This window comes from Pleurocapsa sp. PCC 7319 (assembly GCF_000332195.1).
Classification (GTDB): domain Bacteria; phylum Cyanobacteriota; class Cyanobacteriia; order Cyanobacteriales; family Xenococcaceae; genus Waterburya.
In genome coordinates this window covers 4,314,046-4,775,418 of record NZ_KB235922.1, presented here as the reverse complement: position 1 = coordinate 4,775,418, position 461,373 = coordinate 4,314,046, and the positions used below count along the sequence as shown (strand labels likewise).

Annotated in this window: 410 protein-coding genes, 3 tRNA genes, 3 rRNA genes, 10 pseudogenes and 1 other annotated feature (2 of these 427 cut by a window edge); of the genes and pseudogenes, 175 read left to right on the top strand and 251 right to left on the bottom strand. The window is 38.8% G+C overall.

What is annotated here, in order from left to right; genetic code table 11:
- Positions 1-118 carry the end of a YHS domain-containing (seleno)protein gene (locus PLEUR7319_RS43680; RefSeq protein WP_019508119.1) on the top strand. The gene continues 554 nt to the left of window position 1, outside the view, so the window shows 118 of its 672 coding nt (coding positions 555-672); the start codon falls outside the window, past its left edge; its stop codon occupies positions 116-118.
- A 143-nt stretch (positions 119-261) separates the two neighbouring features.
- On the opposite strand, the gene PLEUR7319_RS0125780 is transcribed toward PLEUR7319_RS43680, so the two are convergent.
- Positions 262-531 (bottom strand): DUF1830 domain-containing protein, encoded by a 270-nt coding sequence (locus PLEUR7319_RS0125780; protein WP_019508118.1) that lies wholly within the window; start codon positions 529-531, stop codon positions 262-264.
- Positions 532-1,145: 614 nt separating this feature from the next.
- Positions 1,146-1,940: a YdcF family protein gene (locus tag PLEUR7319_RS0125775; RefSeq protein ID WP_019508117.1), complete on the bottom strand. Its 795-nt coding sequence runs from the start codon at positions 1,938-1,940 to the stop codon at positions 1,146-1,148.
- Between the two features lie 329 nt (positions 1,941-2,269).
- Here PLEUR7319_RS0125775 and rpsB point away from each other — a divergent pair, with 329 nt between their 5' ends.
- From rpsB to PLEUR7319_RS0125760, 3 genes are all read left to right on the top strand, one after another.
- Positions 2,270-3,121, top strand: coding sequence for a 30S ribosomal protein S2 (rpsB, locus tag PLEUR7319_RS0125770; RefSeq protein WP_019508116.1), 852 nt, complete (start codon positions 2,270-2,272; stop codon positions 3,119-3,121).
- Positions 3,122-3,238: 117 nt separating this feature from the next.
- A complete protein-coding gene (gene tsf, locus PLEUR7319_RS0125765; protein WP_019508115.1) occupies positions 3,239-3,898 on the top strand; it encodes a translation elongation factor Ts in 660 nt (219 codons plus the stop codon).
- A 356-nt stretch (positions 3,899-4,254) separates the two neighbouring features.
- Positions 4,255-5,304, top strand: a complete 1,050-nt coding sequence (locus PLEUR7319_RS0125760) for a hypothetical protein (RefSeq protein ID WP_019508114.1) — start codon at positions 4,255-4,257, stop codon at positions 5,302-5,304.
- A gap of 310 nt (positions 5,305-5,614) precedes the next feature.
- On the opposite strand, the gene PLEUR7319_RS36715 is transcribed toward PLEUR7319_RS0125760, so the two are convergent.
- Positions 5,615-8,404 carry a hybrid sensor histidine kinase/response regulator gene (locus PLEUR7319_RS36715; RefSeq protein ID WP_019508113.1) on the bottom strand — a complete coding sequence of 930 codons (2,790 nt, stop codon included), beginning with the start codon at positions 8,402-8,404 and terminating at the stop codon, positions 5,615-5,617.
- A gap of 181 nt (positions 8,405-8,585) precedes the next feature.
- Here PLEUR7319_RS36715 and PLEUR7319_RS0125750 point away from each other — a divergent pair, with 181 nt between their 5' ends.
- Positions 8,586-9,761: an RNA-guided endonuclease TnpB family protein gene (locus PLEUR7319_RS0125750; RefSeq protein ID WP_019508112.1), complete on the top strand. Its 1,176-nt coding sequence runs from the start codon at positions 8,586-8,588 to the stop codon at positions 9,759-9,761.
- 119 nt (positions 9,762-9,880) lie between these two features.
- Here PLEUR7319_RS0125750 and PLEUR7319_RS0125745 read toward each other — a convergent pair whose 3' ends face one another.
- The 6 genes and pseudogenes from PLEUR7319_RS0125745 to PLEUR7319_RS0125720 all read right to left on the bottom strand — a co-directional run bounded on the left by PLEUR7319_RS0125745 (position 9,881) and on the right by PLEUR7319_RS0125720 (position 14,986).
- Positions 9,881-11,020 (bottom strand): mechanosensitive ion channel family protein, encoded by a 1,140-nt coding sequence (locus tag PLEUR7319_RS0125745; RefSeq protein WP_019508111.1) that lies wholly within the window; start codon positions 11,018-11,020, stop codon positions 9,881-9,883.
- 137 nt (positions 11,021-11,157) lie between these two features.
- Complete coding sequence (locus PLEUR7319_RS0125740) at positions 11,158-12,288, bottom strand: mechanosensitive ion channel family protein (RefSeq protein WP_019508110.1); 1,131 nt, start codon at positions 12,286-12,288, stop codon at positions 11,158-11,160.
- Between the two features lie 271 nt (positions 12,289-12,559).
- A pseudogene (locus tag PLEUR7319_RS0125735) lies at positions 12,560-12,916 on the bottom strand (flavin-nucleotide-binding protein); the annotation flags it as partial.
- Between the two features lie 47 nt (positions 12,917-12,963).
- Positions 12,964-13,356: a VOC family protein gene (locus PLEUR7319_RS0125730; protein ID WP_019508108.1), complete on the bottom strand. Its 393-nt coding sequence runs from the start codon at positions 13,354-13,356 to the stop codon at positions 12,964-12,966.
- Between the two features lie 99 nt (positions 13,357-13,455).
- Complete coding sequence (locus PLEUR7319_RS0125725) at positions 13,456-14,433, bottom strand: NAD(P)/FAD-dependent oxidoreductase (protein WP_019508107.1); 978 nt, start codon at positions 14,431-14,433, stop codon at positions 13,456-13,458.
- A gap of 256 nt (positions 14,434-14,689) precedes the next feature.
- Positions 14,690-14,986 (bottom strand): GIY-YIG nuclease family protein, encoded by a 297-nt coding sequence (locus tag PLEUR7319_RS0125720; RefSeq protein WP_019508106.1) that lies wholly within the window; start codon positions 14,984-14,986, stop codon positions 14,690-14,692.
- 60 nt (positions 14,987-15,046) lie between these two features.
- On the opposite strand from PLEUR7319_RS0125720, the gene PLEUR7319_RS0125715 reads away from it, so the two are divergent.
- Positions 15,047-15,592 (top strand): TetR/AcrR family transcriptional regulator, encoded by a 546-nt coding sequence (locus PLEUR7319_RS0125715; protein WP_019508105.1) that lies wholly within the window; start codon positions 15,047-15,049, stop codon positions 15,590-15,592.
- Between the two features lie 400 nt (positions 15,593-15,992).
- Positions 15,993-16,451, top strand: a complete 459-nt coding sequence (locus tag PLEUR7319_RS0125710; RefSeq protein WP_144054381.1) for a hypothetical protein — start codon at positions 15,993-15,995, stop codon at positions 16,449-16,451.
- Positions 16,452-16,474: 23 nt separating this feature from the next.
- Here PLEUR7319_RS0125710 and PLEUR7319_RS0125705 read toward each other — a convergent pair whose 3' ends face one another.
- The gene (locus tag PLEUR7319_RS0125705; protein WP_019508103.1) at positions 16,475-18,175 is read right to left on the bottom strand and encodes a SulP family inorganic anion transporter; all 1,701 of its coding nucleotides are present in this window, start codon (positions 18,173-18,175) and stop codon (positions 16,475-16,477) included.
- A 163-nt stretch (positions 18,176-18,338) separates the two neighbouring features.
- On the opposite strand from PLEUR7319_RS0125705, the gene PLEUR7319_RS0125700 reads away from it, so the two are divergent.
- The 3 genes from PLEUR7319_RS0125700 (at position 18,339) to PLEUR7319_RS0125690 (ending at position 20,039) form a co-directional block, all read left to right on the top strand.
- Positions 18,339-19,190, top strand: a complete 852-nt coding sequence (locus tag PLEUR7319_RS0125700) for a M48 family metalloprotease (RefSeq protein WP_019508102.1) — start codon at positions 18,339-18,341, stop codon at positions 19,188-19,190.
- 69 nt (positions 19,191-19,259) lie between these two features.
- Positions 19,260-19,799 (top strand): DUF456 domain-containing protein, encoded by a 540-nt coding sequence (locus tag PLEUR7319_RS0125695; protein ID WP_019508101.1) that lies wholly within the window; start codon positions 19,260-19,262, stop codon positions 19,797-19,799.
- Positions 19,800-19,856: 57 nt separating this feature from the next.
- On the top strand, positions 19,857-20,039 hold the full coding sequence (locus PLEUR7319_RS0125690) for a hypothetical protein (RefSeq protein ID WP_019508100.1): 183 nt from the start codon (positions 19,857-19,859) through the stop codon (positions 20,037-20,039).
- Between the two features lie 41 nt (positions 20,040-20,080).
- On the opposite strand, the gene PLEUR7319_RS36710 is transcribed toward PLEUR7319_RS0125690, so the two are convergent.
- From PLEUR7319_RS36710 to PLEUR7319_RS0125650, 8 genes are all read right to left on the bottom strand, one after another.
- Entirely contained in the window at positions 20,081-20,377 is a 297-nt protein-coding gene (locus PLEUR7319_RS36710) for a tetratricopeptide repeat protein (protein ID WP_019508099.1), read from the bottom strand.
- A 215-nt stretch (positions 20,378-20,592) separates the two neighbouring features.
- Positions 20,593-21,258 carry a hypothetical protein gene (locus PLEUR7319_RS0125680; RefSeq protein ID WP_019508098.1) on the bottom strand — a complete coding sequence of 222 codons (666 nt, stop codon included), beginning with the start codon at positions 21,256-21,258 and terminating at the stop codon, positions 20,593-20,595.
- A gap of 138 nt (positions 21,259-21,396) precedes the next feature.
- Positions 21,397-22,335 carry a GDP-L-fucose synthase gene (locus PLEUR7319_RS0125675; protein WP_019508097.1) on the bottom strand — a complete coding sequence of 313 codons (939 nt, stop codon included), beginning with the start codon at positions 22,333-22,335 and terminating at the stop codon, positions 21,397-21,399.
- 93 nt (positions 22,336-22,428) lie between these two features.
- Complete coding sequence (gmd, locus tag PLEUR7319_RS0125670) at positions 22,429-23,499, bottom strand: GDP-mannose 4,6-dehydratase (protein ID WP_019508096.1); 1,071 nt, start codon at positions 23,497-23,499, stop codon at positions 22,429-22,431.
- Positions 23,500-23,559: 60 nt separating this feature from the next.
- Positions 23,560-24,291: a sugar transferase gene (locus PLEUR7319_RS0125665; RefSeq protein ID WP_019508095.1), complete on the bottom strand. Its 732-nt coding sequence runs from the start codon at positions 24,289-24,291 to the stop codon at positions 23,560-23,562.
- Between the two features lie 105 nt (positions 24,292-24,396).
- Entirely contained in the window at positions 24,397-25,530 is a 1,134-nt protein-coding gene (locus PLEUR7319_RS0125660; RefSeq protein ID WP_019508094.1) for a glycosyltransferase, read from the bottom strand.
- Positions 25,531-25,542: 12 nt separating this feature from the next.
- On the bottom strand, positions 25,543-27,144 hold the full coding sequence (locus PLEUR7319_RS0125655; protein WP_019508093.1) for a glycosyltransferase family 39 protein: 1,602 nt from the start codon (positions 27,142-27,144) through the stop codon (positions 25,543-25,545).
- Positions 27,145-27,162: 18 nt separating this feature from the next.
- Positions 27,163-27,519, bottom strand: a complete 357-nt coding sequence (locus tag PLEUR7319_RS0125650) for a single-stranded DNA-binding protein (RefSeq protein WP_019508092.1) — start codon at positions 27,517-27,519, stop codon at positions 27,163-27,165.
- A 238-nt stretch (positions 27,520-27,757) separates the two neighbouring features.
- Between PLEUR7319_RS0125650 and PLEUR7319_RS36705 the strand changes: the two genes are divergently transcribed.
- Entirely contained in the window at positions 27,758-28,513 is a 756-nt protein-coding gene (locus PLEUR7319_RS36705; RefSeq protein ID WP_144054380.1) for an ATP synthase subunit I, read from the top strand.
- 61 nt (positions 28,514-28,574) lie between these two features.
- Here the strand turns inward: PLEUR7319_RS36705 and PLEUR7319_RS0125640 are convergent, their stop codons facing one another.
- From PLEUR7319_RS0125640 to upp, 3 genes are all read right to left on the bottom strand, one after another.
- The gene (locus PLEUR7319_RS0125640; RefSeq protein WP_019508090.1) at positions 28,575-28,811 is read right to left on the bottom strand and encodes a DUF6737 family protein; all 237 of its coding nucleotides are present in this window, start codon (positions 28,809-28,811) and stop codon (positions 28,575-28,577) included.
- Positions 28,812-28,875: 64 nt separating this feature from the next.
- Positions 28,876-29,166, bottom strand: coding sequence for a hypothetical protein (locus PLEUR7319_RS0125635; protein ID WP_019508089.1), 291 nt, complete (start codon positions 29,164-29,166; stop codon positions 28,876-28,878).
- A gap of 42 nt (positions 29,167-29,208) precedes the next feature.
- The gene (gene upp / locus PLEUR7319_RS0125630) at positions 29,209-29,859 is read right to left on the bottom strand and encodes a uracil phosphoribosyltransferase (RefSeq protein ID WP_019508088.1); all 651 of its coding nucleotides are present in this window, start codon (positions 29,857-29,859) and stop codon (positions 29,209-29,211) included.
- Positions 29,860-30,102: 243 nt separating this feature from the next.
- On the opposite strand from upp, the gene pheT reads away from it, so the two are divergent.
- Positions 30,103-32,538 carry a phenylalanine--tRNA ligase subunit beta gene (gene pheT, locus PLEUR7319_RS0125625; protein ID WP_019508087.1) on the top strand — a complete coding sequence of 812 codons (2,436 nt, stop codon included), beginning with the start codon at positions 30,103-30,105 and terminating at the stop codon, positions 32,536-32,538.
- Between the two features lie 72 nt (positions 32,539-32,610).
- Here the strand turns inward: pheT and PLEUR7319_RS0125620 are convergent, their stop codons facing one another.
- The 3 genes and pseudogenes from PLEUR7319_RS0125620 to PLEUR7319_RS43675 form a co-directional block, all read right to left on the bottom strand.
- Positions 32,611-32,868, bottom strand: coding sequence for a type II toxin-antitoxin system RelE/ParE family toxin (locus tag PLEUR7319_RS0125620; RefSeq protein WP_019508086.1), 258 nt, complete (start codon positions 32,866-32,868; stop codon positions 32,611-32,613).
- Positions 32,865-33,068 carry a DUF2281 domain-containing protein gene (locus PLEUR7319_RS36700; protein ID WP_019508085.1) on the bottom strand — a complete coding sequence of 68 codons (204 nt, stop codon included), beginning with the start codon at positions 33,066-33,068 and terminating at the stop codon, positions 32,865-32,867. The genes PLEUR7319_RS0125620 and PLEUR7319_RS36700 overlap by 4 nt, the downstream gene beginning before the upstream one ends.
- Before the next feature lie 77 nt (positions 33,069-33,145).
- Positions 33,146-33,276 (bottom strand): annotated as a pseudogene (locus PLEUR7319_RS43675) (type II toxin-antitoxin system HicB family antitoxin); the annotation flags it as partial.
- 307 nt (positions 33,277-33,583) lie between these two features.
- Here PLEUR7319_RS43675 and purH point away from each other — a divergent pair.
- Positions 33,584-35,128, top strand: a complete 1,545-nt coding sequence (gene purH, locus PLEUR7319_RS0125610; protein WP_019508084.1) for a bifunctional phosphoribosylaminoimidazolecarboxamide formyltransferase/IMP cyclohydrolase — start codon at positions 33,584-33,586, stop codon at positions 35,126-35,128.
- 549 nt (positions 35,129-35,677) lie between these two features.
- Positions 35,678-35,854: a 30S ribosomal protein S21 gene (rpsU, locus tag PLEUR7319_RS0125605; RefSeq protein ID WP_006507325.1), complete on the top strand. Its 177-nt coding sequence runs from the start codon at positions 35,678-35,680 to the stop codon at positions 35,852-35,854.
- Positions 35,855-35,899: 45 nt separating this feature from the next.
- On the opposite strand, the gene PLEUR7319_RS43205 is transcribed toward rpsU, so the two are convergent.
- Positions 35,900-36,025 (bottom strand): hypothetical protein, encoded by a 126-nt coding sequence (locus tag PLEUR7319_RS43205; protein WP_256380649.1) that lies wholly within the window; start codon positions 36,023-36,025, stop codon positions 35,900-35,902.
- 255 nt (positions 36,026-36,280) lie between these two features.
- Here PLEUR7319_RS43205 and PLEUR7319_RS0125600 point away from each other — a divergent pair, with 255 nt between their 5' ends.
- From PLEUR7319_RS0125600 to PLEUR7319_RS41465, 3 genes are all read left to right on the top strand, one after another.
- Positions 36,281-37,756, top strand: coding sequence for a PAS domain-containing sensor histidine kinase (locus PLEUR7319_RS0125600; RefSeq protein WP_019508083.1), 1,476 nt, complete (start codon positions 36,281-36,283; stop codon positions 37,754-37,756).
- A gap of 275 nt (positions 37,757-38,031) precedes the next feature.
- Positions 38,032-38,694, top strand: a complete 663-nt coding sequence (locus tag PLEUR7319_RS0125595; protein ID WP_019508082.1) for a hypothetical protein — start codon at positions 38,032-38,034, stop codon at positions 38,692-38,694.
- 276 nt (positions 38,695-38,970) lie between these two features.
- Positions 38,971-39,924 carry a hypothetical protein gene (locus PLEUR7319_RS41465; protein ID WP_019508081.1) on the top strand — a complete coding sequence of 318 codons (954 nt, stop codon included), beginning with the start codon at positions 38,971-38,973 and terminating at the stop codon, positions 39,922-39,924.
- Positions 39,925-39,973: 49 nt separating this feature from the next.
- Here PLEUR7319_RS41465 and PLEUR7319_RS0125585 read toward each other — a convergent pair whose 3' ends face one another.
- The 5 genes from PLEUR7319_RS0125585 to PLEUR7319_RS38540 all read right to left on the bottom strand — a co-directional run bounded on the left by PLEUR7319_RS0125585 (position 39,974) and on the right by PLEUR7319_RS38540 (position 47,450).
- The gene (locus PLEUR7319_RS0125585; protein WP_019508080.1) at positions 39,974-40,771 is read right to left on the bottom strand and encodes an SDR family oxidoreductase; all 798 of its coding nucleotides are present in this window, start codon (positions 40,769-40,771) and stop codon (positions 39,974-39,976) included.
- A 42-nt stretch (positions 40,772-40,813) separates the two neighbouring features.
- Positions 40,814-41,779: an SDR family NAD(P)-dependent oxidoreductase gene (locus PLEUR7319_RS0125580; RefSeq protein ID WP_019508079.1), complete on the bottom strand. Its 966-nt coding sequence runs from the start codon at positions 41,777-41,779 to the stop codon at positions 40,814-40,816.
- 52 nt (positions 41,780-41,831) lie between these two features.
- The gene (locus tag PLEUR7319_RS0125575; RefSeq protein ID WP_019508078.1) at positions 41,832-43,280 is read right to left on the bottom strand and encodes a sodium/glutamate symporter; all 1,449 of its coding nucleotides are present in this window, start codon (positions 43,278-43,280) and stop codon (positions 41,832-41,834) included.
- 314 nt (positions 43,281-43,594) lie between these two features.
- On the bottom strand, positions 43,595-45,634 hold the full coding sequence (locus PLEUR7319_RS0125570; RefSeq protein WP_019508077.1) for a hydantoinase/oxoprolinase family protein: 2,040 nt from the start codon (positions 45,632-45,634) through the stop codon (positions 43,595-43,597).
- Between the two features lie 115 nt (positions 45,635-45,749).
- The gene (locus PLEUR7319_RS38540; protein ID WP_019508076.1) at positions 45,750-47,450 is read right to left on the bottom strand and encodes a diguanylate cyclase domain-containing protein; all 1,701 of its coding nucleotides are present in this window, start codon (positions 47,448-47,450) and stop codon (positions 45,750-45,752) included.
- Between the two features lie 611 nt (positions 47,451-48,061).
- Here PLEUR7319_RS38540 and PLEUR7319_RS0125560 point away from each other — a divergent pair.
- The 5 genes and pseudogenes from PLEUR7319_RS0125560 to PLEUR7319_RS0125540 all read left to right on the top strand — a co-directional run bounded on the left by PLEUR7319_RS0125560 (position 48,062) and on the right by PLEUR7319_RS0125540 (position 55,212).
- Positions 48,062-51,772 carry a hypothetical protein gene (locus tag PLEUR7319_RS0125560; protein WP_019508075.1) on the top strand — a complete coding sequence of 1,237 codons (3,711 nt, stop codon included), beginning with the start codon at positions 48,062-48,064 and terminating at the stop codon, positions 51,770-51,772.
- A 227-nt stretch (positions 51,773-51,999) separates the two neighbouring features.
- Complete coding sequence (locus tag PLEUR7319_RS0125555) at positions 52,000-53,625, top strand: dynamin family protein (protein ID WP_019508074.1); 1,626 nt, start codon at positions 52,000-52,002, stop codon at positions 53,623-53,625.
- A gap of 209 nt (positions 53,626-53,834) precedes the next feature.
- Positions 53,835-54,032: pseudogene (locus tag PLEUR7319_RS43670) on the top strand (MBL fold metallo-hydrolase); the annotation flags it as partial.
- A gap of 268 nt (positions 54,033-54,300) precedes the next feature.
- A complete protein-coding gene (locus PLEUR7319_RS0125550; protein WP_019508073.1) occupies positions 54,301-54,759 on the top strand; it encodes a hypothetical protein in 459 nt (152 codons plus the stop codon).
- Positions 54,760-54,843: 84 nt separating this feature from the next.
- Positions 54,844-55,212, top strand: a complete 369-nt coding sequence (locus PLEUR7319_RS0125540; protein ID WP_019508071.1) for a hypothetical protein — start codon at positions 54,844-54,846, stop codon at positions 55,210-55,212.
- A gap of 12 nt (positions 55,213-55,224) precedes the next feature.
- On the opposite strand, the gene PLEUR7319_RS36685 is transcribed toward PLEUR7319_RS0125540, so the two are convergent.
- From PLEUR7319_RS36685 to PLEUR7319_RS0125445, 19 genes are all read right to left on the bottom strand, one after another.
- Positions 55,225-56,802: a mechanosensitive ion channel family protein gene (locus PLEUR7319_RS36685; protein WP_237743618.1), complete on the bottom strand. Its 1,578-nt coding sequence runs from the start codon at positions 56,800-56,802 to the stop codon at positions 55,225-55,227.
- A gap of 142 nt (positions 56,803-56,944) precedes the next feature.
- Positions 56,945-58,012, bottom strand: a complete 1,068-nt coding sequence (locus tag PLEUR7319_RS0125530; RefSeq protein ID WP_019508069.1) for a hypothetical protein — start codon at positions 58,010-58,012, stop codon at positions 56,945-56,947.
- A gap of 121 nt (positions 58,013-58,133) precedes the next feature.
- Positions 58,134-58,508, bottom strand: a complete 375-nt coding sequence (locus PLEUR7319_RS40250; RefSeq protein WP_026102777.1) for a response regulator — start codon at positions 58,506-58,508, stop codon at positions 58,134-58,136.
- The gene (locus PLEUR7319_RS36680; protein ID WP_019508067.1) at positions 58,480-62,130 is read right to left on the bottom strand and encodes a chemotaxis protein CheB; all 3,651 of its coding nucleotides are present in this window, start codon (positions 62,128-62,130) and stop codon (positions 58,480-58,482) included. Before PLEUR7319_RS36680 ends, PLEUR7319_RS40250 begins: the two co-directional genes overlap by 29 nt.
- A gap of 399 nt (positions 62,131-62,529) precedes the next feature.
- Positions 62,530-62,916: a 50S ribosomal protein L7/L12 gene (gene rplL, locus PLEUR7319_RS0125515; RefSeq protein ID WP_026102776.1), complete on the bottom strand. Its 387-nt coding sequence runs from the start codon at positions 62,914-62,916 to the stop codon at positions 62,530-62,532.
- A 65-nt stretch (positions 62,917-62,981) separates the two neighbouring features.
- A complete protein-coding gene (gene rplJ / locus PLEUR7319_RS0125510; protein WP_019508065.1) occupies positions 62,982-63,506 on the bottom strand; it encodes a 50S ribosomal protein L10 in 525 nt (174 codons plus the stop codon).
- 36 nt (positions 63,507-63,542) lie between these two features.
- Positions 63,543-63,703, bottom strand: a sequence feature (ribosomal protein L10 leader region).
- A 36-nt stretch (positions 63,704-63,739) separates the two neighbouring features.
- Positions 63,740-64,459 carry a 50S ribosomal protein L1 gene (gene rplA, locus PLEUR7319_RS0125505; RefSeq protein WP_019508064.1) on the bottom strand — a complete coding sequence of 240 codons (720 nt, stop codon included), beginning with the start codon at positions 64,457-64,459 and terminating at the stop codon, positions 63,740-63,742.
- Positions 64,460-64,564: 105 nt separating this feature from the next.
- A complete protein-coding gene (gene rplK / locus PLEUR7319_RS0125500) occupies positions 64,565-64,990 on the bottom strand; it encodes a 50S ribosomal protein L11 (protein ID WP_019508063.1) in 426 nt (141 codons plus the stop codon).
- A 2-nt stretch (positions 64,991-64,992) separates the two neighbouring features.
- Positions 64,993-65,625 (bottom strand): transcription termination/antitermination protein NusG, encoded by a 633-nt coding sequence (nusG, locus tag PLEUR7319_RS0125495; RefSeq protein ID WP_019508062.1) that lies wholly within the window; start codon positions 65,623-65,625, stop codon positions 64,993-64,995.
- Between the two features lie 2 nt (positions 65,626-65,627).
- The gene (secE, locus tag PLEUR7319_RS0125490; RefSeq protein WP_019508061.1) at positions 65,628-65,864 is read right to left on the bottom strand and encodes a preprotein translocase subunit SecE; all 237 of its coding nucleotides are present in this window, start codon (positions 65,862-65,864) and stop codon (positions 65,628-65,630) included.
- 280 nt (positions 65,865-66,144) lie between these two features.
- Positions 66,145-66,217 (bottom strand) — tRNA-Trp (locus PLEUR7319_RS0125485).
- A gap of 98 nt (positions 66,218-66,315) precedes the next feature.
- Complete coding sequence (rplS, locus tag PLEUR7319_RS0125480) at positions 66,316-66,678, bottom strand: 50S ribosomal protein L19 (protein ID WP_019508060.1); 363 nt, start codon at positions 66,676-66,678, stop codon at positions 66,316-66,318.
- 82 nt (positions 66,679-66,760) lie between these two features.
- On the bottom strand, positions 66,761-67,330 hold the full coding sequence (locus PLEUR7319_RS0125475) for a TIGR02281 family clan AA aspartic protease (protein WP_019508059.1): 570 nt from the start codon (positions 67,328-67,330) through the stop codon (positions 66,761-66,763).
- A gap of 172 nt (positions 67,331-67,502) precedes the next feature.
- On the bottom strand, positions 67,503-68,465 hold the full coding sequence (locus tag PLEUR7319_RS0125470) for a glycosyltransferase family 2 protein (RefSeq protein ID WP_019508058.1): 963 nt from the start codon (positions 68,463-68,465) through the stop codon (positions 67,503-67,505).
- A gap of 188 nt (positions 68,466-68,653) precedes the next feature.
- Entirely contained in the window at positions 68,654-69,820 is a 1,167-nt protein-coding gene (locus PLEUR7319_RS0125465) for a glycosyltransferase family 4 protein (protein WP_019508057.1), read from the bottom strand.
- 152 nt (positions 69,821-69,972) lie between these two features.
- Positions 69,973-71,382, bottom strand: coding sequence for an MFS transporter (locus PLEUR7319_RS0125460; RefSeq protein WP_019508056.1), 1,410 nt, complete (start codon positions 71,380-71,382; stop codon positions 69,973-69,975).
- A gap of 29 nt (positions 71,383-71,411) precedes the next feature.
- Positions 71,412-72,287 carry a DNA repair protein RecO gene (recO, locus tag PLEUR7319_RS0125455; protein ID WP_019508055.1) on the bottom strand — a complete coding sequence of 292 codons (876 nt, stop codon included), beginning with the start codon at positions 72,285-72,287 and terminating at the stop codon, positions 71,412-71,414.
- Between the two features lie 100 nt (positions 72,288-72,387).
- Complete coding sequence (gene deoC / locus PLEUR7319_RS0125450; protein ID WP_019508054.1) at positions 72,388-73,062, bottom strand: deoxyribose-phosphate aldolase; 675 nt, start codon at positions 73,060-73,062, stop codon at positions 72,388-72,390.
- Positions 73,063-73,121: 59 nt separating this feature from the next.
- Complete coding sequence (locus PLEUR7319_RS0125445) at positions 73,122-74,027, bottom strand: DMT family transporter (protein ID WP_019508053.1); 906 nt, start codon at positions 74,025-74,027, stop codon at positions 73,122-73,124.
- Between the two features lie 25 nt (positions 74,028-74,052).
- Between PLEUR7319_RS0125445 and PLEUR7319_RS0125440 the strand changes: the two genes are divergently transcribed.
- The 3 genes from PLEUR7319_RS0125440 (at position 74,053) to PLEUR7319_RS0125430 (ending at position 75,301) form a co-directional block, all read left to right on the top strand.
- Complete coding sequence (locus PLEUR7319_RS0125440) at positions 74,053-74,415, top strand: DUF1823 family protein (protein WP_019508052.1); 363 nt, start codon at positions 74,053-74,055, stop codon at positions 74,413-74,415.
- Positions 74,416-74,545: 130 nt separating this feature from the next.
- On the top strand, positions 74,546-75,088 hold the full coding sequence (locus tag PLEUR7319_RS0125435) for a hypothetical protein (RefSeq protein ID WP_019508051.1): 543 nt from the start codon (positions 74,546-74,548) through the stop codon (positions 75,086-75,088).
- 33 nt (positions 75,089-75,121) lie between these two features.
- Positions 75,122-75,301 (top strand): hypothetical protein, encoded by a 180-nt coding sequence (locus PLEUR7319_RS0125430; RefSeq protein ID WP_019508050.1) that lies wholly within the window; start codon positions 75,122-75,124, stop codon positions 75,299-75,301.
- Here PLEUR7319_RS0125430 and PLEUR7319_RS0125425 read toward each other — a convergent pair.
- Positions 75,298-76,110: a MerR family transcriptional regulator gene (locus PLEUR7319_RS0125425; RefSeq protein WP_019508049.1), complete on the bottom strand. Its 813-nt coding sequence runs from the start codon at positions 76,108-76,110 to the stop codon at positions 75,298-75,300. The two genes, PLEUR7319_RS0125430 and PLEUR7319_RS0125425, sit on opposite strands and share 4 nt — an antisense overlap.
- 201 nt (positions 76,111-76,311) lie before the next feature.
- Here PLEUR7319_RS0125425 and PLEUR7319_RS0125420 point away from each other — a divergent pair, with 201 nt between their 5' ends.
- A complete protein-coding gene (locus PLEUR7319_RS0125420) occupies positions 76,312-77,787 on the top strand; it encodes an alpha-amylase (protein WP_019508048.1) in 1,476 nt (491 codons plus the stop codon).
- Between the two features lie 129 nt (positions 77,788-77,916).
- The gene (locus PLEUR7319_RS0125415; protein ID WP_019508047.1) at positions 77,917-79,038 is read left to right on the top strand and encodes a class I SAM-dependent RNA methyltransferase; all 1,122 of its coding nucleotides are present in this window, start codon (positions 77,917-77,919) and stop codon (positions 79,036-79,038) included.
- A 231-nt stretch (positions 79,039-79,269) separates the two neighbouring features.
- Here PLEUR7319_RS0125415 and PLEUR7319_RS0125410 read toward each other — a convergent pair whose 3' ends face one another.
- The 3 genes from PLEUR7319_RS0125410 to PLEUR7319_RS0125400 all read right to left on the bottom strand — a co-directional run bounded on the left by PLEUR7319_RS0125410 (position 79,270) and on the right by PLEUR7319_RS0125400 (position 83,015).
- Positions 79,270-80,184, bottom strand: coding sequence for a DUF2971 domain-containing protein (locus PLEUR7319_RS0125410; RefSeq protein WP_019508046.1), 915 nt, complete (start codon positions 80,182-80,184; stop codon positions 79,270-79,272).
- A gap of 286 nt (positions 80,185-80,470) precedes the next feature.
- The gene (locus tag PLEUR7319_RS0125405; RefSeq protein WP_019508045.1) at positions 80,471-82,372 is read right to left on the bottom strand and encodes a GTPase family protein; all 1,902 of its coding nucleotides are present in this window, start codon (positions 82,370-82,372) and stop codon (positions 80,471-80,473) included.
- Positions 82,373-82,439: 67 nt separating this feature from the next.
- On the bottom strand, positions 82,440-83,015 hold the full coding sequence (locus PLEUR7319_RS0125400; RefSeq protein ID WP_019508044.1) for a DUF4126 domain-containing protein: 576 nt from the start codon (positions 83,013-83,015) through the stop codon (positions 82,440-82,442).
- 105 nt (positions 83,016-83,120) lie between these two features.
- On the opposite strand from PLEUR7319_RS0125400, the gene PLEUR7319_RS0125395 reads away from it, so the two are divergent.
- Together PLEUR7319_RS0125395 and PLEUR7319_RS0125390 are read left to right on the top strand one after the other, a co-directional pair.
- Positions 83,121-84,596: a serine/threonine-protein kinase gene (locus PLEUR7319_RS0125395; protein ID WP_019508043.1), complete on the top strand. Its 1,476-nt coding sequence runs from the start codon at positions 83,121-83,123 to the stop codon at positions 84,594-84,596.
- Between the two features lie 102 nt (positions 84,597-84,698).
- On the top strand, positions 84,699-85,103 hold the full coding sequence (locus tag PLEUR7319_RS0125390) for a four helix bundle protein (RefSeq protein ID WP_019508042.1): 405 nt from the start codon (positions 84,699-84,701) through the stop codon (positions 85,101-85,103).
- Between the two features lie 82 nt (positions 85,104-85,185).
- Here the strand turns inward: PLEUR7319_RS0125390 and ruvC are convergent, their stop codons facing one another.
- On the bottom strand, positions 85,186-85,716 hold the full coding sequence (gene ruvC, locus PLEUR7319_RS0125385; RefSeq protein ID WP_019508041.1) for a crossover junction endodeoxyribonuclease RuvC: 531 nt from the start codon (positions 85,714-85,716) through the stop codon (positions 85,186-85,188).
- Positions 85,717-85,866: 150 nt separating this feature from the next.
- Here ruvC and yvcK point away from each other — a divergent pair, with 150 nt between their 5' ends.
- Complete coding sequence (yvcK, locus tag PLEUR7319_RS0125380) at positions 85,867-87,210, top strand: gluconeogenesis factor YvcK family protein (RefSeq protein ID WP_019508040.1); 1,344 nt, start codon at positions 85,867-85,869, stop codon at positions 87,208-87,210.
- A gap of 538 nt (positions 87,211-87,748) precedes the next feature.
- Positions 87,749-88,228, top strand: coding sequence for a tRNA (adenosine(37)-N6)-threonylcarbamoyltransferase complex ATPase subunit type 1 TsaE (tsaE, locus tag PLEUR7319_RS0125375; protein WP_019508039.1), 480 nt, complete (start codon positions 87,749-87,751; stop codon positions 88,226-88,228).
- A 108-nt stretch (positions 88,229-88,336) separates the two neighbouring features.
- Here the strand turns inward: tsaE and petG are convergent, their stop codons facing one another.
- Complete coding sequence (petG, locus tag PLEUR7319_RS0125370) at positions 88,337-88,453, bottom strand: cytochrome b6-f complex subunit V (RefSeq protein ID WP_019508038.1); 117 nt, start codon at positions 88,451-88,453, stop codon at positions 88,337-88,339.
- A gap of 251 nt (positions 88,454-88,704) precedes the next feature.
- Between petG and PLEUR7319_RS0125365 the strand changes: the two genes are divergently transcribed.
- Entirely contained in the window at positions 88,705-89,079 is a 375-nt protein-coding gene (locus PLEUR7319_RS0125365) for a cytochrome c (protein ID WP_019508037.1), read from the top strand.
- A gap of 76 nt (positions 89,080-89,155) precedes the next feature.
- On the opposite strand, the gene PLEUR7319_RS0125360 is transcribed toward PLEUR7319_RS0125365, so the two are convergent.
- The 3 genes from PLEUR7319_RS0125360 to PLEUR7319_RS0125350 form a co-directional block, all read right to left on the bottom strand.
- Entirely contained in the window at positions 89,156-89,407 is a 252-nt protein-coding gene (locus tag PLEUR7319_RS0125360) for a hypothetical protein (protein ID WP_026102775.1), read from the bottom strand.
- Positions 89,408-89,603: 196 nt separating this feature from the next.
- Positions 89,604-89,909, bottom strand: coding sequence for a DUF2973 domain-containing protein (locus PLEUR7319_RS0125355; RefSeq protein WP_019508035.1), 306 nt, complete (start codon positions 89,907-89,909; stop codon positions 89,604-89,606).
- A 98-nt stretch (positions 89,910-90,007) separates the two neighbouring features.
- Positions 90,008-90,322, bottom strand: a complete 315-nt coding sequence (locus PLEUR7319_RS0125350) for a DUF2605 domain-containing protein (protein ID WP_019508034.1) — start codon at positions 90,320-90,322, stop codon at positions 90,008-90,010.
- Between the two features lie 186 nt (positions 90,323-90,508).
- Here PLEUR7319_RS0125350 and thrS point away from each other — a divergent pair, with 186 nt between their 5' ends.
- The 3 genes from thrS (at position 90,509) to PLEUR7319_RS0125335 (ending at position 94,848) form a co-directional block, all read left to right on the top strand.
- The gene (gene thrS, locus PLEUR7319_RS0125345) at positions 90,509-92,320 is read left to right on the top strand and encodes a threonine--tRNA ligase (RefSeq protein ID WP_019508033.1); all 1,812 of its coding nucleotides are present in this window, start codon (positions 90,509-90,511) and stop codon (positions 92,318-92,320) included.
- Positions 92,321-92,459: 139 nt separating this feature from the next.
- Positions 92,460-93,152 (top strand): hypothetical protein, encoded by a 693-nt coding sequence (locus PLEUR7319_RS0125340; RefSeq protein WP_019508032.1) that lies wholly within the window; start codon positions 92,460-92,462, stop codon positions 93,150-93,152.
- Between the two features lie 4 nt (positions 93,153-93,156).
- Entirely contained in the window at positions 93,157-94,848 is a 1,692-nt protein-coding gene (locus PLEUR7319_RS0125335; RefSeq protein WP_019508031.1) for an EAL domain-containing protein, read from the top strand.
- A gap of 230 nt (positions 94,849-95,078) precedes the next feature.
- Here the strand turns inward: PLEUR7319_RS0125335 and PLEUR7319_RS0125325 are convergent, their stop codons facing one another.
- Positions 95,079-96,743 (bottom strand): DUF2079 domain-containing protein, encoded by a 1,665-nt coding sequence (locus PLEUR7319_RS0125325; protein ID WP_036800784.1) that lies wholly within the window; start codon positions 96,741-96,743, stop codon positions 95,079-95,081.
- A gap of 400 nt (positions 96,744-97,143) precedes the next feature.
- On the opposite strand from PLEUR7319_RS0125325, the gene trxA reads away from it, so the two are divergent.
- The 3 genes from trxA (at position 97,144) to PLEUR7319_RS0125310 (ending at position 99,140) form a co-directional block, all read left to right on the top strand.
- Positions 97,144-97,470, top strand: coding sequence for a thioredoxin (gene trxA / locus PLEUR7319_RS0125320; RefSeq protein ID WP_019508028.1), 327 nt, complete (start codon positions 97,144-97,146; stop codon positions 97,468-97,470).
- Between the two features lie 156 nt (positions 97,471-97,626).
- Complete coding sequence (locus PLEUR7319_RS0125315) at positions 97,627-98,703, top strand: LOG family protein (protein ID WP_019508027.1); 1,077 nt, start codon at positions 97,627-97,629, stop codon at positions 98,701-98,703.
- A gap of 215 nt (positions 98,704-98,918) precedes the next feature.
- The gene (locus tag PLEUR7319_RS0125310; protein ID WP_019508026.1) at positions 98,919-99,140 is read left to right on the top strand and encodes a hypothetical protein; all 222 of its coding nucleotides are present in this window, start codon (positions 98,919-98,921) and stop codon (positions 99,138-99,140) included.
- A 46-nt stretch (positions 99,141-99,186) separates the two neighbouring features.
- Here PLEUR7319_RS0125310 and PLEUR7319_RS42875 read toward each other — a convergent pair whose 3' ends face one another.
- Positions 99,187-99,402, bottom strand: coding sequence for a hypothetical protein (locus PLEUR7319_RS42875; protein ID WP_144054378.1), 216 nt, complete (start codon positions 99,400-99,402; stop codon positions 99,187-99,189).
- A 123-nt stretch (positions 99,403-99,525) separates the two neighbouring features.
- Here PLEUR7319_RS42875 and PLEUR7319_RS0125300 point away from each other — a divergent pair, with 123 nt between their 5' ends.
- On the top strand, positions 99,526-100,734 hold the full coding sequence (locus PLEUR7319_RS0125300) for a lipid-A-disaccharide synthase-related protein (RefSeq protein WP_019508024.1): 1,209 nt from the start codon (positions 99,526-99,528) through the stop codon (positions 100,732-100,734).
- A 142-nt stretch (positions 100,735-100,876) separates the two neighbouring features.
- Here the strand turns inward: PLEUR7319_RS0125300 and PLEUR7319_RS42870 are convergent.
- The 7 genes and pseudogenes from PLEUR7319_RS42870 to PLEUR7319_RS0125270 all read right to left on the bottom strand — a co-directional run.
- Positions 100,877-101,107 (bottom strand): annotated as a pseudogene (locus PLEUR7319_RS42870) (ATP-binding cassette domain-containing protein); the annotation flags it as partial.
- Positions 101,092-101,253 (bottom strand): hypothetical protein, encoded by a 162-nt coding sequence (locus PLEUR7319_RS41460; protein WP_158441876.1) that lies wholly within the window; start codon positions 101,251-101,253, stop codon positions 101,092-101,094. The gene PLEUR7319_RS41460 and the pseudogene PLEUR7319_RS42870, both read right to left, overlap by 16 nt.
- Positions 101,254-101,334: 81 nt before the next feature.
- Positions 101,335-102,603: a glycosyltransferase gene (locus PLEUR7319_RS0125290; RefSeq protein WP_019508023.1), complete on the bottom strand. Its 1,269-nt coding sequence runs from the start codon at positions 102,601-102,603 to the stop codon at positions 101,335-101,337.
- An 812-nt stretch (positions 102,604-103,415) separates the two neighbouring features.
- Positions 103,416-104,516: a cell wall metabolism sensor histidine kinase WalK gene (locus PLEUR7319_RS0125285; RefSeq protein WP_019508022.1), complete on the bottom strand. Its 1,101-nt coding sequence runs from the start codon at positions 104,514-104,516 to the stop codon at positions 103,416-103,418.
- Positions 104,517-104,523: 7 nt separating this feature from the next.
- Positions 104,524-105,249, bottom strand: a complete 726-nt coding sequence (locus PLEUR7319_RS0125280) for a response regulator (RefSeq protein ID WP_019508021.1) — start codon at positions 105,247-105,249, stop codon at positions 104,524-104,526.
- Positions 105,250-105,384: 135 nt separating this feature from the next.
- Positions 105,385-105,858: a L,D-transpeptidase gene (locus PLEUR7319_RS0125275; protein WP_019508020.1), complete on the bottom strand. Its 474-nt coding sequence runs from the start codon at positions 105,856-105,858 to the stop codon at positions 105,385-105,387.
- A gap of 282 nt (positions 105,859-106,140) precedes the next feature.
- Positions 106,141-106,365, bottom strand: a complete 225-nt coding sequence (locus PLEUR7319_RS0125270; RefSeq protein ID WP_019508019.1) for a hypothetical protein — start codon at positions 106,363-106,365, stop codon at positions 106,141-106,143.
- A gap of 854 nt (positions 106,366-107,219) precedes the next feature.
- On the opposite strand from PLEUR7319_RS0125270, the gene PLEUR7319_RS0125265 reads away from it, so the two are divergent.
- The 3 genes from PLEUR7319_RS0125265 to PLEUR7319_RS36675 all read left to right on the top strand — a co-directional run bounded on the left by PLEUR7319_RS0125265 (position 107,220) and on the right by PLEUR7319_RS36675 (position 109,303).
- Positions 107,220-107,489 (top strand): hypothetical protein, encoded by a 270-nt coding sequence (locus tag PLEUR7319_RS0125265; RefSeq protein WP_019508018.1) that lies wholly within the window; start codon positions 107,220-107,222, stop codon positions 107,487-107,489.
- 13 nt (positions 107,490-107,502) lie between these two features.
- Entirely contained in the window at positions 107,503-108,468 is a 966-nt protein-coding gene (locus PLEUR7319_RS0125260) for a CHAD domain-containing protein (RefSeq protein ID WP_019508017.1), read from the top strand.
- 223 nt (positions 108,469-108,691) lie between these two features.
- Complete coding sequence (locus tag PLEUR7319_RS36675) at positions 108,692-109,303, top strand: DUF3122 domain-containing protein (RefSeq protein ID WP_019508016.1); 612 nt, start codon at positions 108,692-108,694, stop codon at positions 109,301-109,303.
- 415 nt (positions 109,304-109,718) lie between these two features.
- Here the strand turns inward: PLEUR7319_RS36675 and PLEUR7319_RS0125245 are convergent, their stop codons facing one another.
- Positions 109,719-110,411: an NUDIX domain-containing protein gene (locus tag PLEUR7319_RS0125245; RefSeq protein WP_026102773.1), complete on the bottom strand. Its 693-nt coding sequence runs from the start codon at positions 110,409-110,411 to the stop codon at positions 109,719-109,721.
- 207 nt (positions 110,412-110,618) lie between these two features.
- Between PLEUR7319_RS0125245 and PLEUR7319_RS0125240 the strand changes: the two genes are divergently transcribed.
- Positions 110,619-111,647, top strand: a complete 1,029-nt coding sequence (locus PLEUR7319_RS0125240) for a hypothetical protein (protein ID WP_019508013.1) — start codon at positions 110,619-110,621, stop codon at positions 111,645-111,647.
- On the opposite strand, the gene PLEUR7319_RS0125235 is transcribed toward PLEUR7319_RS0125240, so the two are convergent.
- The 3 genes from PLEUR7319_RS0125235 to PLEUR7319_RS0125225 form a co-directional block, all read right to left on the bottom strand.
- Positions 111,627-112,136 (bottom strand): TIGR00725 family protein, encoded by a 510-nt coding sequence (locus tag PLEUR7319_RS0125235; protein ID WP_019508012.1) that lies wholly within the window; start codon positions 112,134-112,136, stop codon positions 111,627-111,629. The genes PLEUR7319_RS0125240 and PLEUR7319_RS0125235 overlap by 21 nt on opposite strands.
- 121 nt (positions 112,137-112,257) lie before the next feature.
- The gene (locus tag PLEUR7319_RS0125230; protein WP_019508011.1) at positions 112,258-113,538 is read right to left on the bottom strand and encodes a cysteine desulfurase-like protein; all 1,281 of its coding nucleotides are present in this window, start codon (positions 113,536-113,538) and stop codon (positions 112,258-112,260) included.
- Positions 113,539-113,581: 43 nt separating this feature from the next.
- Positions 113,582-114,286 carry a 2OG-Fe dioxygenase family protein gene (locus tag PLEUR7319_RS0125225; protein ID WP_019508010.1) on the bottom strand — a complete coding sequence of 235 codons (705 nt, stop codon included), beginning with the start codon at positions 114,284-114,286 and terminating at the stop codon, positions 113,582-113,584.
- A 508-nt stretch (positions 114,287-114,794) separates the two neighbouring features.
- Between PLEUR7319_RS0125225 and PLEUR7319_RS0125220 the strand changes: the two genes are divergently transcribed.
- Positions 114,795-115,520: a bifunctional 2-polyprenyl-6-hydroxyphenol methylase/3-demethylubiquinol 3-O-methyltransferase UbiG gene (locus PLEUR7319_RS0125220; protein WP_019508009.1), complete on the top strand. Its 726-nt coding sequence runs from the start codon at positions 114,795-114,797 to the stop codon at positions 115,518-115,520.
- A 75-nt stretch (positions 115,521-115,595) separates the two neighbouring features.
- Here PLEUR7319_RS0125220 and PLEUR7319_RS0125215 read toward each other — a convergent pair whose 3' ends face one another.
- Together PLEUR7319_RS0125215 and PLEUR7319_RS0125210 are read right to left on the bottom strand one after the other, a co-directional pair.
- A complete protein-coding gene (locus PLEUR7319_RS0125215) occupies positions 115,596-116,300 on the bottom strand; it encodes a hypothetical protein (protein WP_019508008.1) in 705 nt (234 codons plus the stop codon).
- A gap of 54 nt (positions 116,301-116,354) precedes the next feature.
- Positions 116,355-116,591: a WGR domain-containing protein gene (locus PLEUR7319_RS0125210; RefSeq protein ID WP_019508007.1), complete on the bottom strand. Its 237-nt coding sequence runs from the start codon at positions 116,589-116,591 to the stop codon at positions 116,355-116,357.
- A gap of 224 nt (positions 116,592-116,815) precedes the next feature.
- Here PLEUR7319_RS0125210 and PLEUR7319_RS36670 point away from each other — a divergent pair.
- Positions 116,816-117,115, top strand: a pseudogene (locus PLEUR7319_RS36670) (Hsp20/alpha crystallin family protein); the annotation flags it as partial.
- Positions 117,116-117,315: 200 nt separating this feature from the next.
- On the opposite strand, the gene PLEUR7319_RS0125200 reads toward PLEUR7319_RS36670, so the two are convergent.
- From PLEUR7319_RS0125200 to PLEUR7319_RS39680, 6 genes are all read right to left on the bottom strand, one after another.
- Positions 117,316-118,089 (bottom strand): SDR family oxidoreductase, encoded by a 774-nt coding sequence (locus PLEUR7319_RS0125200; RefSeq protein WP_019508005.1) that lies wholly within the window; start codon positions 118,087-118,089, stop codon positions 117,316-117,318.
- Between the two features lie 13 nt (positions 118,090-118,102).
- The gene (locus PLEUR7319_RS0125195) at positions 118,103-119,176 is read right to left on the bottom strand and encodes a low specificity L-threonine aldolase (RefSeq protein WP_019508004.1); all 1,074 of its coding nucleotides are present in this window, start codon (positions 119,174-119,176) and stop codon (positions 118,103-118,105) included.
- Positions 119,177-119,284: 108 nt separating this feature from the next.
- On the bottom strand, positions 119,285-119,887 hold the full coding sequence (cysE, locus tag PLEUR7319_RS36665) for a serine O-acetyltransferase (protein WP_019508003.1): 603 nt from the start codon (positions 119,885-119,887) through the stop codon (positions 119,285-119,287).
- A gap of 197 nt (positions 119,888-120,084) precedes the next feature.
- A complete protein-coding gene (locus tag PLEUR7319_RS38535; RefSeq protein ID WP_019508002.1) occupies positions 120,085-120,885 on the bottom strand; it encodes a cupin domain-containing protein in 801 nt (266 codons plus the stop codon).
- Between the two features lie 190 nt (positions 120,886-121,075).
- Positions 121,076-124,219, bottom strand: coding sequence for a hypothetical protein (locus tag PLEUR7319_RS0125180; protein ID WP_019508001.1), 3,144 nt, complete (start codon positions 124,217-124,219; stop codon positions 121,076-121,078).
- A 114-nt stretch (positions 124,220-124,333) separates the two neighbouring features.
- Positions 124,334-124,456, bottom strand: a complete 123-nt coding sequence (locus tag PLEUR7319_RS39680; RefSeq protein ID WP_237743689.1) for a transposase — start codon at positions 124,454-124,456, stop codon at positions 124,334-124,336.
- An 84-nt stretch (positions 124,457-124,540) separates the two neighbouring features.
- On the opposite strand from PLEUR7319_RS39680, the pseudogene PLEUR7319_RS43665 reads away from it, so the two are divergent.
- From PLEUR7319_RS43665 to PLEUR7319_RS40920, 3 genes and pseudogenes are all read left to right on the top strand, one after another.
- A pseudogene (locus PLEUR7319_RS43665) lies at positions 124,541-125,571 on the top strand (ISAzo13 family transposase).
- Positions 125,572-125,580: 9 nt separating this feature from the next.
- Positions 125,581-125,736, top strand: a complete 156-nt coding sequence (locus tag PLEUR7319_RS41455; RefSeq protein ID WP_158441875.1) for a hypothetical protein — start codon at positions 125,581-125,583, stop codon at positions 125,734-125,736.
- Positions 125,737-125,859: 123 nt separating this feature from the next.
- Positions 125,860-126,087 (top strand): hypothetical protein, encoded by a 228-nt coding sequence (locus tag PLEUR7319_RS40920; protein ID WP_144054376.1) that lies wholly within the window; start codon positions 125,860-125,862, stop codon positions 126,085-126,087.
- Positions 126,088-126,121: 34 nt separating this feature from the next.
- Here PLEUR7319_RS40920 and PLEUR7319_RS0125160 read toward each other — a convergent pair whose 3' ends face one another.
- Together PLEUR7319_RS0125160 and PLEUR7319_RS0125155 are read right to left on the bottom strand one after the other, a co-directional pair.
- Positions 126,122-127,258 (bottom strand): glycosyltransferase family 1 protein, encoded by a 1,137-nt coding sequence (locus tag PLEUR7319_RS0125160; RefSeq protein WP_019507997.1) that lies wholly within the window; start codon positions 127,256-127,258, stop codon positions 126,122-126,124.
- 182 nt (positions 127,259-127,440) lie between these two features.
- Positions 127,441-127,821, bottom strand: a complete 381-nt coding sequence (locus tag PLEUR7319_RS0125155; protein WP_019507996.1) for a DUF423 domain-containing protein — start codon at positions 127,819-127,821, stop codon at positions 127,441-127,443.
- A 132-nt stretch (positions 127,822-127,953) separates the two neighbouring features.
- Here PLEUR7319_RS0125155 and PLEUR7319_RS0125150 point away from each other — a divergent pair, with 132 nt between their 5' ends.
- From PLEUR7319_RS0125150 to PLEUR7319_RS0125135, 4 genes are all read left to right on the top strand, one after another.
- Positions 127,954-128,859 carry an amino acid ABC transporter substrate-binding protein gene (locus PLEUR7319_RS0125150; protein WP_019507995.1) on the top strand — a complete coding sequence of 302 codons (906 nt, stop codon included), beginning with the start codon at positions 127,954-127,956 and terminating at the stop codon, positions 128,857-128,859.
- A gap of 328 nt (positions 128,860-129,187) precedes the next feature.
- Positions 129,188-129,553, top strand: a complete 366-nt coding sequence (locus PLEUR7319_RS36650) for a hypothetical protein (protein ID WP_019507994.1) — start codon at positions 129,188-129,190, stop codon at positions 129,551-129,553.
- Between the two features lie 87 nt (positions 129,554-129,640).
- Positions 129,641-131,452, top strand: coding sequence for a globin domain-containing protein (locus PLEUR7319_RS42865; protein ID WP_019507993.1), 1,812 nt, complete (start codon positions 129,641-129,643; stop codon positions 131,450-131,452).
- Between the two features lie 40 nt (positions 131,453-131,492).
- The gene (locus PLEUR7319_RS0125135; protein ID WP_019507992.1) at positions 131,493-131,819 is read left to right on the top strand and encodes a hypothetical protein; all 327 of its coding nucleotides are present in this window, start codon (positions 131,493-131,495) and stop codon (positions 131,817-131,819) included.
- A 23-nt stretch (positions 131,820-131,842) separates the two neighbouring features.
- On the opposite strand, the gene PLEUR7319_RS38530 is transcribed toward PLEUR7319_RS0125135, so the two are convergent.
- Complete coding sequence (locus PLEUR7319_RS38530) at positions 131,843-133,927, bottom strand: ABC transporter substrate-binding protein (RefSeq protein WP_019507991.1); 2,085 nt, start codon at positions 133,925-133,927, stop codon at positions 131,843-131,845.
- A 368-nt stretch (positions 133,928-134,295) separates the two neighbouring features.
- On the opposite strand from PLEUR7319_RS38530, the gene PLEUR7319_RS0125125 reads away from it, so the two are divergent.
- From PLEUR7319_RS0125125 to PLEUR7319_RS0125115, 3 genes are read left to right on the top strand one after another with little or no spacing between them, the layout of a single operon-like run.
- Positions 134,296-134,688 carry an SHOCT domain-containing protein gene (locus tag PLEUR7319_RS0125125; protein ID WP_019507990.1) on the top strand — a complete coding sequence of 131 codons (393 nt, stop codon included), beginning with the start codon at positions 134,296-134,298 and terminating at the stop codon, positions 134,686-134,688.
- Positions 134,689-134,710: 22 nt separating this feature from the next.
- On the top strand, positions 134,711-135,226 hold the full coding sequence (locus PLEUR7319_RS0125120; protein ID WP_019507989.1) for a ComEA family DNA-binding protein: 516 nt from the start codon (positions 134,711-134,713) through the stop codon (positions 135,224-135,226).
- Positions 135,227-135,268: 42 nt separating this feature from the next.
- Positions 135,269-136,009, top strand: a complete 741-nt coding sequence (locus PLEUR7319_RS0125115) for a succinate dehydrogenase/fumarate reductase iron-sulfur subunit (RefSeq protein ID WP_019507988.1) — start codon at positions 135,269-135,271, stop codon at positions 136,007-136,009.
- Positions 136,010-136,057: 48 nt separating this feature from the next.
- Here the strand turns inward: PLEUR7319_RS0125115 and PLEUR7319_RS41700 are convergent, their stop codons facing one another.
- The 3 genes from PLEUR7319_RS41700 to PLEUR7319_RS0125100 all read right to left on the bottom strand — a co-directional run bounded on the left by PLEUR7319_RS41700 (position 136,058) and on the right by PLEUR7319_RS0125100 (position 137,490).
- Positions 136,058-136,231, bottom strand: a complete 174-nt coding sequence (locus tag PLEUR7319_RS41700) for a hypothetical protein (RefSeq protein ID WP_019507987.1) — start codon at positions 136,229-136,231, stop codon at positions 136,058-136,060.
- Between the two features lie 122 nt (positions 136,232-136,353).
- Positions 136,354-136,755: a preQ(1) synthase gene (queF, locus tag PLEUR7319_RS0125105; RefSeq protein ID WP_019507986.1), complete on the bottom strand. Its 402-nt coding sequence runs from the start codon at positions 136,753-136,755 to the stop codon at positions 136,354-136,356.
- 192 nt (positions 136,756-136,947) lie between these two features.
- Positions 136,948-137,490 (bottom strand): hypothetical protein, encoded by a 543-nt coding sequence (locus tag PLEUR7319_RS0125100; RefSeq protein ID WP_019507985.1) that lies wholly within the window; start codon positions 137,488-137,490, stop codon positions 136,948-136,950.
- A gap of 148 nt (positions 137,491-137,638) precedes the next feature.
- Between PLEUR7319_RS0125100 and PLEUR7319_RS38525 the strand changes: the two genes are divergently transcribed.
- The 10 genes from PLEUR7319_RS38525 (at position 137,639) to PLEUR7319_RS0125045 (ending at position 151,053) form a co-directional block, all read left to right on the top strand.
- Positions 137,639-138,613 carry a M23 family metallopeptidase gene (locus PLEUR7319_RS38525; RefSeq protein ID WP_019507984.1) on the top strand — a complete coding sequence of 325 codons (975 nt, stop codon included), beginning with the start codon at positions 137,639-137,641 and terminating at the stop codon, positions 138,611-138,613.
- A 282-nt stretch (positions 138,614-138,895) separates the two neighbouring features.
- Positions 138,896-139,930, top strand: a complete 1,035-nt coding sequence (locus PLEUR7319_RS0125090) for a ribonucleotide-diphosphate reductase subunit beta (RefSeq protein WP_036800765.1) — start codon at positions 138,896-138,898, stop codon at positions 139,928-139,930.
- Positions 139,931-140,313: 383 nt separating this feature from the next.
- Positions 140,314-142,455 (top strand): tetratricopeptide repeat protein, encoded by a 2,142-nt coding sequence (locus tag PLEUR7319_RS0125085; RefSeq protein ID WP_019507982.1) that lies wholly within the window; start codon positions 140,314-140,316, stop codon positions 142,453-142,455.
- A 121-nt stretch (positions 142,456-142,576) separates the two neighbouring features.
- Complete coding sequence (locus PLEUR7319_RS0125080; protein WP_019507981.1) at positions 142,577-143,983, top strand: cation:proton antiporter; 1,407 nt, start codon at positions 142,577-142,579, stop codon at positions 143,981-143,983.
- 300 nt (positions 143,984-144,283) lie between these two features.
- The gene (locus tag PLEUR7319_RS0125075; protein ID WP_019507980.1) at positions 144,284-146,197 is read left to right on the top strand and encodes an N-acetylmuramoyl-L-alanine amidase; all 1,914 of its coding nucleotides are present in this window, start codon (positions 144,284-144,286) and stop codon (positions 146,195-146,197) included.
- 101 nt (positions 146,198-146,298) lie between these two features.
- Positions 146,299-147,132 (top strand): glutamate racemase, encoded by an 834-nt coding sequence (gene murI, locus PLEUR7319_RS0125070; protein ID WP_019507979.1) that lies wholly within the window; start codon positions 146,299-146,301, stop codon positions 147,130-147,132.
- A 920-nt stretch (positions 147,133-148,052) separates the two neighbouring features.
- Positions 148,053-149,024, top strand: a complete 972-nt coding sequence (gene sds, locus PLEUR7319_RS0125060; protein ID WP_026102771.1) for a solanesyl diphosphate synthase — start codon at positions 148,053-148,055, stop codon at positions 149,022-149,024.
- A gap of 59 nt (positions 149,025-149,083) precedes the next feature.
- A complete protein-coding gene (gene galE / locus PLEUR7319_RS0125055) occupies positions 149,084-150,082 on the top strand; it encodes a UDP-glucose 4-epimerase GalE (protein WP_019507976.1) in 999 nt (332 codons plus the stop codon).
- 26 nt (positions 150,083-150,108) lie between these two features.
- Entirely contained in the window at positions 150,109-150,582 is a 474-nt protein-coding gene (locus PLEUR7319_RS0125050; RefSeq protein ID WP_019507975.1) for a hypothetical protein, read from the top strand.
- Between the two features lie 96 nt (positions 150,583-150,678).
- Positions 150,679-151,053 carry a DUF4440 domain-containing protein gene (locus tag PLEUR7319_RS0125045; RefSeq protein ID WP_019507974.1) on the top strand — a complete coding sequence of 125 codons (375 nt, stop codon included), beginning with the start codon at positions 150,679-150,681 and terminating at the stop codon, positions 151,051-151,053.
- A gap of 181 nt (positions 151,054-151,234) precedes the next feature.
- Here PLEUR7319_RS0125045 and glp read toward each other — a convergent pair whose 3' ends face one another.
- Positions 151,235-152,464, bottom strand: coding sequence for a gephyrin-like molybdotransferase Glp (gene glp, locus PLEUR7319_RS0125040; protein ID WP_019507973.1), 1,230 nt, complete (start codon positions 152,462-152,464; stop codon positions 151,235-151,237).
- A gap of 66 nt (positions 152,465-152,530) precedes the next feature.
- On the opposite strand from glp, the gene PLEUR7319_RS0125035 reads away from it, so the two are divergent.
- From PLEUR7319_RS0125035 to PLEUR7319_RS0125020, 4 genes are all read left to right on the top strand, one after another.
- Entirely contained in the window at positions 152,531-153,076 is a 546-nt protein-coding gene (locus PLEUR7319_RS0125035; RefSeq protein ID WP_019507972.1) for an RDD family protein, read from the top strand.
- Positions 153,077-153,137: 61 nt separating this feature from the next.
- Entirely contained in the window at positions 153,138-153,332 is a 195-nt protein-coding gene (gene rpmG / locus PLEUR7319_RS39675) for a 50S ribosomal protein L33 (protein WP_019507971.1), read from the top strand.
- 40 nt (positions 153,333-153,372) lie between these two features.
- Positions 153,373-153,588: a 30S ribosomal protein S18 gene (gene rpsR / locus PLEUR7319_RS0125025; protein WP_019507970.1), complete on the top strand. Its 216-nt coding sequence runs from the start codon at positions 153,373-153,375 to the stop codon at positions 153,586-153,588.
- Between the two features lie 90 nt (positions 153,589-153,678).
- Positions 153,679-155,694, top strand: coding sequence for a ribonuclease catalytic domain-containing protein (locus PLEUR7319_RS0125020; RefSeq protein WP_019507969.1), 2,016 nt, complete (start codon positions 153,679-153,681; stop codon positions 155,692-155,694).
- Positions 155,695-155,710: 16 nt separating this feature from the next.
- On the opposite strand, the gene PLEUR7319_RS0125015 is transcribed toward PLEUR7319_RS0125020, so the two are convergent.
- Positions 155,711-157,405, bottom strand: coding sequence for an efflux RND transporter periplasmic adaptor subunit (locus PLEUR7319_RS0125015; protein ID WP_019507968.1), 1,695 nt, complete (start codon positions 157,403-157,405; stop codon positions 155,711-155,713).
- A gap of 479 nt (positions 157,406-157,884) precedes the next feature.
- Here PLEUR7319_RS0125015 and PLEUR7319_RS0125010 point away from each other — a divergent pair, with 479 nt between their 5' ends.
- Complete coding sequence (locus PLEUR7319_RS0125010; protein WP_026102770.1) at positions 157,885-158,172, top strand: hypothetical protein; 288 nt, start codon at positions 157,885-157,887, stop codon at positions 158,170-158,172.
- A gap of 30 nt (positions 158,173-158,202) precedes the next feature.
- On the opposite strand, the gene PLEUR7319_RS0125005 is transcribed toward PLEUR7319_RS0125010, so the two are convergent.
- The 4 genes from PLEUR7319_RS0125005 to PLEUR7319_RS0124990 form a co-directional block, all read right to left on the bottom strand.
- Positions 158,203-159,144 (bottom strand): phosphoribulokinase, encoded by a 942-nt coding sequence (locus PLEUR7319_RS0125005; RefSeq protein WP_019507966.1) that lies wholly within the window; start codon positions 159,142-159,144, stop codon positions 158,203-158,205.
- Positions 159,145-159,323: 179 nt separating this feature from the next.
- Entirely contained in the window at positions 159,324-160,445 is a 1,122-nt protein-coding gene (gene mraY / locus PLEUR7319_RS0125000) for a phospho-N-acetylmuramoyl-pentapeptide-transferase (protein WP_019507965.1), read from the bottom strand.
- 121 nt (positions 160,446-160,566) lie between these two features.
- Positions 160,567-160,788, bottom strand: a complete 222-nt coding sequence (locus PLEUR7319_RS0124995; RefSeq protein WP_019507964.1) for a DUF3134 domain-containing protein — start codon at positions 160,786-160,788, stop codon at positions 160,567-160,569.
- A 107-nt stretch (positions 160,789-160,895) separates the two neighbouring features.
- On the bottom strand, positions 160,896-161,714 hold the full coding sequence (locus PLEUR7319_RS0124990; RefSeq protein WP_019507963.1) for a DUF4388 domain-containing protein: 819 nt from the start codon (positions 161,712-161,714) through the stop codon (positions 160,896-160,898).
- Between the two features lie 932 nt (positions 161,715-162,646).
- Between PLEUR7319_RS0124990 and lepB the strand changes: the two genes are divergently transcribed.
- Positions 162,647-163,207 carry a signal peptidase I gene (gene lepB / locus PLEUR7319_RS0124985; protein ID WP_019507962.1) on the top strand — a complete coding sequence of 187 codons (561 nt, stop codon included), beginning with the start codon at positions 162,647-162,649 and terminating at the stop codon, positions 163,205-163,207.
- Between the two features lie 82 nt (positions 163,208-163,289).
- Here the strand turns inward: lepB and PLEUR7319_RS0124980 are convergent, their stop codons facing one another.
- On the bottom strand, positions 163,290-164,285 hold the full coding sequence (locus tag PLEUR7319_RS0124980) for a ribose-phosphate pyrophosphokinase (RefSeq protein WP_036799137.1): 996 nt from the start codon (positions 164,283-164,285) through the stop codon (positions 163,290-163,292).
- 359 nt (positions 164,286-164,644) lie between these two features.
- On the opposite strand from PLEUR7319_RS0124980, the gene bioD reads away from it, so the two are divergent.
- On the top strand, positions 164,645-165,340 hold the full coding sequence (gene bioD / locus PLEUR7319_RS0124975) for a dethiobiotin synthase (RefSeq protein WP_019507960.1): 696 nt from the start codon (positions 164,645-164,647) through the stop codon (positions 165,338-165,340).
- Positions 165,341-165,377: 37 nt separating this feature from the next.
- Here bioD and PLEUR7319_RS0124970 read toward each other — a convergent pair whose 3' ends face one another.
- A complete protein-coding gene (locus PLEUR7319_RS0124970) occupies positions 165,378-165,674 on the bottom strand; it encodes a hypothetical protein (RefSeq protein WP_019507959.1) in 297 nt (98 codons plus the stop codon).
- A gap of 218 nt (positions 165,675-165,892) precedes the next feature.
- Between PLEUR7319_RS0124970 and PLEUR7319_RS0124965 the strand changes: the two genes are divergently transcribed.
- The gene (locus tag PLEUR7319_RS0124965; RefSeq protein WP_019507958.1) at positions 165,893-166,939 is read left to right on the top strand and encodes a hypothetical protein; all 1,047 of its coding nucleotides are present in this window, start codon (positions 165,893-165,895) and stop codon (positions 166,937-166,939) included.
- Positions 166,940-166,962: 23 nt separating this feature from the next.
- On the opposite strand, the gene PLEUR7319_RS0124960 is transcribed toward PLEUR7319_RS0124965, so the two are convergent.
- The 4 genes from PLEUR7319_RS0124960 to PLEUR7319_RS40910 form a co-directional block, all read right to left on the bottom strand.
- Positions 166,963-169,026 (bottom strand): tetratricopeptide repeat protein, encoded by a 2,064-nt coding sequence (locus PLEUR7319_RS0124960; protein WP_019507957.1) that lies wholly within the window; start codon positions 169,024-169,026, stop codon positions 166,963-166,965.
- A 53-nt stretch (positions 169,027-169,079) separates the two neighbouring features.
- On the bottom strand, positions 169,080-170,555 hold the full coding sequence (locus tag PLEUR7319_RS0124955; protein ID WP_019507956.1) for a tetratricopeptide repeat protein: 1,476 nt from the start codon (positions 170,553-170,555) through the stop codon (positions 169,080-169,082).
- A gap of 165 nt (positions 170,556-170,720) precedes the next feature.
- Entirely contained in the window at positions 170,721-173,426 is a 2,706-nt protein-coding gene (locus tag PLEUR7319_RS0124950) for a tetratricopeptide repeat protein (RefSeq protein ID WP_019507955.1), read from the bottom strand.
- Between the two features lie 239 nt (positions 173,427-173,665).
- Positions 173,666-174,277 (bottom strand): calcium-binding protein, encoded by a 612-nt coding sequence (locus tag PLEUR7319_RS40910; protein WP_019507954.1) that lies wholly within the window; start codon positions 174,275-174,277, stop codon positions 173,666-173,668.
- 1,159 nt (positions 174,278-175,436) lie between these two features.
- On the opposite strand from PLEUR7319_RS40910, the gene PLEUR7319_RS0124940 reads away from it, so the two are divergent.
- On the top strand, positions 175,437-177,413 hold the full coding sequence (locus PLEUR7319_RS0124940) for an AarF/ABC1/UbiB kinase family protein (protein WP_019507953.1): 1,977 nt from the start codon (positions 175,437-175,439) through the stop codon (positions 177,411-177,413).
- Between the two features lie 327 nt (positions 177,414-177,740).
- On the opposite strand, the gene PLEUR7319_RS0124935 is transcribed toward PLEUR7319_RS0124940, so the two are convergent.
- Positions 177,741-178,334, bottom strand: coding sequence for a rhomboid family intramembrane serine protease (locus tag PLEUR7319_RS0124935; protein ID WP_019507952.1), 594 nt, complete (start codon positions 178,332-178,334; stop codon positions 177,741-177,743).
- 429 nt (positions 178,335-178,763) lie between these two features.
- Between PLEUR7319_RS0124935 and psbU the strand changes: the two genes are divergently transcribed.
- Together psbU and nadB are read left to right on the top strand one after the other, a co-directional pair.
- Positions 178,764-179,174 carry a photosystem II complex extrinsic protein PsbU gene (psbU, locus tag PLEUR7319_RS0124930; protein ID WP_019507951.1) on the top strand — a complete coding sequence of 137 codons (411 nt, stop codon included), beginning with the start codon at positions 178,764-178,766 and terminating at the stop codon, positions 179,172-179,174.
- A gap of 113 nt (positions 179,175-179,287) precedes the next feature.
- Positions 179,288-180,919, top strand: coding sequence for an L-aspartate oxidase (nadB, locus tag PLEUR7319_RS0124925; RefSeq protein ID WP_026102767.1), 1,632 nt, complete (start codon positions 179,288-179,290; stop codon positions 180,917-180,919).
- A 35-nt stretch (positions 180,920-180,954) separates the two neighbouring features.
- On the opposite strand, the gene PLEUR7319_RS36630 is transcribed toward nadB, so the two are convergent.
- Both PLEUR7319_RS36630 and PLEUR7319_RS0124915 read right to left on the bottom strand, forming a co-directional pair.
- Complete coding sequence (locus tag PLEUR7319_RS36630; protein WP_019507949.1) at positions 180,955-181,572, bottom strand: DUF2062 domain-containing protein; 618 nt, start codon at positions 181,570-181,572, stop codon at positions 180,955-180,957.
- A 675-nt stretch (positions 181,573-182,247) separates the two neighbouring features.
- Complete coding sequence (locus PLEUR7319_RS0124915) at positions 182,248-183,042, bottom strand: nuclear transport factor 2 family protein (protein ID WP_019507948.1); 795 nt, start codon at positions 183,040-183,042, stop codon at positions 182,248-182,250.
- Positions 183,043-183,403: 361 nt separating this feature from the next.
- Here PLEUR7319_RS0124915 and PLEUR7319_RS0124910 point away from each other — a divergent pair, with 361 nt between their 5' ends.
- Positions 183,404-184,786 carry a hypothetical protein gene (locus tag PLEUR7319_RS0124910; RefSeq protein ID WP_019507947.1) on the top strand — a complete coding sequence of 461 codons (1,383 nt, stop codon included), beginning with the start codon at positions 183,404-183,406 and terminating at the stop codon, positions 184,784-184,786.
- A gap of 44 nt (positions 184,787-184,830) precedes the next feature.
- Here the strand turns inward: PLEUR7319_RS0124910 and trpD are convergent, their stop codons facing one another.
- A complete protein-coding gene (gene trpD / locus PLEUR7319_RS0124905) occupies positions 184,831-185,877 on the bottom strand; it encodes an anthranilate phosphoribosyltransferase (RefSeq protein WP_019507946.1) in 1,047 nt (348 codons plus the stop codon).
- 117 nt (positions 185,878-185,994) lie between these two features.
- Between trpD and PLEUR7319_RS0124900 the strand changes: the two genes are divergently transcribed.
- Positions 185,995-186,495 carry a pentapeptide repeat-containing protein gene (locus tag PLEUR7319_RS0124900; RefSeq protein WP_019507945.1) on the top strand — a complete coding sequence of 167 codons (501 nt, stop codon included), beginning with the start codon at positions 185,995-185,997 and terminating at the stop codon, positions 186,493-186,495.
- 136 nt (positions 186,496-186,631) lie between these two features.
- Here PLEUR7319_RS0124900 and PLEUR7319_RS0124895 read toward each other — a convergent pair whose 3' ends face one another.
- The 3 genes from PLEUR7319_RS0124895 to PLEUR7319_RS0124885 form a co-directional block, all read right to left on the bottom strand.
- Complete coding sequence (locus PLEUR7319_RS0124895; protein ID WP_019507944.1) at positions 186,632-187,378, bottom strand: slipin family protein; 747 nt, start codon at positions 187,376-187,378, stop codon at positions 186,632-186,634.
- A gap of 347 nt (positions 187,379-187,725) precedes the next feature.
- Positions 187,726-189,372, bottom strand: coding sequence for a SpoIID/LytB domain-containing protein (locus tag PLEUR7319_RS0124890; RefSeq protein ID WP_019507943.1), 1,647 nt, complete (start codon positions 189,370-189,372; stop codon positions 187,726-187,728).
- A gap of 117 nt (positions 189,373-189,489) precedes the next feature.
- Complete coding sequence (locus tag PLEUR7319_RS0124885) at positions 189,490-192,915, bottom strand: hybrid sensor histidine kinase/response regulator (RefSeq protein WP_019507942.1); 3,426 nt, start codon at positions 192,913-192,915, stop codon at positions 189,490-189,492.
- Between the two features lie 361 nt (positions 192,916-193,276).
- On the opposite strand from PLEUR7319_RS0124885, the gene purU reads away from it, so the two are divergent.
- The 4 genes from purU (at position 193,277) to rlmN (ending at position 196,787) form a co-directional block, all read left to right on the top strand.
- The gene (gene purU, locus PLEUR7319_RS0124880; RefSeq protein WP_019507941.1) at positions 193,277-194,131 is read left to right on the top strand and encodes a formyltetrahydrofolate deformylase; all 855 of its coding nucleotides are present in this window, start codon (positions 193,277-193,279) and stop codon (positions 194,129-194,131) included.
- 54 nt (positions 194,132-194,185) lie between these two features.
- Positions 194,186-195,037 (top strand): 16S rRNA (adenine(1518)-N(6)/adenine(1519)-N(6))-dimethyltransferase RsmA, encoded by an 852-nt coding sequence (gene rsmA, locus PLEUR7319_RS0124875; protein ID WP_019507940.1) that lies wholly within the window; start codon positions 194,186-194,188, stop codon positions 195,035-195,037.
- Between the two features lie 123 nt (positions 195,038-195,160).
- Entirely contained in the window at positions 195,161-195,475 is a 315-nt protein-coding gene (locus PLEUR7319_RS0124870; protein ID WP_019507939.1) for an MGMT family protein, read from the top strand.
- A 265-nt stretch (positions 195,476-195,740) separates the two neighbouring features.
- A complete protein-coding gene (gene rlmN / locus PLEUR7319_RS0124865) occupies positions 195,741-196,787 on the top strand; it encodes a 23S rRNA (adenine(2503)-C(2))-methyltransferase RlmN (RefSeq protein ID WP_019507938.1) in 1,047 nt (348 codons plus the stop codon).
- Here the strand turns inward: rlmN and PLEUR7319_RS0124860 are convergent.
- Positions 196,784-196,981: a hypothetical protein gene (locus PLEUR7319_RS0124860; protein ID WP_019507937.1), complete on the bottom strand. Its 198-nt coding sequence runs from the start codon at positions 196,979-196,981 to the stop codon at positions 196,784-196,786. The genes rlmN and PLEUR7319_RS0124860 overlap by 4 nt on opposite strands.
- Before the next feature lie 381 nt (positions 196,982-197,362).
- On the opposite strand from PLEUR7319_RS0124860, the gene menB reads away from it, so the two are divergent.
- Positions 197,363-198,196 (top strand): 1,4-dihydroxy-2-naphthoyl-CoA synthase, encoded by an 834-nt coding sequence (gene menB / locus PLEUR7319_RS0124855; RefSeq protein WP_019507936.1) that lies wholly within the window; start codon positions 197,363-197,365, stop codon positions 198,194-198,196.
- Positions 198,197-198,634: 438 nt separating this feature from the next.
- Here the strand turns inward: menB and PLEUR7319_RS0124850 are convergent, their stop codons facing one another.
- The 5 genes from PLEUR7319_RS0124850 to PLEUR7319_RS0124830 form a co-directional block, all read right to left on the bottom strand.
- Positions 198,635-198,922, bottom strand: a complete 288-nt coding sequence (locus PLEUR7319_RS0124850) for a hypothetical protein (protein WP_019507935.1) — start codon at positions 198,920-198,922, stop codon at positions 198,635-198,637.
- Positions 198,923-199,214: 292 nt separating this feature from the next.
- On the bottom strand, positions 199,215-199,841 hold the full coding sequence (locus PLEUR7319_RS0124845; protein ID WP_019507934.1) for a DUF721 domain-containing protein: 627 nt from the start codon (positions 199,839-199,841) through the stop codon (positions 199,215-199,217).
- Between the two features lie 67 nt (positions 199,842-199,908).
- Positions 199,909-200,712 (bottom strand): peptidoglycan editing factor PgeF, encoded by an 804-nt coding sequence (gene pgeF, locus PLEUR7319_RS0124840; protein WP_019507933.1) that lies wholly within the window; start codon positions 200,710-200,712, stop codon positions 199,909-199,911.
- A gap of 83 nt (positions 200,713-200,795) precedes the next feature.
- Positions 200,796-201,608 (bottom strand): hypothetical protein, encoded by an 813-nt coding sequence (locus PLEUR7319_RS0124835; RefSeq protein ID WP_019507932.1) that lies wholly within the window; start codon positions 201,606-201,608, stop codon positions 200,796-200,798.
- Positions 201,609-201,824: 216 nt separating this feature from the next.
- The gene (locus PLEUR7319_RS0124830) at positions 201,825-202,619 is read right to left on the bottom strand and encodes a type 1 glutamine amidotransferase (RefSeq protein ID WP_019507931.1); all 795 of its coding nucleotides are present in this window, start codon (positions 202,617-202,619) and stop codon (positions 201,825-201,827) included.
- A 309-nt stretch (positions 202,620-202,928) separates the two neighbouring features.
- Between PLEUR7319_RS0124830 and clpS the strand changes: the two genes are divergently transcribed.
- Both clpS and PLEUR7319_RS0124820 read left to right on the top strand, forming a co-directional pair.
- Positions 202,929-203,222, top strand: coding sequence for an ATP-dependent Clp protease adapter ClpS (clpS, locus tag PLEUR7319_RS0124825; protein ID WP_026102765.1), 294 nt, complete (start codon positions 202,929-202,931; stop codon positions 203,220-203,222).
- Between the two features lie 93 nt (positions 203,223-203,315).
- Positions 203,316-203,597, top strand: a complete 282-nt coding sequence (locus PLEUR7319_RS0124820; RefSeq protein WP_019507929.1) for a DUF2103 domain-containing protein — start codon at positions 203,316-203,318, stop codon at positions 203,595-203,597.
- Positions 203,598-203,620: 23 nt separating this feature from the next.
- On the opposite strand, the gene PLEUR7319_RS0124815 is transcribed toward PLEUR7319_RS0124820, so the two are convergent.
- The 3 genes from PLEUR7319_RS0124815 to PLEUR7319_RS0124805 are packed head-to-tail and all read right to left on the bottom strand — an operon-like array spanning position 203,621 to position 205,911.
- Positions 203,621-204,808 (bottom strand): TRC40/GET3/ArsA family transport-energizing ATPase, encoded by a 1,188-nt coding sequence (locus PLEUR7319_RS0124815; protein ID WP_019507928.1) that lies wholly within the window; start codon positions 204,806-204,808, stop codon positions 203,621-203,623.
- Between the two features lie 47 nt (positions 204,809-204,855).
- On the bottom strand, positions 204,856-205,290 hold the full coding sequence (locus PLEUR7319_RS0124810) for a DUF2358 domain-containing protein (RefSeq protein WP_019507927.1): 435 nt from the start codon (positions 205,288-205,290) through the stop codon (positions 204,856-204,858).
- Positions 205,291-205,341: 51 nt separating this feature from the next.
- Positions 205,342-205,911 carry a CesT family type III secretion system chaperone gene (locus PLEUR7319_RS0124805; protein ID WP_019507926.1) on the bottom strand — a complete coding sequence of 190 codons (570 nt, stop codon included), beginning with the start codon at positions 205,909-205,911 and terminating at the stop codon, positions 205,342-205,344.
- Between the two features lie 247 nt (positions 205,912-206,158).
- Between PLEUR7319_RS0124805 and PLEUR7319_RS0124800 the strand changes: the two genes are divergently transcribed.
- From PLEUR7319_RS0124800 to PLEUR7319_RS0124790, 3 genes are all read left to right on the top strand, one after another.
- A complete protein-coding gene (locus PLEUR7319_RS0124800; protein WP_019507925.1) occupies positions 206,159-206,596 on the top strand; it encodes a nucleoside deaminase in 438 nt (145 codons plus the stop codon).
- Between the two features lie 409 nt (positions 206,597-207,005).
- Complete coding sequence (gene egtC, locus PLEUR7319_RS0124795; RefSeq protein ID WP_019507924.1) at positions 207,006-207,785, top strand: ergothioneine biosynthesis protein EgtC; 780 nt, start codon at positions 207,006-207,008, stop codon at positions 207,783-207,785.
- Entirely contained in the window at positions 207,757-208,980 is a 1,224-nt protein-coding gene (locus PLEUR7319_RS0124790; RefSeq protein WP_019507923.1) for an SUMF1/EgtB/PvdO family nonheme iron enzyme, read from the top strand. Before egtC ends, PLEUR7319_RS0124790 begins: the two co-directional genes overlap by 29 nt.
- A gap of 124 nt (positions 208,981-209,104) precedes the next feature.
- Here the strand turns inward: PLEUR7319_RS0124790 and PLEUR7319_RS0124785 are convergent, their stop codons facing one another.
- Complete coding sequence (locus tag PLEUR7319_RS0124785; protein ID WP_026102763.1) at positions 209,105-210,781, bottom strand: alpha-amylase family glycosyl hydrolase; 1,677 nt, start codon at positions 210,779-210,781, stop codon at positions 209,105-209,107.
- Positions 210,782-210,978: 197 nt separating this feature from the next.
- Between PLEUR7319_RS0124785 and PLEUR7319_RS36625 the strand changes: the two genes are divergently transcribed.
- The gene (locus tag PLEUR7319_RS36625) at positions 210,979-212,481 is read left to right on the top strand and encodes a sorbosone dehydrogenase family protein (protein ID WP_036800743.1); all 1,503 of its coding nucleotides are present in this window, start codon (positions 210,979-210,981) and stop codon (positions 212,479-212,481) included.
- A gap of 9 nt (positions 212,482-212,490) precedes the next feature.
- On the opposite strand, the gene PLEUR7319_RS36620 is transcribed toward PLEUR7319_RS36625, so the two are convergent.
- A complete protein-coding gene (locus PLEUR7319_RS36620; RefSeq protein WP_019507920.1) occupies positions 212,491-213,699 on the bottom strand; it encodes an SMP-30/gluconolactonase/LRE family protein in 1,209 nt (402 codons plus the stop codon).
- A gap of 138 nt (positions 213,700-213,837) precedes the next feature.
- Between PLEUR7319_RS36620 and PLEUR7319_RS0124770 the strand changes: the two genes are divergently transcribed.
- A complete protein-coding gene (locus tag PLEUR7319_RS0124770) occupies positions 213,838-215,262 on the top strand; it encodes a sodium/proline symporter (RefSeq protein WP_019507919.1) in 1,425 nt (474 codons plus the stop codon).
- 44 nt (positions 215,263-215,306) lie between these two features.
- Here the strand turns inward: PLEUR7319_RS0124770 and PLEUR7319_RS36615 are convergent, their stop codons facing one another.
- Positions 215,307-215,822, bottom strand: coding sequence for an ATP-binding protein (locus PLEUR7319_RS36615; RefSeq protein ID WP_019507918.1), 516 nt, complete (start codon positions 215,820-215,822; stop codon positions 215,307-215,309).
- 371 nt (positions 215,823-216,193) lie between these two features.
- Between PLEUR7319_RS36615 and PLEUR7319_RS0124760 the strand changes: the two genes are divergently transcribed.
- Entirely contained in the window at positions 216,194-216,559 is a 366-nt protein-coding gene (locus PLEUR7319_RS0124760; protein WP_019507917.1) for a hypothetical protein, read from the top strand.
- A gap of 41 nt (positions 216,560-216,600) precedes the next feature.
- On the opposite strand, the gene PLEUR7319_RS0124755 is transcribed toward PLEUR7319_RS0124760, so the two are convergent.
- Both PLEUR7319_RS0124755 and nfi read right to left on the bottom strand, forming a co-directional pair.
- Positions 216,601-216,999, bottom strand: coding sequence for a thiol-disulfide oxidoreductase DCC family protein (locus tag PLEUR7319_RS0124755; RefSeq protein WP_019507916.1), 399 nt, complete (start codon positions 216,997-216,999; stop codon positions 216,601-216,603).
- Positions 217,000-217,067: 68 nt separating this feature from the next.
- Positions 217,068-217,730: a deoxyribonuclease V gene (nfi, locus tag PLEUR7319_RS0124750; protein ID WP_036800735.1), complete on the bottom strand. Its 663-nt coding sequence runs from the start codon at positions 217,728-217,730 to the stop codon at positions 217,068-217,070.
- 273 nt (positions 217,731-218,003) lie between these two features.
- On the opposite strand from nfi, the gene PLEUR7319_RS0124745 reads away from it, so the two are divergent.
- Entirely contained in the window at positions 218,004-221,231 is a 3,228-nt protein-coding gene (locus PLEUR7319_RS0124745) for a filamentous hemagglutinin N-terminal domain-containing protein (protein ID WP_019507914.1), read from the top strand.
- A gap of 560 nt (positions 221,232-221,791) precedes the next feature.
- The gene (locus PLEUR7319_RS0124740) at positions 221,792-224,809 is read left to right on the top strand and encodes a filamentous hemagglutinin N-terminal domain-containing protein (RefSeq protein WP_026102761.1); all 3,018 of its coding nucleotides are present in this window, start codon (positions 221,792-221,794) and stop codon (positions 224,807-224,809) included.
- A gap of 271 nt (positions 224,810-225,080) precedes the next feature.
- Here the strand turns inward: PLEUR7319_RS0124740 and PLEUR7319_RS41450 are convergent, their stop codons facing one another.
- Positions 225,081-225,239, bottom strand: coding sequence for a hypothetical protein (locus PLEUR7319_RS41450; protein ID WP_237743564.1), 159 nt, complete (start codon positions 225,237-225,239; stop codon positions 225,081-225,083).
- Positions 225,240-225,316: 77 nt separating this feature from the next.
- Here PLEUR7319_RS41450 and PLEUR7319_RS41695 point away from each other — a divergent pair, with 77 nt between their 5' ends.
- Entirely contained in the window at positions 225,317-226,258 is a 942-nt protein-coding gene (locus PLEUR7319_RS41695; RefSeq protein WP_019505547.1) for an IS110 family transposase, read from the top strand.
- Between the two features lie 454 nt (positions 226,259-226,712).
- Positions 226,713-229,382, top strand: a complete 2,670-nt coding sequence (locus PLEUR7319_RS0124730; RefSeq protein ID WP_019507912.1) for a CHAT domain-containing protein — start codon at positions 226,713-226,715, stop codon at positions 229,380-229,382.
- 10 nt (positions 229,383-229,392) lie between these two features.
- Here the strand turns inward: PLEUR7319_RS0124730 and PLEUR7319_RS0124725 are convergent, their stop codons facing one another.
- Positions 229,393-230,511: a branched-chain amino acid ABC transporter permease gene (locus PLEUR7319_RS0124725; protein WP_019507911.1), complete on the bottom strand. Its 1,119-nt coding sequence runs from the start codon at positions 230,509-230,511 to the stop codon at positions 229,393-229,395.
- Positions 230,512-231,307: 796 nt separating this feature from the next.
- Between PLEUR7319_RS0124725 and PLEUR7319_RS0124720 the strand changes: the two genes are divergently transcribed.
- From PLEUR7319_RS0124720 to PLEUR7319_RS0124710, 3 genes are all read left to right on the top strand, one after another.
- Complete coding sequence (locus PLEUR7319_RS0124720) at positions 231,308-231,604, top strand: LapA family protein (RefSeq protein WP_019507910.1); 297 nt, start codon at positions 231,308-231,310, stop codon at positions 231,602-231,604.
- A 30-nt stretch (positions 231,605-231,634) separates the two neighbouring features.
- Positions 231,635-232,030: a nuclear transport factor 2 family protein gene (locus PLEUR7319_RS0124715; protein ID WP_019507909.1), complete on the top strand. Its 396-nt coding sequence runs from the start codon at positions 231,635-231,637 to the stop codon at positions 232,028-232,030.
- 529 nt (positions 232,031-232,559) lie between these two features.
- Positions 232,560-233,678 carry a Stf0 family sulfotransferase gene (locus PLEUR7319_RS0124710; RefSeq protein WP_019507908.1) on the top strand — a complete coding sequence of 373 codons (1,119 nt, stop codon included), beginning with the start codon at positions 232,560-232,562 and terminating at the stop codon, positions 233,676-233,678.
- Positions 233,679-233,795: 117 nt separating this feature from the next.
- Here the strand turns inward: PLEUR7319_RS0124710 and PLEUR7319_RS0124705 are convergent, their stop codons facing one another.
- Positions 233,796-234,302, bottom strand: coding sequence for a hypothetical protein (locus PLEUR7319_RS0124705; RefSeq protein ID WP_019507907.1), 507 nt, complete (start codon positions 234,300-234,302; stop codon positions 233,796-233,798).
- 343 nt (positions 234,303-234,645) lie between these two features.
- Between PLEUR7319_RS0124705 and PLEUR7319_RS36610 the strand changes: the two genes are divergently transcribed.
- The 5 genes from PLEUR7319_RS36610 (at position 234,646) to PLEUR7319_RS0124680 (ending at position 240,889) form a co-directional block, all read left to right on the top strand.
- A complete protein-coding gene (locus PLEUR7319_RS36610) occupies positions 234,646-235,047 on the top strand; it encodes a hypothetical protein (RefSeq protein WP_019507906.1) in 402 nt (133 codons plus the stop codon).
- 215 nt (positions 235,048-235,262) lie between these two features.
- On the top strand, positions 235,263-236,291 hold the full coding sequence (fni, locus tag PLEUR7319_RS0124695) for a type 2 isopentenyl-diphosphate Delta-isomerase (protein ID WP_019507905.1): 1,029 nt from the start codon (positions 235,263-235,265) through the stop codon (positions 236,289-236,291).
- 278 nt (positions 236,292-236,569) lie between these two features.
- Complete coding sequence (locus PLEUR7319_RS0124690) at positions 236,570-238,216, top strand: NAD(P)H-quinone oxidoreductase subunit 4 (RefSeq protein WP_019503506.1); 1,647 nt, start codon at positions 236,570-236,572, stop codon at positions 238,214-238,216.
- Between the two features lie 276 nt (positions 238,217-238,492).
- The gene (locus PLEUR7319_RS0124685) at positions 238,493-239,101 is read left to right on the top strand and encodes a hypothetical protein (protein ID WP_237743616.1); all 609 of its coding nucleotides are present in this window, start codon (positions 238,493-238,495) and stop codon (positions 239,099-239,101) included.
- 414 nt (positions 239,102-239,515) lie between these two features.
- Complete coding sequence (locus PLEUR7319_RS0124680) at positions 239,516-240,889, top strand: IS110 family transposase (protein WP_019503253.1); 1,374 nt, start codon at positions 239,516-239,518, stop codon at positions 240,887-240,889.
- A gap of 97 nt (positions 240,890-240,986) precedes the next feature.
- On the opposite strand, the gene PLEUR7319_RS43660 is transcribed toward PLEUR7319_RS0124680, so the two are convergent.
- Positions 240,987-241,169, bottom strand: a complete 183-nt coding sequence (locus tag PLEUR7319_RS43660; protein ID WP_019507903.1) for a hypothetical protein — start codon at positions 241,167-241,169, stop codon at positions 240,987-240,989.
- Positions 241,170-241,271: 102 nt separating this feature from the next.
- Here PLEUR7319_RS43660 and PLEUR7319_RS43655 point away from each other — a divergent pair, with 102 nt between their 5' ends.
- Complete coding sequence (locus tag PLEUR7319_RS43655) at positions 241,272-241,382, top strand: four helix bundle protein (protein WP_071592963.1); 111 nt, start codon at positions 241,272-241,274, stop codon at positions 241,380-241,382.
- 439 nt (positions 241,383-241,821) lie between these two features.
- Here PLEUR7319_RS43655 and PLEUR7319_RS41445 read toward each other — a convergent pair whose 3' ends face one another.
- From PLEUR7319_RS41445 to PLEUR7319_RS0124650, 5 genes are all read right to left on the bottom strand, one after another.
- A complete protein-coding gene (locus PLEUR7319_RS41445; protein WP_019507902.1) occupies positions 241,822-241,980 on the bottom strand; it encodes a hypothetical protein in 159 nt (52 codons plus the stop codon).
- Between the two features lie 608 nt (positions 241,981-242,588).
- Positions 242,589-242,747 (bottom strand): hypothetical protein, encoded by a 159-nt coding sequence (locus tag PLEUR7319_RS41440; protein ID WP_019507902.1) that lies wholly within the window; start codon positions 242,745-242,747, stop codon positions 242,589-242,591.
- Positions 242,748-243,320: 573 nt separating this feature from the next.
- Positions 243,321-244,025, bottom strand: coding sequence for an urease accessory protein UreF (locus PLEUR7319_RS0124660; RefSeq protein ID WP_019507901.1), 705 nt, complete (start codon positions 244,023-244,025; stop codon positions 243,321-243,323).
- Positions 244,018-244,515: a GNAT family N-acetyltransferase gene (locus PLEUR7319_RS0124655; protein WP_019507900.1), complete on the bottom strand. Its 498-nt coding sequence runs from the start codon at positions 244,513-244,515 to the stop codon at positions 244,018-244,020. The genes PLEUR7319_RS0124660 and PLEUR7319_RS0124655 overlap by 8 nt, the downstream gene beginning before the upstream one ends.
- Positions 244,516-244,658: 143 nt before the next feature.
- Complete coding sequence (locus PLEUR7319_RS0124650; RefSeq protein WP_026102759.1) at positions 244,659-245,192, bottom strand: DoxX family membrane protein; 534 nt, start codon at positions 245,190-245,192, stop codon at positions 244,659-244,661.
- Positions 245,193-245,396: 204 nt separating this feature from the next.
- Between PLEUR7319_RS0124650 and PLEUR7319_RS0124645 the strand changes: the two genes are divergently transcribed.
- Together PLEUR7319_RS0124645 and PLEUR7319_RS0124640 are read left to right on the top strand one after the other, a co-directional pair.
- On the top strand, positions 245,397-246,074 hold the full coding sequence (locus PLEUR7319_RS0124645; RefSeq protein WP_019507898.1) for a bifunctional 2-polyprenyl-6-hydroxyphenol methylase/3-demethylubiquinol 3-O-methyltransferase UbiG: 678 nt from the start codon (positions 245,397-245,399) through the stop codon (positions 246,072-246,074).
- Between the two features lie 24 nt (positions 246,075-246,098).
- Positions 246,099-246,425, top strand: coding sequence for a hypothetical protein (locus PLEUR7319_RS0124640; protein ID WP_019507897.1), 327 nt, complete (start codon positions 246,099-246,101; stop codon positions 246,423-246,425).
- 11 nt (positions 246,426-246,436) lie between these two features.
- Here the strand turns inward: PLEUR7319_RS0124640 and PLEUR7319_RS0124635 are convergent, their stop codons facing one another.
- A complete protein-coding gene (locus PLEUR7319_RS0124635; protein ID WP_019507896.1) occupies positions 246,437-248,755 on the bottom strand; it encodes an ATP-binding protein in 2,319 nt (772 codons plus the stop codon).
- 110 nt (positions 248,756-248,865) lie between these two features.
- Between PLEUR7319_RS0124635 and cobN the strand changes: the two genes are divergently transcribed.
- Positions 248,866-252,744 carry a cobaltochelatase subunit CobN gene (gene cobN, locus PLEUR7319_RS0124630; protein ID WP_019507895.1) on the top strand — a complete coding sequence of 1,293 codons (3,879 nt, stop codon included), beginning with the start codon at positions 248,866-248,868 and terminating at the stop codon, positions 252,742-252,744.
- A 208-nt stretch (positions 252,745-252,952) separates the two neighbouring features.
- Here the strand turns inward: cobN and PLEUR7319_RS38515 are convergent, their stop codons facing one another.
- Positions 252,953-253,780, bottom strand: a complete 828-nt coding sequence (locus tag PLEUR7319_RS38515; protein ID WP_144054374.1) for a response regulator transcription factor — start codon at positions 253,778-253,780, stop codon at positions 252,953-252,955.
- 513 nt (positions 253,781-254,293) lie between these two features.
- Here PLEUR7319_RS38515 and PLEUR7319_RS0124620 point away from each other — a divergent pair.
- On the top strand, positions 254,294-255,499 hold the full coding sequence (locus PLEUR7319_RS0124620; protein ID WP_019507893.1) for a glutathione S-transferase family protein: 1,206 nt from the start codon (positions 254,294-254,296) through the stop codon (positions 255,497-255,499).
- Positions 255,500-255,622: 123 nt separating this feature from the next.
- Here the strand turns inward: PLEUR7319_RS0124620 and PLEUR7319_RS0124615 are convergent, their stop codons facing one another.
- The 4 genes from PLEUR7319_RS0124615 to PLEUR7319_RS0124600 all read right to left on the bottom strand — a co-directional run bounded on the left by PLEUR7319_RS0124615 (position 255,623) and on the right by PLEUR7319_RS0124600 (position 259,344).
- Positions 255,623-256,945 (bottom strand): hypothetical protein, encoded by a 1,323-nt coding sequence (locus tag PLEUR7319_RS0124615; protein WP_019507892.1) that lies wholly within the window; start codon positions 256,943-256,945, stop codon positions 255,623-255,625.
- Between the two features lie 225 nt (positions 256,946-257,170).
- Positions 257,171-258,028 carry a methyltransferase domain-containing protein gene (locus tag PLEUR7319_RS0124610; protein ID WP_019507891.1) on the bottom strand — a complete coding sequence of 286 codons (858 nt, stop codon included), beginning with the start codon at positions 258,026-258,028 and terminating at the stop codon, positions 257,171-257,173.
- A gap of 165 nt (positions 258,029-258,193) precedes the next feature.
- Positions 258,194-258,649 (bottom strand): hypothetical protein, encoded by a 456-nt coding sequence (locus tag PLEUR7319_RS0124605; RefSeq protein ID WP_019507890.1) that lies wholly within the window; start codon positions 258,647-258,649, stop codon positions 258,194-258,196.
- A gap of 92 nt (positions 258,650-258,741) precedes the next feature.
- Entirely contained in the window at positions 258,742-259,344 is a 603-nt protein-coding gene (locus PLEUR7319_RS0124600) for a GNAT family N-acetyltransferase (RefSeq protein WP_019507889.1), read from the bottom strand.
- 225 nt (positions 259,345-259,569) lie between these two features.
- On the opposite strand from PLEUR7319_RS0124600, the gene PLEUR7319_RS40235 reads away from it, so the two are divergent.
- Both PLEUR7319_RS40235 and PLEUR7319_RS0124590 read left to right on the top strand, forming a co-directional pair.
- Positions 259,570-262,509: a GAF domain-containing protein gene (locus tag PLEUR7319_RS40235; protein WP_019507888.1), complete on the top strand. Its 2,940-nt coding sequence runs from the start codon at positions 259,570-259,572 to the stop codon at positions 262,507-262,509.
- A gap of 80 nt (positions 262,510-262,589) precedes the next feature.
- Positions 262,590-263,513, top strand: coding sequence for an FTR1 family protein (locus PLEUR7319_RS0124590; RefSeq protein WP_019507887.1), 924 nt, complete (start codon positions 262,590-262,592; stop codon positions 263,511-263,513).
- Positions 263,514-263,614: 101 nt separating this feature from the next.
- Here the strand turns inward: PLEUR7319_RS0124590 and PLEUR7319_RS0124585 are convergent, their stop codons facing one another.
- The 9 genes from PLEUR7319_RS0124585 to PLEUR7319_RS0124545 all read right to left on the bottom strand — a co-directional run bounded on the left by PLEUR7319_RS0124585 (position 263,615) and on the right by PLEUR7319_RS0124545 (position 282,035).
- Positions 263,615-271,879 carry a LamG-like jellyroll fold domain-containing protein gene (locus tag PLEUR7319_RS0124585; RefSeq protein ID WP_019507886.1) on the bottom strand — a complete coding sequence of 2,755 codons (8,265 nt, stop codon included), beginning with the start codon at positions 271,877-271,879 and terminating at the stop codon, positions 263,615-263,617.
- Positions 271,880-272,367: 488 nt separating this feature from the next.
- Complete coding sequence (locus tag PLEUR7319_RS0124580; protein WP_019507885.1) at positions 272,368-272,844, bottom strand: Tic20 family protein; 477 nt, start codon at positions 272,842-272,844, stop codon at positions 272,368-272,370.
- A 114-nt stretch (positions 272,845-272,958) separates the two neighbouring features.
- Complete coding sequence (locus tag PLEUR7319_RS0124575; protein WP_019507884.1) at positions 272,959-273,621, bottom strand: class I SAM-dependent methyltransferase; 663 nt, start codon at positions 273,619-273,621, stop codon at positions 272,959-272,961.
- 252 nt (positions 273,622-273,873) lie between these two features.
- Entirely contained in the window at positions 273,874-276,867 is a 2,994-nt protein-coding gene (locus tag PLEUR7319_RS0124570) for a UPF0182 family protein (protein WP_019507883.1), read from the bottom strand.
- A gap of 423 nt (positions 276,868-277,290) precedes the next feature.
- Entirely contained in the window at positions 277,291-278,811 is a 1,521-nt protein-coding gene (locus PLEUR7319_RS36590) for an ATP-binding protein (RefSeq protein ID WP_019507882.1), read from the bottom strand.
- Positions 278,808-280,319, bottom strand: coding sequence for an SLC13 family permease (locus PLEUR7319_RS0124560; protein WP_019507881.1), 1,512 nt, complete (start codon positions 280,317-280,319; stop codon positions 278,808-278,810). Before PLEUR7319_RS0124560 ends, PLEUR7319_RS36590 begins: the two co-directional genes overlap by 4 nt.
- Positions 280,320-280,333: 14 nt before the next feature.
- Positions 280,334-280,570 (bottom strand): hypothetical protein, encoded by a 237-nt coding sequence (locus tag PLEUR7319_RS0124555; RefSeq protein ID WP_019507880.1) that lies wholly within the window; start codon positions 280,568-280,570, stop codon positions 280,334-280,336.
- A gap of 13 nt (positions 280,571-280,583) precedes the next feature.
- On the bottom strand, positions 280,584-280,787 hold the full coding sequence (locus tag PLEUR7319_RS0124550; protein ID WP_026102755.1) for a hypothetical protein: 204 nt from the start codon (positions 280,785-280,787) through the stop codon (positions 280,584-280,586).
- A 72-nt stretch (positions 280,788-280,859) separates the two neighbouring features.
- On the bottom strand, positions 280,860-282,035 hold the full coding sequence (locus tag PLEUR7319_RS0124545; protein ID WP_019507878.1) for a glycerate kinase: 1,176 nt from the start codon (positions 282,033-282,035) through the stop codon (positions 280,860-280,862).
- Positions 282,036-282,871: 836 nt separating this feature from the next.
- On the opposite strand from PLEUR7319_RS0124545, the gene PLEUR7319_RS0124540 reads away from it, so the two are divergent.
- The 5 genes from PLEUR7319_RS0124540 (at position 282,872) to PLEUR7319_RS0124520 (ending at position 292,435) form a co-directional block, all read left to right on the top strand.
- Positions 282,872-283,795, top strand: coding sequence for a peptidoglycan-binding protein (locus PLEUR7319_RS0124540; protein WP_019507877.1), 924 nt, complete (start codon positions 282,872-282,874; stop codon positions 283,793-283,795).
- 135 nt (positions 283,796-283,930) lie between these two features.
- A complete protein-coding gene (locus tag PLEUR7319_RS0124535) occupies positions 283,931-285,430 on the top strand; it encodes a lecithin--cholesterol acyltransferase (protein ID WP_202804263.1) in 1,500 nt (499 codons plus the stop codon).
- Positions 285,431-285,612: 182 nt separating this feature from the next.
- Positions 285,613-287,760 carry a caspase family protein gene (locus PLEUR7319_RS0124530; RefSeq protein ID WP_019507875.1) on the top strand — a complete coding sequence of 716 codons (2,148 nt, stop codon included), beginning with the start codon at positions 285,613-285,615 and terminating at the stop codon, positions 287,758-287,760.
- A 300-nt stretch (positions 287,761-288,060) separates the two neighbouring features.
- Positions 288,061-290,916: an NACHT domain-containing protein gene (locus tag PLEUR7319_RS0124525; RefSeq protein WP_019507873.1), complete on the top strand. Its 2,856-nt coding sequence runs from the start codon at positions 288,061-288,063 to the stop codon at positions 290,914-290,916.
- A 304-nt stretch (positions 290,917-291,220) separates the two neighbouring features.
- A complete protein-coding gene (locus PLEUR7319_RS0124520) occupies positions 291,221-292,435 on the top strand; it encodes a sodium:proton antiporter (RefSeq protein WP_019507872.1) in 1,215 nt (404 codons plus the stop codon).
- Between the two features lie 869 nt (positions 292,436-293,304).
- Here PLEUR7319_RS0124520 and PLEUR7319_RS42860 read toward each other — a convergent pair.
- The 3 genes from PLEUR7319_RS42860 to PLEUR7319_RS0124505 all read right to left on the bottom strand — a co-directional run bounded on the left by PLEUR7319_RS42860 (position 293,305) and on the right by PLEUR7319_RS0124505 (position 295,411).
- Positions 293,305-293,481 (bottom strand): hypothetical protein, encoded by a 177-nt coding sequence (locus tag PLEUR7319_RS42860; RefSeq protein ID WP_237743615.1) that lies wholly within the window; start codon positions 293,479-293,481, stop codon positions 293,305-293,307.
- 41 nt (positions 293,482-293,522) lie between these two features.
- Positions 293,523-293,915 (bottom strand): hypothetical protein, encoded by a 393-nt coding sequence (locus tag PLEUR7319_RS0124510; protein ID WP_019503396.1) that lies wholly within the window; start codon positions 293,913-293,915, stop codon positions 293,523-293,525.
- 95 nt (positions 293,916-294,010) lie between these two features.
- Positions 294,011-295,411: an IS4 family transposase gene (locus PLEUR7319_RS0124505; protein ID WP_019503395.1), complete on the bottom strand. Its 1,401-nt coding sequence runs from the start codon at positions 295,409-295,411 to the stop codon at positions 294,011-294,013.
- A gap of 211 nt (positions 295,412-295,622) precedes the next feature.
- Here PLEUR7319_RS0124505 and PLEUR7319_RS43650 point away from each other — a divergent pair.
- Positions 295,623-296,520 (top strand): annotated as a pseudogene (locus PLEUR7319_RS43650) (IS630 family transposase).
- On the opposite strand, the gene PLEUR7319_RS36575 reads toward PLEUR7319_RS43650, so the two are convergent.
- From PLEUR7319_RS36575 to PLEUR7319_RS43200, 4 genes are all read right to left on the bottom strand, one after another.
- A complete protein-coding gene (locus PLEUR7319_RS36575) occupies positions 296,492-296,830 on the bottom strand; it encodes a hypothetical protein (RefSeq protein WP_019507869.1) in 339 nt (112 codons plus the stop codon). The pseudogene PLEUR7319_RS43650 and the gene PLEUR7319_RS36575 sit on opposite strands and share 29 nt — an antisense overlap.
- Positions 296,831-296,984: 154 nt before the next feature.
- On the bottom strand, positions 296,985-297,203 hold the full coding sequence (locus tag PLEUR7319_RS39650; protein WP_192816073.1) for a hypothetical protein: 219 nt from the start codon (positions 297,201-297,203) through the stop codon (positions 296,985-296,987).
- Positions 297,204-297,341: 138 nt separating this feature from the next.
- Positions 297,342-299,387: an FAD-dependent oxidoreductase gene (locus PLEUR7319_RS0124485; RefSeq protein ID WP_051044465.1), complete on the bottom strand. Its 2,046-nt coding sequence runs from the start codon at positions 299,385-299,387 to the stop codon at positions 297,342-297,344.
- A 219-nt stretch (positions 299,388-299,606) separates the two neighbouring features.
- Complete coding sequence (locus PLEUR7319_RS43200) at positions 299,607-299,735, bottom strand: hypothetical protein (RefSeq protein ID WP_256380648.1); 129 nt, start codon at positions 299,733-299,735, stop codon at positions 299,607-299,609.
- A gap of 157 nt (positions 299,736-299,892) precedes the next feature.
- Between PLEUR7319_RS43200 and PLEUR7319_RS0124480 the strand changes: the two genes are divergently transcribed.
- The gene (locus tag PLEUR7319_RS0124480; RefSeq protein WP_019507866.1) at positions 299,893-300,942 is read left to right on the top strand and encodes an acyltransferase family protein; all 1,050 of its coding nucleotides are present in this window, start codon (positions 299,893-299,895) and stop codon (positions 300,940-300,942) included.
- 116 nt (positions 300,943-301,058) lie between these two features.
- Here the strand turns inward: PLEUR7319_RS0124480 and PLEUR7319_RS0124475 are convergent, their stop codons facing one another.
- The gene (locus PLEUR7319_RS0124475) at positions 301,059-302,750 is read right to left on the bottom strand and encodes a sodium:solute symporter family protein (protein ID WP_019507865.1); all 1,692 of its coding nucleotides are present in this window, start codon (positions 302,748-302,750) and stop codon (positions 301,059-301,061) included.
- 106 nt (positions 302,751-302,856) lie between these two features.
- Positions 302,857-303,159, bottom strand: coding sequence for a DUF4212 domain-containing protein (locus tag PLEUR7319_RS0124470; RefSeq protein ID WP_019507864.1), 303 nt, complete (start codon positions 303,157-303,159; stop codon positions 302,857-302,859).
- A 406-nt stretch (positions 303,160-303,565) separates the two neighbouring features.
- Between PLEUR7319_RS0124470 and PLEUR7319_RS0124465 the strand changes: the two genes are divergently transcribed.
- Positions 303,566-305,089 carry an endonuclease/exonuclease/phosphatase family protein gene (locus PLEUR7319_RS0124465; RefSeq protein ID WP_019507863.1) on the top strand — a complete coding sequence of 508 codons (1,524 nt, stop codon included), beginning with the start codon at positions 303,566-303,568 and terminating at the stop codon, positions 305,087-305,089.
- 68 nt (positions 305,090-305,157) lie between these two features.
- Here PLEUR7319_RS0124465 and PLEUR7319_RS0124460 read toward each other — a convergent pair whose 3' ends face one another.
- The 6 genes from PLEUR7319_RS0124460 to tnpA all read right to left on the bottom strand — a co-directional run bounded on the left by PLEUR7319_RS0124460 (position 305,158) and on the right by tnpA (position 311,773).
- Entirely contained in the window at positions 305,158-306,540 is a 1,383-nt protein-coding gene (locus PLEUR7319_RS0124460; protein WP_019507862.1) for a sodium-dependent transporter, read from the bottom strand.
- A gap of 232 nt (positions 306,541-306,772) precedes the next feature.
- Complete coding sequence (locus PLEUR7319_RS0124455) at positions 306,773-307,855, bottom strand: glycosyltransferase family 1 protein (protein WP_019507861.1); 1,083 nt, start codon at positions 307,853-307,855, stop codon at positions 306,773-306,775.
- A 262-nt stretch (positions 307,856-308,117) separates the two neighbouring features.
- Positions 308,118-309,146, bottom strand: a complete 1,029-nt coding sequence (locus PLEUR7319_RS0124450) for an NAD-dependent epimerase/dehydratase family protein (protein WP_019507860.1) — start codon at positions 309,144-309,146, stop codon at positions 308,118-308,120.
- A 45-nt stretch (positions 309,147-309,191) separates the two neighbouring features.
- Positions 309,192-309,377, bottom strand: a complete 186-nt coding sequence (locus PLEUR7319_RS0124445; protein ID WP_019507859.1) for a hypothetical protein — start codon at positions 309,375-309,377, stop codon at positions 309,192-309,194.
- Between the two features lie 239 nt (positions 309,378-309,616).
- The gene (locus PLEUR7319_RS0124440; RefSeq protein WP_019507858.1) at positions 309,617-310,924 is read right to left on the bottom strand and encodes an NAD(P)/FAD-dependent oxidoreductase; all 1,308 of its coding nucleotides are present in this window, start codon (positions 310,922-310,924) and stop codon (positions 309,617-309,619) included.
- Positions 310,925-311,362: 438 nt separating this feature from the next.
- Positions 311,363-311,773, bottom strand: a complete 411-nt coding sequence (gene tnpA / locus PLEUR7319_RS0124435; protein WP_019507857.1) for an IS200/IS605 family transposase — start codon at positions 311,771-311,773, stop codon at positions 311,363-311,365.
- A gap of 60 nt (positions 311,774-311,833) precedes the next feature.
- On the opposite strand from tnpA, the gene PLEUR7319_RS0124430 reads away from it, so the two are divergent.
- Positions 311,834-313,090 (top strand): RNA-guided endonuclease TnpB family protein, encoded by a 1,257-nt coding sequence (locus PLEUR7319_RS0124430; RefSeq protein WP_019507856.1) that lies wholly within the window; start codon positions 311,834-311,836, stop codon positions 313,088-313,090.
- Here PLEUR7319_RS0124430 and PLEUR7319_RS36570 read toward each other — a convergent pair.
- The 6 genes from PLEUR7319_RS36570 to msrA form a co-directional block, all read right to left on the bottom strand.
- Complete coding sequence (locus PLEUR7319_RS36570) at positions 313,070-313,276, bottom strand: nuclear transport factor 2 family protein (RefSeq protein WP_237743614.1); 207 nt, start codon at positions 313,274-313,276, stop codon at positions 313,070-313,072. The two genes, PLEUR7319_RS0124430 and PLEUR7319_RS36570, sit on opposite strands and share 21 nt — an antisense overlap.
- 125 nt (positions 313,277-313,401) lie before the next feature.
- Positions 313,402-313,749 carry a cupin domain-containing protein gene (locus tag PLEUR7319_RS0124420; RefSeq protein ID WP_019507854.1) on the bottom strand — a complete coding sequence of 116 codons (348 nt, stop codon included), beginning with the start codon at positions 313,747-313,749 and terminating at the stop codon, positions 313,402-313,404.
- Positions 313,750-313,751: 2 nt separating this feature from the next.
- The gene (locus PLEUR7319_RS0124415) at positions 313,752-314,627 is read right to left on the bottom strand and encodes a hypothetical protein (protein WP_019507853.1); all 876 of its coding nucleotides are present in this window, start codon (positions 314,625-314,627) and stop codon (positions 313,752-313,754) included.
- Between the two features lie 27 nt (positions 314,628-314,654).
- Positions 314,655-315,218, bottom strand: coding sequence for an SRPBCC domain-containing protein (locus PLEUR7319_RS0124410; protein WP_019507852.1), 564 nt, complete (start codon positions 315,216-315,218; stop codon positions 314,655-314,657).
- Positions 315,215-315,538, bottom strand: a complete 324-nt coding sequence (locus PLEUR7319_RS0124405; protein ID WP_019507851.1) for a helix-turn-helix transcriptional regulator — start codon at positions 315,536-315,538, stop codon at positions 315,215-315,217. Before PLEUR7319_RS0124405 ends, PLEUR7319_RS0124410 begins: the two co-directional genes overlap by 4 nt.
- Positions 315,539-315,638: 100 nt before the next feature.
- Entirely contained in the window at positions 315,639-316,127 is a 489-nt protein-coding gene (gene msrA, locus PLEUR7319_RS0124400) for a peptide-methionine (S)-S-oxide reductase MsrA (protein WP_019507850.1), read from the bottom strand.
- 475 nt (positions 316,128-316,602) lie between these two features.
- Here msrA and PLEUR7319_RS0124395 point away from each other — a divergent pair, with 475 nt between their 5' ends.
- Positions 316,603-317,088, top strand: a complete 486-nt coding sequence (locus tag PLEUR7319_RS0124395; protein ID WP_026102751.1) for a hypothetical protein — start codon at positions 316,603-316,605, stop codon at positions 317,086-317,088.
- A gap of 148 nt (positions 317,089-317,236) precedes the next feature.
- Here the strand turns inward: PLEUR7319_RS0124395 and PLEUR7319_RS0124390 are convergent, their stop codons facing one another.
- Positions 317,237-318,550 carry a Glu/Leu/Phe/Val dehydrogenase gene (locus PLEUR7319_RS0124390; protein ID WP_019507848.1) on the bottom strand — a complete coding sequence of 438 codons (1,314 nt, stop codon included), beginning with the start codon at positions 318,548-318,550 and terminating at the stop codon, positions 317,237-317,239.
- A 277-nt stretch (positions 318,551-318,827) separates the two neighbouring features.
- Positions 318,828-319,010, bottom strand: a complete 183-nt coding sequence (locus tag PLEUR7319_RS40905) for a hypothetical protein (protein WP_144054371.1) — start codon at positions 319,008-319,010, stop codon at positions 318,828-318,830.
- Positions 319,011-319,080: 70 nt separating this feature from the next.
- Here PLEUR7319_RS40905 and PLEUR7319_RS0124385 point away from each other — a divergent pair, with 70 nt between their 5' ends.
- From PLEUR7319_RS0124385 to PLEUR7319_RS0124365, 5 genes are all read left to right on the top strand, one after another.
- Positions 319,081-319,809: a helix-turn-helix transcriptional regulator gene (locus PLEUR7319_RS0124385; RefSeq protein WP_202804262.1), complete on the top strand. Its 729-nt coding sequence runs from the start codon at positions 319,081-319,083 to the stop codon at positions 319,807-319,809.
- Between the two features lie 160 nt (positions 319,810-319,969).
- Positions 319,970-321,160: a hypothetical protein gene (locus PLEUR7319_RS0124380; protein ID WP_019507846.1), complete on the top strand. Its 1,191-nt coding sequence runs from the start codon at positions 319,970-319,972 to the stop codon at positions 321,158-321,160.
- Between the two features lie 247 nt (positions 321,161-321,407).
- Complete coding sequence (locus PLEUR7319_RS0124375; protein ID WP_144054370.1) at positions 321,408-321,776, top strand: hypothetical protein; 369 nt, start codon at positions 321,408-321,410, stop codon at positions 321,774-321,776.
- Positions 321,763-321,954: a C1 family peptidase gene (locus PLEUR7319_RS0124370; RefSeq protein WP_019507844.1), complete on the top strand. Its 192-nt coding sequence runs from the start codon at positions 321,763-321,765 to the stop codon at positions 321,952-321,954. The genes PLEUR7319_RS0124375 and PLEUR7319_RS0124370 overlap by 14 nt, the downstream gene beginning before the upstream one ends.
- Positions 321,955-322,153: 199 nt before the next feature.
- The gene (locus tag PLEUR7319_RS0124365) at positions 322,154-322,777 is read left to right on the top strand and encodes a hypothetical protein (RefSeq protein WP_019507843.1); all 624 of its coding nucleotides are present in this window, start codon (positions 322,154-322,156) and stop codon (positions 322,775-322,777) included.
- A 170-nt stretch (positions 322,778-322,947) separates the two neighbouring features.
- Here the strand turns inward: PLEUR7319_RS0124365 and PLEUR7319_RS0124360 are convergent, their stop codons facing one another.
- The gene (locus PLEUR7319_RS0124360; RefSeq protein WP_019507842.1) at positions 322,948-325,233 is read right to left on the bottom strand and encodes a response regulator; all 2,286 of its coding nucleotides are present in this window, start codon (positions 325,231-325,233) and stop codon (positions 322,948-322,950) included.
- Between the two features lie 277 nt (positions 325,234-325,510).
- Here PLEUR7319_RS0124360 and PLEUR7319_RS42855 point away from each other — a divergent pair, with 277 nt between their 5' ends.
- Positions 325,511-325,669: a hypothetical protein gene (locus PLEUR7319_RS42855; protein ID WP_019507841.1), complete on the top strand. Its 159-nt coding sequence runs from the start codon at positions 325,511-325,513 to the stop codon at positions 325,667-325,669.
- 117 nt (positions 325,670-325,786) lie between these two features.
- Positions 325,787-328,474, top strand: a complete 2,688-nt coding sequence (locus tag PLEUR7319_RS38495) for a hybrid sensor histidine kinase/response regulator (protein ID WP_019507840.1) — start codon at positions 325,787-325,789, stop codon at positions 328,472-328,474.
- On the opposite strand, the gene cbiE is transcribed toward PLEUR7319_RS38495, so the two are convergent.
- Together cbiE and PLEUR7319_RS38490 are read right to left on the bottom strand one after the other, a co-directional pair.
- Complete coding sequence (gene cbiE / locus PLEUR7319_RS0124345; RefSeq protein ID WP_019507839.1) at positions 328,468-329,730, bottom strand: precorrin-6y C5,15-methyltransferase (decarboxylating) subunit CbiE; 1,263 nt, start codon at positions 329,728-329,730, stop codon at positions 328,468-328,470. The two genes, PLEUR7319_RS38495 and cbiE, sit on opposite strands and share 7 nt — an antisense overlap.
- A 22-nt stretch (positions 329,731-329,752) precedes the next feature.
- Positions 329,753-330,100 carry a hypothetical protein gene (locus PLEUR7319_RS38490; protein ID WP_019507838.1) on the bottom strand — a complete coding sequence of 116 codons (348 nt, stop codon included), beginning with the start codon at positions 330,098-330,100 and terminating at the stop codon, positions 329,753-329,755.
- Positions 330,101-330,289: 189 nt separating this feature from the next.
- Between PLEUR7319_RS38490 and PLEUR7319_RS0124330 the strand changes: the two genes are divergently transcribed.
- Both PLEUR7319_RS0124330 and PLEUR7319_RS0124325 read left to right on the top strand, forming a co-directional pair.
- A complete protein-coding gene (locus PLEUR7319_RS0124330; RefSeq protein WP_019507836.1) occupies positions 330,290-330,955 on the top strand; it encodes an HAD family phosphatase in 666 nt (221 codons plus the stop codon).
- Between the two features lie 25 nt (positions 330,956-330,980).
- Positions 330,981-331,619 carry a Uma2 family endonuclease gene (locus PLEUR7319_RS0124325; RefSeq protein WP_019507835.1) on the top strand — a complete coding sequence of 213 codons (639 nt, stop codon included), beginning with the start codon at positions 330,981-330,983 and terminating at the stop codon, positions 331,617-331,619.
- A 45-nt stretch (positions 331,620-331,664) separates the two neighbouring features.
- On the opposite strand, the gene ttcA is transcribed toward PLEUR7319_RS0124325, so the two are convergent.
- The 4 genes from ttcA to PLEUR7319_RS0124300 form a co-directional block, all read right to left on the bottom strand.
- Positions 331,665-332,471: a tRNA 2-thiocytidine(32) synthetase TtcA gene (gene ttcA, locus PLEUR7319_RS0124320; protein ID WP_019507834.1), complete on the bottom strand. Its 807-nt coding sequence runs from the start codon at positions 332,469-332,471 to the stop codon at positions 331,665-331,667.
- An 84-nt stretch (positions 332,472-332,555) separates the two neighbouring features.
- Complete coding sequence (locus tag PLEUR7319_RS0124315) at positions 332,556-333,125, bottom strand: YdeI family protein (protein WP_019507833.1); 570 nt, start codon at positions 333,123-333,125, stop codon at positions 332,556-332,558.
- A 160-nt stretch (positions 333,126-333,285) separates the two neighbouring features.
- Positions 333,286-333,426: a photosystem II reaction center protein Ycf12/Psb30 gene (psb30, locus tag PLEUR7319_RS0124310; protein ID WP_019507832.1), complete on the bottom strand. Its 141-nt coding sequence runs from the start codon at positions 333,424-333,426 to the stop codon at positions 333,286-333,288.
- Positions 333,427-333,656: 230 nt separating this feature from the next.
- On the bottom strand, positions 333,657-334,385 hold the full coding sequence (locus tag PLEUR7319_RS0124300; protein ID WP_019507830.1) for an ABC transporter ATP-binding protein: 729 nt from the start codon (positions 334,383-334,385) through the stop codon (positions 333,657-333,659).
- Positions 334,386-334,750: 365 nt separating this feature from the next.
- On the opposite strand from PLEUR7319_RS0124300, the gene PLEUR7319_RS36555 reads away from it, so the two are divergent.
- Positions 334,751-335,305: a COP23 domain-containing protein gene (locus tag PLEUR7319_RS36555; protein ID WP_019507829.1), complete on the top strand. Its 555-nt coding sequence runs from the start codon at positions 334,751-334,753 to the stop codon at positions 335,303-335,305.
- A gap of 59 nt (positions 335,306-335,364) precedes the next feature.
- Here the strand turns inward: PLEUR7319_RS36555 and PLEUR7319_RS0124290 are convergent, their stop codons facing one another.
- Together PLEUR7319_RS0124290 and PLEUR7319_RS0124285 are read right to left on the bottom strand one after the other, a co-directional pair.
- A complete protein-coding gene (locus tag PLEUR7319_RS0124290) occupies positions 335,365-336,921 on the bottom strand; it encodes a tetratricopeptide repeat protein (RefSeq protein WP_019507828.1) in 1,557 nt (518 codons plus the stop codon).
- Between the two features lie 248 nt (positions 336,922-337,169).
- Complete coding sequence (locus PLEUR7319_RS0124285; RefSeq protein WP_019507827.1) at positions 337,170-338,594, bottom strand: NADP-dependent isocitrate dehydrogenase; 1,425 nt, start codon at positions 338,592-338,594, stop codon at positions 337,170-337,172.
- Positions 338,595-338,946: 352 nt separating this feature from the next.
- On the opposite strand from PLEUR7319_RS0124285, the gene PLEUR7319_RS0124280 reads away from it, so the two are divergent.
- The 4 genes from PLEUR7319_RS0124280 (at position 338,947) to PLEUR7319_RS0124260 (ending at position 344,200) form a co-directional block, all read left to right on the top strand.
- The gene (locus PLEUR7319_RS0124280) at positions 338,947-339,672 is read left to right on the top strand and encodes a response regulator transcription factor (RefSeq protein ID WP_019507826.1); all 726 of its coding nucleotides are present in this window, start codon (positions 338,947-338,949) and stop codon (positions 339,670-339,672) included.
- 230 nt (positions 339,673-339,902) lie between these two features.
- The gene (locus PLEUR7319_RS0124270) at positions 339,903-340,595 is read left to right on the top strand and encodes a GUN4 domain-containing protein (protein ID WP_019507825.1); all 693 of its coding nucleotides are present in this window, start codon (positions 339,903-339,905) and stop codon (positions 340,593-340,595) included.
- Positions 340,596-341,174: 579 nt separating this feature from the next.
- Entirely contained in the window at positions 341,175-342,767 is a 1,593-nt protein-coding gene (locus tag PLEUR7319_RS0124265; RefSeq protein ID WP_019507824.1) for a GAF domain-containing sensor histidine kinase, read from the top strand.
- 44 nt (positions 342,768-342,811) lie between these two features.
- Positions 342,812-344,200, top strand: coding sequence for an IctB family putative bicarbonate transporter (locus PLEUR7319_RS0124260; RefSeq protein ID WP_019507823.1), 1,389 nt, complete (start codon positions 342,812-342,814; stop codon positions 344,198-344,200).
- 232 nt (positions 344,201-344,432) lie between these two features.
- Here PLEUR7319_RS0124260 and smpB read toward each other — a convergent pair whose 3' ends face one another.
- The 5 genes from smpB to crtH all read right to left on the bottom strand — a co-directional run bounded on the left by smpB (position 344,433) and on the right by crtH (position 353,528).
- The gene (gene smpB / locus PLEUR7319_RS0124255) at positions 344,433-344,900 is read right to left on the bottom strand and encodes an SsrA-binding protein SmpB (protein ID WP_019507822.1); all 468 of its coding nucleotides are present in this window, start codon (positions 344,898-344,900) and stop codon (positions 344,433-344,435) included.
- 181 nt (positions 344,901-345,081) lie between these two features.
- A complete protein-coding gene (locus PLEUR7319_RS0124250) occupies positions 345,082-346,731 on the bottom strand; it encodes an FHA domain-containing protein (protein WP_019507821.1) in 1,650 nt (549 codons plus the stop codon).
- Positions 346,728-349,268, bottom strand: a complete 2,541-nt coding sequence (locus PLEUR7319_RS38485) for a 4Fe-4S binding protein (protein WP_144054369.1) — start codon at positions 349,266-349,268, stop codon at positions 346,728-346,730. The genes PLEUR7319_RS0124250 and PLEUR7319_RS38485 overlap by 4 nt, the downstream gene beginning before the upstream one ends.
- A 338-nt stretch (positions 349,269-349,606) precedes the next feature.
- Positions 349,607-351,547 carry a vanadium-dependent haloperoxidase gene (locus tag PLEUR7319_RS0124240; RefSeq protein ID WP_019507819.1) on the bottom strand — a complete coding sequence of 647 codons (1,941 nt, stop codon included), beginning with the start codon at positions 351,545-351,547 and terminating at the stop codon, positions 349,607-349,609.
- Positions 351,548-352,007: 460 nt separating this feature from the next.
- Entirely contained in the window at positions 352,008-353,528 is a 1,521-nt protein-coding gene (crtH, locus tag PLEUR7319_RS0124230; protein WP_019507817.1) for a carotenoid isomerase, read from the bottom strand.
- Positions 353,529-353,618: 90 nt separating this feature from the next.
- Between crtH and PLEUR7319_RS0124225 the strand changes: the two genes are divergently transcribed.
- Positions 353,619-354,125, top strand: a complete 507-nt coding sequence (locus PLEUR7319_RS0124225; RefSeq protein ID WP_019507816.1) for a gluconokinase — start codon at positions 353,619-353,621, stop codon at positions 354,123-354,125.
- A gap of 14 nt (positions 354,126-354,139) precedes the next feature.
- Here PLEUR7319_RS0124225 and PLEUR7319_RS0124220 read toward each other — a convergent pair whose 3' ends face one another.
- From PLEUR7319_RS0124220 to PLEUR7319_RS0124205, 4 genes are all read right to left on the bottom strand, one after another.
- Positions 354,140-354,760 (bottom strand): DUF1361 domain-containing protein, encoded by a 621-nt coding sequence (locus tag PLEUR7319_RS0124220; RefSeq protein WP_019507815.1) that lies wholly within the window; start codon positions 354,758-354,760, stop codon positions 354,140-354,142.
- Positions 354,761-354,762: 2 nt separating this feature from the next.
- Positions 354,763-355,077, bottom strand: coding sequence for a hypothetical protein (locus PLEUR7319_RS36545; protein ID WP_019507814.1), 315 nt, complete (start codon positions 355,075-355,077; stop codon positions 354,763-354,765).
- A gap of 284 nt (positions 355,078-355,361) precedes the next feature.
- On the bottom strand, positions 355,362-355,697 hold the full coding sequence (psb28, locus tag PLEUR7319_RS0124210; protein WP_019507813.1) for a photosystem II reaction center protein Psb28: 336 nt from the start codon (positions 355,695-355,697) through the stop codon (positions 355,362-355,364).
- Between the two features lie 189 nt (positions 355,698-355,886).
- Positions 355,887-356,525: a peroxiredoxin gene (locus tag PLEUR7319_RS0124205; protein ID WP_019507812.1), complete on the bottom strand. Its 639-nt coding sequence runs from the start codon at positions 356,523-356,525 to the stop codon at positions 355,887-355,889.
- A 207-nt stretch (positions 356,526-356,732) separates the two neighbouring features.
- On the opposite strand from PLEUR7319_RS0124205, the gene PLEUR7319_RS0124200 reads away from it, so the two are divergent.
- A complete protein-coding gene (locus PLEUR7319_RS0124200; RefSeq protein WP_019507811.1) occupies positions 356,733-357,872 on the top strand; it encodes an alanine--glyoxylate aminotransferase family protein in 1,140 nt (379 codons plus the stop codon).
- Between the two features lie 355 nt (positions 357,873-358,227).
- On the opposite strand, the pseudogene PLEUR7319_RS0124195 reads toward PLEUR7319_RS0124200, so the two are convergent.
- From PLEUR7319_RS0124195 to PLEUR7319_RS0124190, 3 genes and pseudogenes are all read right to left on the bottom strand, one after another.
- Positions 358,228-358,500 (bottom strand): annotated as a pseudogene (locus tag PLEUR7319_RS0124195) (circularly permuted type 2 ATP-grasp protein); the annotation flags it as partial.
- Between the two features lie 20 nt (positions 358,501-358,520).
- Positions 358,521-358,694 carry a zinc ribbon domain-containing protein gene (locus PLEUR7319_RS43645; RefSeq protein ID WP_144054368.1) on the bottom strand — a complete coding sequence of 58 codons (174 nt, stop codon included), beginning with the start codon at positions 358,692-358,694 and terminating at the stop codon, positions 358,521-358,523.
- The gene (locus PLEUR7319_RS0124190) at positions 358,663-358,881 is read right to left on the bottom strand and encodes a hypothetical protein (protein WP_019507809.1); all 219 of its coding nucleotides are present in this window, start codon (positions 358,879-358,881) and stop codon (positions 358,663-358,665) included. Before PLEUR7319_RS0124190 ends, PLEUR7319_RS43645 begins: the two co-directional genes overlap by 32 nt.
- Before the next feature lie 132 nt (positions 358,882-359,013).
- Here PLEUR7319_RS0124190 and PLEUR7319_RS0124185 point away from each other — a divergent pair, with 132 nt between their 5' ends.
- Both PLEUR7319_RS0124185 and PLEUR7319_RS0124180 read left to right on the top strand, forming a co-directional pair.
- Complete coding sequence (locus PLEUR7319_RS0124185; protein WP_019507808.1) at positions 359,014-359,754, top strand: hypothetical protein; 741 nt, start codon at positions 359,014-359,016, stop codon at positions 359,752-359,754.
- A gap of 65 nt (positions 359,755-359,819) precedes the next feature.
- Positions 359,820-360,641 (top strand): pentapeptide repeat-containing protein, encoded by an 822-nt coding sequence (locus PLEUR7319_RS0124180; RefSeq protein WP_019507807.1) that lies wholly within the window; start codon positions 359,820-359,822, stop codon positions 360,639-360,641.
- A 78-nt stretch (positions 360,642-360,719) separates the two neighbouring features.
- On the opposite strand, the gene PLEUR7319_RS0124175 is transcribed toward PLEUR7319_RS0124180, so the two are convergent.
- Positions 360,720-360,977, bottom strand: a complete 258-nt coding sequence (locus PLEUR7319_RS0124175; protein WP_019507806.1) for a DUF2811 domain-containing protein — start codon at positions 360,975-360,977, stop codon at positions 360,720-360,722.
- Positions 360,978-361,630: 653 nt separating this feature from the next.
- Here PLEUR7319_RS0124175 and PLEUR7319_RS0124170 point away from each other — a divergent pair.
- On the top strand, positions 361,631-361,897 hold the full coding sequence (locus PLEUR7319_RS0124170; protein WP_019507805.1) for a glutaredoxin family protein: 267 nt from the start codon (positions 361,631-361,633) through the stop codon (positions 361,895-361,897).
- Positions 361,898-361,949: 52 nt separating this feature from the next.
- Positions 361,950-363,428, top strand: a complete 1,479-nt coding sequence (locus PLEUR7319_RS0124165) for a UDP-N-acetylmuramoyl-L-alanyl-D-glutamate--2,6-diaminopimelate ligase (protein ID WP_019507804.1) — start codon at positions 361,950-361,952, stop codon at positions 363,426-363,428.
- A 252-nt stretch (positions 363,429-363,680) separates the two neighbouring features.
- Here PLEUR7319_RS0124165 and glyQ read toward each other — a convergent pair whose 3' ends face one another.
- Positions 363,681-364,559, bottom strand: a complete 879-nt coding sequence (glyQ, locus tag PLEUR7319_RS0124160; RefSeq protein ID WP_019507803.1) for a glycine--tRNA ligase subunit alpha — start codon at positions 364,557-364,559, stop codon at positions 363,681-363,683.
- A 345-nt stretch (positions 364,560-364,904) separates the two neighbouring features.
- Here glyQ and PLEUR7319_RS0124155 point away from each other — a divergent pair.
- The 5 genes from PLEUR7319_RS0124155 (at position 364,905) to rrf (ending at position 370,110) form a co-directional block, all read left to right on the top strand.
- Positions 364,905-366,397 (top strand): 16S ribosomal RNA (locus tag PLEUR7319_RS0124155).
- A gap of 141 nt (positions 366,398-366,538) precedes the next feature.
- A tRNA-Ile gene (locus tag PLEUR7319_RS0124150) sits at positions 366,539-366,615 on the top strand.
- Positions 366,616-366,666: 51 nt separating this feature from the next.
- Positions 366,667-366,742, top strand: a tRNA-Ala gene (locus PLEUR7319_RS0124145).
- 312 nt (positions 366,743-367,054) lie between these two features.
- Positions 367,055-369,883: ribosomal RNA gene (locus PLEUR7319_RS0124140) — 23S ribosomal RNA — on the top strand.
- 109 nt (positions 369,884-369,992) lie between these two features.
- A 5S ribosomal RNA gene (rrf, locus tag PLEUR7319_RS0124135) occupies positions 369,993-370,110 on the top strand.
- Together the 16S, 23S and 5S rRNA genes with 2 tRNA genes alongside form the textbook arrangement of a ribosomal RNA operon.
- A 69-nt stretch (positions 370,111-370,179) precedes the next feature.
- Here rrf and PLEUR7319_RS0124130 read toward each other — a convergent pair.
- Positions 370,180-370,623 (bottom strand): DUF3531 family protein, encoded by a 444-nt coding sequence (locus PLEUR7319_RS0124130; protein ID WP_019507802.1) that lies wholly within the window; start codon positions 370,621-370,623, stop codon positions 370,180-370,182.
- A gap of 79 nt (positions 370,624-370,702) precedes the next feature.
- Here PLEUR7319_RS0124130 and PLEUR7319_RS0124125 point away from each other — a divergent pair, with 79 nt between their 5' ends.
- Entirely contained in the window at positions 370,703-371,224 is a 522-nt protein-coding gene (locus PLEUR7319_RS0124125; RefSeq protein ID WP_019507801.1) for a hypothetical protein, read from the top strand.
- 206 nt (positions 371,225-371,430) lie between these two features.
- On the opposite strand, the gene psbM is transcribed toward PLEUR7319_RS0124125, so the two are convergent.
- The 5 genes from psbM to PLEUR7319_RS0124100 all read right to left on the bottom strand — a co-directional run bounded on the left by psbM (position 371,431) and on the right by PLEUR7319_RS0124100 (position 374,528).
- The gene (psbM, locus tag PLEUR7319_RS0124120; protein WP_019507800.1) at positions 371,431-371,541 is read right to left on the bottom strand and encodes a photosystem II reaction center protein PsbM; all 111 of its coding nucleotides are present in this window, start codon (positions 371,539-371,541) and stop codon (positions 371,431-371,433) included.
- Between the two features lie 88 nt (positions 371,542-371,629).
- Positions 371,630-371,938 (bottom strand): 2Fe-2S iron-sulfur cluster-binding protein, encoded by a 309-nt coding sequence (locus PLEUR7319_RS0124115; protein ID WP_019507799.1) that lies wholly within the window; start codon positions 371,936-371,938, stop codon positions 371,630-371,632.
- 112 nt (positions 371,939-372,050) lie between these two features.
- Positions 372,051-372,836 carry a 4'-phosphopantetheinyl transferase superfamily protein gene (locus PLEUR7319_RS36540; protein WP_019507798.1) on the bottom strand — a complete coding sequence of 262 codons (786 nt, stop codon included), beginning with the start codon at positions 372,834-372,836 and terminating at the stop codon, positions 372,051-372,053.
- On the bottom strand, positions 372,829-373,233 hold the full coding sequence (locus PLEUR7319_RS0124105) for a RidA family protein (RefSeq protein WP_019507797.1): 405 nt from the start codon (positions 373,231-373,233) through the stop codon (positions 372,829-372,831). The genes PLEUR7319_RS36540 and PLEUR7319_RS0124105 overlap by 8 nt, the downstream gene beginning before the upstream one ends.
- Before the next feature lie 26 nt (positions 373,234-373,259).
- Positions 373,260-374,528, bottom strand: coding sequence for a HEAT repeat domain-containing protein (locus PLEUR7319_RS0124100; RefSeq protein WP_019507796.1), 1,269 nt, complete (start codon positions 374,526-374,528; stop codon positions 373,260-373,262).
- Between the two features lie 577 nt (positions 374,529-375,105).
- Between PLEUR7319_RS0124100 and PLEUR7319_RS0124090 the strand changes: the two are divergent.
- From PLEUR7319_RS0124090 to PLEUR7319_RS0124075, 4 genes and pseudogenes are all read left to right on the top strand, one after another.
- A pseudogene (locus PLEUR7319_RS0124090) lies at positions 375,106-375,801 on the top strand (DEAD/DEAH box helicase); the annotation flags it as partial.
- 169 nt (positions 375,802-375,970) lie between these two features.
- Entirely contained in the window at positions 375,971-376,189 is a 219-nt protein-coding gene (locus PLEUR7319_RS0124085; RefSeq protein ID WP_019507793.1) for a hypothetical protein, read from the top strand.
- Positions 376,190-377,101: a HEAT repeat domain-containing protein gene (locus PLEUR7319_RS0124080; protein WP_019507792.1), complete on the top strand. Its 912-nt coding sequence runs from the start codon at positions 376,190-376,192 to the stop codon at positions 377,099-377,101.
- 555 nt (positions 377,102-377,656) lie between these two features.
- Positions 377,657-378,052, top strand: a complete 396-nt coding sequence (locus PLEUR7319_RS0124075) for a response regulator (RefSeq protein WP_019507791.1) — start codon at positions 377,657-377,659, stop codon at positions 378,050-378,052.
- 127 nt (positions 378,053-378,179) lie between these two features.
- Here PLEUR7319_RS0124075 and PLEUR7319_RS0124070 read toward each other — a convergent pair whose 3' ends face one another.
- Entirely contained in the window at positions 378,180-378,530 is a 351-nt protein-coding gene (locus tag PLEUR7319_RS0124070; protein WP_019507790.1) for a hypothetical protein, read from the bottom strand.
- A 219-nt stretch (positions 378,531-378,749) separates the two neighbouring features.
- Between PLEUR7319_RS0124070 and PLEUR7319_RS0124065 the strand changes: the two genes are divergently transcribed.
- Positions 378,750-379,421, top strand: coding sequence for a Crp/Fnr family transcriptional regulator (locus PLEUR7319_RS0124065; protein ID WP_019507789.1), 672 nt, complete (start codon positions 378,750-378,752; stop codon positions 379,419-379,421).
- A gap of 214 nt (positions 379,422-379,635) precedes the next feature.
- Positions 379,636-380,343 carry a Crp/Fnr family transcriptional regulator gene (locus tag PLEUR7319_RS0124060; protein WP_019507788.1) on the top strand — a complete coding sequence of 236 codons (708 nt, stop codon included), beginning with the start codon at positions 379,636-379,638 and terminating at the stop codon, positions 380,341-380,343.
- A gap of 147 nt (positions 380,344-380,490) precedes the next feature.
- Here the strand turns inward: PLEUR7319_RS0124060 and PLEUR7319_RS0124055 are convergent, their stop codons facing one another.
- The 4 genes from PLEUR7319_RS0124055 to PLEUR7319_RS36530 form a co-directional block, all read right to left on the bottom strand.
- Positions 380,491-381,672: a HAMP domain-containing sensor histidine kinase gene (locus PLEUR7319_RS0124055; protein ID WP_026102748.1), complete on the bottom strand. Its 1,182-nt coding sequence runs from the start codon at positions 381,670-381,672 to the stop codon at positions 380,491-380,493.
- Positions 381,673-382,339: 667 nt separating this feature from the next.
- On the bottom strand, positions 382,340-383,077 hold the full coding sequence (locus PLEUR7319_RS0124050; protein ID WP_019507786.1) for a DUF2993 domain-containing protein: 738 nt from the start codon (positions 383,075-383,077) through the stop codon (positions 382,340-382,342).
- Positions 383,078-383,239: 162 nt separating this feature from the next.
- Positions 383,240-384,754 carry an FAD-dependent oxidoreductase gene (locus PLEUR7319_RS0124045; RefSeq protein WP_019507785.1) on the bottom strand — a complete coding sequence of 505 codons (1,515 nt, stop codon included), beginning with the start codon at positions 384,752-384,754 and terminating at the stop codon, positions 383,240-383,242.
- 295 nt (positions 384,755-385,049) lie between these two features.
- A complete protein-coding gene (locus PLEUR7319_RS36530; protein WP_019507784.1) occupies positions 385,050-385,328 on the bottom strand; it encodes a WGxxGxxG family protein in 279 nt (92 codons plus the stop codon).
- A gap of 381 nt (positions 385,329-385,709) precedes the next feature.
- On the opposite strand from PLEUR7319_RS36530, the gene PLEUR7319_RS0124035 reads away from it, so the two are divergent.
- The 5 genes from PLEUR7319_RS0124035 to PLEUR7319_RS0124015 all read left to right on the top strand — a co-directional run bounded on the left by PLEUR7319_RS0124035 (position 385,710) and on the right by PLEUR7319_RS0124015 (position 390,023).
- Positions 385,710-387,158: an ATPase domain-containing protein gene (locus PLEUR7319_RS0124035; protein ID WP_019507783.1), complete on the top strand. Its 1,449-nt coding sequence runs from the start codon at positions 385,710-385,712 to the stop codon at positions 387,156-387,158.
- Positions 387,159-387,184: 26 nt separating this feature from the next.
- Positions 387,185-387,529, top strand: coding sequence for a response regulator (locus tag PLEUR7319_RS0124030; protein ID WP_237743613.1), 345 nt, complete (start codon positions 387,185-387,187; stop codon positions 387,527-387,529).
- Entirely contained in the window at positions 387,526-388,656 is a 1,131-nt protein-coding gene (locus PLEUR7319_RS0124025; protein ID WP_019507781.1) for a HAMP domain-containing sensor histidine kinase, read from the top strand. Before PLEUR7319_RS0124030 ends, PLEUR7319_RS0124025 begins: the two co-directional genes overlap by 4 nt.
- A 99-nt stretch (positions 388,657-388,755) precedes the next feature.
- On the top strand, positions 388,756-389,022 hold the full coding sequence (locus tag PLEUR7319_RS0124020; protein WP_192816072.1) for a hypothetical protein: 267 nt from the start codon (positions 388,756-388,758) through the stop codon (positions 389,020-389,022).
- A 38-nt stretch (positions 389,023-389,060) separates the two neighbouring features.
- Entirely contained in the window at positions 389,061-390,023 is a 963-nt protein-coding gene (locus PLEUR7319_RS0124015; RefSeq protein ID WP_071592940.1) for a YegS/Rv2252/BmrU family lipid kinase, read from the top strand.
- Between the two features lie 387 nt (positions 390,024-390,410).
- Here the strand turns inward: PLEUR7319_RS0124015 and PLEUR7319_RS41690 are convergent, their stop codons facing one another.
- The 8 genes from PLEUR7319_RS41690 to rd form a co-directional block, all read right to left on the bottom strand.
- Positions 390,411-390,560, bottom strand: a complete 150-nt coding sequence (locus PLEUR7319_RS41690) for a hypothetical protein (protein WP_019507778.1) — start codon at positions 390,558-390,560, stop codon at positions 390,411-390,413.
- A gap of 449 nt (positions 390,561-391,009) precedes the next feature.
- On the bottom strand, positions 391,010-391,810 hold the full coding sequence (locus tag PLEUR7319_RS0124005) for a hypothetical protein (RefSeq protein ID WP_019507777.1): 801 nt from the start codon (positions 391,808-391,810) through the stop codon (positions 391,010-391,012).
- 165 nt (positions 391,811-391,975) lie between these two features.
- Entirely contained in the window at positions 391,976-392,884 is a 909-nt protein-coding gene (locus PLEUR7319_RS0124000) for a metallophosphoesterase (RefSeq protein ID WP_019507776.1), read from the bottom strand.
- Between the two features lie 348 nt (positions 392,885-393,232).
- Positions 393,233-393,868, bottom strand: a complete 636-nt coding sequence (locus PLEUR7319_RS0123995; RefSeq protein ID WP_019507775.1) for a DUF998 domain-containing protein — start codon at positions 393,866-393,868, stop codon at positions 393,233-393,235.
- A 260-nt stretch (positions 393,869-394,128) separates the two neighbouring features.
- Positions 394,129-394,836 carry a sterol desaturase family protein gene (locus PLEUR7319_RS0123990; RefSeq protein ID WP_019507774.1) on the bottom strand — a complete coding sequence of 236 codons (708 nt, stop codon included), beginning with the start codon at positions 394,834-394,836 and terminating at the stop codon, positions 394,129-394,131.
- Between the two features lie 27 nt (positions 394,837-394,863).
- Entirely contained in the window at positions 394,864-395,397 is a 534-nt protein-coding gene (locus tag PLEUR7319_RS0123985) for a DUF421 domain-containing protein (RefSeq protein WP_019507773.1), read from the bottom strand.
- Positions 395,398-396,186: 789 nt separating this feature from the next.
- Positions 396,187-396,603 carry a VOC family protein gene (locus PLEUR7319_RS0123980; protein WP_019507772.1) on the bottom strand — a complete coding sequence of 139 codons (417 nt, stop codon included), beginning with the start codon at positions 396,601-396,603 and terminating at the stop codon, positions 396,187-396,189.
- A 92-nt stretch (positions 396,604-396,695) separates the two neighbouring features.
- On the bottom strand, positions 396,696-396,857 hold the full coding sequence (gene rd / locus PLEUR7319_RS0123975) for a rubredoxin (RefSeq protein ID WP_026102744.1): 162 nt from the start codon (positions 396,855-396,857) through the stop codon (positions 396,696-396,698).
- A gap of 179 nt (positions 396,858-397,036) precedes the next feature.
- Here rd and PLEUR7319_RS0123970 point away from each other — a divergent pair, with 179 nt between their 5' ends.
- Positions 397,037-397,705 (top strand): HEAT repeat domain-containing protein, encoded by a 669-nt coding sequence (locus tag PLEUR7319_RS0123970; RefSeq protein WP_019507770.1) that lies wholly within the window; start codon positions 397,037-397,039, stop codon positions 397,703-397,705.
- Between the two features lie 684 nt (positions 397,706-398,389).
- Here PLEUR7319_RS0123970 and PLEUR7319_RS0123960 read toward each other — a convergent pair.
- From PLEUR7319_RS0123960 to PLEUR7319_RS0123945, 4 genes are all read right to left on the bottom strand, one after another.
- Positions 398,390-399,631 (bottom strand): VWA domain-containing protein, encoded by a 1,242-nt coding sequence (locus PLEUR7319_RS0123960; protein ID WP_019507768.1) that lies wholly within the window; start codon positions 399,629-399,631, stop codon positions 398,390-398,392.
- A gap of 185 nt (positions 399,632-399,816) precedes the next feature.
- A complete protein-coding gene (locus PLEUR7319_RS0123955) occupies positions 399,817-400,611 on the bottom strand; it encodes a glutathione S-transferase family protein (protein WP_019507767.1) in 795 nt (264 codons plus the stop codon).
- Positions 400,612-400,751: 140 nt separating this feature from the next.
- On the bottom strand, positions 400,752-401,195 hold the full coding sequence (locus tag PLEUR7319_RS0123950) for a VOC family protein (RefSeq protein WP_019507766.1): 444 nt from the start codon (positions 401,193-401,195) through the stop codon (positions 400,752-400,754).
- Positions 401,196-401,242: 47 nt separating this feature from the next.
- Complete coding sequence (locus PLEUR7319_RS0123945; protein ID WP_019507765.1) at positions 401,243-401,749, bottom strand: TIGR02652 family protein; 507 nt, start codon at positions 401,747-401,749, stop codon at positions 401,243-401,245.
- Positions 401,750-401,839: 90 nt separating this feature from the next.
- On the opposite strand from PLEUR7319_RS0123945, the gene PLEUR7319_RS0123940 reads away from it, so the two are divergent.
- On the top strand, positions 401,840-402,370 hold the full coding sequence (locus tag PLEUR7319_RS0123940; RefSeq protein WP_019507764.1) for a gamma carbonic anhydrase family protein: 531 nt from the start codon (positions 401,840-401,842) through the stop codon (positions 402,368-402,370).
- A gap of 315 nt (positions 402,371-402,685) precedes the next feature.
- On the opposite strand, the gene PLEUR7319_RS0123935 is transcribed toward PLEUR7319_RS0123940, so the two are convergent.
- Positions 402,686-404,494 carry a bifunctional diguanylate cyclase/phosphodiesterase gene (locus PLEUR7319_RS0123935; protein ID WP_019507763.1) on the bottom strand — a complete coding sequence of 603 codons (1,809 nt, stop codon included), beginning with the start codon at positions 404,492-404,494 and terminating at the stop codon, positions 402,686-402,688.
- Entirely contained in the window at positions 404,487-404,963 is a 477-nt protein-coding gene (locus tag PLEUR7319_RS0123930) for a response regulator (RefSeq protein ID WP_019507762.1), read from the bottom strand. Before PLEUR7319_RS0123930 ends, PLEUR7319_RS0123935 begins: the two co-directional genes overlap by 8 nt.
- 712 nt (positions 404,964-405,675) lie before the next feature.
- Here PLEUR7319_RS0123930 and PLEUR7319_RS38480 point away from each other — a divergent pair.
- The 4 genes from PLEUR7319_RS38480 to PLEUR7319_RS0123910 all read left to right on the top strand — a co-directional run bounded on the left by PLEUR7319_RS38480 (position 405,676) and on the right by PLEUR7319_RS0123910 (position 410,620).
- On the top strand, positions 405,676-406,968 hold the full coding sequence (locus PLEUR7319_RS38480) for a serine/threonine-protein kinase (protein ID WP_019507761.1): 1,293 nt from the start codon (positions 405,676-405,678) through the stop codon (positions 406,966-406,968).
- A 113-nt stretch (positions 406,969-407,081) separates the two neighbouring features.
- Positions 407,082-407,924: a YaaW family protein gene (locus PLEUR7319_RS0123920; protein WP_019507760.1), complete on the top strand. Its 843-nt coding sequence runs from the start codon at positions 407,082-407,084 to the stop codon at positions 407,922-407,924.
- Between the two features lie 187 nt (positions 407,925-408,111).
- Entirely contained in the window at positions 408,112-409,707 is a 1,596-nt protein-coding gene (locus PLEUR7319_RS0123915; protein WP_019507759.1) for an NAD(P)H-quinone oxidoreductase subunit 4, read from the top strand.
- 97 nt (positions 409,708-409,804) lie between these two features.
- The gene (locus PLEUR7319_RS0123910) at positions 409,805-410,620 is read left to right on the top strand and encodes an SDR family oxidoreductase (RefSeq protein WP_019507758.1); all 816 of its coding nucleotides are present in this window, start codon (positions 409,805-409,807) and stop codon (positions 410,618-410,620) included.
- 30 nt (positions 410,621-410,650) lie between these two features.
- On the opposite strand, the gene PLEUR7319_RS0123905 is transcribed toward PLEUR7319_RS0123910, so the two are convergent.
- The 4 genes from PLEUR7319_RS0123905 to efp all read right to left on the bottom strand — a co-directional run bounded on the left by PLEUR7319_RS0123905 (position 410,651) and on the right by efp (position 413,481).
- Positions 410,651-411,274 (bottom strand): GerMN domain-containing protein, encoded by a 624-nt coding sequence (locus PLEUR7319_RS0123905; protein ID WP_019507757.1) that lies wholly within the window; start codon positions 411,272-411,274, stop codon positions 410,651-410,653.
- Between the two features lie 85 nt (positions 411,275-411,359).
- Positions 411,360-412,232 (bottom strand): DUF2993 domain-containing protein, encoded by an 873-nt coding sequence (locus tag PLEUR7319_RS0123900; protein ID WP_019507756.1) that lies wholly within the window; start codon positions 412,230-412,232, stop codon positions 411,360-411,362.
- Positions 412,233-412,305: 73 nt separating this feature from the next.
- Entirely contained in the window at positions 412,306-412,812 is a 507-nt protein-coding gene (gene accB / locus PLEUR7319_RS0123895) for an acetyl-CoA carboxylase biotin carboxyl carrier protein (RefSeq protein ID WP_019507755.1), read from the bottom strand.
- A 108-nt stretch (positions 412,813-412,920) separates the two neighbouring features.
- Complete coding sequence (gene efp / locus PLEUR7319_RS0123890) at positions 412,921-413,481, bottom strand: elongation factor P (RefSeq protein WP_019507754.1); 561 nt, start codon at positions 413,479-413,481, stop codon at positions 412,921-412,923.
- Between the two features lie 403 nt (positions 413,482-413,884).
- Between efp and PLEUR7319_RS0123885 the strand changes: the two genes are divergently transcribed.
- Positions 413,885-415,003, top strand: a complete 1,119-nt coding sequence (locus PLEUR7319_RS0123885) for a peptidylprolyl isomerase (protein ID WP_019507753.1) — start codon at positions 413,885-413,887, stop codon at positions 415,001-415,003.
- Positions 415,004-415,189: 186 nt separating this feature from the next.
- On the opposite strand, the gene lpxA is transcribed toward PLEUR7319_RS0123885, so the two are convergent.
- The 5 genes from lpxA to purC form a co-directional block, all read right to left on the bottom strand.
- A complete protein-coding gene (gene lpxA / locus PLEUR7319_RS0123880; protein ID WP_026102743.1) occupies positions 415,190-415,984 on the bottom strand; it encodes an acyl-ACP--UDP-N-acetylglucosamine O-acyltransferase in 795 nt (264 codons plus the stop codon).
- Positions 415,985-416,050: 66 nt separating this feature from the next.
- Positions 416,051-416,536: a 3-hydroxyacyl-ACP dehydratase FabZ gene (gene fabZ / locus PLEUR7319_RS0123875; RefSeq protein WP_019507751.1), complete on the bottom strand. Its 486-nt coding sequence runs from the start codon at positions 416,534-416,536 to the stop codon at positions 416,051-416,053.
- Positions 416,537-416,628: 92 nt separating this feature from the next.
- Positions 416,629-417,462, bottom strand: coding sequence for a UDP-3-O-acyl-N-acetylglucosamine deacetylase (lpxC, locus tag PLEUR7319_RS0123870; RefSeq protein WP_019507750.1), 834 nt, complete (start codon positions 417,460-417,462; stop codon positions 416,629-416,631).
- A gap of 122 nt (positions 417,463-417,584) precedes the next feature.
- Positions 417,585-419,624 (bottom strand): BamA/TamA family outer membrane protein, encoded by a 2,040-nt coding sequence (locus PLEUR7319_RS0123865; RefSeq protein WP_083892592.1) that lies wholly within the window; start codon positions 419,622-419,624, stop codon positions 417,585-417,587.
- 394 nt (positions 419,625-420,018) lie between these two features.
- The gene (purC, locus tag PLEUR7319_RS0123860) at positions 420,019-420,750 is read right to left on the bottom strand and encodes a phosphoribosylaminoimidazolesuccinocarboxamide synthase (RefSeq protein ID WP_026102742.1); all 732 of its coding nucleotides are present in this window, start codon (positions 420,748-420,750) and stop codon (positions 420,019-420,021) included.
- 357 nt (positions 420,751-421,107) lie between these two features.
- Here purC and PLEUR7319_RS0123855 point away from each other — a divergent pair, with 357 nt between their 5' ends.
- The 3 genes from PLEUR7319_RS0123855 (at position 421,108) to PLEUR7319_RS0123845 (ending at position 422,872) form a co-directional block, all read left to right on the top strand.
- Positions 421,108-421,362: a hypothetical protein gene (locus PLEUR7319_RS0123855; protein WP_026102741.1), complete on the top strand. Its 255-nt coding sequence runs from the start codon at positions 421,108-421,110 to the stop codon at positions 421,360-421,362.
- Between the two features lie 67 nt (positions 421,363-421,429).
- Positions 421,430-422,455: an ABC transporter permease gene (locus PLEUR7319_RS0123850; protein ID WP_019507746.1), complete on the top strand. Its 1,026-nt coding sequence runs from the start codon at positions 421,430-421,432 to the stop codon at positions 422,453-422,455.
- Between the two features lie 156 nt (positions 422,456-422,611).
- Positions 422,612-422,872 (top strand): hypothetical protein, encoded by a 261-nt coding sequence (locus tag PLEUR7319_RS0123845; protein ID WP_026102740.1) that lies wholly within the window; start codon positions 422,612-422,614, stop codon positions 422,870-422,872.
- Positions 422,873-423,082: 210 nt separating this feature from the next.
- Here PLEUR7319_RS0123845 and PLEUR7319_RS0123840 read toward each other — a convergent pair whose 3' ends face one another.
- Positions 423,083-423,850, bottom strand: coding sequence for a transporter substrate-binding domain-containing protein (locus tag PLEUR7319_RS0123840; protein WP_019507744.1), 768 nt, complete (start codon positions 423,848-423,850; stop codon positions 423,083-423,085).
- An 89-nt stretch (positions 423,851-423,939) separates the two neighbouring features.
- Here PLEUR7319_RS0123840 and thpR point away from each other — a divergent pair, with 89 nt between their 5' ends.
- The gene (thpR, locus tag PLEUR7319_RS38475) at positions 423,940-424,488 is read left to right on the top strand and encodes an RNA 2',3'-cyclic phosphodiesterase (protein ID WP_019507743.1); all 549 of its coding nucleotides are present in this window, start codon (positions 423,940-423,942) and stop codon (positions 424,486-424,488) included.
- A gap of 277 nt (positions 424,489-424,765) precedes the next feature.
- Here the strand turns inward: thpR and PLEUR7319_RS0123830 are convergent, their stop codons facing one another.
- From PLEUR7319_RS0123830 to PLEUR7319_RS0123785, 10 genes are all read right to left on the bottom strand, one after another.
- Positions 424,766-426,523, bottom strand: a complete 1,758-nt coding sequence (locus PLEUR7319_RS0123830) for a calcium-binding protein (RefSeq protein WP_019507742.1) — start codon at positions 426,521-426,523, stop codon at positions 424,766-424,768.
- A gap of 186 nt (positions 426,524-426,709) precedes the next feature.
- Positions 426,710-427,222, bottom strand: a complete 513-nt coding sequence (locus tag PLEUR7319_RS0123825) for a DNA topology modulation protein (RefSeq protein ID WP_019507741.1) — start codon at positions 427,220-427,222, stop codon at positions 426,710-426,712.
- A gap of 401 nt (positions 427,223-427,623) precedes the next feature.
- On the bottom strand, positions 427,624-427,977 hold the full coding sequence (rplT, locus tag PLEUR7319_RS0123820; RefSeq protein WP_019507740.1) for a 50S ribosomal protein L20: 354 nt from the start codon (positions 427,975-427,977) through the stop codon (positions 427,624-427,626).
- 98 nt (positions 427,978-428,075) lie between these two features.
- The gene (gene rpmI, locus PLEUR7319_RS0123815; RefSeq protein ID WP_019507739.1) at positions 428,076-428,279 is read right to left on the bottom strand and encodes a 50S ribosomal protein L35; all 204 of its coding nucleotides are present in this window, start codon (positions 428,277-428,279) and stop codon (positions 428,076-428,078) included.
- 61 nt (positions 428,280-428,340) lie between these two features.
- Positions 428,341-429,168: an SWIM zinc finger family protein gene (locus tag PLEUR7319_RS0123810; RefSeq protein ID WP_019507738.1), complete on the bottom strand. Its 828-nt coding sequence runs from the start codon at positions 429,166-429,168 to the stop codon at positions 428,341-428,343.
- 207 nt (positions 429,169-429,375) lie between these two features.
- On the bottom strand, positions 429,376-430,242 hold the full coding sequence (locus PLEUR7319_RS0123805) for a D-alanyl-D-alanine carboxypeptidase family protein (protein ID WP_019507737.1): 867 nt from the start codon (positions 430,240-430,242) through the stop codon (positions 429,376-429,378).
- Between the two features lie 18 nt (positions 430,243-430,260).
- Positions 430,261-431,670 (bottom strand): NAD-dependent malic enzyme, encoded by a 1,410-nt coding sequence (locus PLEUR7319_RS0123800; RefSeq protein ID WP_019507736.1) that lies wholly within the window; start codon positions 431,668-431,670, stop codon positions 430,261-430,263.
- A gap of 47 nt (positions 431,671-431,717) precedes the next feature.
- Positions 431,718-432,713, bottom strand: a complete 996-nt coding sequence (gene dusA / locus PLEUR7319_RS0123795) for a tRNA dihydrouridine(20/20a) synthase DusA (protein ID WP_019507735.1) — start codon at positions 432,711-432,713, stop codon at positions 431,718-431,720.
- Between the two features lie 172 nt (positions 432,714-432,885).
- Complete coding sequence (nusB, locus tag PLEUR7319_RS0123790; protein WP_019507734.1) at positions 432,886-433,548, bottom strand: transcription antitermination factor NusB; 663 nt, start codon at positions 433,546-433,548, stop codon at positions 432,886-432,888.
- A gap of 177 nt (positions 433,549-433,725) precedes the next feature.
- The gene (locus tag PLEUR7319_RS0123785) at positions 433,726-434,463 is read right to left on the bottom strand and encodes a DUF502 domain-containing protein (protein WP_019507733.1); all 738 of its coding nucleotides are present in this window, start codon (positions 434,461-434,463) and stop codon (positions 433,726-433,728) included.
- 362 nt (positions 434,464-434,825) lie between these two features.
- Here PLEUR7319_RS0123785 and pgl point away from each other — a divergent pair, with 362 nt between their 5' ends.
- Both pgl and PLEUR7319_RS0123775 read left to right on the top strand, forming a co-directional pair.
- Positions 434,826-435,542 carry a 6-phosphogluconolactonase gene (pgl, locus tag PLEUR7319_RS0123780; protein WP_019507732.1) on the top strand — a complete coding sequence of 239 codons (717 nt, stop codon included), beginning with the start codon at positions 434,826-434,828 and terminating at the stop codon, positions 435,540-435,542.
- Positions 435,543-435,674: 132 nt separating this feature from the next.
- On the top strand, positions 435,675-436,709 hold the full coding sequence (locus tag PLEUR7319_RS0123775; RefSeq protein ID WP_019507731.1) for an FHA domain-containing protein: 1,035 nt from the start codon (positions 435,675-435,677) through the stop codon (positions 436,707-436,709).
- Positions 436,710-436,995: 286 nt separating this feature from the next.
- On the opposite strand, the gene PLEUR7319_RS0123770 is transcribed toward PLEUR7319_RS0123775, so the two are convergent.
- Positions 436,996-437,664 (bottom strand): hypothetical protein, encoded by a 669-nt coding sequence (locus tag PLEUR7319_RS0123770; protein ID WP_019507730.1) that lies wholly within the window; start codon positions 437,662-437,664, stop codon positions 436,996-436,998.
- A 170-nt stretch (positions 437,665-437,834) separates the two neighbouring features.
- On the opposite strand from PLEUR7319_RS0123770, the gene PLEUR7319_RS0123765 reads away from it, so the two are divergent.
- Positions 437,835-440,057, top strand: coding sequence for a lytic transglycosylase domain-containing protein (locus PLEUR7319_RS0123765; RefSeq protein WP_019507729.1), 2,223 nt, complete (start codon positions 437,835-437,837; stop codon positions 440,055-440,057).
- A gap of 200 nt (positions 440,058-440,257) precedes the next feature.
- Here the strand turns inward: PLEUR7319_RS0123765 and PLEUR7319_RS0123760 are convergent, their stop codons facing one another.
- The 6 genes and pseudogenes from PLEUR7319_RS0123760 to PLEUR7319_RS0123725 all read right to left on the bottom strand — a co-directional run bounded on the left by PLEUR7319_RS0123760 (position 440,258) and on the right by PLEUR7319_RS0123725 (position 447,642).
- The gene (locus PLEUR7319_RS0123760; RefSeq protein ID WP_019507728.1) at positions 440,258-440,485 is read right to left on the bottom strand and encodes an AbrB/MazE/SpoVT family DNA-binding domain-containing protein; all 228 of its coding nucleotides are present in this window, start codon (positions 440,483-440,485) and stop codon (positions 440,258-440,260) included.
- A 413-nt stretch (positions 440,486-440,898) separates the two neighbouring features.
- On the bottom strand, positions 440,899-441,675 hold the full coding sequence (locus PLEUR7319_RS0123755) for a DUF928 domain-containing protein (protein ID WP_019507727.1): 777 nt from the start codon (positions 441,673-441,675) through the stop codon (positions 440,899-440,901).
- 89 nt (positions 441,676-441,764) lie between these two features.
- Positions 441,765-443,789 (bottom strand): HlyD family efflux transporter periplasmic adaptor subunit, encoded by a 2,025-nt coding sequence (locus PLEUR7319_RS0123750; protein ID WP_019507726.1) that lies wholly within the window; start codon positions 443,787-443,789, stop codon positions 441,765-441,767.
- A 133-nt stretch (positions 443,790-443,922) separates the two neighbouring features.
- Positions 443,923-444,970 (bottom strand): annotated as a pseudogene (locus PLEUR7319_RS43640) (ISAs1 family transposase).
- A gap of 71 nt (positions 444,971-445,041) precedes the next feature.
- Positions 445,042-447,096, bottom strand: coding sequence for a peptidase domain-containing ABC transporter (locus PLEUR7319_RS0123730; RefSeq protein WP_019507724.1), 2,055 nt, complete (start codon positions 447,094-447,096; stop codon positions 445,042-445,044).
- A 342-nt stretch (positions 447,097-447,438) separates the two neighbouring features.
- Positions 447,439-447,642: a bacteriocin gene (locus PLEUR7319_RS0123725; RefSeq protein WP_019507723.1), complete on the bottom strand. Its 204-nt coding sequence runs from the start codon at positions 447,640-447,642 to the stop codon at positions 447,439-447,441.
- Positions 447,643-447,981: 339 nt separating this feature from the next.
- Here PLEUR7319_RS0123725 and PLEUR7319_RS41435 point away from each other — a divergent pair, with 339 nt between their 5' ends.
- Positions 447,982-448,134, top strand: coding sequence for a hypothetical protein (locus tag PLEUR7319_RS41435; RefSeq protein WP_019507722.1), 153 nt, complete (start codon positions 447,982-447,984; stop codon positions 448,132-448,134).
- 403 nt (positions 448,135-448,537) lie between these two features.
- On the opposite strand, the gene PLEUR7319_RS0123720 is transcribed toward PLEUR7319_RS41435, so the two are convergent.
- From PLEUR7319_RS0123720 to PLEUR7319_RS0123675, 8 genes are all read right to left on the bottom strand, one after another.
- Entirely contained in the window at positions 448,538-448,753 is a 216-nt protein-coding gene (locus PLEUR7319_RS0123720; protein WP_019507721.1) for a hypothetical protein, read from the bottom strand.
- 30 nt (positions 448,754-448,783) lie between these two features.
- Positions 448,784-449,407 carry a hypothetical protein gene (locus PLEUR7319_RS36515; protein WP_019507720.1) on the bottom strand — a complete coding sequence of 208 codons (624 nt, stop codon included), beginning with the start codon at positions 449,405-449,407 and terminating at the stop codon, positions 448,784-448,786.
- A gap of 254 nt (positions 449,408-449,661) precedes the next feature.
- Positions 449,662-450,150, bottom strand: a complete 489-nt coding sequence (locus tag PLEUR7319_RS36510) for a hypothetical protein (protein WP_019507719.1) — start codon at positions 450,148-450,150, stop codon at positions 449,662-449,664.
- 149 nt (positions 450,151-450,299) lie between these two features.
- Positions 450,300-450,896 carry a hypothetical protein gene (locus PLEUR7319_RS38470; protein WP_019507718.1) on the bottom strand — a complete coding sequence of 199 codons (597 nt, stop codon included), beginning with the start codon at positions 450,894-450,896 and terminating at the stop codon, positions 450,300-450,302.
- Positions 450,897-451,623: 727 nt separating this feature from the next.
- Complete coding sequence (locus PLEUR7319_RS0123690; RefSeq protein ID WP_019507716.1) at positions 451,624-452,106, bottom strand: hypothetical protein; 483 nt, start codon at positions 452,104-452,106, stop codon at positions 451,624-451,626.
- On the bottom strand, positions 452,091-452,486 hold the full coding sequence (locus PLEUR7319_RS0123685; RefSeq protein ID WP_019507715.1) for a hypothetical protein: 396 nt from the start codon (positions 452,484-452,486) through the stop codon (positions 452,091-452,093). Before PLEUR7319_RS0123685 ends, PLEUR7319_RS0123690 begins: the two co-directional genes overlap by 16 nt.
- Before the next feature lie 44 nt (positions 452,487-452,530).
- Positions 452,531-454,072, bottom strand: coding sequence for a calcium-binding protein (locus PLEUR7319_RS36500; RefSeq protein WP_019507714.1), 1,542 nt, complete (start codon positions 454,070-454,072; stop codon positions 452,531-452,533).
- Positions 454,073-454,360: 288 nt separating this feature from the next.
- Positions 454,361-455,272, bottom strand: coding sequence for a beta-1,6-N-acetylglucosaminyltransferase (locus PLEUR7319_RS0123675; RefSeq protein ID WP_019507713.1), 912 nt, complete (start codon positions 455,270-455,272; stop codon positions 454,361-454,363).
- A 531-nt stretch (positions 455,273-455,803) separates the two neighbouring features.
- On the opposite strand from PLEUR7319_RS0123675, the gene PLEUR7319_RS36495 reads away from it, so the two are divergent.
- Positions 455,804-457,168 (top strand): AAA-like domain-containing protein, encoded by a 1,365-nt coding sequence (locus tag PLEUR7319_RS36495; RefSeq protein WP_019507712.1) that lies wholly within the window; start codon positions 455,804-455,806, stop codon positions 457,166-457,168.
- Positions 457,169-457,212: 44 nt separating this feature from the next.
- A complete protein-coding gene (locus PLEUR7319_RS0123665) occupies positions 457,213-459,534 on the top strand; it encodes a CHASE2 domain-containing protein (protein ID WP_019507711.1) in 2,322 nt (773 codons plus the stop codon).
- A gap of 34 nt (positions 459,535-459,568) precedes the next feature.
- Here PLEUR7319_RS0123665 and PLEUR7319_RS0123660 read toward each other — a convergent pair whose 3' ends face one another.
- Positions 459,569-460,333, bottom strand: coding sequence for a hypothetical protein (locus PLEUR7319_RS0123660; RefSeq protein WP_019507710.1), 765 nt, complete (start codon positions 460,331-460,333; stop codon positions 459,569-459,571).
- A gap of 94 nt (positions 460,334-460,427) precedes the next feature.
- Complete coding sequence (locus PLEUR7319_RS0123655) at positions 460,428-460,709, bottom strand: hypothetical protein (RefSeq protein ID WP_144054366.1); 282 nt, start codon at positions 460,707-460,709, stop codon at positions 460,428-460,430.
- 140 nt (positions 460,710-460,849) lie between these two features.
- Between PLEUR7319_RS0123655 and PLEUR7319_RS0123650 the strand changes: the two genes are divergently transcribed.
- Positions 460,850-461,056, top strand: coding sequence for a hypothetical protein (locus PLEUR7319_RS0123650; RefSeq protein ID WP_019507708.1), 207 nt, complete (start codon positions 460,850-460,852; stop codon positions 461,054-461,056).
- 282 nt (positions 461,057-461,338) lie between these two features.
- Here PLEUR7319_RS0123650 and PLEUR7319_RS0123645 read toward each other — a convergent pair whose 3' ends face one another.
- Positions 461,339-461,373 carry the final stretch of a filamentous hemagglutinin N-terminal domain-containing protein gene (locus PLEUR7319_RS0123645; RefSeq protein WP_026102736.1) on the bottom strand. 2,245 nt of this gene lie beyond the right edge of the window, so 35 of the gene's 2,280 nt are visible here — the last part of the coding sequence; its start codon lies off the right edge, out of view — the gene reads right to left on this strand; it ends in the stop codon at positions 461,339-461,341.

The window sequence follows — 461,373 nt, the reverse complement described above, 5'->3', positions numbered from 1 at the left end:
CTATCTCAACTATAGTCCTGAAGTACAAAAACAATGGTTACAAGACATAGAAGGAAATATTGAAAAAGCTGATAGTAATTGGCCAGATGTATTGGTTGGAGCAACTGTATTTGAATAATCTACACTACAATTAGTAACTAGTTTTAATTAAATAAGAAAAAGAGATCGCCATAATCCAGTACAAGGCGATCTCTTTGTGCAAAGTAAACTTAAATTTTTGTTTTTATCCAATTTTCAGAATGTTTCAAATAGCTTGGCTAGCTACGCTGAGTGAGCAGGAAAAGATGTAGTTAACTGTAACTCACGACAATCAATAATTTCTGACAGAATCGAGCAGATAACTGTACCTGTATGAATTTCTAATTTTGCTGTTACTGGAGCCTCAAAAATTAGACGTTGTCCAGGAAAAACAACTCGCTCAAAGTACCAATTGGGAATATTGGTAATGCGAGTAACTTCAATATGAGCAGTAGCATTCACATAGCTGCACAAGACTAGTTTAGGAGTAGTTTGTGAAAGAGGAGATAACATGATTTTAATTTCTCAATCTATCTAATATGTAACTCTCTAAGCGGATAATATTCAAATTTCTTATAATCTTGTAATTCTTACATCTACCTATAGTCTGAACTAAGAAATAGTCGAGCAATAACCGCTTTAGATATTCATTTTGCCTATACATTACATGAGGTAAATCCTTGATCCCTCATGTATACTAATCTATTTTTCTTGAAAAGTAGTTGAATTTTTGATTTCTTAATAATTTAACCGTTTAACTGTATGCTCAATCTAAAAATCGAGCTTGAGCTTAATGTATTATTCGACTATTTAACAAGGTAGATTAGCTAAAACCTTAATTATGTAATTCAACTAAATGTCTAGCATCAGAAAAAATACTGAATTCTTATTTAATGCTTGCACAATTTAAGTAAAAATACAGATATAGTCTTGAGTGAAATACAAGTACTTTTGGTAAGGATTTAATAGATAATAGACTTAAAATATTTGAGATTTTGGACAATTACAGTTAGTTGAAAAAAATTTATATCTTTTACATTCTGGTTATATGATTAATACAAACGGCGTAGATATAGCTTTTAAATTAATGAAATACTAAGCTAATCTTTGGATTAACGGATTTTTCCCTACAGCCAACCTCTTAAACGGTAAATTGAAGTGCCAATATATTCTTTTAAAGCTTGAGTAGTATGATCTAAACTTCCAGCACGAGGGAGAAAACTCAAAATTCTTGATTCTGTGCTGAATTGACTTTCGATTAAATTGCGTTCACTAATCATGAAATCTGCTGGTGCTGGGATAGCATTAATTCCCTGCTTTTTAAAAATTGCTAGCGATCGCGGCATATGTGCAGCGGAAGTAACAAGTAAGATTTGTTTAATGTTCCTTTTTTCTAAAATCTCTTTGGTGAACAAAGCATTTTCATATGTATTAAGAGATCTCGATTCCAAAACCATGACATCGCGAGGAACGCCCATCAACTCCATAACTGTAGCCATACTTTGGGCTTCAGAAGATTCTCCACCGTACCATTGAATACGCCCCCCTGTGAGAATAATTAGCGGTGCCACACCATCCTTATATAATTTGGTGGCATAAAGCAGGCGATCGCCGCGATCGCTCATGTCAGGTATAACTCTCGGTGGTTCATTGTTTCTCGTTGCTCCTCCCAAAACTACAATTGCTTCGGCTTGAGGCATATTCTCACTAGGTAAATATTGCCATTCCAAAGACTTAATTAGGTTGTTGCTAAATCCTGTATTGCCAGCAGTTACCAAAATTAAGAACGCTACTAAAATAGGTGCAAAAGTCCAGCGGGAACGTTGCCAACAAAGCCACAAAGCGACTAAAAGCAAAAGACATGACAATCCCAAAGGGTAGATAAATAAAGGTAGTAACTTGGATAAAAATAAGAAGCTCATAACTAAACTAAATAACTAGAAAATTGGTTGGTATCTACATAGCTAAGTAATCCAACTATTTTGCGCCATCCCCGAAGGTAAAGCTAAAGGCTAACGGCTAATAGCTAATAGCTAATAGCTAGAATCACCGATCATTCACAGCTGTAAGCAGTCAATTGATTACTCTATTCAAACTGCAAAATTAAAAACTTGATACTCGGAAAACCTGACGACTAATAATGTTAAACTAGAACGGCTTTTAAAAATTCACACATTCAGGATTTCGGGTGTTTTCGCATCAAGAAAATGTCCCTGGATGGAGGATTAACCCGAAAAAGGAGTAAAAAAATATGCCAGTAGTTTCTCTCGCAGAACTTTTAGAATCTGGGGTTCACTTTGGGCACCAAACTCGTCGTTGGAATCCCAGAATGTCCCAATACATTTACACTGCACGTAACGGTGTTCATATTATTGACTTGGTGCAAACAGCACAGTTAATGGAAGAAGCATATGGGTATATGCGCTCTTCTTCTGAACGAGGAAAAAGAGTCTTATTTGTCGGCACAAAACGTCAAGCAGCAGGTATTATTGCCCAAGAGGCATCTCGTTGCGGAGCTTTCTACGTTAACCAAAGATGGTTGGGTGGAATGTTGACTAACTGGGAAACAATCAAGACCAGAGTAGAAAGACTCAAAGAGTTAGAACATCTTGAAGAAAGTGGTGCTTTAGATAAAAGACCCAAAAAAGAAGCTTCTGTTCTACGTCGTGAAATGAGCAAATTGCAAAAGTATCTAGGTGGCATTAAGTCAATGCGCAAAGTACCAGATATTGTCGTCATTGTTGACCAAAAGCGTGAACACAATGCTATTTCTGAATGTCAGAAGCTAGGAATTCCCGTAGTTTCTATTTTAGATACTAATTGTGACCCCTTAATTGTCGATGTACCAATTCCCGCTAACGATGATGCTATTCGTTCAATTAAGCTAATCGTGGGTAAGTTAGCTGATGCTATCTATGAAGGTCGTCATGGTCAACTAGATAATCAGGATGATTACGAGGAATTTGATGAAGCGATCGGTGCAGAGGAAGACTATCCCACAGCCGAAGAAGAACCTGAAGTCCCAGTCTCAGTTTCTGAAGAAGAGGTAGAAGCAGAAATTTCTACTCCTGAATCTGAGTCGGGAGCTGATAGCGAAGAATAAAATATTGCTTCTCTGAATAGATAAGTCATAAGACAGGGGCAAAGTTTCAAGCCCCTGCAAACATAATTTAAAATTATTTTGTCATCACTAATTAAATCAAATTAAAACAGAAAGAATATGGCAAGCATATCGGCAAAAGTAGTTAAAGAACTCCGCGAAAAAACTGGTGCGGGGATGATGGATTGTAAAAAAGCACTTACAGAAAATGATGGCGACATGACCAAAGCCATAGAGTGGTTACGCCAGAAAGGAACTATTTCTGCTGATAAGAAACAGGGTCGGGTAGCTGCCGAGGGATTAGTCGAAAGCTATATCCATACTGGTGGTAGAATCGGAGTTTTGGTTGAGGTTAACTGTGAAACCGACTTCGTTGCTCGTCGCGAAGAGTTTCAGGAGCTGGTTAAAAATATTGCTATGCAGATTGCAGCTTGCCCTAACGTAGAATTCGTTAAGGTTGAAGATATTCCTAAAGAAACCGTCGCTAAAGAAAAAGAAATTGAAATGGGTCGAGACGACCTTGAAGGTAAGCCAGATAATATTAAAGAAAAAATTGTCTCTGGTAGAATTGACAAGCGTTTGAACGAAATTTCTTTACTTCCTCAACCTTACATCCGCGATCAAAGTATAACTGTTGAAGAGTTAGTTAAACAAAGTATTGCTTTACTAGGAGAAAATATTCAAATTCGTCGCTTTGTTCGCTTTGTTTTAGGTGAAGGCATCGAAAAAGAAGAGTCAAACTTGGCTGATGATATCGATGATATAACAGGAAACAAGTAAATTACAGAAGAGCAATAATTAGTCGTAAGTTATCTTAATTCGGTAGATTTCATCCAGTCTCAACCAAATTAAGGTACTTACGACTTTTTCTTGGTTGTTAAGTAGCTTCACTTAAAAAAACGTCTAATAGAACATTGAAGAAATTAAAGATGATTCTCCCTAATCCCTAACCCCTAACACCTACCCCCGATCCTAACCATTCCATATTTAATAAAGTGGATCTACTTATATACTTTGGACTTCTGTATTTGCTTTTTTAGCAGTATAGAATAAATAAACTAAAATTAATTAGCTCCTTACCACGAGGTCTTTCTCAAAGTCCTCAACAAATGTCCCTACGGATCACTGAATATAGGATGACAAAATCGATTCAGCAAATTAGACAAGACTTAGATTATTTAGAATCAGCCGTAGCCAGTACATCGGTTGAACTTCGAGATTTATACCGTAAATATTTAGAATTATTAAGTCAGTCAGTAAAACAGCAGCTTATTTTAGCTAGCTATCAACTTTGTACTCAATTTTATCCCCAATCTTTTCTTAATTTATCTTTGAAAAATAAACAAAAACTACAGCAAGAATTAAGGAAAATTGGGTCGAAACTTCAACCTGTTTTACTTGATATTTTGGAACAGAAAAAACTTGAGCCAGAAAAGATTGAACTGAATCTAATGGCAGAATTGATTAAAAATTTACCTAAACTTCAAAGAACAAAAGAGAGTCAAGAACCACAAGAAAGTCAAGAAATACAAGAGATAAGAGAGTCACGAGAAGTAAATGAATTAAACACAGGAATTGATTTGAGAGCAGTTGCAGCCGAACTAGAAAATGTTGAATTTATTGAAATAGATACAACATCAGAAAATGATTCTGAAGAAAGTAACTTAGATGAAAATTTGCCGTCATCAGAACAACCAAAACCTTTAAAAGAAATCGATTTTAATAACTCTGAACATTTAATTTTATGGCAAAAACAAATTGAACGAACGATTAAAAAAACCTTAGACTATACTTCTAAAAAAACTAATAAATATCTACAAGAAGCAGGGATTATTCCGAATCGCATACCTAGCAAAATAATCGATGTAGCGATGCATACTGATCCTAGTGGAAGTAGCAGTAATAATCGCAGTCAACAAAATGTTGCCAATATTCTTAATTTAGTGCTGAAAACTGACCAGGAACAAAAGACTGACTCTATTAAAAACACAACTCAAATTAGTTTATTGCGTCTACGTTTAGCTGAGCTTGAATTTTCCGATCCCATGTTAAATGCTCAACGAAGTCAAATTCGGAACTTAATGGGTAAAATAAGGCAACTCAACAGTAAATATAAAGCAACTCAACAAGAAGCTGCCATAGCAGAGGCACAGGCTGCTTGGCGATCAAGTTGGTATGAGGAGTGACATCCTCCTACGCTGACTGCTTCGTAGTACAGACGTAGGCTTCCAACTCTCGCAAGTTGAGCGTGGGGGACGCTGCTTCGCAAGCAGTTTGTCCAAACACACTGTTGGCATTTCTGGATCGGCACTTATCTTATACCAAATTGAATAGCTTTGACTACACATTGATCGTAAGGGCGCATGGCCATGCGCCCCTACACAAACGATCTGTTGTCTTTTAAATTTAGAACGGTATTACTAACAGTCCACCAGATAATTGAACCGAAAATCAATATCTCGAAAATAATTCCTGATATTTCTATTGACTCTAATCTCACAATAATTCTGAAATAGCTTTAATCAACTGAGGAATATTGATCGGTTTAGCCAGATGCTTTTGAAATCCTGCATCAAGACTTTGCTGAATATCAATTTCTCCCGCATAAGCCGTCAGAGCGATCGCTGGGATGTTTAGTCCTTGAGGTAATTTACGAACCTCTTTCATCAGGGTGTAGCCGTCGGTATTAGGCATACCAATATCGCTAACTATTAGATCGGGAGTTATCTGGCTGAATACTGACAAAGCTGCTGGGGCTGATGCTACCGATATGACTTCTGCACCTTCTTCCTCCAAAACGAAGGTTAATATATCTAATGAATCTGCTTCATCATCCACTACTAACATCGTTAAACCCTTGAAACGGCTTGGCTGTGCTGATAGGTCGAGAGGGTTGATATTGATTGACTCTGATATAGATGTATTTATAAGTGGTAACTTGACGCTAAATTTTGCTCCTCTATTTAAACCTGGACTTGATACCGCTACTGTTCCCCCATGTAGTTCAGTTAAATGCTTAACGATCGCCAATCCCAAACCTAATCCGCCAAATTCTCTAGTATTAGCACTATTTTCTTGGCGAAAACGATCAAATACATAGGGGATAAATTCTGGCTCAATTCCTTTGCCTGTATCTCTAATTTCAATTACTGCCTGTGTACCAGCTTTTTTTAATTTAACGAATACTCTTCCATTTGCGGGGGTGAATTTTACCGCATTGACAACCAAATTCCACACAATTTGCTGTAAACGACCTGCATCTCCTGACACTTGCCCGATATTGGATTCAAATATAGTCTCGATCTGGATTGATTTAGCCTCAGCTGCTAACTGTACCGTTGTTAGTGCCGCTCTGATAACCAACTCCAGATTTAGAGGAGTTACTTTTAGTTCTAGTTTGCCCCTGAGAATGCGAGAAACATCAAGAAGATCGTCAATTAATTGCGCTTGTAACTTGGCATTACGTTCAATTATGCCTATCCCTTGGGCTATTTTATCAGCGTCAAGTTTCCCACCAGAAAGCAGTTGTGACCAGCCTAATATTGGATTGAGGGGAGTGCGCAGTTCGTGAGAGACAATTGCTAAAAAATCATCTTTTAGTTGGTTGGCTTGAATCAAATCTTTGGTTTGTTGCCGTAGCTTTTCTTCTAATTCTTTGATTCGGTTAATGTTGGTATTAGTACCGTACCACTTGATAATTTCTCCTTGTTCGTTCCGCAAAGGTCTGGCTTTAGAAAGAAACCAGCGATAAGTTCCGTCTACATTACGCAAGCGAGCCTCTACATCAAAGTTTTCTCCCGTTTGGATCGATTGAATCCAACTGTCTCTAATAATGGGGAGATCTTCAAAATGAACAATAGTAGCCCAACCCAGCCTCCGCATTTGTGCCAAATTTAGTCCCGTATAATTTTGCCAACGTTGATTAATATAGTCTATTTGACCATCTTTCCCTGCCGTCCAGATCTGTTGGGGAATTACCTCGGTAATTAGTTCAAGCTCGTATTCTCGCTGTTCTAAAGCTTGCTTACTACGTAGGAAAGCTGCTTCGGTTTCTTTGAGGCTGGTAATATCTAGATTAAGTCCACTGAGGCGAATTGGTTCGCCCTTTTGGTTGCAGGTGACATCACCAATACCCCATATCCAGCGAATTCCCTTTTGAGGATGAATAATGCGAAATTCTACTCCAAACTCTTTTGATTCTCCAGATAAGACTTTTTGTATTTCCTGATTGCTAGCATCTAAATCGTCAGGATGGAGTGTATGCTCCCAGTCTCGATAATGGAGGGGCTTTATCTTGGAATCTATGCCGTATAGTTCGTAATTCTCTGGCGACCAAGTAACTTCTTGACTCACCAGATCCCAATCCCACAGTCCTGCCTTGGCATTTTTTAATGCTAACCGCAACAACTGTTCGTTCTCTTCTAGCTTTTGTTCGGTTTCTTTGCGATCGCTAATATCCTGTACGATACCGATCATGCTGACAGGTTCACCGTTTTCGTTATAAATGCCTCTACCTTTGGCTGCTATCCAATGAACGCTACCGTCTAACCGGACAATACGATATTCAATACTATATTGTGTTTGATTAGCTAAAGCTTTGTTTAATCTTACTTGAACTAGATTTCGATCTTCAAGATGAATCATCTTAAAGCACTTCTCGAAGTTTGGTTCTTCATCAAGAGGTAATCCAAAGATAGCTTTACCTAATTCTGTCCACTCCACTACGTCCTCTACCAAGTCCCAAAACCACATGCCAATGCCAGCAGCATCTGTAGCTAGTTTTAACCTCTGTTCGCTTTCAGTAATGGTTATTTTCTTTTGTTTTCCATGAGTGATATTGCTAGAACTATTAGATATTTGTTTTGAATAGCTTGGGTTTTGTATGGTTTTAGGCGTAATTCTAACTTTAGTATCTTGAGTAAGATTGATAAAACTTACTTCTACTCCATAAAGCTCATTACTATTGGCTTTACATAAAGGAAGAGTATTAATTGATAGCCTGATTAAGTCTCCACTAGACCTGTAAAAGCCCATCAATAGGTTATTAAAAGGTTGAACCGTTTTAATCGAAGCGATCGCCGGATGAGTTTCTAAGAAAAATATAGAATCGTTTTCCTGAATTGTTTGCCAAGGTAATTCAAACGAGGAACTTCCTACCAATTCCTCAAAACTATAGCCTAAAATTTTACAGGCATTAGCATTGCAACTTTGAATAGTTCCGTCGGCAAGGTGAAATATTCTTCCCACTGCTGCGCTATGGTTTAAAGTGCGATCAATATCTCTCACCTTTTGATTCTTAGCAAGTTAATTAATTAGTTATAGATATGACTACAAGTAATATAGCAATTTACTTAACCGTGTGAGCGGAAAATCTCCATCCTCAACGAAGTAGGTTGGAGATGAGAGCGAACTATACAACGTAGAGGGTTGTCTGTTACAATCTTATCAGATTCGTTTTCTTCTGATAATGCTTCAAGCAGTAAAAGTAAGACTATATCCCAATAGCGAACAGCGACGGCACTTAGCGCAAAGCTTTGGCTGCGCTAGATGGTATTGGAACTATTCTCTTGCACTTACTCAAAAAAACTATCAGGAGACAGCAAAAGGATTGAGTCGAGGTGCAATCCAAGGTTTGTTACCTCAACTAAAGAAAGAGTATGAATGGCTAACTGAACCTTATTCTCAATGTCTTCAGGTAGTGGCACTCAATCTGTCTAATGCATTTATCAATTTCTTTGAGGGGAGAGGAAAATTTCCTCGGTTCAAAGCTAAAGGAAATAAGCAGTCTATCAGCTATCCTCAAAATGTAAAAGTGCTGGATGGGTATATCAAGTTTCCCAAGCTGAAATTAGTTGAAGCTAAAATATCCAAACCGATTGAGGGAACAGTCAAAACTGTAACCATCTCTCAAGTGCCATCAGGTAAATACTATGCATCAATACTGGTTGACGATGGAGTCGATACTCCAGAAGCTAGCAGTGAAGGCAAGTGCATCGGTTTGGATGTTGGAATCTCTGAGATCTGTGTTACTAGTGAGGGTTCTAAATATAACAATCCTCGGTGGTTCAAGAAACACCAGAAGAATCTCAAGCGCAAGCAACAAAAGTTAGCTCGTAAACAACTCGGTTCTAAAAATAGATACAAAGCAAGGAAACTAGCAGCTAAAGTATATGAGAAAGTAAGTAATTGTCGGTTAGATTTTCTCCACAAATTATCACGTAGGATAGTTGACGAGAACCAAGTCATAGCGGTGGAAAATCTCAACGTCAAAGGCATGGTCAAAAACCCCAAACTAGCATTAGCTATAAGCAACGTGGGCTGGGGAATGTTGAACACCATGCTTAAGTACAAGGCTGAATGGTCAGGGAAGGTCTATATGCAAATAGACCGGTTTTTCCCTAGCAGCAAACTACATAATAAATGTCTATACCAGATAGATAAACTTCCTCTCGATGTTAGATTCTGGGACTGTCCTAAATGCGGCGAAAAGCACATAGACAGGGACATCAACACAGCCAAAAACATTAGAGATGAAGCACTACGTTTATTAGCCTTGGGGCGCAAGGCTACTGCTCATGGAGGAACTGTCAGACTAAGGAGTGGACGTGAAAAATCCACGACTGAGCAAGTTCTAAGGAAGTGAGAATCCACCTGTTCTGGCGACCGATAGGGAGCTAACTGGTGGAGTCGTCAATTTTTTATACTTGACAGTAAGGACTTCATGTTAACCATAGTGAAGTTTGGTCGAGGGGAAAGTATGATCTAAATTGTCATTGGTGAATCGATATATACTATTGGTTCTGGCATCGAGAACTCGATCTGATAAATAAGGAGTTTATTGGCGATCGCCTGATTAGCTAAATCAACTAGTCGTTTGCGTAAAGCTAGAGAGTCTTCTCCCGAACTGGTCAGAAAAAAGTTGATTCTAGCGCGAGTTCCTAATTTTCCCTCTAGTTGAGAAAAACGAATCCTCGTGTTGCCTTTATCTATGCCCCAAAATGTTTCTGTACTCTCAATAATAGTCCTTCTAACTAGTGCTTGTTCACTTTCTTCTAGATGTCGAAAAAAATCTAAGTTGAGCATCGCCACCACTTTCTTACCCCTACTAATATTTTCAATATTCTTACCTGCCATAATTGAGTTGGGAACAACAATAATTGTGTTTCTCCCCGCTGTGCGGATTTTGGTGGAACGCAAGCCAATTGATTCAACACGACCATATACGTCCTCGCCATACGGATTAAAATTTACCTGAATGTATTCCCCCGGCTGGTAAGGACGATCTAAAAACAGTTCAATAGTTCCAATTATTCTCTCTAGAGCGTGTCTTGCAGCAAAAGCAACCACAACCCCACCAACACCTATACTGGCAGAAATAGCAACTAAGTTAAGTCGCAGACCTCGAGCAAAGAGCAAAGCAGCGAACAAAATAATAATCACATTGGTTAAAGTTTCAAAGACCAAAGCGGTTTCATTGACTTCCCCACCTAACCTCTGAACTAGCTTAATGGCATAGATCCTAATTAGTCGTTGAGCTATCCGCGAAGCAAACCAAGCAATGCTAATTGCTAAAGCTAAATAGATAAAAAAGCCCAAAAATTGATAAATTCTCAGATATTGCTCTAACAAATTCAAACATAGAGTGATAAAGACTAATGCTCCTACCGTAACGAGGGAGTTTTTAGTTGGTTTAATCAATTGATCGTAAATAACCTTAGTATTGAAGGAAACAAATCGCTGAATTAACTTAAGTATCCACCAACAGAAAAAAGGCAAAATTCGCCCAAATAAGGGGGCAATTATAGTACCAAAAATGAAAAGACTCGATCTACCGATTAATTCAACTAGAAATCTTTGATTTTCCTCACTGAATTGTAGCGATTCTGGAATAAACTCTAGCATTGTTACTGTAGCTATCTAAATATTTAACTCAGTGGATATAAAAAGAACCAACAACATGAAGTCTCTTTCCTTTTTTCCTTTCAAAGGTGTGTTTGTAACTATTTCAAATTATTCCAAATTCAACTATTCTTGCCCATTTAAATATTCATTGGTTGAGAAACATCAAGAGTATTTTCTTCGAAACTGAAGTTTATTCCATAATTTTGCAATCGCTCGATAATATTTTCCCTGGCAATTTCTAACAAATTGCTCCGTAGCTCCATTGAACTTTCGGCAGCCCCCAAAATATAAAAGATTACTTGAGTTTGTACATAATCTTGTCCTGCGGCATCGGTATGATTTTCAAAAGCAATTTGTGTCAAACGATGATCGATGCCCAAAATCTCTCTAGTACTGTCTATAATCAGTTGATGAATCAATGCTTTTTCTTCTTCAGACATACCCCTAAAAAAAGTTAATTCCGCGATCGAAATTACCCTTCTGGCTCTAGTCATATTTTCAATGCGACTCTGAGCAAGTTGACTATTGGGGATAATCACTAGGGTGTTTTTTCCTGAAAGCCGAATTTTAGTTGAACGCCAACCGATTGATTCAACTCTGCCCAGAGTCTTATCGGGCAAATGAATATAGTCATCAACAGTGAAAGGGCGGTCAATATACAGAACGATACTCCACAATATCTGTTCTAAAATTTTCTGGGAAGCAAAGGCAATTGCCACCCCCCCAATACCAAGACTAGCAATTAAGCCAAATATATTGATTTTGTGTGTTTGAGCAAAAACAGAAACAACGATCAAGAGGATTAATGAGTTACAAATAAACTTGGCAATTACAAGTAACTCACTATTAATTTTACGTTTATTGTCTAGAGCAATTCCCAACAAGTAATTGTCGAACAATTCCTTGAGTAAACTAAATCCCAGAAAGCTTATATTTACAGCTAAAAGTAAACTGAGAGGAAATTCAAATAACCCTAACCAATTAGGAGTTGGAGCAGTGAGAGTAATTATATCGACAACACTAACAATCACTATCCAATTTAACCAGCCCTGATAGGGTTCAACCACTTTTTGATAAATCTCTTGATTTTCAGTCGACGAGAAACGGTCAAATAGTGAATGGGCAACTTTGGGAAGTTGCATATAAGATAGACCAGCTACCAGAAGTAAACTGAAGAAAGTAATTGTACCCAATAATAAAGCTGTAGTGACCTGAAGAGTCTCTGGTATATTTGTATTAGCTCCGATGACCTTCAAGCAATAATTCATAGCTAGCCCAATATGAAATGGGATTTAGATAAAATTTTCTTAAAATCTTATAGTTTAAGAGCAACTGTTTGCCCAACCTCGATAACGCGACTTGAAAAGTTTCTCTAAAGTCTTCGTTGTACAAAGATTTTCCAGGACGAACTAAATCTTATTTTAACGGAATTACGTTGTTTTGGTAGTGGAGTGGATAAATATGCTAACTTTCCAAATCTTGTAACAATTAAGGATCTGAAATAATGAATGCAATTTGGAAAGGTTAATGTTGAAAATGGCGAGTATGTAATTCAATTCCTAAGAAACCAATATCAATTCCTGGTTCTAAGATAGTTGCCAACGGATCGCCATCTAAAGGTACAGCAGCTACTTTCAGAGTGCGATCGCTTGGCGTAGAGATAAAACCAGGTTTTCCCACTAAAATAGAAGCCCAAGGATTACCAGATTTATCTACTGCCCCGACGATGATATAAGCTAGTTGGGTAAAAAACTCTTGATGCTGCTCAGTTAAATATTCTCGAATTACCCGCCTTCCCTGGCGATCCATGCGCTCTTGTATACCCAATCGAGCTTGAATTGCTAGTTCCCCTGCATGAAAAGGAGATTCCTTACGCGTCCAACCTGGGTTTGCCATAATATATTTCCTCCTAAATGAAAAAGCTATCAATCTGTTTAGGATGCTTAAGCAATGAATTCCATCCGAATACCGCCAGGAATGTAACACATCATATGCTGTGTCGAGCTATTACCCAAGGGTTCTGGAGCAAATTCAATTTCCACGTCAGGGGTATTGAGTAAAGTTTGATGTAAAGTTTGCAGTGTCTCTAAATTTTCTACTTTGAGTGCAAAGTGATGTAAACCAATTATATTCTTGCGATCGAATGGAGTTGCTTGTTTAGGATCGTTGGCTTGCCACAAAGTTAACATTATTGTGCCATCAGAAACAAAAATTGCTGGATAATCTGGTACTTCCCCTACTTGTTCAAAACCTAAAGTATCAACAAAAAAGTTACGAGTCGCTATTAAATTTGGAACGGTGAGTCCAATATGATGCGCTCCTTTTGTAATTACCATGTTCTTCTAATCTCCAAGTTTTGATAGATAGCTCGATCTTGTAACCCTGGGGGGAGTAGTTCGAGAGTTAAATTATTCATCATTCTTCTATGCAGCAACCTACTTAGTAGGAGTTTTTGGAGGAGTACTACGGCGAATATCTCGCCAAATCTGAGTAGCAGCCAATGCTCCATCAGCAGCAGCAATTACTACTTGATTGAGTCCTACTTTTAAATCTCCAATCGCAAAAATACGCGGGTGAGAAGTACGAGCCATTTTATCCGTAACTAAATTACCGCCCTGTTTCTCCAAATCAAATTTATTTAGATAGGTAGCATGATATTGAGAACCCATCGAAATCAAACCTGTTTCCAATTCCACTACTCGACCATCGGTTAACTCTACTCCCGTCATCTGATGATCTTCTCCGATAAATTGCTCTACAGGAGTCTCTTCAATTTTGTAACCCAATACTTCTAATCTGTTGCGTAAATCGTCATTGACTTCAAACAACCCTTGAGTAAACAAGGTAATCTCTCCTGTAAACCAACCCACAGGAAAAACTACTTCGGCATTTCCAGCACTACTGGCAAATACCCCCACCTTTTTATCTGTCATTTCGTAACCATCACAAATCAGACAGACATGGAGATTATGACCAGCGTAATCATAGACATTACGCATATTTTCTAGGACAGGAAGATAGTCAATAATGCCACTAGCAGCAATTAAATACTTAGTACGGAAAGTATGATATTGACTGTTATTACGACCTACTTTAACTTTGACAGCAAAGGTTTCTCCTTCATCAATTACTTCTTCGACGTACGCATCAAGCAAGTCGCCTCCAAGAGAAAGAAAATGTTCTTTACCCTGTCTGAGTACGGAACGACCAGGGGTATCAGGAGGTAAGCCCAGATAGTTATGCAGTTCTATCATCCAAAAAGAACGAGCTTTTCCTTTATCGATAATTAAAGTGTTGAGTAGATAGCGTTGTAGATATACTCCCGCAGAAAGTCCTCCCGCACCACCACCAACAACAATGGTGTCATAGATTTTTTCTGTGGCTGGTTGTAAATTTTGCTTGGTAAGTTTCATGATTTTGTCTCCTAATTGTTGAAATGATGAAGTTAAAGAAAATGGGAAAGTCGGAACAATAGAAAGACGAACAGTTAGCTAGCTAGTGGTAGTTTGATCGGTAAATTGTCGAGCTTGCTTTCTGTAAATTTAATAGTTTTTAGGGTTATTAATCTTGTTACGTCTTCACCTACCGAACGATTGTTTGACTAATTATGTTTATTACTATACCGAACGCTCGGTAAAAAATCAACTACTAGAAAAACTTTGCTAGATATCACTTTTGAAAATTGTCTGAGAAGATAATCTTAAGTTCGCTTAGAGAAGTCATTCCCGTAACCAGTAATTCCTTGGTTTTTTTAGGTAATTTTTTAATCTTGTATTCGGCGCGACTAGCAGCAGACTTAGTACCAATTTCCGCCGTAAAAACTAATTCAAGGGGATGTCTAGTTCTAGTGTATTTAGCGGACTGAGCATTACCCGATTGATGAATTGCAAAGCGTTGGGGGACATTGTTAGAAATTCCCGTGTAGAGACTGCGATCGCCACAACGAATTATATAAACAGACCACATAAATATTTCACAATCTAACGAACATTCGGTACAATTGTAATTAAAAATTATACTAGTTAAATGCCCAAAGAAGAAGTAATAGCCAAACTAATCCCCATATTTCGTCACTATGGCTATGAAGGAGCTACCGTATCCCGACTATCACAGGCTACAGGATTAAAGAAAGCCAGCCTCTATCACCACTTCCAAGGCGGTAAAGAACAAATGGCAGAGGCAGTTTTAGAATCTATTGGTGCTTGGATTGAAGAAAATATTTTTGTACCGTTGCGATCGCCCAAACCAGTAAAGGAGCGCCTTGCAGCCATGATTCAAGGCATAGATCGATTTTATGAAAGTGGTCAAACTCCCTGTGTATTAGCGGTAATGTCTTTGGGAGAAGCTGATACTCTATTTCATCAACAGCTAGGACAGTCTCTTGAAAAATGGCTAGATGAACTAGCAAAAGTTGTGGAAGAAACAGGAGTTGCGCCAGAAGAAGCTCGTTTGCGTGCTGAAGATACCATAATACTCATTCAAGGTGCGTTAGTCTTAGTCAGAGTTACGAATGATACCCAACCTTTTAAAAGAGCGATCGCCAGAATCCCACAGATTTTGTTACCAGATTAAATTATTAATCATTTTGGTTTTTTTGTATTGCTTCCAAATTTCAATCGCAATGTTAAACCGCTTTGTTAGAAACAATCTAATTTAAATCCTCAAAAATTGGACACAATTATGCAAACTCTGTTACACACTGATTTGAAAACTTGGTTAATATTAGTTATGAATTTTAACTTGGCATTGTGTCAGTATTAATCTTGTTCGGATTAAAGGATGCATTATTAAAGGTACAAAAGAAAGCTACGAAATGGGCTAACTGATTAAGTGGAACTAACTGATGAAGAAAACTAGAATTATAGAAGAGCAATTGCCAAACGGACAAATTATCACACATTTTGATCAGAAGAGTTCAGAGTCCTCGCTACGCGGGAAGCTACGCAACGGTGTTCGCCAAAGCCTAAGCGACATGCATTCAGAGTTAGATCACAAGCCTCTCCAAAGCGTGAGAAAAGAGATTGGTAAAGATTCAAGCCTACTTCAAGACAAGCCCAACTCCGAACTACTAACTACTAACTCAAGGGGCTGTGGTCGGAGGAAGCCTCCGACCTTTATACGCCCCGCCGAACTAGTGCGAAGCGACCTTGACTGTAAGCCTTGGAAAGTAGATGCTGAAAATTATCTCAGGTATTTGTGTCAGCAGCGTAATTTGAGTATCAGACAGTATCTTGAAATTCATAACATAATGAACAATCATCTTTTTACATTGAGTGACTGGCTAAGTTTGCCTGGCACACCTAAGCAAAAGTTCATTAGTGATATTACAAAGCTACGTAAATTAATGAAAAGACGTGATGGTGTAACTATGAGGAGAATTGCGAGTAGCTTTCATCTACGAAGTCATCCTAATTTCCCTTATAACTGGTAGACCGTTTTGACTTCTGGGTTACATTACTGTTGATGGCGTGTTTCAAAAGCAGCGATCGCCGTAGGTAATGTCGGATAAATATGTTCAGCTTGAATCTGTTGAAGAAACTCTGCCCGCTCGAGTTCGAGATATAAGTCCTGTTTAACTCGTGCCATTGCAAAGGTAATATTTTTAGCTGCCAGCTCATCTCTTAGTTCCACCAGCATATCGATAGCAGTTATATCGATTTCTACATTGGCTTCCATGTTTAGTACCAACCATTCCACAGGAGTTACCTCAGCTTCAATAGCATCGAGCGATCGCTGTCTGAAATTTTCCGCATTGGCAAAACACAGAGGTGCATCATAGCGATAAATCACTAATCCGGGAATAGTCTTGGCTCCTTCCCAGTCTTCGATATCATGTAATCCTGCCAAACCTGGCACTTTACCCAATACTGCATCATGGGGACGAGCAACCCTGGAAAATAGTTCGACTACTGACAAGCTAACGGCAATTCCTACTCCTACTAAAATATCCGTTACTAATACGGCGATGGTAGTCGATATCGCCAGGATAAACTCACTACGACGAAATCGATAGAGCCTGATAAACTCTGGTACTTCAATTAATTTAGTTGCCGCATAGATGACAATTGCCCCTAAAGCAGCTTTGGGAAATAATGCCAACACAGGGCGCAGAAACAGCAAGACAATAATCACTGCTACCATTGCCACCAGAGAAAATAGCTGGCTTTTACTACCCAAAGAATCTCCAATCACAGTGCGACTACCACTACTGCTAATCGGAAACCCCTGCATTAATCCATTACCAAAGTTAGCTACGCCCAACGCGAGTAGTTCTTGATTGGCATCAATTTTATAGTTATTACGATTAGCAAATGCCCTAGCTGTTAATACATTATCGGAATAACCCACGATCGAAATGCCCACTGCCGAAGCAACCAAAGTACTAAAATCTTGGATAGATACTTGGGGAATAGCAAATTGAGGTAAACCAGCAGGAATTGCACCAACGACTGCTACACCACGACCGTCGAGATTCAAGATAGCTACTGCTGCTGTGGAGAGTAAAACGGCAATCAAGGGAATGGGTAAATTGGGAAAGCGACGCTGAAGGGCAAACAAAAAGATTAAAACAAAGATACTCAAAATCAAAGTGGGAGAATGAGCTTGCTGTAGCTTGCTAATAAATTCACTAACTTGACCAAAAAAAGTATTGGCATCAATTTCAATTTTGCCAATCTTCCCCAGTTGTCCTCCAATCATAATTAGAGCAATCCCAGCCATATAACCAATGAGAACTGGCTTAGAAAGCAAATCGGCTAAAAAACCCAGTCGAGCAATATAAGCAATAATACACACCAATCCCATGATGATTGCTAGTAAAGCAGCCAGGCTAATATAAGTCTCAGTTCTCGCTGCTGCCAAAGGCGCGATCGCAACTGCTGTCATCACGGCAGTACTAGATTCGGGACCAATCGAAAGTTGGGGTGATGAACCAAACAAAGCGTAAATAATCATTGGCGGTAAGATAGCCCACAAACCAGCTACAGGCTCAACTCCTGCTAGCTCCCCATAAGCCATACATTGAGGAATCAAATAGGCTGCCACCGTTAACCCAGCTAAGACATCTCCCCTTAACCATTGCCGACGATAAGATATTAATTTTGGCAAACCTGGCATGGAAATAGAGAACAAGTTACGAATCTTAGCTTTGGTCATAGAGCGATCGCTTTTAGTGCAACAATTATAATCAAAAAAAGCTCTTAGCCTTAGCCGTGAACTTCTTATCTAGTAATTTTAATGGAGACTTAAATCCAATACTGGCTAAAAGCCAATAGCTAATAGCTAATAGCTATTTATTGAATTGGAGCAAGAGTCAAGAGTGAGTAGGTTATTAATACGCTTAGGTATTGGCGTAATCTTCGCTATCTTTGGGATGTTTAACTATTTCACCAACGTTAGTGAAAATCCCATCACAGGAGAAAGGCAAAGAGTACAGCTTTCTCCCCAACAAGAAATAGTCATTGGTCGTCAGTCTGCACCTAAAATGGCTGCGCAACATGGCAATTTATATCCCGATCAACTGCTACAAAACTATGTGGACGAGGTCGGAAATCGCGTGGTACAGAGTTCAATCGCTAAAAATTCTCCCTATCCTTTCGAGTTTCATCTGTTGCGAGATCCTCAGACAGTTAATGCCTTTGCTCTCCCTGGAGGACAGATATTTATCACCGCAGCTTTATTAAGTCGGCTTAATTCAGAAGCCCAGTTAGCAGGGGTTTTAGGTCACGAAGTCGGTCATGTCATTGGCAGACATGGAGCAGAACATTTAGCCAAACAACAGTTAGGTAGTGCCTTAGTTAATGCTGTCGGAATTGCTGCTAGCGATCGCCCTGAAAGTGCTAGACAGGCAGCAATTTTAGCTCAAGCTGTCAATCAGATGATCAATCTTAAGTATGGTAGAGATGATGAATTAGAAAGCGATCTACTAGGTTTTCAATTTATGACCGAAGCTGACTACAACCCTATCGGTATCGTCGAATTAATGAAAATTCTTAATTCTGCTAGAGGTGGAGCAGGAGGACAACCAGAATTTATGAGTACACATCCTAATCCTGCCAATCGGATTCAGCAGTTAATTGCCATCATCAATCAAGAATATCCCAATGGTATTCCTCCCAGGTTAGAAGAAGGCAAAAATCGCTTTGCTCAAGTAGTAGGCCGTCGGCTTTAATTCAAATTTGTCTACTGATTACTGATTACTGATTATCTTGATCCCGCTTGAAGGGACTGATTATTGATTATGGATATAACTACTATTTATTGGATAGTCTTAGCGTTAATGGCTGTGGGAGTTATTGGAGCAATTATTCCTGGACTACCTGGAAGTAGCATTATTTTGGTTGCTATTTTAATTTGGAGCGTCGCGACTGGTTTTGCGGGTATTGGTTTACCCATGATTTTAATTTTTGCCGTTTTAATTCTCAGTGCGGGGGTAGAGTATATAGCTCTTTATTTTGGGGTTAAACAGTCTGGGGCAAGTAAATGGAGCCAATTCGGTGCGATCGCTGGTATGGTGGTTGGTTTTTTGGGTTTATTGCCAGCTTTACCTATAGGTGGTCCTTTAATAGGAGTGCTGGTCGGTGCAGTATTAGGAGCCTTTATTGGTGAATATCTTTATCGCAGCAATTTGGATTCCAGTGAGCGCATGAAACAAGCATTAAAAGCCAGTACAGGAATTGTCATTGCTTCTATTATTGGCAATGTAATCGAAGCTTTATTGGCAGCTTTGGCAGTAGCAATCTTTATTTATTCCACCTGGTCTATTGTTTTTATTAGCTAGAGTCAAACAGCTATATGCCATTGCAGTTAAAATTATAAATTTTAGGTGACTGTTTTGATGACAGAAAATAGTATAGCGATCGCTTTGTCTGTTTTGTTTTGGTTAACCCCTGTTGCCTTGACAATTCACCTAGCGATCCAAAGAAAAAAATCTAATAACTATAAAAAAAAGCTAGGTTATATTTACGGTGGGCTTTGGGCGATCGCTTTTCTAGGTTATTGCTGGCTATTTATCAATTAACAAAGTTTCGGTTATGAGTCCTAAAATTCAAAATTATAATTCTACGATTGAATCATTTGAATGAAAGCAATAGTTTGTTGATATCTATCCACATTTCCCTCATCTAAAAATAGTTCGGCTGCATGTTGTAAGTCTTTTAAGCCTTCTTGCTTCTCTCCCAACTGAAAGCGTAGAAACCCTCTATTTCCAAAAGCTTCTGCTAGATTAGGGTTGAGTTTAATTGCCTCGTCGTACTCAGCGATCGCTTGTTGATAATTTTCCTCTGGAGAACCGTCCTTTTGAGAATTGTCCTCTTGAGAGTTGTTCTTTTGATAAATATCCCAGCCAAAGTTTGCCATATTTTGTTTTTAATGTAAATGAAGATGTAAAGCGATTGCGCTCCGCCCTAAAGGACTAGCTCCGCGTCGCGCAGTGGCAAAGCCAATCGCTTTAAAAAAGAAAGTTAACTTTAAAATGTCCCAAACGCTAATAGCTTAGATCTTAGATCTTAGAGCTAAAAACCGATTGACAACAACATACAGCCTTAACTTGTCACGAATGATGCTCGATTAGATTAATCTTCTTGTTCTCCAAATAATGGAGTAATGTCTTTTTTAATTCCGGCGATCGCACCTGAAATCTGTTGAACGGAGTCCACTGTCTCTCTGACTTGGGATAGTTCTTCTGAAATTGGCGGTAGATTAGTTGAAGAGGGGGGATTTACGGGTTCTGCTGTGGGATTGGTAGCAGTAGGTGTGTGAGTAGCTACAGGTTTGGGAGACACATTCTCTGGGGTAGATGTAGGAGCGATATTTGAAGGTTTTGGGGTTGAATTGGTGGCAACAGGTGGATTAATAGGTTGAATATTATGAACCGAGATCGGTTGACTTGGGGGAGTGACGTAAATAACTTGAGGCTGAAGAGGATTCTGCTGAAAAGAAGAGTTAGCAGATTGTTGGGGTTGAGGAGTAGAAGTAAGATTTGAAGTTGGAGTAATATTCGAGTTTTGAGAAAGTGAAACCTGATTACTAGGTATATTTTGACCAACACTAAAAGAAGCTCCAGCAATAACACTTCCTAGTCCGAACAAGGTCAAGCCACGTTTAATGTAGGTTTCACTATTGTTATAGGCTTTGACAGCATGATCTAATAGGCTAAAAGTTGCTTTAATTTTGTTTTGCTGTTTATCTTCGTTTTCTTTTGGTGTTATGTTTTCCATGGCTTGAGGTTGCTCGACCATAATTATCAATAACTATCAATTACTTGCATCTAAATTGAATTGAAACAATTTCGGATGGAGTTTTGATGAAGTTTTCATGAGAAAAATCTCATTGATATTTCCTCGATAATTTGGTCGTACCCTCAAATTTTCAAATTCTCAAGTGGCGTGTTGGCGATACCAATTAATTGTGTTTTGTAAACCCTGACGCAATTCTGTTTCTGCCACAAAGCCGAATTTTTCTTTTGCTCTTTGCGTATCTAAGCAACGTCGAGGTTGACCGTTGGGCTTATCTGTTTGCCAGCTGATTGTCCCAGTAAAATCCATCAATTCACAAATAGTTTCTACCAAGTCTCTAATCGATATTTCGTGATTAGTACCCAAATTGACTGGTGCAGGTTGATCGTATTTTTGAGTTGCCATCACGATACCTCGCGCTGCATCAGTAGAATATAAAAATTCTCGGGTAGGGCTGCCATCTCCCCAAACTGGTAACTCTTGAACTCCACTTTGCTGTGCAAGGTGAATCTTGTGAATTAAAGCAGGAATTACATGGGAACTGCGAGGCTCAAAATTATCCTCTGGTCCGTATAAGTTAACAGGTAATAAATAAATGCCGTCAAAGCCATATTGTTGACGATAGGCTTGTAGCTGTACGAGCAATGCTTTTTTAGCAATCCCGTAGGGTGCATTGGTTTCCTCTGGATAACCATTCCAAAGATCGTCCTCCTTAAAAGGTACAGGAGTAAACTTGGGATAAGCGCAAATAGTTCCCACACAGACAAACTTCTCTACACCTTCTTGATAAGCAGCATGAATTAGCTGAGTACCCATCATCAGGTTATCGTAAAATAATTCTGCTGGTTTTTCTCGGTTTAAACCAATACCTCCAACATGAGCAGCCAGATGAATCACAATATTTTGTTCTTTGACTGCCTGTTGACAATTTTCCCACTTACAGAGGTTTAACTGACGCGATCGCGGTATGCTAATTAGGTCAATGGTAGCACCAGCCTGGCATAATTGCTCAACTACCTGCTTGCCCAGAAACCCCGCCCCACCGGTAACTAAAATTCTCTTATCTTGTAAATCTAACATTACTAATTTACGCTTTGTGTGAATTATTTTCGTTGAGATTTATTAGCTAAAAGCTCTAACTTAGAGCTAAAGTTTCCAGATTTAAGTTCGAGCTTAATCGACGATAGTAGTAAGGTTACGTCGCAGATGAGCATTATCATCGCTACTGGTACCATCGGGAGTTGGTAAATTAAGACTAGCTAGATCGGCATTGACCATGAGTTTAACCAGTTCTTCAAAAGTAACCGAAGGCTGCCAACCTAATTTTTGCTTGGTTTTACTGGGATCGCCAATCAATAAGTCTACTTCTGCAGGGCGTAGATAACGGGGATCAAAAGCTACATAATCTTGCCAATCTAAATTCACGTAACTAAATGCAATATCTAAAAATTCTTTGATTTGGTAAGTTTCTCCTGTAGCTACCACATAGTCATCTGGTCGCTCTTGCTGTAGCATGAGCCACATGGCTTTAACGTAATCTTTAGCATAGCCCCAGTCCCTTTTGGAGTCTAAATTACCCATGTAAAGCTTTTTTTGTTGACCGGCAACTATACGAGCGAGCGCTCTGGTGATTTTACGTGTCACAAAGGTTTCACCACGGCGAGGAGATTCGTGATTAAATAAAATTCCGTTACAGGCAAATAAATCATAAGATTCACGGTAGTTTACCGTTTGCCAATGAGCATAGACTTTGGCACAGGCATAGGGACTACGGGGATAAAACGGAGTAGTTTCTTTTTGAGGTACTTCCTGTACCTTACCAAACATTTCGGAAGAACCAGCTTGATAAAATCGGACTTCAATTCCAGTTCGTTGCTGATAGTCCCTGATGGCTTCTAATAGACGCAAAGTGCCCATACCGACAGAGTCAACAGTGTATTCGGGTGAGTCAAAACTAACCCGAACGTGAGACTGCGAACCTAAATTATAGATCTCGACGGGTTTGACTTCTTCTAAGATCCGTCTGAGGGTAGTCCCGTCAGTTAAATCGCCATAATGAAGAAATAATCTGGCTTCTGGACTATGAGGGTCAATATATAGATGATCGATGCGATCGGTATTGAAAGTAGAAGTTCGACGAATGATGCCATGAACTTCATAGCCCTTATCTAGTAAAAATTCACTTAAATAAGAACCATCCTGACCAGTAATACCCGTGAGCAATGCTATTTTGCGTTCAGTCATTTAAATAAATAAATTAAGTTTGCTGTCTACTATATATTTTAAAATGAGAAAATTAGGTGTTCAATATGCACCATTATTGCGGGGAAAAACGATCACATTGATAGTCTTAAATATGATCCACAAATCTAAGAGCCAATTATGGCTGGTTGCATAGTACACGTCAATCTGCACCCTCTTAGGATAAGGAATGTCATTTCTTCCCGATACTTGCCAAAGACCAGTAATCCCCGGCTTTATTTGTAAAACAGTATTAATCTTACGACCGTACTTGGGTAATTCTTCCGGCACTAAAGGTCTTGGTCCGACTACACTCATGTCCCCTTTTAATACGTTCCAAAATTGAGGAAATTCATCTAAGCTGGTTAAGCGCAAAAACTTCCCAATTTTAGTTATTCTGGGATCGCGTTTCAATTTATAGCTATCTTGAAACTCCTGACGCATTTGAGCCGAATTACTCATCATTGTCTCTAATATTTCGTCAGCATTATTAACCATAGTCCTAAATTTAATGCATTTAAATGGTTTATGATCCCTACCAACTCTCTGTTGGACATAAAAAATTGGTCCCTGAGAATTGAATGCAATTAAAGCCATCAAAATAAAATAAACGGGAGAAAATACCGTCAGTACAAACAGAGCAAAAATAATATCAAATGAACGTTTTACAAGATTTCCGTTCAAAGCAGCTAAAGGTAGTCTATTCAATCGATTCTGATTGAATATAGGTTGTAACCCCTTTCTAACCAAGCTTTGTACAACTTTGACGGAAATAAGTTGGCTGTTAGCAGTCATCTTACTCCTTCACACATCACACCACACTGTCCAATCATAAATCTATAAAGTCTTGGGCGACTGGTAATTTCCGAACAAAAAAATAACTTTATGTCTTTGCTTTGGCTATTTCCAGTCTCGGTAGCAATTCTCTATAAATTCTAAGTAGGACTTTTTAAAGATTGTCGGGCTAAACTTGGAAGCTTGCAAGCGACAATTTTCTGGATCAATTTTAGTTTTAAGTTTTTCAAAAGTTTCTACAGCTTCGATTAGAGCTTCTGGTTGTTGAACCCCAAAAAACAAACCTGTACCATCCTGAGGATATTGACGAATATCTTTTACTGTTTCTAATGCACCTCCTTTTCCATAAGCAATTACTGGTGTTCCACAAGCTTGAGCTTCGACCAAGGCAATGCCAAAATCCTCGCAAGCTGCATAGATAAACGCTTTAGCTGTCGTTATATATTTTTTGACTACCTGATGCGGTTGCCAACCGAGAACTTGTACGTGGGATTTAGCCAATTGACGTATTTGGTCTAGTTGTGAACCTTCTCCGATAATCACTAAAGGTTTATTTAGATGATTAAACGCCTCGACGATTAAGCATATTTGTTTATAACTTACTAATCGAGAAATTGTCAGAAAGAAATCTTCCTTTTTCGTCTGAAAATCAAATTTTTCTACATCAACTGGAGGATAGATTACCTTAGCTGGACGACGATAGCAACGCCAAATACGTTTAGCTGTATGTTGAGAATTGGCAATGAAATAATCTACTCGGTTGGCAGAAATTACATCCCATTGACGTAGGCGATGCAAAATATATCTGGCGATCAGACCCCGAATGCCTTGACCCTGGCGATCGCCATTTAAATAATCAAAGGTTAGATCCCATGCATATCGCATTGGAGTATGACAATAACAAATATGTAATTGATGCGGATTGGTTAATACGCCTTTGGCCACGGCATGGGAAGAAGACAAGATCACATCGTAGTGGTTGAGATCTAGCTGTTCGATCGCCAGGGGTAACAGAGGTAAGTATTTTTGGACACCATCGCGAGCCTTAGGAAATTTCTGTAGAAATGTAGTCTTAATTTCTCGCTGATATAAATAGCTTTCAGGATTAACAGATTCAAAATCAATCAATGCATAGAGATCGGCATCGATGTATTGCAAAATCTCTTGAACTACTAATTCTGATCCCCCTTTGGCTTTGGGAGTTAACCATTCATGTACTAAAGCATATTTTAAGTCCACAGTTGCTCGATGTTAATTAGCCTGAGTAATCAATAGCCATCCTACATCATCAGCAACATTTCCTAGGGTTCGATAGGATTGTAAATTAAGTTTTGAGATTGCATCAGGCTCGAGCAACAGATAAACAGGTTGATTTTGTTGCCAATATTGCTTGATTTGCTCATCTGTAGTGGGAATCAGCCGGCGATCGCTGTAAAATTCTAAAGATGGGCGAAAATAAGGATATGTAGTATGTATCGTCTGGTTTGGGGGAGCATACTGTTTAATTATTGCTGCAACCGGTTTCACAGGAAAAGCCTCATTTAATTCCCATAACCAATGACTAGAGTTAAATAGCAATAATAGAGCTAGATAAAAGCCACCAACAATAACAGGAATAAAGTAGGATGAAGCTCGCCATAGTAATACTGTCGCCCAGGTAAAACTAACTGCCACCACTACTAAAATTAAGGCTAAATCTATTTCTGATGTTGATGTCTGACTCACCACACCAAAGTAAACACTAGCTACCCAGCAAATCACCGTAATCAAACTAAGATATATCTTCCATGTGTAAGGGTATTTTCCCTTTTTCCACGCCGCAGCTAGGCTAGCTCCAATCAGCAATGATAAGCCAGGATAAATTGGGATTACGTACCAAGGCAATTTAGTTACCATTAGCGAGATAGCTAATAGATAAACCCCGCTCCAGACTAACGTCAGTTTCCCCCAGCTATAGCGACTATTTTTGAAAGCTAGTCTGACTCCCCTGGGCAAAAATATGAGCCAGGGAAGGCTATATTTAGCAATTTCCAATAAATAATACCAAGGAGGTCCTGAGACGTGGCTAACAGGCTCCCAGATGCGGCTAAAGGTTTGTTTGCCTAAGCTAATACCAAGAAATTCTTCTCCGTAGCGTGAATACTGTAACCAATACCAGGCGATCGCTGGAGTCCCTCCGAGAATAAAACCCGCCCAAAGATAGGGATTAACTAGCAGTTGAGGACAATCCAAGATCCCAAAGATCAGAATGATGCCTCCGAGCAACACCCCCATCATGATGCCTTTAGTCAAACAAATTAAACCTAAACCTATGCCAGTTCCTAATAGCCAATGTCTGTGATTGCGTCCCCGTAAAAAACACAAAATAGCTAAACAAAACCAACAGGCGATCGCACCATCTAACATAGCCACCCTGCCGTGACGAGCCATGGGTAATAAGGTTAAGTACACTAAGGCAGACAAAATTGCTGCCAGTCGGGTAGTAAAAATTTCTCTGCCAATTTGATATAGCAGTGGTATAGAAAATGCCGAAAGCAGAGCCGGTGCTAGCCTAGTACTCCATTCGGATACACCAAATAAATTGTAAGAAATCGCAATCAGCCAATGCACTAAAGGCGGTTTATTCCAGTACGGCTGACCATTGTTGATGGTGGGATATAGCCAAGTACTAGCTTCAGGTGAACTACGCCAAATATTACGAGCAACCCCAGCAACTATCCCTTCATCCCAATCCCTGAGGGGCAGTTCACCTAAATTAAAGGTATAAAGAACGATCGCCGCAACCAATAATCCTACAAAATAAAAACTATCTTGGTGAAATAGCTGAGAATGATTACGCTCCTCATCCTTCATCCCTCATCCCTCATCCTTTTATTCTGGATAACCACTAACGGCTCCAGGATCGTTATCTCTTTTTGACCCCAATAACTCCAGGCGATCGACTTTAATCGTGGGACGAGAACGTTGTCCTCCCGTATTTTTATCTGTCCAAGTTTCAATCTTGAGAGAGCCTTGAATGCCGATTAATTTACCTTTCTGAACATAATTTCCGGCAACTTCGGCAGTTTTGCCCCACATCTCTAAATTAAACCAGTCTGGCTGATCGCTATTGCGACTAAGACGATTTACTGCCAAGGGTAATTTACACAATACCGAACCCGATTGAAAATGAATTATTTCTGGTGCAGCACCAGCACGACCTACTAAATTAACAACATTAAGACTCATGAGTTTTTTGATACTAGATAGTACTAAAGAACTGAATTGTGATTTCTAAGTCTAGCAAATAAAAGCGAGATAAGATCTAGAATAAATTAAGACTCACAAAGTTTTTAAGACTGGGAAAAAATTGCTGAAAGAATTTAAAATCAGATTATTTGTCTGTTATCCTTCACAATTATCCCTAAAAAACCAATTGTCGAAGATTGATAGTATATTGTATCGAATATAGGATTGGTAAATCTCGGTGTCTAAAGCACGACCTAGCTGGCAGCAAATATTTAGTACGCTTAACCTTTTGATTAAAGACAAGAAGCTACGCAAATATAGAAGATGGGCAGTTTACTGCTTTGTTTTTGCTCTAATGTGGTGGTTTAACTGGAAATTACTCCTAGCCACATCTGTTGGTATTGGATTAATGTCTTTAAATTACTTACTACAGAATTCTCATTGGCAACGTTACTATCAGCAGTGGCAAAGTTTTCTCTCTGGCTCCAATAGCCAAATGATTCTAGCTGTTAGTACTGGAGCAACAGGAGCTTTTTGTACTTATTTAGCCGCTTCTGTCTGGACAGATACAGATAACCAATGGTTAGCTACAGGAGCAATTTTACAGGTTTTCACCAGCATGACTACTCTTGCCCTTCTGTGGTGGTCTTTATCCCAGAGAAACGATAACTCACTTGAGTCGAAGTTAGACCAACTGTTAGCAGATCTTAGTCACAGCGATGCTCTTAAACGTCTGATTGCCATTAGACAGCTGACTCGTCTACTAGTAACCCATCGTCTATCTTCAGAGTATTACCAGCAATCAATTGAATACTATCACTTGATGTTATCCCAGCCTCAAGCACCAATGGTAAAAAATGCTTTGTTTGAAAGCCTAGACATTCTAGAGGGAGAAAAGTTATTTAGAGCCAAACGTCCACCAGTTAAAATACCAATTAAGTTAGAACTTTCTCAGAGACCACTTTTGGATAATCTGTTTCGCGATCAAATTTAAGTTGTCTAGATTTTTATATTGACCAAAATTTAAAATTTATTTGTTAGCCATTTTTACCAGGTCACTTATTTGGCTTGGATGCCACGTATTTGGCGAACAATTGGGGATAAATAACAAGAAAATATATCCACCAAACGGTTATAAGCACCGAAATTCCCAGTGTAATCCACACAATATGTAAAATTAGCCAACTACTAGCAATGATGGTAGTTCCGGCAAGGACAATTGACCACGGTTGGCACCACCAGGGTTTATAATCCCATATATTTGTAGATTCAGCATTAGGTTCAAGAGTCATATTTATCTTGTTGTACTCATGAGTTAATTCTATGTTGATGACATTAGAAAAATATTTTGAATTCTTACTGTTCTTGCTCTACAGACTTGGCATTCACTGAGCCTAGCTGTTGTCGAACGTCATCAATTGCTAAATTTAACTGAGCAATTTTGTCTTCCAAACCATGGCGAGCTAGTTCAATACTTTCCTCGCTGCTAAAGGGGATTTCCGTACCGCTTTGTAATACAGATTTGTCTTTATCTGAAATTTTCTTGTCATTTCGAGTTGCTAATACAGTACCCAATAAACCGCCGACAACTCCTCCAATAATCGAACCCAATATAAATCCACTACCAAAACCATTTTGTTGACTCATACTGCTCACATTCCCTTTTACTGCTGAACTGATTTACATGACTTAAGTCCCAAAAGCGCGATCGCCTGCATCACCTAAGCCTGGAACAATATATCCTTTACTGTTAAGTCCTTCATCAATGATAGCTGTATAAATTTCCAGTTCGGCATAATTTTCGCTCAATTGTCTTAAAGCGGGAGGGGCCGCTACCACAGATACAATTCGGATGAGATTTGGCTGGACTCCCCGACTAATTATTTCTTTCATTGCCATCATAATTGAACCACCAGTAGCCAGCATCGGTTCCAGAATTACAATTCTAGTTTGAGGATTAAAGCGATCGGGTAATTTATTTAGATAACAGCTTGCTTCGAGAGTTGTCTCATTACGAGACAAACCCAAATGATAAATTGATGCTACGGGCAAAATGTTCTGTACCCCATCCAATAGAACCAACCCTGCTCGCAAGATAGGTACAACACCAACAGGCATTTCAGGGTTGACAAAAGTCGCAGAACATTCGGATAAAGGAGTTTGTACTACTGTATCCATAGTTGGTAGCCAGTTCCTGGTAGCCTCGTAAGTTAGCCACCGTCCCAACTCAGTCATCGCACTTTTAAATAGCACAGAAGGTGTATTAGTATCACGAGCAACTGCAAGCCAATGTTTGATTAGGGGATGCTCTGGAACATAAACACGCAATTGTAAAGTCATATTTGCAAGATCGCCTGTGCTGATAAAAATGTTAAACGTGTCAAAGAATAACATTATCTAGCCATTTTACAGCAAAGAAAAGTACACGAGGTAGGGTTGGTTTTAGCATCTTATAAGAAATCAAGGTTACTGAAAACTGATGAGCAATGTAGGGTTGAGTTTTAAGATGATCGGTAATGGTTGATGATTTAACGATAAAATATTTGGGCGGAAAATTATTAATAAATAATAAATTAAGACTCGATGCGCGTCTCTCTAAACTGGTTAAAAGAATTAGTCGATATCAAGTTATCTCCTGAAGATTTGGGAAGAATTCTGACTATAGCAGGGTTTGAATTAGAAGAAATGATCGACCTCCGCAACAATGCTGATGGAGTAGTGGTGGGTAAAGTCATTCAGCGTGACAAACATCCCAATGCTGATAAGCTAAGTGTCTGTAAAGTGGATGTGGGTGCAGATGAACCATTAAGTATTGTCTGTGGTGCACCTAATGTGAGAGCAGATATTTTTGTTCCTGTAGCTACAGTTGGAACTTTTTTACCAGCAATTAATTTAAAACTTAAACCAACTAAGCTACGGGGTGAACCTTCAGCAGGAATGATTTGCTCTTTAACTGAGTTGGGTTTAGAGAAAGAGTCTGACGGTATTTATATATTTGAGATAGATAATCTCCAACCAGGGGAGGACGTGCGACCTTTGTTGGGTTTAAATGATGTGATTTTAGATTTGGCTACTACCGCTAACCGCGCTGATGCTCTTAGTATGGTGGGAGTTGCGAGAGAAGTTGCCGCCTTGACTGGGGCAGAGATTAAACTACCTGAAGTTAAAGAACAAGATATTGCTACAGATAGTTCTTTGACCATTGATATTCAAGATCCAGCAGCTTGTTTGGCTTATATTGGTACGGTAATTAAGGGCGTAAAAGTCGCACCTTCTCCAGACTGGTTGAAATGGCGGTTAGAAGCAGCAGGAACACGCCCAATTAATAATGTGGTAGATATCACCAACTATATTTTGCTGGAATGGGGTCAACCGCTTCATGCTTTTGATCGCGAGAAACTACAGCAAGTTGCGGGCAGTAATGATTTAACTATCGGAGTGCGCTTTGCCCAAGAAAAGGAAAAGTTAAAGACTCTCGATGAACAGGAACGAAATTTAACTACGCAGAATTTATTAATTACTGCCAATGATCAACCTGTGGCATTAGGGGGAGTCATGGGTGGAGAAGAGACGGAAGTTTCTGATGAGACGACAAATATTGTTTTAGAAGCAGCACTATTCGACCCGGTAGCAATTCGTCGTTCCTCTCGCGCTCAAAGTATGCGTAGTGAAGCATCTACCCGTTACGAGCGAGGTGTCAATCAAGTAGAATTAGAATCCGCTTGTACAAGGGCGATCGCTTTATTGCAAGATTTGGCTGGTGGTACTCCAGTTGCTCAGGCTGTATCAGATCATCGGGTTGATACTGCTAGTCTTGATGCTATTGAATTGCGCCTAAGTAGAATTCATCAGATCTTGGGTGCAGTCAATAAAAAAGACGGTATTGGTTACATTGAAGCTGAAGAAGTAGAGTCAATTTTAGGAGCCTTAGGCTGTAATTTAGAGTCAGTAGCCGCTAAAGAGAATACTTGGTTAGTTAAAGTACCTCCCTACCGCTATCGTGATTTAGAACGGGAAATCGATTTGATTGAAGAAGTTGCCCGTCTTTATGGTTACGATCGCTTTTGCGATACCCTCCCCGACAAAACCGAACCTGGTTATCTTTCTGCGGAATATACGATTAAAAACAAACTCCGCACAGCTTTACGGGGCGTGGGCTTAACTGAAGTAGTGCAGTATTCCTTAGTTAAACCCACAGGGAAAGAGGTAAGTCTAGATAATCCCCTGTTTGCCGAATATTCTGCTTTACGTACCGATTTATTCTCTGGTTTACTCGATGCTTTTGCCCATAACCAATCTCAGGGTAACGGCGCACTGAATGCGTTTGAAATTGAACGGGTATTTTGGCAAGAGGAAGATGCATTTAAAGAACGAGACTCCGTCGCGGGAATTATGGGCGGCAATATTACATCTGAAGGGATGTGGGTTAATGGTGGTAAAGGTACACCGATGACTTGGTATCATGCTAAAGGGGTATTAGAAAATGCCTTTAATAATCTGGGTATCAGCGTTGAATATCGCCAGGATAGTGAAGAAACAAGACTCCATCCAGGACGGACTGCCTCTCTGTGGCTACATGGCAGACCCTTAGGTGTTTTCGGACAAATTCACCCTCAACTGGCACAAAAGCTAGATTTGGCTAACGAAGTTTATCTCTTTGAATTAGATTTTAGTCTTCTTCTGACAGCTTTAGATCGGGATACCATTACCACGCCCAAATTTAAAACCTATTCTACCTATCCTGGTTCAGCTAGGGATTTAGCTTTCTTTGCACCACTGGATTTATCTGTCAATGCAATTGAAAAGGTAATGAGCAAAGCTGGGGGCAAATTACTGCAAAGGGTAGAACTATTTGACGAATATAAAGGAAAAAATGTCCCCGAAGGACAACGTAGTTTAGCCTTCAACCTACTCTATCAAGCAAGCGATCGCACTTTAACGGATAAAGATGTCGATCCTGTTCATCAAAAAGTTCGCGATACTTTAGTTAAAAAGTTTGATGTAACTTTACGTAGCTAAATTTACTTTTTGAAAGAGGGGATGAAACCTTTCTTTTAAGGAAATAAGAGTATAATCCTACTTATATGTTGGTTAGCGATAAATATCCCTTCGATGACCTATTTTCAATATTAAGACAAGTAAGCGATTATCCTGAATATTATAAATAACGCGATAATCGCCTACTCTGATACGATATAAATCTTCTGGTCCAGAAAGCTTAACCACTCCATTAGGACGAGGATCTTGAGTTAAAGCGTCAATTTTGAGTTTAAGTCTTTGTCGATCTGAACTAGATAATTTCTTAAACTGTTTAGCAGCTTGTTTGACAAATTCAATACGATAGTTCACAGTTCAACTTCTGCTTTGAGTTCGTCCCAAGTTATCGTTCCTTCTAGATCTACTGTGGATAAAGCAGCACGAGCATCGCGGATATCTTGTTCGTCTTGTTTCTGTTTTGCTTGTAGAAAATGCAAAAAATCTAGTACTTCGACTATTAGGGGTTCGGATATATTATCTAATTCTTGTATCAATCGATCTTTGGGAGTCATAATTTATTCATTGAATTTAAAATTGTATGAGCTTCGTCAACAGACAAACATCCCTCAAATGTTTGGTATATATTCTATAGCAACTCTTCAAAGGTATCTTCTTGGGTAGCACAATCAGAAATTGCAGGTACTAGATGCGGCGAACTATGCGCCTTTTTGCCCAAAATCCCCCTTCCTCTGCCCTATGGATAATAATTTTAAGTTTCATATTCAATTAATACGCTTGATGTGGATTAATAATGCTTAATTCTGAACTATTTTGTTGGGAATATATCCTTAAAAACCATATCTATTCTCAGGGGGAACTTTCCCCCTGACCCCCTGTTGGGGAAGTGACGGCTTCCCCAAGCCCCTTCGTAACTAAAGTTTAGTCAAGATATCTGTTTTACTTGTAGAAAATGGAAAAAATCTTGTACATCAATGTCAATTTAATAGTCTCTGTAAAAAGAATTTTTTAAAATATCGAAAATATCATATGGTAAATATTGCCTAATTTTTAAAGTAAAAGCAATTATATGAGCCGTCTAGCACTTTTAAGCGTTTCCGATAAAACTGGCATTGTGGAATTAGCCCAATCGTTAGTAGAAAAGTTTCAGTTTGAGATTATCAGTAGCGGTGGTACAGCCAAGACTTTACAAGATGCTGGCATCACCGTAACTAAAGTGAGTGACTATACAGGTTCACCAGAAATTTTAGGCGGTAGGGTAAAAACTTTGCATCCCCGCATTCATGGAGGAATTTTAGCTCGTCAAGATTTGCCAGAAGATCAAGCAGATTTAGAGGCTAATAATATTCGCCCTCTGAATTTAGTGGTGGTTAATCTTTATCCCTTTGAGCAAACTATTGTCCAACCTAATGTCACCTTAGCCGAAGCGATTGAAAAAATTGATATTGGAGGACCGACTTTAATTCGTGCAGCAGCGAAAAATTATAAGTACCTGACTGTTTTATGTAGTCCTGATCAGTATGACAAATATCTAGCAGAATATGAACAGTCTAATGGGGAAATGTCTCTAGCTTTTCGTCAACAGATGGCTGGAAATGCTTTTGCCCATACTAATAGTTATGATCGCGCGATCTCTGCTTATTTTGCTAATCTTAATCAATCAGAGGATTTAGGAGATACCTACAGTATTGCAGGGAATAAAGTTCAGTCTTTGCGTTACGGTGAAAACCCCCATCAACCCGCAGCATGGTATCAGACTGGTTCAGTAGCATCAGGCTGGGCAGCAGCGACGAAATTACAGGGAAAAGAACTCAGCTATAACAATTTAGTTGATTTGGAAGCAGCACGACGCATCATCACGGAATTTGATCCCTCTGAACCAGCAGCAGCAGTATTGAAGCACACTAACCCCTGTGGTGCAGCAATTGGAAGTACTTTGGTAGAAGCCTACGAAAAAGCCTTTAATGCTGATAATGTCTCGGCTTTTGGTGGCATTGTAGCGCTGAATCAACCTATTGATGCTGCCACGGCACAGGCTTTAACTAAAACATTTTTAGAATGCGTCGTTGCTCCTGGTTGTGATGAAAAAGCACAGGAGATATTGAAAGCCAAATCTAAATTAAGAATATTGTTATTACCTGACTTAGCTACAGGTCAAAAAGAAACTATCAAAGCGATCGCAGGAGGATTTTTAGTTCAGGCTAGCGATGACAAGGTTGAAAACCCTGAGAATTGGCAAATCGTTACAGAAAAGCAACCCAGCCCAGAACAAATTGCGGAAATGCTGTTTGCTCAAAAGCTAGTTAAACACGTTAAATCTAATGCTATTTTAGTTAGTCGCGATCGCACTACTTTAGGGATTGGCGCCGGACAGATGAATCGGGTCGGTTCAGTCAAAATCGCTCTTGAGCAAGCAGGGGAGAAAGCACAAGGCGGAGTTTTGGCTAGTGATGGTTTCTTTCCTTTTGATGATTCTGTGCGTACGGCAGCAACAGCAGGTATCAGCGCCATCATACAACCAGGAGGCTCAATTCGCGATCAAGACTCTATTAATGCAGCGAACGAATTAGGTATTGTGATGGTGCTTAGTGGTACGCGTCATTTCTTACACTAAAAAATCCGAATCTCATTTAATTTAGATCGGGAGAAAACTTCTACCCCATATGAGATCGTTTGTGGATTTAATTCTTAATAGTCAACATTGAAAATCTATAGTTAAAAGTCTATAGGTTTTATTACAATTTGCAAGATGATATAATTCTCATGACTTTGTAATATTCTAATCAAAAGCTAATTTTAGCTATCAGATAATAGGTTTATGGGGATATAACTGTTAATAATTTGCTGAAACTATTTGAGTGTAATACGTACGATTTTTGTAACGGCTTTTACTGCTAAAAGTAATGGAGAATTTCTATTTGGGCTATCTAGGTTCCTATTTCTAGACAATTCTAATTAATCGTCAAAATCGCTTTTAACTTATTTGAATATTAATCTATACTGTTTAAAGCAATGAGTGAGATTACTCAGCAATAATATTGACAACAGAAAGACTATAGTGCCTACTACAAGGCTATAATAAAAAGCCTATCGGTAATAAGCCGATTAAAAATTAACAAAAAAACTAACAATTATCGTAATTTAATTTGGAGGATGATTTTTAATGACCCAAGTGGTTGTTGGACAAAACGAAAATATAGAATCTGCATTACGTCGATTTAAACGTCAAGTGTCTAAAGCAGGTATCTTCGCCGATATAAAACGTCGTCGTCACTACGAAACACCGATTGAAAAGCGTAAACGCAAAGCAATTGCCCGTCGTAAGAAACGTTACCGTTAAACTCTCTATTTCGCTCGGTTAGTTACATTAATTGATAATTGTAATTCATCTCACAACAGGCAGATGGAAGAAAAATATGTAATTTGTAACACAAGCACCAAAGCGGTGAATCCGCATTTTAGAATAAGCGATCGCTGTCTGAAAATATAACAGTTTGCGATCGTTTTTCATTATTTAAGTAATTATCTTAAATTAAAACTGAGTGCCAAAATTCAATTAAAATCGCCGATAAGTTGCAGGAAACTTCTCGACGAAGTTAAAAAGTTAATGAGCACCTTATTTTTTGAGGTTTTCGAAACGGTACTTTAGTTTACATTCAATCTACCGCAAAATTTTTAGCGATTGATTGTATTTATGTCCTGGTTTAATTTGTTCGGAGTATCTAAAACAATGTATCAATCAAGTAAGTAACAATTAAACTAAATCGTGGATTTAATACCGATTATAGACAACAAAGATTATTTGATCACCGATGAAAATCTTAGCATTGTGCAATTTTCATCTAACAGTCAGAAATATGTTAACTGTGATCAAAATATTGCCCTAGGTAAAGATATTAGAACTATATTACCTGAAATAGTTGGTTTAGAATCTATCTGCGAAGAAATATTATTGGGACAACAAGAAAGCTTTGTTTTAGAAAGTATTACTCGTAGCCAAGAAGAAGACAAGGATATATACTTTGATTTATATATAAAGTCAATTGAAAATTATCTAGTTGTATTATTTGAAGATGTTACAAATCTGACCTTAAATAAACAAAAATCTGTACAAAGGCTTAATGAGGTTGAAATAGCCCTTAATAAGCTACAAAGATTTGAGTATTGTACTAATAAAATTATAGCTTCTATGAGGGATGTGTTGTTGATTACAACTCCTCAGGGAACAATAGAACGTGTCAATAAATCAACCACAGATTTATTTGGTCAAAAGAAATCTGAACTACTTAATCAATCAATAGATAATATTATTCAAGACAAAACTTTTAATCATCAACAAATATATAATTACTTATTATCTTCGCAAGAGTCTGTTAGCAAGATTGAAGTTAACTTTATTAGCAAACAGAAGAAAGAGATCCAAATCGAGTTTGATTGCTTCATTGCTCCAACAGAAATTAAGAATTTTTTTAATTGTGTTTACATCGGCAGAGATATTACAGCCAGAAAAAAAGCAGAAGCTGAGATCCGTAATTCTTTGGCTAGAGAACAAGAACTAAGACAATTGAAATCGGGGTTTATTTCCATGGCTTCCCATGAATTTCGGAATCCCTTAAGTAGTATTTTACTTTGTGTACAAAATCTTAGTAGTGAAGAAAATCTAAATGATTCAGATCGTAAATTTTATTTGCAATCGATTCAAGATGCGGCATTAAATATGAATTCTTTGCTAGAAGATGTTCTAATTTTGAGCAAAGCTGAATCTGGTAAGCAAAAGCTGCAATTAGCTCCACTGGATTTAGAAGTTTTTTGTTCCCAAATAATTCAAGAGTTAGAGTCTATTTATGCAGATAAAAAAGTTAACTTTAGTTACTTAGTTGAGATAAATCCCGCTTTTCTAGACAAAACAACGTTAAGGCATATTCTCAGTAATTTATTATCTAATGCTCTTAAATATTCTCGTCCCGGAGACACTGTAGATTTGAAGATGTCGAACTCCCAGGAACCAGCAGAAATCGTAATTGAAGTTCGCGATCGCGGTATTGGTATTCCCGAAGAATCTCAAAAGCATATATTTGAATCTTTTTATCGTGCGAGCAATGTTGATAATACTGCTGGTACTGGTTTAGGATTATCTATTGTCAAAAAGGCAGTGGAACTTTATCAAGGCTCAATAACTATTGAAAGTCAAGTAAATCAGGGTACTCATATTTTAGTTAAGCTACCAGTAAACAATAATTAGCAAATTTTCAAAAATCAATTTTAAGGGTAAAATACTATTAGTTTTTAATGTATAAGTTTTAGCTATTTTTTATCAACCATTATTACCTCAAAAAATAGCCTTAAGCTAATATACTGGAGTGCAACTCATTTTAAGCTAAGATGCATTTAAATTGGTTTTTTGGAGCCTAGACCTTATACAGAAAAGGTATCAATCTAAAAAATAAATGCACAATAGATTATACGTTTACTTGAGTATTTAAGTTGGAAAATTTATCTGGTTTGAGAAGATTAAAAATGAATAAAATCACTAAAGCCGAAATGCGTAAGCGTTTGGGTAATATCACTCAATTGCAAGACCTTTTATTTGGTGAACATATAGAAAAGTACGATAGCAAGTTAGAACAATACGATCAACGATTAAATCAACTTGAGTCAGAGACGAAAAAGTTTCGCTTAGTCGTTGAAGAACGCTTAGAACAGCTAGAAAGTTCTTTAGTACGCAAAATCAACTCTGTTGCCAGTTCTTTAGAAAAAAGAATCAAGTTTTTGGATATTAATACCCATGAAGAACAGACTAAGATGCAGCAGGAAATTGATACAGTAGCTCAAAATAGCTACGATAATATTGATTACTTACAAAAAAGCCTTAATGCTCATACTAATAGCTTAAAATCAGAAATCACCCAATCCAAAGCTTCACTAGATCGAGACTTGCAGTTGCTTAAGCAACAAATATTTGAGAGGTTAGAAAGCAATGTTGCCGATTTATCTGCCAATAAAGTTTCGCGCAGTGCTTTGGCAGAAGTACTGTTTGAATTATGTCTCAAAATGAGAGAAACAGACTTTGATTTTAAATCAGAACAAACTGATACTGAGGAATCAAATGTTGATTTTATACTGCCTGAAAAAAGCGAACTTCAGCCTGCTGAAAAAAGTGAACTGCAGTCAATTGATTAGAGGTATAGTCTATAATTAGATATTAGGTAAATTAAAAAATTTAAAAAGCTTCTAACCAAGGAAGAGTCGAATTCCCTCTCTCTTTAGTGAGACTATCATCAAAGAGGAGTCCAAGCTCTTTTTTGATGCCAAGCTAAAAGCCAGTAGCTAACAGCTAATAACTAGTTGAATATTTTTTTGCAAAATCCCTAAAAGTAAGTAGTTATCGTCAAGTTGCCTCACTGTTTAATTAGCAAAATGCATTTTGCCTAATCATACATCTAGTACTAATGACCTATGAAGGGATATAGCAAAGTAGTTTATCTAGTTGGATTATTATACTTGTTAATTGGCAAAAGTGCGATTGGACAAAGCCCACCGCCAAAGGCGATTATGCTCCCTTCGGGTGAAGCACTACATGTGGACAAGTCCTTTGTTACGAAAGTTGCTCATGGGGCGGGGCTTATAAATGCCGCGGGGAACCCACGGCAACAGCCCCTTGGAAACCCCCGCCCTTATGCGAAGCGGTATCCTTTAGGGCGACAGTTCCTTCAAGCGGGGGAACCCCGCCAACGGACTGTCTCGCAAGACCGCACTTTCGCGCTTTCCTCAAGTCGGCGGCAGTCGCTACAACGGGGGGAACCCCCGCAACACGCTGCCTTGGGAACCCGCCCAACGGAAGTGCTTCACCGCGTACCAGCGAAGCTGATCGCTTATAAGACTACTTACCAAGGCACGCTCAACAAGCTTCATTCAAATAATGCAACTGCGCCAGAAATGGCTTTAAAGGTTGCCAATGCCTGTGAAAAACCACAGGCTAAAGTTTCATCGTCAATAACTAAAGCCAAAAACATCGAAAAAGCTCACAACGATATATCTGAAAATAGTGGTTCTTTCCTCAGTGGAACCCAAGAGAGATTCTGGTGGGCAGCTGAGCAATTCGATCCCTTTGGTGGAAAATTAATTCAAAACTGGCTTACTTATCCCAAAAAACAACAGGTTAATTTAGTTGTTAATTGGCAATTATGGACTTTGCTAGACTATTTAGGACGCTATCGATTTGTAAATCAGTTTGGCACTGTTGCGAGAAGGTATGGCTATAGCCTTAATGTTTTCAATCAAAAAGAACAATGTTTAGCTACATATCAGTACAATACTTTGAGCAATCCACCAAAATGGGAACTGAATTTAGAAACACTGGGACAAGACAGCTTACAAGTTAAACCACCAACGGAACTAACAAACGATTAAGTATCGCGTTTCTTGTAATTGATTCTTATAGATCAGGCTAGCCTACAAATTAGGAAAAGCGATCGCCTATCCAGTCAAACAGTGGCGGAACATATTGTTTGAGCAAATGGATCGTGTTTGCCATCCGATCGGGATATACATGAAGTCGATCGCGAACAATTGCTTGAATCGTTTTGCTCATAACTTCAGCAGGTTCAGTAATAAGATAATCAGGTAGAGACTGAGAATTTTCAGCGAAAGTACCGTATCTTGCAGATTGCAAAATTGGAGTACGGCTAAAAAAAGGATAAACTGCCGTAACTTTTATATTATAAGGTTTTACCTCATTGAATAGACCCTCACTAAATCCCCGCAAGCCAAACTTACTAGCAGAGTAGTGAGCCATACCCGCAGGAGCAATCCAACCTGCCAAGGAAGAAATATTTACAATATGTCCTTGTTGACGGGCAATCATATCAGCGACAAACAAAGAACTTAGACGCATCGGGGTCATTAAGTTCACTTCCATCAACTGTTCCCATTGTTCCGCAGGTACTTCATCCATCCGACCAAATATGCCAATTCCCGCATTGTTAATCAAGATATTTAGGGGAATATTTAATGCTGTAACCTGTTGATAAAGATAGTGACAACCTGTCCGAGTTGCTAAATCAGTCTCGAAGCATTGGATTACCTCTCCCGTAGTTACCTTAGTTTGTATAGCTTCAACCTCAGCTTTAAGAATCCCCAGATCCAGATCTGTCAGAATTAAGCGGCTGCCCTTGGCTAACAACTGCTTAGTAAGTTCTCTACCAAAGCCCCCTGCTGCTCCGGTGAGCAAGATAACAGCATTATTTAATTCAGTCATGATTTTTTCATATTTTTTTACTGGTTAACTTTTCAGAGCTTATTAGATCTTAGGAGATTGGAGAGTAGCCATAAGTAATATCCACCAAGGCATTTTAAGATTGGGTATCAGCCTCGCATATTTCCTAAATCTAGGAACAGCAAAGGGTAATACAAAGCGTAAAGAACGCAAAGAAACAGGACGATTTCCATCACGGTCAACTAGATTATATTTTTCTGCCATTTCAGCGACGATTTTAACTTTTCCTGTGTGTTGCATAATATCTGACTCGGCAGCTAAAGCAGCGATCGCTCTTCCTGTTAGTAAAGGAGTTTCCCAGTTATAACCATCGCCAAAAGTTGCTCTAGACTGTTCATCATCCATTTCTTCAGCAAAGGCCGAGATATTTTCTGTGCCGACAATTCCTGGCCAAATAGCTACCGAAGCAATATTCGCTGATTTTAGTTCTACTGCCATATCCGCTGCCAGGCGATCGCACGCCGATTTTCCTGCGCCATAGGCAGCACCAAAAATATAAGACAATCCACCCCAAGAGGATATAGTACAGATCAGTCCTTGAGAACTCTTACTCATAATTTTTGCAGCATAGATACTGCTAACGTAATGACTACGCAGACCAACATTATTTACCGCATCCCAAAGACTAGGCTCATGATGCCAAAAGGGTTTGCCATAAGCATCTCTCAAAGCCCGTACTCCCGCAAAAACATTATTGACTAATAGATCTAATTTTCCCTGTTCAGCTTGAATACGTTCAAATAAGAGACGGATTTGTCGATCTTCACTATGGTCTACTTGAACTGGAATGCAAATTCCTCCTGCTGCCTCCACGGCTAATTGAGTTTCTTGAAGAGTTCCCGCAATATTTGACTCGGCAGTAGATTTTTCCCAACTACGACCAGTAATATAAACAGTCGCTCCTGCTTCTCCTAAACCAATGGCAATACCTTTTCCTAGTCCTCTGGATGCTCCTGTGACCAGGGCAACTTTACCTTCAAGATATTTCATTGATGATGTTTAACCGATATACATTTAACTAATTATCTCAAATCGCAGTATTTTATTTGTTCCTTAAACTAATCAAATTATTTTCTTGAGCAGTTGATTCCTTGATTTTTTGATAGTTAATGATGCCAAAAACCAACCAAAAAATTAGTAATCCCGAAGTCAATAATAATACTGGTGTAGAACCAAACTGAACAATTAACACAGGTGCAGCAGCGGTAAACAAACCGCCACCGACAATTGGTTCAAAGAAAAGTTGTTTGTAGGCGAAACTTTCAAAGGCAGCGGTCTTGTTTTCTGGGTCAACCATACGAATTAATAAAATTCCTGTGGCGGTAACTCCCATAGACTGTCCCATATCTCCCAGTCCTCTTTCAAACCAATGAATAGGAATAATGCGGGGTGCAATGACAATAAAGGCAAAGATATTCCAGATAATACCGATTAGGGAAAGACTAATAAAGACCCCTAGGTTATCCCCAAGAATAGTCAAATCAAGTCCAGCGATCGCCGTAACGATCACGACATCGATCGCAATGCCGCCGATTCTTTCCTGCATCTGACGATCAATTAGATAACTTATGCCTAATCTATTCATCATGACCTGAAGGATAATCCCGCCAATCAACGCCATGGGAAACAGGGGAACAGCTTCAATTAGTTCTAAACCATTTTTACCCCAGGATACCGATTCTAACCAGAACAAGCCTCTAAGAATTAACCACCCCATAGCGATCGCGATCGCTGTAAAACCACAATTAAGGGAAAGAACATCAATTCCGACATGTTCCATTACAGAGGCTTTTTGCGTTGCTACTTCCTCTATCTCTTGATTGGTAACTAACTCCTGCCGACCTATATTGAAATTTTTCTGTTGAACATAGCCTTTTTTTTGTCCCCACTGGATCAACCACGTACCGCAGACAATTCCTGTAATTATACCGACCGTGGCTAAACCCAAGGCTAGGTTGCCCCCTTCAGGAAAACCTAATTTATCCAAGGTATTTGCCATTCCTGCTGCTGTCCCATGTCCTCCCTCAAAGCCGATTTCAATCAGAGTTGCAGCCAGGGGATCGATATTAAATAAAGGAATCAAAATAAATGTAACCGTGAGAATACCAAATACATATTGTCCCCAAGCTAAACTCTGACCAAAAGCTACTTGAGGGGCAGTTTTGCGCCAGATATCTTGAGGATTGGGAATCTTTTCTCCTAGGAATAAGGCGGCAAAAACAATATTGATAAATACCGAGGGACATTGCAACCAAATCTGTTGCATAGTTTCGGGGAATAAACCAGAAACTAAATCAGATTGAGGATTAATATGTAATGCAAACTTGCCTAATACCTCTGTGCCAAATACAAGGGCGATTGCTCCAGCAATGATTGATTCTGGTAAGTATAACTGCTGAAGTAAGAGAACTTTCTGCTTGATATATACCGCGACCAATAATAAAATCGCCAAAATGATAAAGGCGAAAAAGACGTTTAATAAATCGAACATTCATTACGCTGACTAAGTTAACCTTATTCACCCTACCAGTTAAACGTGAGTTCGGAATTCGGAGTTCGGAGTTCGGAGTTATGTTTTTCTTAACCAAATAATCAGGACTCTAGAGATCTAGAAATTAGAAACTTGCAAAATATTTAAGCTTTTTTCGCTTTGTCGAACTCCTAGGAAACAAATTCAACTTCTGAATAAGGTGGGTATATCATGACTCAAGCTGTACCAAAACTATTAGAATTCACCGAATTTTTACACTGGAAACCCAATGATAGATGCTACGAACTTCATTTTGTACGGCTATAAATAATCTATTAGTTCTTCTTTTCCAATATCAAATCTAACCGATCGCTGATTTGTCCTTGCCAACCAGGTTCCACAATATTTGTACCTGTAGCTTCGATAATAATTGCTGGGGAATCAACTATATCTCCTGGTTGTAGAGTTTCTCGTTGGTATACAGGAGTTTCATACCAGGCATCAGCAGTATAGATTTTTACAGTAGTAATTGCTTGAGGTAAATGATTATTTTGACGCTCAGTTATTCTTGATTCAGGAGTGTAGGTAGGACAAATTGACTCTACAGCAACAGTTTCAACTATTAAATCTTTATCGGTAAACTTAAAGCCATAGCGTTGTTGATATTCCTGCTCAAATTGCGATCGCATTTGCTCTAAATTGGCAAAATCAACGATTAAACTGGAGTCTGTACCACTGTATTTTAGATGGACTTTTTGCAGGATTGTCGTATTTTTGATTGTTACTTGTTGCCCAGATAGTTCTTCTTGAGCGACACTAATTAACTTTTGAAAAACCTGTTGTAAATTGCCGAGTAATTCTGGTTTTAATTCGGCTTCTAGAGATTTTTCTTTCAGAATCCTAATATCAGCTAAGCCAATACCATAAGCTGATAGTACTCCCGCATAAGGATGAATAAAAATACGCTTAATACCCAGAACATCGGCAATTAGACAAGCGTGTTGTCCTCCCGCCCCACCAAAACAACAGAGGGTATATTCTGTTACGTCATAACCTTTTTGCAGCGAAATCTTTTTAATTGCATTGGCCATCATTTCAACAGCGATCGCCAGATAACCTGAGGCGATTTGTTCTGAAGTTTTGCCGTCTTTAATTCCCTGCGCCAAGACTTGAAATTTTTGTTTTACAATTGCTCGATCTAATGGTTTATCAGCATTTTTCCCAAATACCTGAGGGAAAAATTCGGGCTGAAGTTTACCGACCATTACGTTGCAGTCAGTAACGGTTAAATCTCCCCCTTTGCCATAAGCAGCAGGACCTGGGTTAGCCCCAGCGGATTCTGGTCCCACCCGATATCTACTACCATCGAAATATAAGATTGATCCTCCTCCCGCAGCAATGGTATGAATCGACATCATCGGCGAGCGCAATCTAACTCCTGCTACCTCGCTTTCAAAGCTCCGTTCATATTCCCCGGCATAGTGACTGACATCAGTAGATGTTCCTCCCATATCAAAGCCGATAATCTGATTGTAACCTGCTAAAGAACAGGTTTTTACCGCTCCGACAACACCTCCTGCTGGTCCCGATAGAATGCTATCTTTTCCTTGAAATAAGTCTGCGTCTATAAGTCCTCCATTGGACTGCATAAACATTAGTTTGATCGATTTGTGAGTTGCATCTAACTGTTGGGCAATTTGCTCTACATAGCGACGTAATATAGGAGAAAGGTAGGCATCAACAACGGTGGTATCTCCCCGACCGATTAATTTGATCAATGGACTAACTTGATGGGAAATAGAGATCTGAGTAAAACCAATTTGGCGAGCAATTGACCCGACCTCTAGTTCATGTTGAGGATAGCGATAACTATGCATCAATACGATAGCGCAACTACGTATTCCTGAGTCATAGGCAGCTTGTAAATCTTGTTCTGCGCGAATTTTATCTAAAGGAATTAATTCATTTCCTTGGGCATCGTAACGTTCCACAATCTCTACTACTTGCTCATAGAGCATTTCCGGCAGAATAATCTCTAAGGCAAAAATATCTGGACGATTTTGATAACCAATACGTAGAGCATCTTTAAATCCTTGGGTGATAGCTAAGACAGTGCGATCGCCTTTTCTCTCTAACAGGGCATTTGTAGCTACTGTTGTCCCCATTTTGATTAATTCAATTTCAGCAGCAGGAATAGGCTGATCTTGGCTAATCTCCATCAGCTCTCTAATACCCTGAATTGCCGCATCCTCGTATCGTTCAGGGTTTTCTGACAGTAACTTATGCACGACAATTCTGCCTGTAGGAGTTTGGGCAATTATGTCGGTAAAAGTACCACCGCGATCAATCCAAAATTGCCAGCGAGAGGAATTCATTAATATCTAACTTAATTACAAAGCAAATAAGTTAGATATTAGCAAACCCTTGAATTGAATTCAGGAGACTGGGCGATCTCTTCTAATTAAGCTTATGGCTACGAGCGAAGCTCTCTTACCAAAAAGTCTTAACATCGACTTTTTGTTTAGCCATATTACAAGTTGCCTTAGCAACATCTAGTAAATTAGCAGCGTCTTGACTATCAGCATTAATTTCGAGCAAACAGATGCTGGCTTTGATTGGATAGCTACTTTCTTGCCATTGGAATGAGAAATTATCTAGGGTGTTTCGCAATTCATCGACTAATGCTGATGCTTGTTCTAGGGAACAATTCAGTACTAGAGAAACTAGCTCGTTTTTCTCTAGACGCGCTATATAATTTGATGACAGATAAGACTTCATTTTGACTGCAACCTGATGTATCAAAAAGTCGCTAGCGTTGGCAGAATCAAAATGTTCCTTAGAATTAGCTTTTATGTTTTGATCAATATCTACATTATCGACAACTAAACAGCAAAGTATATGATTTTGCTCTTGTTTTAGGGGATCTTGGAGAGTTGATTCTAAAATCTCAACTAGTTCTGGCTCAGTTAATAAACGAATTGAGTCGTTATCCTGGGGTTTTGGAGGTTGCTCTGGCTCAACTGGAAGATCCTCAAAATTAGCTATCTCTCGAACCATAATCAGCACTTCTGTGGCTCCAATAGCACTGATTCGAGCCTCATGATACTTTTGTCCTCCATTATCAAGGGGTATAGGAAAGCGATAAAAATGGGTTGATCCCGATTTTAAAGATAATTGGGCAGATTTGATAAACTGTAACGCTATCTCGGGAGCCAAAAATTCAGTTACGTGTTTGTTAACGATCTCCCCTCGAATGACAAAAGAAGTAGCCCCTTTAGCTGGGATATAACTCAGACAGATGCCGTCTTGTGTCATACGCAACATCGAATCAGGAATGGCTCTGAGAATAGTCGCGCTTTCCGCTTCTTTATCCATAAAGTTATCCTGGAACTTTTTCTGTTGCTGCCAATCTTGAATTAACTTCTCGGCTAGGATTGAGGCTGGTAAAGTAAAAACAGCCCCAATGATTAATATCGGTTGCCATATTTTGTTAGTTGCAAAGGCAAGTATGGCAGTAAATACTACTGAGAAAACAATAATTGCAAATCGAATTTTTTTCCTCAGCGGCAGAAGATTATCAAGCGCAAGAGGAGTAGATTGTGTTTTCCGAGCTGAAACTCCCTGAGACCGATTCCGAGAAATTTTAGTTTTGCCTGTACTAAATGGTCCTACGGGAAGACCCATAATCGATAACATGATCAATCCAATACCTGTGAGGAGGGTATAGAAAGTTCCCAAGATGGTCCCCAATGTAGCTCCATTGTGAATCGACAGGAAAATTTCTGTTTGCTGGCTAGGCATATTCAACCAATCTGTACCTAGTCGGTAAGCTACCCCTGTCTCAACACATACAGCAAGAGGAAAGACAATAAGTGGGGTGAGAACTTTGTATGCACTTAAAACCTCAGATTTAGTTTGTCCTGATATGAGACGATCTCCACTACTGCTGATCAAAGTAGTTAATCCCATAGCGAATACCCCTAAACCCATCAGCAAAACATAAATTGGAACTAACTTACTACCTAGAAAGCCCCCTTGATGAATTCCTATGAGAAAGTTATTCAGACCAGTTGGCAACCCGCCAAAGCGACTACCCAATCCAACAATGATTCCTGTGACCGCAGTAGCTATTAAAAGAACGAGAAATATAGGAGCAAGCTGGAGATGCAGTTTGCGAAATGCTTTGTTCATAATTATTGGGATGGATTAATTATTTAATCAGCATGGATTAATTATTTAATCAGCATCATGAAACCAAAATATATTTTTATACAGTCAATTTACGTAAAATCACTTGAAACTTTCGCTTTAGGGAACTGTTTTTGATTTTTTGGTAAAATAAATCACAATATAATTCTGTGACTGGTGTAAACTACAATACATAATAACTACGAGGGTAGTCAACGTCAAGATTCATCAGTAAAATCCCTGATTTTTTTTTCTGTAACCTGCTATAGTGAAAATATGTTTAGTAAATGTTCATTTTCTTAGTATATCAACCATTTGGACATTTAAAGAATATGCAATTCCTGCATTATTCTAATGAAGAAAAAAAATATTTTTCATATTTTAAAGTCAGAGATTGCCTACAATTTTGGTAGAAAAGTATACTTTTTAGTTATATTTGGTAAAATAATATACTTAATGTAATAATTAACAAAATTTGTTAATTATTTATGGCTAATTAATCTTAAGCATTGCCAAAAAATAAACTTATTCAACTTGCTAATGCAATTGCCAATTGTCAAATTGAATTAAAGATATTTATTTATTCATTTATGCAATAGTTACTTGGTTTACCAATGAAAAATTTTATTCCTGAAATTATTAGCCTTGGTGTCTCTATATTCCTGGGTTATACCGAGCAAAACTTATGGATGGGTTGTTTGATCTGTCTGGCGATTACTGTACTAGTGAGGTTGATTTGGAATAGTGCCATTTTGATTCATGGATTAGGTCATGCAGTTGCGATCGCATTTGTGGATCGGCATGATGTAATAAAAATTGCTGATATTCTGGAACATCGAAGTGTTAATAGCGTTTTGCAATCTTTAGTTCCCGGCGCACCAATTTTTATTCCAGGATTAGAACAGCACAGTTATCCTTGGGTGGCAGCAGGAAATCAGCTCCCCTGGATGATCAGGGTTAAAGCTTTAGCAGGTATTGGCTGTAATTTGTTGGCAGTAACCATAGCATTTCAGGCCTATAATAGCGGTTACTTGGTCAACGATATCACCACGATATGTTTTCAAGCTTTTACCATTGCCAATATTCTAATTGCTATTAGTTCTTGGACAGACATAAATGCTCTAATTACAGGAATAGCAGATGTATTTTACTGCGGTAATTTTGGCTTTATTTGTCAACGTCTCGATGATGATGGAGATTTGCTTTTGCCAGAGAGAATGGTCAATATGTATTCTCAGATGGGTCGAGAGACTGAAATACGGGGCGAACAAGCAGGTGGCGGATTAGTAATAGCCCAGGATGATCATGAGCAAATTGTGTTTGTCGGCGATAAGGTTGTCAATCGTAAAAGAGCTAATTTGACCAATTCTTTAGAAGCAGAGTTTGCTAGCGTGAGACGCAAATCGCAACGGAAAGGTATTTCCCCTCTAAAGCTATCAACTACAGGAGTATGGCATTATCGATTTGGCACCAGTGGTCCACCTGCAGTACTAGAAACCCACTGGCATGAATGGATGAGTGCCAGACATGAAAAAGTTTGGCAGTTCACTGAAGGACAATGGGTTTGTCAAGATATGAATGTCAATCACCGTATTACCCACAACGGAGATTTTGATGCCTGGACACTCTATGGCAAATCAGTAGAAAATGCTGAATTAGGATTATGGCTAGAGCGAGTATTGCATACTCCCAATCATGCCAAGGGAGATTCCCCCAAAATTGCTGGGATGATGGATTTTTTAATCACTCAAGGGATTTGGTACGTTTCAGTAAGATTAGCTTATTATTTAGCGATCGCCGATTCAATTGAATCCGCATTTGGAGGACAACAACCTGATCGGGACGCTCCTTTGACGGTACCAAGTGAACAAGAGCTGAGTGACTGGGCTAAGATCTTTGAGCATACATTCATGCTCTATCGTCGACTATTAGCAGCTCCCAATTCCCCCTCTTGCAACCAGTATCTCTGCCGTTTGGAACATGACATATTAGAAGAGATCGCCAAAGAAGATTCAATCAGCCAATGGGCATGGCAAAAAAGAGTGAATTTTGTCAGAACTGCGATTCATGCCTTCTTCCACAATGATGCTCATTTAGCAACCAAAACTTTTATGTCTGGTGCTCAGGGTAGTTTTGGATTAGTCACTGTTTCTACTTTGGATAAAGAGCAATTGGTACTGAGCGCGCAGGGGCAACCGATATCAATTGGTTTCAACTGGCAAGAAGGATATATGATTTATGCTTCAGAGCCAGCCGCTGTTGATGCAGTATTATTGAATCTTCCCGAATCTTACCGGATTGATTTAGACCAAAAAGGAGGTGAAATTGCTCTAGTCAGTGCCAACGATATCTCGATTTATTCCATGCTTAAAGGGGAAGATTTAAGTCCAACGGAACTGAGAGACCGATGGATTTCTATGGTAAATCATCCCTATCTACCTCATGTTAAATATCCGGCTAACAATACTGATGATCCCATAGCCAGCGACAATCAGGAAATACCTGCCATTCTTGAAGAGATCAAATTAGCTTGGCAAAATCCAGACTCTCTCAATTGTCAAAGCGCTAGTTATCTAGTTTATTTATTGTGTGAAAAGGCGCGGAATTTCGAGAAGCAAAGACAAAAAATGCTGCGAGCAGGGTTATCGGAGTTAAGTAAACAACCAACGATTGATTTGCTTATTGTTGGTGTAGAGAATAGTCTTTGGCTAGGAGAGCGGTTTGCTCAAGATTTAAACACTATTTTTCCTTTGCTGAATGTGCAAAGTATCTCTTCTAATCAAATTTTACAAAATCTGAAACTCAACTTGAGCAGTTTGCAATTGGGTAAAGATTCGATCGTGCTGGCGATCACCCAATCCGGACAAACTTTCCCCACTGTACAGGCAATTAACGCCTTCGATCAGCTCTATCGTCAGCGAGAAATCCGGGAATTATTTATCATGACGGGAGAATTGGGGAGCTTTTTGGGGTCCCCTGCGATCAAATCAAGAGAATCTGAGTTTAATGATCGTCACAAAATTTTTGTCAATGGCAGTGGACGTAGAACCGCTGAACCAGCAACTCTTTCAGTTGCTGCTGCCCAACAAACATTTACAGAACTGTTATTGTATGTAGCCAAAAATATTAGACATACCTTCGCTAATTCAATGCCTTTTGGTATGACCCTCACCCAGGAAAGTCTGACAGTGCTGGAAAAAATGAAAAATGACTTTCTCGATATCAGTGTAGTGCAAATTATGGGGACTACGCCCACAGGAAAGACCATTGAATCTACTACTCAACAAGAATTGATCAAAAATGGTCGTAAATGGGCTTGGCATATTAATGAAAGTCCTGTCGCTTGGGCAATTCATGCTCTATATGTTTTAATCACTGTCGGCTGGGCAATTCCCTTTGGTTATACAATTCCCTTGGCCAAGACCATATTAGGAATATTTGTTTGGCTCTTTCAGATACCTCCAGAATTATTCATCTTTAAGGTGATTAATCCTGTAATCACCTTAGTTGATATTGGTATATACATCTTTGGCTCTTGGCTGTGGACCCTAGGGTTACGATACTTTCAGGGGAGACAACTACTAGCCAGAATTGGCAAAAGAACTTTGGTAATTGGTGATGTGCCATGGGTACACCAGTTACTAAAAAATTATGTCAGCAAATTGTTTTCCCTCAGTTATGGAATTGCCTCTATTGAAGTACACGGAGCCGATCCTGAAGACGATCTCCTGCATGATTATGGACATCGAGTAGTTCGAGGAACTTTACTATTTCTGGGCGTACCGGATGGCAGAAGGAGTGAGAAGCTAAGACAACAAGAACATGCCGTAATCATGGCTGGTAAGCAAGCGGATGGTGTTAGAAATATTGATGTGGGACCAGAAGTTGTGGTTATGGGTTCTAATCCAGCGATCGCCCATAAAGGTTTGACTAGTGCGATCGTTTTAGAAAGTAACGAGGATTGTTTTTATTTTCGTGACGATTCTTTTTACTTCCAAAACAAAAACGCCGAAGATCAAAAAGCCTTAATTGAAGAATTAAGAGAATCGCGCTTTAGTTCTTTTGAACGTCTGTTAGCCAGTTACGTATTTTTCTGGGCATTAGCCAAGAAAGTAGCTTCATTGCCTATCCTCAGCTATCAGCATTGGAAGTCTCAAAGTCGCACCAAGATTATGACTACTGCTGCACCAGTATCAGGTATAAGCCAACCTGCTGTGGAGTTAGAAAATTCAGATTTGCCAGAATCACAACCTCAATCAGTAGTATCTAATGGTAGGGTTCCTCAGCAAAATGATGAACATTATTTGGGACAGGAGGATTACTAAAATAATTAGCTACCTGATTTAACTGGCGATCTTGCATACTGATTAGGTGAACAAAGTGAACCTCAAAGTTGAAGATTAGCTAAATTGCGAGAAGCCCCACGTCTGTATTGCGATAGCAATCAGCGTGGTAAGAATTGGTATTAATCTTAAAGTCTGGGCGCGATCGGTTGAAAAACTGCTATTAATTGAAGGATATATCTACAATTACAGATCAAGGAAGAGAAAATATGCCTCTAACTCTTTCAAGAGAACAACAACAGCTTTTCGATCGCAGCTTGGAAACCATTCAGAAAGTTGAAGGTCTTTTTGTCGAGGCAAAAGTACTTTTTCCCGAATTTAATCCCGATACAGAAGTCCTTAAACAACAGCTAGCTAATCCCTTCTCAATTTTTATCTGTGGTGAGTTTAATGCTGGTAAATCTAGTTTACTAAATCAACTAAATAACCAAGAAATTGCTACTGTCGGGTTTCTTCCCACAACAAAAGAGATTGAATCATATAATCCAGAAGGATTTGGGGGATTAGTTTTTATTGACAGCCCTGGAACTAATTCAATTATTGAACAACACCAAGAATTAACCGAAAACTATCTGCAACAGGCAGATATCATTTTATTTGTTACTTCTGTTGAACGCCCTTTGAGTAAATCAGAACAAGATTTTTTAACTCTAGTCGATCAGACTTGGGCGCGTAAAATTATTGTTACCATCAATAAAATTGACTTAGTTCAAGAAAATGAGGCTAGAGAAATTCGTGAATACATCAGTCAAGGACTAGAAAAAATACTGGCAGAAATGCCCCCTGTATTTTCTATTTCCGCTCAAACTGGTGCTGGAATTGACGAATTAAAAAGTTTTTTATTAGCATTTTTAGCCGAAGGAGAAAAAGTCAAGCTAAAGCTTAAGGGTCCTCAAAATTCTTTATTAGTCTATTTAGAACAGCTAGAGAAGCAAAACCAGACAGTAAAGTCTAAACTAGAGACTGAAAAGGTTATTTTTGACCGCACTTCCCGTAGAATCGAAGAGAGACTGGAAGAATATAATTTACTGTTTGGAATTTTCCGCGATAATATCGACGATCTATTTAAAAATTTGATCCAAGGCACAAATAATCTAATCGATGGCAATACTTCTTTTCTAACTGTTCTCAAAAGAAGAATTACTAAAGAAGATGATTTGCTCGAAGCAAGACTCGCCAAAACCATCAAAGAAATTCAGCTCGATAAAAATCTGCAAGAAATATTTAAGGAGGCAATTGCCACCTTTCTCAAATACCGAGAGCGTATTGTCAGAGAAGCCAAAGAAGATCTATCAACAGCAGTGACTATCTCTGAAGGAACATTAGCTATTCCGAAAATTGACACAGATAAATTAGAAATTGATGAGTTTGCGGCAAAAATCAAGAATGCTGCTGAACAAGGGTTAGATAGCTTTTGGCGACTAGGTATTACTGCTGCCGCCACTGGATTTGGTGGGCATATTCTATTTAATACTGGTTCGGCTGATGCTACTGCATTTTTGATTGCGGGACTTTTTGGACTAATGGGTTTTAACGCTTTACCCAGACAACGCAAAAAAGTCAAAGAGGAATTAGAGCAAACCTACCTTAATTTACAGGAAAGCTATACTAATGCCTTAAAAGATGCCTTGGCAGCCGAATTAAATAAGTGTTTACAACAGTTTGCCGATGTTATCCGACCCAAACAAGAGGAATTATCTAATAAGATAGCTGCCAGCGAATTAATTAGCAAAGAAGCAGAAAATATCAAAACAGAAATTATAAAAATCACCACAGAAGTTGACCAGCTATCTGAGGAACTATCAATGAGTAATGACAATTCAAAACCTGGATAGAACATAAAACTCGCTTCGTTCAGTAGCGAGTAATTAATGGTTTTAATGATCAATAATTTCTCGTCGTCTCTGGAAGTTAACATCAAAATAGAGGATTGAAAGATTAAACAAATATATTGGAAGATTAAACAAATATAATTAACAAATGTCCCCACAAGTTCTTCAACTTTTCTGTTTAATCTAAATCATGATGTCAGAATAAAAATTTTTATCCTGCCCATGACTATCGAGGACATACTGTTTCCACTATCGGGGAAGAAAAACAGTGGAATCCTCGCTTTGCTGGTAGAGATCGCGATCGCTTTATCGAGTTGATGAACAATCTCGACTTACCCAAGCCGAAAAGAATAATGGAAGCTGTCCCAGCTAATGAACATTGTGGACGAAGGTTAGCATCCGCTAAGTAAACTGGGAAATCCTATCAGATCATTAAACAAATCTAGTCAAAAAATCGTTGATACCTTGGACAATTATGTGATTATACCGTCAAAGTTAAATAACCAAGATACAATAGTAACTAGAGAGTATTCAATGTATTTGGTAGCAGCCAAATTCATCAACCGATTCATCTTTTAGAAACGTTAACGCACTTCGTATATCTATCGGTTTGAGATTTGCTTCCAACTGAAATTATTTTCTCGGTTCTAAATCGTATCTTCTATGAGGAGGTACATTATGAAACTCGATTCACGTTATTTACTTAGTTTGAGTTTAATCGGTGCGATTGTCTTAGCTACCCCTGTGATCGCATCTGCTCAAGATAGATCTAACGATATTGGTTTAGGTGCTACCGATGAAAGCTTTGCAGCCAATGCCAAGCTCGAATTAGCCGAACAGCTTTCTATACGACCTGCAGTTCTCACAGATGTAGAATTTGACGACGATACAGAATTGACAGTTATTGCACCAATTACCTATGACTTCGAATCACCCTTCAAAAACCGAAGATTATTACCTTTTGCTGGTGCCGGTATTGGTGGAACTACTCATGATGGTGGTAGCGTCGGCTTAACAGTTACAAGTGGTGCAGATTATCGTGCCAGTAATAAACTAACTGCCAATGGTTCTGTTGTCTGGCTAACATTTGATGACGATAGAGTAGATTTCATTGTTGGTTTAGGTTACAACTTCTAAATTTTGTCAGTGGTTAGTTGCCAAGAGCGATCCTGACTAACCACTGACGAATTTTTTTTAATCTCAGTTGGAGAAACAGCGATCATGAAAACAAAATTTAATCCTTTAAACTCTTTACTGATAGTTTTTATTGTTACTTCTTTAGTAATATTCAGTGCCTGTGAAGATAAAACTGCACTCCTAGTTAAAGATTCAAGCCCTTCTATTGCTGAAGAACGAATTGGTTTGGATGGAGAATATGATGCTAGTGGTTTAGCCAAAAGAGTTGCCAAAGCATTGGATGAAGACTCTATTTTGGGCGGAATATCTACTGTTTATGTGGCACAAAACGATAGCAAAATTATTTTAAAAGGTACAATACCAGATAAAAGTTTTTTAGATAGATTGGTAACTGTTGCTCAAAATGTCCGAGGTGTTAGTGAAGTCAATATTGAGCAAGTCCAAATTCGTTAGTTGTCTTTTGAATTAGTTGGATGGACGATTGGAAGAATTATTGAGCCAGCGTAGGAAAGCAGCTTCTAAATCTGGAGAAATGAGCTGTAACTTACTCCGCAGGTGTAAATCCCTTTGGGGAAAGGGAATTTCTATCGCGCGATCGCGTAAAATTCTATAGATTCGAAAATACAACTCACTTTTTATAATTGGTTGACGACTGGGTTCAGCAACCCATACCAGCAATTCAAAGTCTAAAGAGCTATCCCCAAAGCCAGTAAAAAAAACTTGAGGCTGAGGACGAGCTAATACCTCCGGGTGTTCTTTTGCTACCTGAAGTAAAATCTCTTTAACAACCTCAGGATCGCAGTCATATATTACTCCCACAGGTAATACAAAGCGGGAAATCGGACTATCATGACTCCAGTTAATTACCTCGTCGGCTAGTAGGCGAGAGTTGGGAACGACAATGGAAATGTGGTCTAAGGTTTTGAGAACAATACTACGAGCCTGTATACGCTCAACTAGACCTTTATGTCCGTTGACTTGAATAAAATCACCGATTTGCACCGAACGCTCGAATAATAACACCACTCCACTAGCAAAGTTTTTGGCAATATCTTGGAACCCAAAACCAATACCCACCCCCAAAGCACTACCTAAGATAGCTATGGAACTGAGGTTTAATCCCCATACTTGCAGCAGAATAATTGTCCCCAGAGAAATTAAACCATATTTAACAACAACAAAAATAACCTCCTGCGACCCCCGACTCATTCGTGTCTGGCGAAGCACCCTGGTTCGCAAAAGGGTAGTCATAGTTTGGGTTGCTACGAGCAATCCCCAAAATAATCCCGCCAGAATCAGTAGATCGATTAAAGAGTAAGAGCGATCGCCAAGGTTAAATAATGAAGTTTCAAAAGAAATTTCAAAGATATCTCTTAAAATCTCGATGATCATACTCCGCCAGTGTCGAGACTGGGGAAATAAACCACTCAAATAATAAATAGTGACAGACCATAAAATCACCCTGACTAAGATTAATTTGGTTTTAAATAATGTTCCTATATTGGGAGACTCCAAATGAGTCGGATTAATCCCTGGTAAAAGTTTGGCGATCGCTTTGGGTAAAGAATATTGTTTGAGTAGACTAATTACTTTATCAGTGGCAAAAACTACCACCAAGATAATTACGGCTAAGAGCGACTTTTCCCGAATATATTTAGGGGTTCTGCTGAATTGTGCCTGTTTGATCTTGGTTTCTAATTCAGTTTTCCAGGTAATAGCTTGGGTTTCAACCGTATTATCTTTAGTTATATCTTGAGACGTAACAGTCAGTAAATGGTGATTATTTAGATAAATAACTGGTAATTTATTTCGTTGTTTAATCTCAATCTGGGGAGGTTGGGAAGAATTAATTACTTCCAAGAGTATATCGTTAATATTATCGGCGCGGTCTTCAGCCGTTAAGTTTGTTGAACCACTCACCTGAAAAATTTCTTGTTCATCAATAACAATTGCAGCTTTAGTTTCAGTAGTGGAATTATCAATTGGAAAAGTTAGTAGTTGATCGATAGAAAAAGAATTATTTTGGGCAGAAACAGGAGTCACTACAAGTAAAAACCATAATAGTAACGCTAAAATTATTTTTACCCAAGAAAAATTTAATTTTTGTCGATTACAGGAATTCCAATTAGATCGATTAAGAGACAACATAGCTAGAAAATCAGAGATTTCTGATAAATTAACTAAGTTAATACAACCCTGAAGGCTTAACTTTATAGGGAATTTCTTCCACAGGCAGATGTTCACTATCTAAATTGTTATAGATTAACTGAAGTCGCCGTTCTCCTGCATACTTAATTAGTTTGCCACTGTAGAGTTCCGCTTTTGTCCCCAGACTTTGTATTCGTATTTTGCCGTTGAATACTGTCGCCCTAGCTAAATAAATCACCAGATCATCTCGTGAAGGTCGATTTACTGTAGTACTAGCAGTTAGATGAGCTATCCCTCGTTCATCTATTTCTTGCGTCATTGCCATTGCCGTATTGCGAATACCTCTTATGGCCACAATTGCCGATGCTACTGCCATGGTGATATCTACACCATCATCGGTAAAAATTTTCTGATTCGAGAGATATTGAAAATTTTTTTCGCCTAAATCATCTCTGATACGGCGATGAATCATATTGTGAGGATGATATTCGGATAAGGCTCCGACAATTGCTCCACAGGCATTACGGGGTTCTCTCCAGGGAGATTCACAAGTTTTTCCATAAATACGCTTTTCCCCTTCTTCCAATCGACCTACATGAGTTTTGAGGTCTATTGCCACTAACACCATCGACTGAGGATTACCTTCATATAGTTTTCTGCGTAATGCTTCATCCATCTGATGCGCTACCGTTACATGAGCTAGTGTTGCTCCATTGTCTGTACCGCCACCGGCAGGGAAAAATGCTTCTAGTTTTAGTTCGCCAATTTCGGAAAGGGTGGCAAAACGAGATGCTACTACATCTCGATAGCGCTTAGTGGCTTCGCCTTGATGAATGCGATCGCCACAATTTGTATAGGCTAAAGTTGTAATTACACTGGGCAAGCTTAAATCTGCCCCACAGATGTGCATATCAGTAGGACTAGCAGCAGCAAATTGTAGTTCGTCTCTCAATAATTGCAAGCCATTGATCAGAGCATAGCGATCGCTTACAATCTCATTGAGATAATTATGATAGGCATTTCTCTCCATACCAAAGCTAGCAGGAAGACACCAAAATTGATCGATTCTTTTCTGAGCAGAGACAGCATCAAAGGGAACGGACATGAGAAGTTGGCAAAATTAAATTCTTAAAAGAGAAGTATTGTATTAAGGTTTAAGTTCCAGGCTATTTTAGCCTGGATAAATCAATTGCACTACTTTGTCCTAAAAATACATGAACAAAAATTTACCATTTTAGTAAAAGACAAATTTGTTTTGCTAAATCCATAGCATCAAATGGTTTTGATATTATTCCTTGAACTTCTAAATCTTTGAGCTGTTTCTGGTCTTTTAATAGAGTTTTTGCCGTCAGAAAAATAACGGGGATTGCTTGAGTTACGGCATCAATTCGCAATTGGCGTAAAACTTCAATCCCATCTAGACCGGGCATCATCACATCGAGAAGAATTAGATCGGGAGGCTTGGTTTGAGCTAAGGATAGACATTCTTGTCCCGAACCAACAGTCAAAATTTCCCAATCAGTTGTTACCTGAAGAGAAAGTTTTACGGTTGCTCGTACATTATCGTCATCATCAACGATCAAGATTTGCTTCTGACTCAATTGCCGTATCCTCCAAACTTTCAAGTGGTAAAGCAAAGTAAAAACTGCTACCTTCACCGAAACTGCTTTCCGCCCAGATTTTTCCCTGATGTTGTTGGATAATTTGGCGACAAATGGCTAAACCTAAACCCGTTCCGCCTTTTTTACGAGAATCTGAGGCATCCACTTGCTGAAAACGCTCGAAAATATCGTCAAGTTTGTCTTCGGGAATACCCCTCCCCCGATCTTGAACTGTAAAAATAACTGTATCATTTTGCCTTTTTACAGTAAGAAAAACTATCGAACCGGGTTCAGAAAATTTAATGGCATTGCTGAGAAGATTATTTAAAACTTGAATTATGCGATCGCCATTGACATAAATTTCAATTTCCTCAGAGGAGACATCAATGGTAATTTTTTCTCGCTTGGCCATGGTTTTCATCACATCTTTAGCTTGACCAACTAAATCGGCAGCATTGACCCAATCCTTAAATAGCTTGATTTTGCCCGATTCTAAACGCTCTAGCTCCAAAATATCCTTGACTAAATTCATCAAATGTAAGGCACTGTCATAGGCAATTTTTAGAGCTTCTGCACCTTTTTCCGATTCAGGTTTAATACTTTTTTCTGATAGTAATTGCAACATGCCTAAAATTCCTGTCAAGGGGGTACGCAATTCATGACTGACAACAGAAATAAATTCGTCTTTTATCCGTTCCACTGCCTTGCGATCATTGATATCGCTAATTAAGGCGAAAAATCCTTTTACTTGACCTGAATCCAGAATATGGGGAATATAGCTGATATTCACCCAACGAGAACCGCGATTAAGAGAGGGAAATTCCATATCGAAACTGACGTTTTCCCCTGCAAGAGCCATATCTACATGGGGAAGAACTTGCTGGTAAATTTCATCTCCTAAGATTGTCTTTAAATCCAATCCTTCAATCCCTTCGGAATATCCTTCAAACCAGTTTTGATAAGCTCGATTGCTAAAACGACAGCAGCGTTGTTCGTCAACATAGGAAATCCAAGCAGGCATGGCATCAGTAATCAAGCGTAACTGCTCGGAACTTCGTCGCAGGTTTTCTTCTACTTGTTTGATTTCATCAATATCGATAAAGCTTAATACCAGACCTTGGCATTCTCTTTTTTCGCTCCAATAGGGGTTAACCCGCGTTAAAATATGTCTGTCTGTTGGACGCAACACCATTTCCTGTTCTACGGATTGTCGGCTACTTAGAACTTGGTTGAGTAATTCAACTAGGTCATAACATACGTCTTGCCGTGGAGAACAAGATAAATTGTGGGAAAAATCGGTTAAAGGACGATTGACATCTCCTTCTCTAACATTGACGGCTTTAGCGGCAGCAGGAGTAAATTTACGAATATTGAGGTTCAAATCCAGGAAAATCACTCCAATTTCCGTACTCTGGAGCAGATTGTCTAAATCGTTATTGAGTTCGAGTAATTCTTGAATCTTGGATTGATGTTCGGCATTGACGGTATAAAGTTCCTCGTTTACCGAATGTAGTTCTTCGTTGGTGCTTTGCAGTTCCTCATTGGAGGCAATCAGTTCTTCATTAGTCGCCTGTTGTTCTTCGTTAGTGGCTTCTAATTCTTCAATGGTGGTTTGTAGGTTCTCGCGAGTTTGTTGGAGTTCGTATTCTAATTCGTTAAGTTGGTTGACTGTTTCCGCATTCACTTCAAACGTTTGGTTAGAAACCGTATTAATATTTAGTTTTTGCTCTTCTAGCAATACAATCAACAACTGTTCTTTGTGAGATTCCCCAGACTCTATGCCCACCTTAAGATTGATTATTCGCGACTGTTCTCTTTGAGTTAACTTAATTCCCGCGTAGAGTACGGTTTCTCGTTCTCGTTTGGCGCGGTGTAAAGCGGTAGATAAAGGTAACTGTAAAGCAGGAGGAACTATAGATATCACATCTAAATTAGCTTCCCCTAGAGGCAATCTCAACAGATCTACCGTATCGTAAAAAATACGCAGCAACTTGTTATCTTCACTGACCAGCAAGCAGGTTGCTTGGCGATCGCCAAAACAGAAATTAAAAACTTGACCTAGTACACGATCTAATCGAGGCTGAATGCGTTTAAGACGTGTTGGAGAAAGGGTTGGGGCTGTTAGGGGTTCTCTGGTAACGGGTAATAAAGAAAGTTGATTATCTCGTTGTTTTTGGTAAATTTTCCACTTCGAGTTAACCATTAAAAACTCTCCTTCCAGCATCCCGAGAACTTCTGCACTGCCTAAAAACAAAATACCTTGAGATGCCAGAGAAAAATGCAGCATCCGTAATACTTGCTGTTGTAGTTCTGGCTGCATATAAATCAGCACGTTACGGCAGCTAATCAGATTCATTTTAGAAAAGCCCGCATTTTTGGTTAAGTTGTGGGGTGCAAAAATAAGCATTTCCCGCAACTGTCGCCGAACTTGGTAACAGTCTGATTTGTCGAGGAAATAGCGTTCCAATCGTTCGGCAGATATATCTTTAGTGATATTTAGGGGATAAATACCTTTAGAAGCAGTTTCCAAAGCCGAACTATCTAAGTCGGTAGCAAAAATTTTGACACTCAAGGATTTATTGCTTTTTGCCACTGCTTCATCAGCCAATATTGCCATAGTGTAAGCTTCTTCTCCTGTAGCACAACCTGCCACCCAAATTCTTAGCTGTTGTTGCGCCTCCAAACTTTCGAGTAAAGGGGGTAAAACTTTGGTTTCCAAAAAATGCCAAGCTTCAGGATCGCGGAAAAAACGAGTCGAACCGATCAAAAAATCCTGAACGAGTAGTTGACGTTCTGACTCGGAGCTTTCGAGATAGGTAATGTAAGCTTTTAGCGAGCGATAGCCGTTCAGGGAACAGCGATGATAAATTCTTCTTGAGAGTGTGCCTACTTTATATTGAGAAAAGTCTACGGCTTCTTGGTCATTAAGTAACTCCAGCACTTGATTAAGCTGTATCGGATCAATGACATTTTCAGTTAATTGCTCGGTTAAAGGGATGTTGCGGGTAATTCTGACAATTTCATAAATCGTTTCTGCCAAGTCGTGGGGAGAAAGGACTTCATCTACTAACCCCGTAGGCAAAGCATTGGCGGGCATCCCGCTAAATTGTGCCGTTTCAGGAGACTGAATCAGTGCCAGCCCTCCTGCTTCTCCAATTGCCTGCAACCCTTCAGTTCCATCGCTTCCCGTACCTGAAAGTAGCACTCCCATAGCCCGATCTCGATACTCTTGGGCTAAAGAACCAAAAAACATATTGATCGGAAAATTGAGCCGCTCTGGTTTTTGCTCGCGAAAATGTAATCTTCCGTGCTCTACTACAATATTGGTTCGAGGGGGAATAACATAAACCGAATTAGGTACTATCTTCATGCCATCCTCAATCTGATAGACATGAAGAGAAGTTTTTCTTTGTAATAACTCTTGCATCAAACTTTTGAAGCGGGGTGAAAGATGTTGAATTACTACAAACGCTGCACCGATATCCTGGGGAATGTTTTCAAAAAACTCTTCTAAAGCTTGTAGTCCTCCTGCCGAAGCTCCAATTCCCACCACAAAGAAGCGGTTATCATCAAAATCATTCGCTTGAGCTTTTCTGGGACTGTTATAGTGCTTGTCGGACATAAGCTTTTACATCCCATTGAAATAAATTTCTATAATTAATCTAAACTTAAAATTAATTTTCAAACAGTGTATCCCACTTTTGCAATAAGTAGAAAAGCTTATAAAAACTCAATAAGAAAAATTTTCATAGAGGTAAGCAAATAAATATCGAATAATTTGCCAGATATTTTGAGCGATTGCGCTCCGCGCAGTGGCAAAGCCAATCGCTTTAAATAAGAAGGCTCACGGGTTGACAACAATGCTAAACTGTGTTCCAAAAGCTTAGAGCTAAAAACCGATTGACAAACGACACACCACCTTAACTTGTGACGAATGCGGCTACAATACAGCCAAAAAAAAAGGGACATTTAATTGAATGTCCCTTGTATTTAAACTTCAATTGAAACTTAGATTAACTGATTACTTGACAGCAACTTTGGCACCAGCTTCTTCCAGTTTTTTCTTGGTTTCTTCAGCATCGTCTTTAGAAACACCTTCTTTAAGAGCCTTTGGAGTAGATTCAACCATTTCCTTGGCTTCTTTAAGACCTAAACCAGTAATGGTACGTACCACCTTAAGAATGGCAATTTTCTTCTCTTTGGGTACTTCTTCAAGAACTACATCGAATTCTGTTTTCTCTTCTTCAGGTTCTCCAGCAGCAGCAGCGCCGGGAGCAGCCATAACTACTCCAGCAGAAGCAGCAGCACTGACACCAAAAGTTTCTTCAATTTGAGAAACTAGTTCAGAAGCCTCTAAAAGGCTTAGAGCTTTCAACTTTTCGAGAATTTCATCAGTTGCAGCAGACATAAATTTTACTCCTTGATTGATAGATGATTGATTAGTTAGTTGTGTAAATAGTTTCAAATAGTAGCTTATGCTTCTTGTTCTGAAACAGCTTTGATCCCTCTTACCAGTCCGCTGGGAACTTCTTTAACGCCCACAGCAACTTTGGTGGCTAAGGCATTAATTGCACCAGCAATTTGAGCGTATAATTCATCTTTGGTGGGCAAGTCACCTAATGCTTCAACCTGTTGTTTGGTCAAAGCCTGACCTTCCATTACGCCGCCGCGCAACTCAGTCTTCTTGGTTTCCTTCTGGAATCCTTTGTAAGCCTTAACGGCTGCTCCTATTTCTTCTCCGGTCAAAAGAAAGGCAGTTGGAGCACTTAGGAACTCTGCCATTGGTTGCCAATTTTCATCACCTTGGATGGCGATGTTCATCAGGGTGTTCTTCGTAATCTTACAAGTTGCACCACTAGGACGCAGACGATTACGTAAGTCGGTAATTTCTGCTACCGATAACCCCTCATAATTGATTACAAAAGCTAGTTGCGCTTTGCTCAAAGTTTCCTTGAGTTCGGCTACTATTTCTTTTTTGTTGGCGAGGGTTCTCCCCATTTTGTATCACCTCCTTTTTGGTTGGGATCTTTTGGGTCTTAAACGGCAAAACCTCCAGCTATCTGCCAGAGGTTGCCTAGTCTGGTTTTCTAATTTCCGTAAAGAAACTTAGAAAACCAAACTGATAGACATTAACCTCGGCAGGATATTAAGCGTCAAGACGCTCCTGCTGTCTTTGGTACTAGTCGTTTAATCTTTAATATTTACTTGTAGTGTTTCGTCAAAAATTTCGTTTAGGCTGCGACCGTCAAACTTAAATCTTGTAACGCACTGACATCAACTTGGATTGATGGACCCATAGAAGCGGAAACATATACAGTACGCCAGTAACGACCTTTCGCTCCCGAAGGACGATTACGGTCAACGGTTTCCTGAAGAGCTTTTAAATTCTCTAATAAATCTTCCGCTGAAAAAGATGCCTTACCAAACATAACATGAACGATGCCAGTTTTGTCAGCCCTAAATTCTAATTTACCAGCTTTGAATGCTTCGACCGCTGGTTTTAGGTCGGCTGTAACAGTTCCTCCCTTAGGAGATGGCATCAAACCCTTAGGTCCTAAAACACGACCTAATTTGGCTACTTTAGGCATCATATCAGGGGTAGCAATCAAGATATCAAAATCCATCATGCCTTTTTGGATATCTTCGATCAATTCTTCTGAACCGTAGATCTCTGCTCCGGCTTCTTCTGCTTCTTTGACCTTCTCTCCGCGAGCAATTACTGCTACTCTTACGGTTTGTCCTGTACCTTTAGGGAGACTAACAGTGGTTCTTAGTTGCTGATCGGTATACTTCGGATCGATACCTAGTTTAATGTGAGCTTCAGCCGTTTCATCAAATTTCGCTGTCGCTGTTTCCTTGAGTAATGTTAATGCTTCAAGAGGTTCGTAGACTTTGTTTTCATCTACTTTTTTAACTAACTCGCGCATTCGGCGAGACATTTTTTTTGCCATTTAAATTTTCTCCTTGGGTAGTTAGCGAAGCGGTATGCCTCTCCCCATTAAGTTATGAGTAAATAAGTTTATGGTTGATTGGGACAAAAATAATAGTTATTCCCGTTATTCGGCGATCGCTACTCCCATATTTTTCGCTGTACCCGCTACGATTTTCATCGCTGCATCAATGTCATTGGCATTGAGATCGGGTAATTTGGTTTGGGCGATCTCTTTAAGCTGATCGCGAGTAATCGAAGCGACCTTTTGCTTGTTAGGTTCACTGGCTCCTTTGTCAATTCCCGCTGCTTTCTTAATTAAGACTGATGCCGGAGGTGTTTTGAGGATAAAAGTAAAACTTCGATCTTCAAAAACAGAGATTTCTACAGGAATTACGAGTCCTGCTTTATCGGCTGTTTTGGCATTGTATTCTTTGCAAAACGCCATGATATTTACACCATGTTGACCCAAAGCAGGACCAACAGGAGGTGCTGGATTAGCTTTACCCGCAGGCAAAGCTAATTTTATTAACGCGACAACTTTTCTAGGCATACTTAATTTTGTTTTTCGACTTGATTAAACTCCAATTCTACTGGAGTATCTCGCCCAAAAATAGATAACAAAGCTTTTAGTTTACTTCTTTCTGGGCTAACTTCAATTACTTCCCCTTCAAATTCTTTAAAAGGACCTGAGAGAACAGCAATTTTATCACCAATTTCCATATCAATCTTAATGATTGGCTCTTGCTCTTCAGATTGTTTGAAGATGCGCTCTACTTCGGCTCGAGAGAGAGGAAGTGGCTTGACATGACCCCGTCCCCTACCATAACGACGTTTTTGCTCTGCCCCCACAAAGTTAATTACATTGGGAGTATTTTTAACTACTTGCCAAGCATCATCGTCCATTAGCATTTTCACTAAAACGTAGCCTGGAAAAACCTTCTCGTCGCTGGTATAGCGTGAGCCATCCTTACGGATTTTGACACTCGGTGTTTGCGGAATCTGAACTTGCATAATGCGATCGGCAATCTCCATGGTGTGAATCCGCATTTCAATATCGGTTTTGACACGCTTTTCACATCCTGAAGCTACCTGCACAGCGTACCATCTAGGAGTTCCTTTGGGTTTTGCCTTGGTCTCCTCTGGTTGCTGATTGTTGTCCTCTGGTATGTCTTCGGTATTAATCATAATCAAAATACCTTTCCTGCTCCCCAAGCAAAGAAATTATCAATTAAGTAGATAATTGTCGACACTAAAATAACCATCAGAATTACGGCTGCTGACTCACTGATCAACTGTTGGCGTGAAGGCCAAACCACTTTGCCTAATTCTTCTTTAGTTTGAATTGCAAAATCAGCTGCACTACTGCCACCTGTCGATTCTGCGGTTGCGGGTTTTTCCTTTTTTACTATATCTTTTTTAGCCAAAACTGTTGCCTCGCGGAAATGTTCGCTGAAAATAATCTATATGCTATTGTCTTATAAAACAAAACATTAGCTACAGCATAAAGCAATCAGGCTATGATTATCTTTATTACTTAAAAGTATAATTAACCTTTATTCGAGAAAAATACGTTAACAACCTAACTATTATTAAGCTTAACTAATTACTAAGTAAATAGCTGGCTGACACCAGTTCCAAGACCAAATCCTACGACCAGATATCTAGCTGATAAATGCGCTGATTGAGATACTTTTTAGAGTATTACGCGCCTTGGAGGACTTGAACCCCCGACATCCGGTTTTGGAGACCGACGTTCTACCAACTGAACTAAAGACGCATTCTCGCACTGACCTACTTTTTGCCAGAGCCTCCCAATTATACCGCATTAACGCATTTTTTTACCAAATAAGCTTTTTTATTAGCGGTCAGATATTATTAGATAGGGCGATCAAAACGCTGTTTAATCCTAGTGGCTTTACCAACACGATCGCGTAAATAATAGAGTTTTGCCCGGCGTACTTTACCACGACGCTCTACCTTGATCTTGGAGATCATCGGAGAATGTAAGAGAAATACTCTTTCTACCCCTACTCCCTGAAATATTTTACGTACAGTAATAGTTTCGTTAATCCCACCGTTTTGTTTGGCAATTACTGTCCCCTTGTAAGGCTGTACTCGTTCTTTGTTTCCTTCAGTAATTCGGACTCCAACTTCAACAGTGTCACCTACATAAATTTCAGGTACATCTGACTTGAGATGTTCAGCTTCTATTGAACGTATAATTGCTTCGGCATTCATGGCTAGTATAAAAACTCACGATTTACCATGATAACTTTTTTTTTGGCGATCGAAAAGGGTATTTGGCACAGACTTGTTGTTCTTATCTTTCTCTAAATTCAATCACATCGCTTTTGATTGTGAGGTCATATCCTCCAAAAAAACTTTGTCCTAATAATCCCATATCCATAGTGGGAGCAGTAATAACTCTGGTATTTTTGTGGGTTATTTTTCCAACTTGAAGAGAGTAGACGTAGCCAGAAGACAATTTGACATTATTACTACTAGGAGTAGAAACTCTTACAGTTTCGTGATGATTAACCTTGAGGGTTTTTGCCATCTCTCTTGTGATAACTACACTGCTTGCTCCTGTATCTAACATCATCTCAAATACATATCGGTCATTAAACTTGACATCAATTACGGGAATGCCTGAACGTCTACTTTTGATAGGTATAATGTGAACTCCAGATTGACTGGGAGTTTGAGTTTCTTGAGGATTGGTTATATTGAGATTAGACTTGGAACCAGAGTTTTGACACAGATAACCTAAATCTAAAGGATTCCCTTGAGCATCCAGCATAAAACAGCCCGAATCAGCTTGTGCCGGAACAATAGTAACAATAGAATTAAACACTATTGACCATAAGATTAAATTAACTAATTTTTTCATTTTAAATATACAAATAAAACTAGTTGTTATACTTTTAAAGCGACAACAAAAACGCTATTTTTGTTTAGCAAGATATCTTATTTAATAGCCTATCTTGTTTTTTAAATACAACTATAGATTTAGATCACTTAATCTTTTACGAAGCTAATTCAAGTTGAACTAAATTAAATATTTATACAAGACATTTTTTAATTAATTTTTGCCACTCCAGAGAAGAAATAAGACTAGAAACATTGAAATCTATACCATATTCTGTAGAATAAGTTTTAAAAGATTTAATCCAATTGAGAATTATTTCTGTCGGATATTTCTGACTATAAAACCAGGACTTATACAAATAATCACTCATTTTCGTCAAATATCCTGTTTGCTGAAGCCGCCAAGCGCTCCAAATTAGACTTTGATAACGAGATTCGGATTCAAGAGTTTTAATTTCTGGAGATAAATTAGACTGACTAAAAAATCGTTCCAAAATCTGGTCTAATTCTTGAGCCTGTAATAAAGTGTTTTTAGAAGCATTGGCTTCATGTTGGCGATATTTCACTGTGACCTGTTTGACCCAAGCAGCAGTAGCCCCCATTGCCGCTAAACGTAATACTAAATCGACATCTGGTGTTTGCTCCAAAGTAGTATCAAATCCCTCAGTATGCTCCAGCCACGATCGCCGAAACAACATCGCTCCCAGAAAAACAGGTTTCCAGACAATCAAATTAGTCAGGTTTAGCTCGGGAATTTCTTTCCAAGGCTTTACCGCTGCGTTGACATCTCCTTGTTGATTAACAATTTGCCAACCACTATTAGCTATTCCTAGAGATGAATTTTGGTCGAGTAAAGCAACTTGAGAGGCTAATTTATGGGTGAGAAAAACATCATCTTGATCTAAAAATGCAATATATTCCCCTTGCGCTTTGCTCAAACCCAAATTACGGCTAGCCGCTACTCCTTGATTTGTCTGGCTCAGATATTGAATTTTGCTACCGTATTGTTCGATTACTTGACGAGTACTATCTGTAGAACCATCATCTACCACGATAATTTCATAGTCACTGTAAGTTTGACTCAAAATGCTATCAACAGCTTCTCCAATGTAGCGATCGCCATTGTAGGCAGGGATGATTACACTAACTTTGACCATAACATTTAGGAAATAAGGATGAGGGCAGAAAAGTAAATTTTTATCTATGACTATCGATTAGCCATTAACCATTAGCCACTAGCCACTAGCCATTAGCCATTAGCCATTAACCATTAGCCACTAGCCATTAGCCATTAGCCATTGATAAACACTCTAGGTTTAGCTTATTCATCCAAAAACTGCTACCTTTAAGCCGAAATAGATTCTTTATTCGCTATTTCTAAATACAATCTCTCCAGCTTAGTAATATTGTGATGCAAAGTATATTTTTCTAAGACTCTTTGGCGAGCTTTATTACCCAGTAAGTTAGTCATTTCGGGGTGATTGCGAAACAACGGCAACAAAATTTTGAGTTGCGCAGTTACTCCTTGAGTGTCCAACACAACTCCCGCTCCATCTGCTAAAACTTCCCCATCTGCACCAGCATCGGTTGCCAAACAAGCCACACCACAAGACATGGCTTCCAAGAGGGATATGGATAAACCTTCCACTAAAGAGGGCAAAATAAAGACATCGGCCGCCCTGAGGATGTCAATGCGCTGTTGTTCATCAGCCACAAACCCGAGCCAGATAATATTGTGTTCTTTACCATAGGAAGGCTGGAGAGAGCTTCTGATTGGACCATCCCCAACCATTAATAATTGACAATTATCTCCCATATCCGCTAGCTTCCAAGCTTTGAGCAGGGCTTCAATATTTTTTTCGGTAGCAATACGACCCTGATAGACAAATAGTTTATTCGTTCTTAACTGGAACTTAAGATTGGAATAACCAGGAGAATATTTACGTTCATCAACGCCATTGGGAATAATTGCGACTCGATCGCCTGGAACCCCTAACTTGATTAATAGGTCTCGTTGAATCTCACTAAAAACAATTACCCGATCGTAGCGAGCCAGAAATGGTGCATATAGTTGATAAGTCAGATACTGGGTACTCGACTTAAGATTGCGAATTTTGCTATCAAAAGGAGGGTGAAATGTCGCTACTAGAGGAATATTTAATTCTTCGCAAATCTCTGGGAGTAAAAAATCTAGAGGAGAAAGGGTTAAAGAAGCATGGACTAAATCAGGTTTGAGCTTACAAAGCGATCGCAATAAGACTTTGCTAGATTTAAGGGTAGGAATAGTATAAATCTGAGACTTGTAAATAAAAGGGAGCGAAATCTCGTCACAATTTGACCAATTGTGTCGCTCCCCTTGATACTCCAGATGATGCTCATAACTACCCTGTGGTTGAGAAAAATGTAAAAAACTAACCCGATATTTACGGTCTAAAAGTGCGTTAGTTATTTCGCGACCATAGGTCACATTACCGCAAAAAGGTGATTTTTTCCCCAACCAAGCGATATGCATGCAAATGCTCTTTCCTCTAGGCAACTACAACAGAACAAACAAGCAAGAATTAACTAGTAATCACAATTGATCTTTACTTTGATCGACTTTAGTTAATTTACCAGATTAGGGGTTCTGTCTTGCTTTTTCCTGCAAAAATCAATGATTACAGTTCACACTTCTATTTCCGGTGAGGGTGTAGATTTATTGAGCTGTTGGTCATGAGCCTGTAAGATATACCAGGTTAAAACTCCTCCTCCAGCTGCGATCATTGCTAATCCCAACATTACAGAAGATAGTCCAAAACGAGTTTCGGCTTCGGCAGCTAAGACCAACGGCAAGGAAAGAGCAATATTTACAGCATTGTTCTGTAAGCCAAAAACTTTCCCTCTAATCTCTACAGGGGTTTGGGATTGAATTGTGGTTTGCATCGGTACACCAACTAAGGCAGCAAATGCACCCAATAAAGTGGTCATGCCTAGAGCTAACCAGAGGTTTTGTGTGGCAAAAGATAATCCTACCAAAGATGCTGCCACACCGATTGAACCAATTAAGCTTAAACGAGCGCGACTAATTTTTTCTCCTTTACTACCTAAAATAGCGGCACTTGCTCCCATGCCAACTCCTGCTGCTGCCAGCAGGATTCCAAATTCTTCGGCTTTAATCTGCGGAATTTGATCTGCCATACTTACTGCCAGGACAGCTAAAGCAGCAAAAATTGAAAACAAAATAACTAATTGAATTAAGGCATTGCGTACCCGATGATTTCGTCCTAGATATTTAATTCCATCTCGGATATCTTGCCAAACATGAGGGTGTTCTTGCTCAGATTTGTTCAATTTTTCACCGCTTCTTAGTCCTAGTAAAATGATCCCGGCGATCGCATATGCTCCGCCAACCAAAATTTCTTTACCGATACTCCCCGGTAAACCTATCTGAGAAGCTAAACTATCAGCAAGATCTAATAGGGGATCACCAATAGCAAAACCGATAATCAGCAATGCCATCATGGTAGTAGTGTAGAGAGAGTTGGCAGCTAATAAATTTTTGTCCTTAACAATTAAGGGAATAACCGCTTGCTCTGCGGGGGCAAAAAACTGGGTAAAAGTAGAAACCAAAAAAGTAATAACTAACATCAACCCAAATCCTAAAGGAAGAGACTGAAATAGTGTTTTCCCCTGAGCAGCCACCAATAAAGGCGGTAAGCAAAGCACCAAAATTCCCCGCAACAGATTAGAAATCACTAGAATGGACTTTTTTTGCCAGCGATCTACATATACACCTGCCAACGAACCAAACAATACAGCTGGAATCGTAAAAGCGATCATAATGGGAGATACCCACTTGCTAATTGGCTGGTTGGGTAACTGAAATTGATTGGCAATGATAGCGATCATCAATACCAAGTAGACTTTATCCGCCAACTGAGAAAATATCTGCCCACTCCATAAAATTACAAAACGGCTGTTTGTTAATACTGGGGTAAAGCCTTGAGAATCGGTTTCGTTTTGATCAGACACTGGTGCTGTAGTTTGGTTATTAATTAAAGAATTTTCTGAGGTTTCTGATTCCGACAGTCGCATTGTGCCCTGTTAAATTAATCTGAATAACTTTAAAATTCTATATATAAGCTATCTACTAGATTAGCCGAACGAATGGTTTTTCCTAAATGATATTGAATATATTCTCGCAAAATTTTTTCGATTCTGATCCAAGCCAGATCCAGATCAAAATTAGCTGTTTTTTTCTTGGTGAACCATTCTGTTCCTGGTAAAGAATGATAATTTAACTGTTGTAAAATAGCTAATTCCATCCCATTAATTCGATGATTAATCGTAGGTATGGGATGATATTGATGATCCTCTGTTAAAAGGCTATTATCAGATTGATTTCCAGTATTTTTTAGCTGTACTGGTTGTGCTGTTTCCAGATCAACAATCCCGCCACCCTCAAAACTAAAACCTACTCGCCACTGAGATGAAGTTAAGTTGGGCGGAAGCAGTTTTTGGGTCAGGCAACAATTAAATACCTGAGGAGTTAAACCAGCGATCGCTACTAAATGAAATACTGCTTGAGCCAGATAGGGATATATCGACTCCTGAGAATCAAATTCTTCAATCCGACGCAGGTGTTCATTGAGTAATTGATACAATTCTGGTTGCGGTTGTTCGTCTATCGCCAAACACAAACATAACTCAGCTAAATATTGAGCCGCTGCCAGCTTACCAATATCACGACTTAAACCAGGATAAGTATAGATAGTATCCGCTTGAATAATCTTATCTAGCGATCGCCCTTTAATTATCAATAATTCATTAATTACAAATAATTCAGTTCTGCCTCTGAGGCGCGATTTGTGTTTTTTGGCTCCTGGAGCAACTGCTCGAATCAAACCATATTCAGGGGTTAACACTGTCACCAAGCGATCGCTTTCCTTAATCGACGAGCCTTTAAGAATAATTCCCGTGGCTTTATATTTTTGACTCATTTATCGCTTAGTATTTTTAGATATCTTAGTAAAAAACCATAACTCCGAATTCTAGTAAGGGCGAACCGCTGTTCGCCCCTACGAATTCCGAACTCCGAACTCATTTTATAGACTCATTTTGTTGACGAATTAAATCGATTCCGCGAGATGTACCGAGACGGGTTGCTCCTGCTTCGATTAAGGCGATCGCCTGTTCGTAGGTACGAATTCCGCCAGAGGCTTTAATGCCAATTTGTCCTTTGGCAATTTCTTTGAGTAGTTTGACATCTTCTACTGTTGCTCCTCCAAACCACCCAGTACTGGTTTTTAGATATGTTACCCCTGCATCCAGACAGATTTCTCCTGCTAGTTTTTTCTCTTTATTGGTGAGAACGGTAGTTTCTAAAATTGCTTTCACAGCTTGACCAGTTTCAGCACATATTTCGGCTATTTCTCGATATATTTTGTTCGATTCTCCTGATTTTACCCAACCAAGATTGATTACTACATCCAGCTCCGTTGCCCCATTTTCAACTGCTATCTGAGCTTCATAGAGTTTAACTGCCGAGGTAACAGCACCTGTAGGAAAACCGATAACTGTACAAACTTGGGGCTGTTTATCGTGTAATAATTCCCGCGCTTGTTTTACTGCTACAGGATAAATACATACAGACGGAAAATTATATTGCCAAGCTTCCTGACAGACTTGCTTTACCTCTTCGGGAATAGCACTGGGTTTGAGCAGTGTGTGATCGATGTAGGTAGCAATATCGATTTCTAGTTCGGTTGCGGACATAAAATTTGAATCGTAAACAGGCTAGGTTTACTAACCATTTTCGCAAATTATACTCATATTTAAATTGTTTCTTGCCTTAAGAAAATTGCGATTCCGATTAAGATAATTGACCCCCCCAAGAACAAACTTAAGGAGGGAATTTCGCCCAAAGCGATCGCACCGATACAGCTAGCGACAACTGGTTCAAGTAAAAGACTTAGGCTAACCAAAGTTGGAGAAATCCAGCGTACTGACCAGTTTAAGCTAGTATGACCAATCACTTGAGACATCACTGCCATCAAAAAAATATACAGATAAACTGAAGGTGCATAACCGAAATAGCTAGTTTGGGATAAAAGTGGCAGAGGAAACAAAAATAGTGCCGCCGTAGAATAGGCGATCGCAATATAATTACTGGTATTTAAACCTCGTCTTTGTGCTTGAGAACCAAAGATGATGTATAAACTGGACATTATTGCCCCCACTAGAGCTAGGATATCTCCCAAAATCGCGTTGCTATAGCTACTACTGCCCCCATCAGTATCGGCGATCGCTATCAAAATTCCCCCTATTAGAGCGATCACAATACCCATAATTCCTTGCCGACTTAGTTTTTCCCCATACCACCACCAAGAAAACAGTCCGATCCAGATGGGATTGGTTGTTACCAAAACTGTAGAAGCAACTATGGAAGTATAGCTCAGGGATGTAATCCAGGTAGCAAAATGCATTGCCAGACAAATACCCGCAGCGATCGCATAATAATTGGCAACAGGATTAATCTTAGAGAATTTTAGATTTTTCCAAGTCGGCAGTAAAATTACAGTAGCCATGATTAAACGGGATGCTGCCAAGAATAGACTAAAACCAACCTTATTATCTGGAGTGACAACAGAGACTGCCAAGCGAATCCAAATCGCTGCCAGAGAAACTCCAATTATCCCAACTACTAAAACTATTCCAATTTGCCATCCAGACGGCTTCATTATTTCATCAATGATTTACTAATTTATGTCTAACTTACCGCCTCTAAACACAGATACTATTTGGGCAATCCTCAACGAAGAACTAGATGACGCGATCGTCAATCAATTAGTTTGGCATTATCTAGGCTATCGCTACGATGAAGCAAGTCAAACCTGGAATTTGAGCGAAGTTGTAGACGATTGGGCAGAAAAATATCCCGAACCTCCTGATTTTATTGCTAATCGTCCACCGACCGTAAAGCTTACCCGTTCAATACCTAAGGAAAACAAACAATTACTCAAAGAAAACTTGGGTTTTAAAGGTTATAAACTAGGCGAATTTGGACCTAGACAAACTCGTCGGGCAACTGCTGCTAACTGGTTATTAAACTATCTAGAAAGTCATTGAAATCGTTTTACGATTAACCTATAACCTATAACTCCTCCTGTCTTGACCTAAAAAAGCGATCAAGCATAATTTCACACTAATGATGAGAGAGGGGGATATAAGATTTAAATAATCATTATTTTTACAACAAATGAAGGGATTTTTAGCAAAGGTAATACAATTTGATGCCGTCAAGGACATTGATCTACAAAGCTTAAAAGACGATGAACTCTATGTAGAAGATTATTTTACCTGGATACAGTCAGACGAATATGCAGAGCATCATACTGATACAGACGATTACGAAGGAAAGGAACTAGACAAGAAAGTCAGGGCTTCTGTCATTGGACGGTTAGCCTCTCAATACCGCAGTAGAAAAAATCGATTTCGGAACAATCACCTTTGGTATTTATACTTTGATCGATATGCTTTTGAATCCCCTGAATCAGTAAAAGATAGAGTTAGAGTATCTGAGCCTTTAGAGGTTTGCTTAGGGATATTGGAGCTTGATAACGTGCTTTTATATGAAGCAGCAACAATAGGAACATTTATCCCTGAATTTGAAGAGGTAGATACGCTAGATATTTTAAAGAGATACCAAACACAGATCGTCAAGCAGTGTTATAAGACTGGAAAATTTGAAACCCCCTTATGGAAAGTCGAATGTAATATCAATTCAGATCGCTCTCTGTAGAGCTATTCTTTAGCGAAACCACGAAGATCAAAGTTGCAACCCTATTGTTCCGCTACTGTTCTAGCAATATTAATTGCTCTGTTTATCAAAGGATTATTGATGGGCATGGCGATGGGGATAACGGCGATCGCGATTATCTCTGAAGTGACTTCCTCCTACGCTGACTGCTATCGTGGTACAGACGTGGGGCTTCCCGCCGATAAAGCTAACTAAACCTTCTGCACGGGAAATTGAATTTCGGTGATGTAAGACTCGTTATCTTGCTCTTGACCTCCTTGGATGTATAACTCTCTGTTAGGGGCAATAATTTGATAGCCATTAGTTTCAATCCAGGCTAATAGGTTTTCGTAAGATTGGTTGAGGGTGAGATAACTACCTTGATGAATGATGCAAGCAATTTCGTCATATCTGGGCAATTCATAGACTTTGATCCGGTCTGTTTCTGCCAGAGCAGTATCTATGACCAAGACGGCTTCGCCATCCACATCACTTTCTTTATATTCTTGATCGTGCCAGATAGCAGCACAATAATCAAACTTAGTAATCTTATATTGCTGTAAATAGCCAATTAGCTCATTAAATAACTCTCCCACAGCAGAATAGTTAGGCAAAATTTCTCGGATGGATGCAACCTTAATAGGCTCTACTTTTTTGACTACAACATCATAGTTTCTCATAGTATTCTCTTCTTCAATTTGTTTGATGCGAGCTTTTACTCTGTTCAGCTTTAATTGCTCTGACTCAATCTGCTTCTGCAATTCTGCTTGTTTGAGCCTTAGCATTCCGCGAATTTGCTCTAGAGGAATATCATCCTCTAGTAGTTTACGGATTTGTTCTAAAGAAAATCCCAAATCTTTGAACGCCAGAATGCGATTTAGCCGAGGTAATTGCTTAGCAGAGTAGTAGCGATAATTGGTATATGGATCGATATGAAATGGTTTCAATAAACCCATTCGATCATAGAGACGCAGAGCTTTGATCGATATCTGACTAAGCTTGGAAAAGTCGCCAATCTTGAACATTATTTTGTTTCGTTGTCTCCTACTTTTTTAGTAAACACTCTCCTCCAAGGGAAGAGTCAAGAGTTTTTATCTTGAGATTTATATGTCAACAAATAAAAACATTAGCTAGATAAAAATCTCTAGATCTTCACAATTGGTTTTTAGATTGAACACCAACTAAATTAATCCTTATTAATCCTTTTGTTGAGAAAAGTAACTAAAATGTCTCAAGTTAACGGTGTCATAATGCAGTATTTCCATTGGTACATTGACCCCGATTTAATCCTGTGGAAAGACGTTAATCAGAAAGCTCAAGAATTAGCAGAGGCTGGAATTACCGCTTTATGGCTGCCTCCAGCCTATAAAGGAATGGCAGGAACTTACGATGTTGGTTATTCCGTATACGATATGTATGATCTGGGTGAATTTGAGCAAGGTGGAACTGTTCGCACTAAGTATGGCGATCGCCAGCAATATCTAGATGCCATTCAAACTCTTCACGGCAATGGTATTCAAGTCTATGGTGATACAGTTCTCAACCATCGTATGGGCGGAGAATCCACTGAAGTTGTTAAAGCGACTCCTTTTTCTCAGGAAGATCGTATCCATCCCAAAGGAGGAATGAGAGAGATCGAAACCTACAGTCATTTTTCCTTTCCTGGACGACAAGGCAAGTATTCTGATTTTAAATGGCATTGGTGGCACTTTGATGCAGTTGACTGGGATACGAGAAGCCAAGAACATAACACTATTTATCTCTTTGAAGGTAAACAGTTTGATGATTATGTCGCCCTAGAAAATGGTAACTTTGCTTATTTGATGGGTTGTGACCTTGACTACCAAAATCCAGAAGTACGAGAAGAAGTGACCCGTTGGGGTAAATGGTATTTGGATACTACTAACGCTGATGGTTTCCGTCTAGATGCGATAAAGCATATTTCTGCTTGGTTTTTCCCTCAATGGATTGACGAGATGGAGCGTCATGCAGGTAAAGATTTATTTGTGGTCGGAGAATATTGGTTTAATGATACTAATACTCTCCACTGGTATGTTGACTCGGTGCAAGGCAAAATGTCAGTATTTGATGTTCCCCTACACTACAACTTCCACTATGCCAGTAAATCTGGTGGTAACTACGATATGCGAAATATCCTCAGGGGTACTTTTATGGAACAACGCCCTACCCATGCAGTTACCTTTGTGGAAAACCACGATTCTCAGCCATTACAAGCACTAGAAGCTCCAGTAGAACCTTGGTTTAAACCTTTAGCCTATGCCCTAATTTTGTTGCGTAGAGAAGGTTATCCTTGTATCTTTTACGCGGACTACTATGGCGCAGAATACGAAGATTATGGCAGAGATGGCAACCGTTATCCGATCTTTCTCCCCTCCCATCGTTGGCTGATTGATAAATTCTTAACTGCTCGTCATAAATATGCTTACGGCGATCAATATGATTACTTTGACCACTTTAATACGATTGGTTGGACTCGCTTAGGAGATGAAGAGCATCCTCAAGCGATGGCAGTAATTATGAGTGATGGTAGTGCTGGAAGCAAGTGGATGGAAGTAGGAAAGCCCAATACTAAATTCTACGATCTAACCGAACACATTTCAGAGCCAACTTATTCTAATGCATCCGGTTGGGCTGAATTCCGTTGTAATGGAGGCTCGGTATCGGTTTGGGTAGAAGCTTAGTCAAATTTGAGTTCGGAGTTCGGAGTTCGGAGTTCGGAGTTTGGAATTGTAATTTTTCCAAATAGAGCTACTTGGTTGCTGGTTGCTGATATCCTAGATTAACGTAACCAACTTACAAACCGCCGTTATATGAATAAATATTTTGCCACTGTATCTCGCGGTTTAGAAGAGGTTGCTGCCCAGGAATTAATCAGCATCGGGGCAACTGATGTGCGCCCGGACTTCACAGGAGTCCATTTTTCAGGGGACAAGGCATTACTTTATCGGGCTAACCTTTGGATGAGAACGAGTTTTCGTATTCTGATGCCTATTGCCAGAGTAAAAAGTTTTAATGGAGATGAACTTTATCGTAGTGTGCAAAAGCTGGATTGGAATGAATATCTAGATCCTGATATGACTATTGCCGTTACTTGTACTGGCAAAAATAAACATCTCAACCATACCCACTTCACGGCACTTCAGATTAAAAATGCGATCACCGATTGGCAAAAGCGCAAGCTAGGAATACGCTCCAGTGTCGATACAGAAAAACCCGATCTGATTATCAATGCTCATATTGTTGAAAAACACTGCATATTGAGCTTAGATAGCTCAGGCTCAAGTCTGCATCGTCGAGGATATCGTCCGGCGATCGGTGCAGCTCCCATGAAAGAAACTTTAGCCGCGGCTTTATTAGATCTGGCAGAGTGGACTCCTGATTTGCCCTTTCTCGATCCGATGTGTGGTAGTGGTACATTGCCCATCGAAGCAGCATTAAAGGCTTTAAATATTGCTCCTGGATTATATCGGGACTTTGGTTTTCAAACTTGGTTGGATTACGATCCGGGTTTATGGCAGAGTCTCCTCAAAGAAGCTAGCGATCGCCAGAAAACTGATATTGCCGTTCCTATAATTGGCAGCGATCGCGATTTAAAGGTGATTAGACAAGCTTTTGTTAATGCCGAAAGCTCTGGGTTAGAAGACTATGTCAAATTTGCTCGTCAAGATATATCTACTATCGAAGCTCCCGCAGATCGGGGAGTGTTGATTTGTAATCCTCCCTATGGTGTGAGATTAGGCAAGGAAGCTGAATTGGGCGAACTCTATCAACTTTTGGGAGATATTTTTAAACAGAGATTCAAAGGCTGGACAGCATATATCCTCACAGGCAGCATGAAATTATCGAAACAAGTAGGATTGAGGACTTCTAAACGGATTAAGCTGTACAATGGCGCAATTCCTTGTACCCTGTTGAAGTATGAAATGTACTAGGGGTAAAACAACGATTACGACCTTAATGGATCATATCGTCAAAAAAAGGCTTGATAGCGATGGTTTCGTAATACCTGTTTGTGAGATTATCGGTAGTAATCCCTCTTTCATGACTTTGAGGTCAAACCTTGATTTTTCGTAGGCTAAATCAGCGTATTTTCGTTGAAAATCCCTATAGTTATGAAAGAGGGTTAATAGACCATCTATAATCCGTTACGATTCAACGATATGTTATGCACTAGTTATTTGAAGCTTGTATTGTTCGGTTGCTCGTTTCGCTATTTTGAATTCTGGCCTATAACCAAGCGAGGTAATAAAGTCAATATGCTGCTTTCTTTCATTCTTAGTCATACGAAGCCCAAATATAACTTCTTTAAGAGAGTTTTTCTGGAAGGTTTTGGCACCATGACCAACATTCTTGACTCGTTGATATGCAAACGTATAGTCGCGTTTCAGTTGCTCTTTTAAGAAGGAACTATCTTTTATTTCTTTTAACTTCTTAAAGTAATTTTCATCTGGTCTGAACTCTTCATATTCTTCGTACAATGGTTTCCAAATTGATCGATGCTCCCGTTCGTAGCTCCAATCAGAAGACTTTTGAAGTAATGCAATCTGTGCCAATTCATCTTCGGTATGAAACCAGAAATCTATTTTTCTGTAGTTGGTTTGGTAAATCACCTCTTCTGCTTTTGGAAGCTTAGTTTCAGCCCATTCAAATCCAAGACATAGTCCGCGATGTTCCGTCGCGTAGTGCGCCCAAAGCAGAAGGTTATCTGGATTTTCGCATAGTGCAAGAACGCCATAATCATCCATTACCTCTTTATAATATTTATTATGGTCTATATACTCCCCTGCAATAACTTTCTCAAAAATTTTGTCTATGGTAGACTTAGCATTATTCCAAGTAAATGGAAACGGATTAGAGAGAACGTCCCTAGCACGTTCTCTAGAACGTAATACTCTAAAATGACGATCAATCGCTTCTTCTTTTGATTGATGCACTTCCAGTTCAATTAGTCCTTCAAATGGATCGTTGAAGGTAGATAGCTTTGCAAAGTAAAGTTGTGAATCTATGAATATTCTGGCTGTGTACCCGCTATCAGGATTTGAGAAGTTAACAGGGGCGCGATACTTATAGAGCATCATTATTATGTGCCAAATGACTAACTACTAACTGTTTATTAGAAGAAAACTTTCCATACATTCACCCTGTAGAGGATGATATTAAGAATTTTTCTGAATACCCTATACTGCTTCTTTTTAACATGATCTGAATTAAATCCTACACAGTAGATTTACTAATGTGTGGTGCGGAAATATTTTCAGTCAGTAGATAGTTTTAGTTAGCCAGAAGTAGTAGTACATCAACCGCTCCTTCCTAATGTACTGCAAATGTTGGGACTAGCAGGAGGCGATTCTTGTCAAGTATTGCCTATTTCTGTTTTAAATAAAAATCATATTGATCGCGTAATTGTTTTGCATTAAGATTTTTGGTCCAATATTCCACTAAAGCATGACCAAATGCCCAAGAATTATGATTACCTGCTTCGTTGTAATCTAATAATAAAGACCACAGAGAACGTAAATCGAAGTTACTGATATTGGGTTGTTCACTGAGCAACATGAATAGGTCATAAGCCATCTGAAGCTTGCCAATTACTACGGGTGCTTGTTCTACAGGAATTTGTTCTGCCAAAACATAAGCTAAGGTAGGATTGCCTGTGGTCATAGTAGAAATAAATTGCAGCACAGGACTTTTTAAGAAAGCAGTTAAACCTTGAGTAGTAGATAACTGACGAGTATAGCGATCTATGATTTGAGCGGCGGCTGTGCTGCGGGCTTCTAAATCTCGCAAAAAACGGGCAAGACGAAGCTGTTTAGCTGGTGCGATCGCCTGAATTAATTCCTGAGATAGAGCTTCTACTCCCCAAGCGGAGCGATTGTTAGCTCGATCTTCCGTCACAATAGGTAAAATCAGCTCGCAGATGTCTCCTAATAGTTCTGTACGATAGTTAGTTGCCTCGCGAATGGATTTTTCTTTGGGCTCATTTCCCTCGCGCCAATCATAAGGAGGATTCCACTCACGAATGGGACGGAGGCGATCAACTTGGGTTACAATTCCCACTGCACTCAAATCAGTAACATCTTGTTTTAAGACTTGCAGAAAATCTAAATCCATTTGCAGAGCCGGATCGAGAGCAGGGGTAACTAATAGTAATAGATCTGCTTTGGTGGCAAAATCTAACACTTGTTCTCGTAATTCAGGACGATTTACCTGTTCATAACCAGGAGTGTCTAAAAGATTTAGGACTTCTTGAGAGGGAGTTTGCCAATGATAGTTTTTGATTCGATCTGTACTAGGCAATACATCTACTTCTGCTTTCTCAGCTTGAAAGAGAGTATTAATTAGACTACTTTTCCCCGCACCTGTACGCCCCACAAGAAGAATATTGACGGGCTTTTGAGCAATTTCTTGAGGTGATTCGGCTGATTCTAAGATTTTTTTGAGGGTTTGGGTTTCTGCTTTGGGTAAAGCGGGATTGGAGTCAATTTCGGGGATAACAATGGTCTCATCACCGTATAAGGCGATCGCCTGTTGAGCGAGATTTCTTAAAGCTGTTTCCCGAATTAATTGACCCAAGTTAAGTAATAATTCCTGATTTGCTTGAGTATTAAATTTTCTGGTGGCTTGTTTGGCGGCAGCAGCAGCAGGATTAATTAACCATTGTGACCAATTAAATGCTTGAGCTAATTTACGTGCTGAGGGTTCCAATTGACGATACATTTCATAAGCTTCATAAGCCTGACCGATAGAAACTCGATTTAATACTGGGGCAAGCTTCTGCATCAAGCGATCTGTATCATCTACGGTACCGCGAATTAATCCGTAAGCCTGGGGAATATATATATTGAGTAGAGGGCGTTTAACTTCGGGATTATAAATATGAGCGATCGCGTTGACTAATTCCTGACAGCGTTGCCAAAAAGTCGTCCAGTCTTCCCAAAATGGTTCATCCGACTTGGTTTGGGTGATAATTTCGTTGATGGCAGCGTTAATTTGCGTTTTTTTATCTCCTTTAGCTTCAATTTCTGGGGTTTCATCTTCTAACTCTTGATTAATCTCTTCCATAACTTCCTGAATTTCTGCCAAGGCTGGTTTGGTCCACTTCACCAATAACCATCGCCATCCAGTAAAAACTAAGATCACTACACCCCAAATCCAATTAATTCCCCAGTCATGAATCTGCGAACCTGCTGCAACCAATAAAAAGATTACGATAGTTGCGATGGGAAGAATTAAAATAGCTGCTTGCCAAGGTTTGATGCGTAACATTGTCTGCTCTCTGTTTTTTCTAATTTTTTGGCTAATTAATTACACGCTCTAGTTTTATTAAAAAAGCTTAACTACTTTTTCTGGTCAACCAGGCTGGAGGACGAGAAATTATTCTCATAACAGCTAATATCAGTAAGCTGAGGATAATCGCCGCAGTCCAAAGGGGAAAAGTAATACCCAAGATAGATAACGAGATTGAACCTACTAGTTCGATTGTTGCCACAATAAAATTGCCGAAGCCTCCAGTAATTCCTGTCGAAGCTAATCTAGTTAGACTTGCTAAAGTACCCATGATTCCTGCTGTTCCTCCTCCCGCGATCGCAGCTAAGGTCCATTGCAATACAGGATCGGTATGTCCTAGAGTGGCAGCAGTTATAACCGTACCAATGCCGACTGCAATAGGTACTTGAATCGTATCTAATAAGTTATCAACTATAGGGATAAAGTAAGCTGAAATTTCTAAAAGAGTTGCAATGGCTAAGGCGATCGCTGCTTCAGTTGAGCCTAACCATTCAAACCCGGATGACAGAGGAATATGTCCGTAAATAGCTCCGATGCTAATCGCTAACGGCGGCAAAAAAACACGAAAGCCACAGGCAGCACTTAGGGTTATTCCTAAACAAAGGGCAGTAATAATTTCCATAATTGATTTTTATAACTAAATTTAGCTTAACTAAATCAACCGAATGCCACAAAAATTAGACCGATGGGGAATACTGCAATTAAGTTCTCCAGTCTTTAATCTGCTATGAATACCTATCCCGACTTCTCCCACCACAATTATCAAATTGTTCGCGAACTAGGACGTAATCGAGAAGGAGGCAGAATTAGTTATTTAGCAGAATGTATTGATAATCAACAACAGGTAGTAATAAAGCAGTTTCGCTTCGTACAAGAAAATGCTAGTTGGCAGGGATTTAAAATCTATGAAAGAGAAATTCAAATTCTACAAACCATAAATCATCCCCGTATCCCACGTTATCTTGATTCTTTTGAGACAGATGACGGTTTTTGTATGGTACAGGAATATCGAGATGCTCCTTCTTTAGCAACTAAAAAAAGTTTTACACCTCATGAGATAAAACTAATTACGGTTTCGATTTTAGAAATATTAGCGGATTTACAAGATCGAATTCCGCCAATTATTCATCGTGATATTAAGCCAGAGAATATATTGGTAGATCGAGATCGGCAAGCCTATTTAATTGACTTTGGTTTAGCTCGGGTGAACAGTCAAGATATGGCTATGAGTAGTGTTGTCGCAGGAACACCTGGTTTTATGCCCCCTGAAGAATTGTTTAATCGCCCATTATCCACAGCTTCAGATTTATATAGTGTTGGGGCAACAGCGATCGCTTTACTGACTAATACTTCTTCCTCTAATTTAAGCAACCTAATTGATGACAACTATCAGTTTCAATTTAGTCATTTGTTGACCGGAATTAATCCTGATTTTGTTGATTGGTTAACTAAAATGGTTGCACCTAATCTCAAGGATCGTTTTGCCAACGCTCAAGAAGCCTTGGTTGAACTACAACCAATTGATATTACTGGCATGACAACTTTAAAACTGTCAGAGCCAAAGAATCAACATAATAAAAACAGTTTAGTGACCGCAGGCTTAGCATTTATGGGCACAGTTTTAATTATGCTTAGTATTTTCTCTAACCTCAAACCTGCAACTGAGACTTCTGTAGTCAAGCAACCAGACACCAACCAGACCCAGAAATCTCTAACCGAGGAACAACAGTGGTTTAAAAGTATTAAATCTCGTTGTAATTCTGTGGAAGTGATAACAGCAATGCGTAATACAACCTATCCGCAAACCCCAAAGGGAGTAGGATATGCTGCCAGTTGTTATGCCCTTGCCGGTAGACTTGACTTAGCCGATCGCGTAATTCAGAAGTTACCAGAAAACCAGCGGGTATACGCCGCAGCAGTAGTGTTTGACATTGGTCATCCTGTAGCTGATTCTGGAGACGATCGCTCCGCAGGACCAATTATGGAATTAGTTTTGCGTTATTGGGCAGATAACTATATGGCTTTATATCATGCGGGAATGTCAGCTTATGTTTTGGATGATTACGCCCAAGCTACAACTCACCTCCAGGAATTTTTAAGGATCTATCAACGTCAAGACGGTTGGACTAATAAAGCTAAAAATGCCTTAAGTCGAATGGAACAGGGAATTCCCGCTGATGAAAGCTTTTCTATTCATCATTAGCTCTGTTTAGAGAATCGACAACTAGAACACTGATTTAGTAATACGAGGTTGCTGGTAAAGTGAGATCGGGAAGACAAGGGGACAAGGCAGACAAGGGAGAAAATGGGCAAAGAATCTATCAAAAGTCATGAAGATTTAGTAGTTTATCAAATGGCCTTCTCAGCAGCGATGAAAATCTTTAACTTATCAAAGACATTTCCAGTAGAAGAGCGTTACTCTCTAACCGACCAGATACGCCGTTCTTCGCGCTCTGTGTGTGCCAATTTAGCACAAAGGCTTAAGCCGCATGTAGCTTGGCGTAAAAGGAGATATGAAGCTGCTTTTATTGCTAAACTTAGTGATTGCGAAGCAGAGGCAGCAGAAACACAAGTATGGCTTAAATTTGCGGTCAAATGTCAATATTTATCTGTAGAGCAAGGACGAGAACTCTACGGAATCTACAATCAAGTTCTCAGCGGACTAGTAAACATGATTAACAATCCTCATCGCTGGGTTATAGGGAAGTAGATAAATTCTCCCTTGTCTCCTTGTCTACCTTGTCCCCCTTGTCTCTATAGTCCATGATTGTTCGGATTACTGAATCGATATTCTAGCTCGACACTACAGCAGAATTTTGATAAAACCAAGCAGTTAGAGCGATCGCCAAGGCATCGGCAGCATCGTCAGGACGGGGAATAAAGTCTAAGGACAATTCCCGCGCTACGGCTTCTTGAACTTCTAATTTGGGAGCATTCCCGTATCCTGTTAAAGCCTGCTTGATTTGTGGTGGTGCAAACTCTACGTAAGGCAAATTAGATTGACCCAAAACCAACATCAAGACTCCCCTTGCCTGGGCAACACTAATTGTATGGCTCATGCGATAAAAAAATAATTTTTCGACTGCTACCAAATCAGGAGCAGTTTCGTCAATTAGCGTGTGTAGATCATTGTAAATAGTACACAGGCGATCGCTAAAGGGAGTTTTTGACTGAGTTTCAATTACACCAAACTCGGCTAACTTTACTGAAGTTAAATTGCATTTGGATGTAAAATCATCCTTGCTTGGTGACTGACAAATAATTGTGCCAAACCCTAAGATAGCTAATCCTGGATCTAACCCTAAAATTTTGATTTCTCCCATTAGCAAGATATGATTAATTTCCTGACAAAATTCTGTTTAATCGTTTAGTATCTGTAGTTATTGCAATCTTTTGAGTCGTTTCCATTGAGATAGTTTATGTTTATGATAACGACTTTGGCACTGGTGTATAGAGAACGTGACTAAACTGAGATGAAAAATTTATCTTTTTCCAAGAAAAAGTATCTTCGTCGCAAAAATCGCTGGTTTAAGTGGCTATCCCCAGGTTTATTTATTAAGCGTTGGCTACTGATCAGTGCCAGCGGTTTTTTTCTGGCAGCTATTGGTGCCGCTGTTTGGAGCAAACTTACACCAATATATCGCCTATTGTCGTTTATTTCCCAATTTTTGGAATTTCTGACCCGAGTGATTCCCAATTATATTTCTGGTCCAATTGTCTTGATGATCGGTATTTTTCTCATCTTTTGGGGGCAATCTCGCACGGTAGGCTCAATTACCGATGTTTTAGGCGTCGATAAAGATAAACAGTTGGTGGATATGTTATTAGACCGCCGTCGACTCAATCGAGGACCAAAAATTGTGGTTGTCGGGGGCGGAACAGGTCTGTCAACCTTATTGCGAGGCTTAAAAGACTATAGCAGTAATATCACCGCCATTGTTACTGTAGCTGATGATGGTGGCTCTTCAGGAAGATTAAGAAGAGAAATCGGGGTCTTGCCTCCAGGAGACATTCGTAACTGTATTGCAGCTTTGGCAGATGAAGAAGAATTACTCACCGAACTATTTCAGTATCGTTTTAAAGCGGGAGACGGTTTAGTCGGTCATAGTTTTGGCAATTTATTTCTAACTGCTATGAGTGAGATTACTGGCGATTTAGAACAAGCTGTAGCCACCAGTTCTAAAGTTTTAGCCATTAGCGGTAAAGTTTTGCCCTCTACCCTTAGTGATGTAAGTTTATGGGCAGAAATGGAAGACGGAAGACTGATCGAAGGAGAATCTAATATACCTCAAGCAGGAGGCAAAATTAAAAGTATTGGTTGTATGCCAGCTAACCCCCCTGCACTTCCCTCAGCAGTAGCAGCAATTGAGGACGCAGATTACATTATTATTGGTCCAGGTAGTCTCTACACCAGTATTATTCCTAATCTTTTAGTTCCAGATATTAGAGATGCGATCGCCAATGCCGATGTTCCTCGCATTTATATTTGCAACATTATGACCCAACCAGGGGAAACAGAAGGTTATAGCGTTGCCGATCACATCCGTGAAATTGATCGGGTTAGTAAACAGAAATTATTTGATGCTGTTTTAGTACATCGTAAACCTCCGAGCCCTGTGTCGCTCAAACGCTATGCTTTGGAAAATTCTCATCCTGTCTATTTAGATCGGCAAGAGATAGCTAAACTAAATCGTCGTATAGTTATGGCAAATGTGATGGAAGAAGACCAGGTAAAAGGTCATGTTCGCCACAATTCTAATCAGCTTGCCAGAGTTTTGCTGCGTTGGTATAGCGGTAAATGGCAGCCTAAGCTTTGAATATTGAAGAGGTTAACTGTTGCAGAGAAGGAGCACCTCATCAAAGCGATATTTGTAGTAAGGTAAAGAGATAAGGGATGGAGCAAAACGAGCTAGTTAAATTAAATTAAATTAAATCAACTTACTCCACTTTGCTATCCCGACTTAAAGTTACTTGGCTTATTAAACAATCTATCAACTCAATATAAAGAAAGTGTGTCTTGCTACGGTAAATAATGTAAAACTTTGATGAACTTTTGCTGTAGCTAGACTTTGGCTCGCTGGCTGCCACAATTTTTATCTGCTACTAGACTTTTGACCACGCCCTTCAGGCTAAAGTAATGAGTAATGAGTAACGAGTAAAAAAGCCCAAAGTTGGTCTCAACACATGCGGCGAACTATGAGCCTTTGTCGCCTAAAACAGCCGCAAAGAAAAAAACACAATTTCTAACTTGAATCCTCTAGCCTCAGCTAAAGGAATAACTCATTACTTATTACTCATTACTCGTGAACGAGGCTTCTAACTCTTTCCATCCCAACTTCTGTCTTCTTTTGATTCGTGCTTACAATACTTCTTAGAAATGCTCAGTCAACTCAAAACCTGGGTTATTTGCTCGGCAAATATTTACCTCCAGGTAGTGTAATCTTGCTCTTAGGCAATTTGGGTTCGGGCAAAACCACTTTAGTTCAAGGAATTGGTAAGGGGTTAAATATTTCGGAGTCTATAGTTAGCCCCACATTTACTTTAATCAATGAGTATCTAGATGGTCGGTTGCCTTTATACCATTTAGATCTGTATCGCTTAGAGCCAAATCAGGTTGATGCTATTTATCCTGAAATATACTGGGAAGGCATAGAAGTTCCTCCAGGCATTACGGCGATTGAGTGGTCACAACGTTTACTAACTAAGCCACCAGGTTATTTAGAAATTAAGCTAGTTGCCCACTCTCAAGCTAGAAAAGCTTGCATACAACGATACGGCACAAGTCATCACGATCTAAAATTTATCGAAAATTTTGCCGAACTGGCACCAGAGTAGCGCATCATACCTCTTAATTTAAGATCGAAAAAGGACGGGGAAACTTGAATTTATTTCCCCATCCTGAGCATAATTTTTGTATTAATTACATTTAATAGTCTTATTTAATTAGTCAATCCCAAGTTGATTGCCACGTTTGTACTGCATATAAGCAGCAAAAAACAATCCTAATAAAGTAATAAAAATTAAACCGAGTACAATCCCTAAAAGCAAAGGTTCTATCATAATGTCTCTCCTAAAAACAAATTGTTTAGCTAAGGTATATCCTACGTCAATTTAGACATCAGCGTCATAGAGACATAGTTGGGTCACAGATATGAGTGATGATAAATTTCAGTCAATCTTAGTATTATCTTCAATAATCAGACTAACCCAAAAAGAATTAATAAAGCTTGCATAGCTTGACCATAAATTTTAAGCTATTTTATAAATCATAATAAATATAAGTAAACATTCATAAATCACTAAGATAAACAGTGGATAACCAGTTAGTCCAATCTCCAATATGGCTAAACCGCCTAATTTTAACTGTAATGGCAGTAATGCTTATTGTTGGTCTCAGCATTCTGGGTGTCTACTGGCAACAAACTGCCGATCCTTACACTCAAGAAGTATTATCTCTAGAAGGAGATCCTCAGAAGGGATTAGCTATTTTTCAGATAAATTGCGCTGGCTGTCATAGTTTAAGAGCAGATAGAAATGTTGGTCCCAGCTTAGAACATATTTCTAAGCGTAGATCTCAGCGCGACATAATCAAACAAGTAACTAGTGGTCGAACTCCTCCAATGCCTAAATTTCAGCCAAGTCAAAAAGAAATGGCAGATTTACTCGGATATTTAAGTCAACTTTAGCCAGAGAAACAGTTGATTCATGAACCTAAAATTAACTGTTTCCTATTCAAACTGCAAATATTAAGATTATTCAAATTCAAAATCTTTCAACACTACCAAGGAAGACTGGCTCTACTCTGATAGCTAAAACGCTTGTTGGTCGTACTACCATATACTCTCCCTGAATGTTTTTAATCGGTATATTAATAAAATCTTCAGAATCAGATTTGGCAATTAATTCGCCACTATACCACTTTTGAAAGTCTTGTACGGTGTTGAACCGAACTTCTTCTCTGTGACCTCCAGAAATAAGTAGGTGAACTGCGTATTCATCAGGCTTTCTAGGCATAGGAAATGTTTGAGAACTGCAATACATATAGTTCCCATAAAGCCGGATTTAAATGTCATTGATCCGATATTAAATCTCGTTAGTTGATCTTTATATTAAGGGCACCAGAAAGCAGCGAACAAGAATCGTTGAGCGCTCAAAGTCAATCCTATAAGCTCACTAAATCAATATCACCTAAGACTTAAAGATAAGGCAATTAATCCTCAGGTTCATTAGTTTTGCTAGGGGAAGACTTGTAGAGAGCATCTAACCTTGAACGAGCATCATCTACTGACACCGAACGCATGACTAGTAATGGCTCTTCTATCACTTTTCCTTGTTCATCTAGTAGTTCTGGATGTACTTTTCTTTCTCGACGAGATCTATTTCTCGTTGAGCCATTGTGATTGTGAGCATGAAGCTTTTGTGTCTCTCCACTCAAAATAACTAAACTACGAATTAGGTTAGTGACTGCTAGAAGGGCAATAACGGTAAATAGCAGAATGTAGACTAAATGCAACATAAATTTTATTTCTTCCTCATAAACTCATTACTATAATTTGCCGACTAAGAAATGAAATTTTTTCTACAGTTTTAAGATTTTAGCGATGTTTCATTCTCCTAATTTTTAGACTCTCGATACTTTTGAGCTACATTCCAACATTCAGCAACCAACTGATGCCAGGGAAGTAGCATTTTGGAGTCAATTCCTGCTGTTCCTCCAGTAGCTTTAAATAGCATTTGAGCTGTTTGAACTTCTTGCTGGCTCTGATTAATTCTCTCTAATAATTGAGCTTGCTGTTGAGCAGACAAAAAAGACATTTGCTCTGATTCCAATAAAGAACGCGATCGCTCAAACCAGTATTGAAAATCTTCTAGCAGCGGCTCTAAAACCGTTTTGAGTAATTCTTTCTCAGTGGGTTGCTTTGTGGACATCAATTTTAAATTAGCTTATTATCTCAATATTTATCTTAGCGGGTTTCATAAAAATTAATATATTTTTGATTTTTTTTAATATAATCTAAGAGTCTTAATGATGACTGCTTTCAAAGTACTTGTTACTGTATCTACCAATCCCGATCTAGAATATAACGAGATTACTTGCGTCTTTTACAATAGCCGATGCCCGAAGCAGAACAAGCACAACAACCGCTCAAATTACTTCGCACTAGCGAATCCGAATCATTAAAGAAAATTCGTCATACTACGTCTCATATAATGGCGATGGCAGTGCAAAAACTGTTTCCCCAGGCGCAGGTGACGATTGGTCCTTGGACAGAGAATGGTTTTTATTACGATTTTGATAGTCCTGATTCTTTTACCGAGAAGGATTTAAAAAAAATCCGTAAAGAAATGATCAAGATTATTAACCGTAAGTTGCCCGTAGTGCGTGAAGAAGTTAGTCGAGAAGAAGCAAAACGGCGAATCGAAGACCTCGGGGAACCTTATAAACTAGAAATCTTAGACAGTATCAATGAACCGATCACTATCTATCATTTAGGCGAACAGTGGTGGGATCTTTGTGCTGGACCTCATGTAGAAAGCACTGCCGATATTAACCCCAAAGCGATCGCCTTAGAAAGTGTAGCGGGGGCATATTGGCGAGGAGATGAAACCAAAGCCCAGCTTCAGCGAATTTACGGGACTGCATGGGAAACTCCCGAACAGCTAGAGGAACATCAACGTCGAAAAGCAGAGGCTTTAAAACGAGATCACCGTAAATTAGGTAAAGAATTAGGATTATTTATCTTCGCCGATCCTGTGGGACCTGGCTTACCTTTGTGGACTCCTAAAGGAACTATACTGCGATCGCAACTAGAAGATTTTCTCAAACAGGAACAAATCAAACGTGGTTATCTGCCAGTGGTCACTCCCCATCTTGCCAAAATCGATTTGTTTAAAATTTCAGGACACTGGCAAAACTATAAGGAAGATATGTTTCCGATGATGGCGGAAGATGCCACCGCAGCAGAAGCCGAACAAGGTTTTGTCCTCAAGCCGATGAATTGTCCCTTTCATATCCAAATCTACAAAAGTGAGTTGCGGTCATACAAGGAATTACCGATGCGATTAGCAGAATTCGGGACAGTATATCGCTACGAACAGTCAGGGGAATTGGGTGGTTTGACTAGGGTGAGAGGCTTTACTGTTGATGACTCACACTTGTTTGTTACTCCAGAACAGTTAGACGATGAATTTTTAAAAGTCGTTGATTTAATCCTGTCGGTCTTTAAAAGTTTGCAATTAACTAAGTTTAAAGCTCGTTTAAGTTTTCGTGACCCAGAATCAGATAAATATATTGGTTCTGACCTAGCCTGGGATAAGGCAGAAAACGCTATTCGTCGCGCGGTGGAAAAAATGGGGATGAATTATTTTGAGGCTCTGGGAGAAGCGGCTTTTTATGGTCCCAAGCTCGACTTTATTTTTGAAGATGCTCTGGGAAGAGAATGGCAGCTAGGAACGGTACAGGTAGACTATAATTTGCCCGAACGTTTTGAGTTAGAGTATGTTGCGGAAGACGGTTCCCGTCAGCGTCCAATTATGATTCACCGCGCTCCTTTTGGTTCTCTAGAAAGGCTAATTGGTATTTTAATCGAGGAATATGCGGGAGATTTTCCTCTTTGGTTGGCTCCTGTACAAGTGCGCTTATTACCTGTCCGAGATGCCCATTTTGATTACGTCCGTGAAGTGGCAGCAAAAATGCGAGAGGTAGGAATTCGTGCTGAAGCCGATACTAGCGGCGAACGTTTGGGCAAGATGATTCGTAATGCCGAGAAGCAGAAAATTCCTGTAATGTCGGTAGTAGGAGATCAAGAAGTATCAGATAATACTTTGAGTATCCGTACTCGTGCTTCGGGAGAGTTAGGAGCGATCGCTGTATCTGAAGTTATGACTAAATTGACAGAGGCAATTTCGGCTCATACTAATTTTTAACTCAACAGCTAATGCAGTCTGATAATAAGCGAGATCAATTATCTCGCTGATTTATGTTCAAAGTTTAGGATTTATTTAGTTGAAAGATTTTAGTATTGTTAGGTATTTTTAAACCATCAAACTGATTTTATATTGATCAATGTCATATAATCGGGGATTACTGGTAGCCATAATAACTACGATTAGCTATCTGTATGCAAAGCCAGGAAGCATTTTAGTCTTTATTTTGGTTTGGTTTGGTTTCGGGATTGTGGAAGTTAATGCAGAAGAGAATATTTTAGTCATTCATTCTTACCATCCAGAACTATCTTGGACAAAACAGCAGCATGACAGTATTGATCAAGGATTTGCCGAAACAGGGAGAAAAGTCAACGTATATCATGAGTTTCTAGACAGTAAACGCCATCCAAGACTACAACATGGTAAGGGATTTATTAATTATGTCAATAACAAATATCATCACATCCCGATTGATTTATTGATGGTCGTTGATGATCCTGGCTTAGAGTTAATTTTACAAGAACGAAAATACACAGTAAGAGCCAAGCCGGAGCACTTTCTGACCAATATACCTGTAGTCTTCTTGGGAATTAATTCTCTCCGACAAGAATTATTGGAAACGCCTTGGCTTACTGGAGTATTTGAGGATTACGCTGTCATCCAAACTGCCTTAGAAGCTAGTAGGCAGATGTGGACAGACACAATTATCATCGTCAATGATTTTACTGAAACGGGTCTAGCTAATCAAGAGCAGATAGAAAAACTCAAGAGTAGTTTTAATTGTCGCTCTCAGTTTTCTCTCCAGCTTTCTCACTATTATTTTATTAATTGAAAGAATGAGAAAGCGAGCGATCGCCAATAAGATATTGCAAGAAAATGAACAACGCTACAGGGATTTAGCAGAAGCTGGAGCGAATGTTTTTTGGGAATTGAATGCAGAGTTACAATATTGCTATATATCTGGTGATATTGGCGATTTATGTGGCTTAAAGCCCTCTGAATTACTGGGAAAGTATCCCCCCGAGCTGCACCGTAATCATCCTGGATTAGATGTTGATTGGGAATTATTTGAACAGATTATACAAGCGAGACATCCGATTAGAAACTTTACTTTTAGTCTGCAAGAAAAAGAACATGATGTCGTCAGAATTTTTAAAGTTAATGGTAATCCCTTGTATGATGATGAACTAAATTTTCTTGGATATCGTGGAGTCAAACAAGAAATAACTGCCGAACAAAATCTTTATAAAAAGATCGCTTATCAAGCTACCTATGATGATTTAACTGGTCTATTAAATCGCCGTGAATTTGGCGAAAAACTGAAATATTCAGTGCAAAAAGCACGTAAATATCATACAGAATCAGTTCTCTGCTATCTAGATCTAGACCGTTTCAAAATTGTCAACGATACAGCAGGACATCTGGTTGGCGATCGCTTATTATCTGAATTGGCTCAACTGTTACAGAGTATGATTCGCAAGGAAGACACTTTGGGCAGGTTGGGAGGAGACGAGTTTGGTCTATTACTTGAGGGCTGTTCCATACCTGAAGCAGAGCAAATATGTGAAAAAATAGTCAACACGATCAAGAACTATCGTCTCAAGTGGCAGACTTTAGAATTTGATGTGGGAGTTAGTATTGGTCTAGTAGGAATTTCTGATACCTCCACAGATGCGACAGAACTGCTGAGTCGAGCAGATTTAGCTTGTTACCAGGCGAAAAACTTAGGTCGAGGTCGAGTTTATATCGCTGAAAATAATCATCAAGAGCTCGATCTACAGCAAACTCAAATGGGGCATATTGCTAACGTATCTCAAGCAATTAAAGAAAATCGTTTTTATTTATTCAAACAGTCAATTAAACCCGTAGTTGATGATGGTCAACAACGCCTACATTATGAAATTTTACTCCGTCTTAAAGACCGATCTGGGAAATGGATCACTCCTGAACAATTTATTCCCATAGCCGAACGTTATGGTGTCATTACCATAGTCGACCGGTGGGTTTTGGAAGCTACTCTTAATGCCTATGGTCAGTATTTTGCGCCGAAACAGGCTTTAGTTTCGATTAATTTATCTGGTGCTAGTATTAATGACGAAAGATTTACTGAATTTGCGATTGATTTAATTAAAAAATCAGAGGTTGCGGGAGATTGCCTCTGTTTTGAAATTACAGAGACGGCAGCTATTGCTCAAATTAGTCATGCTCAAAAATTTATGGCAGCGATGAAAGACCTAGGAGTCAAATTTGCTCTGGATGATTTTGGTAGCGGAGTTTCTTCTTTTTCTTATCTAAAAAATCTTTCGGTAGACTATTTGAAAATTGATGGCAGTCTGGTTAAAAATATTCTAAGTGAAGAATACGACCGAGCAATTGTTACCTCCATAAACGAAGTAGCTCATTTAATGGGTATTAAAACCATTGCCGAATTCGTAGAAGACGATCAAATATTAGAACATTTAAGTAGCATCAGCATTGATTACGCTCAGGGTTATATCATGGGTAAACCGATTGCCCTTGCAGCTTAGAAAAGCTAATGGCTAATGGCTAATGGCTAATGGCTAATGGTGAAGCACTTGCGTTGGGCGGGTACGATGCGGTGAAGCAGTTCGTTGGCGGGGTTCCCCAGCTTAAAGAAACTGCTGAACCCGAAGGGCCATACGCCTGGCCTTTGTCCGACTTGAGCAAAGTGCTGAACCCGAAGGGCTAATGGTTGATTGAAGTTAACCTCATAAATCTTAGAATTGCTATGAGAACGTTAAGACTCATGAGACTCAATTATTGGTTGAATTTTTTGGAAATAATCCTGCCAATCTTTTAATGCTTCAGGATTGGAATCTACAGCTTTCCGTAACAAAACTACGCCATCATTAAAGCCAATAATCCCATACTCCTGGCGGCTAATTGCTTGGCTAATTACTTGAGTCAAGACATTCAAATCATCGCGATAGTTGCTAAAAACTACTTGATAACGCTCCAGTTGCCACAGATCGGCAATCACATAATCTACTTGATTAATTTCTTGCTCCTCATTTTTGATTTCTAATCCTGGTAGACGAATCACTTCTCTTCTACTGGAAATGTGAGGAACAATAAAAGTAGAACCCGAAACACTAGCATCGGCAGGTATTTGAGCTAAAAAAGTGCGAATTTTTTGGCTATGTTGCCATTGTTCTGGAGCAGAAATATAAACTAGCGGCTTAATGGAAGTAGGGACGATGAAATACAAAGTCTCACTTGGATTTGAGGTGATGGTAAAAAATACTGATAAACAGATACAAAAAATCCAGAAACGGCGAAATTGAGGACGGAGTTTTCGTGGCTGACAGTTACCGATTAATTGCTTAAAGTTACCAAAACCTTGACCTGCCCACCACAAGATTGAACCGTAAAATAGACCAGGAGTAACGCTGATGGCATAACGAATCGAAATACTTAAGACTAGATCTCCTTGGCTCAAAAACAATTTTAATAAGGGAAAAACAGCGATCGCCCAAGCATAAGGAGCAACTACGGGAATAAATGCTAAAGGTAGCCACTGTCCTAGCAAATATTTAAAGGTATCAGAGAATGGTGTCAATATTTCGACAATTAAACGCCCTGGATTGGTAATCATGTTGAAGATAATTTCTAACGTTGAGGCTTGATCTCCCTCTGCATATTGTCCAAAGTTTTCTAACATAAATCTTTTAGAAATATCATCAGAAAATAGAGGCATCACTAAATTAGTCAGAACCAGCACATATAAAAAACTGCCCAAGCAAACCGCAAATCCAATTCTCGGATATCGCCGACTCAGAATTAAATACATCCCAACGCCAAATAAAGTAATGCCACTATCTTCTCGCACTGCCAATATACAGACTGCCAAAATAGCAAACAGCCACCAGCAGCGTTTTTCCATTGCTAGGAGGAGGCTAAAGACAAATAAAGGCATCTGAGATATGTCATGGAAATTTCCCAGAGTTGGACCCACTACAGCGTTAGCACAGTAAAAACTAATAGTAATCAGAGTAGCGATCGCCGGTTCTAGGTAAATTCGTGCTAAAGCATAAAGCACTAAACCCGCAGCAGTTACAAAAATTGCCTGTAATACCGTGAGAGTAGCTGGATCTGGAAACAGGTAATAAATTGGCAACCACAATAGCAAAGCAGGGGTAAAATGCTGCCCCAAGCGACGGTATTCTACATCAGGAACTTCCCCACCATGAATCACATTTGTTGATAATTGTGAAGAGAGAGTACTTTGAAAAAAATTACCATGAGTACTATTCCAAAAAACCTGATTAAAAATACCCTGGTCGTAGGAAGAATAAAAAGAGAAGTGACGATTTAAAGTCAATGACAGAGTACAAATAAAAAAAGCGATCGCCGCGTAAATAACAATCTTGTTTCCCTGAACAGTACTCGATTTAGATAACATTTTTACCATTGAGAATTGCTCAACACATTTTATCGACTCTCAAATATTTTGTGTCTAATCTAAAATCAATCTAAAAAAAACTCTCAACTTTCGGTAATCTCTAAAAATAAAGTTGAGGAAAGTTCTGGCAATTTTAGAGTTGTATTTTAGAATGGAGAGGGCGGAGACAAAAGTTTCCGTTCACTCCTCACACCACACTCCGCTCGAAAATTAATCGGGCGGTTTTCTATTTTTCGCCTCAAGTTCCGTATAATCTCAGCGATTAACCTCAAATTTAGCCTTGATTTTCAATCCTTGATATGTAAAGTCTCATTGGTTTTACCTCTGATTATTCAAGGGCTATGATAAGATCCTGTATTATTGAAAAGGATTTGTGGTTAATTTAAGGACTTAGATAAGCATGTCATCATCAGCTGCACCAGTAACAGACGCAAGTTTTCCAGAACAAGTTTTAGAAAGCTCAGTTCCTGTACTAGTAGACTTCTGGGCCCCTTGGTGTGGGCCTTGCAGAATGGTTGCACCAGTAGTCGATGAAATCGCCGAGCAATACGAAGGACAAATAAAAGTCGTCAAGTTAAATACAGACGAAAATCCTCAAGTTGCCAGCCAATATGGTATTCGTAGTATTCCTACCTTAATGATCTTTAAGGACGGTCAGCGAGTAGATATGGTTGTTGGTGCTGTACCAAAAACTACTTTGGCAAATACTTTGGAAAAATACCTTTAATTTTTCTGACTGTTAATTACGGCTTCAGCACGTCTTTTCGTGAGATCAAGCTGGGGCTTGCCTACTGTTGTGATCATGCTAGTGTAGTTATACTGAATAGGTTATCTCCATCGCTGCAACTAATCGAGATAAATCTTCATTATTTTGCACTAAACTATGACTTTATCTTCTCCATCTTCTCCTGATAATTCAGCATTATTAAATCAGCAGCTTGAAAAACTACTTACCAACCTTTCAAATCATCCTCATCGTAAGTTAATCCAGAGATCTTTAGGAGCATTGCTGAGAATTGCTGAGGAAGATACTGAGCGTCTTGATTGGAAGATATTAACCGCTTCTCTAGAAGATTTAGAACAGGGAATCAAAAGATTTTATCCCTATCGTCATACCAGAAAAATTGCTATTTTTGGTTCGGCCAGGACTTCTCCTAAACAAGAAGAATATAAAATGGCGGCTGATTTTGCCCGTTGTATTACCCAATCGGGTTTTATGGTAATCACCGGTGCAGGAGGAGGAATTATGCAAGCTGGAAATGAAGGAGCAGGACGTGCTAATTCCTTCGGTCTAAATATCAAACTGCCGTTTGAGCAAGGTGCTAACAAGCTAATCGATGGCGATGATAAGCTAATCGATTTTAAATACTTTTTTACCCGCAAACTATTTTTTCTCAAAGAAAGTGACGCGATCGCTCTTTTTCCTGGGGGATTTGGGACTCAAGATGAAGCTTTTGAAACTTTAACTCTCTGCCAAACGGGTAAATACGGTCCCGTGCCTCTAGTATTAGTTGATAAACCAGGAGGCGACTACTGGCATTCGTGGAATAACTATGTATGTAAACAACTCAAAGAAAAAGGTTTAATTAATCCAGACGATCCTAGTCTATATACAATTACCGATCAAATAGACGTAGCTTGTCAAACTATAAAGGACTTTTATCGAGTCTACCATTCCAGTCGTTACGTTGGTCAGCTTTTGGTGATGCGCCTAAAATTAGAATTATCCGATGCAGTGGTCGCACAGCTTAACCAAGAATTTGCCGATCTTCTTAGTCAGGGTAAAATCAGCAAAAATGTTGCCTTACCAGAAGAAAAAAATGATCTAGAAACGATTCATTTATCCCGTTTAACCTTCTATTTCAATCAGAAAAATTTCGGTCGTCTATACCAACTAATTGCTAGGATCAATGAACTGGGTCTGCCTTGTAATGTCACAGAACATCCTGAATTAAAATAGTGAATTTAATTGATCAGCCCTTGAGACTATTAATTCCTAATTTCGTGAAAGAAAATTTAGTAAACAAGCAACTCATTATATTAAGCTTTATGTGAATAATATCTCGAAATTTAAACACTTTCTTTAGATTTACTAAAGATAGACTACAATCTATATTGTCGTTAGAGTTCCAGATTGTTCTCCAGCGATGTAATCTTTTAAGAAGGTGAAGCAGCTTGAATACTAAATTGTTACGCCAAACCTGGAATTTAATCGAAACCATTAATGCTTCAGAGCTATTAGAAATTAGTGAGGCAGAATTGATACAGCGGTTATTAAATAAACTTGATGCTCAAATACCTTTAGCAGATCAAGAGCGTATCTGTTTAAATTCTTATCTTCATTCTAAGATGGGTCTGATTAAAGATACTGCAGAATCTCGTTTAGTTTCCGTTTGAATCCAATATTAAATTTAATCACCTAAAAATTAATTATTAACGAATTTTATGTTTGGGGTCTACGCCAAATCTGATAACTCCAATTGAGTAACCAGATGAGCTGTTTTATTTTTGTAACTTGTAACTGCAATAGTTGATAGCGTTGGCGGACGTGATAAAGGTTGTTTTGTCCTTGATAAATTATTTGCGGGGCAGCGTTCAATACAACATTGAAGTAATTTTCGTAATTAATCAAAATAGCAGTGATTCTAGCTAATATCATCCTTATTTGCCAAATTCTAATCGCAATATAAATATTAAGCAGGGTAATCGATAAATTTATCGCAACAATCACATATATCATTAATTTATTTTAAATAAAGCGAGATCAATCGCTCAAAATCGTATGAAGCTTTTGGTTCTCAGTAATGGTCATGGAGAAGACGAAATTGCTGTTCGTATTATAGAACAATTACAAATTGTTACCCACAAACTCGAAATAGTGGCTTTGCCAATTGTTGGTCAGGGCTATGCCTACAGCAAGCTCAATATTCCGATCGCGGGTAGAGTGCAGCAGATGCCTTCCGGTGGCTTTATTTATATGGGAGGAAATCCACTCTGGTCAGACATTCGGGGTGGGTTGATTCAACTTACAATTGAACAGCTTAAGCTGGTACGTCACTGGGGTCAAGAGAATACAGTAATTTTAGCAGTTGGAGATATAGTACCACTGCTATATGCTTGGTTAAGTAAGGCAAATTACGCTTTTGTCGGTACTGCCAAATCAGAATATTACCTTAGAAACGAAACTGAGTGGTTAGCTCAGACTTCTTGGTTAGAAAAAAAATTGGGTTCAGTTTATCTGCCTTGGGAGCGTTGGTTAATGAGCCGTAGTGCTTGCAAAGCAGCATTTCCCAGAGATAGCTTAACCACAGAGATTTTACAAAAATGGTCAATTCCGGCTTACGATTTGGGTAATCCGATGATGGATGGCATTACAGCCAACAGTCAATTTAGCCAACCAGAGCAGCTAAATGTGCTATTGTTACCAGGCTCTCGAATGCCAGAAGCGTTAAAAAATTGGCAGCAGATATTAACTTCGCTACCAGAAATAATCAAATCTTTTCCCCAAGAGAAATTAAATTTTGGGGGAGCGATCGCACCAGCTTTAAATCTTCAGGCATTTATCGAAGAAGCGGATATTCAAGGATGGCAGATAACAGCAGAGCAACCTCAAACTAGAACTCTAACCAAAGATCAAAGTAGTTTGATTTTGAGCCAAAATAGCTATCAACGGTTTTTACAACAGGCAGATATCGCGATCGCTATGGCAGGAACGGCAACCGAACAATTTGTTGGTTTAGGCAAACCAGCGATAATTATGCCAGGAGAAGGACCTCAGTTCACCTATGCCTTTGCCGAAGCCCAATCTCGTTTACTGGGTTGTTCAATCATGATGGTGGAAAGTCCAGAGCAAGTCGCCAAAGCGATCGCCCAAGTTATTAATAATCCTCAACTCCTAGCACAAATTGCCCTCAATGGAAAACGACGTATGGGAGAAGCTGGGGCAGCTCAAAGAATTGCTCAATGTTTACAACAGACGCTTCTAAAATAGTTAATTGGAATGACCATAAGCTGGTCAACATTGAATTGATCGCTTGAGGCTGATGGGGAGATGGGGAGATAGGGAAATAGGGAGAAGGTTGTAAGGTTTGTTTTCTAACTAATAAATATGCAAGGTAACTCTGGATTAGCTTATCAGCCTTGACAATCGTCGAGAGACGGTGAGCGATCGCAATTACTGTTTTGCCCTCTGTTAACCGATCTAGTGACTGCTGGATTAATCTTTCAGTAACAGAATCTAAGGCACTAGTAGCCTCATCAAGAATCAGAATTTCTGGATCGCGTAAAATAGCTCTGGCAATAGCAATACGCTGCCTTTGACCACCTGATAGATGTGTTCCGCGATCGCCTAAAATAGTGTCGATTTGCGAATGCGATCGCTTAAATGACATTGTGCCAATCCCGTACAAAGTTGACCCCAATAATTCAATAGCGATCGCAACCAAATAACCAAGAGAATTACTACTGCTAAACGATATACTCTCATTGATGCTGATGCTTTAGTTGCCAATATTAACCTTTTCTCCGCATTTAAAAGTTTTAATCTGCCACTTGTAGTCAGTATTTTCTAGCATTCTCAGGACATAAAAAACTAATATCCTACTGCCTGAACCGTATACTCTAATGATTTATGCAGAAACTCTAGATTTTGCTGCCCAATTTGTTCGAGATAAAATTCATTTAGTTGATGAGCGACACCATCCCAAGTAAATAGTTTTTCTACTCTTTCTCTGCCACATTCACCCAATTTCCGTCGCCATTCTGGCTGGGTTATTAAACGAGAAATGCCCCTAGTTAAAATAAATGAATTGAAGGCTGGAAACAATATGCCTGTTTGTTCGTGTTGAATCACATACTTAAGACCTCCTACATTAGAAGCAATCACTGGGGTTCCGCTTGCCATAGACTCCATAGCTACCATTCCTGAAGGATTATAGTGGCTGGGAATGACGCAAACATCAGCTGCAGCGTAATACTTTGCCAATTCCTTTCGATTAGCTTGTTCGGCAAATGTGGTGATATTGTCTATACCAAAATCCCAGACCAACTTTTCAATGCGTTTTCTTTTGAGTGGATTACTTGAAGGAGAGTTATTAACCAAAGTTAAGTGAATATCACAAACGCTATGCAAAGAAGGTTTGCTAAGAGCTTTAATTAAAGTTTCGACTCCTAGGTGACGATTGAATCGACCGACATAAAGTACATTAAATGTATTTTGAGCAATACCTAGTTGTTTCCTGGCTGTAAAACTGGCAATTGAACCAAATAAATTTATATCAGCACCACAAGGAATAATTTCAATTTGACCTTTATGGGATACTAGTTTCCGCAGATAATCTCTCTGTTGAGGACAGGTAGCGATAGTTAAATCAGCTGTTTCTAAACAAGCTTTTTCAATTGCCAAGCGAGTTTTATCTAAGTTAGATAGATAATCAACGTTGGCATACTTAACCGCACCTAAAGAATGATATGTATGGACATGCTTTAGGGGTTGAACTTTTTTAAGTTCCATACCCACCCAAGCCGATAGCCAATAGTTAGTATGGATTAAGCGATACCTAATATCACGATCTAACTGAAATTGACGTAGTTGCTTCAGGAATTCTGGTAAATAGCCAATCAGTTTTTGTCGAGAGATAAATTCTTCTGGACCAGCAGAGAGACGAATAGTACGGCACAGAGGATTATGTTGTACTATGGTTGCCTGACTAGCATCAGTCTTACGGGTAAACATATCTACCTGCCATCCCAACCGAGATAAAGCTTCCCCAACCTGACGCACATATACATTTTGACTACCAGTTTCCGTAGCAGGATCGCTATGAACTGAAATTAGAGCAATAGTTGATAATGTCTGCATAGTTGTAAATCTAAGAATTAAAGTGAACTAAAAATTAAAGTGCAGCAATTAAACTGGAACGATGAGATTTTACAGGTTCTGACCTAGGTACAATATGCCTAATATGTCTATTTTGTATTCTTATAAAACTATCTGATGTTTCTAAATGGCAATGTGAACAATACCAATAGAGATTATGAGAACGGAGATGGCGGAGTAAATTGTGAGAGCAGTGCGGACAACTATTCATAGCTTTATCTCCAAATCTGGAAAGCGGCTTGAGATGTTTAACTAGATTAATTCATTGTTAAGCTAACAAATAGTTCTTTCATGGCCGTGACAGTTAGATGTCAATTTTGACAAACGTTAATACGATTTACATTGGAATTAAACTCCAATAGTAAATTGACAAAAATTTGGAACTTCGTTCAGAGCGATCTCTACTCTGAGGATGTCAGTTAATATCTGTGTATCAAACAGATTTTCAACTATTAAGTGTGGACAAGGTTTAGCTTGTTTATAGAATTCTTGTAAAATAGCGAAATCGTCGAGTAGACGTGCACGGGAAGGATTAAATATATTCAATTACTGTTGGTAGTTTATAGAATAATGAATACCTATCAACCCTAAGCCATATCACACTTTTATTGCAGATTTATGTCAGTTTTATGTCAGTTTTGACAAACTTCCCTTAGTTATAGCATTACGTATTTAGGTTAGGACACTTTTTGAAACTGATACTTGCTATTTGATACTTGCTACTTACGAACCAGTAACTTTACTTGTCCTAACACAATTTTGTACGGCTATATCAGTGACCAGTTGCTTTTTGGTTATTTGATACTACTTATAGGTAAATAGAATTTAAAAGTACTGCCCACTTCTAACTGACTGGCGACAAATATTTCTCCTCCGTGAAGTTCTACCAAACGACGACAAATCGCTAGACCAATACCAGTACCACCATACTTTTGAGAACGAGATTTCTGCGATCGCCAAAAACGTCGAAAAACATGAGGCAATTCTTCTGGTGCAATTCCCGAACCAGTATCAGTCAGAGACAGCCAGACTTTATCTACATCAGACCAAGCTTTTAAGGTAATAGAACCAGATGGAGTATGACGAATTGCATTACTGAGTAAATTAACTAAAATTTGTTCCAAGCGATCGCTATCTGCCATGACATAGGGCAAATTAGTCGGACAGTCTAAATTTAAAACGCGATCGCTACCAAGTAACTGATCGGCGAACCTTTCTACTAATGGCTCAAGAATCTGGCGTAAATTAGTCGGTTGTAGATTTAACGATAGATTGCCTGTTTCCACCTGAGATAATTCCTGCAAATCATTAAGCAAACGCTGTAAACGCTTAGTTTCACGGATTAGTCGCGAATATATTTGAGAGTTACCGACAATAATGCCATCGGCTATTTCCTCCAACCGACCGCGAATAATAGTTAAAGGGGTTCGTAACTCGTGGGTAAGATCGTCGATTATTTCTCGTCGTCTTGATTCTACTTCTTCTAAACTGGTTGCCATGCGATTAAAACCCATTGCCAGACGGTCTAGCTCGGGAATCTCTAAATGAGACATTCGTTGGTCTAGTTTACCGTTAGCAAATTGTTCAATAATCGTTTCCATCTGATTCAAAGGTTGAACAATTCGCTTGGCTAGCCAGTAACTAAGAATTGCTGCTGCCAATGTCCCAATTAAAAAAGACCAAAAATTGCCTCTTGCCCAGGCTGTCTCAAATACCTCTAATAGCTGAGAGTGAGCAGTGCTAATAGTTAAGCCTCTTCCTTCTAGTTCTCTGACATGGAATTGAAAAAATCGGGGAGAAAAAAAATTACCCACCACCGAAGATGCCGTTACCCCAACAATAGTAACTAGGATATGGGAAAAAAAAAGTCTAACTTGCAAATTGAGCTTGTTCATTAATTACCTATGAATCTTCAAATTTGTAACCCACGCCCACAACGGTTTGGATAAATCTGGGTTTACCAAGATGAGGTTCAACTTTTTTCCGTAATCTAGCTATGTGGGTATCAATTACTCGCTCTTCACCAAAAAAATCATCACCCCAGAGCTTTTCTATTAGTTGTCCTCTTTCCCATACTCTGCCTGGATGCTTCACAAATAGAGTCATTAACTTAAACTCAGAAGAAGATAAATCTAACTGTTTTGCTGACTCCTCCTCAAAATGGCGACTGATACAGTGTTGTTCTAAATCGATAGTAAAAGATTTTGTTCTTATCAACCCAGAGCGATTACGCTGCGCGTAGCCTGGCGGATCGCTTTCTCGTAAACGACGACGTAACAAAGCCCGCACCCTAGCAACTAATTCTCTGGGACTGAAGGGTTTAACGTAATAATCATCTGCTCCAGTAGATAAACCAATAATGCGATCAATTTCTTCTCCCCGAGAAGTTAACATTAAGATATAAGGATCGTGAGCTACTGGTTTTTGGCGGATTTGCGTGCATACTTCCAATCCATCCATTCCTGGCAATCTAATATCGAGAATAATCAAGTCCGGTTGATATTCGCCATAGAGTCTGAGGGCCGATTGACCATCATAACAGACGCGACAGGCAAATCCTTCAGATTCTAAACATTCTTGGATAATTTCTGCTATTTCCCGTTCGTCTTCAACTATTAAAATCTCCATTATTAAGCAATAAATAACTTTAAAATTAAGTTTATTTAAGTTTATTGCAGGACTATTTCCATAACAAATTCGCTAGCTGATAGCAGAAAATTAATGAACCTGAATGTTGCTAATTCACAGAGTTGACACTAGACATTATTGATGAATAATTACTGGTGTACCGATTTTTGCCCAATCAAATAACCATTTAGCATTACTGACAGGAAGATTAACGCAACCATGACTGACAGGGGTGCCAAAATTATTGTGCCAAAATGCACCATGAAGAGCATAACCGCGATCAAAGTATAGTACATTAGGAACATTGGGAATATCGTAATCCGAACCGCGCATTCTATCTTGAGGATATTTTCTTTGAACTGTATAAATCCCTATATTAGTTGGAGTTTTGGCTTTACCTGTCGAAATGATTGCCGTAAAAGTCTGATTCTTGCCTTCCCAAGCAAATAAATGTTGGTCAGAAAGATCAATTTCTACCCAAGACCGATCTGACTGTTTGAGATTGTCAATTTCTTGAGCAATCAAATTTGGGAGAGTTGGTTGGGCTAATGCGTTAGTAGTTAGCAACCAATATTCTCCAATTGTTAAAGCAGCGAGCGCACTAATCAAATAAGTAAATGTATTGCTGAAAAAAACCTTTTTTCATGTCTTTACACCTCCTATTTAGTAGTTCTCTTAATCTCTCCTCCCTAAAATGTCTTTTACTATTACAGCAGTTTTCGATTGGGTAGACCACATTGGTCTATTCAGGGAATAGGGAACAGGGAACAGGGAAAGGGAATAGAATTTTACTTGTTTGTGTGGTCTATTTAACTCAAAAGCGCAGTAAATTAGCAAAATAGCTTGAGAAAGTTGTGAGCGAGCAATACTTTCTCAAGTTAAACAATACTTTTAACGAGAACGAAGATATATTCGACGTTCATTTTCACTAACAGCTTCGGTGTCCATAACTTCTGTAGTAATTTGTGTCCCATCTTCTAAGTTCACAATCCATTCTTGTCCACGAGTTAAGATTGGACATTCCCCCTTTACTTCCTCCCATTTTAGATATGAGCCATCTAAATAATAATCAAAAATGCAAAAATGTCTCTTATTTTGTGCATTATTAGTAGTCATAATTTGTTACTCCCAAATGTATTGATTTTTAAGCGAAACAAGTAATTATCAAACCTTTGAATAACTTAACCTCAAACAATATCTTTTTTCTGATGGGTCGATTAAAGTTGGCTAACGTTGCTTGAGGAAAATTATTGGCACTTCTCCTTTTTTATTTTACTCTTGACTCAATTGGATTGATCATACTCGACTCAGGTTCTCTATAGTTAGCGATTACCATAAGATACTTTTTGTAGCAATAGTATCTACAATTAGCGCCTTTATTAGCCGATAGTAGTAAATCGTAATTTACCCACAGAAATTAGAAGTGAATACTAGACTTATACTACTAATAAACTTAGAATTTTCTTCAAGTTGTTTTCCTAAAACTAGAAATGTATATCGCTTGAGGATATCAGTTATGAAGTAAGTCCAACAGAAATCACCTACTTTTAATATAGTCTTTTTTATCTAACTAGGAACTTTTACGATACAAAAAGTCAACTAATACAGTTAATTACAAATAACAGTAAAAGTAATTTCAAGCCAATCCTGAGTATGTAATTTAGATTTAATTTTCTCTAACTCATATTACTCACAACTTCTTCAATTTTTTGCTGCAAAATTATAACAGTATGGTAATCCAATTTAAATTAAGAATTAATTCATGAAGCTAAGCAATAGACAATAGGCAATGGAAATTCTCTCAACTCATTTAGAATTACTATGATTTAGATTGATTAAGCTTAGCCGCTAATAGTAATCAAAGCATGATTAATTTAAACTCAACTTAACCTTGTCACATCACTCTAAAAACTAAGATTGATTACAGCAGACAATCATTTAAGCATAAAGTTTAAATCGAGGACATAGCAATGACAGAGAATTCCCAGAACATCGATAACCTCAAAGAAGAGTTTTTATATCCTATTGGTAACTATCGCGGTGAGTTTAATCCTGAAAATTTAGCGTTTAATGCTAATTTACAACAGTTTGCTCAACAAGTATCTTATCTTTGCGGTTTAGAAGCCAATGGCAAAATAAGTCCCGAGGATACTTATGATGAGATTAAAAAGTTTTGGCAACAGCTTAAGCGTTCTAAGAAAGAACTTTTAGACAACACCAATTTTACTGCCGAGGAGTAATGAGGTGATTGATATGAGCGATAAAGATAATCCTGTAACTTTAAAAGAGTGGGCCTATATTGCGATCGCCAAACATACTCGCAAGATGCTCAAATATAGATCTAAGGTAATTAAAGACAAAGATCCAGAAGATTTACATCAAATGAGGGTAGGGATGCGACGTTTACGGAGTGCGATCGCTGGTTTTACTTTGGCAATAGATTTACCACCAACTGTATCCGAGAAAAATATCGCTAAAATAGGTCGTTCTTTAGGGAAACTTAGAGATTTAGATGTCTTAATAGCTGCTTTAGCCAATGATTATCGTTCGCTATTGCCTCCAGTTGAACAAAAGGGCTTGGATAAAGTTTTAAAATCCCTAAGTAAACAACGAAAACAGGAATTGAAACAGGTTCAGAAAACTATCAATAGTAAACTTTATCTCAATCTCCAGCAAGGACTACAAAACTGGTTAAAACAGCCAAAATATAAAGCAATTGGTGAGTGTTCTATTGTTCCCGTCTTACCTGATTTACTTTTACCCCAGATTAGCCAACTTTTGCTCCATCCGGGTTGGCTAGTAGGAATAGAACTAAATGAAGGTAGAATTCATTTTCCTGGAATGTTGAATCAAGAGGCAGTCGAGGAACTATTAGAACAAGAAGACCCTATTCTCCACGATCTGCGAAAATTAGCCAAAAAAACCCGCTACAATCTAGAGCTATTTTCTCAATTCTATGATGATACTTATCATTACTACGTCAAACAAATAGAGCAAATTCAGGAAGTACTCGGTCAAATTCAAGATTGTTACGTCTTAAAAGAGAACTTAGAAAAAATCTTGAAATCGGCGGTCGCTACACGTATGCCTACATTAGCCAATTTACTGGCGACAACTCGCTATCAAAAATGGCAAGAATGGGGAATTTTGCAAAGACAATTTCTTGAAGACCAAATTCGCAGGGAACTAAGACAAACAATACAGCAACCAATAAGTTAACCACTTCACTAATCAATATTTCTCACAAGTTTCTCAAACTTCGAGTGTATAACAGTTTTAGAGATAATAAATAGACAAAGCTAGTAGTAATCAAAACCTTAACTACATCACAACCAACTGGCACGGGTACGGAAATCAGAGATTATTCTACATGCTTCTTGAGATAGAGGTATTCATATTCCTACCCTCTATATCTTTAATTTAATTTGGGGAGGCGAACGAAATGTTACGCGATATCTTGCATGATCTGGAGTGGGGAATCGCCTTTGTAATCATGACCCTAATCTTATTTGTAATTATTGCCCTTCTGACTAGTGAACCCGCGATCGCCTCTGGCGGTGGGCTTCGTCCAATCGCGAAGCCTGAACGGAGTCCAATCGCCACTATTACTGAAACTGATATTGCACCAGGGCAAGTACTTTGTCGTTCGGAACATGTTTTATCCGATGAAGCAGGGCAAAAATGGGATGTAATGTTCTTTACTCAAGCTAATACGCCTCAAGTTACATCTTTGAATCTTCGATTATCTGGACTTTCTAGTGCCCTCAAGATCCAGTCTCAAAGGTCTTTAGTGATTGATATTCAAGGCGATCGCTATAAAGCATCAGATATCTTCCTCCAAGAAGCACCTTTACCTAGTATTGGACAATACAATCTAAAAAATATTTTGCCTCAACTACCAACAACTGATTTATTTCTAGAAATTCCCTTGGAAAAGGGTAAGTTATCCCGTTTGCATATACCAATAGCAGTAGTTAAAGAATGGCAAGCAGTAGCCTCCAAAAATTCCAATCCAGCTCCCAAACTTCCTTCCAGTATTGAACTATTTTGTTAATTAAACAAATCCGCGATCGCTCTAAAATTCTGATTTCTTTTGGTGACTGTTCAGGGCAAGTGTAACCAGTAAAGCGGCAGAGCCGCAGCTATAAGCTGTTAGCTGTAAGCTTATAGCCAATTAGAAGAGGCTTTAACCTCTCCTAATTGTAGACCACCAAACTTCGTTTGCTGGGGGCATTAAACCCGATAGCTATAAGCTGTTAGCCGTTTACCAAGCGTAAACTTTAGAGCTTAAAGCTTAAGGCTTAGAGCTTAAAGCTTTTTAAGGTAAATGACATAGTGGAGGTAGATGTTTATCTTCCTGGTTGTCCTCCCAATGTTAATTATGTTCGCTCAGCTTTAGAACTTTTATTGATGGGTGAAATTCCTCATTTATTGGATTGGAATTAGAGAAAATCTGCTCAAAAAGTTATTTAAAGTTCAAAGCTAAATCCATCTTGCTTCAATTCCAGATATCTTGCTTCATCAAACTGATATAGCTTAGCCGGGCGATGAGATACCCCAACTTGCATTTCTCCCGTATCAATTAGTAATTTCATCTTCAATATCTTGTTACGGAAGTTGCGCTTATCTAATTTTTGTTCTAACACTGTTTCGTAAAGCCTTTGTAATTGAGTCAGGGTAAACTCAGTTGGTAATAATTCAAAACCAATTGGTTGATAACGTAACTTTCCTTTGAGTCTTCGTTTAGCTACATTCAATATATGGTCATGATCGAAAGCTAGTGATGGTAATTGCTCAACCGGAAACCACTCGGCATTTTTAGCATCGCTCCTCGCTTGAACAGTGTATTCTCCTATATTCACCAAAGCATAGTAAGCAATACTAATAACGCGATCGCGTGGATCTCGATTTACCTCGCCAAAAGTATAAAGTTGTTCGAGAAATACATTCTCTATTCCCGTCTCTTCCTCTAACTCTCTAGCAGCAGCTACATCGATAGATTCATCCAACTCTACAAACCCACCAGGTAATGCCCATTTATCCCGAAATGGCTCATTTCTTCTCTGAATGAGCATTACTTTGAGTTTTTGTGCATCATCTAAACCAAAGACAACACAATCTACGGTGACTGATGGCTTGGGATATTTGTATGTATAAGACATATTTTTAGAGTGGTCAGTAATCAAAATCATCAAGATTTGTCAAGCTCATTGATAATTATATCTTGACATCGTGTAGTAAAAACACTAACCTGTGTTTAAGTGCAAAATCTACAAAAGTTATCTATGAGTTAAATCTATTGTTGCCAGAAGCTAATAGCTAATAGTCAATAGCTAGTGTAAAAATCATAGGTACACCAAATAAAACTTATGAATGCTACAAAACAACAGCATTATCTTGATCTACCCAATTTTTTTAAGCCAAATCTAGTAAAAAAAGTTTATCGCATTCCTTATCAACAAAGAGCAGTAGATGCAGAAGCTTGGGCAACAGAAAACCATATCAAGCCAGCATCAACGGATCGAAAACGAGTAGGTTTGTTACTAATCGATGTGCAGAATACCTTTTGTATTCCTGACTTTGAATTATTTGTTGGCGGTATATCGGGGATGGGTGCGGTTGAAGATAACATTAGGCTGTGTGAGTTTATTTATCGAAATTTAGGCTTAATTACAGAGATTATCCCAACAATGGACAGTCATACAGCAATGCAAATATTTCATCCTCTATTTTGGGTGAATGATCGGGGGAATCATCCCGAGCCGGCAACAATGATTAGTTTGACAGATGTACAACAGGGAAAATGGCAAGTTAATCCTGAAGTGGCTTATAGTTTGGTTCATGGTGATGTGAATCAATTAGCACAATACGCTCTACATTATGTTCAAAAACTGAATGATGATGGTAAATATCCTCTAACCATTTGGCCTTATCATTCCATGTTAGGAGGTATTGGTCATGCTTTAGTTTCGGCAGTAGAAGAAGCAGTATTTTTTCATAGTATTGCTAGAAAAAGTCAAGCTAGTTTTGAACTCAAAGGTAGTAATCCACTTACAGAAAACTATTCGGTATTAAGTCCTGAAGTTTTAGATGGTGCGGATGGTAAGATAATCGCTCAGAAAAATACAGCTTTGATTAAAAAGCTAATTGATTTTGATCGGTTGGTAATTGCCGGGCAAGCTAAAAGTCATTGTGTTGCTTGGACAATTGATAATTTATTAACCGAAATTCAGAATATAGATATTAATTTAGCGAAAAAAATTTATTTATTAGAAGATTGCACATCCCCTGTAGTGATACCAGGAGTTGTTGACTTTACTAGTCAAGCAGATGAAGCTTTTCAAAAATTTGCTGCTGCGGGAATGAACCTAATTAAATCAACAGATATCATCTTTTAGACGTGTCAGAACTTTTTTGATTATAGCGATCGCCTGAGTCGTAGTTTCGACGTTAAATAGATTATTGGCAGTTAAACTGGCAAAAAATTCCTTGGTCAATTCAGCTTGATTTAATAAGATTACTGGCTTACCGTTTTTTAAAGCTAAAGCCACTTCTGATGCTGTTCCCAAACCCATCCCACAGGCAATGACAACATGGGAAGACAGCACGTTAATATTATTTCGCCCATTACCCATATCGGTAATAATGGAAATATCCACCGCGTCAGACATCCCTACAGTATTGTTACTCGGTAAAACTCCTACTACCAATCCTCCACTAGCTTTGGCACCTCTACTTGCTGCATCCATCACCCCAGCTTGTCTGCCACCTGTGAGTAATACCCAACCTTGTTCTCCAATTAATTTACCTAGCTCATAAGCCAGTTCAATATCTTTGGGGGTTGCCAAATTTCCCGCTCCCATAACCCCAACTACAACTTTACTCATAAATCCCCTTATAGCCGTATAAAGTTACGTTAGGACAAGTTTATTTGATTGCTCGTAAGTAACGAGTAATGAGTGTCCTAATAAAAGTTCGTATTGCTATATATACTTAACTAATATGAGATTAAGCCTTTAGTGGTTCAGAAGTTAACGAAATACGGGATGAAGTAACCTTCTCTAATACTTCTAATAAGCGATCGCTCTCGGAAATTGTGTTGTAATGCACCAACCCAATCCGTAAAAACCCACCGCTAGACTCAATACCTAATCTTTCAGTTAAACCTAGAGCATAGACGTTACCGTGCCAAGTATAAATATGGCGATCGCCTAAAGCTTTAGCCAACTCACTTGGGGTATATCCTGCTAGTCTGACACCAACGGTGGGAGTTCTCCAGGCAAAACGATCTGATTCGATAATGCCATAAATTTTGAGTCCAGAGATTTGCTTAAGACCACTTATTAGATGGTTGCATAACTGCCTTTCATAAGCTTGAATTGCATTCATAGCTGCTATTAAAGCATCACGACGGCTTAGGCTATTTGGCGCAACATAACGACCAAGATTAGTCAGGTAATCAATGGTAGCTACTAAACCCGCTAGCCCTTCAAAGTTTAAAGTTCCTGTTTCCCAACGTGATGGAACTTCATCGCTGGCTGGTCTAACTTTATAAGGACTTAATCTAGTTAAATGCTCTTTTTTACCGTAGATAATCCCCACATGAGGACCGAAAAATTTATATGCCGAGCAAACTAAAAAATCGCAGTCCAGAGTACGCACATTAATTGAACTGTGAGGTAGGTAATGAACGGCATCAACAAACACTAAAGCTCCAACATTATGGGCTAACTGCACCACTTGAGAGATGTCGTTAACCGTTCCTATAGCATTGCAAGCATAGCCGATAGCTACAATTTTGGTTCGGGAGCTAATTTTCTGTTCTAAATCAGTAGTGTTTAAGGTACAGTCTTCAGTATTAATATCGACAGTACGAACGATGATACCCTTTTCTGTCAGTGCCTGCCAGGGAGATACATTGGCATCATGATCGAGCCGAGTAACTACAATTTCATCACCAGCTTGTAATTCACGACCAATTGCTCGACTAAAAGCATAAGTTAAAGTGGTCATATTGGCTCCGAACACGATTTCATCGCGATCGCAACCGAGTAAATCTGCCATAGACGCACGAGCGGAAGCAATCAGGGCATCGGTACGACTACTAGTAGCAAAAGCACCATGGGCATTGGCGTTAGATTCCAGCAAATAATTTCCCATTGCTTCGACAACCGTTCTTGGTACTTGAGTTCCTCCTGGTCCATCAAAGAAAATAATCGGCTGACCGTTTTTTTCTGATGCTAAGGCAGGAAATTGACTGCGTATCCACTCTAGGTTCAAAGAAACCATAGCGAACTCCTTAATTAGTTTTTTACTCTCAAACGTCTACTGTTCAAGCTTGTACCCAATCTTTAGGAGGGCGCAACCCAGGATAAGTAAGCACAAAGACATCTCTAGTCCCTACTTCAGCAGTTGTCGCTTTGATGACTGAAGTAAAATGGAATAATTGGCGATCGCTAAAAATAACAAATTCTCCGGGATTGAGAATTTTATTAAAAACAGGATCTTGATCTTTAGATTTGTACAGAGAAGTTGCGGCTCCTTCAATTTTATGGCGACTAACGGAAAATATACCCACTAATGTTACTCCATCGCGATGAATTCCTTCTGGTGCGGGATAACCTACTTCTTGGGGATTAGCGACGGTTCTGATCTGATGAACACTAATTTCATTAGCTTTAATTTGATTGACATCAGAACATAGCTGGCAAAACTCAAAAAATTCTCGAACTATAGTTTGAAAGTCTGGAAGTTCTACTAAATTCTGTTCTAGTTCAGCATAGTCTCTGACCACATCTCCTACTAAAGGATTATATTTTTTACTTTGAAATAAGGGACTGTGGGGCAGCTTAACTAGCTGATTGTTGACAATATTAAAGCTAGATAGCCGCCTAAAGCGATAATTTTCTGCTATGTAGGGATCGGCAGGTAAATTATTAAAAGAATCATCTAGTCGCTCTAAATTTAAAGTATTAAGTGTTTCTAATACATAGTCATTAAGACAATTGAAATTAAGTTTTTTTTGTGATTTCAACATTGTTATTATCTCCTGAAACTAAACAGACTAAAATTTTCTGATTAGCGCAAACCATGAGTAGCTAATCAAAAAAAATTAATAAAACTAACAATAAGCAGATTATGCAATCATCAAGTATTGAATCTTTATTTTTAAGGTACTTAGCCTTTTGAAAATTAAGCTATATTACACAATTGTCTATAGTAGTGTTTAATTTTCAGCTAGATAGTTTAAAGTTTTAGCTCGAAAAGCTAAGTAGTTTACTTTGCTTGATAATATATTTATCTTTGATTCCTTTTTGGACTTAGTCTGATATACTTCTCTTTTTATAATTATAAACTAATCAAAAAAATAATTTCAGTATCGAGTTTCTCAAGTAAATCAATAAGAATAATTCGATCACTGTTAAAGGCTTATTTAATACCTATCGAGGAAGCTGCTTATATCTTCTTTTTACTAGCAGTTGATTCTGTTTTTTTATGCAGTAGTGTCTAAAATGATCAGAAATAATTAATCATAGTCATAGAGTATGGCAACAGTAAAAGAGCATTACAATCAAGTTCTGGCAGATGTCTATTCTTGGATGTTGGGAGGGTTTGATCAGGGTACTCGCAAGAATCTTCAGTTTTTCCACAAGCATAATATCAGCCCAACTGGGTCGGCGATCGCAATCGATCTCGGTGCTGGATGTGGATTTCAATCAATTCCATTGGCTCAACTCGGCTTCACTGTGACTGCTATTGATTTAGATGCAAAATTGCTCCATGAATTACAAGAAAATTCTGACAAATTGAATATCACCACAATTCAAGATGATTTGATTAATTTCGAGCAGCACATCGATAGTAAAGCTGAGTCAATCATCTGTATGACCGATACTCTTCTTCATTTAGAATCAAAAAATAAGGTGAGTTTTCTGTTTAAAAAAGTATTCTCATCACTAGAAAACAAGGGCAAGTTTATTATTACCTTTCGCCAACTTGACCATGAATTATCAGAACTCGATCGCTTTATACCTGTGAAAAGTGATGAAAATATAATATTTACTTGTTTTTTGGAATATGAACCAGAAACAGTTAAAGTCCACGATCTTGTATATCAGAAAGATAATGGTAACTGGAAACTAAATAAAAGTTTCTATAGAAAGCTTCGCTTGTCAAAACAGTGGGTAGATAATCAACTTGAGAATATAGGTTTTAGCCAGGTTGAGTCTGATGTTAACAATGGCTTAATTACGATTATTGCTACTAAGTAATTTATTGATCTTTTCTGGCACCTGAATAGCAGCCAGAAACAAAAGTTCAATGCGATCGCCATTGAGGTGATAGGGTTAATCAATAATTCCTACCTCGCTAAACTCCGGTAGTCCACCCCAGTACAATCCCCAGCCCAAGAAGAACAGGCAGGCGATCAAATAAGACACAAAGAAGAAAGCCAGAATCGGCTGTTGGCGTAAATGTTGTCGTCCCCAAATCAAAGTAAAAATGACAACTCCTACAGCAAATGGGACACCTAGAATAGTCGTCGCCGATTCTACAACATCGATAAAGTAGTTGAACCCGTGAATAATTCCTGCCGTAATCTCAAATTTCAATCCCGAACGTTGCTTGATAAAAGGGTTTTGCCACTGTCGATAAATTAAAAGTGCAGACAAGCCCGCAAGTCCAAAATGCCAAATATAGTGACTGAGTATTTCATCATAAAAATGAGTCAGTTGTTGAACTTCACTGCCAGAATCGGCTGATGTTAGATGTCCGATGGAGTTAGCGACTAAGTGCATACCTTGACCTTCAACCCACAGGGCGGCAAATAGAAGAAACACGAGCATCTCCTTTTGGTTTGGTGAACGTCGAGGATGAATTTGAAACAGCAACCAGTAAAGAGGAATTAAAACTAAGGAAGTTAAAAGGTCTAGAACATCTCCATTTTTTAGTAACGGATAAAGGGCAAACTGACCACTGAGAAAAGCTGGAGTGATGATAAAGACAGCAAATACAATAGCGAAGATTAATGTCAGATGAGCCAGACGTTGCATTTCACTTACCTCCACTGATGCTCAAAGAGGCTGTCTTGCAAAAGTTAGAAATTTTCACCTCCTGACATATCCCCGTTTCTGACGACGAGAAGCTTGTTTTTCGTACCAGAGTAAACCCGTTTGATAGTCGGGACAAATTGTGGAGTTAGAGCGACCAAAATCCTGTTTGATGGCACTGCCCCAGGTGCGTTTAATAATCCAATTGCCAAATAGGTCTTGGGATAATTCCAGTAAGTAAAAGCGAGTATCTTTTTGCCAGCTTGAATGTTGCCACTTTTCTAGTTGATACATAACTAATGTTCAATATTTCAACCATTAAAATCAGCATATCAATCATCGTCGTGCTTGAAAATTTCTAATTCGTAATTTCTCTAAAACTCCTGCTGCGGAATTAACTGAAACTGATGATGCTTTGAATCTATAGCATTACGCTTTAAGCTTAGGACATAATATATTGGTTCAAAGGGAATAGGGAATAGGGAATAGAAAATGTCCTAATGTTTTCTCGTAGTGCTATAAAACTAGAAGTTCCTGGTATGTCAGCCAAAGATTTAGACATTCAAGTAATGATAGATCGAGTAGCGATCGCAGGGGAAAGAAAATCTGAAACTAAATCAGAAGAAGATGGTAAAACTCGCACTGAATTCCGTTACGGTAAATTCCAAAGAGTAATTCCTCTCCCCTCACGTATCCAAAACACTAATGTTACCGCAGACTACAAAGACGGCATCCTCAATTTAACTCTACCTAAGTCTGAAGAAGAAAAAAACAAAGTAGTCAAAGTAAATCTTTTACAAGAAGAAGCTGCTGAATAATCTTCTAAGGGTAATCGATCAACAGTCATATTAATCAATATTGAATCCCGGTTGCTCATGTAGTGACTGGGTTTTTTATTGTAATTTAGTTATTTTTTCTAGCAACATGAACAGCAGCCAGAAAAGAAAGTTCAATGCGATCGCCAAAGTTTTGCAGCTTTTCCCTTAATTTTGCAAATAGTAACTTTTTAAGCTGTTCACTATTTTTGTCGATTAACCATCGTCGCGCTTGATTGATCCGTAGCTAATACTAACACTTCGCTCATATTAACGTTGGAAGGGCGAGTAGCACAAAAGACAACAATTTCGGCAATATCGTCGGGAGTTAGAGGATTCATTCCCTGATAAACTCTTTTGGCTTTCTCCGTATCTCCGCGAAATCTAACGTTACTAAAATTAGTTTCTACTGTACCAGGATCTACGGAACTTACCCGAATTGGAGTACCAAACAGATCCATTTTCAACCCTTCAGATAAGGCTCTAACCGCTGCTTTAGTGGCGCAGTAAACATTACCCCCTGGATAGTTTTGATGCCCAGCAATTGAACCAATGTTGATAATATGTCCCTGATTGCGTTCCACCATCCCAGGCAAAAGCGATCGCGTTACATACAATAAACCCTTAACGTTAGTATCGATCATTTCTTCCCAGTTTTGGATATCCCCTTCTTGCAGCTTATCCAAACCGCGACTTAATCCTGCATTATTGACCAAAATGTCGATATTACGCCAAGATTCGGGCAAAGAAGCAAAAGACTTTTCTACCTCACCTCGCTCCCTTACATCCACCTCTAATAAGTAGACTTTGCTCTGATAAGCTTGCTTTATTTCGGTAGCAACGACCTCTAGTTTATCTCGGCGACGGGCAGCCAAAATCAGCGACACCCCTTCTTTAGCAAACATCTTTGCACAAGATGCACCAATACCACTACTAGCACCAGTAATTACCACAGTCTGCTTTTCAATAGAAACCATATCAATATATTAGTTATATTTGTAATAAGCGTAATTGACAATTGACAATTGACAATTTTGCCACTTTGCTTACAGCATCAACCGCAAAATCAATATCAGCTCGAGAAACATCTAAATGAGTGACTGCTCGAATTGAGTGACCAACGGCTCCCATTTTTACACCACGCTCTTGTAACAGAGCAAGAAATGTGGCGTTGTCGAGTCCTAGTCTCGAAATATCAAAGAAAACAATGTTTGTCTCGGGTTTTGTGTCTCGAACCGTAATTTCTTCAATTTCACTGAGTCTTTGAGCTAGATAAGTTGCGTTGTCGTGGTCTTCTTGTAAACGTTCAACATGATGGTCAAGTGCATAGAGACAACCTGCTGCAACAATGCCAGCTTGACGCATTGCGCCACCAAAAATGTGTTTATATCGACGTGCTTCAGAGATGAACTCTCGTGTACCCGCAAGAACGGCACCAATTGGTGCACCCAGTCCTTTAGTAAAGTCAATCCAGACAGAATCAACACAGGCAGCAAAATCCTTGGCTGTAGTTTGAGATGCAATAACTGCATTTAAAAGTCTTGCCCCGTCCATATGGGTGGCTAAATCTTGTTGACGGGCGAAATCGCAAACCTCACGTAGTTCATTAAGCTGCCAAACCGAACCCCCTGCAAAATTGTGGGTTTGCTCGACACATAATAAGCGTGGAATAGCACGGTAAAGATAAGGAGCAGTTGAAACTCTTTCAAGTGCTCCTTCCAGTGCATCTACAGTAAAGATTCCTCGCTTACTAGTAATGGGTTCCATTAGTACGCCAGAACTTAAGGCTGCCCCCCCCGATTCGGCTCGAATAATGTGTGACATCTGTTCTGCTAGGACCACATCTGCAGGGCGAGTATGAGTTTTGATTGACACAAAGTTGCAAATGGTTCCACAAGCAAAGAAAAGAGCATCTTCTTTACCTAGTAAATCTGCAACCCGTTCTAGTAATTGGTTGACGGTCGGATCTTCTCCTTTTTGCTCATCTCCAACTTCAGCATTGGCGATCGCCTGTCGCATGGCTTGTGTCGGCTTTGTTTCAGTATCGCTTGAAAGTAAAATCATTTCTCAATTCTGCTAATAATTTGATAGTTCTGTAGAAATAGTGATTAGAAGTTAATTACAGTCTTCTCTATGTCGTGAGTCTTGAGAATCTCATTCTAAATCTTTGATTTAGGATGAGAGTGTGTCAACTTGCTGAGAAATAACTCGACCAGGTATGCCGACTACTGTAGAGTTGGGGGGTATGTCTTTGAGAACTATGGAAACAGCACCAACACGAGTATGACTGCCGATCTTAATATTACCGAGAATTTTTGCTCCTGCGCCGACAGTAACATTACAGCCCAAAGTGGGATGACGTTTACCAGTTTCTTTACCCGTTCCGCCGAGGGTTACACCTTGGTAAAGTAAACAATAATCTCCTACCACTGCGGTTTCGCCGATAACTACTCCCATGCCGTGGTCAATAAATACACCTTTGCCAATAATCGCGCCTGGATGAATTTCAATTCCTGTCAAGAGGCGACCGAGATGGGAAATAAACCGGGGCAAAAAGAAAACGCCTAAGTTGTGAAGTAAATGGGCTATGCGATACAAAATTATTGCTTGAGGACCAGGATAACAGAACAATACTTCTAACCAATGGCTCGCAGCGGGATCGCGCTTCATAGCGATCGCATAATCTTCGACTAGAGTATTCCCAACCGACTTAAGAACAGCCCAGTTTTTTTGATAAAAATAAACACTGTTTATTAATCTGTTGTAAGCAGTCATAGTTAACTAGCTCTTCAATAGGGTTTTCTAAAGTTAATAGTGTTTTTCAGTTGTATAAATTAAAAATGCTTATTCAGTAGATTCGATTGAAGGTGAGAAAGTTATATTCTACTGATGTAAAAAATGTAAAAACCGCGATCGAGCGCACAAAATTGCCTTTCCAATATACGAATAAAAAGGCAATTCTGATTAACCTGTTATTTTGTTCTAATCGCATCTAGAACTTTAGCTGACTTTTCGCCCACAAAAGTATTGTTAAGCATGGTATGGGAATCATCAGTTGGACCTACATCAGAATCTGGATGATAGATAATGATTCTTAAAGAGTCATCAATTGCAGAGAAGCTATGTAACTTATCTTCTGGAAGACAAAAGACTGTTCCAGTCTCCATCTTGAATATTCCTTCATTTACAGTACAAGTTCCACTCCCCGAAGCGACAAGTCCGATTCTTAACGAAGGATGGGTATGGGGAGTTTGGGATATACCTGGAGGAACGTAGAGGAAATTCAAGCAGGGTTCTCCACGTCTTAAAGGGTTAATCAGAACCGTTGAAGAGCAGCCGTCAATATAATTCAGTCTTCCTAATGGTTCAATAGGCCCTCCAATTGTGAAAAGTCCAGTGTAGTTGAGGAGGGTGGCGACTAAAACTTGTCCCGAACCATCTAAAGAGAAGTTACCTGGAACTGTAGCAAAGCTATTTTCCTGCAATAAGAACTCTCCGTTATTGCTTTTGAGGGTTACTTTGCCTTCAGAAACAAATAGAAAGTGCGTATCCTGCTCGCTATCATTAACTTCGATAGAATTGATAACCCAACGGGCGACTGATGGATGACCTGCCATAGTATAGTCTAGCTGAGTCGTCTCTAGAAACTTCTGACAGTAAAACTCTTGTATTGCTCTATTTGATTTTTCAGACAATTGTTTTGTGAGAATGCTTTCTTGTTCGGCATTATTGTAGGATTTAAAACTATTTTCAGTCAAAAAGTTGGATTTCATTGCTTTATTCTCCTTTGGGTATTGTTTATTGGATTATTAAGCTTGCTTAGTGCTATTATGTTGAGCTCTTTTCGGATATGCAGGTGGTTGTTCCATCTGAATAAAAATCTTCTCTTTAACTATTTTTTTTAAACTAAAGAGCGAAGGAGAAGAACTAGGGATGATTATTCTTATTCCTCTTCAATGAATACTACTTAGTTGCCAAAAATCCAGCCCAAGCCGAGGTGACAGCAGAAGAAAAGGCGATCGCCAACATCCAGTAAGTAGCAGAAGCGATCGCTTTCCTTGTGGCTTCTACTTGCTGTAGGGTTTGTTGTTTAACGGCTTTTGCCCGTTCGGAAGCCGTCAGTTTGATTGTTTCAATTTGCTCGGCGATATAATCTTGTATGCCTTGAATTTGAGATAAGCTCGAACTGGGAAGTATTTCCTTCGTCTCCATAATCGACGCGAAAGATTCGTAACTTAATTTTCCTAGGCGATCGCCTAATTCTTCTAAAGGTATTTCTGTGATTTTTTCTGACCACGAATCAATCAAAGATTGAAAATCAAAACTAGTCAGGCTATTTTTAATCTGATCGTAATCAAGATGAAATAAATTCAGGGAACTAAAATAATCACCCAAACGATCGAGTAGATTTTGAACTAGTTCGTTAGTTTCTTCCTGCTTGGTCTTCATCTCTGCGGATAATTGCTCGGTAATAGCTATAAAGCGATCGCTAATTTGTGCTATTTCGACGGAAGTAATATCCTGTCTGGCAGCAAGAGACTTCTTAATGTTGTCGTTAATATTGTCATCAGAAGTTATATTTGCCAACTGCTCGAGATTCTTGTCAACAGAATCACTATTGGAATCAGAAGATGCTTTTGAGCGATGAAAAATGCTTTTAAGATTATGCTCGAGGCGTTCTGCGGTGAGTTCTATTTTATTACTGTAGCTAAAGAAGTCTTCAAGTTCATCAACTACATTTTCAACTTGTTGAGAAGTACGAGTTTTCCAGCGTCGGGGGAATTTTGCCACTCGCCGGATACTTTCTCGTAACTGTTTAATTGTCTGCTGAATTTGAAGTTCGCTATCTTGCTGAACCTGATTGAGCTTGGCTTCAATCTCATGCCAATCTAATCGATCTAGTTGTTGGTTGATTCGTGTAGTTGTCTCGCTCTTGGTATCATCTAATAGTTCGGGTAAGCCTGCTTCAATTTCTGCTAGCTTTAATTTGTTCTGGAGGGCTTGATATAAATAATCGACGAAATTTTCCACTAATTCCGCAGATTTTGTTTGGATTGGCGAAATTTCTGTAATTGCCGAGCTATTTAATTTTTGCCAATTAGTTTCGATTTGAATAGCGATCGCCTTGATTCTGTCCTCATTTAATCCTTGGCGTTTTTCTAAGATTTTTACCAGCGCCAAGCAGTCAATTTCTGGTATTTGCTGTATTTCTGGTAAATTAGCTCCTGCTTCTTGCCAAAGCTGTTCTAACTTGGCATCGATCTTTTCGGAGGTTACAAGATCTATTTTGGTGTAGCGCAGATAAGATTCCAGTTTCTGTTGTAATTCCTTAGCAGTTGAGGATATTTGAGCTTGCCAATCTGTGACTTTTTTCAGCAAGCGATCGCCTATTTGGGCAAACTGTGTTGTTATCTGTTTTAGCTCGTCAGGCTCTAAATCTTGTCGTTGCTGTAACCAGGTTGAACAATCTAGTTGCTGCCAACTGGACAAAAATTGAGTTAAGGTCTCTATCCTGAACCCCGATTCAATTATTAACTGCTCCAGCTTTAACGGTAGGTTACTCGCTTTTAATTCGTTTAGTTCAACTTTTTGTAAGTAGTTTTTCAGGCACTCGCTTAATTCCTGCTTTTGTTCTAAGAATTCTGCTTCCTCGCTCAAAGACAAAACCTCTTGTCGCACTGTTTCTAAATGTTGGGCAATTTCATTGATTTTTTCAGAACCCAAGTCATCTCGTTGCTGAAGAAATGCGACGAAATCTTCTGGCTGAAATTGTTCTAGCTCAGAGCGAACTTGTACTGGATCTGCTTCGGGATCGTAAATTACCTCTTTAAATTCTTGCCAGCCTTTTTCACAGTTTAAATGCCAGGGAGGGGCGTGAGATAAATAATCTTCGACATCGTTGCTAATCGTGTTAAATGGTAACTTCAACCCTTCTTCTGCAAAATTAATTTGATGATACAGGGGTTGGAGGTTATGCCAAACATCTTCTAGCTCTATATCTGAAAGATCGACTCTGGTAAGCAGTGCGTTTTTGATTGCTTTCCAGTCTAGATTACTCCACCTTTTGATGACGGAATCAGAATTGTTATTTTCCGCTACTTGATGCGATCGCTCATCTAAATCAAAAGAATTATTCTCAGTTTCTTTGCCTACTAACTGTTCTAATCTTTGAACTAGCTGCTCAAATTGTAATTCTTCAGGATTAGCGGACTGTAAAAATTTCAGCAACTCCGTATTCAAATCTAGATCTCCAGAGCCAGCTACGGTTTGTTGCCAAACGTTTTCTAGTCGTTCAACAACTTGCTCTACTTGGGAGGTTGAAAGATTGGTACGTTCTTCGATTAAAGGAATAAAAGTTTGCCGATCTATTTTTTGTAATAAGTTAGTTTCAGCCAAAGTCTCTAAGTTCAATTGGGCAAGTAAATCAGCAAATCCCTGGCTAATTAGAGTCAAATCCAACTCAGGTGACGGTCTTGATTGCAAATAATCATCAATGCGCTGTTGCAGGTCAAATTCTGCCAAAGAAGTTTGAATTTCTTGATGGATGAGGTTGGTTGCTGCTTCTTCGGTTAAAAGTTCTAAAGCTGGATTCTCTGTTCCTTGAATTGAAGTGGCGATCGCGTCTATTAGTTGACGTAATTTTGTCGCCACCGAACCAAATACCCAGCTGGTCACAGAACTTACCGCACTGTAGCTGACCCAAATTAAAATCAGAAAGTAGGTTGACCAAATAACAATTCCTAAAGTTGCTCCCGAAACAGGATCGTTAGCAGTACTAAACCTGACAGCCAAATAACAAGCGATAAATAAGACTGAATTTAAAGTGAGTAAAATTCCCAATCCAGCGAAAAAACTAAGATTAACACTGATGCCACTGTTTTCGGATTGAGAAGATTCAGTAGCTGGTTTTGATGAAGTTTGGGGTCGATATTTAAGCAAAGAGATTCCTATTGCCAATCCGAAATTAGTCAGCAAAAACTGAACGGCAAAAGCAATCATTAATGCTACAACTATTGCCACTACAATCTGAGTCCCTACTGAAGCAGGAGGAGTGTCTGAGGAAGTAGTAGCGATCAATGTTGCAAAAAAAGCCAAGGTAGTAGGCATGGTTCAAATTAGGATTACAACATCTTCGCGAGTGTCCCTACCCTCAATCGTAGCGGAGTGGAGATAGGGTAGGGAGGGATAGCGAACTGATTTGAAGGCTCGATGCCTGAAAAATCAGTCCAGAGGACTATCTTGATTGTCTATATACTTACGTAAACGATCTATCGCTACGCCACTACTACTAGCTATGTAGTAAGACCCAGACCAAAATACGGGTTTAGAATACGTTTTATCTATCTCGGCTTTAAATTCTTTGGGACTTGCAGATTAATAGATTACCCAATAAGCTGAGGAAAAGACTGATTTCTTCCTTAACCAAGCATGCTGACTGAAAAAGTCAAATTTACCTTCAAAGATGCAGCGAAAAAGCTAACTGGACACAAGAAAAGAGCATTTATGGCTCAAGTAACCCAAGACCATTTCAATCATTCACCTCGAAAAGCCGAAAGGGAATTGGGGTGGTCAAGACAAGCGAGCGCTACGGGATTAAAGGAACTAGAAATGGGGTTAATCTGTGTCGATAATTATGGAGCTAGAGGAAGAAAGAAAACCGAGGAGATTTTACCTTTATTAAGGCAAGATCTAGAAAGTCTCTTGTCTGAAAAGACTAGCACAGAACCAAAATTTCGCTCGACTTTTAAGTATAGTCGGATTAGTGCAAGGGCAGTCAGAGAAGCCTTAATCTCTGAAAAAGGATACAGAGAAGAAGAATTACCTTCTCGTCAAACTATTGGGGAGATTTTAAATCGAATAGGTTATCGTTTAAAAAAACACAAAAAGTAAAACCGCTCAAAAAAATTCCAGAAACCAATGCGATTTTTGAGAATGTAGCTAAAGTTAATCAAGAAGCTGATGATGAGCCAACCAGCTTGAGAATTTCTATCGACTCTAAAGCGAAAGTCCAAGTCGGAAATTTATCAAGAGTCGGAAAAGATAGAAGGGCAGAATCCTTAAAAGCAGATGATCATGATCATCAATGGTCAGAGGTTTTAGTCCCATTAGGAATTCTGGATGTCCAAGGAGGGGACTTTTCTATCTATTTTGGCACATCTGCTGAAACCTCGGATTTTATTGTCGATTGTTTAAGTCGATGGTGGCGAGAAAATCAAAGTCATTACTCATCCGTAGAAGAGCTAGTAATCAACCTAGATAATGGCGCATCACAACGCAGTAATCGAACTCAATTTATTAAGCGGATCGTGCAGTTTTCAAGGGAGACACAGTTAAGAATTCGTTTAATTTATTACCCTCCCTATCATAGTAAATATAATCCCGTTGAACGATGTTGGGCCATCTTAGAAAACTACTGGAATGGGGCAATTTTGGACTCAAGAGAAGCGGTTTTATCTTGAGCCTCAAACATGAAGTGGAAAGGCAATAATCCCCAAATTCATTTGATAGAAAATAACTATAACAAAGGAATAACAGTTAACTCATCAGACTTAGAATTTTTCTATCTATTTTGGCAATCTTCGGAAAATTTACCGCGATGGGATGTGACGATTATTCCTCCTTAATCGGAAGAACTTAAAATCAAAAATTATTAGCAAAATTAATACGCGAACTTCACCTTCTTGTTTGATTGCTTAGTAGTAGACGTGGGGGAGAAGTTAGGCTGAATCTTAGTTGGGCTCAACGCAGTGAGTGAATGGATTTCTTCCGTTGGCAGGAATCTAGTTAGCGAAAAGTGTCTGCTAACTAGATTGACCCACACTTTTCTTCTTTCACTGCCCGTGATGGGTAAACTATTTTCCAGCAAGTCCCCTAGCTCTACTGGTAAACCCAAGGTTAAATACTGCGGAGGATATCAGCAACTAGCTCAGACGAAGCATCAGAAACTAGCTGCTCAACGTAGCGTAGCAGAGTAGCTGCTAGTAGTTCATTATCTTCTCTGCTTTTGCATTAGGCAGCTGACGATAAAGCATATTCGGCATCTAACACACCACGATAATAACTCTGTAGCTGTCGAGTAGCAGCAGCCCATCCCCATTGTTCTGCTTCCAGGCGGGCATTATGTCGTAATTCCTCTCGAGTTTTTGTGGCTTCAAGTAAAGATTGGGTAGCAGTAATTGCACCATCTGGATCATCTGGTTCAAATAAATAACCATTCACACCATCAGTAACAATATCAGGAATACCACCTGAGCGAGCAGCTACAACAGGACAACCAGCTGCCATGGCCTCTAATAATACTAAGCCCAAGGTTTCAGTACGGGAAGGGAAAACAAAGGCATCTGCCGAGGCAAATGCAGAAGCTAACTCTAATCCTTGAAGATAACCAACGAAATGAGTTTTGGTTCCTGCAAAATGGGTTTCTAAAGCTTCTCTAGAGGGTCCATCACCAACGATCGCCAGATGGGCCTCCGGAATTGCTTCTAGTACTGGTTTGATTTGATCTATTTGTTTTTCGGCGGAGACTCTACCAACATAGAGTAATAAAGGAGCATCAGGATTTCCTTGAGATAAACGCGATCGCATTTGTGGAGAAGCTAAATGGGGTTGAAACATCTCGGTATCAACTCCTCGTTGCCATAAATCAACCCTTTCAATGCCGTGATCGATTAGTTCTTGAACCATCGCACTAGAAGTGCAGAGATTTAGTTTAGCCTGATTATGGGCAGCTTTTAATAGTTCCCAGAGTAATCCCTCTAATGCCCCTAAGCCGTAGTGATGTAGATATTGGGGCAGGTGGGTATGATAAGAAGCCACTAAGGGAATATTCATGGTTTTGGCATAATAAATACCTCCAACTCCTAAAAAGGCTGGATTTACCACATGAATTAAGTCTGGTTGAAACTCTTCGATCGCATTTTTGGTGCCAATAGGAGGTAGGGCTAACTTAAGCTCTGGATACAATGGCAAAGGGACTCCAGGCACACCATAGACTTTTGCTCCTTTATATTCAGTCAAACCTCCTTCGGGAGCAACTACCAAAACGTGATCGCCATTGCGTTCTAGATGATCGATTGTATGACGTAAACGAGTAACAATACCATCAACCTTGGGCAAAAACGTTTCTGTAAATAGAGCAATACGCATAATAAATTAGTTAAGAAATAGTCAGTTTAGAGACCTAATGAATGTAAAAAGTATTTAGCTTTACTGCGAAATAAAAATACTAAAGTCTAATTAAGATTCAAGTAAGATTCTACAGCTAGATTCCAGAGAAATCGCTAATTAATGCCAATTAATAAATTCTTAGATTAGCTTTAAACCATTCTTTACTCAAACCTCCAGCCCGCAATAGCTAAGCAAGCCCAACCAATGATAAAAGCTACTCCACCTAAAGGAGCAATAGCACCCAACAATTTAATGCCACTTAAACTCAGGGCATATAAACTACCAGAGAATAGTATTATTCCAGCAATAAAGGCATAGCCAGCAACCACAAGTAAAGTGGAGTCAGTGGTGGTTAATCGACTAAGAAGTAAAGCTACTAAAATCAGTGCCAGAGCATGATACATCTGATATTTAGTACCAGTTTCCCAAATCTCTAATGCCCGATCGCTTAACTTTCCTTTTAAGGCATGACTGGCAAATGCACCTAAAATTACTGATATGCCTCCTAATGTTCCTGCGATCGTTAAAAATATTCGAGTCACGATTTAGTCTTAAATTAGTTATTCACAAATAATAATATTTTTTAGCAAATTCTTAAATAAAAGTGATAAAACTGGTCGATTTAACTTTTCTGGTCTAATACAGTAACTAACTTTAAAAGACAAGCATCACTTATGTTTCAATCCCTGTGGGCAAAAAAAGCTGCTATTTCTCTTTTCAGTTTAGGTTTGATGTTCTTAGCTACTCCTTCAGCTTCGGCTGAAAAGGTAGTAGAAAAAATTGCTCGTACCGGAACATTAACTGCGGGTACAAGTAAAGATGCTTTGCCCTTTGCCTATCGCAACGAACGTGGAGAGCTAGTAGGCTATTCGATAGATATTTTAGAATTAATCACTAGTCAGCTAGAAGAAGAATTAGGGCAAGAAATTGAGCTAGAACTTGTTGCTTTGCAACCCAAGGAGCGCATTCCACAATTGATTGATGGTCAAGTTGACATTGTTTGTGATGCCAGTAGCTTTACCTGGAAACGCGATCGCCAAGTTGATTTTTCTTTTAGTTATGCCTCCACAGGAACAAGATTGTTAACTAAAAGTGGTAATGATTTTTGGGATGCTGAATCTCTAGTCGCAAAAAGGATTGGAGCCTTAGCTAAAACTACTAATGAGCGTTCAATTAGACGGGCACAACCTCTGGCAGAAATAGTAATTTTTAAAGATCGCGCTGCTGGATACCAAGCACTACAGCAAGGGGAAATTGACGCTTTTGCTTCGGATGGCATTTTACTCGAAAGCTGGCTACGAAATACCTCTAATCCCGAGAATTTTCAAATAGTGGGTGACTATTCTCACGAAGGTATTGGCTGTATGGTGGCAGAAAATAATTCTCAGTTTCTTAACACGATTAACTATACTCTGGTCAAATTCATGCAGGGATTTTTAGACAATAAACCCGAGAATGTTGCGATCTTTGATCGTTGGTTTGGAGCGCAGGGTGTGTTACCTCTGAATAACGATCTGAGAAATATCATGATTGATAATATGCTGTTGTTAATTGATTTTAAAGATGAAATTATTAACTGATGCTTGATGTGGATTAATAACGCTTAATTCTGAACTATCTTATTGTTAATTTATCCTTCAAAACTATATTTATCTCTGGGGGAACTTTCCCCAGACCATGCTCTCGCGCATACTATATGCTGGAATGCAGAAATGAATTTTAGTTATTTCTAATATGAGCAAGCAAAAGAAAAGGCACTTATCTCCACTAAGTTGGCGAGAAAGATTTTTTAGTCTGCTAAAAACAAAGTATCCGAATCTACACACTCTTTACGTGACGATTAATATAATAGCTATTTGGAGTGGCATAGTCCTCGTTTCGGATTCGTGGGCACATGGCATTAATTTAATGGCAGAGTCTCCCCCTGAAATTTCTTTATCAGTACCTATTCGTCATCTAAGTTTGTTGATGTTTGGTCTTTTTTTACTTCTTGTGGACGATTTATCTCTTACAGAGTTGGTCTTGATGAAAAAGACTCATATAGAAAAAAATATAGCAGAGATGAATACTAGAGAAAAGATTTTTCATTACTTTAAGACTAAACATCCTAATCTATCAACGATTTATACTTTGCTGGCAATTATCGTATCTTGGTGTGGTATTTGGGGATTGCTTTGGGATATTCCTATCCAACCTTTTTGGCGTTCTATTTTAACGATTGTATTAGGATTGTTCTTGCTCTATATTGACGACTTTAAATTAGACGAAATTTAGAAATTAATATCTGTATTTGCCCAAAAGCAATCGTTGATTTTTTATTAATTGAGGAATAATTAATAAATTAGTAAGTACCCATAAATAATGTCATTAAAAATTGAATTAATTGAACAAAGCTTGGAGCTAATAAAACCTAAATCCAGAGATTTCGTCCATAGTTTTTATCAAAATCTATTTATAGCATATCCCGAAACAAAAAGATTATTTGCCAAGACGGATATGAAAAACCAAGAGAAAAAGCTGCTCAATTCCTTAGTGTTATTGGTAGAAAGTTTACGACAACCAATAATATTAAAACAGATTTTGGCCGATCTAGGGGCAAGACATAAACAATATGGTACACTACCTCAATATTATCCTTTAGTTGGCGAAATTCTCTTAAAAACCTTTGCCGATTATCTGCAACAAGATTGGACTGATGAAGTTAAACAAGCTTGGATAGAAACTTATAATACAGTTACTAACATGATGCTTGAAGGTGCAGGAGTAGATACATCACTTCAGCCACAAACTCCTCAGACTGCAACAACTGTTATTCAACAAGAGAGAGAGTCAGCACCACAATTTCCAAAGCCAATTCAATTAAATAAAAAGACAACTTCTACTTCACCTGAAAATATACAAATCGAACTTGTAGAACAAAGCTTTGCCAAAATTGAACCTCAAGGTTCAGCTTTTGCTGCGAGTTTCTATCAAAATCTGTTTGCTGCCTATCCTGAAACTCAACAATTATTCGCCAAAACTGATATCGGCAAGCAGGAGAAAAAATTTATTAATTCTTTGGTGCTATTGGTAGAGAGTCTGCGACAACCAGAAATATTAAAGCAAATTTTGGCTGACTTAGGGTCGAGACATAAACAATACGGTACACTCCCCCAGTATTATCCTTTAGTGGGGGATATCCTTTTACAAACCTTTGCCGAATATCTTCAACAAGATTGGACTGATGAAGTCAAACAAGCTTGGGTAACAACCTACAATACTGTTACCAACATGATGCTCGAAGGTGCTTCTGGACATACAGTTAATAAAATTCCCCTAGAAACTGAAGTTTCTCCTAAAAAACCGTTTGTTTCCTTTGATCGCCTTAATGCAAAGTTTAAGAGTAATCAAGAAAAACAAACAGTAAAAATTACTTCTCTTGCCTCACTACTTCGATCAATCTTAGATAAACTACTAGAAGAATTTTGGGCGTTACCCACTTGGGCAGTTGCAGTTGGTTCAGCATTTTTCTTATCATTTCTCTATTTAGTTGCTGACGATGAGACATTTTTAGCAGAACTTTTAGAAGGTGCAGATGCCATTAGCCTTTTAGTAGCATTGGTTTTGTATATCAAAGAAACACCCGATCGCAAAAAGGAATTCCACTATCAAGCTTGGAGTACCATCGATAATGCTAATGGGGTCAAAGTTAGCTATGCTAGGATTTTAGCTCTACAAGATTTAAATGAAGACCGAGTTCCTTTAAAGGGATTGATTGCTCCTAACGCTAATTTAGCCAAAATTAATTTGCCCAAAGCCGATCTGAGCGATGTTAATTTAACTAAAGCTAATCTCAGCAATGCCAATCTCAGTCATGCCAACTTAGGGAATGCTCTCTTGGCTCGCGTTAACTTTACAGATGCTAATTTAAGTTATGCTAATTTGGGATTTGCCAAATTGAGTTATGTCAATCTCAGTAGTGCTAATTTAAGTCATGCCAATTTAGTTTGTACCGATTTAAGAGATGCTAATCTGAGTGGTACTAATCTCAGTCGTGCTAATTTGAGTGGTGCAGACTTACACAATGCCTATTTTACTGGTGCTAATCTAAAAGATGCCAAGGTAAACGAATCAGACTTACGCCAAGCTTATCTTAAGGGAGCAACCATGCCCGATGGCTCTACTCACCCATAATTATCTGGGTATAACTAATTAAAACTAGAAAATATTGGCAATGACCTTATCAAAATCTGTATTAGCACAATATATGGCTGCTTTACTGGCAATTCCTCCAGAAAGCAATCTGGCTAAATTATTAAAGTTTTGTTTGGCAGCAAAATTAGATGATCAAAGATTAGGCAAAGATGCTTTAGAAGTCTGTCAAATGTTGATGGAAAACCCTGCCGATTTACCCTATTGGATTCAAGATATTATGGGTAGCGATCGCGAATATAGCCCAGAAGAATTAGCGGCATTTGGCGAGATGAAGCTCAATAATACAGAAGAATTTATGCAAACTTTATGGCAAGAATTAGAAAAGATTAACCTGAAGGAGATTTAATCTTTTACTCGATGTTCAAGTTTTTAAGGCTGAGGTTTACTGATAGTGTCATCTAAATTTAATCGTGAAAACTCATATTTACGAGGATTTAAAGCTGATTGCGTAATCTGAGCTAGCTGCACTTCTCCCAAGCGATCGCCCTGCTCAAAGTAAAATACACCTGTTGCCCCATCGACCAAAAAATTAGAATGGGTCAAGGCAGACTGTAATTCTGAGCGAGTATCAGACTGCTCTAGCCCCTGAATAATCGCTACAGTAGCATCATAAGCCATAGCTGTTCGCCAATTGACTTGACCACCCCAATATTCCATCGCTGTTTGGGTAAAATCGTAATTTTTGGTTTTATCTGCTAGCCAAGGAGCAGTCAAAACCATTCCCGCAACTGTATCTTTTCCCTGCTGAATTGTTTCAAAAGTATAGAGAGAGTGAGTACCAAATAAAGGTAATCTTTGCTGATTTACTTTGGCAACGGCAATTGCCGGTTTTATTCCTTTTACTGAGGCAGCCAATAATAGAGCATCAGCATTTTCTGCGATCGCTCGTTCAACTACCTTTTGAGGGTTGAAATTACTTTGAGCAAAATCACATTTAACTGGTGCAATCTCTCCGTAGTCTTGGTGTACTGCTTTCATGAATTCTTGAGCAAAAGAAGTGCTCGCAGAACTTTCAGAATCTAAACAGACAGCAATCTTGTTTGAGGATTTTGATAAGGCATAATCTGCTAAGGTATTGGCCATAATCGCTACGCTGGGAGTTGTTCGCAAAATATAGCTTCCAGCACCCGATAACTTTGTGGAGCTGCTGGTAGGAGAAACCATGACTAAACCATATTTCTGATAAATCTCTGAAGCAGCAAGCGAAGAATCGCTATCATTATGACCGACTACAGCTAAGACATTTTTATCTGCTGCCAGTTTTTTGGCTACCTGACGAACAATCTCAGGATCATTGTCATCATTAACAATTTCAACTAACAAGAGTCTTTCTTGTAAACCTCCTTGCCGATTGATCTCTGCTTGTGCTTGAGCCACACCACGCAAAATTTCCCAGGCAACTTTCGGTTTACTACCCAAAGGAACACTTACGGCAATCATAAAATTCTCTTGAGTAATTGCCTGAGCATTATTCGCATAGATTAGAGCCTCAGGATTATTGATATCTGAACCAAGAGATTGCTGAAACTTATTTCTAGCAGTTGAAAATTCACATCTCGAAAAGGCAGCTATTCCCTCATTTAAAGTGATTTTGCTTTGGGGTTGGAGATGATTATATTCTTGAGATAATAGTTTATTTCCTAGACTCATTCGTGGTGACTGGCTACTGGTTAAATCAACACAAATATCTTGTTGCTGTAAACTATGATTGTTAGCAATATTAAGTTGAGAGTTTTTATTCCAGCCAAAACCTTTAATAAATAATGATAGAAAAGGAATGCCCAATAGCAGCCAAGACCATTTTTTGGGCTGTAACTTTACCACATCTGATTGCTTATTTTCAATAAAAACTTTTTGATTAGTGAAGCGTACTTGCTGATAATTGCTAGTTGGATCAGAAGTAGTCTCTATTGATTTTTTATTAGTAGTTTGAGCCTTGTAGAAATCGGATTTTACTTGTTTGCATTTAACTTTTTGATTATCAAATAGATCATTGTTTTGCCGAAAAGCTTGAGAACTTTTAATTGTTAAAATTTGTTTTTTAACTGCTTGACATTGTTGTGTTGATAATCCTAGTTTATTTTGTAATTTTATTAAATAATACCTATCTTTATTAGTAATAATAGATTTATCACATTTAATTACAGTATTTAATTCTTCTTGATATAAGCGCTTTCTAATCTCAAGTGTTAATTTATCTTGTTCAAACTCTTTTATTAATTTATTTAAAATGATTTTTTTTACGGCTATCCTTTCTTGACCTCGGCAAATTTTATGCTCTGATTGTAGGAGGTATTGTAGAAGTTTTTTAGTTAGTAAAGGCTGTGCTTGTGTCCAATTAGTAACTATTTTGACAATTAATTTGGGGTTGTCTGCTTTATTGAGTCGGTGCATCTGTTGAACAAATTCGTCCAGAGATTGTAATAGCTTTTCTGGGAATAAATTTTGTTGCATGGGATTCCGAATAATATTTGCTTAATATTTATTTTATATCGGAAAACACCTCTTATTAAGTAGTTTTTTTGCCTGTGAATTTTAGAGAATATGGCAATTTCAGCGATCGCATCTAATACCAAGTTCTGTTTAGATACGATACTTAAAAGTAAGATTAAGGCAGGAGGCAGAAGCTTTTAAGCTAAATTAATACTCTCAGGGGAGTATTGACCAAGAGGTCTTGAAGTCGTCTTCTGGAAGTCAAGTTTTTTTAGGGTAATTAGCTTAATTATTGAAATGACTATAATCTCGATACAATTCAAAAATATAAGCTAAAGTAAATTCAATTATCGGGATCACTCAAATTTACAAATTTTTATGTCATTTATATGTCAGTGCTAGACCAATTTTTTAAACATCACAAGAAACGTCGTGTTGCGGTGGCATTAGCTTTATTAGGAACTGTTACACCGATCGCCGGACTCCATAAATTATATTTAGGACAACCACTATGGGGCATGATGTATATACTGCTATGGTCGACCCCAATTCCGCGGATTGCTGCCGCCATAGATGCAATTTGGTATGTGGTACAAGATTTGGAACAGTTTGAGCGCCAATTTAATGGTAGTAGCCAATATAATTTAAATTTCAACAATTCTCTCCAAGTAAAAGCGATCGCCGATGCTATGCGAGAGTTAGACCGGTTGCGGGAAGATGGCTTACTTACAGAATATGAATTTGAGCAAAAACGTCGTCAATTACTAGAGCATATTTCCTAAACAGTTAACATCTAAAAATTCTATGTTTAAACTGTCCCAAATTGGAATTAGAAATAAAATAGCCAACGACCCCTACTATCGTTTTCAGTCTTTACGCGAAGTTGCGATCGCTGTGGATTTAGGAATCAGCATTGATGTTAATCAGGCGACAGTAGATGATTGGTTGCGACTACCAGGGTTTTCTATTCATCAGGCGCGATCGCTGGTAGAGTTAGTTCAGATGGGAGTACAGTTAGTTTGCCTCGAAGATGTAGCAGCGGCAATTAATGTTCCTTTGCATCGCATTATACCCTTTGAGCCGATTTTAACTTTCGCTTATTATGATCGTCTAAGTTCTTTAAGTCCAGAGAAAATAAATCCTAATACAGCTTCAGCCGATGAAATTGCAACTATTGTTGGAGTAGATAGTGATTTTGCTCAAAAAATAATCGAAGAACGCCAAAAAAATGGCAAATATTGCAATATCATTGAGCTAAAACACCGCTTAAATCTTGATAGTGAGTTAACATCTCAATTAATATACTATCTGCGATTTTGAAAGTTAATAATTTGATAAATAGCCTAATATGCCATACTACCAATGAAAATCAATTTAAAAATTTGGCGACAACCTAACTCTGAAAGTCCAGGAACGCTAGTTAAATATAGTGTTCCTAATGCTCATCCTGATATGTCTTTTATTGAACTACTAGATGTTTTAAACGAACAACTAATAAAAAATAATCAAGAACCGGTAGCATTTGATAGTGACTGCGGAGAAGGAATTTGTGGCTCTTGTGGCTTAATGATTAATGGCGTAGCACACGGAGAACAGAAACAAACCGCGGTATGTCAGTTGCATCTCAGAACTTTTCAAGATGGAGATACTATAACTGTTGAACCTTGGCGGGCTAAAGCTTTCCCAATAGTCAAAGACTTAGTAGTCGATCGCTCAGCATTCGATCGCATAGTTGCTACTGGAGGTTTTATCTCAGTCAATACAGGGGCCGCACCCGATGCCAATTCCTTACCTGTAGTTAAAGAAAATAGCGATCGCGCTTTTGACTATGCTGCTTGTATTGGTTGTGGTGCTTGCGTTGCAGCTTGTCCTAATGCATCAGCATCTTTGTTTACGGCAGCTAAGATTTCTCATCTAGCATTACTTCCTCAAGGAAATCCGGAAAGGAAACAGAGAGTGCTTAATATGACAGCCCAAATGAAAACAGAAGGCTTTGGTGATTGCTCTAATCATGGGGAATGTGAGGCTGTATGTCCTAAGGGAATTTCTCTAGATGCGATCGCTTCAATGCGTCGAGAATATCTTAAAGCTGTATTTAGTTAATGGCTAATAGCAATTAGCTAATAGCCAACATCTAGGAGAGTAGAGACTTTATTGCAAACCAAGCCAAGCTAGTAAGCCTTTACCAGTCATATATTCGATGATCAAAATCGCCGCAAAACCAATCATGGCGGCACGACCATTTAGTCGTTCCGAATAAGAGTTAAGTCCAAACTTAGGGTCTTCTAAATTTGGAGTAACGCTGGGTTTAATTTCACTTTTCATTTACTATATTCCCTTGCCTAAAGTTGTTAACAAATCTTCATATCTCTTATTCTAACAGAAGTATTTGTCTTCAACAGAAGTAGAGGCGAACCGTAGTTCGCCCCTACAAACTCCGAACTCTCCTATTTTTGGTGATGCACTTCAATTACTGTATGAACATTACCTCTAGGGGTAAAATCACCTTTAATAGTAACTTCCAGAGGATCACAAGCAGACACAAAATCATCGAGAATTTGGTTTACTACTTCTTCGTGGGGAATATATTGATCGCGATAACTATTTATATATAGTTTCAAGCTCTTCAGTTCTACCACTGTCTGATCTGGAGAATAGGAAAGATAAATTGTGGCAAAATCAGGATAACCAGAAAAAGGGCATTTGCAGGTGAACTCTGGCAAAGTAATGTTGACCGTATATTGGCGACCAATTCGGGGATTAGGAAAAGTGATTAATTTTCCTTCGGCGATCGCTCTTTCTCCATATTTCAATTCTTCTTGTTTGGTTAATTCAGGAGAATTAGTCATAAAAATAGATCAGGATTATCAAGTGAACTATAACTTTAATTTTGATATCTAAAATATTATTTAGCTTAATTAGTATCAATACGAATTATATCAATATATAAGTAGCCTGATTGTAGTCAAAGCTAATAGCTAAAAGCTGATAGCTAAGAGCTTTTTCCAGATTAAATTTTCAAATTTTAGCTTCAGTCAACCCTAGTTAGCTATTGGTGTTGCTTTTTCGACAGAACCGTTATTTAGACCCATAGTAAAGCTTAACGGTGTATCAGGATAAGCTTTGACCACTTGTCGATAAACAGAATAGTTAGTGGGTAAATTGACTCTTTCACCATCTTGATCGTATTCAACTCGATATTCAACCTTACGTAACAATTGGGGTTTACCAATTTTTTCATAGGGCTTTTTTTTAGCTGCTTCCAGCTCATCTACAGTAGGTTTGGGAGGATTTTTGGGCCACCAAATACCTTTGTCGTCTTGAAACACTGCTTCTTCTGGCTTTTCTCCATTACGGTTAACCAAAGAGACTGATTCAAATGTCTCATATCTTCCTCGTTTATCCTCTAAGGGATCGTGAGTGTAATTAACTCTCCAAGTAAGGGTAGTTTCAGCGGTTGCTTCATATAGTTGAGCTTGTTGTGAGCCACAACCAATCAACATAGTTGCTAAACCTAGACCTACTGAGACCAAGTAAGTTTTACGCAGTTTTTGTGGCGATAAAACTCCTAAATATTTTTTCATGAGTATTGTTTCCAAAATGTGTATCAGTATTATCTCGTGTTGATTATAAGAGTTAAAAGTTTGACAAAAGTTAAAAGTATGTGAATATATGTAAAGAACAAAACTAACATGAACTTTAGGTAAATAATAGATCTAAATAATTTTTTAAATGAAAGTGAGGAGCATATTACTAGGACTACTAATAGCAGGAATAACTCCAATTGACCTGGCTGAAGCAATCATTCCCCGCAATCAAAAAATATCGAGTCCCGAAACTTCCTCAATAGTCACCAGTAGTAATATTACTGATTCTTGTAAAGCATCTGAAGAAAGCTGTCTCGATCTAGTAGTCGGTAAAACGCCAGAAATTGATTCAGATTTATGGTTACACAAAATAGCTAACGTCTTGCTGCCAAGCGATGTGGGTTCAGATTGTAGGCAGCGTTTAATATTTAGCAAGCCAACCTCTTCAAGCTGCGTGTTTTCTTGGAAAAGATGGCTTCACTTGAAGTCTGAAAATACACCCTCGATAGAATCACTTACTCCTGTAGCTAGTAGTCATCCTGACAATTATATTCAACCAACTACCCCTCTATCTCCACAACCTAAATTTCCCAAAGTTTCGCGTAGCAACTTGATTGTCTCGTTTCCCCAAGAAAATAGTTCTTTTTTACCTGAAAATACAAAGCTGACCAATCCTGCACCAGAAACCAGAAGGATTGCCAGCCCTTTTGGTTGGCGTCGAAGACCATACAGTAATCAGTTACAGTTTCATCAAGGAATTGATTACGGTGCGCCATTAGGTTCCCCTGTAGTGGCAGTCGGTAATGGAATTGTGACTAAAGTTGTTTCTGGATGTCTGGACTTTGGTAGTCTCGCTTGTGGAGGACAGTTAGGAAACTGGATTGAAATAGATCATGGTAATGGTGAGATAGCTACCTACGGTCATTTAAAATATAGTTCGATTACCGTTAAGGAAGGGATGAAAGTCTGGAAAAATCAAGCGATCGCCCAAGTCGGTAGCTCAGGTTGGTCAACTGGAGCTCATCTTGATTTTCGGCTGAAAGTTAATGGTAAACACGAAGATCCTGCCAAATATATTGCGGCAATCAATCATCAGAATACTAATCAAATCAAGAATTAATTAGGTTTATAGCAGTTTTCAATTAATTGAATGGACTAGGCTTAGAATTGGCTAATTCTTAGCTGATAGCTAGGGCGAAGCCCTTTACCAAGGCTATTACCTCGGAGGGAACAGGTAATGGGGAACAGGGAATAAATAAGAATGTATAACAATTGAGTTAAGCTAAGTATTATACCTACTACTAGTGCTTTATAAGAATTTTTGTTAGGCTATAGCACCGTATATAGTGTTTTCTAAATTTAAATTTCTATGACTTCATTTTTATCTCAACCTCAGAGCACCATGTCTGCCAATCCTATTTTTAATCCTGGTGGAGATGATCGGGTGGAAAATCGCTCTATTTGGTTTGGCAATACAACCAATTTAATGCAGTTGAATGACGTGCGATACTCTTGGGCAATTGGCTTATATCAACAAATGCGAGAAAACTTTTGGATTCCCCAAAAGCTAGATTTAACCCAAGACGTAACTGATTACTGGAATCTAACCACAGAAGAGCGTCGTGCTTATGATGGAATTCTGAGCTATTTAACTTTTTTAGATTCAGTCCAGACCTGTAATATTCCTCATATTAAAAGCTGTGTGACTGCTCCAGAGGTAAGCGTATGTATGGCAGAGCAAATCTCTCAGGAGGGAATGCACAATCAAAGCTATCAATATATTATCGAAACTGTAATACCAAGCGATCGCCGCCGCACTGTGTACGATTTTTGGCGTACAGATAAAGTTTTGGCAGATCGTTGTGAATTTATTGCTTCTATCTATCAAAAATATGTCGATTGTCCTACTCCAGAAAATTATTTTGTTTCTTTGTTGGCTGATTACCTCTTAGAAGGAATATATTTTTACAATGGTTTTATCTATTTTTATAATTTAGCCTCACGGATGTTGATGCCTGGTAGTGCCGATATTTTTAAGATGATTAACCGTGATGAATTAAGTCATGTCCGACTTTATCAAAAACTACTACCAGAAGCGATGCAGTTATTCCCTCATTCCTTAGAACAAATCTATGAAATGTTTGACACTGCTGTTGAACATGAATGCCGTTGGACAAATCATATTGTAGGGGATAGCGTTTTGGGTATTACCGAAACTAGTACAGAACAATACACTAAGTACATGGCTAATATGCGTTTACGTTCAATTGGGTTAGAGATACTCTATCCAGATGAACAATATAAGAAAAGCCCTTATAAACACTTAGAAAGATTTTCGGATACTAAAAAAGCTGGTCATACCAAAGCCAACTTTTTTGAAGCAGGAGTAACCAGCTATGTCATGTCTTCTGGAGTCAGTGGTTGGGATGAGATTTAGTTAGCAAATTCAGCCTTAATTCGGTTTTTATAAGCGTAATGTACCATTAACTATTTAATAGTGTACATTGCGCTTTTTTAAATTTTATATTCTCAAGCGCTGGGTGAGATGGTTAATTAATTTTTAATATTATCATTTTTACATTGAAAGTAATTATGAAGTGATTTTCTTAAAAATAAAGATTAAGTAAAATCTAGGAAATTGCCTTTAAGATTTAGTAAATAAATGGTGTAATCACTGCTTTTTTTGTATTGTAGAATGGTGAGCTAATAGCAAGTTGTCTCGATCAAAGAAAATGCATCCTACTATTTGCCTACGTAAAATTCGGGTGTCAGTAGATTAATTTAAACAAAAATATATTTTTATATTATTTCAGTTGGCTAATGTTCAATTTACTCAAGAATTTTCTTGCTGCCGAATCTGAAACTAAATCTGATTCAACCACATCCCTCCCCAATTCTAGTTCCCCCGACTCCTGGGAGGCACAAGTTACTCGAGCCGATACTTTGTGGGAGCAAGGCAAACTTAGTGAGGCTTTGGCGATTTACAGTCTGGCAATCGAAAAAAACCCAAAATCATTAGCTATCCAGCAACGTTTGGCGGAACGTTTAAAACATCAAGGAGATTTAGCTACTGCTTATGAAAAAGTAGCAACAAGTTTAAAAAATCAAGGCAATATAGAACAAGCTGCCAATTATTATCGCCAAGCAATTAATATCAAAGCCTTAACTGGAAACACCAAAGAACAACTACTTAGATCGAGCGTATTCCAAAGTAAAAAACCGCCAATCCCATTAGCAAGTCTCAAAGAGACCGCATTCTCTTTTCAACCTTTAACTAATGCTAATAATAGTTTAGCGTTGACAACATCATCTTCCAATACTGCAGATTTTTGTAGTGTTGAAGTAGAAGCTGATGATAGAGGCATTCCCTCATTTTCTAAAAATCTCAAAACAATCAATTCTGAGCAAGCCATGGGAATTGATTGGGAGACCGCACATGTTTACTTGCAAAAAGCTTTAGATCATTTAGAAAAGAAAGAATGGGAACAGACAGCGATCGCTTGTAAACAGGCGACGCAAATTATGCCCAGTATGGCAGAAGCTTACAAAATTTGGGGCAATGCACTACAGCGCATGGGCAAAACAGCAGAAGCAATGTTTTGCTATACCAAAGCAGTAGAAATCAAACCCAACTTGGCTGAAGTATACGCGGGAATTGCTGAGATTTATGCTCAGCAACAGAAGTGGCATCAGGCAATTAAACACTATCAAAAAGCTATCATCATTAGACCAAGCGTTGAAGTGTATCTTAGTATTGCTGATATTTGGCAGCAGCTGGGAGATTCGGGAAAAGCGGAGTTAAATAAGTATCAGGCGCAGAAGTTAGAATCTTCTTCAGCAGCAACATTCAATTCCAAACCTTTTCACAGTAACGTTACTTCAAAAACTGCCACTCCATCCAATTCTTCCGGTCATTCTATTGCGGCATATCGTCGCATAGCTCAAAAGTTGGAACAGCAACAAAAATGGCAGCAGGCAGCACAGTACTATCGCAAGGCGTTAGATGCTAGTCTAGCTCAACAAGTGCTGACCCCTGTTGTAGTCGAGGACCAAGACTCAATCAAATTAGATTCTCTAGAAAAAATACCAGAAAACCCCCATAATGAGACTCAGCAAACAAGATTGATAAATCAGGAAAGTCAGAGATTACTCCGCCCTCAAGACGACGTAAAATCTCATCAATTTAAGTCGCCAATTTTCGACACCAACACCGAAAAAGATAACAGACGACATAAATTGGATAATACTCGTCAAGACAAGACTAACCCGTCTGTAACCGAAGATCAATTAGACAAAGCAATTAAGCGTTATCATAAGCAGTCAAAACTGCAACCCAACTCAGCTATGATTCATACCAATCTGGGAGGGCTATATCAGAGAAAAGGTAAATTGCAGCATGCGATCTCCTGTTATCGTAAAGCAATTAAAATTAATCCACGCTATGCCCAAGCTCATTTAAATTTAGCCAGAATTCTGTTAAGAGTTGGTAAACAGCAAGAATTTATTAAAGAAATGCAGTTGGCTTTGGCTTTGCAACCTAAGATTGGTTCAGCGATTGATCGTTTCTACTTGGGCAATGGTCTTATCGATCAAGGTCAACAGCAACAAGCTATTAGCTGTTACTATCAGGCAATTCTTCTAGAGCCTAGATTTATTCAACCATACCATCGATTAAGCGAAGTTTTAAGCCAGCAGGGAAAACATCAGGAAGCGATTAGGTATCTGGAAGAAATAATCAATCATCATCCGGAAGATACAGAATCATATTATTTCTTAGGTCAACAATTAGAAATTCAGCAAAAATGGGACGGTGCGGTCAAGGCATACAGCCAAGTTCTTCAATTAGAGCCACAATTTCCCGAAGCATCTCAAAAGCTCAATCATGCCTTGGCAGAAAAACTTAAACTTAACCAGAAATTAAAGAAATTAAACAGTAAATCATCTAACCAAAAGTCAAGCTAAAGACCGGGGTAAAGTCATTTCACTTCCGGTAACAGATTCTTAGTTTTTCTCACAGTGAGCATCATATCGAGAAGGATGACGATAAGCTAATAAATTAGAGAAAATTTTTTTAGCCGAGAATATGACCGATAATATTTGTATGTTGCCTTGGAATTGGCTGACCGATTCACCTTTGCTCGCGACTGCGGCAGAAGCCGCTACAGAATCCGAAGCTGAAGAAGGTACTCTAGTTCTAGCAGGAGTTTTACTGAGTTTAGTTGTAATTTACTTTGCCAGTAAGTTAGGAGGCGAAATTTGTTCCCGGATAAATTTACCACCAGTGCTGGGAGAATTAGTTGGCGGGGTATTGATTGGTATCTCCGCATTTCGTCTGTTAGTCTTTCCTGAAAGTGGTAGTTTGGCCGAAGACTCTCTTATTATCAGCTTGCTCCAAAATACCGCAGGATTGCCTCCAGAGTCTGCCTCATCAGTATTTGCCGCTCAAAGTGAAGTAATTAGTTTGCTTTCAGAACTAGGAGTAATTATTCTCCTGTTTGAAATTGGTCTTGAGTCTGACCTTAAGGAATTGATTCGCGTCGGACCGATCGCCGCTGTCGTAGCAGTCGTTGGGGTAGTTGCTCCATTTGTGGCCGGTACAGTAGGCCTAGTATATATTTTTAACACCCCTGTAGTGCCAGCAATTTTTGCTGGTGCAGCTTTGACTGCTACGAGTATTGGCATCACTGCCAAGGTTTTAGCCGAATTAGGACAACTTAGTTCAGAAGAAGGTCAAATTATTATTGGTGCGGCGGTACTGGATGATATCTTAGGGATTGTAGTTTTGGCAGTAGTGGCAAGCTTAGTTAAAACTGGAGAAATTCAGGTTAGTAATATTATTTATCTGGTAATTAGTGCGGCGGTGTTTCTGATCGGTTCAATTTTGCTGGGTCGTTTGCTTAGCCCGCTCTTAGTTGGCTTAGTTAATGAAATGAAAACACGAGGTCAAGTATTATTAACTGGCTTAGTATTCGCCTTCTCCTTATCTTATATTGCGACCGCCATTCATCTAGAAGGGATTCTCGGAGCATTTGCTGCGGGACTAATTTTAGCTGAAACCGACAAAAGGAAAGAATTAGAAGAACAAGTAATTCCTCTGGCAGATTTTTTCGTGCCCATCTTTTTTGTCTGTGTTGGTGCCCAAACAGACTTAAGTGTGCTTAATCCAGCCGTACCAACTAACCGTGAGGGATTAATTATTGCTACTTTTTTAATTGTGGTTGCTATTCTGGGTAAAGTAATTACGGGATTTACTGTTTTTGGGAACCCCGATTTAAATAAACTGGCGATCGGTGTGGGCATGATTCCCCGGGGAGAAGTTGGGTTAGTCTTTGCTGGTGTTGGTTCGGCAAGCGGAGCTTTATCGGAAGCTACGGAAGCCGCCATTATTGTGATGGTGATTTCGACTACTTTTATTGCACCTCCCTTGTTACGCTTAGTGTTTAAAGAGACCGAACCTATTAGTCAATCGGTGGACAAAGTTCCAGAATGACAACATAATTAGGCGAAGCTCATCGTATAAACATCCATAAAGTTGCCTTGTGATTCGCCTTGAGTAGTTTATGAAACCAAATTGCTTCTATTTACGTCTCGATAGATCAAAATTCAAGAATAGGTATTATAAAGTTCTAATGGAGTTGACTAAGAATATTCTCGGGTTAGCATTACTCCTACTAAACAAAGTTAATTGGGTATCAAATCTTGATTGGTTATTCTGTTTCCATTTGGTTTGGGAGTCTTCGCTAGCCGGAGGTCAACGGTCAGTTTCTACTCTTTGTGAGGAGCAATCATTGTGAGATTTCACTGGCTATTACCAAGTTTTATCGGTATTTTTCTGCTATGTGCCCCCGCTCAAGCTGGAAAAATCATATCTTGGGAATTTGAAGAGCAAGATAACAATCTGGTTTTTATTACTGATGAGGGGGTACAACCTAAGGCGCAGTTACTCAGTAATCCAACTCGTTTGGTGATTGATTTACCAGGCACAACTTTAGGAAGAGAGACTGTTAAAGAGCAATATCAGGGGGCAATTAGAGGGTTCAGAATTGGACAACCAGAACCAAATATGTCCCGTATTGTAGTAGAGTTCGCCCCTGGCTATACTATTGACTCTGATGAAATTCAATTTCGTGGTATTTCTCCCACTCAGTGGACTGTAGAAATACCACAGCCTTATATTTCTCGAATCAATACCGCCAGAAATGATGATCGAGAAGTCCTAGAGCTTCCTCAGGTTGAGCTGCCATCATCTTTACCTGGACTAGAGTCAGCAGAAGTTCCCCGTAATACTACTACCAATATTAGGACTACTGGTAGTACTGGTAGTAGTTCTAGGACTACTAATACTGTAAATTCTCCTCACATTCGAGCCACTAAAAATGGCTTTTTTATTAATATTGATGGCAATAGAAAAATAAAAATCGATTCTCAAAGAGATGGCGATCGCATTGACTTTGTTCTTGAGGGAATTACTCTTCCTACTGATTTAGCCTCTCAGTCGGTAGCCGTGAATCAATATGGAGTTTCTACAATTGAATTTGAACAGGTTTCTGCTGCTGAAGCGAAAATGAGCTTAAAAGTAGCTGAAGGTAGTCCTGACTGGCTAGCTACATTTAGCCGCATTCAAGGGTTATTGTTAGTTCCTCGGGGCAAATTGCCTACCTCTACCAATGTAGCCACTGCTTCCGAAACTTCTGAGTCCGAAGCAGCAACATTAGAACCTCTCTTTCCTCAGGAAGAAACAACAGCAGAGCTAAGTCAGATTGATGAGATCGAACTAACCGATAGTGACAGCCAATTGCTTGTTCAGGCAGATACTGAGCTTTCGGCAGTTACTTCTAGACTAAGTAATGGTATTTACCAAGTAACCATTAATAACGCTGAATTAGCCGAAGATTTTCAAGGTCCTGAATTAAAGGCGGGTAGCCCGATTTCTCAATTAAAGGTTCGACAAGAAGACTCTCAGGTGGTTTTAGAAGTGACAACCAGATTAAGATATCGTCTGGGTCAGCTTAGTTCCGAGGAAGAGACGATCGCTTTACCCATTGAGATTGGCACTTCTCTACCACCACAGAATGAAGCTCCTTTGTTACCTCCTGAATTTGCCAAAGCCCCGAAAGACAGACCTTTCCAGCAACCGCCTTCTTTGATTCCTGCTAGCGATCGCCCGAGAATTATTATCGATCCTGGACATGGAGGTAAGGATCCAGGCACGATTGGTATTGGCGGCTTCCGTGAAAAAGACGTAGTCTTGCCAATTTCCCTAGATGTAGCCGAAATTCTCAGAAAACAAGGGATTGAGGTCATTATGACTCGAGACAGTGATTACTTTATCAGTCTTCAAGGTAGAACTGATTTAGCTAATGATCGCAATGCTGATTTATTTGTCAGTATTCATGCCAATGCGATTAATCTCAGTCGTCCCGATGTCAATGGTCTGGAAACTTATTACTACAAAAGTGGTCGTCGTCTGGCAGAAGTAATTCACTGGAGTATTCTGAATGGAGTCAATATTGATAACCGAGGTATTCGCCGAGCAAGATTTTATGTTTTGAGACATTCAATTGCCCCCGCTGTCTTAGTAGAAGTAGGTTTTTTGACTGGTGCGGATGATTCTTCTCGACTTAAAGATCCTAATCACCGTCGTCAAATGGCAGAAGCGATCGCACGAGGAATTATAGAGTATATTAAACAGAGTGGTATTTAGGTATATTTACTCAACACTTTATGAGTCGCGTTCGAGCTTCTTAATCTCTATGGGTATCAAAAATATAAAGAATATAATTATTTATCTAAATTAAATCAAAGATGAAAAATTCTAATCTGCGAATTGGTTTGTTTGATAGTGGTGTGGGTGGATTAACGGTTTTGAGGGAGATTTATCGCCAAATGCCCTCGGAGTCTCTCTTATACTTTGCTGATTCTGCTCGTTTACCCTACGGAATGCGATCGCCTGAAGAAATCTTGCAGTTTGTTCGTGAAATATTAGACTGGATGTGCAAGCAAGATGTAAAAATGGTCATTATGGCTTGTAATACTAGTTCAGCTTTAGCTTTGGAAACTGTTAGACAAGAATACGATGTTCCCATCCTGGGTGTTATTCTCTCAGGCGCTAGAGCTGCGGTAAAACTAGGAAAGCGGGTTGGAGTTATTGCTACTACAGCCACCGCTAAAAGCCATGCCTATCGTCAAGCAATCCAAGAAATTAATCCTCAGACTCAAGTATGGGAAATTCCTTGCCCTGAATTTGTGCGTCTGATTGAACAAAACCAGCTTCACACAAACTATACTCGACAAATAGCGCAACAATATTTAAAACCTTTATTACAAAAAAATATTGACACCTTAATCTATGGTTGTACACATTACAAGCACTTGGAGAAAACAATTTGTTCATTATTGCCAGCTTCAGTACAAATTGTTGACCCAGCAGAACATATTGTGGTGGCAGCGGAAAAAGAATTATCTTTATTAGGACTAAGAAATAACTGCTTTCCTTTACCAACACGTTTTTGCGTTAGTGGTCCCCCTCAACAATTCGCCGACCTATCTCGCCAGTGGCTGGGTTACTATCCTCAAGTGGAAAAAATTCAGGTCAAAGAGTTATCAGCAGGGATGGTCGCTCTTAATCCCCTTGATTAGAGGATGTCTAAAAAGTATTGTTTGAAGTTCCAAATTCTGTTTATACTATTTGCAGTATTAAACAATCAATTCAACTTGTTGTCCTAAGCTAAAAATAGCTAGGAGACTCCAACAGGAGCTTCTTGGACATCCTCCCTTGAGATATCTAAATTTTAACTATTGATATGTATAGTTATTATCTAGGATATTTTTTTAGTGTAATTAGAAGTTTCTTCAGAGTTATGAGAAACAACATTCTTACCATAATTTTGCATTTCGGCCATCTTAAGTAAACCGTAAATAGTCACAAGATAAACAACCGCAAAAAGTAAGATGAAAACGGGTAAAGTGGTGAAACTCATTGGATGGTGATGGGTTAATAGTACAGGTGATATAAGTTGAATTTTTGGTCAAGTAAACGCCCCATGACAGACAATTATGATTCAGTTATTTCATGAATCCTAATTATTTACTGGCACAAAAAATGCCAGATAATGAGCTGATTAGTCCAACAGTTTTTCTCGAAACTGCTGAAACTGCAATCTCACACCAGAAAAGAATCTGAAATTAGTTCAATCAGATTATCTTTAGATGATATACATTGAGGCTAATGTAACAAGCAGATAATCGCTGGGATGCACCCTAAACTTTATCTAGCTATATTTTTATCAAATTATGCAGTGGAGCAGACTTAGTAAGCACTGTATGGTTATGCTTATTAGCCAGAATTACGCTGCAAGGCAATTTCATTACCTTGACAACTGCTAATTTTTTAAAAATCTTATATTTTTAGAATAACATAATAATCAGCCTTGGATGCTAGATTTTATTGTTACTTAAATGGTTAATCATTGGTTATTAGGCTGGCTTCCCTTAAAATAAGTACAATAATATGTAAAGTTTCTTAAATAATAATAACTGCCAGAATTGGCTTAACAATGATATCTTCTACAACTTCCCTATTAGCCCCCGTTGAAAATGATCTACAGATTCTTACAGATAATCTCAAAAAACTGATTGGAGCCCGACACCCTATTTTAGGTGCAGCAGCAGAACATCTATTCGCAGCTGGAGGCAAACGCATCAGACCGGCAATTGTCTTGTTAGTTTCTAGAGCTACGATGCCAGATCACCAGCTTACCCATCATCATCGTCGTTTGGCAGAAATCACAGAAATGATTCATACAGCTAGCCTAGTACATGATGATGTTGTAGACGAGGCAGATTTACGTCGCAATGTAAAATCAGTTAATAATCTGTTTGACAACAAAATTGCCGTATTAGCTGGCGATTTTCTATTTGCTCAATCATCCTGGTATTTAGCCAACTTGGATAGCTTACAAGTAGTGAAATTACTTTCAGAAGTAATTAGAGATTATGCAGAAGGAGAAATCTTACAAAGTATAAATTGTTTCGATACTAGTGCTTCAATTGATGCCTATCTTGATAAGAGCTACTATAAGACGGCTTCTCTAATGGCAAATAGCTCCAAAGCCTCGGCAGTATTAAGTGATGCGACTCCAGAAGTCATCGAAAACCTTTACCATTATGGTCGAAACTTGGGTCTAGCTTTTCAGATTGTTGATGATATCTTAGACTTCACTACTTCAACTGAAGTATTAGGTAAACCGGCTGGCTCAGATTTAGCTAGTGGCAATTTAACGGCTCCGGTACTTTACGCACTCGAACAAAGACCTTATTTAAAAATTTTGATTGAAAGAGAATTTTCTGAACCAGACGATTTAAGCACTGCTTTAGAATTGATCAAAAACAGCGATGGAATTGAGCAAGCCCGTCAGCTAGCTAAAGATCATGCTCGCATGGCAGCTCAAAATTTAAGTTGCTTAGCTGCTTCAGATTCGACTAAGGCACTAAATCAGTTGACAGATTATGCTGTTAGTCGATTATATTAAATCCAGCTATTAAAATAAGTTCACTTAATAATTTAAATTTATCTAAGGAGTAAGCTTAGATGACATCTAAGAAGCAGACTATTTTAGTCACTGGTGGTGCTGGCTATATCGGCTCTCATGCAGCATTGGCATTAAAAAAAGCAGGTTATGAAGTAATCATCTTAGATAATCTATCCTATGGACATCAAGAAATAATTGATGATGTAGTTCAAGTTAAGCTAGTTGTCGGCGACACCAGCGATCGCCCTTTATTAGATCGGTTATTTACTGCCCATAAAATTGATGCAGTAATGCACTTTGCTGCTTACATAGCTGTAGGGGAATCGGTTAAAGAGCCAGGAAAGTACTATCGTAACAACGTTGCCAGTACCTTAAATCTATTAGAAGCAATGTTAGCGCACGGAATTAATAAAATTGTCTTTTCTTCCACCTGTGCTGTTTATGGGATGCCCAAAGAAGTACCCATGACCGAAAATCATCCCCATAATCCCCTAAGTCCTTATGCAGCAAGTAAGGATATGGTGGAGCGAATTTTAAGTGATTTTGATACTGCTTTTAATTTAAAATCCGTGGCATTTCGCTATTTTAATGCCTGTGGTGCAGATCCTGAGGGCTTATTAGGAGAAGATCATCAGCCAGAAACTCACCTGATTCCCCTCGCTTTACTAACTGCCCTCAAAAAACGTCAATCTTTGTATATCTTTGGCACGGATTACGATACTCCTGATGGTACTTGTGTGCGAGATTATATTCACGTGAATGATTTAGCCGACGCACACGTTTTGGGATTAGAGTATTTATTGTCTGGGGGTGAATCGGATGTATTTAACCTGGGTAATGGTAATGGATTTTCAGTGCGCGAGGTAATTGAAACTGCTCGTCAGGTAACAGGTTTAGAGATTCCTGCTTTAGAAAGCGATCGCCGACCAGGAGATGCGCCCATTCTAGTTGGCAGTAGTCAGAAAGTTCGTCAAAAGCTGGGTTGGAATCCTCAATACGCCGATCTTCAGGTTATCATTAATCATGCTTGGCAATGGCATCAAAAGCGACATGGATAAGTAAGAAGTAAAAAATAATAGCAAAAATGTTCGTTGGGAGACAAAGCGATCGCACTGTGTACCTGAGGGTTAATGGCAAATTAACTTTTCTTGGTATCCTATTGAGTTTATTGGTCGCTGGCTGTGGAGAAAATCAATTTACTCAGTGTGAACAAATTTTTCAGATTGCCCACAATGTTACTGAGAATAGCAAAAATGTCAGTTATACCAATGACGAACAACCAACAGAAATGAGAAGTTGGTTAAAGGCGGCTGAGATGATGAATAAAGCTGCCAACAAAATTAGAGCTTTGCATATAAATGACAGCGAATTAATTAGATATCAAAATAGATTAGTTCGTATTTATCGTATTTACTCTCAAGCTACTTATGATGCCGTAAATGCCAGAGAAAGCAAAAATTTCGATGCTCTCGAAGCAGCGCGAATAGATGCTAATAAGGCTGGAGAAATGCAGCAGAGTTTAATTAAAGAAATTAATACTTATTGTTTGAATAAGTGAATTACTATTAAAAATGCGAATAATGGGAAATGTTAGTTGTTCGTGGCTAGTGGTTAGTTGACAGATTTTAAAAAGTATTCTGCATATTCATCATTCATGAAAATTAGTCACGAAGATTACAAAGTACTGAAACTACTAGAAGAAGGATTGTGGCAATCAAATTTTCGTTTTGATATACCTAAAATGGAACAAGTTCTTGCTCCAGATTTTTTTGAGTTTGGACGTTCTGGAAAAGTTTATCTAAGAGCAGATACTTTAAATGTAACTAGCCAAGAAATTCCCTGCGTATTTCCTCTCATTGACCTTAAAATTCGTCTCATAAATGAAAATATAGCCCAAATCACTTACATAAGTATTGTTAATTATCCAGAAGGTGAAGAAAGGAGTTTAAGAAGTTCCATTTGGTCGCGCTCGGATGATGGATGGCAACTGAGATTTCATCAAGGTACACCCTTGAGAATAGAGAAGTAATAATCAAATTGAAATAATTTGTTTTGACCAACGGTCACAGCAGCGCAAAAGTGCGGTCTTGCGAGACAGTCCGTTGGCGGGGTTCCCCGGCATAAGCAAACTGTCTCACCATGAGCAACTTTTGTAAGAAGGCTCCGTCGTTTTATTTATCCTCGAATGGGGACGGCGGAGTAATCTGTGACTAATCAATTAACATAACTCTGGCTTCTTCCCCTTCAGCAATTAATTTCTGCCCAACAGGTATGATCGCTAGACCGTTAGTTTGTGCCAAATTAATTAAATTACCCGAACTATGACTACCACCAGCAAGAGTAAATTCGTATTCACCGTCAACTAAATGTAATTGTCCCCAGAGGTAGGTTTCTCTTTTACCTCCAGCTTTCAAATCATGACGAGTAATAGCTTTCACAAAGTGTGGTTGATAGTTGTTGTTTCCTGATAGTTTTTTCAAGGCAGGTTGAACAAAACGCCAGCAGCTAACTAAAGCAGATACGGGATTTCCGGGAATACCAAAGTATAAACAATTATGGTTGGCAAAAGTAGCTACGGTGAGGGGTTTACCAGGTTTGACTGCTACACTACGAATATGTAATGTCCCGCCTAATTCTGCCAAAATGCGATCGACATAATCATAGTCGCCCACGGATACCCCCCCGGTGGATAAAACAACATCTACTGACTCAATCGCCTCAGCGATCGCATTTTTGAGTATTTCTGGTTGATCGGGCACGATACCCAACTTAACGGGAATGCCACCGTTATTGGCAACAAAGCTCGCCAAGGCATACTGATTAGAATCGACAATTTGTCCTGGTAGGAGAGTTTGTTCAGGGGTAACTAGTTCATCTCCAGTAGATAAAATTGCCACCCGTGGACGACGATAAACCGATAGCTGGGTACATTGAGCGGTGGCTAAGACGGCAATTTCTGGTGCAACCAGATTGACCCCCGCTTCTAGTAATGGTGTTCCCGCCTGATAAAAAGCTCCCTGGTGTCGTACAAATTCTTGTGGATGGGGAGCGGCAAGAATAGTAACTTGATCGCCTTCTCGTATAGTATTTTCCTGAATCACGATCGCATCAGCACCTTCAGGTAGCATAGCTCCGGTAAAGATACGGGCAGCTTGTCCTGGTTTGATTTTTGTCTTAGGGCGATCGCCTGCTGCAATTTCTGTGACAACTTTTAGTGTAATAGGACTAGCTTCACTACAGTCTTTGACATCTGCATAACTCACTGCATAACCATCCATCGCCGAATTATCCCAATGGGGAAAATCTAATTTACCCTTAACGGTTTTGGCCAGTATTCTTCCCTGTGCATTCTCTAAATTTACTATTTCACTATTTTTTTCAGCATCTAAAACTTGAACTAAATCAAGAATAATTCTTTCCGCTTCGTTAACAGGCAACATGGGTAAACAAATTAATAATTAATAATTGATAATTAAGAATGAACGATCAATGAAAGAAATTGAATCATGTACGACGACTATAGACCCTATAAGCCCGATTATAGAAGATATCCTAAAGTCCCGATAGAGAGGAGAGCAGGAGCGTTTGTGATCGACTTTTTAAGTGTCTGGTTTATTAGTGCTTTTTTTGCTTCTAACCTGTTTATTCAGTTGTTAGTCTTTATTCCCGCTTGGTTAATTCTGCGGATATTGATTGTGGAAAAAAATCGAGGTCAAAGTCTTGGAACTTGGTTGTTTGATATCAAAGTAATCGATCCTCGTTTTAACCGTATTCCTGACTTGTTGAGCTTATGCAAAAGAGAATTAATAGCTGGGGGAGGAGCTGCCTTAGCAATCATCGGATTACAAAATTTTAGTAATGGTTTGGCGATGTTATTCTTACTCAGCCCTTTAGCGATCGATTGTTCTCTGGCATTATTAGATGAAGAAACAAACTTAGCTGGTCATGACCGTATAGCTCAGACTTTTATGGTACAAACTGAAAGGGGCTTTTCCCTAGACTTAAGACTTAAAAAAATATTTGGTCAAATCCAACGTAATATGCGAAAATAGTAAGCTGCGTGTCAATATAAGTAAACGTATAAATAATTCCTAGGCAGTCAAGCAAAATATCATGGCAAGCAAGAAAGGCGTACGCATCATTATTACTTTAGAATGCACTGAGTGTCGCAGCAACACTAATAAGCGTTCTCCTGGTGTATCTCGATACACTACTACTAAAAATCGTCGCAATACTACAGGCAGAATGGAATTGAAAAAATTCTGTACTCATTGCAACACCCACACTGTTCACAAAGAAATCAAGTAGTTTCTGAATTTAGATTAACTGAACAATTTACCGAATTATCATGGCATATTATCGTAAACGTCTTTCCCCCATTAAACCCAGCGATCCTATCGACTACAAAGATGTAGAATTGCTCCGTAAATTTATTACCGAAAGAGGCAAGATTTTGCCCCGTCGGATCACAGGTCTAACTGCTCAACAGCAGAGAGATTTAACAGTAGCAGTCAAAAGAGCAAGAGCGATCGCTTTACTACCTTTTGTGAATAAAGAAGGCTAGAGCAAAATTATGTTTACGGTTCGATGGAAACAACCAGCGAAAAGTAAACTAAAAGCATAGTGTTGTCAGGAAATCTCAAATACAAAGCTGGTGGAACAAGGAAAGCTGATTGAATTCAGGGTGCAAGGAGAACGTCGTCTTGCAGTTGCCGAACGACCAGAAGGAAAAAAAGATTGGCTCGTAATTGATGCTGGAGGACAATCACATAAAATACGTCCTCAACGAGTCGATTATATGGTCGACGGTGTTCTCTATGAGCCTTCGGAGATCGCCAGCTTTTTAGAAGAAGTAGAAGCATATCTTGACCCTAGCAGCTTAGAAGTGGCTTGGGAAATATTAATTGAAGACGGTAGTACAGTAACTCCACAACAGATGGCGGAACTGTTATTTTCAGATCAAAGTCCGGCACCCTGTTATGCTGCCCATCGTTTACTCAGCCAAGACAAAATCTATTTTAAGAAAAAAGCTAATTACTACGAGCCCCGTCCAGAGGGACAGGTGGCGGAGATTAAGCATCAGTTAGAAGTTCAAGAGCAAAAAAATCGCGAAAAATTAGAATTTATCTCTCACCTTAAGCAAGCCCTAGCAGGGGAAAAAATAGAATGGAGCGATAGCGATCGCATCCGCTTAGAATCCATTGAAAAAATAGCACTTCAAACTGATACCTCATCTAAGGTAGCTCAAGAAATTCTTAAAGAGGCAGGAAAAAACTTTGATTCCCAGGGAGCATTTCAACTGCTGGTGGATATAGGATGGTGGAGTAAACACGAAAATTTGTTTTTACGCCGCAGTTCCTATCCTGTAAACTTCTCGAAAAAGGTGCTTGATGTGGTGCAACCTCGTCTTCAATCAAATCCTGCCGAAGCCGACGACAACCGTTTGAATTTAACTCATCTCAAAGTTTGTACAATTGATGATGAAAGTACCACTGAAATTGATGATGGTTTAAGTATTGAATATTTAGATAATGGTATTGCTAAAATTTGGATTCACATTGCCGATCCGACCCGGTTAGTTGCTCCGGGAGATGAACTAGATCTAGAAGCTCGTCGCCGCAGTACGAGCCTCTACTTGCCTACGGGAATGGTTTCCATGTTCCCCCCCGAATTGGCAACTGGTCCGATGAGTTTAGTACAGGGTCAAGTTTGCCCCGCTCTCAGTTTTGGGGTAGTTCTGGATGAAACTGGTGGAATTCAAGAGTATGAAATTCATGCCACTCTGATTAAGCCTACCTATCGTCTAACTTATGATGATGTGGATGAGATGTTGCAGTTAGGGGTGCAAAATGAACCCGAAATTGCTGATTTAGCTCAACAGGCACAGTTACGAAGACATTGGCGCAAAGCACAAGGCTCGATTCAGATTAAAATGCCTGAGTCAATTATTAAGGTTAAAAATAATGAGGAAGTCACCATTGAATTAATCGACAGCTCTCCTTCCCGTCAGTTAGTAGCAGAAATGATGATTCTAGCGGGTCAAATTGGCGGTAAATATGGTGCGGAGCACAATCTACCTTTGCCCTTTAGAGGTCAGCCTCAACCAGAGTTACCATCTGAAGAAGAATTGCTGCAACTACCTGCGGGTCCTACTCGTTTTTGTGCTTTGCGTAGTTGTATGCCTCGCAGCGAGACTAGTATGTCTCCTATCCGTCATGCTAGCTTGGGTCTAGAAAGTTATGTTCAGGTAACATCTCCTATCCGTCGCTATACCGATCTACTTGCTCATTTTCAAATTAAAGCCCACTTGAAGGAGGAAGAATTACCTTTCTCTCGTGAAGAGCTACAAGAAATTGTCTACAGCGTTGGTAGTTCTTCCTATGAGGCAACTCTAGTAGAGCGTCAAACCAACCGCTACTGGGGACTAGAATATCTTAGGCGCAATGCTGAATGTGTTTGGGGGGTCTTAGTTTTACGATGGCTAAGAGAAGATGAGAATTTAGGTCTAATTTTGATTGAAGACTTGGGTATGGAATTGCCCCATCGCTTTGATCGTCCTGTTACCCTGGGAGAGCGTTTAGATATGCAGGTAACACGCGCCGATCCTCAACGAGATGAAGTACGCTTAAAAGAAGTTACAGAAGCAGAAATTCAAGCAACACCGAGTTAAGAAGGGTGAGGAATAATTAAACCTCGCCATTACTAACAGTAACGAGATCGCCGTCTTTTAGGTATGCCGCTCCTTTAAGCACAATTAGATCGCCTAGTTGTAAGCCACTAAGTATTTCTACTTTTTGACCAGCCAGAATTTCTCCCATCTCTACAGTCTGAGCTTTAACAGTATTGTCATTTTGTAAAACAAAGGCAATTGCCTGATTTTCAGATTGGGGCAGTAATGCCTCAATCGGTACAGCTTGTCCTTGACTAGTATTAGTATTGATGGCTGCTTTGAGAAACATCCCTGGTTTAAGATTAGTCCCGCCTGGTAAATCCACTTTGACTAATGCTTGACGAGAACTATCATCAATTAAAGGATCGATTTCCCTCACCTTACCAGTTAAATTTAAATTCTGAAGTGCATTAGAAGTAATCTGTACTTTCTGTCCAGGCATAATTTTGCCAATCAGAGTTTCAGGTACTCGCAGTCTTAACTCCAAACGTCCATTTTGGATAATAGAGAATAACATTTCCGAAGAAGACGTAATTTGTCCTACTTGTGCATCTCTTGAAGCAATAATGCCACTGCTAGGGGCAACAACAACAGTATCTGCTAGTTGCGCCTCAATCCGTTGAAGCCTTCCCTTTGCTTGAGCTAATTCTGCTTGAGCTTGAGCAATGATTTGGGGGCGAGAACCAGCTTTTAACTGAGCCAATGCTTCTTGTGCTTCCTTTAATCTAGCTTTGGCTCCTGCTAGGTCTGACTGAGTTACCTGTTCTTGATTGAGAACTTCATCTAGGCGATCGCGAGTAATTGCTCCTTCTACTTGTAGAGTTCGATTACGCTCTACTCTTTTTTTTACTAATTCCAAATTCGACTCAGTTTGAGCAATTTCTGATTTAGCATTAGCCACCCTCGCTTCTGCCTGAGCAATTTCTTCAACACGACTTCCTGCTTGCAACTCATCTAACCTAGCTTGAGCTTGAGCAACTGCCCCCTCCGCCTCTACTTTTTCGGCTACTAAGACGCTGTTATTTAGTCTGGCTAAAACTTGACCTCGGTTGACAAAATCTCCTCTCTCCGACAATATTTCCGTAATCTGTAATCCGTTAGCCTGAGACATTACCGGAGTTCTTTCATAAGCCGCTACCGTACCAAAAGCATCTAACGTACTGTCAATATCTGTGGTGATTATCTTGGTAATTGTCACTGCCTGGGCTGGAGCAACAGTTTCCGTGACATTAGCTAAATCCGAATCCACCCCTTTACTAGCAGTAGGGGCAAGAAAAAAACGAAAAGCTCCCAATGTCAATATAATTCCTAAACCCATTCCTAATAACAAACTTTTTTTACCTAACAAAAAAGACGAATCGCTGGAGATATTCTTATTTGCTAGTAACTTTGCTGATATTTCTGTCGTTGATTCGGCTAACTGTTGAGTTTTAGATAGATTGTTACTATCTAAAGACATTGGTTCAGGCTTTTGTCCTTCAAATCTATAATCAAGAAGACAAAAGTTGCCATTAATTTCTGTAATATATAATGCTTTTTCAGGAACAATATTTAATTTGACCTGAGGACAAATCAGCTCTGGTAAATTTTTTTTAAACTCAGCCTTTTCCTCAGCAAAACTATTGAGATTACTCAATAACTCATTTATCAATTGGGTATTTTGGCTGACACTAATTTCTTCTTTATGATTACTGTTAAAATTATGCTTCACGATTGTTAAAAAAATTATGTTTAAGTAAATGAATGTAAGATTTTAGGGAAATATTGACTAAGAAAAATATATAAAACAATTATTTTGCGTCTAATATCTTAAAAACTGGAAATTTTTATTAAATAACAGGTCAAAGATAACACTTGAAAAATAGTAAATGCTACCCTATTAGGGTAACTAGGGCGAAAGCCTTTAAAGGGTAAATGATGAATTAGAAATTTTGAGGAAGGTCTTGCTAGGTTCTTCATTACTTTCGGGCTTCAATCTCGTTTTTTAGATAGTTTCCTTGCGTTTCCCAGGGTACTTTGCCCAGGTCGGATGCCGAATCTAACGAAAGAACGAAAAGAATCCGCTCAAAAGCAAGCTTATTTCGATTGAGAATCTTCTTCTGGGATTAGAATTCATCTCCTATCCTTATTTAGACTCCATTGGGAGTTTTACTTTGCCGCTCAAATTTGCCGCTCAAAGGAGTCGGAACTTTGGAATCACCGCTAAATTACACTAGTACCAATTTCGAACAAGTTGCTCTAACAAAATTTCGTTCACTAGCTGCTTGTTTACCTCAAGATAGCAAAATTTTCCGCGAACCTTGGGGACGCTCCACCGTCTTGTGTATTGATTTTAAAAACTGCCCTCATTTGTTTAATGTCGACCAAGATCAGATTCGCTTACTCTCTGAAGCGATCAACCGGCTTGGTTTAGCCAACTCCATAATTTTTAGAGTCGGCAGTAAAATAGTCGGTTGGAAAAAAATTAAATCGTCATAAACACGTAGAATTAGTCAGCGAATGAATAGTCTATAATAAATGTGCGGCTTTGAGCATATGGTATGTAATGAGTAGTTGGGTTAAAGCTAAGGGGTAGCTTTGCAAGGTTTCTCCCGTAGTCCCAGTTAATTTTCCCAGCTCTTGGTTTCCTTCTAGACTGCAAAATTGACCTAGATAGGGAACTTCGCTACACATCATTTTCTCCAACTCTCTAACTTGATCCAAATTCGCGTGTCCGTCTATTTCTAAAATATCGACAGGTTTGCCCATATCGCGACTCAAACCCAAACGGATTGCGCCCCCCAGATGATTACCTTCAGCGTTTAAGATCTTGCTTAACTCTGGATGTGGAATAGTCGGACGTAAAATCAAATTGGCATTAAGCATTAAATTATCGCTTTTGATATCTGTCTGATCTGGAGGGTAAAAGGTAACAATCAGATCTGCCCATTTGCGTTGAGGACGGATAAAAGCCTCTGAATCTGACTCTCTTTGGCGCAGTTGAGCCAAAACTTGTTCTTCGGTATAGCCTCTTTTACGAGTGTCTCGTTTAATTTTCCAAGTTGCTCGTAAAGGTTCTGGCGGAGCTAGATAAGTTTTGACATCGTAACTATCTAGCATTTTGCGGGTTGAGTATCCCAATAAACCTTCGACAATGACATATTGACGGGGTTCGATATATTCTGGTGGATCAAAAGCACCTGTACTGTGATTATAAATAGGCTTGAGTATGGCTTGTCCAGATCGCAACAAAGCTAAATGCTGTTCAATAATATCTAAATAATTACAGTCTGGATGCAGGGCAGAGATTCCGATTTCGGCTCTTTGAACTCGATCGTAACGATGGTAGTCATCTGTACAAATGACAGTGACATTTTCTGGTCCCAACACCTGAGCAATTCCCTTGGTTAAAGTCGTTTTACCTGCTGCACTATCACCAACTATACCGAGAATAATAGGTCTATCGTTCATACATTTCTCCTTCAAGGGAATAATCGCTCAAACTTAGAATAGATCGGATAAGTAGCACTTGTAAAACTCTGAAAATCACTTTGAGAATTTGGAAAACAAAAAATTAGACGCAGTTCAGTTTAATTTTAATTCTGCGTCCCGATCATTGATAATTTTGCCAAAATCAAAAAATTAGAATTCTAGCGAAGCCAATAAGCGATCGCGACCAGTAGGATATTAACTAAATAAAATACCCCGACAACCTGAGTTTCTGACCAACCACTAAGCTCAAAATGGTGATGAATTGGAGCCATTTTAAATAAGCGTTTTCCTTGACCATCAGCTCCTTTGGTTAGCTTATAGTAAGCAACTTGGGCAATCACTGAGAGGGATTCCACAAAGAAGATCCCACTAATCACAAACAAGACCCAAAGATTACCACTACTTAGTCCAACTGCTGCCAATGCTCCACCCAAGGCTAAAGAACCAGTATCTCCCATAAACACCCTGGCTGGATTATGATTATGAGTTAAAAAACCCAAACAGCCACCACTAAGGCAAGCACAAAAAACGGCTAAATCGGGATGATCGAGTCCGAGGATTGCCCCCAAACCTAACAGGGCGATCGCACCAGTACCCGCAGCTAATCCATCTACTCCATCAGTTAGATTAGTCGCATTGCTTTCGGCAGCAAATACAAATATTCCTAAGGGTAAAAATAACCATCCCAAAGCTAAATTCAGCCCCCCGGGAAGGTTAACATTAGTGATCGAGGAGGATTCCTGAAAAAATAGCCACAAAATAAATGCTGTTCCAAATACAATTTGCAGAGTTAGCTTCATTCTGGGTGATATTCCCTTGTTGGATTTTTGACGCAATACCTGCCAGTCGTCAATCCAACCAATTAAGCCATAGCCTATAGTCACCAAACATACCGCAATTAACTCTGGTGAAATTGCTGTTTTGTTTCCATTAATGAAGTTTGACCAAACTAGAGAGACAATTACGGCAACGGGAACAAAAAAAATACCTCCCATTGTGGGAGTTCCTGCTTTTTTTAAATGAGTTTGTGGCCCATCTTCCTGTACAATTTGCCCTGTTTTCAATTTATTGAGCAAGGGAATTACTCCTAAACCCAGTAGAGAAGTAATTATGGTACAGCTCAATAGTGGCAAGAACAGTAAATTCAATTGCTGTCCTGAAATATTGTAGACATATTCAAAAGCGATCGCTCCCAGAGTTAAAATACAGCTGAGAAAAATCAATAAGGCTTTACCAGAAGGAGTAGTTAGTTTCTCCGTAGAGAGTGATTTAGCTTCCACAATTTAACAAGGTACTCAAATTATCTAGAAGATTATTTACTGATATTTGTGATTAATAACCTCTTGATACTTATGCTAGGACGAAGCATCTAGCCACTTATCCTGAGAAGTTACGCTGATATTAATCATCGTCAGTATCATCAACAAAATCATCGTCTTCAGCATCCATTAGAACGTCTAAATCATCATCAGCTTTGATTTTTTCTGATTCTATAGCTTCACGAGGAATTAGACGATTATTAGCTTTCAGCCAATCCAAAAGAGAGGCTTCTTGCTTGAGAGGAATGACGATCGCCGGTTCGTAACGAGGTTCTTGAACTAAAGCTGGGTTTTTGCGTTCCATGATAAAAATTTGCTCGGGTTATTTACTATATCGATATGTATTGTATCTGCTCAAATTCAATTAACAAACAATAGATAGTAATCTATTTTCTACTTCCACACTTATACTTATATTTCTTCATAATTATTGCTTACTGGAAAACTTTGGGGAAACTTATAGTAATTCAATGTCTTCCAATCATAGCTAGATTGAAAAATTTCATCTACTAATCCAACTGCAATCAAGCGAAAAGCTATAATTTGAATGGTCAAAATGGGTTGCTGAATTGTATTAGCTATAGTATTCAGGGAAGTTTGACTATCAGCAAAATTCCATACCTGTCTTTCCATAGCAGTTAGTTTGTGATGTGGCCCGATCAACAAACGTCTGAGAGCTAAATTAGGTTCAGGTAGTTGATCTACAAAATTTTCCCAATTTTCAATCAATCTCAGAGCATACATACTAACTTCGGTAGTTTTTATTCGATGCCCAGTCATTTCTAGCCAGGGAATAGTTAGTATTCGATCTTGTAATTCAGAAAACTCATCAAACCTAAACCGACCGCCAGTTAGTTGAAATAAACGATAAACCTGATGTAACTGTAATTGAAAAATCAAACTAAGTTTTTCTTGATTCAATAACTTAATTTTGTGGAGATAAATTCCTAGAGGTACGGCTGTTGGACATAGAGTTCTGAGCCTAGATAAAATCGGTGGGCTTAACCAACCCCGAGCCTCAATTAGATTAATTAGACCTTTTTGGTTAAGGCAATTACTGACAGCAATTAAATAACCCTGTTTAAACCAGAGATAGTAAATTCCTTCTCGTTTAGCAGTTTTTTCGGAGATCGGTGTTTCTACAATACAGCGACCTGATTTAGAGTCACTTTCAATAAATTTAAATAACTCTGTCAGTGAAAACGATTCGAGAGAGCGAATAATACTCATTGATAATTAGCTTCCTCAACAGAATTCATGAAAACGAAAATGAAGTATGCGATTTACAATTATACGCTTGATATCAATCAAACTATACAAGCTTGGCTTTTAATTTAAGATCATCAAAATAAATTTTAACTCAGTCTAGTTTTTTCATAATTGCTGAAAGCTAAGTGATGGCAAACAAATTTTAAATCAGAGTAATTCTCAAATAAGCTTGGGCTATTAAACAATTATTGTTACCATTTACACAATCAAAGACCAGACCTATTATTTTGTCAGGTTAGAATAGTCGAAAGTATGATACGTGAGAAGATCTACAATATTTTATTACTTCATGTTACATCCTACTTTGAATAAACCTAATAGTAATTTAGAATCATAAACTAATTATCAAATAGATAGATGTCAATAAAAGAAAATCTAAAAAGTAGTTTTAGATACTTTATTAATTATCTTGAGCTCAAATATTTTCCCTATTTAAAACTAGAATTTGAAACTAAAAAGTATAGTTTCTGAAACTGTTGAATAGAATATTAGGCTTGAGACAACAAGATAGTAAATAGGCTCTGGACAACAATCTTAAGAAATTATTGATAAGATGAAAGAGTTAGCAAGCAATAAAGTTCCTACTTTACTTGAACGGCTATATAATAACTGCCAAGACTTCGTTGCTCTACTTAAGCTTGATTACTATTTTGATTTTTAACTAAATGATTGAAAATGCTGGTACGAGTTCAGCGTCACCCCATCAATTGAAACATAATAGTCAAATGTGGTGTCATACCAAGTACATTAGCCTTCTCTAATCAGTGATGCTTAATTACATGCATCTTATTTATTTTTCAGATCGTCATCTTAAAATTGCTATGCTGCAACAGTGCTTTTAATGATCTGGAATTTAATTGCTGACCAAAAATTTTTAATGGAGAGTATTGCTTATGAGCAAAAAAGAAGAAAACTCAATAGTTGAACTGTTGAAAACCTTGGTTTCTGCCGGCATTTTGGCTTTTGGAATTCGTGCTTGCGTTGCTGAGGCGCGTTTTATCCCCTCGGAGTCTATGCTTCCTACTCTAGCTATAGATGATCGTTTAATTGTTGAGAAAATTAGCTATCGCTTTCGTAAACCAGAAAGAGGTGATGTGGTTGTTTTTTCACCGACGAATACTCTCAAAGAACAAAATTATAAAGACGCGTTTATCAAAAGAGTTATAGGTATTCCAGGAGATGTTGTAAAAATCAACAACGGTAAAGTATTTGTAAATGATCAAGAACTTACTGAAAAATATATTTTAAATGCCCCCAACTATAAATATGGTCCCACCAAAGTTCCCGACGGGCAGTATCTAGTTTTGGGCGATAATCGCAATAATAGTTATGATTCTCACTATTGGGGTTTTGTACCTCGGGAGAATCTCATCGGTCGAGCTACAGTTCGCTTTTGGCCTCCGAATCGGCTTGGCCCTCTCGATCAAAAACCGCTTTATCCTGAAACTGAATAATTTTTTAACTGAGGAGATGCTCCTATTGATCAAAAATAGACAATGGGAGTATCTCTAATTGTTTAATATTGAATGAAATTAATTAACGAAACATACTACTGACAGAACTAGCTTCATGAATTCGCCAGATTGCTTCCCCCAACAAACCAGCTACAGAGAGTACTGTCAGCTGTTCAAAGTTTTTAGAGTCTGGGATAGGAATAGTGTTAGTAACAATAACTTCTTTAAAGATTCCGCTGGATAGCCGAGATACTGCTGGTTCAGAAAAGACAGCATGGGTGGCGCACGCGTAAATTTCTTTGGCACCCTCTTCGCGTAACAATTTGCCTCCCTCTGATAGAGTGCCTGCCGTATCAATCATATCGTCTACGAGTACTGCGACCTTACCTTTGACATCGCCAATGACGTTCATCACCTCAGCTACATTGTGAGCTTGACGACGCTTATCGATAATTGCTAAAGGGGCATCATTAAGTTTTTTGGCAAATGCCCTGGCTCTAGCTACACCACCTACATCGGGGGAAACAACAACTAAATCGGCAAGTTCTTTGGCAGCTAGATAGCTTAAGATTGCTGGAGAACCATAAACATGATCGGTGGGGATATCAAAATACCCTTGAATCTGGGCAGAATGCAAATCCATCGCCAAAATTCTGTTGGCACCTGCTTCTGTCAGTAAATTAGCAACTAACTTAGCTGTGATAGACTCACGACCCGCAGTCTTGCGATCGGCTCTAGCATAGCCATAATAGGGAATCACTGGAGTAATCTGACGTGCTGAGGCTCGACGACAAGCATCAATCATGATCATTAACTCCATCAAGTTGTCATTTACTGGGTTACAGCAAGGTTGAAGTAGGTAAACATCAGCTCCACGGATCGATTCTTGAATCTGGATATAAAGCTCTCCATCAGCAAATTGTTTGCGAATCATTGGACCTAAGTCCATTCCAAGATAACGAGCTACCTGCCTAGCAAGAGGGACATTTGCAGAACCAGAAAATAATCTAAGACGATTAGAGTCTGATAGAAAGGGGGTTTGCTCCATCGACTGAGGCATTAAGGTAGTACTATGCATCACGGCAAAATATATTCAACTCAATTCAGGGCAATCTTATCACTCTAGGGTTATTGTTATTCACAATAGTTCCGTTTCGGACTGAAAAATACCGCAATTTCTAACTTACTACAAAATCCAAATTTAAAAAACAACAAAATATAATAACTGCTTTTTAATCTGGGCTTAGAAACGCTTTGATAACTCGCTTTTAAATTAAGATTATTATATTTTTTTTAGGGGATTTTTGCATCAGTACTTCTTACTAAGGTCTAAGATCAATACTTACTTTCTGTTTTGTCTATCAGGAATACTCATTGGTAGCAAGATAGTTATCACAGGAAGATACGTATACAAGTAAATTAACAACTTCTAAACTTATGACAGCATTATTGATTGCAGGAACAGATACTGATGTAGGTAAAACTTTTGTCACCATATCTTTAGCTGCTTACTGGCAACAGTATAAAATTACTCAGCAAAAGAACTCTCAAACTCTTTTAAGTATATTTAAGCTAATTCAAACAGGTTCAGGAGATTGGGAATTATATAATCGTCTGTTTGCTGACACCGAATTTATTGAGGTACTCGCTCCTTGTTGTTTATCTACTCCTGTTGCTCCTCCGATCGCCGCAGCCAAGGAAAATAAAATAATTGACTTGGGTAAAATCTGGCAAGAATTTAAGATTGCGCAGCAAAAATCTGATTTAGTCTTGTTAGAAAGCTTGGGTGGTTTGGGTTCTCCTGTAACTAAGGAATTAATTGTGGGCAATATTGCTGCCGATTGGCGTTTACCAACAGTGCTAGTAGTTCCTGTTCGGCTAGGAGCGATCGCTAATACAGTGGCTAATGTTGCTCTGGCTCGGAGTCTTAAGATTAATCTCAAAGGGATCATTCTCAACTGTCCGCAAACAGACGCGGAATCTAAAATAGAAGACTTAACTCCTATTAATTTAATTCAATCTTTAACTCAAGTACCTATTATAGGAATTTTGCCTTACCTAACTGATTTGACAAATACGAGAGAACTAGCTCAAATTGTAGCTGATTGGGACTTGGAATTAATGATGGCGTGATAAATAAAGGAAGTTGGGACTAATCAATCTTTCGCTTCTAAAGTTGTTCAATAAAACGTAAAGCCAAAAACATTAGCCCCACTAATACTGCTATACCAATTAAAGTTCCAGCAATTAGATTATTCCCCACAGCAAAACAGACAACAATTGCAACTAGGTAAGGAATACCCAAGGCAACTATTACCATACCTAACTTTGTAGGTGTCCAGTTAATATCTTTCCAGTTAGTTTCTATTTTGCCTTTCTCTACTCCTTTTGGGGCTTTAGCTTCTTGAGATCTGGCAATTCTACCTAAATTCAGTTTTTTGGGTAATTGAGGTTTTTTATCAGGCATGGTTATTGAATATTGATCAATAAAAGTTATAACTACAAATAGTCAAACTGGCAATTGAACTTTGCAATTAGCTTAAAGATGGCGATATTTCAGGTAAATTAGGCACGCGCAATATTGATGAGCTAAATGATTTGAGCTCCATGAAGCGTACCTTTATTTATCTACATACTGCTATGTTCAACCAGATATAAACAAGTTGATTTTTCTGTACAATAATCATGATGAATACAGATTCAATAGCTTTAGTAGAAAATATACAAAGCAAATTTGAATATTTCAAACAGCAAAAGCAGTTTTATAATATCGCCAAATTACTTACCTATTCTCTAAAAGTAAATTCTAGGCAGTACAATCAACAAATTTTTGGTTACATTCCTAAAATATTTAGAGAAATCGAACTCAATAAAGCATCAAGAAATATAGAAAGAAAAGATATTTACATTGGAGAGCCTGTAGTCTATAAAATATATTTTCCTGAAGGGAAACAATTGTACAACTTTCCTTTTTTTTACATTTTTTGTTATCTCAAAAATCCGTCAGATCAATTAAATGTATATTTTCAAAGTGCTAATCAAAAATACAAAAACTTACGTCCCGAGAACTATAATTTAAACCAAGAGAAAATAGGTTTTGAAGGCTGTCTTTCTGCTTTTGCTAATGATGATATATCAGTTATTAGCATCAGCGATCCTGGTCATTTTATACCAGATATTACTTCCAGTTATTATGTTGGTTCTTCAGAAATAAATTTTGTTAAATTAATAGGTGAGATAGTAGAGAATATTGGCAAATTATCAGGTATTAGTGCTAACAATACTTTGCTATTTGGGTCTTCAGCTGGCACATTTGGTGCATTACTTAGTAGCACTTACTTCAAGCAAAAAGTCAATGTTTTAGCAGTAAATAGTCAGATATCTATTCAATATAGAGCAAACTTGATGAACTTTTGCTTTGGATTTAATAAGCCTAAAAAACTATTAGAACAATTTGGAGAGCAAATTTCTTGTACGTATCGATTTCAACAAGAGATTAACAGTGTGCCAAATATTTACATCTTAGCTAATATTAATGATCGTTTATATCAAAGAAATTTTGATTTTTACCAGATGTATGTATCAAGATTTACTAAAAAAGGAAGTGATAATCAGTCGGTTTTTGATAGCTATTATGGGATAGATGGTCATGGCCGCCCTGAAATATCTTCTTTGAAAGCTAAAATTAGAATTGCCCGAGAAGTATTAACAATGAGATCCATTATTGATTAGTTATAATTTTTGGTAAAGAGCAACTAATTCCAATCAAATTTAATATCCAAATATTCTTCTAATTGTTGATTATAAGGAGCAAAGTAATTAACTAAAGTTTCTCTTAAATCTGAATCCACTTGGTTATAAGAGCCAGCGTTGACTTGGGGATAGTTTTCCAAAGGACAGTTAGGTAAGCCTAAAAACTTAAAGACTTTTGCCATAATTCTGTGAGGATTGCTATAAAATTCTTCACTTTTTAAAATTAGGAACTGTTCTCTCCCCAATAATTCAATCCACGGTTTAAGTTTATAAATATACAGACTACTTAAAATGTTATCTGGATTGTAATAACCAGTATTAATAATTTCTGTTTCGCTGACTGAAGCCAATCTCTCTATTTCTTCTGCGATCGCAGATGCCAAATCTTGATTAGTCAAGCCAGTATTTAATTTGTGGTAGTGCCAAGAAATTGCTCTATCTGCAGGATTTCTCAGCAGAATAATAATTTTAACCTGAGGAAAAGTATCTTTAATCCTTTGAGCTACCTCAGGAAAACGCAGGTAGTTGGGTGTAGCTTCTCCGGTCAAAAAGTCCTCCCTGTCAGTAAGGGTGGGAAAATGAGCCAAATACCATTCAATTCCTCGCTGAAAATTCTTGCGATAAAAATCGATTTCTTTTTTATGAGAGAGTAAAATTTGGGGGTGGCGACTCAGATAATAGTGAATAGAAGATGTTCCACTCTTAGATGCTCCAGCAATAATAAAGTCTGGTCCACATTCTTTTTGTTCTTTCCAATCTAATTTAGCCAAATAAGGATAAGCATGAATTGCTTCTTGGTAACAACCAGTTCGATAACAGTCGATCGCTTCTGTAACGCGATCTTGCTGGGTAAGAGCGTCTCCCAAATTCCCCCAGGCGATAGTAATATTAGGATGCTCAATTACTATCTGACGATAGAATTCTGATAACTTAGTTAGTTGTTCTGAGGCAATCGGGGTATATTGCAGATCAATATAGGCGTGTTTAAAGTTGGAGTCGAGCTTAATTGAGTTTTTATATGCAGCGATCGCCTCTGGGAAACGCCCCTTGGCCCTCAGCAGTTTACCTAGTTGGTAATATAAATCTGCTGATTTCTGGGGATTTTCCGCTAAAGTTTGTTGATAGCCAGTAAAAGCTGTAGTTTCTTCGGATAAATCGGTAATAATACTAATTGCCTCCCGGTAAGCAGCAATTGCTGAATCATATTGCTCTAAATAGCGATAGATTAAACCCATATTGAGCAAAGTAATCGCAAACTTGGGTTTAATTGCTCTGAATACCTTATAGACAGCGATCGCTTGTTCCCATTGTTCTTGGTCTTGCCACATCAGACCTAGTTGATAGTATGCTTCCCAGTAATCTGTTTGTAAAGCGATCGCCTGTTGATAGCATTCTTGAGCCTGAGCATACTTTTTTATTTGAATTAAGGCTTGTCCTAAATAACAATATGCTTCGGGTAAATTAGGATCTAGCTTTAAAGCTGTTTGATAACTATCAATAGCTTGAAGCCATTTCTCAGCAGTGGTCAATGCTTGTCCTAAAGCGAGATGAAATTGCGGATTTTGTGGATTTTGAGCAACCCCTTGACGGCATATTGCTAAGGCACGTTGATTTTTTCCTTGTTGAATTAATAATGCTTTTAAACTTTGATAAGCAGCCAAAAAGTCGGGTTTTATGTTGATCGCTCGATGATAGGAAGCGATCGCTTTACCAGGCTTATTTTGTGATTGTAGAGTTTTACCTAGTTCATAATGTTGTTCTGCAGGTGCGGCATGAGGTCTTAGTTTAAGTGCTAAAAACAGATTATGAGCAACTTTTTTCTGATTACCTAACTTCTCCCAAATCTGTGCCAAATTAAGATATGCAGCTGCTAACTCAGGATTGATTTTGACCGCTTGCTCGTAACAAGCTTTTGCCTCTTGCCATTGTTGTTGAAAAACGTATAACTTACCAAGATGAGCATGAACTTCTGCTGGTTGAGGACTGGTAGCTATTTGCTGAACACATTCGGCGATCTCTTGTTTTATTTGGTCTGAATTTAATGGAGAGTCAGGAAGTTTATTCATTGCTAATTCAGCAATATTAGATTAGAAAATAATTGATGGTGTCAGCTTAAAGCTTATATTTTACGGATGATTAATTGATAGGTTTGAGGAGCTCGACAGACTTGCTGCCATTGACCTTGAATAGACTTAAGAAATCGATCAATTCCCTCTTGGGGATTTTGTTGGGCATCTGTGGGACTACGCCAACCGTAATAGTTAAAAATAATCAATCCCTTGGGCTGCAAAAGCTGCCAAGCTAATAAGGCATTCTTTTCCGAATGATGACTTGATTTAGAGCGATCCTGAAGATTAATGAGAGCCAAACTATTAGGAGTTAAAGTTGCCAGAAGTTCATGAGTATCTCCGGCTAAAAAAGTTACTTTAGACTCCGAGCCAGTTTTAACAATATTTTCCTGAAATCGGCGATCATAGTTTTTGTCGATACAGGTAAGTCGATCAGTTTCATGGGTCAAGATTTTATCTAGCATCCAGCAGCAAGACATTCCTTGGTAATAACCTACTTCTAAAGCATGAATTCCCTCTGCTGCATTAAATGCTTTCAAATGCGATTGTACATTTTCTTCCCAGATCGAAATACGGTAACTAAAATTATCATGAGTAAAAAAATAATCGTTGGCTACACATTGATGCCAACCACGATCTTCACAGGCTTTCTGAAAATTGGTAGCGGCTTCAGTCAATCGACCTTTTTCTCTCAGGGCATTGCCCAAATGAACGTAAACCCAAGAATATTCTTCGACTAAATTCAGGATGGCATAACAAGTAGAAATCGCTTCGTCCCATTTTTCCAGCATTAAAAAGGTTTTGACTAAATCACGATAAGCCCAAGGAAAGTCAGGGGCATTTTTTATCGTTTGACGAAAACACTCAATCGCCTGTTCAAAGCAGCTCTTTTGGAGATAAACTGCGCCTAATTTATACTGCGCTCTAGCTTCTGCTGGTTTAACAGCCAAAATCTGTTCATAAATATCTTGAGCTTTGTCAAGCTGGCGTTGCTGTTGGTAAATTGCTCCCAGATCGTATGCTGCCGGAATTAACAAGTTATCTCCTGCCATAGCTTTTTGATAGCAAGCGATCGCCTCAGAAATTTTACCTGCTTTTTCTAAAGCTTGAGCCAATTTATAATACCCACTGCGGTTGACTAGATTAGGATTGATTTCAGTTGCCCGATACCAACAATCCATCTCAGCTTCTTTATGTTGCAGTTGACCATTAATTTGTGCCAAGCTTGAATACACTCTGGCGGAATTTGGCAAAAACTTTAAGGCAGTTTCAAAAGACGTTAGGGCTGCTGACAAATTTTCTTCTAGTAAATATAGTTCTCCCAGTTGAGAATATACTTCTCCCAAATTTGCTTGATTTTCTAAAGCCAGAGAATGCCAAATAATTGCTCGATCAAACTGACCCATTCCCTGAAGCAGATTGCCTAAATTTCTAAAGGCAGTTTGCCAGTCTTGTTGATCATTTGGTTCTACTTTTACCGCCTGCTCACACTCTATAATTGCTTGAACTAAATAGCTAGAATCCACAGATAAAATATAATTAATTTTGGTTGATTGTTACTTAATTTGCTCCCTAATCAGCAAATAATTGACCATTTTAGAGATTAATCAGTTGAGTGACACCTGTGATTTTGCATAAATTGATCAACGGTCAGAGGAGGCTCTGTCTTTTCAAGGCGGAGTAATCTCTGACTACTGAATATATTCTAAAATTAGCCTTAATGAATTGATATTGACCAATATATCTTCTGTTAGAGCATTTTGATACATTAGACTGCGCAAGGGCGAACAGTCGAAACTTTGTCCAATTACATAATAATGTAACAGTTGTAACTTTTGGCTGATCATCCAGTAATCGGTTCTAACATAATTAGGAGAAAAAAGTTCTATGACTTTGGCATCAGGAGAACAAAAAACTAAATTAGTCAATCCTGAGCCGTGGGGTGCCACGATAATTTCAGCATTAGCAAATGTTGCCACCTGTTCTAAAACTGACATCTCCTCTAAAAAAACAGTTTGAAATCCTTGACTATGAAGTAAATTACTTACTTCTAACTCATTGACAAGATGTCTATTTTTAGATCTTGCTCGGCTAACGTAAATTTTTTTGCCAGCATTTTTCTGAGTTAAATTGATATGAGGTAGAAATGTCTGTCTGAGAAACCTAATTGTCCCTTCAGGAACCCAATCCAAATATCCTGGAAAAGAAGGAACGATCAATTCTGTAGCTTGAATATGATTATGGCGATCGCTCTCGATAATTTTTATCGCGGGAATCCCTAGCAGCTTTAATGTTTCTTGTTGATAAGGCTTACTGAGACTATTGATCACAAACCAATCAATTTCACTAGGATTGATTCCACTACGTTTAATCAACTCAATCCGAGGCAGAATATCAAACATCCAGTGATAGTAAACATGACCCGCCAAACTAGATAAAAGAGCCACCTTGCCGGTAATTTTTTCTACTGAAGATATCTTTTCTAAACTAAAAACTGTATGGTCTGTTCGCTCCTGGTAAGGACATTCTGGTAAAAACCAGGGATAATCTCGGGATAAATCTCCCAATAAATAGTTATCAGGGGTGATAACCGCTATAGCATTACAAATTATCCAAGAGTTTTTTTGCGGGGCAATCCAAGTTCTTCCTTGAGGAATAGTAACCACAAAAGGACGAGGAGTTTTTACAGGCGGAACTTCTTGAAAAGAACATTGATAAACATTTTTGCCAATCTGTAATGGTTGAAAATACTTGACCAACTTGCTCATACAAGTGTTGCAGTTAACTCCACCACAGTCGGGGCGAAGGTTTTGATCCAAAATATTGGTATTAATATTGGTCGGTTGCCTGGTTCCCGTTATCTGCAAGAAGCCTGAATTTGAATTATTGTCTTCCCATAAAACCTGAACATAGTTAAAATCTTCTAGCTGACAATCTCTAATCCAATCCTGCGTGTAATGATAAATTTGTTGTGGAAGTAAAGCTAAATTTGCCTCACTTGGGAATAAACTTGGTAAATTATCCCAGTGATCTATTTGATCTAGTTGTTGGTTTAAAACAGCCTCATAATAGTCAATCGCTTGTTCTGCATCTTTCGTCCGCTCTAGAACTTTACCCAACTGAAAACAAATTTGTGGGTGTTCTGGTTCAAGATTCAGACCAATTTGGTAAATGGCTATTGCTGCATCTAATCGTTTTTGCTTGGCTAAACAGTTGCCCAACTTGAGATATGTCTCTACTTCCTGAGGCTTAATTTGTAATGCTTGTTGATAATAAATAGCAGCCTGCTCAATCCCTCCGTACTCAAATAAAACATCTCCCATTAAATAATAGGTACGCCACAGATGATGATAAGCTTCAGCATAATTATTTTGTTTGAGAGCCTGTAGAAAACAAGCGCAAGCTACTTTAGCTATTTCTAGCAAATCTTCTGCTTCTAAAGTTAAAATTCGCTGACAATAGGCATTAACAAATTCCGGCTGTAATTCAATTATTTGGCGCCAGTAGTCGAACGCAACTTCTAAATTACCGATTTTTTGCAGTACATCTGAACAGTAACTATATGCCAAAACATTATTTGGTTCTAGTTCAATAACCTTACGAAAACATCTAATTGCTTGGGGAGAATTACCTTGTTGTTGCCATAACCTTCCTAGGTTATGATGAGCTAACGCCATTTTAGGATCTAGAGTAATAGCGGTCTCAAAACTATCGATAGCTAGTCCAGGCTGGTCACTAAACCAGTAAACTTGACCCAAATTATTGTGCAGGGTTGCCCAAGTTGGATCGAGATTTAGACCCTGTTTGAAAGTTGCGATCGCCAGGTCGTATTCTTGTTGTCGAGCTAAAGTACTGCCCCAATTACTGTAAGCTCGAATGAAATCAGGCTGAATGGCAATAACCTTTTCGTAGCTAGCGATTGCCGCCTCTAACTCTCCTTTTTGATCGTAGATAACCCCCAGGTTAAAATAAACCGCGGCATAGTCTGGTTTAATTTCAGCAGCTTTGTTATAAGCTGCGATCGCCCCCTGCCAATTACCCAACTGATGAAGTACTACTGCTAAGTTGTAGCGTAGCTCTGCCCAGTCTGGTTTTAGGGCTAAGGCTTGTTCATAATGCCAAACTGCTCGCTCCAATTTCTTTTGTCTACTATGTAGCAAACCTAACTCAGCATATATTTCTGCCTGATTTACTGAAGTTCCCAGCAATTTTTGATAAGTACTAATCGCTGCTGCGAATTCTTCTTGTTGAGTATAGGTTTTTGCTAAATATAAATAAAAGTCAATAGCATTGGGATCATTGGCGATCGCATTTTGGCAAATGTTAATCACCTGCTCCCATTCTCCCTGAGCAAAGAGAGATTTAATATTTTTGATTGAGGATTCGCCTCTGATCATTGACGGTAATAGGGATGACCCAAACTGAAAATTACAAGATGGATGTGATTTAGCTGATGATTCAATCTTAGTTAAACCAGGATTGAATTTACCTAGACTAGCCTATATATCCCCCAATTTCACTTAAATAAAATTTTAAGTTAAATAATATAGACACACTAATACTATTAGACCCACAACAAAAGTTGTGGGTCTATCAAAAATGAGCTAATTTTACTGATTTAATAGCAAACTTCTACCTAGAAAAGCTCCCAAGTACCTTGGTCATTCTCGTCAATCGTAATATCTTGACCTGAACCAATATCTATGGCCTCAGTTCCATTGATAGAAACAATACCGGTTTGATCGTTGTATTCGACACTACCAATTTCGCCAGTACCATCAAAGATTTTGATCATATCAGCATCGCCTTCGGCTTTAAAGTCTTTGATTTCGTCAAGCGAACCATCTTCAAATTCACTAGCAGCAAACTCAAAGATATCATCGCCAGCATCACCTTTAAGAGTATCACTACCGAAACCACCTCTGATTACATCATCGCCTTCGCCACCGCTAATGAAGTCATCACCAACGAAGCCTTTGATATTATCATTTCCTTCGCCACCTCTGAGGATATCATCTCCACTACCACCATTGATAATGTCGTCTCCATCTCCCGTGAAAACCGCGGCATCACCGGCACCAGTGGTAACTACATCGCCTTCTTTACCGCCTACAATACCAACTGGTGCATCACCTCTGATTTCGATTAGATTTGCCTCATTTTGTTGACCAACAACATCGAATCCTCCATCAGGATTAATTACTTCCTGCAACGATGTCGTATTATCTGGTGAAACAATGCTTGACATAATTAATTAATACTCCCTATTTGTAATGTTAATTTGACCTAAAAATACTCATGAAACTTAATCTAAAACCCTCTGTAATATGATAAATCATATTCAATTTAATTTGAGCAATATAGAACAAACTGATGTTTATTAACAACACTAAGTTCCACGCTACTAACAGTCTATTTTGCTTATAGTTTAAGAAATGTCAATAGTATTTTTCTACAAAATATTTTGTATTTTATTAGTAAAAAATACGTAATAATTATTTAATTGCCTAAGCAGCAAAAAAATATTCTTAAAGCTTGTAATGGCTGGCAATTTTTAGAAAAAATCTACTTTTTTTCAAGTAAAGAACTTAAAAAAACATAAGTATATTTTCGCAAAAAACTCATGATTAGCTAGTTAATACTCTGATTTTATTCCGTAATACTATTGAACGATATGCAAGAATTTTGTTGTAGTGAAAAAATAATCAAAAAAGTAAAGCGTTGTTTTCAATTCATCATACTAAGTTATTGATATTCAGCAAAGATACTTTTAAATCACTAATGTGCATTAAACAAAACCAACTTTTATTCATAACTCAAGCTGATCTCAGTTAATTCGAATATTTCTCTATTAATCAACAAACTATTTTTTAACTAAAATAATTAAAAAGTACCTGGTGATTTTTACTGAAATCATAGATTTTAATTGTGCTACAGCAAATAGTCTAAACTAAAAGGCATTAACCTTTGCCTGGGGAGCAACATGGGTCTAGCCATAGGGGTGACTGAATTAATATCGATGCTAACTGCCGAGTAAATAAGCTTCTGTTACTCCAGTCCTGGTAGCTCCAGGGAGACCAGAGGTAATTATTTTAGAACCTGAATTCACCACACCTCAAGATGGTCACGACAAAAAAGATAGCTCTATCGGAATTGCCGTGGTAAGCACTAGATATAGTGTAGTGGTCAAGAAGATGAATAGTTTGGGAAGATCTGGTGTTCGCTTCTACTTGCTTGTCCACTTCTCTGAGAGCTTCTACCCAAAGGTACTCAAAGTGCTTTTAAAGATTCGGTAATACCCCATTCCCAAGAGAGCAATTTAAACCTTAATCTAAAGATAGAGTAGTTTTTCTCAATCTCTTGTTACAATTATTTACAAAGTGTTGTTAGCGTCAGTCTTAAAATCTATGCCCCACCAGAAATCAACCCTAGAATTGGAAACAATCAATGTCCCATCCCAGACGATTGACACCTATGAAGACACCGATTTAGCATACGATGAGCCAGATGCCGACTGGCGTTACAACCCAGAAACAAATAATGCCAGATATCGTCATCGTCCGTTTACAGTATTAGCTAGATTGATTAATATTGTCTTCCCTTTTTGCACCTTTGCGATCGGTATTTGGTGGGATAGTTTAACGGGAAACTCTATTCAAAAACAGAAAAATCGAGCGCGTCAATTAATTAGGATTTTAACCAAACTGGGACCAGCATACATTAAGATTGGTCAGGCTCTATCTACTAGACCGGATGTTGTTCCTCCCGTCTATTTAGAAGAATTAACCACTTTACAAGATAAGATTCCTTCATTTCCTAATGATGTAGCCTTTCGCTTCATTGAAGAAGAATTAGGTAATCCTCCAGAAAAGATTTACGCTGAGCTTTCCCCCCAGCCGATTGCCGCGGCATCTTTAGGGCAAGTATATAAGGGTAAATTAAAAACAGGAGAAGAGGTTGCTGTAAAGGTACAACGCCCCGATCTAACACGTCGTATTACCCTTGACATTTATATCATGCGGGGAATAGCTGGTTGGATACAGGATAATATAAAACAAGTACGTTCTAATTTGCGAGCCATTATTGATGAATTAGCAGAACGTATTTTTGAAGAAACTAACTACAACCAAGAAGGACGTAACGCAGATAAGTTTAAAGAGCTTTATGGCTATATAGAAGAAATCTATGTACCCAAAATTTATTGGGAATATACAGGTAAACGTGTCCTGACCATGGAGTGGATTAATGGAACTAAACTGACTGATATTGAAGCTGTTCAAGCCCAAGGAATTGATGCAACTCATCTAGTTGAGGTTGGAGTAGAGTGTTCCCTCAGACAGCTTTTGGAACATGGTTTCTTCCACGCCGATCCTCATCCTGGAAATTTATTGGCAATGGCTGATGGTAGGTTAGCCTACCTTGACTTTGGCATGATGAGCCGTATTAAACCCTATCAAAGATACGGTTTAATTGAAGCAGTGGTTCACTTGGTGAATCGTGATTTTGAAGCTCTATCACATGACTATGTAAAATTAGACTTTCTAACCCCAGACACTAACTTATCACCCATTGTGCCTGCTTTAGCGAATGTTTTTGGTAATGCTTTGGGGGCAAGTGTGGCAGAATTAAACTTCAAAAGCATTACCGATCAGATGTCGGCAATGATGTACGAGTTTCCTTTTACTGTACCCGCTTACTACGCCTTAATTATTCGCTCTATGGTTACTTTGGAAGGAATTGCCATTGGTATTGAACCAGAATTTAAGGTTCTTAGTAAAGCCTATCCCTATATAGCTAAACGCTTGTTAACCGATCCCGCGCCGGAATTACGAGCATCTTTAAAAGATTTACTGTTTAAAGAAGAAGGTTTCCGTTGGCATCGTCTGGAAAATCTACTCAGAAATGCCACCGATTCACGAGACTATGATTTTGATGGTGTAGTAGATCAGGCTCTTGATTACTTATATAGCGATCGCGCTGCATTTATTCGGGATAATATCGCTACTGAACTGGTAAACGTAATTGATAGTTTTGGACGCAGAACATTATTTAATATTTCTTCTGCTTTTCGTCAACAGGTGGGTTTAGCCGTTCAAGAAACTCCAGTAGAATTTAGAGAAGATTCCTATACTGTTACTCATCTCAAAAATATTGTGGGTATTTTGCAACAAACACCAGGGTTCGATCCCACCCGTTTAATTTCTATTGTTGCCAAAATAATTACCAAACCGGAAACTCAGGCAATGGGACAAAAAGTAGCAGAAAGATTAACGCAGAAAATGGCAGCTAGGTTAATCAGAAACTTATTAATAGAAGATACCGTATCTCCAGCCATTGCTCAAAAACCTAATAGTCAGAGAGCTTTAACGGCAGTGAATCGCTAAATTAGTAATTCTAAATTAGGAGGTTTATCTAGAATAGATTGCCATAAAACCTATCAACCTACTCTCCAATAAATCAATATAAAAAGGTAAAAAAAGAAGCACATTCATAGAGTGTGCTTCTTCAACTATATTACCGAGTTGATAGCAATAACAAATTACTTAATTTATTATTGCTAATATGATTATTCCATAAGTATCTTATAAGACAGTAAACTTTATCCAATCTTTGCTGTTGTTACACCTTATTTACATAATCTACGTTTTCTTCATGAAAATAAAGTTAATAACTAACAGCTTGAAACCATTCATTGGAAGTTATTTGAAGGCTTATCCACGAAATTTCTTTTCTTGAGCAATCATTTTAGCGGCGATCGCGCCACCGATAAAGCCAAATAAATGTCCCTGCCAAGAAACTCCTATCTGAGAGGGAAATATACCCCAAACTAAGCCTCCATAAGCTAGAGCCACAAATATTGATAAGGCTATCGAAGGAATATTTTTCTGAAAATAGCCCCGCAGCAATAAAAAGCCTAGATAGCCATAAATCACAATGCTGGCACCAATGTGAACCGAAGTAGGTGCGCCAAAAACCCAAACACCGATACCACCGACTATGGCACTTAATAAAGAAACAATATAAAAGTCGCTGGTTTCCTGGATCATAGTTAACCATCCCAAAGTAACAAAAGGGATTGTATTAGCAATTAGATGTCCAAATCCACCATGAAGAAAGGGAGCGAAAAGTATCCCTCTCAAACCGATTAAACTATGGGGCTGAATTCCATAGCGATCTAAGCTGCCTTTAAAGACAACAAAATCTAGTATTTCGATCACCCAGAACATGATGACCGACACAATCAAAACCTTAAACTCTTTCAAAACGGATTTCTTTTGCGCTGACTTTCGATAATAGCTACTCATGGTTCATTATAAATTATCTACCTGTAAATCTGCGGGCAAAGTTTGGGTAGTTGACATTTACTTGACATTCAATGCAGCCAATTCATCAATGACTTAGAAAATAATCATTGATTATTCAAACTGTTTGAACATTATAAATTGAGAAAATAGAAACTCTACTTAAATAAATTCAATAAACAAACTGCTTAATTATGTCTTTGGGCAACTTATTTTGTCGACCAAGAAAGATTAAACTAAAACTTAGTATTTAAAAAATGTAGTCAAAGAATTATGATATATATCAACGTTATCTGTTAAAAGGTTGAGTTTGTCTGTCAAGCATCAAAACCACCGTAGAGAAAAGATAGAAAACAAAAATTAATATTTATAGAGAAAATAAAACAATTCTCTGTGAGTAAAATATCTTCAGATTAGGAGGAATTTAAATTGATGAAGAGATTTCTAGGCATTATTGCTGCTTTATTTTTAGTTATAGGTTCTTGGGGATTTGCTGGAGCAGCCCAAGCCAATGAAATGGGTTTGTTTACCGTACAATCTCCCATGGTACTAGCTCGCGTTAATACAGCTGATGCCAAACGCAAAGAGTTGATTAGAGGCAAACTAGATTTAAACAATAGCGACGTTAGAGAATTTCGTCAGCTTAGGGGATTTTATCCTAATCTTGCCAGTAAAATTATCCAAAATGCACCTTACGAAAACGTAGAAGATGTATTAAATATTCCTGGCTTGAGCGACAGCCAAATCGAGCGTTTACAAGCCAATATGGATAAATTTATTGTTACAGACGTAGCAGCTTCTATGAACGCTGGAGGCGATCGCTATAATCCGGGTCTGTATTAAAACAGCTTCGTTATCATGTTGATTTTTGTAACCACGTTTGCTGATTAAACGTGGTTTTTTGATCGGTATGTGCCATGATAATTTCCAATTAAGATCTGTCAAAATAATTTAAATTGAGTTATTCTAAGTTCGATGTAATAGTAGTGGGTTCGGGAGCGGCAGGACTTTACGGAGCTTTATGTTTACCAAATAATTTCCAGGTTGCTCTAGTTACTAAAGACCAGCTCAACACAGGTGCGAGTGACTGGGCGCAAGGAGGAATTGCCGCAGCAATTAGTTCTGATGATTCTCCACAATTGCATTTAGATGATACTTTGAAAGCTGGCGCAGGATTATGCGATCGCGATTCGGTTCAGTTCTTGGTGGAAAATGCTGCCGATTCTATTCAATCCCTAGTAGAAATGGGAGTAGCTTTTGATCGACACCAGAGCCAATTATCCATGACTCTAGAGGCAGCACATTCTCGTCCTCGAGTACTCCACGCCGCAGATACTACAGGTAGAGCAATTGTCGTCACTTTAGCTCAACAGGTATTACAGCGCTCTAATATTACAGTTTTGTCTCAAGCTTTTGCACTTCAGCTATGGCTCAATCCAGATACAGGAAACTGTCAGGGAATTAGTATCCTAAAAGATAGCAAAATAAGCTGGATGCAATCCGCAGCAGTAATTTTGGCCACTGGCGGGGGAGGACAAGTATTCTCTCAAACCACTAATCCTGATGTTAGTACAGGAGACGGTGTGGCGCTGGCTTGGCGTAGTGGTGCCATTATTAGAGATCCAGAATTCGTTCAATTTCATCCTACTGCTCTAACCGTACATGGAGCACCACGTTTTTTAATTAGCGAAGCAGTTAGAGGAGAAGGAGCACACCTAGTAGACAAAAACGGACGACGTTTTGCTTTTGACTATCATCCAGACGGAGAGTTGGCCCCCAGAGATGTGGTTAGTCGAGCTATTTTCATTCATCTTCAAAAAACCTCAGAAAGCAATGTTTATTTGGATCTCAGACCAATTCCCGATGACAGAATTCGCTACCGTTTTCCCAATATTATTCGTGTCTGCCAACATTGGAATGTAGATTTGTTTACTAAGCCTATTCCCGTAGCTCCAGCAGCTCACTACTGGATGGGAGGAATTGGGGTAGACACCATAAATCAAAGTTCCATTCCTGGGTTGTACGCCGTAGGCGAAACTGCTAATACTGGAGTTCATGGAGCAAATCGTCTTGCAAGTAATTCTTTACTCGAATGTGTAGTTTATGCATCTCAACTTGCTAAACTAAAACCTACTTCAACAGAGATAGTTAACTCGCCTAATACATTATCAATTACGGTCAACTGGGAACAGGAAATGGAGTTGATTAAATCGATCAGAAGTCAACTACCTGATTTAATGTGGCGTAGTGCGGGAATCTGTCGCACAGCTGACGTTATGAACCAAGCGATCGCTACTGTTACTAATTGGCGATCGCAATTAGCAAATCTGGCTCTGAGTCAATATGTACTTCATTTATCGCCGAATCAACAAATTAAATTAAATTCTGCTGCTATCGAATCACAATTAAAGCTTTATACTGAGACCCTTAATTTGCTTGATATTGGTTATTTAATTCTCAAGAGTGCTATTTTTCGTACCGAAAGTCGAGGTGGACACTATCGTTTAGATCATTCTGATACTTCCGTTAACTGGGAGGTACATACTGCTATTCAGGGGCAACATTGGTATACATCGTCTTTGAATTGATGTTTTTTAAAGATGTTTTTTAAAATATTGTTTTATTATTTTCTCTTTCTATTCAAGTTATGACGACTGCCTTTGGCACGTCGTGCCGAGCGACCGCGTAAACGCTCTAAAATTGCCAAACTATAAAAATAAGTAATAAAACCCAAGATCATCCCCACCATACAAGAACCAGTAAGTAGAGTAATAGCAAAAGTTGAACCCAATTCCTTAAAAGTAGTAAGAGATTCTATATCTAAATCTAAAGGGATCAATTGACTATCTTGAATTCCCAACAAAAGCTTGCCAATTTTATAATTAAAGACGAATATTGGCACATAGGTCAAAGGATTACTAATCCAAGTAGCAGCGACAGCAGCTACTTTACTTCCTCGAAAAATTGTAGCTAACACAATACCAATTAAGCTTTGTAAGCCTAGAAAAGGAAAACATCCTGCAAATACGCCTATAGCTAATCCTTTAGCAATTACCTGGGGTTTTCCGCGCAATCTCAAAATTTTGAGATAAGTTAGACGACAACGCCTCATCAGCCAAGAATATTTTCGTTTTTTACTGCGTTTGAATTGATAATTTGCAGGCATCAAAACATCTAATGATTCTCTTTGGCACGGAGCTTCACTTAATTGCGAATCTCCATGATGATATTTCTGGTTCATATGAAAAAGTCTAACCCGAGGAAAATATTTGTGTTGCTATTACAGACATCAAGTTATTTTCCCCTGCAATTTTCTCCTGGCAATCTGGTGATTGTCAAAGCTCCCCGCACAGAATACAGTTAGCAATCAAATTTAGCGATCAAACAAAAGGTTTGATTATTTGGAATTATCTTACCAAAGTCACAATACAATTTATAAATCCCAATAAGCGGTTCATAAATTAATAAGGTATAGCAATACGGACTTACATTAGGACACTCATTACTTATTACTTATTACTTGTTACTTACGAGCAATCAAATAAACTTGTCCTAATACAACTTTGTACGGCTATACATTAGGCAGGTTTTTAAAATCAGTGTAAACCCTTTTACCTTTCCTCAGCTACATGGATTACTATACTTCACCGAATCGAGAACCGCTATAAATCAGTTATAGCATTACGCTTTAAGCTTAGGACATAACATATTGGTTCAAAGGGAATAGGGAATAGGGAATAGGGAATAGAAAATGTCCTAATGTTTTCTCGTAGTGCTATATCAGTTGAATTAATAATTGATTTTTAGCTTCTACTATTTATTCAAAACTGTTTAATTTCTATTTTCTAACAATAGAAGTTAAATCCAAGAGATTGCTTTCTCTGGACTGGTCACATTCTACTGTTCACTCGCTCTCTCATAAAGCTTTTTTCTGTTGGTTAATTTCTCTTTCTTCGATATTAACTCTGTGAGTCACCATGGTAATACCATCTCCACGAACTAAAATAGCTGAAAGCCAGTTACTATCGGGGAGCAATGGAGCTGTTGCTACTTTATAAATTCCTCCTGCTGGTAATGGTTCTAATGCTAGAGCTGTAGGATTAAGATACAAGTTCCCCGCGGTTTTCTCCTCCTGAATTGCTCCTAGCAAAACTTTATCTCCTAAAGGTTCATTGACAATCAGATCAAAATTATACTTCTCTCCAGTTTTAACGGTTTTTGGGGCAACTACTTCTACTTTTGGCGGATTTTCCCCAGAAGTAAGCCGAGATTGTTCTGCTAAAATTTCTTGACGGACAATTTTTTGCTCACGAAAATATTGGCGAGAGCTGATTACCGAGTTTAAACGCACAACTCGACCCTGATTATTTTGTACACCACGAATTAGAGTCGTAGTTTCTGCAACTAACTGATCTCCATCTCTGGTCCAGGATTCAAGTTTAGTTATGTATTTAATTTGGGGATAGTTGTTCCAGACCTGCTTTAAAGCTTTGGCAAGGGAATCGGTAGTTAAGCCATCTGTGTTAGTAAAATCAGCACTATAGTACTCAATTATTCGCTCTAGGTCTTGATCATTAGCAGCTTCTTCTATGGCTGAAATCGTCTCACTTAATTCTTCAGGTGCAGTAGCCGCATTTTCAGCTTGGACGATAGCAGCTGAACCATTGATAATTCCCAAACTTAACAATAAAGCAGTAGCTAATGTTTTCATCTGTTTATTTTTATAAAGATAATATACGTACTCAGAGTAACTTGAACCATGTTTGAGGTCTTCAGAGTCCCTCAAGCACCTGTTCACCATGTCTTTAACATATTTCGTAGCAATCTTCATGTGATCTTTATTATTGGCAATCAAAAAAGACTCACAATAGAATAGAGAAGAAAGTAAAAAACTCGATAAGGGTTAAATCACTTTAATATTTCTTGCTAGTTACAAAATTTCCAAACTTGATTTAAAACTGAATCAATTTTTCCAAGTATTTATCTATAGCCAGAAATACTTAGCTTGATTTTTGAATTAAATCTCTGTTTTTGGCAGTTTACACTTTTTCCATTTACACCCCCACACATGAATGAAAGCCATTGTAGCAAACGTCCTCTTTGGCAGCATTTTTGGCTGTCTTATTTTAAATTATCCAGCTCATGCTAATCCACTGGTTGGAGAGCATTCAGGGCTAGAGATACCGACATCGCCAATTCTCTCAGTTACGGCTTTCTCTAATGACAAGTTAAATCTTGTGCCTCAAGTTCTTAACTTTGTTGATCGTATTGTAACTGTCAATAAGTCTGATAATTTGAATTTTGCTGTTGCTCAAGATAAACAAGTTATTTTTCGCGATAGTTTTAGTGCTAATGGGAATTTTTCTGATAACCCGAGTATATCTCTGGAGAAAGGATCTTATTCTCATCAGGATCAACAGGGCAAATTGATGTTAGGATTTCAGCAAACTTTTTGGCCCAGTAAAAATAACCAGAAATATTGGGGATTAACCACAATCGAACAGTGGGGAGAACATAGTAATCAGAAGCAAAAGTTAAATTTAAGGAAGCTCAACTATACAAATTTAGCCCCAACATTACCTTCTGGTAGTTCGGCGTTAACGGTTTCTGGGGGAGGAAATAAGAATTTAGCTAAAAAAGCCGATTCCTCTAGAGAATTTGAAAAATTCCGTGGGGGTGTTACTTTCCATAGTGGAGTAGCCAACAATGTCACTATGGGAGTGGGTTTTGTTTATGAAGATTTGTTAGTGGGGTTTACCCAGCTAACCTATGATAGCGATCGCATTCCGGTGCGAACTACTGTTTCTTTGTTAGCCAAGGAATCAGGATTAGATGTTTATTCCCATGTCCGTTTCAAACCTGCCGAGAATTTTGTTTTTAATTACTACCACGACGAAGAAAAACAAAAGTTTGATTTTAATTGGGGGATGATTTCTGGTTTTACCTTGACCGCGAAGGGAAATAGTCAAAACGAGTCTTTGAGTACAGGGGTCAAAATAGCTATTCACAACGATTTTTTTGCTCTCACTGCTCAAGCCGCTATGGACAATCAGCAAAACCTTCATTGGAAATTAGATTCACGAATTGGTTCTTTGCAGTTTATTCATAAGACTCAGGAGCAAAAACACAATTCCGAGCTAAACATCAATTTACTGGATTCTAAACCCCTAGGCATTAAATGTTCAGCCTATGTTAAATATGAAACTCGCCAAGTAAAACAAAATCAAGAAGAATTTACTGTCTGGGGAGGTAGGCTCAATTCTCAGGAAAAAGTTGGTAAAAATAAACATCGTTGGTCACTAGATCTTGGCTATGGTTATGGAGCCCAAGGACAAGGTGCGATCGCTTCGAGTTCAGTTGCTCTTGAACCCAATATGATTCTCAAACTTACATATCAAGAAATATCTCGGGTTTCTGATGATACTAAGATTAAGCTACAACTAAGTTCTAAATAAGGTTGAAGTTAATTTTTCCTTAGTTATCATCGAGATCAAACCTTTCAACTTCCCAAGAATTTGACCAACTCTTCTAATTTAGACCAGGCTAAGCCACTACTAATAATCTCTCTAGCGGTAGTAACACCCTGAAGATGTTCTCCCAAGGGAACAACTTCCCCTACCTGCAAAGCTAAAGAGGTATTTAAAGCCACTGCATTTAGTTGTGCGGGAGTTCCTTTGCCCTGAAGTACATTACGTAAAATAGTAGCGTTTGTCTCAACGTCTCCCCCTTGGAGTTCACTCAGGGGAGCAGGTTTTAAGCCCAAAGTTAGAGGATTTACTATACCTGGAGTGACTTTACCCTGGTTTACCATTGTTAAATCTGTGGCATCTCCCAAACCTGCCTCGTCTAGTTTTTCTCTACCATGTAAAACGATCGCCTTAGGTGTTTTTAAAATGTTTAGTGCTTCTGCCATACTGTGCAGAAATTGACTATCGTACACTCCGATTACCTGACCAGTTGGGCATAGAGGGTTTACTAAGGGACCAAGCAGATTAAATACGGTTCTAATTTTGAGAGTGCGTCGTAATGAGGCAACGCTTTTCATCGCCGGATGCCAACCAGGAGCAAAAAGAAAGGTAATCCCCACTTCCTGAACTGCGGTCTGAACCTTTTCGGAGGGAGCAGTTAAACTAACACCCAGGTATTCTAGGACATCTGCAGATCCCACTTTGCTGGAGGCAGAACGATTTCCATGTTTAGCAACTTTAACTCCAGCTGTAGCTGCAATAAAAGCTACCGCCGTCGAAATATTAAAGGTTGAAGCTCCATCTCCCCCTGTTCCACAAGTATCTATAACAGGATGATCGTATTGTATTTCCTGCTGTTGAAGAGATTGAGATTTTAGTACCTGTGCCATCCCTGCCAGCTCTTCTGCGGATACTCCTTTAGCCTGAATAGCTGCGAGAATTGCTCCAGATAAAACCTCTGGGATATCTTCCTGCAACCATCCTTGCATCAGTTGAGATGCCTGCACCTGGGAAAGTGATTGTCGATCTAAGAGTTGTTGCAGTAGACTCGAAAAATTAATTGGATTATTGTTTGCCATTGTTATTGATTATTTTTTGGAGAGGAGTAATTGCTCGCACTGAGGACAGAAGAAGATTTACAATTAGAAATTGTATTCTTCGTAAGCTAGGTTTGCTTAAATATAGATAATTTGTCCATGAAATATTTTCTCCGACTGAGTGCATTTTTGCTGCTACTAATTCTGTTTATTCTTCCTTTACCAGCTTTGGCGGGAAGTTCTTCTTCGGTTACTCCTTCTACTTATAGTGAATCTGATTTTAAAAATAAAGATTTTTCCGGCAAAATGCTACAAAGTGTTGATTTTGCGAAAGTTGATCTAGAAGGGGCGGATTTTAGTAATGCAGATATTAGAGGTGCTGTCTTTAATGCTTCTAATTTAGCCAATGCCAATTTAAGTGGTTCGGATTTTAGCTATGGCTTTGGTTATCTGACTAATTTTGATGGTGCTGATTTAACCAATGCTAATTTTCAAGAATCTATCTTATCTTTCTCTACTTTTAAAGGGGCTAAGATCGACGGAACAGATTTTTCCTTAGCGGTTTTGGAAAAATGGCAGGTTAAACAATTGTGTGAGAATGCTTCTGGTGTCAATCCTGATACTGGAGTGGATACCCGTGACTCTTTAGGTTGTAGGTAAACTTATTATTGCTTAGTTTAAATGCGATCGCCGCCCTTAACAATCAAAATGTAATAACATATGGTGCGATCGCAATTTGATATTAGTTTTTTAATCAAGAGCAAAAAGAGCTACTACTGAAAACAATCCGATGGCTCTAATCCTTACTTAGATTTTGGTTTTGAATATCACCTACTATAAAAGTATGTTTTCCTTGAGTAGCAATTTTAGAAATAGTTTCTAGAAATTGAATAAATTTGATGTTTTCATTATTTTTCATCAATTCAGCCGCATTCTTTAATGCTCTAGCTGTGGCGACTGTAGTTCTAGCATTTTCTAAATCTAATTTAGACCTGATTTTAGCTTCTAGTTGTTGAGCAAATAGCTGTTGAATTATTTTGGGGAAATAAATATCTTTGATAATTAGCTGATGAACAGATATACCATAACTATTTAATTTAATTTGTAGAGATTCTGGAATATGATTGAGAATTTCTTTTTTGCGCTTATTTAGTTCTTGGCTTTCTATACTTGCTATTTCTTCCCGTAGATAAACCTGAGATAAGTTATGAACAACGCTTTCCGCTTCAGTAATTAAATTTGTATAACAATAATTTTGATGAGATTCAAATAAGTTGAATCTACTAATAAAAATATTACCATCAGTAATTTGATATTCTAAGATATAAGACAGCCGCAGTGAAATATTATCTTTGGTTAGTACTTCTTGATTTGTTACCGTAATCAATTTACTAATAGTAGGGATAATTACTGCATCGAATTCCCGTAAAAAGTCAAAAAATTTGTAAATCCCTGGAGTGAGTCTTTTGAGAAACTTATTATTTCTATATAAATAACCTACTTGGTTTGGTCTTACTGAAACTACTTTCCGAAATAATCCCATTTTCTCGAGTTGTTTGATCTTTGAAAAAGAAGAAGACTAAATAATGAGGAAAATCAATTAAGTCGAAACTATAAAAGTAAAGTCGGTATCCTTGATTTTGCAAGCCATTATTTAGTATGTGCTAAGCACATTTCTTCTTTAATCTATGAATTAGAGTCTGTTTTCCAAACAGTAAAGAGGATGTGAGCCTCAAGAGACTTATTTCCGCAATACTCTGTAATTTAATAAGTCTCTAAGCTATTTTTTACAGATGGCGGTTCACACTAATATAGCAGTTTTAATTTTTTGTTAGTAAATAAAAATCAAGAAAAGTTTTTCTATTTTTCCAATTCAAATTAGGTTTAATATTATTTGCTGCTCACTGATGACTCAGTTGATTGTTCACGCCAAAAAACAATAGTGTTGTCTAAAGGTTTAATTTTAGTCTGAGGGTAATAAAAAGCGAGAATTTGCTCTGCTGACCACCCCAATTTTGCCAGATTATAAGAACCATATTGGCTCAAACCCACTCCATGACCAAAACCTCCGCCAATAAAGGTATAGCCTTTGAGTTTTTGAGCATCGCCATAGATTGGCTGGAGATAGAAGAAAGTACTACGGGGAGGTTCCAAAGCACTCCGAATTTCGTTTTTGTGTAGCTGTAGTTTTCCTCGATCAGTTTGGATAGTGAGAGTTAAAATTCTGCCAGAATGCGATCGCTTGTGAACTTGCATCGATTCAATAGTTTTAAAATCAGCCAGGGGATGACGAATTTTCCGGAGATACTTGCGTAGATCTTGGTTGAGGTTAGAAATACTTCTTTTTTTACGCCAACGAAATACTCCTTCCCGTCCTGTCTCGTTAAATCCTTGAGAGAGATCGATAAAGTGACGGAATGTTTGTTCATTATTCAGGGGATATTTTGCTAAATCCCAAAATGGACTTGGAGCATCGAGCACGGGCTGGAGATAAGGACGCTCTGTACCATTCCAAGTATCTTCAAAAGCGGCTGTTACACCACCAGTGGTAGAAGAATATAAGGCATCAATTAATTCATTCTCGTAAGTCAGAACCAAACCTGCAGTTTCAGCGATCGCGCGATCGCTGATCGGATTAGTCCCATTTAAACCTTTATAAACTTGACAGTGAACTGTGGCACAGAGTTGATAATTATCAGCCGTAAAACGTCTGAGATTGCGTAAAGCGTAGGTACGGGCAATAATTGTTTGCGCTGCAACAGCTTGAGGCGGCGCATTGGCACCAATTTCGTAAGGGACAACTCCCCGTAAATAAGTTTCCAGGGGGACATGATTCACCAAAGTAAATTCACCGTGAGCATTGGGCTGAAGCTTTAAACTTCCTCCATAGAGTCGAGTTGATTGAGGATTTTTGGTTGTATTTACCTTGACCAAATTCTTGCTGGTAGTTATCGCTACTTCATCTTCATAATATTCTTGACCGTCAATAACCAGAGTTACTCGTGGTTCTTGGTGCAGGACTTTAGTAGAGAGATAGGGGCTAGTATAACCGTTAGCTTCTAAACTATGGAGTAGCCAACGACGGACCAAGGGGGTGCCATAAACATCTCTTTTCGCCCAGACTTGCCAACGTCCAGGTTGAGCTACCTCCACCTCAATACCCAGTTTTTTCCAAGATTTAGCACTATCTTCGGCAGTTTCAAAGGTCGAGCGATCGCTCAGAACTAATTTTTCTACTAGTTTAGGTTGAGGAATCGCTACCGAATCTAACTTTAATACCACCTTTTGAGTTTGAATTTCTGGGCTAGATTTATCTCCTTCAGGGAAACTAACCTTTAAAGAATCACCAGGAGTGCTATTGATGGTAACTTGCTCGATCACAGGGTCTTGGTCATCTGTTGCTAAAGACCCCAATCGCTGAAGAATACCCACCTCTAATTTAATATCTTGAGTTTTGCTTTGTGTGGCGACAGCAGACTGAATGCCGCAAAAGTTACCTAACCAAAAAACACCAAGAAAAATCGTTATTTTAATCATTGCAAATTATTCAATGGACAGTTGACAGAGGATAATTGACATCTACTGTCTTCATAAGTTCCTTACTGAATTAGATATAGATAAATCCTCATCCTTTATCCCTTACTTTTCATCCTTCTAAAGTTCCTCATCAACATTTTCGATTAATATTTCTCCATTTAGCATTCTTGTGGCGGCTTTTAATAGCTCATCCTCGACATAAGGTTTAACAAAATAACCCTTAGCTCCACGAGAAGCAGCTATATTACGCATTTTTTGTGCTCCACGAGAAGTTATCATGGCGATCGGTAATTTTGCTAGCTTCTCATCCGTTTGAAGTTGAGATAGTAGTTCCAAGCCGTTCATCCTAGGCATTTCAATATCACAGAAAGCAAGATCGCACTCTAAACCCTCACTCAGTTTTTCCCAGGCTTCTTGACCGTCTCGGGCTTGTTCTACACGATAGCCGGCTTTTTTGAAGCTCATGGATAACAATTCTCTAACTGTTACTGAATCATCAATAATTAATACTACTGGGGCATCCTGAAGGCTTGATTCAGACTTGCGATTTTTAACCTTATCAATTTTTACAGTAACAGATTCAGCTTCTTTGTTAGCTCGATTGATTTCAATTAGATGTTGTGCCACATCCATGAGATCTTTTTCCGTGTAGGGCTTAGTTAAATAAGCTTTGGCACCTAGATCATTGGCTATTTGCCGATGTTTATCTGCACCACGAGAAGTTAGCATAGCGACTGGTATGGAGTTTAGTTTGTCATCTTTGTATAGATTGGACAATAGTTCCAAACCATTCATGCGAGGCATTTCAATATCACTGAAAATCATGTCGCAAACCAGACCCCCACGCAGCTTATCCCAAGCCTCTTGACCATCTCGAGCTTGTTCTACGCGATAACCTAATTTATTGAAACTCATCGACAGCAATTCTCGAACAGTAATAGAGTCATCAACTACTAATACCATCGGCTCCTGTTGGATATTTTCAGTTTCAGGTGGTTTAATAGCTGCATCAGTACCAAGAATATTAAAGCCAACTTCAATAGTTCTCTTGCCTTGAGCAATTTCAATTAGCTCTAGTACATCTCCAATGGGCATGATTGTGCCATCCCCCAAAACTGTAGCTCCCGCAATACCTGGCGGCTTAGGTATGGGACCATCAATTTGTTTGATTACTATTTCCTGCTCAGCCCTAACTTCATCAACCTGTATTGCAAGCAAGTTATCCAGGCTACGAAGAATGATAACGGAAATAGTGTCATCATTATTAGAATTGACATTATAAATACCAGCTCTGCGGATTTGACGATTATAATTGAGTAGCGTATTTAGAGGTCTTAAAGGGAGCAGGGTATCCTGCCAAGAAATACACTGCACTCCATTGGCGTTAGTTTGAATATCACTAGGTAGGTATTCCTTAGTATCTTCTACCCCATCAATAGGGAAAGCAATTTTAGTATTGTTGTCTACACAAGTTAAAGCTTTACAGATACTCAAAACTAGCGGGAGACGAATCGTAAAGATTGTTCCCTTGCCAATTTCAGACTCAGTGCTGATAGAGCCACGAATTTTCTTGAGATCAGTATTAACTACGTCCATGCCAACGCCTCGACCTGCAAAATCGTCAGCTTGATCTTTGGTACTAAACCCTGGATGGAAAAGAAGTTCGTAAATCTGTTGTTCCGATAAATTTTGTGCTGTTGCCCAAGTAATCAGGTTTTTTTCGATCGCCTTTTGCTTGACTATTTCTGGATCGATTCCTGCGCCATCATCACGAACGGAAATGACAGTTTGATTACCTTGAATAAATGCCCTGATATAAACATTACCCGCTTCGGGTTTTCCTTTTTTTAGTCTAACCTCTGGTTTCTCAATCCCGTGAGAAATAGCATTATTAACCAAGTGAGTCATGGGATTATAAAGATGCTCAACGATCATTTTATCGATCAATACATCTTTACCTTCAACGTGGAGATTTGTTTGTTTTTTCTGTTTGCGTGAAATGTCTCGAATCGCTCTAGGAAGACGATCTGAGGTCTGCCCAAAAGCAACCATACGGGAAGAATTCATCCCATCCTGTAGTTGACTAGTAACCTGGCGAAAAGTCTGAGCTACTTTATCTGTTTCGTCGACTACAAACTGAATATCGGAAGCTGCTTCTCTGACTCGTACAATTAGCTCAATAATTTCTTGAGAAAGCAAATGAAAGCCGGTAAAGCGATCCATTTCCAAAGCATCTAAACTCTCGTCTTGTGAGTTTTCTTCTCGACTCAACAAATTAGAGTTGCCACTCGCCACCGCAGAATTAACCCGAGACTGACGACTGGCCATTAATGCCCCTTCCAAAAGCGATCGCTCATACATATCGTGCATTTTGGCTCCTGCTTCCCCTAAAGACTGAACGTGTCCGAGCAGGTTGTCTAAGAAACGGCGCAATCTTTCTTGGTCATCCTCTAAACGATTGCGCTTGACTACTAATTCTCCAATAAGGTTATTCAAATTATCCAGTTTGCGCACCGAAACTCTCATTGTCTGGTCGAAAGTTTGGGCTTTATTAACGGTCGCAGGTTCTGGCGATTTTGGACTAGATTTGGCGGTAACTGGTTGGGGAGGAGAAGTAGTCTTAGACTGAACACTAGATGAGGACGAAGGCTCTGGCTGAGAACCCAATAATGAATCTAACTCTGATAGCCCTAAATCTCCTAAATCTAAATCTTCACTTTCCAGCGATGGTTCCGTGAATGATTCTAAATCCCCTAAATCTTCTAACTCTCCTAACTCCGCTAAATCCCCTAAATCTAAATCTTCGCTTTCCAGCGATTGTTCCGGTAATGATTCTAAATCCCCTAAATCTTCTAACTCTTCTAACTCCGCTAAATTCCCTAAACCTTCTAAATCTTCACTTTCCAGCGATGGTTCCGTGAATGATTCTAATTTCCCTAAATCTTCTAACTCCAGGTTATCAAGTTCTAGATCAGAATCATCTATAGTTAAAGCAGCTTCGGAAAGATGGTCTAAACTGACACTATCCAAACTGACATCATCTAAATTATTAATTTCATCTTGTGGAGTATCAGTTAAAGCTGCTACATCATCCAAATTATTAATTTCATCTTGTGGAGTGTCGGTTAAAGCTGCTGCATCATCCAAATTATTAATTTCATCTAGTGAAGTATCGGTTAAGGCTGCTAGTTCTTCGGATGGATCAAGGTCAAGAGAAGTGACTTCTAATTCTGATGCCAATGATCCACCTTGATTCTCTGGAATGAGCTTGGACTTTGAGCGCTTAAAATCTTCCGCTTTTGGTGGATTACGGAAATCTAGATCGTCAAGATCTAAATCCAAACTTTTCTCTGTAGATTCACTAGATGTTTCAACAGCATCTTCCTCTAACAGAGGTTCATCAAAATCAAAAGCTTCAGGTTCTTTTCCTTGCGACCATAAATCTGCTTGCTTATCATTAACAGAATCAATTTCACTAGAATTTTCCAATAATATTTCGTCTAGATTATCGCTTCCTTCTAACGGCTTGTCTTGACTGTTCATAATAGTATAGTTTTGCTTAAATATTGCTCAACCTTTATAAAGACGGAGTAGAAACCATACTCCCTATTAAAATTACCAGGGCTTTACTAGCATAAGTTCTTGAATATTAGATTATCTAACATTAATAAATATAGAAATGACTTTAAATACTGTTATGGAAACATAATTAATTAGATTAAATTTATGTAATTTAATGATCGTAATTAACTTCTTAGTTTTAGGTTGCCCAAAAACAAGATGTCAAATTAAGTTTGACTGAAAAAAATTACAGTTGTTTTGAGCATCTGTTACGCTTTGATAACCTCCCAGAGGAAAAGGATCATTTTGGTAGTTGTAAAAAAATACTCCTCGTAAACTATATATGACTAAGCCGACTGCAACTCTATTAATTTCTTGCCCCGATAGACCCGGATTAGTTGCCAAAATTGCCAACTTTATTTATGCCAATGGAGGTAATATTATTCATGCAGATCAACATACTGATTGCGCTACAAGTTTATTCTTGATTCGTATCGAATGGCAACTTGAAGGCTTTAATTTACCCCGAGAAGCTATAGCTACTGCTTTTACAGCGATCGCCAAGCCTCTCAATGCCACCTGGAAACTACACTTTTCCGACACTTTACCAAAAATTGCGATCTGGGTGACAAAACAAGATCATTGTCTTTTAGATTTGCTGTGGCGTAACCAGGCTAGAGAATTATCCTGCACCATCCCCTTGATTATCAGTAATCATCCTCAGCTTGAAGCGATCGCCCAGCAATTCGGAATTGATTTTCATTATTTACCAATTACTAAAGAAACTAAAGCTAAACAAGAAGATAAACAATTAGAGCTTTTACGGCAATATCAGATAGATCTCGTGATTTTGGCTAAATATATGCAAATTCTTAGCCCCAAACTAGTTGAGGAGTTCCCTCAGATCATTAATATTCATCATTCTTTTTTACCTGCTTTCCCTGGAGCTAAACCCTATCATCGCGCTCATACCCGAGGAGTTAAAATTATCGGTGCTACAGCTCATTATGTAACAGAAGATTTAGATGAAGGACCTATTATTGAACAAGAAGTTGCTCGCGTTAATCATCAAGATACAGTAGCAGATTTAATTCGTAAGGGGAAGGATCTTGAACGTTTAGTCTTATCCCGTGCTGTCAGATTACATCTACAAAATCGAGTTTTAGTTTACGATAATAAAACTGTAGTTTTTAGTTAATACAAGCAATTATTAACTATTTATTATTAATTATTAATTTTAAATACTTGATTCATGACATCTAGTAATAAAGCTAAGAATCGTAGCCGTTTTCGACCTCGTAAACAATTTGGTCAACATTGGTTGCGTGACGAGGATGTCCTAGATCAGATAGTCACTGCTGCAGAATTAACCCAGGGCGATCGCGTCTTGGAAATTGGACCAGGAACAGGAGTGTTAACTTCTAGATTGTTATCACAAGTTGCTGCTTTAGTTTCTGTGGAAATTGACCGTGATTTATGTAAAAAGTTAGTTCACAAGTTTGGCGATCGCGATAATTTTCTGTTGGCTCAAGATGATTTTCTAGAGTTGGATTTAGAATCTCTATTACAAGATTTTCCTAAGTTTCAAAATCCAAATAAAGTAGTTGCCAATATTCCCTACAATATTACGGGACCGATTATTGAGAAGTTATTAGGCAAAATTTCAACTCCTGCACCTCAACATTATGAATCAATAGTATTACTGGTGCAAAAAGAAGTAGGAGAACGTTTAGTTGCGGGTCCAGGGACTAAAGTCTTTGGTGCTTTATCAATTCGGGTTCAATACTTGGCTAGTTGTGAAATAATTTGTAACGTTCCTGCTAAAGCATTTTATCCACGACCAAAAGTAGATTCAGTAGTGGTGAGATTGCATCCCAAAATAATTGCTAATCCTGCTGATAATCCCCGTCAATTAGAGACATTAATTAAACTCGGTTTTGCTAGTCGACGTAAAATGTTACGTAATAATCTAAAGAGTGTAGTTGATCCTCAAAATTCAACTCAAATATTAAAACAGCTAAACTTCAATCCTCAATGTCGTGCAGAGGATTTAAGCTTAGAAAACTGGATTTCATTAAGTAATAGCCTAAATCTGATCAAGTAGATCATTGCCTAATACACTGTCAAAATCCACAAATCATAATTTCTAACTCCGAACTCCGAACTCCGAACTCTGAACTCTGAACCCCAAACTCCGAACTCACTTATTTCGAGCAAATTATTATCAATGTCCCAATACGATCGCATCTATGCCACAGTCAGAAAAATTCCTAGAGGAAAAGTGGCAACTTATGGACAAATTGCAGATTTAACAGGACTTTATGGTAAAGCACGTTTGGTAGGATATGCTCTTTTTAGAGTAGATATTAAAGATGACATTCCTTGGCATCGAGTAATTAATGCTAAAGGGGAAATTTCTTACTCGTTTCAGCGTCAGGGTGGTGATTATTTACAAAAAGTTTTATTGGAAGAAGAAGGAATTGAATTTAAAAGTAACGGCAAAATTGACCTTAACCAATATCTTTGGCAACCGTTTATTTGAGTTCGGAGTTCGGAGTTCGGAGTTCGAGTTTGACAGATGGGGACGCAAAGCTAGTCATTTAAAGCTTATGCTGATTTAACCCTTTACCGCAACTGTCTCAAAGTTAGAAGGTAAGAGTTACATTAAGAAAATCATACTTTAGTAGAGTTTCTGAATTAATTGTAAAATGTCACTACTTAATGGTTGTCACAAATAGCTAAAAACCAACTATTTTTACAAAATTTTAAAAGATTTCATTTCAATCAAAGTACTTAATCAAAATCTAATGACGCCACAAATAGTAAAGCAATCGATCAAGAATTCAGAGGTTCTTTTGGGGAAATCTTTAGCTGAGTTAACTGCTTGGGTACAAGAGCAAGATCAACCAGCTTATAGAGGCAAACAACTGTATCAATGGTTATACCAAAAAGGGGTGCGATCGCTATCTGATATTTCGGTATTTCCCAAAAAGTGGCGGCATGAAATGGCAGGATATCCCCTGGGACGTTCTACGATTCATTATCGTAGCGTTGCTCCTGATGCCACCCGTAAATATCTATTACGTCTGGCGGATGGATTAATCATTGAAGCAGTTGGTATTCCCACTGCTAAAAGGTTGACTGTGTGTGTTTCTTCTCAAGTAGGCTGTCCGATGGACTGTGATTTTTGCGCCACAGGCAAAGGCGGCTTTACCCGCAATCTCAAAGCTCATGAAATTATCGATCAGGTGCTAACAGTGCAGGAAGATTTTGAGCAAAGAGTCAGCAATGTAGTATTTATGGGCATGGGAGAGCCGATGGCAAATATCGATCATGTTATAGCTGCGGTCAAGTCTTTGAATCAGGATGTTGGTATCGGAGCGCGATCGCTAACTGTATCTACAGTGGGTATTCCTGGGAAAATTCATCAGCTAGCCCAACATAAATTACAAATTGTGCTAGCGGTAAGTCTTCATGCTTCTAATCAAGCTTTACGAGAACAATTAATTCCTAGTGCCAAAAAATATCCTCTAAATAATCTACTGGATGAATGCCGAGATTATGTAGAGGTTACAGGTAGAAGGGTGACTTTTGAATATGTTTTGCTGTCACGGGTTAACGACTTACCTGAAAATGCACGGGAACTGTCTCAATGCTTAAAAGGCTTTCAAACCCATGTAAACTTAATTCCCTATAATCCTATTTCAGAAGTTGATTATCAACGACCACAGAAAAACCGAATTAGAGAATTTACTAACATCTTAGAAGCAGCAAATATAACTGTCAGCGTACGTTATTCTCGTGGTTTAGAGGCTGATGCAGCTTGTGGACAACTGAGAGCCTCAAAAGTCTAAGCCGAAGCCGAAGCAACTAAAGAACTACTATCAATGCCTGGAGCGTATGCTTCAATCACTTTACCAGTTTTGGCGCATTGGACTAGTAAATAGTCACAGCTACGACAAGAGGTACGTATAATCGAATTGTCCGTAAAATGTCTGGTAGCGCGATCGCCACAATTGGGGCAATGAATTGATTGTGTTTTAATCATTTTTATTGAATAGAATCTTGGGACTTATGGCTCAAGTCGTCAACTCTATTTGCATTTTGATTCTTACGTTATTAAATTAATCTTTTCTAATTATAATTTTTGTTTTGATATTACTTATCTTTCTTTATATAGATTTTATATAGTCTGATATTGATCCCTAGTTATATAAAGCTCTGATTAGCTATCATCTTGCTGTTTAATATATTATTAATATTTCTTTGTGTCTAGTTAATATATTAGATAGAAAGTTTTTGGGTCAAATAATTCTTCCCAGGTAAAAGTGCTGAAAATACCTAAATCAGTTTTACAATTTCTAATGATACTGAAATTCGATGATTTAATTCTAGAGAACAATTATTTTGCTTTTTGTAGCGATAACCTATGCAAGTTGAATGGCAAACGGCTAAAACTTACCAAGATATTCTTTACCAAAAATGGAGTGGCATCGCCAAAATTACCATTAACCGTCCTCATAAACGCAATGCTTTTCGTCCCAAAACTGTATGGGAAATGTACGATGCTTTTGTAGACGCTCGTGAAGATAATAGAATTGGTGTAGTGCTTTTGACAGGGGCAGGTCCCCATACTGACGGTAAATATGCTTTTTGTGCCGGTGGCGATCAAAGTATTAGAGGTAAAGCTGGATACATAGATGAACAGGGTACCCCCAGATTAAATGTTTTAGATTTACAGCGTTTAATTCGTTCATTACCAAAAGTAACAATTGCCCTGGTAGCTGGCTATGCTATTGGTGGGGGTCATGTGCTCCATGTATTGTGTGATTTAACTATTGCCGCCGATAATGCTATTTTTGGGCAGACCGGTCCCAAGGTAGGTAGCTTTGACGGTGGATTTGGCTCTAGTTATTTAGCTCGCATTGTCGGACAAAAAAAAGCCAGAGAAATTTGGTTCCTTTGTCGGCAATACAGTGCTATAGAAGCCTTAGAAATGGGATTAGTAAATTGCGTTGTACCGATAAGTCAATTAGAAGCTGAAGGGATTAAATGGTCGCAAGAAATCTTGGCTAAAAGTCCAATTGCTATTCGTTGTCTTAAAGCTGCTTTTAATGCGGACTGTGATGGACAGGCTGGCTTACAAGAATTAGCTGGTAATGCGACTATGCTTTACTACATGACGGAAGAAGGAGCAGAGGGAAAACAAGCCTTTTTAGAAAAACGTTCTCCAAACTTTCAGCAGTATCCTTGGTTGCCTTAAACAATAAATGATTCGTTATCTTGGGAAATTTGACAATTGATGGATAATTCAGTCTAAGACCTCTGGTTAATCAGTCCCCAACACCCTCCCATGAATCTTATTACAGGGCGAGGACTTCTCGCCTTGTCAATCTCACTAAGTTGAGTAATCTAGAGATCAGAAACTATATAGCGTTTCTCGTATTAATGAGATACACTTTGGTGGAGTCAGGGAATAGGGAATAGGGGTTTTAAGGTTTTTGACTAAGTTTATATTTGTACCTCACTTATTTGAGAAACGCTATAAAACTACCAATTAATATCTTGTGAAGCTTTAACTGGATCGGGAAAAGTGTACTCTGTGAATCAAAATTAAGTATAAAGCCTGAATAATCTTTTCTTCACTTAGTTGGGATAAATTAGTTGGGATAAATTTTACTTTTATGGTGACTGAGAGAATTTAATCGAGCTGATGAGTAGCTGCTGCTTGAAAAGTGACACTGGCATTAATTTTAGGCGGATCGGAAGCTACCTTACTAGCAGTTTGTAATGGAATTGAAACATCCAGATTAAATATATCTTCTAATTTTATTAAAGTGGTTTCAAAGGGAGGAGAGGCAAATGAACAAGCTTTCCAACTGCTTTGGACTGGCACACTCAACATTTCGCATAAACCACCCCTTCGTCCCTCTGGCCGATAAAAGCGACAGAAGCGACAAGCAGAAGTTGAAAAATTTCTTTCTTTCATCAGTCAGATTGTAATTCTAGGAACGGCTGGAATCCGTAATCTTTTTCCTATTTTGCGCTCTCTTTATAAACTTACAAATCTAATTGAAGTGTTTATCCTATCTGGGTTTCGATGATCCCCAGACAGGGTCAATCTTTCATATTCTCTTTATAATTGATTAATGAATAGTTATAATAATTCCCAAAAATTGTATCAAAAATAACTTTCTAGTGATGCTTCTCTCGTAGTCAAGGTGGAAAACAATATAGGGATCATTAACAAAGTAGGTCAATAATTTTTAACCAAATGTTTACTAATGCTCTGGAAAAGTTGGAGGACGGTATTCTTGAGACCATTTTTGAGCCACACAGAGATAACATAAATTCCACCGTTCTATTTCACCTTTTGGAGTAGGAGAATCGCAGTTAGGACAACATTGAAAAGATGGTGGGTTTTGTTTGATAGTTTTGAGCCAACGCTCTGCTGCCGCCCCGGCTTTCGTTGAGGAAGAAGATATTTGAGTTGACTTGTCTTTTTCATTCTTGATTTGGTGATCTAAAACCCTAGAATCACGATGATTAATTTTAGATTTTTGCTTGTTGCTGACGTTGAATAAAGTTGGCTTAGTATTTTCTGGTTGAGTTTTTTGATGCCATTGAGAAGATGAGAAGCGAATATCTTTTAAAATATAAGGCAATTGATGATTGAGCTTTTTTAGCAAAGTATACCTTTGAAAAGAAAGCTCCTGAGCTCTAGCTGCACTAGAAGTAGCAACCCAAAGTACCTGCCGAGAAATGTACAGGGGACGGGTATTCTCGGCGATGTTTGGGCTAACGGTTTGGTACCAGCATGTGAGTAGTTGATGATACTCACGATATTTTTCCCACTCAGGCTGTTGTTCTAGCTTCGTCAGAATTTGATCTAGGGATTGAAAAAACAAGGTAGATAAATAACTCTATATAGATTTCTTATCTTATTATTAAAGACTATAAATGTAGCTAAAAAAACTATTTGCTAATAATTCCTGACCATTGAACTTTTTTTTCTCCAGTACGACGATATGAAAAAAGGCGCTCGCTTTGTTGATAAGTACAAAAAGGAGCGATCGCGATGTATTCTGGATTGATATTTAGTAGTTCTAATTGAATTTGATTCACTCTAGGCACATCTAGACGTACCTTGCCAGGCAGCTCATCATCAAAAATGGGCGTTTTAGGCAACTGTTTTAGTTCTGCGAGAATTTCTGAGTCAGTTTTGTCAGTAGCACCGGGAATAATTGTTTGACCAACTTCTATGGCTACACTTTGATCTACCTGGTAGACTGAACCGGCGATCGCAGGACCGATCGCAACCCGTAGATTTTTTTTCTTACTGCCAAAATCAAGGAATCGGGCGATCGCTTTGGAAACAATGTTTTGAGCTGTACCTCTCCAGCCAGCATGGATTGCACAGACTTGTCCTGTCACTATGTCTCCAATCAACAAAGGAGTACAGTCAGCACTGGCAACCCAAACGGACTGTTGTTGAAAGTTGCTGATCACAGCATCACCATCAGGAAAAGACTTAGATGAATTCCCTTCTTGAATAGTATTAGCTATTTCTTGAGATGTTAGAACCAAATTTCCGTGTACTTGTTTGACACGATATGCAACAGTATTCGGTTGCAAAATTAAGCTTAAATCTTCTGGGGTACGAGGATAAAATTGCTTAGTAAAAAATCCATGTTTCCAGTTTGAGAGCAGATTACAGGTTAGATAAGAATTACCCTCCCAGGTTTGCCATTGCCATTTATGATTAATTTGGTTAGACACAACACAATAAATAATTATCGTAGGGGCGAACGCGATTCGCCCTTACACAATCGTATAGTTTTTATGCTGAGAGCAAAGCTCTTTTAGTTGGGAATGACTGCAATATATAACTTGGATTCAGATTCATATCTCCAAGCAATTCCTTCGGGGTCTTTGCTTTGACTCCACTCTTCAAAATCTGGATCAGTTTTGCGTCTGCCAACAGTACTAGAATTCAGATCGAGACGTTTTGCTAATTCAGCTTGAATTAATGACTGACCCGCATCAATAGAAGCAGCTTCTTTCGTAGCGGTACTGTTTGCCTCAGATGCATCTTCAGTAGTTGCAGTAGACTGGGGTGATTCTGGTTTGGTTAATTGAGCGACAGAAGAGAATTCTTGAGAGTTGGTGACTGTTTTATTTTCCTGAGTCTGTTCTTGTTTTGCTAGTTGGGCTATACCTCTGACAGATAATTTGCTAGATTCTTTAGCTGCTAATTGATAAGAGTTTACTGAAGCTTCCGGTTCACTATCATCAAAAATACTACCCAAAGCACTGGCAGTAGGGAAATAATAAACTACACCCTTATCCTTAATAGTTTTTGGCTGAGTGCCATATTCGTCGCTTTTACGACTGAGGAACACTTTGGCAGCTCTGGCAGTTAGGTTAGCTTTAACGGATAGATCTACTGGAGTTAAATAGCCCCGATTTTCTTTAATCAGTTGATTAAAGTAAGGGTTGATTTCTCCACACCATTTTTGCCATTGGTAATTTTGCCAAAATTTGAAAGCTACAATCAATACTGCTAGTAATAGTAAGAAAGGCCATAACTTATACAAAATCACAAAACCAAAGGCAACAGGCAAAATGAGAACCAAAATTCCAGTAGAACTATTATCTAGTACTTTTCCAGTCATATGTTTTGCTTGCAATTGCGTAAGATTTATGAATCGGGACTTATAAAGTGCTCCTACAGCGAAGCACTTAGCCCATGGCGAACGAAAACTCTGAAGTAAAACGACAGGGTAATGCTCACACCTTGCAAGATCTTCTTGCATAATTTGTATCATTGCAATATTAATGCAATTTGCTTTGCAACGCACGCAACAAATGCAAAGATTAACAACAGTCTTCTAAACTGTTGACAAAAGGTTGGATAAGTCAAGACGTTGCAACATTGCTTTACGAGCTGCAATAGCTAAAGAATCTTCTAAAGCGGTCAAGGTAATTTCCTGTTGATACTTTTTTTGCAACGATTTTTTAATTAGCCAATCGGCAATAAACTGGTTTTTAGGTAATAAAGGTCCATGAGAATAAGTGGCGATCGCATTTTGATAAAAAGCCCCTGCTGTCTGATCTTCGCCATTGTTGCCATATCCTTTGATTACTTTACCTAGAGGCTGTACATCTTGGAGATAAGTTCTACCGCCATGATTTTCAAATCCAATCACAATCGGTTTTTCTCCTAACATGACCTGTAACTCTGACGCTATCGGGGTAGCGGTAATTTCAAATACTAAATTGCCAATACAGCGTTGCGCTTCGATACCTGGATGTTGGCTCACCATGTCTAATATACCCAAGCCTTCAATTCTTTTGCCTAGTGCTGGTTCGTAATAATGTCCCAAAAGTTGAGGCGAACCACAGGTAAATACACCTGGTGTTCCCTGGTCAATTTTTGTTTGCAGAATTTGGGCTTTTTCTCCTTGCAAGTCACGCATCACAATCTCTTGCTGCCGGTCTTGCGCTCCTCCACCGACAATTAAATCTACCTGATTAAATTGTGCCACCCCAGTTTCTCGTTTTAGAGGAATTACTTCAACTTCTATGCCTCGCCACTGACATCGCCTTTGAAGACAAATAACATTGCCGCGATCGCCATAAGTACTCATTAATGTTGGATAAAGCCAACCGATTGCAATTTTCATGAGCAAATAGTCAAATTTAAAGAATAGTAAATGAGAGCTTAACTGCCATAACTCGCTCAATTCAAAATTTGAAGAAATTATTAATAATGGTTAGACTTTATATTTAAGACATACATATATGTGTGTAAATAAACATGAATTGTCAATGACTGTAGATTGATCTGATATCTACAAAGTCACAGATTACCCCGCCGTAAGACGACGAGGTCTTCTTGCTCAATAGCCTCAATGGGGGGAACCCCCACAACGGCTTTTCGCGCTGCTGTGACCGTTGGTCAATATTTAGTTGAGTTATTAGGATTTATTGGAATGACTGTCTCCCCCGCCGTAACCAAAGAAAAAGCTGGTCAGACCATCAAGCAACATTATCCCAACTACAAAATAATCGTTTTAAATGATGACTTTAACACGTTTAAGCACGTCATCGAATGTCTGATGAAGTATATTCCAGGCATGAATGGCGATCTGGCACGGGAATTAACCGAACAAGTTCATTATGAAGGACAGGCTTTAGTTTGGGTCGGACCACAGGAACAAGCAGAACTATATCATCAACAGTTAAGACGTGCTGGACTGACTATGGCACCTTTAGAGAAAGCTTAGTATAAACTAGCGTAAATAAGAAGTAGCACGTAATTCCCTGGAGGAAATTGCGTCAGGCAGAAGTAAAAAATAAAAACTAAAAAAATAAAGATTATGTCTTCTGATGGTCGATTAGTCTGGAATCATTCAACCCATCTTCCTGGTTTAATTCCCATATTAGAAAAATTAATTCAGTGCGAGGGAATTTCTACCGTTACTCCAGGAAGAATCAAAACCACCAGAAGTCATATCCCTAAAATGAAGTTGCGAGTTTCTGTTCCTATTCGAGGTGGTTATAAGCTAATTGCCCGTCAGGGAAAAACAGTGCAAGAAGTTTTTATCCTAACTATCTTAGACCAGTCTCAGTTAGAAAAGGCGATCGCCAATTTACTCTAAGATTACTTTCGCGGCATTTAATTCTAAACTTTGGTCATGTCTTGAAAATTAATTTTCAAATAATCATCCTCCATTTTGGCTCCCGATGGTTGGAGTGCCGCCAAAGCTTGAGGTAATACTAAATTGCGACGATGATTACCAATTCTGATATTTAACTCGTCACCAGTTTTGTTTAATTGAATCTTTTCTTTGGGAATTCCTGGTAAGTATAAGTGCAGACTGTAATTACCCTGCTCTTGAATTACTTTTATGGTATTTTCTTTGTAGTAAACTTGAGTTGGATCTTCATCTGGATACAAAATTTCTTTCAATTTTTCTAAAGCTTCCATACCACACATTTCTGTGGGAAATAAGGGTGCTTCCTTAACGGGTAAAGGATGAAAATTATCATAAATTTCTTGCTTATAGACGTTTTGATTTTCCTTCCAACGCTGGAAAAAGGGATCGTTTACTTCGTTGGGAATGACTCTATTAGCCACTACCAAATCTGTAGCAACATTATATAGACTTAGGTAAGCGTGAGCACGTAGAGATTCTTTGATGACCATTTTTTCAGGATTCATCACCAAACGTACCGAAGTTTTAGTGTTATCTGTCAAAACTTTTTCTAAAGCTTCTATTTGCTCATAAAATTCATAAGGAGCATCCATCACTTCATTATCAGGTAAAGAGAAACCAGCAATTGGTTTAAACAATGGCTCAACTAAGGGCCGTAACGCTGCCGACATTCCCTGAAGTGGCTTATAAAAACGTCTCATGTACCAGCCACCAACCTCAGGTAGACTCAAGAGTCTCAAAGCAGTTCCTGTTGGAGCCGAGTCAATAATCAAAATCTCGAAGTCCCCTTCATCATAATGGCGTTTCATTCTTACCAAGCCAAAGATTTCGTCCATACCTGGTAAGATTGCCAATTCTTCGGCTTGCACACCATCTAAACCTCTAGCCTGTAAAACCTGGGTAATGTAACGCTTTACAGCTCCCCAGTTTCCTTCTAATTCTCTGAGGGCATCAAGCTCTGCCCCCCAAAGATTAGACTTGACCAGTTTCGGATCGTGTCCCAGCTCAAGATCAAAACTGTCTGCCAAAGAGTGAGCGGGATCGGTACTGAGTACCAATGTCTTATAACCCAATTCCGCACAACGCAGACCAGTAGCTGCCGCAACGGAAGTTTTACCGACTCCACCCTTGCCAGTCATCAAAATTACACGCATAGAAAGATTTAGATCCTAAATTAAATATATTTACATTACTTAACTTCTTATTGTGACGCTTTTTGAGTCGAAAAGAAATTTTGGCGTAAAACATTCCAGGGAGAAATATGCCAGTAATCAATATGAGAAATAATTAAATTATCCTCATTCACTGTTAATTCACTCCAACCAGGAATTGATAAGCGAGGTTTCCAGGGCAAAGGCGGAGTCATATTTAATGTCCACTCAGTTTTAATAGTGTTTTCGTTTCCGGTTATTTCGTGGAGTTTCATCTCAATATTGCCAAAAAAACCATTTAGAAAGCCAATCATCTTCTGGTAACGTTTGACTCCATTGAATTCATTTAACGGGTCTTTAAAATAAACATTCTGGGCATAGATATCAAAAGTTTGGTTTTCAGGAAATCTTTGATAATCTGCTTTTAAGATTTCTAAAATATCTTTTTGCTGTCGATGGTTAATCGTTGATGGCTGATTGCTCATAGTTACACATCCATTGTGAATAATTCTTCGTTCGCGATCGCTAATCCTTAACTAAACCTCTACTTCAGACCATAATCGTTCTAGCTGAGCTTTCCAGGCTGCCAAAAACTGTTCTCTTTGAGCTGGGTCTTGATCGATGCCTCCCATAATGCCCTCTTGATAAAATCGATCTATGGTTTGGTAAGTAGATTCTAAGCTCTGACCTTGAGCTTTTGCAGCTTTAACAATCTGAATAATTTGCTTTTCTATTAACTGATTAAAAGACGAAGAAAGACCTTTTTCCACTAAGGCAACTAATGATGCGATCGCACTTTTAAAATCCTCTGGAGTTAAACTTTCTAAGCGATGATGAAATACTCCCCACAAAACATTTTGATTGATCGCATAGCGAACTTCTTGAGTAAGATCAAAATTATCTTCTAATAGCTGTGGTAGTAAAGATTGAGCTTCGTTAGCTGCGGCAATGGGAGTTAGTAATCTCAGCCAAGACTTATCTTCTGATAAGATAACCAACAAATGTATCTGAGAGTTTCTAATTTGCCATGCCTCATCTACATCGTGTTTAATGTCTTCAGGGTTAAACAGTTGTTCTAAAATAAGTGAAATTTCTGTTACTTTCATCTTTGAGCTGGTAAATAAAGGTTTTATCTTACTAGGTTTAACAACAGTGTAATAGTTTTTAACATTAGAGTTTTTCCTAACTGATATTTATAGAAGATGAAAACTCATGAGAGAAGTGTGCTTTCGCCTTTGGAGTGTCAAGCTTGTGGGTTGACATGATGTGAGAAAAATTACCAAAAAAAAGGTCATGGCAGGGCGATCGCGATTGGAGTTAAATTACGACTCATATTTAATTCATTGTGACTGGATGAAATATGCTCTCAAATTAGCTTGTACAGCAGGAGCTTTGGGAGAGATTCCTGTTGGTGCAGTAATTGTTGATGCCCAAGGTCACTTGCTGGCGAAAGCTACTAATCGTAAAGAAAGAGAGCAAGATGCTACTGCCCATGCTGAAATTTTGGCAATTCGCGCCGCAAGTCAGGCTCTACAAAGTTGGAATCTTAAAAATTGTACTCTTTACGTCACTCTTGAACCTTGTCCCATGTGTGCGGGAGCAATTATTCAGTCTCGTTTGCAATTATTAGTTTATGGTACTGACGATCCGAAAACTGGCGCAATTCGTACAGTTACTAATCTTCCCGATAGTTCTTGTTCTAATCATCGATTACAAGTGTTAGCTGGCATTAAAGAAACAGAGTGTCGTCAGCAATTAAAGACTTGGTTTCGTCAACGTAGGAAAAGATAGGCAATAAAATTTTACTATGTATTCAAATTATGTGTTACGATTTCTGATTATGTGAACAATTACTAGATTTTGTTTGCAACCCTCTAAGTTTATCCCAGGGAGTCGTCAGATTAGTAAAGCTAACCTCAGTTCAAGTCTGTTGATGTAATCTTTTTCCCTACTCCCTTAACAAATTTGGCCTTTCAATGAGGGCAGCTCTTTGAGTTTAACCCTCGTTATTTTTTGAGTATATTAGCGATTCTTACTCAAACAAACTGGTTATTATCAGAAATTTTAATTTTTATCTTGCGGTGATGATTTCGGGCTTTAAGGCTCCTGAGATTTTAAATTTATATCTTTGTTTCTATCGACTGGAGATGATTGAATATAAAAGGCAGAAAACTAGTTACTCATATTGTCCCATATTGTAATGTGTCGATTATTAGGCTATCTTGGTTCTCCGATTCAACTAAACCGTATACTAATCAAGCCAGAGCATTCTCTAATCGCTCAAAGTTATCAACCCCGTGAAATGACTGCGGGGTTATTAAATGCCGATGGTTTTGGTATTGGATGGTATCATACAGAGCAAGAGAATCCGCCCTACACTTACAAAAATGTTTTACCAATTTGGAATGATGCTAACCTACCTCAGCTAGGACGGTATGTAGAATCAAAATGCTACTTAGGATACGTTCGTAGTGCTACTTCCAACCTCTCTGTCGACATAATTAATTGCCAGCCATTTTCACACCAAAATCTTTTGTTTGTTCACAATGGCTTTATCGATGATTTTCGTAAGACTTTATATCGACCAATTCGCAATAGTTTAAATGACTTTGCTTATCAGCGTATAGAAGGAACGACTGACTCAGAACATATCTTTGCCTTGATAGTGAACGAGTTAGAAAGTAGCGATCGCATGACTTTGTCACAAGCTTTGAGTAATACTATTACTCGCTTAAACAAACTAGCAGAGGTAGATCAAATCAATTTTTCAGCTAATATTGTTTTGAGCAATGGCAAAGAGTTGGTAGCCTGCCGTTACTCTAATCGAGAAACTAGTCCTACACTATACTATATAAAAAATTCTGATGCAGTAATTCTTGTATCAGAACCTATGTTTGAAGGTGATTGGGTAAGTTGTCCCGAAAAAAGCATTCTGGGTGTAGGAGAAAATCTTGAAGTTAGCATCAATTCAATCTCGTAGAAATTCTATTGCCAAAGCATTAAGCTATATCCGGCAAAAAAACTTAGATTTACTAGCCGAAGTTAATCAATCCAGCTTTTTTAAGCAAGCTCACCCAGAATTCAGCCCTATTGGCTGGCATTTTGGTCATATTGCTTTTACTGAAGCTTACTGGGTTTTAAATCATCTTGCTGATTTACCCTTAGGTTCCCCTGAGTATAGTCGGTTGTTCGCCGCTGATGGCTTACCGAAGCAAGAACGTGAAAATTTGCCCAATGTCGAAACCATTAAAGAATATTTACATAGCATTAGAACTAAAACTCTAAGTTATCTAGCGAATGCACCGATAGAAAAACAAGAGCGTCTTTGGCGATGGTTGATTCAACACGAAAGCCAGCATGGAGAAACCATTAGTTTGATTTTGCAACTTCATCAGCAGCGTAATTCTATTGATTCTCTAATTGCTGTTAGCCAAGCACAATCAAGATCGAGTTTTAAAGACCAAGCTAATACTTTAAAAGCTCAATATAGTGAAATGGTAAAAATTCCAGCGGGAGAGTTTCTTCTCGGGAGTAATGTTGTTGAAGCTCAGGACAATGAACGTTCTGCTTATAAAATACATTTGGATACTTATTGGATTGATCGCTATCCTGTAACCTGTGGTCAGTATTATCAGTTTATGGCTGCGGGAGGTTATCAAAAGTGCCAGTATTGGTCTAAGGAAGGTTGGCAATGGTTACAGCAAAATCCTGTTTCTCAGCCCTTATATTGGTCAAATTCTTTAGATTGGATCGAGCATCCTGTATGCGGGGTAAGTTATTACGAAGCCGAAGCATACGCCAATTTTGCCCACAAAAGATTACCCACAGAAGCTGAGTGGGAAAAAGCAGCCATTGGTGCATCTCCTAACTGTAATCATGGTCGTTTGATTGGGCATACTAGTCCTGTGACGGCTTATCCCGAACCAAGTAAGTATGGTTGTCAAGATATGTTGGGGAATGTTTGGGAATGGACTGCTTCTTGGTTTGATGCTTATCCAGGATTTAGTAGCTATCCCTATCCTGGCTATTCAGAAGTTTATTTTGATCGTCAGCATCGAGTATTGCGGGGTGGTAGTTGGGCAACCAGTAAAGCAACTTTGAGAACTAGTTTTCGCAACTGGTACCAGCCAAATGTCAGACAGATTTTTGCTGGCTTTCGCTGTGCTAAAGAATAGATTCAGTCATTGGGCGATTAGGCTCCGCCTACCCTTAGGATCGCTATCTACCAAAAATCAACTAATCAGGGTTTTAGTAATGGTAATGGTAAATATTAGTGGAGCAATAATCATTTCCATCAAGTTAATTTTTCCGAAAAATTGATGTTTCAAAAGGCTGTAAAGTTTGGGGTAAATCCATAATTTTCTTAGCTTCATAGTGAGTAGATAAAAGCACTAGCCAATGCTCAGATTCGATATATTCATCGACTGTTAGCTTTTTCTCATAAGAGAAATTGATGACAATTAAAACTTTTTCCGTTTCCGTTTCTCGAACATAAGCCAGGTGTTCGTAAGGATAATTGATTAAAGTTTTCCAGCTTCCTTGACGCAAAGCTTCGCTTTTTTTCCTAACTCTAATTAGATCTTTATAAAAATTGAGAATAGAATCTCGATCTTGAAATTCTTGCGCAATATTAACTTCAGTATAGTTTTTATTAATCGGTAGCCAAGGATCAACGTCCTTACCTAAGCTAAACCCTGCATTGATAGATTTATCCCACTGCATCGGTGTACGCGCACCATCTCGAGAGGCTGATTCTCCCTCATTTTCGATAGCTACGCGATCGCGCATTTTTTCGAGAGGAATATTTTCATGGTCAACCATCCCAATTTCTTGACCATAATATAAAACAGGAGTTCCTCTGACAGTAAGTAAAATAGTAGCTGCCGCTTTAGCAATCCCTACGGGATTATCACATAAGCTACACTCGATCCAACGGGATAAATGTCGGGGAATATCGTGATTATCTAAAAAGTAAATTGCCCAGGCATCCCTAGGAGTCATCAACTCTTTTTTAACTATTTCTTGTTGAAGATGACCTGGATACCAGGGACTAAAAGGAAACTCAAAAGTAAATGGTAAATGCAGCTCGTCTTGGTTTGCCCCATAAAAAATAACTGATTGATATAGTCCACTATCGATAAAAGTCTCCCCAATTAAAACTCGCTCGTCATATTCATTAATAATGGCCCTAATTTCGGAAATTATTTGATGATTTTCCGGTAGATCTTTGTCGTATAAATGATGCTGACTTTCAAAATCGCTGGTATCTTCTGCACCAAACTTGAGGGGATTGTCGCGATAATCTCGATCTTTGCTATAAACACTAGAAGCATCTAGTCTAAAACCGTCTATTCCCTTATCCAACCAAAAGCGAATAATATCATGAATTGCCTGTTTCACTTCAGCATTACGCCAGTTTAGATCGGGTTGTTGTTTGGCAAAAGTATGATAATAAAATTGCTGGGTAGTTTTACATAAAGTCCAAGCTGTACCACCGAAATAAGATAACCAATTATTAGGTTCACCTCCATCAGAATTAGGATCTCGCCAATGATACCAATCACGCTTGGGATTAGTTTTACTTGAGCTAGATTCAATAAACCAAGGATGTTTCTCCGAAGTATGGTTAATGACTAGATCCAAAATTACTTTAATACCTCTTTGATGAGCTTTGGCGATTAAGATCTCAAAATCCTCTAAAGTACCAAATATAGGATCGACATCATAATAGTCGCTAACATCGTAGCCATTGTCATACATGGGAGATTTATTGATCGGAGAAAGCCAAATAGCATCAACATGTAACGAATTTTCGCTATTGATATCTCCATCGTTGAGATAATCTAATTTTTGAATGATTCCCTGAATATCGCCACTGCCATCACCGTTAGCATCAGCAAAAGTTCGAGGAAAAATTTGATATATAATGCCGGTTTCCCACCATTTTTCAGGTTTTTTGTGCTGTTTACTGCTCATATTATAAATAATTAATGATGCCACCACCAAGCGTGGTCTAAACTCAGATCATCCAACATTTTGCTCTCTCACAATCGGTCTGCTTTAAGTAGATTGGGAAAAATTAACAAAACTGTACCGTTAGTAAGTAAATCTTAGATTGCGGTTAAACATTCAAAATGTGCAATGTACAATTGTCACTGATTTGGATTGGAAATATGACAATTCTCTTATCTATCTACAATTTTCGTCTTGTACTTAATAACAAATTTCGCCTTCTCTGCTTTGTTTGCTTAGTTCTCTTGGTAATTTTAGTTATTACTGAAACTTCTCCAGCTCAAATAACCTCTCCCATTCCCAAACCAATTGAAAAGTCTGAACTATCTGTTGGACTAGTAGAGGTTGTTCAAATTCCTAACAGTGGAACTGATACAGAAAAAGCTGCTCGGTTGAATCTGCTTACCCATGCAGGAGATGGTAGCAAACGATTATTTGTTAACGATATGCGTGGCAAATTGTATGTCGTTGTTGACGATACTGCTAATGTTTACATGAATCTGAAACAATTAATTTGTGCCGACTTTACTTATGAAAGTAGTCAACAGGGTTTTGCCTATTTTGCGTTTCATCCAGAATTTGCTCATAACGGGATTTTTTATACTGTAACTAGCGAAATCAAAGATAGCGGTACTCCTGACTTCCCCGTTACCAAAACGATTCTTGACAGTGATCAAAACATTATCGAAAGCTCTCACCACGATGTAATTCGCGAGTGGAAGGCAACGGAACCTTCTCGCAATACTTTTGTCGGAACATCCCGTGAAATTTTACGAATTGAAGAACCTTACCCAGATCATAATATTGGACAATTGGGCTTCAATCCCAATGCCAAACCAGGCGATGATGATTATGGTCTGCTATATATTGCCGTAGCTGATGGCGGTAGTGATGGTTGGCCTGTTAGCGATACCGATCCTTTAGACAACGGACAGGATTTGAAGACCCCATTAGGTAAAATGCTGAGAATAAATCCTTTGGGAAATAATAGTGCCAATGGTCAATATGGCATTCCTCGTGATAATCCTTTTGTTGGAGATAAAGATCCTCAGACTTTGGATGAAATCTGGGCTTATGGACTACGTAACCCCCATCGCTTTAGCTGGGATACTGGTGGCGAAGGCAAAATGTTGATCGCGGATACGGGTCAAGATTTTATTGAAGAAGTCAATCTTGGTATCAAAGGAGCTAATTATGGTTGGGGCAATAGGGAAGGAACTTGGGTAATCGAGGAAAATAACGAAAATGTTTTGTTTTCATTACCTCAAGATGATGATCGATATAATTACACTTACCCCGTTGCCCAATACGACCATGATATTCCTCCTGAAATAGAAAAGGACTACCCAATTGCGATCGCTGGTGGTTACGTTTATCGAGGCAAGGCAATACCTGAATTAATTGGTCAATATATTTTTGCCGACTTCGGCAGCGATGCCAGGTTTTTTCATGTTCCAGTAGATGAACTCGTTGATGGTAAACAAGCAACAATCAAAGAACTCAGACTCTTTGATGGAGAGTATGAAACTTCCTTCCTTGAAATCATCGCTAAAGATAGATCTGACGTGAGATTCGGGGTAGACGAAGTGGGAGAAATCTATGTGACATCCAAACAAGATGGCAAAGTGAGAAAACTCGTCCCTTCACCAGAATCAACCAAGTAACAAAACAGTTTAGCGCATCCCTGGAATCTGAAGACGGACACGGTAAAGACTGTTTCTGGCTGTAATGTAGAGGGTTTGGTAGTCGCGATCGCCCCAGGCTAAATTTGCGGGAGATTCTGGCGTTTCAATAATGCCCAATAGCTCACCGTTGGGTGAGAAAACCCATACTCCTCCTGGTCCAGTGCTGTAAACATTTCCTTTGATATCTACCTTCATGCCATCTGCTGCCCCTTCCTTACTAGAAGGTTTTAGTTCAGCAAAAAGTTTTCCTGTATCTAACGTGCCGTCTGGCTGGACATCAAATACGCGAATATGACCCTTTTCTGAATCATTCACATATAGTTTGCTCTCATCGGGAGAAAAGACAATTCCATTAGGACGTACAAAATCATCTACTAGCAAAGTTAGCGTCCCATCTGGGGCAAGGCGATAAACACCGTAAAACCCTAATTCTTCCTGTTCAGATTCGATTCCATAGGGAGGATCGGTAAAATAGATACTACCATCGGATTTGACTGCCAGATCGTTGGGACTATTGAGACGCTTGCCCTCATAACTACTAGCTAAAGTTACAACTGTGCCATTTTTTTCAGTACGGGATACCCGACGATTACCATGTTCCCCAGTAATTAAACGCCCCGATTTATCAAAAGTATTACCATTAGCATTGCCAGAGGGTTGACGGAAAATTTCAGTTTTTTTCCCTGGCTGCCATTTATAAATGGTATTAGCTGGAATATCACTAAACAGCAGAAAGCCATCGGGATGCCAAAGAGGTCCTTCGGTAAACTCAAAACCCCCTGCCACTTTTTTAACTTCGGTATTTGAATCCAGAATGTCTCCCAGATCATCTTGTTTAGTATCAAACTTTTGTACCATTGAGTGTCGTTGAGTTTCACCTGGGCGCAAGATAGTCGAATCCAGCTTCAACTCATTATCGTTAGTCAGTGGGTAAATGATCGCGCCATAGTTCGTTATCTTTACTACTAAGCCATTGGGATTGGTTAAGGTATAAACAGAGGCATTTTGACTGTCTGGAGTCTGACCGAATTCAATTTGCGTTACACTATTTTTTTCTTGCTCCTTGATTTCTTGTCTCTGATTGTTTTTTTCTTTGGGAAGAGAGAGATTTGGGTTAAATACTGCGTAGGAATCTGCGTTCACTTTAAGTAAACTCATTCCCATCATGGTAAAAACTGTCAGAATTATTCTTAACATTGAGTAAGGGAAAATTTATTTTTTTGTTAATTTCAGTATGGTTTCACTTTAAAAGTTACCAAGAAAATTTATGGCAAACGTTATTTATATTTATTAATCAACTAACAAATAAATAAAATCTGGGGATCAACAACAATTATGCTTAACCAAATTGCGATCGCCATCAGCTTCATTTTATTTCTTTTACTATTTACAGGGGTAGGAATTTACTCGGCATCTCGTAAAAAAAAGACTACTGCCGATTATCTACTGGCAAGTCGTAGCGTCAATCCTTGGCTGACAGGTTTATCTGCTTTTGCTACTGCTCACAGTGGTGGGATGTTCATCAGTACCATTGGTTGGACATATCAGGTCGGCATCTCCTCAATCTGGCTGTTAGTAGGGTGGTTTCTTGGTGATTACCTAGCTTGGTTTTTCATTCACAAACCCTTGCGAATTGTCTCTGAGGAAACCTCATCTGAAACTATTGGTGCATTTCTGGCTCAAAATCCTCAACAAAATCGCTCTATTGCAGCTGTATCGGCACTGATCACTATTGCTTTTTTAGGAGCTTACGCCGCTGCTCAACTTCTGGCTGGAAGTAAAGCACTCCATGTTATTTTTGGCTGGAACTATAATTGGGGCATTATTTTAGGAGCGATTGTCATTGTTACGTACTGCTTCTCTGGGGGTATTCGTGCCTCTATTTGGACTGATGCACTACAGTCAATCTTGATGATGGTTGCAATGCTCTTGCTCTTGGTGATTGCCGTCGCAGCTTGTGGTGGTCTGGGAGGACTTTGGCAACAATTAGGAGCAATTGATCCGACTCTAATCAATCCTATCCCTGAAGGTCTTCAATACGGTTTTGGACTGTTTATGCTGAGTTGGTTAGTAGCGGGAGTTGGAGTAGTCGGTCAACCTCATATCATGGTCAGAGCGATGGTGATCGATGATGCGTCTAAAATTGGCATTAGTCGTAATATATACGCTATTTCTTATGTAATTTTCTCCACTGCCGCGGTTATTGTGGGATTGAGTGCCAGGGTGCTACTTCCAGAATTGATTAATGGCGGCGATCCAGAATTGGCATTACCCCAGATGGCGATCGCTCTCTTACCAGCGCTTCTAATCGGAGTTATTCTGGCTGGTATATTTTCGGCTGTAGTTTCTACTGCCGATTCCCAAATCCTCTCTTGTTCGGCTGCCCTAACCCAAGACTTGTTTCCCAAAATGGGTCGTTCTTATGGGTTAGTTAAAATAGGCACTTTGATTGTAACTGCAATTATCTTGGCGATCGCCTTGGCTAGTGATAAAAATATGTTTGCTTTGGGAGTGTTTGCCTGGTCAGCTCTAGCATCTGGGTTAGGTCCCTTATTAATACTAAGAGTGTGGCGATTTCCTGTTAATAGTGCAGTGGGAGTTGCGATGATGCTAGTGGGTATCGCTACTGCTGCAATTTGGAATGGAGTCCTTCAGCTTTCAGGTTCAATTTATGAGGTATTACCAGGAATGGTGGCAGGGTTTTTGGTTTACGGCATTGCTAGATTATTGAATTCTTTCCTAGTTAAAAATAAAAAATAAAAGTAGTTAGATAGTATAGTGAGAAATTTAGGCAATGAGATTCGCTAATCCTTGTTTTTTACGAAGTATTGAACTATCCATTCATCAAGAGGTTGGTAATGACTGTATTTAATGACAATCTCATCTGATTGAGGTGATTCAAATGTTTTCACCATCTCATTGACAATATCTCGTTTAACTCTGTGTCTAGTTTTAGTTTTTTCATTTTCCTCCATCCTGTTGAAAATTTCAGATAGAGGAATATCGAGGTAAATTATAACGGTTCGATAGCCATGTTGCGCTCCGAGAACTCGAAATCGATCTCGCAACCAACGAAAACAATTCGTGTCGTCCAATACCACGTCTTGCTGAGATGGCATTAAATTCTCCAATTGCTCCATTGCTAGCGAATGTGTTTTTTCCCACTCTTCAATGGAAATACCATCTCCACCCCAAAGTCCTCTTGCTTCATTAATTTCATCAAGACTGATGTATGAAGAATTGAGATATTCTGAAACAAGCTTTCCTAGAGTTGTCTTCCCAGAAAATGGCATTCCGCACAGTAGGTATAGTGTTTTCATGACAATCAATTAGAAATCTAATCGGATTGAGATTCGACAATAGTTATCTCTTTTCTGAACTATAGTGGTTCTCAAATAAGTGAGGTACAAATATAAACTTATACCAATTTCATTTAGCTAGGCTACACTTGCTTCTGTGAATTGCAGAATATAATTCTATTCTTGACGCATTATCTGTAGCTTGAATTTAGGAAATTGGTATTAGTCAAAAACCTGAAAACCCCTATTCCCTATTCCCTATTCCCTGACTCCACCAAGGGGTATCTCATTAATACGAGAACCGCTATACATGACCATAGCCTAATCAAATCAAGCGATCGCTTTTGTTATTTCAACCTAGTAGAATAAAAAAATACCTACGTATTTTAAGAATGACACCAGAAGAAATTCAAAACACCATCGAACAAATGTTATCGGTTCAAAGACAAATACAAGAGAGCCAGATTAGGAACACTGATAACATAGCTAGATTAGAGGTTCAAACTCAAGAAAATAGCCGTTTGATTCGAGAAAATAGTCAATTGATTCAAGAATCAACTAGAGAAACTCGACAAGATATCGCAGTTTTAGTTGAGGAAATTGCTAAATTAACCGTAGATCAAAGAGAGAAATTTAATCAATTTTATGGCTATCATATAGCTGCTGATTCTGAGAGACTAAATATTATAGAGAGATTGAGGAAAGTAGAGCAAGAAGTAAAGCAGTTAAAGGAAAAAATTGACAACGAAACTCCATGAAACAAAATAAAATTAAATGTCTTTAGCACAAAGCTGATAGCTTATTTATCACATCGAAAAGGAAAATTAGAGTCATAAGTTTTATCCCTTTTGCCGAACCATTGATAACGATTGTCGCGAATTTGTTCATAACTGCGATCGCCAACCCATTTCATTCCTGGAATAGCTCGATAGGCGTTAACAAATAGATCTCCTAGCGGAAGTAAGTGGGCAATCTCCTCAGCTGCATCACTACCCTGCCATCTTTTTGCTGGTTGATTACCGTCAACTAAAATCATTCCTGCTTCGCAGTCTTTAGCAGTAATGCCAAACTCTGTCAGAGTAGCCTCATCCTGCATGGGAATATAATCAAAAATTTCTCCACGGTCAAATTGTTCTAATAATTGAGCAAATGTAGCACAGAGATTGCATTTGCCATCATAAATTACGTGGTATTTCATAATTAATTTTTAATTTTGTCTGATTGTCTGGACTTTGAGATTGTATTGCTTTGATTGAAACAATTTCATTATTTCTGGCGATGTGAAGCTAATTTATCAGCCCATCGGGTTGTTTCTGGTAAACGATATTTGGTTAGACAACCCATCACATAGTTAATCGCTGTCGGCAGAGAGATTTTGTGTCCAATAGATATATAAATCGGCTTGACCTTGGTACGCGATCGCAATACCACCCCAATGATTTCATCTTGATCGTAAAGTGGTTTCCAGCTCCCTTTCTCCAGAGGAATTTCCTCATGTTTACCAATAAACTTAGACTTAGCTACGCCAATAGTCGGTATATCTAGTAACACTCCTAAGTGACAGGCTAATCCGAGGCGGCGGGGATGGGCTAAACCCTGTCCATCACAAAGTATTAAATCGGGCTTAATGGTTAATTTTGGGAAAGCAGCTAATATTGCGGGAATTTCACGGAAAGAAAGATATCCTGGCACGTAGGGAAATACAGTCGGTATACGAGCGATCGCTCGTTCTATTAACTCTAATTCGGGGTAACTCAACACAACTACTGCTGCTTTAGAAATAGCAAAGTTATCTTCAAAACCGATATCTACCCCCGCTACATATTTAACCTCTCCGAGGCAATCTTTGGTAATGACTTGATGTCTAAGTTGTTCTTGAATTTCCTTGGCTTCAGCTACTGTTTGCACCCAAGGATGAGTAGGATTTATGTTAAACAATTCTTCTCTTTTAATATAGCAACATCTACTTATAACGTTACAATTTGGCAATTTTTTTAATTTATGGGATGTTGTGGAGCAAAATCTTATCCCTCTCCTAAGAAAACTCAACTTTTTAAGTTCCAAGAATAAACATATTCACTCTCTTTTTCACAGATGTTTCAGATGCAGTGTGGAAATGTAAATTAATACAGAAATAAATATTGAGCAATATAGTTGTTCTGTACAATAAACTCAATTAACTGTTTATTGGCGAATATTGAGATGAACAAAAGCTTGTCATTGCTGTTTTCTTTGGGTTGTTATGCTGTTGCTAATTCTTTAATCTGCAATTCAGTAATCGCTCAGGTTACACCAGACGGTACTACGAACACCACGGTCAATCCTGACGGGAGTAATAATTTTACCATTGAAAATGGCGATCGCGCTGGCGGCAATCTCTTTCACAGCTTTGACCAGTTTTCCGTCCCCAATGGTGGCTCGGCGATATTTAATAACCCCGTAGACATAACCAATATCCTTTCTAGAGTCACAGGGGACAATATTTCCAATATCGATGGTTTGATTCAAGCTAATGGCAGTGCCAATTTATTTTTAGTAAACCCCGCAGGAATTCTTTTTGGCAACAATGCCAGGTTGGATATTGGGGGTTCTTTTTTCGGTACTACCGCCGATAGTATTTTGTTTGAAGATGGTGAATTTAGCGCAGTAAATAACTTGTCAGAACCAATACTGACGATTAATGCACCTATCGGTTTGAATTTTCGAGATAATCCAGCCGAGATTATTAATCGTGCTGGTTCAGGATTAGAAAGCGGAGGTCTACAAGTAGATACCAGAGGCTCTTTGACTCTTGTGGGAGGAAATATTCGTTTAGAAGGAGGAAAATTAACCGCACCAGGTGGCAGTGTTGAATTAGGTGGATTATTAGCAGCCGGAACAGTCGGTATTGGTGAAGATGGAAGTTTGAGTTTTCCCGAAGAGATAGCTAAAGCTAATGTATCTCTTACTGAAAGTGCTTTGGTCAACGTGGTTGATGCGGGAGGAGGGTCGATTAATGTTAATGCTCAGAACCTGGAATTAAGAAATGGAAGTCGTCTGATGGCAGGGATAGATGAAGCTACAAATTCTCTCACAGCCCAAGCAGGAGATATCAATCTCAAGGTTGACGAAGCAACTACTATAGATGGTCCTGACAGCGGAATTTTTAATGATGTTGGAATAGAAATCGAAAGTGATGATGATGTTACATCCAGTGCTGTAGGTAATGCTGGCAAAATTAACATTGATACTGGTTCATTATCCATTACTCCAGGAGGAAGAATCGGGTCGACTATTTTTGGACAGGGTAATGCTGGGGATGTAACGATTAATGCGCGTGAGAACATCGAGATTCAAGGGTTTGAAGATCCAGGCGTTGATAAGAAAAACCCAACTGGTATCTTCAGCAATTTGGAAGTCGGAGCGAGAGGTAACAGTGGAACAGTTAGAATCTTATCTGACTCACTTACACTAACTAAAAGGGGTCAAGTACGGACTTCAATCGCTAGAGAAGCAGAAGGAACAGGAGGAGACATAATAGTCGATACAGGTTCTCTTACTCTGGACGATAGTGGAACTAGATTAACAACTGTATCAGGTAAAAAATCAAAAGGAACAACGGGAAACATTGAAATTAATGCTGATACGGTGTCTTTAAATTCGGGAAGTACTTTAGCATCAAATTTGGGTCAAGAAGCAGAAGGTAACGCTGGTAATATCAAAATTACAGCTAACTCGCTGACCCTAACAACAACTACTCTAAAGGAAGATAGTCGCCCAGGTAACAAAGTTGTAATCGAAACCAATGTAGATAATGGGGCAAAAGGTGACGCTGGTAATATTGAGATTCAAACCGATTCTTTATCTTTAAGAGGTGTATCTTCCTTAAATTCAACATTAAGACGAGAAGCGGAAGGTAACGCTGGTAACATTCTCATCGAAACCGATTCACTTTCTCTTGACAAGGATAGCCTTATCAGATCGACAACACAAGCAAAGACTAATGGTAATGCTGGCAAAATAAAAATTGATGCCAATACGGTTGAGATCGATGATGGAGCGACAATATCATCTACTACCCAAGGAGAGGGAAATGCTGGCAGTATTGAGGTAAATGCCTCAGATTCAGTGAATATCTCTGGTGCTAGCGATCTTCTTTTGATTCGAAGAATTATTTTAAATGAAGATGGTGAAAAAGAATCTAGATCTCCTGTAAGAGCAGGTGGTTCTAGTGGTTTATTGTCATCTGTTGAGAAAGGAGCCTCTGGTAAGGGTGGCAATATTACAATTTCAACTCCTAATTTAAGAATCTTAGATGGAGCGATTGTTAGTGCAGAAGTTGAAGCTGAAGGTCAGGGACAAGGGGGTAACATATTCATTGATGCAGATACACTGGAAATTGGTGATGGTGGACAAATAATTGCTTCCAGTTTGGGAGATGGAGATGCTGGTCAGATTAACCTCAATATTGCTGATAGCGTCAAGATTTTTGGTAGTGACCCTAATTTTTCCGAACGCCTCCAAGCCAAGGTGATAACAAGAGATCTAAATGACATAATACCTGAAGAGCCTTTAACTGAGCAAGAAGGGAGAGATAAATTTAGCCGTGTTGGCATTGGAGATGAAAGCCAAATATCTGGCATTTTTGCTAATAGCGAAAGCCAAGGCAGTGGCGGAATTGTGAATATTCAGGCAGGTTCTTTAACCCTAGAGGATGAAGGTCAGATCAATGCCACTACTAACGCAGGACAGGGGGGAAATATCACACTAGAAATTGACGATACTTTAAGTATGCGTAATAACGCTCTAATCTCTGCTAAAGCTTCTAATGAAGGTAGCGGAGGTAACGTCAATATCGATGCTGACTTTATTATTGCTTTTCCTAATCAGATAGATGGTAATGGTAGCGATATTATTGCTAGCGCAATACAGGGTGAAGGAGGCAGAATTAGTATTAATTCTCAGTCTCTAATTGGTATCCAAGAAGGTCAAGCCATTGAAGGAAATCAAACTAACGACATTGATGCTAGTTCTGAATTTAGTTTAGATGGTACTGTTAGCATTAATACTCCTGACATCAATCCTATTCAAGGGGTAACAGAATTACCGACCAATGTTGTTGAACCAGAACAAACCGTAGCTCAAGCTTGTGCTGCTGGTCGAGATACATCGGTAGCAAATAGTTTGGTAGTCAAAGGAAAAGGTGGCATCCCTGCTATACCAACTGCACCGATCGCTTCTGGGATGATTATCACTGATGGTGAATTGGCAAATAATCCAACTGATTCTGCCATTAAATCAAGCCATGCAATACCCACTAGCCAAGGTGATATTATTCCAGCCAGAGGAATTATGAAAACTGAAGATGGTCAAATTATTTTAACTGCTGTGCCAGTTGCTAGTAGTACTTCGCGAATTCCCAATGGTTCAACTAATTGCGGAGATGTTTAATTACCTTTAAAAGCTGTCAGCTTTCAGCTATTAGCTTTTAGCTCTAAAGTTTACCTATTTTATGAAAGAGAAAATAAAGTTGCAATTAGCGATCGCGATAAGGGATTTTTGAACAGAAATTAAAACATTGGATTTAGTTGCGATTCAATACCGTTTTGTTGAGCCCCCCAGCCCCTTCTCACGCGTGCTTAAGGCGAGGAAACCTCGCCAAGGTCGCTCGCCAACTTTGGGGGAGCCATATTTGTAAAAGTCCCCCAGAATTGGGGGATTTAGGGGGCGGAAAAAATAACTTGAAAGACTAACCAAACAGTATTGACTTGCGATTTAGATTTTTTGTCGATAGATACCTTGAACTAGCTCAAGAATAAAATCAATGAAATATCTTGCATACTAATTAGATTACAGAAAAAGCGGATAGCTCTGAAAAAACATATTCACTATCTTTCTCATAGATATTTTAGATGCAGTGTAGAAATGTAAATTCTGAAATCAAAGGATATATTGTATTGTAGTTACTTTGTATAATGACCTCAATTAACTGTTTATTAGCAAATATTGAGATGAACAAAAGCTTGTCATTGCTGTTTTCTTTGGGTTGTTATGCTGTAGGTAATTCTCTAATCTGTAATTCTGTAATAGCCCAAGTTACTCCCGACGGGACTACGAACACTATAGTAAATCCTGACGGGAGTAATAATTTTACTATTGAAAATGGCGATCGCGCTGGGGGCAATCTCTTTCACAGTTTTGACCAGTTTTCCGTTCCCAATAATGGTTCAGCGGTATTTAACAATGCCCCAGAAATAGACAATATCTTTTCCCGTGTCACAGGGGGCAATATCTCTAATATCGATGGTTTAATTCAAGCTAACGATGCCAATTTATTTCTCGTTAACCCCGCAGGAATTATGTTTGGCAACAATGCTAGGTTGGATATTGGGGGGTCTTTTTTAGGTACTACCGCTGACAGTATTTTGTTTGAGGATGGGGAATTTAGCGCAACAGACTTTGATAACCCTCCTTTATTAACGGTAAATGCGCCGATTGGATTGAGTTTTCGAGATAATCCTGGGGATATAGTTAATACTTCAGTGGGTCAAAATCCTGATGGAGAAACCAATGTAACTGGTGGTGCGGTTGGTTTACAAGTTCCAAATGGTGAAACCTTAGCCTTAGTTGGGGGTAATGTTTTACTGGATGGTGGAAATTTAACTGCAAAAGGTGGACATATTGAACTAGGAAGTGTCCAAGATATTGGAGAAGTTGAAATAAAAGAGACTGAAACAGATTTGGCTTTGGATTATGACTCAATAAATTCTTTTGGAGAGATTCGACTGGAAAATACGGCAGCTATTGATGTTAACGCTGAAGGTGGCGGAAGTATTGCTGTAAATGCTAAGGATATAAATATCTTGGATGGAAGTTCTCTTAATGCTGGAATCGGCTCAGGATTGGGTTCAACTGAAGCACAAGCAGGAGATATTACACTTAATGCCACAGAAAAACTAACAGTTACTAATAGTCGTATTCACAATCTTGTCAATTCTGGGGCGGTGGGTAATTCGGGAGATATTTTCATTCGTTCCTCTAACGTAGAAATTTTGGAAACACTAAATTCTGATGTTGATGTTGCTAGTGGAAATTTTTTGAACAATGGCATATTTGCTGTAGTTGATCTCGAAGGTAGAGGAAATGCAGGAAATCTGAGTATAGAATCTGAACAATTAAATATCAGTGGCAATGGTGCAAGGATTTCATCAGCTACTCTTGGTGAAGGAAACGCAGGGAATTTAACTATTGAAACTAATAATTTAGTTGTACAAGATGGTGGGCAAATGGGAACTTCCACATTTGGTAGAGGAAATGCGGGAGATTTTATAATTCGAGCTTCTGAAACTATAAATCTAACAGGGGAAGGTGAATTCCCTACTGGTTTATTTGCTCAAGTGAATCCAGACGCAGAAGGTAGCGGTGCTAATTTAACAATTGAAACTCAAACTATCAAGATAAGTGACGGCGCAAGAATTTCTGTTGGTAGTTTTGGCTTAGGCAATGCTGGAAATTTAACAATTCGTGCCTCTGATATTGAGGTGTTTGAAACGCCAAACAAAAATTTTTATCTTACAGGTATTTTTGCCAATATTACTGCTAGTAATTCTCCTATTGCTCCTGAATTTAAAAGTCCAGGACAAGGAGCAGCAGGAAATCTAACCATCGAAACAGAGAGATTAAGTGTCAAAGATGGTGGTCGAGTATCAGTTTCTAATAATGGTATAGGCGATCCTGGAAGCCTTTCTATCACAGCTAGTGAATTTGTAAAAATTGAAGGGGTAGAAAATCCAGATATATTTGAAGATAGCTTTAGAAACATCAGTACAGTGAGAGCAACTGTTGGGGAAGAGAGTAGCGGAACTGGTGGTAACTTAACAATCGATACGAAGCAGTTAATTGTCAGTGATGGAGGAATATTATCTGTAGGAACTTTTGGTGCGGGAAATGCTGGAACATTATTAGTAAATTCTAATGAATCTATAGAAGTTAGTGGCACTAGTGAGGATGGACAGTTTCGCAGTAGTGTTAATGCAACAGTTGAAGAAAATGCTTCTGGTTTAGGTGGAAATTTAACCTTAAACACCTCCAGCTTAGTTGTCGAAGATGGTGCTGAGATATCAGTTAGCGTTATTGGTCAAGGAAATGCTGGGGTGTTAAATATAAATGCCAGCGAATCTATTGAAGTCGTTGGCAAGTCTTTCGATGATACTTTTCCCAGTGAACTAAGTGCTTCAATTACTTCGGAGTCAACTGGGCAAGGTGGCAGTATCAGTATTGAAACATATAAATTGACCCTGCAAGATGGGGCGCAAGTAATTGCTGAAACTACTTTTGGTCAAGGTGGAAATATTACTTTACAAGTTGATGATAATATAACCTTACAAAACAATGCTACTATCTCTGCACAAGCATTTAACGATGCCACAGGGGGTAATATAGATATCGATACTAATTTCATCATTGCCTTTCCCAATGAAATAGATGGTAATGGTAGCGATATTATTGCTAGCGCAGTACAGGGGGAAGGAGGAGAAATTAATATAAATGCTCAGTCCCTCTTTGGTATTGAAGAACGTGAAGCTATTGATGATAATCAAACCAACGACATTGATGCTAGTTCTGAATTTAGTTTAGATGGTACTGTTAGCATTAATACTCCCGATCTTAATCCCATTCAAGGGGTAACAGAATTACCGAGTAATATTGTTGAACCCGAACAAACCGTAGCTCAAGCTTGTACTGCCAGTAAAGATACAGGGGTAGTTAATAGTTTTGTTGTGAGAGGAAAAGGAGGAGTGCCTAGTTTACCAACGGCTTCTCTTAATTCTGAATTGATTACTATCAATGGTAAATCGGAAGCTAACTCCAATAATTCTGGTTATGCAATACCCACTAGTCAAGGCGATATTACTCCAGCTAGAGGGGTAATTAAAACTGAAGATGGTCAAGTGATTTTAACTGCTGTGCCTGTTATGGGTAATACTTCTCGAATTCCCAATGGTTCAACTAATTGCGGAGATGTTTGATTTCTCCTAATCTATAGACTTTTCCGGTAAGGTTCTCTAATTGTCTTGATTTGTTACTATTACTTTACGCTTGATGTGGATTAATAATGCTTAATTCTGAACTATTTTGCTGGTAAATTATTCTTCAAAACCATATTTTTCTCTGGGGGAACTTTCCCCCATATGCGTAGCGGTGAAGCAGTTCGTTGGCGGGGTTCCCCCGCTTAAAGAAACTGCTGAACCCTTTAGGGTATCCTTGTATCTTGAAATTAGGATTTTAAATCCTGATAGTTTAGAGAAGGTAGTAGACCGTGGTATCCTTGGTTGCTCGAAACCGTCCTAAAGCTGGGTCGCTACCAACTCTTCCTCCTCTAGTGAACTCAACAGCTTCAATAGCCTCAACGGGGGTTCCCCCCGCAACGGCTTTTCGCTCAAACAATCGCCTGGGCAAACTAAGCCCGTATTTTAGCAAGGAAGAGTCAAAGGAGCGAGAGAAACAATCAACATAATCACCACAGAGAAAAACTCATGAGTGAACAACAGTGGGTAGGAATAGATGTCTGTCAACAATATCTTGATGTCTACGTACGTCCATTAGGAAACCTATTTCAAGTAACAAATAATGAGGTAGGAATTAGTAAGCTAGTTCAAACTTTAAAAAACATCGAACCAAAATTAATTGTTTTGGAAGCAACGGGAGGTATGGAAATTGATGCCGTAATCAAGTTAACTGAGGCAAAACTTTCTGTAGCAGTAATCAATCCTCGTCAAGCCAGAGATTTTGCCAAAGCGACGGGAACACTAGCCAAAACCGATGCTATTGATGCTCAATTGTTGGCGCATTTTGCCGATGCGATACGTCCTCAAGTGAGACCAATAAGTGATGAATCTTCGCGCCAACTAGAAGATCTAGTAACTCGTCGCCGTCAAATTAGTGACATGATTACCGCCGAAAAAAATCGTCGTCGAGGTAAAACTAATTCAATTCAAGCCGATATTGACGAACACATTGAATGGCTCGAAAAGCGACTCAAAGAAATTGAATCCCAAATCAAATCAGCAATTGCGATTAATGAAGACTGGCAGCAAAAGATGAAATTGTTGACTAGTGTGCCTGGAGTCGGTGAAGTAGTAGCTGTGACTTTGATCTCATCTTTACCAGAATTAGGTACAATCTCGCATAAATCAATTTCCTACTTAGTTGGTGTAGCACCCCTAAACAGAGACAGTGGAAAGTTTCGAGGCAAGAGAAAAATTTGGGGTGGACGAGCTACAATTCGTTGTGTCTTGTATATGGCGACTCTAGTGGCTGTTCGTTTTAATCCTGCTATCAAAGCTTTCTATGAGCGTTTGCTCAAAAAAGGGAAACTCAAAAAAGTTGCTTTGACTGCTTGTATGCACAAGCTTTTAATTTTGCTCAATGCCATGATGAGAAATAATCAAACCTGGCGACAAGAAGTTAGTCCGTAATTGGCAACCTCAAATCGTTTAGTTCAATGACCGCGATCGCTTTGATTTTGTCTTGTTTGCAGCAAGTTGTGACTGTGACGAGGGAATTTTCTTGCTTTATTTAGTCGTAGCGCGATCGCCTGAAAAAAACAAATTTAACTTGACATTCAAGACAATCGCTTTAGGAGACCCCCAGTCGGGGAAGTGACGGCTTCCCCAAGCCCCTTCGTAACTAAAGTATTAGTCAAAATATCTGCTTTGCTAGCTAACTCGTACTTAAAATGACGAGTTTATTCACATCAAACGTATAGTTAAAGATGAACTGTGAACCGTCCTAATAGTTAATTCAAATTAAACCAGCAAAGTGAGCGAAGAACAATTATGTTTAGACAGCATCAAATCTACTTGAAGATTCATAGAACCTAAAATTTTGATTTAGTTATGTAATTGAAATTACTCTCTTAACCGCTGTTTTATGGGTAAGATTTTCAAATTTATTGCAATCTCCTTACTAGGATTGAGCTTGACTCTAGCTATCTCAGTTTATATTCCTGTGGTATCAGTTGCTCAATCTTCCCAGACGATAAATTTAGTACAAAAGGGTATTAATCTATTTGAAGGTGAGCAGTTTGATCAAGCAGTCAATATCTGGAACACTGCTCTCGATCAGGAACAAGAGCAATTAAGTCGAGCTTTTATTTTGAGTAATCTTTCCCTTGCATATCAAAACTTGGGGCGATGGTCAGAGGCTGATAATTCCATTGCTAAGAGTCTAGAGATACTGGAAAACTTAGCTCTAAAAACTCAAACTTACACCGAGATTTTAGCCAAATCCCTCAACAGTAAAGCCCATCTCCTCTGGTTAAAAGGTGATTTTGAACAGGCGATCGCCACTTGGAATATGGCTGCTGATAATTATTTAGAAGCAGGTAATCAATCCCAGGCAATCAATTGTGAATTAAACCAGACCAAAGCTCTACAAACATTAGGATTGAGCAGTAAAGCCCAAGAAATAGCAACCACTATCTATCAGGATTTAGCTAGTATCCCTAGTCCTGAGATTAAAATAAGGGGTTTACAACATCTGGGCAATGTTCTGCGGGATGTGGGCAATTTGCCTCAATCAGAGCAAGTCTTACGGGAAAGTTTAGATATTGCGGTAAATTCTGATACTTTGTTGGAGTTAGGCAACACAGAAAGAGCGTTAAGTGATAGTTATTTAGAAACTAATCAACCACAGTTAGCAGAGCAATATGCTCAAGCTGCGATCGCCCATTATCAAGAGGCTTTTAATGAAGGAAAAGGAAATAATTTTCAAGCTGGACTAAATCAACTCAGTTTAGCGATCGCGATGGGAAAATGGTCACAGATTTCACCCCTCCTGGCTCAGCTTCGCCAGTCTCTTGATGGCTTGGCTACCAGTAGAGCAGGAATTTATGCTCGACTCAATTTTGCCCGTAGTTTGAGCTGTTTAAAAGAAATTACAGAACAGCAAAATCTTACCTGTGTTAGTAAAGCTCGTCGTCAAGAACTCAATCAAATTATTCCCTCTCAGAAACAACCTGACATCGCCATGCCAGACTGGGAACAGATTGCTCAGGAAATACAACGGACAATTCAACAAGCTTTAGACTCTAAACTTAAATCTTACGCGATCGGAGAGCTAGGTAAACTATATGAGTCGCAACAAAAATGGCAACTAGCGCAAAAATATACCCAACAAGCTTTACTAACTCTAGAAGGAATTCAAGCACCAGAAATTCGCTATCGGTGGGAATGGCAGCTAGGACGAATCTTAAAACAACAGGGTCATATAGAAGGAGCGATCGATGCTTACTCAATTGCCATTAATACTCTTAAATCAGTCCGTAGCGATCTATTAACTGTCAATTCGGAAGTACGATTTTCTTTTCGTGATTATACTGAACCAATTTACCGAGAGTTTGTGACTCTGCTCCTACAGGACAATCAATCAGAAAGAGTAAATCAAGAAAATCTTGAGCAAGCGATTCAAAGTATTGATGCTTTGCAACTAGCGGAAGTAGAGAATTTTCTCAATTGCGATCTTGATGCTAGTTTACAGCTCAATCTTCAACCTAAAAGTATCGATGAGATTAATCCTAATACTGCTTTTATCTATCCTGTTATTTTAGAAGACCGTTTAGCTGTAATTTTTAAACAGCCTGGTCAATCCTTGGAATATAAAATTAATCCTGTTGACCAAGAAACCGTTGCCCAAACTCTACAAAAACTAAAAATAGCAGTTATTAGAGGTTATGGGAGTCAAGTACTTTCTCATTCCCAAGTGCTCTACAGTTGGTTAATTGAACCTTGGGAGCAGTACTTAGAAGACAGCCAACAAATATCTACTGTAGTATTTATCCTAGATGGGGAACTTCGCAATATTCCCATGGGTGTTCTTTATGATGCTAAAAAACAAGAGTATTTAATTGAAAAACACTATGCTTTGGGTTTACTGCCCAGTTTTCAGGTTCTTGATCTTCAAAAAACTCCCTCCAGTGAATTAGAGGTTTTAGGTGCTGGAATTAGTGAGGAACTTCAGGTTGAGGGTAAGTCCTTCAATCGCTTAGAGATCACCAAAGAATTAGCTAAGATCCAGAACACTATATCTAGTTCGATCCTACTTAATGCCGAATTTACTCAAACTAATATTCAGAAAAATCTGGATACTGAAGATTATTCTATTGTGCATTTAGCCACCCATGGTAACTTTAGCTCTAATCCAGAAGAGACTTATATTCTGATTTACGATTCTGATATGCCTCGGGGTTCACTACTTAAAGCCAGAGATTTGGATGTTTTACTGCGCCACAAAGGTCAAAAAACACCAATTGAATTACTGGTTCTAAGTGCTTGTGAAACAGCCGAGGGAGACAAGCGAGCTGCTTTAGGATTAGCAGGACTTGCTGTTAGAGCTGGAGCCCGCAGTACTTTGGCAACTTTATGGCAAGTTAGCGACCAGTCTACAGTAAAGTTTATGACTAAGTTTTATCAGGAATTGAGCGTACCAGGAACGAGCAAAGCGATCTCTCTGCATCGTGCTCAACAAGCCCTGCTAAAAGAACCTAACTTTCAAGCTCCATATTATTGGTCGCCCTATGTACTGGTAGGAAATTGGCTTTAAGCCAAACTTGTTATCTTTCTAGGGTTAATTCTTCTTTTTTACCTAGAATTCCTTGAGGTCGCCAAATCATCAGGAGCATTAAAATCAATCCAATTACCATCACGCGAAATGCTCCCTGTCCAGAACTATCGAACCAACCCAATTTAGGTAAATAAAATCGGGTTAGGGCATCATAGCCCCAAAAGATGATCGCGCCTAAAATTGCCCCAGGGTTTTTTCCAGCACCACCCAAAACCACCATTGTCCAAACATTAAAGGTGACTAAAGTCTGAAAATTACTGGGGTAAACAGTAGTTAATTGCCAAGCGTAAAATGCTCCAGCAACTCCGGCGATCGCGCCTCCTAACATAAATGCTTGTAGCTTATACCAAAATACATTTTTACCTAAAGCTCTGGCTATTTCTTCATCTTCCCGAATTGCTTTTAATACTCTTCCCCAAGGGGATTTGACCAATAGCTCTAGTCCCCAATAAACTATTGCCACCGTTAGCAAAACTAATAGCATTAAGCCAGCTTTGTAGTTGTAGTCCCAGAGAGCAATAGTACCATTAATATAAATGGCTAAAATTATCCCCAGACCCAAAATACCCCAGATAATGAGGCTAAATAGTTTGGCTGGTTGAGAGCTCTTATTCTGGATGGCTCTGCCCTCACGCCACTGAGATTGTAAACCTCGCCACAATTGCCAAGCGGCAAAAATTGCCAATAAAGTGAAAATACCGATTAATAAATACTTCTGAAATAAATTAGGATCAAAGCGATCTAGAGGTAAAGGATAGCGTTGAATACCAAAAGATCCTTTAGTTAACCATTCTTCATTAAGAGCGATTAGACGTAATAATTCAGAGACTCCAATAGTAACAATAGCCAGATAGTCTTCCCGCAGTCTTAGGGTAGACATCCCAATTAATAATCCTAGCAAAGCGGCGATCGCAATTCCGACGATAACAGCTATTATCAAAGGAAAGCCTTGGGAACTCAGCAGCACGGTGGTGTAAGCTCCAACTGTCATAAACGCTACATGACCAAAATTAATTAAGCCAGCATAACCCCACTGTAAATTCAATCCTAAGGCAAACAAGGCATATAACCCAATGTAAATAGTTAAAAAAACTAAATAACCAACCATAAAATTATTTTAAGCAGCTAACTGTTTATCGCAGCCGATTGTAACCTAGCCAGGTATGTAAACAGTAAGAGATGTGACCAAAATATCTGCTTTATAGGGATTCTCGTATTAATGAGATACACCTTGGTGGAGTCAGGGAATAGGGAATAGGGGGGTTCAGGTTTTCGGAGTTTCAGGTTTTTAGGTTTTTGACTAAGTTTATATTCATACCTCACTTATTTGAGAACCGCTATAGTTATTTTTCCTGATATTAATATAATCAAGCAGCAATCAGAATTGAGCAAGATTTCAGCCCTTTGTTTGCCAGAAATATGAAAATATTCAGCCTTAGGCTACTGAAATAGCCGTAATTTTACTGTTTAGACTCTAGGATGCATTGTGCTACATAAGTGCTATAAGTTATGGTACTAACATACATGATGCCTCCGAGAATGTCTCAAGATGATGTTATTAAAGCCTTAGAGAAATTGGCGTTGGAACATGATACGAACAGAAAACAACGCTGCATTTACCAAGATTATTATACGTATAGTCTTAGTCCGGTTGTGCGCATAATTTACTCAAAAATAGTAATTATCAGCCCAAAAATTCAGCGTGCCCTTAAATTTCTCTTTTTGAATCTTTTTTCTCTCAATCGAAAATCAGAGTAGTTGCAATTCTCAATCAATTGCTAGACAAGAGTTTTTACTAGGGCGTGTCATCGTTTAGGGGGAAAGATGCTTTTGAAGGTATTTTGGCGAGATACAAGCTTTCGTTGACCAATTGAAATTACCGTATAATTTAAATAGATAAAGCCTTGACACTAAAGCTTCCTTTAACTTCTCTGGGACACTGGAAAGAAACCATGTTTTTAATAGCACTTAGACTGATTATCCTTGTTGCGATCGCCTATTTATTCGGTCTTCTAGTTGCTTGGTTGTTCTCAATATTTAATGCAGATAACGGTGGTAATGATTTTAGAGGCGACGATCCTGACACTCCCAAACCACCTCAACCAGGAAAAACCTTAGAGCAAAATAAGGGGAAAAAACGCTTAGTGGAAGTTGATGAGTCTTATTATCTTGAAGAATTTGATCTCAACAACAAACAGTAATTTGAATTAGATCAGTTGTAAAATCGTTAAATGACCAATCCATTAGATAAACAAGCGGTTTTAGCAGCAAATCAAGCTTTTTACGACGCTTTTTCCCATAAAGACATTGAAAGTATGAACCTTTTGTGGTGGCAAGGCACGACTAGTTTGTGCGTTCATCCAGGGGGACAAGTTCTTAGGGGATGGAAGACAATTCAAAGCTCTTGGTCATCGATCTTTAAGAATACTGATTCCTTGGAAATAGACATAGAAGTCGTCAAGATCGAAGTTGACCATGCCCTTGCCTATGTTCTTGTCCGAGAGGTCGTATTGCAGTCAAGCCGAGGACGAAAAATTAAGGCACCATCAATGGCGACTAATATTTTTCAGAAGATGGCACAAAAATGGTTTTTGGTTCACCATCATGGCAGTCCCATTATGCGCTAGCTTCGATTTACCTGTCTTACTTTCAAGTTTGAGATTGACAGGAAGGAGAGAGTAACTTATTTCCAATGGTACTCGTATCAGATTCCCAAAAAAGAGAACGCCAACTCCTCGAACTAATCAAAACAGCTCCTCTCCTGTAGCTTTACTTGTCGATGATACTCATCGATTTGATAATCAGATTCATGTTTGATCTATCTCCTTTCTACAATCTAAATATCATCTTTTTTGAGCTTCTTTATTTTCTTGCTACCAACAGTCTTTAAAAAAGTAGGTGATTTTTCAGATAATCATATTTAAGAAAAGAGGAAGTAGAAAAGAAAAAAATTAAGTAAAACTATAGCTTTAGCTTCTTATTGGAAACTGTCAAATTCTGAGAATTTAGATCTATAACTTAATTGTGCTAGCAATCTGCTAAAAAATAAGTTAACTTTTTTAAGTATTAACCAGCTAGCTCGGTAAAATTAAAAAACTTGATAAAGTTGGTCAAATTTTAGATCTGAAAATCAGTAAATTGTATAATTGCACTAATATGGAATTAGCTCAAATCTTCCAAGATATTGAAGAAACACAGTTCTTAAATAAATTATCATCTCAAGACCGACTTTTTTTTATTGGTGATACAGAGCCATTAGAATATATCAAAAACTTTTTTGAAAATCTTAAGCAAATAGATAACAATCATTATTGCCATCTATCAGCTTGTAATCTAGATAACATATTGGCTATTCCCCAAGGTTCTCAACAGTATAGGGCAATAGTCATAGTATCTTTCAAGAATGAAGCAGTACTATTTCAAGAAGTAAAACAAAAAGCTGATAAACTTAAAATAAACATTCCTACATTAAGACTTTTTGCCGATGTTTTTATTAATCATTTATGTAAACAAAAATTATGGCAATCTACCGTCGATCGCCTAGAAAAACCCAAAGTATCTTATGCTATCTTAACCACTCCTCGATCTGGCTCAACTTATTTCTGTGAGTTATTAGATTCTACTGGAATTGCTGGTCATCCATATGAACATCTAAGACTGGCTGCTCAAGAATTGACCCGCCATTGTAATTTTGATTATTTGAGATTGCTTTACAATTTAATGCGATACAGAACCACTAGCAATGGGGTTTTTGGAACAAAATTCATATCACATTTTTTATTTGAGTTTCAAAGAGCCAAACCGAATTTTAAGCAGATTTTCAGTTCTATTGATAAATATATTCTGCTTGTCAGAAAAGATAAAGTTGCCCAAGCAGTATCTTTAGTACTGGCTCAAAAAACTGAAATTTGGCATCTTCATAGTAATCTGAGTCAAAATAATCCTAATTATCAAGCGTACCAATCAAAACTAGGTGATATTGAAATTAATGATGTGTTGTTATCAGAGGTGGAACAAAAATTTCAGTTCATTCAAAATCAAGAAGCTCGTTTAAAAAAAATACTGACTGCCAATCAAATAGAGCCTTTAGTATTAGTATATGAAGATATTGTAGAAGCTCCAGAATTGCAAATAAATCGTATTTTAAATTTTCTCGAAATAGAGAAACCAGAACAATACCAGATGCGTATAAGTTCTGGTATCAAAAAAATGCCTTCAAATATTTCTCAAGAAATTATTCGCCAATTCAAACAAAGAAAAAGCACTGTGTGTTAAGTAAATTGATTTCTATAAAGTTATCACACAGTACCTGAGTAAAACTGAGAATATTTTTGGTTTAATTGAAATAATGATCTGCTGAATTCTTTTTCACAAGCAAAATTTTAAGTTTAATTAAGCTAAGACAAAATCAACTTCGTTTGCTCCACTAGTTTCACCTTGTCCGCTAACTAGTTTTTCGCCGTTGACTTCAACTGCAAAATCAGTACCATCGAGATTGAGATTGTAATCTGTTGCATCACCTGTATAACCAACGCTAGCTACCATTTTGCGACCGGCATCAGTATATTTAAAAGCCATCATTTGGTTTTTATCCTTTTCGTTATCCTTTGCCCAAATCACCATGTATTGTTCGCCTTGATATTCAAACACTTTTGGTGGACGGGTGGGAACATAACGACCAGGATTACCAAAGCTTTTATCTAAAAAGTCTTGAACTGAACCTGGTTCTACTGTAGCGTAGGCTACTTCGTCTGAAGCTACGTTTTCTGCATCACCTTGACTCTCATCAACTACTTCTTCTTTATCGCGATTACGGAAATAATCTACTGCTTTTTTGGTACCGATCGCACCAACTGCTGCTACGCCGGCTCCTAGTAAAATGTTACGTAGTTTACTCATTGATTGCTCCAAGATTTATAACTATATCTTTTAGTTAAACAATATATTTGCTGTTCTCTGGTACTATTTGACTATTTTTTAAGAGTTAGTCTATTTTTGGGTAATTACAGCCAGATCTTTATGTTTGCCGATCCTGGATCTAATCCGCATTTTTATTGACTATTAACGTTGCTTATGTGTAAGATAATACTTATATATAATTAACTTTTAGTTACTTTTTATAAACGCAAGATACCGAAAGTAACTAAAAGGGATTGTCAATCATTTTGAGCAAATACGGTGGATGTTAGCCACCGTTCCTGTACCAAATATTTATTTAGCAAATTAGGAGAGACAAAGGACAATGGGAGATAAAGATTTTTTCTTAGACCCTGATGATTCCATGACCATGGGAGACATCAACTACATGAGAAAAGCCAAGAGAACTAGAAGAACTTTTCCTAAAACCCTCAAGAATCCAAGTGGTTTTGATCTTGAAAACGAAGTTTCTTCAGTTGAAGATAGATCCAACTTATACAAGGGTAGCAACACTAATCAAAATACTACTGTAAATACTGTTTTCAATCCCACTCCTAGTTCTCAATCCCAAGCTGGAATTACCGGAGGTTCTGCGGTTAATCAGACTAACCAACCTGAGACTAGTAGTGCTAGTATTCAGCCACCAACATCACAGACTCCAAAGCGTCGTCAAACAGACAGCAGTATGGATATGTTCCGTAACATGGCTAAGAAAATTCGTAAGTAAAACACAGCAACCAATTAAATTAAAAATTAATTTACAACTAAATAATATTTAGTGTTGCTGTTTTAATACAAAACTTTGCTTAGGGGTGAATTGTTATGGTTCACCTCTTTTTTGGTGTTTTTTATGAGGGATATTACAAAATTAAATTTACGATGTTCAGGGAAGGTAAGATATAAGCTGACTAAACTTAGTTACCAATAAGGAGTGCAAAATCAATGACTAATACGCAAACTAGGAAAGCCGATCATCTGCGTATTTGTCTAGAAGACGACGTACAGTTTCGTAATTTGACTAATGGATTAGATAAGTACCGTTTCGAGCATTCCTGTTTACCAGAATTGGACTTGAGCGACGTTGATTTAAGTACTAAGTTTTTGGACAAAAGACTTTGTTCTCCTGTATTAATTTCTTCGATGACAGGGGGAACAGAGCAAGCCAAAATGATTAATTGCCGTCTGGCTGTAGCAGCGCAAAAATACGGTTTGGCGATGGGAGTTGGTTCACAACGTATTGCGGTCGAAAATCCTGATGTAGCTCATACTTTTGCTGTGCGATCGCTTGCTCCCGATGCTGTTCTATGTGCCAATTTAGGAGCGATCCAGCTTAATTATACCTATGGTATTGAACAGTGTTTGCGGGTAGTAGATATTTTAGAAGCAGATGCACTGATTCTGCACTTAAATCCTTTGCAAGAATGTATCCAACCCCACGGAGATACTAATTTCAAAGGCTTATTGACTAAAATTGAGCAACTTTGTCATCAGATTGATGTACCCGTCATTGCCAAAGAAGTTGGTAATGGTATTTCGGCAACTATGGCAACTAAACTGATTGATGCAGGAGTAGCCGTAATTGACGTGGCAGGGGCAGGAGGTACATCCTGGGCGAAAGTAGAGAGCGAAAGAGCTGAAAATAATTTACAGCGCAGATTAGGAAAAACTTTTGCCGATTGGGGTATTTCTACTGCCGACTGTATTGTACAAATTCGAGAGCAATACTCAAATTTACCTTTAATTGCCTCTGGAGGTTTGCGGAATGGCATGGAAATAGCCAAGGCGATCGCTCTAGGAGCAGATTTGGCAGGATTAGCTTTTCCATTTCTTCAGGCAGCAGCAGAATCTGAAGAGGCTTTAGATGAGTTGATTGAATTATTGATTGCCGAGATCAAAACAGTATTATTTTGTACTGGTAATGCTAATTTAGCTGAGTTAAAGCGATCTCAATCTTTGCTAAAAATCAAATAAGAAATATTGTTTGACTTCAATTTTTTTCCATACATTTTACTCTTCATTACAACAGTTCTTTTCTTGTGTATTAATCCTTTAGTTTCTAAGAACTGATCTTTTTCTCTGTCTATCTGGGTTAATAAATTCTGCTCAATTTTACTTTTTCCTGTTACAAGTTTGTCACCTTTGTCAGCCTAGTATGTGGGTAATTCATAGATGGTAAGTAAATTCTTAAAACTTTTTCTCAGCCATCCTAATCCTACTTTTTTGTTTGTTTTATTTTTTTATCAAGTTCAATGATTAATACTCATATTCCCTGGCTGACGATAGTCACCGTATTCCCGTTATTAGCTGCCTTGTTCATTCCCTTCATTCCCGATAAAGACGGCAAAACTGTCCGTTGGTATGCCTTCGGTGTTGGTCTGATTGATCTGGCTTTAATCGCTTTCGTTTCCTGGCAACATTACGATTTTCATAATCCCGCATTTCAGTTAGTCGAGACTTATTCCTGGCTCCCCCAACTCGGTCTGAGTTGGTCTCTGGGTGCTGATGACCTCTCTTGGCCCTTAGTCATGCTCACTGGAGTCGTCACTACTCTGTCGATCTTTGCCGCTTGGAAAGTTCAAACTAAGCCCCGCTTGTTTTACTTCCTCTTGTTGGCCATGTATAGCGCCCAGATTGGGGTCTTCCTCGCCAAAGATTTACTCTTATTCTTCCTCATGTGGGAATTAGAGTTGGTTCCTGTCTATCTACTGATTTCCATTTGGGGTGGTCCCAAACGTCGTTATGCTGCTACTAAGTTCATTCTCTACACCGCTCTCGGTTCGGTCTTTATCTTAGCTGCTGGTCTAGCTCTAGCTTTCTACGGTGGTACTACTACTTTTGATATCGAAGCTTTAAGTCTCAAACAATATCCTCTGGCATTAGAAATTCTCGCTTACACTGGTTTCTTAATCTCCTTTGGTGTCAAACTGCCCATCTTTCCTTTCCATACCTGGTTGCCCGATGCCCACGGTGAAGCTTCTGCTCCCATCTCCATGGTTTTAGCCGGTGTCTTGCTCAAAATGGGTGGTTATGCTCTGATTCGCATGAACATTGAAATGTTAGCTGATGCTCATGTTTATTTTGCTCCGGTCTTAATCGTCTTAGGAATTGTCAATATCGTCTACGGTGCCTTCGCTGCTTTTGCACAGACCAATATCAAACGCCGTATGGCCTACTCTTCAATTTCCCACATGGGTTTTGTCTTAATTGGTATTGCTTGCTTCAACGATTTGGGTTTGAGCGGTGCCATGTTACAAATGCTCTCTCACGGTTTGATTGCTGCTAGCCTCTTCTTCCTCTGTGGAGTTGCTTACGAACGCACCCATACTTTGTGGCTGGATGAAATGAGTGGCTTGGCTCAGAAAATGCCCAAAACCTTCGCTCTGTTCACTGCCGGTTGTTTTGCCTCTTTAGCTCTTCCTGGTATGAGTGGTTTTGTCGGCGAGATTACTATCTTCCTCGGTTTAACTACCAGCGATGCTTACACTCCTACTTTCAAAGCTGTGGTAATCATCTTGGCGGCAGTTGGATTGATTATGACTCCCATCTACTTGCTCTCGATGCTCAGAGTCCTCTTCTATGGTGCGGAAAATCCGGTCTTAAGTGTCAAAGACCTAGTTTGGTCCGATGCTAAACCTCGTGAAATCTTCATCACTGCTTGTCTTTTAATTCCCATCATTGGAATTGGTTTCTATCCTAAGTTAGTCACTCAAACTTACGATGCTAAAACTACCGAAGTAGCAGCACATGAACACCACATTTTAGCTCACACTTCACAGATGCCTGAACTCTATGCCTCAACCAAGAATCATCTTGTGCCTGAGCTGCCACACACTGAAACTCTCGGTTTACTTAGTGTCAACGAGTTCGAGCGATTCACTCTCTCCAACATCAGCTAGTTGCTTCTTACCTGAATGTACTAAATAGAACTCAATTGAATAACCAAGAAAAGAAGGTAGGCAAACAAGAATTAAACTATTTTCTTAATCTCTAAAACCTACCTTCACTATCTTCTTTATTTCTATTCAATTGGACTCAGCTATTATCGATATTTCCCTTTAACTCCAGACAATTTTGATTTTAGTTTACTCAAAGTCAATAACTAAAAATTCTTAAAGTTAAAAGCTAAAAAAATTATCGGCTAACTCACATCGATTAATATTCTTAGAATCAAAATGATGCTCTCACAAATTGTCCGTCCTTTAGTAGATACTCAAATTCGGCGATTAGCTAGTTCTCAGACTACTTATTCGACTTTAGTTGAAACCATTGCTAAATGGCTGAGTTATCTAGGAGTAAAAGCCCGAGTTACTCATCTAGCTAATCAATCAGGACAGATTCAAGTTTCTCTTACTGTTGATAAGCCTAATACCTGCGCTTCAGATGACTGGCAGCAAATTCTACATAATTTAGAAGGACAAAAATCAGTTTCCTCTCTAAGTGCATATAATCAAATTGTCCCTTCACAACGAAGTAAATTACAAAGGTTATTTGCTTATTTAATTCAAACTAGTCAACCAGATCACAAAACTAACTTAAATGTTATTACCAATAAACTAAATAAATTAAATCTAGACGAATTCATGCTGCTCGGGATCAGATCAGCTCTAAGAGTTCCTCAGTCCATAGATCGATTAATCAAAGAAATAGACCCTGATGTAGTTGCCTTAGCTTTACCACAAGCTGTGGAAATTGCTCTTTCAGATCGTCAACTCAATCGAGAAGCTGAAACTGCCATCTTTGCTATGTTAAAAGCTGCCAAATCTGGCGCCAAATCTTATTAATATTCATTCTTCTTGAAGTAAGTAGAGAGAAGGATGTACAAATAAATAAAAATATGAAACCCACGGCTACTACTATCCATTAAGCTGTGGGATAATTGTATTTTAGTGTTTCTAGTTATGAGTAAGGAGCTTTTTTAAAGTAACAAGTAATAAGCTCCTGAAGGACGCTTTGCGCCCCAAAATAAAGATGAGAAACCAAATTGGTAGACCAAGTATCATGATACGTGGAAATGTTTTCATCACAAAAAAGCCGAAGTTACAATGGTGCAACGAACGCCCGAGAATAAGCTTGGTTAGAGGAAAGTGGACAAATAAATTGGTGAAAGGAGAAAAAACCTTATCCCGTTGGAGAGAATGACAAGAGAAAACCATTCCTCATCGAAAACATTTCCCTATCAAGAGTGAGGGCAAAAAATGAAGCCAATTGGTCGAAGCCAAAAATCCCAGAAAAAAAGTAGCAAAAGACAGGAGCCAGAAATAAAAGTCATCAATCCGCACTCGGCGGGAATTGATATTGGCTCAAGAGAGCATTGGGTTTGTGTACCTATAGCAGCAACAGAATCTAATGTTCGTTGTTTTGGGTGTAGTACACCAGATTTACTAGCTCTGGCAAATTGGTTAAGTGAATGCGGTGTGACGAGTATTGCCCTCGAATCGACGGGAGTAGAATGGATACCTTTATTTAACATCTTAAGTCAGCATAACTTCCAAGTCTGTTTAGTCAATGCTCACAATGTAAAAACAGTACCAGGAAGAAAAAGCGATGTCCAAGATTGTCAATGGTTACAACAACTGCATAGTTATGGCTTACTTGCACCTTCCTTTATCCCCGAAGGAGAAATAACTGTACTGAGAAGCTATTTAAGACAACGAGAAAATTTGATTCAAGCTAGTTCGACTCATGTGCAAAGAATGCAAAAAGCTTTAACACAGATGAATTTGCAGTTGCATAAAGTCATTAGCGATCTTACAGGGGTGACAGGATTAAATATTCTGAGGGCCATTATTGCTGGGGAAAGAAATCCACAAACCTTAGCCAAATTAGCACACCGAAGAATTAAAAGTAGTCCACAACAAATTAGAGATGCCCTAACGGGTAATTATCGTCCAGAAATGGTTTTTATTTTGCATCAAGAATTATCTTGTTATCAATTTTATCAACAACAAATCGGATTATTAGAGGAACAAATCGAACAATGTCTCAGTAAATTGCCCTCCCAAACAAAAGAGACTCCGCCCCTAAATAGCCAGAAAAAGTGTCGTCGCTCAATCAAATCAGGGTTCGACTTACATTCTCATCTCTATCGTATTGCGGGAGTAGATTTTACCAGCATTGATGGTTTAAGTGTAGTCACAGTGCAAACCATCCTCAGTGAAGTAGGATTAGACCCGACTAAATTTAAGAGTGCTAAACATTTCAGCTCTTGGCTCGGATTATGTCCTGGTTGTCGGATTACAGGGGGCAAAGTTAAAAGTTCTCAGACTCGTCGAGTTAACAATCGAGCTGCAACAGCTTTTCGATTGGCAGCTCAAGCTGTTAGTCGTTCTCATTCAGCTTTGGGCGCATTTTATCGACGCATTCGCTCCCGTGCTGGCGCACCCAAGGCCATTACTGCTACAGCACACAAAATTGCTCGTCTATTCTATACTCTCTGGACAAAAAAAGAATCTTATCTCGATCGTGGAGCTGATTACTATGAACAAAAATATCAAGAAAGACTCATCAAAAATCTCAAGCAAAGAGCAAAATCCCTTGGTTTAGAAGTAGTTGAGGCATCTTCTACTTGATTTTAGTTTCTGGAGAGTAATAAGTAAAGCGGCAGAGCCGCAGCTATAAGCTGTAAGCTGTAAGCTGTAAGCCAATTAGAAGAGGCTTTAACCTCTCCTAATTGTAGACCACCAAACTTCGTTTGCTGGGGGCATTAAACCCGATAGCTATAAGCCCTTCGGGTTCGACAGTTTCTTTAAGCGGGACAAAGGCCAGGCGTATGGCCGCATCGTACCCCCTAAAGGGTTCAGCAGTGGCTTCAAGCGGGGGAACCCCGCCAACGCCCTGCTTCACCGCCAACGAACTGTCTCACTGTTAGCCGTTTACAAAGCGTAAACTTTAGAGCTTAAAGCTTAAGGCTTAGAGCTTAAAGCTTTTTAAGGTAATAAGTAATAAGTTTCTATAGCCTTAAAAGAAGCCAGTGAAACACGCTATTGGATTGATATAACGATTCAATCTGAAACTATATCAGAAAAGAAATTTAGCTCGATGATTGATGAAATAAATAAATAATCCGGATACTAATCAGTACTATCAAAAAGCTTAAAAATAAATAATCGTTACTCGTTACTCGTTACTCGTTACTCGTTACTCGTTACTCGTTACTTAAAGAACGTGAAAATAAATTTTTGCCACCGTAAATTTCGCTCACTCTACATCATGTTTCTTGTAAAATGAGATGCTCACAACCCCTATGACCGCCTTGCCTCGCTTTTCATGCTGTGTAGAACTCATTACTCATTACTCATTACTTAATTTTTTAAAGTTACCTATATCAATAGAATTTAGTATTAGATAAACTTTGGTTTAAAACCTAATACCTCAAACAAATAAAGGAGTCTAAACTTGAAATAAACAAAGAAATAAATTCATTCTTTATTTAATAAGCTTAAACTCCAGTTAAGGGAATTAGCAGGAAAGTGTTGTTGAAGAAGGTTGGATTTAGAGATGATCAAGCTGCTTGATCTTGTTTCTCATCAAAAACTTTTAAACGGTCAGCTTTTTTAGAAAATTTTACAGTAGAGTTATCAGTTTTGACTTCAAAAAGCTGGCGTATTTTGTAACGCTTATCAACAATAGTCAATCTGTGGAAACGCTTATTGATATTCATAGGATGTCTTTTCCTTAACTTATCTTGGTAACAGTATAAACAAAAAAAAGTGACATTCTAGTGACAAAATTATAGTTATAAATTGTATTTACAAAACTTTAAAGATAACCAAATATTATTTTTAAAAAATAGAATATTCGGGTATAAATACTCATTTGCATCTCATTGATTACCAAGATTTTATTGTTAAGAAGTAAGATTTAGCATTTAAAAACTCAGCTTTCGTATTTAAATTGTTGTCGTCAATAATTTTTAGGTATTTATAGTCTCAATCGATTGTCATCAAAGAGTTTTAGATTGTTTTCTCTTCATTCAGGTCGTTCAGTTTATTAGAAATTATCTTGATTTGCGATCGCCATTAATCTGCTGAAATGTACAAAATTCCTGAAATGGTAATCAAAGTTTGAATAATTAGTAATAGTCAGATTTATAGCGTTTCTCGCGTTAATTAATATACTTTAGTTTAGAACCAAATATTTCAAACAAACAATGGAGTCCAAACTTGAAATAAACAAAGAAATAAATTTATTCTTTATTTAATAAGTTTAAACTCCAGTTAAGGGAATTAGCAGGAAAGTGTTGTTGAAGAAGGTTTGATTTAGAGACGATTAAGCTGCTTGATCTTGTTTCTCGTCAAAAACTTTTAAACGGTCAGCTTTTTTAGAAAATTTTACAGTAGAGTTATCAGTTTTAACTTCAAAAAGCTGGCGTATTTTATAACGCTTATCAACAATGGTCAATCTGTGAAAACGCTTATTGATATTCATAGGATGTCTTTTTCTTAACTTATCTTGGTAACAGTATAAACAAGAAAAAGTGACATTCTAGTAACAAAATTATGGTCATAAATTGTATTTACAAAACTTTAAAAAAACCTAGATCTTACTGTCAAAAAATAGAAGACTAGGGTATAAATACTCATGTTTATCTCATAAAATATAAAGATTTTAGTGTTAAAAAATAAGATTAAACATCTAACAACTCAGCTTTCATAGTTAAATTACTATGGTTAGTATTCTTCAGGCATTTATAGTCTCAATCGATTATCATCAAAGAGTTATAGATTATTCTTTACTGTATCGAGATTATTTAGTTTAGAAGATCTTATTATGATTTGCGATCGCCATTAATCTGCTTAAATGTACAAAATTCTTGGAACTATTTTTTTAGTTAAATTAACAGTATGACAATAGTTAAATAGAATACATTTTTGGAAAAAATAACTAACTAGATTTTTACATTTGGTTGTTTTAAATTAAATTCCGGAAAATCCACAGGTATATTTCGCGCTTTCCACCTACTTAAGTAATTGTTAAAGACACTTATTCAAGAAGTATGGGTCAACTAGCAAACAAACGACTCATTAATCTCGGATGGCGCATCTGTGCTAAATCGATCGCCGGTGTACAAGACCACATCTCATCTAATCTCATGTTAAATGCAGTATAATAAGCTGCTTCAATATCTGGTGCTAGTTGGAGTAATATTTGCTGTGCTTGCAGGTGTCCTAAAATCCCTAGGCGAATTGCGGCACCCATCAAACCGCTAACAAAACCATGTAAAAAAGCCAACGATGTATCTATTTCGTTTAAACCAGCGATGTTTCCCACCACTCCAAAGACAACGGGATGTAAACAATAAAATTGATTTACGAGACGGTCATACTCCAAAAGTTCCAATTGTTGATGATGCCAAGTAGACTGCGCTACCATCAATAATGCTCGTCCACTTTGACGTTGGGTTTTGCGAGTAGTGGCAATCAAAGTTTGAGTAAATAATTGAGCATCAACTTGCTTGACCATTTCCAGGTCATTTGCTGCACTTGCACGATAGGCATGAATCAAGGCTACCAAATCGCAAGTAGCAATTTTATTGTGCAGGAGTATTTGTAAAAACGCTATTAAATCTTCAGTCTGTTGTATTTTATGCTGTTGGACAAACGATTCTAACCCATGTGAGAGAGTATAAGAGCCAGAAGGAAAGAACGAGTCAGATAATTGCATTAAAGCCAGTTTTTGCTTAATTGCAGATTGTTGATTATTCATGATTGATTACCTGTGGAGTCCATTGGAAAAAACAGCGATCGCCTTTTTGGTCAATAATTTCTGCACCTAAACGACGATAAAATTTTAGTCCGCGTGTATTTCGGGCATCCGCAGTCCAGGCAAGATGAGTGCAATTATTCTCTAGAGCAATGTGCTGTAATTGATTCATCAACAAAGCTCCTGCACCTTTACTTCTCATAGTTTCATCTACGTATAAATCGTCAAGCCAAATACTCGGTTGCCCAGCAAAAGAAGAATATCTAAATCCATACAAAGCCAAACCAATAGCACCTTGAGAACTTTCTGCAAAGAGAACATAAGCAAAAGGATTGGAACAAAAAAGAGTTTGCTGTATTTTCGCTTCAGTAACTTGAATTGTTCCTGAATAAGCTCCGACACTACGATCAAACTCCGACTTTTTTTTAATAAATGAATAAATTAAAGATACATCATCTGGATTAGCAGAGCGAACTTGAGTTTCTTGCTTCATTACAAAAAAAATGACCGTCTTAATCAAATATGACGATCACTAGTATTAAGCTGAACTCTAAATTAACTATCAACAACTTTAGGTAAATATATAATTTGATAGTTCATTAGATATAAATTGAATAATCAAAATAAATTTGGCTATTATTTTTTTACAGTTTTGGGTGCTTCCGCAGAATTGAAACTTTTTTCCAACAGCATAATTTTCTTTGCTTGGGCAGACAGAGCAGATTTATCCAGCCAATTTGTAATCAAAGCATCACTAGAAAATAAACCAGCACCATTAATTAAAAAGAACAAAAAACACGCGGCATATATGGCAGATAATTCCAGATAAGGAATACTAAACCCAGCAACCAATACATGATGGTACATAGCTACGCACATCGTAGCAAATAATCCTAAAGCAGCAGGTCTTGTGATCAGACCAATAATTAATAGTGGTGCTCCAATAAGCTCAGTAAAAGCAGCAACATAACTCAAAAAGATGGGAAATGGTAGCCCCATATAAGCAACGTAAGCTTGTGCAAAACTTTCAATATTAGATAGTTTGTCAAGACCATTATGAATCATCATAATTCCGACAACAGCTCTAAGTATTGCCCAGGAAGTTTGATTCCAAAAATTAGGCGTCACATTAGGACGAAAAACTTTGGTTAAAATTGAATTCATTGACATAGTGGTAAAGAGGTTAAAAAATTACGAAATATAAAGAATATGAGAACATGATGGCAACCAATTTAAAGCTTTCATATCCTATAGACTAAAAAAATTAAAGGATAGTAAAGCCGCTCAAATTTAACAGTAAACTGAGAAAATTTTGAAGCCATATATTAGAATTTAACGTATTTTTTATAAGAAAAGTAACGTTTTATTAAAAAATTGAATAAAAATCTCACTCAAAAAATTCAGGATGATTTTGATCGTCTTGCTTTGTACGATCAAAATGAATGGGATCACAATAATCACTACCATCAGTTTTTAATTAAACAGTTACCTGGTGAATGTCATACAGTGCTTGACCTCGGTTGTGGTGTTGGTAAATTTTCAAGGCTTCTTGCCCGATATACCGATGAAGTTGTGGCTATCGATTTATCTCCCAAAAGTATTGAGGTCGCCGAACAAAGATCGACAGGTTTCACTAACATTGACTTCCAAGTTGCGGATATTTCTCAGTGGCAATTTCCTCCAGCTCATTTCGATGCGATCGCCTCAATAGCTACAGTACACCATCTGACTTTAGAAGATTTACTTCCTAAATTAAAGGCTTCTCTTAAACCTGGAGGTGTACTAATTATTTTAGACTTATTAAAACATCACAATATTCAAGATACATTAATCGATCTGATTGCTATTCCCCAAAACTGGTGGTTTTTAGCAACTAAAAATCAACATATCCAACCTTCTCCAGAAGCAGTAGAGGCGATGAGAGAACATCTTCGCACTGACGAATATCTTAACTTTTCACAAGTAAAAAAGATTTATACAAATTCCTTGAAGACTCCAAAAATAAGGAGACACTTGTTTTGGCGTTACTCAGTAGTCTGGGATAAGCCGTAATTCGTAGAAACTCCGCAAAATATAGTGCAACCGGAACAAACAACTGCTCAAGCCTGTCGGAGCGATCGCGTTGCCGGACAGTCTGGTGGTTTAACGATTAAAGGCCAGGGTGGTGTTCCTGCCGAACCAATAGAGCCGTTTATTGCCGACTCTATATTGGTAAATGGGCAAACTGGTACTCAAAACGAACAAACTCAGTATCTAGATATCAAGCCTATTTCTACTGGCATTGGAGATATTACTCCCGCCAGAGGGGTTATGGTAACAGAATCAGGTGAGGTAATTTTAACTGCCTATCCTACAGATAATATTGATACTCGTACACCTCACATTTCTGCTAACTGTAGTTAATCAAAACCAAATTAACCCTGATTATCTTGATATTCTATGTAACTACTTTCAGTTTTAATGAGATTGTTCATTTTATTAATTATTTGAGTCGGGTTCATCGACTTTAATAGATAGTCATTAACTCCATATCTAGAGAACCTCTGCCATTCATGATTGTTAAGAGAGTCACTCAATAAAACTAAACTAGTATTATTCAGGAGATGTTTATGGTTAATTGCTTTAGCAACAGTTTTGACTTCAATTTCTGAACAGTCCCGATCAATGATGATCGCACTAGGCTGTAAGAGTTCAATTTGATTAACTGCCATAGCAGCATCCATTAGCCAAATCACTTGGTATTCAATCGTAGTTAATAACTGGCAGATAAAGGTAGCGTGTTCTTCATCTTCTGTAATTAGCATAATTGTTTTAGAACCCAAGGGAACTTGAGGATAAGCAGGCAATTTTCTGGTTGCACTAGCCTTAAAGGGAGTTTTTTCCGGGAAATAAACCGTAAATATTGTTCCTTGTCCTAAAGCTGATTCTACTTCAATCATGCCACCATGTAATTCGACCAACTTTTTAGTTAAAGCTAGCCCTAGACCAGTACCACCATGGGTACGCTGACGAAAATTTTCTAGTTGTTTAAATTTCTCAAATAATAGTGGTATTTCGGCTGGGGCAATTCCAATACCTGTGTCTTCAACTTGGAAAACCACCTGACGTTTTTCACGCCATACTCGGAGAATGACTGTTCCTTGCTCGGGAGTAAACTTAATGCCATTACTTAACAAATTAAATAAAATTTCTTTTAAACGTATCTGATCTGCATAAAAGAAGTCTTGTTCGTTTTCTAGTCTAATTTCAGAACTGAGTATAATTTGCTTAGCTATTGCTGTTTCTTGTAGTATTTGTAATGATTGTTTAGTTACCTCAGTCAAAGATATTTGCTTGATATTTAATAAATGTTTGCCAGATTCTACTTCCGAAAACTCAAGAATATTGTTGATTAATGCTAATAGATGCTTTCCACTTTGTTGAATTAAGTGGAGATATTGCTGTTGCTTTTCTGGAGATAAAGTTACTCTCTCCTTAGTAGACGACCATTGGAGTAAAGTACTAGATAAACCAATTACACAAGTCAAGGGGGTGCGTAGTTCATGGCTCATACTTCCCAAAAACTCATGTTTAGACTTACTAGCAGCTTCCGCCGCTATTAGTGCATCTTTGATTTGTTGCGCTTGAGTTTTAACTTGTTTTTCCAGGAGTAATTTTTGCTGTTGTAGTTGCTGATAAGATTGATTGTGATGAATTGCGATCGCTAAATATTCAGCTATCTGGCGTAAAAACTGAATATCTTGATGATGCCATTGTCTCGGTTTATGACACTGATGAGCAATTATCAATCCCCATAATTTATCCTCTACATTAATTGGGATAACTGCTTTAGCTTTGACTTCCAATTTTCGCATTAAGGATTGTAAACAAGGGTTAAGATTAGAAGCTACTTCTACATCATTAATAACTAAACTGAATTTTTGTTGATATTTATTTTTACACTTAGAAAATTGGTGCTGACAAATTTCATCTTGAAAATCCAGAGTAGAGACAATATTCTCATTCTTTTTAGCCTCGAAAGTTACTGTATCTATCAGTTGAGATTTCTCTGAATCATAAATATGAGACTGAAGAGGAACATCTAATTGATAAATTAGCAATCGGTCTAATTCTAAGAATCTACAGCCATGATTAATAGCTGTTTGAATAATTTCCGATAAATTTAAATTTTGGCTAATTTGAATTTTGATTCGATCAAAGATGCGTTCTTGTTCCACTTGATAGTGTAGTATTTTATCCATCGGTGGACTAGGGTAATAGTTGTAATGGTGTTCTGTTTGATCTGCTTCATTTATTAGCAATTCAACTACTTTGACGATAAATTCCGAGGAATCATCGAGATCTGAGGATAATTTAGCCAGGAACTCGGTCTGCAAGTATTTAAGAACATTAACTTCCCATTTATTTTGATAACTTAGCTGAATTAGCTCTTCGACTATACTTAGGCGATCAAAAGCGATCGTGATCTGATATTTTTGGGATTCTACTGTTTTTTCCCTGCGTAACAATGCATTAAGTTTTGATGTTATTAATAAAAAAAACTTGTCTGTTTCTAATTGTTTATTTAGATGAATATTGTTGTCATTATTTGTCAGCTTTAATAGTGTATCCTCAGTAGCTAACAGAGTTTTATCTTCTGTTTTAGCCATTGCCAACCAAAGTTCAACTAGGTTTAGCCAAACTTGATGATTAACAATTCTTCTTAAAACTAAAGAAGTCGAAGAGTTTCGCACAATTTAAAAACAGCAAAAAAATACAGCTTTTTCCTCTTTAACCAGCTTGACTTATTTTTCTGAACTTAATCTAAACCGTAATTATTTCTCAAGATTAGATAGATCTAACTATGCATAAATTAGCTGCATTGCCTGGAGGTTGGAATCCAAATACAGAAGGAGTAATTTTTATTGAACAGTCTCCTGCTCCGATTGTTTTTTTAACCTATGCTGATACAGATATTCAAACTATTGCCGCTGCACAACTACTTTTGGGCAATAATTTTCCTGAGATTAGAGTAGTCAACTTATTGAATCTACAACAACAATTAAGTATAGATACATACCTAGAAACAGTGTTGTCTAAAGCACAAATAATTGTGTTACGTTTGCTGGGAGGAAGTGCCTATTGGTCTTATGGCTTAGAAAGAATTAAAGAAACTATTGAGTCGAATGGTGCGGCTTTATTTGTATTACCAGGAGACACTGCTCCCGATCTAGATCTAATTAGTCACTCAACAGTTTCTTTGGCAGCAGTCAACCAATTATGGCGTTATTTGATTGAAGGAGGAAGCGAAAACTTTGCTAATGCTTTTCGCTTTATTAGTGATACTTGTTTACAAACAAAATACCAACCAGCCGCCCCAAAATCTATTCTAGAAATAGATGTTTATCAATGGCAAGATTCAGAAGCAAATAGTATTCGTACTAATTTGGATAGTAGGGAGAAAAATATTAATCACAATTATACATTTACGTCTCCAATTGAAAACTGTTGTGGAATACTTTTTTATCGTTCTCATTATTTAGCGGGTAATACTCGACCAATTGATCTTTTATGCCAAACCATAGTAGCCAAGAATCTCCAACCACTACCGATATTTATCTCTTCATTAAGAAATATAGAAATACAGCAACAACTGTTAGCTTTACTTCAAAAAAACTCGATTAGAGTACTGCTCAATACCACCAGTTTTTCTCTAGCAAAAATTGGCGAATCATCTCAGCTTAAGTTTTGGCAACAATTAAATATTCCCGTCTTACAGGTGATTTTGAGTAGTAGTACTCAAGAACAATGGGAATCTAGTCTACAAGGATTAATGCCCAGAGATGTAGCAATGAATGTAGCTTTGCCCGAAGTAGATGGCAGAATTATTACTCGTGCTATTTCCTTTAAATCGGTACAAACTTGGAATGAAAAGCTAGAAACCAATGTAGTTGTTTATCAGCCCCAAAGCGATCGCCTAGATTTTGTCGCCGACTCCGCAGCTAATTGGATTAACTTAGCAAATACACCTCCAGAAGATCGTAAAGTAGCCTTAATTTTAGCTAACTACCCCAATAAAGACGGCAGAATTGCCAATGGAGTTGGTTTAGATACTCCCGCAAGCTGTATCAAAATTCTTCAAGCTTTACAGCAGTCAGGATATACAGTTACTGATATTCCCACTACAGGAGATGAATTAATTCAACGGCTGACTACAGGAATTACCAATGATCCTGAAAGTTGCAATACTCGTCCCAGTTATCAAAGTTTACCTTTAGATGAATATCAAAAGTATTGGCAGACATTACCTGAAACAATTCAACAAGAAATAACTGAAAGATGGGGGGTAGGGGCGAATCGCGATTCGCCCTTACAGGGATTAGCGGTATTCAACCAAATATCCATACAGATTCCAGGTATTCAGTTAGGTAATGTCTTTGTTGGGATTCAGCCATCACGAGGATATGATCGCGATCCGAGTTTAAATTATCATGCACCCGATCTAGAACCGACCCATGAATATTTAGCCTATTACCATTGGCTGAGAAGTTGTTTCCAGGTACAGGCGATCGTCCATGTCGGAAAGCACGGCAATTTAGAATGGCTCCCAGGCAAGAGTTTGGCTTTATCAGCTAATTGTTATCCTGAAGTTGCGCTACAAACTATTCCCAATATCTATCCTTTTATTGTTAACGATCCTGGGGAAGGTTCTCAGGCAAAAAGGCGATCGCAAGCCGTAATTATCGATCATCTCACTCCACCTCTAACCCGTGCAGAATTGTATGGCGGTTTAGAAAAATTAGAAGCCTTGATTGATGAATATTACGAAGCCCAAAGTTTAGATCCGACTCGACTGGATATTATTAGCGATCGCATTACCAAATTAGTTCAGCAAGAAAAGTTAGATCGGGATCTGGGTATCAATCCCACGGATACTCAAACATTGGCTCAATTCCTTTCCGTTGCCGATGGTTATCTTTGCGAACTCAAAGAAGCCCAAATACGCGATGGTTTACATATCTTTGGTCAATGTCCCCAAGGAGAACAACTGCGAGATTTAATAATTGCGATCGCGCGATCGCCCAGTTATGGTCGTATTGGTCTGACCCAGGCTTTGGCTAAAGATTTTGATTTAGATTTTGATCCATTATTAGGTGCAGACGGCGAATTTGAGGTAGGGGCTGTATCTCCTTCGGAGACGCTACGCGAACGCGAACAGCCCTTTCTGGATCTGAAAAGTTGGAAAAATAATTATGTACAGCAATTTAAGCAAGCCAGAAATAAAGGAGATGCAATTGCCATCCTCGAAGAAATTGCGATGAAATTGGTAGATAATCTCCTCAGCAATCAACCATCTACCATCAATCATTTACCATTAACCCAAATACAACTCCAGTGGATCGAAGAAACCCTACTACCAAATTTAATCAAAAGCGATCGCGAAATTACTAATTTACTCCAGGCTTTAGACGGTAAATATATACCCAGTGGGGCATCAGGCGCACCAACTAGAGGTAGACCAGAAGTATTGCCCACAGGACGTAACTTTTATTCAGTAGATATTAGAGGTATTCCCACAGAAACCGCTTGGGAAGTGGGTAGTAAGGCAGCAGAAACTTTAATTGAACGTTATACTCAAGAAAACGGTGAGTATCCTCAATCTTTAGCTATTTCTATTTGGGGAACATCAACCATGCGTACTGGTGGTGATGATATTGCTCAAGTGATGGCGTTAATGGGAGCAAGACCAGTGTGGGATGGAATGTCCCGTAGGGTAGTTGACTTTGAAGTGTTACCGATCTCTTTATTGAATCGCCCCCGTGTAGATGTAACAGTGAGGATATCAGGCTTTTTCCGAGACTCTTTTCTCAACATCATTAATTTGTTAAATAAAATAACTCAAACAGTTGCCAGCTTGCCAGAAACTTCCGAAGTTAATCCTTTAGCTGCGGAAGTGCAAAGAGAACAGCAGTTATGGGAAAAGCGAGGATTAGATCGAGAAACAGCGCAACAAAGAGCCAGTTATCGAGTGTTTGGATCTAAACCTGGTGCATATGGTGCAGGAATGCAAGGTTTGATTGAAGCTCAAAATTGGCAGAGTGATGAGGATTTAGCAAGAGCATATCTTAATTGGAGTTCCTATGCTTATGATGGTACAGGTCAAGGTTATGCTGTCCCTGAATCTTTTCAACGTCGCTTAAGACAGTTGCAGATAGTACTGCACAATCAAGATAACCGCGAACATGACTTACTCGACTCTGACGATTACTACCAATTCCAAGGTGGTATGACTGCTGCAGTACGTAGCCTAACAGGAAAAAACCCTGAAGTTTATTTTGGAGATAATTCTCAACCAAGTAATCCTAAAGTACGAAAGCTAACGGAAGAAATAGCGAGAGTATATCGATCGCGAGTCATTAATCCCAAGTGGATTAAAGGTGTTATGCGTCATGGTTATAAAGGTGCATTTGAAATGGCTGCAACAGTAGATTACTTATTCGCCTACGATGCTACGGCAAATTGCGTCGCCGATCATATGTATGAAGGAGTTGCCCAAGCCTATATCTTTGACGAACAAGTACAGCAATTTGTCCAAACGAAAAATCCTTGGGCATTGCGGGATATGTCGGAAAGACTACTAGAGGCTCATCAACGGGGATTATGGCAAAACGTCAGTCAACAAATGATTGCCGAATTAAAAGCGATCGCTAATCAAGCAGAAGGAGTAATCGAGGAAATTTAACCTATAACCCATAAGATGCGAGTTTGTTACTCGTTACTTTTTACTTAACTCCTGACTCCTAACTTCTGGTGTTCGCGATTATTTTGGTTTCGTCGAACTTGTGTTTAGCAATAATCGGCGATTGGGCTCTGCCCTAAAGGACTAGCTCCGCGTCGCGCACGGCAATCATGCGATTGGCTTTGCCACTGCCCTTCGGACAATCGCCAAATCAGTTGAGGAACAGAAAGTAGCCGAAAATAAGAATAGTAATGAATAAAACGAGATTAAAAACAAATTGTAATTTGACCACAAAATTAGTACTCTTCTCCAGGGAATTTAACTGATGTTTCATGCGATCTAACCTGAATTGAAAATTGGCCTCTCTCTCTTTTTGGATAATCATTTCTTGTTTGACAATATTTTTGATAGTTTCATTTAATTTCAGGGGTGATAATTCTTTAACAACAGTAATTTTTTGTTCGACTTCTTGTTTAACAATATCTTCAATAGTTTCGTTTAATTTCTGGGGATTCAATTCTTTAATAGGACCAATTTTGTGTTCTATTTTGGCTAAAACTGTGTCGACAATGTTGAGTTTATTAATAGTTAATTCCAAATCTTCTTGTAATAAAATATTTGGCATGGAAGCTTTACTAAAGTGTTTTTCTACCAATTCTAAAGTCAACTGGAAATAACCTTTGTGAACATAGCGAATGGCATCAGCTAATTCTTTGGCCGTTGTATTTTTCAGCCAATAGCCCTTAGCTCCTAGCTTGATGGCACTAGCGATATCCTGCTCTCGGTCATGGATAGTTAGCATTAAAACTTTAGTTTCAGTGAATTTTTCGACAATGGTTTTAGTAGCAGCCAGACCATCCATCACAGGCATTTCAATGTCCATTAAAACTACATCGGGTCGGAGACTTTCAACTTGATCGATTGCTGCTTTTCCATTTTCAGCAAAACCAATTATATTAAGGTCTGATTCTGATTCTAAGTATGATTCTAAAGTTTTACGAACAAAATTTTGATCGTCAGCTATGAGAACATTAATCATGACAATACTAGTCTTGAATTTTGTATAGTTTTTAGAAACGCTAAGTTCAGCCAAAAATCAAAACCAAAAATCAAAATTTTGATTTTTTCAGATGAATCTTAGTAAACCACCAAGTAAACTAAAGACTCGAACGTCAAAGACAATTTGTTAAAAATTCGAGATAGCGAGAGATTGAATTCCCTGTATGGCTCATATTTGAACCATAAAAACATTCCTATGCTATTAGCAAAATTAGGATCTATAATAATCTTTTTTGTGGGTATTTACAGTTATTTTTTCAACATCTCAAAAAGCCAAACAGTAAATATGAATTATCTGTCAGCTCAAAATAGCTTATATTAATCGGTAAAAATACTTCAAGAGATTTTTTAGCTCATTAATAAAAGGAAAACTGCACTATTAGCGATCGCTAGCTAATATGAATCTAATAATTTCTTTAAGACATCTATTTGCTGTTCAATAGATAATTATCTAGAGATAATAATTTAATTTGAGATTTAACAAAATACCTTCATGACTACTGACCCTCTAACTTGGCAACAATTAGAAGATCTAACTGATTTCGAGATAGATATCATCAATGGTTCTACCAACTCTCAGGCTACCCTGCGTCTATTTGGGAAGACAGAAGCAGACATAAGAGTAACTTTATTTCGGGATAACCATGCTTGGTGTCCTTATTGTCAAAAGATTTGGCTCTGGCTAGAAGAGAAGCAGATTCCTTACCGTGTTCGAAAGGTGACGATGTTCTGCTATGGCAAAAAAGAAAGTTGGTATAAGCGTAAAGTTCCCTCGGGAATGTTGCCTGCTATTGAGTTGGACGGGCAAATTATTACCGAAAGTGATGATATTTTGATTGCTCTGGAAGGAGTTTATAGTTCATTGTATCTGGGGATGCAAGATCCCAAGGTATTACCTTTACGACAACTTGAAAGATTGCTATTCAGAGCTTGGTGTAGTTGGCTGTGCTATCGAGCGATATTTCCTGGGCAAGAAAAAGGTAATCGCCAACAGTTTATAGAAACAGTAGCAATGGTAGAACAAGCACTAGATAGCACTCCGGGAGCATACTTCTTGGAAGAATTTAGTACTGCTGATGTTATCTTTACCCCTTATGTAGAAAGGATGAATGCTAGCCTTTTCTATTACAAAGGCTATTCTTTACGAGAAGAAAATCCTCATTTGTCTGCCTGGTTTGATGCCATGGAAAGTAGAGCTACTTATCGGGGTACTCAAAGCGACTTTCATACCCATGTTCATGACTTACCGCCGCAAATGGGAGGGTGCTATTCTAACGGAGAATCTCAGACTTTACTCAACCAGGAAAAAGTTGACCGTGGTTCGTGGTTTAGTCTACCCGATGTTACCTATCCCGAACCAGAAAATTCTCGTACTGAAGCTCTACAACGAGTTATTAAACACCGCGAAAATATTATTAAAGTCAATCCGGCAGATAACCAATTATTTGACGAAGCTCTGCGGTGCGCTCTGACTAATATGATGACTGAGGAAACATGTACTCCACCACCAGGTTCAGATGTCGCTCTGCGGTACTTAAGAGATAGAATCAGTGTCCCCAGGGATATGTCTATTTATGCTGCTAAACGATTACGAGAATCATTAGAAAAAACAGCAACCTTAGCTGGCGATCGCCAACCTGAACCTATCCCGATTAGACACCGATACGACCAAAACCCTGTTAACTTTGTTAATGGCTAATTGTCGGAACATTTGATTGAAAATACTTAAATTCTGCCTAAATATGCTCAAGGTATTAGTAAATTAGAATTTATACTGACATATGTAGTTTCAAATCTTTTCCTCACTTGAAGGTCAACAAGATTATGATTGCAAGCTGCTATCTAGAGAATTTTCGCTCATTTCGGCAATTGGTTCGGATGTAGCCAGTTCTTCAGATGAAATAGTTTGAGGCTCAGTTTCTACGACTGCAACAGTATTAAATACTTTTTCGGTTTCTTCAACGGATTCTGCTTCAGTTGCTACATCAATTACTTGCGGTTCAGTTTCGGCGATCTCTACCGTATCTGTAGCTTCTTCGGTAACTGCGACAGATTCTGTTTCAGTTACTTCTTCAATTTCTTGAGGTTCAGTTTCGGCGATTGGACTCCTTCCAGGCTTCGCAATCGCTAATGTTTCAGCTACTTCTTCGGTGACTTCGATAGCTTCAGCTTTAATTACTTCTTCAATCTCAGTTTCCACAACTGCAACTGCATCTGCCACCTCTTCTGTAAATTCGATAGATTCTGCTTCGACTACTTCTTCAACCTCTTCCAGCTCTTTCAGTTCCTCGGATAGGCTAGCTGTTGTTTCCGCAGCCTTCTGCATTTCATTCAGTTCCTCGGATAGGTTAGCTGTCATTTTTTCCGCTTTTTGAATTCCAGCTAGTTCTTGAGGAGTCGCCTCTACCTCTACATCCTGTTGAATTTGAGTTAGTTCTGTCGATAAGATAGCCGCCATTTGTTCAGCTTTCTGAATTTCAGCCAATTCCTGAGGAGTTGCTTCGAGATCTACATCTTGTTGAATTAAAGCCAGTTCTTCTGATAGAGCGGCTGCCATCTGCTCGGCTTTTTGAATTTCAGTCATCTCTTGGGGAGTGGTGCTTATCTCAACTTCACCCTCAAGCTCGTTCAATTCTTCCGATAAAGAAAACAAATTATCACCGACGTTGGCGACTAAACCTTGACCCCAATCTTGAAGATTCTTGATATTATCGCTGAGGTTAGAAGATAATCCTGTCGCCCATTCTTGGAAATCTAAAGTATTCGTAGTCAGATTTTTACCCCATTCTTGAGCATTATCGAGACTAGTGCTGATGTTAGAAGTTATATCTTCTTGCAAGTTATTTAGATTAACTGTAGATGATAAATCCGCAAGCTTAGATTGAAAATCACTTTTAAGATTATTAATAGGATTAGTAGCAACAACTGGTTCTAAGAGTTCAGAAGTAGCGACTTGTAGTTGATGGATCTGTTCTTGCCACTCAAAAATATTAGACTGTTGTTCCCGATCATCACCACTATTTTGAGCTATTGAGATATTGCTTGAATTTTGTTGTGAATCTGCTGTTATATTCTGTGCCAAGGCAACAGGTTGTCCTAGTAGTAAGATTCCCAGCATAGTAGAGATGAGCAGGCGGTAACGCATTATTGAACCTCCAAGAATTCATTGAAATTGAGTACATAAGCTGATAATAAAACAGCAAATGTAACAAAATCGGGACGTACCTCTAACCCCTATTGGACAATAAATTTAAATTAAGTTATTAGTTAATCACTAATTGTTCCGTAGTTTTAATTTTTTTTGCTTGGTGTAGAAATGAACATGATCGATCTTGATAAGTTATTTACTGGCGTATCCAGTTAAGCCTATTTATTTGGTAGCACAAATCAAGCCGAAGCGAATCAACCCTCTGGCATAACCTCGGCTCATCAGGTTTAGGGATAATGCTCCTTGAATAGTTTGCCAACCTGCTCGAAATAAACCCACAATTGCTTGAGGTGCGATCGCTGAATCAATCACGACATCCCAGAAAGGTGCGACTGCCATTGACCAATCATCAGCTCTTATGTCTTTAAATCCACATTCTTGGGCGATCGCCCTATACTCAGATAAAGCTATAACGTAAGGCAAACAGTAAACGCGATAAATTTCCTTAAGATGAGCAATTTCATCGGGAGTTAACTCACCAGCCAAAGAATTTGTCTCACGGTGACACCAAGTAGCTAAAATCATCTTGCCACCCGGCTTTAACACTCGATAACATTCTGCCAAAAATTTAGTCTTATCGGGCATATGTTCGCCACTTTCTAATGACCAAACTAGATCAAAAGTATGATCGGCAAAAGGCATTTCTAAGGCATTAGCTACTTCAAATCTCACCCGCTCATCTAAACCTGCTTCCCTCGCTCTTTCTTGAGCTCGCGATACTTGTACAGGAGACAAGGTTATACCTGTAGCTTGGCTACCAAATTTCTGAGCCAAATATAAAGTACTGCCGCCAATACCACAGCCAACATCAATTATATTTTGCGGGACATTATGGCGATCGTAACCAGCCCAAACTAACAACTCTTCAATTAATTCTATTTGTGCCTGACGGCGATCTAGCTTATAGGTACCTCCCTTGCCATAGTAACCGTGGTGCATATGCTCACCCCAAATTTGCTCCCAAAGTCCACTAGAAGCATCATAAAATTCTCGAATATCTTGATATAAGTTATTGCTCATCAAAGTCCGCGATGATTGCGATCAAACTTTTATTACTGTACCTGAATAACTTATTTTTCGCCGATAATCATACACAAGAGTAAAAATTCTTGAATAAATCTAATGATTTTCGAGGTGATATTGCAGAAGCAATTAAAACTTGACAAAATACTCTAATGATATTATTTAAAGTAGTTCGATATTTCTAACCTTACGTATTGTTTGAGGTAATACGCCTACTAGTAGGGCAAAAGCTTCGTCAGGTAAATTAGATACTGTATCGCGATCAAACCAGTGTTCAAATTGATTTAAAATGACTTGCGCTCTTTGGGTTGGTTCAGGATTATCAATAATTTGTTTAGTTAATCTAACCCACTGTCGTCGCATTTTATAGGCTTGCTTTCTATCTTGAGAGGTTTTGGGAGACACCAAAGACATATTGCCGACAGCGATAATATTAATTACATCAAGATCGAATTGACCTCCAACAATCGCACCCGGTCCAGCAAATTCAGCATGATACTTTTTATACACTACCAAACCATTTTTGCGACGAGGATTAACTATCAATAATTTTCCTGCTTTTAACTTTGATAGAAGTTGACTGATTTGTAAATTATGGTCTATGTTTTGCTGGTTCACTCTCAGAGTTCTCTGTCCAAGCTATTTCTTTGAGCGGATCATTTTAACATTAGCATCATAATCTTAAAATAAACACCAATATTTTTAGGCGGTTAAATTTGTTTTTTTAATAGTAAGCGAGGTGAATAATCTAACCAAAATTTTCCCCAACTAGCTTCTATTTGTAATATTTGGTACCCATTATAACGATAGAGCTGTTTGGCAGATTGATTGCTGTCTAAAACGTGAAGTCTAGTTTCCTGATATCCCCAGTCGGCAGCTATTTGTTCGCATTTAGCTAAAAGCTGACTACCAATACCTAAACGACGATAGTTGATGTTAACTGCTAAATTAGAAATATAAGGATAGTGACGTTCATTAGACCAAAAAGAAGCAGAGCGAAGAGCTATCTCTACAGTTCCAGCAATTTGAAGATTAGAATCAGAATTATATTCATTTGCTATCCCTTCTTGATTATGATTAGCTAATTTAGCTACCAGGCAACAGTAAAGTGGCGAACGAGAACGTAAACGATAGCGTAAATCTTCGTTAATAGTAACTTGTATAAATGGATAAACCCAATGAGCGAATTCGGGTAAATTATAAAAACTTTGCGCCAAGATTGAGCTGATTGCCCTGGTATCTGCTAAGTCAGCAGGATCAATAGTCAATTGCAAATTGTTGTTGGCATTACTATCAACTGATTTGAAAACCATCAATTAAGAAATAGAGTTGATTTTTTTAGCTATTGTAATTGCTTATCTTGCGGAATGAATTATTTCTCAACTTGTTTGGGAATAATCATATTATGCCTTTGACTATTAGACAGTCAAATTAATTTACCTCTTAGAAAATCATTTTCTTTTTTCATAAGTTTTCAGCTTCTTTATTAGTGCTGATTTAAATTAATTACTTTTCACTCCGAACCAAAGCCTAAATTAATGCTTCAATATGAATATAATCAGCTACTAACTAATTTGTCTTGGGAAAAAGTAGGTCAAACTATTGTTACCACTGTAGGACAATTGGCTCACGTAGACATTGCTATCTTATATCTTAGTAAACTACAGTTAAATAATGAGCAATACTTTTTTTATCAACAACCTAATACAGAGTTTCCTAAAGTTAATCAAAGTTTGTTGAAGTTGACAGTCAAACCCCCCTCAGAATTATTGATTGATGAAAATTTGATTGTTCATAAATACGAAGAATTAGAAACTAAGACTCAATCTATCAGCAATTGGGCTTGTCTCAAGGCCAATATTAGTTCTACCATTTCATTTTTGTTATTTTCTCAACCTCATTTAGTTGCTTCTTTAACTATACATCGCTGCCGAAAGTTGGGTGGTTGGCAAGAGCAAGAGATAGAAACAGCCAACATGATGGCAACTCAGGCAACTTTAACCATTTCTCAAATGCTATTAGGGGAAAAATTGAAGGAGCTGGCACAAAGAAAAACGACTATTAATCGCATAATTGCCACGATCCACTCTAGTTTGGAACCGCCTGTTATGTTTGCCACGATCGCCAGAGAGTTAGCAGAAGTCCTCCAGGTTGATGGCTGTAGTTTATCCCTCTGGACTAAAAATGATCGTTTTGTCAAATGTACGAGTTTCTATCACTCTAATCAACCGCCGCAAATTACTCAAGATATTGATGACTGCCTACAAATCTTGAGTTCTGGGAAATCTCAAGCAAGTCCAGTAGGTGCAACTGAAAAATGTTCTATTGTACCTATTGCCGAAAATCCTATTTTACAAGAACTTTTAGCTACGAAAAAGCCAGTGTATGTTGCTGATTTGGAAAAGCAAAAAGATCTGGCTGACTATGAGCTTCCCTGCAATGCTAAGGCTAGAGCTTTTTTAATTGTTCCTTTAATTATGGATCGGGAAATTATTGGCAACATTACCCTCCGGCAATCTGATACTCCAAGGTATTGGAGCCAGGCAGACATTGATTTAGCTGAAGCAGTCGCCTCCCAAGCTGCGATCGCTATTTCTCAGGTTTTAACCCACCAAAAAATCAAGGAATTAGCTCACAAGGAAACTACGATTAATCGCATTACAGCTACCATTCGTTCTAGTTTGGAGCCGCCAGTAATGTTTGCGGCAATCACCAAAGAACTGGGAGAGGCTCTCAAAGTTGATGGTTGTACTCTATCCCTGTGGACCAAGAGCGATCGCTTTGTTCAATGCGTCGGTTTATACAATCCTTTAGAACCACAAAAAATTATTCAAGATTCCCTTGATTGGCAACAAATTATCAATTCACCGACATCAAGGACGAGCGAGATAAATTCGAGCGATATATTCTCTGCTATCCCCATTGCCGAAAATCCACTTTTACAAGCACTTTTATATACTAAAAAGCCAGTCTGTATTGCCGACTTGGAAAGTCAAAAAAAACTGGCTCGTTATGAGCTTCCCTGGCATGCAAAAGCTAGAGCCTTACTAATTGTTCCTCTAATGGTCGAAGCTGAAGTTATTGGCAGCATTACCCTCAGGCAATCTGAATCTATACGTAGTTGGAGTGAATCAGACATTGATTTAGCCGAAGCGGTAGCTTCTCAAGCTGCGGTCACTATTTCTCAGGTTTTAACCCACCAACAGATTAAGGAATTAGCCCAAAAAGAAACTACTGTTAATCGTATTACTGCCACTATTCGTTCCAGTTTAGAACCACCAGTAATGTTTGCGGCAATCACCAAAGAACTGGGAGAAGCTCTTAAAGTAGATGGCTGCAGTCTTTCTCTGTGGACGAAAAACGATCAATTTGTTAAGTGTGTCGGTTTGTATAATCCCCATGAACCGCAAAAAATTATTCAAGATTCTCCTGATTGGCAGCAGGCTACAACTTCGACTGTCCCGATTGCCAAAAACCCTATTTTACAGGCTCTCATATTTACCAAAAAACCTGTTTGCTCTACAGAATTAGAACAGCAACAAAAAATGGCTCGCTATGAACTTCCTTGGCACTTTAAGGCTAGAGCCTTACTAATAGTGCCTTTGATTGTCGAAGATGAAATTATTGGTAGCATTACCCTCAGACAATCAAGTAGCTCCCGCAGTTGGAGTCAGTCAGAAATTGATTTGGCCGAAACAGTTGCTTCTCAAGCAGCGATCGCCGTACAACAGGCAAAATTATATGAAACTACCAAACAACAGACCGAATTACTAGAGCTCAAAGAAGAAAAAGTTAGGCAACTAAATACTTATCTGACAGAATCGGTTTTAAAACGATTTTTACCAGCAGCAATTGTCAATAAAGCAGCAACAGGCAAATTATCTCTAGATTTAACTCCTGAACCTCGTCGAGTGACCCTCTTATTTTGCGATTTGGTTGGTTTTACTAATTTATCCAGTCAGTTAGATGTGGTTTTGTTGGCTGAAATACTCAATGAATATCTCGAAGCAATGAGTAAAGCAGTCTTTGATCGTGGCGGTACAGTAGATAAGTTTATTGGCGATGGAGTAATGGCTATGTTTGGCGCACCAGAAGATTTATCTTGTCCAGAACAAGCCCAGAGAGCGATCGCTACTGCGACAACCATGCACTATTATCTAGAAAAATTAAACGAACGATGGCAAGCCAAAGCCCTCAAAATGAACAGTAATATTCCTACTTTAAAAATGCGTTGCGGAATCCATCAAGGAAAAGCTGTGGTGGGAATGTTTGGTGGAGGGCAAAGGAAGGATTATACTGCCGTAGGCAAAGTGGTTAATATTGCTGCTCGTTTGCAAAGTGTTGCCGAACCCAATAGTATTTTAATTTCGTCGGCAGTAGCTAATTGTCTGGGTAATCTGAATTTGGGTCAGGCTCAAAGTTTCAGGCTTAAAGGACTCGATCAGGATTTTCAGGCATTTATGTTCAGCATGAATTAGCAAAATAATTTAATCACATAGCTTCTACTAAAATAAATATTTATACTTAACTTCACTCTAGCTCAATAGCAAACCTAATTATGGATTTATCGGCGATACTACCCACGTTTGTTGTTACTTTACGAGAAGGATTTGAAGCTACCCTAGTAGTTGGTATTGTTATGGCCTGTCTTCAAAAAGCTAAGCAGCCTCAACTATATCGCTGGGTATACCTTGGTGTCTTGGGGGGCATTATTGCTAGTGTCGCCGTCGGGTTTCTCTTAGCGGGGACTCTCACAGGAGTAGAGAGTAGAGGAGGAATCTACACTCCAGTAGTCAAACAACTCTTAGAAGGGATTTTTGGTGTAGTGGCGATCGCCATGTTGAGTTGGATGTTGCTCTGGATGACTAAACAGGCAAAATCCCTCAAAGGAGAAGTGGAAGGAGCGATTAATTCGGCGTTAAATCAGAATAATGCCGAAAAAGCAGTATTTCTCTTAATTTTTATTGCTGTCTTACGAGAAGGCTTTGAAACTGTTTTATTCATCTTGGCAAAATTTCAGCAAGAATGGACTCTGCCTGCGGTAGGTGCAGTTACGGGCTTAGCTCTGGCAGCCTTGATGGGGGTAGCATTATTCTCTTTGGGAGTGAAAATTAATATCCGCTTGTTTTTTCAAGTGATGGGAATTTTACTTTTATTGATTGTTGGCGGTTTAGTTATGGGTGCACTCAAACATTTTGATGCTGCTCTAGCTTTATTCTCGCAATTATCACTTAATAATTGGTGTATTTCGGATGGCTCATCCTGCATCTTGGGGACACAAGTATGGGACGGCTCAAATCTATTACCCGAAAAACAATTTCCAGGGATAATTTTAAAAGCTCTTTTTGGTTATCGTCAGACTCTCTATTTAGGACAAATTTTGGCCTATATTTCATTTTTAGCAATTATCGGCACAGCTTATTTTCAAAGCCTAAATCCCAAATCATCCCCAAGCAATAAACAATTAAAAACTGAAAATTAAACCACAATCATACTTGCCATAATCAAGCAAATTAATAATAAAGCGATCGCTTTTCTCTTATAGCGATCGCTCAGCCTCAACTAAGTGTTTGCTGTTAAAGGTTAATCAATTAATTCTAGAACTCCGAAGTAATTTGCGGCTAGAGTGACAATTTCACGTTTAAATTCTGACAATTCAGGCATATAGGTATCTATTGTTAAATACACTGCATCCCGAAAATCTGGCCAATGATCGGTTTTGTTTTGAACAAAGGGCCTGAGCCTTTGTAGTAATAGCCAGTTACTCTGAATTTCCGCCTGGGATAAAGCTTGCGCCAAATTCTGTGGCGGGGCTGTCGGATCGGCCAACTCTGGCAAAATTCGACTTACGAAAGTAACTCGATGGAATACGCGCCAACAAGGAGGTGTATTATTGGCTCCTTGTGCTTGTCGCATGGCAATTGCATTGGCATGATCGCTTTGGGCTAGCCAAATTGGGTCAATGACTTTATTAAACAGGTCTTGACCATTATCTTCATCTGCGGAGAGATAGAAAGTCATAAAGCGGTAAGCATCAACTTTACCTGGCACAATAACGGCATTTCCATCAACATCGTATTGGCGAGTCAAGCCTACTTCATTGTATGCCTGTAAATCACCAGGAGGATCGACCATCATCTCAATACTAAAGGAGTTGGAAGATTCTTGACTTTTGCTCTTAGTCAGGCTCATGCCTCCTCCCATCATGCCATTGAGTTCGATGTCGCTAACTGTAATTCCCCCAGCTTCAGCCCAAGCACGAAAAGAGGTGTCAACTGAGAATGTCCAATTAAAGGAGCCACTCTTAGTTTCTTGACGCACAGAAGTTACTTGTGTGGATTCTTCAAAGAAACCACCATCGGCTGTCCAAAAGTAGGTGTTGACCAAATTGCGCTTTGAAAATTGATTTGATAGATCTCGACTTTCAACACTTCCTTGAATAAGATTGCCGATTGTTGTTCCTACACTAGCTCCAAAGGCCACTAAAGGAAATGAAGCTGCACCACCAGCTAGATTGTACGTTGCGATATTTGCAAGAAGACTAGCTGTACCTAAACTTGATCCTCCAATAATTGCACCTAAACCACTATCTAAGAAACTAGTATCAAAATTTTTGTAGTAATTTCGGAGCGCTTCTTCCTCCCGCTGGATTTGTTGCTTGAGCTTATAGGCTTCGGTTGGCTTGAAATAGCTATATTCACCATAACTCTGCGTATTCTGATAATCAGAATCGCTGACTTTACCTTTGCCATCATAGCCAACTACACCATCCAGCGTCCCTTGCTTGGTGTAGCGTGGGTTAATTGGGAATGGAATTAAATTTCGATCTTTTGGAATATCTGGGTTAGGGTGCATTTGGAACGAAACCAATGCATTGTTGTGCTCTAACCGCAAAGCAAATACATCGGCAGTGTCAGACTCGACGACAGCAAACCCCACATTGGCAGGTTGAAAGCGCCGGGTCATAGAATTGTTAAGTTTTTGGGTTGGATCTTCCCAATTTCCACCTAATGTCACGGTTAAGCTTTTTGTGACCTGAGTCCCATAGCTAACCGATTCTTCCGATCCCCATGTTCCTTGAGTGTTTAGGCTGGTCTTCGTTCCACCTCCCAGATAAAACTTTGCTCCAGTCATATTGCTGGCAATTCCAATCCCAAGAGGCGCTGTTACGATCTGAAGCTCTGTCTCAACTGCATTCTGGAAAGCCAGTTCAAAGCCACTATCAAAACTGCTTTCGCTGGATGTGGAGAAACTATATTCAACACTCTCTGCCTCTGCCACTTCTAACTCGCTAGCCCCAACATAATCATAAATCGCTGGATCGATCGGTCCTGCTGTCAGGTTCTCGCTAGGTATAGGGGGTGCTCCTTCTACGTAGCCAATGATTTGCGGATCGTATTGGATTTGTCCTACCCATTCCAGCTTCAAGTTACCAATTTTGTAGCCTGTTACCAGATTCCACTGTCCATCTTTAGTGAAAGAATAGCATCGCTTCATCACACCCGAGAGTTGACTTGTTTCGTCAGTTTGAGTGTCGCCATATTCCTGCACCGCTGGAGTACTAGAAATCGTGCCGTGGAAAGAGGTTTTAATGCCGGCAAGAGCAGAGCGGACTAGAGCAATATCTTCACTAATTGGTGCATCCGACAAAATAGTACTGGGTTTCTGTTCTCCTGTCCCTAAAGGCAAATTCAAGCTCTGCAATCCATCATCAACCAGCTCAGAAGCTTCATCATCTAAATGATCGAAGCGGTAGTAGGCGATCAGCTTACCTTTTTCGCCCCTGAGACGCGTAAAGAGGTTGTCTAAAATCTGCTCCTCTGTGCGCTTGACTTTCCAAATTCGGACTTCTTCCAAAACGCCTTGGAAAGCTTCCTGCACAACCGAATCATCCTGACGACCTCCCAGCGTGAATTGGTCTATTCCCCATACCGGAGATGATGTCATACTTTCAGTTGATACTTTGTTGCCATTGACATAGAGTGTCAAGCTAGCCACATTAGGATCGGGATTATTGACCCAGTTGATTGAAGATCCATAGAAGTGAGCATGGGTGTCAGCATCTTCAGATGTTGCTCGAGCCTCATAGGCGATATCTCCTTCATTCTTATTCAGTTGCCAATGGGCAACCAAACCCGACTGAATATCTGGAATATCTTTAAACCGCTTGATTTGATTAAGATCGAGAGCTTGATTCCAGAGACGGACTTCACTAATAACGCCTTGGAAAGGAATGATCTGATCGCCTTTAGAAACTCGCCCAATCTCTAGCACCTCGTCGCTGCTCCCAGTCTCAATGAGATTGCTAAACTCTAGTTCATCTGCAAAGTCATTGAAGGTTTTAGGGTTGCTACTCTCAAGATATTCATCAGTATCTTCTTTGAGATAACAAGAGATAGTGTATTGCTTGATTTGCAGCGATCGCTGAGCTGTACCCTTGATTGTAACAACGTCACCATTATCAAGCCGTTCATACTGATCCGTATAGTTTCCATCCTCATTACGTTGTCGGGTTAAGGAAATGGTTTGGCTCTGTCGTACCAGAGCCAAGCGGAAGAAAGACGATTCTTGAATAGTCAGATCGTCAAACTTATGTTCATGCAGTTCACCATCTCGATCTTCAAAGGCAAAGACAATCTGACCTTCTTTATTGATATACAAAGCATAAGGAACATACCGATCATCACTGTCTTCTAAGACACCTTTTGACAGTAATCCTCGCTCTGTCGAAAGATTCTCCACTTCAAAGAAAATCTCAATAGTCAGCTCACCGTTAAGGTCAAGGCTACTACTCTCCCCAGTTTGGAGATAAGTATCTGTTTCACCAGGGAATTGCAGGCCATAGGATTGGGAATAAAGAACGCTCAGGTGTGCCCACTGATTCGTCAAGAAGGCATCAGTCGATCGCGCAAACTGATTGCCGACCCCAGTAAATACGGCATAGTCGATCTGAGGCGATGTAACCTGAGACGGGCTACCGTTAATGGCTCCATTATGTCCGTGACCACTGCGATCGAGCGCTTCTCCATTCAGGAATTGCCAGTAAGCTGTTAAACCTTCTTCATCACCTTTTAACCGATGATTGCGATCGGCATTGATTTGTTCTTGGGTACGAGGATAATTCCAAATGCGTACCTCATCGATCGCTCCTTTGAATGTACCAGCCCAGTACTTCCCAATGTAGACGGTTCCAGTGCCAATAAATGGCTCAGAGGTAGAATTAGAAGTAACTGCAACTCTTTCACCATCCACGACTAAATATAAAGTAGATTCCTCTTCTTGGCCATCAATGAATATGGTTTGGGTCATGGAATCAATGTCATAACGCCAGGCTAGATGATACCAACGATTCTTCTTATTTAGTGTTCTCTTAGTCTCCGTATCATTATCAAAGAAGCCCATGCGGACTTTTCCATTTGTCAGCACTATCAATTGCAAGACCTTGTTCTTTTCTTCACCAGAGGGGATATCCATCCCTAAAATTGGTTGCCAGGTCTGTTGAAAGTCGTCGCCTTTAACCCACGCTTCAACAGTGAAGCTCTGATTGGTTAAGCCCAATTCTTGTGCTGAACCAAGGGAGATGTAATCATTAGTACCATCAAAATACAAGGCACTTTGATGATTTGCTTTTTGCAAACCTAACGTATATTTGGATGTATATTTGTTGGCAGAGCTTGTTTTATGCAGAACTCGGGTCATGCTGTAAACGTTTTTGGGTAATATCCAAGCCTCCAACGTGAGATCTCCTTCTGTTGTAAATGCTTCTACCTGACTGAGGCTAGCGCCGATGAAGTTCTGATGACCATCAAAGGAGAGTGCTTGACCTGGTGCGTCAGCAACCCACTGGCAAGGGAGGGCAGTACGAGTACGACTTGCTTCGCCATCTTGAACCCATGATGTTGCATTGCCAGCAGCAGCATGGAAGTGGAGTGAGCCATACCGTAGTGTGTACGAGGCATCAGATTCCCCATTCTTTTCCACTATGGCTAGGCGGTTGTAGGCATAAGGTACATAATAAACTGCCGTATCTTTTTCTTTTTCTGATAAGGTTTCAGTATCGACCGTTTCAATTGCGATCGCTGTTGTCTGGCTAGAAGCTGTTACATCACTGCTGACCGTGACAATATTGTTACCAATCTGTAACTTATCTCCGGCAGTTAAAACTCTAGCCGGCTTTCCTTGAATGGGTAATGAATCAACCCTTCCAGATAGAGTTTCGCTCAGGGAACCGATATATACCAGATCACCAGCTTGACCGTTGAGTACTGCGGCAAAGCGGTTTCCAGCTCGAGGGACATCTTGCCAAAGTTCTGTAATAGCTGTACTGGGGTTTGTAATAGTGACATGGCAGGTTTTATCGTAGTTGCCAGAGCTAACCTCAATGGTCGTATCACCATTGACATCGCTTTCTGCTGCACGGCTCTCCAGCAGTAGTCTCTCACTGGAATTAGCTAATCCTAGCTCGAATTGCGATTTAATATTCAGGAGATTAAAATAGGCTGCAAAAAATTGATCTTCATTACCTCGAAAATAAAGCCCTAATTTTCCATTTGCACTTTCAAATAAATAAGGCGCATGTTCACTGTATGCAAATCCTAAAAGCCCCCCAGATACAGTCAAACCCATTGAATCTACATACAACAGCTTGAGAGAAATTGTTCCTAGCTCAATAACCCCCTCAATTTCTTGAATGTTGCTATTGATATTTTCTAGCTGAGTATTCAGATCAGAAATTCTGAAATCAGATAGGTAGCATTTATTTTCTGTGGGAGATCCAATAATTGCTCCGTTATCTGACAACGCAAGCGAAGCACCAAAATAATTTCTTCTTACAACTCCTGAAGTTCCTGAGGCTAGATTTTTGGGAGAGAAAAACTCACTGTTTTTCCTCCAAACACTACCATCAAATTGGAACAAGTGAATAGCTTTACAATTTCTCTGGAGACCTCCAATCAGAACCCTGTTATTGTGAATCGTAATAGATTCTAAATTAAAATCATCTGGATGCAATCTATCCTTTTCTAACCATTCACCATCTGAGTAGAGGTAAGAATAGCATTCGTTATTAGTACCAATAATTAACCAATCAGAGCTAAGGGCGACAAAACTTCCAAAATAACTGCTTAGTTGTTCGTCTATTGGAGTCGGACGAAACTTTCTAAATAGATTCCATTCATTATCTGCATAATGATATAAATACGCTGCTCCTACATTATCAACATAGCCGAACTCATCTGATGTCAGTTCCTCCCTCTTCGCACCAATAACCATCCAATCCCCATTAATGGAAACTGAACAACCGAACTGATCATCTCCTTCATGAGATTGTTTAGTTGTTTGACCGTAAATTTCTGAACGAAATTGACTCCAGCGAGTACCTGTTTTTTGATATAGATAAGCTTTCCCTCTAGAATCTCCTCTAGATTCAGGAGCACCAACAATTATCCAATCTCCACTGATGTCAACAGCATTTCCAAATTTCCCTCCATCACCTCTAATTTCATTAACTTGAGTCGTGTTTTGGCTAAGGTATTGATATATGTATACTCCTCCATAGTCTCCAAAGTCACTGCTGAGATCAGGAGCACCAACAACAGCCCATTCTTCATCAATGGCAACACAATGACCAAATTCACTATTTGACTGGCGTGCATTTATATCACTTTCTGCCTGGAGTCTCTTATCTGTATATGTCCATTGCTCATTCTCTAAATAAAACAGATATGCTGCCCCATCACTTCCATCAAAAGGAGCACCAACGATACACCAATTTCCACTTAATGATATAGAACTTCCAAAACCGGAACGATCATCAGAAGATGAGCTTAGCAGATAATTCTCTGTATTTTCCAATGTTGGAAAATTTATCTCTTCTTGAATTTCAGCTCTTTGCTCATATAATTCGCTTAGCCTATCAAGGTTTATATTGTTATCATTATTAGACAATATTTTTCCTATCGGTAAAATCTCTGGAAGTTGAGCCAACTTACCTTCACGAGAAACCGAAATATCTAGGGTCGCAATGTAAGGTTTATCATCCTCAGCACCAGGCTCCTCTATCGAAGCAACTGCCAGCATCACCCTGGCATTTTGCTTAATAGGCTTGTTTGTCTGGTCATAGCCAGAAGCAATATTCCCTTGTTGGTAATACAGTTTCGCTGTTATATCCGAGAAAACCTGCCGACCGCTAAACCTAAAGCTGTTGCGACTGATACCTGGCCGATCGCCAATAGGAGCGTCAGATACGATCCAAGTTGCTCCATGAATAGAACCATGATTGGCATTATTTGTTTGGTCATGAACAATAGCCCCTGTTCCTTCATCAAATCGCCAATACCCAGATAGACCAGGTTCATAACCATTGAGACGATAGAATCGATTATCCGCAATACTGTTTTTATCTCGGGCAATATTCCAAATACGAACTTCATCAATCCAGCCGAAAAAGGCGCGTTCTGGGTAACTATCACTCTGGTGTCTCCCTATATATAGATCGTTGCTCCATAAAGATGAATCGATGGGTTCAGTATATTGGGATTCAGCTACTAATTCTCCATTTAAATATAACCCGCACTTTTGAGTGTCTTCATTCCAAGTTGCTGCTACATGGTTCCATGTATTGACCTGGATGTGGATGGCATTGGCATCATCACCACTCTGAATATCCCAAACTGTTTGTTGTTGTCCATCAACCCTTGTGCCGTAGAAAAATTGAATTTGTTTACCTCTTGAGTTGATGTGAAATTCATGTTCGCTTCCGAAACCATTACCTGATGCTTGCCCAGCATAAAATACATGATGACGACCAGATACTGTAGAGGGCTTAAACCATAGCTCGATAGTGCCTTGAATCGGATCGATCAATGATTTATCTGGTAAATTGACATAAACCCGCTCGTCGGCTACTCCATCAAAAGCTAAGCCTGACTCTGCATATAGAGATTGAGTCTTAATCGGAATTAAATCCTCACCTGTAAATGGGTCGGTTCCTGGCGATCGCTCAAATACTGTATTTTGATACTCTGGATCGGGACTAGTATAAAATTGCGTTCCTTGTGTGTTAAATAAACCGTCCGACGAGCGCTCAAGGTTAAATGAATCAATGAAACCAGTCAAACTATTATGAGCAAAAATCTGCCAACGCTGCACATCGGCACTGACCGTAGGTAGCAATAAAACTGTAAATTTTCCCTGCTCTAAGTTGTTGACAAATGCTAATTCTTGAGTGGGTTCGTAGAAAGGGTTCCCTTCCATGTCATTGGCAGCCAAGGTGTCTTTGGTACTTTGAGGACGAGTTTTATTGCGGCTGCGCTGGTAACGTACTTCCTGTTTACGAACTAAGGTGTCCTCAATCAGGATAAAGCGATCGCAGAGAAGGCTATTATTTACAATTGGGACTTCATTGACTTGTACGATATAGTCGTCATCGGCAGCAATGGACTGGCGAAATAAATAAATATATCGATTATCAGATAAAACTTGAAAAGGTTGATTTGCCGTCAATCGAGCCGTTGTAGAACAGAATCGATCTGTGTCATCTTTATCAGTAACTTCAGTACCGTTTTCATCTTCAGACATCTTCTTAGGAGCGGCAACCGCAACTCCAACTTCCTCAATTTCTTCCGGAAACTCCAATTCACTAGGGCTGTTAGGCCAGTAATTAACATCGAGTTCGCTTGAATTTTCTGATTGTTCGGAATTATCTCGATCAAAATTTAGGACAGCATAATCAATTTTACGCTCACTATTGATAGCAAAGGCAACAACTTTGCCCTTGTGGCTCACCATACTTGTATGAGTATAAGTTTTTTCGCTGTAGCGTTTAGTGAAAATCTCAATGATGCTCATGCTCTAATACTCCTGAATACAACTCTAAATAACATTCAATCGAGATGAAAAGAATGCAGCAGAAGTATTGGTCAATAGACGAGAATTCTCAACTATTCACTAGAGAGAAACTTTTTTGAGTTTCATCTTATAGATCGTAATAGCGAAAATTTTCCTGTCAATTAACCTGTTGCAGAATAATGTTAAGAAATATTCCTGATACCCTTCATTATTGAATGGATATCAAGAATATTGCTTGATACTTCTCGATACTTCCTCTTCCAAAGATAATCTGATTTTGATTCTAAACGTTTAATTTAGTCATATTTCTTTAGATTGTTGGATTTTTTAAAATACTCAATCTCCAGAAGCATGAGCAGCAAAAAGTTGCTGTATTTTTCAAAAATGGGAACCATTTTTTGTTCTAAATAAAAAACTAAAGCGATCGCAATTATAAAAAAGCGATCGCTAATGAAAGAATAATATTGAAGTCTGTGACCGTTGATCAATTAACGAATTTGGGAGGAAGCTGCATCAGAAAGAACGGGAAGTTCGGCATATTCTCCTTGAATAGAGCGAAAAATACCATAGAAACAAGCAACAACACTACCCATAAAAATTGTGTTTGAAAGAGTTTCAGTGAGAAGACCTTGAGCGCCAAAAGCAGGTATCAAAATGCTCATAATCAGGCTAAATAAAATCTGGATTATATTCATTAAAATCGCTTGCATAGCACTAAAACGAACAAAATAGCTGACATTATCATTTCTGATTACTGCAAACCATAAACCAAAGAAAATGATCAAACTTGCAAAAGGCAGGCTATTTGTAATCCCATAAATTGCAATTAGAGGTGAGAAAAATTGGTACAACCAAGGAAATTGTGATAATAGTAGTATACCAAAAGGCAAGGAGTATACAAGGGGGAATAAATAGATTAAAGCTGCAAAACTACGGTCTTTAGCGTCTGTTACAGGTGTGTTCATATAATGTATGGATGATTACAGTTAATAGTTCTATCTTAAATCCTTCTTGTGGATGTAGGGTAAAGAATGGATTTTCAGCTGTCATTACATATAGCCTTTTAACCGGAGGAAGAGTCAACGCTTCAATGCCAAGGTTAAACCATCGGCGATCGGGAGCATACTAATAAAAACTCTTTCATCTTGGTGCATTTTTTGATTAAATTCCCGAATAGCGAGTGTTCTTTTATCAGTATCTTCTGGGTCAACAACTCTCCCAAACCAAAGCACATTATCTACAGCTATTAAACCACCAGTTCTTAGTAGAGTTAATGCCCGTTCATAATAGTTGAGATAATTTCGTTTATCTGCATCAATAAAAACAAAATCAAAACTTCCAGATTGCCCTTCAGCTATTAACCGATCCAAAGTATCCAGGGCTGGTGCAAGCTGAAAATCAATTTTGTGTTCTACTCCCGCCTCTTGCCAAAAACGACGGGCGATCGCCGTAGACTCCGGATCGCAGTCGCAAGCGATAACCTTACCATCTTCGGGTAAGGCTAAAGCTACCGCCAAAGAACTATAGCCTGTAAATACCCCAATATCAATGGCTTTCTTTGCTCCTATTAATTTAATCAGCATTGCCATAAACTGCCCTTGATCAGGAGATATCTGCATGATACTGCCTCGATGTTGGTCAGTTTCTGCTCGTAGCTTAGTTAAGATCTCTTCCTCTCGCAAGGATACAGATAGTAAGTAATTATAAACTTGACTATCTAACCCCAAACTTTTCTTGCTCATAATTTAATAACATGTCTTCCCATCAGTCAAAAACAACAAATTAAATATACGTGAATATACGGTTATTTTATTGTTATCTATTTTTCATATAATAATACGTGTTTTCCTTGTTGGACTTTGTTCGCGAATGCCCATCGCGAATTATTTTCCTGTTTATCCAAAGTCCAATGACTCTAGTTTTTTGCTTTTTATTCTGCCTCAGGTATTTCTTTAGATGACATTGTGAAATCATACGGAAATTATTTAGAATGACTATATGTCTTCTACTGGACGAATTATGATTTGAGGATTATCTTGCGATTTAAAAATTGCATCAATGCCCTGATCCAATGTATCTGCCATGACAATCTGATTTTGAAAAATAACAATTACTTTGGTTAAAGCAGGTAAGCTGTTTTCTTCCGCTTCAATATACAAAGGTTCAACATACAGCAACGATTGCTCAATCGGAATAATTAATAGATTACCTTGTATTGCCCGTGACCCCTCACGATTCCAAAGAGAAATCTGTTGAGAAATCACAGGATCTTGATTGATTAAAGCTTCTATTTGATTCGGTCCATAAATCAGTTTTTGTTTAGGGAATTTATATAACAGCAATTTGCCATATTCTGCACCATCGGAACGGGCTGCTAACCAAGCGATTAAGTTAGACCGACTCCTAGGAGTATAAGGATGCAACAAAATAAATTCTTCTTGGGTAGCAGTGGGGAGCTTCATGATAAGGTAGTAAGGCGCTACCTGCTGCGACTCTGTGCCATAAATTTCTTTGGGGATTTGCCACTGATCTTCACGATTGTAAAATACCTGAGGATCTGTCATGTGGTAAGTAAGTAATCTTTCTGACTGGATCCGAAATAAGTCCTCAGGGTAGCGAATATGGCGACGTAATTCTGATGGCATAGCTGAGAGTGGTTTAAATAGATGGGGAAAAACTTTGTCCCAGGTTTGAATTATTGGATCTTCTGGGTCTGAAATGTAAAAATCCACTTTGCCATTATAGGCATCCACCGCTACTTTGACTGAGTTACGAAGATAGTTAAATTTATTTTCTCCTGGATCGGAATAAGGATAGCGATCGCTAGTAGTATAGGCATCAATAATCCAATAAAGATTTTCGTGATTCTCATCCTGACGAATTTTCGCGGCTATTAAATAAGGATCTCGATCATAACTAAGAAAGGGGGCTATTTCTTCAACACGCTGTTTGATATTACGTCGAAACAGTAACTTAGTATCATCAGTAAAATTTTGTGCAAATAGCATTTGCCAATCTTTAAGATATTCGGCAAACAATATTCGTCGCCAGTAATTACCAATTTTAATTCCACCATTGCCATCGTAGGTGTTATAAACGTTTTCTTCTCCACTAGGAAAATCCAACTCCCTTAACTTAGTAGCAGTCATAATATAGGTGTTGGTTAACTCTCCGTAATAAATACGGGGTTTATCAAGGAGAATACTCTGACGAATTAAATCATCAGATGCTCTAAGCGTTCCAGAATCTTGGCTTCCTGTACCAATATCCTTAACGTAGTAGAAAGGTAATCCCCCTTGGGCGACTTGATTTACTGGAGAGAGAGTAAAACCATAACCATGAGTATAAATAAGATGTCTATTTACCCAGGTTTGGGCAATTTCTGGGACTTGTCCATAATCTAATTCCCGAGCTGCAATGATCACCTGTTGTTTATCGCCTTTAGCTGTATTAGCATCCTTACCAAGGACGTAGCGATCAATATCGGCATCGGCAAACTGATAATAGGGACGGATTTGCTGTAGTTGACGGTTAGTTTCTAGAATTGGGCGAGTATCCCACAACCGAATATTTTTGATCGTTAAATTGTTATTCTTTAGATCTTCAGCCGTTAATGCCCCCTGGGGATTAAAAGTTTCTGCCTCAATATTATCCAGGTTAAAGGCTCTGCGAGTCATCGCAATATTACGCTCGATATATGGTTTTTCTTTTACTAGTTCGTTGGGTTGTACCAATAGATGTTGAATTGTGGCACTAGAAAAATTACTCAGGGAAAAGACGAACAAATAGATCATAAAGGGCAAAATCAACCAAATAATGCGCTTTATTTTACGTTTCTTGAGCTGTAGATTTTGATATCCAGTAAATCCTTTGTATATCAACCAAATTGCACTAAGTACCGCTACTATAGTTAAAAATATTTCTATAGTTAACTGAACTTTAATACTGGTATAACCTGCACCATAAACTACTCCACTAGAGTTATAAAGTAGCTCAAAACGATTCAACCAATGTTGGTTAGCTAAACTCAACATTACTCCTGAGCCCAAAATAGAAAGGTGGCGAAGTTGAGGGCGAGAAAAACCTGGAAAACGACCCTCTGAAAGACTATTCCCTGATAATAAGTAAAATAAGGTGCAAGATATTAATGCATAGCAATACACTTCAACTAACCAAAATTCAAATAGCTGCCAAAGAGGCAAACGGAAGATATAAAAACCAATGTCTTTTTGAAATTGCGGATCTACTAAATTAAAGCTAGAAGGATTTAAAAAGCGGAGTACAATTGCCCAATTTCCTGCCCAGATAAACCCAAAAATAATACCCACTAAAATGACGCTTACTTTTAAACTAATCTTAGGTTTCCATAAAAGTAACGGCACAATAACCACCACAATTCCCAACTGACGGAGATAGCTCAAAATGAAGTTAGTCAGATTATCTAGGTCAAAGATATCTAGCGGGGGTTTTAAACGAGAAGCAATTTTGGGTAAGCGATAGCTTGTTTCCCAAACAGATAGTGCGATTTGGGTACTATGAAGAAGTATATAGGTAAGAGCGGCAGCAGCTGCGATCGCAGCCAAAAGTAATAAAGGTAATTTTAAGCGGGGAGAAGAAGTTTTTTGCTCAGAATCGGGTCTAATGGATAATTGTTTTCCCAAAGTAATTTTATGAGAATTTTGAGTAACAAATTGTTTTGGCAAGGAAGTATAGAAAACTCCGGCATCATACCATTCCTCTTTAGATCGCCAATGCCATTGCCAGCGACTTGCTAACCACAAATTCCACCCCAGAAATAAGCTCGTAATAATACAGATTAATAACCATAAAGTACACTCACTTCCCCGTCGAATTAAGAATGCTGAGAGATAGTCAACTTCTTTAAACCAGAGTATTTCCGCAAACCAACGTGAAAAAATCTCAAAAATACCCCATAAGCCTATAATAACTACAATTGAGACCGATAATGGTTGATAAAGACGTTTCATAACTTTAAACCAAATAACACGTGAGTTAGACGGTAAGTAAGTAGAGAAAAAAGCTGAGCAGTAAACTTCAAAAGTATATTATTATGAATCTAATCCCAGCTATGATGACCATTGTATCTCGCCTCAACCGAACTCCAATAGAAACAAGCTGATATCATAAGACATCAGCTTATCTCCTCTCGATCATTGGTAAATTTTATTTACCGGCAGTTTTATAAGTTGTTTTACCGGCGGTATTTATAACTTCATTGATTAAGTTATAAATACGTTCAGCTTGATATTTTATGCAGGAATTGTAAAACATATTTCTTAGTCTCTAAGAGTAATCCAAGAAAAGTGAATATCAATGAATCTCTGAAAAGCAGAGTGAACTTCATCTTTAGGAATAAAATCCTTAACCTTGGTCTACCCAGAACTGAGACATCAAACTTGTTGGGAAAGCTTCAAAGATGGCGATCGCAACTTTTTAGTCAGTATCGGTAACTTAATTTGTACCTGTGTGCCTTGATTCAACTCACTATTAAGTGTCAACTCTCCGCCATGCTGTTCGACGATCTCCTTGGTAAGTTTGAGTCCCATCGGCGATCGACTTTGCTGAGTTCCTGACAGTATTTCTGCACTATTAAAGAATCCATCGATCAAGGACTTTTTGATTCCCGTGCCATTATCAGTTACATCAATCAGTAACTCATTATCACTTACCACGTTAGTAAAAATACCAATTCGACCACCAGTTTCTGGAAGTGCTTCCAAGGCATTTTCTATCAACTGCTTAATTGCTTCTCGCAATTTTAGCCGATCTACAACTGCTCGTTTTACTTCTGGTGCGATCTCTAATTCAATACTAATGCTACGAGTTACCAATTCTTCCTGAAAACTAATTACGATCTCATACAGCAACGCTCGAATATCAATTTCTGTAAGATTAAGATCCAGAGGAAAGCCAAACTCGGTTAGATGAGTGACTGTACTTAATAGTTGAGTAACTTGATTAATAATTACCTGCTTCCTAGCCGTTTTAACGTTCCCGTTCCCGTTCTTGTAATCCAATTGAGCTAGTTGTACTTCCATTTGATTTAAGAGCTGGTGTACAAGTAGCCGGGAAGGTGCGTTCTTGATCGAAGAGCTATTCCCTGCTGCTGTCCCATTAACTGTTTCCAAAGCTGCCAGCTCTAGAAGTTTTTCTCGTTTTTGCAATGACTCGACCAGCCGATTGAAGGCGCGATTGACCGAACCAATTTCATCGCCTCTTTCCGCATCCAAATAAATTTGGCGACCGCCTTGACTAAGATTATCAAGAGCTTGCTTCACTTCCTTGAGGGGGGTAAACAGATCGGAGTTGAGATAAGCTATCAGCAGCAAGCTCAAGGAGATTGTCCCAAAAGCGGCCAAGATCAGAACCAATTCTGCTGTTTCTTGACTCTGTTTGACTCGTCTCAGAATTGCCTGACGGTCTTGTTGATCGGAATCAACTGCTCGTTCACCAAGTTTTTTAAACATTGGAATACTGGTGTTTTGAAGCTTATTTCTTCTTATCTCTAAAGCTTCGAATTTACGATCCTCTGCCAATAATTGTAAAATTTCTTCGCAATCTCTAAGCAATAATAAATAGGCGTTTTTGAGTTCTTGTATTTGCTTTTTCTCTGCACCATTGTGTGCCAATTGTGACCAATTCCGAAAATACTGCTGAACAGGAGCAATATCTGTTTCAAATTGACTTCTTGCATTAGGTTCACCTGTAGCGATCACATCTCGAATTGTTTGAGTCGCATTAATAACTCGCGTTTTTAATTCTTTGATTAGTAAACTACGTTGATAATGATTGTTGAGTTCTCGATTGCTGGTTTGCCAATTATAGATTGCCCACCCCGTTACCCCTGCATTGAGTAAGGCCAATACAACTAAACCACCAAAAGTAGATAAGAGTTTTTGCTGTAGTTTCATAATGCCAGGCCAATCCAGCGCCAGTAACCAAAATAAAATAAGATAATTAATCCCAAATGAACTAAAAGCAGAACAGAACTGAGACGGAGTAAATCAGTTGGCTGATAAGTTTGATCGTCTAGTTCGCAGAAGATTAATAGTGCCTTAGAACTAACAGGAAAGGTTAGACAATAGTCCATACCCAAGGTACTTAAGAATAAAACGGCTACTGGATTAAGTTGCAAACTATTCGCTAAGTACAACATTGGAGGTACTAAGGCTGCTGCCCTTGCTGTATGGGAAGTCATATAGAGGTGAGATGTGAGGGAAATTAACGCCAGTAGTAGCAATATAAATAAATGTGAGTTGCTTTGAGAAATAGTACTAATCTGGAAAATTTTACTGATGATCCACTGCGCTGCATCAGAATCAATTAGCGATCGCCCTAAGACTAAAGCTGCACCAACAAAAATAATCAAATTCCAAGAAACTGCTTTGATGCCTTCTTGCCAGCTCAAAATACCTAAATTAGGCAATGTCAATATTAAAGCCCCTGCCACAGAGATAGTGGCAATTTCATAGCCATGCCAATTTTCAGTCAACCACAGTAACACCATCATTAGGACAATAATAAGAGTTTTAATTTCCTTGGTCGAAAGAGGTTGTTGTTTTAGTTTCTGCGGTGGTAATGGGCGATCAAGTCGAGACTTATTTAAAAATAGTCTCATAATTACCCAACAAGAAGCGTAGCTAGCAGCAATGGCAAACGGTAATCCATAAATCGCCCATTGAGTAAAGGAAATTCTTTGCTGAGTAATTTGATATAGTAAGTCATTGGCGATCAAGTGAGAACCAGCACCAACTATTGCACCTATAGTTGAAACTAAGATAACAGTTGGCATTAATAAGGCGATCGCGCGAGTTATCCGCTTGTCATTAGTAGCAGCAGTAATACTACGAAAGACGGGGATCGTAACCGCCGCTCGACCAGAAGTAGAAGGAATTATGAAAGATAGAGGAATCAAAACGCTAGTTAACAGCCAAAAAAGACTGCGGACTGTATTAGCTCGCGCCACTACAATTTGAGTTAACCTTGCTGCTAGTCCAGTTTTTTGAACTGCACCTCCTAAGATAAAAGCTCCAATCATCAACCAGATGACATCAGAAGACAAGGCGGCAAAAAGTTGTTCTTGAGATGTACCACCAGTCAAAACCAATAGCATGACGGTTCCCAAAGCAACGTAAGCAGCGTTGATTGAGGTTGTTGACCATAATATAGCAGCTACGATAAAAGCAAACAGTGATAAACGTCCTTCTGTAGGGAGGGAAGTCGGCAATAAAACACTAATGCCAGCGGTGAGAGTTAACGCTAGTGGGAAAGCTGCATCAACTACCCAGCGTAAAGGTCTGGGATGGGATACTGGCAAGTTTTCTTGATATTTATAAGTCTTAGGTACTTTCTTAGAAGCAATCAATTGCTGTATGTCTCCTCCGTCTTTTGCCCTACTTCCCTTTTTTCCGCTCCGCAAGAATTCTAGCTAGGCTATTCAACCACATTTTCAACTTCGATTAGCTCTACTAAAGTTTCAATGGCGTTCTTCAAGTCAGCTTTTAAACTATCTGCTAGAGATTGACAGTCATTAGCTAGTGGTTGAGCTTTAATTTCGTTACTGTCAAAAACATCCAGTAAGCTGCTTAGTGTTTGCATCTTTTTAGCGAGTGCTTGTATTCCTTGCCATTTTTTGACAGAAAAGTCACAAAAATCTTCATTGGGGTTCATGTCAATTTTTCAGTTATCTGTGATTATTAATCATCGGCGAATGTTTAATCCCCCCTTCGCTATAACCAAGGTCATACATACTGGCAGCTTGAGCATCTTCTGGAGGGCGTTTTGGTTTATCTGACCAGGCATCAGCTTTTCCCAAATTAAACCAATCTTCATTATTCATCCAAGACATATATGTCTCGTTGGTTTTTGACCATAATGTATTTTTCATTATTCTTCTCCTGAAAATATACTTCTGAAAACTTCAAATTCTGAAAATCGAAACCGAAGAATTAACTTTCATTTACCATCCGCTCAAGGTGCAATGTCTAACTTGTCGACCCACTAGCAGCAATCTTCCTATGCCTTCGGACGCGTTAGTTAATAAAGTTGAAGCTTCGGCGATCGCTTCTTGTAGTTGACAAGGATAGGTCAAAATACTGGCAAAATAGTCAATTCCGTGTTGCCAGTTGACCTCAGCATCCTGACCGATCGTGCCAGCTAAAGCTATGACTGGTAAATTGTAACGTTTGGCTCGTCGGGCAACCTCAGAAGGAATTTTACCCCTAGGAGTTTGGGAATCGAGACATCCTTCGGCAGTAATTACTAAATCTACTTGTGGCAGTAAGCGATCTATTTCTAGGTACTGCATAACGATTTCATAGCGAGGATATAATTTCGCATCTAATAGAGCTAGTAAACCTGTTCCTAAACCACCAGAAGCACCACTACCAGGCAGTTGCCCCACTTGAATACCTAGATCTGCTTTAATAACTGTGGCATAGTGTTCTAGAGCCAGAGCCATTTCTTCAACAGTTTCAGAAGATGCTCCTTTTTGCGGACCAAATACTCTGGCTACCCCTTGAGAGCCACACAGCACATTATGCCAGTTACAAGCCACATCAATTTGTACCCAATCGAGACGCAGATCTCGTTCTGATAAATCAATTTGCTTTAGTTTGATCAGTTCCCCTCCGCCAAAACCCAACTGTTTTCCTTCTGAGTCCAGTAACTTGACACCTAAAGCCTGTGCCATACCAGCACCGCCGTCATTAGTACCAGAATCTCCGCAGCCAACTAAGATGCGCTCAACTCCAGCGTCTAAAGCGGCTCTAATTAATTCTCCAACACCGTAAGTAGTGGTTATTAGAGGATCGCGCAATTCAGTTGGAACATGACGCAAACCCGCTGCTGCTGCCATTTCCACAACCGCGGTTTTATAATAAGTGTTTCCTAGTAAACCATAGTATGTATTGATTTTTTGTCCTACTGGTCCAGTTACTTGAACAGGGTGTAAAGTACCTCCTGTAGCTTCAACCAATGCTTTAGTAAAACCTTCTCCTCCATCTACTAATGGGGCTTTAATTGTTCGAGCATCGGGTAAGACTCTCTTGATGCCTGCTGCAATACAATCAGCAACTTGTTCGGCATCGAGACTTTCTTTAAAACCAGATGGAGCGATTAAAATATTTAAAGTCATTTCACCTCCTGCGGCTTAACCGCTTGGCGAGTTTCAAAATAGGTAGTTTTAATGTATCTGGCTACAAATATCTAAGACCTATTAATCTCCTCTTAATTTTTAGTTAAACTTGTCTGGATGAATGTATTTTGAAAGTAACGTGAGAACATTCTCACAATCTAGTAATTCTTGTCTTTTAAAGCGTTTAGTGGACAGTTTCCCCGACTTTGGTCAGAAATGCTCCAGCCGAGAAGCTATAGCCGTACACAATTATGTTAGGACATTAAAAATGATTAATTAAGCGAACCGTGAGTTAATTAGCCAAGCAAGGAAAGCGATCACCCTAGCCGTGGCGATCGCGTTAAGAGATTAATATGCAAATAAGCAATGATAGATACTTCGTGTCAATTATATTAACCGCGCAAGAAGGTATTTTTCATGCGTAAATTCAACTAATATCCCATTTTTCAAAGTGGAAAGTCTTAAACGAGAAGTATTGGGGCGGGGCGTACGAGCCTTTGAGGTTTCCTCAAATTATGTAAATTGATATTACAAATATTCGCTGTTTTGCGTAAAAATTAAGCTCATTAATGACCAATAATATAGAAGTACTCGAAAAAAAAAATTCAAAGTGTGCGATCGCCCAATAAAGTTAGACATAAAAATAAGCGTAAACTAAATAAAAAAGAGTTATTTTCTGCTTTAAAATCTATGAACCAAAGAAATATTGTCTAAGCAAAATAAGGGCTTTTAGCCGTTAGCTACTTGGTAAGAGTTGATACCAAGATCAAACTTGGCTTAGTTTGATCTTTACACCTCATTTTTTATTACCAGGTTATTTTGTTCGGAGAAGTAGTATGAAAGATATCGAATTAAAACTACCAGACTGGTATGACTATGAATCAGAACTTTGTGGTGAAGTTCATAATCGTGAGGATGAGGCATTTGATGACCAAGCTAAATCATATTCGGGTCTAATTAAAAATACTCCTGGCTGTTCAACTTCTGCTTGTAATGCTTTGTCCCAGCAGTTGATTCATCAGATGAATGTAATGTTTCCTAATATATTGGTTAGTTTTGAAGAGCTGAATGTAAATCTTAATAAGGCTGCCTTTCCCTATCTTCAAGCCCCGGCCAAAACAGCTCTGGCTAAAGCGATTCAGGAGCGGGGTAGAACAATGACAGTTAACTCTGGATATAGAACAATTGCCCAGCAATTACTATTATTTAACTGGGGCAGAAGTTGTGGCTATCCGATTGTTGCCAGACCTGGAAGAAGCAACCATCAAAGCGGGTTAGCTCTTGATATTAACGATCATACTGGTTGGCAACCTTACCTCAAAAAACATAGCTGGAGATGGTTTGGTCCCCGGGACAAGCCTCATTTTGATTATGTTAGCACTGGTGCCCAAGATATTCGCCAAGCAACCATGAAAGCTTTCCAACAATTATGGAATAACAATAATCCCGGTCAAACACTTACCGTAGATGGAGTATGGGGACCCAATACGGAACGTAGTTTGAATGAATCACCTGCTTATGGATTTAAAATTGCTCCCTGGGACGAAAAACCGAGACTGCTTAAGCTCACTACTCCAATGACGGAAGGTTCTGATGTCTTCAAAGTTCAAAAAGCATTACAAGATCATGGATATAGCATTGTACCTGACGGTTATTATGGCAAGGGAACAGCCACGGTTGTTAAACAGTTTCAAGAAAATTCTGGTATTAATGTAGATGGTGTAGTTGGAGCGAATACTCTCGCTAAACTTTTTGCTTAAAATACTTGGTTTATAAAATGCTTGGCTGGAAGAAGACTTGAAATATCAGGGTTAATTAGCTATCAAGTCTTCTATTTATATATTCATTTATTTAGTTTCAGAATCGAATTCTATTTTTGTAACAGGAGATGATTAGTGCCAACTGAAATGAAAGATATGGTGGTAATTCTTCCCGGAATTATGGGTAGCATCTTACAAAAGGATGGTAAAGACCTGTGGAATGTTTCCGGTCAAGCAATCTGGCAAGTAGTAAGAAGTTTGGGCGATCGCTTGGGTGATTTAAAATTAGAAGGAGATGATCCAGAAGGTGGGAACCTTGATGATGGTGTCATACCAACTGGCTTGATTCAAGATACTCATCTAATTCCTGGATTATGGAAAATAGATGGCTATGACAAAACTTCGAAGCTGATTACTGATAACTTCAAGGTAATCAAAGGGGATATCTACCAAGATCCTGAGGACCAAGTAGCTAACTTTTATTATTTCCCCTACGATTGGCGCCGGGATAATCGTGCTAATGCTAATATCCTGAAACGTTTATTAGATAAAAGATTAAAAACATGGCGGGAATCTAGCGGCAATAGTGATGCCAAGGTAATTCTTTTGGCTCATAGCATGGGAGGATTAATCTCTCGCTATTACTTAGAAGTGTTAGGGGGTTGGAAAGATGCCAGAGCATTGTTTACTTTTGGTACTCCTTACCGTGGCTCGGTAAATGCGATCGATGTACTTGCCAATGGATTTAGGAAGCAAGGAATCGATCTCCTGAAGCTTTTGGGCATGAGAGAGATTATTAATTCATTGACTTCCATCTATCAGTTGTTGCCTATCTATCCTGTTTTGCAAGTTGACGGAGCCAGTAAAAGAGTTGCCGAAGTTGCCAACCTACCGAATATTGACCAAGAAAAAGCTAATCAGGCTTTAGCTTTTCATAGGGAAATTGAAGCCGCAGTTAAGACTCATTCAGATTCCTATGCCACAGTTCCCTTTGTCGGTATACAACAACCGACTTTACAATCTGCTGAATTTACTAATGGAAAAATCACAGTTGGCAGAGAGTTACCGTTAATCATGAAAAATAGAAATTTGGCAAGTCTAGCTGATGGCGATGGTACAGTGCCTCAGATTTCTGCTTTTCCAATCGAATTTAGCGATCGCGATGTGTTGGAAATTCCCAGTTTCATAGCGGAAGCTCACGGCTCTCTACAAAATCAGCCAAATATTTTGTTAAATTTACTCAACAAAATGCAAGTGTCCCAAGATACTGGTGAGACATTGGAGGATATCAGAGGTAGACGTGGCAAACAAGGCAGAAGTATTCGAGCTGGAAAAAAAGGTATTAGTCTCTTGCTAGACGATCTTTATCTCCAAAATGAACCAATTTTGATTAAAGCTAAGATTAATGGGGATGAAGATTTTGGGGCGTTGAAAGGTCATCTAGTTTGTGTTTCTGAGCGCCGTCCTGATATCAATCTAGATTTTGTCAATCAAAGTAATGAATGGTCAATTAATTCAGAGATTCTGAATCTTGAACCTGGTCTATATCGCCTGAAGGTAACTACAGAAAAGACAGGAGAAAATTCGCCCAACCCAGTTCACGATCTGTTTGAAGTTGCCGATATTAATAGCTAGATCAAAAGCTTGACTCTTAGCTATAGGCTCTTAACCTTTCAAGTTCAAATAGATCAAAAAGCCATTAGCCATTAGCCATTAGCCATTAGCCATTAGCCATTAGCCATTAGCCATTAGCCATTAGCCATCTAAGAAGTTATTTGCTAATAGTTTATTTTGATAAACAATAATAGATTCACATCATGACAAACATAAATGAATCCAAACTTTATGCTTTGCTAATTGGAATTAACTACTACGAGTCGATCCAGACTTACCCTCAACTATATAAAAATTTGGGGGGATGTGTACGGGATATAGATCTTGTAGATAGCTATCTTCGGGATACCCTGGGAGTTCCTTCCGAACAGATCTGGAAACTTACGGCTCCGGTTGAAGAAAGCAATGAGTTATCGGCATTTAGAGCTGCTCAAGGAAATATACTCCCTACCTATGCCAATATTGTTAATGCTTTTGCAGAAATAACTGCGGTTGCTAATCCTGGAGAGCAAGTATACATTCACTACTCTGGACATGGTGGACGTGCAGTAACTATTTATCCCGAACTAGAGGGGAAACATCGACAAGACGAAGGGATTGTGCCGATGGATATTGGCAATGCCGATGGTCGCTACCTGCGAGATGTAGAGATGGCTACTTTGCTCAAACGTCTCAATGATAAAGGATGTATTGTGACGGTGATTTTTGACAGTTGTCATTCTGGGGGAGCTACCAGAGGTGATTGTGCCATTCGAGGTAATGAAAATAATTTGGTAGACAGTACAGCTAGAAACCAAGATAGTTTGGTTGCCGAACGACAAGAGTTATTGGATAACTGGCGCATTCTAACTCAAGTCGATCCCGATCTCTCTGGTGGCTGGCTACCAAATAAGGATTATATATTCATAGCTGCCTGTCGTCCTACAGAATATGCCTATGAGTATGCAGTGAATGGCGGACAACGCAATGGTGCATTGACTTATTGGATGATGGATACCCTAACTAGCAGTACTTCTGTCTTAACCTATAAATCGCTCTACAGTAGGATTAAGGGCATGATTCAGAGTAAGTTTCCTCAACAATTACCCATGTTGATTGGGGATGGTGATCGCCTGGTATTTGGAGATCGACGAGAATATAAACCCTATACCGTAACAGTAATTAAGGTGGCTCAAGATAGTCAAGAAATTACCCTGGATGCAGGCTTGGTAGCAGGTTTAAGTAGTGGTACTCGCTTTGCGATTTATCCCGTTGATGTGAGCGACTTTTCTGATAAAACCCAACAAATTGCGATCGCCGAACTGACGGACGATATTGAAGCGGATAAGTCATCCGCCAAAATTTTAGATGCCGCAGCAGGAGGAATTGAGGTTAAAGGTAAAATCGAACCTGGTGCTTCAGCAGTAATGGTTGCTGCACCTGTAGATTTGATTCGGAAAGTGCGTTTATTTGCTAACAAACAGGCAGGAGATAAAGAACAAGATTTACCCACAAATTTAGTAGATAAACAAACAGTAGCCTTAGAAAAAGTACGTCAAGCCTTAAAAGGTAATGGTTGGGTAGTGGAAGTCAAGGATGGAGAAGAAGGACACTTTCAGGTGGCTGTTGCCAGAGATAGCACGTATGAAATTTGTATAGGAATGCCCCTCGAAAACTTACGTCCAGCTTTAAGCATAGAAGATCCAGACGCTCCGCAAAAAGTGTGCGATCGCTTAGTTCATTTGGCTAAATACCAATCCGTGCAAGCTTTGGAGAATTCTGCCTCGAAAATAACTGAGTATTTAGAATTTGAGCTTTTAGATCGCAACAAGCAAGCTTTTGCCGATCCGAATAACATTGAACTGAAACAAGGAGAAACAGTATTTTTACGACTGAGAAATACTTTTCCTCAAGCTCTTAATGTTGCTATCTTAGATTTAGAGCCAACTTGGGAAATTTCCCAACTTCCAATTCAAAATATTGAAGCTTCTTTTTTCCAACTGGATCGCGATCAACAAATCCCTGATATTGAACTTGAATTTGAATTACCAGAAAGAGTAGGTTACGAAGAAGCCAAGGAAACTCTGAAGGTTTTTGCCACTAAAGGAGTTGCCAATTTTCAATGGTTGCTTCTTCCTTCTTTGGATAAAGATATGCAGTCAAAAGGCAATCTTAATAGAGAACTCGAACAACAAGCAGAGCAAATGAGAACAAGAGGTGAAACAATAACTATTAATCCTCTCAACGATCTTTTATCTACTATCGGAGCTGATATTGACGAGCCTCCAGTAATAACTAGAAAAGCCAAAACAAAACCAAATCCTAATGCTGATTGGGCAACCCAAGAGATACGACTAACTGTTAAACGTTAGTTTTTAGATTAGTCCTTCTTTAAATTTTAAATATTTTGGGAGGGCTATTTCTTCAGAGATATTATTGAGTCAAAATATCATCATTTTCCAAGTTTATTTTTTGCAAATAATTTTCTGAAATAATAAGGTCGTTTTGACAATAAGTATAATTACCTAATAGAAAAAGTGGGATGCTCCCGTATAAAACCTTTGAAGATAATTTTCCTTATGATGACTCGTGCTATGTTTTATGAATCCGATCCTGAAGCAAAGTGGGCTACTCAAGAAATACAAATTTTAGTCGAGAAGTCAAGTATCTAAATGAAGCAAATTTTGATTTTAACCACAAATCCCAGGCATGATCTTAAGTTAAACCGAGAAACCAAAGACTTGATTAATGTCATCAAACGCTCTATAAACCGGTCGCAATTCGAGACCCAGTTTGGGTTGGCTGTACCTCCAGAAGAGTTACACGATGTATTTCTAGAGCATGAACCCAGAATTGTTCACTTTTGCGGATTGGGAACCGAGGAGCATGATTTGATACTCCAGAATAGTTCTGGCGAGGAACAAGTCGTTAATCCAGATACTTTATCTAATTTATTTGATTCTCTTGAGAAGAAGGTTGAGTGCGTTTTACTAGATGGTTGTTATAACGAAGTTATAGCTAATGCGATCGCTCAACATATCAAATATGTGATCGGTATTAGTCAGGAGATTAGAGATAATGCAGCTCTCGATTTTGCGATCGGATTTTATCGAGCTTTAGGCTGGGGAAAATCAATTGAGGAGTCTTACATGTTCGGTCGCAATGCGATTCAAATTCAGATTGCCAAGGCCAATACTTCACGTACACGTCGTTCTGGAGTCAGCCGTAATTTTGAGGCTTTAGATGCCATTGAGCAAGTTTTCATTCCCAACCATTTAAAACCAGTTCTGAAGCAGAATCAAAATCTTAATCTCTTCCCAGAGGAATTGACCTCGACTGTTGGCAATGACGCTCCAGACTCATCCACACAGTCCAATTTTCCCTCGAAGCTGATCGAAGCACTTAAAAAAGAAAATCGTTATAAGCGATATCGAGCCAAAGTCAGGGGAACTTGGGATAATTTTGGACAAGCTAATGTTATTCGCGAAGCTATAACCGAGGAAGAACGTAGTCAGCGTAAAATTCTATTAAATAAAGTCCGACAATTCTGGATCGAAAATTTTTTTCCGTCTGCTTCATTAGCTAATTCTGCTGTAGACTTCGATTGGAAAACTAGTTCCTATGCAGTACTTTCTAACTTTGATGGGATTGGAGAAATACCGGCAGAACTGGACAAGTCTTTTGAAGAACTACAATCAACAGATATCTTGAATCAAACAGCTCAAGGCAAAATTCTCTTAATTTTGGGAGAATTAGGTTCGGGCAAAACTTTTACTCTATTAGAATTAGCCAAACGTTTGGTCTACCAGACGGAACAAGATTTAACCAAGCCAATTCCTGTAATCTTCAACATATCTTCTTGGGGGCAAAAGGAACAATCGATGGAACAATGGTTAATCGAAAAACTAAAAGAAATATATCAAGTTCCCAAGACCTTGAGTAAATCTTGGATGGAACAGGAGCAATTGATTTTACTGCTGGATGGGTTAGATGAAATAGGGACAGGATTAGATGATGAAAAACAAACCAAAGAACTGCGCAATGCTTGTGTTCGGGATTTGAATAAATTTATCGCAACTTATAATAATACCGAAATCGTCATTTCTAGTCGGTTTAAAGACTATGAAGCCCTGACTGAACGCTTACGACTTAGTAGTGCTATTAGTATTCAGACCCTTTCAAAGCAACAAGTTTCTGATGTTGTTACCACAGCAGGTACTTCACTGACAGGCTTAAAGAAACTCTTGCCAGAGGATCAAGAACTGGAAAAATTTGCCCAACTTCCTCTAAACCTCAATTTAATGACTAGGGCTTATCAAGATTGGTCAGCAAAAGATTTAATTAAGCAGTTGCGTTCAACCAAAAATCGCCAACAACATTTATTTGATACTTATATCAAGCGAATGCTACTCATTAGATCGGGAAGATTATGGCATTCTGATTCGGCAAAATATCCTCAGAACAAAGTAATACAGTGGCTTAGTTGGTTAGCCCAAACAATGGTCCATCAATCACAAACAGTATTTTTAATCGAGAAAATGCAACCTAGCTTGCTTCAAAGTCAAGATGAAAAATTAAGCTATCAAATTAGTAATTTTCTATTGGGATGGCTATGTTTTACTCTGTGTCTTAGCTTAAGTTTCGGCTGGATACCGGGGTTAATTCTCGGAATTTTTGGCGGCGTAATTACCGGATTATCGACAAAAATCACCTTTTTTGAGCAAATGAGTTGGTCATGGCAAAGAGCTCAGTCTAGGATTATGGATGAAGTATCCTTTGGCTTAATTTTTGGGCTATTTTTTGGCTTAATTTTTGGACTTAGCGACGGGCTGAGTTTTGGACTTTTTTTTGGTATTAAAGAGGGATTAATATTTGGATTAATTTGCGGATTAATTTGCGGACTAATATTTGGACTCAGAAGTGGATTGGGTAGTGAAGAAGTCGAACAAAAAACTATTCCTAATCAGGGAATTTGGAATTCTGCCAAGAATGCCATTATTTTTGGGCTGATTGTCGGGCTGATTATCGGACTGATTTTTGGGATGAGTTTTGGCTTGAGGGAAGGTCTCAGTTTTGGGTTGAAAGAAGGTTTCAGTCTTGGAGGTCTTGTTGGGTTGCTCGTCGGTGGAGTTAGTTGCATCCAACACTTTAACCTGCGCTTAATTCTTTACCATCAAGATCGTATGCCTTGGAATTACGCTCGTTTCCTCGATTATGCTGCTGAGCGTCAAATATTGAAAAAGGTTGGTAGTGGCTACATTTTTTATCACCACATGTTGAAGGAACATCTTGCCCACAAAAACCAAGTATCTAGTGAAACCGCTTCCTTAACTTTCAGACAAACTCCACAATCATTCGCTCAGATTAACACAAGAATCCAGGATGATTCTGAAAATATTGAGCAGAATGTAGCTCAACTTTCAAATACAGTCGAAAATCAGAATATTTGTAGCATTTGTAATCATGATAATCCTATAAATGGCAAATTTTGTATTAAGTGTGGCAATAAATTATTTGAGTCAACTTAAATTATGTGTTTAATATAACAATCTAAATCATTCGTGAAATTAACTTCTGTCCTCCGGAGGGACTGTAGCCGTGGGTTCCCCGCGGCATTTATAATTGACATCAAACGTATTATTTTTAAAATCAAATTACAGTTGCAAATTAGGGAATCTAAATGAATAAAATTATGATTTTAGTTTCTAATAAATTCCTCATAATTTAAACTTTAATGCTGAGGTTATTTGATCTCGTCAGAAGTATAACTTTTGAATGATTTGATTTCTTTTAAGATAGCGATAAATTAAGACAGTTTTATTTAATAACTTAATGGATACGTATATTATAAATCTGTTATTAATTGGCCTATTGTTATTGGGAGTAACTTTAGGTTCGGGATGGATTAATCGTCTACCTCTTTCTTATGCCCTAATTTATTTAGTAGTTGGAATTTTAGTTGGTTCTAATGGTTTGGGCTTGATTAGCATTAGACCAGACACCCAATTCTTAGAAAAATTGACTGAATTTGTGGTTATCGTTTCTGTATTTGGTTGCGGACTACAAATTAACCGTCCTCTCAGAGTTGGGGAATGGCAATCTACAATTAGACTGATTGGCTTATTGATGCCCATATCTATTTTTGCTTTAGCAGCGATCTCCCATTATCTTTTAGGTATGGGTTGGGGGGCAGCAGTGCTATTGGGTGCGATTCTTGCCCCTACAGACCCCGTTTTAGCTTCAGCAGTACAGCTTACTCACGTAGAAGATGAAGACGAGTTACGTTTTGCTTTGACTTCTGAAGGTGGTCTTAATGATTCTCTAGCTTTTCCTTTTGTCTATTTTGGTATTTATGCTTTTAAAGATCCGAACTGGGATAACTGGTTTAAGCAGTGGGTCGGCATCGATTTAATTTGGGCGATCGCGTCGGCTATTGTTATGGGTATTGTCGTGGCCAAAACTATAGCCTGGATTGATCGCACTTTACAGAAACGTCGTTCGGCAGACGATTTGATGGAAGATTTTGTAGCATTGAGTATTATTTTGTTAACTTACGCTCTAACAGAACTGGTCAATGGTTATGGTTTTTTAGCAGTATTTATCGCGGGCTTAGTAGTACAGCGTAGTTATCGCCAACAGGATAAAAGATTAGCACAATTAGAATTTGTCGAACAGATTGAGAAGCTCTTAGAAATAACGGCGATAATTATTCTAGGTACAATTTTATTAATTGAGCCGATGCTCAAATATGCGGGACAGTCCTTGTTAGTTGCAGTACTATTATTCCTGGTAATTCGTCCTGTAGGAGTTTGGTTAGCGACATTAGGAATGAATTTAATTAAAAAACGTCGCAGTTTAATGGGATGGTTTGGTATTAAAGGCTTAGGTTCGATCTACTATCTAACTTATGCTTTAGGTAAAGGAATAACAGGAGAAACAGCTGAACAGCTCTCTTGGATTACTTTTACAGTAGTGGTGTTATCAATCGTCGTTCATGGTGTGACTGCCGCTCCTTTAATGATTTGGTACGAAAGAGCCAAAACTTGATTCAATTTACAATAGTGTTTTATTAGCTAAATTGTACTAAATAATTATTTCAGAGATCGGAAATGATATTAATATTATTCTTAACATAAGTAAGTTTTATTTAAGAAAAATAGTTGACTTTCTCTCTCAAGATAGATTAGTTTAAAATTCGAAAATATTTCAATCAAAGTGAATAATTATCATAAGTATTTGTACTAAAAAAACAATATTTTTATTGCAAAAAAATCAGAAAATAAATCTTATAATAGATAGGTTTTGATTTGACAAATTGTTTAAATTAACAATATCAATACTGAAAGATTTTACTCTTCAAATATCATGACTAAATTACCGGGGAAAGCAGTTTCTTTTTGGCTAGAACACCGATTCAGTAATCAAAAACTAAGGCTGGTTTACTGTTGAGCAACTTAAATAACTTGTAAAAAGACTGAAGACAATTCGCGATTGTTGCTTGCGAATTATTGTTCGACACCACAAATTTTGGGAGCGGTTAAAATGAGCAGTAAAATAAGCTTTCCATCAACAGAACCAGAATCTGCCCATGCGACCAGAACCGTGGAATCCGCCTATTGAGTTATAAAACAAAGAGTCAAAAATCGTCAACAGGGGCGGGAGTTGGCGGAAATTGCTGTTGAGATGGAAGCTGACTTGGTAGCAGGATCGAGCCTGACTGACTGACACATCTTCAGAAGGAGTTCAGAAAGAGCAGTAGAAGTCTTGAACAGAAGAAAAAGGAAACTGCCGATAGAAAGTATCACGAGCTTTAGCCGAAGCAAAGCAAGGAGTTGGATCGTGATAGAGCAAAGAATCGAGTCTCAAAAAAGGACGAGCTTTATGAATAGAGCCTTTAAGCCAGCGCAAGCCCATTTTTAAAAAATCAAGCCCCGTTTCCAATGAGCGTCAACTTGACGGCGAAAACCCGCCTTTTGTACCGCCATGCCAGTGAGAGTAGCAAAAAGGATAGCAATAGCCACTGCCAAATATAAATGCTCAAGACCTTGAACATCACGCACCCGTGACCCTTCTAAATCGAACTGACTTTTCACGGCATCTTTGGAAAAGAGTATAAGTTAGGTAACAATGTTCGCTAACCTTTGCTGAATCTTGATGCTTCCTCTACCAAATCCTCCAACCCCATTGAAAGTGTACTCATCCCTCGCTCCAATGCTTCAATTCGGCCACGACGAGATAGAGCTTCAACCGCGTTCAAATAATCTTTACTTCCAGCTTTGCCTAAATATCGATGACGAGATGGAGTCCCATTTTTGGTGACAAAAATCGGTTCATGGGACATCCATTTGTAATACCAATAACGACCCCCCTTTTGTCCTTTGGCTTGGTAACGGACAATCCAACAACCAGACGGAGCAATTTCTCCTTCAGAGCGGATGTCTTCAATATCTTGTTGGAGTTGTTTGAGAAGATGTTTAAGTTCATCTAGACGACTGGCTACATCCTTCTGTTGACGGGCATTGGGCATAGTTAAGACCAGAAAAAGTCCTAATTCATTATGTAATAAAGTTCGCTAACCAAATCCTTATCCTACTCCCGCACCTCGTAGCAATCAACTCCCTCCTAAACTTTAAAATGGGAGCGTAATTGCCATCCTTCACACAAAGATTGCAATTCTAAAAATCCGCGCCATAAAACGGTAATACCAATATTACTTTTCTTTCGATGACTCAAGTAACCGCCCAAACGAGCTACAGCTTGCATCGCCCAGGCTACCGTCAAATCTACTACGGGGACTGATTTTCTTCCTTTGGCAGCTAAAACCTCAAGTTGTACCTCATTTAAAACCGAAGATGCCGGTGCTTCTGGTTCGGTTCGATTTAAATAAGTCATTTTTAACAATTGTGCCGCAATATTTGTTAAAAATCCTAATAATACCTGCATACTATTTCCAGATAGACGATAGCTTTCCGCCTTACATCCTGACTTGAGAATTTTATGATATTCTTCAATTCGCCAACGGTAAGTGTACCACCGTAAAATGGTTTGTGCCTGTTCCTCATTTGTAACGGGTTCTGTAGTCAAGATCATCCATTCTACGCGTTCACAGCCCTCTGGGGGGTCAATTTCTACGGCATAAACCCCATAAACTTCAAAAGATTCTGGTTCTTTAATTCTGGCGGGACTACGAAGTTTAATAGGTGCATATCTAATTGCCAAAACTGCGATTCGCTCTGTCCTCTGTTTGGTTTTGGCTAGTTCTATCGCTACTTCCATCTTGATCGGTTGGGATGGTAGCCATGACCATAGATAACTGTTTTCTCCCTCAAGTGCTCGATTATGTGCTGCTCTTACTACTAACCCTGTATTTGAGGTTTTACTGACTTGAGCAAAGACTTCCGCAATGTCCCCTTCTCGGTCAAATACATGGATAATTTTGGGCCTTGTAGGCTCTGGAACGGAGATTTTTAAGAGTTTTTCGACTTCTTTGAGAGCTTCTATCCATTTATAAGATTCTTTCTCTTCAATTGGGCGTTTTCTGGCTTCTGCTTGTTTTTTCTTCCTCTGTTTCTTCGTTAGATTTTCCCCTTTTTCTTCATGCTCTCGATGCCACAGTTTTTCTGTTAGTAATCCTATTGGTTGTCCATTGTCGGCATCAAGGGCTAAGGTGCTATGTAGAATTAGTCCATTTCCCCCATTGCCAATCGGTCCATATTCGGCTCTTTTGTCGAGGATTTTTTTGTAATCGAGATAGGTTGTATCTCCCACTGCTAATACGATGGGGAGTGCTTTAATCTGAGCTGCTGTTTGAAGATGATAGGGTTGGCACACACTGCTTAAGCTAGTTTTCGGATTGGCAAAGAATTCATAAGCTCTTTTCAGGTCACTTGCTCTCTCAAAAATCTCTGAGAGTGGCTTGCCATATTTTAACGATAATCTTGATTCGATGAACATCGCCCTTTTGGTTAAACGTTGATCTCCAAAGTCGCATTTTTCCGTTATTGAATTTTTGGTCTGATTCATTCATAACTTACAATCGGCTCAATTATTTTGCTCTATCGAGAGCGCAGATTTCTCTAAATGAGTAATTGTTAGCGAATATTGTTACACAACTTATATTTCCTCCAAAAGATGCCGTGAAAAGTCAGCTAAATCGAAAACCCCCGATTTATAGTCATTCTAAATAGGAAACATATGAAATAATATAAGCTAGATGAGAAATCAATCAGGTTAGATGACTTATAGTGTAGATTTGCGAAAGCGGGTAGTGGACTTTGTAGCGGCTGGAGGCTCCAAAGCCGAAGCATCAAGAAGATATGAGGTAAGTCTATGGTGTGTGAATGATTGGTGTCGAAGAAAGAATTTGACTCCAGCACCACAACTTGGAAGAAAGCGAAAACTAGACTCTCTAGCAATTGCCCAACATATTCAAGAAAATCCAGATGCTTTGTTAAGAGAAAGGGCGCAATATTTTGGAGTGCATACGAGTGCTATTGGGTATGCCCAGAAGCAAATGAAGTTAACTCGTAAAAAAAACGCTGAAATACACTGAACGTAAGCATAGTGAGCGAATCAGCTTTCTGAGAAATTTACGTAAAATTGTCATTCTTGACGGATCAAGCAATTTAGTTTACTTGGATGAATCAGGCTTTGAAGAATATGTCTATCGTCCTTATGGCTGGTCAAAACGAGGACAAAAAACTTACGGCGATTGCCCGAAGGGCAGTGGCTTCGCCAATCGCAATGGTAAAAGAGGAACAAGAACAAGTCTGATAGCTGGCAAAAGAGGCAAAGAGTTGTTAGCACCAGTTCTTTTTAAAGGAAGTAAATGGTGCTTTATGGTTTAATCAATGGCTCGAAGAGCATCTAATTCCCGAATTGAAACCAAACTCCACTCTAATTCTTGATAATGCGGCATTTCATCGCAAGGATGATGTGTTTCGCATTGCCGAACAAGCGGGTCACAAAGTTTTGTTTTTACCACCCTATTCACCTGATTTTAATCGTATCGAACAAGACTTTGCGACGCGAAGCTAATCCTTTAGGGCATCCTCAAAAAAAGACGTATTTATTCCGCTCCTGGTACTTCCTTGGATGACATCGTTAAATCATACGGAAATTATTTAGAATGACTATACTATCGAGGAATAGTTGCTCAATGCGAAAACGTAAACCATACTGCCAAAAGGTTTCTAGAGTGGGAGGTTCGTCGGTAATAATCCCCCACTGTTCTTGAAGACCATGCACGGATGCTAATGCTAGATGGCACTCAAGTTTGCCATCTGACCAAAGTCTGACATGGTGGTAAAACCTGGCTTCTCCTTTGGCAGGATAAAGCTCACGGATTCCGTAACCAAAACCCCGACGACGCACTCCATAAATTGTTGTATCTGACGGAAGGCGAACGCCCCAGTGCCAAGGACTCTGCTTTAGCCACCTCACCAGATCGTGATTGGCAAATCCTCTGTCTGCTAACGGGACTTAGACATTTTTTCGGGCTAAAAAGGGAGGAAAGCCTTGCCAGACAACGAGTTTACCTCGAACGAGGTAAACTCGCCTCAAACCTAGTTATATTCAGGGTTTAGGTATTTTTGACCTAAAAATATTGATATATAAGGCTTTCCCCCCTTTTTGCCATCATTTTTTGTCTAAGTCCCACTAACAACATCACATCAGGAAACTCTTTGAGTTTCTCTTTGGCTCTTTCGAGTAGTGGTTGATATTTCTCAAAAGCAACTGAAGCACTTTTGTGTTCCAATCCCATCCACATCAAAGGGATTGCTCTCCCCGCACACACCACTGATAGATATACCAAGCAGTATTTATTCCACAACATTGTTGACATCGCGGTCTTGTTGGTTCCCGTGCCGCGAGCGAATGCGCCAAGAAGCTAAAAGCTAAAAACTTTTTGATAAATGGCGATCGCTAATAAAGTTAATCGGCTAACAAAATTTTATTGCCAATCCTCCCAATCCTGATTAAAAATTGAAGTATTAGGAAATGCTGTGGGATTGCCACTTTGATCCAGCTTTTTTTTCAATAATTGCAACTTTGTCTCTTTCAAAAATGATTCGTCTATTAACTGGTAGGGCATAATTTCTTCATCTAAACTGAAGCTTGCCGCAACACCAGCAGCAGCACCCGAAGACCACTCAAAAGAATGTACTCGATAAGCAGCAGCAGCAATATGACTAGTAGCAATACTTTTACCCGTCACTATTAAATTATCAAGGTCTTGAGGAATCATTGCCCTTAGAGGAATTTGAAAAGGATAAGCTTGTCCTCCGCCCTGTCTTTCTCCTTCTCGTTCAGTATTACCTGCTTTCTCTGGAGGGCTTTCATTCATACAGGGATGAAAATCGATCGCGTAATGACCAATTCCTACAGAATCAGGATAAATAGTAGAACGAGTTCGTCTTTTAATCTCTTCAAGATTCATATTTTTATTACTTATAGCATCTATCCCATCTACCACTTTCCATAATTGACGATAGGTAGTCGGGCTAAGACTTTCGCTATAATGCTCATCTCGATAGTCAGCACGAGAAATATCAATTTCAGTTACTGTGAATCCCTGAGAATAGCCAGGGTAAACCCTGCCAATAATTCTCCTGCCCTCTCTAATATAAGGATATTTAGATAAACCATGGGCTGTACCCATCGGAGAATCTAATCCTGTTAATAAACGGTGATTGGGATGGGGTTTTTTAACGTCATCTCCTAACTGAGAATCCGTTGTGCCCTTGACTAGCCAATAAAAATAACCTAGAGCATGATCTTCGCCTTTACTTAAAGTTTCGGTGCGTAATCCCCCTAGCCAACCCCCAGGGTTAAGTTGACCTAATTCTTCTAGTTGTTCGCGAGTATAAATTAAATTGTCTTGGGCTGTTCCTGGACGATAATCATTGCCCCAAGTCCAATTCTGCATCGAGATATCCCCAGGAGTAGGTGCTGTAAACTCGATTCCGCCAAATTTTTCTAATTCTCCTCTTTTAGGACTCCAAATACGACGGTAGGTGAAGACTAAGCCGAAATCGGCTAATCTTTCGAGTTCATAACTGTAATAGTTTTGGTGTTGACTATAAAAATCAGGCAACTGATGCTCTTGGGCTTCTTCAGTTGCCTCCATAGCAAAGGTATAGGTAAACCCTTGGGTACAATAAGGATCTCCTGTCAGGCTAGAAGAAGAAGGTTCAAAGGCGGAACGAGGATCGACTCCCAGACGATAAGGAACATCTGCTAGACCAACTATTTCTCCTGTTTCAGTAGCTTCGATCACATACCAGTCCGCAGTCTTATCTGACTTTGCTTGAGGAACAAACTGAATTGTTTCTTTACTAAATACTTTGGAGTCTTCGTAAGTATAAGCATCTTCAATTGTGCTAGATAACGGTAAGGTATTTAGAGGTAAGTTTTCATTCTGAGGACTATGTTGAATCGCTACGACACTAGTAATTTGTTTACCTGTTCCTTCACCGGGAATAGTTTGGACTTCTAAATCTTTAACTACAGTGGTGGGAAACCATTTCAAAGTCCCCTGTCCTTTAGCTTCAGCATCTTTAAGCTGTTGCCACATCAGCTCGTTTGCATCTTTGGGTAAAAAACAGGACTCACTTACCCAACAATCACCAGGATTAAGTTGATCGTAATATTTGGCGATCCGTTCTCTAAATTCTAGATAACCTCGAGGAAAGAAAAGACGAGAGCGTTGTGTAGTTCTTTCATCTAATGCTGAAGTACCTTGAGCAGAAATCTGTCCTCCTACCCAGTCAGTAATTTCGGTCATACAGACTGTTTTTCCAGCTAGCAATGCCTCGTAACTAGCAGCCACTCCTGATAAACCGCCACCAATTACTAATAATTCACATTCTTCGGTTCGGTCTATGGTAGGGGGAGAAACTGCTTTAGCCGATAACCCTGAAAACTCCCAGACCAATATACCCAAATATACTGATATAAATGATTTTATCCAGCTCCCTGACACTTTATACCTCCTCATTTGTGGGTCACTTAATCAATATAGTTCCCATTTATCAGGTTTTTTCACAATTTTATGTAAAATCAAATATCTATGAGCCAGCTTGGTCACGAGTTTTTCTCATCAACATCCAGAGGTTAAAAACACGTAAACTTTTTACTTATCCATAAGGGGGCTTTGCCCCAGCTATTAGCCATTAGCCATTAGCCATTAGCTATTAGCTATTAGCTTTTTGATAAATTAATCCAACTGTTCTTCTCCCGGATCGGAAAGTGGAGGTCCATCTAGTTCTGGCGATCGCAAGTGTTCCACCATTTCTTGAACGGCTAGAGGCGATGGTGGAGTAAGGCGAGAGATATTATATGTCACGATGATCAGGTAAATATGACTTACTCTCCATAGAGAACATAATATCTTTGATGTCACTGAGTAGCATCCTGAAAGCCAATAGAATACATTACATGAGTATTAGAACAGACACAATAGAGGAATATAACACAACACAATATAGCTAGAATATTTTCACATGAATAATAGAAGAAAAGAAGAGTTTGACGTGCTTAGAGCTTTAATTATTATTAGTGCTATTATTCTTCATTTCAGTAATCGATTTGATTTAGGTATCTTAGAGTTTCCTTCTCGTTTTGTTCAAAAACAGATATTTAATGTTGGTTCTTTTTTCTTTTTTACTGCTGGTTACATGGCTTATAAAATCTATTTAGTTAGATTTCAAAATAATGCTGTTAAAACAACAATAAAATTATTACGAAAGGGCTTAGAAATATTACTTGTATACATAGGATATGTAACATTTCTACGATTGTCTACAGGTGCTTCAATACCTACTGACTTATATGATTTTATTTATGGACACGAGTTTTACACTAAGGTACTTGTTACATTTTCCGCTATTTATATAGTTTCGCCTGTTATTATTGCTTTGTATTGGAAGTCAAAACAGTTATGTTTTCTGTTGATTTCTTTGATATTTAGTATTTACTGTGTTTTGCTTTACGTACCAAGTCCAGAAACAATAATTCATAGCGAGATTGTCGGAACTTTTTGGGGTCTGGGTAATAAGCAGATTTCCTATCCGATTCTGCCAGCTATAATTATCTACTTTATTGGTTTTTATATATCATCTATTGAGCAGCAGTTGATTTCAAATACTTCTCAATCACGTATCTTATCTTGGGCATCGCTTCCAATTTTAGTTTTACATGCATTATTTGTTGCATCATCTGACACATATAAGGCTACGATGAACTTAGAACCAATAGATCTATTGACTACATCCATATTTATATTTTTATCTTTGATTTTTATGAGGCGTTTATTGTCTCTGAAAATAGCCAATTCCATTTTAACTAAGAAGGCGATTATTCTTATTGGTTCAAAAACCTTAACTTTTTATCTCACTTCAAACTTAATTCTGAACTTCCTAACGTTTCCCAAGGAAAGCATCATGGCAGGAAAAATAGTTGTGTTTCTTCTACTTTTTGCATTGACATATCTAGTTACAGCATGGAACTTCTACTCAGATTACTACCGCAAGTTATCCAGCAGAAATACATAGTGGAGTCTACCAAAGTTCAGCTTTTTCCGTAACTTTCAGTTTAGATAAACTCACCTATTTATCTCCCAAAATTCTGGGAAAGCCGAATATATTTAGGCTTTTTCAGCTAACTCTAATTAATCCAACTGTTCTTCTCCCAGATCGGAAAGTGGAGGTCCATCTAGTTCTGGCGATCGCAAGTGTTCCACCATTTCTTGAACGGCTAGAGGCGGTGGTGGAGTAAGGCGAGAGACAGTATAGGTCACGATAAAGTTAATTACCATTCCCAATGTGCCAATACCTTCAGGAGATATGCCTAAAAACCAAGTAGACATACCATAAAATTTGACACCGATAATGTAAAAGGTGGTAAAAGCCAAACCAACTACCATTCCTGAAATTGCCCCTTCCCGATTGGTACGTTTATCAAAAATACCCAAAATAATAACGGGAAAGAAACTAGCAGCAGCTAATCCAAAAGCAAAAGCAACCACCTCTGCCACGAAACCAGGAGGATTAATACCAAAATAACCAGCGATCGCGATCGCAAATCCGACCATAATTCTACCGACCATCACCCTTTGAGATTCGGAAGCTTGGGGATTAATAATCCGATAGTAAACATCATGGGCGATAGAACTGGAGATTACTAGCAATAAACCTGAGGCAGTAGATAAAGCCGCAGCTAACCCCCCCGCAGCCACTAAGGCAATTACCCAAGGTGCCAGGTTCGCTACTTCTGGGGTAGAAAGAACAATGATATCGCGGTCGATCGTAATTTCGCTGGTTGACTCTTCTGGAGTTAGGGCGATTCTACCGTCACCATTTTTATCTTCAAATCCTAATAAACCTGTATTTTCCCATTTGCTTGCCCAATCTAGTTGTTGAACTTCGGCAATCGTTTTATTATGCAAACTATCGATTAAGTTGTAACGGGCAAAAGCAGATACCGCAGGGGCTGTAGTATAAAGAATCGCAATAAATAGTAATGCCCAACCAGCCGAATAACGCGCAGCACGGGTTGTCGGCACAGTATAAAAGCGGACAATTACATGAGGAAGTCCCGCAGTTCCCACCATCAAGGCAATGGTAATAAACAGGACATCCAACATGGATTTATTCACAAAGGGCTGAGTATATTCAGCAAAACCCAAATCTAATTGAACCTGATTGAGTTTATCAATAATATCGCTAAAACCAAATGCCAACTGAGGAAGAGGATTTCCTGTCAAAATCAAAGCGATCGCAATAGCGGGAATTAGATAGGCAAAAATCAAAACAGTGTATTGGGCTACTTGTGTCCAAGTAATCCCTTTCATTCCTCCCAGCACAGCAAAAAATGCCACAATTACCATGCCGATGATCACACCGGTACTAATATCGACTTGTAAAAAACGGCTAAAGACAATGCCTACTCCACGCATTTGACCCGCTACATAGGTAAGAGAGACAAAAATAGCCGCTACTACTGCCACTAATCTTGCCCAAACAGAATAATAGCGATCGCCCACAAAATCGGGAACAGTATATTTCCCAAACTTACGTAGATAAGGGGCTAGTAACAAAGCCAGGAGAACAAAACCGCCAGTCCAACCCATCAAATACATCGAGCCATCATAGCCCAAAAAAGAGATAATCCCCGCCATCGAAATAAAAGAAGCTGCCGACATCCAATCAGCAGCCGTTGCAGCTCCATTAGCGATCGCGGGAACACCCCGATCGGCAACAAAAAATCCCTTACTATCCTTTACTCGCGATCGCCAACCTATATATAAATAGAGAATAAAAGAAATAATGACAAAAGTTGTAGTCCAGGCTTCAACAGACATGATGTTTGTTAATAATGATTAGTGGTTGATAGCTGATGGCTAATGGCTAATGGCTAATGGCTAATAGTTGTTTGTAACTACTAACTACTAACTCCGAACTCCGAACTCATTTTCGATACTTGCGATCGAGTTTATCCATCTTGATCGCATAGATAAAAATAAGAATTACAAAAGTAAAAATTGACCCCTGTTGTGCCATCCAGAAACCAAGAGGCACAGCACCCAGATTAATATGGTTGAGTAGTGGCACAAATAAAATACTGCAACCAAGTGAAACAAAAGCCCAAACAATTAATAAGTTTCGGATTAGAGCAGTATTTGCCCGCCAGTAAGCCCGAAGTCTTTGTTCCCTAATTTCTCTGTCCTCTTCTCGATCGCTTGAAGAATATCTTTCTACGCTACCTGACATAAAACTAAGATATTTAATTTAAAGCTCAACTTAACGATTAAGTCTACAAGAAAAGTCTTATCGGAAACTAAGTTTGTAACTTATCGCTAAATTCGCAAAACTTTACTTCAGCTGAGTAGATAGACCAGAAAAAACTAAGCTGTGTAACAAACTAATTAACCTGAGTTCAGGTTAATTAGTTTTCCTAAGTAATCGTAGTATTTTATATACTTGCTTGGTGCACTACTGTCTACTAGTTATTATCGATTTGATTCCAAGACTTTGGTATAAAGCAAATATACTTAGTTATCAGCGAAAGTTGAAGGGTATTTATCTCTTTAGTTGAGGTACGATTCAAGACGTTTTTCAGATGTTTTTCAAATGTTGAATCTCTACGATTAAATTAAAGCAAAGGAGATCTTAAACTATGATACAGCTTGAAGAACGTACTAGAATTGCTCGAGAAGTTTTAGATACCCACGCCAAAAATCTTGAAACCGAATTCACAACATTCGAAGAATTTCAAGATCTTTTCGTTGATGTGTTTGGGAATAATCTTGGCTCGTCGGATAAATTAGTCAATCTACAAAACAAGTTTGCCGATGGGACATTGCGTCCCGAAGTAAAATTTGTCTCATCTGAGGTATTGATCGATGCCCAAGGAATTACTCATGGTGCTGCTTTTGATCAAAAGAGTCAGACAATTTTACTTTCAGAAGATTTAGATGCAGCAGGTATTGAAAGTAGTATCGAACAGGAGATTGGGCATTGGTGGGATGTACAGTTAAACGGAACTGAGGACACCACCACCCTCGATGGCCAACCTTTTGATGAGGGTACAGCTTATGCTGAGAGATTTAGCCAAGGAGCTAAAGGAAATAATATTTTCTCCGATTTAGTTTATCAAAACGATTCTCATACAATTCTTGTCAATGGGCAAGAAACAGAGGTGGAGTTCCGACCTATTGCAACTTGGAATATAAATGGCAATACGAATAGTGGTAGCAACACTTTGGCAGAAGTGTTTAATATCATGGAGAATCCAGATCAAGGTCTACAACCAATTGAAGTTATGGCACTTCAAGAAGTTAGTCGATTCACCTTACAAGGTGCTTTAGGTGAAATAGCGGAACCAGGAACTCTGGAAGTGGAAAGTTTTCAACAGCCAGCTATCAATAATGATAACTTTATCTTAGAAGGCAGACAGTTTGACTTTCAGCGAAACGGTATTAATTATCGACTATTTTATAATGACACTAGTGGCTCTGAGGATCTAGGCACTGCGATAGTTTTGAGAGATCCACCATCGTCAGAAAACACAACTCCTTTGCTTTTTGCCAATACTAATAACGCGATTAATACGAATCAGCGTGGTTTTATTGGTGTTTCTACACCTGAAGGTACTTACATTTCTGTTCATGCTTCGTCAGGCAGTAGTACTAATACAGGAAATAATGCAGTAGATTCGCTTAATGACATTTTAGATTTTTCCCAAAACTTAGACAACGTATTTGTTTTAGGCGACTTCAACAGAGATATCGCCAACGGTAATGAGGCAACTGGCAATATTGTGGGAGCATTTCCCAGTAGACCTGGACAAGACTTAAATCAATGGGATCAAGATCTCATACCCCCCGATGACTTCACTTTTAATGCCAGAGAAAATCCCGTAGCCACTTTAGACTATCTGTTTACTGAAGCGGACTTAATTACTCAAGGAGGAACCGTACTAAATCAATTACCTAATGCTAATACACAAGCTTTTCCCTCCGATCACTTTCCCGTAGTATATGACGATGCAGTTCAAGATGGAACTGAATTTATAGATTCAGTTATTAGTTCCGATCCCGGTAGTCCTTCTGATGTTTTGGATATTGCGGCTCCAGATCTAAGCGGGGGACCAATGTTGACAGACATAGAGTCTATGATTGCCCCTAGATCAGAACTGTAAAATCTCTCTTTTCTCTGCATATCGCTGTATCTTGATGAACTTGTGGCTAAAAAATAATAGGAGTGTTTTCAAAAAAACCCTAAATTGTAAAGCATTACCAAAACAATTACTATCGGAGATAGCCAACGCACAACTAAAAGCCACCCTGAATAAAGTCCCGACTTAGAACCCAATCTGGAACCATCTTGAAACTCCAAAGTCCTGAGCTGAGGATTCAGTCTCCACCCTATAAAAAGACTAATACCAATCCCTCCTAAGGGTAGTAACCAGTTGCTCGAAAGATAATCTGCCGCATCAAACCAGCTCATACCAATCAACTGCTTTAAACCTGCACCAAAAAATCCCGACCCACCACTAAGAGCAGAGGGAATACCTAGCAAGTATATAAAGCCGCCCATTGTCGAAGCTGCTAAGGTTCTGGACCAACCTAATGAATCGATTAAAAAAGATACTGCCATTTCCAAAAGTGATACCGCAGAGGTAAGAGCAGCGAGCAATAGCAACACAAAAAATACCAATAATCCGATTCGTCCCCAAGGGAGCTGAAGCAGAGCAAGGGGAATATTAATAAAAATCAACCCTGGTCCCGCAGAAGGTTCAAGTCCGACGCTAAAAGCAATGGGGAATAGAACTAGACAAGCTCCAATAGCTACGATAGTATCAGCGATCGCAATGGCAATTGAAGTACCAACAACATCATCGTGACGCTGCAAATAGCTACCATAGGTTAACATTACTCCAATACCAAGGGACAATGAGAAGAAAGCGTGTCCTAAAGCTTCTAAGGCTGATTTCCAAGTAAAATTGTCGCTAAAAGCAAAGAGAAATTTTACAGCAGGCAAAAATCCAGGCAGGGTAGCACCGTAAACAGCTAGTCCTCCAAGTAATATCAATAGGGCTAACATTCCCCAATTAGCAAACTTCTCAATACCACCTCTAATTCCGCGCAAAACTACCACAATGGTTATGCCCATAAAGAGACTATGCCACCAGATATTTAACCTCACTGATTGCACCAAAGAGTCAAATAAATCGGTATAGGCTTGAGGATTATTACCTTGAGGAAATCCTCCCACAATAGAGAGAAATAAATAGTGTAGTCCCCAACCTGCAACAATACTGTAGAAAGATAAAATTAAAATTCCAGCGAACACCCCTAGCATACCAACGACCTGCCATCCAGAGTTGGGTGCGCTTAATCGCTGAAAAGCTCGCACTGGTGAACTCTGAGTTGTGCGACCGATCATGACTTCTGCCACCATAATCGGCAACCCTAAAATGACAATACACAGTAGATAAAATAGAACAAAAGTACCACCACCATTTTGACCAGTAATATAGGGAAATTTCCAAATATTCCCTAGCCCCACTGCCGAACCAGCAGCAGCAGCAATAAAGCCGATTGAAGATCGCCAATGATTACTCGCCTTGCGGTTTTCTTGCTCAGTCATAACTATACATAAGGTGATGAACTATGAATTATGAGGTCGGTGAAGCTGGTGTTGCCAAGACAATGAATCTGTCTTCCTATAGCAAACTTTTTAACTAAATAAACTTAAACTATGATCACTTGTATAATGCTTGTATTCTACCAAAATACTAAAAATGAATCGAGATGAATCAGGGAATTCATCAAAGCTAATAGCTAATAGCTAATAGCTGATAGCTATTAGCTGACAGCTACTAAAGATATTGTTTCAAAACTTGTTTAGTGGCTGCACCTGTTTTTGCCCAACTAAACTTTTGTGCCTGTTGAATACTTAATTGACTTAATTGCGATCGCATTGCTTGATTTTTGGCTATGTCTATCATAGCCCTAGTAATTGCATCTGTATTATAAGGATCGATCAAAATTGCTGCATCGCCCGTTATCTCAGGTAAAGAAGCTAGATTAGAAGCGATTACAGGAGTACCGCAAGCCATAGCTTCTAAGACAGGTAGTCCAAAACCTTCCCAAAGAGTCGGAAATACTAGAGCAATCGCCTCGCTGATAATTAAGGGTAATTTTTGATAATCAAGATAATTCAACCACTGAATCCGTTTGGCAACTCCTAATTCCCGCGCCAGATGTTGTAACTTAGGGGTAAAACGTGAGTCAGTAGAGCCGGCGATCGCCAAATGATAATCTTGATTTGGTATGGCGGCGAAGGCACCAATTAATCCTGCCACATTTTTGTAAGGATCTTGACGACCAAGATATAAAAAATAAGGCTTTTTAGAAGCAGGGGTAGATATTTTTCTGGGATAAAAATTATCAGCATCATACCCTAACAAAATCGGTGTGATCTTTTTGGCAGTAATACCATAAAAATCGACAATATCTTTGGCTGTTGCTTCCGAATTACAGATAATGTGTTCTGCTTGTTTTAAGACTAACGGGACAACATAACGAAAATAGTTTGTCAGAGGAGAAGTCCAACTGGGAAAACGTAAGGGAATTAAATCGTGACACATTACTATATAGCGGCAGTTGCTATATAGTGGTGCTTCTGGTATTGGGGCATAAATCAAATCTGTTTCTAAATGCTTATATATTTGAGGAAGCTGGAATTGTGTCCACAGCAAACGCTTCAGGTGTCCTTTACTTCCCTGAGCAGGGGTCATATTGTCGGGAATAGAATAGCACTCAAATGCCTCATGTTTCCAAGCCGATAATAAAGTTGGATTAAGACTAATTAAGCTCTGAATAACGTTTTTTGCATAAGTAGCAATACCTGTAGGCTTATCAAATAAAACAGATAAGTTAATTAATAATGAATTAGACAACGTTCAATCTATTTTCTATAAGAGCAGTTTACTTTTATATGTTACGTCTAATATGAATTAGCAAATAAAAGTTATTTTGAGATAAAAGCTAATTTATTTGTTTAATCCCAGCAAAAAACTTATTAATCTCGTAAAGCCCTATTATTACGTACAATGCTAAAAGTTTAAGAGGACAAAAATGTGGCGTGAAAGGAGTGGGCCTACTTCGAACTAAGTTACTGTTCTTGATAGTTAGACTACCCCTACAGAAGAAGAAAATAATTCATGACTTTAAGCTAGCCAAAATTACATTTTCGTCTTTGTAATCTAATAGTTTGGAATGTCCTTTTTCTAAAGCCACTTCGGGGGGATGCTCTCGTTCCCAAGTAATAGTACGCTTCAGTGCTTCGTCCCTACTAACAATTTCTGTATAGCCTAATTCAGTACGAATGCGAGTTGAATCTGTAATCCAATGTTGGTCAAAATTTGACTTAGATTTCCAACTGTTTGGCATCTGGGTTTTAGGAACGATAACTACTTCACCCTGCCAGCCAACAATTTCGGCGATCGCTTTAACTAAATCTGCCACAGTTGAACCTGGTAACTCTGCCACATTATATATACGCCCTTGGGCTTTTTCCTCATTGACAGCTAAGGCGATCGCATATGCTACGTTTTCTACATAGCCGTAACAACCTTGCCAATGAGCTATTTTTTCCTCTAACACAATGGCCGGACGCTTATCATCCATGCGTTTGAGATAGGGATATAGGCGATGTTGATAATCTCCAGCACCATAAACCATCGGTAGTCTGAGAATTGTTGCTGGTAGATTACTAGTACTCATCAACACTTGCTCGACGGGAATTTTGTCATAATCATGAGCAAAAGGATCGTCAGAAAGACCACGATAAGGATAAAGTTGAGAGCGCAAAGGAGAGTCTTCAGTTAAAGGTGTAGAGTCGATAATACCTGTCTCTTTTTGCCAGATAATATCACGGGCACGATAAACATCCCCAGAGCTAATAGCTACAACTCGTTGAGCAATATCTTTGAAAGTATCTACTACATCCTGAGCATCTTTAGTAGTGTAGGGAATCATGTCTAACACTACCTGAGGTGCAAACTTTTCAAATTCCGATTTGAAGTCTGATAATTTGTGGCGATCGCCTTTTATCCGTTTAACTTCTGTTGGTAAATTTGTTCCTGTTTCTCCGCGATTAAATACTGTTACTTCATGTCCCATTTCTATTAATTGGCGAATAACGTAAGGACCAATAAAATTAGTACCGCCAATGACTAAAATTTTCATAATTATTTTTTGACTAAATATTGAATAAACTCAAAAGAGTCAAAATCATGCAGGGGGTTTGGTAATAATCTCGTTAGTTTTTTCTTCTGTTAGTTCGTCTCGCAAAAAAATAATTCTTTTTACCAGTAAGTGAGAATAAATATTGAAGGCTGGTTCTGTATTATCTGCTGGTTCTGTATTATCTGATGATGGGAATATAAAGGGTATTTTGCCTGGTTCGGGAAGATTCATGGCGGTTTAAGTATGAGTAATTTAGATATTTTGTTCTTTGATAAATTTCACAGTTTGTTGAATAACTTGTTTGTCCCTAAGAATCATTTGGTGTCCGAGTCCTTCGGTCACAATTAATTGAGAACCTTACCAAGCTTGAGCGATCGTCTTACTTTCTTGAAGTAAAGTTTCACGGCTGCGAATCAAATTTATAGTTTTTGATAAGTTTTGGGTTTATAATTTATTGCAGCACTCAATAACTACAATCTTTCGTAAAACTTTTTGTTTTCTCTTTTAACTTTAGAAATCCAACCTTGTGCTGAATTAAGTATTTCTAAATAGGAATCCATTGTATCCGCAGCACGTTCGGAAAAGTAAAGAGGAAAATACTCTGGAAATAGTTTGTGCATTACTCTACTAATGTTTCGCCGCAACAGCCATTCTATGACTAGACTTTTGGACAAAGGAAAAGCATAATCAGAAAGTTCGCTTAAAGCATGAGCATCTGGTATTCGACATAAACTAAACTGAGCCAGAACTTCTGTCCAATTATCTTCATATTTATCCAAAAGTCGCTCTAAAATTACTACATCTTCCATAGCAGAATTACAACCTTGACCGAGACTTGGAGAGACAGCATGAGCAGCATCTCCCAAGATTAAAACGCTATCATCATAATGGTAAGGGTTACAGCGAATTGTCATTATCCGAGAAATTGGTTTCTCTAAAAAAGCTTTTGCTTCTTCTTCGGATAGATTTTGCCTAATATCGGGAAAGTTTTCTTGGAAAAAAGCCAGCACTTCTTGCACGCTGGAGAAAGAAGTAAGAAAATTTTCAGGTTTGGGAAACTGTAGGATACAACTAACGGTTTTATTGAGTTGTGGTACTGCTAAGAACCTTGTGCCATCTTTTAACGACCAGGCATAAAGCTGACCTGCTTGAAAATTGTATCCTTTATCAGCATCAGGTTGAAGATAAAGGGTTTTATAGCCATTAGTTAAATATTTTTGCTCTAATTCAAATAGCTTAGTATTAAGTAGAGAATTTCTGACTATCGATCGCACTCCGTCGGCACCAACTAACAGATTGTAACCAACAGTAAATTTTAAATTAGATGCTGTTTGGCTCTTGTTTTCAAAGTATGCCGTCTTAGTTTGAAGATCGAGGCGAGTACATTGACAGTCAAAATTAATCTTGACCTGGCTATCATCGTATTGTTCTGTCAACTTATTCAACAAGGCGATCGCTAAGGTAGTTCGATCAATGGTGTATACAGGTTTGCTTCTTGGCAGGTAACGGCTTTTGCCATTATTTAAGTGAGCAACACGTCCTGTAACTGCGATGGCCTCTGCTTTAATTGCTTCTTCTAGTCCTGGAATATTTCTTAAAGCAGACAAACCTCTTTCGCACAAAGCTAGAGGATAGGTTCTATAGGTAGAAAAAGAAACGAGTCTAGGATCGCTGCGGCGATCGTAAATATCAATTTGATAATTGCCACGGCGTAACAGGTAATGTGCGAGAAGAATTCCACAAGGACCAGCACCGATAATTGTTACTTTAGTAGCCATAATTTGTTGATATTTGCTCTCTGTATAAGGCTAAAAGTTTTATTCTAACTTGGTTCTAGAAGTCAGTTTTTGAGAGTGAAATCGGTTAGTTGTCAGCTTGGTTCACAAACTGATAATCGAAGCATTACTATTGTTTATCAGAGGTTCTCGCCTTTTGAATCATTTCTTGGATAGTTTCAGTTTCGCCAATTTCGTAAAGGCTAATCAAACCATCCTCAATGGTAAAGATTTGCTGAACTGTTGCATCCGCAAGTAAATTGCCTTGTAAATCTTTGATGACCTGATGAACGGTAACAACGTTTCGATTATTTTCGTCTGTCTCAAATTTTAGCGTCTCAAGCTCTGGTTGAACATTAAGCGCGTCAGTCCCTAATCTCAGCGAAGTGGATTAGGGAAGGATAGCGCACAAATTGAGGGGTTCAATACCCCGAAAATTTGTTACTTCTCTGGAGTTTTCTGATTTGCAATGTATTCCTTTAAAACCTCTATTGGCGCACCCCCTGTTGATGCCACGTAATAAGAATTCGACCAAAAAGAAGCTTTTCCCCAATAATGTTTTCTTACTTCGTCGGGAAATTCTTTTTTCAACATTCTGGCTGTACTGCTTTTTAAAGACCCTACTACAGCAGAAATTGAGTTTTTTGGATGGAAGTCCAGCAAAATATGGATATGGTCGCTTTCCCCATCAAAAGAAATAACCAAACAAGACATTTTATTAGCAACTTGATTAATCATTTGCTCCAATCGTGTAATCATTGCTTTGGTTAAAACTTTTTTGCGGTAGTGAGTTACAAAAACAAAGTGTAGTTTCACACTAAAAATACTATGAGAACCTTTTCTGATAAGCATATTGACAGGGTACAGGTGTAACTGATACTCTCTAATAATACCAGTCTGCGGTCGAAGAATATGGCTACTAAAAGAATTGCTTTTAGACTTTATCCATCAGCTTCTCAAAACCAGAAGTTGCACTATTGGCGCAGGTTGCACAAGGATTTGTATAACGCTTGCGTTAGCCACAGAAAAACTCAGTACAAACAATTTGATAGATCGATAAATTATTTTGACCAACAGAATTGTTTGCCTAAGTTTAAAGAGTGCTGGATAGAGTATCAAGAATTAGGTAGTCATGCATTACAAGCGACGGTTAAGCGCGTCGATTATGCCTTTCAACGTTTTTTTAAGCTCAAATCTGGCTATCCGCAATTTAAATCTTCTCGACGCTATAAAGGCTGGACTTATCCCTGTAAAGCTGGATGGAAGGCTTATACGTCTGGTAAGAATGGCTATCTTAAGTTATCTAACTTAGGAAACATTCAGATGCGTGGTCAAGCTAAAGATTGGGGTACTCCTAAAACTTGTACTATCTTGTTTAAACAAGACAAATGGTATGCGTCGATTACGGTTGATTGTATACCAAGTAGAACAGTAACGAATACTGGGGCGGTAGGTTTAGACTTTGGAACTCACCACGCAGTATCATTCAGCGATGGCACAATCATTGATAATCCTCGGTTTATCAAGCAGTCTCAGGGAAAAATTAATCATCTGGCTAAACAGAGTAGGAGAAAACGCGCACCCAATTATAAAAAACGGATTAAGCCGTCTCGTCGTTGGAAAAAGGCTAATAAGACTGTATCTAAAATACAGTCTAAAGTGGCTCGTCAGCGTCAAGATTGGCAACATAAGGTGGCTTCAGAAATAGTAAGCGGTAATAGCTTCGTTGCTACTGAGAAATTAAACCTTAAAAACCTAACTAAAAAAGCCAAGAAAGGTAGTAAGCGTAAGAAACAAAAGACTGGGCTTAATCGTAGCCTTTTAGACGTAGGAATAGGTAATTTAAAAGACTTAATTAAGTACAAAGTAACCGAGGCAGGAGGTATTTATGTTGAGATACCAACTCGTAAAGTTGCTCCATCTCAAACTTGTCCTGGTTGTGGAATTAAACGCAAAAAAGATTTAAGCGAAAGATTTCACGTTTGCGATTGTGGTATCCAACAGCCATTAGACAGAGATGTAGCAGCAGCCCAGATTATGCTTAATTACGCCAGGGGTAAGGAACTTGCCTCTACAGTCGCCGAGTCGCCAAGCTCTATCTCGTGTGGAAACATGAGACAACTTGGGGCATTGAAACGACGGAAACAGCTATCTCAGCGAAGCGGATAGCTGTAGTTCATTATTCTTGAATTGATTAGTCCAGTATTCGCGCACTGCGTCGCGTCCGTAAACAAAACCGCCTTCCACTCCGTTCGCCCATTTCACATCCGGGCGCATAAACGAGATAATTGTTTCAATTTCACGGTTATTAAAAGCATCGTATAAATTTTGCAGAAATTGTTGATTTGAACTCATAATTATCACCATAAACTACTACTGTTTCTGATATTTCTATCTTGAGAATTCCGCTCATCTATTTCCACATTCATTTTTCTCCTTTTTTGTATGTAGCATTATTTTTTCTATTTCATCGCCAATGACTAAGATTTTCTTTCCCCTTCAAATACTCCCATTGCACCAAGGCGAATTGTTATAAGTTCTACATCGGTAATAGCTTTGTGAGAACCGTTTTTAGTGTTAGCAGGAGTAAACCAAAAAGTTCCTGCTTTGCATTCTTTTCCACCTGTCTCAATAATCCCCTCAATAACGTATACATATTCATCGCAAGGATGATAGTGAACTGGAATAACAGTATCTTTTTTCATCCGCAACTGATGAATTGAACCCTCTGGTACTGGTTCAGCCAAGGGTAGAATTTGTGTACCTGGAAATTGCTCTAAGTACTGCCAGGATTGAATATTAGTATCAACAAATTTTTGTTTGGACATTTTTATTTATTTTCCTCGCTTACTGGTTTCCAGATGTACCCTTGACGAGCGAGCGATTTCCTAACTTGGGATGTATCTATGTCTGGCATATACAATTCAACCAACTCTACAGTTTCGGCTACTAGTTCTTTTAGTTGGTCAGCAACAGATAGAGGTTCTTGATGATAGAGACTTTCCAGACGCATATATAAGTTTTCGGGAGCAATATTCATCTGTTCGATGAACTGTTTCATGCGTTTGAACTGAAAAGTTGAGTAATACAAACGATTTAATCCCGCCAGAACACCAAGGATATTTTGTCCTACTTGTAAACGTATTTGATGCTGGAAAAGTGTGGTATCTCTTGTCGCCAAGTGTTCTTGTAAAGCCCAGATTGGGAAAAAATCTAAATGTTTGTCTACCATCGCTCGTGCTAGAGCATCTGGATAGTTAGCAATCTGTCTTTTCCATTCTTGAATTAACATCTCGCCGTATAGAGGAATACAGTCAAGCATTCCCGAAAGAGCTTTTTGTAGGGTCGAAGTTACTTTAAGTTTTTCTAGTATCGTTGCTATGTCCTGTTCCCAAAAGGCTATAGTTACATTACCGATCTGAAATTGTACCCCATCGATAAAATAAAACTCTCCAAAGAATCCCTCGTTGTATCCATTCAAAATGCGGATAGGTTCTGAACCTTGATTTTGCTGACGGGCAGATTGTAGCTTGTCAAGATTAGGTAACTCATCATAGTAAATAAACATCTCTACATCGGAATAAATATCTGCTTGTCCTGTAGCAGTAGAGCCTGTAACCATTGCTGCTTTCGCTTCTGGATTGGCAATATAGGCTTGTATATTTCGTTTTGCTAATGCCAAAAGATACTGACTTGCTTGATTCATAGCTTTATTTTGAGTATTAATGACCGATTAGCAGTCATGCTGTAATGCTTGTGGTAACTTGTAATTGAGACGATAATCCCATTCTTCTTTAGAGTCTCTATAACTAACTAAAGAATTTAGTTCATCTTTTGTCGCTAATTGAGGCCAACTCAGATCTGGCATCTGCTTATTGAAGTTGGGAACTGGTTGCTCGTAGAATAATAGGTCGGCGCGAGTCCCAATCCGTCCAAAATTGAAACTTTTACCAGAAACAACTGTTGTCGCATACCCAGTGGGCTGATGCCTTAATTGCAGTTGCGTTCCTCCTTCAACTGGAGTTAATATCCAAATTACCAGTGACGGTTCGCTCTTCACCTCATCTTGCCAAGTATAGACAAGACGTTTCGGCTCATTTAATTCCACCACTTCACAGTGAATAATGGTTGTTATGCCTGGTAAAGAATTGCTTTCAAACTTGAATTTATGCCCTAAGCGCGGTTCAAAGTCATTGTTCATCATCCAGATATTCAAAGCACGACAGTCAGTTAGAGCTTGCCAAACTTTTTCTGGTGGATAGGGATAAAAAACACTTAGCTTTACTCGATCTGTCATGGATTATCCTCCAAATAGTCACACAGGACATCTAGTTTTTCTTGCCAGAATTGTTGGTAATGATTTACCCAATCAGATACCTGTCTTAAAGGTTCTGGATTTAAGCGATAAAATCTCTGCCTTCCTTCTCTTCTTTGGGTAATAAGTCCTACTTCACACAACACACTTAGATGTTGAGAAATAGCAGGAAGAGACATGGCAAATGGTTGGGCAATTTGCTTAACTGGTTGTTCTCCCTGACGTAAAAGATCTAGGATTGCCCGTCGAGTCGGATCGGCGATCGCTGCAAATACATCAGCACTACTAGCAGTTCTACTCATATAAACACAATAGTTAAGTATTTGCTTAACTAAATTTATAATAATTAAGTGTTTGCTTAAATGTCAAATATTAATGAGGATAGTATTGGTATCCTTCTGTTTATTTTTTAACTGAACTATTTTTTCTAGCTAAATATTGCTGATGTTCTTCTGTAGCTAAATAATAATCACTAGCAGGTTTGATTTGTGTGACAATATCTTGGTCATATTTACCTGCTCGCTGTAGCTGCAATTTAGATTTACGAGCAATTTGTTCCTGTTCGGCGGTGTGATAAAAAATTACTGAGCGATATTGCTCTCCCCGATCTGCACCCTGACGATTAAGACTTGTAGGGTCATGAATTCGCCAGAATATATTTAGTAATTCTTCATAGCTAACTACTTCTGGATCGTATTCAATTTGAGCAACTTCAGCATGTCCCGTAATGCGTGCTACTACATCTAAATAAGAAGGATTAGGAAAATCTCCCCCCATATATCCCACAGAGGTTTTGATTACTCCTGTTACTTGAAGGAACTCATTTTCTGTTTTCCAAAAACACCCCGCTCCAAAAGTAGCTTTGTGAAGGTTCGATTTTATGTTGTTCATCAGAAAAGCCAAATTTAAATTATTAATTGTTTCAATGTAAATTAAATAGAGTTGAAATTTTCTGGAAAAAGCGATTTAGTTTAAGTCAAACCTTTGATTGAGCGGGTTATGCGTTCCCAAAAATTTTCTACGTTTCAACCCACCCAATGAGATTTACAGGATTGGGCTATAGATTTTTGCCAGGGCTTTAGCCATTAAGGGGTGAATTATAAATATATGCGGCAAAAGAATATCTTAGTCCCATGAGTCCCATGAGCGCCAAAGTACATAGTTAGCCGTATGCTGTCGTAACAAGAAGTAAAAGCCTGGTTTCCAAAGGCTATTTCTTTATCCTTTGTCCTTTATCCCTTCGTTAACTTGATTAGCGAACTCTGGAAGATCAAACAAATTAATCAAGAATAATATAAGCGGTTAAAATAATCTTTAAGCAGTAAATAGATTATACAAAAATGTTTCTGATTACTGTTATTGATTAATGAATACGGGAACTATGCAGCAAGAAAAACTATATGAACTCATTGTAAATGAATATCATTTTCAGGTTAATCTGAATTGGAATCGTAACAAATTCTTCATCATAGTAAATTTAACGATTATTTTTTTTGCTTGTTTTTTATTAGGAGTAGTTGAGTTTAAGGTTATTCAATATTTTGTTTCTTATTTATTTTTTTTGGGTATATTAACTTCATTTATAGGATTACAAACTTTACTCAAAGGTATTGAATATCGTCGAAGAATTATTCTTCAAAAAGCTAAATTTGAATCTATGTTGCGTATTGACGGGTTAAATACTACTGTGAGAATGCAAGAGGCAGTTAGAAACGGTAAAACTGAAGAGTGGATCAAGCGAATCCCCAGATTTGGTACGATTAATTTTTATTTATTTAGCTTATTTTTTGTCTTAACATTATTAAATTCTTTTGCCTTAATATTTGTATTTGGCAGTATTGTCACACCTTAATGAAGTGAAGCTGGCATATATTAAAATTGCATAATATTCTAATAGAAGATAAATCATCAAATCTTCTTCTAGTTTCTTGAACGTGAGGTATCTCCGTCATCGAGAACAGATAAATTAGGTGAAGATTAGTAGCTTATTTCTGACTTAACTACTTATCAGTTTTAACAAAATAGTTTCTTGTTCCCTTGGCATCTAAGGCTGTTCCCAAGCGGTTAAGAGCATTCACATAAGCCGCAGTTCGAGCATCGATTATTAAATCCTTGGCAATAGTCCAAGTATTTTCCGCTTCCGCCTCCATCTTTGCTTTGAGGCGTTGATTAACTTCTTCTAAAGTCCAATACCAACCGCTACGGTTTTGTACCCATTCAAAATAACTAACCGTAACTCCCCCCGCGTTAACCAAAATATCAGGAAATACATATATTCCCTTTTTTCCGAGAATTTTATCCGCATCAGAGCTAATTGGACCATTGGCTACTTCAAAGATATATTTAGCTTTGATATCGTCTGCATTATTTGCTGTGATTTGATTTTCTAATGCTGCCGGGATTAAGACATCCACATCTAAAGCGAGCAATTCTTGATTAGAAATAACTTGATGTTCCACGATGCTGCATACACTGCCTTGGCAATATACTGCTTTCATTTCTCGACTCTGGTTTTTATGTTCTCTTACGCTAGCAATATCTAGACCCTGAGGTGCATAAATTCCGCCTTTGGAATCACTGACAGCAACTATTTTGTATCCTGCCTCAGCCAGAAAACCGGCTAACGCTGAACCTGCATTACCAAAACCTTGAATGGCAACGGTAGTTTCTTGGGGATTTAACTGAAATTTGGGTAACATAGTTTGAATGACGATAAATGCCCCCATTGCCGTAGCTGTATCTCTACCATTACTACCCCCTAAAGAGAGAGGTTTTCCTGTTACCACGCCCCGACATAGTTGACGCTGAATAGTGCTATATTGATCCATCATCCAACCCATTATAGTTGCATTAGTGTAGACATCAGGAGCCAGAATATCTGTATCAACACCTATAGCATCGGCGATCGCGTCTATGTAACCGCGACTTAGTCGTTCTAACTCCGCCTTGGATAATTCTTTAGGATTAACGGTAATGCCTCCCTTGGCACCACCGAAGGGTAAATCTAATAAGGCACATTTAAAAGTCATCCAAAAAGCTAATGACTGTACCTCATCTAAACTGACATTAGGATGATAACGAACTCCCCCTTTACCCGCACCTCTAGTATCGTCATAACGAACACGATAGCCAGAAAATACTTTTAATCTACCATCATCCATCCGTACGGGAATAGATACACTAAGACTTGTTTTCGGATGCTGTAGACGAGCGATCGCGTCTTCAGAAATAGTTACGTGTTTTAAAGCCTGTTCTAATCTTTTACTCGCATCAGATAGTAAAGAAGGAACTGTTGAGTTGCCTAAGTTTTGCATTTCTATCTCCTAAGTCTGTCGCTCAGTATTCTTCTAATCTAAGTGTTGATGACCGCTTATCCCGAAGATTGTGCTTATTTTTTAACTTTTTAGATTTAAATCTTAGTCTAATCTCAATTTTATCCACATCAAAGTCGTTAATTAGCAATTGAATCGCTGATACTGTTCATAATCAACCTTTGTAACATTTAAGTTTGCACACAAGTTCCTCACGTTTTTTGTTTAGTTTAAAAGAAGCAGTTAAATAAGAACAAAAAATATAAATCCGAACGTGATTCTAGATATCATTTTGAATCACGTACAGAGTGTCTTTTTCTGGTAAAAGTTTTAAGAAAGTGAGTCGTGTTTCGACGGAGAGAGTGCTAATGACTCCTTCCAGAGAAAGCATTTTTGGCGATGAATGTTGAGACGTGAGATGAGAAAACGTTTTAGATCCATCTCCTGAAACAGAATTTGTCACAGATTACCCCACCCTAAAACAACGAGACCTGCTGTGACTGTTGGTGAATTTTGAATAGCGGAGAAACCTAATGTTAGCAAAACAAAGGATGTCATTGAGTTGCGTAGCGAAGCCATGCCGTCAGGCTTATCACCATAATTGGAACAAATGCGATCGCTGTATCCTAAATTTAGTCCGTCAATATTTAATGCAGACAGATGAAAATACTTCTAAATTTAACGAAGAGCGACAAGGGCTGACACAACTCAAGCAAGTGTTCGATCAACTTGGTGCGATTATTGTGACACCCGATGGGCAGGTGCAGTTTATGACTCAACGAGGAGAACAACTGCTGAGTCGGTATTTTTCTCTTTACGATCCACATTCATTGCCAGAACTATTACAATCTTGGTTCAAGCATCAGATTTCACTACTCATTTCCCACAATGATGTTCTATGCCCCCGCTCTCCCTTGTACATTGAGCAAGCAGGAAAGCGGTTAAGTGTTCACATTATTTCCCAGTTAGTCGGTGAAGAATATCTCGTGCTACTAGAAGAACAAGAACTTGAACCTTTCTCAATTTCTTCTTTGCAATTACTAGGACTAACTAAACGTGAGGCAGAGGTCCTTTTTTGGGTTGCTAAGGATAAAAGTAATGCCGCGATCGCCAAAGTGTTGGGTTGCAGTAAAGGAACGGTGCGAAAACATCTGGAGCATATTCACAGGAAACTGGATGTACAAACTCGCACAGCTGCTGTGATGGTCGCCCTGAAAAAGTTGGGACTGCTAAATGGGCTGTTTGTTGCAATTTCTACATAATCCTATACGCAGATCGTCGTATTGTTTTCAACATTTATGTTGAGGATTATATAGATAGATGATTATGTACATAATCGACTTATGAGGATTAATCTTAGCAGAAATTTATCCTCTGGTTACCAAAAAATTTTATGAGTTAAACTAATTTGCGAGGTGCAAAATGAGTAACGGACGAGATGAATACGATTCTTTCGAATCTCCTCCTGAAGTCGCACAACAGGAGATAGAAGACGAATTTGAATTTGAAGAAGAGATAATGGCTGAAGGGGAAGAAACCTTTGAAGAAGAAGATGCTGATGCTGACCTTGAATCTGAAGATTTATATTTTGGTTTCGATGATAGCATACTTCAGATGAAGGGAGACATTGAGACTTGTTTAGCCCAACTCACCTCTGAAGAAGAAACCGCTGAAGCTGTTGATGCCGAAGCAGCAACTGAAGGGGCTAACAACATTGTCGGTGTAGGTTTGGGTGTAGCAGAAGACGATTTCTCTCCTGGTCTAGCCCCTGGTGTTCCTGCCCTAAATATCTATGTAGCCGAGGCTATTTCTGTTGAAGAAGTTAAATCGCTTCTGGTTGATTCCATGGGGGTTTCATCCGCCAGCAGCGACGACATTCCTGTGAACGTAATCGTCACAGGTGTGATTGAAGCACAGAACCATCGTCGTAAATATCGACCCACTCCCTGCGGTGTCTCGGTTGGGCATTACAGGATTACTGCAGGAACCATCGGCTGCTTAGCTCGTGGACGGCGTTCTCCTAGGGACAAACGCCTCTTAATGCTTAGCAATAACCACGTCCTGGCTAACTCAAATAATGCCAGAATTGGCGATTCGATCATCCAACCAGGTCGAGCTGACGGTGGCCGTTCTCCTCGTGATCGGGTCGCCATCTTAGAGAACTATCGCAAAATTAACTTTAGTGGTGGGGCTAACTACGTTGATGCAGCTACAGGATGGTGTTGGCCTAGTCGAGTTCGTAAAGAAGAGCTTTATGAAAAAGGTGGACGTAATTTCCTCTATCGCATTAGTAGGCGTTTGGTTAGATGTCGTAAGAACCAGGTAGTTGGTAAGTCTGGTCGTACCACTGGTCTAACTCGAGGGCGAATTATCGATTGTAATGCAACTATCCGCGTCAACTATCGCCCAAGAGTGGCTCTATTTAGAGACCAAATAACTATTCGTGGTATTGGAGGCAAATTCAGTGATGGTGGTGATTCTGGTTCCGTAATTTGGACTTGGGACCGTCGGCGCAACCCAGTTGGCTTACTGTTTGCTGGTGGCGGTGGATTGACATTCGCTAACAAGATGACTCGAGTTGTGAGAACACTTGACATCAATCTGTACACATAGTGTATAACTTATTCTCTGGCATAACTAAAAGCTTACCTGAGAATAATAGCAAGTTAGTTGTGAGCTGTAAAGTCAGCTCACAACTAACCTTAAGCAAACTATACCTATAACCTCTTTCCCTGACAACACAAATCGGTTACAGATTAGGTGTAAGATCTGAGTATTAGATCCGAAGACAGGAGTAGACAAGCTGTCTTGTAAAATCATGCAGATTTCCCTATTATGGATATTATGACCGCCTGTGATTGTGTTGTGTCTATTACTCAATGGCTGTGCTGAGGTAACTATGAGTAACTCACCTGATACCCTTGATAATTTTGAGAGTCCGCCATCTTCAGATTTGCCTGCTGACATGATGGAAGAAGCATCGGTGCCCTACAGCGGTGAGGAGGAGCAAGCAGTGACCGATTCAAATGTTTTGCGCGTTAAACAAGCCTACGAATCTCAGTTACTTGAGATTAATGGGGTTATGGGCGTCGGTATTCAGCAAAATGAGCTTGGCGACGAAGTAATTTGGGTTTATCTCCGAGATGAGGCTGTCCGCCCCCATGTTCCGAGTGAATTGGAGGGGATATCGGTGGTAACAGAGGTTACTGGAGAATTTGAGGCTTACTGAGCTGAAGCCATTAGAAACTGTTAGGGGAGGACACGCGATCGCCATTGTGGGATATAGTGCCGACAGATTCATTATCCGCAACAGTTGGGGAACTTCTTGGGGAGATCAAGGATATGCTTATGCGTCTTATGATTATGCCGAAGCAGCCTTAGATGAAGCTTATGGTATTTCAGTTTAGGAAGTTAGGTTGTTCTTCATGTTGATCAATTATTTTAAAAACTGAGGCTACAGGAAGAGCAAGACTAGAACTTAAGCAACAGCGATCTTGGGCAGGCGATCGCTCAATTATCCAGCAATTCAATGTGACAGTCCAAATCGAGAATTAGGTCGATTAATCAGGAGAATTAACTTAATCAGTCTCCTAGGAAGATAGTGCTATGAAAAGTAAAGATGAATATCCAGCTAAAGACCCTAGAGAAATAACTTTTAGTCAGCTTATTAATAGTTTTTCTAGGATTAAAATTAATGCTTTGTTATATCTGACAGGTATTTTCTTGGCATATTCGGTTGCTCTATTTCAATTAGGTTGTCTACTCCAAAAACAAACCACGGCAATCACTTTACGCAAACCATTTGAAATGTATCTCAATCTAGATCGAGACAGTTTAGATGAACTGAGAGACAATTCTAGTTTAGAGTTGACAAAAGTTTATCTTTTGAAGGGGGAGCCCGAATTCCTTCATGACCCTGAGGATCGTGCCCTGTTAGAAGTTCGTAGAATTAATAATAATTACAGTACAGTACCTCTGGGGAATATTATTGCTCAGAGAGGAAAGATTCTGGACATGCCGAAGATACCTCGTTTCTTTTCCTTGTCAGCTGCGTATGCACAGCAAGATTTTGAATGGTATGGACACGAAAATAACTATCAATTTCGCGAAGAATTTATCGATAGGCATACGATCAGAAGATATTATGATGATGGCTGGGTTTTAGAATATAAAATTGATGAACAAGGTCGTTCTATTCAATCCACTTTTAAATGGATAAAAAGACGTTAATTTTTTATCATTTCAGGAAACCAGTGAACTGACTAAACTTAGAAGAGTGTTGTTGATTGGTCCAGATGAAATGGCTATCGAGTCTTTTTTCATAGCTAGAGTAACCAAATAACCTTATTAGAGCCTATGGTTGATAAGGTTGCTTTTGTTGAGTGTTAAATTCTCAGCAACTAATTCTGCTCGCAGGCCTGATATAAAGCAGGCAAAGTTTTACCATCTGTGGGAAATTCAGCTACCGCATAGTTGCAGGAGACTTGAAAACGTTCTCCCTCCAGGGAAGTAAAGATTTGCTTTCTTAAAATAGTTAAAATTTCTGTCAAGTTTTCAGCTCCTTGATTTTTGTTGAGATTGGGAATACCGATAATAAAATCACCATTTCCCCAATAGCTAGTTACCTCTTGATTACGAAAAGCAGCTTGAATAACTTTTCCCCATTGGGCTAACACGCGATCGCCTATTTGATGACCATATTGAAGATTAATTTCCCTTAATTCAGTTATCTTTAATACGACTAAACAAAACGGTTGGCTAATCTCTCCAGCTTGTTGTAACAATATTTCGATTTCACGACTACTTTGAGGACGATTTTTTAATCCTGTTAACCTATCTTGAGTGGCTAATTTATGTAATAGTCGGCTACGATCCAAACGGTTATTAATCCTGGCGATTAACTCAGCACCAACAACTGGCTTAGATATATAGTCATCTCCACCTACTTCAAATACCTGCTGGATCGTCTTAGGATCCTGGCGTGCAGTCAGAAATAGGGTGGGTAATTCCTGCCAATCTGGGTCGCTACGAAGAGCTTGACATAATTCGATGCCATTGATTTCAGGCATTTCGATATCAAGGATTAATAGATCTGGATGAGTTGATTGTAAAACTTCCCAGAAGCGTATCGGCTCAGCTAAGGTGGAAATCTTCATGCCCCAAGGCTCTAAAATTGAACTGAGCGCTGCCAGAAAAACTAGATCATCATCCACAATTAAAATAGATGCGATCGCCGATTGACTACGTTCTAATAATTGGTTCGTAGTTTGCCAGACTAAAGCAGAAGTAGTTGGTTTGACTAAAAAGCCGCTCGCCCCAGCACTAGCAACTTTAACTCGATTGGCTAAATTATCGGCAATAGAGAGAACCAAGGTGGGAATAGCTGGAGTGCGGGCAGTTAATTCGGTAATTAAGGATAAATATTCAGGTTGTTGAGGCACTGTTTCCGTATCAATGGCGACTAGATAGGGAGAATTTGTTTGCAACCATCTCCTAGCTAGTGCCATGTTATCTACCTGATGCCAACCCATACTTTGAGCTTTTCCTAACTGTTGTAGTTCTGAACTCAATTGATTGTCAGTAGAGATTAATAATAATTTTGGTATCTCGATTGAAGAGCTTTCAATTAAAGTTTCATCTAATGCTAACAAGCTATTTAAATCTGCTACTAAAGAGAGCAATTTTTCTTGTTGCAGAGCATCTAATGCTTGATTATCTCGAAGTAAAGTTTCTATTTCACGGGAGATCTCTGTTCCGGCATCTCGGTCAAACATCCCTAAAACTCCCGCCAATTTATGGGCAGCTTGTTGAGCCTTGTGGGATAAATCAGGTGTTAATTCCCCTTTTTCCAACTTAGATGCAGTTGTTTGCAAAATATTCATTCTTGCCGCCATTTTATCTTGATATTTAAGCCACATCTGTTCCATCTTCTGATTAAATTCTTGCTTAATGGAACTAGAATGAGACTGGTTTTGATTTAAATGAGCGGTTTGTTTAGTGTTGCGGGATTCAGAAACTTGGGGATTAAGCCGATAACCGATACCATAAACGTTCTCAATCCAATTGACTACTCCGGCTTTTTTTAACTTTTTCCGTAATCCTTTAATATGTGCTTTGACGCTTTCTTCTAGTGGCGGATCGTCATAGGTCCAAATTTTATCTAAGATTTGTGAGCGGCTAAATACTCGTGCTGGATTACGCAAAAATAATTCTAAAAGACTATATTCTTTAGCGGTGAGTTTAATTGGCTGTTGCTGATAGCAAACTTCGCAACTACTAGGATCTAAAGTTAATCCATGGACATCCAGAACAGCAGTGGGAATAACTTCTCCACGGCGAGATAGAGCTCTGACTCGCGCATTTAATTCATCCAAATCCAGAGGTTTGGTTAAATAATCATCTGCTCCGGCATCTAATCCCAGAATCCGGTCTTGAGTAGCATTTTGGGCTGTCATTAAGAGAATAGGCGTAGCACAGCCTTCAGAACGCATTTTTTCACACAGACTGACCCCATCTAATCCTGGTAAATTGACATCTAGCAGGATTAATTCGTATTCTCCACTTTGGACATATTCCCAACCTAATTGACCGTCTTCGGCTATATCTACTATGTGTCGCTGACTGCTAAGGGAACGTTTGAGTACTGCTACTAAAATTTCGTCATCGTCAACTACTAAAATCCGCATCGTGCGATCGCCCTTCTTTAGACTACTTACTCGACTAATATCATGAAATTAACTAGGGAAGAACTAGGGAAGAACTAGGGAAATTTTCCTAGCATCACCCCTACTCCCAAAATTCATCCCCAGTTATTCTCGATTTGATTTTAGTTTAATAGTTAGTTAGAGCAAAACTGTATTTATCAAAACACATAACCAGAAAATTTAAGGTTTGGGTAGCTAAATATTAATTCGATTTTGTAGCAATTAGTAGTTAATGTAACTAGTTATCAAGGTGAATAAAATGAAAATTCAGTGGCACAAACTAGTTTTTAAAGTTTTACTTTGGATATCAGTAGAAGTTGTTTTCAACTTTATAGGCATAGATGATTTAGCCGACTATAGCGAATTTTTATTAATGCCAAAAGTTATAGTACAATCAGAACGCTCTGTTGCAGGATAATAATCGATTATGTCAAAATCAAACTGATATTCATCTTACTAATATTCCAGAGTCTCAGTCTCAGATAAAAACCAGATAGAGAACTATGCATACTAACATCTGTTAAAATCTTTCACTATGCCATTTAAGACGCTTGGGCGTAAGATAGGCAAGTCTTATCGCAACCTTTCTCTACAAAATATTATTACCATTCCTTTTCTGCTACACATATTTCTGACTGTAGGATTGGTAGGTTATCTGTCTTGGAGAAATGGAGAACAAGCAGTCAACAATGTTACCCGTAAACTTAGGAGTGAAGTCACGGCTGGTGTAGAAAAGCATCTGGAAAATTATTTAGCGATACCTCACATAATTGTTCGACTAAAACAAAATGCTATCAAACTAAAAAAAATATCTATTGCTGATTTTTCTGATGCACAACAGGATTTTTGGTCAACTATTCAGTTGTTTGATTCTGTACGGGCAATTTATATGGGAAATCAGGCGGGAAAATTTATTTATCTTAAGCAAGAAGACGGTAAATTTTACACTAAAGAAGTAACTAAAGTTCCTGAACGCAAAACTTACAGTCTGGATCGTTTAGGTCAAAAACAGAAATTATTAGAAGTTGATGAATTTGACCTCAGACAACGTCCTTGGTATATCAATACACAACTGACTCAGGAGAATAATTGGAGCAAAATTTATACTTTTACTGGTGGCGAATTAGGTATTACCGCTGCCGGTTTTTTACGAGATAGTCAGGGTGATACCCAAGGAATAGTTGGTGTCGATCTAATTTTGAGTGGGATTGGCAATTTTCTCCAAAAAATAGAAATTAGTGAAAATGGTCAAATTTTTATTTTGGAGCGGAATGGTTATTTAGTAGCTACTTCTAGCAATGAAAAACCTTTTATCTACGATTCAGTGGAGAGAAAAGAAAAACGTTTACGAGCTATTGATAGTCAAAATTTATTGATTAAAGCTACATCTGAATATATAACCCAGCATTTTCGCAGTTTATACAACATAGATCGTCCCGAACAGCTAGATTTCAGATTAAAAAGCGATTCCCCGCAGGATAAGCTGGGCTCAATTACGACGCTCAGCACCAGAGGCGATCGCCAGTTAGTTCAAGTTTTACCCTATCAAGATGAGCTGGGCTTAGATTGGTTAATTGTAGTGGTCATTCCAGAAGCCGACTTTATGGCAGAAATTAATGCTAATACTCGTAACACTATTTTGTTATGTTTACTGGCTTTAGTCATAGCGACTCTTTTTGGTATTTACACCTCTCGTAGAATTGCTCAACCAATTGCTCATTTAAGTCAGGTAACTAATCTGGTCGCTCAGAGTGCCCAAGCCAGAAAAGCAGGGACTGATTTTTATCCTGTAGTTCAAGCCAAAAGTATCCGAGAATTAAAACTTTTGGCACAGTCTTTTAACGAGATGGTGCTCCAGCTCAAAGCAGCATTTAAAGATTTAGAAAATACCAATGAAAAACTAGAAAATCGGGTTAAACAAAGGACGGAAGCCTTGAAAATCGCCAAAGAGGCTGCTGATGCGGCAAACCGTGCCAAGAGCGAATTTTTAGCCAATATGAGCCATGAACTGCGAACACCTCTTCATGCTATTTTGGGTTTCACTCAAGTATTTTTACAAGATTCCCAACTTAACCCACAACAGAAAGAAAACCTGGCAACTGTTAAACGTAGTGGAGAACATTTACTGGTTTTAATCAACAACATTTTAGAGATGTCCAAAATAGAATCAGGTGCGGTTTCAGTCACAGAAAAACCGTTTGATCTACATCTTTTATTGGAAAATTTAGCCAAAATGTTTAAGTTGCGATTGGATGCGCCTCCTCGTAGAGGGCGATTACCCGCAGGGTACGATTCGCGATTGGACTCCGTCCAGGCTCCGCGATTGGGCTCCGCCCACCGCCAGAGGCGATTGGACTCCGTCCAGGCTCCGCGATTGGGCTCCGCCCACCGCCAGAGGCGATCGCAGAATACAAGTCTAGAGCTGATTTTCGATTTAGCTTCTAATTTGCCTCAGTATATTCAAACTGATCCGGTTAAACTACACCAAATTCTGAGCAGTCTGATTGAGAATGGCATTAAATATACCGAGAAAGGAAGAGTAACTCTTAAAGTAGAACCAATAATCGATCGCTCTTCGGCGAGCGGACAACCCATGGCTAAATCTAGCTTCAGAGGAATGAGTTCTGCTAATATGCCTCCGAAAAACCCGACCCCCAATATAAGTAAGCTCGTCTTTACAGTCGAAGACACTGGTGATGGAATCTTAGCATCAGAACTAGAATCAATTTTTGCTCCTTTTACCCAAACTAAACAAGCTATTGCTCAAGAAGGAACTGGATTGGGGTTGGCTATTAGTCAGAATTTTGTCCGCCTGTTAGGAGGAGAAATTAACGTTAGTAGTACTGTCGGGCAAGGAGCAAAATTTGAGTTTCAAATTCCCATTAAAGTAGTCGATCGTAGTCAGTTGGAAACGAATTCTACTGCTCAAGAGTTAATCGATAAAATCGATTCACTTTTCCTGAAACAAGACCAAGAGCAAAATGTAGCTTCACAAAAATATTTACCGCCAGCAATCGATATATCTGTTTTGGCAAGTATGCCAGCAGAATGGCTCGCAAATTTGCGGCAAGCTGCGATTGAAGTTGATGCAGATATGATTGAGCAACTGATCGAACAAATTGACTCCAGTAATATTTATCTAGCACAAGAACTAACTAGAATGCTCAATAATTTTGAATATGATGAGATTATGGAATTGACTGAGTTAGCCGACAATCATTGAGAATTATTTCTCGTAGCGGTGATGATTGTAACTGGGTTGAGGGGAGTAAAACGAGTTAGATGTTGTACTGGTGTGGAACGGGCTATTTGTAGTTGCAATAAGCGATACTGCCAAGAATTACTAGTCAACCAACCCAGGGCTTGATAACTATGTTCGATGGTAGCAAAAGACATTACTATGACCCCCTGATCTACAAGTTTTTGCTCACAGACGTTTAGAATATCAACTAAATTACCACCACTTCCCCCAATAAATATGCGATCGGGATGGGGTAAATTGATTAGTGCTTCTGGAGCTTTGCCATAAATATTGGTGATGTTATTCACCTCAAACCGTTGACAGTTCTGAGTAATTAAAGTTGAACCCATACTAGTTTTTTCGATCGCCAGGATCTGAGAACTGGGACAAAGCCGAGCCATTTCTATTGATACCGAGCCTGTTCCCGCCCCAATATCCCAAACTGTTTGGTTAGATTGCAGTGATAACTCTCCCAAGATAGCCAGCCGAATTTCCTTCTTGGTAATTAAACTGGGGCGATCGCTAAAACTCAAAAAACTACTATCGGGTATTCCGATTAGAGGTAAGTTGTTCAGTTCTAGATGATTAGTTTGCTCCTGACGTAAGAGAACTAAAACGTTTAATGCGGCAAAGTTATCTCGATCTAAATTACTTAATTGAGGAACTTGCTCAGGAGGAAAATGGCTGATTTGCTCTGTTGAATCTCCTAAGTTTTCACAAATATTAAAAGAATAGCTAACAGGTAAATCTAAAGCTAATAATAAACGAGCGATCGCAGCTGGATGATTGAGGCTATCGGTTAATACGGCAATCTTTGCTTGTCCCTGCTTCAAGAGTTTAACTAACTCATCGGTACTGCGTCCATGCGCACTGCATAAGTGTACATCTTGCCAAGGGATTTTTAAGCGGCTAAAAGCTAGCTGTACTGAACTAAAGTGGGGATAAAACTGTATTTCTGCCGCCGGAAAGTTAGCTAATAACAAACGTCCCAAACCAAAAAAAAGTGGATCACCACTAGCTAGAATGACAATCGAATGATTAGCATCAGCGAGTCGTGCGATCCGATCTATCCCCGTCTTGAAATTAGATAGAGCTATTTTGGCTGCTGGGTGGTCAGAAAAATAATCTAGATGGCGATCGCTTCCCGCCAAAACAGTCGCCTGTTCTACTATTTTTCTCGCAGATGCAGTTAATCCTTCTGCACCATCTAATCCAATACCAACTACAGCGATTACCACTATCTCGAATCAGAATTAGCTTTTAATTAGACTCAGAACTACTATTAAATAGGCGATAGCCTACATATAAGATAAAGCCAATAACCCCAATACTGAGTATGCTGCTAACGACATGCAGCACGGCACCTAAAATGGAAAATGTTAGCCATACGCCACCGATAGCTACTGTAGCCTTGCCGATTTTAGGTAAACTTTTAAACCAAGCCTTACCAGACTCAATCCAGCTTTGCATCTGAGGTGAAGGATTAATTTCAACCTGGGGAAAAACTGTCTTCGTGCTAGACTCTTGAGAATCAGCAGTAGTTTTCTGATTTATTTCTGCTTCCATTTCTTCTAGCTTACTTTTTAAATCACGCTCTGAAAAACTCATGATTATTCAACTCTTGCTTGGGGTAATTGCTCCTTTTTTTTAGAGTAGCAAACATTAGCAGTTAGAGTTTGTCGAGATTCTACTCCACAACCCATCAGTCATAATACCGAAATATAGCTAACAAATATATAGAAATGTTATCTAATAAATGTTAAGAGTAATTAAGGACAAAAACTTGGTGTGGGCTTAATGTTAGAAGCAATATTATTTGATTTAGATGGCACTCTTGCCGATACAGACTCTATTCACTTTGCTGTTTGGCAGGACATATTAGTTAGATTCGAGCTGGATATTGATCGCGCTTTCTATCAACAGAGAATTTCTGGTAGAACCAACTCTAAGATAATTAAAGATATTATTCCTCAGCTATCCCTAGAAGAGGCTTGGAAGCTAGCTACAGAAAAGGAAGAAACTTTTCGGCGTGTTGCTAATTCCTTACGACCAACTCCTGGTTTAGATCGGTTAATTTGTCTCATAGAAAATACATCGATTAAAAAAGCCGTTGTCACCAATGCACCCGAAGATAACGCCACTTATATGCTCAAAATATTGCGTTTACAGGGTACCTTCCCCACTGTAATTATGGCTAAAGACGCACCACCAGGAAAACCCGATCCTGCGCCTTATGAATTAGCTTTGAGTCGCTTAAGGGTAGCTAGTCAAAATGCGATCGCTTTTGAAGATTCGGCTGCTGGTATTCGCTCCGCAGTTGGTGCAGGTATTTATACTATTGGTGTGACTTCCAGTCATTCTTCAGAATATCTAATTGATGCAGGTGCCAGTATGACTATTAAGGATTTTAATAACGAACAATTATGGCAACTACTAGACAGTGAATGTCAAGCTGTTAGTTAAGTAAGAAATTAATGTTTAACAAGTAATGCAAATAGCCCTAGAAAAAATTGTTGTCAAACCAGGTCAGCAATTATTATTACAAAATATTAGCTGGCCAGACTTTGAAGAGATTTTGGCAGACTTAGGAGAACAACGTAGTTCCAGAATCTCATACAGCAATGGAGTTTTAGAAATAATGGTTCCCTTACCAGAGCATGAAAAAGATAAAGAGATAATAGGGGAAATAGTCAGGATTTTACTAGATAAATTAGAAATTGATTTTGAACCATTAGGTTCGACAACATTTAAAAACGAACAAATGACTCAGGCCGTCGAACCTGATGCTTGTTTTTATATCAAAAATTATCAAGCTGTTATTGGCAAGGATAAATTAGATTTAAGTATCGACCCTCCGCCAGATTTGGCAATAGAAATAGATATAACCAATAGGACAAAATTAGACAATTATTTATTGTTAGGAGTTTCAGAATTGTGGCGTTATACCAGAAAAGGTTTTCAAATTAATTTGTTAGCGGAAAACCATTATCTAGAATCACAAATGAGTCCTAATTTTCCGAATATTCCTATCGTTGAGCTTATTGAATTCCATGTCAAACAAGCTCAAGCTGAAGGCAGAAATAAAGCAATTAAAGCTCTCAAAAAATGGGTCAACCAAAATCTTTGAGTACATCAAAAATTTAGACCAGCTCAATAAACTTTCCAGCGAATCCTAAGTATTGATTGTTTTACCCAAACCAGCGAAATCAAAAAGTTCTAAATCTGCTAGGTGAGAAGGAGATACATTTTGCAGACTATGGAAAAGACTATTTATTCTGCCAGGAGATTCTCTTTCCCATGTTTGAAGCATTTGTTTTATTTGTACTCGTTGTAGGTTTTCTTGACTGCCACACAAATTGCAGGGAATAATCGGAAAATTGCGTACTTTGGCATATTTCTGGATTTCGATTTCAGAACAATATGCTAGTGGACGAATAACAATATTTTTCTCATCATTGCTCAAAAGTTTAGGGGGCATGGCTTTTAGCTGTCCACCATAGAACATATTGAGAAATAAAGTCTCGACAATATCATCCCGATGATGTCCTAAAGCAATCTTATTAATCCTCTCTTCTCCCGCAACTCGATAGAGAATACCCCGACGCAAACGAGAGCATAAGCCGCACATGGTTTTTCCTTCTGGAATGACTCTCGTAACTGTACTATATGTATCTTGTTCCACTATTCGATAAGGAACGTTTAAAGAGGATAAATACTCAGGTAAGATATGTTCTGGAAAACCTGGTTGTTTTTGATCTAAATTAACTGCTAATAGCTCAAATTTTACTGGTGCTTTGCGTTGTAAACTGAGCAGCATATCCAGCATTGTGTAAGAGTCTTTTCCTCCCGACAGGCAAACCATCACGCGATCGCCATCTTCGATCATCTGGTAATCGGCGATCGCTTTTCCCACTAATCCCCGTAACCGTGCCTGAAGTCTCTTGAAATTCTTAGAAGTACGAACCTTGGTCGCTTCCATATCTAATATTTTTTGATTTATGACAATGCTTTCATATTTTATCGATCAAACAGATGTTGTGAGCTTCAAAAAAGCGATCGCATTTTAAAAATTAGCTCGAACATTTTTGGCTGCTAATTCTACAGTTTTAGAGATTCTTTTTTCCCTGGTAGGAAATCGTTTAGCGTTTTTAATCCACTCCAAAATACCTCTTTTAACTGATGGCGGAAAAGCTGTAAAGTATTTCTCTGCTATGGGGTTTTGAGCTAACGCCTGGAGTAAATCGTCAGGTAGAATCAGAGCTTCTACATCATCTAAAAAAGACCAAGAGCCATCTACTTTGGCCATGTTTACTTTTTCTATCCCCGGAGGAGTCATTAAACCTTGTTTTAGTAATTTTGCTACGCGATCTTTATTTGCTTTAGACCAATTACTTTGATCCTTTCTAGGAGAGACATAAAGCATAGTCCGCTGCTCATCAAGTTTGCGCGGTAAACTATCGATCCACCCAAAACACAGAGCTTCTTCAACAATATCGTTATAGGGTAAATAAGATATTCCACTATTCTTCTTGTAGGTAACTAACCAAATCCCCTCTGATTTAGCATGATTATCTTTCAGCCAGTTACGCCATTCTTGTCTAGTTTTAGCGGTAAACTGAGGTCTGTCCTTCATGGGTCAGATAGATTTGAGAATTAAAGTCAGGTAAGATTAGAGTAAAGAATACTGATGTTTAGTTAGGCAATCGTTTGTTTTCGCAACATGACAAACCTACCCCTCAATTGAGCAAGAAGGGTAGAAATTGAAAATTCAAAATATAAAATAACAGCTACTTTTAGAGATCGCCACCGCGTAAAGCTAGCAAAAAGATCACCACCGGACCAGAAATCATAATCAAAGCCACACAAAGTAGTTGAAAAATTACATTAAAATCTATATTGCCTAAACCGCTGAAAATGTTTGTTACAAAATCCATGTCTTCTCCTAGAGTTTACCAAAACAAAATCTATAAAAATGCTGCTAAATCTTGCGAGCCACAATCTATAATACCTGGGAACTATCTGCTATTTCTCAGCAAAGATACAAAAATATATAAACTTTTATTGCGCTATATAAACAAGATTAAAAGAAGCAACACAGTCTGGTCAATTGCTGCCGAACTATATATTAATTATGGTAAATCCTGATGCAGAAAACTGCTCATATCTAATTTGATTTGAAAGCAGCCCCCAGATATAATTCTCCCACTTTGGGATCGTTGAGCAAATCTGCTCCTGTTCCTTCAAAACGCTCCTGACCATTTTCGAGGACATATCCTCGATCTGCCATTGCTAGGGCTTTTTTAGCATTCTGCTCTACCAGTACGATTGCTGTTCCTGTCTTATTTATTGTTTTTACCTGCTCTAATACAGAGGTGACTAAAATTGGAGATAAAGCTGCTGAGGGTTCATCTAATAGCAATAAATCTGGTTCTAGCATCAAAGCTTTTCCCATTGCCAACATTTGTCGCTCTCCCCCTGATAAAGTTCCTGCTTTTTGGCTGCGACGAGAACCTAGTCTGGGAAACATATTATAGATGGTGTTTTTAAGAGACTTAAGCGATCCAGTACGAATGAACGCTCCCATTTCTAGGTTTTCTTCCACAGATAAAGAAGCAAAAACATTAGTTATCTGAGGAACATAACACATCCCTTGTCTGACAATTTTGTCCGGCTTGAGTCTAGTAATATTTTTGCCTTTAAAAATAATTTCTCCCTTTTGAGGAGTCAGTAAACCAAAAATAGTTTTGGCTAAGGTAGATTTGCCGGCTCCATTAGGACCAATTACCGCTACCAATTCTCCAGGAGCGATGCGAAAGTTAATTCCCTGTAGTATGTTGAGGTCTTTAATATAGCCTGCATGGACATCTTTAACTTCTAGAAGATTTGTCGTCATAGGTTGTATTCAAGCATAAACAGAGGAACTTAAAAGAAATATACTATCAATAGAAAAGGTTTTCCCAAGCTAATTCAGTACAGTAAGTATAAATATTCTGTAAACTTAACCTAATCCATAACTTAACTATTTGATTTTGTAAAGTATATTTTCTATACTACTAGTAGTGCGCTTGTGAACTCAAAACCCCTATTGGGCAATGAATCTGAATCTTAAACAACAATTTATTTAGATTAACTTAGATATCTAACTAATCAAGAGACGATTGCTTATGTTTTAAGATTGAGGCGTATGTATTAAAAAGATATCAGTATTGTTTAATAATAGCTGACGTTTTTTTACATTTGGGAGACTTAATCTTTATTATGAAAACAAAGTATTTATCGGCACTGTTGGTAACAGGAGCGATCACTTTAGGAACATCTCCTGCGATGGCGGATTCCTCCGATACTCCTCAACTTAATTTTTCTTGTCAAGTTACCGAAGGTGTTCCTACCACCGTGGCACAACCTGTAGGAAGCGAAGAGAAACTACCGATCTTTCATTGGAATGATGAAGCACTATCGTTGAAGTCATCTTCTAGTCCGCAACAACTGTGTAATAGTGTTTCGGAGAAGTTGGAAGACTACTCTGCCCAAGGTTATGACCTAAGCCAAATCAGTTTTATTGGTACTGAGCAAGCTGGATTGCCTGTCATTTGTGCCAATACAGCAGGTGGACCAGAATGTAGTAAAGTCTTGCTTACCTTGGGAGCAGCTGAACAACCGGCAATTGTTGCCAATGACGTTGTCACCGCTATTCTCGATCAAAGCCTACAAACAGACAAAGAAGTTTACCAAGATAGAGGAGTACAATCAACCTCTTATCAAGTAAATTTTTGGCAATTGCTAGGCTTAAACACTAAGTTTTTTGGTAAGTAATGCTGTTTCAGCACATTGAACTGCGAAGATATATCCGTGTAAATTTTAAGCTATTTTTATTACTGCAGTTTTTGCTCTACTTTTTGTAATAGAGTAGATGTAGGGGAGTAATCTGGCTTGAGTTTTAGGGATTCTTCGCAGTGAGCTTTCGCATCTTGGTATTGCTCCAACTCATATAAAGCTTGACATAGCTGAGTCCAGGCTAAAAAGTAATCCGGTTTGGTTTTAAGTACTTGCCTAGTAGCATCAATCGCTTCCCTAGGTTGACCTAATTTCAACAGCACTTCTCCTTTATTCAGCCAACCACGATAATATTCGGCATCTACGGCGATCGCTTGATTATATTCTTGTAATGCCCTTTCATATTGTTTCAGATCAAATCGCGCTAGACCCCTACAATTCCAAGCTTCAGGAAATTCAGGGTCAACATTAGTAGCTTGAACACAAGATGAAAACTTTTCCAAATGTTTGCCTAGTTTTCCCTGAGCGTATCCTTTATTGGTCCAAGCTGGAGCAAATTTACTATAATTAGTTACTGCATTGTCAAAGGCTGATATTGCCTGCTCGAATTCTCCCGCTTCAATCAGCGAGTTGCCCTCATTGTAATATTTCAAGGCTTGTAATTTTCTCCAGACTACAGGACTGAGAAATAGCAAGCCTAGAGTCAATGGTAGTACTACAAAAAACAATAGTCGTTTAGTACCTGAGGACTTGACGGGAGTGTTCGCAGGTGTGCCGACAGGGTTTTTTTCCGTTGGTGCTGGATATCGGTTATTACCTATGTCTATTGGTTTGCGAATATCATCTAGAGCTTCACTAGCATTTTTATAACGCTGGAGAAAATCATTCCGTACCATTTTATCGAGGATGCGAGCTAATTCCTCACTACATTCAGGAACGTGTTCACGCCATCTAATTTCCCCAGTATCGCGATCGCGGGGTAGTTGGTCAGGATGGAACCCAGTCAGAGCCTGGATAGCAGTTACGCCCAAAGCATAAATATCACTATTAAAGCGTGGGTCTCCTCTTTGTTGTTCACTAGCCATATAACCAGGAGTACCAATAGCCACGGTCAACACATTCCCCTGACCTTCGGTGAGAGTCATATTAGTAATTTCTTTAACCGCACCAAAATCAATTAAAAAAATCTTGCCATCAGCAGCACGACGAATTAAATTAGAAGGCTTAATATCTCGATGAATTACATTATTTTGATGGACAAAGGATAGTATTTCTAATACTTCAATTAAAAAATCCCGTACTCGATGTTCTGACCAACGATTGCCAGGAACAATTTCGGTTTGGCTCAGATCTTTGCCCTCAATATATTCTTGTACCAAATAAAATTCTTCGTTTACTTCCAAATGCGCTAACAGACGAGGAATTTGCCGGTGATCGTTAAGCTTGTAAAGTACTTTAGCCTCACTGTCAAATAGTCTTCTAGCAGTTTCCAAAACAAAATCTTCGTTGGATTGAGGTTGTAGTTTTTTGACTACACAACGGGGGTGAGGATCTCCAGGAAGATGGGTGTCCTCTGCTACATAAGTTTCACAAAAGCCTGTAGTTCTCAGACAATCGATAACTCGGTAGCGTCCGCCTATTAGCTCATCAGACATAAGATTGGGCAATTGAATAAGTTTAACTGGGCGAAGAAATGGGAAATTATTAACAATATAATAGTTTGATTCTACTTATTGATAACCGATATACAAGACTATATCAAAGGATTTTGCATAAAACATTTTGCATAAAACATGATTAACAATTAAGCTTCTCGATCTTGAATAACTTTTAAATTTGGTTAATACAATACTGAAAACAACTCTGTTAGTAGAGTATTAACCGCTATAAATGCTGGACTTTTTCAAGCAAAGTGTTTAATAATTGCTTGAGCAAACTCAGAGCATTTGAGTGGGGGATCTACGGGAGGATCCATTAATCTGGCTAAATCATAGGTTACTTCGCGGTTAGCGATCGCCTTAGCCAAGCCAGTTTGAATTAAATCAGCAGCCTCCTGCCATCCCATAAACTCTAACATCATTACGCCAGAGAGAATAACCGAGCCAGGATTAATCCGATCTAAACCCGCGTGTTTCGGAGCAGTACCGTGAGTAGCCTCAAATATAGCGCAATTATCACCAATGTTAGCTCCAGGACTCATGCCTAAACCACCTACAATTGCTGCGGCAGCATCAGAAATATAGTCACCGTTTAAGTTCATCGTAGCAAGAATGGAATATTCATTAGGGCGAGTTTGAATTTGCTGAAAAATACTATCCGCAATGCGATCGTTGATCATTACCTTATTTTTCCATTTACCCTCGCCATGAGTCTCCCAAATTTCGTCTAGCACCGCTTGAACTTCCTGACATATTTTTTGCTGTTTTTCCGAGGTTAAAGCATCATATCCAGGTTCTAGCTGACGAGCATTTTCTTCTAAAGTAATTTGGGGATTAGCTTCTTTATTACTTAAAATCCAAGATTCTCGTTCGGTAATACAATCACTACGAAATTCTGTAGTAGCCAATTCATAACCCCAATCACGAAAAGCACCTTCGGTGTATTTCATTATATTTCCTTTGTGTACCAAGGTGACTTGCTGTTTGTTTGAGGGAAGTCGCAAGGCATGCTGAATTGCTCTTCTAATTAAGCGTTGAGATCCCGTTTTACTAATAGGCTTAATCCCAATTCCTGCATCTAAAGGAATTTGTTTATTGCCATGTTCAGGAGTACTGGGAATTAACTCTTGATTGAGTAAATTAATTAACTTACCGCCAATTTCATCTCCCTGTTTCCATTCAATTCCCAAATAAATATCTTCAGTATTTTCGCGATAGATAATTACTTCCAGCTTTTCAGGATATTTGTGAGGAGATGGGGTTCCTTGATAATAACGACAAGGACGTACACAAGCATAAAGTTGAAATATTTGGCGCAAAGCCACATTCAGAGAGCGAATTCCCCCACCCACCGGAGTAGTTAGAGGTCCTTTGATTGCTATTCCATATTCTTTAATCGCATCTAAAGTATCCTGTGGAAGATACTGATAAGTACCGTATTGATCGCAGGCTTCATCTCCCGCATATACTTTGAACCAATGAATTTTACGCTGTTCGCCGTAAGCAGCTTTTACCGCAGCATTAATAACGGTTTCGGTGGCAGGCCAAATATCAACCCCCGTACCGTCTCCACGAATAAAGGGAATAATTGGATCGTGGGGAACAATAGGCTTACCATCTTGAAAAGTTATTTTAGAGCCGGCGGTTGGCGGGGTGAGTTTTTCGTACATAAAATATATAATTTGGATCCAGAAAAAATAGAATATAGCTACAGTACAATTAAATCCCCCTCAATTGACAGTAGCAAGATTATCTATTTTGTATTCTTCAATAAATAACCATAAAATAAAAAGACTATCTTAAATAACCCTTAAAACTGTAAATGTTAACTCCTAGTGCAACTTTTTAAAAGCTACTGATTATACTGGTTTTTAGAAATTTGCCAAAAATATGTCAAATTTTTTATTCTCCTGTCAAAGCTGAATAATAGATTACGCTAACAAAATAAAGACAAGTGGCAGTAATTCAGTATATATAAATAAAGAATACACGACTTAATTTCCTACTTAAATAATACAAAGTATGAAGAAAATATTGGTAGTAGACGATGACCTCATTTTGCGAAAGGTATTGCAAAATTCCTTAGAGCAAAGAGGATATCAAGTAATTTCGGTCAGCTCAGCCAAAGAGGCGTTAAAAAAATTCAGTCAAGATGTACCAGATATCATTGTGTCTGATGTTTCCATGCCGGAAATGAATGGCTTTGAATTTTGTCGCCAATTGCGATCGCAACCTTCGGGAAAACTGATTCCTTTCATTTTTCTGTCAGCTAAAGATGAGCTAGATTACCGAATTCAAGGGCATTCCATTGGTGCAGATAATTATCTAGTCAAACCTTTTGAAATGAAGGAATTACTGGCTAATATTGAGGCATTGATCGAGCGTTCTCGTCGAGTGCATGCAGAGATTGTCCATTTAATTGAACAATTAGTAAGTGCTCAATCCACCAATATTCTCAACACTGTTAAAGATAACTTCGAGCCACAAGATAATACTAGAGAAAAAACATCAAATACTGAGCAATCGACTGCACCAGAACCTTTACCTTTAACTCCAGCAGAAGAAAGAGTCTTTTGGGAAACCATTCAAGGATTTACCAATAAGCAGATTAGTGAGCGTTTGTTTATTAGTCCTCGTACTGTTCAAACACATCTCAGTAATATTTTGAATAAACTTAATTTAAGTAATCGCACCCAGTTAGTTCGTTTCGCTTATGAGCAGGGTTATGAAAAAGTAGAATCTAAATAAACTCTTCGCTAACTAGCTGCAAAATGAACAAAGTTAAGCAAGTAAGCACAATGAATAGTGATTCGACAATAACTTTAGACTGTGGCAAGAGCCAAACCATGATATTATTTGCTTAGGATCAACTGAGTATAAACACTCAAAAATAAAACGAAAAAGTTTTTGTATAAGGCTTACTCTGCACCCCTAGATTTTTTATAGTGGCAGACTAACCGCTAGAGGAAAGAATTTTTATGAAAGATATTAGCGGTCTAAATCACCCCATATATTCCGAATCCGAAAAAAACCAATCAAAACTAATTCCCCAGTTGTTAAAAGAAGGGGAAGCTGGTTTGGAAACACTAATGGATTGGATGATTTCTTTAGGAAAAGAATCTGATAATCTGGCTTTAGGTCAGGCATATCAAACCCTTTATCTCGACAAAAATAGGAGAACTCAGGAGTTCTTAGCCAGCAATTTTCCTCATGGTGTCGTATCCCTAAAATCAGAGCATAATGTTGATTATCGACCTTTACAAGAGCTACTTGCTCAGCAAGATTTTCAGAGAGCAGATATTGTGACTTTACAGAAACTTTGTGAATTGGCGGGTTCAGCGGCAATTGAACGAAAGTGGATTTATTTTACTGAGGTAGAAAGTTTTCCCATTGAAGATCTTCTTACCTTAGATAAGCTGTGGCTAATGCATTCAGAAGGAAAATTTGGCTTTTCGGTACAAAGGCGAATTTGGCTATCTGTAGGTAAAGATTTCTCCAAACTGTGGACTAAGATCGGTTGGAAAGCTGGAAATTCTTGGACTCGTTATCCGAAAGAGTTTACCTGGGATTTAACGGCTCCTAAGGGTCATCTTCCCTTATCTAATCAGTTACGGGGGGTAAGAGTTATCGATGCCATTTTTGCTCATCCGGCTTGGTCACAAACAAATTGAAAGCTCTTTAATATTTACTAGTAATCTGAATAGGAATTGAGACTTCAAAATCTAAACATAGCAAGGTCTGATTCTATCTGCTGGCTTGAACATCAAATGAATCAAAGAGGTTTTTGGTATTCAAATATCATTATTTTCGGAATTTCTGCTTAAAATGTTCGTTCAGAGAGTTTTTCGGGAACTTTAAAAATAGTCAGCTAAGAAGTGCTTAAATTGTATTTCTGTCGCCAGAAAAAATGATTTATGAGACATAATTAGCAATCTAATATTAATGCTTTTTGTCATTCTGCTATCAAAATATGAGCGAATTTTCAAATTTATTGAGTTTTTCCCCATGATGGAGCAGTATATTCCATACCTAAATTAATCCTGAATATATAAGGTTCAAAATTTTAATCTGGTAATGCAGATCAAAATTGATCTGCCAGACAGCTGGCTAAAACTTATCAGGCTTAATTCTGGTCGAAGTCTCTTCAGAGATATTGGAACCGAATGATTTGAAAAGCCACATACAATAACTCTTATTAAAATTCAGTAATACAAGTGCAATCAGTAGATTTAGGGTTACGAGTCAACAATATGACTAAACCAAAAAACAGACTTTTTTGCCGTTTGGACGGTCTTACTCCTTCAGCGAGGGAGCAAGCAAGGTTATCAGCTCTTTGTAAACTAGGTTTATTAGTATCTGAAGCAGTTCCCATTTTTGAAGAGGCGACTCAAAAAGCCGCGTCTTTTTCTGGCGCGCCAATATGTATTTTGGGCTTAGTTGTGGAAGATGAGCTGTGGTTTAAGTCAGCAGTGGGTCTATCAACGACCGGTTTAATGAACCAGCTAGCGGCTCAGAGAACAATTACTTTGAACGAGTCTTTTAGTAATTACGTAATCGATAGTGAACAGCCACTGGTTATTGACAATACTTTAAGTGATGCTGTTTTTGCCAATAGTGTTTTAACCCAGCATTATGGCATTAGAGCCTATTTAGGAGTTCCCTTAATCACTTCTGCCGGGTTGTGTATTGGAACTTTGGAAGTCATGGATTGGGAAACGAGACAATTTCACGATCGTGATGTAGAGCATTTGGCTTTGCTAGCTCGTTGGTGCCTAGGAGAATTTGAACGCAATCAAATGCTCAAAACCCTACCAGAAATATCTACAGCAAATTCTAAAAAGCCCGAGTGGCAAAATACTAATAGTCTGATTTTAAATAGAGACCTGAGTTCTAGCTTACCGAGATTAGCCGCAGACAATGGATCTAAATCAACACTAATTGAACAGACTAGTACACAGAGAACGATTGAGCAAAATTCAGATTACACCATTGCTACTGCTAATCCGATTAAAATTAAGTTACTGTCACAATTGACTCAAGAGTTGAGAACACCTCTTACTTCTGTAATTGGCATGGCTAGTGTATTACATAGAGAAGTTTATGGTCCATTAACTCTCAAACAAAGAGAATATCTAGAAATTATTCACGATAGTGGTCAAAATTTAATTTCGTTAGTTGACGAAATTGTTAGCTTAGGAGTTTTAAATGAACAGGATACGACAGTTCATTATGCTTCTGTAGATATTGAAATGCTTTGCCAGCAGGTAATTAATAGCTTGATGGATACTGCTAAACAGCATCAGCAGATATTGCATCTTTCGATTGAGCCAGGAAATCGAATTTGGTCTTTGGATAAAGAAAAAGTTAAGCAAGCTCTTTATTATCTAATTACTAGCGTTTTGGAGATGTCGGAAGCTGGAGGTGAAATAAAGGTTCATGTTTCAAGACGAAATAAAGCTTTGAATATTGCGGTCGGGGTTTCTCACCCTTGGTTAGGAGAAGGTTTTGCTGAAGTAAATCTTCATTCCCAGGCAATTACTAAAGCCTTAACCTTGAGTCAAGCTGATTCCAATAGTCACCATCACAATAGTTTTAATGCCGGAATGAGCGATATTTCTCTGAGTAATCATCAGGTGTTAACTTCCTCTTCTTTGATGATGCTCATCGATCAAGGAGACACTCTAGATAAAGAGACAAATAAAATTCCCCGTGACATTTTGGGATTACTTTTTTGTTGTCATTTAACCGAACTACATGAAGGTCAAGTAGTAGTTCAAGGTTCTCCAAATTCTAGCTATCGTTATGTACTGCAATTGCCAAAAGCTCATTCGGAAGAAGAATAGGATATAGGATAGTAGTGATTAATTAAGCACATGTCATCCCATCCATGAAATCAGTTTGGTCAACTATCATGCTCTCAGAGCCACAATTAAAGCAGTGGCCGAAAAGTAGCTTTTTTTATCGATTAGTTGGTTGGTTATCTAACTGGCAACAGGCAAGTTGGTTATTTCAATGGTCCGAGGTAATTGGAGCTTGTCTAATTAGCTTGGTTTTTTTGCTGGCACCTTTTGTTTCTACAGCCTTGATTGGTGTATTGCTGATTGCCATAACAGCATTCTGGTTCTTAACTATCATTTCAGCTTCAGAAAGATTAGCCATAACTCCCATTCATATTTTAGTTTTTTTGTATTGGTGTGTTGCCACGATCGCCACAGCATTTTCTCCAGTTAAATCTGCTGCCTTAAATGGTTGGATAACTTTAACTTTGTATCTAGTTTTATTCGCTTTGGCTGCCAAGATCATGCGATCGCCAAAGTTGTGTAATTGGATTATTACTAGTTTTTTAATGGTGGCTTTAATAGTTAGCTCTTATGGTGTTCGTCAAGAGTTTTTTGGGGTACAACAGTTAGCTACTTGGAACGACCCCAATTCTGCTTTGGCAAACGATACGAGAGTCTATAGTTATTTAGGGAATCCTAATTTATTAGGAGGCTACCTATTACCAGCGATCGCTTTAAGCGTAGCAGCAGTTTTTGTCTGGCGTGGTTGGATTCAAAAAACCTTGGCAGCAATTATGGTGATGATGAATTCTGCCTGTTTGTACTTTACTGATAGTCGTGGGGCTTGGTTAGCCATGGCAGTGTTAGTGGGAGTGTTGCTTTTACTTTTATATTATTGGTGGCGTGAATATTTACCTCGCTTTTGGCGGGTTTGGCTTTTACCTTTAGTATTCGGTAGTTTAGCAGGACTCTTATTAGTGGCGTTTATCTCTTTAGAACCTCTACGCCTAAGATTGATGAGTATTTTTGCAGGTCGGGAAGACAGTAGTAATAACTTTCGGATCAATGTCTGGGAAGCCTGTTTCAAGATCATCAAAGATTATCCCCTTATTGGCATTGGACCTGGTAATGATGCCTTCAATCAAATTTATCCCCGCTACATGAACTCACGCTATCCTGCCCTAAGCGCATATTCAGTATATTTAGAACACATAGTGGAAATGGGATATATTGGCTTTGGTTGCTTTCTCTGGCTAATAGCCGTGACTTTCAATCATGGTATGCGTCAGCTTGCTCGATTACGCCAAAGTAAAAGTAAACGGGGGTTTTATCTCCTGGGTGCGATCGCTGCTACTGCTGCCTTAGCTTTTCATGGCTTTGTTGATACAGTTTGGTATCGTCCCCAAATCAACACTATTTGGTGGCTAGTATTAGCGATTATTGCCAGCTTCTACGACGATATTAAGAGTGAAATGTTACCTAGTTTTAGACTATAAAATTTTAAGTGAGTTCGGAGTTCGGAGTTCGGAATTAGGAGTTGGGAAAATTTTGGGTCTAACTTGTTCGAGATTGGTTGTAATTGTTTACTGTCCGTTGTCACACTAAATCGGCTAAGTGAAAGTAGCGTTTAGTTTCTCTAGCAAACTTTCTTCAACTAATACTCATTACTCATTACTCATTACTTAAGTAACCTACTATGAAACAGATTTAGTATCAATTTTATATTGACTAATCTCGTTTCATAGCTCTTGCCATAGCTCTTTGATCGTCGCGTTTTTTCACAGTTTCTCGCTTGTCATGAAGCTTTTTACCTCTACCTAAGCCGATAGCAATTTTGACTCTTCCTTTTTTAAAATACATTTTTAGAGGAACGAGAGTTAGCCCCTTTTGCTCTGTTTGTCCAATGAGCTTATTAATCTCCTTTTTGTGGAGCAGTAATTTACGAACACGACGCGCTTCGTGGTTAAAGTAGCTTCCTCCTGCTTGATAGGGAGAGATATGAACATTGCTTAACCAGGCTTCACCATTACGAATAAATGCATAGCCATCTCTCAGGTTTACTTTTCCTGCTCTAATTGATTTGACTTCTGTGCCAACTAATTCAATTCCTGCTTCGTAAGTTTCTAGTATTTCGTATAGATAGCGAGCCTGACGATTATCACTAATTATCTTGATCCCTGATTTCTGGTCAGCCATTATGTATGTTTTTGCTTCTGGACTTGCGGAGGATCTATTAGTATATCATTCGGCTTTTGTAGTGAACTCCATCTTTTTTGACACTCCGGCGTTTTGAGCGATTATAAGAAATTAATTTGTAGTCAAAAGTAATCCTGATTGATAACCAAATACTTTTGACCGCATCTCAAGCAAGCCGAGCTTAAGCTTCAACTACAACTCGTCCTACAGGTTTAGCAATACAAGTCAAGATATTTCCAGGCTCACATTTTGGTTCCTGTTCATAAGCAACTTCCCCCGATAATTTGCGAATTTGACATTTGCCACAAACACCCATCCCACAACCATAAGGAAGCTTGATTCCCTGTTCTTGTGCCACATCTAGAATAGTTTCTTCCCCATCGCAAACTAACTCCTGTCCCGACTTAGAGAAGACTACAGCTGTTGGGGTAGATTGAGATAAAACACAGTCGTTCCCCTTACCTTTCTCGCTAGTATGTCTCGTGTCTGTCTCGGACCAGGATTGTTGGTACTGAGGGTTTGTGCTCACTGGTTGGGCAGAGTCAGGTCGGACGGGAAATTTATTGAGTAGTTCCAGCAAGCGGAAATTAACAGAAACATTGCTATTAAATACTACATCTTTTTTTAGTAATGTTGGGGGGACATTTTGTAACTGGGTGGGTTGGTTTTTTGTTTTTGGTAAGCCAAAGCTTTCTTGATAGTAATTCTTCATGGGAAACTTTAAATCTTCGCAGATAGATTTGACTGCTTCCATGAAAGAACAAGGACCACAAACATATATATGGCGATCGCCAAAATCAGGGGTGATCGCTGTTAACATAGACTTATTGAGCTTACCAGTATAACCAAGCCAAGCTTGTCCTGCTTCTGAGCGAGTAGTCGTAATTGCTAGTTTAAAATTAGGATGCCTAGCTGCCATCAACTCTAACTCTTGCCGAAAAATAATATCATCGGCAGTGCGAGCACTGTGAATAAACACAATATTCACCTTTGAAAGAGTGTCACAAAGCCAGCGAGACATAGACATCATTGGTGTAATACCACTGCCAGCAGAGATAAATAAGAATTTGGGAGCAGGATGCTCAAAACAAGTAAAATCTCCCATTGGTCCTCTTAATTTCAGCTGAGTTCCCACTTGTAAATGCTCGTGTAACCAATTGCTCACCAAACCTGGGGGATAACCTGAAGATGGTGGAACTTTTTTGACAGTAATTTGTAAAGTATGGGGACGAGAAGGACTAGAAGAGAGTGAATAAGAACGTCTAACTTTGTGACCATTGATGGATAGATCCAGAGTGACAAATTGTCCTGGTTTGTAGGTAAATAATCTAGGTGGATCGGCGATCAAGCTAAAAGTTTTAACATCTTCAGTCTCATCAATAATTTGCTGACAGTAAACAGTTAGTTCCCCTTCAGACCAACGAGAAATTTTCTGAGGTTCGATTACTCCTAGAGGCATATACTGACGAGGAGACAAACTAGTGGAGGTATTACTCAGGTTGGGCTTTAATGTTGGCAAGGATTTAATCCAAAGAATGTAAGGACTAATTTCAATAGAATCAGAAGGTTTTAAGCAATAATTTTGGTTAACCTTGATTGCTTGATTATTCAAGTTAGAACTATTGCAACTACCAAGATCTACATAATAGTAATTATCATCTTTATAGACAATTTTGCCGTGAATTCTACTGACGAGAGGATCTTTGAGCACTACGCAACAACGTTTATCTCTCCCGATTAAGCACTCTCCATTAAACATCTTTTTCGGCTCTAAATTAATAGTTTGAGTTTGATGGGGTTGTTTAGAGTTAACTAATAAGATTTCTGTCATTTTTTTAACCCTTGACTCCTGAACTCCTGAACTCCTAACTTTTGACTTTTGACTTTTGACTTTTGACTGGGAGCCAAGTGATTGACTCCTGATTGAGATAAACTGATAATCTTATTTAATATAGAGACAGATGATTGAGATTGATCGAGTAGTACCGTGGCAGTTTCTCTAACTAAATCATCTAGTTTTGACCTAGCAATTAGACGTTTGGCCTGTTCGCTACCTTGTTGATAATTAAGCTGAACTAGAGCATAGAGACTAGCAGCTTGAATTACAGGATTGGTATCTTGTAGAAGTTGCAGGAGTAAATCAGTTAATATTTCTGCACTTTCTGAATCCACAGATATTTTGCTAATGATTTGAGTATCAGACTTAGATAAATCTTGATGCGGTTGAATAGTCGCTGATTGAGATGTTAATCCTTGGTCTGGTTGCAGTTGTTGGAAAAGAGAAGGACTTAAACGCTTCTGCCATTGCTCTGATTTTGAATAGAGCAATTTTGGTAGTATCTTGTGGGATAAGATACCAGTGCGTTTGGCTAACTGAAGCGTAGCCTGCTCTTCTCCCATGAGTATTAGTAAATCAAGGATTTGGATCGTAAGCAGCTGTTGTTTTTGTTGAATTAGCGAGCGTAAAACTGCAAATACTGGTGCTTGCGGTTGAGATATATGATTACTCAGAATTTGATAGTGAGAAGATTCTAGTTGCAATGAAGCTAGTAGAGATTCGGCAATGGCATGCAGTTGTTCCCACATGTCTACCAAAATTTGGCGATTTTCAGCTTTGCTAATCTGATATCGTTTTTGCAGGATCAGAAGTTGTTGACGCTGCTGTTCTAATGCCTCTGGGAAAGGCTTGCCACTTTCAACCAATACCGAAAACAGAGATGCTAATTCAAGACGATAACTCTCGATTCTCAGATAATTTTCTGGAGTAAAATTTTGATGAGAATCTAGTAAACTAGAAGTTTCCAGACCTAATTCCCCCAAAATCTGATAGTGTTCTGCTTCGGAAATCTTTAATTGTTGGCGCAACTGCTGCAAAAATAGCAGACTATTAGCAGGTTGAATATTGCCACTGGCTAAGGTTTCCTGAAGAACACCCTGATAAACTCGTACACGATCTTGTTGAGTAGCCTGAGGCAGAGCCTGAGCTAAAACCTCTAGTTGCTCTGGTTTAAGTCGATCAAGGGAACTATGACCAAGAATTTGTCTAAAATCTAGAGGTAGCTTTTTCAATTGACGGCGGAGCTTATCGGCAATACTTTCTCGTTTATATTGCTGTAAGCTACGAACCCAAGTTCGATATAGCCAGAAGCTACTTACAAGAACCACCAAAGCGTTAAACATTAGTTGTACGATCAAAGGTAAGCGTAAGATTTCTGGACGACCACCATAGATAAAAAAGGAATTGAACGCCACAAAGGTACAAACTGAAAAGACTCGATGTAATACCTGTTCTTGAGCAACGGCGAGCTGGTACTTTTGGCTCTGGTTTCTATAAGTTTGTTCTAATTGGCTACAAAGGAGGCAACTGATAACTATACAAAATCCTAGAGTTAAAGGAGTAGCAATCAATTTAGGAATAGCAATCCCCCGATTAAATAAATAAAAACCAGGCTTAAATAAAGTAGCCAACTGATTTTCTTCATGAGTCCAGGCACCAGAGAAGTAATAGTTGAAGTTACCTGCATATAACCAGTAGTAAATAAAGTATCCCCATACCAATCCCAGATAACCATATTGCACTAACTTGCGTCCTGGTTTAGTCAGTTGTTCCCAATAAGCTTTTTCTGCATCTATATCAAAACAAGGGGATTTGCAACTAATACAAGCTGCTTTCACTTCACCTGTAGTTGGCTCAACTATTCTGCACATAGATTGAGTAATACTGCCAGGAGGAGATTTATGTGCTTCACTGCCTAACAATCCCCTTGGTCCAGTAAAAACCATTTGCACTATGCCAAAAGGACATACATAGTGGCACCAACTTCTGCCCCCATAAAGATAAACTACTGCCATTGCTGAGATGATGGTTAGAATCAGAAATAAACCGAAGACAGAACGAGCAGAATTAATCAACAGAATGCGACAATTTAAGCCAATAAATAAAAGACTAAATTGTAAGTAGAGATGGTTGCGTTGTAACCATTGATTATTTTCAATCTTCAACTTGGATTGTAATCCTAAGGCGCGAGGAATCTGAGAGAGAAAGTAGAGAGGACAAATTCGTCGCCAAGTTTCATGACCGAAGACAAAGACGAGCATAATGGCACTGGGAACAATCATCCCCCAAAAAATTCTAGCTCCTATAGGATAAGGCTGCTCTGGCAAACATTCGTCCTGTATCCTGATACATGTATTAGGATCATCTGCTAAACTGACAATGCGATCGCTCAAAGGACTCCAGATATGTTCGGGATTAGTAAGATGAACAGAGATGGGATCGTAAAATAACGAAAGAATTAAGATTAACCAACCAATGACTAGCATCCATCTCAAGCAATGCATCTTGCTTTCTGAGATTTGACTTAGCATTTGCTTCACTCCACTTTTGCTAATTGCTAATTGATAATTGCTATGAATGGCTTAACAAAACTTAGACATTTATAATTTAAAACAGCCTTAAACCTATATACTGTAATAGTTTTACTTCTATTTGATGTTTTTTTTGATATATAGCAATACGCACTTGTATTAGGACACTCATTACTCGTTACTCATTACTCATTACTTACGAGCAGTTAACTAAACTTGTCCTAACCGATTAACGTACTGCGATACTTGGGTTTGAGCTATTTTTTGGTGCTTGGGGTATATCCCTTGCTCTGTCTTGGTTTGAGGCTGTTATTTTGTGTTTTTTTGTCTAAGTCTCGTTAAAGAAAAGTAAAATTATCAGTAGAGTGAAGGTCATTAGGATCAACTCCTTGAACAAGTACTAAGTCGTGATCGCCAGCAGCAACAAGAGTACTATCCCCTGCTTGAGCAAAACTCAAATCGTCAATCGAGAAAACATCCGTTAGACCGCTAATACCAATCACATCTTGACTGAGTTCGAAGTCGAGTACTTGATGAGCCGTCTGAGGAACTTCTTGATGAGCCACCCAAAAAACATCGTTACCACCTTGGCCAACAAAGGCATTATTCCCGGCTTGATCAGCTAAGAAAATATCCTCATCATCACTACCAACTAGAACCCGATCTTTTACTCCTAATAAAAGAGCGTCCGATTCCAATGGTAATACTTCGCCGCCTTGAATGTAGAATTGGGCTTCTTCCCAAACTTCGTGAGCAACTTCTTGCCCTAAAGTCCGACCATTAAGATCCCCATCTTCAAAGTGAATACCGCCATAGATACGCGAAATACCAGCTTCATCTGCTGCTGCTGTAAAAGTTTCCCAGGCTAAAGTAACATCCTGTTGGGGAGTAACCTGCGGTTCAAAGCGAGATTCTCCAGGTTCAAAAGTAACAGTCGCGCCAAAATCATCTCTACCGGTAAACAACTCTAGAATTCCTGCTCCTGCTGCACTGAAACTACTGTGTCCAGAAGTATACTCAGCAAAGGGTGGGGAAGGATGGCTTCCAGGAGTTTGGTATGTCAAAAAATCAGTAGCTAGGATAGTTTTAGTTCCTTCTCCTGGACCACTCCAAGCTTCAATGGCATAACCACCGAGTTCCTCATTAAATTCGCCTATAAGTCCCAGCTCACCCAAGTCTCGAATTAACCGTACAGGACGAGTATAATCATAAAATTTCTTCGCCTCCCAGGTAGCAATACCTGCATCAAAGACTGCGTTACCAAGACTAAAGAACAGCTTGGCATCATCATCGAGACTGTGCTCGTCCCTAGCAGAGACAAATTGTCCAAAGGTCATCCAAGTACCTGGAGGGAAAGCAGTCCCACCACCATCTTCCCAAAACTCAGCTATCAGCTTTTGTTCATCGGTCAGATTGGCACTAGTATTAACAACTTGCTCCGCTTGAGCAATAAATTCGGGATTAATAACCGTACCAATAAGATCTTTACTAATCGGTAATACTGAACCATTTGGGAGAGTAATAGTTTGCGCTTCTAAATCTACTTCCCCATCGACTAAGAGGAAAGGTTCGGGAGCCTCTGGTCGCAACTGATCGCCAGATTCTAAACCAAATGGAATAACTTCCCCCCATTGAGGAGTCAGAAATTCTTGAATACTCTCTTCTTCCCCTGGTTGAGAATCAATAGGGACTCTTTCTGGTGTCCAATGTTCAATATTAATGGTTTCACCAAGTTGATTTATAGGCTGATAGCCACTAATGTCAGAATAAGGTACACCAAGAGTGCCATTCGGGTCGTTACCGAGCTGATTAGAGCCATCTTGAGTCCGAAATTCTAGTAAGGCTGTAGCAGAAACGTTACCAATCCCAGCCGCAGTAGTAGTATCGGTTGTCGTGTTATTAGGATCTAAGCCCAATTCCTGCATCAACTCATCAAAAATGGCAACTTGGTCAGGAAATAATGTAGTCAGGACGCGGTAAGCTGAATAACTCATCGCCTCGCTCTTATTAGCGTCGGTAATTTCTGCTGTTGGACGCTGTAAATCATCTTCTAGTTGAGTGGATATCGCCTGTGGATCATAGGCAGCCCAAGCATCAAACATCGCCGTGTGTACTATGGCATAAGCGCGGGAGGCAACAGTTGGTCCAGGACTGGTATTGATAACTGCTTGTTGTACTGCCCGATCCCACAACACGGAAACAGTAGGTGTCGGATCGTCAACAGTAACTAGTTGAGTTTCTGAGTCTAGCTCCAAAGAGGGAGTAAAAGATGTGCTCATGGCGTTGTTCTCCTTCAATTGTTCAGATTGAATTACTGAAAATAGAGAGCCAAAATAGTCTTATTGCTGTTATATTGGCAACAAAAAATAGAGAGCCAAAATAGTCTTATTGCTGCTAATATTGGCAGCAAATAACTTTGCTCACTTAAATCTTCAGTTGATTTGGATTTATTTAGATTTATGAGCAAAATTTTAATTTTATGCACTTTAGATACAGAATCCTGAACCATGCCAAAATTGCCAACTATTGACCCTTCTAGCTTAGAGACTGTTCGTAAACTAATGTAAAGTAATTGATTTATATATATTTTAGATATTTTTAGTTCATTTAAACTAAAGTGATTGAAACCATCTAACAGCAAAGCTCGCAGTCATCTTAATAATAATTCACGAACAGTCTCTTAGAGCAAACTTATCCAATTTAAAGAAACTTATCTATTACTGATTGATGACCAGTAGCTTACAATCCTAAATCTACAGCTACCCGATGACCACAACTCATCCCCGAAAAGGCAACGGCATTTAATCCCTGACCGGGAAAAGTACTATCACCGACGCAATATAACCCAGGAATACTAGTGCGATTAAAAGGCATACCCAATAAACCAGCTAACTTACGCCGCGGAATTGGACCATAGGTACCGTCTTCTCTGCCCAAAAAACGACGATGAGTGCGTGGGGTGCCAACTTCTTGATAATCTAATCCTGCGGATAGTCCAGGAAAAATTGCTTCTAGGCGATGAATTAAATTCTCAGCAGCAGCCTCTTTTTTTTGCTGATACTCTTGGGGAGATAACCCTCGCCAATCTTCGATCCAACTAGGGGTGAAGGTATGTATGATCTGGTGTCCTTCAGGAGCTAAGCTAGGATCGAGAAGAGTTGGAATCGAAACAAATATTGTTCCTTCACTATTTTCCATCTTGTCCCAATTTTCTAGCAGAATATGATGACACTCTGTACCTTCAGGTAGAACACTGGAATCTACCCCTAAGTGGAGGCTAAGAAAACTAGGAGACTTTTTATATCTTTCTCGCCATCTTTTTTCTTTATTGGGAGTATATTCTGAGGGAAGGAGTTTACCGAAGGTATCCCAGCGAGTCGCATTAGAAACGATTCTTTGGGCTCGATATTCTGCACCATCAGCTAGTTTAACTCCTACTGCCTTACCATTCTCAATCAGGATGTTGGTTACTCTAGCTTTATATTTAATTTCTCCCCCAGCCTGGGTTAAACCGTCGGCTAACTTCTGAGCAATTTGTCCGACACCACCTTTCGGATAATTGATCCCTCCGTAATGGCGATCGCTAAATACCATTCCCGCATTGATCATAGGAGTTTTGGCAGCGGGAACAACAGACCAGCAATAGCACTCCATATCGATAAATTTGAGTAACTTCGGATCGCTGATATACTTACGAGCTACATCTCCCGCATTTACAGGTAAATACCTAGCTAAACCCAGACAAGATAAAGGTTTTTGGAAAAATACTCGCATTAGATAACGAGGTTCTTCTAAAGAAAGCAACTCCATCGAGTTCAGACAGTTAAATACATCCCAACATTCACCATAAAAGCGACGAATACCCTTTTCTTCGTGGGGAAAAAGAGCAATCAATTCTTGTAAGAATGCTTCGTAATCGCGATGAACTTTTAGCTCTAGCTCATCTGGCAAATGATAGTGAATTTGAACGGGGTCGGCGATGGTTTCAATTTTCATATCTACCGCGTCTAATGCGCGAGTCATTAGATTGGTTGTTCCTTTATCGCCAAAGCCAAAAATCATCGAGGCTCCAACATCAAAGCGATATCCTTCTCTTTCAAAATAGCCACCACTACCGCCTGGAATTAGATAGCGTTCTAAAACTAATACTTTCGCTCCCTTGGCTGCTAGTTGTGTCGCTGTCACTAAACCACCAATACCTGAACCAATAACTACTACGTCATAATTAGTAGTCGGAGAAATTGTTGCAGTCGCACTCATAAAATGTGAATGTTATTAAAAATATTTAAACTTATGTTTTGCTCGGAACAGATATTATAGTCTATCGTTAATCCCTGATTTAGTTCTTGTATGTTTTATATCATTATGGGTGTCTCTGGTGCTGGTAAATCGACTATCGGCAAATTATTAAGCGATCACACTGGCTGGAAATTTTATGATGCGGACGACTTTCATCCTCAGGCTAATATCGACAAAATGAATCGGGGAATTCCTTTGACAGATGGCGATCGCCAGTCTTGGCTAGAAGAGCTTCAGCATTTGATTGACCATAATTTACAAGAAAATCACCAGGGAATTTTAGCCTGTTCTGCTCTTAAGTCAGATTATCGCAAAATTCTCGGTCAAAATAATCCTAACGTCGTTTTTATTTACCTTCAAGGAGACTATGACTGCATTCAAGCCAGAATCAAACAGCGTCAAGGACATTTTATGAATGCAGATTTATTACGCAGTCAATTCGATACCCTTGAAGAACCTCAAAATGAAAATACTATAGTAATTGATGTTTCTCTGGAACCAGATGCAATTGTTGAACAGATTTTGATTCAAACTTCTCAGTCTGCAATTGACAATTAATCCTCAATTAATAATTAGTAATTAAGAAATAGTTGGATCTTCTTATTAACTAACTTAGTTAATTCCGAAAGTAGCCAAATTAATAAAAAAGCGATCGCCAAAGTAAAAAGTTTCCAGCTATCAAATAAATCTTGCCAAGTTGTGAGGAAAACTTCTCCTGGTTTAGTTATCAAGTCCCAACTATTAAATCTTTCAAATCTGCCCAGATAAATGCCAACGACACATAAACCATGAGCGATCGCATTAATCAAAACTAAATTGCTTCGAGATATTTGATTAAGCAAATAATTATCTAGCTGAGTTAATGAAATCACATAAGCTTCAAACCCAGCAACAATAAAAACCAAATACTGTGGGATCAAGATCGAGATAATTGACCAAGTGGGATAACTTTGCTGACTTAATTCAATAATATGAATTGAATCTGTCAAAATATAAGGTGCGTTGGGTAAAAATACGATAAAAACTATAAAAATAGTCCACCAAAAAAAATTACGTAAAGCTGAGGGACGAAATAGATAAAAACTAAGTAGAAGAGGAATAAAAGCTAGAAATAAGTTCCAAATAATACGCGTACTACTTTGGTTAAATAAATCTAAAGATATTTTAATCCCATCTATTAATTGACTGGTCATAGTCAATTTTGTTCTAAATTATTTTGAGTAGCATTCTCACAGTCTATACAATCGCAATTATGAGAATCAATTACATTTTCTTCAACTTGTTCAGTCTCTTCAGCTTGTGCTTTCTCTTCCGCCGGGATTTGTTCAGTATTACATTCATAAAGGGGATAATCTGTTTCGCTCTGGGGAATGTCTGTTAACTCGTTATCAACTTCTGGAGGGGCACTGAAGACATATTCCGTGGAATTAGCTAAAACGGGATTTGCCGTTACAAATGTTATTGCCAACACTCCAATACATTTTGAAGTAGCCAGTAATTTATGAATCATAATTAACTAACTTTGTTTGCATCTACACAAGAGAAAAAAGCATTAGAATACCAATTCAAATACCAATTCTCTAAGCATATTTAAACACAACGTTTATAAATGTCTATATATTTTTGGTTAATAAAAATACCTAAAAATAGACAAAATATAATGATGCTTATTTATTAGCATTTATGTTCATACATTAACAAAAGAATAGTTAACAATCGGGAAATTTCGTACTAAACGAAATCTCCCGGTACTTAGAAATTATCTTGATTTTTTTATCTAAAATATCTAGGAGATTAAGATTTATCTAATCCTAAACCGTTTTCTTCAGCATATTGATTCATAAACCGAATAAAACGTTCCCACTCATCTGTTGATTTCATAATCAGTACAGCTTCAATTGCTCTAGCTTCACCATTAACAAATTTCCCTTTTACTTCTCGACTAACGATTTCTCCTTCGTCGTCGACCAGATACATTCCTGTAATCTCGTCAGTACTATCTTTACTCAAAATTTTGGGATCTTCAAAATAAAAAGTAGCTGTACCAGTGTTTCCAGTTTTAGAACGAGTAACTTTTATATCAGGGACTATCTCTTCTTTTATACCTCTAGAAAATTGAATTTCTGCCACACTCTAACTCCTATATCTAAACAATCGATTAATAACTCTTAATCATCTCATAAATTTAGAACGAGCATAAGCTCCAATCTCGGATTTAAATCGATTAGTTGATTAAAATCTTTTTACAAATAAATAAAGGGTAGGTAAGACCCACCCTCAAAATAGATTCTAAAGCTATATAAGACAAACATTTTAACTTTACTTGTTAGGCTGAGGAGTCATCCGCAAGTAAGGTTTGATTTCTTCGACTCCTTTGGGGAATTTTTGTTTAGCTTCATCAGTGGGAATTGCTGGAGAAACCACAACATCTTCACCATCTTTCCAATTAACAGGAGTGGCAACTTGATAGTTGTCTGTTAATTGTAAAGAATCAATTACTCTAAGAATTTCGGGGAAATTACGACCTGTACTAGGAGGATAAGTTAGAGTTAGACGTAATTTTTTGTTAGGATCAATAATGAATACTGAACGCACAGTGACTTTGGCATTGGCATTGGGATGAATCATGTCATAGAGGTCAGAAACCTTTTTATCTGCATCCGCCAAAATAGGATAGTCAACTTTTGTACTTTGTGTTTCGTCAATATCGCCAATCCAACCTTTGTGAGACTCTACATCATCAACACTTAAGGCAATCGTTTTAACGTTACGCTTGTCAAATTCTGCTCTGAGTTTGGCAACTTCGCCTAACTCTGTAGTGCAGACAGGAGTGTAATCAGCAGGATGAGAGAAAAGAACTACCCAACTGTCTCCAGCCCACTCATAGAAGGAAATATCCCCCATATTGGAAGCTTGAGTAAAATCAGGGACAGTATCGCCTAATCTAAGATGAGCCATTATTATTTAAACCTCGATTCGTTTCAGAAAAGCAGTTTACTATCATGACATGAAATGTTAGTTGTTAGATCTTCTTCTTAATTCTTCTTGATAACAGTTTTAATTCGTAAGTAAAGTAAACTTCTACTAAGTTTTTTAGTAAATGTTATGACACCATCTACATAAGATAAAATGAACGATTCTACCAGCTGAATATTAGGAAGACTAATGGAAGATAAGCACATATTAATGATTCCTGGGCCTACCCCAGTTCCAGAAAAAGTATTAAGCGCATTAGGCAAACATCCTATCGGACACCGTAGCGGTGATTTTAGTAAGATCATCTCTGAGATCAATCAAAATTTGCAATGGCTACATCAAACTAAGAACGAAGTCCTATCCCTCAACGTATCAGGTACGGGGGCAATGGAAGCAGGGATGATCAACTTTCTCAGTCCAGGCGATCGCGTTTTAGTTGGCGTAAATGGTAAATTTGGCGATCGCTGGGCACAAATTTGCGAGGTTTTTGGGATGCAAACTGAGCGAATTACTGCTGAATGGGGAATACCTCTCGACACAGAAGAATTTCGCACCAAGTTAGAAGCGGATACCAACAAGGAAATAAAAGCGGTTGTCATTACTCACTCGGAAACTTCAGCGGGAGTACTTAACGACTTAGAAACCATTAACAAATACGTCAAAGCTCATGGTAAAGCTCTAATCATTGTCGATGCAGTAACTAGTCTGGGTGCATACAATCTACCCATTGATGAGTGGGATTTAGATGTGGTCGCATCTGGCTCACAAAAGGGTTATATGATTCCCCCTGGATTAGGTTTCATCTCCGTGAACGATAAGGCGTGGCAGGCTTATGAAACTAGTAAGTTTCCTCGTTTTTATATGGATTTGGGTAAATACAAAAAAGCCAACGCTAAAAATAGTACTCCTTTCACGCCGCCAATCAATTTAATGTTTGGCTTACAAACTGCCCTTCAGATAATGCAGAGAGAAGGATTAGAGAATATCTTTGCTCGTCATCTACGCTTAACTAATGCCACTCGTGCTGCTGCCAAGGCATTGGGATTAGACCTTCTCGCTCCCGATGATGCAGCTAGTACTGCGGTTACGGCGATCGCCACCGATCGTGCTGAAGATATTAGATCTATAATGCGACAAAAATATGATATCGCTCTGGCAGGTGGTCAAGACCACCTCAAGGGTAAAATATTCCGCATTGGTCACTTAGGCTTTATTAGCGATCGCGACGTGATGATGACGATCTCTTGTTTAGAAGCGACTCTATTAGAGCTGGGTCATGATTTTGATGCTAAGGCGGGTGTTAAAGCGGCAGCGGCGGCTTTAGTTTAAATCCTATATTTTGCCTAATCTAGTTTTCTAATCCCTAAAAAGTCCCCCAACTTGAGGTAGGGCTATTTCAAAGTCAAATAAGTTAACGATTTTAAATGTTAGGGAAGTTGGGACTTAGGGAAATGGGGCAATAAACTTAAGTTAGCTGATTTTTGCCTTAATTTAGTCTTAATTTTCTGGATAATTATTCTGGTAGCTCGACTTAAATGAGCAAAAATTTCGTTGATTAACAACAACTATGCTTCCATTAATATGCGTGAAAAATCGGCATATTTGTCTCAAAATATCCCCAATTCCCCAATTCCCTAATCCCTCATCTATCTTTTACCAGAATGAAACAGCCCTAACTCCTACGGGGGGGGTTGATACCTAAACATGGTTTGAGAAAACCTGAAGCCGCATAAATTATTTCAGCAGGAATTTTCCCGTCTTTGATGATTTTTTGAGAACCATAAAGATCGTTAAGAAATAAATTTAAAGTTTGAATTCTTTGTTTTAATCCTTGCTCTAATTTTTTCCATTCATTACTATCAATAATACGAGGAATAATATCAAAAGGAAATATTTTTTCTATCCCTTGATTATCGTTATAAACATTGAAAGTAACTCTCAGTTTGAAAAAGGCTATTGGCGGTGAGCAGTCAAAGATTACTGACTTAAATCTTGACCACAACTGCGACAAAAGCGATCGCCTGGCTTTGCTTCTGCCCCACACTGAGAGCAAAAAACCTTGGTTAGTGCTAAATAGCTGCGGTGGTTTAACCCATTTCCCAGTAGTAAAGCTGTTATTCTAACTTTGTTGTTGCCCTGGACTACTGGCAATCAAAGTAATTTGAGTTTGTTTACCCTGATTGCTAATTGTCAGTTGTTGAGTACCATTGAGAGTTACCTGATAAGCCATAACGCCTACTCCTGAGTTAATTTTAATTGACTGTCTTGGTACTGCTGTTATTGTAGGTTCAATATGAACTGCAATGAGTAAAAATATCTTAAGCAATTCGATAATCATCGCAACTGTGAAAATTCAAGTAATTATTGACAAAACTTTCTGCTCAGATTTCGACTTGGAGAATAGCAGCAACAAACTTTATTTTGAATAAAATAAGACGAATCAGCCATATTTATAGATCATCAAATTGCAATGAATTTTTTTAACAATATCCTCAATATCATTGGTTCAGGGGCAACGGCATATATTTTGGCAAGTAGATTGCGCGATCCGCAAACACGTCCCAATACTTTAGCCGGATTCCAATTAGCTGAATCTGGTGCAGTTCCTTTTTTGAAAACCTTGGGGGCGAGAGCTAAAACCGAGGGAGATATATGGCTAGCAGAAAAACTAACCATCCATGCTGCGGACGAAAAACGACACGGTCAAATATTTGCCCACGGATTAAAGCAGCTAGGGAAACAGGTTAAAAGTGCTGCCGAAATGAAGCAACTAAAACAGTCGGAGTCAAAAGCTAAAAATTCTAGTCCTTTTATGGCTAAATATTATCGGGGTTACGACCTAGAATCGCTGAAGGCAGAAAATATTGATTGGCTGGTATTTATGGCTAGCACTTATATTTTAGAACTTGATGCTAGTAAAGATTTTGCTCGGATGTCAAGAGCATTACCTGCTCACGAACCCCGAAGTCGTAATCTGCAACAGAGTATTTTAAGTGTGGCACGAGACGAAACTAGACACGCAGCATATCTCTATGAAGCAATGGAAAGACGTTTATCTTCTAGAGAGATCGATCAAATCGTTGCCGAGTGGCGAAAACGTAAAATTGATGCCATGTTTGCTATGGTTGGTGACACAATCAAAACTGGTGGCAATTCTCGCTCTTTGGTTAAAGACAGTGTACCTAGAGAAATGAAACAATTAACAGCATAAATTACAAATAGTAGAAGTAATATTTAGGCTTCTACTATTTGCCCTCAACAGGAGAACTAGTAACCATGAAAATTGGCAATAAAAAACTTCAACGTTCTTTTTATCGAATTCTCTTAGCTGTGGGAGGAACTACCATTTTGATTGCCTTAATCCTGGTAATTGAAACTGTTTTTGGGGCGGAAAAGGCTTGTCAAAACACTGAATCATGGCTTTTCTGTCAGATTAGAGAGTCGGTGTTGTTGAGTATTGTTGAAGGATTTAGTATTTTGGTCGCAGTTTGGCTATTTTTTCTCGAAGCTCCAGAAAGAGACAAACAAGCTCACTACGAAGCCTGGAAAACTATTGACTCGGCTAATGGTTTGAGAAATAGCTACGCGCGATTGCAAGCTCTACAAGACCTAAACGATGATCGAGTTTCTCTTAGCGGTTTTAATGCTCCCGAAGCTGACTTAAGGGGAATTAACTTAGCGGGAGCAGATTTAAGTAATGCCTATTTATCAGGAGCAGATTTAAGTAACGCCAATCTGAGTAACGCCAATTTAAGCCATGCCAATTTAGTAGAAACCAAACTAATTAATACTAAACTTAATAACTGTAATCTCACCGGAGCAAATCTCACCCATAGCAATTTTATAGAAGCAGAACTACAAGATGTAGATTTTGTCGGTGCCAATATTGTTGGTGCCAATTTTGTACGTGCTAATTTAGCTCAAGCTTACTTCGGCGACGTTAATTTTAATGGGTGCCTACTGACTGATGCCAACTTACACAAAACCAAGTTTTTCGGCGTAGAAAACCTGACTGTAGAACAGATTAAGGACTCAAAAAACTGGTCGGAAGGTCTTTATGATGCCAAAATGCTTGCTAAGCTAAATTCAGTTTCTTGACACTTTCCTGTAGCTTCACCCTACAAGATTTTGATTTATCCCAACTTAATTGAGTAATTTAGCATCACGATTTAGGCATTAATTGTTCTGTTCATAACGCCTATGAGTATGGTGTTCATAAAAAATACTATCAAGGTAAACACGACTACAAGTATCATAATCCTGCTGTTTTAAGCCATTTTCTTGACTCCAGTTCTGCATCATAAATAGGGATAAAGAGGCATTAAGCACTCGATTTAAATCCCAGTAGGGATGACAGTCTAGATACTTGAGCAGAGATTTATGTAGCTCACTGTTAATTTCTGCTTCTACGCTGATGCAAGATGTTTGATTCATTTGCTTGTTTAGAAAAATAATAAATTAGTCTAAATATCTACAAGCAGAATATTTATTTCACTAGCTTTATTTGATTACTATCAAGAGAATTATTGCTTTTTACGACCCATTTAAATACATCAATAAAAGTTAAGTGTTGCTGTTCAATTAATAATAATTAATACTAGAGAAATAAATCACAAGTAAATATCTTTTGATGTCTATATGAATATTCGCTAATTTTTCAATTTTTGTCAATATTCAAAATGACTGGGATCTTATAGTAAATAGTTTTACTATCATTATATTTGTCTCTAGTTTGATTTTATTCGCAATATTTAGCAAATAATTGATTGTTGCATTGTGCAACAATCAATGCAACTTGATAATGAACTATCAAAATAATATTATCTTGCAAAAAAATATTGTTGAAAATATGTTGAAAACGTGTTGAAAAATAGATAAAAGCTTAATAAAAATGTGCAAAAACTGTTGAATTATTGCTAGCTTAGAACTCTAAAGTCTTATCAAGTGAATTTAATTACTTATTGTAGTTTGAAAATACTAATTGATGTTATTTATTACTGTGTATTTTCCATAATTTGCCAGAGCTGGGCTTTTTATTAACTCGCATACATTGCTATTCTAAATAAGAATAATAATTAAACTACTCAATGTATCTGATCCTCTACAGTAAACCTGGTTGTCATTTATGTGCAGGATTGCAAGAGAAACTTGCGCAAGTTAGCAATGTCCAATTTGACCTAGAAATAAGAGATATTAACACCCGCGAAGACTGGTTTGCCGCTTACGAATACGAAATACCAGTACTTTGTCAAAAGTTGCCTGAAGGGGAAAAAATCTTACCCCGCTTATCTCCCCGTGCCTCTGTAGCCAAATTGGAGCAAATGTTACAGAAAAATTTAATAATATCAGAGTAAAAAAGTGTCCAAAATGTAGTAGTTGAATCGCATTTTACCCAAGATAATCATGATGAAGCTGCGCGAATTATTAGCCAAAGTAAATCTTCAGCAACCAGAACACTTTGCCCTAGATTTGGAAGTCAACCGAGTATGCACTAATTCTCATGCGTGCCAAAAGGGTGATTTGTTTATTGGCATGCCTGGTACAAGAGTTGATGGAGGAGAATTTTGGCAAAGTGCAATGGGGCAAGGGGCGATCGCGGCAGTGGTAACACCTCAAGCTGCCGACAAACAGCCTCCTACAGCAGATGTCTGTGTAATTAAAGCTGAAGATATGATTTCTACCTGTAGTGCGATCGCTGCCGCTTTTTATAATTATCCTACAAGCAAGCTCAACACTGTCGGTGTAACAGGAACAAACGGTAAAACAACAACTAGTCATCTAATTGAGTATTTTTTATGTCGAGCAAAACATCCCACCGCACTGCTGGGGACTTTGTACACTCGTTGGCAAGGATATAGCCAAATTGCAACTCATACAACTCCTTTTGCAGTGGAATTGCAATCTCAATTATCTGAGGCGGTAAAAGCCGGCAATGAATATGCTGTCATGGAAGTTAGTTCTCACGCTTTAGCTCAGGGCAGGGTCAAAGGTTGTGGATTTGAGGTAGGAGTCTTTACTAACTTGACTCAGGATCATCTTGACTATCATCAAGACATGGAGGACTATTTTCTAGCCAAGTCTCTATTGTTTAGCCCTGAATATTTAAATGGTAAAGCAATCATTAATTTAGACGATCCTTATGGTCAACGTTTAATTAAACAGCTAGATAGTAGTCAAGTTTGGACTTACAGCGTTAATAACCAGTCTGCTGATTTATACACTAGCGATTTAGATTATCAGCCTACAGGAGTTAGTGGGAAGTTGCACACTCCGGCAGGAAAAGTAGCTTTTAATTCCCCTTTGGTTGGTCAATTTAATTTAGCCAATCTACTCGCAGCAGTCGGTACAGCTTTACATTTGGGAGTAGATTTGAAAATTCTTACAGACAGCCTTCCCCACTTTTCTGGCGTCCCAGGGAGGATGGAACGGGTGCAAATTAATCCCAATCAAGATATTAGCGTTATTGTCGATTATGCCCATACTCCTGATAGCCTTAAAAATTTGTTGCAAGCTGCTCGACCTTTCATTAGTGGCAAAATGATTTGTGTCTTTGGTTGCGGAGGCGATCGCGATCGCACTAAACGTCCCTTGATGGGTAAAATTGCCGCAGAGCTGGCAGATGTTGCAGTAGTAACTTCCGACAACCCCCGTACAGAAAATCCAGAACAGATCTTAAAAGATGTGGTGGCGGGAATTCCTGATACTGTTGAGCCAATTGTCATCGGCGACCGGGCGAAGGCGATCGCAACTGCCATTCAAGATGCACAACCAGGAGACGGAGTTCTAATTGCTGGCAAAGGACATGAAGATTATCAGATTTTGGGTACAGAAAAAATTCATTTTGACGATCGCGAACAAGCAAGAGAGGCTCTGAAGCACCGCTAGTTAAAGGCTCAGATCTTGCACCTACTGCGTAATCTACCTATGCTATTGGGAAAAGGGGTAGAGGTTAAAGGGAAAAGCGCACCGCCCCGTCAGAGGTTTCCTCCGACATAGGGACGGGGCAAGAAGGAGAATAAATTGATTCCTTTATCTTAATTTTTGAGTTATTTTGTACTGGTATAAGATGTCAGTGAAATAAAAAATTATGTAGCCTGAATTCCAGGCTACATAAACCCCCAAGCCAAGACTGAAATTCTAAGCAATTTTTTGCAAAGGAAATCCCAAACTTTCTCTTTGTTCTAAATATAATTGAGCTACTTGCCGAGCCATACTACGAATTCTGCCAATATACCTAGTCCTTTCCGTCACAGCGATAACTCCCCTGGCATCTAACAAGTTAAAAGTATGGGAACATTTCAAAACATAATCTAAGCTGGGAATGACTAAACCTCGATCAATTAGCTGCTTAGCTTCCTTCTCGTAAAGACTAAAAAGATTAAATAATAAGTCGGGGTCAGACGCTTCAAAATTATAAGTACACTGCTCTATTTCTGCCTGGAGGAAAATATCTCCGTAAGACAGCTGATCATTCCATCTGATTTTGGTAAAGGCATCTACATCTTGTAAATACATTGCCAGTCTTTCCAAACCATAGGTAATTTCAATCGACACAGGATTACAGTCAATTCCGCCACATTGCTGAAAATAAGTAAATTGCGTTACTTCCATTCCGTCTAACCATACTTCCCAACCAGCACCCCAAGCACCGACTGCAGCATCTTCCCAATTATCTTCAACAAAACGAACATCATGATCTTCTGGATTAATGCCCAATGCCCTTAGAGAATCTAGATAAATTTCCTGGATATTGTCTGGCGAAGGTTTAATCAGCACTTGATATTGATAGTATTGCTGGAAACGATTGGGATTTTCACCATATCTTCCGTCAGAGGGTCTCCTGCAAGGCTCAACATAGGCAACAGCCCAAGGTTCTGGACCAATTGCCCTGAGAAAGGTACTCGGATTTTTGGTTCCAGCCCCTTTTTCAGTGTCATAAGGCTGAGTGATGATGCAACCGCGATCGCTCCAAAAATTATTGAGGGTAGCAATCAGTTCTTGAAATGATAAAGACATAAAAAATCTACCAATTAAATATCTGCCCAAACACAATAGCATGGAGGGTTTTGAGAAATTAGTCTAATGTAAAAAAAACTATTTTTTTCTCTCCCTAAATTTTATTTCAGCCGAGGGGGTTGACTTTCTCAAATGGAATGAGTATATTGGTAAATGCGCGGTTGAGAGAACAACACCTCCCAGCAACGCCCAGAACCAAGACAAATCAATAGTTTGACGGTTTTTAAAACACAGTACTTTAGGAATTAAAAAAACTTAATTCAATCCCCAAGTAAAAGCAATTTTACTGAGGATAACAAAAAACGAAAAGAGTCAAAAAATCAACTGAATTGATGGATTTGATTCATCATGGAGAGTTTGATCCTGGCTCAGGATGAACGCTGGCGGTATGCCTAACACATGCAAGTCGAACGAAATCTTCGGATTTAGTGGCGGACGGGTGAGTAACGCGTGAGAATCTGCCTTCAGGATGGGGACAACAGGGAGAAATCGCTGCTAATACCCAATATGCCCTCGGGTGAAATATTTATAGCCTGGAGAAGAGCTCGCGTCCGATTAGTTAGTTGGTGGGGTAAAAGCCTACCAAGGCGGCGATCGGTAGCTGGTCTGAGAGGATGAGCAGCCACACTGGGACTGAGACACGGCCCAGACTCCTACGGGAGGCAGCAGTGGGGAATTTTCCGCAATGGGCGAAAGCCTGACGGAGCAATACCGCGTGAGGGAGGAAGGCTTTTGGGTTGTAAACCTCTTTTTTCAAGGAAGAAGAAAGTGACGGTACTTGAAGAATAAGCATCGGCTAACTCCGTGCCAGCAGCCGCGGTAATACGGAGGATGCAAGCGTTATCCGGAATCATTGGGCGTAAAGCGTCCGCAGGTGGCTGTACAAGTCTGCTGTTAAAGACAGAAGCTCAACTTCTGGCAAGCGGTGGAAACTGTTCAGCTAGAGTACGGTAGGGGTTGAGGGAATTCCCAGTGTAGCGGTGAAATGCGTAGATATTGGGAAGAACACCAGTGGCGAAGGCGCTCAACTGGGCCGTAACTGACACTCAGGGACGAAAGCTAGGGTAGCGAAAGGGATTAGATACCCCTGTAGTCTTAGCTGTAAACGATGAACACTAGGCGTTGCTTGTATCGACCCGAGCAGTGCCGTAGCCAACGCGTTAAGTGTTCCGCCTGGGGAGTACGCACGCAAGTGTGAAACTCAAAGGAATTGACGGGGGCCCGCGACAAGCGGTGGAGTATGTGGTTTAATTCGATGCAACGCGAAGAACCTTACCAGGACTTGACATCTCGAGAAGGAGGCGTAATAGCTTCTGTGCCTTAGGGAACTCGAAGACAGGTGGTGCATGGCTGTCGTCAGCTCGTGTCGTGAGATGTTGGGTTAAGTCCCGCAACGAGCGCAACCCTCATTCTTAGTTGCCAGCATTAAGTTGGGCACTTTAGGAAGACTGCCGGTGACAAACCGGAGGAAGGTGGGGATGACGTCAAGTCAGCATGCCCCTTACGTTCTGGGCTACACACGTACTACAATGGTGGGGACAAAGGGCAGCAAGCGAGCGATCGTAAGCGAATCTCAGCAAACCCCGCCTCAGTTCAGATTGCAGGCTGCAACTCGCCTGCATGAAGGAGGAATCGCTAGTAATCGCAGGTCAGCATACTGCGGTGAATTCGTTCCCGGGCCTTGTACACACCGCCCGTCACACCATGGAAGTTGGCCACGCCCGAAGTCGTTACCCTAACCGCTTATGTGGAGGGGGATGCCGAAGGCAGGGCTGGTGACTAGGGTGAAGTCGTAACAAGGTAGCCGTACCGGAAGGTGTGGCTGGATCACCTCCTTATAGGGAGACCAAAGCCGTGAAGCGAAGACGATTATATAGGTCTCGTTATCACAGGTCAAACCAAAGGTCGATTCCTCAAGTAATTTGTGAAAAACTGTCAAACTGATTGTTCTGGTTCTAGCTCAAACTAGACCAAGACAAGGGCTATTAGCTCAGGTGGTTAGAGCGCACCCCTGATAAGGGTGAGGTCCCTGGTTCAAGTCCAGGATGGCCCACCACAAAATTAAATTCGGAGTTCGGAATTAGAAGTTCGGAGTTAAAAAGAGTTTGGGGGTATAGCTCAGTTGGTAGAGCGCCTGCTTTGCAAGCAGGATGTCAGCGGTTCAAGTCCGCTTACCTCCACCAGAGAAAAAAAGACCAAGAGTCTAAATAAAGAGATTAAAATTCAGCACTATCATGAATTGCCGAGGCAAGAAATGAGGATGCTGGACTTTAAAGAGTTCAGAGGTGAACCTTGAAAACTGCATAATATCTAGAAGAAGTAAGACTGAGAAATGTTGAAAAACATAGAAAAGGATTACTTGTGATAGAGCCAAAAAAGAACTAAGTAATTAGGTCAAAAAACTAAGACGGCAAGTTTTACTTGTCAGAAAAGTCCAAGGTGTAAAAACCTAGAAGTAGAGAAAAAAGAGTATCGAGCAGAAATGCTCAATACAAGGTCAAGCTACAAAGGGCTAACGGTGGATACCTAGGTACACAAAGGCGAAGAAGGACGTGGTGACCGACGAAATGCCTCGGGGAGCTGGAAACAAGCAATGAGCCGAGGGTGTCCGAATGGGGCAACCTGTATGAACGACCTGCTGAATATATAGGCAGGAGCGAGCGAACTCAGCCAACTGAAACATCTTAGTAGCTGAAGGAAGAGAAAGCAAAAGCGATTTCCTTAGTAGCGGCGAGCGAAGCGGAAACAGCCTAAACCATCGACTAAGGTCGGTGGGGTAGTGGGACAGTCAGACGGACTTACCAAAGTTAGACGAAGCAGTTGAAAGCTGCACCAGAGAAGGTGAAAGTCCTGTAGTCGAAAACGGAAGTAGCCAGACTGAATCCCGAGTAGCACGGAGCCCGTGGAATTCCGTGTGAATCAGCGAGGACCACCTCGTAAGGCTAAATACTAATGTGTAACCGATAGCGAAACAGTACCGCGAGGGAAAGGTGAAAAGAACCCCAGCGAGGGGAGTGAAATAGAACATGAAACCGTTAGCCTACAAGCAATTAGAGCACGATTGAACGTGTGATAGTGTGCCTGTTGAAGAATGAGCCGGCGACTTACAGGTAGTGGCAGGTTAAGGAGTAATATCCGAAGCCAAAGTGAAAGCGAGCCTGACAAGGGCGGTCTGAGTCACTATTTGTAGACCCGAACCCGGGTGATCTAACCATGTCCAGGATGAAGCTTGGGTAAAGCTAAGTGGAGGTCCGAACCGACTGGCGTTGAAAAGCCAGCGGATGAGGTGTGGTTAGGGGTGAAATGCCAATCGAACCCGGAGCTAGCTGGATCTCCTCGAAATGCGTTTAGGCGCAGCGGTAAGTGAACTCATTAGGGGGTAAAGCACTGTTTCGCTGCGGGCTGCGAGAGCGGTACCAAAGTGAGACAAACTCAGAATACCTAATGAAATTTTACCAGTGAGACGGTGGGGGATAAGCTTCATCGTCGAAAGGGAAACAGCCCAGACCACCAGCTAAGGTCCCCAAGTACACACTAAGTGAGAAAGGAGGTGGGAGTGCATAGACAACCAGGAGGTTTGCTTAGAAGCAGCAATCCTTGAAAGAGTGCGTAATAGCTCACTGGTCTAGCGCTCCTGCGCCGAAAATGAACGGGGCTAAGTGTGTCACCGAAGCTGTGGACTATAGAATTATCTGTAGTGGTAGAGGAGCGTTCTGTGTTGGGAGAAGCATTAGCGGCAAGCAGATGTGGACGACACAGAAGTGAGAATGTCGGCTTAAGTAGCGAAAATATATGTGAGAATCATATACCCCGAAAGCCCAAGGGTTTCTCCGGAAGGCTCGTCCGCGGAGAGTTAGTCGGGACCTAAGGCGAGGCCGAAAGGCGTAGTCGATGGACACAGGGTGAATATTCCCTGACTGCTAAATGGGAGCTTAGATAGGGACGCATGAAAAATAACCACACCCTGATTGGATTGGGAGGAGTCTAAGGACTCTGTGTGGTAAAGCTAGTGCCAAGAAAAGCTATTTAAGTGTTGAAGATTTAGTACCCGTACCCGAAACCGACACAGGTGGGCAGGTAGAGAATACTAAGGGGCGCGAGATAACTCTCTCTAAGGAACTCGGCAAAATGACCCCGTAACTTCGGGAGAAGGGGTGCCACCGAGAGGTGGTTGCAATAAAGAGGCCCAGGCGACTGTTTACCAAAAACATAGGTCTCTGCGAACTCGAAAGAGGATGTATAGGGGCTGACGCCTGCCCAGTGCCGGAAGGTTAAGGAAGTTGGTCAGTGTTTAGGCATGAAGCTAGCGACCGAAGCCCCGGTGAACGGCGGCCGTAACTATAACGGTCCTAAGGTAGCGAAATTCCTTGTCGGGTAAGTTCCGACCCGCACGAAAGGCGTAACGATCTGGGCGCTGTCTCGGAGAGAGGCTCGGCGAAATAGGATTGTCTGTGAAGATACGGACTACCTACACTTGGACAGAAAGACCCTATGAAGCTTTACTATAGCCTGGAATTGGGTTCGGGCTTTCCTTGCGCAGAATAGGTGGGAGGCGTTGAGAGCAGTCTTGTGGGATTGCAGGAGCCATCGGTGAGATACCACTCTAGGGAGGCTAGAATTCTAACTTGAGCCCGTCAACCGGGAGAAGAACAGTTTCAGGTGGGTAGTTTGACTGGGGCGGTCGCCTCCAAAAAGGTAACGGAGGCGCACAAAGGTTCCCTCAGGCTGGATGGAAATCAGCCAGAGAGTGTAAAGGCACAAGGGAGCTTGACTGCGAGAGAGACAACTCAAGCAGGGTGGAAACACGGTCTTAGTGATCCGACGGTGCTGCGTGGAAAGGCCGTCGCTCAACGGATAAAAGTTACTCTAGGGATAACAGGCTGATCTCCCCCAAGAGTTCACATCGACGGGGAGGTTTGGCACCTCGATGTCGGCTCATCGCAACCTGGGGCTGAAGTAGGTCCCAAGGGTTGGGCTGTTCGCCCATTAAAGCGGTACGTGAGCTGGGTTCAGAACGTCGTGAGACAGTTCGGTCCATATCCGGTGTAGGCGCAAGAGTATTGAGAGGAGTCTTCCTTAGTACGAGAGGACCGGGAAGAACGCACCGCTGGTGTACCAGTTATCGTGCCAACGGTAGACGCTGGGTAGCCAAGTGCGGAGAGGATAACCGCTGAAAGCATCTAAGTGGGAAGCCCACCTCAAGATGAGTACTCTCATGGCAATTGCCAGTAAGGTCACGGGAAGAACACCCGTTAATAGGCGTTAGGTGGAAGAGCAGCAATGTTTGCAGCCGAGGCGTGCTAACAGACCGAGGGCTTGACCAACTTCAACTCGACTAGACCATTAATAATTACTACTATTCTGATTTGGACTTGAATCATCTAGATTTATGCAGTCTTGAGGGTTGATCTACAGTAAAACCCAGACAGTATTCCTGGTGCTTTTAGCGCAGTGGAACCACTTCGACTCCATCCCGAACTCGACGGTGAAACTCTGTAGCGGCGAAGATACTCGGAGGGTAGCCTCCCGGAAAAATAGCTCAGTGCCAGGTTCATTCTTCTAACCACAAAACCTCCTACTCGAATTAGTCCGTAGGGGGTTTTGTAATGTAAAGAATTTGCTAGTGACTATAAAATGCTGAATTATTCTCATTTACAGGCCAATCTTCATTTTGACCACCTATTATTAGTTTATTAATTTGTACAAATTCATTACTTAGTTGATTCATTGCATTGATTAAAATGTCGATCGCGATTAAATCGCTAGTACCCAGATCAAACCAACATCGTCCCCAAACACCCAAATATTCGATTTCTCCCATATTATGCATAGGAGCCATTAAAGCGTGATCTAGCTCTGAATTATCATATTCCATGTAGCTGATTTCGACACCAGTATCTTGCACTCGTAAATTTTCGGCATTGAAGCCACCTAATTTACCGAGATAAAACCAAGAATCTAATAACTCTTCAATATATTGTTGTTCCATACGAGAAGGAACTGTCGGAAATTCTAACCAAATCCATAGATCGAAAGGGTTAAATTCTCTAAATTGTATTTCCATTTTTTAAAAATAAGATCTTTAATTATCAAACACTATTTATTTTTTCAAGAAAAAAAGAAACAATATTGTAAATGAATGAATGTCTACTCAACTTCTTTTAACTTCTTTTCAGATCTGGCTACCTCATCAGAAGTCAAATTCCTCTGATGACTTACTTGAAATCATCCAAAAACAGCAATTATATTTAGATTCTTTATTTTTTTTGCGAAAACTTCCTGTAAATAAAGTGTTGGCTGCCCAAAAAGCCATTGAAACTATAGAAAAAATAAAACCACAAGGTGTGATTTGCTGTGGAATGGCTGAATCAAGAGATGTTCTTACTGTAGAGTCTAACGCTGTATGTAAAGAAAAATGCATATTTACCAATGTAAACTTAGACGCATTAGTTACTTGCTTAACAAATACTAAAATTAGTAATAATGCCGGCAGATTTGTTTGCGAAGAGTTATATTATCAGGTCTTACATTATATTCAGATTTTTGAGCTAAATATAAACTGTATTTTTGTACATATTCCTATACTTACACCTAATAACATTGATAATATTCAACAAGATTTTATCAATATTATTAAGTTTATGAAGTGCAATGCAATCTCATAATTTTCAAAATATAAAAATAAAAATAGAGCCAATTTGGAACGTATGAGAAAACTCTAATATTACTGGTAGGAATACAGAAACTAGAATAAATCTCAATTAATCTGTATTCTAATGAGAGTTTCTAAAGCGCTTTGGCTTAACCTACGCTTAACGATCGCATTTTGACTCGATTACAAAAATCAAATAATTTTATTTTCTTGATTATATTAACCTTCTCTTTGATCTTTATCGGTTTGGATAAAGAGAATGAGCAGAAAGACCGTAGGAACTAAAACAAACAGAATAGTAGCTACAAACCCCAGTTCATTAACTTCCATAAAATAGCAGCTCCTAAGTAAGCGATTACTAAAATAACATTCTTATCTAGAATATCATTACTTAGGCTAATAGCTGCATGGATTCTTCTTATTTCTTAGAAGGCTTGGGTTTCGTGATAATCTTGACGGAACCGTTGACCAAAGTTTGACAAGCTAGACGGTAGTTGTCAGGCTTTTTCTTTAACCTGCGTAGTTCAAAATCTGTTTTAGGGGATAAATTCTCCATGCCTTCAGCGACTTCGACAATACAAGTAGCACATTGCCCGTAACCACCACAGTTTCTAAGCTTACCCCCAAGAGTATAAATATCAACTTGATTTTGAAGAGCTTTCTCTCGTAAATTAGACCCCATGGCAGTGATTACTTCTTTATCTTCCTTAACAAAGGTAATAGTCATAGAAATTCTCTCTTGTTAAATCCTGCTTACTATAATATTAAGAAATCCTAAGAGATCATACCGCGATTTTAATATTTATTGTGTTCAATAAACTGATTTTGTTAGTCAGAAGTCAGATTTTAGGTGGGAACGAATTTTGATGCCAATTCCAGAAATAAATTTGCTGACTGTTTGTTGGTGTTTTGATTGCTACGGTTGCTACGTAGTTAATTTCTGGAACACAGGGATACATAGACCAATTAGCTGTTGCTTCAAGATCTCCTTCTATAGCCAATAACTTAGGATTTCCAGTTTGATCGAAAGATATATCTATACTAGCTAATGAATTGGTCAGCCCTGTACCGATCGCCTTTAAATAGGCTTCTTTGGCCGTCCAGAGTTTGAAGAATACTTTTCGTTGTTGCTCACTATCTATGGCGGCGAGCAATTCAAATTCTCTAGGAGAAAAAAAACGTTCAGCTAGCTTAACTGCATCTTTCATGTCTCTTAGATATTCTAGATCTACTCCTATAAGGTGATGATGCGTAAACCCATACAGAGCATACTCTTCAGAATGAGAAACATTAAATTGTAAAAAACCATCTACTACTGATGCCGCTAGTCTTGGTTTACCGCGATCGCCATACTCAAATTTTATGCGGTCGGGGCTGAGTTGTAGATAATTGCCTAATAACTGGCGTAAAATTCCTCTGGCAACAATAAACCGTCTTTTATGAATGGGGAAACGAAATTTATTCGCCCTGGATATTTCATCGGTAGATAAACAAGTAGCTAATTGCTCAATTTCAGTTTTTGATAACTCTAAATTGGCACGCCACACATGAACTTGATTCTTATCTAGTATTGGTAGTTGTTCAGGATTTTGCCAAATTGTTTTCCAATGACTACTATTATTCATGTTCAGGCATATCTTTAACAGCAGTTCCAGTTACTTTGATTTTGCCTCCATAAGGTAATGCAGCAGCTTGATATATAGTTCTGGCTGGTCTATACCCTGGTGAAAAGTAACTGGTAAATAGTTCATTGACTACAGGTACATCCTGTAAATCAATGAAAGCAAGATCGACAAATACAACTTCTTCAGAAGTGAAACCAGCAGCTTTAAGTACAGCAAAAAAATTACTAAAAGCGAGTTTTGCCTCTTCTAAAATTGAGCCAGGTACATATTTGCCTGAAACATCTACCGAAAGCTGACCACTTACATAACAAGTATTGTTAACCACAACGGCATGACTAATAGGAGCATTCCACTGCGGTAAACCTTCTCCATTGGTAATGAACTGGCGTGAATTCATAAATTTGAGATTTTTTAGATTCTTGATTAACTAAGTTTATGATTAGCTTTGGCTTTGATTAACAGGTTTTTGTCTTCAGCTACGATTGACCAACAGTTCTCGCCTAATTGTTCTAATGCTAATAAACAAGCATACTTGAGATCAAAGATTGGTGTATTGATAGTTTCTTTCAAGATCGGAATTGCTTGAGTAGCGTTGATATTACTTAAAGCGATCGCTGCTGCTGCACGCGATTTTTGAAACTGCGGGGAAGTATTATGTAAAGCTTCTAGAATTAAATCGTAGCCAGCTTGGTAATTGAGTAAACCTAGTAACTTAATTACATGGAAATGTGCCCCATAGTCATTATGAGCTTCCTCTTTGTAAGTTTCCAGAAGAGCATCAGGTGCTTGTTCAGGATATGTTTCCAGAAGAGTTTTTCCTGCCAGATAACACCGTCCAAAATCGGTATGATACAGTTCTCTAATTAAAAATTCTAAAGATGGTGGCTGATCGTATTCGTGTACCATTTCAATATCTTGAGGGCGATCGCGAATTATTTGATCTAAGCTTGATTCAACATCAGCAAAGGTGATTTTCCCAGCATCGATACCTTTAGCAGCCAAGAGTCTGATACCCCGCAACCGAAAAGCCACAGAAATTGGAGCTTTGGCGATCGCTGGAATAGCTGGATAATATGCGGCATCAATTAAATCTTGAATACAGGCGCGTCTAGCATTAACATTACTATGCTGGAGAAGTTCAACTACCTGATCCATCTGACCATAATCGCCAGTTAAACGAGCCAAACTAGTAATCGCCGCACTAGCAGTAGGCTCATCATCGTTACTAGTAAAAGGCTTGATTCTGTCTATGGCTGGCTTGTAATTAAAGTTAGCTAAGGTATGAATAATAACGCGGTAAGTTTGATTGGGCTTGGTTAGCAATTCAGCGATCGCTTCTAGAATAGATTCATCTTCTGTGCCAATTTCCCCGATTGACCAAACTGCATTTTCTACCGTCAAAGCATCTTCATCAGCGAGGCAGGATTTTAATGTTGGTAATGCCTGAACAGCTTTTAAACGACCTAAACTCTCTACTGCTTTGCGTCGGGCTATCCTATTTTCCAATGCTGGATCTCGGTCCGCAATCGCTTCGATAAGGGCATTGATCGATCTTTCAGTGGGAAAGTTAATTAAGTGTGCTGCACCAACATAACGCTCTGATGTGCCATCTTCTGAATTTAAAGGCTTTTTCAAAAGTGCGATCGCCTGATCTTCAGTTAAATTAAATATATTAGAAAATCTATTATCCATTTCTAAAAGTCTTAATATTCTTATTTACTATCAATAAATAGTTTATAGCCTTCTACTTGTGTTGATTTTAGAGAGTTTACCAAAAAGCTATAAGCTCTAAGCCAATAGCTCTAAGCTCTAAAGTTTACGCTTTGTAAACGGCTAACAGTGAGACAGTTCGTTGGCGGTGAAGCAGGGCGTTGGCGGGGTTCCCCCGCTTGAAGCCACTGCTGAACCCTTTAGGGGGTACGATGCGGCCATACGCCTGGCCTTTGTCCCGCTTAAAGCGATGAAGTGTGGTCTTGCGAGACAGTCCGTTGGCGGGGTACGATGCGGCCATACGCCTGGCCTTTGTCCCGCTTGAAGGAACTGTCGCCCTAAAGGATACCGCTTCGCATAAGGGCGGGGGTTTCCCCCATGAACAACTTCATCAAGAAGAAACTGTCGTTGGCGGAGCCTTCTCGAAGAGTACCCGAAGGGCTTATAGCTATTGGGTTTAATGCCCCCAGCAAACAAAGTTTGGTGGTCTTCAATTAGGAGGGGTTAAAGCCCCTTCTAATTGGCTTATAGCTTATAGCTGCGGCTTTGCCGCTTTACTCTCCATGTAGAAATGTCTCGACCAGAAAGGGCATTTTATGAAGCTCTCAGATTAAATGCGATCGCTAATTTATCTGAAAGTGATGCTACTGGTGGAACCAGGCATCTACAAGTGTTAGTAGAAATTATGAAACTACGTCGCGCCTGTTGTAACACTCGTTTGGTAATGTCTGACAGTAATTTACCCAGTGCTAAACTAGAATTGTTTGGCGAAATCTTAGAAGAGTTGTTAGAAAATCGACACAAAGCCTTAGTATTCAGTCAATTCGTTGACCATCTGCACATCATCCGCGATTATTTAATGAGGAATAATATTTCCTATCAATATCTCGATGGTAGTACCCCAGCCAAACAAAGAAAATCAAGAGTAGATAAGTTCCAAGGGGGTGAGGGAGATGTCTTCTTAATTTCTCTCAAAGCGGGAGGAACAGGACTTAATCTCACGGCTGCCGATTATGTGATTCATATGGATCCTTGGTGGAATCCTGCTGTTGAGGATCAGGCAAGCGATCGCGCTCATCGCATTGGACAACAACGCCCTGTAACGATCTACCGTCTGGTAACTAAGGGAACGATTGAAGAAAAGATTGTGGATTTACATCAGCACAAAAGAGATTTAGCCGATAGTTTACTCGAAGGAACGGAAATGAGCGGTAAAATATCTACTGATGAACTGCTGCGCTTAATGACTCAATGACATTTTAGATCTTGTTCTCTCTAAATGTAGCTATCGCGATCTGAATATGTGAAGGAGATATGTGAGCCTGTCTAATGTCATTTCTTGAATGTTAGCTGACAATCTGAGAAAATTAGGGTCAACATTTAAAATTAAACAAGATAATATCTTCGTATAGGAAATTAAAAGTATGTCTGACACTCCAGTTACAGCAGAGGAATTGGCAGAACTAATTGTTGAATTTGAAAAATACCGCGAGCGTCTAGTGAACGAAACTATGATCGCGGCTAAAAAAGCCAAGTTATCTAAAAAAGCAACTATGGAAAAATTAGAACCACAACTTGCAGATATTGATGCCAAACTGCAACGACTCCGTGAACAAGAGGCTAATTTGACAGCTAGTAATTAAATGACTAATACGCCCAATCCTGATAAGAATGGCGAAACATTCATCCTTTCTCATTCTGAAACAGATGAACTCCTAGCCAAAGTTAATCAGCAAATTGCTGAGGAAACTTTTAACCACCACGACCAGCATCTGATCAAGCAAATGGTTGAATGTTTGGGCGATACACGGGGTTTAGTCAGAATGTATTATGCAGAAGCATTGGGGAAAGTTGGAAAACCTGCGGTTAATCCTTTAATTGATGCTTTATTGCATCACTCCAATGTAGTTGTTAGAAGAGCAGCAGGAAAGACTTTAACTCTAATTGAAGATCCTCAAGCTGTCCCCCATCTCATCTATGCATTACTCAATGACCAAGATACAGTAGTGCAAGCTTCCGCGATTGGTGCATTAGCTCGGACAGGAGAAGCATCAGTAACTCCCCTATTAAAAGTATTATCTTCGCCAGATTCTACTGAAAGCAACAAAGGTCATGCTGCTTGGGCATTGGCATTTATTGGCTCTCAAGCCAAAGATCAACTATACGAAGCTTATGGCTCTCAATCTCCTGAAGTTAGAGCCGCAGTAGTAGGTGCGATCGCCAAGGTGGCCGAAGAAAATCGTGATGATACTAAAGCATTGAATTTGTTGGTTAACTCCCTAAATGATTCCGCAGCCAATGTACGAAGTGAAGCCGCAGCAGTACTCGGTAACTTAAAATATCAGCCAGCTATTCCCAATCTTAGGAAATTACTGAGTCATTCTGAAGGAGAAACCCGAAAATCGGCAGCCCTGTCTTTAATGAAAATCGGCGATCGCAATTCTATTGAGCCGTTACAAGATGCTCTAAAAACAGAAGCCGATGAAGGAGTCAAAAAGGCGATCGCTCTGGCTATTTCTCTGTTAGAAAGACAAACGGAAGAGGATGATTGGTAAGCTGGTCAAGATCAAATTTGTTGGTTGAAATTGCCCAACGCGGGTGGGCGAAATTTACGGTGGCAAAAATTTTAATTGCCGTTACTCGTTACTTTTTACTCGTTACTTAAAGTGTCTCTATTATTTAACGTGAATTCGATGAGTACAAAATTTAATGGTAAGAAGTAGGGAATCGGGAATAGGCAACAGGCAATAGGCTATATTTTTCGTTCCTATCAGCATTGAAAATAGAGAATATTTTCGAGAATTGCTACCCAAATATCCTTTTTGGCGATCGCTATAACTCTAATTATTGCAGTATCCGCTAGCGGACAGACTTGGTCATAAATTGTATGGGAATATAAGCAGGCTAACCTTAAATAAACGTGAGTTCGAAGTTTGGAATTCGGAGTTAGGAGTTATATTTGTTTAAACGAAAAAATAGGGATTTTAGAGATCTGGAAATTAGAAAGTTGTACAGTTTTTAACTTTTTTCTACTTTGTCGAACTGACGTTAAATAAATAATTTTTCCTAAAAGATCCAAAGTAAGATCGAGTAAGCAAATCAAACTGCAAGTGAGTTCTAGAAGTCTGTTGGTAATTGACGACAACGATGATTTTATTACGTTGGTTAAGTTGTCTTTGGAACTTGATACGGACTGGAAAATTTTTACGGCTTTAGATGGCAGAGAGGGAATTGTTAAGGCACAGAAATTGCAGCCAGATTTAATTTTGCTTGATGTGGCGATGCCCCACCTGGATGGAATAGCTGTATATAAAATACTCAAATCCAATCAGGCGACTCGCTCTATTCCCACTATTTTTTTAACGGCTATGATTGGGATAGAGAAGGCGGTTCAGTTAGAAGTTAACGCAGATGTAGAAGTAATTACCAAGCCCATGAGTATTGTCTTGTTGCAGGAACAAATAATCGATCTATACGAACGGTATTCATTTGCCAGTCAATTGTAGTGAAAATTATATGGGCGGGAAGTTCTTGAATTAAAGCAACTGCGATCGGGAATTTATATCTACAATTTTAGAGTCGGTCATTAAAGTCTAAAATCATACCTCGATCCAGCAACGCCAACAAACAGTACTATATCAAATAGTAAATCAATCGTGTTAATTTGTCTTTTTCTATTTCGTACCTCATAATTTCATCGCCTTTAAGCAGTATGTGGAGATAAATATCTTTATCTTGCGAATTGTCGCTCGGATAATGCTCGACTAACATGATATTACGGGGACACAGATCGAAGTAATCGCCGACCATGCGGATTATTTGTGGCGTGATATCAGCTATTTTTCTATGGGGGAAATGAGTAATATCGGAAGCAACAACTATAGCTTTAATCCAACTGAGCAAATAAATGCGTAGGCGATACTGATTGAGTTCGTCATCTTTTTTTGACTCCCAAGTGACAATGATATTTACTTCGTCAATCAAAATTGCTCAACATACAGACTTGTTTTGCCGACACTAGCTTTAGTCTGTCATAACTTATATCTATATGTCTGACCGTTAACGAACACAGCAACTATGATATGTTTGCTATTCTTAACTTCAGCATCTAATCTGGCTCTTTCAGCTTTTTGTTCCCCAGCATTAATCTGATAGAGTGCAATAGCTTAGTCAAATTCAGTCGGAAAAACAGTTTCCTACACATTGAACGATCCTAAAAACAATCGCATACTATCAACACTGCCTAGCACAGAATACCAACACTTAATTAAACTACTCGAACCAGTCGATCTTACTTTCAATGAAATTCTTTTAGAGGCAGCGCAAAAAAGCGAATTACTTTATTTCCCCACTCAAGGAATCGTGTCTTTAGTCTCAGTTTTGGATGATGGCGCGACTACTGAAATTGGTTTGATTGGTAAAGAAGGAATGGTGGGAACGCTGCAATTTTTGGGAAATGGCATTCTCAACAGCCGTACTATGGTTCAGGTTAAAGGGACGGCAATGCGGATCGAGTCAGAGGTGCTACGAGTTGAATTTGACCGCAGCGAGATACTGCAAAAACTACTGCTGGGCTATGCTTTGAAATTATTTAATCAGGTTAGCCAAGGTGCTGCCTGTAACAATCACCACACCGTCAAACAGCGAACGGCTCGCTGGCTATTAATGCTCGATGACCGTAGTGAGAATAAATTGTCAATGACTCAGCAGTTACTCTCGCAAATGTTGGGAGTGCGTCGCACGGGAGTATCGGAAATAGCTAACGATTTCAAGCAGCAGGGAATGATTAACTATCAGCGAGGTCTAATCACGATCCTCGATCGCCAAGCCCTTGAAGCTCAAGCATGTCAATGTTATCAGCTTGTCAGGGTTTAATCTGTATTTTTGTTTCAAACTCGGATTACGAAAACTTACCAACACATGTGTCCGTAAGCGGACATTGTTTGACTACAATTATTAGTAGCTTATTAAGTGCAGTTTAGTTAAGCTTTAAATCACGTCCAAAAAGCAACTTGTTTAGAGTCTTTAATTAAGAAGCTAATAGTGAAATTTTTAGCTGACTGTAGTTAAATTCAAAATTTAAGTAATTTTGTTTGCTTCTAATTTAAACAAGCCAATCAATCGGCTGCTGGCTGCTTTACCAGGCGAAGATTATCAACGTCTTTATCCTCACCTGCAACCAGTAGAACTTCCTCAGTATAAAATTCTTTACCATGCTGGTGAAGACTATGACTATGCATACTTTCCTTCCCACTCAATTGTTTCTACCGTAGCGATTATGGAAAACGGCTCGACTACAGAGATTGGAATCATTGGCAGTGAAGGTATGGTAGGATTGCCAATTATTTTAGATACTGGCTATACAAATTCTACGGCGATAGTTCAGGTAGGTGGCAATGGCTACAAAATTGCTGCTAAACAACTACAAGAAGAGTTAAACCGCCAGGGTGCATTAAAGCGTCTACTGATGCGTTATGTTCAAGCTCGGTTTATTCAGCTCGGTCAAACCGCTGCCTGTAATCGCTATCATACTGTCGAGCAAAGATTCGCTAGGTGGCTATTAACGGTACGAGATGATATACAACAAGATGAATTTCAATTGACCCAAGAATTTATCTCCCAAATGTTAGGAGTACGCCGTACTGGGGTATCAGAAATAGCTGCTAAATTTCAAAAAGCAGGCATCATCCAGTATAAACGTGGTTTTATTCGCATTGTTTCTTCTCAAAGGTTAGAGGCTGCTACTTGTGAATGCTATCAGTTAATTTATCAGGAATTCTCTCGCTTACTTAAGTAATTCATAAATAGGCGTTGGTCATTAAGTAATGTCTTACATAAAATTACTGCTTGTAGCTATCAGCTTTAAGCTCTAAGCTATAAGCTTTTCAAAGATAAAAATCATACTGATAGCATTACGCATTTACCAAAGCCCATAAATATTATATTAAAGGGGAAAGATTACTTTAAAAGTTGAACCTTTTCCCAGTTCTGAGTCGAGATTAATTGTTCCCTGGAGTAGTTTGACCAGCTTGTCCACAATCGTCAATCCCAAACCAGTACTACCTTCTGAATAGCCTTTTTTTGAGCCAACCCGATAGTAAGGTTCAAAGATTTGAGCCTGAGCTTCTGGATTTAGACCAATTCCTGTATCTGCTACCGTTAAAGACCAGCGATCGCCAGATTCAACCGAACAGGTTACGGTAATAGTTCCCGACTCGGTATAGCGAATGGCGTTACTGACTAAATTAGTTACGATTTGCTGTAGTCTTAGAGAATCAGTTTGTACTTTTTCTGGGGGAATATCGCAGTTGAAGATAATTTCTAAATCTTTCTGATTTGCCGAAATTGTCAGAGTTTCGACGACAATTTGAATTAAAGAACGCACATTACATGGTTCTATGTTTAAAGGTATTTTCCCAGTTTCATAACGAGAAACTTCTAAGATGTCATTAATTAGACGCAACAACTGTCTGCCGTTAGAGACTACTTTTTCCGTCATTTGCAGACTCAAAGATGTTTCATTACCTTTCACCGCTTGCTTTTGCTGTTGTAAGAGCAAGCTAGAGAAACCCATGATTGCATTGAGGGGAGATTTTAACTCATGCGCCATGTGAGACACATCTTCTTTTTGGGTTGCTACCAAACGGGTTAGCTCTTGATTGGTCAAGATTAATTGACTCCGCACCTGTTCCAACTCTTTAAGTCTGGTTGCCAAATAACTTTCTAAGGATAAGGTAATCACACGATCTAACGTAGAATCAATCGTTTTAACTTTTTCTATTATTTCAGTCCCAGAATTAGCTATCAATTCAGGCGTAAGCACATCAAAAATAATTGTGCGTAACAAACTGTACTCCCGTACAATTTCTGCCACATCGTATCCTTGTTCGGCTCTAACAATACCGTGTTCCCAACCGTTATCTTCCAACTTCTGATGGCGATCGCTTATCGATTGAGAGAGTATAGTAGCAAGGGCTTCCATAACCAGAGGAATACTGTTACGGACAGATTTATATGCCAAGTCTTTAGAACTCTCGACATCGACATCTTCACGAATAGCTGCGATCCAACTCTCAATGATAACGTCAGTTTTTGCCAGTAAAGATTTGCCAAGATCTTGACTCATGGGAGATCGATATGTCTGGGCTTCATTAGTAGAATAATATCGATCTCCCAAAAAATAATAGAAACAAATCGTTTCTTAATCTTACTTCAATAGTTGAAACAAAAGTATCAATAATACTGTTAATTGAAACTGATAATATGGAGTTCGTTCAAGCAGCGTATTCTTACTCAACATCAAAAAATATCCTTAAGCTGCTGACTTCTTGCCAAGATAATAAACTAACTATTCATTCAGTTCAACATTTACATTTTCTATCGCTTTTTTATTTCCACGTGAGCATCCAACGAAAAGAATTCGTTATGTCTGAGAGAAACAATTTGTTTCCTAGGAGTTAGACGAGGTGGAAAAAACTTAAATATTTCGCAACTTTCTAATTTCTAAATCTCTAAAGTCCTGATTGTTTCGTTAAGAACAACATAACTCCTAACTTCTAACTCCGAATTCCGAACTCACGTATTTCCCTTTCCTAGGACATCGGTAGTAATTTTTAGATGAGCCACATTCAGTAGATCGAAAAATCATTTTTTAGAACTGCTATGGTCGAGTACTCATCCACCTCGATTGATTATAAGCGAATGTTACGCAGCAATTAATCTGTTTTTTACTGCGTACTGCATAACATCAATTATTAAGATTAAGACTATGATTAATCCATGATTTTTAACTATTAAGCATTAGGAAAATCGGTAATTTCAGCGTCGGCTTCAATAGTTAGCTTGCCCAGATTAACATCTAACTTTCTGACTCTCAAAGACATCGTGTCCAGCTCAAAGTTGCGTAGATCTAATATCTCTTCTGCGCTATCGATAATTGCTTTAGCTACGGCTGTATTGTATTTAGTATCTTGAAGATATTCAATTGATTTTAAATTGATACAGTTACCTTCATTATCTATTTCAGGTATAGCAGTCAAGCTTATCTTTTCATTCTGGTCTGTTTCTACCAAATGAACGTTGGCTTCTAACTTAACCTTGCCTATATCTGGTAAAAGAAAATTGACCTGTTCGATTTTAGCTGTAACCTGTTCTCCGTCTAAATCTATTTTTAAATTTTGTAATTTATCTCTGACATACTCGCAATTAAACGCATTTTGCAGATCTGTTTCTTTTAAAACCACGAGCATTCTAGCGTCAGTAGGCTTACTTAATTCAATATTGCCCATTGCTGCCTTGATAGAATTAATTGAAATGTCATTGGTTTCTATCCTTAGTTTGTCGGCTCGTAATTCTTTCTGCATTACTAAACCTTCACCTTTAACACTGACAGAATCAATTTCTCCCTGCATCAAATCTAAAGGGTTGCTGTGTAGATCTACTTCTAAAGATTCTGCATTGTCTAATGTTGCTTCGATTCCTGCTTTAGCAATATTATTAATTGCTTGTTCGCCTGCACCTGCTGATTTCACGATGTATTATCCTTTTAAAAAACTGACCTGATTACATTTAAGCGAGTAGTCGATCGCAAAAGATACAACTAAGGACTGACTTTGAAAAATTAGTAGTTTGTACCTAAATTGACACTCCCACAACTTAGCTCCTAACGTCGCTTGTCCTATTTGTCTAGACACCTAGACTACTTTTTGTTCTAAGTCTTTGACCGCAGGACCTTGAATTACTTTGCCATCGCAAGTAAAACGTCCTCCATGACAGGGACAGTCCCAACTTTTTTCGGCACTATTCCAGTTGACGATACAGGCTAAATGAGGACAGGTAGCATTTACTGCCGTAACTTTACCTGCTTCATCTTTGTACACTCCGACTTTCTCACCTTTGAGAGTAATGATTTTACCTTCTCCTGGTTTGACATCATCAGTAGACCAATCTTGAATACCTTTGAGTCTGTCCATTACCCAGTGTTTACCCACATCAAGGTTATTTTTAATCGATTCTTGGGTGACAAAAGGAGTTGCGCGCAAGGAGTCGTATAAATCTGCCCAAGGATTAGTTTTGCCTTGAACTAAATCTGCTAGAAGCATTCCCGCCATTGTCCCTTTACTCATACCCCAGAGATTAAATCCCGTAGCGACGTAAATATGTTCATTAGCAGGGGTAAGCTTGCCGATATAAGGTAATTTATCGAAAGACTCGTAATCCTGACTCGACCAGCGATAGTCAATCTTATCGATGCCAAAATGGGAATGGATGTAGCGAGCTAGTTCTTGATAGGATTCTTCGGTTTCGCTTTTTTCTCCAACCTTGTGACCACCACCACCAATTAAAAGTAACAAACCGCCATCTTCTGCGGGAGTGGTGCGAATGGAATGATAGTTGTTTCCTACGCCGATATACATTCCTGCTGGTGCTTTCTCTTCGCTAATCTTTGCCCCAATAATATAGGAACGTTGGGGGTAGGTTTTGGCAAAGAATAATCCCGTATCGACGATTGGCAGATGAGTTGTTAGTAAAACATCTGTAGCCTGTAAAGTAATGCCGTTAGCGTGGACTTTGCAAGGTGTTCCTTCATCTACAGTCTGAACACGACTATCTTCAAAAATATAGCTACCGTTACCAGGAATAGTATTGGCAAGATGTAAGAGATATTTACGAACGTGAAACTGCGCTTGATTGGTAAACTTTATCGCACCTGCAATATCAAAGGGTAGAGTAGTTTCAGTGACAAATTCAGCAGGAAGTCCTAATTTTACGGCTGCATCGTATTCTTTCTGAATTTTGTCTAAATTCTTTTTATCTTCAGCAAAGCTATAGGTATCGTTGCGTTGAAAATCACAGTCGATCCCCTCTTTTTCTACGGTAGCTGCGATAAATTCGACCCCCGCTTGGTTTGATTCACCGTAAAGTCTGGCTGCGTCTTCCCCGTGGCGATCGATTAAAGTTGCATAGATAAGTTGATGTAAAGATGTTACTTTCGCGGTGGTGTGACCACTAGCACTAGCAGCGATTTGCTGTGCTTCAATTAAGGCTACAGTTTTGCCTGCTTTTTTGAGTAAATAGGCTGCGGTAATTCCTGTAATGCCCGCGCCGATAATTGCAACATCTACCGTTACGTTTTCCATTTGGGGAAAAGATGTTGTCTCCGTAGAATCCAACCAAAAAGACTTTGGTTTTCCTGGCAAAGTTGTCATGATATTTGAGGAGTAAGATTTTTATTAGTTGAAAATAGCGATCTCTAAGAATAAGTAATCGGGATTTATCGATCTATTTTCTATTTCAATTAAAACAGATTTAAATCTGTCAACGAATCATTCTCGGGTCGTAATTACTTGTGTATGTCTAACTACATATAGCTAACTGTGTTTTTTAATTTGCAACGATCTATAAAATATCTATAGATAAAAAATAATCAATAATTTTATCCTTAAAAAATATTTAACTTGCAATTATTAATTATTTACTAACCATCGTAAAGGGGTGTAATCTTTAGCGGGTACGTTTGGGTGCTTCTGGGAAGGATTCAATATTTCTAACTTCGTGGCGATCGCTATTATTTTTACCTGCTAATCCACCTAATCCTAATAAACCTAGTAATCCTAGTAAACCCCAGTCAAAGCCATCTTCTTCTTCTATCACTGCAATATTAGGCTCTACATCAGGTTGTACATCTGTCTGAGCTTTGACAGAACTAGTTAATGACAAGAGTGTCAAACTAATTGCCAATAATCCTGTACCTGAAAGCTGATAAATTCTAGCTAAATTCATTATAGTTTGCTCTTAATTTTGCTAAGGTAGATTTTTTTTACTACCAAGATCAGCTTAGGGTTTTATTTATAGTAATCAATCACTCTTTAGGTTTATAAATTAATTTAATACCTTATGTTTTACTACTACTAAAGTATTAAGTTTTTCTGCCCATTACCTTATATTTTCTCTCTATATTTATAGACAGACTATCTAAGAGCAAAACTATGAGAATTTTAATTATATTAATAATTTAATTTGTTTTTTTACTTAAGGAGCAGGCTTCTAAAATTGTAACCACATAAATTAACTTTTCTGACAAATCTTAAAATAAGACAATAATCTGTTTGATTTTATTTACTTAGCTGTAATTTAGGGGAAATCAAAAAAGCAGCAAATTTTATGACGGCGAATCGCGTTTCTACTGGAGTTATTGGTCTAGATAACATCTTATCGGGAGGTTTAATTTCTTCTCAGGCGTATCTAATCAAAGGTCAACCAGGAAGCGGTAAAACAACTCTGGGATTTCATTTTCTCAATGCGGGGATAATTGAAGGAGAAACAGCCTTATTTATCAGTTTTAGCGAGTCAGAAACGAGGCTGCGTCGCAATGCTGCGGGGATAGGACTTAACTTAGATGAGGTAGAATTTCTCGATCTTAGCCCTACGGCGGATTTTTTTGCTAGCGACCAAACTTATGATATTTTTTCTCCTGCTGAAGTCGAACAAGCCCCTGTTACTCAAAGTATTATTGAGGCTATCGATCGCCTCCAACCCCAGAGAATATTTTTGGATGCCATAACTCAATTTCGCTTTCTAGCATCAGATCCGTTTCAATTTCGCAAGCAGGTACAATCTTTATTACGCTTCATCGTCGATCGCGAAATAACCTTGCTGTTTACCTCCGAGGGGAGCGATCGCCATCCCGATGACGATCTTCAGTTTATGAGCGATGGCGTAATTCAGCTACAGATGACTGCTAAAAGACGCAATATTCGGGTGGCAAAATTTCGCGGTTCGGGGTTTATTAGTGGCGATCACGATTTATCTTTAGATGAAGCGGGAATGTCAGTCTTTCCTACCTTAATTCCCGAAGCCTACGAGCGTAAGTTCAAGTTAGAAATGATTTCTTCAGGTATACCCGAAATTGACGAACTTCTGGCTGGGGGAATCGAACGAGGTACGACGACAGTTATCAGTGGTCCATCGGGGGTTGGTAAATCTACTTTAGGGATGCAGTTTATGAAAGAAGCTGCGGGTAGGGGCGAGCGTTCGGTAATCTATGCTTTTGAAGAAGGTATAGAAACTTTGTTAGAGCGTTGCGAGGCGATTAATATCCCCGCTCATGTAATGATCGAACGGGGTACTCTATCGGTGGTGAAGGTAGAACCGCTTAAATATACCCCCAATCAATTTGTACATTTGGTACGTAGCGAAGTAGAAGAACACAATGCTCGCATAGTGATGATTGATAGTACCTCTGGCTATAAACTATCGATGCAGGGAGAAGATCTGATTAGACAGCTACACGCATTGTGCCAGTATCTCAAGAATATGGGGGTGACTGTGATTTTGGTCAACGAAGTTCACAGCATTGCTGGAGGGGAATTTAGCGTTACAGAAATTGGACTTTCGTATCTGTCGGATAATTTGATCTTTTTGCGTTATCTAGAATTAGGAGGACAGTTACGCAAAGCGATTGGGGTGCTTAAAAAGAGAGTATCGAATTTCGAGCGATCGCTACGGGAGTTTACGATTACTAAATACGGTATCAAAGTAGGAGAACCACTGACGCAGTTACGAGGAATTTTAACTGGTGTACCAGAATGGGTCGATGGCACAGATAAATGATAAACAATAAAATAACTCTATTAATCTTGAGCCACAATCAACGCAATCTAGAACTCTTGACTCAAGTATTAGAACAAGCCAACTATCATACTATTGCTACCAATAACTACAGCGAGTTGGCAACAGCTTTAGCCGATTATAAAGGCATAGATTTGGGACTAATCGATTTGGCTGGATGCGATCGCCAGATTTGGGAATATTGCGAACAATTACAATCGGAGAATATTCCGTTTCTAACTTTTACCCCTAAATACAATCCTATAATTGAGAGGGATAGTTTAGTTCATGGTGCCAGTAGCATCGTAATAAAACCTCTGGTAATTCAAAATTTACTTTTACTAATCGATAGCTTAGTAGACAATTCAGGATGAAACGTATTCTCGTACTGGTAGGACACGACAAAAATCGTCATTTACTCTCTCAATATCTCGAAGGACAGTACCAAATCTTGTCTCCTCAAACCGAAAACAATTTTTTAGTTGAAGGAGTGCAACTTCTAGAGTCAGAGTTCGATCTTTGTTTTATTGACTTTAGCACGATTCATCAACTAAGACAGCAAATGCTTGCCAGACGCGATCGAGAGATTCCCCTATTTTTACCATTTGTTTTTCTTACTTCTCTGCAAGATGTTGGGCTTTCTACAGACCATCTAGAACCATTAATCGACGATATTATCTATCTACCAGCCAAAAAAGCTGAGTTACGAACTAAGTTAAGGGTACTGTTGCGATCGCGTTCCTATTCACTACAGCTTCAGGCAGCCCAAGCAGAATTAAACCAAGCTCTGGCTCAAGAAAAAGAACTCAACCAGCTTAAATCGCGCTTTGTCTCCATTGTCTCTCATGAATTTCGTAACCCTCTCAATAGCATTTCAGGTATGGCACAAATTCTGGAAGCTTATGGCGATAAACTTACTCCAGACAAGAAAACAGAAGTTTTTCAGCAGCTAAAGTGTAATGTGACCAAAATGACCGAACTATTGGATGATGTGCTGATTATTAGTCGTAAAGATGTGGGAAAACTGCAATTTAATCCAGCACCTCTAGATTTGGAGTCTTTTTGTCGCGGATTGATTAGTGAAATTCAAACAATTTATAACTACAAACAATCAGTCAACTTTGTCTATCCAGAAATACCTGCAAAACAATTCGCTCTAGATCGCAAGCTACTGCATCATATTTTGACTAACCTACTAGCCAATGCTTGCAAATACTCTCCCCAAGATAGCACGATCGATTTTGAGGTTGACTTTGAGCCTACAAATGAGCTAGTTTTCACGATCCGCGATCGCGGTATGGGTATTCCAGCCAAAGATATCCCCAATTTATTTGACCCCTTTTACCGCGCCAGTAACTCAGAGGGAATTCAGGGTACGGGTTTGGGACTGGCGATCGTCAAACAATATGTTGAATTACATCAAGGGGTAATTTCTGTTGAAAGCGAACTAGAAACAGGCACTACATTTAAAGTTACTATTTCTAGCAAGATTGATAACTGACCACTCATTGAACAATGAACAATGAATATTTTGGTCTTCAAGCCTCTCCAGTAGCTAAGAACAAGTATGACGCAAGGATTCAAGCCTACTTTTAAATCAATGATAAATGCTAAATTTTTTGACTTATTTTCTGGCAACGCTATGGCTAAATTAGTTAAATCTAGCGTCAGTTTTACGAGGGCAGATGTTGAAGACCAAAATACCCTGCTGTGTTTGATTTATGTCCAGCGTCCCGACAATGTTATTGCCTCAGATCGAGAAATCAGCGATCGTTTGACTAGTGAAATTCAAAACCACTTAATACAAAAGAATTTCAAAGCTACTCCTTTAGTCAATGTTAACGTACTAGAACCGCCTAACAATTAACGTAATATTTTAATAGTTAACTTGTAATAATTAAACTTATCATCATGAGTCGCAAAGCCTGTCTAATTTTTAATCCTGTTGCTGGTCAAGGGGATTCCGAACAAGACCTAGCCACAATTAAAAGACATTTAGAACCAGAGTTTACTCTCGATATTCAATTTACTACTGAAGAAGTTGATGGAGGAAAATTAGCTCGTCAAGCTTTAGAAAATGGTACGAAAATAATAATTGCTTCTGGTGGTGACGGCACGGTTTCTGCGGTCACAGAGGTGTTAATCGAAACAGATATTATCTTGGGGGTAATAGCTAGAGGTACAGCTAATGCCTTTGCTAATGCTTTAGGTATTCCCGACACAATAGAAGCAGCCTGCAAAAATATCTTAGCGGGTGCGGTTAAAAAAGTTGATGCAGCAATGTGTAACGACAAGCCGATGATTCTGCTGGCGGGAATTGGCTTTGAAGCTGAAACAGTCCAAGATGCCGATCGCGAAGCTAAAGATCGTTTGGGAATACTAGCTTATGTGCTGTCTGGTTTAAAGCAGTTGCAAGAGTTTGAAAAATTTACCGCCGAGATTGAAACTGAAGACAAGGTAATTACGATAGATGCTAGTGCAGTTACTATTGCTAACGCTGCACCTCCTTCTTCTGTACTGGCACAGGGAACGGCAGGGGTTATTTTTGACGATGGTTTGCTCGATGTTACAATTCTCGCTCCTCAGACCAAAACAGGCGCGATCGTAACATCAATTCAATTACTACAAAGTGGTGGCAACGAACAAACAGTGGAAAGAGAAGGTGTAGGCTATTTACGTTCTAGCTGGGTTAAGGTAACTACCGATCCACCTCAAAAAGTAGTTTTGGATGGAGAAATTGTTGGTAAAACGCCGATTGAAGTCAGATGTATTTCTGAAAGTTTAAACGTTTTTGTTCCTGTAGAAGAAGAAGTCCAGCCTAACGAACAGTTGGATAATTTACCTGGAATAAATATCAAATCGAAATAGCACTAAATAGGCGATCGTTACCAAAAAAGATCCCTAATCTGCTAACTTCTTGGCAAGACAATAAACTAACTAAAATAACTATTCATTCAGTTCAACATTTACATTTTCTATCGCTTCTTTATTTCCCTTTCCTGGGACATCGGTAGTAATTTTTAGATGAGCCACATTCACTACACCAACACCGACTTCTAGAGTTACTCTTTCACCATCAATTTCTTTTTTTCGTACTCTTTTACCAGCGACTTGGAGTATATCTAAAACTTGGTCAACTGCACCTTGAATTGCTTCTTCTGTAACTTCTTCTACATTTGCGTTGGTAATAACCGAGCTATGTGATAATATTTGTGTTTGCTTTGAGACTTTTTAAATTAATTATTTAAGAATTTGCTAATCACTTTTTCTAATAAAAAGTACCACTCCACCAATAATTAATAGAGCAATTCCCCACCAAAGAGAATCACCTGGAAGCACTTTAAGTAATAGTGTAGTTATACCTGAAGTAATTAGCGACCATCCTGCGGTTGTTTGATATTGCATTATTATTTGGCTTCAAAGTTTGTTGAATTTAATTTAGATATAGTTTTTATACTTATCTACTATTAATAATAAGATAATTAAAAATATAAACCTCTATCAATAGATGCAGCAATTCCTAATACTAAATATTTGAGCAGAATAGCTAAATGCGATCCGAAATATTTAGAGCTTTTTTCTTTATCAAATTCATTCCCCACGCAGATACCATGAATAATTGCAACTGCAATTTTGACAGAAATATCATTAATTTTTAGTTGTTATTGAAAGCAAATAATTAGTTTACTCACCAAAGTTTCTTCTTATTACTTGTTTTATTATTTGTTGTGTCTGCTGGATTTTTATAACTAACCATACTGAAATTAATTTAATTTATACAACGGTTGCGATCGCCGATTAATCATATTTAGATTAAAGCGATCGCTATAATACCTATAAACTAAAAATTAAAATTATTCTAGAAGCCCTTCGTCTTCAGCCGAAGGATAGATAATGTCTACAACTAAAACGGGTTTTTCGGTATATTCAGCCTCGATTTCTTCCTGCACATCTAAGTCCCAAGTTAAGTCATAATCTCTTTCAAAATCAGCTTTAATGTAGGGGCGCACTATACCTGTAACGACTACTTTTTCATCTGCTTCGGGAATCGGTTCGCCACTAGCGTTGATAATCAATAGATCGTCACCGCCAATTAGCTGGTCTTCTTTGAGAGTAAAGGCGTAATCGTTTCTAATTTCATCTACTTCACCCTCAACTGCAATCTCTAAATCGTAGTAACCTTCAGGATCTTCGGAAACCTCCTCTAAGTCTGGAGATAGAACCATATACGTGGCTAGGATGACAGGCTTAGTTTCATATTCTACATAAAGTTCTGGGTCGAGTTCGAGTCCATAATCGCGCTCGACATCTGCCAAAACCAAAGTGCCTAATTCTCCTGTAATCTGTAGCTTCAGGTCTTCAGCATCTTCTGGAACAACTTGCTCGGAAACATTAATTACCAGAACTTCATCCCCTTCAAGAAAACCCTCTTCTTCTAAAACAAAAGATATTCCAGGCTCTACTTCCTTAACTTCACCTCTGACGGTTACTTCCTCTCCCAAAGCATTGTCTTCGTCTTCAGCTATTTCTTCGATTGTGGTGTTACCGTCTGTTTCTTGTGCCTGTAGTCCTTTGTATTCAGCAGCAGTAAATACCAAGGCAAAAGCTAATAATGAGATTGAACTAGTGCCGATTAATGATTTAAGTTTTAGCATTGTTTTCTATGATATTTGGTAGTAGGTAGTAACTTTGTTATGAAACGATAATTTGCGTACAGGCAAGTCTATCCTATGAGCAAACTTTGCCTGTATATCTTGAGACTCATGTCTTGCCAGTCAAAAGATATAGTTATGTTGAAAAAGTATTCTCTTAAAAATTCATTAGTTGACTGCTCCTGATTGAAGCGTAAAAAAGGTCAGTTCGGGGGGACAGAATAAACGTATTGGAACAATACTCATGCCAATGCCAGGATTAACATAAAGCCGATTACTGGGTTCGCCATAGCCTCTCGCCCAGCCATCAGCATAGACCTTGTCTTTCTGTGTAAAACGCAACCAAGACCATTGTGGTGTGCCTGGTATGCGAACTTGTCCCCCATGAGTATGACCTGCTACTGAAAGTGGTGCTGTATTGGCAGGAAACTGCTCGAAGGTGTCTGGGTTGTGCATCATGACGATTCGAGGACTGCTATCTGGTACTTCGCTTAAGGCTTTATCCACATTATCTCGGTTTGCCCACAGGGAACCAACTCCTACCAAATACAATGATTCGTTATTATCAGGCGATCGCAGTTCGACTGCCTCGTTTTCTAAGACTTCGATTCCAGCAGCTTCTAAAGCGGTTTCTAAGCGTTCGGCTTCTCCCGTTTTTGGCTGCGCTTTCTTACTACTCATCCCATAGTCATGATTCCCTAGTACTGCATAGGTAGGGATGCCAGCTTCTACTAGAGGACGAACAATATCTACTGCTGTTTCGATTTCTGGCTTGATGTTTTCACCTGGATGGTAAAGAAAATCTCCGCTAATCAAGGCTAATGCAGGTTTAGCTTCAACTATTTTCGCCACGCTACGATGAGCAGTACCGCGATTGTCACCCCACAATCCAATTTGAAAATCTGTAATTTGCGCGACTTGCTTACCTTCCCAGTCAGCAGGAAGATTGGGAATGTTTGCGGTTTCTGTTTCGGTATTAAGTGTACGAGGTTCGATAAAGCTCCAAATGATTAATAGAGTAATAATACCTCCCAATCCAAGAGCAGTATATTTAAGTTTTTGAGCTGTATTTTTCATAGCTTATAAAAGGTTTATTGACGCTCCCGCCGTCGGAGACGGTGCGTTCCACATAAAATATCACTTGTTATTTAGATGCCCACTTATGACTCACTCTCCAAGCGTAGTACTAAAGTTCACCAAGTGTAATCAGTTTACAACGACTCAGGCTCTCGACAGATGAAGATTTGGCATCAAAATTGTAAAGTTCAAAATTCATCCTGTCGGGCAGCGCGTACGTACAACAGGGCGTACGCCCAATGCGATGCTAATCGCATCTTGCCTGCTTCGCAGCCTGTGTCGTCTTCGACAACTACATGCGGACAAGTCATTTGTCAGCTTCGCTGTGTGCGCCGAAGGTCTTCTTTATCAAGAAGTGAAAGATAATTTTCCCTGACCTCTTTTAATTAATAGCCACGACATCGCAGCTACCCACGAGATTGTAATTAAGGAAATAAAACGTTCGTATGCACCATCTATATTGGTCGGAACAAAAAAGAAGATAGGAGCTAAAACCGTCCAAACAATTGCCGTACCAAGACTATAGCGATACCAGTTGCGACCAATTCGACGCAAGCCAAAGCTGAGAAGCAAGGTTATAGCTGCAAACAGTACTGCCAAGGCGTACACGCACTGAATATGAATCGAAGCCCCAACTCCTTCTCTACCTGCATATTGGTTATGCTCGGCAATTAGAATGACATCAATACCAAGCAGTCCTAGCAAAACAGAGCCAATTTTCCACCTCAATCCGTTTAGATTCAAAACGTAGAGTCCAATTCCACAGGCAATCATCCCTGCTGCATAAAAATCCAAGCCCATGTCCTGAATCCAGGCAGACTTTTCAATTGCCAAAGAGCTAATAGTTTCGCTAATCGGATTGTGGTCTTTGACTACAATAATACCGATTATGTCTGTAGCGATCGCAGCTATGCAGCCAATTATGCCGATAACGCCACAAATTTTTAAAAGTGGAGAACCCGATAGTTCAGTTTTTTCATTCATCTCAAATAATTTTTTTACTTAATTTTTAGTTTTATTGTCAAAAAGCCCCCGTTTCGAGCTTGCACGAGAGGCGGGATAGCTCACGAATTACAAATATATCGACTGCTGATTGTCTAAAGGTATGTTTTTCACTGTTTTTTCAAAAAGAAGTAATTTAATAAATTTATCGGTAACTATTCTGTTGCTGGTAGCATGATGACTTTTTTAGCCAAATCTAACGTTTGCAATACTCTAATCGCCCACCAGGTTGGATCGATTATTTAGTTAGTTCCCAGTAGTCGATCCCAGAAGGTGAAATATAGTCCGTAATGCCGAGTGTATTGACGATGGTGTAGAGAGTGATGATCCCAACTAATGAACCATTTTCCCAACCAGTGATGGGGAAAGCCAGGAAATAGTTCAAAACCAAGATGGTTGACTAATGCCCAGACAGTCATAGTGATTAGCAATAGAGTCAGAACGTAAATATGCAGGGGAATTACAAACACGACTGCAACCATAAACAGTCCTTGAATTAATGCTTCGGGAAAATCAAGGGCAAATGATGTCCAGGGTGTCGGATTTTTAGAACGATGATGTCCCCGATGCAGCCAGTTATAAACTAGGGGATGATGGAAGCCACGATGCAAGAAATAAAAAACAGCATCCTGGAGAAAGATTACGCCTAGAAAACTAGCAACTAAATAAATAATTCCGAGATCATCAATTGACTTATACAAGCGAGTAGCCCCAGAATCGTAGATACACATTACCAGTGCTGCACATATAGATAGAGCCAATGTCGTAAAAACTGATAGAGCAATATCTCGCTCGATCGCTTGGCGACTAGGAGATTTAATATTATGAGGTTGTTTTATCAGCTTATGGTCATCCGAATAAAACAGCCAGTAAGTTCCTCCCGCTACTAAAAAATAGCGCAGGAAAATGATGCCAAAAAAGGCACAAAGATAATAAAGCCAGAGTTTCATTGAATTGATTGTTGTGGTTAGTGATTTTTAATTGGCACGAGCCATTTTAGTGCGATCAAACTCCCTTACATCTTTGAGTGCTGAAGCGGAACTATCATCGATGTTTTTAATCACGCTAAAGCTACCGTCGGTTTCTAAAATCACCGCATCCGCATCTTCAACCGCTGACACGCCACTAGTACGCAATGCAGCCAAGACTTCCCCCTCGGCAATACGTTCTTTTTTCATCACGTCATGCTGCATTTCGCCTCGATAAAGCAGTAGTGCGGGTTCAGATTTTATTAGCTTCTGAATAACCGAAGTGCGGACAGAGATCCAGGTAATAATGTACTGAAGCAATACCAATAGGGCAAAACCGAGAATCCCTTTGCCAAATGCATCTTTAGTAGATAGTAGTACACTGGCGAAAACCGAACCAAGAGCGATAGTAACTACAAAATCGAAAGAATTCCACTTTGCTAGAGTTCGTTTACCTGATAAGCGTAACACCAGAATGATTGCTACATAAGCAATAATCCCTGTAATTATAGTTTCTAAAAATGGATTGAGATTACTAAACATAATAGTTTTTTCCGAGTAAGTAGAAATGAGAAAACTCGCTACACAGGTAGAACCATTAAACCTAGTGCTTTCTCAATCAATGCAGTTGTAAACTTTAGTACACCAAACTTACATCTACACTTTTAGTCGATCAGGTTCTATTCATTTAACGAGTTTTAATTAAATCGATCAATCGATAGTTGAATTTATGATTCAGCAGCAGGAACAACTTCTACCTGCTCGATGTTGACGCTATTAACACCCGTAATTTCCTGTGCTAAAGGCTCAATAGTTGAGTATTCTTTATCCCCAGGAACAGTACCTATACATCCTTGAGAGCGCGGACTGCTGCTTCTGCCTCATCTCGACTGTAGAATAGACCAGCAGCACGTTTGTAAAAGGAGTTGTTCATATTTGTATATTTTATTTTATAGAAGTTTATAGCGGTCTCTTGGTTATAAGTTGTGTAAAACCAACTGAAAGAGCTATAAAGCTTAATTAACACTGTTTATAATCACACTATCTTGTACGCAATTCATCTATCGAAGGAATAATAAAGTTAGTTAGATTTTGAGCATAAAAAATCGATAAATTCAGTAGATCGAAAAAGGGATTAAAGGCATGATTTGTAGTTCATAAGAACTAAATAATAGCTAGGATTCAAGATAGTAATTAGGTTTAAGATAATTAAAACGGTTTTGTTTTTTTGAAGCTCGCGATCGCTTAATTAAAAATAATTTTTCGATCTACTGAACCTTAAGAGGTTTTAAGAAGACCGCTTTGTATGCATAGTATCAATGTCGGGAGAAGTCACATAGTTTTCTCGACTGTCAAACCAACTTCCTGTCCATAAGAAAGTTCTAGCGTATGACCATCAGGATCGCGCAAAAAAGCCCAATAGCCTACAGGATGTCCAGAGTCATGCGGTTCTTTAATCAGAACGCCCTCAATACGCGCTCTGTTACATAAAGTATCCATATGTTCGCGACTTGGGCAACCAACACCGAGATGCGCCAATGGAGAGAGAACTGGATGAACCTCCTCAGACCCCAAGAGAACAATGGCAAAGGGACGAGTATGGTCGGAAAGCAAAACTACAGAAATACCTTCCTCTGCATCAATACGCCGATGAATAACTTGCATTGCTGCATAGGTGGAATAGAATTCGATACTTCGCTCAACATTTGAGACAGGAAGGGCGATGTGAGTCAGTCCAATATCAATCATTGCTCTATGAGAAGACGTTAACCAATAGTCAATAGCCTTCTTGATAAAAGTTTATAATAGTTTTTACGAGTAAGCCAAATAACTAAAAGACGCTACTCTGGTGGTTCAAAATCTGATTTATCCGCCCCGCAGACAGGACATACCCAATCCTCTGGTAAATCCTCAAAAGCAGTTCCTGGTTTAATTCCACTATCAGGATCGCCTACTTCTGGGTCATATTCGTAACCACAAACTGAGCAAATATATTTCATGATGTTTCTCCTCTCAATTTTTCTTCCCTTAATACTTATGATCTTAGAAGGGATAATTTCCAGAGAATATTAAATTAAATTGCTAACTGGCAATTCTTAATTTTGCTAGTGTACTTAGTAGAACGATCTCACTTTTTAAAATGTTTAATAAAGCTCAGTAAACACTAAAACCTAAAACTTACATGAATAATGATCGCCTGGAGCAAATCAAACTGAACTTACGTGACAATGCGATCAATATACGTAAAGCTGCATTAGATGAACTAGCAAAGATGCCTTCTAATAAAGCGTTACCAGTATTAAAACAACTCGCTCAAGATCATGATTTTGCCTTACGTAAAATTGCCGTGATGGGTTTTGGTAATCATCTCACTGAGGAATCTTTCCAGATACTTAAAAATATTTTAGAAACTGAACAAGATGCTAACGTCTTAGCTGAGGCTGCTAATTCCATCTTTGAATTTGGCGATCGCGCAATTCCACCACTTCAAAATTTATTTACTACTTCTGATAATTGGTTGGTACGTCAGACAGTAATCTCGATCTTAGTAGATAGCGATAATTCTCAGGTTTTACTTCAAGTAGCTAACGAAGCTTTATCCGATGAAGATCAAACAACTAAAGAGACTGGTATTTTGGCTTTAAGTCGACTTTTAAATTCTCCCCTTAAACAAGAAGCTTTACAGTTATTTAGTATCTTGGCTGAAGATACCTACTGGCGGACAAGATGGCGAACGGCGATCGCTTTAACAGCCTCACAGGATATTAAAGCCAAAGAACTACTGGCAAAATTGCAACAAGACGAACATTATCGAGTGGTTGCGGCAGCATTGGAACAACCTCTACCATGATTCAATTAATGACAAACAACAATTAAATTAATAGTTTCGACTACATCCAACTTACTTATTGTTTAGTTTCAAGAAGTTATATAAACAAGAGTTGCAATAATGACTTGATTAGAAATAGTTTTGGATATTATTAATAAATATAGAGTTTATAACCCCTTTAGAAGCTAGAATTGTTGCTTATTAATTGATCCCCAACAGTTTTCATTAGTGGTTTTAGTTTCCAACTTGGGTTTTAACCGTGAAACAAATGTTTTGACTATTAGGAAATAAATATCATGAAAGCTGCTTCTCACTTAGGACAATCTTTTGCTTTTGCTCTACTGTTAGCGATCGCTAGCATTGGAGTAATTTTATTAATCTCCATGACTGTTGGTCAGTTATGAACCGCATCTAGTTTGAGCGTGGGGGATGCTGAATTTAGTTCAGTATATCCAACCACGCTGTTGAAACCTGTAGTTTTTAATGTAACTGTTCGAGAAAGTAACAAGTAACAAGTAGCAAGTAACAAGTTGTTCTTGATTCTTCTAACTCAAACTTTATTTAACCAGCAAAACTCCAGTTTTCAATATGGACGGGGTTTAACTTGTAAGACAAGAATGAACTAGGCAAATATAATTGATGGCTCATCGACTTAAAATATCAGTTATTTTAAGCTTCTGGCAATTAGCTAGGAGCTTTACTCATTTATTCACGCAAAATAGTTTTAGAGACTAGGCGAGTTTTCTTGCGATCGCCCTCAGATAAATCTTTGCCGATTTGTAAACGGGTAGCATTAGTTTGAAGTATGGTCGCGCCTTCTTTATCTCCTAGTTGTAAGGCAGTTTTGGCAGCAGTTTGTAGCATAGTGGCGGCTCCAATATTATCGCCTTGCTGTAATTTAGTTTCAGCAATCTGAGTTTGACGATATTTAGCTAAAGTCAAAATATTGTTTTGAACAATGTCACTGGGTTGCGGTTGATAAGGATTTTGAGCGTCTATTTCAATCGCCAAAATATCTGAATGCAAATTCTCTTGATTAGCTCCAGGATCGTCATAACGAATCTGTACTGCTGCTATTTTATTTTTTCCTAAAGGAAGTTGATTAATATAAAAGTTGATTAGGATAACTCGTGGTTGATCGATCATTAGATCTCCCAAGCGCACAGAAAAATAATTACCTTCCATTTTGACGGGTAATTCTATAGTTTCGGGAGCTACCTGTGCCAAGGGCTTAAGTTCTGCTAATCGTACTTTGGGCATTAACTCAACAGTAAGATGACTATTTGTTAGACCTACAGCTTGAGCGCGGGCAAACAACCGCTCAAACTCAATAATCGCTTGATCTGGCTGTTCGATATAAACTATAGTTCCCTGAGCGGAATCAGAGATTTGCTCTAAAACATCTTGATTCCAATGTTCTCCAAAACCTAAAGTGTCAATGGTGACATTGTACTCTGCTGCTAATTCCGCTAATTTAAGACAGCGATTATTATCACCATGTTCATTTTCGCCATCAGTGAGTAAAAAGATCCGAGACACGCAGTTTTGATTGCTAGCTGCGACTTCTTTGATTCCTAGGCGCATTCCTTCATCAATAGCAGTTCCACCATCGGCAACCATCAGCCTAATTTCTTGCTTGATTTTTTCAATGTTGTTAACTAACTGGTTGGGAACAATTACTTTTGCCCGATGAGCAAAAGCGACAATACTAATGCGATCGCCTGGCTTGAGTTTTTCGATGATACCGATAGCAGCATCCTTAACCATCTCCAAAGGCTTCTCGAACATTGAGCCACTCCGATCTAACACTAGACATAAATTCAGTGGTAAATCTCCCCCTGAACTATCGGCAATGGCTGAGATAGCTAAAGATAGCTGGCGCTGACTGCTGGTTAATTGAGCATCAATATTAGTATCACTGAGATAAGATTGTATCCCTACTCTCATAATTGCTTGGAAATATAAAAAATAAAACTGATGACTCTATGATACGAGCTTTAAATATAATTTCTCAGATTTATCCAATAGCCTTTATAGAGGAGTATCAAAGAAAATACTCCTCTAATTTTATTTGTTTATAATTTCTTACTTTCCCAAAAAATCTGTAAGCTCTAAGCCTTAAGTTTTAGAGTTTACTCAATATTGATCGAAGTTGGAGAGGAAGTGTTGCCAAAATTGCTGGTGCTAGAGCCTTGGCGAAAATCTTCATAGAGACGATCGCGCCAAGCAAAAAATGGTTCAAAAGTAATGTTGTCAGCTAATCCTGGAATACCTTTACCTTTGAGGGGATCGGGTATATCTAAATAAGAACCAGCCGGAAACTTTAACAAAATGCTCAACCCTGCTACGGCTAGGTCAGCTAAAGTTGGTTGATCTCCAGTTAGGTAGGGCTGATTTTGCAAAATTAGGCATAACGCTTCTAAATCTTGAGTGAGACTTTTCTTGGCATCCTTGACTGCATCTCCGCCAAAACCTACCCCTGTGCCCAAAACATCTAAAACTTCTCCAGGAATTGCTCTCACAACAGTTTTGACAAAATCTGGGGTGTTGGCTGGCAAGACAGAAGTCCGAAAATTTTGATTTTGATTTAAAGCACCAATAAAAGCCTTACGCCCCTTGAGACCGATAGAGACATCCGCCCATTCTTCCATTAACAAGCATTGCCCTTTTGTGAGAGGCTCAGTGGGAATAATCGGACGTTCAGGATATTTGCGTTCTAAGTACAAAGCGATTTCTGTAGAGTCAGCAACGTAGGTACTGCCGTCTTTAAGTACTGGAACTTGGCGACTGCCAGATTTCTGCATTAATTCGATTTGACCTACCCCAGGGGTAACTTCAATTTTACGGTATTCTAGCTGTTTGTAATCCAGAATGAGGCGAACTTTCTCTGAATATTGAGATAACTCAAACTGATATAGCTCTAACATAAAAACTCCTTAATATCCAATCAACTTGACTTTCGTACTGTTAATCTAGCTGGTTTAAAAATTTATGGCATCAGCTTTCAGTCTAGACAAGTTAATTGACTTAGTTGCTAAATCATCAATTTATCTTTAGAAAAGCTATTTCAAGATCTCTGGTGTAGCAAACGAATAAATTCTAGGGGCAAGCCATCAGTATCAGCGATGAAAGCAACTTCGTAAACACAGTCACCAATCATTTGTTGTTCTGGTTTAAGTAAGACTTTAAGAGGTTGAATTAGTTCGGAGTTAGCTTGACTGGCGATCGCTATTTTTTGAGTTAAATTTTCCAACCAACTCGGTAAATCAGAAGTTAGATTGGTTAGGTCAAAAGAAAGATGATAATAACCGACATAATGTTCATCATTAAAGGCATCGGGAGCAGGTTTCGGTTCCGGAATTTGGATTAATTCAATTCTGCCTCCTAGCCCAGTCATCCAGCAAGCTAGGGTATATCCAGTGGTAAAACGCTCTTGGACAGTAAAGTCTAGCTGTTCATAAAAAGCGATCGCCCGATGAATGTTTGCTGTACGAATCGAGGCATGATGCATCATGACACAGTTTTCAAAATTAATTTAATTCAAATTTAACAATCAGTTTATTCAAATAGAAAGCGATAAGGATATTGACGAGGTACTCCAGGTTCTTTTTCGAGGATAAAATTGATAATTTCCCAACAGGGATCGGTGCTATCTTTAGAGCTAAATCTGATAGGTAGTCCATAAAGCTTAGGAGACTTGAATTCTGGAGTTTCTCGCCAAGGGTGACTACGTCCCAGATAAGAACTTACCAAATCGCGATAGCGATTAGCAATAATGACCCTGGTAGCTCGATAGCCTTCAGCATAAAGTCCATCAAGAGCTTCATGAATCTCAAACCGAATCCCATCAGGATGGGTATGTTGACGATACCATTGATTTTCCCAACGTCGCCAACGTCTACCTGAGGGGAGATGAATTAATTCTTTGATTTTAGGGTCAGCTTCAAAAGCACCATGACGACTACAGAGATAGGTGTCCGTCAGAGTAAGAGCAGGAATTGTCTGTCGGCAGTGAGGACAAACAATTTCGGGACCAAAAACAGGGTATTGTAATGCTAAATTCATATATCAACAACTTTTTCTCTTACCTTATAACACGGCTCACTCTTGTTGCGCTTGATTGTCTCAATATCGTCAAATAGATTATTGCCAATTATGACTCACCCTGATAGTTCTTACTGGTCTGCTCCCGACTTATCCCAAGCTGCCTTTGTTGCTGCTAATGCTACGGTAATAGGTAAAGTAACTTTAGCTGAAGGTTCTAGCATCTGGTATGGGGCAATAGTCAGGGGGGATATCGAAAAAATTGTCATTGGTAAATATACCAACATTCAAGATGGAGCAATTTTGCATGGCGATCCCGGTAAACCGACAATCCTCGAAGATTATGTCACTGTTGGTCATCGGGCAGTAATTCATTCTGCTCATATTGAAACTGGCTGCTTGATTGGCATTGGTGCTGTCATTCTGGATGGAGTGAGAGTGGGTGAGGGAAGCATAATCGGTGCTGGTAGTGTTGTCACCAAAGATATTTCCCAGCGATCGCTCGTTGTCGGGGTTCCCGCTCGTAGAATTAAGCAGATTAGCGATGAACAAGCCACAGAACTTTTAGAACACGCCCGTAACTATGAAAAACTGGCACAAGTTCATGCTGGAACAGGTACAGATATCGGTTTTAATAAATAAATAGCTATTAGCTATTAGCCGTTAGCTATTAGCTTCAATCAAATAGAGTCTTGAACTCGTCTTACGACAATAGCTTTAACGAGGACAAAGGCTTAAGCCGCATGTACCCTCGCAACGCTTTGTCGCGCTACCTGATTGTAGACACCGCCAAGGCGGTGGAGTCTTATACCCAATTACGCTATAGACAGTTTAACCAAAGCTAAGAGCTAAAAGCGGCGCATCGCGCACATGCGGCGAACTATACGCCTTTGTTGTTGGTTCCCAGCAAAGAGCGAATGCGCCAAGAAGCTAAAGGCTAAAAGCTTTTTGATAAATTTATTGCTGTACTAGGCTTAAAACGTCTCTACTATTCAGGGGGTAAGCAAAAAGGTAGCCTTGTCCGTATTCACAACCCAAGCAACGTAAGATTTCTAGCTGCGCTTCTGTCTCAATTCCCTCAGCAATTACATCTAAACCTAGGCTGTGGGCGAGATTAATAATCGCTTTAATAATATCGTAATTAGTATTATTAATTTCTGGCCCAATAAATGAGCGATCTATTTTTACTGTATCAACGGGTAAATAGCGCAAGTAACTCAACGAAGAATATCCAGTACCAAAATCATCCAAACACAGCTTGATATCTCGCTCTTTCAACTGCTCTAAAACTTTTGTCACCGCAGAAGTATTTTCCATGAGAGTACTTTCAGTAATCTCTAACTTTAGATGTTTCCCCTCTAAATTGAGAGACTGTAATAGACGATCTATCTGGGGAATTAATTCAGGATGATAAATCTGAATTCGCGATAAATTAATGCTCATCGTTAACGGAGAGCTTTTATTAGTAAAGTATTTTTGCCAAGCTACTAGCTGATAACAGGCTTCTGAGAGTACCCATTGACCTAGGGCAATAATTTGCCCTGTTTCTTCAGAGATGGGAATAAATTTATCGGGGGGGATGGAGCCTAAAGAATCATGTTTCCATCTAACTAGAGCTTCTAAACAATTAATTTGTCCTGTGCTGAGAGAGACTATTGGCTGATAATTTAAATATAATTTTTGATTATTGATCGCTTGCTGTAAATCGTTTTCGAGGCGTAGTTTCTCTACGGCCTTACTCTGCATTTTTTCATCAAATAAGACTGAACTTTTGACAAAATTGACTTTGGCATACTGCATGGCCATATCTGCCGATTGCAATAGTTTTTCTGGCTTTTGATAATTACCCCGATTTAAAGCAATACCAATACTAACCGTAGAACAAACTGTACTGTTTTTTATTTCAAAAGGCTTGATTAAATGATGATAGAGATAGTCAGCTTGCTCTAGAATATCCTGAGTATTTTGAATATTGGTAATTAATAAGGCAAATTCATCTTCACTAATTCGGGCCACAATATTGGGACTATTGCTGACGTATGTTTCCAAGCGACGAGCCAACGCAATCAACAATTGTTCGCTAATTAAATAGCCTAAGCTATGTTTAATAATACTAAAACGATCAATGCTGAGTAATAAAACAGCAAATAACTTCTGCTGACGATCCTTCTGCGACGGATCTTTCTTCTGCTGGGGATCAGCTTTGCTGGTGCGTGGATCGCAATCGCCTTCGATATTTTGATGACAGTGAGCATTGAATTCTTGATAAAGAGAGATTTCGCGGCTCAAATGCTCCAGGAAAAGGGTCCGATTCGGTAAGCTAGTTAGTTGATCGTAAAAAGCTAGATATCTTAATCGATTTTGGGCAGTACGATATTCTTCTCTGAGCACTGCTTCTCTTAATTCCCTCTCTACCGCAGGAATTAGACGGGCTAACTTGCCTTTGACTAAGTAGTCATGAGCTCCAGCTTTCATCGCCGCTACTGCCGTATCTTCGCCAATTTTACCGGAAACAATGACGAAGGGTAAATCCAACTCCCATTCCTTAAGGAGTTCGAGAGCGGCGATCGCACTAAACTGAGGCATCGAATAATCCGCCAAAACAATATCCCAAGGCGGAGACTCACTGAGAGCCGCCTTCATATCTGCCTTAGTATCCACTCGTCGATGTATTATTTCGTAACCGCCACGCTCTAGTTCTATGGCTAATAATTCGGCATCATCTTCTGAATCTTCAATGATTAAGACTCGCAGAAGTTTACTCATTTAGAACTCCAAAAACAGGTGGAAGCTGGTTAACAGTCAACCAATACGTACTTATTTCTCTAACAAAATTTTGTAATTGATTAAAGTGTATCGGTTTCTGGATGTAACTGTTGCAACCATTAATATAACTGTCAATCAGATCTCGTGGTTCATTAGAAGAGCTAATTATGACGACAGGTAGTAGTTTAGTTTGAGGATAAGAACGAATGCGGCGTAAAACCTCGATGCCATTAATTTGGGGTAAATTTAAATCTAGTATAATCAGTGCTGGCATTGAAGTTAAATTTTGCTCCGTCGGCGATGGAGATGTTTCATCAATGTTGCCCTGTCCCAATAAATAATTTAAAGCTTCTAAACCATTGGAAAAAATGATCAAATTGTGAGGAATTGTGCCTTGAGAGAAAGCCAGCCTCATTAACTCGCGATCATCAGGATTATCCTCTACTAATAATATATTTTTGATTGACATAAATGTTATCGATACTGATCGCAGTCAACTGTATTGACAAGCGAGGCTGACTAATAGTTGCAGATTACTTCACCATCCCGATTAACATCGACGTCTTGATTCTACAAGATGCTTAGGAAGCATCGTAGACCAAGCTCCTAAACTATTGGAGTTCCCCCAGGCGGGATAAAATTCTAACAGCGGTGCAACCTTTGGTGAATATTGATAATATTTAATTAGGAGCAAAATGCAATATGCCTTAACAGCGCTTAATTATAATTAGAACTAATTTTGGTCATCTTAATTTACTGATGCTATTGTCTATTTAACATCACATCAAGAATATATCATAAGTATCACTTGAAGAATTTGATTGGTTGTCGTAAAGTTTGTCAAAAGTGTATATTTACGATGAATTTTGGTTGATCATGAATATTAGGTTATTTGCTATATGTACTTTTAGAACCTAGATAATTAATCAGATTCTATGTTATGCACTGCTAACTTAATCAATCTAAAGTTAGGTTAAAACTTTAAAAAACGATCAAGAATTATGAAATTAAAGATTGTGAGTAAAACTTACAAACTGATTAAATATTCCCATAAGTAGATAGGCAGAATAATTTATAAAACCATACTATTAAGCTATTCCCTATTCCCTATTCCCTTACTGTAGGCATTTTATATATTTAATTACACCCATCTACTTAGCTATTAAAAACAAAAGCGAGAAATGTATAAATCTCCCAATTTAACTAATCATGGATATGAAATCAATACCGAATTGGGACGTAATCGGGAGGGAGGAAGAATAACTTGGCAAGGAATTAATTTAACTAATCAACAAACAGTTATTGTGAAGCAGTTTTGTTTTGCCACCACTGACTCAAGCTGGTCAGGATATAAAGCTTACGAACAAGAAATTCAAGTATTAGAAAAGCTAAACCATCCTCGTATTCCGAGATATTTAGAGAGTATAGAAACAGAAGATGGTTTTTGTTTAATCCAAGAATATAAACCCGCTTCCAATTTAAAAAACTTCCGTCAGCTTACTTTACTTGAGATTAAACAAATTGCTTTAGAATTGCTCGACATTTTAATCTATTTACAACAGCAAAACCCTCCCATATTGCATCGGGATCTCAAACCAGAAAATATTCTGCTCGATCAACAGCTCAATGTATATTTAGTTGATTTTGGTTTCGCTAGTCTTGGTAGCCGAGAGGTTAGCGGTAGTAGTGTCTTTCAGGGAACTCCAGGCTTTATGGCTCCAGAACAGATAATTAAACCTACTCTCGCTTCAGATATTTATAGTTTAGGGATTACTATTGTCTGCTTATTGACCAATAAAGATATTACGGAAATTCGTAATTTAGCCTCAAAAGACGATCCTTATCAACTTGATTTAAAGTCTTTGTTGCCGAAGTTAGATCGACAATTTAGGCATTGGTTAAGCAAGATGACCTATTCTAAGGCTAGCAAACGTTTCCCAGACGCTTTGACGGCTAAAAATGCTTTACTCTCAATTACTGTTGTTCCAGAATTGCAGGGCAAGATGACTCAGACTAATGTTCCTCAATTGACAATGCTAATTAAACCAAAGATTATGTTCGGCATCTTGTCGATTTCTGGTTTAAGCACTATAGCCGTGAAAGCCATTTTGTTTGCTGATAGCCGCATTGAGCATACATTTATCAACATGGCGATCGCTATTATCGCAGCGATGGTGATTACCATTACTCAATTAGGGGCAGTACAAATTGTCCAAGCAGACCAACAGGAAAAATTAGAGGGTTTTGCTCTGACAATATTGATCCCAGTGTTGTTAGTATCTGCCAGTGGTTTACTCTGGGGCATGGGGGAAGCTGTAGGTGTCACTTCGGGGATCATCGTAGCTGAGATAATTACTGTCTCTTATTGTTGGTTACAAATCCCTGCTTGGAGAACAAAAAGTTTCCAGTTAAGGTTTGCTACTCTATTGATGGCGATCGCTTCGGGAATAACTTTAGGATTAAAATTAATTTAATTAGTTCAAGATTCATAAAGTTCTTGATTTCTATTAACTCTCCGTTATAATCCACAGTAGAATAATTCGGATAAAATAGTCTCACGATAAACGATGTTGTGGAGGAGACGACATTGGATGAACTCAAGGCAGGGTTAACTTTAGCCACAGAAGAAGAATTGCAACAGATTACTCAAATTCTTTTTCGTCGTCGCTTTAATCCTCTAGATTATTGGCAAACCCCCGAGCCACTTGCCATTCAAAGTCAAGATTGGAATGTGTGGATTGATGCTGTAGACCAAAGGTTTCGTTATTTAGCAGCAGATGGCATCACCGTATTGAAGGGTCGAACTCAGGAAATATCCTATCGAGAGATCTTAATCAAGGTTTGTCACTATTTGAAGATTCCCTATTCCGGGAACATGAATACTACCGATATTGAAGCCGAGATTTTTTTGCACTTAGTGAGTAAGGCCTGGAATCAACTGCCTACTCAAGAGCAAAACTGGCTCCAAACTCAAATTAATGCTTCTTTAGCCAAGGCACATCCTCCTGAACCTCTGCCTGTGCGGTTGCAACATAGTTCTCTAAAAATACTCTTAAAAGGTAGTGGAATTGTAGTTGTAAGTACTATTTTGAAGTCCTGGTTACTCAGGCACATCGCCAAACAGTTTGCGATTCACTTGGCTACTTATCAGGCAGCTAAAACAGCTTTGATTAAAAGTGGAACAACGGCTGTAGCTGGTTTAGGAAATCAATTGGCACTACAAGCAGCCAAGAGAGGAATGGCAATTAATGCTGCCCGCTATGGGGCAACTAGAGGTGTATTTAGTCTCTTGGGACCAATAGTCTGGGGCTATTTTGTGGCCGATCTAGGCTGGAAGGCGATCGCCACAAACTACAGTCGAGTTATTCCGATAGTTTTTACTCTGGCACAGATTCGCCTAATTCGTGGTGATTACTTGGCAATAAGTTAGTCTGCTTAAGAGAAACAGAAATAACAATCCCTAAAAAAGCTAAAAGCCAAAAGCCAAAGGCAAATAGCTATTTGATAAACAATTTGTTAAGAATGCCTGGAGTTTCACTAAATTCCTTGGAACATATATAACAAGAAAGGAGATTTATAAGTAAAACTATCTAATAAGATTTTCGCTCTAGGAATATATGACACACTTTCCCTGGTTAACTACATGCATTCTATTGCCCATCGTCGCTGCTTTATTTGTGCCGATAATCCCGGACAAAGAAGGCAAAACAGTGCGTTGGTATGCCCTAATCATTGGCTTAATTGATTTCGCAGTTATGGTCTATGGTTTTTACCAAGACTATGACTTTAGTAACGCTGATTTACAGTTAGTCGAAAGCTATTCCTGGATACCTGAATTAGACCTCAATTGGTCGGTTGGAGCTGATGGGCTATCAATGCCGTTGATTTTGCTGACCGGTTTTATTACCACCTTAGCAATTATGGCGGCTTGGCCTGTAACTTATAAGCCCAAGCTATTTTATTTTTTGATGTTGGCAATGTATGGCGGACAAATTGCCGTCTTCGCCGTACAGGATATGCTGCTGTTTTTCTTGGTTTGGGAATTAGAGCTAGTTCCGGTATATCTCATCTTGTCCATTTGGGGCGGAAAAAAACGTCTTTATGCGGCGACCAAGTTTATCCTCTATACCGCAGGAGGTTCCCTATTTATTTTAGTTGCTGCCTTGACTATGGCATTTTATGGCGATACCGTAACCTTTGAAATGAGTGCGATCGCTGCCAAAGATTATGCCTTTAACCTGCAATTATTTTTATATGCTGGTTTTTTAATTGCCTATGGTGTCAAGCTACCAATATTTCCCCTGCATACCTGGCTACCGGATGCTCATGGAGAGGCAACAGCTCCTGCCCATATGTTACTAGCGGGTATTCTTTTGAAAATGGGAGGATATGCCCTCTTACGAATGAATGCAGGAATGCTGCCTGATGCCCATGCCTTCTTTGCTCCGATGTTAGTTATTTTGGGAGTAGTTAATATTATTTACGCAGCATTAACTTCTTTTGCTCAACGCAATCTCAAGCGCAAAATTGCCTATTCTTCGATTTCCCACATGGGCTTTGTCTTGATTGGGATTGCCTCCTTTACCGATTTAGGTACAAGTGGCGCCATGCTACAGATGATTTCTCATGGTCTGATTGGTGCCAGCCTCTTCTTTATGGTGGGGGCTACCTATGACCGTACCCACACCCTGATGCTAGATGAGATGGGTGGTATTGGTGGCAAGATGAAAAAAATCTTTGCCATGTGGACTACTTGTTCTTTTGCTTCGATGGCATTACCAGGAATGAGTGGTTTTGTAGCTGAATTAATGGTTTTCGTGGGTTTCGCGACCAGTGATGCCTATAGTTCTACTTTTAAAGTAATTATCCTCTTCCTGGCTGCGGTTGGGGTCATTTTAACTCCCATCTATTTACTATCGATGTTACGGGAAATACTCTATGGTCCTGAAAATAAAGAACTGGTTGACCACACTAATCTGATAGATGCTGAACCCAGAGAAGTATTCATCATTGCTTGTCTCTTGATTCCGATTATCGGTATTGGTTTATATCCCAAACTAGTTACCCAGATTTATGACTCTAGTACTAGTCAACTAACTGCTAGATTGCGTAATTCTGTCCCCAGGCTATTACAGCAAGCAAAAGCCCCATCTAATCTCTATTCGATGATGCCTTTAACTGCTCCGGAAATCGAAGTTGTTAGCAGTAAGTAAATATTATTGGTTAACGATAATCTAAGAATTCATTTAACAAAAAAGGGTTTAGCATTGCTAAACCCTTTCTATTTTTTACTCAGCAACTATTGAAATAATGAAATATTTAAATCAGCATGCAATCATAACGGGGGGATCTAGTGGGATTGGTAAAGCCACTGCCAAGTTATTAGCCCAACAAGGAGCAAATATTTCCCTGATTGCTCGCGATCGCCCTAAATTGGAAATTGCCCAGCAAGAAATAGTAGCAGCAACTGTAAATTTAGAGCAAAAGATCTTAATTTTCACAGCCGATGTAGCCCAACAACCAGCAATCCAAACAGCAATTCAAACAGCGATCGCCCAATTAGGCTCACCAGAACTACTAATTACCTCCGCAGGAATAGCTTACCCTGGTTATTTTGCTGAACTGTCCTTAAAAGTTTTCGAGGACACCATGACAGTGAACTATTTTGGTACTCTATACAGCATTAGAGCTGCGCTACCAGCCATGGAACAGCGAGAGCAAGGGAATATAGTCATAATTTCTTCTGGCGCAGCTTTAATCGGCATTTATGGTTATACCGCCTATTGCCCTTCTAAATTTGCCCTTAGAGGGTTAGCAGAATCTTTGCGAGGGGAACTTAAGCCCAAGGGAATTGGGTTAACAGTTGTGTATCCACCTGATACCGATACTCCTCAACTAGCAGCAGAAAATAAAATTAAGCCTATCGAAACCAAAACAATTACGGCAACTGCCAAAACCTGGACAGCCGAAGCAGTTGCGCAGCAAATTATTCAGGGAGTTGCCCTCGGGCGATTTGTGGTTACTCCTGGTACAGAACTCACAATTTTAAATCGCTTTCATAGCTTGCTTGCTCCTTTGTTAAACTGGTATTTTGACCGTATCGTTAAGAAAATGAATAATGAATAGTTAATAAATAAGAAAAAGCTCAGTCTATATTTATAAAGTAAAGTTATCTTTAAAATCTTGTCTGGTCATCGGTTGGTTAACCATAATTCCTTCTTGCCCTAAATTGTTGAGCGGTTTTCCTTCCACATTGAGCCAAACACGTTCCCCAGGGTTGGAACTAGTAGCAGTATAAATAACCTGTGCCAACCTACTACTCATTGAGGCACTCCCGCCACCAGAGACAAACTCTTGAGATAGATTGAGATGAATCCCCTCTTTGTCCATAGTTAAATTGAGTAATTTGGTCCCTTCAGGAATAGCCGTAGTATAGGTCGAACCTTGAGGTGGACTAGAAAATAAAGTTTCCAAAGCAGTTTCTAAGACTCGCTCAGATTTAACTGACTTTTGAAAAGTCATCGTGTTAGAAACTAATTGAATACTTTGATCGGTTGGATTCAACCAACAAACTTCAACAACTTTTTCTTGTGTAATTGGTTCTGGTACAGCTGGAACTTCCTCTTTAACTATTGGAGAAGGGATTGGCGGAGAAACTTGAGCTTCTCGTTCCAGGGCGGTCTTTGCCCACCAAGCAGCACCTCCTCCCGCCGCTAAAATAATTCCTGTAATTGCTGCCACCACAGGAAGAGAAAAACGGTTTTTGTTACGATCCTGCATGGTTGATGCTCCTGCTTAAGAGAAATTGGTCAAAAGATAAAAGGGTTATGTTATACAAATCCCTCGTCAGATTAGGGAATTACTTTTATCTATTTGAAGACAATTGAGTCGTTTTTGTTTCCACTTTCGCAAAACCAACTAACTTTAATTTATCTTCATCAATTTCTAATTGTAAGATACGGGCTAAAATTCCGTTGCTTTCTAAGAAACTCAAATTAAGGCGATCGCTAATGCCTTCAGCAAAGCCTGTTAGTAATCTAGATGACATTGGGCGACCATTAACTGTACCTTGCGGTTCTGCAATCCGAATTGTCTTCCCTTTTAAGACTAAAATTTTAAATTCTAAATCAATAGCTAACTCTCTGGTCAGACTACTGTCAGTTGAAGATGGCGCAATAGCATTACGATTTATTTCAGAATTCGTGCTCGGTCTGCTTAAGTTAAATTTTACTCCGAAGCGATTTGCTGAGTTTAATTCTACTTGGGGAGCAATCAACTGATAGGAGATATTAGTAGAACCAGCTTTACGAATTATGAGGCGGTTAAGAACCTGTTGCATTTGAGCCACCACTTCAGGAGATTTTAAAGCTTGATTAAGATCGTCCTCCGTCACAATTAATTTGGCGGCACCCTGCAATGGTTGCTCCAGAGATTCTCTCAAGCCATCTATACTATTAAAGTCTAATTTGTCACGATTAAAATGAACCCGATCTGTTTCCAATTCTAAAACTGCTATTCTCAGATCGGGTTTGATTGTTACTCCTCTGGTGGCAATTCTGACTTGTTGCAGTTTTCCTTGGGCAATTCCATAGCTAGGACTATTATCTACCCGAATATCTTGTTCCTCGATGCTGATTAACTGAGAGCGAATTCGATTAGCAGCGACAGAATCAAGAATTATGCCACCACTAGATACTAGAGACAATAATCCTGACAAGACAATCGTTAGAACTTCCATTAGCAACAAAAATCATTGAACGATGAGAACTTAACATTTAACATTTTGCTCAATGGTAAATTTTAAATGAATTTTAGCCCGGATTAACTCTCATCAATACTTGTCCAAACTCTACTGGTTCACCATTTTCGACCGAAATTTCCATAATTTGCCCAGATACTTCTCCTTCAATTTCATTCATTAATTTCATCGCTTCAATAATGCATACGGTATCGCCTTTATTAATGCGATCGCCTACAGACACAAATGGATCTTCATCTGGTGCGGGAGCAGAGTAAAAGGTTCCGACCATAGGAGAGGTAATATCCACCCATTTTTTATCATCAACTGCAGAAGCAGATGGTGCTTCGGGAGTAGCCTCTGTCATAGTCACAGTGGCTACCGGGGGGGGTGGGGTAGCTGGAGTGTTGATTGTTTCGACTACTGGGGTGGAGACAGCTGTAACTTGGGGAACAGAAATTAATTTTGCTTCCTTACGCACAGTTAATTCAAAGTCATCATTCTTAAGAATCAACTCCGAAATGTCGGTTTTAGAGATCGCTCCTAGTAAGTCGCGGAGTTCTTGAAAATTTATAGACACAAACTATACAACCGTTATTCTAGTAATTTTGTAAACTCTCGAAGATAGCTGTGTAGTAGGACCTATCTAAGAGATTAAGCAGCTCATCATTCGGCTTTAGAGAAGTAGTTAATTTTCTCGACCCAAATAAGAACCATCACGAGTATCAACTTTAATTTTTTCGCCAATGGAGATAAACAAAGGTACCATTACCTGGGCTCCTGTTTCTACAGTAGCGGGTTTAGTCCCTCCTGTCGCCGTATCTCCTTTTACTCCAGGATCAGTATCGGTAATTTCTAAAACTACTGAGGTTGGTAATTCTATCTCTAGCACTTTGTCATTCCAAAAGATGACATTAACTTCCATTTCTTCTTTGAGAAAATTCATGCGATCGCCCAAGCTTTCGCTATTTAAACGAGTCTCTTCGTAAGTTTCCATATCCATAAAGACAAATTCATCGCCATCTTTATAGGTATGCTGCATCGTACGTTTTTCTAAATTAGCCTGAGGAACGGTTTCACCGGCGCGAAAAGTTTTTTCGACTGTATTTCCCGACTGCACATTTTTGAGCTTAGTTCTGACAAAAGCCGAACCCTTGCCTGGTTTGACGTGGAGGAATTCTACTACCCGCCAGACAGAGCCATCTAGCTCGACAGTAACTCCTGTGCGAAAGTCATTACTAGAAATCATGAAGCTAAAAATACTTGCTTAGAGATCGACATTTAATTGTACATGATGAAGGAATACAGACAAAAGTATGGAGAAAGGGAGCCAGAGATTATTTCCCGCTCATACCGTAGAGTAATCTCTGACCGTTAGTTAGGTAGCAAACAAGTAAAGAAATGTTGACAAGAGAGTTCAATAACTAAGAACATACACCTTAGTAGATTTGGTTAGTCCAGGGCGTGCCATCATTTGGGGGAAAGATACTTTTGAAGGTATTTTAGCGAGATACAAGAAGAAAAATGTTCTGCATAGCAGAGCTACGGAGGTTATTTTTCGACGCAGTAGGTCGTTAAAATAGCGAAAAAAGTACTTTTTTTCTAATTGATGACACGCCCTAATTATCCGCGCTCCAATCAAGATTAAATTTATGAACTCAGAAAAAAAAATTCTTTTTAAATGGTTCCAGCCTTGGTTAACCAATCAAGTGTTGAATGTTGTCCTGACTTTGGTAATCTTTATTGCTGGTTTGTTTAGTTGGCCAACTCCAGCATCGGCAATTCTTGCCCAAGGAGATGCAGTTACCGATCCTCGAGCTATTCTTAGATATTCTTTACCCATAGATAACGATTTTGTGAGAAAACTTCAGGGAAATTTGGAAGATATTTCCAATCAACTTCGTGGTAAGCGTTGGCAGAATATTAACCGCGATCTGAAAAATGCTAGTTTTGTTTTATCTTCTCGTCGAGAGAAACTCTTGGCAACAGTCCCTAATGAACGTAAAACTCAAGCAGAATCTTTAATTGAACAGCTAGCTGCTGGTACTGAAGAGTTAAAAGAGATCGTCGCAGCTAAAGATCGCGAAGCAACTTATGTTAAAAGGCAAGAATTACTGGGCTTAGTTGGTGATTTAGAACAATTGATGGTAGTTGGATTTCCTTTTGAAATTCCAGAGGAATACAACAACTTACCCCAGCTTTTGGGTCGGGCTACTGTAGCCATGGAAACTAATAAAGGCGATCTAGAAATTGTCATTGATGGTTATAGTGCACCAGTCAATGGTGGAAATTTTGTCGATTTGGTGAAACGGGGATTTTATGACGGTTTAGACTTCAATCGTGCCGAAGATTTCTATATTCTCCAAGCAGGCGATCCCCCAGGAAAAGAAGTTGGTTTTATCGATCCTCAAACTAATCAATACCGTGCTATTCCTTTAGAGGTACTTGTTCCCGGGGATGAATTACCTGTTTATGGTGAGACCTTAGAGGAATTGGGTCGCTATTTAGACCAGCCAGCAATTCCTTTTAATGCTTATGGCGCGATCGCTTTGGCTCGTCCTGCTGATGATCCTAATGGTGGTTCTTCGCAATTTTTCTTCTTTAAATTTGATACAGAAATTACCCCTCCTGGTTACAACCTAATGGATGGACGTTATTCGGTCTTTGGTTATCTGGTCAAAGGGAAAGAAGTCCTCGAAGAATTAACCGCAGGGGACAAAATTATCTCGGCGAAGGTGATTGATGGTATTGAAAACCTGAAAGAACCTTAAAAAACGTTAGTTCGGAATTCGGAATTCGGAGTTAGGAGTTAGCCCTTCGGGTATCTCCTACAGAGGCGCTTCGCGAACGACAGTACTTGCGGACAAGTCCTTTGATACAAAAGTTGCTCGTGGATAAAACCCCCATGAGCAACTTTATCAAGAAGCTAAGAGTTTCTAATGATAAAATTTGGTACTTCAATTCTTGCTGAAAATCAGCCCTCGTCTACCTGGAGAGCTTGATTGATGCACGAAATTTCGTAGATGCTGAATATATTGATTGTCAGATAACATCTCTAATTTAGCGATCGCCTCATTCAAGGAGAGCTTTTTTAAATACAAACAACTAAAAGCTTTTTTAAGTTCGCGAATTTCATCATGAGAAAAACCCCGCCTTTTTAGCCCTGTGAGGTTAAGTGAACGTACTCGGGCAGGATTACCCTCTACCATCATATAAGGGGGCACATCACGGCTAATACGGCTCATTCCGCCTACCATTGCCAGACGACCGATATGGACAAACTGATGAATACCTAAAACACCACTAATAATTGCCATTGATTCTATATGAACATGACCAGCGATCGCTACACTATTAGCAATTACCACTTCATTGCCAATGAGACAATTATGCCCCACATGACTATAGGCCATCAATAAATTATCGTTACCCAGTACAGTGGCTTCCCCTTCTTCGGTAGCACGATTAATCGTTACATACTCTCGGATACGATTGCGATCGCCAATGATTACTCGACTATTTGCCCCTTTATACTTTAAATCTTGAGGTTCTAAACCAATCGCCGCACCAGGAAAAATTTGATTATCAGCACCAATTTCCGTTAGTCCATCAATGATGGCATGGCTTCCTACTACTGTATTCGCACCAATAGTAACCTGACTACCGATTACCGCGTATGGTTCAACTCTTACCGTCGGATGCAGTTGGGCGTGATTATTTATAACAGCAGTCGGATGAATTAAGGTGCTCAAGATCAATTCTCCCAAGGGCAATAGCTCGTCTCACAATTTGACAAAATTGAGAATAATTTAAGAAGGTCACTTATCGATCAAGGAAAACATCATTTCCCCTTTAACCGCAAGTTCGCCATCTACTTCCCCTTTACCCTGCATTTTGGCAATGCGATTTTGTTTTAATGATAAAAGTTCTACTGTCATCGTCAAGCGATCGCCTGGAACTACAGGACGACGAAAACGAACTTTATCGATTCCGGCAAAGGCAAAAAACTTACCAGCCATGTCTGGTAGCTGAACTAAGACAATTCCTCCCACCTGAGCCATTGCTTCGACCATTAATACTCCAGGCATTAAGGGAAAATCAGGAATATGTCCGGGAAAAAAGGGCTCATTAAAGGTAACATTTTTAATTCCTACAGCTTTCTCCCCAGGGACATAATCAATAATGCGATCTACTAGAGCAAAAGGGGCGCGATGAGGTAATAGTTGATGAATTTCTTGAACACTAAAAGTTGTTTTAAGGTCAGTATCTGGAGTTGCTAAAACAGAATCTTGAACGGTTGACATGGGAGATTGATAGTATTTCTATATTTATTTAATTAATAAACTTACCTTGATTTAAGGTTGGGAAGGCTAGGAATATTTTATTAAATCTCAGATTAAATAATTTCAGCTATTTTAGTTGCCAACTGAATATGCAGCTTATGACTCGCTTTATAAGCAATAAAGTGAACGCTCGGTATTTGTCCCAATAAACTAATATCCCCTACTAAATCTAATAGTTTATGACGGGCTGGTTCATTCGTAAATCTTAAAGGGGGATTGACCCAACCAGAATGACTACAAACCAAGGCATTTTCCAAACTCCCTCCTTGAATTAACCCCGCTTTTTGTAGCTGCTCGATTTGTTCGGCAAAACCAAAAGTACGGGCAGGAGCAATTTCGGTAGCAAAATTATCCTGACTAGGATTCCAACTATGCCATTGATTGCCAATGACCTCGTAAGGAAAATCGATACCATAGGTAAAACGAGTTTCTGACGCTGGTAAAGCAGCAACAAATGAGTCTTGGTCCCTAATCCAAATTGGTTCTTGGAGTAGGAAGGTTGGATGGTTAACTGGGGATTCAGCCGAATGGTTAATAATCCCCACCTTGGCGATCGCCTCACACCAGTTTTTAGCCGAACCATCTAGTAAGGGAACTTCTTCTCCATTAATTTCAATGTGGGCATCATCTATACCATTAGCCGACAAAGAAGCTAAAAGATGTTCTACGGTACGTACTTTGGCTTCTCCTGCCACTAATTCTGTAGACAGAGTAGTTTGTCCCACCGCACCAACTTGGGCAGGAATAATCGGCTTTTCAGGTAGGTCTGTACGCACAAAATAGCGACCATCTCCAGGATTAGCAGGCATCACCTTTACGGTGGTATTTGTACCCAAGTGCAACCCCACTCCCGACAATTCAAATTCTCTCTTAACCGTACTTCCCATATTTGTAATAAACGCAATCAATCCAGTCTTCGCAAGATCGAGATAATCAGTAATCAGTAATCAGTAATCAGTAATCAGTAATCAGTAATCAGTAATCAGTAATCAGTAATCAGTAATCAACATCAGAATTTCTCGCCAATACCAAATTGAATCTCGTTACCATCATCATCATTAATTCCATAGTCAACCCTAATGGGTCCTAATGGAGACTGTACCCGAACCCCAATACCATAACCATAACCACTACCAGGTAAGTCCCTAACATCTCCAGGCGCACCAGGTACGTCACCCTGAGTACCTAGAGTTGTACCGTAGTCAAAAAAGACTGCGCCACCAATAATTCTGAAAATTGGGAACCGATATTCTGCAGTAGCCTGGAAATAGCTCTTACCGCTACCGACTTCACCATCACCAAAACCACGAACAGAATTACTACCACCTAAGATAAAAGCTTCGTAGGGAGGTAAGTCTCCCAGTACTGTCCCTCCTTGAATGTTGAAAGCTAGCGTTTCTGGTCCATCATTAAAGCGAATAATATTAATGGGAAAAAATCGACTGTAGTTGGCTCGGATACGATTAAACAAGATGCTACCTGAACCAATAGGTACAGTTTGCTCTGTACTCAATCTCAATACTGAACCCTTAGTAGGTTGTAAGGCATTATTACGGCGATCGCGAGTAGCTCCAAAACGGAGGGTAAACAAATCATCTGTACCATCATCGCTAAAGGCCAAATTTTCACTACCATCCTCGACTCTGGATATAGGAGAAATGTCCCCATCACTATTTTTTACATCGACCCGTTGATACTGAAAACCTGTAGATAGTGTCCATTCTCGACGCTTAAAAGGATCGCTAGTTAATGGACGAGCAAAGTTAATCCCGCCTCCTGTGCGGACAATTCGGGGAGAATCACTACCATCAGCCGTTTGTATATCGTCATCCCCGTTAAACACTAATGATATGGAACGACGACGAAAAGCATTAACGGTATAAGAAGTGCGACTTTTGCTGGTAGCAATCCAAGGATCTGTAAAACTAACATCGAATAAAAAACTATCATCTCCAATCTGTAATTCTGTCCCCAGAGTTTGATTATTACCGCCCAAGTTTTGTTGACGATAACTTACCGTACCAAACAACCCACTATCAGAACTAAAGCCAGCTCCAGCAGCAATTGAGCCACTACTCCCCTCTACGACATCAATATTAACTATTACCTGACTGGGATCGGTTCCTGGGCTAAATGAAAAACGAGCATCTTCAAAAATACCTAAGCCAAAAACACGTTGTAAATCTCTTTGAGCTGTATCTCGTTTAAAAACATCCCCTGGCTGTAATTCTACTTCTCGCGTAACGATAAATTCGCGGGTTTTACCTTCTTTAGGTTCATCGTCCTCATCAAAATATCTAACTTTAATATCCTCAATTACCCCTTCCGCTACAACCAAGGTGACTATTCCATCGGGGCTGACTTCAGGGGAACCAACAACTTGAGCTAGTTCATATCCATTATTGCTATACCATTCGTTTATTTTGATAATACCGTCTTGTAATTCTCTCAAATTGAGAATTTGACCATAGTTTTGACCAAAAAACTCATCGACTTTTTTTGCTGGTAAAACTTGGCTGGCTTTTCCCTCTGGTACAGTCTCGATGACAACCTCGTTTAAAATAGGATTGGCTTCAACCACAAAGGTAATCCTTACTCCTAAAGGTGTATCTCCGGGAGTTACTTCTACGTTTTGAAAAAATCCTGTAGCGTAAACAGCGTTGACATCTTCTTGTAGCTGAGTCCTAGTCGTAGTTCTACCTGGTTCGGTACTAATCGTGGCGTAGACAATATCCTTCAGTTCTTCATTTGCTCCTTCTACAAGTACCTCTGCTACCAGCACGCGGGGATCGTTTGAAGTTTGCTCAGGTTGCTCAGGTTGTTCAGTATTTTCGGGTGTTTGTCCTGGTGGAGGTGGCTGAAACTCAGGTAATTTTATGTTTGGATCCACTTGCGGATCAGAATTAGGTTGCGATGGTAATTGTGGTTGAGTCCCAGAATCTTGAGAGATGTAGGTAGGCTGAATATTTCTCAGTAATGCTGCACCATCAGTAATCCTTACTCTGTTTGATTGAGAATTAGGAGTGGTACTTTCTGCTCTAACGGACATTGATAGTCCTAGAGTCAGGGTTGTAGCCAAAATTTTGATTAAGGTAGGAGATAGACGCACGTTTTTTGATTCGATTAACACTTCTACACACCAAATAGAGCAATCAACAAGTTAACATTTTGATCCCTGTTTTTGCTAATGCTTTTTTACTTATTACATAACTCATTTGATTGATTTTACCTAATTAAAGCTTTAATTTAATCAAAAAGTTACCATACAATTGTGATTACATTTTAGTTGAACAGCTGAAAACTATAGACTATAAATTCCACTTAATGTTCCCAATCTTAAACTAATCAATTCGTTTCATTAATAGATTTGATTGTTCATTAATTATCTTCATTAGAGTGAAATATTTAAGTTAAATTTTGAGTAAGGAAAATAACAAATATAGTTACTTGTTTAATTGAGTTAAAACTCGCTGCTGAACTTGTTGATATGCAAATTCTACTTGTCCTAAATCCTTTCTAAAGCGGTCTTTATCCATTATTCTCGCTGTAGAATCAGTTTGCTTATTATCCCAGAGACGACAAGTATCAGGACTAATTTCATCTGCTAGAAGTATATTTTGTTGGCTATCAATACCAAATTCTAGCTTGAAATCTACTAAGGTGATATCACACTGAGTAAAAAAGTAGCTTAGTTTTTCATTGATTTTGAGAGCCATACTCTCGATTTCTTCGAGTTTATCCGGTGTAATAATATTTAGTAGAAATATTCGCTTACGAGTTAACAAAGGATCTCCTAATTCATCACTTTTATAGTAATAATCTACCAACGGAGAAGATAATACTTTGCCTTCTGGTAATCCTGTTTGGCGACAAAGGCTTCCTGCTGCAATATTTCTGACTACGACTTCTAACGGCACTATGGAAACAGCCTTGACTCTCATCTGATTGGGTTGAGGGCAATCAAGATAATGAGTAGGTATTCCTTCTGAGGCTAACCACTCAAATAAAGCTGCGGTAATCTGGCAGTTTATTTCTCCTTTGCCTGGAATTTGTCCCCGCTTTTGGGCATTAAAAGCTGTGGCATCATCTTTGTAAACTGTTAGTAGGATATCTGGATTTTCTGTGGAATAAAGAATTTTAGCTTTGCCTTCGTAAAGTTTTTCTCTCTGTGGCATCATCTTTAAATTTTTATTAGTCTTGATTGAAAGTTCAATAGTCACAGATTACTTTGCCGTGGAACGACATAGCCTTCTTGCTCAATAGCCTTAATGGGGGGAACCCCCACAACGGCTTTTCGCGCTGCTGTGACCGTTGGTCAAGGAAGATTGGGATGAAAATTTAGATTAAGGGAAGGTTAATAAAACCTCAATATCTTGTTAAGATTTAAAATAAAACCCTGTTTATAGTACCGCTATCAAGGATCATTTGTGTCTAACACTCTCAAATATAATTTAAGTGTAAAAAATTGTTAACCTAGAACCAGAATAAATACAATTTTGTTACAAATTGGTCTAGAAAAAATAGTTATTGTTATGACAAATAATAAAAAAACTGACGAATTTATCTATCCGCGTTATCCCTATCATGGGAAGGTGAAACCGGAAAATATAGTCTTTAATTCTAATTTGCAAGAATTTGCCCAAAAGATTAGCTATATCTGTAATTTAGAAACTGGTGGAAAATTGCCTCCAGATAAAGCATACAAAAAAATTAAATCTTTGTGGAAAGAACTCAAACGAAGTAAAAAAGAGTTAGGGATTGGTCAGAATAACTACGATAAATCATAGATCAAGTTATATTTCTAGTCTCTAGGTTGGCTGTTATAACTAATAAGGTTATAAATTATGGCTCAATATGTCTCGCTCTAAAGCTCTACAATCTTATATTTTAGTTCGTTTGCTCCTTGCTCCTTTGATGTTGCTGACGATCGCCACTATTGTATTTTTACTTTTGAGGGCAACTCCTGGCGACCCAGCTGACGCTATTTTGGGTACTCGCGCTCCAGAAGCAGCTAAAGAAGCATTGCGATCGCAATTAGGTTTAACAAATCCTCTATGGCAGCAGTATTTTGATTATCTTAGAGATCTACTCAGTTTTGATTTAGGTAGCTCTCTCACCAGTCGTGGTTTATCGGTTTGGTCAGTAATTAAAGAGTATTTTCCCGCTACTGTTGAACTATCCTTTTGCAGCATGCTCGTGGCAGTGATTGTCGGTGTGCTGGTAGGAATGATTTCTGCTTCTTCATCGAATAAATTTCTGGATGCTGGAGGACGGTTATTTGGTATAGTTACCTACTCTCTGCCTTTGTTTTGGGTGGGAATGGTATTGCAGTTGATTTTTGCCGTGAATTTAGGCTGGTTCCCCTTGGGTACTCGTTTCCCGATTAGTGCTCCTACTCCACCTCATGTGACGGGTTTATATCTAATTGATAGTTTGTTAGCAGGGGATCTGGGAATGTTGCTCAATACGATACACTATCTTGCATTGCCCAGTATTACCCTTGGTTTATTATTAAGTGGTATTTTTGAACGTATCGTCAGGGTTAACCTCAAACAAACTCTTCAAGCTGATTATGTCGAAGCAGCCAGAGCCAGAGGAATTCCTGAGAGAACAATTTTAGTTTCCCACGCCATGAAAAATGCCTTAATTCCGGTAATTACAGTATTGGGTTTAACCTTTGCTGCACTACTCGGCGGTGCGGTATTAACCGAAGTAACCTTCTCTTGGCCAGGATTAGGTAATAGACTATACGAAGCCATTTCCCTGAGAGATTACCCTACTGTGCAGGGGGTGATGGTATTTTTTGGCATTATTGTAGTGATTGCCAGTATCGCGATCGATATTATCAATGCTTATATCGATCCGAGAATTAGGTATTAGGGTGATGGCTAATGGCTAATGGCTAATAGCTAATGGCTAGTTGCTAATGGCTAATGGCTAATGGCTAATAGCTAATGGCTAGTTGCTAATGGCTAATGGCTAATGGCTAGTTGCTAATATTCTAAATATGTCTACAAATCCAAAAATTATAAGCTCATGCCTCGTATAAATATTCATAGCCTCTCAATGCAAATTAGCCGTATGTTTGAGCAAGGACAGTCCTTCTTCTGTGCGATTAAGGTACAAGATTGGCTGAGAGAACGTAATGAAAATCCTGATGATTACGAAATTTCTTTTCATGAAAAACCTGCCCCACCAGGATCGGGATTGATTATCATGCGAGAAATTGAGCTACGCCGTAAAGATGGCAAACCTGTAGAAGCTTGGTTACAAGAGGATGTAAACAGCTATAGCTGAATTATGAAAGTCAAAAGTTTAGAGTAAATAGTCAAAACCATTTGAACGAGGGAAATTAAGAAGATAGCGGCTATTAGAAAAATTGAAACTAGCAGATTGAATTGCTTGAACCCCACGATCGCAAATCTACTGTGAATCGGCAACACTAATCCAGAACATACAGCGATCGCTAAAGAACATCTCTAGCTTTGTTTTCATCCCTCATCCTTTTCACAGTCCCCAATATTCAATTCTTTCCTCCAGCCAACCAGATTCTCTCCAGCGATTGATCGCCTGATTAACTTGGGAACGCAGTTCTTGATACTGTAAACCTTTAGGCATCACAATAGCTAAAGCTGCACCTGAAAGTCTCTCTGGTAGTAATTTATATGCTGGATATTCTTGTTGCCAACCAGTCAGGATAGTGCGATCGCCTGCAAAAGCTTCAACTTGTTTGGTTTCGATAAGTTGTAATGCTTCCTGATAGGAGTCTACGCCGACTAATTTCGCCTGAGGTAGCTTGTTGCGAAGTACAGCAATAGTTACGGAATTTTTCAGTACAGCTATCTTACTGCGGGTTAAACCGCGAATACTTTTAATTTCAGAATTTTTAGTAACTATGCTTGTACCATCTAAATAATAATAGGGACTAAAATCGACTATTCTGGCGCGAGGAGTAGTTACAGATACTCTGGAGATCGCTAGATCGACTTTATCATCCAAAACTACTTGCAATCTTTCTGTATTGGTAACGGGTAAAAACTTTACAGCTTCAGCATCTCCTAATAATTCTTCAGCTAACTTGCGGGCAAGATCGATTTCTAAGCCCACTAAATTTTCCTGCTCATCTTTAAAACCGAGGGGTCGGAGATTGTCTTTGACGGCAACTTTTAATTTTCCCCGAGATTTAATTTCTGACCATTCCTCAGCAATAGTTAATTGCGACGTAGCTGTCCATAGAGCGATCGCTATCAGAAAATTCAGAAGCCTTGATTTCATTCTGTTAGTACATTTGTTGGCTTAAGCAAATTTAACATCTAATGAGTATTTTGCAGAATAATTAATTTTTAAGCAATAATCAACATGATATGAGCAAACTATTACGCCTTTTTGTGGGAATTTTTCCCAGCCCATCTACTCAAGAACAACTCTACAAAAAAGCAACAAACTTGTCTCAAAGCCTTCAAACTCAAGTACGGCTTTTAGCACCGAAAGCATTACATCTAACCGTAAAATTTATTGGTAATGTCGATGAAACTCAGTTAAGTGACTTGACCAAAACTTTTCTCAAAGCAAGAGGAAATCTGCCCTCGGCATCACTACAAATAAGACAATTTATACTTTTTCCTTCTCGTCGCCAGCCCAGAGTATTGGCTGCTGAAATCGAGCGATCGTCAGAACTAGGATATATTTTTCAATTTTTCAATCGAGGCTTCAGCGACTTGGGAATAGCTGTCGACCAACGCTCATTTCATCCTCACATCACTGTGGCACGAGCGCGCCGTTGGCAGCAGGAAAAGATTGATCCAGCAATATTGCAACTAGTTGAGCCGATTACATCGGTTGCTTTTGTCAGTTCACAATTGACTTCTGATGGAGCCAAGTATACTGTTGTTTCATCTGTACGACTTAATTGAAACTTAGTTAACCAACCCACAGTTCGAGTTTCGATAATTAATTTGTATCTTACAGCAGTTTTCGATTGGGTAGACCACATTGATCTATTCAGGGAACAGGGAACAGGGAACAGGGAACAGGGAACAGGGAATAGAAATTTACTTGTTTGTGTGGTCTATTTAACTGAAAAGCGTAGTAAAAAGGGTAGTTGACATAATTAATTCGCAGGAGAAAGCTATATTGTCTTTGCTTTCCCCTGCGATCAAGTTAAATCTCTAGTTTCCTTAAACGTTAACCTTAGATTAGCTCACTATATTCTATTGCATTCAATCCTGGTTCTACATTTTCCAATGTCGCTAATCCAGTTTCGCCCATATAGAATGTATGGTCATTAGTGTTGTAGGTTAGAGATTCGAGGGAAGATATTCCCAATTCAATACTTGAGAATTGAATTATATCGCCTTCTGAGAAATTAAAGTCTGTAATAGCATCTATGCCTTCAAAACCGAGAACAAAAGTGTCGGCACCAGCACCTCCAGTTAGAGTATCGTCACCGTCTTCACCGGACAATAAATCATTCCCGTAACCAGCAATTAAATTATCATTTCCAGCACCACCTGAAGCGATGATATCTGTAAAGGTTTGGCTTGCATCTAAGTAATCATTGCCATCACCGCCATTAAAGATGACTGATTGTACGTCAGTACCAGTTAAGTCTTTAACGGTTAAACTATCGTCTCCACCAAGACCATTAATTTCAAATTGCTCGACATCATCAACATCGAGATTAATGGGAACTAAATTCAGTCGGTCAAAGGATGCTCTTTCACCATTAGCTTGTAACAATAACTCGTCGCCCGACTCCAGGGAGCCATTGAACTCAGTGACATCGTAACCTTCACCACCTTCCATGATGTCGCTTCCGTCACCATCATTCCAAATTAAGCGATCATCTCCTTTCCCGCCTTTAAATAAATCGCTGCCTTTATCACCAATGAGGGTATCGTCGCCATAACCCCCTTCGAGGATGTCGTCGTCATCGCCACCTCTGAGCAGATCGTTGACCTGGCTACCGATAAGAGTATCATGACCAGCACCACCATCAGCTGTGATCGGAACAGCAGTTTCACTAGCATCGAGGTAATCATTACCATCACCGCCATTAAAGACGACTGATTGTACGTCAGTACCCGTTAAGTCTTTGACGGTTAAGCTATCGTCTCCACCAAGACCGTTAATCTCAAACTGCTCGACATCATCAACATCGAGATTAATGGGAACTAAATTTAGTCGGTCAAAGGATGCTCTTTCACCATTAGCTTGTAACAGTAACTCGTCTCCCGACTCTAGGGAGCCATTGAACTCAGTGACATCGTAACCCTCGCCACCTTCCATGATGTCGCTTCCGTCACCATCATTCCAAATTAAGCGATCATCTCCTTTCCCGCCTTTAAATAAATCGCTGCCTTTATCACCAATGAGGGTATCGTCGCCATAACCCCCTTCGAGGATGTCGTCGTCATCGCCACCTCTGAGCAGATCGTTGACCTGGCTACCGATAAGAGTATCATGACCAGCACCACCATCAGCTGTGATCGGAACAGCAGTTTCACTAGCATCGAGGTAATCATTACCATCACCGCCATTAAAGATGACTGATTGTACGTCAGTACCCGTTAAGTCTTTGACGGTTAAGCTATCGTCTCCACCAAGACCGTTAATCTCAAACTGCTCGACATCATCAACATCGAGATTAATGGGAACTAAATTCAGTCGGTCAAAGGATGCTCTTTCACCATTGGCTTGTAACAGTAACTCGTCTCCCGACTCTAGGGAGCCATTGAACTCAGTGACATCGTAACCCTCGCCACCTTCCATGATGTCACTAGCGTCGCCATCATTCCAAATAAAGCGATCGTCTCCTTTTCCGCCAATTTTGAGATCGTCCCCTTTGTTGCCGATAATCGTATCATCACCTACACCACCATCAAGGGTGTCATTTTCATCAGTTCCGAGAATTAAATCGTTTATATTTTCACTTGTTTGGGTGTTCATGTTGTTTTATGGTTGATTTTTTTGAGATTATTTTCAATCTAAATATCAACCGAGAACAACTAGAGACTTAATCGAGAATAACTAGGGAAAAATTGCTGTAAACATATCGGCAATAAATTTTATTTAAAATATTTTATCTTTTTAATTAAGCGGTTATGGAAAAGAAACTTAGAATCCCACAACGCTTTATCGATCATTTGCTTGGTCAAGTAAACTTAATATTTGATGGGGATTTTGCAGAACAACAATTTGTTTATTAGCTCGATATTTGCTTAATTTATCGATAATTCTGTGACGATGCAATGTAGGAAAGTTCCAGACATATTGCAAAAATTCCCAGTTTAATCTTTCGGGACATTCAGCAGCCATATCAGGTCGGACTTTGCCAGGATACTCTAAATATCGTTTGATAACACGCCATAAACACAAATAACGATTGAAATCCAGCCAAATAATAGTATCTGCTGCTGTTAAACGAATATCCATCGTGCCACCGTAGTTACCGTCAATAATCCAGCGATCGCCTTTGACTAATTTTTGATGTGTTTCTAACCATCGATCTTGGTTGGATTCTTGCCATCCAGGTTGCCAATAATAAGCATCTAGGTGAATCACTGGCAAATTTAGCTTGCCGCCTAAAGCTTTCGCCAGAGTAGATTTACCAGCACCACAAGAACCAATAATCGCCACGCGCTGCATATTGCTATCTTTTGAAGACAGTAACTAACAATCAATATCTAGAAGTTACTTTAGCATTGACCATTTTGTTTGGTAGCTATGTGATAGCTAAAACTCCAACCATGCTGCTTAAAACCGAGAGATTCATAGAATTAATGATTGAGAATTGGTAAATCTTGCTTGGTTGCCAAACGAATGTCAATCTCTTTCATTGTCAAATCACTGTTTTGATAGTGAACTATTGCTCCGCCATTTTTAACTGATTTTGAAAACTACTAATTGAGAATCTCAACAGAAAAACTTACTATAAAAAAGTGTAAAACTCGGCTTAACGATTAAAACCGAGTCTTTTACGATTTATAGCCATTCAATTTAAGTGTCTATTCGCTGAATAACTAATTTGCTAAATCTATGACTTAGATTTACTTTGCTGATTTAGCTACTTCAACAACTTTCTCAAAGGCTTGAGGATCTACCATTGCCAACTGTGCTAACATCTTGCGGTTTAGACCCACTTCTGCTTTTTTAAGCTGGTGAGTGAATTTGCTGTAGCTCAAACCGTGCATTCTAGCAGCTGCGTTGATACGAGTAATCCACAGGCGACGAAAATCACGTTTGCGCTTACGGCGATCGCGATAGGCATTGCGTAATGCCTTCATTACTTGCTGGTTAGCAATACGAAATAGTTTGGAATGAGAACCACGAAAACCTTTAGCTAGTTTAAGGATTTTCTTGCGGCGTTTGCGGGCAACATTACCCCGTTTGACTCTACTCATAGTTAATGATTATGGATGTTGAATGTAATTATTGTTAGCAACTAAATTTAGTAGTATTAGTAGTAACTTTCAGGTAGTAAAAAAAATCGCAGCCAAAATTAGCTGTAGGGCATCATGGTGCGTACTGCTTTTTCGTCAGTCTCATGTACCAGAGCCATATTAGATAGACGACGACGAGTACGCTCTTTACTTTTACGTTCTAATAAATGGTTTTTAAACGCCTTGCGACGCATAATCTTCTTCCCACTACCAGTGACTCGAAAACGCTTGGCAGCAGATTTTTTGGTTTTTAGCTTAGGCATGGACTAGAGATAATTAAACACAATTTACAATTATACTCTGCTTCTATTGTTGATTACAAGCTTATTGCTCGCGATTTAATGCTGACATAAGTGCTTGTTGTCCTGCTGTTTGATATACCTGAGTTAAGTATTGTTGAACGGCATCAGCATCAGCAGCGGGGAGGGGAATATTACCCAAGATATCGAGAACAGTTTTGTTGTTTATCGGGGGCACAATTGCCACTAAGCTAGATTCTAAGGGTTCATCATATTGCCAAAAACTTTTGTTGTCTGATTTGACGATTGGTTCTGACTCTACAGCAGAATCAACCATCTTCAATGATTCTTTCAAGGGAACAGCTTCTAGTTCTGCCGCTGTTTGACTACGGATTTGCCTTAGACGCTCAATGATCTGATTTTTGGTACGTCCTCGTAACTGAAAAATAATAAAAGGATCTTCACTAAAGCGATCGCCTAACTGATAGTAAACCGCAGCGATATGCTTACAGGGATTAGCTTTATCAGGACAACTACAGCGAGAACGAACTTCGGTTAGGGCAAAGGGAAATAGACTTAAGCCACTAGCAGTAAAAACAGCCTCAATGGTTTCGGGCATTTCTCCAGCCAATAGTTGAGCCGAAAAAATAGCCTTTTCTGCTAGCTTGGCGATCGCATAATCCCAATCTTCATCACTAAATGATTCTAAGAATAAAGATACTCGATAAGGCTCTGTTTCGCTTCCTTGAACAACTGCTTTCGCTTTGGAGTCAGCAAAATCTATATTCAAAACATTGCCTTCTCTAGCGTAGTTACGTCCTCTCTCAAGACGTTTCTTAAACCGATAGGAGTTGAGTAATTCTAACCATCTTTCTACCCACCATTCGCGTTTTTCTACTTGAAAGTTTGTCATTTTTTTTAGCTCTAAGCTCTAAGCTCTAAGCTCTAAGCTTTAAGGTTCATTCTGCTTGATTTATTTTTATAATATTCGATTATTGATTACTGATTACTGATTACTGATTACTGATTACTAAATCCACTTGGTAAAAGTAGTGTTCAGTGTCTCAAGCAAAAAGTTTTTCCAACTAATACTGATTACTCATTACTCATTACTCATTACTTAGTTTCTAACCTTGTAAAACGTTTCCAGACTATGGCGATCGCCAACAAAACGCCAATGCCAGGGTTCATAGCTAACACCCTGTTCATTATTTGGTGGAAAAGATAGCTCAAAGCTATATCTGGGGGCATTTTGCTCTAACCAACGAAATGCAGCAGTATTGGCAAACGTAGGTTCTAAATGGGTTGCGGGGGCATTCCCATCGCCAAGATCGACTGCATAACCAGTATGATGTTCACTATATCCAGGTGGAGCACTGACTTTAGCTCGCTTGGTAGCATTTTGAACTCGTTGTTCTTTGATCCCAAAAAATAGCCGATCCTGATCTTCCATACTACGAAAAGCAGAAATAGGAATTAAACTTATGCCCTCAGCTTGAGCCGCTGCTTGCATTTGTCTAAACTTATCGGCAGCATTAGAGCGTAGCTGGAGCTGTCCATCAGCCGTAATGTTATCTAATTCTGATTCAGGGGCAACGTCGTAAGATAAGTGTCCCAGAAGTTCTCCTGAATTTGGTTGAGTTCGAGCAGTATCTTTATTACTATCTTGAATAGTATTTTGTTGTATTGCAGTAGTTTCTTTATTAGTTTCTGGAATAGATTTTTGTATAGTTTTAGTAGAAGTTTGACTATTGGAAATGTCAGGTTTAGCTGACGAATTGTCTGCTTCTATTTTTGGGAGAGATTTAGGAACTGTGTTTTCAGAAAATTGGCTGGGAGAGAAAAATAAGAACCATAAAACCGATCCAACCACCCCTATGCACAGTGCACTACTACCAACAATTAGGGGTAAAGATAACCAGGATTTTGATTGTTTCGGTAGTTCGACATTATCTCTTATAGCTTCTGGAATTTCGATTTCGTCCATAGTCAGTCAACAACTAGATTATTTGTTTACTGGATGCTTTTTCCGGGCAACATTATCTTTTTCAGCCGCTAAACATACTGCTGCTGCAACTGCTGTTGCAATTCTAGGATCAAATACCGAAGGAATAATATGTTCTCGATCTAGATCTTCATCGTTTACCAGGGCGGCAATGGATTTTGCTGCTTCTAAATACATATTGGTAGTAATAGCTGAGGCTCGACAATCTAACGCACCGCGAAAAACTCCTGGAAAAGCTAACACATTATTTATCTGATTGGGATAGTCACTACGCCCCGTTGCCATTACAGCTACGTCGTCATAGACTAGTTCGGGCTGAATTTCTGGGATGGGATTTGCCATTGCAAATAATATTGGCTGTTGTGCCATAGAATGTACCATTTCTGGTGTCACTACCCCTGGCGCGCTAACTCCAAGGAAGATATCAGCATTTTGCATGGCATCAGCTAAAGTTCCCTGAGCTTCCACAGCAAATCTTTGTTTTTCAGGATTTAGATTTTTTCGTTGACGGGAAATAATCCCTTGTGAATCACAAATCACTATATTATGGGCTCCTGCTTGACTTAAAAGGGAAGCAATCGCAATTCCTGCTGCTCCCGCGCCATTAATCACAATTTTAACCTCACTTAAAGTTTTTCCGACTAATTTAAGCGCATTATACAGAGCCCCTAAAACTACAATGGCTGTACCATGCTGATCGTCATGAAATACTGGGATATCAAGTTCTTTCCTTAATCTTTGCTCAATTTCAAAACAACGAGGAGCCGCGATATCTTCAAGGTTTACGCCTCCAAATACAGGAGCAATCTGTTTGACAGTCTTAATAATTTCTTCCGTATTCTGAGTATTAAGAGCAATTGGAAAAGCATCAATTCCGGCAAATTCTTTAAATAACAAAGCTTTTCCTTCCATAACGGGTAAAGATGCTTCTGCACCTAAGTTACCCAGACCCAAGACCGCACTTCCATCGGTGATCACGGCAACAGTATTACTTTTAATGGTGAGATTATAAACTTGCTCCGGTTTTTCAGCGATCGCTCTGCAAATTCGACCAACTCCTGGGGTGTATGCCATGGCTAAGTCTGACTGGGAGTGGAGAGGTAGTTTGCTTTCAACACAAATTTTGCCTCCCTCATGAATGGCAAAAGTGCGATCGCTATAACTAATTACTTTGACGCTGGGTAGGCTTTTAATTGCTTCGATTATTTTATCGCCCTGTTCACTACTGGCAGCATCGACCATCAGTTCTCGCTGAGTGTATTTCAGGTTGCGTTGCAGAAGTACAATATCGCCCAAGTTACCACCCACTGAAGCGATTGTACTCATAATTGAAGCCAATGCACCAGGACGATTGGGTATTTCTAATTCGATTCTTAAGCTAAAACTGGCACTGGGATTTAAATCTACCATTGTTTATCTATCATAGATTGATAGATTATTGTAGATCGCTTTATTGCCTATTTCCCAACCTTGGCCAGAGCATTACTAATAGTGAGCGAATCTGCATCAGATTGGCAGGCATGGCTACTAATATAACGTTTCCAAGCTTTGGTTCCAGGTCTCTGGGCAAATAACTGCAACATATGTCGGCTGATGGCATGGAGTTTGGTTCCCCTGGCAACCCAATAGTCAATGTACGGTAGCATTGCTTCAACAATCTGATGGCGAGTGGGCACGATCGCATCATCGCCGTAAATATCCCTGTCTACTGCAGCAAAGATATAGGGACGATCATAAGCAGCACGTCCAATCATTACTGCATCAACATACTGAAGATGAGTTTGGCTCTGTTCTAGAGTTGTAATGCCCCCATTAATTTCGATAAATAAATCAGGAAATTCTTGTTTTAGCCGATAGACATCTTCGTAACGCAAGGGAGGAATATTACGATTTTCTTTAGGACTTAAACCCTGCAACCAAGCTTTACGAGCATGGACAGTAAAATTGCTACAACCAGCTTCAGAAACAATCCGCACAAAATTGCTCATGTCCTCATAGCGATCGCTCTCATCAACTCCAATGCGATGTTTTACCGTTACGGGAATCTTTACAACCTTGCTCATTGCCGAAACCGCTGCCGCCACTAATTTTGGTTGCGTCATTAAACAAGCACCAAAGTTACCGCTTTGTACCCGAGGACTAGGACAACCGATATTTAAGTTAATGGCATCATAACCCCAATCTTCGCCAATTTTGGCACATTCTGCTAATCGCTCTGGATTATCCCCTCCTATTTGCAGAACTAAGGGTTTCTCTTCCGGAGAAAAATCTAACAGCTTGTGGCGATCGCCGTGAATTATCGCCTTGCTAGTAATCATCTCGGTATAGAGCAAAGTATGGCGAGTAATCTGCCGCATAAAGTAGCGATAATGACGATCTGTCCGATCCATCATCGGTGCAATACTCATCGGAGTATTGATACTTTCTTGTAGATTTAGGAAAGTGCTATTCATAATGCAACTACTAGTCGTCAACTTGGAAATGATAGATAGAAATGAGAGACAGAAGATTAGGCAGACAAGGAAGAAAATTTAAAACTTTCTAATTTCTAGATCTCTAAAGTATTAGTTATTTCGTTAAGAAAAACATAACTCCTAACTCCTAACTTCGAATTCCGAACTCACATCAATTATCAACTATCGATTTGTTTTTCTGACCTTCTTGCTCTTTAAGGCGATCGCTTAATCGTCGTAAAACTCCATTAATAAATCTAAATCCATCTTCATCGGAGTAACGTTTTGCCAACTCCACCGACTCGTTGATAGCAACTTTTTGAGGAATATCTAGATAAACTATTTCAGCTACGGCAATTCGTAAAATATCCCGATCAATTTGGGGTAAACGATTTAATTGCCAAGCTACTAGCACATCCTCAATCAATTGTTCAATTTCTTGGCGATGCTCATACACTGTAGCGATCAACTCTGTGGCATATTGCCTCACCTGTTCTTTGTTGGTAAGTTGCAAAAATTCAGGAAATTCCAGAGCCATTCCCAAACGATTAACAGCTGTTTGCGAAACTGACAGAGCATCTTGAACCATTACTTTCGCGCTGTTTAAATCACTAGCACGGGTTTCACTACTCAAAAGACGTTCTTGACCTCGCTTAATCTCTGCCGAAGCAGCTTCCAAATTATCTTGAACTTCACTCGTCAAAGTGCGAATAGCTGTCAAAATAAGACTATTTAAATCTTCTTCAGAGAGTTTTTTCCTCTTATTTTTAATTTGACTAATGCTTAAAAGCGCTAATTCTCGGGCAATGCTTCGGGGTTGTTTGCGGAGAGCCATGTTCTGTTTGATATGGGTTAAAAAGTTATTTGATCTGAAATACGTATTAGGTATTTTTTAGGTATCGGATTTTTCCTATTTCCCCTACACTACATTTACCAGGGCTTTCGTCCTTATTGGATAAGTGATAAATACATGTAGCAAAAGACTCCTTATCCCTCATCCTTTCGTTGACCCCTAACTTTCTTCTTCGATGGGAATTAATCCCGATTTTTCGGCTGTAAATGCATTTTCAATCGATATTTTCTTGCGTGGTTTAGGGTTGGATAGTGGAGGTTTAACATTCGGAGTTTCCGGACTAACAATTCCCCCAGAAATTAGTACTTTAAAGGCATCTTCAATAGAAATATCAATATCAATCGCCTCTTCTTGAGGAACTATGGCATACCATCCCGAAGTTGGATTGGGGGTTGTAGGAATAAAGACACTGATCATCTCTTCAACTAAATGGGACTGTAGCGGAGGGCTGACTTTTCCCGTAACAAAACCCATAGTCCATATTCCTTTGCGAGGATACTCCACTATGACCACACGTCTAAATTTGGTTTTAGAATCGCCCAGTAGAGTCTCTAAGATCTGTTTTAGTGTTTTATACACTGAACCAGCCAAAGGGATAGCCTGCAGAAATTGTTCTCCAAAATCCAGTAACCATCGCCCCACGATATTCCGCGCCATCAAACCGATGAGCAAAATACTGAGCAGGGGAACCGCTAATCCCACGGAAAAATTGAGTATAGTGGTCAAAAGCGGATTTAAGCCATCAAAAGGATTGATTTGTTTGGGTATACGGGTAAACAAATCAATTGCCCACTTGGCGATGGAAATGGACAGCCAAATAGTCGTAGCTAAAGGAATTACTACCAATAAGCCAGCTATTAAGTCGCTTTTTAAATCTTGTTTTAAACGTTGCAGCACAGAGCGATTACTCTCCTTACAACTGAATTTGTAATAATTTTGCTCCTATATAAGTTTTAAGACTTATAAAGAATTGTTGCAAGTATTGACATTTGCCCAGTAAGTATAAAAGTAGGATGAAGCTTTAGGATAAAGCGTTATTTATACTATAGAGCGATAGTGATCTCACATTCTACACTTTTACTGTGTTCCGATCTAAACTGTAGATCTCATCCGGACTAAAGATTCCTACAAAGATAACTCGGCTTGAAATAAGCATAATCCCTAAATATACTTAAGTTTTAGAAATTTTTCTAACCTAGAGCTTTAGGATTGAGTTAAATTATGCTTCTATTGATTTGAAAGACAACAAGCCAACTATTATGAACAGAATTGTTGAAGTTGTAGCCGATAAGGTTGCTTTGATCGAACGATCGCAAGAAATTATCTTATCCCGTTTACAAGCTGCGATTGAATCTAGAGATCGATTCACTATTGCCCTATCGGGTGGAAGTACCCCCAGACCTCTTTATGAAGCCCTTTCCAGTCAAGCTTTGCCCTGGTCTAAAATACATATTTTTTGGGGAGATGAACGTTATGTTCCTGCTACCCATCAAGACAGCAATCAATTAATGGCACGACAAGCTTGGCTAGATAAAATTGAGATTCCTGACGAGAATATCCATCCTATGCATACTAACTCAGCAAATCCGGCTCAAGATGCCCAAAAACATGAAGCTGAGTTGCAAAAGTTTTTCCAAACCAAGACGGGGGAAATACCGGTATTTGATTTAATTTTACTAGGTATGGGAGATGATGGACATACTGCCTCCTTGTTTCCTCACACTGATGCTTTGACAGTAAGCGATCGCTTAGTTACTGTGGGGAATAAGGATGGTCAACCTCGACTCACTTTTACTGTTCCTTTAATTAATCAGGCTCGTTGCGTTCTATTTGTTGTCGCAGGAGCGAACAAACGTCCGGCTCTAAAACAAGTATTTGCCGAACAAGCCGACGCAATGAACTATCCTTCTCGTTTGATTCAATCCCAGGGAGAACTATTTTGGTTGTTAGATCGAGCGGCAGGAGCAGAATTATAAAAACGCCAGAAAATATGCTCGCATTATTTCCGTAGCGACTAATTTTTGACAACCAGAAGCCTAACAGTAAAATAGTTAGGTAAAAAAATACCTATGTAGGTAGCAGTATAATAGCTAGTTTAAAAAATACCTATGATTACTTGCCCTAGTTGCAATCATCAAAATCCAGAAGGTTCATTGCAATGCGAAAATTGTTATACTCCCCTGCCAGCTACTATTAGCTGCCCCAATTGTGGAGCATCTGTACAAACCGATGCTACTTTTTGTGGTCAATGTGGTTTTAATCTGCAAGCAGAAAATCCCTTAACTACTACATCACTCGAAGAGACTGTAGTTGGCTCATTACCAGATATAGACGTATCTTTAGAATCTTTAGAAGAAATATCTGTTTCAGAAGAAATATCTTTATCTGAAGCACAGCCTGATATCTTACCTGAAACTGCCATGTCATCTCCCATCCAAAGTCCTTGGGATGACGATGAGGAAGAAGGCATGACTATTGGGCAAACCCAGTTTGTTGACAATGAGGTTCCGGAGATAGAGTCAACGGAAGTTATAAATTTTGCCTCATCGATTCCAGACTTAGATAATTCTGACAAGTCTCACAGCGAGTCTGTCAACGAATCTCAACCTAATACTAATATGCCCTGGGAATTAGATTCTCCAGATTTAGATGAATCCAAACCAGCGGGCGTAGCTCTAGAACCAGAAGTTGAAATTGAGCCGCTTTCCTCTTCAGCAGATTCCGCCCCAGTACAGACCGAAACTTCCAGTTCACCAGTACCCGAACCTACTTTTGCCCCGGTCAATACTATGTCTGGAGCTACTCAACTACAGATCCAAAGAGCTAACTTGCTTCATTTACAAACGAATACGACTATCGAAATAGCTCCTAATTTAGATGTAGTTCATATTGGTAAACCCAATGGTCAAATCCCTCCAGATATTGATGTAGCAGGTTTTCCAGACTCAGAAATTGTATCTCGGGTTCATGCTGATATTAGAATTGAGGGAGATGCTTATTACATTGAAGATGTAGGTAGTTCTAACGGAACTTATATTAATCATGCTCCTTTACTGAGGGGCAATCGTCATCGACTAAGACCCGGAGATCGCATTGCTCTAGGAAAAGGTGATTTAGTAACGTTCATTTTTCAACTCAATTAAACGGCGATTGCGGAGCCTGGACAAAGGGGTGAACGAAAAAAGGCGTGGGAGTTAAATAATAGAGACGCTTTAAGTAACAAGTAAAAAGTAACGTGTAACGGCAATTAAAAATTTTTGCCACCGTAAATTTCGCTCACCCTAGACAAAGTACCATCGCCTTTGGTGGCGAGTTTTGCTTAGTCGTACGTGGCTAAGTGGCAAAGCCAATCACTCTTGGTGGCGGGCAAAGCCTAATCGCCAAATGATATTGCAAAATGTTAAGAGACAATAAAAAGTTTCTTAAGATTCAACGTATAAATAAATCATCCTGCAGAGTAAGGTCTAAATCATTGTTGGGGTCAATGGAAACAAGTTCGACTTCGTTTCCTCCCAGCAGTAGTCCAGCTACAGCACCAGCACCAGCACCTCCAAGAACTTCAAGAGCATCAATATCCCCAAATATTTCTGCTAATACAGTTGCTGCAGCGCCTCCAATGGCAGCACCCTTGAGGATATCCCCGGCATTTGCTCCTTTTTTGACAGTTTCTCTACGAGTAACCACGTCTGAGATAGCATCAAGATCCTGAGTTGTACCATCGGGAAAGACTATTTCTTGAGCGTTAAAGAAAGAACCGGAACCATCTTCGCTAGGTTCAATTTGCCCGATAATCTCGCTGCCATAGGGAATGAGAGTATTACGTCTATTATCGCGAATATTAGCAGCAACAAGCAAGGTCGTGGGAACAGTTTCTTCTGGAGTGACTAAAATCTTTTCCTGTTCAAATTCTACGGGAATGACAAAGCCTCTAGGAACGGTATTAGAACTAATAGATCGTTCGTAATTATCGTAAGTAGGTTCTCTAGGGGGCTCATATTCTCTTTCTCTAGTTGGTCTTTGATCGGGAAACAGTTGTGCTTTGACAGGGGTTATATTAGCAAGGCTTGCTATCATCGCTGTGGAAACAGTGAGAGTCATGAAAATAGAGGTGGAGATTTTAGAGTATTTTGCGTTAAACATAACTAGGCAAAAATATTTTTTTTTAGGATTAATTATGTCCAATTGACGCAGAGCTACGGAGCATAGTTCCAATACTTAACTGTTTGCCGTCAAACAAGAGTTTAAGGTATAAGTCAGGCAAAATAACCATGCTAGAATCCCAATTGCGACCCAAACAAGACAAAAGACCTCCCACTAAAACCTCACTTTGGTCAAACAAGCGATTAATATTGCTAGTGTTAGTCGGTAGTTTAGGCTTATTAACTCTGCAAAGTAAAAAACATCATTGGTTTTTTCCATCGGTATTACAACAGGAGCGGACAAAAACAACATCTCCTTTGTTAGCTGTACGTTCCCTTGCTCCTAAAGCAAGAGCAGAGCAACTAAAAGCGATCGCCACTGGAACGAAATTAGCTCCTAATCAGGCATCAATTACCCTCCGTGACCAATACCGGGCTCGTTATCTCTTAGCCTCAGATCTGCTACAGCAACAACAGGGAAAACTGGCTTTAAAATACCTGCAAGAATTGGCTCAAGACTATGCTCTGCTAAGCCCACAAATTCTGCTCAAGACCGCCCAAGCTTATCAACAAGACCAACAAGACCAAGCTGCTCAGAAAACTTTACAAGATTTAATCGAAACCTATCCTAATTCTCCCCTGGCTGCCAATGCTCTCTTGATGTTAGATGGTGACAAATCTCAGCATGAAGCCAAGTTAATTGAAGAATTTCCCGATCATCCTCTGACCCAGGCCATTGCCCGTCAACGTTTGAGTCAAAATCCTGACCAGTTTGATCTCTTACTTTTATTAGCTAAATATAGTCGAGAGTCAGACTTGAACCAAATTCGCGATCGCCTAGTATTGGAATATCCGGGAGAATTAAGTTCGGAAGATTGGGAAGCGATCGCCGACGGTTATTGGCGAGATGAAGAACATCGTAAAGCTGCCGATGCCTATTCTTATGCTGCTCCGACACCGCGTAATCTCTTCCGCGCTGCGAGAGAGTTTCATCGTAATGGTAATATTGACTCCGCCCGACGAGCTTATCAAAGATTGTTGAATGAATATCATGATGCCAGGGAAGCAGGACAAGCGTTGGTTCACTTAGCTAGTATTTCTAGTGGTGATGAGGCGGTCGTATATTTAGAAAAGGCGATTGCTAAATTTCCCACTGTTGCACCCCAAGCTTATCTTTCTAAGGCGATCGTCCATGAACGATTTAGCAAGCATCAAGCAGCTAATCAAGCCCGAGAAAAATTATTAACTCAACACAGCAACTCCTCTACTGCTGTTGAATATCGCTGGAAAACAGCCCAGAAACTAGCTGCTAACGGCAATAAAGAAGATGCTTGGCAATGGATGCAGCCCTTAGTTAAGTCTAAATCCTATCTAGACCTAGATTTTGCTCCTAAGGCTCTCTACTGGACGGGAAAATGGGCCACAGAAATCGGCAAACAGGATGCAGCCCAAACTGCTTTTACTCAGACGATTAGACATTATCCTCAATCCTATTGGGCATGGCGCTCGGCTGTGAAGTTAGGTTGGGACGTAGGTGATTTTAATCAAGTACGCCCGTTAACTCCCGCCCTGGATTTATCAGAAACGTACAATCCGCTACCAATGGGTTCAGAAGCTCTACAAGAATTATATTTTCTGGGGCAATATCAGGATGCGCAGCTACTTTTACAATCTGAAATAAGTCAACATCAGCAGCTTACAGTTAAAGAACAATTTACTGAAGGTATCCTGAAGTTACACCTAGGTCAATATAGTGAGGGTATGCAGCAAATCTGGGATTTATCCGAACGAGAAACCCCTCAAGAAAAACAGCAATGGAAAACTTTGCGCCAAACTACAGCCTACTGGCATGGTTTATTTCCTTTTCCATACCAAGATAAAATCCTCAAATACTCTAAACAAGAAAAGATCAATCCCTTGCTGGTCATTTCCGTCATGCGGAAAGAATCTACTTTCAATCCAGAAATCGACTCGGTTGTAGGTGCAATCGGTTTAATGCAAATTGTCCCCCCTACCGCTGAATGGGTTGCCGATCAAATAAAACTGCCAGATTATTCCCTTACCAATCCTGAAGACAACATCAAAATTGGCACTTGGTATCTATCCCACAATCATCACCGTTACAATGACAGTTCCTTACTCGCAGTAGCTAGCTACAATGCTGGTACAGGTAACGTTAGTAACTGGTTAGAAAGGTATGGCATTAATGACCAAGATCGCTTTGTAGAACAAATACCCTTTGCCGAAACAAAAGATTATGTCGAGGGCGTGTTTGGCAATTATTGGAATTATTTGCGGTTATATAATCCTGAAATACGCCAGAAGGTGGATAGCTTATCTAAGCAAAAGTGAGTTTGGAGTTCGTAATTCGGAGTTCGTAATTCGGAGTTCGGAGTTCGGAGTTCGGAGTTCGGAGTTCGGAGTTCGGAGATCAAGAAAGTAGTGTGTTAATTGTAGTTTGGAGGAAAATAGCAGATACAAAATCATCAAGATTTAAAGTTCGAGAGTATTTTAATTTTTTTTTAATAATCCTTTAATTACCTCTTCTTCGGCTAGTAGAAGTCGAATTCCTTAAGATCGGCTTCGTTATGCTCTTCAAATTCTTTAAGGCGATCGCTGCTATAAACTTCTACCGAAAATGTAACACCAGGGCGAAGTAGTAATCCTACTTCAGTATCTTCTATGACAATCTTTCCACCATTTTTAAGATTATATTTACGTCTTAGATCTTTGGGTAAAATTATTTCTCCATGCTCACCAATTGTGACTATTTTTAGCATTTCATATTGGCTGAAATAAAGTAAGTCTCATATGAATTAAACTCGTAATTTCAAGTAAAAATTAGCTAGCAAAGCAGATATCTTAACTAAACTTTAGTTACGAAGGGGCTTGGGGAAGCCGTCACTTCCCCAATGGGGGGTCTCCTAAAAGGATACCGCTTCGCATATGGGGGAAAGTTCCCCCAGAGATAAATACAGTTTTGAAGGATAAATTAACAACAAGATAGTTCAGAATTAAGCATTATTAATCCACATCAAGCGTATTACAAAAACTAGAGGATATTTGTAGTATTGCTTATTGGGTGAGGGTATACTATTTGTGGCAACTAAATCTAAGAAATGAAGATGACAATCATCTTATCGATTCACCATGAATTAGTTGGTTCTGGGTAGTGCATCAAAAAAATGAGGAATTACTCAAGATATTTTTTTGAATCCACTAAAGGCTCGGCAATAATCCAGTCTAGTTTGATTGACCTTAAGATATCATTCCAATCTTTCGTTAACTGTTCATTTGCTGGAGTAGCAAAATGTAATTCCGCTAAATTGGCGATCGCATCATACCAAATTCCCTGATCGCGATAAACCAAATACTCTGAAGATTGAGCAGACTGTAATTGATTTTTAATTTCTGAGGTGATAGGAATGCGTCGAATCCAACCTTGCAAAAATAAATCAGGAACAATTGCTTGATTTGATTGACAGTCCAGATTGAATCGCCAATGATAGGTTTGATTCTCCACCAGAGCATAACGTGCTTCTTGAGGCAGTTGAATTTTGATAATTCCTGGCTGTTGATTTAGCTGAACTGAAGTATGATAAATCGTTTTTGTTTGAGTTTCATCAAGCAGTAAAAACTCCATTAAACTGATGTCTTTTGCTCCATAGGGAACATAAAATAAAAAAGTTGGGAATTCCGACAGGGTAAAATCCTGTCCTCGATTAGCGAATAAACCAGTAAGAGGTTTGGGAGTGTCGGGACAATTTGCTTCAGGTCGTGTGGTTCCTGGGGTCGTGTGTCCTGAAGGAGTTCCTGTCTGAGGAGCCTTTGGTCTTTTTGCCTCAGCTATCAAAGGATAACCCGCAATCGCCATGAATAAAGCAGTAGTTAATATTTTTTGAATCAAACCCTTAGATAAGTCGATTATTATCAATTGTGTCTTGGTATCAATCAAAAAATTATTACCCATTACTCATTACTCGTTACTTGCTACTCGTTACTTGTTACTCGTTACTCGTTACTTCCGAAACTTTAGTGTCCTAAGATAATTTTGTACAGCTATAAGTCTGTAAGGAGTTTCGCTTTTCGGAGGAGAAATTTAAGTAAAGTTTCTTCTGTGGTAACTATATCGGCTCTGCCTTCCATACCCAATTGAATCCTACACTTATTTATACCTTGACTTAATGTTAGATAATCGGGTTGCAGCTTAACCCTATAAAAAGAAGCAGTATTTGTGGGACTGGCATTCTGATTGTTAGGCGAATTAGGATTGCTGACTACAGGAATGGCATCAGGAGAAATCTTCTTAACTATTCCTGGGAGAGTGCCATAATCTGGATAGGGACAGGCAGATATTCTAACCTGTGCCTCTTGACCAATTTGAACCTTACCAATATCACTAGATGAGACTAAAGCTTCCAGTGCTAAAGAGGTCTGTTTAGGGGCGATTTGAGCAATTTCACTGCCTGGCTGAACTGTCTGACTAGGATTCCGTAAAGATAATTGAAATAAGACACCACTTTCAGGAGCTTTGATGACAGTTTGCTCTATATCTCGACCTAATTGCTGTAACTCGCTAGAATCTCGCGCTAATTGTTGTTCTAATTCAATTCGTTGTTGAATCATGGCTTCTAGTTCTCGTTTTAAAGCTTCTGCTGCCGCATCACCACTAGCTCGTTCTTGAGCAATTCTTTCACTGGCGATTGGCTCTGCCAGTGCGCTTCGCGCAATCGCTACTTCCCCATTGTTAGGATTTAGAGCGGCGCGGACATTATTTAATCTTGCTTGAGCAGCTACGACTGCCTGTTGTTGTCTGGCTATACCCCGCTTTTGCTCTTCAACAGTGGCTTGTTGTGCTGCTACTTGCTGTTCTAACTGCTCAACTTCTAGTTGGGCTTCTTCCAATTGATTTTGCGATAAAGCTCCTGTGATCGCAATGTCTTGATAACGGTTACGTCTCGATCTAGCAGAAGCAAGGGCAGCTTGATTAGACTTCAAGTTAGCTTGGGCTGAAGTAAATTGTGCCTGAGCTTGATGCCATTCTTCTTCAGCCAATCTCACATTAGCTTCTGCTTCTGCTACCTCAGCAGTGCTGGTAATCTGTCGATCCTGATATTCTCTTTGACTACGACTAAGTTCTACTGTAGCTACTTCAATTGCTCTTTGAGTATGCTCTTGTTCTGCTTTGATTTGACGTTCAAGAGTGTGAATTTGAGCATTGATTTGTCCTAACTGTAGTCGAGACTGTTGAATTTGGCTTTTTACCTGACTAGTCTGGGTTTCTAGGCGGGAATTATCGATAGTTGCAATAATCTCTCCTTGTTGAATCTGCTGATTTTCTGTAACATTAATAGCAACAACCGTTCCCTCAGTTTTTGCTTCGACGATTCTTAATTCTCCCGCAGGACGAACTTTAGCTTCGGCTTTTACTGTCATGTTATAGGGTGTAAATGCTGAAATTGCGATCGCAATACCTACCGATCCGACCAAAAATAATCCCCCCAGTCTCGTCCAAGGACTGATTGCAGGCATAAAATCATTTTCATCAACTGAGGTTAAGACATTAGTTCTCGGTTGATGGATTAGACTATCTGCTTTATCTTCAGAAACTATTGGAGTATCGGACTTGTCCTCTCTAATAAATTTGGGTTGCACATAGTTTTCTGTACTTGACGGCAGAGAAAAGGTGGAGTTTGATGGCAAATTACTACTTAGCAGTAAGGTATCAGCATTGTTCGCACTGTCTCCCAGGGCTACCAAGCCATTAACAATATCTTGATAATCAATAATCTTTTCTTCTTTTCGTTCCGCCATTGTTTGGATGTAGCGAAACAGATTCCAAAATGCGACTTGAATCAGGAAAAGATCTAAATCTCCCATTAGTTTTTGAGCAATTTTATGGGGAGAGTAACCACAAAGTAAGCCGCGCAAACATACTTCCTCTAGTTCGCTGAGTAGTGCTTGCTCTTTTTCCAGTTTAATGGCTTCAATGCAATTATAAATTTTTCTCAGATTACGCTTTTTATTAGCTTCGATAAATAGTTGGCGGTAGTTATTGATGGTTATTTCTTGATTATTATTCATGATTCAGACCACCAAAAAATGTTGATGTTCTCCAGCTTGGTAATTTAACTCTCGGCGATCGCCCTGTAGTTTTACCTGTCCTTCTTCCAACATGACAATCCAATCTGCCTTACTAATTACTGGAGGACCAGGGCTATTTCATTCTAAAAAGAGAAGCAATCTGTTTTAAACTGAATTGGCATTTACGTTGTGCCTGAGCCATATTGTCAAATCCAGAATCTCGATATAAATTGAGAGCTAAGTTACGTGCGATCGCTAAAATCTGAGGTAATGGTAAGGTACGAATTCTAGATTTGTCTTCTCCTTGAGTAACATCGCGAACATAGTGAACTTTATTTTCTACACCCCAATAACCACGAATTCTTTGATAAAACTCGAAGGCTGATTCGGTCAAATCAGAGATATAGTATCTGGTACTAAACTCCGTTTTATACTTGAGTTGGCGTTCTGATTCTACTTTAATGAGCGTTTTAATACTCGACCATTTAGGCAACTTCAAATCTAAGTAAGCAGTACTAACTCTGCGTTTTTCGATTCTTCCGTGACCTTTAAAAATATTGTAAAAACTGTCATGTTCGACAAATTTCGTTTTTACAGCTTGATCTAGTTTGGGTTGATTTCCTTTGACAGCAGCAAGATAGTGATTTCCGCTATTGATAATTGTTTCAATAGTTTTTTTGTGTATTGATTGCATCAAATGCAAAAACTACCCCTTCAACGGCTAAAGCCTCAATAAATTTGGGTATTGCGGTAATTTCATTACTCTTGTTTTTAACTTTTTCTGGTCTTAGGATTAGTCCTCTTTCAACTAGGTAAGCCGTAACTAATGTGATTGCCTTGTGTGGCTCACAATGAGGGTTGTCTGACGAAAGTAAGTATGAGCCTTTTAACACTTTTCCGTCCAATGCCAAAGTCTCACCTGCTAACGGTTTGATTTCAAAAAAACTTGCTAATCTAGCTGAATACTCCTCGTAATCCAAATTTAATAATGCTCTCCTAATTGTGCTGTAAGAAGGGATTCTTCTGACTTCAAATAACTCTTTTAATTCTTCACTGTACGATTTTAGCCAATCTCCGAGCGCAAGAAAGCCTTGGTTGCCTGCTGTCACCCCCAGTGTAAACAGAGCCAAACATAATTGTAATGAATGCCTTGTTCCCTGTTTTCTTCTACGATCTGGCATTCGAGAGAATGCTTCTATTATCGCTATTTCACTCACTTTTCTAGTTTATTTACACTACCACAATTACAATATCACCTAGAATGAAATAGCCCTGCTGGAGGACGATGACTGATGATAATTGTGGTTTGATAACTGCGTTCAGTTAAAAGATTTTGTAAAACTTCTGTCTCGCTTATAGGATCGAGTGCGCCAGTAGATTCATCTAAAATCAATACGGGAGGACGATTAACTATAGCTCTCGCCAATGCTAATCTTTGTCTTTGTCCACCGGAAAGATTGGAACCAAATTCCCCCAGAATAGTGAGATATTTATCGGGTAGTTTACTAATAAATTTATCTGCTCCAGTAATCTGACAAGCTCTAACAATTTGTTCAAAGGAGATATCGGGATTACCTAAACGAAAATTTTCAATAATTGAGCGACTCCAAAAGTGTGCTTCTTGGGGAACTAATGCTACTTGTTGTCTAAAACAATCTAAAGCTAAATCTTGTTGATTATAAATACCAAAACAAATATTTCCTGACTGGGGTTGATACAAACCAGCAATTAATTTCGCCAAACTACTTTTACCGCAACCAGATTTACCAATTAAGGCGGTAACTTTACCTCCAGGAATAGTTAAATTAAAATTTTCTAGTAAATCGACTCTTCCTGTATGGTGAAAATTCAGATCGGCACAAATAATATCTGCCTTACCGTTGATTTTTGCCCAGGGTTTATCTAGCTCTGCTGTATTTTCTGGCGTGGCTTGAATTACTTCAGTTAAACGTCGAGTAGCAGTTTTAGCGCGAGCAAATTCATCGACAAAATCAACAGTGGTATTAACAAAAGAATTAAAGTTGCTGTTCATACTATTAAATGCCAACAACATCCCAATACTTAGATATTGTTCGATAACTAAATTACTGCCAAACCACAGTAGAGTGATACTGCCAACACTAGAAAATAAGTTAGAAAAAATACCGTTAATATAACTAATCTGTATAGTCTTAAAAGTAAAGTTAGCTAGACGACTATAGCGAGTTTGAAATTCCGACCAAAATTGAGGTGCTGCTGTAGTAGTTTTAACTGTAATCGCACCTTTGAAAGTTTCCACGAGTATGCCCTGATTCTCTGCCGAGAGAGCCATTGTCTGACGCACTTTTTGTTGCAGCGTGGGCATAAATACAATTGTCGATAGAGTCATCAGTCCCGCTATGATTAAGGCAATCAGACTTAACTTAGGGCTGTAGAAAAACATTATTCCTAAGGAAATAAGAGCCACAAAAAACTGACTGGGTAAACGCACTACCGCTTGAGCAATTAATTGATTGATTTCTCGAATATCTTCAAGCCGACTAACAATTTCACCACTACGACGGGTTTCATAATAAGTGAGGGGTAAACGTAAAATTTGCCGACCAAATTCAAAGACTAACCCCAACTTAATCCGTTGAGCAAAGTGCGCAATTAAATTGGATTGTACTAGGCGCAAACTACTTTTAACTAAATGCATTATAGTTACAGCGATCGCAACTCTAGTAAGTAGCTGAGTATCTCCTCTAACTAAGACATCATCAGTTAATATCTGCAATAAAAAGGGAGAAGCTAAAGACAGTAATCCCAATACACAGTTAATTAATAAAGTCTGCCCTAAGATTCCTTTGTAGGGCAAAATTCGCTTGAGGAAATGACTAAATCCACCAATCTGATCGCGATCATCTTCTTGCTCATCAAACCTCACTGGATCGGGTTCGAGTAATAACATTACTCCATCTGTCCAACCCTCTAAAAATGATTTCTGATCTAAAAACCTAACTCCTAAACCAGGATCGGCAACAACATATTTATTGCCTTTTTTGCCATATAAAACTACCCAATGATAGCCCTTCCAATGAATAATTGCTGGCAAAGGTAAAACTTCTTTATTGACTATTTCCAAAGAAGCTTTAATAGCTCTAGTATTAAAACCAAGAGTTTCTGCACCTTGTTTTATACCCAAAAGACTAGTCCCCTGCTGTCTTGTTCCTACTACTTCGCGACAGCGACTTATAGTAAAAGTTTTACCATAATAATTACAAATAGAAGCAAGACTAGCAGCACCACAATCTTCTTCACTATGCTGTTTGACAAGTTTATATCTCATAAAATATGTTCAATCTAAATTATTTTTTTCTTAAATAAAAATATGATAATCAAAATAATAAATTTAAAATTATCAAGCTTCTTCGTTCTAATTTATCTTGATATTTATCAATAAAAGCAGTATTTAAAAATGGATTTTGATTTTACTTGATTGTAACTATTATTGATATATTACTTGAGAACAAATTATTAAAATCAAGATGAAAATCAAAAAAAAAAAACAACACGAACAACTTACGAAACTAATTTTTTTTACTTTTTAACTAAGCTCCTTGGGGGAAAGGTTTTGGAGCTTCCCCCAAGTGCTCTTGGGCTATTTTATTAACTTATTAACCTAGACAAATTAATTAACTTTTAAGCTACCAAGCTCACCTTTTTCAGGAGGATTGTACCAAACGAGTACACCTTCACAGTCAGTAAGTACTGAATAAGTTCCACCATCTGGTGCAGGTTTTTCCTCTATACTTGAATTACAACCACCTTTTATTTTTTGTAATTCTTCGGTATTTAATTCTGTTAATAATGTCTCATGCTTAAGATAATCCATCTATTTCTCCTTTGTGTTTTTTACTTATTTAAATGTTCAATTTCTTGAACAATTACATCTGACTGCCTGACACATCTATGTCAATCCTATATTTTCCGTAGAAATTGGATTTTGTCAGTACGCTATTTCAATGTTTTGATGTGATCGCTTTGTCAAAAAACACCTTTTTACTGAAAAAACCATAATCCTTACAGAAAGGTAGTTTGAGGTACTTGTGTCAGGCAGTCAGCAATTACATAGTTACAGAATGATTACCGAGTTTAAGACTGAGAACAACTGACAAGTTGCTGACTTTGTATTGAGTTGTCACTAACTTGATTTCAATTTAGTTTGTATTTAATGATCGCTTTGTTAAAACCTTTAAATAGTAAAGACAGTATTGACTTTTCGCGATCAGAATTACTGCCAAGAGGCGATCTCCGTTCTGAAACGAAAAAAGCGATCGCTCTGACAATAATTATAAATGCGATCGCTTTTTTGAATTCTTATTGAAATAGATACTTCAGTACGAACAATTCCAGGATTTGTCGAATAAATAAACTATGACAAAGAGATGACTGAAAACTTGACTGAGTTTGTATTGACTTATATTTGAGTTTTAGAAATAAGAGCGATTACTTTGAAGCTAGAAGAAAAAGCGATCGCTTGATAAAATATACAAAATCAATTTTATAAATATTGACAAGTATTTGACTTCGTTTTGAGTTTTATATGACAAATTTTGTAGATAAATAAAAAGCGATCACTTTGGAGCTAGAGGAAAAAAAGAGATCGCTTACTCTTCTGTCAATCTCCTGATAGTTGATTTTGATCTTCTCTTTAGGACTCTGGGATTGTTCTGTGTCATTATTCATGGCTAATAACACCTGTAAGTTATTGACTTGTAAGCGAAACCCTAGTTGGGCGTGTCGATATCCCAAATAAGACAGTCAGGGACATCGGTGTCATCTTTATTCTTGCGCTGCTTGGTTTCCATAGCTTGCAAATAAAGCCCGCCAATGATGTTAGCAATAGCTTCATCAGAGAGTTCAACATATGGGGTTGACTGGGTGCTGATTACGGCTAATATTTGGTCAAGCTGTTCTTGCGAGGATCTGGTTTCGTCAGGCATCTTTGCATCTCCTATCTAGATTTATCTCTCTTATGATCGTTGAGTGGGCAATCTTCGCGTTGTGATAACAACTTTTCTGGTTTTGATATGTGCTGCTAAAATCTGGAGCTCTTTTGTAGGAATCCACCCTAAGGACATCTGATGACGCTGATGATTGAAAAAATCTGCATCATATCGTTGAGGAAACTCGACGAACCATTTAAGCAGAGTATCTGACCCTAGTTGTTCGCAAATGAATTTGCACTGCTGTTTCAGGCTGCTTATTTGTTTTTGAGTGAATTGCCCAGAGTCGGAGTTTAACTTTTCTGGGTAGTATGATTTCTGATAGTGCGAGCGCGCACTTTGCTTCGCAGGTTTATGATGCAAAAAATAACCAAAATGATCGAAACAGTAGCGCGAATAATCATCCGTAAATAGAATGAAGTTATGCCACATTTCATCCACTATAAAGAGGGCATCTTTAATCGACAGCTGAGTCGTGATGCCCTGAACCCTTGCTTGAGCTGTCAGCCACAGCCATTTTTTCGTCTCCCCAAAGATATCATTAGCATCCTCAAAACTTATGTTATAGAGCTGGGTAAAACGATAGACAACATTATCGTTTTGGTAGCTAAGTGCTTTTGGTAAGGAGCAAACTTTAATAGTTTTAACCATGGTTATATCCAATAGAGGATTATCTTGTGCGATCGTGATAGTTCCACTGTGCCAAAGGCATGCCTGAGATCGTGACCGAGTTTTGTATGACTTATGACCGAGTTTGAACCTGTCGAGTCAATACTTCTCGTTTAACGGAGATTAACTTTGAACAATGAAGCTAAATTCACTGATATTTCATGAGTAAAAGTTCTGAGCAATTAAGCAAGAAGTATTAAATCCTACGAACGATTACGAACAAATCACCATTAAGCTCAATGTAGAAAATGCGATCGCTTTGGAGCTAGAGGAAAAAAAGCGATCGCATAGGTGCGAATATTAGTCCCTGGGATATACTCTTGGAGGGTAACAGGTGCAAGACGAAGAGCTGAGCTTATTCGCTCAAAGTCCAACTGAGGTTTAGTTACGCTTCTAGCATAAGCACCCCCATAGACAGGTTTAGAAATAACTTGTTGATGAGATTGAGTAAATTCTTGGACTTGCTCAGGATTGTTTGTTACCAAAGTTGCAGGTATCTTAATGCCTAAATACTTGACTTGAAGCAATTGTAATGGTTTTTCTTTATGAAACTGATAAGCTTGCCAAGAATTAACCCACCGTGCAGAACAAACTTTCATTAGCGATCGCAACAAACTCATAGAATCGTTAAAAGCTATCTTTTGTTGATTAACATCTTGTAAATCGGGAATCCCCACACCGCCAAAATTCCGCCAAAAGACACTTTTAATATCCTGAAATTTCAACCGACGCTCAGAGGATAGATTGAGATATCCTATTTGTTGTTCGATACAGAGTAATTACCGAGTTTGAGACTGAGAATGATGGAAAAAATGCCGACTTTGTATTGAATTGTTATTAACATGATCGCCATTCGCGAATAATAACAATTATGCTATTTGTCCAAAGTCCAATACTTAGTTTTGGTAATAGCAATTCGACCAGCTTTAACCTGTCTGACTAAGGTTATAAGCTCTGGAGTTGGTTTTCTAACTAAAAAATCATCTTTACGGCGATGTTTGAAAAAATCTGCGCCATATTGTTCGGGATACTCAATGTACCATTTAAATAAGGTATCTAATCCTAGCTGATTATAAATAGATATACATTGTTGATAAACTCTTTCGATTTGTTTTTTTGTAGTATCGGAAAAATCTTCTTGAAGCTCTTTTAGAACGGCAATTCTCTCACTTTTTGTTGTTGGTGAATGATGGATATAATGACCAAAGTAATCGAGACAATAGCGAGTATAGTCATCAGTGAAGAGAATAAAGTTATGCCACATCTCGTCAATAATCTTGAGGGGATAAATGATCCACATTTTTGGTAAATCAGGTTGAGCAATCAGCCAAAGCCATTTCTTAGTTTCGTAGAAGATATCATTTGCTTCCTCAAAACTAAGCTCATAAAGTTTAGTGAATCGATTAATCACATTTTCATTTTGATACTTTAGTGCCTTTTCTAAAGAACAGTATCTACAGGTCGTTTCCATGATTTTTGTCTCTTTATTGATTGAAGATACTTCAATTGATATCTGTATATTCAGTGATTATGTGGATACGTTGCCAAGTAAAACTGCTGAATAGGTAAACTATGACAAAGAGATGACTGAGATCTCGACCGAGTTTGTATTGACTTATAACTGAGTTTGAGAAAAAAGAGCGATCGCACTCCAAGTAGCCGACTGATCGCCAAATACGATCACTCTTATTAATTCTTTAAAGTTATTAACTTGAGAAATAATGGTACTGAGCAATTCATCATCTCTAGTTTTTATGTTTGAATAACGATAGTAAGTTTAGCTGCGTTCTTGTCAGAATTGTTTTCAAAAACGAACTCGCTGTAATCAGCTAAGTCATCGATGCCCACGAAGTTAAATAAAATTTCTGTTGTCAACCAAATTAGTACTTTTGTAATCGATTTATTTTTGAGCCAACACATTGGTTTTTCCCTCCAAAATTAGAGCGATCGCCTGATGTCTTTTTAATACCTACTAACTTTTTTTAAAGCATTTTAGAATATCTGAAAACAAATATTTCAGCCAATCTTTTTTCTGTGATATTTTTGATATCTTTATATTCGCTGACTTTTGACTGAGTATGGAAATGAGAATTACTGCCAATATTTTGACATTGTATCGAGTTTTATCGGGTTTTGTATTGGATTTAGCTAAGATTTGGGAATTAGTATAAAATCTACTCAAAAAAATCTAATTATTCTCATAATGCGGTAGTTATATCAATACTAAATAATGAGCGCAAATAGTTAATTTTGCAATCATAAAAAGTAGTAAAATTAACTTGATTAATATTTCGTATTGGTAAATTACGACCAGACTTAAAACCCAAATCAAATATCTTCATTTCCTGTAGAGTAAATCGATATTTTGAAGGATAAATAAACCGAGATAAAAACTTAAATATTTTGATATGCCAGAGTTTTGTTTTACTATCATTCCCCATAGTAAAACCAATTACAAAAGCCTCATCCTGGGATGTGACACCTCTACCTAAAAGGATATGGAGACAATCATGGTTATGAAGACTAATTTTTCCTGGTAATGCAATGGGACTTTGAGGATTTTCAAATAATCTGATGATTCTAGGAATATCTCCTGGCCGATCTAAATTTGCTTTTTGGTACACTTCTTGTAGAGTTAGATCTGCAATTTCTTGATTATACCAATTTAAGTTAGTAGCCATCTATAGACTCCTAAACAATCAACAAAAATAAAAATAGAGCCAGCATAAATTGTAGTTAAATAGTCTTTATTTTGAATACTAGCAACTAATAGTTGACTAGAACTTAAAGCTAAAAATACAAAACCATAACTACTTATACCCAGTTTTGCCGCCAACATTACCCCGCCAATTACAGCACAAATACTACTAGAAATTTTGAGTGATTTGGAAAGTGGAAAATAAGATACTTTTCGATGAGAATTATTGTTTTTTAAACATATCGATCTTTTACTCATTTTCTTGTCTTGAAACTTTTTTAGGGAAAGCGATCGCTCTGAAGCTAGAGGAAAAATATAAGCGATCGCCTTAAAATCTGAAGAATAAATTGATTTAGAATTCATCTTCTTTTTGTAGTTAATTTAGTTCTGATGGTGTTTACTAAAAACTACACAAATACAATGTCGGTACTATCTAGCGATGTAATGTTTTGGAGCGTAATTTCGGCATTATCAATAGATGGAAAGATTGAGAAATCAAGGATCAAATTAGAATCACTAATGCTGACTACTCCAGCACCAACATCACCAGCATCTAGGACTCCATCGACATTAAACTCCAGATCTGAAAAAGTAAAATCGCCGTCATTATTTATTTCAATTCGATCCACGCCTGGTTCAAAATCCGTAATAATATCAATATCACTACCAGAAGAAGGATGAAAAATGAAGTGATCGCTACCTGAATCTCCTGTTAAATTATCGTTACCTGAACCTCCTGTGAGATTATCGTTACCTGCCCCGCCACTTATTTCAAAGTCATCACCATTACTGCCTTCAAGACTATCATCACCTTCATTACCATAAAGCTCGTTACCAACATTATCATTACCACCAATAAGCGTATCATTTCCCAACCCTCCAAATATCAAGTCAAAACCGCCACTACCGTCGAGAATATTATCATCATTATTTCCGGTTATTTCGTCACCAACCTGACTACCAACGAAATTTTCTATGCTCAGGAGTGAATCTTCTACCTCTAAGAAGGTGAATTGTGCTATGCCTTCATTGTCATTGTCTTGTCCTAGAAATACCTCAAGTGCATCAATAGTATCAGTATCAAAATGTTCATAGGTTGCGGTATCGTTACCCGCGCCACCATCTAAGGTGTCTGCGGTCATTTCATCTAGACCACCGTCGAGAGTATCATCCCCGTTACCACCAATAACGGTATCACTCCCTAAATTTCCATTTATAAGGTCATCGCCGTTACTACCGTCGAGAACATTATCACCATCACTTCCGTTAATGTCATCATCATTCTGAGAACCAATTAGATTTTCGATACTGATAAGAGTTTCGGTTATCCCACTGCTAAAGGTTACTTGTCCAGAGCCTAAATCTCCTTCAATTCCATCGGGAGTAAAGGAATATTCATAGGTTGCGGTATCATTGCCCGTTCCACCATCGAAAGTGTCTGTCCCTAGACCACCATCGAGAGTGTCATCGCCCTCTCCTCCTTCAAGATCGTCGGTACCTCTACCACCTAATAAGATATCGTTTTGGCGACCTCCTTGGAGAACATCGTTGCCATTCCCCCCAACCACGGTGTCATTTTGATTGCCTCCATCAAGTTCGTCATCGCCATCACCACCGTCGAGTGTATCTTCACCCCGTTCTCCAGTTATAGTATCGTTCCCTGCTCCGCCATCAAGAAAATCATCACGGCCAAGAGCTCCTAAAATACCTCTTGGTTCTCGGATATCATCGTTGCCATTGCCACCCATGACAATATCATTGCCTATTTGTCCTTCGAGGGTATCATCACCAGCACCACCCTCAATCAAGTCAGTACCAGTCCCCCCTTCTATAGAATCGTCACCACCTAAACCAAATAAATTATCGATACCAGAAAATCCTTTGATTAAGTCATCTGCGTTAGTACCTTCCAAAAAGTCATTGCCAGTACCGCCTAGAATTTCATCCATGATTACCTCTCAAGCTTGATTAACAACTACAGGATTACAGTCCATTTACTGAGTTCTAAACTGAGAATGACTGAGATATTATTGACTTTGTATTGAGTTGTTGTGTTGAATCTTGCATATATAAAAAAGCGATCGCACTTTTGAATTCAATAATGCGATCGCTCTAATCTAAGATCATCTAGATCAAAGCTAATACTTAAATTTTGACAAGGGCACGATCCATTCGAAAAGCGATCGCACTCTATAATGAGGATCTTATAAAAATTTAGGACTGTTTGCAGTTTAAACTTAGAGTAATTGATCGAGTAAATCTATAATTTTATTATCTGTTTTTGAATCAAATTTTCTGGCAAAGTGAAAGTAGCCACTGGTAATTTTGTCATAGTCATTAATAGTGAGACATTGAGCATAGCCAAAAAGCTCTGGAGGAAAACTTAAATAACGAAGACAATCATTATAAAGATTAAACTGATTACTATTGACTAATACAGTTGGAATGATCGATTCTTCAGGAGCTAAAGTTCTTCGATAAAATTTCAATAATTCAGGATACTCTTTTAAATAATTGCTCAAGAATTCTATACATTTTTTTGAGAGCGTATTCCAATACCATCCTCCATAACATTTAAAGTCTTTATTGAAGGGAGTTACTTTCATTCTTAATCCAATTAGAGCGTAACGCCATTGAATGTTTAAAAGAGGAATTAAAGGTTCAATTCTTGTTAATTTTCTGAGCCACCATTTACTCCAATCTGGAAGGCGAATATACTTTGCAAAATAACGCTTTTCACCTCCTTCTTTGCCCCAAGGATTATCTTCTGAAAGTAGATCCCAGTACTTAATAAAGCCATCATATTCAGTTGTTGCTAGAAAAGCTTCAATCTCAGGAATTGGACGAACTGGATAATCTTGACCCGATAGACAAACCAGCCAGTCAAAGTCATAATTATGCTCCAATACCCAATCAATTGCCTCAAGATAAATTTCTAAGATAGAGCAATCACCTCGTCTTGCTGATTGATTTCTTTTAATGACTTCAAGTCCTGAGTATTGTTTCAGCTTGTTGATGTCTAAGATTGAACAACTAAAGTTATGACTAATTAAAACTAGAGCATGACAACTAGACTTTTTAATTGCTTTAACTAATCGATAGACTTGATCCGGATTTTTATGACTTTGAATAAAGTAAATAACTTTCATATTATTTCTGAAACTTATCAAAAAGCTATAAGCTCTAATGTCAGGCAGCCAGGGTAAAATTTGCTACTTGCTACTTTGTTATCTGCTATTTATGAACTCTCAATTTTTATGAATAGCTATAGGATTACAGACTGCATACTGAGTTCTAAACTGAGAATGACTGACAAATAACTGACTTTGTATTGAGTTATAGTTCGCTCATCTGCCATCAATCAAAAAAACGTAGCAATTGTGAAGTAAGTCTGTAGAACTTAGCCATGCCATGAGGGTTATCTTTAAAGCTATTGGCTTTTAGCCTTTAGCTCTAAATTAATTTGATCATGCGATCGCTGTTCCTAATTTGAATAAGGTTATTATTTATACGATCAGAAAATTACAAATAATTGTTACAAAAAGTAGAATTATTGCATAGTTTATTGCTGATCGACCGTAGTAATAAATAGGGTTTTATTAAAAAGCTAACAGCTAATAGCTAATAGCTGGGGCAAAGCCCCTTTATATTCAACAAAATTTAAATTTACTTTTAAGACCATGTCGCGATCGCTAAAAGTAGACAGAGAATATCTCAAAAAAGTTAAATTTGCCTTATTGCGTAATAGTTTTCCGTCTCAAAGATCTCTAGCTCTTGATTTAGGATTGGCATTATCAACAGTTAGTCGATTTTGTACAGGGAAACCAGTAGATTACAGCACTTTTGTGGATATCTGCGATACGTTAGGTTTGAATTGGAAAGATATTGCAAATCTGGATCATACTATTTCTGCGTCGGTAAAAACTAGGCACAGTACCCCCCCTACCTTAACTTCAGAAACAGAGCTAACTTACGTGTCAACTACAGCTACTGTAGCTGTTAAAAGCAAATTAAACTTATCAAGACTAGAGAGTCTACCTTTTCCAGAAGGAGTAGTGCCACCTGACTCTGCTCTATATCAATTAAGAGATAATATCGAGTCTATTTGTTACGAGACTATTATCAAACCAGCCTCTTTGATTCGGATTAAAGCTCCAAAGTTGATGGGCAAGACTTCTTTGATGATGAAGGTGTTGGCTGAAGCTCAATCGCAGCATTACAAAACAGTTTATTTAGATTTAGGTAATGTAGATCGAAGTATTGTTACCGATTTAGATAAATTTCTGCGTTGGCTCTGTGTGATGGTAGGCAAACAAGTAGGAATCGAAAATCAACTCAATGATTATTGGGATACAGAAATTTTGGGTAGTAATGGTAACTGCACGGCATATTTTGAAGAATATTTATTACCGCGATTAAATTGCCCCGTGGTTTTAGGATTAGATGATGTAGATCGTCTATTTCCTTACACTACAGTAATTGAAGACTTTTTCGGTATGCTCCGTGGTTGGCATGAAAAAGGTAAGATTTCTACTATCTGGCAAAATCTGCGTTTAATAATGGCCCATTCTACAGAAGTTTATATCCCTTTGGATTTAAATCAATCCCCTTTCAATGCAGGAGTGCCTATAGAATTGTTCGAGTTAAATGCTGAACAGATCGAGAATTTAGCCACTCTACATCAACTTGATTGGAGCGAAATAGAAATCACTCGATTGATGGATAAGTTAGGAGGACATCCTTACTTAATTCGCTTAGCAATGTATTATCTTAGTTGCGGTCAAGTTGATTTGGAAACACTATTAGAAAATGCTGCCCAAGAAGCTGGGATTTATAGCCATCATTTACGGCGACACTTAGAAATGCTACAACAGAAACCATCTTTGGCAGAGTCTTTCCAACAGGTTGTCACTTCCGAAGAGCCAATAGAATTAAATCCGATGCAAATATATCAATTACAGAGTATCGGTTTAGTGCAGTTAAAAGATAATCGAGTAGCTCCTCGATGTAATTTATATCGAGACTATTTTCGTAGAGTTCTTTAAATTAACTATTCCACTCTGTTTCATATTCCTGGAACGTCTTAAAAATGAGCGAGCAACCTTTAGCCTATCGTTACAGTGGTGGAAGTCTCAATACTGAAGATCCTACCTACATAGTGCGTCAAGCAGATCGTGAATTTTTTAATGGTTTGAAGGCTGGAGAATTTTGCTATGTACTCAATTCTCGACAGATGGGAAAGTCGAGCTTACGAGTCAGAACGATGGCTCGACTTCAAGCAGAGGGGATACTATGTGCCTTTATCGATTTAACTGGATTTGGCAAAGAGGGAGTTTCTCCAGAACAGTGGTATGCAGGCATCGTTAGAGATATAACTATGAGTTGTCTATCACCAGCACAATTCAATTGGCGCAAGTGGTGGCGGGAACAACGAGATTTATTGTCTCCTGTACAAAGATTACAGATATTTATTGAAGAAATTCTTTTAGTAGAAGTCAAACAGAAAATTGTTATTTTTGTCGATGAAATTGATCGCGTTTTAAGTCAGAATTTTTCTTTAGACGATTTTTTTGCAGTTATACGAGGCTGTTACAATCTTCGCGGCTCCAAACCCGCTTATCAAAGGCTCACTTGGGCATTGTTAGGAGTAGCCACCCCATCTGATTTAATTGAGGACTCTCATGCTACGCCGTTTAACATTGGTATAGCGATCGCTCTAGAAGGATTTAAACTCTCAGAAAGTTCCCCTCTGGCAGAGGGATTAAAACATCTAACAGACAAACCCCAGAAGCTATTACAAGAGATTTTAACCTGGACTGGGGGACAACCTTTTTTGACGCAAAAACTCTGTTGGTTGGCAGCTAGAACTAACAACGTCATCCCTCCAGGAAAAGAAGCACTATGGCTTAAACGATTAATTCAGCAAAAATTGCTTCAGAATTGGGAAACTCAAGATGAACCCCCTCATTTAAAAACGATTCGCAGTCGGATTCTCTATAGTCCCAAGTCCAGTAAAAAGCTCCTTTTGCTATATCAGCAGATTTTGCAGCGGGGCAAGATCAAAGTCAAGAAATCTTCTGAATATCGTGAGTTGCAATTATCGGGTTTAGTAGTCAAACAAGGAAAATATTTTAAAGTTTTTAATCCAGTTTATCAGTCAGTTTTTAATCACCACTGGGTTAAAAAACAGCTTTTAGCTTTGGATACCTCAGCCACAATTTCTCTGGGATTGGTTTCCTTTACGAGTTTAGCGATCGCCCTACTGATTATGGGTCTGCGATCGCTGTCTCTATTTCAAGGTTGGGAGTTAGCAACCTTCGATTTGCTGATGCGAACCCGTCCTCTAGAAACCAAAGATTCCCGCCTCTTAATCATCGGCGCAACCGAACAAGATCTTAATACCTATGGTTATCCTTTACCCGATCAAGTTTTAGCTCAATTATTAGATAAATTGCAACAATATCAACCTCGGGCGATCGGTTTAGATATTGTCCGGGATATTCCTGTGCCTACAGCAGACCCACAAGGTCATCAAGCACTCAGCACTCATTTCCAGAATAGCGACAATTTAATTTCAGTCTGTACTTTTGATACTAATATTGCTCCTCCTCCAGCAAGCCCTCTTGAGCAACTTGGGTTTGTAGATTTATACGATGATCGAGATTTGAACTCTCAAGATGATACTGTTCGTCGTTATCTGTTATCTCGTAGTGGTAATAATCAGTCAGAAATATGCCAAGCTCCTTATTCTTTTGCTTGGCAAATGATTTATCTTTATCTAGAGGATCGGGGAATAGCGATCAAGACCATCAAAGATAATTGGCAATTTGGTTCTTTAATTACTAAACGATTACAAGAACGTAGCGGCGGATATCAAAATTTGGATGCCCAAGGAAACCAACTACTCATAAATTATCGCAATACTCCAAATCCCGAACAAATTGCCCCAGAAATTAGCTTAGGAGATATTCTCAATCAAAAGGGAAATTTTGAGCCAACTTTAATTAAGGATCGAGTAGTTTTGATTTGTGCCACTGCCCCAAGCGTTCAAGACTTTCACGATACTCCCTATGGTGAACTCAGGGGTACATACATTCACGCCCACGCCGTCAGTCAAATTCTTAGTGCAGTAGAAGATCGAAGACCTCTCATCTGGTGGCTGCCTTTATGGGGAGATACCAGTTTATTATTGTTTTGGTCATTTGTGGGTGGATTGGTAATTTGGCGTTTTGCCCAACCTTTAAACAGAATCGTCATTACTAGTATAGTAGCGATCGCTCTATATGGTGTTTGTTGGAGCATCTTTATCTTAGGAGGTTGGCTACCTTTGGTTCCATCAGCATTAGCTTTAATAATTTCGGGGTGTAGTTTAATGGTTATTGTTCGCTATAAACGCTCAAAAATTCCCTAAAACGCTACTTTTAATTTAGTGCATTGCTAAGTTTTTAACCTCGTCGAACTGAGGTAGATCCATCTTCTGCTGCTAAGGAAGCCAAATCTTTCCGCCAAATACGCTCTTTTTCAGCGTAATCTATATGATCTATGTCGCTCTTCAAAAGGTGGGAATTTCCACCACTAATGAAGAACTCGAACATAGTTCTAATCAAGTCTACAATTGACATTCCCCTTGCTGCTGCTTCTGCGTGGATGTTCTCGTGAAGGCTTGGTGGTACTTTAATTGTAGTTGTGGGTAAATCTGATTCAGTTGGCGGAAACAGAAAACTCTTGATACTCTTGTGAGTAATTTTATCTGGTTCGATACTTTCAATGACGCTGCGCCAAGCGTGAATTAATTCATCTCCTGCCAAACTAGCTAAGGCGATCGCTTGAGAGATGTTAGTCGGCAAGATTTCAAAACCTGCGTAAATCAGTTCCAGACAAACTCTGGCAGCTTTAATGTTGTCATTGACTTGCCAGCGAGTAATTTTTAACTGCTCTCGACAGAAGGTGGCGAAAGTACCGTCACCGAAGTTTTTGTATAGTTTGAGGAACTTTAACTTAGCCAGTAATAGACCATTGCGGACATAGGCTAGGCGGTTGTAAGCAAACTCAAAGACGATGTAGTCGAGATTGAAGTCTCCTTCGATGCGATCTTCTAAATCTCTGGCATATTGGTCTATTTCTTGTATTTCTGGGAGAGTACTTATAGTAATATCATCTTGATAGAAATAGAGGGCATTGAAGGGGTTAGCGAGATATTTCTTGGTCATGGTTTGAAGGGATAGAGAAAAGTTGGTTTTACTCAGACTTTAAGTAATCTGGGTAATTAGGTTTGAAAGTTTTAAAGGTTCAAGATTCCCGAAATTATGCAACCATCAAAGTTCTAAACCTTTCAATAGGTATTTCACCAGGAGGTATTTCAAGCCCTAATAAACCACAGCAGTATTCTCGATAACCTAATGCGTAGCCTTCCCAGTAGTCTTTTAGGTGAGGAAGTTCGGCGTTTAGTCCTGTTAATCCGTCAAAGAAGCCCGCTGAGTAGAGTTTTATATTTATGTATGTTGAAGGCGATCGCTCTACACTAGTATCTTGACAAGTTTCAGCAATCGGACTTACTTTTGTCTCGTGTATACTAATATTATTCATTGTTTTACTTTTAACAGGGTATACAGTGATAAAAAGCCAAAATTTTGGCTTTAAGTTTGTAGGGAAGATTAGAGCGTCCAAACTTCAATCTTCCCTTTTAGTTAATCGTATCATATCAGTGTATACAACGAAACAAAAGTATGGCAAATCCTAAGCCTAATACTTCTGGGTTAAAGAAAATTCCGAAAATTGCACCTGAAGGTTCAGCGCAAAAACCAGTTCAGGTGAGAGTTCCTGCTAGTCAATATGATGCTTGGATGTCATTACCTGCTAAAGAGCGTAATGATTATTTAAGAAAAGCGATCGCCGACAAACTTGCCGAGAAACAAAAGCTTGCATCTGCTTGATTTTTCTCTGTTGGATTGTGATAAGAAACTATAGAATATCAAAGTGATCGCCTGTGGAAAATTTGTCGTTACTGAAATATCCTCCACTTTTTTCGCTCTCTAGCGTACTGGTACACGGAAGCTATACTTAGAGCTAAATAACTTACTAATCTCAAGTAGATACCCATAATAAACTATAAAATTCTAATATCTATTGTCTATTTCATCGCGATCGCGAAGCCTGGACGGAGTCCAATCGCCTCTGGCGCTGGGCGGAGCCCAATCGCGAAGCCTGGACGGAGTTCAATCGCCTCTGGCGGTGGGCGGAGCCCAATCGC

Bases quoted from the DNA above. Each gene is read 5' to 3' on its own strand.
- PLEUR7319_RS0125780 (WP_019508118.1), bottom strand. From the start codon at position 531: ATGTTATCTCCTCTTTCACAAACTACTCCTAAACTAGTCTTGTGCAGC.
- PLEUR7319_RS0125775 (WP_019508117.1), bottom strand. From the start codon at position 1,940: ATGAGCTTCTTATTTTTATCCAAGTTACTACCTTTATTTATCTACCCT.
- rpsB (WP_019508116.1), top strand. From the start codon at position 2,270: ATGCCAGTAGTTTCTCTCGCAGAACTTTTAGAATCTGGGGTTCACTTT.
- tsf (WP_019508115.1), top strand. From the start codon at position 3,239: ATGGCAAGCATATCGGCAAAAGTAGTTAAAGAACTCCGCGAAAAAACT.
- PLEUR7319_RS0125760 (WP_019508114.1), top strand. From the start codon at position 4,255: ATGACAAAATCGATTCAGCAAATTAGACAAGACTTAGATTATTTAGAA.
- PLEUR7319_RS0125750 (WP_019508112.1), top strand. From the start codon at position 8,586: ATGCTTCAAGCAGTAAAAGTAAGACTATATCCCAATAGCGAACAGCGA.
- PLEUR7319_RS0125745 (WP_019508111.1), bottom strand. From the start codon at position 11,020: ATGCTAGAGTTTATTCCAGAATCGCTACAATTCAGTGAGGAAAATCAA.
- PLEUR7319_RS0125740 (WP_019508110.1), bottom strand. From the start codon at position 12,288: ATGAATTATTGCTTGAAGGTCATCGGAGCTAATACAAATATACCAGAG.
- PLEUR7319_RS0125730 (WP_019508108.1), bottom strand. From the start codon at position 13,356: ATGGTAATTACAAAAGGAGCGCATCATATTGGACTCACCGTTCCAAAT.
- PLEUR7319_RS0125725 (WP_019508107.1), bottom strand. From the start codon at position 14,433: ATGAAACTTACCAAGCAAAATTTACAACCAGCCACAGAAAAAATCTAT.
- PLEUR7319_RS0125720 (WP_019508106.1), bottom strand. From the start codon at position 14,986: ATGTGGTCTGTTTATATAATTCGTTGTGGCGATCGCAGTCTCTACACG.
- PLEUR7319_RS0125715 (WP_019508105.1), top strand. From the start codon at position 15,047: ATGCCCAAAGAAGAAGTAATAGCCAAACTAATCCCCATATTTCGTCAC.
- PLEUR7319_RS0125710 (WP_144054381.1), top strand. From the start codon at position 15,993: ATGCATTCAGAGTTAGATCACAAGCCTCTCCAAAGCGTGAGAAAAGAG.
- PLEUR7319_RS0125705 (WP_019508103.1), bottom strand. From the start codon at position 18,175: ATGACCAAAGCTAAGATTCGTAACTTGTTCTCTATTTCCATGCCAGGT.
- PLEUR7319_RS0125695 (WP_019508101.1), top strand. From the start codon at position 19,260: ATGGATATAACTACTATTTATTGGATAGTCTTAGCGTTAATGGCTGTG.
- PLEUR7319_RS0125690 (WP_019508100.1), top strand. From the start codon at position 19,857: ATGACAGAAAATAGTATAGCGATCGCTTTGTCTGTTTTGTTTTGGTTA.
- PLEUR7319_RS36710 (WP_019508099.1), bottom strand. From the start codon at position 20,377: ATGGCAAACTTTGGCTGGGATATTTATCAAAAGAACAACTCTCAAGAG.
- PLEUR7319_RS0125680 (WP_019508098.1), bottom strand. From the start codon at position 21,258: ATGGTCGAGCAACCTCAAGCCATGGAAAACATAACACCAAAAGAAAAC.
- PLEUR7319_RS0125675 (WP_019508097.1), bottom strand. From the start codon at position 22,335: ATGTTAGATTTACAAGATAAGAGAATTTTAGTTACCGGTGGGGCGGGG.
- gmd (WP_019508096.1), bottom strand. From the start codon at position 23,499: ATGACTGAACGCAAAATAGCATTGCTCACGGGTATTACTGGTCAGGAT.
- PLEUR7319_RS0125665 (WP_019508095.1), bottom strand. From the start codon at position 24,291: ATGACTGCTAACAGCCAACTTATTTCCGTCAAAGTTGTACAAAGCTTG.
- PLEUR7319_RS0125655 (WP_019508093.1), bottom strand. From the start codon at position 27,144: ATGAAGGATGAGGAGCGTAATCATTCTCAGCTATTTCACCAAGATAGT.
- PLEUR7319_RS0125650 (WP_019508092.1), bottom strand. From the start codon at position 27,519: ATGAGTCTTAATGTTGTTAATTTAGTAGGTCGTGCTGGTGCTGCACCA.
- PLEUR7319_RS0125640 (WP_019508090.1), bottom strand. From the start codon at position 28,811: ATGACTCTTGAACCTAATGCTGAATCTACAAATATATGGGATTATAAA.
- PLEUR7319_RS0125635 (WP_019508089.1), bottom strand. From the start codon at position 29,166: ATGAGTCAACAAAATGGTTTTGGTAGTGGATTTATATTGGGTTCGATT.
- upp (WP_019508088.1), bottom strand. From the start codon at position 29,859: ATGACTTTACAATTGCGTGTTTATGTTCCAGAGCATCCCCTAATCAAA.
- pheT (WP_019508087.1), top strand. From the start codon at position 30,103: ATGCGCGTCTCTCTAAACTGGTTAAAAGAATTAGTCGATATCAAGTTA.
- PLEUR7319_RS36700 (WP_019508085.1), bottom strand. From the start codon at position 33,068: ATGACTCCCAAAGATCGATTGATACAAGAATTAGATAATATATCCGAA.
- purH (WP_019508084.1), top strand. From the start codon at position 33,584: ATGAGCCGTCTAGCACTTTTAAGCGTTTCCGATAAAACTGGCATTGTG.
- rpsU (WP_006507325.1), top strand. From the start codon at position 35,678: ATGACCCAAGTGGTTGTTGGACAAAACGAAAATATAGAATCTGCATTA.
- PLEUR7319_RS43205 (WP_256380649.1), bottom strand. From the start codon at position 36,025: ATGAAAAACGATCGCAAACTGTTATATTTTCAGACAGCGATCGCTTAT.
- PLEUR7319_RS0125595 (WP_019508082.1), top strand. From the start codon at position 38,032: ATGAATAAAATCACTAAAGCCGAAATGCGTAAGCGTTTGGGTAATATC.
- PLEUR7319_RS41465 (WP_019508081.1), top strand. From the start codon at position 38,971: ATGAAGGGATATAGCAAAGTAGTTTATCTAGTTGGATTATTATACTTG.
- PLEUR7319_RS0125585 (WP_019508080.1), bottom strand. From the start codon at position 40,771: ATGACTGAATTAAATAATGCTGTTATCTTGCTCACCGGAGCAGCAGGG.
- PLEUR7319_RS0125580 (WP_019508079.1), bottom strand. From the start codon at position 41,779: ATGAAATATCTTGAAGGTAAAGTTGCCCTGGTCACAGGAGCATCCAGA.
- PLEUR7319_RS0125575 (WP_019508078.1), bottom strand. From the start codon at position 43,280: ATGTTCGATTTATTAAACGTCTTTTTCGCCTTTATCATTTTGGCGATT.
- PLEUR7319_RS0125570 (WP_019508077.1), bottom strand. From the start codon at position 45,634: ATGAATTCCTCTCGCTGGCAATTTTGGATTGATCGCGGTGGTACTTTT.
- PLEUR7319_RS38540 (WP_019508076.1), bottom strand. From the start codon at position 47,450: ATGAACAAAGCATTTCGCAAACTGCATCTCCAGCTTGCTCCTATATTT.
- PLEUR7319_RS0125560 (WP_019508075.1), top strand. From the start codon at position 48,062: ATGAAAAATTTTATTCCTGAAATTATTAGCCTTGGTGTCTCTATATTC.
- PLEUR7319_RS0125555 (WP_019508074.1), top strand. From the start codon at position 52,000: ATGCCTCTAACTCTTTCAAGAGAACAACAACAGCTTTTCGATCGCAGC.
- PLEUR7319_RS0125550 (WP_019508073.1), top strand. From the start codon at position 54,301: ATGAAACTCGATTCACGTTATTTACTTAGTTTGAGTTTAATCGGTGCG.
- PLEUR7319_RS0125540 (WP_019508071.1), top strand. From the start codon at position 54,844: ATGAAAACAAAATTTAATCCTTTAAACTCTTTACTGATAGTTTTTATT.
- PLEUR7319_RS0125530 (WP_019508069.1), bottom strand. From the start codon at position 58,012: ATGTCCGTTCCCTTTGATGCTGTCTCTGCTCAGAAAAGAATCGATCAA.
- PLEUR7319_RS36680 (WP_019508067.1), bottom strand. From the start codon at position 62,130: ATGTCCGACAAGCACTATAACAGTCCCAGAAAAGCTCAAGCGAATGAT.
- rplL (WP_026102776.1), bottom strand. From the start codon at position 62,916: ATGTCTGCTGCAACTGATGAAATTCTCGAAAAGTTGAAAGCTCTAAGC.
- rplJ (WP_019508065.1), bottom strand. From the start codon at position 63,506: ATGGGGAGAACCCTCGCCAACAAAAAAGAAATAGTAGCCGAACTCAAG.
- rplA (WP_019508064.1), bottom strand. From the start codon at position 64,459: ATGGCAAAAAAAATGTCTCGCCGAATGCGCGAGTTAGTTAAAAAAGTA.
- rplK (WP_019508063.1), bottom strand. From the start codon at position 64,990: ATGCCTAGAAAAGTTGTCGCGTTAATAAAATTAGCTTTGCCTGCGGGT.
- nusG (WP_019508062.1), bottom strand. From the start codon at position 65,625: ATGATTAATACCGAAGACATACCAGAGGACAACAATCAGCAACCAGAG.
- rplS (WP_019508060.1), bottom strand. From the start codon at position 66,678: ATGAATGCCGAAGCAATTATACGTTCAATAGAAGCTGAACATCTCAAG.
- PLEUR7319_RS0125475 (WP_019508059.1), bottom strand. From the start codon at position 67,330: ATGAAAAAATTAGTTAATTTAATCTTATGGTCAATAGTGTTTAATTCT.
- PLEUR7319_RS0125470 (WP_019508058.1), bottom strand. From the start codon at position 68,465: ATGGTCAAAGTTAGTGTAATCATCCCTGCCTACAATGGCGATCGCTAC.
- PLEUR7319_RS0125465 (WP_019508057.1), bottom strand. From the start codon at position 69,820: ATGCATATCGCTTGGTTGGGGAAAAAATCACCTTTTTGCGGTAATGTG.
- PLEUR7319_RS0125460 (WP_019508056.1), bottom strand. From the start codon at position 71,382: ATGCGACTGTCGGAATCAGAAACCTCAGAAAATTCTTTAATTAATAAC.
- recO (WP_019508055.1), bottom strand. From the start codon at position 72,287: ATGAGTCAAAAATATAAAGCCACGGGAATTATTCTTAAAGGCTCGTCG.
- deoC (WP_019508054.1), bottom strand. From the start codon at position 73,062: ATGTCCGCAACCGAACTAGAAATCGATATTGCTACCTACATCGATCAC.
- PLEUR7319_RS0125445 (WP_019508053.1), bottom strand. From the start codon at position 74,027: ATGAAGCCGTCTGGATGGCAAATTGGAATAGTTTTAGTAGTTGGGATA.
- PLEUR7319_RS0125440 (WP_019508052.1), top strand. From the start codon at position 74,053: ATGTCTAACTTACCGCCTCTAAACACAGATACTATTTGGGCAATCCTC.
- PLEUR7319_RS0125435 (WP_019508051.1), top strand. From the start codon at position 74,546: ATGAAGGGATTTTTAGCAAAGGTAATACAATTTGATGCCGTCAAGGAC.
- PLEUR7319_RS0125425 (WP_019508049.1), bottom strand. From the start codon at position 76,110: ATGTTCAAGATTGGCGACTTTTCCAAGCTTAGTCAGATATCGATCAAA.
- PLEUR7319_RS0125420 (WP_019508048.1), top strand. From the start codon at position 76,312: ATGTCTCAAGTTAACGGTGTCATAATGCAGTATTTCCATTGGTACATT.
- PLEUR7319_RS0125415 (WP_019508047.1), top strand. From the start codon at position 77,917: ATGAATAAATATTTTGCCACTGTATCTCGCGGTTTAGAAGAGGTTGCT.
- PLEUR7319_RS0125410 (WP_019508046.1), bottom strand. From the start codon at position 80,184: ATGATGCTCTATAAGTATCGCGCCCCTGTTAACTTCTCAAATCCTGAT.
- PLEUR7319_RS0125405 (WP_019508045.1), bottom strand. From the start codon at position 82,372: ATGTTACGCATCAAACCTTGGCAAGCAGCTATTTTAATTCTTCCCATC.
- PLEUR7319_RS0125400 (WP_019508044.1), bottom strand. From the start codon at position 83,015: ATGGAAATTATTACTGCCCTTTGTTTAGGAATAACCCTAAGTGCTGCC.
- PLEUR7319_RS0125395 (WP_019508043.1), top strand. From the start codon at position 83,121: ATGAATACCTATCCCGACTTCTCCCACCACAATTATCAAATTGTTCGC.
- PLEUR7319_RS0125390 (WP_019508042.1), top strand. From the start codon at position 84,699: ATGGGCAAAGAATCTATCAAAAGTCATGAAGATTTAGTAGTTTATCAA.
- ruvC (WP_019508041.1), bottom strand. From the start codon at position 85,716: ATGGGAGAAATCAAAATTTTAGGGTTAGATCCAGGATTAGCTATCTTA.
- yvcK (WP_019508040.1), top strand. From the start codon at position 85,867: ATGAAAAATTTATCTTTTTCCAAGAAAAAGTATCTTCGTCGCAAAAAT.
- petG (WP_019508038.1), bottom strand. From the start codon at position 88,453: ATGATAGAACCTTTGCTTTTAGGGATTGTACTCGGTTTAATTTTTATT.
- PLEUR7319_RS0125360 (WP_026102775.1), bottom strand. From the start codon at position 89,407: ATGCCTAGAAAGCCTGATGAATACGCAGTTCACCTACTTATTTCTGGA.
- PLEUR7319_RS0125355 (WP_019508035.1), bottom strand. From the start codon at position 89,909: ATGTTGCATTTAGTCTACATTCTGCTATTTACCGTTATTGCCCTTCTA.
- PLEUR7319_RS0125350 (WP_019508034.1), bottom strand. From the start codon at position 90,322: ATGTCCACAAAGCAACCCACTGAGAAAGAATTACTCAAAACGGTTTTA.
- thrS (WP_019508033.1), top strand. From the start codon at position 90,509: ATGCCCGAAGCAGAACAAGCACAACAACCGCTCAAATTACTTCGCACT.
- PLEUR7319_RS0125340 (WP_019508032.1), top strand. From the start codon at position 92,460: ATGTCATATAATCGGGGATTACTGGTAGCCATAATAACTACGATTAGC.
- PLEUR7319_RS0125335 (WP_019508031.1), top strand. From the start codon at position 93,157: ATGAGAAAGCGAGCGATCGCCAATAAGATATTGCAAGAAAATGAACAA.
- PLEUR7319_RS0125325 (WP_036800784.1), bottom strand. From the start codon at position 96,743: ATGTTATCTAAATCGAGTACTGTTCAGGGAAACAAGATTGTTATTTAC.
- trxA (WP_019508028.1), top strand. From the start codon at position 97,144: ATGTCATCATCAGCTGCACCAGTAACAGACGCAAGTTTTCCAGAACAA.
- PLEUR7319_RS0125315 (WP_019508027.1), top strand. From the start codon at position 97,627: ATGACTTTATCTTCTCCATCTTCTCCTGATAATTCAGCATTATTAAAT.
- PLEUR7319_RS42875 (WP_144054378.1), bottom strand. From the start codon at position 99,402: ATGATATTAGCTAGAATCACTGCTATTTTGATTAATTACGAAAATTAC.
- PLEUR7319_RS0125300 (WP_019508024.1), top strand. From the start codon at position 99,526: ATGAAGCTTTTGGTTCTCAGTAATGGTCATGGAGAAGACGAAATTGCT.
- PLEUR7319_RS0125290 (WP_019508023.1), bottom strand. From the start codon at position 102,603: ATGCAGACATTATCAACTATTGCTCTAATTTCAGTTCATAGCGATCCT.
- PLEUR7319_RS0125285 (WP_019508022.1), bottom strand. From the start codon at position 104,516: ATGAACAAGCTCAATTTGCAAGTTAGACTTTTTTTTTCCCATATCCTA.
- PLEUR7319_RS0125280 (WP_019508021.1), bottom strand. From the start codon at position 105,249: ATGGAGATTTTAATAGTTGAAGACGAACGGGAAATAGCAGAAATTATC.
- PLEUR7319_RS0125270 (WP_019508019.1), bottom strand. From the start codon at position 106,365: ATGACTACTAATAATGCACAAAATAAGAGACATTTTTGCATTTTTGAT.
- PLEUR7319_RS0125265 (WP_019508018.1), top strand. From the start codon at position 107,220: ATGACAGAGAATTCCCAGAACATCGATAACCTCAAAGAAGAGTTTTTA.
- PLEUR7319_RS0125260 (WP_019508017.1), top strand. From the start codon at position 107,503: ATGAGCGATAAAGATAATCCTGTAACTTTAAAAGAGTGGGCCTATATT.
- PLEUR7319_RS36675 (WP_019508016.1), top strand. From the start codon at position 108,692: ATGTTACGCGATATCTTGCATGATCTGGAGTGGGGAATCGCCTTTGTA.
- PLEUR7319_RS0125245 (WP_026102773.1), bottom strand. From the start codon at position 110,411: ATGTCTTATACATACAAATATCCCAAGCCATCAGTCACCGTAGATTGT.
- PLEUR7319_RS0125240 (WP_019508013.1), top strand. From the start codon at position 110,619: ATGAATGCTACAAAACAACAGCATTATCTTGATCTACCCAATTTTTTT.
- PLEUR7319_RS0125235 (WP_019508012.1), bottom strand. From the start codon at position 112,136: ATGAGTAAAGTTGTAGTTGGGGTTATGGGAGCGGGAAATTTGGCAACC.
- PLEUR7319_RS0125230 (WP_019508011.1), bottom strand. From the start codon at position 113,538: ATGGTTTCTTTGAACCTAGAGTGGATACGCAGTCAATTTCCTGCCTTA.
- PLEUR7319_RS0125225 (WP_019508010.1), bottom strand. From the start codon at position 114,286: ATGTTGAAATCACAAAAAAAACTTAATTTCAATTGTCTTAATGACTAT.
- PLEUR7319_RS0125220 (WP_019508009.1), top strand. From the start codon at position 114,795: ATGGCAACAGTAAAAGAGCATTACAATCAAGTTCTGGCAGATGTCTAT.
- PLEUR7319_RS0125215 (WP_019508008.1), bottom strand. From the start codon at position 116,300: ATGCAACGTCTGGCTCATCTGACATTAATCTTCGCTATTGTATTTGCT.
- PLEUR7319_RS0125210 (WP_019508007.1), bottom strand. From the start codon at position 116,591: ATGTATCAACTAGAAAAGTGGCAACATTCAAGCTGGCAAAAAGATACT.
- PLEUR7319_RS0125200 (WP_019508005.1), bottom strand. From the start codon at position 118,089: ATGGTTTCTATTGAAAAGCAGACTGTGGTAATTACTGGTGCTAGTAGT.
- PLEUR7319_RS0125195 (WP_019508004.1), bottom strand. From the start codon at position 119,176: ATGATTTTACTTTCAAGCGATACTGAAACAAAGCCGACACAAGCCATG.
- cysE (WP_019508003.1), bottom strand. From the start codon at position 119,887: ATGACTGCTTACAACAGATTAATAAACAGTGTTTATTTTTATCAAAAA.
- PLEUR7319_RS38535 (WP_019508002.1), bottom strand. From the start codon at position 120,885: ATGAAATCCAACTTTTTGACTGAAAATAGTTTTAAATCCTACAATAAT.
- PLEUR7319_RS0125180 (WP_019508001.1), bottom strand. From the start codon at position 124,219: ATGCCTACTACCTTGGCTTTTTTTGCAACATTGATCGCTACTACTTCC.
- PLEUR7319_RS41455 (WP_158441875.1), top strand. From the start codon at position 125,581: ATGAAGTGGAAAGGCAATAATCCCCAAATTCATTTGATAGAAAATAAC.
- PLEUR7319_RS0125160 (WP_019507997.1), bottom strand. From the start codon at position 127,258: ATGCGTATTGCTCTATTTACAGAAACGTTTTTGCCCAAGGTTGATGGT.
- PLEUR7319_RS0125150 (WP_019507995.1), top strand. From the start codon at position 127,954: ATGTTTCAATCCCTGTGGGCAAAAAAAGCTGCTATTTCTCTTTTCAGT.
- PLEUR7319_RS36650 (WP_019507994.1), top strand. From the start codon at position 129,188: ATGGCAGAGTCTCCCCCTGAAATTTCTTTATCAGTACCTATTCGTCAT.
- PLEUR7319_RS42865 (WP_019507993.1), top strand. From the start codon at position 129,641: ATGTCATTAAAAATTGAATTAATTGAACAAAGCTTGGAGCTAATAAAA.
- PLEUR7319_RS0125135 (WP_019507992.1), top strand. From the start codon at position 131,493: ATGACCTTATCAAAATCTGTATTAGCACAATATATGGCTGCTTTACTG.
- PLEUR7319_RS38530 (WP_019507991.1), bottom strand. From the start codon at position 133,927: ATGCAACAAAATTTATTCCCAGAAAAGCTATTACAATCTCTGGACGAA.
- PLEUR7319_RS0125125 (WP_019507990.1), top strand. From the start codon at position 134,296: ATGTCAGTGCTAGACCAATTTTTTAAACATCACAAGAAACGTCGTGTT.
- PLEUR7319_RS0125120 (WP_019507989.1), top strand. From the start codon at position 134,711: ATGTTTAAACTGTCCCAAATTGGAATTAGAAATAAAATAGCCAACGAC.
- PLEUR7319_RS0125115 (WP_019507988.1), top strand. From the start codon at position 135,269: ATGAAAATCAATTTAAAAATTTGGCGACAACCTAACTCTGAAAGTCCA.
- PLEUR7319_RS41700 (WP_019507987.1), bottom strand. From the start codon at position 136,231: ATGAAAAGTGAAATTAAACCCAGCGTTACTCCAAATTTAGAAGACCCT.
- queF (WP_019507986.1), bottom strand. From the start codon at position 136,755: ATGACTAATTCTCCTGAATTAACCAAACAAGAAGAATTGAAATATGGA.
- PLEUR7319_RS0125100 (WP_019507985.1), bottom strand. From the start codon at position 137,490: ATGAAAAAATATTTAGGAGTTTTATCGCCACAAAAACTGCGTAAAACT.
- PLEUR7319_RS38525 (WP_019507984.1), top strand. From the start codon at position 137,639: ATGAAAGTGAGGAGCATATTACTAGGACTACTAATAGCAGGAATAACT.
- PLEUR7319_RS0125090 (WP_036800765.1), top strand. From the start codon at position 138,896: ATGTCTGCCAATCCTATTTTTAATCCTGGTGGAGATGATCGGGTGGAA.
- PLEUR7319_RS0125085 (WP_019507982.1), top strand. From the start codon at position 140,314: ATGTTCAATTTACTCAAGAATTTTCTTGCTGCCGAATCTGAAACTAAA.
- PLEUR7319_RS0125080 (WP_019507981.1), top strand. From the start codon at position 142,577: ATGACCGATAATATTTGTATGTTGCCTTGGAATTGGCTGACCGATTCA.
- murI (WP_019507979.1), top strand. From the start codon at position 146,299: ATGAAAAATTCTAATCTGCGAATTGGTTTGTTTGATAGTGGTGTGGGT.
- galE (WP_019507976.1), top strand. From the start codon at position 149,084: ATGACATCTAAGAAGCAGACTATTTTAGTCACTGGTGGTGCTGGCTAT.
- PLEUR7319_RS0125050 (WP_019507975.1), top strand. From the start codon at position 150,109: ATGTTCGTTGGGAGACAAAGCGATCGCACTGTGTACCTGAGGGTTAAT.
- PLEUR7319_RS0125045 (WP_019507974.1), top strand. From the start codon at position 150,679: ATGAAAATTAGTCACGAAGATTACAAAGTACTGAAACTACTAGAAGAA.
- glp (WP_019507973.1), bottom strand. From the start codon at position 152,464: ATGTTGCCTGTTAACGAAGCGGAAAGAATTATTCTTGATTTAGTTCAA.
- PLEUR7319_RS0125035 (WP_019507972.1), top strand. From the start codon at position 152,531: ATGTACGACGACTATAGACCCTATAAGCCCGATTATAGAAGATATCCT.
- rpmG (WP_019507971.1), top strand. From the start codon at position 153,138: ATGGCAAGCAAGAAAGGCGTACGCATCATTATTACTTTAGAATGCACT.
- rpsR (WP_019507970.1), top strand. From the start codon at position 153,373: ATGGCATATTATCGTAAACGTCTTTCCCCCATTAAACCCAGCGATCCT.
- PLEUR7319_RS0125005 (WP_019507966.1), bottom strand. From the start codon at position 159,144: ATGAACGATAGACCTATTATTCTCGGTATAGTTGGTGATAGTGCAGCA.
- PLEUR7319_RS0124995 (WP_019507964.1), bottom strand. From the start codon at position 160,788: ATGGAACGCAAAAACCCAGCTTTAGTTCAAGAACCTCGTTACGAACCG.
- PLEUR7319_RS0124990 (WP_019507963.1), bottom strand. From the start codon at position 161,714: ATGAGTATTATTCGCTCTCTCGAATCGTTTTCACTGACAGAGTTATTT.
- lepB (WP_019507962.1), top strand. From the start codon at position 162,647: ATGAGCAAAAAAGAAGAAAACTCAATAGTTGAACTGTTGAAAACCTTG.
- PLEUR7319_RS0124980 (WP_036799137.1), bottom strand. From the start codon at position 164,285: ATGCATAGTACTACCTTAATGCCTCAGTCGATGGAGCAAACCCCCTTT.
- bioD (WP_019507960.1), top strand. From the start codon at position 164,645: ATGACAGCATTATTGATTGCAGGAACAGATACTGATGTAGGTAAAACT.
- PLEUR7319_RS0124970 (WP_019507959.1), bottom strand. From the start codon at position 165,674: ATGCCTGATAAAAAACCTCAATTACCCAAAAAACTGAATTTAGGTAGA.
- PLEUR7319_RS0124965 (WP_019507958.1), top strand. From the start codon at position 165,893: ATGATGAATACAGATTCAATAGCTTTAGTAGAAAATATACAAAGCAAA.
- PLEUR7319_RS0124960 (WP_019507957.1), bottom strand. From the start codon at position 169,026: ATGAATAAACTTCCTGACTCTCCATTAAATTCAGACCAAATAAAACAA.
- PLEUR7319_RS0124950 (WP_019507955.1), bottom strand. From the start codon at position 173,426: ATGATCAGAGGCGAATCCTCAATCAAAAATATTAAATCTCTCTTTGCT.
- PLEUR7319_RS40910 (WP_019507954.1), bottom strand. From the start codon at position 174,277: ATGTCAAGCATTGTTTCACCAGATAATACGACATCGTTGCAGGAAGTA.
- PLEUR7319_RS0124940 (WP_019507953.1), top strand. From the start codon at position 175,437: ATGCCCCACCAGAAATCAACCCTAGAATTGGAAACAATCAATGTCCCA.
- PLEUR7319_RS0124935 (WP_019507952.1), bottom strand. From the start codon at position 178,334: ATGAGTAGCTATTATCGAAAGTCAGCGCAAAAGAAATCCGTTTTGAAA.
- psbU (WP_019507951.1), top strand. From the start codon at position 178,764: ATGAAGAGATTTCTAGGCATTATTGCTGCTTTATTTTTAGTTATAGGT.
- PLEUR7319_RS36630 (WP_019507949.1), bottom strand. From the start codon at position 181,572: ATGAACCAGAAATATCATCATGGAGATTCGCAATTAAGTGAAGCTCCG.
- PLEUR7319_RS0124915 (WP_019507948.1), bottom strand. From the start codon at position 183,042: ATGAAAACATTAGCTACTGCTTTATTGTTAAGTTTGGGAATTATCAAT.
- PLEUR7319_RS0124910 (WP_019507947.1), top strand. From the start codon at position 183,404: ATGAAAGCCATTGTAGCAAACGTCCTCTTTGGCAGCATTTTTGGCTGT.
- trpD (WP_019507946.1), bottom strand. From the start codon at position 185,877: ATGGCAAACAATAATCCAATTAATTTTTCGAGTCTACTGCAACAACTC.
- PLEUR7319_RS0124900 (WP_019507945.1), top strand. From the start codon at position 185,995: ATGAAATATTTTCTCCGACTGAGTGCATTTTTGCTGCTACTAATTCTG.
- PLEUR7319_RS0124895 (WP_019507944.1), bottom strand. From the start codon at position 187,378: ATGGGATTATTTCGGAAAGTAGTTTCAGTAAGACCAAACCAAGTAGGT.
- PLEUR7319_RS0124890 (WP_019507943.1), bottom strand. From the start codon at position 189,372: ATGATTAAAATAACGATTTTTCTTGGTGTTTTTTGGTTAGGTAACTTT.
- PLEUR7319_RS0124885 (WP_019507942.1), bottom strand. From the start codon at position 192,915: ATGAACAGTCAAGACAAGCCGTTAGAAGGAAGCGATAATCTAGACGAA.
- purU (WP_019507941.1), top strand. From the start codon at position 193,277: ATGACTAAGCCGACTGCAACTCTATTAATTTCTTGCCCCGATAGACCC.
- rsmA (WP_019507940.1), top strand. From the start codon at position 194,186: ATGACATCTAGTAATAAAGCTAAGAATCGTAGCCGTTTTCGACCTCGT.
- PLEUR7319_RS0124870 (WP_019507939.1), top strand. From the start codon at position 195,161: ATGTCCCAATACGATCGCATCTATGCCACAGTCAGAAAAATTCCTAGA.
- rlmN (WP_019507938.1), top strand. From the start codon at position 195,741: ATGACGCCACAAATAGTAAAGCAATCGATCAAGAATTCAGAGGTTCTT.
- PLEUR7319_RS0124860 (WP_019507937.1), bottom strand. From the start codon at position 196,981: ATGATTAAAACACAATCAATTCATTGCCCCAATTGTGGCGATCGCGCT.
- menB (WP_019507936.1), top strand. From the start codon at position 197,363: ATGCAAGTTGAATGGCAAACGGCTAAAACTTACCAAGATATTCTTTAC.
- PLEUR7319_RS0124850 (WP_019507935.1), bottom strand. From the start codon at position 198,922: ATGAAAGAAAGAAATTTTTCAACTTCTGCTTGTCGCTTCTGTCGCTTT.
- PLEUR7319_RS0124835 (WP_019507932.1), bottom strand. From the start codon at position 201,608: ATGACTGGAAAAGTACTAGATAATAGTTCTACTGGAATTTTGGTTCTC.
- PLEUR7319_RS0124830 (WP_019507931.1), bottom strand. From the start codon at position 202,619: ATGAAAATTGCAATCGGTTGGCTTTATCCAACATTAATGAGTACTTAT.
- clpS (WP_026102765.1), top strand. From the start codon at position 202,929: ATGACTGTCTCCCCCGCCGTAACCAAAGAAAAAGCTGGTCAGACCATC.
- PLEUR7319_RS0124820 (WP_019507929.1), top strand. From the start codon at position 203,316: ATGTCTTCTGATGGTCGATTAGTCTGGAATCATTCAACCCATCTTCCT.
- PLEUR7319_RS0124815 (WP_019507928.1), bottom strand. From the start codon at position 204,808: ATGCGTGTAATTTTGATGACTGGCAAGGGTGGAGTCGGTAAAACTTCC.
- PLEUR7319_RS0124810 (WP_019507927.1), bottom strand. From the start codon at position 205,290: ATGAGCAATCAGCCATCAACGATTAACCATCGACAGCAAAAAGATATT.
- PLEUR7319_RS0124805 (WP_019507926.1), bottom strand. From the start codon at position 205,911: ATGAAAGTAACAGAAATTTCACTTATTTTAGAACAACTGTTTAACCCT.
- PLEUR7319_RS0124800 (WP_019507925.1), top strand. From the start codon at position 206,159: ATGAAATATGCTCTCAAATTAGCTTGTACAGCAGGAGCTTTGGGAGAG.
- egtC (WP_019507924.1), top strand. From the start codon at position 207,006: ATGTGTCGATTATTAGGCTATCTTGGTTCTCCGATTCAACTAAACCGT.
- PLEUR7319_RS0124785 (WP_026102763.1), bottom strand. From the start codon at position 210,781: ATGAGCAGTAAACAGCACAAAAAACCTGAAAAATGGTGGGAAACCGGC.
- PLEUR7319_RS36625 (WP_036800743.1), top strand. From the start codon at position 210,979: ATGACAATTCTCTTATCTATCTACAATTTTCGTCTTGTACTTAATAAC.
- PLEUR7319_RS36620 (WP_019507920.1), bottom strand. From the start codon at position 213,699: ATGTTAAGAATAATTCTGACAGTTTTTACCATGATGGGAATGAGTTTA.
- PLEUR7319_RS0124770 (WP_019507919.1), top strand. From the start codon at position 213,838: ATGCTTAACCAAATTGCGATCGCCATCAGCTTCATTTTATTTCTTTTA.
- PLEUR7319_RS36615 (WP_019507918.1), bottom strand. From the start codon at position 215,822: ATGAAAACACTATACCTACTGTGCGGAATGCCATTTTCTGGGAAGACA.
- PLEUR7319_RS0124760 (WP_019507917.1), top strand. From the start codon at position 216,194: ATGACACCAGAAGAAATTCAAAACACCATCGAACAAATGTTATCGGTT.
- PLEUR7319_RS0124755 (WP_019507916.1), bottom strand. From the start codon at position 216,999: ATGAAATACCACGTAATTTATGATGGCAAATGCAATCTCTGTGCTACA.
- PLEUR7319_RS0124745 (WP_019507914.1), top strand. From the start codon at position 218,004: ATGAACAAAAGCTTGTCATTGCTGTTTTCTTTGGGTTGTTATGCTGTT.
- PLEUR7319_RS0124740 (WP_026102761.1), top strand. From the start codon at position 221,792: ATGAACAAAAGCTTGTCATTGCTGTTTTCTTTGGGTTGTTATGCTGTA.
- PLEUR7319_RS41695 (WP_019505547.1), top strand. From the start codon at position 225,317: ATGAGTGAACAACAGTGGGTAGGAATAGATGTCTGTCAACAATATCTT.
- PLEUR7319_RS0124730 (WP_019507912.1), top strand. From the start codon at position 226,713: ATGGGTAAGATTTTCAAATTTATTGCAATCTCCTTACTAGGATTGAGC.
- PLEUR7319_RS0124725 (WP_019507911.1), bottom strand. From the start codon at position 230,511: ATGGTTGGTTATTTAGTTTTTTTAACTATTTACATTGGGTTATATGCC.
- PLEUR7319_RS0124715 (WP_019507909.1), top strand. From the start codon at position 231,635: ATGACCAATCCATTAGATAAACAAGCGGTTTTAGCAGCAAATCAAGCT.
- PLEUR7319_RS0124710 (WP_019507908.1), top strand. From the start codon at position 232,560: ATGGAATTAGCTCAAATCTTCCAAGATATTGAAGAAACACAGTTCTTA.
- PLEUR7319_RS0124705 (WP_019507907.1), bottom strand. From the start codon at position 234,302: ATGAGTAAACTACGTAACATTTTACTAGGAGCCGGCGTAGCAGCAGTT.
- PLEUR7319_RS36610 (WP_019507906.1), top strand. From the start codon at position 234,646: ATGGGAGATAAAGATTTTTTCTTAGACCCTGATGATTCCATGACCATG.
- fni (WP_019507905.1), top strand. From the start codon at position 235,263: ATGACTAATACGCAAACTAGGAAAGCCGATCATCTGCGTATTTGTCTA.
- PLEUR7319_RS0124690 (WP_019503506.1), top strand. From the start codon at position 236,570: ATGATTAATACTCATATTCCCTGGCTGACGATAGTCACCGTATTCCCG.
- PLEUR7319_RS0124685 (WP_237743616.1), top strand. From the start codon at position 238,493: ATGATGCTCTCACAAATTGTCCGTCCTTTAGTAGATACTCAAATTCGG.
- PLEUR7319_RS0124680 (WP_019503253.1), top strand. From the start codon at position 239,516: ATGAAGCCAATTGGTCGAAGCCAAAAATCCCAGAAAAAAAGTAGCAAA.
- PLEUR7319_RS41445 (WP_019507902.1), bottom strand. From the start codon at position 241,980: ATGAATATCAATAAGCGTTTCCACAGATTGACTATTGTTGATAAGCGT.
- PLEUR7319_RS41440 (WP_019507902.1), bottom strand. From the start codon at position 242,747: ATGAATATCAATAAGCGTTTTCACAGATTGACCATTGTTGATAAGCGT.
- PLEUR7319_RS0124660 (WP_019507901.1), bottom strand. From the start codon at position 244,025: ATGAATAATCAACAATCTGCAATTAAGCAAAAACTGGCTTTAATGCAA.
- PLEUR7319_RS0124655 (WP_019507900.1), bottom strand. From the start codon at position 244,515: ATGAAGCAAGAAACTCAAGTTCGCTCTGCTAATCCAGATGATGTATCT.
- PLEUR7319_RS0124650 (WP_026102759.1), bottom strand. From the start codon at position 245,192: ATGTCAATGAATTCAATTTTAACCAAAGTTTTTCGTCCTAATGTGACG.
- cobN (WP_019507895.1), top strand. From the start codon at position 248,866: ATGCATAAATTAGCTGCATTGCCTGGAGGTTGGAATCCAAATACAGAA.
- PLEUR7319_RS38515 (WP_144054374.1), bottom strand. From the start codon at position 253,780: ATGATTAATGTTCTCATAGCTGACGATCAAAATTTTGTTCGTAAAACT.
- PLEUR7319_RS0124620 (WP_019507893.1), top strand. From the start codon at position 254,294: ATGACTACTGACCCTCTAACTTGGCAACAATTAGAAGATCTAACTGAT.
- PLEUR7319_RS0124615 (WP_019507892.1), bottom strand. From the start codon at position 256,945: ATGCGTTACCGCCTGCTCATCTCTACTATGCTGGGAATCTTACTACTA.
- PLEUR7319_RS0124610 (WP_019507891.1), bottom strand. From the start codon at position 258,028: ATGAGCAATAACTTATATCAAGATATTCGAGAATTTTATGATGCTTCT.
- PLEUR7319_RS0124600 (WP_019507889.1), bottom strand. From the start codon at position 259,344: ATGGTTTTCAAATCAGTTGATAGTAATGCCAACAACAATTTGCAATTG.
- PLEUR7319_RS40235 (WP_019507888.1), top strand. From the start codon at position 259,570: ATGCTTCAATATGAATATAATCAGCTACTAACTAATTTGTCTTGGGAA.
- PLEUR7319_RS0124590 (WP_019507887.1), top strand. From the start codon at position 262,590: ATGGATTTATCGGCGATACTACCCACGTTTGTTGTTACTTTACGAGAA.
- PLEUR7319_RS0124585 (WP_019507886.1), bottom strand. From the start codon at position 271,879: ATGAGCATCATTGAGATTTTCACTAAACGCTACAGCGAAAAAACTTAT.
- PLEUR7319_RS0124580 (WP_019507885.1), bottom strand. From the start codon at position 272,844: ATGAACACACCTGTAACAGACGCTAAAGACCGTAGTTTTGCAGCTTTA.
- PLEUR7319_RS0124575 (WP_019507884.1), bottom strand. From the start codon at position 273,621: ATGAGCAAGAAAAGTTTGGGGTTAGATAGTCAAGTTTATAATTACTTA.
- PLEUR7319_RS0124570 (WP_019507883.1), bottom strand. From the start codon at position 276,867: ATGAAACGTCTTTATCAACCATTATCGGTCTCAATTGTAGTTATTATA.
- PLEUR7319_RS36590 (WP_019507882.1), bottom strand. From the start codon at position 278,811: ATGAAACTACAGCAAAAACTCTTATCTACTTTTGGTGGTTTAGTTGTA.
- PLEUR7319_RS0124555 (WP_019507880.1), bottom strand. From the start codon at position 280,570: ATGAACCCCAATGAAGATTTTTGTGACTTTTCTGTCAAAAAATGGCAA.
- PLEUR7319_RS0124550 (WP_026102755.1), bottom strand. From the start codon at position 280,787: ATGAAAAATACATTATGGTCAAAAACCAACGAGACATATATGTCTTGG.
- PLEUR7319_RS0124545 (WP_019507878.1), bottom strand. From the start codon at position 282,035: ATGACTTTAAATATTTTAATCGCTCCATCTGGTTTTAAAGAAAGTCTC.
- PLEUR7319_RS0124540 (WP_019507877.1), top strand. From the start codon at position 282,872: ATGAAAGATATCGAATTAAAACTACCAGACTGGTATGACTATGAATCA.
- PLEUR7319_RS0124530 (WP_019507875.1), top strand. From the start codon at position 285,613: ATGACAAACATAAATGAATCCAAACTTTATGCTTTGCTAATTGGAATT.
- PLEUR7319_RS0124525 (WP_019507873.1), top strand. From the start codon at position 288,061: ATGAAGCAAATTTTGATTTTAACCACAAATCCCAGGCATGATCTTAAG.
- PLEUR7319_RS0124520 (WP_019507872.1), top strand. From the start codon at position 291,221: ATGGATACGTATATTATAAATCTGTTATTAATTGGCCTATTGTTATTG.
- PLEUR7319_RS0124510 (WP_019503396.1), bottom strand. From the start codon at position 293,915: ATGCCCAATGCCCGTCAACAGAAGGATGTAGCCAGTCGTCTAGATGAA.
- PLEUR7319_RS0124505 (WP_019503395.1), bottom strand. From the start codon at position 295,411: ATGAATCAGACCAAAAATTCAATAACGGAAAAATGCGACTTTGGAGAT.
- PLEUR7319_RS0124485 (WP_051044465.1), bottom strand. From the start codon at position 299,387: ATGAGGAGGTATAAAGTGTCAGGGAGCTGGATAAAATCATTTATATCA.
- PLEUR7319_RS0124480 (WP_019507866.1), top strand. From the start codon at position 299,893: ATGAATAATAGAAGAAAAGAAGAGTTTGACGTGCTTAGAGCTTTAATT.
- PLEUR7319_RS0124475 (WP_019507865.1), bottom strand. From the start codon at position 302,750: ATGTCTGTTGAAGCCTGGACTACAACTTTTGTCATTATTTCTTTTATT.
- PLEUR7319_RS0124470 (WP_019507864.1), bottom strand. From the start codon at position 303,159: ATGTCAGGTAGCGTAGAAAGATATTCTTCAAGCGATCGAGAAGAGGAC.
- PLEUR7319_RS0124465 (WP_019507863.1), top strand. From the start codon at position 303,566: ATGATACAGCTTGAAGAACGTACTAGAATTGCTCGAGAAGTTTTAGAT.
- PLEUR7319_RS0124460 (WP_019507862.1), bottom strand. From the start codon at position 306,540: ATGACTGAGCAAGAAAACCGCAAGGCGAGTAATCATTGGCGATCTTCA.
- PLEUR7319_RS0124450 (WP_019507860.1), bottom strand. From the start codon at position 309,146: ATGAAAATTTTAGTCATTGGCGGTACTAATTTTATTGGTCCTTACGTT.
- PLEUR7319_RS0124445 (WP_019507859.1), bottom strand. From the start codon at position 309,377: ATGAATCTTCCCGAACCAGGCAAAATACCCTTTATATTCCCATCATCA.
- PLEUR7319_RS0124440 (WP_019507858.1), bottom strand. From the start codon at position 310,924: ATGGCTACTAAAGTAACAATTATCGGTGCTGGTCCTTGTGGAATTCTT.
- tnpA (WP_019507857.1), bottom strand. From the start codon at position 311,773: ATGCTTATCAGAAAAGGTTCTCATAGTATTTTTAGTGTGAAACTACAC.
- PLEUR7319_RS0124430 (WP_019507856.1), top strand. From the start codon at position 311,834: ATGGCTACTAAAAGAATTGCTTTTAGACTTTATCCATCAGCTTCTCAA.
- PLEUR7319_RS36570 (WP_237743614.1), bottom strand. From the start codon at position 313,276: ATGAGTTCAAATCAACAATTTCTGCAAAATTTATACGATGCTTTTAAT.
- PLEUR7319_RS0124420 (WP_019507854.1), bottom strand. From the start codon at position 313,749: ATGTCCAAACAAAAATTTGTTGATACTAATATTCAATCCTGGCAGTAC.
- PLEUR7319_RS0124415 (WP_019507853.1), bottom strand. From the start codon at position 314,627: ATGAATCAAGCAAGTCAGTATCTTTTGGCATTAGCAAAACGAAATATA.
- PLEUR7319_RS0124410 (WP_019507852.1), bottom strand. From the start codon at position 315,218: ATGACAGATCGAGTAAAGCTAAGTGTTTTTTATCCCTATCCACCAGAA.
- PLEUR7319_RS0124405 (WP_019507851.1), bottom strand. From the start codon at position 315,538: ATGAGTAGAACTGCTAGTAGTGCTGATGTATTTGCAGCGATCGCCGAT.
- msrA (WP_019507850.1), bottom strand. From the start codon at position 316,127: ATGAACAACATAAAATCGAACCTTCACAAAGCTACTTTTGGAGCGGGG.
- PLEUR7319_RS0124395 (WP_026102751.1), top strand. From the start codon at position 316,603: ATGAATACGGGAACTATGCAGCAAGAAAAACTATATGAACTCATTGTA.
- PLEUR7319_RS0124390 (WP_019507848.1), bottom strand. From the start codon at position 318,550: ATGCAAAACTTAGGCAACTCAACAGTTCCTTCTTTACTATCTGATGCG.
- PLEUR7319_RS0124385 (WP_202804262.1), top strand. From the start codon at position 319,081: ATGTTAGCAAAACAAAGGATGTCATTGAGTTGCGTAGCGAAGCCATGC.
- PLEUR7319_RS0124380 (WP_019507846.1), top strand. From the start codon at position 319,970: ATGAGTAACGGACGAGATGAATACGATTCTTTCGAATCTCCTCCTGAA.
- PLEUR7319_RS0124365 (WP_019507843.1), top strand. From the start codon at position 322,154: ATGAAAAGTAAAGATGAATATCCAGCTAAAGACCCTAGAGAAATAACT.
- PLEUR7319_RS0124360 (WP_019507842.1), bottom strand. From the start codon at position 325,233: ATGCGGATTTTAGTAGTTGACGATGACGAAATTTTAGTAGCAGTACTC.
- PLEUR7319_RS42855 (WP_019507841.1), top strand. From the start codon at position 325,511: ATGAAAATTCAGTGGCACAAACTAGTTTTTAAAGTTTTACTTTGGATA.
- PLEUR7319_RS38495 (WP_019507840.1), top strand. From the start codon at position 325,787: ATGCCATTTAAGACGCTTGGGCGTAAGATAGGCAAGTCTTATCGCAAC.
- PLEUR7319_RS38490 (WP_019507838.1), bottom strand. From the start codon at position 330,100: ATGAGTTTTTCAGAGCGTGATTTAAAAAGTAAGCTAGAAGAAATGGAA.
- PLEUR7319_RS0124330 (WP_019507836.1), top strand. From the start codon at position 330,290: ATGTTAGAAGCAATATTATTTGATTTAGATGGCACTCTTGCCGATACA.
- PLEUR7319_RS0124325 (WP_019507835.1), top strand. From the start codon at position 330,981: ATGCAAATAGCCCTAGAAAAAATTGTTGTCAAACCAGGTCAGCAATTA.
- ttcA (WP_019507834.1), bottom strand. From the start codon at position 332,471: ATGGAAGCGACCAAGGTTCGTACTTCTAAGAATTTCAAGAGACTTCAG.
- PLEUR7319_RS0124315 (WP_019507833.1), bottom strand. From the start codon at position 333,125: ATGAAGGACAGACCTCAGTTTACCGCTAAAACTAGACAAGAATGGCGT.
- psb30 (WP_019507832.1), bottom strand. From the start codon at position 333,426: ATGGATTTTGTAACAAACATTTTCAGCGGTTTAGGCAATATAGATTTT.
- PLEUR7319_RS0124300 (WP_019507830.1), bottom strand. From the start codon at position 334,385: ATGACGACAAATCTTCTAGAAGTTAAAGATGTCCATGCAGGCTATATT.
- PLEUR7319_RS36555 (WP_019507829.1), top strand. From the start codon at position 334,751: ATGAAAACAAAGTATTTATCGGCACTGTTGGTAACAGGAGCGATCACT.
- PLEUR7319_RS0124290 (WP_019507828.1), bottom strand. From the start codon at position 336,921: ATGTCTGATGAGCTAATAGGCGGACGCTACCGAGTTATCGATTGTCTG.
- PLEUR7319_RS0124285 (WP_019507827.1), bottom strand. From the start codon at position 338,594: ATGTACGAAAAACTCACCCCGCCAACCGCCGGCTCTAAAATAACTTTT.
- PLEUR7319_RS0124280 (WP_019507826.1), top strand. From the start codon at position 338,947: ATGAAGAAAATATTGGTAGTAGACGATGACCTCATTTTGCGAAAGGTA.
- PLEUR7319_RS0124270 (WP_019507825.1), top strand. From the start codon at position 339,903: ATGAAAGATATTAGCGGTCTAAATCACCCCATATATTCCGAATCCGAA.
- PLEUR7319_RS0124265 (WP_019507824.1), top strand. From the start codon at position 341,175: ATGACTAAACCAAAAAACAGACTTTTTTGCCGTTTGGACGGTCTTACT.
- PLEUR7319_RS0124260 (WP_019507823.1), top strand. From the start codon at position 342,812: ATGAAATCAGTTTGGTCAACTATCATGCTCTCAGAGCCACAATTAAAG.
- smpB (WP_019507822.1), bottom strand. From the start codon at position 344,900: ATGGCTGACCAGAAATCAGGGATCAAGATAATTAGTGATAATCGTCAG.
- PLEUR7319_RS0124250 (WP_019507821.1), bottom strand. From the start codon at position 346,731: ATGACAGAAATCTTATTAGTTAACTCTAAACAACCCCATCAAACTCAA.
- PLEUR7319_RS38485 (WP_144054369.1), bottom strand. From the start codon at position 349,268: ATGCTAAGTCAAATCTCAGAAAGCAAGATGCATTGCTTGAGATGGATG.
- PLEUR7319_RS0124240 (WP_019507819.1), bottom strand. From the start codon at position 351,547: ATGAGCACATCTTTTACTCCCTCTTTGGAGCTAGACTCAGAAACTCAA.
- crtH (WP_019507817.1), bottom strand. From the start codon at position 353,528: ATGAGTGCGACTGCAACAATTTCTCCGACTACTAATTATGACGTAGTA.
- PLEUR7319_RS0124225 (WP_019507816.1), top strand. From the start codon at position 353,619: ATGTTTTATATCATTATGGGTGTCTCTGGTGCTGGTAAATCGACTATC.
- PLEUR7319_RS0124220 (WP_019507815.1), bottom strand. From the start codon at position 354,760: ATGACCAGTCAATTAATAGATGGGATTAAAATATCTTTAGATTTATTT.
- PLEUR7319_RS36545 (WP_019507814.1), bottom strand. From the start codon at position 355,077: ATGATTCATAAATTACTGGCTACTTCAAAATGTATTGGAGTGTTGGCA.
- PLEUR7319_RS0124205 (WP_019507812.1), bottom strand. From the start codon at position 356,525: ATGGCTCATCTTAGATTAGGCGATACTGTCCCTGATTTTACTCAAGCT.
- PLEUR7319_RS0124200 (WP_019507811.1), top strand. From the start codon at position 356,733: ATGGAAGATAAGCACATATTAATGATTCCTGGGCCTACCCCAGTTCCA.
- PLEUR7319_RS0124190 (WP_019507809.1), bottom strand. From the start codon at position 358,881: ATGATTATCGAATTGCTTAAGATATTTTTACTCATTGCAGTTCATATT.
- PLEUR7319_RS0124185 (WP_019507808.1), top strand. From the start codon at position 359,014: ATGAATTTTTTTAACAATATCCTCAATATCATTGGTTCAGGGGCAACG.
- PLEUR7319_RS0124180 (WP_019507807.1), top strand. From the start codon at position 359,820: ATGAAAATTGGCAATAAAAAACTTCAACGTTCTTTTTATCGAATTCTC.
- PLEUR7319_RS0124175 (WP_019507806.1), bottom strand. From the start codon at position 360,977: ATGAATCAAACATCTTGCATCAGCGTAGAAGCAGAAATTAACAGTGAG.
- PLEUR7319_RS0124170 (WP_019507805.1), top strand. From the start codon at position 361,631: ATGTATCTGATCCTCTACAGTAAACCTGGTTGTCATTTATGTGCAGGA.
- PLEUR7319_RS0124165 (WP_019507804.1), top strand. From the start codon at position 361,950: ATGAAGCTGCGCGAATTATTAGCCAAAGTAAATCTTCAGCAACCAGAA.
- glyQ (WP_019507803.1), bottom strand. From the start codon at position 364,559: ATGTCTTTATCATTTCAAGAACTGATTGCTACCCTCAATAATTTTTGG.
- PLEUR7319_RS0124130 (WP_019507802.1), bottom strand. From the start codon at position 370,623: ATGGAAATACAATTTAGAGAATTTAACCCTTTCGATCTATGGATTTGG.
- PLEUR7319_RS0124125 (WP_019507801.1), top strand. From the start codon at position 370,703: ATGTCTACTCAACTTCTTTTAACTTCTTTTCAGATCTGGCTACCTCAT.
- psbM (WP_019507800.1), bottom strand. From the start codon at position 371,541: ATGGAAGTTAATGAACTGGGGTTTGTAGCTACTATTCTGTTTGTTTTA.
- PLEUR7319_RS0124115 (WP_019507799.1), bottom strand. From the start codon at position 371,938: ATGACTATTACCTTTGTTAAGGAAGATAAAGAAGTAATCACTGCCATG.
- PLEUR7319_RS36540 (WP_019507798.1), bottom strand. From the start codon at position 372,836: ATGAATAATAGTAGTCATTGGAAAACAATTTGGCAAAATCCTGAACAA.
- PLEUR7319_RS0124105 (WP_019507797.1), bottom strand. From the start codon at position 373,233: ATGAATTCACGCCAGTTCATTACCAATGGAGAAGGTTTACCGCAGTGG.
- PLEUR7319_RS0124100 (WP_019507796.1), bottom strand. From the start codon at position 374,528: ATGGATAATAGATTTTCTAATATATTTAATTTAACTGAAGATCAGGCG.
- PLEUR7319_RS0124085 (WP_019507793.1), top strand. From the start codon at position 375,971: ATGTCTGACACTCCAGTTACAGCAGAGGAATTGGCAGAACTAATTGTT.
- PLEUR7319_RS0124080 (WP_019507792.1), top strand. From the start codon at position 376,190: ATGACTAATACGCCCAATCCTGATAAGAATGGCGAAACATTCATCCTT.
- PLEUR7319_RS0124055 (WP_026102748.1), bottom strand. From the start codon at position 381,672: ATGAGTCAAGATCTTGGCAAATCTTTACTGGCAAAAACTGACGTTATC.
- PLEUR7319_RS0124045 (WP_019507785.1), bottom strand. From the start codon at position 384,754: ATGACAACTTTGCCAGGAAAACCAAAGTCTTTTTGGTTGGATTCTACG.
- PLEUR7319_RS36530 (WP_019507784.1), bottom strand. From the start codon at position 385,328: ATGAATTTAGCTAGAATTTATCAGCTTTCAGGTACAGGATTATTGGCA.
- PLEUR7319_RS0124035 (WP_019507783.1), top strand. From the start codon at position 385,710: ATGACGGCGAATCGCGTTTCTACTGGAGTTATTGGTCTAGATAACATC.
- PLEUR7319_RS0124025 (WP_019507781.1), top strand. From the start codon at position 387,526: ATGAAACGTATTCTCGTACTGGTAGGACACGACAAAAATCGTCATTTA.
- PLEUR7319_RS0124020 (WP_192816072.1), top strand. From the start codon at position 388,756: ATGATAAATGCTAAATTTTTTGACTTATTTTCTGGCAACGCTATGGCT.
- PLEUR7319_RS41690 (WP_019507778.1), bottom strand. From the start codon at position 390,560: ATGCAATATCAAACAACCGCAGGATGGTCGCTAATTACTTCAGGTATA.
- PLEUR7319_RS0124005 (WP_019507777.1), bottom strand. From the start codon at position 391,810: ATGCTAAAACTTAAATCATTAATCGGCACTAGTTCAATCTCATTATTA.
- PLEUR7319_RS0124000 (WP_019507776.1), bottom strand. From the start codon at position 392,884: ATGAAAAATACAGCTCAAAAACTTAAATATACTGCTCTTGGATTGGGA.
- PLEUR7319_RS0123995 (WP_019507775.1), bottom strand. From the start codon at position 393,868: ATGAATGAAAAAACTGAACTATCGGGTTCTCCACTTTTAAAAATTTGT.
- PLEUR7319_RS0123990 (WP_019507774.1), bottom strand. From the start codon at position 394,836: ATGAAACTCTGGCTTTATTATCTTTGTGCCTTTTTTGGCATCATTTTC.
- PLEUR7319_RS0123985 (WP_019507773.1), bottom strand. From the start codon at position 395,397: ATGTTTAGTAATCTCAATCCATTTTTAGAAACTATAATTACAGGGATT.
- PLEUR7319_RS0123980 (WP_019507772.1), bottom strand. From the start codon at position 396,603: ATGATTGATATTGGACTGACTCACATCGCCCTTCCTGTCTCAAATGTT.
- PLEUR7319_RS0123970 (WP_019507770.1), top strand. From the start codon at position 397,037: ATGAATAATGATCGCCTGGAGCAAATCAAACTGAACTTACGTGACAAT.
- PLEUR7319_RS0123960 (WP_019507768.1), bottom strand. From the start codon at position 399,631: ATGAGAGTAGGGATACAATCTTATCTCAGTGATACTAATATTGATGCT.
- PLEUR7319_RS0123955 (WP_019507767.1), bottom strand. From the start codon at position 400,611: ATGTTAGAGCTATATCAGTTTGAGTTATCTCAATATTCAGAGAAAGTT.
- PLEUR7319_RS0123950 (WP_019507766.1), bottom strand. From the start codon at position 401,195: ATGCATCATGCCTCGATTCGTACAGCAAACATTCATCGGGCGATCGCT.
- PLEUR7319_RS0123945 (WP_019507765.1), bottom strand. From the start codon at position 401,749: ATGAATTTAGCATTACAATACCCTGTTTTTGGTCCCGAAATTGTTTGT.
- PLEUR7319_RS0123940 (WP_019507764.1), top strand. From the start codon at position 401,840: ATGACTCACCCTGATAGTTCTTACTGGTCTGCTCCCGACTTATCCCAA.
- PLEUR7319_RS0123935 (WP_019507763.1), bottom strand. From the start codon at position 404,494: ATGAGTAAACTTCTGCGAGTCTTAATCATTGAAGATTCAGAAGATGAT.
- PLEUR7319_RS0123930 (WP_019507762.1), bottom strand. From the start codon at position 404,963: ATGTCAATCAAAAATATATTATTAGTAGAGGATAATCCTGATGATCGC.
- PLEUR7319_RS38480 (WP_019507761.1), top strand. From the start codon at position 405,676: ATGTATAAATCTCCCAATTTAACTAATCATGGATATGAAATCAATACC.
- PLEUR7319_RS0123915 (WP_019507759.1), top strand. From the start codon at position 408,112: ATGACACACTTTCCCTGGTTAACTACATGCATTCTATTGCCCATCGTC.
- PLEUR7319_RS0123910 (WP_019507758.1), top strand. From the start codon at position 409,805: ATGAAATATTTAAATCAGCATGCAATCATAACGGGGGGATCTAGTGGG.
- PLEUR7319_RS0123905 (WP_019507757.1), bottom strand. From the start codon at position 411,274: ATGCAGGATCGTAACAAAAACCGTTTTTCTCTTCCTGTGGTGGCAGCA.
- PLEUR7319_RS0123900 (WP_019507756.1), bottom strand. From the start codon at position 412,232: ATGGAAGTTCTAACGATTGTCTTGTCAGGATTATTGTCTCTAGTATCT.
- efp (WP_019507754.1), bottom strand. From the start codon at position 413,481: ATGATTTCTAGTAATGACTTTCGCACAGGAGTTACTGTCGAGCTAGAT.
- PLEUR7319_RS0123885 (WP_019507753.1), top strand. From the start codon at position 413,885: ATGAACTCAGAAAAAAAAATTCTTTTTAAATGGTTCCAGCCTTGGTTA.
- fabZ (WP_019507751.1), bottom strand. From the start codon at position 416,536: ATGTCAACCGTTCAAGATTCTGTTTTAGCAACTCCAGATACTGACCTT.
- lpxC (WP_019507750.1), bottom strand. From the start codon at position 417,462: ATGGGAAGTACGGTTAAGAGAGAATTTGAATTGTCGGGAGTGGGGTTG.
- PLEUR7319_RS0123865 (WP_083892592.1), bottom strand. From the start codon at position 419,624: ATGTCCGTTAGAGCAGAAAGTACCACTCCTAATTCTCAATCAAACAGA.
- purC (WP_026102742.1), bottom strand. From the start codon at position 420,750: ATGCCACAGAGAGAAAAACTTTACGAAGGCAAAGCTAAAATTCTTTAT.
- PLEUR7319_RS0123855 (WP_026102741.1), top strand. From the start codon at position 421,108: ATGACAAATAATAAAAAAACTGACGAATTTATCTATCCGCGTTATCCC.
- PLEUR7319_RS0123850 (WP_019507746.1), top strand. From the start codon at position 421,430: ATGTCTCGCTCTAAAGCTCTACAATCTTATATTTTAGTTCGTTTGCTC.
- PLEUR7319_RS0123845 (WP_026102740.1), top strand. From the start codon at position 422,612: ATGCCTCGTATAAATATTCATAGCCTCTCAATGCAAATTAGCCGTATG.
- PLEUR7319_RS0123840 (WP_019507744.1), bottom strand. From the start codon at position 423,850: ATGAAATCAAGGCTTCTGAATTTTCTGATAGCGATCGCTCTATGGACA.
- thpR (WP_019507743.1), top strand. From the start codon at position 423,940: ATGAGCAAACTATTACGCCTTTTTGTGGGAATTTTTCCCAGCCCATCT.
- PLEUR7319_RS0123830 (WP_019507742.1), bottom strand. From the start codon at position 426,523: ATGAACACCCAAACAAGTGAAAATATAAACGATTTAATTCTCGGAACT.
- PLEUR7319_RS0123825 (WP_019507741.1), bottom strand. From the start codon at position 427,222: ATGCAGCGCGTGGCGATTATTGGTTCTTGTGGTGCTGGTAAATCTACT.
- rplT (WP_019507740.1), bottom strand. From the start codon at position 427,977: ATGAGTAGAGTCAAACGGGGTAATGTTGCCCGCAAACGCCGCAAGAAA.
- rpmI (WP_019507739.1), bottom strand. From the start codon at position 428,279: ATGCCTAAGCTAAAAACCAAAAAATCTGCTGCCAAGCGTTTTCGAGTC.
- PLEUR7319_RS0123810 (WP_019507738.1), bottom strand. From the start codon at position 429,168: ATGACAAACTTTCAAGTAGAAAAACGCGAATGGTGGGTAGAAAGATGG.
- PLEUR7319_RS0123805 (WP_019507737.1), bottom strand. From the start codon at position 430,242: ATGGACGAAATCGAAATTCCAGAAGCTATAAGAGATAATGTCGAACTA.
- PLEUR7319_RS0123800 (WP_019507736.1), bottom strand. From the start codon at position 431,670: ATGGTAGATTTAAATCCCAGTGCCAGTTTTAGCTTAAGAATCGAATTA.
- dusA (WP_019507735.1), bottom strand. From the start codon at position 432,713: ATGAATAGCACTTTCCTAAATCTACAAGAAAGTATCAATACTCCGATG.
- nusB (WP_019507734.1), bottom strand. From the start codon at position 433,548: ATGGCTCTCCGCAAACAACCCCGAAGCATTGCCCGAGAATTAGCGCTT.
- pgl (WP_019507732.1), top strand. From the start codon at position 434,826: ATGAACAGAATTGTTGAAGTTGTAGCCGATAAGGTTGCTTTGATCGAA.
- PLEUR7319_RS0123775 (WP_019507731.1), top strand. From the start codon at position 435,675: ATGATTACTTGCCCTAGTTGCAATCATCAAAATCCAGAAGGTTCATTG.
- PLEUR7319_RS0123770 (WP_019507730.1), bottom strand. From the start codon at position 437,664: ATGACTCTCACTGTTTCCACAGCGATGATAGCAAGCCTTGCTAATATA.
- PLEUR7319_RS0123765 (WP_019507729.1), top strand. From the start codon at position 437,835: ATGCTAGAATCCCAATTGCGACCCAAACAAGACAAAAGACCTCCCACT.
- PLEUR7319_RS0123760 (WP_019507728.1), bottom strand. From the start codon at position 440,485: ATGCTAAAAATAGTCACAATTGGTGAGCATGGAGAAATAATTTTACCC.
- PLEUR7319_RS0123755 (WP_019507727.1), bottom strand. From the start codon at position 441,675: ATGGGTAATAATTTTTTGATTGATACCAAGACACAATTGATAATAATC.
- PLEUR7319_RS0123750 (WP_019507726.1), bottom strand. From the start codon at position 443,789: ATGAATAATAATCAAGAAATAACCATCAATAACTACCGCCAACTATTT.
- PLEUR7319_RS0123730 (WP_019507724.1), bottom strand. From the start codon at position 447,096: ATGAGATATAAACTTGTCAAACAGCATAGTGAAGAAGATTGTGGTGCT.
- PLEUR7319_RS0123725 (WP_019507723.1), bottom strand. From the start codon at position 447,642: ATGGATTATCTTAAGCATGAGACATTATTAACAGAATTAAATACCGAA.
- PLEUR7319_RS41435 (WP_019507722.1), top strand. From the start codon at position 447,982: ATGATCGCTTTGTTAAAACCTTTAAATAGTAAAGACAGTATTGACTTT.
- PLEUR7319_RS0123720 (WP_019507721.1), bottom strand. From the start codon at position 448,753: ATGCCTGACGAAACCAGATCCTCGCAAGAACAGCTTGACCAAATATTA.
- PLEUR7319_RS36515 (WP_019507720.1), bottom strand. From the start codon at position 449,407: ATGGTTAAAACTATTAAAGTTTGCTCCTTACCAAAAGCACTTAGCTAC.
- PLEUR7319_RS38470 (WP_019507718.1), bottom strand. From the start codon at position 450,896: ATGGAAACGACCTGTAGATACTGTTCTTTAGAAAAGGCACTAAAGTAT.
- PLEUR7319_RS0123690 (WP_019507716.1), bottom strand. From the start codon at position 452,106: ATGGCTACTAACTTAAATTGGTATAATCAAGAAATTGCAGATCTAACT.
- PLEUR7319_RS0123685 (WP_019507715.1), bottom strand. From the start codon at position 452,486: ATGAATTCTAAATCAATTTATTCTTCAGATTTTAAGGCGATCGCTTAT.
- PLEUR7319_RS36500 (WP_019507714.1), bottom strand. From the start codon at position 454,072: ATGGATGAAATTCTAGGCGGTACTGGCAATGACTTTTTGGAAGGTACT.
- PLEUR7319_RS0123675 (WP_019507713.1), bottom strand. From the start codon at position 455,272: ATGAAAGTTATTTACTTTATTCAAAGTCATAAAAATCCGGATCAAGTC.
- PLEUR7319_RS36495 (WP_019507712.1), top strand. From the start codon at position 455,804: ATGTCGCGATCGCTAAAAGTAGACAGAGAATATCTCAAAAAAGTTAAA.
- PLEUR7319_RS0123665 (WP_019507711.1), top strand. From the start codon at position 457,213: ATGAGCGAGCAACCTTTAGCCTATCGTTACAGTGGTGGAAGTCTCAAT.
- PLEUR7319_RS0123660 (WP_019507710.1), bottom strand. From the start codon at position 460,333: ATGACCAAGAAATATCTCGCTAACCCCTTCAATGCCCTCTATTTCTAT.
- PLEUR7319_RS0123655 (WP_144054366.1), bottom strand. From the start codon at position 460,709: ATGAATAATATTAGTATACACGAGACAAAAGTAAGTCCGATTGCTGAA.
- PLEUR7319_RS0123650 (WP_019507708.1), top strand. From the start codon at position 460,850: ATGGCAAATCCTAAGCCTAATACTTCTGGGTTAAAGAAAATTCCGAAA.